Below are 461,373 nucleotides of genomic sequence, written 5' to 3'. Positions count from 1 at the left end.
TATTGTTGCTAAAGCATGCAAGGTTAAAGTTGAATCTTTTTCTATAGGCTTTGGTCCTGAAATTTTTGGTTTTAACGACAAGTCTGGAACTAGATGGAAATTAAGTGCCTTTCCATTGGGTGGTTACGTTAAAATGTTAGGGGATACTAATGCAGCAAGCGTTCCTGTTGATCAACAAAAATTAACTGAAGAAGAAAAATTATACTCATTCCATACAAAACCTCGGTATCAAAAAGCAGCAATAGTTTTTGCAGGGCCTTTTGCAAACATGATATTTACCGTTATAGCCTTCACAATATTTTTCAGCGTGGCAGGTTATTATCGTACTCCACCAGTAATTGGTAATGTAATTGAAGAAAGTGCAGCAAAGCAAGCTGGCCTATTACCAGGTGACACTATTACACAGATCAATGAGTACAAAATAAAATACTTTGAAGATATTTCACGCGTGATAATGTCCAACCCTGAAACAAGAATAGAAATTAAGTATAGCAGAAATAACGAAGAATACAGAACTATTCTAACTCCGTTTACAGTTGAGGATAGAGATGTCTTTGGTAACATAATAGAAAGAAAAACTATAGGAATTACCTCAATTAATATGATAGGGTTAAAACAGTCATCTTTTCTTGGAGCTGCTAGCCTATCAGTGAATGAAACCTACCACACTATGTGTTTAACAATCAAAGCACTCTTTCAAATTGTTGTTGGTAAAAGGAGTATAAATGAAATAGGTGGGCCAATAAAAATTGCAAAATATTCAGGGCAATCAGCTAAAAAGGGACTTATTATGGTTCTATATTTTATGGCAATTATTTCAGCGAATTTAGCTGCAATTAACTTGCTACCAATACCACTACTAGATGGTGGGCATTTATTTCATTATATTATAGAAGCAGTTATACGTAGAGATTTGAGTTTGAAATATCAAAAATATGCAGCCACTTTTGGTGCTACCATACTGTTTTTGTTGATGGCAGTTGCAATCACAAATGATATTAGGCATCTTTTTTAAGATACATATGAAAAAGTTATTTCACATACTAATAATAATATTTATTTCTTTTCCCACTCTACTTGTTGCTCTAGAAAATAAGGAAAAAGTACAGATAAAAAATATTAAGTATATTGGCAATGAGCGAGTAAGTGATCAAACAATAAGGTTTTATACAAAATTAGAACCAGGTAATCATATAAATGATGATGATGTAGATTCAGTTATAAAAGATTTATATAAAACAAAGTTATTTGCTAGTATTAACGCCTATATCGATGATGAAAAAAACTTAGTAGTAAAAATTCATGAGAATCCATTGATTAACAAAGTAATATTGAAAGGCAATAAGTTATTTAACAGTAAAGAGTTGCTAAATAACGTTATCCAGTCAAAATCACTAACTATTTTCACTGAAACAAAATTACAAAACGATTTAATAAATCTAGCTACTCTTTATAGGAACAGTGGTAAAATTGGTGTTAAAATTGCATATGAGCTAGATAAGCTTGGTAGCAATAGGATAAATCTAATTTTTAAGATAAAAGAAGGAAGAACGTCTAAAATTAAGGGTTTACGATTCATAGGTAATAAAAACTTTTCAGCAAATGAGCTAGAGCAAGTTATCAAAAGGCATAGCAATGATATATTTAGTAAGTTATTTAGAGCCATTTTTAAAAGCGGAACTCATTATTCACCTCAATATCTACTGATTAACACAGAACTGCTTGATCGCTTCTATTCATCTAAGGGATATATTCAAAATAATATCCAACCAATTGTTGAAGTTGATAATAACAACCAAATAGAGTTAACTTTTTTGATTGATGAAAAGCAGCAATACTTATTTGGAAATAATGAAGTTGATATTGAAACTGAGATTCAGGATTTAAGTTTAAGGGAAGAAATATTAGAATTTATCAAAGAGGAAAATAATCAAATATTTAATAGAGTTAAAATTAACAATACAGCAGAAAAAATAAGTAAACATTTAAACGAAAAAGGATATATATTTGCAAAAGTTAATCCAGAATATACACAACATAACAATATTGTGAATGTAACTTACAAAGTGTTACCAGGTAAAAAGATTTATATAAACCAAATTACCATTGATGGCAATGACCGCACTTTAGATAAAGTAATTAGAAGAAAACTTAGCATGGCAGAAGGCGACGCATATAACACATCTGAGATTCAAAAATCACGTAGAAAACTTATATATAGCGATTTTTTTGAAACAGTAAAAATAAATAGTTATATAGTGGATGAAAATGCAGTAAATCTTGATTTAAATGTCAAAGAAAAAAGAACTGCCTCGTTATCTTTAACAGGTGGCATGTCTCTTCCTGGTGGAGTATTTGTTAAAACCGATTTCACAGATCGTAATTTATTTGGTAGTGGTAAAGAGGTATCTTTTGCTCTTGAAAAAAGTCAATATGTTCTTTCTACTAGTATAGACGCTGTTGAAAATAATTTTAACGATTCTGATACTTCACTAGGCATGAGTATTTTTTATGAAAAACAAGACAAACCAAACACTACTTTCGATACCTGCAACTGGGGAGGAATAGCAAAAGTATCATATAAAATCTCAGAAAATCTAACCAATTCCTTTCAATATTCTTATAAGTATAATCACATACACATGGACAATAAGGGTGGAAAAGATGAGGATATCTCTGAGATAATAAGAGATCAAGAAGGTGAGTATCAGGTTTCATCAGTGGGATACACGTTAGCGTACAATAAACTGGATAACCTCTATACTCCTAAAGAGGGATATTTATTGCGTTTAAGTCAGGATATTTCAGGATTGGGAGGAAATGTAAATTTCCTAAAATCCGAGTTTTTGTCTTTTTATACACGCCCTATACTAAGCAAAATTGATGATGATATAACACTGCGCTTTAAAATGGCAGCAGGTCATATTTTCTCTTATACCGATAAAGAGCTAAACATTGGCCAGCACTTTTTTAAAGGTGGTAATGAAATTAGAGGATTTGACCTTTCCGGCATTGGACCAAGAGCAGAAGACAAAAATCAAAGCTCATTGGGAGGCAAAACTTATTTTAATTTAACACAGCAAGTAGATTTTCCACTATCTAAATTATACGACTATGCTGGTATCAAAGGCTCACTATTTGTTGACTATGCAACACTTTTTGGTTTAGATGAAAAGAAGGGATATAGTGGGAAATATTACGATAGTAAGCTTATAAGAGTATCACCAGGTTTTGGCTTTTCAATGCCTTCTCCTTTTGGTAGAATTAGATTAGATTTTGGGTTTCCTTTAGTAAAGGAAGCTTATGACATAATACCATCGACAAACGTTAAAATTTCTATTGAAGCGGGGATTTAAATGAAATATATACAGTTATTTACATCAGTTATTGCCTTAATTATTTCCTTATTTGTGGGGTATAAGTTTGTAGGGTATCAACCTCAGAGCACGCTTAATACAAAGGCTGCCATTATTGATAGTGATAAGGTTATCAATGAATCTCTGGCTCTGCAAAATATACAACAACAAATAAAGGAGCAGAATTCTAGATTACAGAAGGAATTTGAAAATGAGTTAGAAAAATTTAAGCCATCGAAAGAAGAATTTGACCTTTTGTCAGAAGAAGCAAAAAAAGAAAAGACAGAACAATTTAGTAAGCATACTGTAAGTGTTAGGGATAATTACGCTAAGAAAATATCACATTTAGAAGAAAATTATAGAGAAGCAGTAGAAAATGTCTTTAACAAGATAAAAGAAGTTGCTAAAAAAACAGCAGAAAAAAACAACATAGATTTGGTACTATTTATTTCAAAAAAGAATCAAGTTTTATACTCTATGGATGAAGTAGATTTATCGGATGTAGTATTAAAAAATGTAAACAAGGAAATACCCGAATTTGCTTTGCAAAACATTGAATAGACTTATGCAATGTAATATCAATGATATTATAAAAATACTACCACATTCTTATCCTTTTCTCTTAGTAGATAGGGTTATAGAATGCGATCCTGGTATGAGTATAAAAGCAATTAAAAACGTGACTTTCAACGAGCAATTTTTTATTGGTCATTTTCCTGGCCATCCGATAATGCCAGGAGTTTTGATAATTGAGTCTTTAGCTCAGGCATCTGCTATATGTGTTCTCGGTAAAAAAACAGTAGAAAATAAAGTTGTATACTTTATGTCCATTGAAAACGCAAAATTCAGAAAGCCAGTCACTCCAGGAGATACCTTAATTCTTCAATCTAACTTTGAAGGTTTGCGTTTAGGTGTATACAAATTTAAGTGTGTTGCATCTGTTGGAAAAGAAGAGGTTGCAGGAGCAACAATCTTAGCAAAACTGCAAGATAAATAAAATCTTCATCTATAAGAAACAGTATGTACACTGTATAGTATAAAGATGCAACTGAATTTCAAAATCTCATTTTCAAACTTATACACTCGTAGTGAATTAATAAAGTTAGATAAGGCGTTTTTGGATTACATAAAATTGTGCGATGAAAGCTTGTTTTATTCATTAGTTGAAGCAAGAGAAAAAGCAGCTTCTTCTTCGATGTCATCCCAGTGTTCATCCCAGTGCTTGACACTGGGATCCAGAAAACAAGAAGGATGGATTCCAGCTTGGATGAAAGATGGTTGTAATAGCCAGTTAATAATGGATCTCTCACATTTACTTGATGAATTTATTGCAAAATTTTTCAATATTGAAAAAGAAGTAGAAGAGTTAAAGAGAAAACACAATGACTTTGCTGTAATATACAGATGCAAAAGATTATTTGTTCAGCGTTATGCATTGAAGAAATACACTGATGTAGCAAATATTGATTATGTCACTAACAAATTAAATAGTTTCATTACTTTACCGACAACAGAAAAAAACTTTTCTGAGCAGGTAATGAGTTGGCTTGAAAATAAAGAGGATCACAAAGAAGAAATAGAACTTGCGGCTCAATATGCAGTTTGGAGAGTGAAAAATAAACAGAGTATACTATTTAGCATACATAAGAAAATTGATTACGAAAATCTCGTATCATTCTTGAAAAAAGAAGTAGACGAGGTTGAGGTTCTGTATTCAAATGAGGTGAAAAGAAGATATGGTTTTGATCTAACAAGCAAAAAGGTGAGTTTGAATAAAGCACTAGATAATGCTCACTACTGCATATTTTGTCATAAGCAAAGTAAGGACAACTGCTCAAAGGGGCTAATCAATGATGACAACACTTTCAAAAAGTCTCCACTTAGAGTTGAGCTTCACGGCTGCCCACTAGAGCAGAAAATATCAGAAATGAATCTGGTAAAAAGCGAAGGATACAGCATAGCAAGTCTTGCAATTGTGATGATAGATAACCCATTATGTGCGGCTACTGGACACAGAATATGCAATGACTGCATGAATTCGTGCATATATCAAAAACAAGAACCCGTAAATGTGCCAGCAATTGAAACAAGGATTCTAGATGATGTGCTTAGTTTACCGTATGGATTTGAAATATATTCTCTGCTTAGCCGCTGGAATCCTTTAAATTTTCAGCGTCCATTGCCAAAAGGAAACACTGGAAAAAACGTCCTAGTTGTAGGCCTTGGTCCTGCGGGTTTTAATTTAGCTCATCATTTATTAAACGATGGGCATAACGTTATCGCCATTGATGGACTAAAGATTGAACCTTTGATCGATAATTTACAGCTAATTAAAGATTTTGAACACGAAAAATTGAGTGAACGCACGGCAGATGGGTTTGGTGGAGTGTCAGAATACGGCATTACTTCTAGGTGGGATAAAAATTACTTAAAGATTATTAGATTACTGCTGGAAAGACGTGAGAATTTTGCACTTTATGGAGGCATTCGTTTTGGCAGTACGATAACTGTTGATGACGCATTTAACTTGGGTTTTGATCACATTGCCTTGGCACTTGGCTCTGGTAAGCCACGAATGATCAAAATAAAAAACATACTAGCCCGTGGAGTGCGCATGGCATCTGACTTTCTTATGTCGTTACAACTGACTGGCGCTCTTAAATTTGATTCTATAGCAAATCTGCAAGTTCGTATGCCGATAGTTGTCATAGGTGCAGGACTCACTGCAATTGATACTGCTACTGAAGTTTTAGCTTACTATCCGATTCAAGTAGAAAAATTTCTTCTTCGTTATGAAATATTGGTTGATAAGTATGGAAAGAAATATGTCGAAAAAGATTGGAAAGAAGAGGAATATGAACTTGCAAATGAGCTGATATCGCATGCACAATTGATCCGAAAAGAGCAAGAATCAGCAAAAAAAGAGAATAGAGAAGCAAAAATATTGGAACTAATGCAAAGTCTAGGGGGAGTGAAAATTGTATATAGAAAAGAGCTAAAAGATTCACCAAGTTATCGATTAAATAGCGAAGAGGTGCAAAATGCACTATCAGAAGGGATTTACTTTATTGAAAACTTAGAGCCGATTGAAGTTGTAACAGATAAATATAACTACGCTGAATCAATAAAACTAATAGACACAAAATCTGATGAAATCAAGCATATAAAAGCACGTTCTATTTTTATAGCAGCAGGTACTAAGCCAAATACAGTTATTGCAACAGAAGATAAAAAGCATTTTAAATTAAGTAACGGATATTTTATTCATTTGAATTCATCGGGAAAAGAAATAGATCCTATCTTTTCTCCTAAGATGCGAGATAAAGATAGAATATTAGTATATAAGGAAGGCAATAAAACAATTAGCTTTTTTGGTGATCTTCATCCCTCGTATAGCGGCAGTGTAGTCAAAGCTATGGCAAGCGCTAAGAATGGTTACCCTATCATTTCTCATCTTTTGAATAGAGTTAATAGCTTCATTTATATCATTCCGGCTAGAATCTCGGAGTCATATGCACAATTGTATGAATGTTGTAATATAAGAGTAACTTTCACCAAAAAAGATGTCATTCCAGTGCCCAAACACTGGAATCCAGAAAACCTAATTTTGAATGAGTACACCAGATGGTTATATAGTCAGAACTGGATTCCAGTGTCAGCTATTTGCACGACACCACCTGCTATGCGAATTACCTACAAATTGCAGCATTTGCACGCTAAAGCGCCACGCGCTGGAATAATATCAGAACACCTAACTAACAAAGAATTTTTCAAAAAAATCAAAGAGCAATTCACTGCAAAGGTTATAAAAGTTCAATATTTAACAAACAAAGTTGTGGAAATAGTGATCAAAGCACCACTTGCGGCAAAGAATTTTAAACCTGGACAATTCTTTAGGTTGCAAAATTTTGAAACCAATAGCAGAAAAGCCAATAATACAAACCTTGCTATGGAAGGTATAGCAGTAACCGGCACTGAAGTAGACAAAAAAAAAGGATTTATTTCCACTATTGTGCTTGAAACTGGCGGTTCCACTAATTTATGTAAATGTTTTAAAAAAGGTGAACAAATAATTCTTATGGGTCCAACTGGCAGTCCTACTGAGATTGGTTAAACCTATTTTGTACTAATTATACCATAATGTATATTATTTATTAATAAATCTATACTACACTAATGATTTTTATTAAGGTAGTATTATGACACATCAGTTAATATTCACACTTCCAAAAGAAAGCTACTCTATAGCTATAGGACCATGTTCTGCAAAAAGTAGAAAGTGTAAGGAGTTTATAGCAAAAAACGAAGACGTAGGTATGAAATTTCTTATTTCTACTAAAGATGATACTGGCAAAACAGGAAAAATGTCCCTTTGTAAAGATAATAACGGTCAAGATGAGTGCACAACATCCTACACAGTTCAATTTCCAGTAATTTATAATGATCTTTTTAATGATAGCTTGAGCTACGTAAGTGTTCTTTTGGATCATGATAAAGGACATTTAACTAGGATGCACAATGAATTCGATAAATATAATATTAATTACACAGTTATGGATAATGATACAACACAGAATGTGCTGTCAGAGGATTTTATAATCTAATTTTCATTATACAGCTACTCAGAGCTCTCTTGGTTCCATTATCTGCTACTCGAATGCCGTCATTACAGTGCTTGATACAGGGATCTATAGCTAAACAATTTAATATTCCGCTATACGTTAGCGGAACCTATCTATATCATTATCCAAAAAACATAAAAAACTAAATTAACAAAGAATTCTTTAATAGAATCAGATATTGTGAAGAGCATAAAAGTCGAATGAGTGCATTAAAAACTGGCAGCTCCATTATATTTATGCAAATACTGAAGAGAAAGCGAGTAAATAACTCTCAACTGACAGACTTACTGAAGTTCTAGATATTAAAGTGGTGCCAAATTTTATTTCAAAAAGTAAATAATTTATTAACGCTCGTGCACAAGTTAAAAATAAATTATGCACGAGTGTAGCACTATGAATTAGGAGTGCTATATTAAAGCTTACCTCACTATTAAAGCTATCGGTCAGATTAGATTAAAAACCTAATCTGACCGGTTTCTCTATAACCCTCTGAACCCTGATATAATTATATGGTAATTAGCTTAACTAGTGGTTAATATGCAAATTGATTTTATTTATATGTTGAGGTAGCATAAACCATACTGGTTTACATCACTGTGCAACTTTATAAATTTTCATTTCTATTTCTATTGACTACATTAATAGTTATAGTCCTAGCATTACCTGAAAATTTAGGTAATATATTAAATTGGTCTCATCCAGTTCTAAATTATGATTTATCTTTTCGTATCGTACTAATATCTTTTCTATCAGTTGCATTTCTAGCTGTTCTACCAGCAAAAAATTTGAGTTCTTCAGAGATGCTTTCCTTTGCTGCTTACACTATCAGTTCACTCAGTGCAATATTATCTGAGCAGACAATATTAGTTATAATATTCTTTGAGTTAATGACCATCAGTGCATTTTTTGTTATCGCAGCTAGCTGTAAAGATAGTGGATCTGCAATAAGGTACGCTTGTATACACTTTTTCGTTGGAGTTATATTGATAGCAGGATTGGCATTTCAAAGCACTAACCTGATAATTTTGGGTTTATTGATAAACTGTGCTTGTTTCCCTTTTTCATTTTGGGTTGTTGATTCATATCCTGCTGCATCGCTACATGGCACTACATATCTCTCTTTATTTACCACTAAAGTCTCTTTTTTAGTGATGCTTTTACACACTTATACCCTATGGCAAGATTGTACTGAAATATTAGCACTTGTAGGCGCCATTACTGTAATTTACAGCATTATATTTGCTTCCCTTGAGCAAAATATTCGTAGATTCTTATGCTATAATGCTGTAGGACAAATGGGCTTGCTGATTATTGCAGGAAGTTTGCTCAGTCCTTCGGAAAAAGCAATACCAATTTTGATACTGCATATAATCTTCTCTCTTGTTTATCAATCATTATTGTTTGTGGTCAGTAATTCGATTATTTCACAAACAAAAACAATTAGTTTTAATGGAGTGGGTAAACTGATGTCAGTGGAAGGCATGTGTGCTATAATCGCAATACTTACAATGGCTGCATTTCCTGGAACCGTTGGATTTATCAGTAAATCATATATCACAGCTGAAATTGAAATGAACACTGTTGCCTTAAAAGGGTATAAAAATTTATATAAGCTTCTAAATTTGCTGCTTCATTTAAGCGTGGGGCTAAAGTTTCTTTATTACTTATTTATTGCAAAAAGTAAGTCAAAACCTTTAGCAGAGAGAGGAGGCAAAATGACTATGATTATTTTAGCATTCATATGTGTAATTGCTGGCAATCCTTACTTGCCTATTTACAATAAATCTTCAATTTTCGATTTTGTGTACAACACAAAAAATATTTTGTCGCAATTTAATTTGTTATTATGTACCACTTTATTGTTTATTCCTTTACGCAAGTTATTTTACCCGAGAATAAATTTTAAAATGGATGTTGATTGGATTTTTAGAGCTTTCATACCCTACATTGCCTTGCTGTTCAATCAACTGGTCCTTAAAGTGAGAGAAATGTCTGCCAACCTACTGCAAAACTTGACTAATTCACTTACTAGTTTATACTTTAATGATGTTACTAAACTTAAAGAAGTGCTGGGTTATAACTCAGTGAGTTTCGTTTCAGCTTCTTCTCTCTTTCTAATGAGTATTCTACTAATTTTATTATGTTTAAATCGTTAACTGAAAGTTTAAATTCTGTATTTAATAAACTGAGAGGAAAGTCAATCATTTCTGAAGATGATTTTAACCTTGCCATGCGAGAAATACGCATGGCCTTAATTGAAGCTGACGTTTCACTTGAAGTTGCAAAAAAATTCATCAACGACATTAAGGATAAAGTGATTGGAGAAAAAGTCATAAAAAGTGTTTCTCCAGCACAAATGATAATTAAAATTGTGCAAGATAATTTAGTTGCAGTTCTCGGATCAGAGAAAAGTGACTTAAATCTAGCAGTTAAACCCCCTGCTGTGATTATGATGGTGGGCTCACAAGGTGCAGGTAAAACAACTACCTCAGGAAAGCTTGCTTTAAAGCTAAAAAAGCAAAAGAAAAAAGTGATGCTTGCTTCTTTGGACATTTATAGACCAGCTGCCCAAAAACAGCTTGAAGTGCTAGGCAGACAAATAGATGTGCAAACTTTACCTGTAATGATAGACGAGAAGCCCATTGCAATTACAAAAAGGGCATTAGCAGCAGCAAAAAATGATACTTATGACGTATTAATACTAGATACAGCAGGCAGGCTTCATATTGACAATAATATGATGAGTGAGTTGAAAGCTGTAAAGGAAATAGCTTTACCTGCAGAAATTATTTTAGTAACCGATGCAATGATAGGTCAAGACGCAGTAAACATTGCCAAATCATTCAATGAAATAATAGGTGTAACTGGGATTATTCTCACTCGTGTTGATGGTGATGCACGTGGCGGTGCTGCTCTTTCTATGAAAATGATCACCAATTGTCCAATTAAATTTATTGCTTGTGGTGAAAAATTAAGTGACCTTGATGATTTTTATCCTGATAGAATTGCAAAAAGAATACTGAGTATGGGTGATGTTGTCTCATTGGTTGAGAAAGCTGCTGAGATTGTTGGTCAGGAAGAAATTGATAAACTGCAAAAGAAAGTAAAAAAGGGTAAGTTCGATCTAAATGACTTAGTAGGCATGTTAAAAACCCTCAATAAAATGGATGGTATTAGCAACATAATGAAATTCATTCCTAGCTCATTCACAAAAAAGCTAAGTAGCGGTGTGCCAGACGATAATAAAGTGAAAAAATATATAGCTATTATAAACTCAATGACTGAAAAGGAAAGACAAAATCCAGATATTTTAAATGGCAAAAGAAGACTTAGAATTTCTAAAGGGTCCGGAACAAGCGTAACTGACGTTAATCTTCTAATTAAGCAGTATAATCAAATGAGCTCTATGGTGAATAAGTTCAGTAAAGTTGACCATAGTAAACTCAAAGAATCTGATTTGATGGATATGCTAAGCAGAAAGTAAGTCAGCAGGTAGTGGAATGAAATAAAATCATCAGTTGTAATTGCTGTTGAATAGTAAAGTATATTATTTTAGCGTGAAGTAATAAATTCAATAAATTTCTGCAGTTGGAATTGGCATGATAATAAAAATTGATATAAGTTACTTTATCTATATTTAATGCGTTGTTTTATAGCTAACACACTATACCACCGTAGCACTACACTAGTAACAGACCGAAAGTTGTCGATAGCTCAAGTTAGGCTAGTTATAGCATCCATAATATCGTTTGTAAGCCTATAGCTATATATAACGAATGAATTTTTTTATATATTCGTTATTAGTATTTTGTATTTCCTGAGCAGTTCCGTGAGAAATGATCTTCCCTTCATACAATACTGCTATTCTATCAGCTATTTTAAATGCGCTATGAATATCATGTGTAATCGTGATAATTGTAGGGCGAAGATCTTGAGATAATTTTATTATTATCTCATTTACTACATCTGATATAATTGGATCCAATCCTGAAGTTGGCTCATCCAATACAATAATTTCTGGATTGTGCGCAATCGCCCTTGCAAGTGCTACTCTTTTCTTCATTCCACCTGATAGTTCTATTGGAAACATATCTGCTATGTTTTCCTCCAATCCAACATCATTTAACTTCTCGATTGCTAGCTGTTTTGCCTCCTTTATGTTGAGATTAAAGCGTTTTTTATAATTAAAAGATATATTTTCCCACACTGTAACATAGTCAAATAAAGCAGAATTTTGAAATAAAACTCCAAATTTATTTTTGCTTTCACTATTTATTTTAATAGACCCTGAGTCTGGTTTTAGCAATCCAATGATTACTTTTGTTAATACAGATTTACCACTTCCTGAACCACCAAGTATGACTAATGATTCCCCCTTCGATATATTAAAACTTATGTTGTTTAATATCGTTCTATCATCAAAAGACAAGCTTAGGTTCAATATTGATATTATGGGGCTATACATGTATCAGAGTAATCAAGTAGTTTGCTAAAATGATCAATATGGACGAAAAAACAACAGTTGATGTTGTAGCAACACCTACTCCTCGTGCACCTTCTCTACAATGGTAACCGTAATAACAACTTGAAACAGAAATTATAGCGCCAAAAGCAGTCGCTTTCATTAGCCCAACAACAAAATCGTTTATATTAAAGAATTGAGCTGTATATTTTATGTATATATTTAAATTGTGGTTAAATTCAAAGACTGCGGTGACATACCCTCCAAATATTCCTATTAGATCTGCACATACTGTAAGTATTGGAAATACTATAACTGACGCTAGAATTCTTGGTGCAATTAAATATTTGAAAGGATTGATGTCCAAAGTTGTAAGTGCATCTATTTGTTCAGTGATGCGCATCGTGCCAATTTCTGCTGCAATTGAGGACCCAACCTTTCCTACCATTATTAAGCTAATCAAAACTGGCCCTAACTCTTTAATGATAGTGATCGTAACAAGTTTAGGTACTACTTGTTCTTGATTAATCAAGAGACCACTTAAGCTACTTTGTAAAACTATCACCGCTCCTATAAAAACTCCAGTAAGCCCAACAATTGGCAAAGAGAAAAAGCCTATCTCTATAATTTGTTTTGCAACATTGCTAAAATAATATGGAGGAATAAAGCAGTGGTATAGAGATTGAATAAAAAATACAAATGCGTTACCAATCCTCAACAGAAAGTTAATAAAGCATCTACCGATTATTCTAACGCTGTCTATATCAAAGAAACTCACTTTACATTTATCTTAGCTAAAATTAGTTTTACTGATTTTATTAAAATTTTTATTAACTTCACCGAAGTATAGTCAAAATATGTCTTAAGTTCAATATACTTTGATCAAAATGCTTGAGTTTAAGTTTATAAGACTAAATTGTATAAGAAAACCTTATTTATTTCGCTATTTACTTCTTGTAAAAAACATGCTACTAATAAATTGTGTTATATAATTGGATTGGAGTAAATTTTGGCAGTTCCAAAAAGAAAAAAGTCAAAGTCAAGGCGTAATATGCATCGTTCTCACCATGCTATTAAGCCTAAGAATATTGTGGTATGTGCAACAACTGGAGAATTCATGTTGCCTCACAACATAGCAGTTGACAACAGCTACAAAGGAAAACGTGTTTTCATTAAACAAAAGGCGGAGTAACTCATGGTATGTTACCCACGGTCAATAATAACATAGTTATCGCACTTGATGCTATGGGGGGGGATTTTGCACCTCTTTCCGTAATTCAGGGTGCTGGTTTTTTCTTGGATAATCTTGTTGACCCAGGTATCAAAGTTTTTTTTCATATTTATGGAGATCAGAAAGAAATATCTCCTTTGCTTTCAAAATACAAAAAAGTAAGTGATAATTCCGAGTTTACCCATTGCTCTGATAATGTTCTTCCAAATGATAAACCCTCTTTTGCACTAAGACATCGCAAAGATTCAAGTATGAAGGCAGCTGTTGAAGTAGTGAAAAAAGGTAAAGCTTTTGGGATGGTATCTTCAGGCAACACTGGAGCATTGATGGCTATCTCCAGATTGATTCTAGGAACATTACCCAATATCTATCGTCCTGCTATTGTATCTGTCTGTCCAACTAAGACGAAAAGCTTTGCATTGCTTGATCTTGGTGCAAATGTTGACTGTAATACTGACTCATTATTTCAATTTGCATTAATGGGGAGTATATTTGCAAAAATAGCATTAAAAGTTGAAAATCCTGAAGTCGCTTTGCTAAACATTGGTACAGAAGAAGTGAAAGGTACTGACTCAGTAAGAGGAGCTTTTGAGTTACTCAAAAATGCTCCAAGTATTAATTTCAAAGGATATATAGAGGCAAGTGAATTTTTAGATGGTAATATAGACGTAATTGTTGCTGATGGTTTTGTTGGTAATGTAATGCTCAAGACAGCTGAGGCAACTGCTGGTACTTTTATCAGTCTAATAAAACAGGAAGTATTTAATTCATGGATGACAAAAATGCTTGTCGGCATATTGTTGAAACCCAAGCTAAATAAAGCATTAGAGCGTTTTAATCCTAAAATTAGAAGTGGAGCTATGTTTTTAGGGCTAAATGGTATCATTATAAAGAGCCACGGAAATTCTGATGCTATTTCTTTTGCCCATGCGATAAAATTTGCAGTAAATGCAATTAGTGAAAATTTAAATCAAAAGATAATGAACGGGGTAAGTCATATTGAATAAAAGTTTCATATTAAGCACTGGTTCTTACCTACCAAAAAAAACTTTGAGTAACAACGAAATTGCATCAATAGTTGAGACAAGTGATGCATGGATAAGGCAGAGAACAGGAATAGTTCAAAGACATATAGCCGATAAAGGAGAATTAACGTCAGACTTAGCTGTCAATGCAGCAAAAAATGCTATCGAAAAAGCTAAAATTTCAATAGATGAAATTGGTTTAATCATAATTGCAACAACGACATCTGATAAAATTTTTCCTAGCTGTGCAACTATTGTGCAGAATAAATTAAAATGTAAAAACGCATTTGCTTTTGATGTACAAGCAGCATGCTCTGGTTTTATATATGCAGTTACAGTTGCTGATTCACTTATAAAGTCTAACGATAGTATTAAATACGCGCTTGTTATTGGTGCTGAAATAATGTCTAGGATTGTTAATTGGAAAGATAGGTCAACTTGTGTACTCTTTGGTGATGGTGCTGGTGCAGTGATAATAAAGTCAGAAATGGGTAGCAATGGCATCATATCAACAAATTTACACTCTGATGGCAATGTAGATATGTTATGTACAAGTGGAGGAGTATCCTCAACTGGTGATTCTGGAAAAATATGCATGAATGGATCGGAAGTGTTTAAGCATGCAGTAGATAAGTTAGCAGCCTTAATAGAGAAAACATTGCAACATAATAAATTGAAGATTACTGATATTGACTGGTTAATTCCCCATCAAGCAAACATTCGCATTATTGAAGCAGTAGTAAAGAAATTAGATTTTCCTATAGAAAAAGTGATTAATACCGTTGATAAGCATGCAAACACCTCAGCAGCGTCAATTCCACTGGCCTTAGACTATGCAATACAAGAATCAAAAATAAAATCAGGAAATCTGGTACTGCTGATTTCAATAGGTGCAGGCCTGACCTGGGGTTCTGTGTTACTGCGCTATTAGACTTCCTATTACCCACGCTTCTTTTTTCTCAGTTTTATCGTTACATGCTCTACTGACAAAGTTTTGAGATATTATCACAAACATCATATTCACAAGAAATACTTGACTTTACGTGTACTAAGAAGCATTTTATATATGCTGTGTGCCCGTAGCTCAGCTGGATAGAGCAACAGCCTTCTAAGCTGTGGGTCGTAGGTTCGAATCCTACCGGGCACATTCTTCTATCAATGCTTCCTATAAATCTTCAAGTACTCTGGCACCACATTTTCAATTGCTAATGGTCGAATTTTCATTATTTCAAGATCATCTGACTTTTCGATTGAACTATTCATCATAACTTTCACCTGATCTCGAGTAAGTATAGGGCTTGCGTCTCCAGTTATAGGTTTTAACAGCACAGAAACAACTTTACTTTCTAAGAAGAAAGCTATCAATCTTGCCATTGGAAAAGATAAATTGATCAGTAAACACTTTCTGTTAGTAACATTCAGAATAAACTTTAATAAGCTTTTAAAAGAGTAAACTTTTGGTCCACCTATATTATAAATTTTTTTATCTTGCTTATTAAAACTGATAATACGATATACCACTTCAGCTAAGTTTGTTACACATATTGGTTGAAATTTAGTGTCCCCCTTCGGGGATTGTCTCGCCTTGAGGCGAAGGACAAGTTATAATAGTCGCGTATGCGACGTTATGGGTATAATGCACACTCTAAGTACGATATGAAAGTACACTTGGTATGGATTCCCAAATATCGCAAAAGGGTGCTAATAGGCCAAATTGGTGTTAGAGTTAGGGAGCTGCTAAGGCAGGTTACTATGGAAAATGAGATCCAAATTATCTCAGGCAAAGTTGCAGTAGATCATATTCATATGTTTATATCATATAAACCACAGCAAAGTGTTAGTAAAATTGTACAACTTTTGAAAGGAACAAGTTCAAGGTTGCTGATGCAAGATTTTGCAAGTCTAAGAAAGCACTTTTGGGGCAGGCACCTTTGGGCACGTGGATATTTAGCCGTAAGTTCTGGTACAATCACAGACGAGGTTATACAAGAGTACATATCTACCCAGGAAGGCGAGCCACTTCATGACAATGATCAATTTCAAATTGATTGAAATTTAACCCTTCACCTTGTAGGTGATGGTTGTTGAGTTATTCCACCACCAATTAGCGGCAAAAAAGGAAGTATGGTTGCTAATTGTGCAAACTTATTAAAGAAATTATCTTCTTTACCAAATACAAGACTGGGCTTAATTATTATTGCTCCTTGAAACGCCGAAGTTACAGCTTTTTCACCTTTCAATTTACTTTGGGCATATTTTGACAACTTACTATTTTCTATTCCCATGGCAGAAAAATGTATCATCATGGATACATTTTTTATTTGCGCAGCTTTCGCTATTCTTTCAGCTATTCCAACATGAACGGCATAGAAATCGTGTTTTCTTGTCTCATATAATATTCCTACTAAGTTTATAACAACATCACACTCTTCCATACTTTCTAAAATTGATTTTTCATTAAAAAAATCTCCTTCAAGTATTGATATTTGCCCTAAATTGCCACATAACTTTAAGCAAGCAGCTTTTTCCTGGTTACGAGTAAATATTCTTATTAAATAACCCGCTGCTGCCAAGCGCCTCACGATGTGTTTTCCTATAAATCCTGTTCCACCAAAAATAACTACACGTTTTGTCACGATTAAGACTTCTAAATAACCTAACCTTAAATTAATACAATGGTTTTATTTAATATTCTACTGTGAATTCTTGTACTATATGATCCATCCTTACACCACGTGAGCCTTTCACCAAAACTACATCATTACTTTGAACAATATTAGCTAAATTACTTTTCAATTGGGTAGAATCATCGAAATGCATGCCTTTTATGTTTTCCGGTAAAAGTCTATGCAATTCTAACATAAATTTACCAACTGTATGAACTGTATTCACATTTTGTTCTACTATAGAGTCAAGCAATTCTGTATGAAATACTATGCTTTCATTACCAAGTTCTAACATATCACCAAGTAGTGCCACTTTTCTTAAATTAGAATATGTACCTAAAGTTCTTATTGCAGCCTTCATTGAAGTAGGGTTAGCATTATAGGAGTCGTTAATCAAATGTACCAATTTTCCATTGTATTTAGCTTGATGAACATTACCTCTACCTTCTGTTACAGTAAAATTCTCAAGTGCTAGTGGTAATTTAGATAAATCAAGTTCGAGACTTTGCAAAACTGCTGTAACAACTAATGCAGAGTATGCAAAATGTTCGCCTTGTACAGGTAAATTACAGTTCATAATTTGACCACGGTTCAGTTTGATTTTTAAATTTAGACCGTTATCGTCTCTTATTAGGTCTAACAAACAAACAGTAGCACTTTCATTCTTACCAAAGCTTACTACATTTCTGTTAGCATTTGATAAGAGATAATTATAATGTTCATTATCCTTATTCAAAACCAAAGTACCATTATTTTTCATACCATGTAGAATTTCTAATTTCGCTTGCGCAATATCAAGTAGAGATGAAAAATTTTCAACATGCGCAGGTTCAATGTTGGTAATAACTGCAATATCCGGATTGCTAATCTCCGATAACTCTTTTATTTCACCAGCTCTACTCATTCCTATTTCAAGGATTAAGTACTGGCAGTCTTCTGGCGCTTTTAGAATCGTAAAAGGCAATCCTATATTATTATTCAAGTTACCTTCATTTACATGAGATACTCCATAATGCAACAAAACAGTGTTAAGCATATCTTTTGTAGTGGTTTTCCCAACACTACCTGTAATTGTGATAACTTTAGCATTAACAAGAATATTTCTAATGTAATATGATGCCATATTATGCAAAGCTTTTAGAGTATCTTGCACAATAATTAGAGGAAAATTTCTATATTTATCTTCGCTTACTACCGCAGCAACAGCTCCTTTTAAAAATGCTTCATGTAGAAAATCATGCCCATCAAATTTCTTTCCCTTGAGAGCAATAAATAAATCACCTTTTTTTATGCTTCTTGTATCCGTTGAAATATTTGAGCTATATACCGAATTACAAACACCCTCCCCTCTTCCGCCAGTAGCATCGATAATATTATTTGCGTTCCACTTTAACATAATTTATCTTTAAAGGTAATTTGAACAAGAAAAGCAGCAAAAATACTACATACTTTGGTAATGTACAAATAATGATTGCTATTTCTATAATTTCATCTTATAATAGATATACAAGCTTAAATATTTTCGTCTATAATTGGGTGTATTTTACTATCTGATTGTAGAAAGTGACTTGGAGGTATGTATGGCAAAAGATGAGTCAAATAAAAAGTCTATTTTGGCTAAGATAAAAGGCGTGTTTTTTCTTGTGCCTAAAGCACTTATTTATCCTATAAAGAAACCGTTTGCTTCAATTGATGAAATGAAGCATGATGCTAAAGTTTCATTAAAAAACGCTGTGAGTGATGTACCTAAAGAAGAAGAGAAATATGACCCACCTATAAAAACCACAGAAGCTAGTAAGTACCTTGGCATACAAATAACAAAACAAGAAAAAGGTAAGGTAAGTTTTTTAGCGTCAAGAACTTTAACGGGGGATATACCTTACTTGAGTCCAGAGAAATTAGATGAAATAAGGGAAGATCTGCCCAATATAACTATTTTTAGAGAAGAAAACAAAATTGTAATCGAAGTTGATGTTGAAAAGATTATCCAAGAAATAAAAGATAAAAATCTAGGTATGGATGAAAAAGTAATGAAAAAGTACGCTCTTGAAGGAATTTATAATAAGATTGATTGTGATCTTAAAAATTTGGCAAAAATTACTGGTGGAGAGTTTAAAGTTCACACAGATCGGAAATTGCTGTATGGTATTGCAGAAAAGTTGTATAGTGGATATGATAGTAAAAAGCAGAAGTCACAGGAAGTTGTAAGGCCTATGGATAAAGAAAAGTCATCAGAGAAAATTTTAAATAATTGGCAAAAAGCTATTAAACAAGATTTTGAAAGTTGCGAAAGCATAAGAGGTAGGGGGAAATAAATTATGGAGAGTGTTATGAAAGAAGTTCAAATAGAGGAAAGGTATCATAGCCTAACTGTTCCTGGAGATATGTATCATTTACAACCAGAAGTTATTTCTGCAAGAAGGGCAAATAGAATAGAAACGTTTTCAAAAAGACACCAAATGGACTATGGGTCAGTTTTGCGTGGACAAGATATACAGCTAAAAGACGTTTCAAGTCTTGAAGATGCTTCTAGCGAAGCAGCAATAAGCCCACCTTCTACACCAAATCATAAGCAAAATAGAAGAGGACCAGGAATTTAATAAAGTATGGGTAGTACAGCTTATGATGACACTAATATCTTTGCTAAGATATTAAGAGGTGAGTTGTCTTATGAGAAAATACATAAAAATGAAAATGTGCTAGCTTTTCGTGATAAGTATCCTGATGCACCAGTTCATATTCTAGTTATACCAAAAGCTCAATACGTTTCATACGATGATTTTGTTCTGAAAGCTTCCGAAGAGGAAATAGTAAGTTTTTTTAAAACTGTTAGAGAAATAGCACATAAATATAACTTAGAAAAAACAGGATATAGATTAGTTACTAATCACGGTAAAGATGGAGAACAAGTTATACCGCACTTTCACATACATATTTTAGGTGGTAAAAGATTAGGAAAGCATGTAAATTCATAGTGTTATATGTTTTTTAAATGAGTGAATATTTAACCATATTAATTTTTATCTGTGTATCAATTGTAGTATCCTTTACTTTAGGTGTATTACCTATGTTTCTTGCAGTCAGTAACCCAGGTGGTGAAAAGCTTTCTACATATGAGTGTGGCTTTAATCCTTTATCAAGAGCCAGAAAAAGTTTCGACATAAAATTTTACTTAGTTGCAATATTGTTCATAATATTCGATTTAGAAATTGCTTTTCTTTTTCCTTGGGCCGTTTCTTTATCTAAAATAAGCTATTACGGATTTTGGTCTATGATGATATTCCTTGCAATACTTACTATAGGCTTTATTTATGAGTGGTGTAAAGGTGCGTTGGAATGGGAGTAAATTTATCTAATGGCGACTGGAGTCGTTACAAAAAAGAAGGTTTTCTTATCACTAAATTTGGCGATTTAATAGATTATATAATGAACTGGGCAAGGTCTGGTTCATTGTGGCCAATGACATTTGGTCTTGCATGTTGCGCAGTAGAGATGATGCACACTGCATCCAGTCGTTATGATCTTGATAGATATGGCATAATCTTTCGTGCAAGCCCAAGGCAAGCAGATGTTATGATTGTTGCTGGCACGTTAACTAATAAAATGGCAGCAGCATTGCGTAAAGTTTATGATCAAATGGCGGACCCCAAATACGTCGTTTCTATGGGAAGTTGTGCAAATGGCGGTGGCTATTATCATTATTCTTACTCAGTAGTCCGTGGTTGCGATAGAATTGTGCCAGTTGATGTATATGTTCCTGGATGCCCTCCAACTGCTGAGGCGTTACTATATGGAATGCTATGTCTACAAAATAAAATAAAACGAACTAAGAATATATAGCATGGATAAAACTGCAAAATACATACAAAAAAAGACTAAATGTGAATGTATTCAGAAAAATGATGGCACTATTGTAATATATTCAGCTTTGAATGACATTGAAAATCACTTACTCTTTCTACGTGATGATGAAAAGTGTAGGCTTGAATTATTAGTTGACGTTTTTGGAGTTGATTACCCAGATAGAGAAAAACGTTTCGAGCTAATATACAATTTGCTCAGCCTTGTGCACAATATCAGAGTGCACATAAAGCTTCAGTTATGTGAAGGTGATATACCTCTAAGTGCAGCAAAGATATTTAACGCAGCTTCGTGGTTTGAGCGTGAAGTATTTGATATGTATGGAATAGAGTTTTCTGATCACCCAGATTTACGTAGGATTTTAACGGATTATGGATTCAAAGGTCATCCAATGTTAAAAGATTTTCCTCTCACTGGCTACGAGGAAGTAAGATACGATATGGAGGCAAAAAAGGTTGTATATAATCCTATAGACTTACCGCAAGATTTTCGTATGTTTGATAGCTTATCCCCTTGGGAAGGTAGTAAAGCCACAAAAGTAAATAGAAAGGAGTAGAAAATGACAGCACAAAGAAAAAAAATATCTTTGATTGGTGCGGGAAATATTGGTGGAACGCTTGCCCATATGATTGCACTAAGAGAGCTAGGAGATGTTATTTTGCTTGATGTCAGCGATGGAATACCACAAGGTAAAGCGCTTGACATTACAGAATCATCTCCTATTGATCGATCTAATGTCAATATTACTGGTACAAATAGGTATGAAGATATAAAAAACTCTGACGCAATTATAATAACTGCTGGCATTGCCAGAAAACCTGGAATGAGCAGAGATGACCTTCTGCAAACTAATGCTGCAGTAATGAAAGAGGTTGGGGAAAATATTAAAAAACATTCTCCAAACGCATTTGTAATAGTGGTTACCAATCCTTTAGACGCTATGGTTTCAGTAGTATACAAATCTTCAAGCCTGCCAACTAATATGATTATTGGTATGGCAGGAGTGCTTGACTCTGCTCGTTTTCGTTATTTTCTTGCAAGTGAGTTAAATATTTCTGTCGAAGATGTATCTGCTTTTGTGCTTGGAGGACATGGTGACACTATGGTACCACTAATCAATTATGCTTCAATTGCTGGCATTCCACTTACCCAAATCATTGAGATGGGTTTGATTGCGCGAGGAAAAGTTGATGAAATAGTTGAGCGCACTCGTAATGGTGGAAAAGAAATAGTTGATCTACTTAAATCTGGATCTGCATACTATGCTCCTGCATCTTCAGCCATAAGCATGCTAGAATCATACTTAAAAGATAAAAGGCGTATATTACCATGTGCTGCTTATCTTAATGGTGAATATGGTGTGAAAGACTTATTCATTGGTGTTCCTACTATTATTGGCAAAAATGGAATTGAGAAAATTCTAGAAGTTAAGATGGATGATAGTGAACAAGAGATGTTCAATAGATCTGTAAATGCAGTGGAAGAGCTTTGTCGGCTAAATTAATTGTCCTATATAATTTCTTTGAGCTCAAGTTTCGTAAACAGCCTAAAAAAATTATTTGTAGTTATTTTTGCTACTTGTTCTGGCGATTCATTCCATAGCTCTGCTAGGCAATCTACAACGTATTTTACCATTGAAGGTTCATTTTTTTTTCCTCTGTAAGGTTCAGGTGATAGATAAGGTGCATCAGTTTCAACTAAAACACGCTCAAGTGGCACATTTTGTGCAATTTCTCTTAGTAAGTTCGCATTTTTAAAAGTAATAATTCCAGAAAATGAAATGTATAATCCCAAGTCCATAGCCTTATAAGCAAGCTCTTTAGAAGAAGCAAAGCAATGCATTACTCCACTAAAAGCGTCCTTCTTCATTTCTGAATTTAACATATCAATCATCTCACTATCAGCATTTCTAGTGTGAATAACTAAAGGTAATCCTGTTACTTTTGCCGCTTCTATATGTGATACAAAACTTTTTTTTTGATTGCTTTTGTTATCAGATTTATAAAAATCTAATCCGGTTTCACCGATACTAATTACCTTTTGATTCTTAGTAAATTCAACTAATTCATCAGCATGTATACACTCACCGTTTTCTATAGTAGCATCAAGTGGATGTATACCAACAGAGTAGTAGACTTTATCATATGATGAAGAGATTTTTACTAACTTAGGAATATCATCAACACTTATACATATGTTGTGCAAAATTCTCACACCATTTTGCTCTGCTCTTGAAATTACCTTTGGTATTTCATCATCAGAAAAATAAATTAGATGACAATGAGAATCAACTATCATAAATAGATCCTTTTATGATAGAAGAAAACTCTTCTATCACTTTTTTATAAACTTCTTTTTTGAATGGTATGGCACTGGCTACCAAATCATCCACATTTTGCCAACGCCACTCTTTGAACTCTGGATGATCAGTATAGTTAATATTAATATCCTTATCCTTCCCACAAAATTTCATTAAGAACCATCTTTGCTTTTGGCCAGAATACCTCCCATTCCAGCATGTCGTTATCACCTCCTCAGGCAAGCTATAGTATATCCAATCTTTATTTTGAGCTACAACCTCTACTTTATCAGTACCAACTTCCTCCAATAGCTCGCGTAGTGCTGCCTGCTCCAGCTCTTCATCATCGTCAATTCCCCCTTGTGGCATCTGCCAATAAGAGTCACTATCAAAACGTTTTCCAATAAAAATATTTCCCTGTTTGTTAAATAACATTATGCCAACACAAGGGCGATACTCTTTCTCTTCACTAATCACAAATACTCTCTATTGCTAAATTATCTATCATAGAAGTTCCAACTACTTTTTTACTATTCATTTTTTCAACAATTTTTTTTGCAACTTCCTTTCATTTGTAAATATATAATGCTTCATGGTATTTTTCCAATATTGCTAACATATTCTCTCTAATCACAAAAATTTTTTCTCATATTTCACTTGTAACCTCAGTTTTTCTGAAATCAATCATATCAAATATGATATTATTAAACAGGTTATTGTCTACTATCACTCCATCAATAATATTACACAGCTCTTTTGCAATCGTAAGTTTGCCATTACCCGAAAATCCGATTAAGTAAATGATCATACCATCAGAAAACTATCATATATTACAAATATATGTATTATAAACGTTACACTAGAAGCATATCAAAAATAGTTCATATTCAGAAATTTTGAGTGTATCATTACAGATAAATTATATAATTTAGAATAATGAATCGTGATACAGAATCAATAAAAAATACAATTGTAGATGTAATAGATCAAAACAAAGGTCAAGATATAGTTACTTTTGATGTACAGAATAAAACTGTCATTGCAAAATATATGATCATTGCATCTGGTGATTCGAGCCGCCATGTAAAAGCATTAGCTGAGCACGTGATGAAAAATCTCAAGCAATATGATAAAATAGATGTAGAAGGTATGGATGAAGGTAACTGGGTGATTGTGAATTTTCAAGGTATAATGGTTCACCTATTCAGGCCAGAAGTAAGAGAATATTATAAGATAGAAGAGTTATGGAATTGATTATCCAGGTAGCTGGTATACACTTGCTCAAATGTTGTAATTTTGAAGGCAACCCTTATGAAGTTGGTGGTGTCATTCCAGTGCTTGACACTGGAATCTAGAAAACTTAATCATAAACGAGCACACTATACAACATTTTTGATGAAATTTCATAATAAACTGGACTTCAGCGTCAAGCACTGGAATGACGCCATCGTTAACAACACCATTTACACACAAAATAACATATTATGAAACATAAATCTGAGTTTTTAAACTTCATTCAAGAAAGAGGATACCTATATCAATGTACAAACATTGACGGGTTAGACCAGCTATTATCACAAGATAATTATATAATTGCATACATTGGGTTTGATTGTACGGCACCAAGTTTGCATATTGGCAGTCTCATTCAAATCATGATGCTCCGTCACCTACAAAAATTCGGTTATAAGCCAATAGTTCTACTTGGAGGTGGCACAACAAAAATTGGTGACCCATCTGGTAAAGACAAAGCAAGAAGCGTCTTGCCGATAGAAGATATCAATCAAAATATACTTGGTATAAAGAAAACCCTCGAGAAGATGATATCTTTCAATGATGGAAAAACCGGTGCAATCATAGTAAACAACGCAGATTGGTTAGATAACATAAAATATATAGACTTTTTGCGTGATATAGGGGCACATTTTTCTGTAAATCGCATGTTAGGCTTTGATAGTGTGAAAATTAGGCTAGACAGGGAGCAAAATCTAAGCTTTCTCGAGTTTAACTACATGTTGTTACAAGCCTATGATTTTGTCGAGTTGAATAAAAAGTATGGCTGTCGTCTCCAGATTGGAGGGTCAGACCAATGGGGAAATATAGTAAACGGAATTGAACTTGGCAAAAAGTTGAATTTATCTGAGCTGTTTGGTCTTACCACACCTCTTTTATTAAACGCACAAGGAAAAAAGATGGGCAAAACTGAAAGTGGGGCATTATGGCTTGATGGCAGTATGTTAAAGCCTTATGACTACTGGCAATATTTTCGCAATGTTGATGATCAAGATGTTGGTCGTTTTTTGAGACTTTTCACTGATTTATCAATTGATGAAATTAAAAAACTAGAGTCCTTGAAGGATCAAGAAATAAACGAAGCAAAAAAGGTCTTGGCAACAGAAGTAACGAAAATATGTCACGGTTGCAAAGAAGCCGAACTTGCACGATCTGCTGCAATCTCTGCTTTTGAAAATGAAGACAGTTCATTGCTTTCTAGTTACACTATTACAAAAGAACAAATCGCAAATGGTATACCCTTGATAGACCTGCTGTATGACACCAGTTTTGAACCTTCAAAAGGTGCAGCAAAGCGTTTAATACAGGGAAATGGATGTAAAGTTAATGATAATACTATAAACGATGTTAACTATACAATAAACTCTGAAAGCTTTAAAGGTCAGCCATTTATCAAATTATCTGCAGGAAAGAAACGTCATATAAAAGTTGTGCTGGATGAAGTAAGAAAGTAAATTTGTATCTGTTCAGCAGAGTGGTAAAATAAGGTAGGCGGAAAAAGACAACTACAGGAACAAATGGGTATTATACGAGTAGCTGATACTTCCTTTCGCACAAAAATATTGTAAAGAGCTTTCGTATTTATCAACTTAGTACCTGATCTAAAATCTCAACACTAGGAAACCTTACTATAAAGTAATGCTAGCACTTTCTTCATGCACATTTGTTAAGACTGCTACTCCATCAACTTTAGTATTAGGCTTTAACAGTTTATATGTTACACTGCCAACCGTTAGTGCTGCTACTGTAATTGCAACCGCTGCTATAACTATAGGTATAAACTCAGCTGTCACTGTTCGAGCTGCAAAAAGTGCTACTGCTATAGCAGCACCTAATAATGTAGCTGCTCCAGCAGCAATCTGCCCTTTCTTAATTGCTGGACGATTAAGATAGTGTAAAGGAGTCTCTCCACACATATCTACTGAATTAACATCGGCACCTTTTTTTATTAGAGCATCTACCATGACCATATTGCCACGTAAAGCAGCCCAATGTAAAGGAGTTCTTCTAAATGTATCTACTACATTAACATCGGCACCTTCTTTTACTAGAACATCTACCATGACCATGTTGTCACATAAAACAGCACCACATAAAGGAGTCTCTCCCCACATATCTATTGAATTAACATCGGCACCTTTTTTTATTAGAATATTTGCTATGTTTATACTTTTAAGATGAGTAATCTCATGTAAAGGAGTCTCTCCTCCTGCACCTTTTTCATTAACATTTGCACCTTTTTCTATGAGAGCGTTCACTATATTTTCTAGGTCACAGGAAGCAGCTAAATGCAAAAGAGTTACTTTTTCACCATCTTTAAACACATAATTTATATCAAAGCCAGACTTTTCCCACTCTTCATATTCCTTTGAATATCTTTTCAGCTCATTTTGTATTTTTTCAACTACGTTATCTTTGCTTAAATCTTTGTCAACATTAACTAAACTCAATAATTCGTGCCAATTTGAAATTTCCATTGCCATAACCTTACCTTTAATTTTCAATAATATATTTAATTATATGATAAGAAGTCAATTTGAATAAATTACACATACATGGAACTTATCAGATAAATATATAATATGAACTAGATTCCAGCGGGCTTTGTTGCATCACTATCTATGAAAGGCTAACTATACAAGCAGCTTATTGAAAATCTTATTTTTTGCAATCAATCTGACCAAATTTAAGAATAGTAATTTATTATTTGTACTAGTAAATTTAATTCTACTTAAAATAGCTAAAGCATTGAAATTCTTGAATTCTAGCTAGATTAGTGAATAATAGTAAAACTTCTTTTACTTAAATTTAGATATTTACTGACTGTCCTTACTATAAATGCTAGAATAATAAGCTATTGATATTCTACATTTTTATCTTTTATCCATCGTAGATAGCGATGCAACAAAGTCCAATGGCGTCAACTTAAGGAAAGATGTTAAGGAGTAAAATACTGTAAAAAATAGGACCTTTGGTTTCTATTTTATTTCAATAAAGAAGATATCAGTAAAGCTTATCTATTAAGGTGTCACATAGAGGAGTGCTATAAACGACTCAAAGTAGAAGCAGAATTAGAGAATTTTTCTGGGATAAATTTAGAAACAAGAATTTTGTGCAAACTTGGTCATGCGCAATACTTCATATGTGTGATGCACAAGAGCCTTGGAACCCATATCAAATTGCTGAGTATCGTTTAAATTTTTCAGTTTTATTTGGTGTAATGAGACAGAAACTTTATCAGGTGCTTATTAGCACCAAAAAACTTTCAAGCCCTTTTTAAAATACGCACTAAAGTTAACGTGAAGATTGTATAGCTGCAATAAAGTAGATAAGCCTAAACGCCATCATGCCTTTAGGAGAGCTTGCTAATTTATTCTCTTAAGTTAACGCCATTGCCTGAACAGATACATAAAAAAGTAGTACTTGCAAGAAAGAGTTACTTAAGAAATTAATTAACTTTGCTATTTTCTCTAACATACCTAGAAGAAATAGATACATTATCTAATGCAGTCCTAATACTAGCATTGTTCTCATTAACAATTACAGCTAGCTCAAAAGCATTCAAAGTATATCTACCATATGGAAACAGTACAGTACTTACTTCAGTAAATGCATCTTGTAGCATAGCACTATTTTGAACTCGTGTTAAAATAGAATTGACACATTCATTATTACCTTTATATATAGCAAAGGCAAGTGATTTAATGACATACGTCACTCCTATAAACTGCACAATATCTTTAGAAGTAAGGATATTTCGCAGTGTATCACTATTTTGAGCTCGTATTAAAATAGAATTGATACATTCGTTATTGCCTTTATATATAGCAAAGTTAAGTGGCGTTAAAGTATACGCTGTAATACTTAAATACCGTACAATATTTCTAGAAGCAAGGGTATCTTGTAATATACCATTTTCCTGGGCTTTTGTTAAAATAACATTAACATATCTTTCCTTATTGTAATGTATGGCAAAGCCAAGCGATGTTAAGTTGTACATCAAACCACCTTGATAATTTATAATATTTGCAGCAGTAAGGATATTTTGTAGTATACCATTGTTTTGAGCTTGTTCTAAAATAGAATTAACACATTCATTATTGTCTCTATGTATAGCTAGGCTAAGCAGTGTTAAAGTGCGTCTTCCACCTGTTGGAAATCGTGTAGTATATCCAGTGATAAGAACTTTTAGTAAATCATTTCCTGAAACTCCTTCCAAGATATCGCTGATGCTCCTTCCATTCCGTATGGATCTTTTTAGCTGAAAATACAAATCTTTTTGTTTTCGTGTTAAATTTTGATGATTTAGCATATTTTTGTAACCTCGCTTTAAAGTCAATGTAGTTTAATTATTAAAATTAATGTGTCAATATACACCAGAATGATATTAAAGGATTTTTGATGAGTAGAAGTAACCTCTGTGCAAAAAATTCCTTATGAACCTGAGCGTTCAGGAAGGACAAGGTAATCAGAAAGTAATTCTATTTACTTGTAGTCTAGGAGGAATAGATACATTATCTAATGCACTACTAATCCTAGTATTCCTTTCATTAATCGCTGCAGTTGGTTGAAAAGTGGCATAGATATATTGTGGTATGTCATTAATTCGTACTATAATAGAATTAATACATTCAATATTACCTTTATGTATAGCGATGCCAAGTGGTGTTAAGCTGTACGTCTGACCAGTTGGAGATATTACAGCATTGTGATTAGCAAGAATATCTTGCAATATACCACTATTTTGAGCATGAGTTAAAATCGAATTAATATGTGCATGATTACCCTCATGTATAGCAAAGCCAAGTGGTGTTAAGTTGTACTTCCAACCATCTGAAGAATACAAAGTATTTTTAGCAGTAAGAACTTCTTGCAATATACCACTATTTTGAGCATGAGTTAAAATCGAATTAATATGTGCATGATTACCTTCATATATAGCAAAGCCAAGTGGTGTTAAGTTGTACTTCCAACCATCTGAAGAATACAAAGTATTTTTAGCAGTAAGAACTTCTTGCAGCTTACCATTATTTTGAGCTTGTCTTAAAATAGAATTAACATATTCATTGTTATTTCTATATATAGCAAGGCCAAGCAATGTTAAAATGTATGTCCAATTATTCAGAATATCTTGCGATACAACATTATTTTGAATCATTGTTGAAATGTAGTTACAACATTCCTTATTATTTTCATATATGGCAAAGCTAATTGGTGTTAAAATATGCGTCAGACCATCTGAAAACTGTAAAATATTTTCAGCAATAAAAACGCCTTGCAGCATATCATTATTTTGAGCTTTTTCTAAAATAGAACTGATACATTCTTTATTACCTTTATATATAGAGAAACTGAGTGGTGTTAAAGCATACTCCATAGTATTGAAATACTGTACAATATTTCTAGCAGCAAGAATATCTTGTAGTATTCCACTGTCCTGGGCTTTTGTTAAAATATCATTAATATATCTTGGCTTATTGTGATTTATAGCAAAGCCAAGCGATGTTAAGGTGTACATCAGACCATCTTGATAGTTTATAATATTTTCAGTATTAATAATCTCTTGCAGTGTACCGTTATTTTGAGAATGTATTAAAATAGAATTAACGCATTTGTCATTACATTTGAATATGGCGAGGCTAAGTAGTGTTAAAGTGCGTTCCCCACCTCTTGGAAATCGTGTAGTATATCCTACTGTAAGAACTTTTAGTAAATCATTCTCTGAGGCTACTTTCAAGATATTACTAATTCCCCCACCATTTGATATTACCTTTTTCAACTTAAAATGCAAATTTCGTTGTGCTTGTGTTAAGTTGTTATCATTTAGCATATTCTTGTAACCTCGCTTTAAAGTCAGTGCAGTTTAATTATTCTATGTTAGTATACACCAATAGAAAAAATTTCATCATATGTTCTGGAAAAAATTTACACAGATTAATGAGGAAATCGTAAAAGAGAGCCTAAAAAAGGTTATAGAGAAGAAAAGTGGTAAGAATGTTGGTGTAGTATCCTCAATTGTTATTAAGGGTAAAGATGTTGCTTTTGCTCTTGAAGTTACTGAGCCAAATGAAGAATTAAGAAAAAATTGTGAGCAAGCTGTTAAGGCGATACCGGGAGTAGGAAAGGTTACTGTAGTTGCTACTGGCCAAAAACAAACTAGGCAGCAAAAAGCTAAACTTCACATCGAAGGAGTAAAAAATATAATTGTCGTTGCCTCTGGTAAAGGAGGTGTGGGCAAGTCTACAGTTGCGCTAAATCTTGCTCTTTCACTCGCAAAATTAAAGCATAAAGTTGCGCTAGTTGATGCAGATATATATGGTCCTTCGATTCCTAAAATGCTTGGTACTGAAAAATTAAAACCAGAAATACAGAATGGAAAAGCAACGCCTATAGAGAATTATGGCCTCTATACTATTTCAATTGGCTATTTTATTGATCAGGGCTGCGCAGCAATATGGCGTGGACCTATGATCACAAAAGCACTTTACAATTTGCTAATGGGAACAAGGTGGTCTGATATAGAATATTTAATCATTGATACACCACCTGGAACCGGTGATGTGCATTTAAGTCTGATGGAGAATTTTAGCTTAACTGGGGCAATAATAGTTTCCACTCCACAGGAGGTTGCTTTAATTGATGCACGAAAAATTTATGATATGTTCAAAAAGCTCAGCGTGCCAATTATCGGCATTGTGGAAAATATGAGCTATTTTGTTCAAGACAGTTCAAAAATATACATATTTGGAAAAGATGGTACAAAAAAAATGTCTGAAGAGTTAGAAATCAAACTCTTGGGCAGAATTCCCCTGGATTCACAAATATGTCGTGCTTCTGATTGTGGAGACCCTTCAATGCTAAGTGAGGATTTAGTAAGGATTTATGAAGGCATTGCTAAAGATGTTAGGTCTTGTGTATGCAGTCCATAAAGTTTGTTTAACTACTTTTAAAACAGGTAGAATGTAATTTTAGGTGAATAAAATATTTCAAATGGCAGCAGCTACCTCGTATCTGAACAGACAATAAACTTCTTGGATAACTTAAGAAACAAGTAGTAGAAGCAATATTAGGGAAGGTATGAATTTTGAGCAGGTAAGTAAACTTGATGAAGAGAAGCTTCGAAGACTAAGAGGAGTAAAAAGAAAAACATTGGAAAAATAATAGAAATTTTAATAGAGGAAGAGGCCAAGAAAAAGGCAAGAGGAGGAAAACCAAATAAACAATGCATATTTATTAATAGCACTCGAATATTTGTGTAAATACCGTACATATTTCCATATAGCGCAAAGCTATGGAATAAGTGAAAGTGCTTGCTAACGGCTGAATAGAAGATGCATTGATAAAACATCCAGATTTCAGGAAGATAAAGAGCTATTAAAGTTAAATAGGGGTATGCAAAAGTTTTATAAAAATGTTCAACTCCCCCATAGAAGATCAAAAAATATCCTTAGGTTATCCAAGAAGTCTATTGTTGGTAAACATAAAAGGCTATTTGCCTTTTTATCTAGGTTATATAGGAGGTCTAATATTTATTGTCGAGTGTGATTTTAGGCATTTCTGCTAAAACGCAACTTTTAAATCGGGAATGTTCAAAAAAGTGTGTCAAGCCGCATTTTTAGTTCAACTCAATTTTCAATCTATCTGGAAAGAAAATATCAAGTTGAGACATAGTTAAAGCCCAATTAGGGAGAGCCATAATCCACTTTTGCTCTACCTTTTTTATAGCGCAATATACCTGTTTGTACAAGGCATTTGTACTAGTAAATGAACCCTTAGTTTTAGTAAATTTCCTGATTTGTCTATGCAACCCCTCAATTGGATTAGTGGAGCTTCCTAACTGGCCCAGAATACTTAAAATAACTGGATAAGTTTTCTCAATTGTTCTGCCAGGATTTTATAACTAAAGGATACTTTTCTCCCCATCAGCTCAAGCAGATAATTCTCAGCAATTTCTTTACTTGAAGCACGATATATTTTTTTCAGATCATTCATGAAAACTTTTACATCTTTACTGGATACATATTTCAGAGAATTTCTTATTTGGTGTACTATACATAGCTGCACTTCTGCACTGGGAAATACACTGTTGATGGCTGCAGGAAAGCTTTTTAGCCCATCTACACATGCAATCAAAATATCTTCTACTCCTCTTTCTTTGAGGTTATTTAGCACTCCCAACCAAAAGTTAGCTCCTTCACTTTCAGCCAAATAAAAGCCCAGGACTTCTTTTCTGCCATTTTGGTCTATGCCCAATATATTGTACATACATTTACTTACGCAATCTCCTTGACCTTAAAGAACATCCCATCCATAAATACTATCGGGTATACTGATTGCAGTGGACGACTACGCCATTCATTGATTATAGGCAGTAATTTGTCGGTAATACTTGATATCTCTGCTGCCGATATTTTGTGATCATAAATTTCCTCAACGTGTGACGCTATATCTCTATAGCTCATACCACTGGCAAATGTGCTCAAAATCTTCGTTTCAAGCTCTGTTGTTTGCCTTTTTTTGACTATTTGCGGCTCAAAACTTCCTTCTCTATCTCTTGGCGTTAACAGCTCAAACGAACCTGCACTTGTACGTAAAGTCTTTCCATTCCTCCCATTTCTGCGATTATTTTCTTCACTTTCAGCTAATAAATGGTTTTCTATTTCACCTTCTAGACTCGCCTCCAGCAGCTTTTTTATAAATGGTGTTAATGCTCCCTCCTTTCCTGTCAACGGTCTTCCTTCTCGTATAGCATCGAACAAAATGAATCTGTCAAACCAGGAAGAAACTCATCAATTTAAGTTTCTAGTAGTTTTAAGTATAGTTGTGAAGGAAGCGCCTCATGCAGTTATAACCGGAATCTTCACTGGTGCCATAAGTGCCCGTCGTTTAGCATGGTTTTGGAGGAACGGTCAAATCATTGATGGAGTCCTTAGACTACCTCGGTTAGGAGATTGTATTATATCAACCGTCCCAAGCTGAAGCGTTTCCCTGCTATAAATTATATGAAGGAGTTACCATGAAAAAAACAAAAAGTAAATTAGAAATAATGAACCCTAACGCAGCAGGAATAGATGTTGGTTCGGCTATACATTATGTGTGTGTACCAGAAGGAAGTGATGAACAGCATATACAAAAATTTAGCTGCTTTACAGAGGACCTTCATAACATAGCAAAATGGCTAAAAAAGTGTGAAGTTACTACAGTAGCCATGGAGTCAACCGGAGTGTACTGGATTCCTTTGTTTCAAGTACTTGAATCATATGGACTTGAAGTAAAACTTGCAAATGCAAGACATGTAAAAAATGTACCTGGAAGAAAGTCAGATGTCCAGGACTGCCAATGGCTTCAACAACTACACAGTTATGGGTTAATCGAAGGATCATTTAGGCCAGATAATCAAATGTGTGTATTGCGTAGTTATGTGCGGCAACGTAAAAACTTAATTGAAAATGCTGCTACACATATTAATCGTATGCAAAAGGCGTTGGTACAAATGAATATTCATTTACATAAAGTAATAAGCGATATCACTGGCGTCACAGGAATGCAAATTATTAAAGCAATAGTAGAAGGTGAAAAGAATCCCGAGAAGCTAGCTGAATTCAGAAGTGTGAATATGAAGAACGACAAAGCTACTATAGCAAAAGCATTAACAGGCGATTATAGAGAAGAACATTTATTTGTACTGAAACAAGAATATACAGCATATACTTTTTTTCAAGAGCAAATAACTGAATGTGATAAAAGCATAGAAAATTACTATAAAACATTTGAAACAAAGTCCGATGAGAGTAGAGAGTTAGGTAAGGAAAAAAACAAGTCTAGAAGAGGCAGACCAAACTTCACCTTGCGTGAGAAATTGTATAGGATAACCGGAATAGATTTTACTAAAATTCCTGGATTTGATATACTAACTGTACAAACTATTATTTCAGAAGTTGGCATTAACCATAATAAGTGGCAATCAGAAAAGCACTTTACTTCATGGTTAGTACTTAGCCCTGCTAACAAGATCACAGGAGAAAAAGTATTTGGGACAAAAACTCGTAAAGTCATTAATCGCGCTACAAATGCCCTGCGAATGGCTGCTTATGCTGTGGGAAATAGCACAAGTGCATTAGGTGCATATTGTAGGAGATTAAAAAGACGGCTAGGAGCAATAAAAGCAATTACTGCCACAGCAAGAAAATTAGCATGTATTTTTTACCAAATGTTGAAGTATGGACAAGAGTATGTGGAAAAAGGAATGAGTTATTATGAAACACGCTACAAAGAGAAAATTGTGAAAAATTTGATCAAGAAAGCGCAGGAGTTTGGCTACACACTAGTTCAACAAGAAGAGTTGATTAATGGAGTTTCTTAGGAGCAGAACAAGATGCTCTTCTGACCTTTCTTCCTTACTCAACTTTGAAGCTGCATCACCAAAAGAAGGTTTCTCTACTATATGCGTGTAAGAATTTTTAACTCTACTCTCATTATCAAGTACTGTAGTAGCCCACAAAAGCTTTTTAATATGATCTAACATATGCCACCTCTTACCATTAACAAAATATTAGTATACAAATTTTGTCATAATTCATCAACAACTAATTTATCATAAATAAAATGAGCTGCTAAAAAGGTATAAATTGAGGTTAGGTAAAGCTTTTGGTATAATACCTAGTCAATTTGGATAGGCAAGTGATCTTAGCTACAAAGACGTTTTTTATCTCATTTATTTTTGGGTTTATTCTCTTTCCCTATTTTATAAAACTTCTAAAAAAGATAAGTAAAGATGGACAACCAATCAGATCATATGGACCAGAAAGTCATTTAATAACAAAAAAGAATATACCACCTATGGGTGGAATAATAATACTCACTTCTGCTCTACTACCAATTCTGTTTTGGATTCAATTAACACCAGAAATTTCATTGCTGATATTTATAACTCTATTTTTTGCTCTGCTTGGATTTATTGATGACTGTTTAAAATTGAAGACAAATCACCACCGAGGTTTAAGTGCGAAAACCAAAATACTCGTTCAGTTTGCCGTTGCTCTGGTCGGTATGTTTATACTTAAGCTACAAGCTGCTGAAGGTTTCACAAAAACTTCCTTATTTCAAGAAATAGTAATCGACCTTGGCTATCTATATCTTCCGTTTGCTGCATTTGTAATTGTCGGCTCTGCTAATGCTGTGAATCTCACAGATGGCCTAGATGGCCTTGCTGCAACTCAAGTCATTACTTCTTTTGCTTCTTTGGGGCTAATTGCATACATCACTCAGACAGATGTAAACATTACTTTATTCTGCATTGCATTTATAGGAGCTATTTTAAGTTTCTTGTGGTTTAACACACATCCAGCAAAAATATTTATGGGTGATGTTGGAAGCCTATCAATCGGTGCAGCTTTAGGACTCACTAGTGTTCTAATTAAAAAAGAAATGCTTTTTTCCGTTATTGGAATAATCTTTGTAATAGAGACTTTATCTGTGATTATTCAGGTATCATATTTTAAATATACAAAATTTAGATATGGAGCAGGAAGAAGAATTTTCCTTATGACACCAATACATCATCACTTTGAAAAGAAAGGGTGGTCAGAAAATACAATAGTTATAAAATTTTGGATAATTTCTATTGCTTGTTCGATTTTTGCTTTAACTTTCTTATTATAGGAATTATGAAATATCCAGACTTTTCATTAGAAAATACATTATCAGGAATTATAGCAGGAGTAGATGAAGTAGGAAGAGGTCCGCTTGCCGGTCCAGTGATATCTGCAGCTGTAATATTTACTGATAGAGATACGGTTATTGATGGAATAAACGACTCAAAAAAGCTAACCCCTAAGTGTAGGCAAGTTCTATACGAAAAAATAACGTCTGTTGCAAAATTTGGTATAGGAATGGCAAGCGTAGAAGAAATAAACTCATACAATATTTTGCAAGCAACAAAGCTTTCAATGAAACGTGCGTTGGCAAACTTGAATCTAGAACTAGATTATGTGCTAGTTGATGGTAATCAACCACCTGAAGTAAAATGGCAAGTAAAATCTATAGTGAATGGTGATAGCTTAAGTATATCAATCGCAGCTGCTTCAATCGTTGCAAAAGTTACAAGAGATCGGCTTATGGAAGAATTGCATAATAAACATCCTCAATATAATTGGCATAAAAATAAGGGATATGGAACAAAAGAACACCTCAGCGCTATTGGCCTTCATGGAATTACGAAGCACCATAGAAAGAATTTTGCACCTATAAGAACCCCAGTTGGGGATTAGAAGTCAGTGAAAAAGCCAGGAAAATAGGGTAAACTCCGGAAACATATTATCAAAAAATAGAGAGGTTACCCATGAATAAAAATGTAACAGAATTATTTTGCTTTGTAGACGATTTTTGCAAGGCTATAAACAAAAATTTCGCAGAAAAACTCCTGCCAAACAGTAAAAAACCTACCAGAACGCCAGGGATTACGCATTCTGAAATTCTTACTATAATTTTACTTTATCAACAATCTAGATGTGAGGACTTTAAATCTTTCTATACATATTATTTGAAAGCACTACATGGATCTGAGTTTCAAAATTTGCCAACATATAGTAGATTTATTAGGCTAAAATCTAGGGTTTTATGGTATTTAGTGCTCTTGTTAAAGTGGCTTTGTGAGCACTCAAAAATGACCGGAATTTCGTACATAGATGCAACTTCTATCGCTGTTTGCCATCCAAAAAAAATCTCAAGAAACAAAGTTTTCAAAGGATTGGCAAAGCTTGGAAAGACTACATATGGCTGGTTTTTGGGTTTTAAATTGCATATGGTAATTAATGAAAAAGGTGAAATTCAAGGAGTTACAATGACTAAAGGTAACGTTGACGACAGAAAACCAGTACCAAAATTAACTGAAAAACTGACTGGTCTTTTGTTTGGTGATAAGGGCTATATAAAGAAAGAGCTCTTTGCAAAACTCTTCGATAGAGGAATAAAACTCGTTACCAAAGTAAAAAAAGGTATGAAAAACACATTAATGCTTCTTGAAGAAAAGATTTTTTTAAGAAAAAGGTCGATTATTGAAACAGTTTTTGGTTACCTCAAAAACAGACTTGATCTTGAGCATTCAAGACACAGGTCTCCAATAAATTTCTTGGTGCACATCTTTTCCACATTAGTTTCATATTCTATGAAGCCTAAAAAGCCCTCTATTTCTAGATTTTACTGTATTGATTAATCCGCAACTGGGGTTATAAGAATACTATAGCCTTTAATCACTTACCTTTTTTGAAAGGTATGTTTTCATTAAACAGGCAGACTGTGCTTGATCCGTTTCTTAAGGTAAATACCGAGCTTACTCTTTCAATTATCAGGTAGTCATCAACTGTACGAAAATTTATCAAGGATTCATATCCTGCAGAATCAACCATAAAAACTGCCGGGAAATCAGAGTTTATTTTATTAAATTGTAGATATGTAAATTTTCCGTCATCAAAAACCTTAATTGGTATTATTGATTGACTGCCTTTAACGTGCGAGATGGAATAGTTAAAATTCAAGCCTTTCTTTATAACCTCAATATCACTTATATCAGGGATAGTGGTATGAATAGCTTGCTCTAGAATATCACCGTTACTCGTTGAATAAATTTCATCACTGTTGAACAGTGGATAAAGAAACCTTACTTCATATGCTAACCTTGGATCATCTAGCCCGTTTGCTTCTTCAGCATGAAATTCGAAATAATAAACTCTTTTATTGGTAATTATAGTTGCATTAGTATCGGCAATATCATCTATAGGCTTAATAAATAATCTATTACCTTGAGGAAGGAGTTGCCAACCGGTTGCATCACCCATTGAAAGACTCTCTATTACCTCCCCTGGCTCAAACAATATGCTGGATTGATAACCATAAAAGCCCGTGTACTTATGTATAGCCTGTGGATTATAATTCATTACCTTTATGTGGTTATCACCAGCTATTGGTCTTGGTTCCTGTTTTGCAAGTGCATAACCACCACAAAAAAATAATAGTGTAACAAAGAGTACCCTAATCATAGTATCAAAATAAACTGATTTTCATTTTATCATTGATAGACATGCACTGCAACTGTTAAGCTATCCCAGTAGTAAGCGACAGAAAATGCAAGCTTCATAATAATTCATTACTGCAGGAAAAAATTCTTTAAACATTATTTTCATATATGTTAAAATAGGTTGTGAGGTAAATTATAAATGGAATACAACAAGTGAAGTTGAATGAGCAGCTTTTCAGTGCTGTTCTTAGTAATAATATAGAAGAAGCTGAAAGATTAATAAACGCTGGAGCGAGTGTATATTCAGTAGATAAGCATGGTAGGACTCCTTTACATCATGCTGCTCAGCGTGGCTATGTAGATCTAGCAGAGTATTTGATAAAAATAGGAACAGATGTCAACTCAGTAGATAATTTTAGAAATACTTCTTTGCATTTACTGCGCATAGCGGTTATATAAAAGATAATGGTGTGTGGGTCAATATAGAAGAGACTGCTAAATTCCGTCATAAAAATACAGTGGAGTTGTTGCTTAAAAAAAAAAGGGCAAATATTAATGCAGCGAACCATCAGATGCAGACTCCTTTACATATTGCAGCAGAAGGAGGACATAGTTATTTGTTAGAGGCGCTGCTTAAAAAGGGAGCTGCTGTTAACTTAGCAGATGATGAGAGAAATACTCCACTTCATTGCGTTGGTGGTATGGGCGGCGGTAAAGACGATAAAGAAGTAATAAAACTTTTACTTAAAGCAGGGGCAGATATTAATTTAGTTAATGCAGAAGGAGATACTCCTTTAAGTAGTTATGATTTAAGAAGTAGTCATCTTAGTACAGATATGAAATTGATGATAGTTCACATTACAAAACTAAAAGCTGCTGGATTGTTTATCAATCAGCGAAATATTCAATTTATGGATGAGTTAGTGAGGTTCTGGAGAGGAAGAAATAACAATTTCTTGTAGAATTTACCAAGGTGGTTTTCAAAATTTAGTAAAGAAGTGTCAAAGCTCAAGAAAGAGAATAGTGTGCTATATACCTTTCTGAAAGAAAGTAACATTAATGTGCTAGTTAAAATGTGGGAAGAAAGCGAATATATAAGAAACCAATTTATTGGTAGAGATTTAAATAAGGAATTAAAAGAGGTTTTAAAAGAACGGTATTCAAAATATGCTGACATTCTAATCAATAACGCTGATGGAGTGAGAAAAAAAATATCTCTATATAATAATAAGCTGCTACTTGACCCTTTGTCAGAACATTACAATATAACTTCAAAGATATGACGTTTACTGATATCAGAAATTTTTTTGACGTTCATAAAGAGGATTTTAGAAAAAATCACAAATATCTCTAATTGACTTGATAGATCTAAGTGATGTAAGAAAAAACACTCTTATACTGAAAGTACAAGTATTTGTTGAGATTATTAGGAATGTAGAACCTAGCAGAAATCTTGATAATTCAAACGCTGAACAACTTCAAGCTATTGATAGAAAAATCCCTTAATTGTACATAGGCCAAGTTGGCTTATGTGTTCTTATTCTCACTTTGTAAACATGCCAATAATTTTATCCACTATTCCACCCATATTTGCTTCAGCTTGAGTATGCGCTATTTTACCACCGTGTGAAATTAATTTAGGATCTGCACCAGGTGATATATTAACAAACTTACTACCAACAACTCCACTGCTAGCGATTAGAGCTGAGCTATCAATTGGCAACTTTATTTGTCTGCTTATGCACATATCGATTCGTGCTATGTAGGTAGCTTTGTCAAGCGATACACCAGTTATGCTTCCGATTTCTACACCAGAGATCTTGACACTATCACCAACCCCTACACCGTTAGCATCAGTAAAAAGGCCATGTATTTTATAGCAATCCTTATAGTTTCTCTTTATGTAAGATAGCTTATTAATAGCGAAGAAGACAAGAAAAATAGTGAAAATTAATACAAATGATCCAGCAATTATTTCAAATATATTTGACCTTCGCATCTTTAATGATTAGGATTCCAGCTTTCATAGTAGTTTTTCACCTTTTGATTTGGGTAGTATGCACCTTTCGTACCTGTTAAGTTAGGAGTTTTTCTTTTGTTATTATTAACTGGTACTTCATTATTAGTATAATGCAGCCATATATGCCATTCTGGAGGAATTGTTGTGGGCTCAGAAACATTACCATATATTACCCATCTTTTCCCTTTACTTGACTCATAGTAAGAATTTCCGTTTTCATCCCTACCTATAAATTTACCTTTTCTCCTTAATAAGTTTGTTACTGCATTATAAATTTTAGATAACATAAAGGTATTAAAACAAAAAGTATTATATATACTAATACTTTAACGATGTATTAACAACAGTTTAATGCAATTACCAATTCTACAAGTTATTATACCAATAATTGCATCGATGTTCTGCTTTCTTACCAGGAAACATAGGGTGTCCTGGTTTATCTCTTTTTTTACAACGGCAGCTACTTTCTTTATTTCATTAACGTTGCTAGTGAAAACATACAATGGTGAAATTATAACTTATTATCTTGGAGATTGGACTCCTCCATACGGAATAGAATTGAGAATCGACATATTGAACTCCTTGATTCTAACTTTGGTGAATTTTATAGCGCTGATTAGTGTACTTTATAGCTTTCATATTAATGAAAAAGAGATTAGCAAAAACAAAATCACTGGTTTTTACTCTCTATTTTTACTGTGCTTAAGTGGACTACTAGGGATTTTAGTCACAAATGACATATTCAACCTTTATGTCTTTTTAGAAATTTCATCTCTTTCTTCTTATGTTTTAGTTTCAATGGGAAGGGATAAGAAAGCTTTAGTTGCAGCATTTGAATATCTAATTAGCGGTACTGTAGGAGCAACATTTTACTTGTTTGGCATCGGCCTTTTATACTCTATGACCGGAACGCTCAACATGTCTGACATGGCTGAAAGAATAGTACCATTATACGATAATAACATCATAAGACTTGGTACATTATTCATTTTTGTTGGTCTCTCAATCAAAATGGCACTGTTTCCACTCAGTAGATGGCTGGTTAACGCATATAGTGAAGCACCTAGCTTCATTAGCGTATTCTTTTCAGGCACAGTGACAAAAGTGATGATATATGTTTTTATCAGAATCTTTTATACTGTTTTTCAGCAAAATTTTTTCTTACCACTGCATAATGTGATAATTATCCTCGCACTTTGCGCTATTGTATTTGGATCAATATCTGCAATAATCGAAAAAGATATAAAAAGACTGTTTGCTCACTCCTGTATCAGTCAGATTGGCTATATAATTTTAATGCTGGGTTTAAATTCAAAATCAGGTTTGTTTTCAGCAGTTCTCCACATAGTAAATCATAGCATGATAAAAACGTCTTTATTCATGGTTGCAGGGTGTATTTCTTATAAGGTTGGTATGACAAAAATAGAAAATTTATCAGGACTAAAAAAGTCAATGCCCTATACAACACTCGCATTTACTCTACTTAGTTTAGCATTAATCGGTGTACCCTTGACAAATGGCTTTGTAAGTAAGTGGTATATGATGCAAGCAATTCTTGAATCTCATGCATGGGTCTCTCTGATGGTTTTTGCTGTTAGCTCTTTTTTTGCATTAGTATACATTTGGAAAATGGTTGAGAAAATGTATTTTGAAAACAGTACAGCATCAAACGCTGGAATGACACTTAATGAGGTACCATTGCTTATGCTCTTTTGTCTATTATTTATGGCAATTTTAATGGTAATAACTGGGATATATAGCAGTCCAATTCGGTTGGTAATTAATAAATTTGCTTTTTGATTTTCTTATGTTTTATTGTATCTCAAAGTCTGTAAAGTTTTCGCTGTGGATAAGCTGAAGAAAATTCACTTATTATTAGTCATTAACGTAATAGCTCTGTTTTGCGTTGGCATTGTTGTGCAATATTCTTCTGCTGGAGGAAAGTGGGCTCCATTTGCAATTCACCAATTGGTCATATTCTCTTTCTTCCTTTTGCTTGCTATAGCTATGTCATTTATAGAGATAGATTTTTATTTGAAGCACGCTTATTTTTTTTACATAGCAGCAGTAATTGCGCTGTTAGCAGTAAATTTTTTTGGCTCGCATATAATGGGTGCAACGAGATGGATAAGAATTGGGTCAATTAGTTTACAACCATCAGAATTTGTAAAAGTGGGCTTAATACTTGCACTTGCTCGTTATTTTAATAAACAAAGTGTGTATAAAATGATGAAATTTCAAAGTTTATTTAAGCCACTTATAATTATTTTCTTACCTGTATTCCTTGTATTGAAGCAACCTAATTTAGGAACAGCTGTAATAATATTGTTTATAGGAGCATCAATTATATTCACAGCAATAATGGAAAGACCTCATTTAATAATTTTTGGAACGCTTGGCATTTTCGCAATACCAGCTATTTGGCCTTTTTTGCGCCCTTATCACAAGCAAAGGATATTATCATTTTTGGATTCATCAGTAGATCCACTTGGAATAGGTTATAATGCACAGCAATCTCAAATAGCTATTGGTTCAGGAGGTTTGTTTGGTAAGGGATTTGTTAATGGGAGTCAAACTCAACTTGGATTTTTGCCAGAGAAACGCACAGATTTTGCTTTTGCGGTACTTAGTGAGGAATGGGGGTTCTTAGTCAGCATGGCTTTGATTTTACTCTATACCACATTGCTTGCTATAATATTCTCCATTGCTTACAGGTCAAAAAATTACTTTTCTAAGTTAATATCTATCGGGGTTTTCGCCTTTTTTGGTGCTCATTTCTTTATAAACATTGGAATGACAATAGGCCTATTACCTATAATAGGTGACCCACTTCCATTTCTATCCTATGGCGGAAGCACAACTGCTGCGAGCTTAATATGTATAGGATTGCTACTTAGTTCCGTGGCATCTACAAAGAACTTAAAGCTAAGTTTCCGATTTCACCCATAGAAAGAGCTTAGACAACCATCACTCTGCTAATGGTTAACGTTCTTCAATGAGAATCCCATTTTACGGTGCTTAAATCTATTCCTTCTTGTACCATTTCCAAAAGTGGGCTCATCTCTCTTAGCCGTCCAACATTTTTAGTAACAAGATCTGCTGCGTATAGAACTTCATCTTTAGTTGTAAATCGGCCAAGGCCAAATCTAATTGATGAATGCTCAAGATCGTGGCCATTGTTTAGTGATCTTATAACATAAGAAGGCTCAAGGGATGCAGATGTGCATGCAGAACCAGAGCTTACTGCTAAATCCTTGATTGCCATGATAAGAGACTCACCCTCAACATAAGGAAAACTTAAGTTAAGGTTACCTGGAATCCTATTTTCGTAGTCACCATTTAAAACAACATCAGGAAATGCCTCTTTTATTTTGTTGTACAAAACATCTCTCAACTCTTCTAATTTGCTTGCTTCTATTTCCATTTCTTTTTTAGCGATACGTGCTGCTTCACCAAAACCAACTGCAAGGGGAGTAGGAACTGTTCCAGAGCGCATGCCTCTCTCCTGTCCACCACCACTAATTAGTGGCGTCAACCTAACACGAGGATTTTTTCTACGGACATATAATGCGCCTATTCCCATAGGTCCATAAATTTTATGGCTAGAAAGGCTCATAAGATCAATGTTCATTTCATTTACGTCTATTGGAACTTTTCCAAAGCTTTGGGCAGCGTCTGTATGAAAAAATATATTATGCTTTCTACACATTGCACCAATTTCTTTGACAGGTTGCATTACTCCGATTTCATTATTTGCCATCATCACTGAAATCAGAATTGTTTTATCAGTGATTGCCTTCTCAAGTTTCAACAAATCTATAATTCCGTTTTGCTTAACGGACAAATATGTAACTTTAAAGCCTTCATTTTCCAGATGTCGACAAGAATCTAAAACGCACTTATGCTCCGTGCAGACAGTTATTATATGATTTCCCTTATTCTTATAAAAATGAGCAACACCTTTGATAGCCATGTTATTTGATTCGGTTGCACCCGAGGTAAAGACGATTTCTTTGCTGTCTGCATTCACTAAATCAGCAATGTGCTTCCTTGCTTTTTCTACTGCTTCCTCAGCTGTCCAACCAAATGAATGGCTACGAGAGTGTGCATTACTAAACTCACCAAAATAAGGTATCATCACCTCCAAAACACGAGGATCTACTTTAGTAGTAGATTGATAATCGAGAAATATTGGTAATTTTATTTTAGCATTGCGTATTTTTTCCACATTCATAGTCAGATTCCAGCATAGAAGTTACTACATTTAGTAGCACTAAGGCTTAATTTTTTCAAGATATAATCTTGCCTAAACGAAAGTTGTCAGCGCTCTCTCCTACGTTATTCCAGTGCCCCTGTAATGTCATTCCCTATAATCAGTGTTTAGCTAGGTCGAATACACGCTAGGAAACTCTACTCGCGCTAGTGGTTTCTTGCTGTCTATTTGTTAAGATTGGTTTATCAACTTGAGTATCAGGCTTTGAAAATGCATATATAGAATTACCAACTATTAGTGCTGCTGCTGTGATTGCAACCACTGCTATAACTATAAGTATTAACTCAGCTGTAACTGTTTTGGTTGTAAAAAGTGCTATAGATATAGCACTACCTAATAATGCAATTGCTCCACCGGCAATCCACCCTTTCTTAATTGCTGGACGATTAAGATAATATAAATGAGTCTTTCCTGATTTATCTACTGCATTAACATTCGCACCTCTTTCTATAAGAGCTTTTACTAGGTCCATATGGCCATATAAAGCAGCACAGTGTAAAGGAGTCCTTTCCCATATATTTACTGCATTAACATCTGCACCTTTTTCTATGAGGGCCTTTGCTATGTTTATACTATCAAGATAAGTAGTATTATGTAAAGGAGTATCTCCTCTTACATCTTTTTCATTAACATTTGCCCCTTTTTCTATGAGAGCGTTCGCTATATTTTCTAGGTTACAGGAAGCAGCTAAATGCAAAAGAGTCGCTTTTCCACCATCTTTTAACACGTAATTTATATCAAAGCCAGATTTTTCCCACTCTTCATATTCCTTTGAATGCCTTTTTAGCTCATTTTGTATTATTTCAATTACGTTATCTTTGCTTAAATTTTTGTCATCATTAACTAAATTCAATAATTCGTACCAATTTAAAATTTCCATTGCCATAACCTTACCTTTGATTTTCAATAATGTATTAATTGCATGATAAGAAGTCAATTCAAATAAGCTATTATTGTCTCTTGAATCACAATGTTCGTATAGCTGCAACCCGAGAGGTATTGTTTCTCATCCACTGAAGGTATTGCACAGCGCTATCTACTTGATCATCGTGGCGGGTTTCTGGTGACCTTACCCAGAAAAAGTAGACAGAAAGTTAAGACGTTTTTGCTATGAGAATGATGAATCAAAAAGCTCAGGAATGCAATAGTTAATAGTAGAATGTCTACGCTGTTTATTATAAAAAATTTCTATATATTCAAATATTGCGGTTTTAGCTTGTTGTACAGAGTGTTGTGAAGTATCAATGAGTAACTCTCTCTTAAGTGAACTAAAAAAGCTCTCTGAAACAGCATTATCATAACAACAACCTTTGTGACTCATACTAGAAGTAATATTTTTTGTACTTAGTAAAAATTGATAATTTTTAGAGGTGTATTGCGATCCTTGATCGCTATGAAATAGTAGATTTTTAGGAGATTTGCGCCTACCAATAGCCATGAATAACGCATCTATAACTAATTGCCTATTTACTGCATTACTCATTGACCACCCAATCACCATGCGTGAATATAAATCTATTATTGCTGCCAAATATAACCATCCTTCATTAGTTTTTATGTACGTAATATCAGTTACCCATATCTTGTTAGGTTGATCAGCGATGAAATTCTGATTTAATATGTTAGGAGTTATAACTCTATTGTCTATTTGTGGTTTTTTACTTTTAAACTTTCGTCTAAGCTTAGCTTGAATGCCATTTTTCTGCATAATATTTTGCACTGTTTTGATGTTATAATTTTTACCTAAAGCCTTTAATTCAGCGTGAATTTTAGGAGCTCCGTATCTGCATTGTGATGATCGATATACCTTCTGAATATCTTGTATGAGCTCTTCTCTTATTGATTTTTTGTTGTTTTTTTCCTTAGTAATCCATTTATAATAACCACAAGCAGATACGTTCAAAAATCTGCATAATTCCCGTATTTTATAGCAGTTTTCATGTTCTTTTATAAAAGAATATTTTACTCTTTTTGGTTTGCAAAATATCCCAGGGCTTTTTTTAAAATGTCTCTTTCCCTCGTTACTCTTGCCAGCTCTTTCTTTAAATCAAACTTTTCTTTGTCACAATGAGCTACTTTCCCCTTTCCTGGAAACGCATCTACTCCAGACATTCTATCATTGTATGTTTTTACCCATCTGCTTACCGCTAATACCCAAATCTCTTGCTATTTTTGCTGATGATTGACCTGTTTCTTTTACTAGTCTTATAGCTTCAATTTTGAATTCTGCTGTATATTCTTTTCTTTTTGTCATACCACACCTCTTTGAAAAAACGTTTTATTTTACTTCAAAAACGTCTTAACTTTCTGTCTACTTTTTCTGGGTAAGGTCACGCACCTGGTGTCAAGCGAATGCTTTTCGCTAAGCCGCTGAGAATAGCTTGCAACTATTATTCTTGCGGTTGGCTGATTACCAAGTATCCATGCGGGCCATGCAACACTCACGCACATAGACTTCATCGAGCGCGGAGGCATATTGAATATTATTCGCTTCACTTCACCAGTGCTTGCTGCTTCAAGCCTGTCTGCTATAATTTTTATATACTGATAATTGTTATACTCACATCCCGGCATCACCGTTTGAAAGCATAGTTCGATAAATTTTAAAAAGTTCATGTTAGTCTCCTATAGTGTTAGTGGAATTTACTTTATGGTGGTGTCAGCCTCTTTGGTGTCATATCAGCGTCCTTTTTCTTGTCATCCAAGTAGCCCTTTCCTTGTCATTCCAGTGCTTGACACTGGTTCACCTTATGATGGTGTTATTCAAGTAGCCTCTATCCAAGTGCCCCTTTGGTGTCATCCGAGTAGCTGACACTGGTTTCTTACCAACAAAACCTAGCATAACTTTTGTGCTCAAAAGATTTCTGGATTCCAGCATCAAGTGCTGGCCTGAAGCTTTAGTTACAAGTATTAAGAAATTCACCAAATGAAGAAAAAAGGCAAAAGAATCCCCGTGTAACGAGTTTTGACCCTATAATAATGTAAATTGGCATTGTAATAATGTGCTAACGCTTATTTAAAGCGCATTTTGGCTGAATGTAGAAAAAATAAAAAAGACATGCAGCTGCTATAATTTTATGTAATCTGCCAATATATACCTGAGTTTTTTACTGAATTTTGTTGTTAAATCTGCAGAGATTAAAAACAAGGATAAATACTCTTATTGATATGATAAGGGAGTTGGGGAAATTTGTAAAGTAATCTTTTTCGTTTGTGTTCCCTTATGCTTGAGATAACTCCATGTAGGTTCATGTTACTCTTTATTTCCATGAATTCCCTTTGAAGTTGAATATTGAAAATTAACTGGAGAATTGTGAATTACTTTGTATATGTCATAACAAGCCATGGCGCTCTCAGCAAAACCATTTAGTATCAATTTTAGTTTGCCTGGATAAGTAGCTATATCTCCGATTGCATATATTCTATCTCTACTAGTTCTAAGCGTAGCTGAATTAACAACTATGCGGCTATGTTCTAACTGTATACCCCAATTGTTTATTGGACCAAGATTCATTGACAGTCCAAAAAATGGCAGCAAAAAATTAGCGGATATTTCTTTTTCTTCCTTAGAGGCAATGTTTTTTACTATCACTGCTCTCAACTGCCCATTACCTCCTGCTAGTTCGTGTAATTGATATGGCACTACCAGTTCTATCTTTCCATCATTTTCAAGTGATTCTAATTTATTTCTAGTTTCAGGAGTGCAGCGAAATTCCTTTCTCCTATGTATCACATAAATTTTCTTCGCAACCTTAGAAAGTTCTACAGTCCAATCAGCCGCAGAATCACCTCCCCCTGCAATGACTATAGTTTTGTCCTGAAAATCAGAAATTTTATTTACACTATAAAATACAGATTTATTTTCATATTCTAATATACCACTTAAGGGTGGACGGTTAGGTTCAAACATTCCATTACCTGCAGCAATGATAACGGCTTTGCATTTTACCTCTGTACCTATGTTCGTTATGATAGTAAAGTTTTCACCTTCGTTATTTGAAATCTTTTCCACTTTTTGACTTAAATGGTAAACAGGCTCAAATGGTGAAGCTTGCTCCATTAGTCGCTCAATTAATTTTTGGGCAGTAATTACAGGATAACCAGGTATATCATATATTGGCTTTTCTGGGTAAAGAGCTGTGCATTGTCCTCCTGCTTGATCCAAAACATCTATTATATGACATCTCATATCAAGCATTCCCGCTTGAAAAGCAGTGAATATTGCAACAGGCCCTGCACCTATTATTACGATATCGGTTTCCATATTCAGATGGTGATCTATTTATAGATATTAGCTTTCTTTGCTAACAAGGTCAATTTACAAAGGGATGTATTTTTAAAAGATGTGGCTAGATTAGATAAGATTTCCAGCGTTATGAACCACATAGTCCAAATAAGCTCTAAAAATCAGCTATCGTAGCGAGATGATGTGCGGACGGAATGGGATTCGAACCCATGGTACGTTTCCGTACGTCAGTTTTCAAGACTGGTGCCTTAAACCGCTCGGCCATCCGTCCACCTCTTTTTTACCACAATATTTAATTTCAAGCAATCTATAAAAATCTTACTTGCCTACACAAAAGCTACTAAACACACTATCCAATATTTCCTCAACATTAATAATTCCAATTACTGCACCAAGTTCAAATGCAGCAAGCCTCAAGTCTTCAGATATCAACTCAATTGGATTATAGATATTAAAACGCTTTAAATGTTCCAGTGCTTTCTGCATGTGATTCCTATGTCTTTGCCGAGTAATCACAGGAGTGTCTCTATCATGCCCAAATTTTTCCTTTGCCTTCTCTTTTATGAGAGAGATCAATTTGTTTGTACCTATTCCCTTTAGAATAGAAATGGGTAAAAGATCTATGCCATTAACTTTTATATTGTGATCATTGATAACATCGTCAGCTTTGCTCAATACATAAATAGTATCGCTATTTACAACGTTGCAATTGATATTATGACGCTGTTCAAAAGGAAATAGTTCTATTCTTAAATCAGCTTCAAAAGACCTTTTTTTCGCTCGACTTATACCTTCTGATTCTATTGGATCTGAACTCTCACGAATTCCAGCAGTATCAGAGAGAATGATTGGGTATCCGCCAATGTCAATATGAGCTTCAAGTATATCTCTTGTTGTGCCTGCATATTCAGAAACAATAGCAATATCACGCTTGGCTAAGAAATTAAACAGAGTTGATTTACCGACATTTGGTTCACCAGTTATTACAATATGTAAACCCTCACGCAACCTTTCGCCCCGTCTATTATCATTTAAATGCTCTTGTATCAACTGCACGAGGGATTGCACTTTATTATTAATTTTTTCCAATTCACTTTTTTCTGCCCAAATGTTCTCTGGAAAGTCTATATATGCTTCGATTTTGGATTGTATCGTTATTAATCTTTGCCTCCAATTGCTGTATAGTCTCTCCAATTCTCCTGATATCTGCTTAATCGCTTGTTTAGCTTGCATTTTCGTCTCAGCATCAATTAAGTCTGCAATCCCTTCTATTTGCGTTAAGTCAAATTTACCATTTAGAAAAGCCCTAAGTGAGAATTCTCCAGGCCTGGCCATAACGAAAATTTTTGATAATTCCTCCAAGATGATTTTTATGACGGCCTTGCTTCCATGCACTTGTAACTCTATAACATCCTCGCCAGTGAAACTATTTGGAGTAGGGAAATAGATGATTATTCCATTATCTATCAATTGACTGGAATCATCATATAGATCAACTAAAGTAGCAAATCTTGGTTTAATTTCTTTCTTAATATGAAAATGATTTAAAGCTTTAAGCGCGTAGTTGCCTGAAATTCTGACTACTGCAACTCCTGACTTACCAAATACGGTCGATAAAGCGAAAATAGTTTCATTTGTGTTTGTCATTATTGATATAAACTACTTAGCAATATTACACTTAAGAAACCAAAATACCTAAAAAGTCACCCAGGTGAAAATATTTATTTTGAAAACTGATAATATCATTTATAATGACTGACACAAGTTTTAAATATTTTATGCTCAAGAAATTAGCTTGGTACTGGTCTTTTGTAGAGTTAATTAAAGGGTTTGTTATTACATTAAAATATATGTTTAAGCCAAAGGTTACTTTGAGGTATCCTATGGAGAAGGGCCCTTTAAGTCCAAGGTTTCGTGGTGAGCATGCATTGCGTAGGTATCCAAACGGTGAAGAACGATGCATAGCTTGTAAGTTATGCGAAGTTATCTGCCCTGCTCAAGCAATAGTTATTGAAGCAGAGGAAAGAGAAGACGGTAGTCGCCGCACCACACGCTATGATATTGATATGACAAAATGCATATACTGCGGACTTTGCCAAGAGGCATGTCCAGTTGATGCAATTGTGGAGGGTCCTAACTTTGAATTTGCTACTGAAACAAGAGAGGAGCTAATGTACAATAAAGAAAAGTTATTGCATAATGGTGAAGTTTGGGAAGACGCAATTGCACTCAGGTTAAAAAAGAATAGGCCGTATTACTAATGTTTCAAACTTATAGCAAACCACCTTCAAGCTACATATCTGTATAGGTCTATTCATGATTAGGATTACTTTTTCAACCGAACAAAAAGTAAAAGAATACAGTGGTAGAGTCACTGGCTTTGATATATTACAACCGGATGCTTTGAAAGAAGCAGTTGCATTGAAAGTAAACGGTGAGTTGTATGATCTCTCACGTGAAATTGAATCTGATGCAGAGATAGAGGTGATACAACCGAGTGACGAAGTGGGTTTGGACATAATAAGGCACGATGCTGCTCACATAATGGCACAGGCAGTGAAAGAGCTATTTCCTAATACTCAGATTACTATCGGCCCAACAATTCAGGACGGTTTTTACTATGATTTTGCTACAGATCGTACCTTTACTACGGACGATCTTACCGCAATAGAAAAGAAAATGAAAGAGATTGTAAAAAGTAACCACAGATTTGTTCGAGAAGTTTGGACTCGCAAGCAGGTAATTGATTTCTTTAGTGGTATAGGCGAAAAATATAAGGTTGATATTATCTCATCCATACCAGAGGGTGAAAACCTAACTGTTTATAGGCAAGGTGATTTTGTTGACCTATGCCGTGGTCCGCACTCACCATCAACTGGCAGAGTTAAAGCGTTTAAACTTATGAAAGTAGCAGGTGCATACTGGCGTGGCGATTCTAAGGGCCCAATGTTGCAAAGAATATATGGCACCGCGTGGAGAAATAAGGATGAATTAAATACTTATCTTAAACGTCTGGAGGAAGCAGAAAAACGCGACCACCGCAAAATTGCTAAGGATATGGATTTATTTCACATTCAAGAGGAAGCTGTTGGGCAGGTTTTTTGGCATGAACAAGGATATACTTTATATAATGTTCTTGAGTCTTACATCAGAAAGAAGCTAATAAATAATGGCTATTTTGAGGTAAAAACTCCTATTTTAGTAAGTAAAGAGCTGTGGGAAAGATCTGGACATTGGGATAAGTTTCGTGAAAATATGTTTATTGTTGACGAATCTGAGAATAAAAAGTTAGCAATAAAGCCCATGAATTGTCCTTGCCATGTGCAGATTTTTAATTATCACACCAGAAGTTATCGTGATCTACCAATACGTATGGCAGAATTTGGCACGTGCCATAGGAATGAAAGCTCAGGCTCATTGCACGGACTGATGCGAGTGCGTGGTTTTACGCAAGACGATGCACACATTTTTTGTATGGCAAAACAAGTGAATTCTGAAACTGTAAAGTTTTGCGGCCTTTTAAAAGAAGTATATTCAGAGCTTGGATTCAATGAAATTTCTGTGAAATTTTCAGATCGTCCAGATACTAGATCAGGTAATGATGAAGTGTGGAATAGAGCTGAAAAAGCTCTGCTTGAAGCAGTTAAAGAAGCAGGGCTTAGTTATGAACTTAATCCTGGTGAAGGTGCATTTTATGGTCCAAAGTTAGAGTTTGTTTTAAAAGATGCAATAGGCAGAAATTGGCAATGTGGAACATTACAAGTTGATTTCATTTTACCAGAACGTCTGGGAGCTTTTTATATAGGGGCAGATGGGCACAAGCATCACCCTGTCATGTTACATAGGGCAATTCTTGGGACTTTTGAGCGTTTTATCGGAATTTTGATAGAAAATTATGCAGGAAAATTTCCAGTTTGGCTTGCTCCAACGCAACTTGCTATTCTGACCATTACAAATGAAGCTGACGGTTATGCTACAGAAATCAGCAACGTTTTAAAAGCACAAGGTGTGAGAATCAAAACTGATTTGACCAATGAAAAAATTAGTTATAAGATACGTTTGCATAGTTCAAACAAGGTTCCTATATTGTGGATTGTAGGCAAAAATGAAGTTACAAGTAAAACTGTGTCAGTGAGAAATTTAGGGTCAGAAGAACAAGAGTCTTTTCCTTTGGAGAAAGCTACTGAATTGCTGTTAAAAAGTATTAATTTGAATTAATGGAGATAAAATTTGCAAGTCAAAAAGAACAATAAAAACAGAATTAATGAATTCATCACAGCTAAGGAGGTACGCTTAGTTGATCATAGTGGTGAAATGGTCGGAATTGTGCCAATAGAACAAGCTTTAGAAGTTGCACAAAGTGTCAATTTAGACTTGGTAGAAATCGCACCTGATTCAACTCCTCCAGTATGTAAGATTCTGGACTATAGCAAACAAAAGTATGATATAAAAAAGAAGGCAAGTGAAGCAAAAAAGAAACAAAAAACATTAACTATAAAAGAAATTAAACTGGGTCCTAATATTGGTGATCACGACTACGAAACAAAATTGCGTCAAACAAGGGATTTTCTTGTGAATGGACATAGAATTAAAGTCACGATGAGATTTAGAGGAAGAGAGCTTATAAACACTGAAGTTGGACTGGAAAAATTAGAACGGCTAATTAGAGATGCTGAAGATATTGCAAAAGTAGAATTAGCACCTAAAAGGGAAGGAAATCAATATTCTTTAACTTTAGCTGCTAAGTAGTAAAATCATTTAAAAATATAAGTTAAGTTACTATCCTCTCTTCAATTATATGACGAAAATGTCTGATTAATCCTTGAACTGGCCAAGCTGCAGCATCGCCAAGTGCACAAATTGTATGCCCTTCTATTTGAGTTGTAAGGTCAAGTAGCTTATCTACTTCACCAGGTTTAATATTTCCTGCTACCATTCTTCTCATAATTCTCCACATCCATCCAGTGCCTTCACGGCATGGTGTACATTGTCCGCAGGACTCATGCATATAGAAATGTGATAATCTTTCTATTGCAGCTATTATGTCAGTTGATTTATCCATCACTATTACAGCAGCAGTACCAAGCCCTGATTTTGCAGCCCTTAATGAATCAAAATCCATTTCAATAGTATCACATATAGATTTTGGAATTAATGGGACTGAAGACCCACCAGGTATTACAGCAAGTAAATTATCCCAACCTCCTCTCACTCCACCTGCGTATTTTTCAATTAATTCACGCAGTGAAATTCCGAGCTCTTCTTCAACATTACATGGATTATTTACATGCCCTGAAATGCAAAAAACCTTAGTGCCAGTATTATTTGGTTTACCCAGAGATGCAAACCACTCTCCTCCGCGACTTAGAATATCTGGAACCATGGCTATAGTTTCAACGTTGTTTATTGTGGTTGGGTAGCCAAAAAGTCCAACACCCGCAGGGAATGGAGGTTTCATGCGAGGAAAGCCTTTTTTTCCTTCAATTGATTCAAGTTGAGCTGTTTCTTCTCCACATATATAAGCTCCTGCACCTCTGTGAATGAATACATCAAGATCATAACCTGATTTGCAGGCATTTTTTCCAATTAAGTTTTCTTTATAGGCTTCCTCAAGTGCTTTTTTTAGAACTAAATATTCATTATAAAATTCACCCCTAATATAAATATACGCAGCTGACGCATTGATTGCTCTTCCAGCCAGAAGAATCCCCTCAATTAGCTTGTGTGGTTCATATCGCAGTATATCTCTATCCTTACATGTACCAGGTTCTGACTCATCTGCATTGACTACTAAATACGCTTTTAAAGGATTTTTAGGCATAAAGCTCCACTTAAGGCCAGTAGAAAATCCTGCACCCCCTCGACCTCTCAAGCCAGATTTCTTTACTTCATCAATGATTTTTTCTGATCCTAAATCCAGTAATTCCTTTGTTTTTTGCCAACTACCACGTTTTTTTGCACCTTCAAGTAGTGGTGTTTCTCTACCATTTAAGTTTATGAATATTTTATCCTGTTCTTTTAGCATGCTTTTAAGATTCTAAGTGATCCCGACGCGATTCGAACGCGTGACCCACTGATTAAAAGTCAGTTGCTCTACCGGCTGAGCTACGGGATCATTTTATTTTTCAGCTACACTAAACAGTAATATAGTTTTTATCTGTTTTAATCAAACTAAAATTTTCATGCGTGATTAAATAAATTATATAATGTACTGCGTTAGTGATAATTTAGTTAAAAATTTTTGAAGACTTCTTATTAATTTTCAATTCACAGATTCATTTGGCAAAGCTGACGTACAACTCTAAAAAGATAGAGAATTTTACATAACTGCAGAATTTGTGAACTATTTAGCAATAGATAAATATTTCTTGCATTTCAGCCTGAGTGATTTATGCTTTAAGCAAGAATTGGGGGCATAGCTCAGCTGGTAGAGCATCTGTTTTGCACGCAGAAAGTCAGCGGTTCGATCCCGCTTGCCTCCACCAGTCTATATTAGCTCTAGCACGCCACAAAACCTGTCAAAACAGCTTATTTTAATCTAGGAGTGTTTTATACTAGTTTCCTAAAAAATCCCTCTTTCTGTAACTTTTCTTTATGCAAGTAATGTTTGTTATTATAATTCTGATATATACTAACTTAACAATAAATTAATCAATAAATGTTAGAATACTAACAATTAATTTATTGGTAATGCCTATGAGTGGAAAGAAACATGTTTTTAAGATGGTGCCTGGGAAAAAATTGCTCAACGCAACCAAATGGAAGATATTGCAAGATCAGGTGGACAACAATAAGATACCTGAAGATCAAGTGGATAGCAAAGGGCTAACTTGGAATAAGCTTGCTAAAGTTGGGTTCATACCACTGGATGATGAAAGTGATATAGCACTAGATTTACCTATAAAATTTTGTGGTCCTCAGGGGAATGCAAGAGTTGTTTCCTGCGTACAGGAAGGTGAAGAAGATTTAGCAGGAGAAAATTATAATTGTGATAATAATGAAGATCTATTCACAAATTGTAAGGTTTTTATTGGGAGAAGTGTTAGACATATTGAACTAGATTATGTAAATAATCCGCATTCCTTTGCATATATCAATGTGACCTTACCCAGAAAAAGTAGACAGAAAGTTAAGACGTTTTTGCTATGAGAATGATGAATCAAAAAGCTCAGGAATGCAATAGTTAATAGTAGAATGTCTACGCTGTTTATTATAAAAAATTTCTATATATTCAAATATTGCGGTTTTAGCTTGTTGTACAGAGTGTTGTGAAGTATCAATGAGTAACTCTCTCTTAAGTGAACTAAAAAAGCTCTCTGAAACAGCATTATCATAACAACAACCTTTGTGACTCATACTAGAAGTAATATTTTTTGTACTTAGTAAAAATTGATAATTTTTAGAGGTGTATTGCGATCCTTGATCGCTATGAAATAGTAGATTTTTAGGAGATTTGCGCCTACCAATAGCCATGAATAACGCATCTATAACTAATTGCCTATTTACTGCATTACTCATTGACCACCCAATCACCATGCGTGAATATAAATCTATTATTGCTGCCAAATATAACCATCCTTCATTAGTTTTTATGTACGTAATATCAGTTACCCATATCTTGTTAGGTTGATCAGCGATGAAATTCTGATTTAATATGTTAGGAGTTATAACTCTATTGTCTATTTGTGGTTTTTTACTTTTAAACTTTCGTCTAAGCTTAGCTTGAATGCCATTTTTCTGCATAATATTTTGCACTGTTTTGATGTTATAATTTTTACCTAAAGCCTTTAATTCAGCGTGAATTTTAGGAGCTCCGTATCTGCATTGTGATGATCGATATACCTTCTGAATATCTTGTATGAGCTCTTCTCTTATTGATTTTTTGTTGTTTTTTTCCTTAGTAATCCATTTATAATAACCACAAGCAGATACGTTCAAAAATCTGCATAATTCCCGTATTTTATAGCAGTTTTCATGTTCTTTTATAAAAGAATATTTTACTCTTTTTGGTTTGCAAAATATCCCAGGGCTTTTTTTAAAATGTCTCTTTCCCTCGTTACTCTTGCCAGCTCTTTCTTTAAATCAAACTTTTCTTTGTCACAATGAGCTACTTTCCCCTTTCCTGGAAACGCATCTACTCCAGACATTCTATCATTGTATGTTTTTACCCATCTGCTTACCGCTAATACCCAAATCTCTTGCTATTTTTGCTGATGATTGACCTGTTTCTTTTACTAGTCTTATAGCTTCAATTTTGAATTCTGCTGTATATTCTTTTCTTTTTGTCATACCACACCTCTTTGAAAAAACGTTTTATTTTACTTCAAAAACGTCTTAACTTTCTGTCTACTTTTTCTGGGTAAGGTCAATGACCAACTAATGAAGTTATCACTGACCAACCAGGCTATAGAAACTTTTTCTTCTAACGTAAAACGCAGTCGAATTTTCCTTGATATACAACCAGTAGAACATCAATATGTAACATGGGAAGAGTCAGATACCGATAAATATTATTTCTCAGATGATCAAGGAAATATTATCAATTCACTTGACAATGAAGCACTTCAATATATTAAATTGCACAGCAGGGAACAAACAATAAAGGATATAATATCATCTAATATACCAGAAGACATAACACTATCAAACACGTTTACCAAAGTTCTTGTTGAAGGCCTAACAGATGAGCAACTAAAGATTTTTGCCAATATTCTTAGTAATAAGCAACTCCGAGCTTTAGTAGATCATCTAACCAATCACCAATTACAAACCCTCGCTCAGGAACTAAATCCAGAAAAATTACAAATAATTGTTCCTATTTTAAATGATGCTCAGCTTGAAGCTCTAGTGAGGGACTTAAATCCAGAGCAAGTAAAAGAAATTTTACCTCACTTAAAAGTGGATCAGTTCAAAGGTGTGCCGTAGAGACACAAAGAATGCTTAAAAATGAGCAAACTAAGTGCAAAGCTGCACAATAGATGAGGGTGGGCCCCTCGAAGTCGGTTTGCAAGAATAGGCTTCAAACAGCCATAAGCTGCTGTGGTAAAGAGCTATGGTAGTGAGCGTTATGGAAAAGGTGCAATTATGCATCATGTGTAAAATAGAGAGGCGAATGAAAATGAACCACTGATGAAGTGTCGAAATTCCAAAGACGACGTCAAAACCATGGGCTCTTGAATCTCTTGGGATAAACCTATCAGGAACTTGTTTACTGGATAGGTGGCGTCCGGCATAGAGGTGGCGTGAATCTATTTTAGGCTATTGTGTGGAACTGCGGGAACCTGTCGTTTCGATGATAAGGGAGAAATTCGAGGAGCTAAACTCTAAGGATGAGAGTACCGATGCGGAAAACAGGGGCGGATCGGCTCGTAGTAGTGAAGAAGTTTCTGTAATGGAAATGGAGCGAAGGGGCTGAGTTATTTAGTTTTAATTATTTATCAACCGAAAGGGAGGAGTTAATGAATAAAACAAAGTCTTTTGATATACCGAAGCAACTTATTTGGAGAGCTTATAAACAAGTATCGAAAAATAAAGGTGCTGCAGGTGTAGATGAGGTTTCGATAACAAAGTTTGAGGAAAATCTAAAAGATAATCTGTACAAACTATGGAATCGGATGTCATCCGGAAGTTATTTTCCAGAGCCAGTAAAAGCTGTGGCAATACCGAAGGATACGGGAGGAGGACAAAGAATTTTAGGTGTTCCTTCAGTATTCGACAGGATAGGGCAAACGGCAGCTTCTATGTATCTTGAGCCGCTAGTAGAGCCAAAATTCCACGAGGATTCATATGGTTATAGACCGAATAAATCTGCACTGGATGCGGTAGATACAGCACGCAAGAGATGCTGGAGGTACGATTGGACGATAGATCTTGATATAACCGGATTTTTCGACAATCTGGATCACGAATTAGTTTTACAAGCTATCAAGAAACATACAAACTGCAAATGGGTCATACTGTATGTTGAGAGGTGGATGAAAGCCCCTATTCAACAAGCAGATGGCACTAGGGAAGTGAGGAATAAGGGAGTTCCGCAAGGAGGTTCTGTAAGCCCAATCATTTCTAACATATTTATGCATCATGCGTTTGATATGTGGATGAGGCAAAACTACCCCACAATACCATTTGAAAGGTATGTTGATGATGCAATACTGCACTGCAAAACTAAGAGACAGGCAGACTTTATGAGAGTAAAGATTGAAGAAAGATTGGCTGAGTATAAGCTAAAGTTGCATCCTGAAAAGACACGGATAGTGTACTGTAAGAATAGCAACAGGAAGAATACATTTCCTATACAAAGCTTTGATTTTCTAGGATATACCTTTAGACCTAGAGGAGCAAAGAGCAAAATAGGGGAATATTTTGTTGGATTTCTACCTGCAATTAGCAATAAGGCCAAGAAAAAGATCACTCAAACCATAAGGTCATGGAAAATACATAGATTTACAGGAAAGAAGTTGGAGGAAATATCAAAGGAAGTAAATCCAATAGTCAGAGGCTGGTGTCAGTATTATGGCAGGTTTTACCAAACGGAGATGTATAAACTTCTTAATAATGTAGAGCGGCATCTAGAAAAGTGGGTAAGTAAGAAATATCTGATTGGAAAAAGACTAGCAAGGAAACTTCTAGGAAAAATGAGAACAGAAAATCCGAATACTTTTTACCACTGGAGGTTGGTATGGTAATCAAAGTACTGAATAATGGGAGCTGTGTGAATCGAGAGGTTCATGCACAGTTCTGTGAGGGGCTGGTGGGGAAGTTCCACTGGTCTACTCGACCACTTATTAAAACTTTAAATGACGAGCAATTTACAGTGCTTGCAAAAGATTTGGCTGAGCACCACTTGACAATACTTTCCAAAGAATTAGAAGGTGATCAGTTAAAAGCTTTAGTAAATAACCTGCAGGAAGACCAACTGAAAGACTTAGTTAATAAACTCGACCATAAGAAACTCGAAGCAATAGCTCAGGACTTAACCGATCCTAATAGGATTCAAACTATTATTAAGTCTTTAGCTGACAATCCAGGTAAACTTCAAGCCTTTGCTCGCAATATGTCTAATAAGCAGTTTAAGGAACTTTTGGATAACGTAGGTGCAGAAGAGCTTAAAGAGATTATTCACAAACTGCCTTATGAGAAAGTGACAGCTGTGATTGGTGATCTCAGCAATCAAGATCAGTCTAAAGCTATTATTGATGCATTAAAAGGGAAACTTGACGAGCAGAGTAAACAGAACGAGGAAATGATTGAGATGCTCAAGCAAATTAAGGACAATATCCCAGAAATCGGACAGGCCCCAGACTTCACAATAGTAGACATTAATAATGACTCACTGTTATTTGTATAGTAGTGATTTATAAAGATAAGTAGTTTTTTATAGGAGGTAACTATTATGAGTAAAAGTACAGAATTATATTCTAGTGAAGAAGTTGAATCAAATAATACATTACAACTTTCGAAGCCGGCGTTTAATAAACCAAATGTTGCAATACCAGAAATAAAGAAGATTACTACTAAAAGCGTACCAGATGGAATTGATATAACTAAGGTTATGGAAGAAAAAGAGATTAATGCTATACCGACGATCACGGTAAGCGTTAAGAATCTTAAAAATTTTTATGATGGTCTGATGAAAAGTATTAATAAATATAATGATGATGTAAGTGATGTGATTACAAGCGGCATAGTAAGACCACTGTCATCAACTATAGAAAACATAGGCACAAAGACAAGCGAGATAGACGCTAAACTTAAAGATCTTCAGGCTAGACTTGATAATATACCAGAGACTGGAGAAGCTCCTCCATTATTCCATGTTACTGGCGAAGAGAACAGATTGCTTTAATAAAAAAGGTAACAGCTTGCTAGCAGGCTGTTACTCTTTCCACATACCATTTCAATATAGCTAGGTTAAGGAATCTATTTTAAAACTTTCGGCTTATAGTTCTCATCATGTTTTGCAAACACCGTATCTGCAAGAAAAGTACTATTATCAAACATTTTACCTTGCACAACAACACCACTTTTTTCTGAAAACATTGGTGGAAGTATTCCCTGATATTTCACCACAACGCTTTTGTTAAAATCTGTCATCTGAAAAACTACTTCGCTTTCGCTCCGTATCACGCTATTTTCAACAACCATTCCACCAACACGGATTGGCTTTTGATTATTTGGTAAAACTATTGCCTCACTTACTGTATAGAAAAATGAGATATTTTCTTTGAGCGTTGTTAAAATAAAAAAAACTGCACAACTTAAAAAGCAGAAAATTCCTGAAGTTATAAGTAATCGCTTATGTTTCTTCTTCATTGTTGCTTTTAAGACTTTCTAAGTTTTTTTTACTTTTTATATAGCAAGAAACGGTAAAAATCAAATTTCCACCAATCAGTATGAAACTAATAAGGTAAGCAAAAATTACATATGTATTCATAATGCACTGCCAATAAATAACTCACCTGCATCAAAATAAATTAAGCTTCCATCCTTTTGCTGCAATACCAATTTACCACTTTTATCTATATCAGCAAAAATTCCTTCATACAATTTGTCAGCTAACTTTACACTGATTTGCTCATTCATTTTGAATGCTTTTTTTAACCACATTTCTCTTATAGCATAAAACCCATCAAATAGCCATTGCTTTCTTAGCTTATTAAAATTTATTATTAATTCCTTTAATAGATCCATGTTAGACACAGATTCACCGTAATTGCTAATGCACGTTGTGCCTGGAAGTGGCGCATGATTGACATTAATTCCAATTCCTATAATGAGCCAATTTGAATTGGATTTTTTTTCAAGCAATATTCCGCTTATTTTCTTGCCATCGATTAGAACATCATTTGGCCATTTATATTGAAGATTGAGATCGTTTATGAATGGATCTCTTGTCATCCCAGTGCTTTGACACTGGGATCCAGAAGAAAAAGTATGGATTCCAGTGTCACGCACTGGAATGACACCGCAGTGGGTTTGATTATTCAAGAAATTTAACGATAATAAAGTATTCCCTACAGCAAGAGCAGTAACAAAAGTCAATTCTGTTAATTTGCTTAAATTTTCTCTGTCATTCCAGCGTGTGACGCTGGAATCCAGTAATTGAATATTACACCGTGGAGCTTGCAAAAGATTTATCACCAAACTCGCATAAAAATTACCCTCGAGAGAAATCCAGCTTTTTCTAGTGCGCCCCCTACCTTCTGTTTGTTTATCAGCAATAATGACAGTTTCATTAGATATCCCTTTCTCAATTAAATCCAATGCTTCTTTATTAGTACTTGAAACTTCTTTGTAGTAATGAATATGAAAGCACTCAAATACTTCAGGGATCATTTTCTTAATTCTATCAAAAATTATCCAGAAAAACTGTTGCTACGGTTAGCAGAACTTGATAATACAGGTGATTGCATACTGCTATATGGAGTCCTATTGTCATTTACGTTATAGGACGTTGCTTCAGGACCACTTTCCACACCTTCAATTATTGAGGTTAAAGATGGTTTATATTGGTAAGCTAGTGATGGTGTAATTGAATCACCCCAATTAGTATCCCAAGAAGTATAACTATTTGTCATACTAGCATGATTAGAACAAGACGCAGATGTAGTTATTGAAACGTCAGTTGAAGTTACACTACATACATCATCAGCTTTGTGAAAATCAATACTATTAGGCTGTTGCTGTTTACGTTGATCAAGTGCTACCCGTAGTTTAGCAAACATTGGTAAGCTAGTCAATGCTTGATCTAGACTGTTTAGAGGAGAAGACGTGCTTGGATAAGAAGGCAATGAATCTAATAATGTGTTCTCTCTAGTTTGTTCGCATGGAACCCTATTATCATTTACATCATAGGACATTGCTTCAGGACCGCTGTTAACATTTGTTTCAGTAAGTGGAAATTCCCGTTCGTAATTAGGGGCTTCCCCTGCATTCTCAGAAAGTCTAGTATAATTTACTTCATAATCAACGCTATCAAAAATTTTTTTATTTACATCATATAAAAGCTCCTTCTCTGGTTGAAAAGACTGCACTGATGGATTATCACTTCCTAAGCTTGCTTGTAGACTCTCTGATTCTTGTATTGATGAAAACATAGAAGTATGACAACTGCTAGAGCAATTACGCATAAGAGATACCCGTCTTCGATACTCGAATATATCATGAACATTATTTAGTTCAGAAAAAAACCTAACTCCTCCTGACCGTTCTTCTAATTCTTGGGTGATACTAACACTAGGAAGGCTATTGTTGGCAATTATTGAGTCCTCAAAGTCACTGCCCCAGGAAACGTCAATATCTATTGTACTAGCCTGATTAGGTTGTTGCCTTCTTTCATTTAATGCATAACTAAGCCCCAAGGCCAGTTTTGCATTATGTAAAGTCTGAGATTGTTGGGGCAAATATATTGGAAGTGACATATGTTCTTGATAATTTTTGATGGAATTACTACCATCTCCCAAATTGTTGTGCGCATCCACAACAATTGACGGCAATTCAGGAAACGATTTGAGTTGATCCATGCTATTTAGAGGCGAGGTGGGTTCTGGATATGGTGGCAACGATTCCTCTGTTTGTTTAGCTTGCTGATCAGCACCTTTAACCATAACGTTTTCAGGTTGCGGTGTTTCTGTTTCTTCCACTGCTGGTGGTTGTTGTGGAATAGGAATAACCGACTTTTCAGACTCTTGCGAAAGCAACGGTGGCGTAGGAGTAGGTGCATCTTTTTCTTGTACTAGACTTTGTCCTTTTTCTTCATTTTTACTTCTTGGTTCGCTACTAACCTTATTAGATTTACCCTTACTGCGTATGGCGGAAATAGTAAATGCTGCTAATGTAATTACTGAAGCTAATGCAGAAACTACAGAAATGGCAAAAATTGCCAGAGGAGCTGTAGAAATTACAATACCAAATTTAATTACTAAAGCAACATAAGGAAAATATAAAACAGCTACAGTGCTCGATCCTCCTAGCAAGAGAGCGGCAATTGAAAATTTCAAAACAGTTTTTCCTTTACTCATTGTTCACTACACCATATTAATTAATCACTAATTATAAACACTAAATTGTTAATTTGTCAATGAATTAATCAATGAGTAAAGATCTTCTACATACAAGAAAAGAACGAGGTTGATCACTGAAGCTACTGAAGTGATCATGAATAGACCCTTAGAATAAGCAACCTTATTACCACTAGCTTTATCGAAATACATAATTTTTATGACATTTAAATAATAGTAGCATGATATCACACTCGCTATTACAAGGATCAAAGACAGGCTGATAAAGCCAGAATTTATTAAACTTTTGAATATAAAAAATTTAGCGATAAAACCTGCAAGTGGAGGTATTCCCGACATTGAAAGTAACAGTACAGAAAGATGAAATGCTACAATTGGGCGTTTCTTTCCTATACCAGATAAACTTGCAACATCACAATCATCATCGTCAATTTGTACGAGATATGAGAATAGCCCTATGCTTGTGATGATATATATCACCAGATACATTAAGGCACTATCTGTTCCTGCTTGTGTAAAAATAGAAAGTGAAGCAAATATAAAACCAATGTGACCAATTGAACTGTAAGCAAGCAGCCTTTTTAAGTTTTGCTGACGCAATGCCCCAAAAGCTGAGATAAGCACAGACAATGCTGAAACGTATAAGAAAATAGGCTGAACATAACTTTTTACATTTACTAACTCTTCATTCATCAATCGAATTAAAAATGTTACAAGTGCAGCTTTTGGGGCCGTAGAAAAAAACGCAGTTACTATGGTAGGTGCACCTTGATAGACATCTGGAGCCCACATATGAAAAGGAGCAATAGCAAGCTTGAAACACAAACCAATAAGGATAAAAACTAACCCAAAAACTATTCCATAAGTTATCTGATGGTTTTGCAAGAATGAACCGAGCTCAGAGAAATTAACTTGTCCTGTATATCCATAAAGCAGCGACATTCCATATAGCATAATGCAGGAAGATAGTGCACTAAGTGTAAAATATTTCACTCCTGCTTCACATGAATAAGCTGAATCTTTATTAAAGCTCGCAAGAACATACAAAGATATACTCATCAACTCAAAAGCTAAATAAAAAGAAATCAGGCTATTTGCTGAAACTAAGGTTATCATGCCAAATAGCCCAAAAAGAATCAGTATTGAAAATTCATATTTATAGTCATATTTTGATAAATTCAGCAGCAAAAGTATTAAAATTCCTGTGCTGAGAATTAACCCTTGGGCTGACCTGATGTATAAATTGAGTTTTAACAACGAATTAAAGAGAAAAATTTCATTATTTTCTGCCGAAATAATTAAAATAATCAAAGTTACCACTGTGCAGCCAAGTGCTAATAAGTTGATAGTTCGGCGGTTAAATATAATTCCAAGCAGTAGCAACACTAATGAGGAGATAATAGAGAACGTTTCCGGCAATATCTGTATATAATTCATAGCGCATTATATTTTACTAACAAATTTGCCATACATGGCTTCAAATAATTCAGTGCAAGAGTTGGGTAAAATCCAAGCAAAATAACAAACACTGCAAGCAAAATTAAGACAGAAAATTCTATGCTATCCAAGCGATCATTTAATAATTTAGAATAGCTAACCCCCCATATTATTTGCTTACATAAATTCAGCATATAAACTGCGCTTAAAATAGTGCCAAGTGCGATAAATCCTGTAAAAAACCCTATGCTCTTAAACATTCCAACCATAGCCAAAAACTCGCCTATAAACCCAGATGTTCCGGGTAGCCCTATTGAAGCCATTGAAAATAAAATGAACATAAAACCAAATTTTGGCATTGTATTTACTATGCCAGAATACTTTGCAATTTCCAAAGTTCCAGTTCGAGTATATAACATTCCAACACACAAAAACAAAGCAGCAGAAATAAGGCCATGACTAATCATTTGAAATACGCTACCCAGCACTCCTTCCTCACAAAATGAAAAGAGGCCAGCGGTAACGATTCCCATATGTGCTATTGAAGAATAAGCTATTAACTTCTTTATATCATTTTGAGCAAACGCAACTAGAGAAGCATATATCACCGCAATAATGCTCAGCACAACAACAAAATTTGAAAAATACAAACTTGCCTGAGGAAGCATTGGAATAGAAAACCTGAAAAATCCATATCCTCCCATTTTAATAAGCAAGCCAGCTAAAATCACAGACCCAGAAGTTGGTGATTGCACATGTGCATCAGGAAGCCAAGTGTGAAATGGAAACATTGGGACTTTTATTGCAAAAGAAATAAAAAATGCAATCCACAGCAATGACTGTACTCCAAGATCAAGGCTTGGCACTAATGTGGCTAATTTTTGTATATTAAACGTCCCAAAAATGCTATAGATGTACACTAATCCAAGTAGAAATAATAATGAGCCAGTTAATGTATAAAGAAATAACTTAAACGTTGCATATACCCTGTGTTTTCCTCCCCAAATGCCAATAATAAAGAACATTGGTATTAAAACAGCTTCAAAAAACACATAAAAGCTTATAGCATTCAGTGAAACGAAAAACCCGACTACAAAACTCTCAAGCAGTAGAAATAATGCCATATAGGCTTTTAGGTTCGTATAACTCATTTTGCAGTTATAGAGTATACAAATTACAAACAAGAAAGTTGTAAGCAGAAGGAAAGGCAACGATATACCATCTATCCCTATTCCTACATTCTTGATTGGATAGCTGACAAACTGAAAGTCCGCATTGTTATAATCAAATTCTATACAAGTTACAATGCTAAGCAAAAATGGAAGTATAGTAAAAAATAGGGCAAGGAATCTTAGGTGTATAGATTGATGATTAATCCTGATCGAGGATAAAATCAACGCTCCTATCAGTGGAAGCAAGAATATACTAAGTAACAACACCTTCTATTTAATTCCAATAATATATAAAGCACCGATTATTAAAGTAACAAACATAATAAATGCATAATCAAATATATAACCAGTTTGTAACTTTATAGAACTTTTTGAACATTCATTAACCAACCTTACAACACCATTTGGTCCAAATGAATCAATAGCCTTAACATCAAACTTCCATAGAAGCCTAGATATAAACCTTATCGGTGCAATTATAACAAACTCATACACCTCATCAAAGTACCATTTATTCTGCAAAAACTTAAGTAAAAATTTACTCTTAATTTGCCTAATTACTTGATATTGGTAAATCAGGTACGCAAGAGCTATTCCACTTAGGCTCGCTAAGGTTGGCAGCAGTTTTATAAAGAAATTATGAACTCCATGCTCATCAATTACCATTAAACTTGATTTCCAAAACGCATTACTAGTTATGTTCAAAATATTTGCTCCCCACACTCCAGAAAATACCGATCCAAAAGCAAGTATCAGTAATGGTATAAGCATAATCTTTGGTGCCTCATGTATATTAATTTTACTTTGTTTTTGGCTATGGAACACAAGAAGCAATAACCTCCAAGAGTAAAACGCTGTGAAGAATGCAACAACTAAGCTTATTACAAAAGCAAAGCTATCCGTGCTATAAGCATGTTCAATTATCAAGTCTTTTGAGTAAAAACCTGCAAATGGAAATATTCCAGAAAGTGCAAGAGACCCAATCCACATGAGAGTGTAAGTGCAAGGGATTTTCTTCCAGCAATTTCCCATTTTCTGAATATTTTGCTCATGATGCATTGCATGAATCACATTGCCAGCACCAAGAAATAGTAGAGCTTTAAAAAAAGCGTGTGTCATTAAATGAAAAATAGCAACATTGTAAGCAGAAAGCCCACATGCCATGAACATATAACCAAGTTGACTGCAGGTTGAATAAGCAATTATTTTCTTTATATCGTTCTGAGTAATTGCAACGGTGGCTGCAAAAAAAGCAGTGAGTGCTCCAACGATAACTATTAATTCTCGTGCCACATTTGATAACTCAAACAATGGAGAACACTTTGCTACTAAAAATATACCTGCTGTTACCATCGTTGCTGCGTGAATGAGTGCAGAAACAGGTGTTGGCCCTTCCATTGCATCTGGCAACCAAACATGTAAACCAAGCTGTGCAGATTTACCCATACAGCCAATAAAAAGTAATATGCATATTATATGAATTATTTTAAATTCACAGCAGAATGCTCTAATGTTCTGCGTGCCAAGAAAATCAGCTGTGTCAAAAATTTCAGTAAATTTCAAAGAGTGAAATGTATAATAAATGAGAAAGATCCCAATCAATAGTGCAAAGTCTCCTACCCTATTCACAACAAATGCTTTAATTGCCGCATTATTTGCAGAATATTTTTGGAACCAAAATCCTATGAGTAAATAAGAACATAGGCCAACCCCTTCCCAGCCAAAAAAAAGCTGCACGAAATTATCGCTTACAACCAGCACAATCATGCAAAACGTAAATAGCGATAGGTAAGAAAAAAACCTCGACTTCCCTTTGTCATGCTCCATATAACCGATAGAATAGAGGTGGACTACTAGTGAAACGGTGGTAATAACAATAAGCATTAAGGATGAGAGAGCATCCACACTAATTGCCCAATTTACTTTTAATACACTTAATGAAAATAGAGGAAATAAACTCAAGTGATAATTTTCAGAGAAGGTGAGAAAAACATACCAAGATAAAACTGCAGATATTCCAATCCCTGCCGTTGTAACTAACTGACTTTTTCTAAAAAATGCTCCAAACAATGAACCAAAAAGTGGCAGAAATACTATTAATTTCAGTATATCCATCATACTTTCATTCTTTCATTAAATTTGCTTGTTCAACTTCTATATTGCCACGGCTTCTATAATATACAACCAATATTGCAAGCCCAACTCCTGACTCTGCTGCCGCAACAGTCAACACAAACATCACAAAAATTTGCCCAACTATATCATTCATAAAGGCAGAAAAAGCAACTAAATTGATGTTAATCGCCAGCAATAATATTTCTATTGATAACAGTATGTTGATTATGCTCTTACGGTTAATGAAAATACCACACACTCCAATAGTGAACAAAAGAGCAGCAATTATCAAAAAGTGATTTAATCCTATTTCCATTCCACTCCTTTTCCAAATTTAGCCTTAATCAATTTTACAGATGAAGATTGTGTCAATTGCTTTAACACGTTCTGTTTTCTAACTCCTTTTTTCTTTTCCTGCAAAGTAAGAGCGATTGCACCAACAATTGCAACAAGCAGCAGAATACCAGAAAGATGAAAAGCGTACATGTAGTCAGTGTAGAGCAAATTACCGATAGCTTTCACGTTATTGGTATTATAGTTTATAACATTACTTATATTCGGTGCTGAGCTGCGAATTACAAAGCTGATGATTAGAAAAAACACAACACATAATATAGCACCAAGAGTGAAATGCTTTGCAAAACCCTGATGCAATCTTATGTAGTCGATATCGAGCATCATAACTACAAAGAGGAATAACACTGCAACTGCACCGATATATACTATTAGCACCATCATAGCAATGAATTCAGCTTCAAGGAGAATAAAAAGCACTGCAGAGTTAACGAAAGTGAAAATTAAAAATAACACTGCATGCACAGGATTCCTTACGCTAATTACACAAACAGCAGATAAGATGCTTAGAATTGCAAAAGAATAAAAGAAAAAAGGCATTGATACTTTAACTGCAACAATAGTTACTAATTTAAAGTGACTATTGTTGTGAAGTCAATATTATATTAAACGTTTGAAAACATTGTACTATAAAACCCTAGCTCCATTTTAAGTGATTATATAGAGCGTTTCCTAAGCGTTTCATCAATACAATAAACACTTAACTTACTCTTGACCATTTTAATTTATTAACATATAATATATGTATATTAATAATCAGCGGTAGCTCAAAATGTACAACATATTTGGTTATTTAAAAAACAACAATAGTTCTAACACACAAAGTAGCAGACTAGATGGAGAAAGTTATCAATACACTACAAGAGACTATATGACAATTTACTTTAATAACACACTAGCAAGTTTCAGTAGATCATTGAGAGAATTTAAAGAAAAAGCGTATGGATTTATGTATGATATCGGAACTTGGTTGAAAGAAACATATGAAAGTCTTACTGAACGACCTGCAACACATAATCACTATACCCCAAAAGAAAAACTCCTTGTTGAAGTTGAAGAAATAGAAATGAAGGAACTAAATCGTACATATAAGCCATTCCAAACTCCACCTACTCACCCAACAAGCAGAAGTTTTGGTGCCAATAACTCAAATCAAGTTGTTGCTACTCGACATACACCTGAAGCTACTAAAACAAGATAGATCTACGCTTAAATATCTAGTACTTGAATAAGTTGAATGTTATGTTCAATAAGACCTTTACAATATTTGGATCATAGGTTTAACTTTATGAAGTTATAATCTATAGAGCTTCAATGAACGATTATCTCTCACTGTTAAATCCAGAGCAACAATTAGCTGTAACTAACGTGAATGGACCAGTTTTGATACTAGCAGGAGCCGGAACCGGAAAAACAAGAACGATCACTTCAAGAATAGCGCACATAATTAGGAACGGTCACGCTTATTCTGATGAAATATTAGCAGTTACATTTACAAATAAAGCAGCAAATGAGATGGTATCAAGGGTACTTGAGCTAACAGGAACAAACATACCATCGCTTGGCACTTTCCATGCAATTGCAGCAAAAATTCTACGTCATCATGCTGAAGTCGTGGGGCTGAATTCCAATTTTACAATTATTGGTGTGGATGATCAATTACAGGTAATAAAAAACATCATGAATGAAATCAGCCCTGATTACCTATCAGAAAAATGTAAGACCATTATGAATATTATTCAGCAATGGAAAGAGAAGTGTTTGTTGCCGTCTGAAGTGGAAGACGTTCAATCATTTAGGCCAGTGTACGTAACTGCACTCAAAGTCTATTACCAGTATCAGGAAAGGTTAAAGTTCCTTAACTCTGTCGATTTCGGTGACCTACTGCTATACAATATACAACTTTTTAATCAAAAGACCGAAATTTTGTCCTACTACCAAAACAAGTTTAAATATATCATGGTAGATGAATATCAAGACACAAATGCAATACAATATCTTTGGCTAAAATACCTTGCAAAAGAGCACTCAAATATTTGTTGTGTAGGAGATGATGATCAATCGATATACAGTTGGCGTGGTGCAGAAGTTGAAAATATTTTGAAGTTTTCTGATGATTTTAAAAATGCAAAAATCGTAAAATTAGAATGTAACTACAGGTCAACATCACATATACTTGCAACTGCATCATATATTATCAATCACAATAAGACTCGATTAGAGAAAAAGTTGTGGACAACAAATATTGAAGGAGAAAAGGTAAGTCTAATAAAATTGTGGGACGGAAAAGCTGAAGCAAGGTTTATAAGCGAACAGATATTAAAGCTCAATAAATACAGATTTAGTGACATTGCAGTGCTTGTAAGAGCTACTTTTCAAACTAGAGTCATGGAAGAGCATTTTATAAAGTATTCAATTCCCTATAAGATTATAAGTGGCGTAAAATTCTACGAACGTCAAGAAGTAAGGGATATAATCGCATATTTAAGGCTTGTTACAAATAATAACGATGACCTTGCCTTTGAAAGGATCGTAAATCGTCCAAAAAGAAGTATAGGAGCTACAACTCTCAAGAAGATATACACAACTGCCCAAGATAACAAGACTTCTTTTTTTGAAGCAGCAAAAATATTAGTTGATGGTAATCAGGTGACTGAGAGAATAAAACTCTCACTAAATGATTTTTTAAATAAAATAAAAGCTTGGGAAGAAATGGTAAATGTGAAACCACTCTATGAGTTTGTAAAAAATATAGCAAGTCAATCAGGGTATATTGAAATGCTTGAAGATGAAGGAGTAACAGGTTTAGCACGAATAGAAAATGTCAAAGAGCTTATTTCATCTTTGAAGAATTTTGACAACGCTACAACCTTCTTGGAGCACATAAGTTTAGTGATGGAAGTGGATAATATGAATAGCGATGACACTGTATATGTTATGACTCTTCACGCATCTAAAGGTCTAGAATTCCCTTGTGTGTTTTTACCTGGCTGGGAAGAAGGATTATTCCCTCATCAAAGATCTTTTGAGGATAAAAGCGGTAAAGCTTTAGAAGAAGAAAGAAGACTTGCATATGTTGGCATAACCAGAGCAAAAGAAAGGTTGATCATTTCATGTGCAGACAGAAGGGAAATGAATAACCAATGGCAACCAATGTACACTTCTCGATTCATCAAAGAGTTACCAAGGGAAAATGTTGAGGTCATTAAGAGTAACATTGCTTACTGCTGAAGCTATAATTCCAGATAAACATACCTTGCAAATCTGAGCTACCTCAATTATATATTTCTTCTGGTAAAAATTCTCTGATGGTCTTAAATAAAATTTTCAGTGAATGATTATCAGACATATTGTGCTCTGCTGATTTTATTAAGTGTACTTCAACGTCTGTTGATTTGATTTTTTTAGCTAAATTTAATGAAATTTGATAAGGAATATCTCTATCGTTAATGCTGTGCAATAAACGCACAGGACAGTTTATATCTATTGTTTCTTGATTTAAAAGGAGATTCTTTCTGCCATCCTCGATCAAATTTTTAGTTATTTTGTATGCGCAGTGCCCTGAAGTAAAATCTATTACACCTTTAGAACATAGCTCTTCTTTTTGCCTACCCGACAATTGATTAAATATTAAATCTTCAGTGAAGTCAGGAGCAGACGATATACCAATTAGCGCTGCAGTTTTTTCTGGAAATTGAAGAGCAGTGAGCAACATCAGCCATCCTCCCATACTTGAGCCTATAATTATTTGTTTGCTGCTAGTTAATTCGCTTATCACTTTAGCACAATTTTTTTGCCAATCACTTATTGTATAATCAGCGAAGTCACCGCTTGAATTACCGTGGCCAAAATAATCAAAGAGCACAAGTGCTACATCATTTTCTTGGCAAAATTTGTAAATGGCAGTTGCTTTAGTTCCATCCATATTGGATGCAAAACCACCAAAAAAAACTATGGAAGCTTTCTTTCCTTGTAGCTTTCGATATGCTATATGGTCATTACTTCCATTAAGTAATTTACAATAATTCATACTACTTTGGCAAGGCAACCGGACTATCGCTCACCGAACGCAAATAGCTGACTAGATCTGCAATTTCTTGTGGATTGGAAATGCCTGCAAATGCCATACGTGTACCTTTTATATAGGCTTTTGGATTTTTTAAAAAAGTAAATAATTCTTCATATCCCCATATTCCACCTTTTTCAAGCAATGCTTTTGAGTAATTGAACGAATTGCCAAGATGGGCCTTTTTATTTCCAACTACGTTCCACAAGTTTGGTCCTACTTTATTCATTCCACCTTTCTCAAAACTGTGGCAAGCTATACATTTTTTTGCTGCTGACTTCCCCTTTTCAAAGCTAGCATTTTGCATGAGCTCCCCAATATCAAATGCCACTTGTTCAATCTTTTGCTGAGGCTCATTGCTGGCTGCTACTATTGTTTGGTGTTCAATTTTATAATCCTCTGGGTTATAGAGCATATCAACTACATTACTAACTATCATAATTATTAATCCAGAAAGTAAAATCGATGCTGCAATCTTATTAAGCTCCATAGTTAATTCTTATCAAGTAATGTTACTTAAATTATGCAAATATTTTCGCAAACAGCAAACAATTACCTTTATTCCACCAAAGATAGAAATTTCTATTACTTAGTTAATAGATCGCAATTCTGATGCTAAAGTAACTCCGTGGTCCAGTCACATACTGGTCCGGAATAATATATTCAAATAGATTTCCTGCAAACCTGTCTGCAATGATTGAAACTGGAACCACTGCTATAATGTTCGTTTGCTTGACCTAAGATTCAGGAGCATTTAAACTGAACTTTATAAAGTACTAAAAATGATAGGAAATCTAAGTGGAATAGTTGATGAGGTGTGTAGCGATCACATAATCCTGAATGTGAATGATGTTGGCTACATAGTATATCTTTCAGCCAAAACTTTAAGTGCTTGTTCGATCGGGAGTAGAGTAAAATTACTTATCGACACTTATGCAAATAGCAGAGAAAACGTTACTCAGCTATATGGTTTTATAAGTAAAGAAGAACAGCAGTGTCTGCGTTTATTAGTTAAAGTGAGCGGTGTCAGCTATAAAACCGCAATGTCAATTTTGAGCAAATTAACTCCAGAGCAACTGTTTTTGGCAATTATAAATGAGGATAAACTAGCACTTAAGATGAGTGGACTTGGCCTGAAACTCATAAATCGAATTATTACTGAGCTGAGTGGCAAAGTAAGTAAATTAGAGACAAATAGCAATCACTTTCACTCAATTAGTGAAGATGCTCTTTCAGCTTTGATCAATCTTGGATATGAAAGAACAAAAGCTTATGATACAATAAAAAAAATAGAAGATGAATCACCAAACTTGGACACTAAAGATATTATTCGTATGGCGCTTAAAACAATATGAAGTCAATATCATGTAGTAAGGAATACTCTGAAGATGTACGTAATTTAAATATCAGGCCTGAACAACTTGATGATTTTGTCGGGCAAAAAGACTTAATACAAAATTTAAAAGTGTTTATAAATGCTGCACAGACGAGAGCTGAAGCTTTGGATCACGTATTACTCTATGGTCCTCCAGGGCTTGGTAAAACAACTTTAGCACAAATTGTCTCTAAGGAGTTAAGGGTTAGCTTTCGTGCAACTTCTGGTCCATTGCTTAGTAAAGCTGGGGACTTAGCTGCAGTGCTCACTACTTTAAATGCAAAAGATGTTCTATTTATCGATGAGATCCATAGATTAAATCGTAGCATTGAGGAAGTTTTGTATACTGCTATGGAAGATTTTTGCCTAGATGTATTAGTAGGTGAGGGCCCATCTACCAGAACTTTAAGAATAGATTTACCACCATTTACACTGATTGGGGCAACAACACGGCTTGGACTGCTTTCTGCACCGCTGAGGGATCGTTTTGGTATTCCCCTGCATCTTGAGTTTTATTCTTTTGAGGAACTGATTGATATTATCAAAAGAGGTGCAAGAGTTCTTTGTGCTGAAATCGAAAAGGATGCTGTGCAGGAAATTGCTTGCCGTGCGCGTGGAACTCCAAGAATTGCTTTGAGATTACTCAGAAGAATAAGAGATTTTGTTGAAGTAAAAGATGATAAAAAAATTACCTGTGAAATTGCCGGTTCTGCACTATCAAAATTGGGTATAGATAAAATGGGACTAAATAAATTAGATATGGATTATCTGAGATTTTTGTTTAACACCTCAGGACCTGTTGGAATTGACACCATATCTATTGCACTATCTGAAGATGTTGGCAATATTGAAGAAACGGTAGAACCTTATTTAATCAAGGTCAGTTTCGTAAAGCGCACACCAAGAGGACGTGTTTTAACTGATCAAGCAAAGGAATATCTCAGCATTAATTCAGTGGTATGCTAGTATTATACTATATTTACACATTGTATAGTATTACACTAAACATTATAATATTCTCTTATTATATGATTTGCAGGTGTTTTAGAGGCAAATAAGAAAGTCTTCTGTTATAGTGAATATGTTCTTGAAAAATTACGTAATATATGCTAGGCTGTATATAGCATAAATGTAAAAAATATCAATAACTTATTGATATTTTTTAAGATTAATACTTATTAAATACTTCATATTGTAAGATTGAGTTATTGTGTTTTATAGACTTAAGATAAAATGGTGAAAAGCTTTCTAAACAATTATAGAAACAGTAATTTAATTAATGGAGAAAAAGCAATGGGAAATTTTTTAATCAATAACAACGAAGAGGACGGTAGCTCAATCTTCATTAGTCCAATTAGGGAGCAAGATCTCTCTGCAGAGCAGAAGCTCAATGAATTAAAAGGATTCATGGAGGAGCTTGCTAGGAAAGCTGAGCTCAAGAGAATAGAGCTTGAGCGTCAGGCTGCGAGTTGCATTGATGAAACATTACCTCAAGTAGAGCTACAGATAAAAGACGATGAGGATTACTTTTGTGGTGATAGTCAAGGAGCATTTGCAAATTTCTTTGAATCCCTCTTTAATCTTTTTGAAGTAAATGTAGATCCGAAAGTCTACAAAATGCTCAAGGAGAAGAAAGAGAAAAATCTGCTTCTTTCGATAATTAAGTTTTTGCGTGATAAGCTTAAGGAATTAGTTAAAAAGATCTTCAAAAAAGATTTAAGTTGGGATAAAAGGCTAGACAAAGAGATAAAAGAATTGCAGGAGAAATTACTCAGTGGTGGGTTATCTCCGGAAGAGGAAATAGCAATACTCGAACGTTTGCAAGCGTTGCAAAATTTAAAATTGAAGCTGCAAACTTTTCTAGTGGGTTCAGTCATTGCAATGTTTGCAGAAATTTTTGCAGTTGATTTAGCAGCAGTAGTAGAGCAAGATGTCACTGAAGAAAAAAGAGATAAAAAAGCAGAAAAAACAGAATTAAAAGAAGTTCGTCAAGAAATAGAAACAAAAGTGAATGAAGTTGCGCCAGTTCACCTCTTTAATTTTTCATCTCAAGTTCCAATGCCAATCACTCTGAATAAGCAAGAACGTGCTATTTTACCAAAGCCTATAGAAAAATTAGTAGACACTCTACCTAAACCTGTTATAAGTGACAAAGATAGTGAAGTACAAAAACTGGAAAAAATGAATAAAGAAAAGAAAGAAGCAAAAGAAGAGAAAAATGAAAAACCAAAATTAGCTGTCTATCCACCTGCTCCAAAGCAACACAGGAGAGTTAAAAGACAAAAATGTGGTGTTGATACAATGAGAACAAAGAAAGAAAAGCTAAATAGATCTTCCTGCAAGAGAAAGCTTAGTGATCAGCAAAAGTCTAATGCTGCTGTGGAATTGCCAGGAGGATTAACTGATGGTGTAAGAGTTGAAAACCACGCTTCTTCAGTTAGCAAAGAGAGAGGTGTGTAAAGGTTTTCTTTAATTTGCGTGTGATTTTGGAGTGCTTTTTTTTAGTGTGTGCTGCTCATCTTTTTGTCATGCCAATTTTAAAAGGGTGTCATCCAAGTGGCTTGATGTCATCCCAGTGTAGATCTCTCTCTTGTCATCCCAGTCTGGGATCCAGGAACTTAGTTTAAAAAAGTTGTCATTCCAGTTTAGGATCCATTTTTTCTTCTAGATTCCAGCGTCACGCGCTGGAATGACATTGTCTTGGATGATCAAGCACTGATCGTTTATTATGTGCCATATTACAATGTTCGTAAAGTTGTGTACTCAGACACTGTCATCCAGATACAATTTCATCATATAAATCTTTCCATTCTTGATTTGTTTTTTCAATTAAGTCTATTTTCCACTTTCTCTGCCAGCTTTTTAGGAGTTTTTCTCTACTAATTGCTAAATTTATCTCTTTCAAAATAGACTAGTTTACAAACATTGTACTTTGACGTGAAACCAGAGATGGCTTTGCTTTTGTGTTCCCAAATTCGTTTAGTCAAATTTGATGTTATACCTGTATATAGGGTTCCATTGCGTTCACTTGCAAGTATATAAATATAATAATTTTTCATATATAGTAAATAAGTTTACTGGATCCCAGACTGGAATGACATTAAAGGAGCTACTTGATGACACCAAAGAGGCTATTCTTTGATACCAAAGAGGCTACTTGAATGACAAGAGAGGAAGTGCTGGAATGACATTGTCTTGAGTGCATAATGCACCAAAGGTTGTGTACCACAAAGGTGTCACACCAATTTTAAAAGGCTGTCATGCAAGTGGCCCCTCCGTTGTTATTCCAGTGTAGGTCTCTCTCTTGTCATCCCAGTGCCTATTTTCCTGTCATCCAAGTAGCTGACACTGGGATCCAGAAAACTTAGTTTAAAAAAGTTGTCATTCCAGTTTAGGATCCATTTTTCATCTGGATTCCAGCATCAAGTGCTGGAATGACATGGCGGACAAGTAGCTCTCTCTTGTCATCCCAGTGCCTATTTTCCTGTCATCCCAGTCTGGGATCCAGAAAACTTAATTTAAAAAGTTGTTATCCTAGCACTTCTTCTCTTGTCATCCCAGTCTGGAATCCAGGAGTATAAAAATGGTGAACAAAATTTATGTTAAAAAACTGCTTGTGCTTATAATTGATTTTTAATATACTGATTACATAATAACTTAATTAAGAGGTTGATATGCATGGTAACAATGGTTCAGGCAAAAGAGTATTTGATAATACTGCTCCAGGAGGAGGAAGGGTTGATCGGAGCAAAGTAGATCCAAAGAAAATAGATGATTTTAGAGACATGATTAGACGTGAAGAGGAAAGAAAGAAAAATCAATCTAGTGGTCAGGGCAGCAGTAAATAATTATATTAGTTTAGAGGGGGTGGCGTTATGCCTAATAAAAGTAAAATAAATCGAGAGTTAGTAAAAGCATTTAATAGTATTCTTCGTTTTGGTGATGATGTTTTTACTAATTGTACTGTAGACGGTACTTTTTCTTCCAAAGAAGATCATATTGTTATCTTGTTTGATAATAATATGACTCTTGATTGGCGCATAAAGTACTTGAGCAGTATGAAAAAAAAAATAATACAAAGATTTTGTCCGGATGAAAGTATTCTTGATGATCGTTTTTATACAAAGTTTTTTCCTTTTAACTTTGATCAAGGGAAATTGGCTGAAGATAATAAATTTTTGGTGCCAATTAGGAAAGAGGTGGTTTTTAATCTAAAGTTTTTACTAGCCAGTGAAATTGCGCGATTTGCAACAGATCTTATTAAAGAGCAAAAAAAAGAAGACAAAAAATTGGAACTAGGTTGTAAGGATCTATCAGATGAGATAGAGAAGGAGATAGAAGATTATATAGATTATAATATAATTGATAAAGTCTTTGATAAGGGATCTTATCTATATGGTGCGGAGTGTGTTGAGAGCAATTTGCAAAGTTCTTTTGTAAAATTGCTTTCATCGAGTATAACAGGTTATGAAAATGGTCCTAAAAAAACTAAGGATTTTTTAGAAGAGAAAGGAAATTGTGTATATTTAAAGAAAGGCGTTTTTGATGATCTTAAGTTCGTCAAAGACATAGTAAGGCATGAAGAATACTTGACATGTCGTTGTTTTGATACTCCAAAAGGCAAGGTTGAAGTTATTGACATGCTGAAATTTGCAGTGGTTGATTTGTTTCGTAAAGCAAACATATCAGTTGTTGAAACGGAGCGTGCATCTTACTCAGACAGTGACGAAGATTCAGTTTTAATTCCTATTGTAAGTGGTAGTAATGGTGATAGATATTTAACAAAAGAAGAAGCGGAGCACGTTAATAATATATTTGGTATGGTTATATTAAATAATGTTGAGGGTCATGTTTCACAGAAATTGGACAATCAAGGAGTGTATGCAATAGATTGTGCTAACCCAGACATTGCTTACTGCCTGATGGATAAGATCATGAAGAGCTCTTTAATCATCGGAAATAAAGTTAAAGATAAAGATACAGGTAAAGATAAATATGAAGATAAAGTTGAATATAAGCTATCCATTGATCCTGCGCGTGTGCAAGCTATGAAATCACAAACTCTTGCCCCTTCTGAAAAAGTAGAGATAGATGGACCAAGTGGAGATAGTGGTTTTGGTGGTTCACTTAAGGGTCGCACTATACATGCTAAAAACTCAAGAAAATTACTTGGCCTCAATTACTATGATGAAGATGCACAAAGAATTAAAGATGATAATTCGGCTAAAGATAGTGGCCTTGGCGCTTCTTCAGCACGATCTTCAGCACGATCTAATAATCCCCAAACAACATTTGACCAACCTTCTATATCACAGCTTGACCAATATTCTGCAAAAAAGCGTACATCAATTAGTAAAAACTCATGCTGTATTTCATAGCTAAAGAAAATTAGACTATTTGAGGACGAATTGTGAATGAAAGTTTATTTGCCAAGGTATAGCTGCCTTGGCCTACAAATCTTGGTTTCTTCATCGTTTACCATTTCATACCACTGGGTAACCCACCCAGTGGTTCTTGCAAGTGCAAAAATGGGTGTAAACATACTTGAAGGGATACCGATAGCATTCATTATTATACCTGAGTAAAAATCAACATTTGGATACAACTTACGTGTAATAAAATACTCATCCTTTAAAGCTATTTCTTCAAGTTTTTTTGCAATTTCAAGTAATTCATTATTTTGTTCTAGTTTGCTTAAAATCTCATGACAAGCATCCTTTAATATAAGCGCGCGCGGATCATAATTTTTATAAACACGATGTCCAAATCCCATTAGCTTAAATGGATCTTTATCATCTTTAGCTTTCTCAATGAATCTATCTACATCTCCACTTTGCTCTATCTCTTTTAGCATATTTATAACTGCCTCATTAGCTCCACCGTGTGCTGGACCCCAAAGTGTAGCAACTCCTGCAGACAGGCTTGCAAATAGATTAGAACCAGCTGACCCTACCAATCTGACAGCTGCTGTAGAAGCATTCTGTTCATGATCAGCATGGAGAGTAAATATTTTATCCAGAGCTTTTACAAAAAGGGTATTATTAACAGCACTGCCAAATATCATATTTAAGAAATTCTCACTATAACTTAATTTATTATTAGCATTTATGAATTCCTGATTGTTGATATGTCTATAAATCATTGCAACAATTGCAGGAACTTTTGCTATTGCAGAAATTCCAAAATCTAAATCTTCACCATTGACATTGTTGCCATGCATTTCATGGTAAGACGCTGACAAATTTGCAAAACATGCAACTAAAATCGACATAGGGTGAGCAGTTTTTGGAAATGCTTTGATTACATTTGTAACTTGCTCTGATACTTTGGATGATTCTTGTATTTTGAGAAGAAATTTTTTGTGTTGCTCTGAACTGGGTAATTCACCATAGAGCAATAAATAAATCACAGCAGTAAAATTATTATTCTCTGCCAAATCAGCTATATTATGTCCCCTGTATTTAAGAACTCCTTCATCTCCATCAATGAATGTAATTGTAGAAGAGCATGAAGCTGTAGAAACAAACCCTGGATCGTAAGTGAATAATCCTGTCTTCTTATATAAATCCTTAATATTTAACACATCAGGACCTACTGTTCCACTTAATACGGGCAGATCAATTTTTGACCCATTACTTAGTTCCAATAATGCTTTTTTATCCATCACTTGAGCTACTTAAATTTTATACAGAATATACAAACTGAAGAGTATATATTAATACAGCTAACTTTACATTAACCGTATTAAGCGGTCATCAATGCTTTTACTTTTGCATTTAAGCGACTTATTTTACGCGCAGCGGTATTCCTATGAATGACACCTTTATTTACACATTTGTGTAAATTGGATTCAGCATTCCGAAATGCCAAGACAACATTCTCTTTATCACCAGACTTGATTATATCAACTAATCTTCTAATAGCAGTACGAGTTTTGCTTTTTCGCATCTTATTTACTAAAGTACGCTTTGCTATTACCTTCATCATTTTTTTAGCACTCTTATGATTTGCCATATATTAATACCTGTACTTTTCTTTTAATTATAAAGTTTTTTTGTTAATTTGCAATATCAGTTTTTTCTGCAATTAATCTACTACTTCTTTCTTCAATGATTTTTTCTAAACTTTGCAAGAATTCATTTTTGTTTAACCCAGGATATATGGGCGGTAATATTTCTATTACCGCCTTTCCGGGATTCTTTCTCAGAGAAAGTATGCTTTTTGGCCAAAACAAACCAGTGTTTAAAGCAATCGGTAACACAGGAACAGATAATATGCTATATAAAGCAGCAATACCCGATTGATATTTTATATTTTGGTTTATAGTCGTTCTTGTGCCTTCAGGAAATATTATTATGCTTCTATTTTCTTTTATACGCACTTTTGCTAATTTAATGATATGACGCACAGAACTAATACCATCTGAGCGGTTAATAAAAATCATTTTTAATGCCATGAGATGCAAACCAATGAATGGAATCCATTTCAATTCACGTTTTAAAATAAAAACTGCTTTTCTAAAGAGTAGTATAAAAATAAATGTTTCAAATGGAGATTGGTGTTTAGATGCAATTATAAAAGGTTGCTTAGGAATGTTTTCCATTCCCCTCACTTCATATTTAATGCCACATAATAAACGCAACATGAATAATACAACTCTCACCGAGCAAACAAGGAAAATGGTTATTACACACTCAGGAAAGAAAATTACAGGGAGAGTAATTAAAGTATAGAATACCTCCCATAATATAAGGAGTAAATTAAACAATAAACTTGCAATCACAAACACACGTAAACTTATTTGAATTTAACTTTACTACAAAACTCAACAACCATCACCTACAAGGTGAAGGGTTAAATTTCAATCAATTTGAAATTGATCATTGTCATGAAGTGGCTCGCCTTCCTGGGTAGATATGTACTCTTGTATAACCTCGTCTGTGATTGTACCAGAACTTACGGCTAAATATCCACGTGCCCAAAGGTGCCTGCCCCAAAAGTGCTTTCTTAGACTTGCAAAATCTTGCATCAGCAACCTTGAACTTGTTCCTTTCAAAAGTTGTACAATTTTACTAACACTTTGCTGTGGTTTATATGATATAAACATATGAATATGATCTACTGCAACTTTGCCTGAGATAATTTGGATCTCATTTTCCATAGTAACCTGCCTTAGCAGCTCCCTAACTCTAACACCAATTTGGCCTATTAGCACCCTTTTGCGATATTTGGGAATCCATACCAAGTGTACTTTCATATCGTACTTAGAGTGTGCATTATACCCATAACGTCGCATACGCGACTATTATAACTTGTCCTTCGCCTCAAGGCGAGACAATCCCCGAAGGGGGACACTAAAAGCAATAAGTTTAATTATTGATCATCTGAGTAATAGGATGAGAATCAGCTAATTTGTCCTTTAACTTTTCGTTAGCAATATGAGTATATATTTGTGTTGTAGAAAGATTAGTATGGCCAAGAATTTTTTGTATCAGCACAATATTTGCTCCGCTATTCAGTAGATGGGTAGCAAGAGAATGCCTAATCACATGTGGAGAGATTTTATTTTCATCAATATCGCACTTTCTTGCTAATTCCTTTATTAATTGACCAACTCTTTGCCTTGTAATTGGTTTATTAGGTTTATCACCTGGGAATAGCCAATCAGATTTTTTGTTCTTAGGAAGCAGATTGTCACGAATTGATAAATAATTTTTAAGACTTTGCAATGCTTGTTGATTAAAAAAGATTTGCCTTTCTCTGCCACTTTTTCCCTTTATTATTATGTAGCCTTCCTTACCATTACTGTTTACTAAATGTGATACTCCACATAACTTCATATTGATTAGTTCAGAAACACGCATCCCGGAAGAGTAAAGAATATCTAAAATTGCACATAGCCTTTTACTGCTTATCTCTTTATTCGATCCGCTTGCTGATTTTTTTACTGTTTCCATGAGCAAAAATATTTCTTGAACACTTAAATACTTAGGCAAAGGACGGGAAACCTTTGGATTTCTTAATTCATTATCATTAGCCGGTGCTGGATTAAAATCTATTATTCCATCATTAAATAGGCACTTATAGAAATTTTTGATAGCAGATATTTTTCTTGATATAGAGCTAGTTTTATATTTCTTTTTTGTACGTAAAAAGTTTACATAATCTTTAATATTAGCTTTACTTGCACCAACTAAGGTAGTGCCTCCTTCTAATAAAAATTTTTCAAGTTGGTGTAAATCTGAACGATAACTTTCCAAAGTATTTTGTGTAGAAGATTTTTCGGAAACCAAAGTATCTATGTAATACGTTATGTAAAGATCCTCTTTTTTATTTTGTGGTTGTTTATTTTTCATTATCATCTCCTACGTTTATTTCTTTGACTATAATTTGATTAAAAGTATTTTTTGTATTTTTTATAAGAAAATATGAGATAAATAAAACATTTACCAATAAAGTAAGTACTACAAACCTTTGTTTTAACCTTTTTTTTAAATTTGATCTTATTTTTACCATATTTTAATTATAACATCAAATCTATAAAAAACATCCTGTAAAGTAAGTTTTACTATCATATAAAATATCCCTTAGCTATGTCTGTTCATTCTTATTACATCATAGTATTTATTATAATTTTAACATAAAGAAATAGTGATTTCAACTTCATTATTGTATGGGTATTAATAAATTTTTAATATATATAACAAATGTCTTGCAGCAAAAGGAATCACTTGGGACTTTTTTTTAATAAAGTGTTAATAAAAGGAATGGTTACATTTGATCCTATAGATTCACTATCTATTTTTTCTATAATTTTATTAATGCTGTGGAAAGAACGTTCTATCCTTGCTAGAATATAATTAATTACCTTTAGATCAATCTTTAATTGTTTATCTGAAAATTGTTTTATTAGCATAATTCTTAATAATTCCTCGCTTGCAGGTAAAATTTTTACGCTGATAGTTGACAATATTCGAGAGCTTAAATCTTTGAGTTTGAAGTTAAGCTTTTTTGGTGAAATTGAAGAAGTGATTAGCAATCTCTTATCATTTTCTTTCATATAATTGTAACAATGTAACAACATTGCCTCATCTTTTATGTTTTGTACATCTTCTAAAATAAACGCATTGCTATACCTAATCTCGCTTACAAAATTATTCACATTGATAAAAATTGCATTGTTTATTGATTGCCAAATATGAGCAAGGTGAGTTTTTCCAGAGCTGTTAGGTCCAAAAAGAATCAGGCATTTCCAAGATAAATCATTAACTATTGAGTTATATACGTGCTTATTTTCGTCTAAGGTGATATAGTTTTGCCAGCAATAATCAACTTGATTATTGTTAAATAAATTTAATTGCACGTAAAGCCTCTAACATTTCTACTTTTTGATAATAATTTTTGCATAAGAATTTACTTGCATTTCTCAAATGTATCAGAGATCCTTTTTCTTTTTATCGTGAACTAATTAGCCATTTTTATAAAGCTCACTTTCAAAATATTTATTGACTGCATATTCTACTAATACACTGAACATTGCTATTATTGGAATAAAAAATAATATACCTATAAACCCAAAATATGAGGTACATATGACAACTCCCAAAATAATGATAGTTGGATGTATATGAACTTTTTTTCCTATTAATAAAGGAACTAATATGCTTGAGTCTATTAATTGTCCAACACTAAATAATAGCAAGACAGCAGCACTTTCAAACCATCCACTAAATTGAGTAATGGCGCTCAAAAATCCGATAATAGTGTATAATAATGGCCCTATGTAAGGTATAAATGTTAATGTTCCTGATAAAATTCCAATAGATACAGAATGCTTCAGCCCGATTATGCTAAGGCCTACGGAATAAAAGATCATCATGAATATACATACGTTTAACTGTCCCTTTAGGTAATTAGATATAATGAAATCTACTTTGAAAAAATAATCTGCAGCTTTTTCTCTGTAACTAATGGGAATTAGTTTACTAGCTTTTTCTACAATTAAAGGCCAATCACGTAATACATAGAAAAACACCACAAGCGTAATAGATATTAATGATGTAATGTAAATCAGACTAAAGCTTGAACTTAACACTTGAATTATAAGATTGCTGCCCATGCTAAGAGCATTGATAAAATAAGATATATAATCACTGTAATTTTCTACTAGATTTTTAGACAAGTGATCAAATAAACTATCTTCAGTTTTTATATTAAGAAATTCTAATACAGAAGGAATCACTTTAAGCTTTAATGAAGGTATCTTATTCACTAAGAAATTTAATATTAAAGTAATTTGAAAATATATAATAGGTAAAACAAATGTAATAACTAATATAAAAGCTATCAATAAGGCAAGTGTTATAAAAACTACAGAACATGAACGCGGTATTCTATATTTTTCAAACTTGGTTACTAGCGGGTTAAACAAATGTGCAACAAAAAGGGATATTAGACACGGAACAATCATAGGACGCATCAAAAATAATGCCCCTATTATAAAAAGTATTACACAACAAATAGTTATATGACGTTTTTGCATATGTTTAACATAGTCGATTTACCAAAAAATATACAGTTTTTTGTAAATACTATCTATTCATTGTTTTATTAAGTATTAGATCAGCTAAATTTTCATCCAATTCCCAACCAGATAAAACCCCGTTGTGCGGGTCATATTCAAAGCTTTTCAAATTAACGATTTTGGTCAAATTTCTATTTAACGATTGATTATCTTCTAGTCCTTTTGCTAATTGTGCAGGATATGGTATTAAGGTATCTCTTTCATGATTAATGACCACTATTGATATATTATCATTTTGTAGCTTTTGTATATTGCTTACTATACCAAAATCTAAATTTAGGACCTTAAGCATTTTTTTTAACAAACAAGAGGGTAGTATGCTTAGAATTTTTGTCTGAGGAATTCGAAAATGCTTTATTGCATTGTGAAAAGAGCTGAAAGTGCTGGTAAAAATAATACCTCCAAGTTTAATATCTCTGTCTATAAAATATTTCAGCACTTCTGATGCAATTGCTCCTCCAAAGGAATGGCCGAGAAGATAATGTTTTCAGGCTTCACACCATTGTCAATTAATTTACTGATTTCTTTTATTGAAAGCTGAGACAAGCTTTGATTCTTATTTATAAACGGAATCATGAGTGGTGGTACAGATAAAAAGGTCAAGTTAAAGCTGCTAAGATGGCTAAACTTGCTGTCCTAGATGTCATTGGATTAGTAAGTAACATTAAAGTTGGTAATAGTATTGATGTTCCTAAAAACAAGAAACTAGCTATTGCGTAAGTTATATAGTTTTGAAATGCAATTGGGTATTTATGTGCATGAGTGTAGAAATTAGACCTATGGAGATATGTAGATCTATCTTGTATATACCTGGATGCATTTTTATAATTATCACTATTCCATGAAAAAATATAAGATGTATCTTATTTTCTTTATTATACTTAGCAACGTGCATTATTTCCCTCTAGCATATATTACACCTAGTAAAAGAATATTCTTTTTTGAGAATTGGATCAACTTTTTTAAAATGCTAGATAACTTGTATTAACAACGAAAATGATAAGAATGCACACTAACAGACTTGAGGAATACAAGATAGCAGCATTAATAGTTGCAGCAGGAGTAGGCAGTAGATGCAATGCCAAAATCCCTAAACAGTATATAAAACTGGCAGGTAAGTCTGTTTTATTTCACACAATTAGAAAATTCTTAGCTAATCAGTACATAAGTTACATAAGAGTGGTAGTAAATGAAAGTCAAAAAGATTTCTATAAAGAAGTTACGTCATCAACTATAGATACTAAATTACTAAGTCCAATATACGGAGGAGAAAGTAGGCAGAGTTCAGTTAAACTCGGACTGGAGAGTTTGCAGAAGATCAATCCAGATTTCGTCGTTATACACGATGCTTGTAGGCCTTTTGTGTCAAATATTCTAATAGATAACTTGATTGAATCTATGATTAATGGTCAATATACAGGAGTAGTTCCGGCAATAGAAGTCGAGGATACTATATCGTTGGTGAGTAATAATTTCGTTGAATCTACGATTTCAAGAGAAAAACTTAGAGCCATACAAACCCCTCAAATTTTTAATTTCAGAGAATTATTATCGTGCCATCAGTCAGTCAAAGAATTTACTGATGATTCATCAATAATGGTGGAGTACAAAAAACATGTTAAGATTATTAAAGGTGAGAAAAACAATTTTAAGTTAACTACAAAAGAGGATATCAATATGGCAAAACTTCTCTTTGAAGAGCCAAAATTTCGCGCTGGCGCTGGTTATGATATACATAAATTTGTTAAAGTTCAAAATGATGCTAAGAGTTTTATAAAGATTTGTGGTGTAGAAATTGAGCATAACATGGTAGTAGAAGCACATTCCGATGGTGATGTTGCAATACATGCGATCGTTGATGCAATACTTGGAGCGCTGGGATGTGGCGATATAGGAGAACATTTTCCTTCCAATGCTTCTGAATGGAAAGATTGCAATTCATCTCACTTTCTTGACTTTGCTGCTAAAAAAGCACAGGAAAAAGGATATAGCGTGTCTAATTTAGATATTACTATAGTTTGTGAAGAGCCTAAAATATCGCCTTACAAAGCAGGAATGAAGGAATTCATATCAAAAATATTAGAAATTAATGATGAATTCGTAAATATCAAAGCAACCACAGCAGAAAAATTAGGTTCTATTGGAAGAAATGAGGGAATAGCAACGTATGCTTCTGTGCTATTGCATGCAAATTTTTATTGAAGGTAGAAAAGAAATAACTTACTTGACAAACTCCACTGTTTCACTTTCATTACAAGGAAAGTGGAAAGGTTTGTCAAGAAATTCCTATGAGCTACTTTCGACATTAATAGCTGATTCAAGTTTTCTATTCAAAATTTTCAATATAAAATCCAATTCATTTGAGTTGTTATAACGTATCATGACTTTACCCTTAGAATTACTGTCATTAATTTTGATCTTTAACCCAAGCTGAGAATATATAGCTCCTTCTAGTACTGCCATATCTTGATTTTTAGTACACTTATGCTCTTTTTGATCATTATTTTGTTGTAAGTCTTTTATCAATTTTTCAGTTCGTCTAACGCTCAGGCCCTGAGAAACTATTCTCTTTGCAATACTTTCCGCATTTTTAACATTAACCAGCGCTCTTGCATGGCCCATAGACAATTTTTTCTCGTTGATCATTGTTTTTACTCCATCAGGGAGTGATAACATTCGAATCATATTGGTTATGTGACTGCGGCTTTTGCCTAAAATTAAGGCTAATTCTTCATGTTTATAGGAGAATTCATCCATTAGTCTACTATATGCTTCACCTTCTTCTATTGGATTAATATCTTGCCTTTGTATGTTTTCAATAATGGATACTTCCAAGCATTCCTTGTTGCTCAGATCTTTTATGATAACGGGTGCACTATCAAGATTTGCAATCTTGCTTGCTCGCCAACGACGTTCCCCAGCTATTATTTCGTAACCATCATCATTTGAATCTTTGCGTACCACGATAGGCTGTATAATGCCACTTTTCCTTATCGAATTTGCAAGTTCTCTTAATGACTCCTCGTCAAAATGTTTTCTCGGTTGAAATTTGCTTGGGTGCAGTAATGAAATAGGCAAATACTCTTGTCGATCTTCTTTATTATCATAATTATTGCCTATGAGGCCAGCAAGACCTCTACCTAAACGCCTACTGTCCTTCACGCTGCACCTTCACTTATCAGCTTTTTCTCTTTACAGATGCTCATATGTTTCTTTAAAATTTCTTTTGCCAAACTTATATATGCTTGTGCACCAGGACACTTAAGATCATATACAATAGCAGGTTTTCCATGAGAAGGCGCTTCTGATAACCGTACATTACGTGGAATAATGGTCTCATACAATGGGATAATAGTTTTATATACTTTATCACTTAAATACTGGCAAATATCATTTTTAATCTGCTCACTAAGTTTGTTGCGTCTGTCATACATTGTGAGCAATATTCCTTCTATTAACAGGAAAGGGTTTAGGTTATTTCTTTTTATTAGCTCTACAGTTTTAACTAAATGGCTCAATCCTTCCAGAGCGAAAAATTCACACTGGAGAGGAACAATAATAGAGTCAGCAGCGGTCAGGGCATTGATAGTAAGCAGACCAAGTGATGGAGGACAGTCGATGATTATGTACTCATAATTATTACGTACTTTCTCCAGCGTATCTTTTAGTACGAATTTTCCCTGCTCAAGTTGTGATAGCTCAATTTCTGCAGCTGATAAGTCAACCACTGATGAAATCAGCGATAGATTTGGAATTTCCTTTATATTGAAAATTGCAGATTCCACCAATTCACTTTCGCTGCTCAGCAGTATTTTATATATATTTTTTTCTTCCCTGCTACGATAAGAAATCCCAAGTCCTGTACTAGCATTTCCTTGAGGGTCAAGATCTACCAGTAAAGTACTTTTTCCCACAGCAGCAAAGGCTGTTGATAAATTTATACTAGTTGTAGTTTTACCAACTCCACCCTTTTGATTTACTATTGCAATGATCTTGCTCACGCCTTTTATCTTATGTATAAAATAACTCTATTGTATATATGCAAGAAATTTTTGCATTAGAATTTTTTTTTGTTGCCAATAATGATCAAAGTAAACTGCCTTTTTTTGTCTTGTGTAACACACTTTGAACCTTATTTCCTAGCTCATTCAGAGTAAATGGTTTGGGTAAAAAATGGAAGTCTTCTATATTGATTTCATCGCTCTTTAAAAAAGCATCCTCTGCATATCCAGAAATAAAAATAACTTTGATGTTTGGCCTATGTATCAATGTTTCTTTAACTATTTCTGGACCACTCACCTCTGGCATGATTACATCAGTGATTATTAGATCTATGTGTTGATTTTTTTTTCTAATGATCTCTAGTGCCTCGCTGCCTATACTCGCTTCTATTACATTAAATCCTTTTCTTGTAAGAGCCTTAGCAGTAAATTCCCTTACTGAATCTTCATCTTCAATTAATAAAATTATACCATTACCTTTAATCTCTACCGGTTTCTCTATTTCTTGACTATCTTCCTCTTTATCATTTTCATCCGATATGTAAACTATGGGCAAAAATATGCTAAATTTAGTTCCATGATTCACTTTGCTAGCAACATAGATGTATCCTTCGGTTTGTTTAATAATGCCATATACAGTAGAGAGGCCAAGACCTGTACCAGAAGTAATATCTTTGGTAGAAAAAAATGGATCAAATGCCTTTTCAATTATATCACTCGTCATTCCACATCCAGTATCAATCACTTCAATCACAACATAATTCCCATGTTCAATCGTTTCCTTATCTGGAGAAAACATATCTTGAGGTGTAGAATTTAATGAATCAACCTTTTGATTAAAGGTTCGTATAGTTAACTCTCCCCCCTTTTCCATAGCAGCACCAGCATTAACTGCTAAGTTAAGCATCACTTGCTCTAATTGTCCTTGGTCAGCCCTAACAGCACCCAAATCGCTACCATAATAAATATTAAATTTTATATTTTCACCTATTAATCTTTTGATCATTTCATAAAGATTAGCTATCGTACCATTTACATTCATAATCTTTGGCTGCAAAGTCTGTCTTCTTGAAAAAGCAAGCAGTTGTCTTACCAAATTTGACCCACGTTTTGCATTTTGCTGTATCTGTATTATATCTCCAAAAGATGGATCGCTAGCTGAGTGCTGGAGTAAAAGCAAATCACAAAATCCTATTATTCCGGTTAATATATTATTGAAATCATGTGCAATACCACCTGCTAACTGCCCTATAGCTTGCACCTTTTGATAATGCTCAAGTTTTATCTCTAGTTTTTTACGTTCAGTATTATCAATAAAATAACAAAGTATGAACATCACTTTATTATGAAGAAACTTATTAAAATATATTTTCATGTTATTACCGCCATTGAGCTGCACATCAAAGGACGCATTATTTATCCTATTACTTGAAAAATATTCACGCACTTTCATATGATAACCATCTGATATCAATGCAAAGATAGAACCATTATTTGACCCCGCAAGTTTTACTAATGCTATATTTTTCTTTATAAAATTGCCATTTATGTCGCATTGTGCAATAGCAATTGACGAATTTGTAAAACAAGGGTGTAGTTGATAATCAACAATATTTGATTCAGTTGGTGTTATAAAGCCGTGTATATAGCTATGATTATATTTATCACAAAATGTAGCAGTACTCATATAAGCCTTAAATGGAGCACCGCTTATAGTAAAAAACATAATTTCATTTTTGGTTATTGTATCGTCATACTTCGATTGAGATATAAAATCATTGATTGAGCTACCTTTTTCCAATTTTTTTAGTTCAAACATGTCTAAAAATCTTTTATTTACAGATAAGATACCTCCTTTTGTATTTGCAACGTAAGTTGCTATATTGTGTTTCTCTATCAACTCTTCATATACCTGCTCTTTGTTTACCTGTGTTGCCTTCAGTACAAAATACCCATTCGGTCTTGCTATTGGGGCTAATGATAAATTTAAAGTCTTATTACTATTTATAGCAATTTGTGGATTATCCGGTATTGGTTCAGAGAGCAAAAGAAAGTTAGATATTCTACTCTTCTTGCTTAAGGAAATGCATACTTTTACAGAAGTGTTATTTCTTAACGCATGATAGAGTGATTTTCTGTCTTTTTCTGAAACATCTCCTGCTTCAAGAATTTTATCTAGCGTAACATCATCGTTTATGTGATCTTTAAACCTTTCGTAGAACCTCGCATCAGCATAAATAATACCCTCATCTTTATGTAAAATGAGACAAAACTCTGTATTATGATTCAGCGCATTTGCAAATATTGCATTTTGAAACTCTATGATATTAAGTAGATGCTTGTAACGTTTTATATTATATACCACAAAGAGAGTCATTAGAGTGCTAATTAATAAATTAATCTCTATATTAACATGCTGACTATATACATTAGAAAAATAGAGTACTGATATTGCTATTGGAGGTAAGAACATAATGACTGCCATCACAATAATTGACATCCCATAATTTCTTAGTATGAAGTCAACTCTGTTCTCTTTTTTGTTATCTATGTATCTTTTACTCATTATTATTGCTTGGCATCCTTGCACATATAAAAATATTCTACTATATTGATTTAATTATTATAGATTTATTAACATCCTTGATGGGTAGTTACTATCCCAATCTAATTAAGTCCTGTAAATATAGAGTACAATAATATTAATAAGCCAACAGAAGGCATTATGGAAAAACAAAAGACACAAGCATTTGAATGGTTCTGCGCACTGAGAAACAAGATCACCGAATCTTTCTTATCAATTGAGGTACAGTCATTCACAAAACCAAAAATCGAAAAAAGAAAGTGGAACCGACCAGGTGGAGGAAGTGGTGAATCTATAATTATCTTTGGTAATATTTTTGAAAAAGTTGGAGTAAACGTTTCAAGGGTATACGGAAAGCTCGCAGACTCAGCCATTAATGAAATTCCTGGTGCAAGTGAAAGCAATGGAGAGTTTTGGGCAAGCGGTATATCTTTAGTGTCTCACATGCAATCTCCCCTTATCCCTGCAGCACATATGAACACAAGGCTGATATATACCTCAAAACAATGGTTTGGTGGAGGAATGGACTTTACTCCAATTTATAAAGATGAGGGAGATTGCAAGTATATTCACGAATCAATTAAAGCAACTTGCGATGAGTTCAACATCGAATATTATCCGAAATTTAAAAAGCAATGTGATGATTACTTTTTTTTACAACATAGAAAAGAGCCACGTGGTATTGGTGGAATTTTTTATGACAATCTAACTTCTGGCAACTGGAAAAATGATTTTGAGTTCACAAAAGCAGTAGGTGAAGCCTTTTTAGAAATTTACTTACACATCATACACAAACATATGCAGAAATCTTGGACAAAAGAACAACGAGAAGAACAATTGATAAAACGTGGCAGATATGTGGAGTTCAATCTTCTTTATGATCGTGGTACAAGGTTTGGTTTAATGACTAATGGTAACCCCGATGCAATTATGATGTCGATGCCGCCTCTTGTTAAGTGGGTGTGAAAAGCGGTTATTAATATAAAATAAATCATTATAGTTTAAAATTGTACCACAATGGTGAGCTTTTATATAGAGGGGTACAATCATGGGTATAGTAGATAGTTTTTTAATTAAATCCGCTAGAAATAGCAATATAAGAGGCGTGAGGCTAGCTTTAAGTCTTCATAATATAGTAAACAGCTTTGAAAAACTCTTTTCTAGAATTAATCCTTTTAGGAACAAGGGGTCATTTGACTTGAATAATGATCAAACTTTAAATCGAGCTTTAGAGTATGCAGTAACAAATCTTGATCATAATGTAATGACGTTACTTATTAGTGCTGGAGCAAATATTAATGAAATAAATAATAGTATAGGAAATGTAATCCTTCAATACAAAAGAGCATCAGAAGCTATGCAGTACGGAGATAAGGACAGTCTCAAAGATCGTAAAGAAAAATGTTGTTTAGTGCTTGGTGAGCTAATAAAAAAAGAAAGAAAAGAAATATTGGAGATTTTGAAACAAACGGAAAGTTGTGACAAGCTTAAAGAGGAAGTAGAGCTAAAATTTAAGGCCAACTCACCTAAAAAACCTCCTAGAATTTTTGAGCACGATGATATTTTACTTTTAAAAGAGCCCATTTATGATGAGGTATATGACGCTAAGGTTAGTAACTCATTAGAAGAGTTGAGCGTATCGGAAGAATCCATTTATGCTGAAGTATATGATTTGCATAAAAGATCTACTGAAAATTTATCATTGAAAGATAGTGGTTGTTCTAGTATATCAGGAGAACCTATTTATGAAGATGTAGATGATTTCTCAGAGCAAAAAAAGCCCACTAGCTTAAATAATAAAGAGCAACCAGAGCCTATTTATGCTAAGGTAGATTTATCGAAAAAGAGATCAGAAAGACAAGCAAAACATATAAAAGATAATTCTGGGACTTATCATGGATTAGTGCAGGATAAAGTGAATAATTTGCAAGTAAAACTAAATGAGCAAAGTGCTAATAAGCCAGCGAGTCAGCAAATCAAGACCAAGGCTGGCTTTAACGTAAAAGAAATAAGGCAAAATTTTGAGCGTAGAGATTCTGGATACGATTCTGGCTATGATTCAGATACAAAAGTTGAACAAAAATTAGAATTAGGATCTAAAGCTCCTAAATCTGAGATAGGTTCAGTAAGCATTGAACATGGGGTAATAGGAGGCTGTCGATATAAAATCACTGATATATCACTCTAACTGTGTGATTCAAAATAATTGAATTGACTTTATATGTATAATCGATATAACTCAGTTAGATTCAAGTCGACTCTTTCGTCTAGTGGTTAGGACACCACCCTTTCACGGTGGTAACACGGGTTCAAATCCCGTAAGAGTCACTCAAACAGAATGCAAATAACTAAAGTTTTGAATGAAAAAAATTAGGCTTTATGTTGAAGAAGCTTTATCACAAAATGTAAGTTTGGCGCTTCATCCACGACAAAGTCACTATATTTACAATGTAATGCGGCTTAAGAAGCATGATAACATCTATCTTTTTAATGGAAAGGATGGAGAATGGTTAGGAGAAGTAGTGAATATATCAAGTAAATCGACAAAAATTATAATAAAAGAACACACTAAACAACAACAACATGAAAAAAATCTATATTTGTATTGTGCTCTGGTAAAAAGCGGCGCCTTAAGCAACATAGTAAGACAAGCAACTGAAATGGGAGTAACCTGCATTCAATTTATTTCAACAGAACGTACAGTAGTAAAAAACATTAACCTAAGTAGAGCGAAATTACAGGCAATTGAAGCTGCGGAACAATCTGGTAGGATAAGTATACCAGAGATTTTGCTTCCCATTGATTTTTATGAATTACCCGATTCTCAGAATAAAAATTTTGTTTTGTGTGATGAAACAGGTGAAGGAAAACCTCCTAACAAAGTTCTAAAAGGCAAGAAAAACGTTGCTATTATTGTTGGCCCCGAAGGTGGTTTTTCATCTTGCGAACTTGATTCTGCCAATAAATTTTGTCAGAAACTGAGTCTAGGAAAAAGAATTTTGAGAGTTGATACTGCTGTAGTTGCTGCATTAACCTTCACCAATTGGTATAGCTAGATTTTTTAATATGGCTAGTGCAACTTGACACTCTATATAAAGAAATCTGCATTATATTTTTCCTAAAAGAAATAAATGAAACTTGCATTTTTCCGAACTATCGATACTCTTAGTAAAGAAGTCGGGGCGTAGCGCAGCCTGGTAGCGCATTTGGTTTGGGACCAAAGGGTCGGGAGTTCAAATCTCTCCGCCCCGAGATTAGAAAAATTACAAGAGCACTGTAACCTAAGAGCAATTTTTATCAGCAAGTAAATGATTGACAGCAGAATGAAGCTTTTTTCATATAAATCACTGCATATCATATTCTATCGCTCAAGTTTATAAAATAATTGACAATGTTAATTTTCTAATTTATAAATGGATTTTGAAGTGATTACCGAAGGAGGTATAGAGTTTGATTGAAGTATCAGTCCATTATGGTGATGTAGATAGAGCTCTTCCAGTGTTGAAAAAAATAATTCAAAAGGAAGGAAGAGGGCTCAAAATGAAAAAAAAATATCACGAAAAGAAATCAGAGAAAACAGCTAAAAAAAAAGCTGAAGCAAGGAAAAAGAGATATCAGCAAGAATGCAGAAGACAGCGTTATGGTTGGTAGTTTTTACTAAGGTTAATAATTAGTTATCTTATGAATATTCACGAATATCAAGCAAAGGAAATTTTACACAAGTTTAATGTTCCGGTACCAAAGGGTTTTGTTGCTACACCTGCAGAAGAAGTAGCAACTCAAATAAATCAACTAAAATCTGACGTGTTTGTGGTTAAAGCTCAGATTCATGCAGGTGGTAGGGGTAAGGCTGGTGGCGTAAAGCTGGCAAAGTCAACTAAAGAAGCTCAACAACTTGTAAAGGACATGCTTGGCATAACTTTAGTTACTCATCAAACAGGGTCAAGCGGACAGCAGGTAAAGAAAGTATACATTGAAGAAGGTTCAAGCATTAAAAAAGAGTACTATTTGAGTCTAGTAGTCGATCCAAAGCTTAGTAGGCTAGTATTTATATTTTCTTCAGAAGGTGGAATGGATATCGAAGAAGTGGCAAAAAATTCTCCTACAAAAATTGTGAAATTTGATATTGACCCTGCTACTGGTTTTACAAATCTTGATAGCAGTAAACTTGCCAATAATTTTAATTTGAATTCAGAACAAATAGAAAGAATAACAAATATTGCAAAAAATATATATGATGCGTTTATTACAACTGATGCAAGCCAAATAGAAATTAACCCACTAGTTGAAACAAATTCCGGGGATTTTGTTGCACTTGATGCTAAAATTAATTTTGATGACAACGCTTTATATCGTCATCCAGAAATCGTGCAGCTTCGTGATTATGATGAAGAAGTTAAAGAAGAGATAGAAGCTTCAAAACATGGACTTAGTTACATCAAAATGGATGGCAATATTGGTTGCATGGTGAACGGTGCAGGTCTTGCTATGGCAACAATGGATATAGTAAAGTACTATGGAGCAGAGCCTGCTAACTTTCTAGATGTTGGTGGTGGAGCAAGTAAGGAAACTGTCACTGAAGCATTTAAAATTATATTATCTGATAGTAATGTACGAGGAATTTTGGTTAATATATTTGGCGGTATAATGCGTTGTGATATCATTGCAAATGGAATAGTTGAAGCTGCAAAAGAAATAGATATTAAGGTCCCTTTAGTGGTTAGATTATCAGGCACTAACTTTAAAGAAGGAAAAAGAATTTTAGAAGAGTCAGGGCTAAATATTATTGCTGCAGACGAACTTGACGAGGCTGCACAGAAAATAGTACAAGAGGTGAAGTAGAGTATGTCTGTTTTAGTAAATAAAGATACAAGATTAATATGCCAGGGTTTTACTGGTGCACAAGGTACATTTCATTCAGAACAAGCAATTAGCTACGGAACCAAAATGGTTGGCGGTGTAACTCCTAGCAAGGGTGGAAGCACTCACCTTAATTTACCAGTTTTTAATACCGTAGCAGAAGCTAGAGAAAAAACTGATGCGAATGCTACGGTAATATATGTACCTGCTAAATTTGCAGCTGATGCAATACTTGAGGCAATAGATGCAGAGATAGAATTAATAGTTTGCATCACAGAGGGCATTCCTATACTTGACATGGTAAAGGTAAAGCACGCTCTCGCTGGTTCAAACAGTCGATTGATTGGCCCAAACTGTCCAGGGGTTATTACACCCGAAGAATGCAAAATAGGAATTATGCCAGGACATATTCACAGACGTGGACATATAGGAATTATGTCTCGTTCTGGAACTTTAACTTATGAAGCGGTAGCACAAACAACCGCTGTTGGTCTTGGTCAGTCAACATGTATAGGAATTGGAGGGGATCCTGTTCATGGTATGACGTTTGTTGACTGTATGGAGCTCTTTTTAAAAGATGACGATACTCATGGTATTGTAGTTATTGGTGAAATAGGTGGAAACGAAGAAGAGGATGTATCACATTTTGTGAAAACAGAAAAAACTAAAAAGCCAATCGTTGGTTTTGTAGCAGGTCAAACAGCACCTCCAGGAAGACGTATGGGGCACGCTGGGGCTATTATCTCCTCTAGTGGCGGAAGTGCTGGTGCAAAGTTAGAGGTTATGCGCAGTGCTGGAATTGCAATTGCAGAAACCCCTGCTGTGATTGGTAAAAAGGTGTTAGAAGTAATGAGTGTCAGTGCCTAGCCTAGGTTATAAAAACCCTATATCCCCAATCATAAGTATATTTTTTGACCACTCAATCAGTAACTGACCTCCTGGTAAATGCACTGAAGTTTGTTTAGTAGTCAAACACTTACGAAGTATAGATGCAACAAATGCTGCACAAGCCGCACTACCACATGAAGCAGTAATACCTGTTCCTCTTTCCCAAACTCTTAAGTTTATTTCTCCAGATTTTTCTATTTGTGCAATACTAACATTTGTTTTCTGAGGAAATAATTCGTGATTTTCTAGCTTTGGTCCTAAATTCTGCAATGGTATTTCGCTTATGTTATCAACAAAAAAAACTATATGAGGGTTACCAATATTTACTGCAACTGGCTCTTTCAGCATTTCAAGCTCTATAGGTAGATAAAGGGGATCGCATTCACAAGAAAGAGGAATTTCATTCCATTTAAGCAGTGGTTTACCCATATTGACCTTTATTGATTTATCACCTACTTTAAAACATTCTAAGATACGATTATTTATCAGCTCAATAGTGATATATTCAGTACCTTTTTCTAACATTATCAAATATCCAACACAGCGTGCTGCGTTTCCACACATTTCAGCTCGACTACCGTCAGCATTGTAGATATGCATAAAGCAGTTTGCAGCATTAGACATTGTTATAATTATCACTTGATCACAACTGCCTTGATCAGCAATTTGTCTATAATTCCAGTCTAAATTATTTGTTGAACGTGAGTCTATGATAACAAAACTATTGCCAGTACCATGCATCTTTACAAACGGGATCTTGTCTGTTAGGTTACTTACCATTATAGCAAAATTATATAAGTGAAAATTTTTCTTCTAATTACAGCTGTTTTGTATTCTATAGTTTTCTGTAATGTGAGTGCTAAGTCAATACCGGAGAACAGCAAAATGCTCTTTTGGCAAACTGGAGTTAGAAAGGGAGCAAATGTTTTCAATAGAAAAGTTGATAGTGACTTAATCAAAGCAGCAAAGGAATACAAAATTGGTTTTATTCGTCTTGCTCCTGACAAATTTGAAACTACGCAACGTGACTTCCTCTTAGGTAATGCAGACAGTTATCAGGGCCTAATTCCCAAAGACCTGAAAGTTCTGAAAGATGTTTTAGATGCTTTTCATCAACAAAAAATACCAGTAGTGTTAACGATGCTTAGCTTACCTGGATCTAGATGGAAGCAAAATAATAACGATAAAGATGATTTACGTTTATGGTCAGATCAAGCTTTTCAAAAACAAGCAGCAAAATTTTGGCAAGATCTTGCGAAAGAGCTTAAAGATCATCCTGCTATTGTTGGATATAATATCTTAAATGAACCACATCCAGAAAGGCTTTATAATACTGCAGATTCGGCTATTTATAACGTAGAACAAAGCAAAGTTCAGAAGAATCTATTTGGCTTTTATAGCAGCGTGGTAAACAGTGTCCGCCAAGTTGACTCAGAGACCCCAATAATACTTGATAGCAGCAGTTATGCTGACTCTAATACTTTTGATAAATTCAAACCAGTTGATGATTCTAATATTCTTTATTCTTTTCACATGTATGAGCCCTTTGCTTATACAAATTTAAAATTAAACCAGGATAACTTTGCCTACCCTGGACATGTTCAATCTTTTGATGGAAAAAAAGTAGAGTATTGGAATAAAGATAAGTTAAAATTATATATAGAACCTGTAAAAATTTTCCAAGAGAAGTATAATATACCAGATTATCAGATCCTTGCTGGAGAGTTTGGCGGACATCGCTGTTCAAAAGGATTAGAGCACTATTTTCGAGATCTTACTTCTATTTTTAATGAATATAATTGGCACTTTGCTGTTTATGGCTTTCGAGAAGATATGTGGGATGGAATGGATTATGAATTGGGAAGTAAAAAGCTTTCATGGAAAGATTGGCAAGCAATTGAAGAGGGTAGGATGAAAAAAAATTATTTGCCAGATAATCCAATTTTTAAGATATTAAAAAAAGAATGGTCAAGTCAGCTCGCTGGCCATTCGTCATAAAAAAATATTTCTTCTATTGGCTTTCTGTTCTTTTCTTTAACTTCGGCACCTTCTTCCTCGTAACCAACCGCTATCACTGACATTACATTAAAATCATCAGGTACATTAAACCTCTCTATTATTTTGTCTTTGTCAAATCCGCCCATCTGATGAGCCATTAAGCCTATAGCTGTAGCCTGTAGCATAAGTGCGTAATTTGCTGCACCAGTATCATGCTTAGCCCAAAAATTTCCCCCTTTGTCTGGCTTTCGGAAGTTTTTAGCACTTAAAGATATGATTAACACTTGTGCATCTTTTGCCCACTTTTGATTAGATTCATCAAGGCAATCGAACAATTTTTTCCATGCGCTTTGATTGTTCTGTTTGTTGCATATTACATATCTCCAAGGTTCATCACCAAAACATGAGGGAGTCAGCCTTACAGCTTCTATTAAAATATCCATTTCTTTCTGAGATATTGCTCTTGTAGGATCGTATAAACGTCCGCTGTGTCTTTCTTTCATCAACGATAATAGATCTTGTTTACTTGTCATTTCATTTTTAATAGCGCATAAATAATTTATTGTAGCACAATATAAGCAAAATTTAAATTGCAAAACCTATAGACATACATTAGATCTAATAAGTTATTTTTATTGGAAAGGTATGTTTATAACACAATCTAGCAGTAGATCAACACTGGCTGAAATACTGTCTTGCGTTTTACTTTTATTCTTGATGGCTCAAATAAACGTACCATTGCAGCCTGTACCCATCACATTGCAAACTTTGGGGGTAATGCTTATTGGGCTTAAATTTAACTGCAGAACAGCATTCTATTCTGTACTTACATATCTATCACTTGGTGCAGCAGGATTGCCTATTCTTGCAAGTTTTTCTGGTGGTTATCACATTTTTCTAGGGCCAACAGGTGGATATTTAATTGGCTGTTCAGCTGCTGTTATGGTAATGAGCAAAGTAAATGAATTACTGAACTCTAAGTATAAATCATTTGTGTGTAATTCTTTAAGTTGTCTGGCTGGTACAGTTGTAATCTTTATTTGTGGTGTTAGTTGGCTTGCTGTTTACTTGGGTCTGGAACAAGCAATAATGGTAGGTGTTTTACCATTTATCCTTCCTGGTTTGGTAAAAATTTTTCTACTTGTGGCAGTTTTGCAATATTTGAAAAAATGATAAAATTCCGCCCTCATCATTTCATGTGCACCCTCGCGTTTCGGGGATATGGGTATTCTCAGGGTTTTGTAGAAAATTATAAAAAGATAGCAAGTAAAGTAATTAGCACTCAAATCGAAGTAGTCGGCAATCTTGATAGTATCTGTAGTGCCTGCCCAAATCAGACAAAACAAGGTGAGTGCACTACACAAGCTAAAGTTTTAGAGCTAGATAGAAGGCATATGGAAATTTTAGGAATAAAAATTGGAGAGACTTTAACCTGGAATGAAGCAGTAAAAAGAATTAGAGAGAAAATGTCTTTAGAAAAATTCGACTACGCATGTGAGGGGTGTAATTGGCGGAAATATGGAATGTGCAGAAGCGCTCTTTTGAACTCATTCTAAATAGTGTCTGCCAATTAATAATATCTTTATTATTATATTAGATAAGTAATTTAGCATTTATGAATTTGTAATGTGTTGCGTATAGTTCAAAGAAATAAGATTTACTGGTTACGCGCTGCAACTAATCCCACAACACTAGGACCTATGTTTATCTGCATGTTAATTTGCGTTGTGATTTTATGTAGGTCTTCTATTACCTATGCTAGCAAAAATTTAGAGATACAAAAGGCCTTCGATAATGTTGTCAAGCATATAAAAGCTGATAAAAAATATAAAGATCTTGATGTGATTGAGAGAAAAAGTGACAAATTTAATATCAAAATTTCGCAGAATTCTGGCAAGAATCTTGATATATACTCTATTTTAAAAAAAGCAAAAGACTCCTTTGAATCAGGAGATAATGAGACAGCTACTTCTCTCCTTAATCAGATTATCGCAAAATTTCCTTATCATGAAAGTGCTTTAATTGGACTAGGGAATATCTATTACGCTAATAAAGAAATTAAAAAGGCTATAGAGATTTACACAAGACTGTTAAAAGAATACTCTAATAACCCCTATATATTTAAAAATTTTCTGACGATAATCTCACAATATGATCCTGATTTGGCATTAAGTGAAATGTTGAAATTGTATGATATACACAAAAATTACGCCCCTTTATCAGCAAATTTGGGTTTGACCTATATGAAAAAAGGAGACTACGTAAAAGCTAGAGAGTATATGACAGAGGCAATTTCTCTAGATCAAAACAATATTTTTTATATCTATAATTTAGCTGTTATTTTAGATAAACTCTCAGATTTTAAAAATGCTACAGCATTTTATTTAAAGTTGTTGAACATGTCAAAAAATGCAAGTGAAAGAATACCTTTATATAAGGTAGCAGCAAGACTAAAATTTATACAACTCCATAGTGCGCACCCAGCAATTTCATAAGAGCTACTTTCATAGCTATTTTTGTTTACAATAACAACATTGAACTATAGAATTGTATCTAGAGGGGCAATTAGCTCAGCTGGTAGAGCATCTCGTTTACACCGAGGAGGTCGGCAGTTCAAGTCTGTCATTGCCCATTTGTCTAACTAAATGTTAATATCTTCAATCAAAGTATAGAAAATGCAAGACAATATAGTACCAGTTTCGATAGTAAAAGAGCTAGAAGATTCTTATCTCTCCTACGCAATGAGTGTAATCATAAGCCGAGCTATACCTGACGTGCGAGATGGATTTAAACCTGTACATAGGCGTATATTATATGCAATGTCAAGAGCTGGGTTCGATGCAGGTAAGCCATATAAAAAGGCAGCTCGTATAGTTGGAGATGTAATGGGAAAATATCACCCACATGGTGATGCAGCTATTTACGATTCCTTGGTCAGGATGGCTCAAGATTTTTCTCTTCTTTTACCACTTATTGATGGGCAAGGTAACTTTGGTTCGATAGATGGAGATCCGCCAGCTTCAATGCGATATACAGAAGCAAGGCTCCACAGGGTGTCGCATTTTTTACTGAATGATATTGATGAAGATACAGTTGATTTTAGGGCAAACTACGACGGAAATGAAACGGAGCCTGTCGTATTGCCGGCAGAATTTCCTAATCTGTTGGTAAACGGTGGAAGTGGTGTTGCAGTTGGTATGGCAACCAATATTCCTTCTCATAATCTTGGTGAGATAATTGATGCTTGCATGTTATATATAGATAACCCTGAAGTTACTCTAGATGAGTTGCTTGAAGTAATACCAGGGCCGGATTTTCCAACGGGAGGAATAATTCTTGGCAGATCTGGAATAAGATCAGCGTTTGCTAAAGGCCGAGGTTCAATTGTCGTTCAGGGTAAAACTCATATAGAAAATCTGCCACAAGATAGACAAGCAATAGTTATTGATGAAATACCTTACCAAGTAAATAAAGTAAAATTAATTGAGAAAATAGGCGAGCTCGCAAAAGAAAAAAGAATTGAGGGCATAACAGAGATTAGGGATGAGTCTGATAAGTCTGGCATTAGAGTAGTAATTGATCTCAAAAAAAACACTGAAGCAGATTTTATATTGAATCAAATACTAGGACTTACTCCTCTGAGAAGTAGCTTTAGTGTTAATACTTTAGTTCTGAACAACAACAGGCCTGCTTTGATGTCATTGAAAGAAATCATAGCTGCTTTTATTGACTTTAGAAAAGAAGTACTAATCAGGAGAACAGAGTTTCGTCTAAAAAAGACGAGAGAAAAAGCTCATATATACATAGGGATCTACATTGCGGTCCTCAGCATAGATGAAGTGATAAAAATCATCCGTGGTGCAAAAGATCCTGAAGAAGCAAGCAGAGAGCTTTTAAACAAGGAATGGAAAACCTCAGCTGAAATAAACACGATTATTGAATTAATCTCAGACAGTATGAGCTTTTTGAAAGATGGAGTGTATAGATTAACTGAGCTGCAAACAAAAGCTATTCTTGATATGAAATTGCAACGCTTAACAGGCCTTGAAAAAAGCAAATTAGAAAATGAGTTAAATTCAATGCTTAGCCTGATAAAAGAATATATCGCTTTTCTTGGCTCAGAAGAGAAATTGATGCAAGAAATAAAAAACAATTTACAAGAAATAAAGAATAGATTTGCCGTACCTCGAAGAACTTCAATAGAAGAATCAGACATGGACATTGAAGCTGAAGATCTAATTCCACAAGAAGATATGGTAGTGACCGTAACTATGAATGGTTACATCAAACGTGTGAAGCTCTCTCACTATAGAACCCAGCATCGTGGTGGAAAAGGAAAGCTAGGACAGGGATTAAAAGAGGAGGACGTAATCACAAAATTATTTGTTGGAAATACTCATACTAGCCTTTTATTCTTTTCTAATATCGGTCGAGTTTACAGATTAAAAGTTTACAAACTGCCTCTTGCAGAGCCAACTGCACGTGGAAGAGCGCTTGTTAATATATTCCCGCTTAGCGATGGTGAAACTATAACTAACATCATGCCGCTTCCAAGTGAGAATGACGAAAATCAAAATATAGTTTTTGCTACTGCTCATGGGAACATAAGGCGTAACTCCTTAGCGGATTTTCACTATATTCCAAGCAATGGAAAAATAGCAATAAAGCTCGACGAAGGGGATAAATTAGTGTCAGTTAAAGTATGTAGCGAAATTGATCACGTTCTACTTTCAACAACGCTTGGGAAAAGCATTAGATTTGTTGTAAGCGATGTGCGTCAATTTAAGAGTCGCAATTCAGATGGAGTAAGAGGTATCAAACTTGCAAAAAATGACAGCGTGATATCCACGACCATACTAAACGGCATAGGTATTGCAACAGAAACAAAAGAACTTTACTTAAGAGTTCCGCTTGCAAAAAGGATGGAAGCTGCAACCAACAACTCAATTGATTCTAAATCAGAAAAAACTTTGAATGATTTAGGAATAAAGAACGAATTATTCTCAAAACTCGCACTTAATGAGGAATTCATATTAACTATTACTGAAAATGGCTTTGGTAAAAGAACTTCTGCATATGAATATAGGGTAACAGGTAGAGGTGGTGTTGGTATTACAAATATCCTTACTACTAGTAGAAATGGCAATGTTGTTGCTAGTTTTCCAGTTGAGCAGGATGACAATATAATGCTTATTACAGATAAAGGAAAGTTAATTCGCATTTCGGTTAATGAAATTAGAATTGCAGGACGCAGCACTCAGGGAGTTACTCTGTTTAAAACAGAAAATAAAGAAAAGGTGGTATCGGTAGCAAAAATTGAAGATCCTAGCTCCACTGAAGAGAATATGCCTGAGGTTGAAAGTGCTACTTCTTCTTAATTATGTAGCAAAGGCTAAGCAAACAGTGCAAATTTCTATTGATTAATCTATAATATTTAAATTAAAATATATGTCTATGTTCAAGTAGAGATTGATGGATAAGAAGTTAACTAAAAATAAAAAATCATTGACGAATGAGAAGAATAAAAAAACATCTCTTGTTAAAGATTTTGCCAAAAATAAGAGTAGAAGAGATTTTATCACATTAACTACGTATGCCATGGCAGGTATAGGAGCTGCAAGCGGTTTTTGGCCATTGGTTAAGTCTATGAATCCTTCTGCTGAGGTTTTAGCAATGTCTACGGTTGAGGTTAATCTATCTGACATTCAAGAAGGACAAGGAAAAAAAGTAAAATGGCAAGGTAAGCCAGTATTTATCCGCAAGCGCACAAAACAAGAGATTGAGGCTGCAAGAGCCATAAATGCAGAAAATTTGAGAGATCCTGAATCAGATGAAAAAAGAGTATACAAAGGGAAAGATGAATGGTTAATTATGATTGGAATATGCACTCATCTTGGATGTGTACCAGTTGATCACGCTACAAAAGACGGCAACGGTTGGTTCTGCCCTTGTCACGGTTCATATTATGACACATCAGGCCGAGTAATTGGCGGTCCTGCACCAAAAAACATGGCTATACCTGACTACTTTTTTCCAAGTGAAAATATTGTAGTAATTGGCAAGAAGGCTTAACGGATTTTCATAATTAAAGTAACGAAAGTATATTGTATTTTAAGAAGCACACTGGTTTCATGGGCAAAGCTCTTGAAGTCTATCAAGCTAATTTTATACTATGCACATATTCGGGTGATAATTAAGAAACTTGCCTGCCAAATCTTCAGAGTTGACAGCTAAATTTAAAACTTGTTCCTTTGCGTCAGAAAAATTCTGACTAACTTGCTTAAAGTTATTTTCTAACTCTTCGAGGATGGAGCTGAAATTAAAAAAACTTTTCTGCATTTTATCAAGATTTTGAGTTATATAGCTTAATACATAAAGATAGAGACAAGAGGGGAAGAGATATGGTAAAGCAAGAAAAAGCTGAAAGTGAGGTTCTGGTTAGAAGTGTTAAACGACCTAAAAGAGAGAGAGGAATAGAGGATATTCTGATTGCATGTGTTAAAAAGTTTTCCTGCAGCTATAAATAGCTAAAGCAGAAATGTATTGTACATCAGATAAGAAATTCACTGAAGTAGCAAAAACTTTCATGAATGATTAAAAAAAATATATCGTGCTTCAAGTAAAGAAATCGCTGAAAATTATTTGCTTGAGCTGATGGGTGAAAAATATCCTTTGGTCATAAAATCGTGGCAAAACAATTGGAAAAATTTGTCTAGTATTCAGGGCCAGTTAGGCGGCTCCACTAATTCTATCGAGGAAGAAAATTTGCTAAAACCAAAGGTTCATTTACCAGCTTGTACAAGTTGGTATATTGTGCTATAAAAAGACAGAGCAAAAATGGACTACAGCTTTGACTTTTAACTATCTCTCAGCTCAATATTTTCTTTCCTAATAGATTAAAAATTGAGTTGAACTAAAAATCCGGTTTGAACACTCCCAAAAAGTAGCGTGCCACCCTTTCGATAGTAATTTTCACATCAAAACGCTCTTCAAATGTATCAATGCACTCCTTTCCCTTCTTCACTCACTCGTTCAGAACTTGGATTCTTCACTTCAGGACTTGGCTTCATTTCTTTAACTTTCTCATTAATAATTTCTTCTACCTTCTCTATTTTACCCTCACCAATGGACATAATTGCAGGTAGAAAATCGTTCATAAAATTTCGCAATTTCTCCATATCTTCTGCATGGGTACTAGTACCTTTGCTCACAAGGTTGCTCAGAAGGTCAGCCTTGTCTTTTCCTATTAACTCCTTTATAGCTGCTAATTGCTCTTTGTTTTGAAGCATGCCTATTACTTCTATTTTATCATTAAGCTTTGCTTGCTCTTCTGTGCCACTCTTACGCTGTTGTTCCAATGAATCATTACTTAGTTTTGTAAAATTATTTTCTTTTGCTTGAACTGTAGGCAATTTATCAATCATATCTTTCACAAAACCTTTCACTGCTTTTCCTATGTTAATCGCACCTCCTTTTATCTCACTTCTATGCTGATATATAACATAACCAATAGCAGCTATAGCAACTAGTGCTACAAACCCTAAGAATGCTGCTCCACCAACAATTAATGCACCGGTCACTCCTCCTACTGTTAATAAACCTGCTAGTGCACCCGTTAGTGCTGTCACTGCTGCTCCACTTATCAATCCTTGAGCTAACAGTTGATTGCCTAAAGTTTCAAGCTCTTTCTCCATGCCTTTTACTTTATTTACTTGTTTAAGCAATATTTTTAATTGATTATCGTCTTTCTCAATATACTCCTTTACAATACTTACTACACCCTCAAAAAGATCTTTTTTTTCTATCAGAAGTTTAGATATAGCTGATTCATTTAAAGTTTCACCTTCCTTTAAAAGTTCTTCTGCTTTTAATAGAGTCTCCAATTCTTTCACCAAATCTGGCTTTTCCCTAATATACTTTAATATATTTTCAATGAACTCGTCCGAATTGGTTGGGTTTACTGCACCACCTTGTACCATATTCAATTCCCATCAATTATAAATATACCTAATTATATATACTAATTATTAATTATATTATAATTGACATAAAACAATTACTCCTTTCCAAATATGGAATTTGTATTACAATACCTAGATTATATGAAATCAAGGTATTTTATGGGTGAGAAAAAATTAAGAGCCGCTGTGGTTTTATCAGGATGCGGCCACCTCGACGGCACAGAGGTGAGAGAAGCAGTCTTAACTCTGCTTGTGTTTGATCAGCAGGAAGTTGAAGTCACGTGCTTTGCTCCTGATGTTGATATCACACAAGTTATGAATCACAAAACAAAAGAAGCAGTAAAAGAAAAAAGGAATGTACTTGTAGAATCAGCAAGAATTGCAAGAGGTGAGATAAATGATTTAAGAGAAGCTAAAGCTGAAAATTTTGACATGCTAGTCGTACCTGGTGGATATGGAGTTGCGAAAAATTTATCTGACTTAGCTGAAAATAAAACAGTAATGCCTGAGTTTGAAAGATTAGTCTCAGAGTTCTTTGTTGCAAAAAAGCCAATAGGAACTATATGTATATCTCCAGCCATTATTGTTTTAATTTTAAGTAGCAAGATAGGTAAAGAAGAAAGTAAGATTAAGGTAACTATAGGAGACGACAAAGACCAGTTGATAGAGAAGCTCGGCGGCGAACATATAACATGCGATACAAAGCTATCAATAGAAGACGAAAAGCATAATATATTTTCCTGCTCTGCTTATATGCGTAGTGATGAAAGTACATACTCTGTATATCAAGGAATAAAACACATGATTGACAGTATGGTGAAAAAAATTAATAAAAAAACCAAACAACCATTTCTCTAAAGTGTAGTTTCTTTATACAATTAATTATGTTATACTTCCAGTTGCATTATTGTTGTAGCTAAAGTAATCTGTAATTGCTTATTAAGAGTAAGCTATATTTAGTATGTAAGTTTAGTTCTTTTTTTTATAGATGTAAATATGTTAGACCTTTTTTATATTGAAAGTGAGTGTTGTGTAGATGGTCAGTGTGATACTTATGCAGGAGAAGTGAGTATTAATGATGTCATGTTGGGCAAGTTTAGTCTAAATTCATACAGTGGGAAAAAAGCTATAATGAATCTAGACATCGCTACATTCGATATCCATATTGCCATGGATGACCAAAATGGAAGGACAATAACAAGAGACCTCAAGGGTCCTGAATTTGTAATTAAAGATGACGGTTCCTGGTATATTAATAAGAATCTTGGTAATGATAAATTTGAAATTATAGTAAAGCAGTCATGATATGAAACATAGTGAGCGGAGCTTACTTTTTAGCAATGTTTGCATACTTACTTGATTTGAAAAAAAATGGAGATTATCTTAGCTGAACCACGCGGTTTCTGTGCAGGGGTTAAAAGAGCTGTAGACATATTAGCAATCACTTTAGAGAAATACAAAAATGAACGCCAAGTTTATGTACTACACGAAATCGTTCATAATAAGTATATAGTAGAGAACTTCAAGAAACAAGGAGTGGTTTTTGTAAGCAGCATAGAAGACATTAAAGACAATAGAGGAATATTGATCTTTAGCGCACATGGAGTGTCGAAAAGTATAGAGGATGAGGCAAAAAGAAAGGGTGTTCAAGTGATTGATGCAACATGTCCCCTAGTTAGCAAAGTACATAAAGAGGCAAAAAGGTATGAGGATAGTGGTAAAGAATTAATTCTAATTGGACATGAAAATCATCCAGAAGTTAAAGGAATTATAGGAAGAGTAAATAATCCTATAGCTCTAGTTCAAACTATGGAAGACGTATACAATTTACAAATCAAAGATCCAGATAATTTATCTTATGTAACACAAACCACGTTAAGTATTGACGATACCAAAGAAATTATTGCTACACTGAAGCTCAGATTTCCAAGCATTACAGGCCCCGACTTAAAAGATATATGCTATGCAACACAAAATAGGCAGAACGCTGTTAAAAAATTGGCTAAAATTACAGACGTAGTGTTAATTGTAGGAAGCAAAAACAGTTCAAATTCAAACCGTTTATTAGACCTGTGCATTTCCACAGGAAAAAGAGCCTATTTGATTGATAATTATAAATGTATGAACAAAAATTGGTTGCAGGGCGCAGAAAAAATAGGAATTACTGCAGGTGCTTCTGCTCCTGATATATTAGTTGATGAGCTAGTAAATTACTTAAAAATAAATATGAATACAAAAGTTTCAGTCATGCCAGATGGATTCACTGAAAATGTTCAGTTCAAGTATACTAAATGGTAATGTGCAACAAAGTGCGTCAAATCAGGTCTTTAGCTCAATTCAATTTTCAGTCTGTTGGAGAATAAAATATCAAGCTGAGATATAATTAATCCTCGTTTGTCAGGTTAAGTTGTGTCTAGCACAAATATAAAAAACCTTCATCATACAAAAGGGTTAATATTACTACTAATTTTATCAAAAACTTATAATATAAGTAATATTGTCATCTAATGTTTAATGAATTTCAATAAATTACCTTTTTAATTCTAGATGAGTATACACTTTGTTAATATGTTTGGGTCAAAACCCAAAAGTAAGTTTATGCTTTCTATAGGAAAAGAAGGCACAATGTTACTATATTTTAAAAATAATACTTTAAATAAAAGATATTTTGCTAAGGACAAAAATAATCAAGCTGTTTCTGACTTAATTTCATGTCTCTCATCAGATAAAAAAGCACCCTTATATCTGGTTCTCAATCACACTGATCAGAACTATTTGCTACAGTCTATCCCAAGAGTAAATAGGATTAGTGCTTATCTATCAGCAAAAACAAAAGTAGAGCATTTTGCTCATAATAACGATATAAATTCTATTCTCTTGGTCGAAAAGCCGAATAAATTTAATCAAAACTGGTGGTATCTATTTGTTTCATCAAAAGCAAATCATTTAATAGAATATTGGTTGGACGTGTTTGTTGAAATAGGCTCTAACTTTAAAGGAATATTAATGTTTCCTATAGAACTAGTCAGTATAGCAAAAAAGATTCTACACAAAGATCCTAGTAACTGGAAAATTATAGTTGCTGCAACTAAAACAGGTGGCTATAGACAAGTGATTCTTAAAGAGAACAAAATGATATTTACACGTTTAATACCATTTACTGATGATAATTTACCAGGAATCATTGCTGGTGAAATATATCAAGAAGTGAAAAATACAATTCAATCTTTAACTAAGTTTGGATTTGAAAAAAATGACCCTATCGACCTTTGCATCATAGTATCAGAAGCTATTAAATCTAGTTTATCAGTTATAAATTTTTCAGAGAATAGTGTGAACATATTGACTCCATATGAGCTAGGTAAACTATTGGTAGCAGAATTAGCTATAAGCGAAAAAGATAGCTTTTGTGATACCATAATTTTGTTCCATAGCTTTAAGGATAAGCCAATAAATATTTTTAATACAAAAGAAACTAAAGAATTTTATCTATTTAATTATCTTTATTTAAATTCTCCTCAATTTTTTCTATACCTTGTCTTGGTTCTAGTTATAGTTAACACCTTTTGTTTGCGAAATTTGTATTCTAATTTCAATATTGCTGATAATTTATCTGCGAGACAGAGCATTTTAAATAATAAACTAGCAAAACTTAGTCAAAGCTATAATGTAAAAAAGATAGATAAAGTTTATGATTTTATTAATATAAATAATATTTTAGCAAAAATAGAGTACTCTCCTCTCACGCAAGTTAAGTATGTAGAAAAGTTAAAAGTATCAGGTGTAGAGCTTCAATTATTTGAGTGGAATTATAATGAGGCAAAAAGTTATATTACCACAACTTTAAGGTTTAATTTTCAATCTGGTAAAGACATTTCTTATCAATACGAGAAACTACAGGAAAACTTAAACGATAATTTTCGTACCCATGATGTTAGTATTTCTAGCTTACCTACTACTAAAGAGAAAAATCTATCTATTGATATTGAAATAGGAGAGGCAATGTAAACTGATGATTATCTCTCAATTAAAAAGAAAAGCCGCAATTCATTTTATATCTTACTTATCGTTATCTATTGTATTAATAGGGTTATCAACGTGTTTTATTATCTATAACAAAAAGGTTTATAATAAAAATCAAACTGCAGCTGAGGAAATACGCTCTATTAATTTACAGATCATTGAAATTCAAAATAAAGAAGTCGTTCTAAATAAAAACCTAGATTTATGGAAAAGAATTTCTTCTTCAAACTTACATAGTAGCAGATACATTACAAATTTAAATTTTGAGCTTAACAAGCTATATAAAAAACACTACATGTTAGAACCTGAAATATCAATTTCTATACCTGAAGAAGCTGAACTCCACAATAAAAGTGAACATACAAAAGTAATAAGAAGTGAAGTGGTTCTAAGTTTAAGCTCAATTAGCGATAAGCATATTTTTTTATTTCTACAGTCTATTCCAAATCTTCCTGGTTATGTTATGATCAGATCTCTTACCTTGAATAAGCAGAGAAATATAGATGCTAAAGTTATAAACCAGATTTTAAGTGGTAATATGATAGAGATAGTGAGAGCTAGTATAGTTTTTGATTGGTATACCATATTAAGTAGATGAATATAAAGTTGTTTTTTATTTTTACGCTGCTATTTTTTAATTTTAGTGCATATTGCAATTGCGAAGATCTTGTAGAAAATATAGGGATTTGTAAAAAATATTCTTGCCAACAGCATATTAGTAATGAAGATTTTATTGAGCATAAAATATTAGGGTTAAATAGTGAAAATTTATGTGTATATATAGAAAGACAAGGCAATGATGAAATGGTCTGTCATCATTCTAATGATGGAATGATTATAGAAAAGAAGTACTTAAAAAGTATTTTAAAAGTTGGAAATCAAGAAATAAATGACTTCATTGATATAGCAAATTTGCGTGCGAAGGAGTGTTTTTTTATCAACAATTATTATATAGATCGAGACGATATAATAAAAGAGGCAGCAGAGAGTACTTTATCGCAATATGGTAGCATAAAAAGCATTTTTTTTGATGAAGAGCAGGTTAATAGAATAGTTAGTGAGATGGAAAAGTTTAACTTACAGTCTTCAGGAGTTACAGAGGAAGAAAATTTCAATTGTAAAGTAGTCAGTTTAGATTCAATTTTATACTTTTCCCCCGATACATGGAAAATATGGGTAAATGGAAAGTTGTTTATAAATACTAAGGATTTAAAAGTGCACTCAGTAACTGAAAATTATGTAACTTTTTCATGGGCTGTAAACCAAAAGATAACAAAAGAACGGATAAGCAATTCTAAAAATGTACATTTTGGACATGGAGGTATTATGTTTACGCTTTATCCAGAACAAAAATTTGATTTAGATAGTTTATCTATTAAATAATCTAATACATCTGCGCTTGTAGCTCAGTTGGATAGAGCGTTGCCCTCCGGAGGCAAAGGTCGTGGGTTCGAATCCCTCCAAGCGCGTTTTTAATTAAATTTGACAATAATACTCTCACATAAGATAATAAAGAGATTTATTTTAAAGCATAATTATGTCTAGTGGTACTATAAATAAAGTCATATTAGTTGGTAATTTAGGAAAAGATCCTGAAATTAGGACTACACAAAATGGAAAAGAGATGGCAAGTTTTTCGATAGCCACATCTGAAAGTTGGACTGACAAATTTTCTGGTACGCGCTCTGAAAAGACAGAATGGCATAATATTGTAATTTTTAGTGAAGGATTAGTAAAAATTGTTAAGGATTTTGCGCGCAAAGGTAGTAAAGTTTATGTTGAAGGTTCTCTGAGAACTAGAAAATGGACTGACCAAAATGGTAGCGAAAGGTATACGACAGAGGTGGTGCTATATAACTTTAATAGTGCCCTTACCCTTTTAGATTCACGAAACAGTATGTCAAACTCTGATTACAAGCCAAGTGAATACAAACAAAATGAAACAGAACAAAAAGATAAACACGGAAGTTTTGACAACGATATAAAAGACGAACTAATCGATGATGAAATACCATTTTAATAACTTCAATTGAAATCTACATTTTTATGGACTGCTTGTGTTACTCCTTTTAATTGCAGTGGAGATAGTATAGATCACCAAAGCTTGCAGCGTTTACTAACAATGCAAGCTGAAGCTGAAAATGGTGTAGTGTTGCTAGGTAGCACAGGTGAAAGCTTATCACTTACTGATTCTGAAAAGCGCACATTAGTTGAATTTGTATGTGAGCTAAAATTAAATACGAAAATTATAATCGGTGTACCAGGAGTGAATCTATATCAGACTCTTGAATGGCTTGATTTTTGCAAGGGTATGCCTATTCATGGCTATCTAATGACAACTCCCATTTATGCAAAGCCTGGAATCATGGGGCAAACTTTATGGTTTGAAAAGCTGCTTAAAAAAGCACATATGCCAGCCATGCTTTACAATATTCCATCAAGAGCAGGAGTGAGTCTTCACGCTGAAACTGTACGCAACTTATCCAGCCACGAAAAATTTTGGGCTATCAAAGATTCAAGTGGCACCGTTGATACTTTAACTCAGTATAAGAAAGTTGCACCAAATATTGAGGTCTTTTGTGGGGACGATAATATGATATTTGATATGGCTGCTAAGGGTGCGGCTGGTCTGGTTTCTGTTGCTGCCAATGTTTGGCCAAGTGTAGTACATGAATATGTTAAGCAATGCATGAGTGGCGAGAACCCTCAGGCAGACAGTTGGCAACAAGCTTGCAAAACTCTATTTACTGCCAGCAATCCAATACCTACTAAAGCACTCTTGCATGACATTGGGCTTATAGAACACAAAACTGTTCGTCTACCACTAAGCACAGAAGACTTGCCTTCTATTGAAACATTGAGGCAAGCTAATAAAATGATTCTTGGATGGAAAAATCAACTAGCTATGCAGGATTAGGACTTGAGCGGATAATTCAATTATACTTAACATGAAAAAAATGAGCTAAATCCTCTTCAAAAACTTCTATCTATCGTTTCTTAAAATACTTCCCTGCACGTATACCCACCAACAATTTTCACATCACTATCAACTGAGCTACCTGGCTGTTTATTTCCTTCTGGAAAAAAGCACTCAATTGCTTTATCAATTAAGAAACTTAAAGAAATATAAGGAATCATACTCACTACAAAAGTTAAAGCACCTATAGCTGCTGGTGATGTAAAACCAAGAGCAACTAGTCCTGCTCCAACTCCAAAAGAAACACCAATACTACTGATAGTATGTGCATAATTTTTAATTTTATATTCAGCGCTGTTGCTATATTCTCTCAAAATTTGTTCATGTTCTTTGGACATGCCTTCTGGTATATCGTTGAGATTTGTAGTTTTTGAGAAAAAACAAGCCTTGATTAAGCCTACTAATAACATTGCAGAACCAATGATTCCACCTGCAATGAGAGGTGGCAAGTTAACATAACTTAGAGCTAAACCTGCAAGAGACCCGGTAACAGCTGCCATTCCTAGTATTAGTGTTACTGCTACTACTCTTGTTAATATTACTAATCCTAGTTCCAGTTTTGATTCAATTTTCTTTTCTAGGTTACTTTTTGCTTGCATTGCCTCTTTTAACTGTTCTCTTGTATAGCTCATAGTATGTACTCTTACTTAAAATTAATAATATAATACTAGCATTTTTAGTGTCCCCCTTCGGGGATTGTCTCGCCTTGAGGCGAAGGACAAATTATAATAGTCGCGTATGCGACGTTATGGGTATAATGCACACTCTAAGTACGATATGAAAGTACACTTGGTATGGATTCCCAAATATCGCAAAAGGGTGCTAATAGGCCAAATTGGTGTTAGAGTTAGGGAGCTGCTAAGGCAGGTTACTATGGAAAATGAGATCCAAATTATCTCAGGCAAAGTTGCAGTAGATCATATTCATATGTTTATATCATATAAACCACAGCAAAGTGTTAGTAAAATTGTACAACTTTTGAAAGGAACAAGTTCAAGGTTGCTGATGCAAGATTTTGCAAGTCTAAGAAAGCACTTTTGGGGCAGGCACCTTTGGGCACGTGGATATTTAGCCGTAAGTTCTGGTACAATCACAGACGAGGTTATACAAGAGTACATATCTACCCAGGAAGGCGAGCCACTTCATGACAATGATCAATTTCAAATTGATTGAAATTTAACCCTTCACCTTGTAGGTGATGGTTGTTGAGTTTATATAGTCAATGTATTAAGTAATTTTAATTGACTTTCAGCACACTTTAGCCTTATATGTATGGTCCCAGAGTGTAATGGTATATAAAATATGAGAACAAAATACCATTAAAGGAGAACTTATGATTACTGGATATATCAGAACAACAGAGACAATTCATAAAGCAATGTAAACTTTCTAAGTACTATAACCTCAACTCTAAAACTATTGTAAAACAGAAAAAAGCATTCATTTAAAAGAAAAATAACAGCTCCATATACTATTAAAGTAATAATACTTATAATGTTAGATGTGACACCAAATCTAATTTGAAATATAACTTATTTACTCAGCTTCTTTTGAAACTACTGTGAACATAATATCTATAGATAAAACATCGCATTACCACGCCACTAACGAGTAGCAGAATGACAAGTTTCTCAAACTAGTCCGGTAAAAATCTCAGTCAGTTTAGCTATAGCTGTATGCTTTTAACTTTCCCAAAAAGAGAATTAACCATATGAAATTCTTGTTGATATGACTTAATGAATAATTATTTTAGGTTACTAATTTATTTTAAGAAAATTTGATGATATTTAGCCCACTTATTTTTCTATTTTCCATGTCACGATGAGCCTCTATTATTTCATCAAATTTATATTTTTTATTAATTCGTACAATTAAAAGTTTTTTTCTTATCATTTCAAAAATTTCCATTGCAGTAAGCACTAACGTAAGTCTATTGTGCTTGTAGTGATATATCGAAGTTCCAGCTGCAAATAACGAACGCGAACTAAGTAAAGAGAAATTAATAGGAGCATTACCTGATATCTGCCCATAGGAAACATATATGCCAAACTTACCTAAAGATTCAAAAGAGAGCTTGCTTGTAGCGTAACCTATAGGGTCATACACCGCACCTACTCCTCTATTTTTCGTAATCTCCATGATTTTAGAAACGAAGTCTTTATCATTGTAGTTTATTGCGTATGTGCAGCCACTTTGTAAAGCTATCTTCATTTTTTCGTCAGAGCTTATAGAACCTATCACTACACCTTTTTTATCCTTTGCCCATTGGCATATTATTTGCCCCAAACCACCATTAGCTCCATGAACTAGTACAAAAGCACCAGGCCTGATTCTATAAGATTGATTAACTAAATAGTGAGCTGTCATACCTTTAAACAATACTGCAGCAGCAACTTCATCAGGTATATCATTCGGAATCTTTATCAAATATTTCTGGTGTACAATGCGCTTTTCACAATATGCCCCTGGAGGAGCTGTGCAATATCCAACTCTATCTCCAACCTTAAGTCCATCACTAATTTTTTTACCAAGCTTTTCAACAACTCCTACTGCCTCTACTCCAAGTACTGATGGCAGATCTTTAATTTTGCGTGTACCTTTTCTGTGTTCTAAATCATAACGATTTAAGCCGATAGTTGTATGACGTATTAAGACTTCCTCATCTTTTGGCTCACCTATGCTCTTATCTACAAATTCTAATACTTCTGGCCCCCCAGTTTTTTTAATTTGTATAGCTCTAACCATGATAAATGTAAGACAAAAACTTTAATTATGTTATCTAGCAATTAATATTTTGCAAAATGTTATTTAGAGTTTATACACTACATAAGCGTATTGTTAATAGTTTTGAGGCACAAATTATGACAAACAGAGAAACTTGGCTTTATGGTGTTTTATTCAATGTGTTGTGTGAAGTGGATGAAGATGACGATTTAGATACTAATAATAAAAATAAAAGAAAGGTTAAAATGTAAAATGCAAAAATCAGATAAAAAAGGAGACTATTGTAAATATTTATATACTTCTTGGGAAAAAAAGGATTTGATATTAATCACAGATTTGACTTGAAAGATTATGATGGCTTTCCAATAGATAGTCTTTTTTCCATCGCCATTAACTATAAACCGTACACTTTAACAAATCTAGCGCAAGTTTTAATAAAAGCAGGAACTAATGTGCAAAACGAAAAGGATATTTACATACCTGTGTTTTGACCCATTCTCCGGACATATTAAAGGCTCTCATAAAAGCGGGAGTGAATGATAGCCCAGATGAAAACTACAATGGAAACACTGCTTTAGAGTGTGTTGCTGAATTATATTGTAAGGATAAGTCAATTGAACGCAAAAATTGCTGTGAGATTCTAATTAAGCATACATTAGAAAAAAATCCCAACATAGAAATACCAGATTCTGTAAAAAATAATAAGGAGTTGGCTCAATGTTGGAATGCTTGTGAAGCAAATAATGAAGGATGGGAATTAGCAACAACGAACACTGAAACACAAGTAGTCAGTGTGCAAAAAGCAAATAAGAGCTCCTGCTCAATTCAATAGATGTATCGTACAACCTTGTTCGGATTACAATAGGAAAAGGTTTGTTATTTAAGCTTAAAAAACGTATATGATAGTGTTATTTCACTTAAATCTTTTGTACTATTGTCACGCATTATTTCAGGGTCTACGTAAAAGGATACGGGCATAGCCGCTTTTTGTTTTGGTAGCAGCATTTGCTCTTCAAAACAAAAGCATGCAACTTTATTGAAATATTTACCTGCTTTAAAAGGTGTGACATTATACACTGCCATTCCAAAAGAAGGCTGATCAGATAAATTTTTTGCATAATAAAATACTAAACTTTGTTGCCCTATATTTGTATCGATGTAGTTAGTTTCTGATTTAAATTCCCAAGGCAGACCGGACATTACATCAGCATTTAAGTAAATCCTGATTTTTTGGTCAGTTGCATTTATTGTTGCATTAGTTACTTTTCTCGTTGTGCCACCATATCCAGTAGCTTTACAAAAGATGCTATACAACGGTACTGAAGCATATGCAAGACACAGCATCAATACCACTAAAGATATTAGGAGGAAAACTATAGAACTTTTATTGTTTCCCCTTAAAAAGGAAATCATCTAATCCTTATTGTTGAACAAGTTAAGTAACCTGAGTAAATTGAGGAATATATTGATGAAGTCAAAGTAAAGATTAGTTGCACCAAGTATTGCCAGCTTAGTAGTTGCAACTTCTGAGCCATCATTATATCTATAATAAACATCTTTGATTCTCTGAGCATCGTATGCGGTCATTAAAGTAAACACTATCACTGATACAAATGATATTGCAAAATAGAGAGGACTGCTTCCAAGAAACAGATTAACTATAGATGCAATGATTAACCCCCAGATTCCCATAATCAAAAAAGAACCCATGCTGGTAAGATCTTTTTTTGTAGTATTACCATATAAAGCCATAGAACCAAACATGATCGATGTAATGAAAAATGCTCTCGCTATATTTTCTGCAGTATAAATTATAAAAATATGAGATAAAGAAATTCCCATTAAAACTGAGAATAGAAAAAATACAGTAAGTGTTGACTGAGCACTTAGGTGTTGAAGCCTAAAAGACATATAAAACACCAATGCAACTGGAGATAGCATTACCACAAGCGATAGAACAGGATTGGAATAAATCACCTGGAAAAGACCAGAAAACACTGTTAAAAACGCAACAAGCCCTGTAACACCTAAAGCTAAAGCCATATAATTGTATACTTTAGTTAGGTAACTCCTGAGTCCAGCACTATAATAAACGCCCTGAGAGCGAATATCCTGTTCGTTTTTCATATAAGACATATGTAACTCCTTATCATCTCTTGATGATATATTATAATACAATACAGCGTTTTTATCAAGTATAAAATGACATACTACAATTGAATGGTGTGGTATGCAATTAGAGAATTTCTTCCATAACTATAAGCAAATCGGTTTTCAGCAGCATTTAACTATTATAACAACCTCTGGCAATAGAAATTACTTTCACCATTCCCTCTATCATGATTTAAGGGGAATGGTGAAAGTAGTTTTTGCATTTACTAAAGCATTCTTCTTATAGATACTATACCAACAATCCACTATTTTTTCTATGTCTCGCGGTTTAACCTCCGGACCTATACTGATTCTAATTGAACATTCTGCTTGCTCTTTTGTTGCTCCCATTGCAAGCAAAACATGAGAAGGCCCAACTTTTCCAGAAGAACATGCAGAACCATTGCTGACTGCAATATTATTTAAGTCAAAGCACATGAGCTGCAGATCATTCTTCACTCTCGGCATATAAATGAAACTTGTATTTGGCAATCTTTTAGAATTTCTGCCAAAGATCTTGATATCACTGACAAGACTTAATAACCCATACTCCAATTGATCACGTAGCTTCTCTACTTCATCCATCTTTGATAGAAGATCTGGAATGTTTTGCAATGCAGCAGAAAGACCTACTATTGCAATAATGTTTTCTGTACCACCACGCAATCCTTTTTCTTGCCCACCACCTATTATGGTAGGTTCTATTACAAGCTTTTTGTCAAATATTAAAACTCCACTACCTGCTATACCACCAAATTTGTGAGCAGATAAAGTAAGTAAATCCACTCCTAAATCTTCCATATTTACTTTGATTTTCCCAACACTTTGAGCAGCGTCAGTGTGACAGATTGCCCCGAATTTATGTGCCATTTTAGCTATTTCCTTAACAGGCTGGATAACTCCAGTTTCGTTATTAGCCATCATCACTGAAATTATTACTTTATTCCCTTCAAGTTCGCTTAGAATTTTCTCTAGCTCTAAAAAGTCAATAATACCCTCTTGATTAACGGGTATTATATGTGGATTACATGCAGAATTAAGAATTGAAGGATGCTCTATAGCTGAAATTACATGCAGATAGCCTTTCATTCCTCTCATGACGAGGTTGTTTGCTTCAGTTGCACCAGACGTAAAAACTATTTCTTTACCATCTGGAATGCTAAGAGCATCACGTACGTTATCTCTTACCTCTTTAAGAATCTTCCTCGCTTCTTGTCCTCTTTTATGCAACGATGATGGATTTAGTGTTTGTTTCGACAAAATCTCAAGTATACTTTTTTTTACATTTTTACTCACTGGAGCAGTTGCATTATAATCAGCATACACGCAACTACTTTCTTCCAGAGAGAATAAACTCACAGGCTTATTTGTCACTTACCATCAACCAATTATGTATGTTAACTTTAACACGATAAAAATTTATTGCAAAAACAGGGAAATTAATACATAATTAATAAACAATTTACATTATCAACACCTGTCAAAACAGGTTTTTATTAGGAGTTATCATGGTAGAAGTCTTTTTAAATAATTCAACAAAAAAGATAGAAGGTAGATACCATCAAAGCAAAGATACCAATGCACCAGTTGTGCTAATTTTACATCATCACCCTCAATATGGTGGTAGTATGGATAGTAAGATTATACATACTATATATGAATCTTTTATCGATAATAACTTTTCTGCATTGACAATTAATTTTCGTGGTGTCGGAAAATCTACCGGAACTTTTGATAAGGGTATCGGAGAATTAACTGATGCTGCAGTAGCTATTGATTGGCTTCAGGAGCATAACTCTAACAATGTTCCAATTTGGATAGTTGGTTTTTCTTTTGGAGCATGGGTAGCTATGCAATTGACAATGCGCCGTCCAGAGATAGTAAGTTTTGTTGCCCTTTCTCTTCCAGCAACTAAGTACGATTTCTCTTTTCTCTCTCCTTGCCCAGTTCCTGGACTTATAATACAAAGTAATAATGATACAATTTCAGAAGAAAGCGATGTAACAGAATTAGCACAAAGGTTAATAAATTCGGTAAAAAATAACCATATGGAATACCATATAGTAGACGATACTAACCACTTTTTAAGGGATAAAGAAAAGGAAGTAGCTCAAATTATAGATAATTATATAAAACTACGCTTAAACAGTGCAGTCACTTCCTCCAAAAAAGTTAAAAAAGAGATAAGGGTAAAAGAATATGCCTAACTTTACAAATGAGAGAAATGAACGTATTAATATAAATAAAAAAAGTCTTGTTATGTTTAGGCAATTATTATTTCTCGTTTTAGCGATGTTTATGCTTTCAGGATGCTTCCTAAGTAAACAGCGTAAGTTAAAGAGTCCGTGTATAAAAAGCAATGAAAGTATTTCGTGCGAATTATACTCCGTTAATGATCATTGGTTAAATAAGTACAAGTTATAGGTAGCTTTGTATTGCTTCTTCCATTCACAACTTTACTAATGATCGGTTTTTTAACTGAAAAATGTGATCTGCTTTTTCTGCAAGGATATAGTTGTGTGTTACTATAAGCATAGAGCTGTTATTTTCCTTTACATATGAATGTAACAGCAAAAATACATTCAAAGAATTTGTTGGGTCTAAATTTCCCGTTGGCTCATCTGCAAGTAAAAGCTTTGGAGAGTTTACAATGCTTCTTGCAATTGCAACCCTCTGCCTTTCTCCACCAGAAATTTCAGATACCATACTACTTGCTTTATTTTCCAGACCAAATTTTTCCAATATTGCTTGCGATTTTTTTTTTGCTTCAGCTTTGCTTTTTCCTGCAATGAGCTGAGGAAGCATAACGTTTTCCAACACTGATAACTCTTGTAATAAATAGTGAAATTGATAAACAAAGCTAAGAAAATTTCTTCTTACATGAGTTTTATGCTTATTACTGGCTTGTGTGCAATTTATTCCATCTATCGTCACTATACCTAAAGTTGGCTCATCCAATAGACCTGCAATTTGTAATATAGTTGTTTTTCCTGATCCTGAACTACCAATCAATGCAACTACTTGCCCTCTTGTAATCTTCAGGTTGATATCTTTTACAATGGCAGGACTTTTTTTGAAGCTCTTACTCACAGAAGCTAGCTCTAGTGCTACATCACTGTCCATATTATAAAAAGATCCAGGAGGGAGAATTAGACCGAGAAACTGTTACCACACCCACATCGAGACTTAGCGAGAGCATTCTTGATTTGAAAACCAGAACCACTTAGATCTTCAGTATAATCTATAGTTGAATTATTTAAAAATTTCGCTGAACAATTATCAACCATTAACACAGGGTTTCCATTCTCATCATTAATTACTATATCTTTACCTTTTTCACTAAAACTGAAGTGGCTTCTATAATCCTCGCTATCTTCGTCATCATCAAAATCGTCGTCTTCATCATCGTCAAAATCGTCACCCAAAGACATCTTCTTATTTATTTGATCCATAAGAAAATTATACTTGAAGCCAGAGCATCCACCACCTGAAACTGCAACCCGCAAAACAGAACTCTCATCTCCTTCCTGTTCTACAAGGGAGTGGATTTTCCTTAATGCATTGTCAGTTAAGCTAATATTGTAATCTGTTGACATAACAACCACCGTTCATTATTGATAACTTATTATAGTAGAAATTTTACATGTCAAACAATAATTTTCTATTAAGTTACGCGTGCTTTCCAAATAAAACAAAAGGAAGAAAATTTAAAGAGCCAGAAGATGAAAATCGCAGCTGCTTTCAGCGTGATAGGGACCGAATTATTCACTCTAATGCGTTTAGGAAACTAGGATACAAAACACAAGTTTTTATCAATTATGAGCATGATTACTATCGTACTCGGCTAACTCATAGCCTTGAAGTTGCACAAATTGCAAGATCCATCGCACGCAGGCTCAGATTAGATGAGGACATCACTGAATGCATAGCGCTTGCACATGACCTTGGTCATCCTCCATTTGGTCACACAGGTGAGAATGCTCTAGTTCAAATTGATAACGAGAAGTATAAGTTTGATCATAACGTTCAAGCTATAAGGATTTTAACTTATCTTGAACAAAAACATGCTGACTTTAATGGCATGAATCTAAGTTGGGAAGTGATTGAAGGTGTTGCAAAGCATAACGGTCCCTTGCTTGGTCAAAACGCGGAGTCTTCTACAAATAATCAGCTGTTATTAAAATATAATGAAAAATATGATCTAAAACTTGAGGAATTTTCAAGCATTGAAGCACAAGTTGCTTCAATTGCCGATGATATTGCTTACAGTGTTCACGATCTTGATGATGCACTCAGGGCAAATTTAGTAACCATCGAAGATTTGCTCGATGTTCCTTTAATTGGCAAAATGTTCAAAGAAGTAAAAAGCGAATATTCAGAATTGGCCCAAAGTAAACTCATACATGAATCACTGAGTAAAACTATAGGGATTATGATAAATGATGTCGTTTTTCAGACTGAAAAAAATATTAAAGACTACAAAATAAAAAGCGTAGAAGATGTAAGAGGTCTAAATACAATGCTAGTCACATTTTCACCAGAAGTTGCAAATGCCACAAAAGAGATGAAAAAATTTAACATGGAAAAAATATACAGAAGCTATAAATTGAATAGAACAATGAACAAAGCAAAACGTATAGTACAGGAGCTTTTTCAATGCTTTTATGAAAACCCAGGGTTATTACCTATAGAGTGGAACAAGCTTGCTTGTGAATCTCAGCGTTCAGTAATAATATGTGATTATATCTCAGGTATGACAGATAGATTTGCCATACATGAGCACAGAAGAATTTTTGATACCTCATACGAAATGACTTCTTTCTAATGACCGATGATTATTTCATGTCGATCGCATTAAAACTTGCAGAAAAAAGTCTTGGAAGTGTTGCACCAAATCCCGCTGTTGGATGTATCATTGTAAAAGATGGTATGATAATTGGTGAAGGCTACACAGGAATCGGTGGACGTCCACATGCAGAAGTAGTTGCTTTACAAAATGCTAAAGACTTAACTCATGGTGCAACTATGTACGTCACTCTCGAACCATGCTGCCACTTTGGAGTTACAGAACCTTGCACTACAGAAATCATAAAATCAGGAATAAGAAAGGTAGTGATTGCAGCAATTGACCCAGATAATAGAGTTTTAGGCAGAGGCATAAAAGCCTTAGTAGATGGAGGAATTGAAGTTGAGCAAGGGATTATGCAAAAAGAGGCAGAAGTATTGAATGTCGGTTTTTTCACCACTAAAGAATTTCATAGACCATTCATAGCTTGCAAAATCGCAACAACTCTTGATGGAAAAATCGCAACATTTACAGGTGATAGCAAATGGATAACAAGCGAAAATACGAGAAATTGGGTACATGAGCTCAGAGCAAAATATGATGCAATTATGATTGGCAGTAGTACCCTTATCAATGACGATCCACTCTTAACTTGCAGATTACCAGGACTCGAAGACAGGTCGCCAATAAGGCTAATTATCGATAGCCAAGGGAAATTGAAGGAAGAGCATAATATTGCAAAAACTGCAGACAAAGTAATAACTTGGGTAATCACAAATAAGGAAGTAGAGAGAAAAATAAAAGACATTAATTATTTGATAGTTAATACACCTCCTGTCATCCCAGTGCCCAGACCAGAAAACTTCAAGCAATTGCATAATGAAAACTGGTCACGCGCTGGAATGACATCGGAACCTGATGTTATTGGCAAAGTCTGCTTAAAGGACATGGCATCAAAACTTGTTTCAGAAATTGGTATAACAAGGTTATTAGTTGAAGGTGGAGGAATATTAATTACAGAGCTACTGAAGTATAATTTAATCGACAGGCTGATAATCTGCCGTAGTGGTAAAATTTTAGGTAACGATGCAACTCCTTTTGTAGGGAATTTAGGGATTCAATTCATTAACAACTGCTATCAGTTCAAAAAAGCAAAGGTAATAGATTTTGATGAGGATGTAGCTGAGGTGTGGGATAGGCTATTGTAACTTTTACAGATCCAGATGAAAGGAGAAAAAAAGAGGTAGAAAATCTACCTCTGATTATGCTAATTTATTTTTGATCACTGATACCAAGCTCAGTCTTAAATTGCTGTTTAACAGCATCATCTGCAAGTCCATTAAGTAATGTTTCTACACCTTTACTCTCGTCACCTTGAGGTCCTTTATCGCCAACTGGTCCTTTATCACCTTCAGGTCCTTTATCGCCAACTGGTCCTTTATCACCCTTAGCATTTTCTATTGCATTCATTTGCTGGTATGAAGCATAAGCTGCTGCGGCAAAATATACAGCGGCAATAAATAGAACTGCAATTCCAGCAGGGCTAGCAATAAGTGCTAAAGATGCAGGTCCAGCAATTACTTTAGTAGCAATCAATACTGTTGTTATTGCTGCTGCTAAAGATGCAGTTGCAACTGTACTTTCAATACTCATTTTTGTTATGGGTGCTATATTTTTCAATTTCCATATAGTAGGCATAATAACTTCCTCCTTAATTAAGGTTTATAAAAAGTTAATTGTATATTAACAATGCACACTAGTCAAGCATTTTTATTAACAACTTAATATTTTATCTACTTTCTAAATTGTTACTAATTATGTAAGATTGATACATGGTAAATGGCTGGCTGAATCTTGATAAACCAACAGGAATGAGTTCTGCACAAGCTGTAACTCAAATTAAAAGGATTTTTGGAATAAAAAAAGCTGGTCATCTGGGAACACTTGATCCTTTGGCTTCAGGTATATTACCGATCGCTCTTGGTGAAGCAACAAAAACTATACCGTATTTATCTTGTAACTTAAAGGCATACAATTTCACAATCAAATGGGGAAAGCAAACAACTACGGACGATTTAGATGGTGATATTATTAGAACTAGCACTATAAAACCTCAGTATAATCAAATAAATTGTGCAATTAAGGATTTTATTGGGGAGATAATACAGACTCCTCCTCAATTTTCAGCAGTAAAAATTAAGGGAGCAAGAGCATATAAGTTGGCAAGAAGTGGGCAAAGGGTGAATATAAAGCCTCGACAAGTCAAAATACATGAACTGAAATTGATCTCTGTTGATACCACAAACAATAGTGCTGATTTTTCTATGACGTGTGGTAGCGGTGTATATGTGAGATCAATTGCTCGGGATCTTGGAGTAACATTAAATTGCTTTGGACACATTACAAAACTAAGAAGAAGTATGGTAGGTGATTTTAGAGAAACTGAATCAGCGACAATTGAACGGCTTATTGAAAAAAATACAACAGTCCATCCTTTGGTGTCATTCCAGCGCGTGACGCTGGAATCTAGAAAAAAAGAAGAAGAGTGGATCCCAGTGTCAAGCATTGGGATGACAGAAGATGATGTAGTAATAGGAAGTAATACAAAAAGTTTCATCATCCCCATTGAATCGGCTTTAAAATCGATGTTCAAAGTTGAAATTTCCCTAGAGGAAGCGAAGAAAATCAGAAAAGGTCAAGGAATTATATTAAATAACTTGCGTGGTTTAAAGAATTATGATATTTTTTGTACGATAGTGGGTAATGTACCTATTGCAATTTGCAGTTTTACTCATGGTTATGTGAAGCCTATTCGTGTTTTTAATATTTTGAAATGAGGTTTAGATGTCAATAACATCCCAAAAGAAAAAAAGTTTGATTAGTACATATGCAATTAAAGAAGATGATACAGGTTCATCTTTTGTACAGTGTGCAATTTTAACCGAGAGAATCAGTAATTTAACTGAGCATTTTAAAACGCATAAGCATGACCACAATTCTAAGCGCGGTTTACTTATATTGATAGGTAGAAGGCGCAAGCACTTAAATTATATAAAACGTAAATTTGGTAATGAAGCCTATCAAGAGTTAATAGAGAAGTTAGGCATTAGAAAATAATCGAGGAATTTTGTATGTTTAAAATTATAAAAAAATCTATAGATTGGGAGGGGCGTACCTTATCTTTAGAAACTGGGAAAATAGCACGTCAAGCTGATGGTTCAGCAGTTGTAAATTATGGAGATACTTCTATCTTAGTCACTGTTGTACGAAAAAAGAAGGAAGAAAGTGTTGATTTTCTCCCTTTGAATGTGCAGTTTATTGCAAAAAGTTATGCCATGGGTAAGATTCCTGGTGGTTTTTTTAAAAGAGAAGGAAAACCATCTGATAGAGAAACTTTAATTTCAAGAGTAATAGACAGAAGTATAAGGCCGTTATTTCCTGAAGGTTTTCATGATGAAATTAGTGTAGTATGTAATCTATTAACTTACGATACAGTCAATTCTCCTGAAGTACCAGCATTGATAGGCACCGTCGCAGCTCTTGCAATTTCTGGTGTTCCTTTCCACTTTACTATAGCTGGAGTTATGGTCGGTTGTGATGAAAATAACAATTATATACTCAATCCTTCCGTTCAAGAGATGAAAGCAAGCAACTTGGATCTGTTTTTGTCTGGTGATGAAAATTCGATCTTAATGGTCGAATCAGAAGTCAAAGAGCTCTCTGAAGAGAATGTTCTTGACGCAATAAAATTTGGTCATGAATATCTTCAACCTGTTATTAAGCTTATAAAAGAATTTGCTGATACAGTAGGCAATAAACCTGAAAGCTTTGCCCCTATTGATATATCAGATATAACTCAAGAACTTGAAAAATATCGCAAAGACTTTGAAGAAGCATATTCAAAAACAGTAAAACAAGAGCGAGTTCAAGCTCTAGAAGTAGTCAGGAATAATATATTGAATACTCTTAAAGAAGCTGGAAAAGACGAAAAGTTAATTACTTATGCAGTAAAAAGCTTTGAAAGATCTTTAGTGCGTGAAATGATTAGAAAGAAAAGTGTGAGGATAGACAGCCGTAAGTATGATGAAATACGCCAGATAGAAATTGAGGCTGACATTCTACCCAAGACTCACGGTTCTGCGCTATTTACAAGGGGTACCACTCAGGCACTAGTTGTTACTGCTCTTGGTACTACACAAGATGAGCAAATTGTGGATGACATTGAAGGGGATAGACGTGAACATTTTATGTTGCATTATAATTTTCCTCCATTTGCTGTTGGAGAGGCTTCTGCTATACGCGCACCAGGAAGGAGAGAAATTGGTCATGGTAAACTTGCTTGGAAAGCAATTCATCCTGTTTTACCTGATAAATCTGAATTTCCTTATACAATAAGGGTAGTATCTGAGATTATGGAATCTGATGGTTCTTCTTCTATGGCAACAGTTTGTGGAACTTCCATTGCATTAATGGATACAGGTGTGCCAATAAAGGCTCCCGTTGCGGGAATTGCTATGGGTCTCATCAAAGACAAAAATGAACATATAATACTTTCTGATATACTGGGCGATGAAGACTATCTTGGTGATATGGATTTCAAAGTAGCAGGAACTAGCGGAGGGATTACAGCACTGCAGATGGATATGAAAATTCCTGGTATAAGCTTTGAAATTGTTGAAAAATCTTTAGAACAAGCAAAAGCCGGAAGATTACATATCTTAGAAAAAATGAATGCAGTAATTTCAGAACATCGTAAGGATATAAAAGATCATGTACCAAGAGTGTTATCGTTTTATATAGATAAAGATAAAATTTCTGCAGCTATTGGTGCTAAAGGAAAAAATATACGCAGTGTATGTGAAAGAAGTAATGCAAAAATTGAAATAGGGGATGACGGTAAAGTTTCTGTTTTTGCCATTAGTAGTACTGAAGCTGAAGCTGCAAAGAATATGATGATTGATTCAATAACAGAACTAGAACAAGGTTCTATAATTGATGCTAAGGTTGTAAATATAGAGAAGTCTATTGTAGAGCTTGAGCTTCCTAATGGAAGGAAAGGAAAAATGCATATAAGCGAAGTAGCTAATCAACATGTAGAGTCTATTGAGGACATACTTAAACAGGGTGATACCTTCAAAGCTTTGGTAATTGATTTTGAAAAAGGTGGGTGCCCAAAATTGTCAAGACGTCGTGTTGATCAAGAAACAGGCGAATTTTTTGAAGGTAAGCTTTACAATGAAGAAAGGAGAGATGGTTTAAATAATAGGGATAATTATCATAACAACTCGTTTAATAAAAAACCTGGAGCGAATTATAATAGGCCTACTCGTCCTCGTTCTGGTTTTAGTAATAGAAGTAGGCCAAAATTTGGTAATAATGATTCATCATCAGGTTTTTATTGAGAATGGAGTTACTTTCTATCATCCTAATATCTGTAGGAAAATGTCATGTCAGTAACCAGACACTGGCATCCAATAATTTTATTAAATTTGCTAGTTTATGTTAAAATACAACGTTTCTGATGATGATAGAAAAATGGATCCCAGTGTCACGCACTGGGAGTTACTATGCAAATTGCCTAAAAATTGCAACGGTTGTATGTCCAAATACTGGGATCCAGGAATTTTTTAAACTAACAAAATAATAAAAATGGTTTGTATTATCTATAGAATTATAACAACGGATTTTTAAGATCATTTACAGCTTTTTTCATATCTTCAGCTTTAAATATTGCCGACCCTGCAACTAAAATATCTGCACCTGCTTTTATTATATCAGCTGCGTTAGAAAAGTTAACTCCACCATCTACTGAAACTTGCGTTTTAAGGTTACGTTCTTGTATCATTTTCTTCACGGTAGATATCTTACTCAACTGCGAATGAATAAACTCCTGTCCTCCAAATCCAGGATTGACTGTCATAATTAGCACAATATCTAGCTCATCTATTATATATTCAAGCACGCTTGGAGAAGTTGAAGGAACAATTGAAACTCCAACTTGTATTATTTTTTTTGTATTGTTTTTATATGATTTTATCTTTCTTACTAGCCTCTCAAGATGTATCTCTGCTTCTGCATGTATAGTAATAATATCAGCACCAGCATTTATAAAACTTTCAATATGTTCACCAGGAGATTTAATCATTAAATGCACATCAAAAGGAAGATTGCTATATTTACGTATTGCAGAGATAACATTTGGACCTACTGTAATATTTGGAACGAAATTTCCATCCATAACGTCTATGTGTATATAATCTACATTCAAGTCGCTAATTCTTTTTACTTCCTCCCCTAATTTTGCAAAGTCTGCTGAAAGTATAGAAGGTGCAATTTTAATACCCATAGACTACTTTTTACCAAAAATAAAAAAAGTAACTTATTTTTTAAACTCTGTCATCCCAATACTATATTAATCTCATTTAGAAATTTTTGTATCCGTCCAGATGCATGTGAAACCAGTCCTTTATTTTTCTCTGCCCATACATCTGGCCATTGTAATACTCATTAGACTTCTTTCTTCGCCTTTTCTAAATATTCCAACACAGTTTCATGCAGCGCAGTCCAAGACATTTTCTTTTCCATATTCGGTATAAATTTTTGTTTCCAAGTGTCCTTAAATTCTTGAAACCACTGCTTCTCAAAGTTTTGGAAATCAGATAAAACTTCTGACCTAAACCCATTAATTAAATTCGAGACTTCTATAGCCTTTTCAGGGCTTATAGACTTAAAAGACAATATTTCATTCTTTAAAACATCTAGCTTCTCAAATGAATTAAGCTTAAATGGAATATAAAGCGAGGATCTTATATTATACCTTAGATAAGAGTCGTAATATAGCTTAATCTTGTACATGAGCGTAGCAAATGCACTAGAAGAAATATTATTTTCATATTCTGCAAGAGAAGATAATAAACGCTTGTAATCCTCTTCATTCAAAAATGGTAGCTTTAAGCTTAATTTAGTTTTATCACTTAAAGATAAGAATTCACTAAAAATAAGATTACTATACTTAACTAAAAATTCAGGCAAAATATCTTCTTGTTCTAATTTTAGAGGCAAGTCTTTTCTAATCTCTTTCGGCAAGTGATGCATGGAAAACTGATTGATAACCCACGCAAAATTTTCATCAAACTCATTTGAGTAATTAGCATTATTGTCAGGAAAAACCATATTACCTTCCCTATCATTCCAAGGCAGTATTTTATAAAAAAAACCGTTTAACCTTTTTTTTAATTTCAAAATATTTTCACTCTTATCGCCTACCTTATACAAAACCTCATTTACTTTTTGTTCTGCGTCTTGAGGACTGATTCTATCACCTATATGCAATCCGATACTACTTTTCTCTAATAATTCCCAATCAAATAACTTATGTGGATCAGGCTTACGCATTGCGTAACCTTCAATTGCTGAGTTGTACACTATAGTACCTATCTCAGCGTGACTAAATATCATATCTTTTCTAATCTTAAAGCGCTTCATTAGGTACAAAAGCAGATCTTTGACAGATTTCATTTGCTCTTCTGGAAAAGGCTCAAGCCCTGTGTTTACAATCTCTATACCTATAGAATAATCATTCAGTTTTCGTAGCTCTTCAACCACATTATCTACTTGAACTTTCGCATAACTTATACCAGCATGCCATGCTCGTTTTTCAAGTGGAACCATCAGAGTAATGCTACCATCTCTATCAACAATAAGCTGTACTGATATCCCTGAAGAATTTAATGCGCATTTTGTGCTTTTTAATGTTGGAGATTCGGTATGATGCACTACCACCATCAACACTTTTTTGCTTTCTCTATCATCATAATTTGAACTTGGTGCAGGATCTAAAAATATTGGATTCTTTAATGATGTTTTCAAATCTTGAAAATCGTTCTCGATATCAATTAAGCAAGGTTGCTGTCCATATACAAGAGGCGCTACAAGCAGCAACAGAAATAAAACAGACAAACATTTTTTTACTATAAGTCTCATGCAGCTTTACAAATTGCCCACAATATAACTAAATTAACATAATACGCATAAAATGTTTACTTTTTTTCAGCTAATCAAGGCTTGCTACAGCTACAATTAGTACTTTTATCATTACATTTTGGTGTTAAGTCAGGATAGAACGTAAGTATAGCGTCATTCTTTCTCACAAACACTGATTGATAATTGGCATCTTCCATTTTATACAGACACATTCCATCTTCTCCCAATTCCTTAAACGCCTTAGTTGCAGAAACTAAAATATCATCAGCATGAAGGTTATGTGCATACCCATTTGGGCACTTAACTTTTACTTCTCCACCCTTACCTAAGTATTTCATTCCAAACGTGTAAACAGGTGGCTTAATATCTAATTTATTGCACAGAGATTTATTACCCCAAATTGCACCCGCCCACTTATTTTCTTGAGCTTCAACATATCTACCTACAAAATGCATACCACCAAGTCCCAATCTATCTGGTTCACCACAAAAAATATGTCCAAATCCTATAGTTTCTTTCTCAACTCCGCTATTTGTAAACCAAATCTTAGTCAATTCATCTTTAAATAACCCCAAGCCTGCATTTGGTGTAGCCACTTGATGATCGAGCTTATCGTATATCCTTTTCACCACTTCTTGATGCTGCGGACAATCGAGCAAAATTCTAAAATCTTCTTGATCAGGGTGTGTTCCCCAATCTCCACAAACTCTTAATACTCCTCTATCAAAATCAGTCAGCTCCGGAAGTGGTGGAATATAGTCTGGATCTGAAGAATCTGTTTTGAAAAACGGCTCAAAGCCAATTTGTGAATTTGCATCATTGAGATAATGCTCCTTAATGTAAAAAACAAATCCTATTACTGGTATTATTAAGCACAAGATTAACTTAGCTATTTTCGACATAATCATATTCATAAAGAAGCTAGGTTATAAGCAACAACTTAAAAAAGTTTTAATCTAATGTTGATCGCAGTCCTGGCATCTCATCACCACTTAGCCAACTTAAAAACGCTCCCCCACCAGTTGAAATATATGTAAAATCTTTATCGGCAAGACCTGCAGTATTTATTGCAGATAGACTATCTCCTCCTCCTATTACACTGGTTAATTTTCCTTCGTGTGTCAAATCACTTACTACTCTCATCACCTCTACTGTACCATTTGCAAAAGCTGAATGTTCAAAAACACCAATAGGTCCGTTCCACAGCAGAGTTTTACTGCTTGCTATTATACCGCTTATTGTGCTTAAAGTTTGAGGTCCGATATCTAAAATTATATCATCATCCAAAACGGATTCGGTTTTTCTTAAAACGCCAGTGCTATAATCAGAATTTACTGCAACCAAAACGTCTTCTGGCACAACTATTTTGCAATTGTTTTTATTTGCCGTCTCAACAATATCGTGCAGAAGATCATCAACGCCATTTTGAAAAAAAGACTTGCCTATATTAACTTTATTAAATAACAAAAAATTATTAGCAATTGCGCCGCCCAGAATAAGGTAATCAACCTTTTCTGCTAGCTTTATAAGCATTTTTATTTTAGTTGATATTTTAGCTCCACCAACTATCGCAGTAATAGGTTTAGCGTCAAACGATATAGCTTGCTCAAGATACTTTAGCTCATCTTGCAAGCAAAATCCTGCATAAGAAGGTAAAAATTCCGTAATGCGTGAAATAGAAGCGTGAGCTCTGTGAGAGCAAGAAAACGCATCATTTATATATATATCTGCTAGAGATGCTAATTGTTTAGCAAAATTTGAATCATTCTGCTCTTCTTCTTTATAAAACCTCAGATTCTCTAGTAATATTATATCTCCTCCATCCATCGCATTTATTGCTCTTTGTACTCTCTCACCAATACAATCATCAACAAATTTCACTTCTTTGCTTAGCAGCCGCGATAAAGTTTCAACTACGTTTTTTAGCGATAAGTTACTATCTTTGGCTTTTGGACGCCCAAAATGTGAGATAACAATAACTTTTGCACCCGCATTTGCCAAATACTGAATGGTAGGTAGCGCTCTCAAAATACGAGTGGCATCACAAATTCTTCCATTTTTTATAGGAACATTGAAGTCAACCCTGAGCAGAACATTTTTATTGTGAAAATCACAACTCTCTATGCTAGGTACATTTATCATAAAATTAAAGAGCTATAAAATCACTATACAATAGTTTAATCCAAAGTAAAGGAAGGAAATTCCAATGCTAAATAAATTAATAAATAGGAAAATTACTACAAATACTTTCAACTTTATTTTTCACTGCTTTTTCAACATCAGGGCTATTTCCATCAATTAATCCCTGAATTATTTCATTTATCAGATCAGCTATCTCTTTAAAATCTTTTTTCTCAAGTCCGCGTGTTGTCTCAGCAGCGGTACCAAAACGGAGCCCTGAAGTAATGGTTGGTTTTTCTGTGTCAAATGGCACGGAGTTTTTATTGCAGGTAATGCCAGCTCTTTCAAGGCTATTCACAACGTCTTTTCCAGTCAATTTCCGTGATCTTAAATCAACTAGCACTATATGAGAGTCAGTGCCACCGGTTATAATGTTCAGCCCATGCCCTTGCAGCGCTTGAGCTAACACTTTCGCATTTTCCACAACTTTTTTACTATAAGTTTTAAACTCTGGCGCTAATGCTTCCTTAAATGCAACAGCTTTTGCAGCTATCACATGCATAAGTGGCCCACCTTGCAATCCTGGAAAAACTGCAGACTGAATTTTTTTACGTAACGCTTCATCATTTGTCATTACCACTCCACCACGAGGACCACGTAGAGTCTTGTGAGTTGTAGAAGTTATAATATGCGCATATTTGGCAGGTGATGGGTAACAACCTGCAGCAATAAGCCCTGAATAGTGAGCAATATCTGCAAGCAGATATGCACCAACTTTATTCGCAATTTCACGAAAGCGCTCGAAATCTATTTCTCTTGGATAAGCAGAAGCACCAGCAATGATTAGCTTCGGTTTATGCTCTAGCGCTAGCCTTTCCACCTCATCCATATCAAGCAGGTAAGTGTCTCTATTAACTGTATACTGGATCGACTTAAACCACTTACCAGAGAGGCTCGGCTTCGCACCGTGAGTTAGATGTCCACCGCAGTTCAGTGACAATCCAAGTATTGTATCACCCGGAGTAAGTAGTGAAGCAAACACTGCTTGATTTGCCTGAGAACCAGAATGAGGTTGAACATTTGCAAATTTAACACCAAATAGCTTACAAAGCCTACCTATAGCTAGATCTTCAATTTCATCCACATACTCACAACCACAATAATATCTCTTACCGGGATAACCTTCTGCATATTTATTGGTCAGAAAAGAACCTTGAGCTTCCATAACTGCTTTACTTGCAAAATTTTCCGACGCAATCAGTTGCAACTGTGATTTTTGTCGCCGCAGTTCTTTCTCTATAGATTGATAAACTTCATCATCAAAAGACTTCAGACTACTTTTAGAGTCACAAATCCTTTCTGAAACACTTGTCATAAGAACTTTTCTTTAACCACATAAATCCAAAAACAGCTAAAAGCAAACATATAGGAATAATTGATATTGCTTTTACTAGTAACTCAGTACCATACACAGGATTTCCTTGTACTACCATTCCATTCCAACATAAATCTATTATTTTTGCAATTCCTGTATGAAAAAAATAGCCAAAAACCATAACTATCATGTTTGATATGGCTGTGGCCAAGCCTACCAAGTTATTGTTCACATAACTTATTGCTTTGTAAATAGTAATTACCTGATAACCAGACGCAAAGCCGATAACAAGAAGTGCAGGTAGTGCAATATATAAACCTCCAGCTTGTATAAAAAGCAAGAGGAAGCTAACGATCATTGCAAAAGAACATGCAATAATTGCCTCGTAATGTTTGTCTGGGTATTTCTCTAGTAAATAAGATAAAAAGAATGATCCAGCTCCCATACCTATAAACATAAGGGAAGAAAGCGAAGATGCCAGATCCCCGGTCATTTGATATGCTTCACATAAGAACGCTTTTGCCCAACCATCAGCAAAACCTTCTAATGGTCCAACCATTAAGCCACCAAAAAAGCTGATTAGAATGATATGTTTATTGAAAAGTACAGTCTTTAAATCTTGAAGTATGTTGTCATTTCTACTCTCCTCTATGTTACTTTTTGGCGTTATTAAAAGCAACAACAGAGCAAGCAAACAACCAAACGCTGAGAAAGTATATATAACATAATTCCAACCAAATTTATTGAGCAAAAAGTCTAGAGGTAATCCACCATAAATAGCTCCCAGTAACCCTATTATTATAGATAAACTAGCCATCCTTGCTGATTTTTCTTGTGAGAAATACATACTTGCAACTTTAAAGAGTCCAATTGCCGAAGCAGATGACCCAACTCCAACAATCATTCTACCAAGTATTGAGTAATACCACTCGTCAAAGCATATTAGGGGTAATGTTCCAGCAAACGTTAAGACAATACATGCAGGTAAAACAAACTTTGGCCCAAATCTATCAAGGGCAAGACCAACAGGTATATGAGCAAGCGTATAGCCTATATAATATAGCCCACCAAATTGACCAACATCTGTAATACTTATGTTAAATTTTGTTATTAATTCAGGCGCGATTATATTTGGAATTACACGCAATATATACTGGTATGCATAAAATAGTGATGCTAGCAACCATATGAAAAAATTTCTCTGCAATGCTAATATTACCTAAAAAACAGAATTATAGGTATTTTATCAGCAAGGAGCAACACTTTTGTAAATAGCTACTCTAATCCGAGTATCTTTCTTAAAAGAGACCTTTTAGCATATCTATAACTGGTTCATGGATAAGGTATATGAAAAAAATTATACCACAGATGATAAGGATTTTTATAATTTTACCCTTGTTCATCTTAAGCTTTATTTTTTTTACTATAAGTTTTAGTTTTGTTACAAAATTCATTTTACTTACGCTTTTATTTCGTGATAACAATTATATTTTAAATAGTATAATTTTTAGTAAAACTTGGCTTTAGAGACGTCTAAGTTAACTTAATATTAACCTTTTCGCGTGTAAAATATAACATAAAAGCAAGGTGAGTGAATGAACATAGATACAATAGACAATACGCTACAAAACTATATAACAAAATACATTGAACAAACATTTGCCGCACACACAGGCAATAGATACGACAAGTTATACAGGGAACTTTTAAGTAGCGCAGAAGAAATAATAAAACTTACCGTAAACGAAGCAAAACAATATGATAAAAGCCTAGAAGAACTACGTAATAATTCAATATTTCACGATAAGAAATTTATTCAAGCTGTTGCTAAACACCAGATATTAGAATTTCTGAATACTCATCCAAAGAAGAAAGAAATCGTTGCAGAATTTAAAAATGAACATCATATCAACGAAAGTGATTTAAAAATTTTAAAGGAAGGAAAAGATTTAGTGAATAAAATAAACGACATTAACTTAATTCAACAAAATGAGAAAAGTGAAATATTGAACATTAGAAAGGTACTTTCTAAATCAATAGGAATGCCCTCTTCGAGAACTGAAAAATCCAAAGCAACTTTAGTAGAAAGTCCTGAGATGGTAAAATAGACACATCTAACTTTTCCTAATTGGAAAATACTTTTAATCCTATGATACCCAGTACTACCAAAGCAAGGGAAAATAAACGCCCAAAATTTACTGGGTCATTAAAAAACATTATTCCTATTATTGCTGCACCTATAGAGCCTATACCAGTCCAAACTGCATAAGATGTACCAAGGGGAATAGACTTCATTGCTAACGATAGCCAGTAAAGACTTACAGAACCGCTAACTAAAATAATTACTACAGGTATAACACGAGTAAAGCCATTGCTATATTTCAGTGCTGTGGTCCATATTATTTCAACCAAACCAGCTAATAGCAAATATACCCACGCCATAAATCAACTCTATCTTACTGAAATATTATACATAAGAATATTAAAAAGTTAACTTAGCATTTCACATGCTTTAATAATACTATTACATCCAATTTCTAATTGTTCCTGAGAGGTTGCATAAGAAATTCTGATAAAATTTTTCAGACCAAACGCAATTCCTGGAACAACAGCAACTAAATGGTCTTCCAACAAATATTCAGCAAAATCAAGATCACTATTTATTACTTTACCACTTTTCGTGCTCTTACCCAATAAACCTTCACATGCGACAAACAAATAGAATGCACCTTGTGGAATAGATGCTGACAATCCTGAAGCAGAATTTAGCTTTTTTACTACAAAATCTCTACGATCCCTAAAGATTCTTGTTCTTTCTTTCAAAAAACTATGATCACCGTTTAACGCTTCAACTGCTGCTGCTTGTGCTATTGAATTTGGGTTAGAAGTGCTTTGAGACTGCAGCGTAGAGATAGCTTTTATCACATCACTACTACCTGCAATATACCCTATTCTCCAACCTGTCATTGCATAGGCTTTTGATACTCCATTGACCACAAAAACTCTATCATAAAGCTTCGGCTCAACCTGAGCGATAGTAAAAAATTTTTCGTCGTATATTATATGCTCATAAATATCATCTGTAACGACATTCACATGTGAATATTCAAGCAACATTTGTGCTATGTCTTTCAATTCATTACACGTGTACACAGCTCCTGCAGGGTTGTTCGGTGAGTTAAGAATTAACCACTTAGTTTTTTCATTTATTTTGCTTTTCAATAATCCCGGTGTTAGTTTAAAATTTTGTCTACATTCTACTACAACTGGCAAGCCGCCAAAAAGACTTACCATATCAACATATGAAACCCAATAAGGAGCTGGAATAATAACTTCATCTCCAGAGTTAATTGTTGCCATGAACAAATTGAATAACACCTGCTTAGCACCTGTACCAACACAGATTTGCTCAAGCTTGTAGTTGAGTTTATTATCCTTTTTTAACTTATTGATTATCGCCTCTTTAAGCTCATGCGTTCCATCAACAGCAGTATATTTAGTTTTGCCTTCATTTATTGCTTGAATAGCTACTTTTTTTATATGATCTGGAGTATCAAAATCCGGTTCCCCTGCAGCTAAAACGCAAATTTTCTTTCCTTCGCTTTTTAATCTGTTTGCCTTATCGGTCACAGCAATTGTAGGCGATGGTTTTATCAGAGACATCCTCTTTGCAAGGTCTGACATAATCTCACTAAAGTTAAATAAAAATGATAAACTCTACACAACAAAAAAGCTAGAAGTTTTATTGTTTTATGTAAGCTAAAAAAGGCTTTTTATGTGTTCTCAAAATTGCTTTAGCTATAAATGTTAAGAAATTTACCAAATAGTAAAAAAGGAAAAAGCACTCCCTGTGCCCTTTTTCCTGTCATGCAAGTAGCCTCTTTCTTGTCATCCCAGTGCCCAGACACTGGGATCCAGAAGACTGACCAGGTAATAAGCACTGGAATGACATCTTTATAGGACTCCTAACTAATCCAAATATTAAGAAATTTACCAAGCAAAGAAAAAAGGCAAATAAATCCCTGTATAGCGAGTTTTAATAATGTAAATTGGCATTGTAATAATGTGCTAACGCTTAAAATAAGCGCGATTTGGCTGAATGTAGAAAAAATAAAAAAGACATGCAGCCGCTATAATTTTATGTAATTTGCCAATAAATATTTGAGTTTTTTTACTGAATTTTGTTATTGAGCCCAAAAATAAGGATAAATACTCTTACTGATATGGTAGGGAAAGTGGGAAGGTTTGTCAAGTAAGGTTTTCATTCCACCCTCATAAAGGCTTTTCATACAAGAGTTTTAGTAGTTTCTTACCAGGTCCACTAATGCAGCAATATTTTCAACCGGAGTATCAGGAAGCACTCCATGTCCGAGATTAAATATAAAAGGTAACCCTCTAAAACAATCTATTATACGCTTTGCTTCTTCAATTGCTTCTGACTTATTGTAGGCCAAAAGAATAGGATTAAGGTTCCCTTGCAGAGGAATTTTTAGATTTTCTTTCGCCCATTCTATTGGAACATTATAATCTATACTTACTGCAGATATACCTGTTTGCTCGCAGTAATCTGTATAAAGATTTTCAGCAGAGCGCGGAAAACCTATTATAGGAAAATCAGGAAACTTATTCTTTATTGCTGAAACAATTTTCTTTGTTGGCTTGATTACATACCTTTCAAACAGTTCTCCCTGCAATATACCAGCATTGCTGTCAAATAACTGAATAATATCTGCTCCAAACTCTATCTGTTTGATTAGATAAATAATTGTCGCTTCTGTTATTTTTTTAATTACTTCTTCTAGTTCTAGGGAACAGAAATGTAATACTTTAGAAAAAGTTTTACTACTACCACCCTCTATGATGTAGGAAGCTACCGTCCACGGCCCTCCAGCAAAGCCTATAAGGGACTTTTCCTCTGATAATTGGCTTCTTACTTTCCTGATGGCATTTAAGATTGGAAAGGTTTTAGTTTCAAATTCTTGTGAATTTTTTAACTCCTCAGAGCTTTTCACAGGTTTTATTATTGGACCCACACCGCGAACAAAATTCACATCACAACCTAAAACGTCAGCTATTATTAAAATGTCTGAAAAAATTATGGCTGCGTCCATATCAAATCTTTTTATTGGCTGTAGCGTCAGCTCTACCACTAAATCTATGCTATAGCATATCTCCATGAAATTACTCGTTTTTTCTACGGCTTTGCGATACTCAGGAAGAGATCTACCAGCCTGGCGCATTAACCAAATAGGTACTTTTTCATTTGGCTTATTCTGCTTAATAATTCTTACTATCGTTGGTTTGTTGCTTTCCAATCTATTTTATCTACTTTTTTCTATACTAAAGTATAGTAGTAATAATAGTTCTATCAATAAATTGTTATTAACTTAAAATTCAGTAAAAATTAGTGTTACTTAACTTGTGGATAAACATGTTAATAACTTCTATATACTATTGATTTTGCCTTATAATTTATGTGTATAAGTAAGATATTTATAATGTTAGTAATTTTCTTTTACGGAAAATACTTTACTATCATATATTGTTACACAATTATGTATATGTCTTTGAGAAAGTTGTTGATCAATTGTTAGTATTTTATATTAACAAATAATTCACAAATTAATTTGACATTATTCACATGCTTATTAAACATTTAATAACAGTTTTCTTGATAGATCTGATCTAAAGACATTTTCACCATTAAAGGGAATAAATTGAATAAGAAAAGAACCTTAGTAGAAAAAATAGTATACAGAACTTTTCTCTTCCTCTTCAATAAAACTTCTGTGTTAAAAAAGTGTGCGACTGAGGCATTAATGGGTGATCTGTCAGATCTTGACATACTTAATAGTCTATTAAAATTCCGTGATTGTAGTATCATGGATATAATGACTCCACGTAAGGAAATATGCTCAGTAGACATTAAATCAAGTAAGGATGAGTTAATAAAGAAGGTGAAAAACACTTGCTACACTAAAATACCAACTTATATAAATGACTTTGACAACGTAACAGGCTTTTTTTACGTAAAAGATGTTATTTTCAATAGGAATAAAAATTTTAACCTGGAAGATATTAAACAAAATATACTGTTTGTTCCAGCTTCGATGAAAACAACAGATCTTTTTGTTATGATGAAATCTTCTAAATTATATTTAGCTATTGTCTTGGATGAACATGGTGGAACTGATGGTTTAATTTCAATGACTGATCTTATAGAAGAATTAATACCAAACATTGATAACGGGAATGAGGTAAATTCAGAATACACCATTACTGAATTATCTCAAAGCAAGTTTGAAATGTCGGCAAGGACCCTTATAAAGGATATAGAAGAAAGTCTAAAAATAGAGTTGCGTGACTCTGAAGAAGATTACTCCACACTTAGTGGTTTGATTCTTTCAATTGCTGGTAAAATACCTTCTGTGGGTGAAGTCATAAGTTATAAAAATGGTATAAAATTTATCATCAAGGATGCAAATGAACGATATATTAACAAAATAATACTAGACTTAAGTGATTACAAAAATTAAATTTAATTTTTTTGGTAATAAGGTACTTTATCTTGGAAGTGAGAGATTGCAGTAGCCAGATGTGCAACTTAAATACGCGCTTAAGAGATTTCTTAATATGCAAAAATTTGTAGTTCTATACATTACTGTTTGATAATTAAAGGTAGGAATAGTTTTATTGGTACAAAGTTATAAAAATTAGTTGTTTAAGTATTTTTAGCAATCTGTAACTTTCAAAAAGAAATTAACTACAGATTTTATGTCTAGGTTACTCCACAAAATTTTTCCTTTCCTTATCCAAGATTCAAATTTATAGTATCGAGTCCTTTTCATGAAATATGAAGCCATCTCAAGTTATAGTTAAGCCTATATTCAGTGAATTACTTTCACAAGTGCAATTGATTTTAGTGTTATACTGTTCTAACAGTAAAGAAGTCATATAGATAATAATGTCTTTTGTATCCAAAGGAATATCATTTTTTTTTGTTAACTTGCTCACTAATGATGTGCTTATTGATCTATGTTCATTTTCTACTTTTATAGTTAGTAGTGTTTTATCTTCTGTTTTAGCCAGCAAAATAGACACTAATTCAATTTGTGCTACTGCACTGACTATAGTTATCACCATATTGGAGATTATCTTATTTATTCTTTCAATTAAGTCTTCTGTAGGGCATTCACTTACTCTCCACTGAAGCTTTACTTTTTTTTTAATAAATAATTTTCTATATTGGATTTAGTCTTAACAAAGCTGCAATTATCTGATGAACGAGAATACGCTTGCTTCATAACTTTATATTTATATATTAAATCATCGGAGCTTTCTTTAAGCAATGACAATGCTTCGTTTTGCATATTAGGGTTGTTTTCTTCAAGCTCTTCCAATCCACCCACTATTCCTTGCATAGAACTAGCAAAATCATGAAGAATTCGTCCTGATAGGCATTCTGTTATTAACATTATGTTTTTATTCATTGGATAAAAGTATAAATGATTTAAGTTAACCCTATATTGGTAGGCACGTAGTAGTCAATTTAAGAGAAAGTTTCGTTGCGCTTTTTGTGTCAAAGCATTAATGTAGTATTAATAATTATAAGATTTATGAAGGCGCTATGAGTACTTATGCTAAATCTGGAATAGACCTTAAACTATATAATGAACTAATAAAAAAAGTTAAACCTATTATTGAAAAGACTAAAGGAGAAGAAGTAATTAGTGAAGTAGGATCATTTTCCGCATTGTTTGACTTTTCTTCGCTGAGCAAGAAATACGACCATCCAGTACTTGTTTCCTCAACTGATGGAGTGGGCACAAAACTATTAATAGCTCAAGAGGTAAATAAGCATGATACTATAGGTATAGACTTAGTTGCAATGTGTGTAAATGATTTACTTGCACAAGGAGCAACACCTTTATTTTTCCTTGATTACTTTGCAACAGGCGTTTTGAGTAAAGATGTTTTGGTATCTGTGATCCAAAGCATTGCAAAGGGGTGCGAGCAAGCTAAAATAGCATTGGTTGGTGGAGAAACTGCAGAAATGCCTGGAATGTATGGTAATGGTCACTATGACCTTGCAGGGTTTGTGGTTGGAGTGGTTGATAAAAGTAAAATTCTTCCAAAGTGTAACGCTATGAAAGCAGGTGACTGTGTAGTCGGTTTAGAATCAAATGGAATTCACTCAAACGGGTTTTCTTTGGTGCGCCATATTTTCAAAAGCTTAGGTATAAATTATAATGATATATCTCCATGGAATAATAAACCTTGGGGTGAAATATTACTTGAGCCAACAAAGATATATGTTGATTCTTTGTTGGCTATTATGCCAAAGGTAAAAGGCGTTGCGCATATAACAGGTGGCGGGTTAATAGATAATATTCCAAGAATTCTTCCAAAAAACTTATTTGCAAACATAGACATTAATTCCTGGAAATGGCCAGATATATTTTTATGGCTGAAAGAAAAAGGCAAAATAGAAAAGAGAGAAATGTTAAAAACATTTAATTGTGGTATTGGTATGGTGATGATTCTAGATCCCGCAAATGTTAAGGATGTGGAAAGCCATTTCCAAAAGTGTGGAGAAAAAATTGAGATTATTGGAAAACTCGATGAAGCATGTAACCCTCTACTTGATAGAGTGGTATTTAGTTAGCATAACTTTACTGATAATCTTTTTGCAACTTCTGAGTATGCTTCCTTTAAGTTTCCTAGATTTAAACGGAAAACATCTTTGTCTAGCTTTTTATGCGTATTTTTATCCCATAGCCTACAATTATCAGGGCTGATTTCATCAGCTAAAATGATTTTAGTGCTGTTGTTTATCAATTTGCCAAATTCTAACTTGAGATCAACTAAATATATACTTGCATTTGAAAATAGGTCGACTAAGATTTTGTTGATCTTTAAAGCTGTAGTTTTAACTTCATCCATTTCTTTACTAGATAGCCAATCAAAATACAGTATGTGATTTTCATTCACCATTGGGTCAGCTAGGTCATCATTTTTGTAAAAAAACTCGATTATAGGAGATGTAAGTGCCTCACCTTCTTTGATATTAAAACGTTTGCAAAAGCTGCCAGCTGCAATATTTCTAACCACTACCTCAAGAGGTATTATCTTGAGCTTTTTGACTAGCTGTTCTCTTTCATTTAGAGTTTTTATAAAGTGCGTGCTAATTCCTGCTTCTTCAAGCTTTTCCATGATAAAAGCACTAACATGATTATTAATTATTCCTTTGCCCTCAATAATTTCATATTTTTCCTTATTGAATGCTGTAACATCATCTTTAAAGTACTGTATAACAGTTGATGAGTCTTCAGTTTCAATAATGACTTTGGCTTTACCTTCGTATATCGTTTTATTCAGTGGCATATTTAATTTAACTATGTATCATATCAATTTACTGTTCTTAGAGTATAGCCCCAAATAACTTAAAATAAACCTTAATGGCGTTCAATGTTACAATATTAACCATATTTCCAGAAATGTTCCCCGGATTTTTGAACTATTCTCTTGCTGGAAGAGCGTTGGAAAAAAAAATATGGAATCTTGAAATAGTAAATATTCGTTCTTTTGCTAAAGATAAACATTCAACTGTGGATGATGTTCCATATGGAGGTGGAGCAGGGATGGTTATGCGCCCAGATGTGATTGGTAATGCAGTTGATAATGTGCTTTCTGCTCATAAAAATACTAGATTTATTTATATGACTCCATCTGGTACAAAATTTAATCAGAGAATTGCAAAAGAGTTAACAGAAATTCCTCATGTAACAATATTGTGTGGTCGATTTGAAGGTGTTGACCAAAGAGTAATTGATGTGTATACTCCTTATGAGTTAAGTATTGGAGATTATATACTTTCGGGAGGTGAGCCAGCTGCGATGGTGGTTCTTGATGCATGTATTAGGCTTCTTCCAGGTGTAGTAAATAATTTCGATAGCGTTGCTGAAGAAAGTTTTAGTTATAGTGGTGGTATGCTTGAATATCCTCAATATACTAGGCCTGAGCAGTGGAGTAGGTACAAAGTTCCTGAGGTTCTGTTGTCTGGCAATCACAGAAAAATAAGTGATTGGAGAAGGGAACAGTCATACGTTAGAACAAAGGAACGTCGACCTGAATTGTTGAATGGAGATGATAAATGACAAACTTGCTTGAAAAATTTAACGAACAACAAATACAAAGATTAGCCAAAGAGATGCCGGTTTTTTGTCCTGGCGATGATTTGAAGGTCACTTTTAAGGTAGTTGATAGTACGGGTGAGCGTATACAGATATTTGAGGGCGTATGTATATCAAAAAGAAATCGTGGATTACACTCTTCTTTTTCAGTTAGAAAGGTAAGTCATGGAGAAAGTATAGTATCACAATTTTTTGTTTACTCTCCTGCATTAATTTCAGTACAAGTGATGAGAAAGGGAAAGGTCCGTAGAGCAAAATTATATTATCTGTGCAAGCTATTTGGGAAAGCTGCAAGGATCAAAGAACGTACTACTTATGTTAAAAAAAAATCTAAGTAGATACAATAGGGAGTGATGTCAATTGTATCATCTCAAAACCCTCTCTTATTATCCCAATGTGTGACGCACAACTGTACTTTGCCTCCCGCTGTGGTGTCATCCCAGTGTTTGACACTGGGATCCAGATTCTCCTTTTGGTTTGTGCTTTCATGGAAAATATAAAAATTATTTGCAGGCAAAGCCTGCTAGATCTCAGTGTCAAGCACTGGAAAAAGGGGAAAGTTTTTTCAAATCCTCATGTAAAGAAAAGTAAATGAGTATAAAGAAAAACTTTCTTAAGTTACTTCAATCTAAGCGCGTACATGCTCGTGTAAAAAGAAAAAATAAAAAGAACAGAGCGTTACGCTTTTGTTCTTTCACGGCACTAGTTATCTCACTTGGCTGTCCTGTGTGTATATTGTTGAGTATATTAGTTAACTCTTACAGTGCTTTAACAGTAACGAAAATTTTATTGCCAGTTGAAATAAATGCTGATCTTATTTTAACTAATAATCCTGGTGATTTACGATATAAGTCCATTGGCTTACTCAACAATTCTTTACGTAAGGTGTTTGAAGGAACTGATTTTAAAGACGGTGACGAAATTTTAAGTCGTAATTCTTACAAAGAACTAGAGAAATTTTTTCGTAAGAGAGTAAAAAATAGTGGTGAATATGAGATTTGGTTTACCGCATCGAGTGTGATCAATTCACTATATAAAAATAAATGTTTGAATGGTCGTTATGCTAAATTACTTGATTGGTTAAAAGAGAAGGGAAGAGTAAGAAAATTTTTTAATAAGTCTCTGTTTCTTAAGTCTGATTCTCGTGAGCCTGAGAATGCAGGTATTTTAGGGGCATTTATCGGTTCATTAATGACAATTATAGTATGCTTAGCGTTGGCATTGCCAATAGGAATTATGTCAGGTATCTGTCTTTATGAATTTATGCCTAGAAATAGGCTAATAACCAGTATTGTAGAAATTAGCATGAATAACCTTGCTGCAGTGCCTTCGATAATATTTGGTGTGGTAGGACTGACTCTCTACTTGGGCATATTTGGTTTACCCCGTTCTTCACCGCTTGTTGGCGGGATGACTCTTTCATTTATGATGCTGCCTAATATTATTATTGCAACAAAAAATGCCTTTACAAACGTTCCTATTGCAATAAAAGATGCAGCGTTTGCGCTAGGTGCACCTCACATCAAGGTGATATTGGATCACTCTTTACCGATTGCGTTGCCACGGATAATACATGGTGCAGTGCTTGCAATTGCAAGGATTTTAGGCGAATCTTCCCCTTTACTTATGATAGGCATGGTAGCATTTATTGCTGATACACCTACATCCTTCTTCGATCCGGCAACTGTTTTACCTGTACAAATATACATATGGTCAAGTAGTCCTGAAATTGCATTTATTGAGCTTGCTGCCATTGCAATTATAGCTTTATTGTTAATGCTATTTGCTTTGAATTTAATAGCAAATTTTGTAAAAAGAAAGTTTGAGTTTTTTGATTCATGAAAATTATTGTTTTATCTGGTTATGGCTTAAATTGTGAAAAAGAAACTGCATTTGCATTTATGGAATGCAGCAGAAAGCTTGGTATTAATAATATTGAAGTAAAAATCGTTCACATTAATGAAGTTATAAGTAATTCAGATGAACTAAAATCAAGTAATATACTTGCAATTCCAGGAGGTTTTTCTTACGGTGATGACACTGGTGCTGGCAATGCATTTGCTTTGCGTATAAAAAACAACTTGTTAGACGAATTTCAAAATTTCTTATCTCAGGATAAGCTTATTATAGGGATATGTAATGGTTGCCAGATATTAGTAAAGTTAGTTCCAGAATTCTCTAATCTAGCTTTAACCTCTAATGATATAGGTAATTACCAATGTCGTTGGATTAGAGTGAGAGTTAATCCGCAGAGTAATTCTGTTTGGCTACGGGGCCTGAGTGAACTATATCTCCCTATTGCTCATGGGGAAGGCAAATTTTTTATGGATCAAGATATTTTAAATCAATTGATTGAAAATAATTCCGTTGCACTGCGTTACGTTGATGAAAATGGTGACTATGCAAATTTACAATTTCCTTACAATCCAAACGGATCTATATACGACCTGGCAGCTTTGTCAGACAAAAGTGGTAGAGTTTTAGCTTTAATGCCTCACCCAGAGAGAGGAATATTTTTTACTCAGCAGGACAACTGGCCTCTTGAAAAAGAAAAATGTAAACGTTCAGGAGTGGCTATGCCAAAATATGGTGATGGAATGCTCATATTTGAGAATGCACTAAAATATTTTGCGTAAGTATTACAATACGTTACATACAACAAGCCATAAAAAGTTACTTTCCTTGTTATGACAATAAATCCTTATTTTTGACCTGCGTGGGTTCAATGACAAAATTCATTCAGAGTATTTATCGGTGAAATTGTAGCGGTTTTTTAAATTTTTCTACATTCAGCCAAAACGTGTTTATGAGCACATTAAATTATTAAAACTCACTACCAAGGGGTTCTTTTGCCTTTTTTCCATTTGGTAAATTTCTTGATATTTATAGCTAAAAAATACCTGATTCAGAAATTTTAATAAGCTAGTGAATACAGCAAGCGTAAAAAAAATTCAATGGATAAATACACTTGCTTGAGTATTCATTATTCTGATATAGTACGCTCTTGTATATATAGAGAGGGTAAACATGTTCAGTATAGATCAATGGCTTTTAGATGAGAGTATTCCATTACATACAGCTGCTTTTCGCGGTGAAATAAGCAAAGTTAGGTCATTACTTAATGCAAAAATTGATATCAATATCAAGGATAGAGCTGAATTTACAGCCTTACATAAAGCTGCTTATTCAGGGCAGTTAGACGTAGTAAAGTTACTAATAAGTAAAGGGGCTGATGTTCATGCAAGAACTATTGAAGGCAGTACACCTTTACACTCTGCTATTATGAGTGAAAACAAAACTACAGTAAACGCTATAGTAGAGGAGTTGATTAAAGTAGGAGCTGATCCTGACATAAAAGACTATACTGATGGTAAAATACCTTTACATATTGCTGCTCAAAATGGACTTGTAGAAGTTGTAAAGGTGTTACTTGATACTCAAAAAATTGAGGTTGATGCTAAAGACAATACATTTGGTACAACAGCTCTACAAATAGCCGCACAGAATGGACATACTGAAGTAGTTGAATTATTAATTAATACAAGAAAGGTTGATGTTAACACAGCAAACAAAGATAATTTCACACCCTTGTATTTAGCTGCTCAGAATGGACATAAAGCAGTAGTTAAGTTGCTTCTTAGTAACGGCGCTAAAGTCAATGGCTGTAGTACTGATAGGGATCCCTTGAGTGTAGCTGTTAACAATGGCCATAAAGAGATAGTTGAGTTATTACTTAGTGCAGAAGGAGTGAATGTCAACATTGGCAATAGGTTTGGTAATACACCTTTACATGTAGCAGCTATAAAAGGCCATGAAGAAATAGCAAGATTATTGCTAAAAAAAGGTGCTGATGCTAATATTAAAAACCATTCAGGAGATACTCCTTTACAAGCAACTGCTAAGAGCAATAAAAATAGTGGCTGGTATAATGATAGCCCAAATCTACAAGCATTCCAGACATTCCTTGGGTTAACTGATCCGGATGCATTACGTTCATTTCAGCAATTTCTTGGGCAAAGAAAAGTTATGGAGCTTTTGGTAAAACATATGAAAGACACCAGACCTAGCTCATCAGTAGATGAAGTTGACTTATCAAAAATTAATATATCCGGACCTAGCAAGTGATGTATATTAGTTAAGAGAGAGGCACTTACACAGTAGAGCTTTCCGTACGTATCTGTTCAAGCAGAGTGGAAAAATAAGATAGACGAGAAAAGACAATTATAGGAATGAATAGTGTCATGAAAGTAGATGATACTAAAAAGGCTACTTGAATAACAAACTAGAAAGGAATGGGTGTAATGCCAGTGCCCAGACACTGGCATCCAGTTAAATTTACGGAGTATAATGGGTTCCAGGTCAACTACTTGAATGACAACGTCTTGATACATGATCAGAATTCCTAGATCCCAGTGTCAAGCACTGGGATGACATTATGGAAACTGAGATGACAAAAAAGGAAGCACTGGTTTCATATGCATCTGAACAGATGCTATTTTTTACAATTAAGGATATAACTGCTCTATTTTCCAATTGCTTTTCTCAACAAGAGTATATCTAAATCTAGTGTGTTTCCTATATTCACCTTCTTGCCAAAATTCAATTACCTTTGGGATTACGCAAAATCCCACCCAAAAGTCAGGACGAGAAACTTGTGTATTGTGGAATTCTTTCTCCTTCAATTTTATAGCTTGCTCAAAATCTTGCCAATTTTTCAGAACACTCGATTGTTTTGAGCACCACGCGCTAATTTGACTATCACGTGCTCGAGAGGAGAAATATTCGTCAGCCTTTTTGCCGCTTAGAAGCCTAACTTCTCCTTCAATTCGTACTTGTCTAGAAAATTCTGTCCAATGCAATACGAGTGCAGCTTTGGGGTTCTCAGTCAATTCTTTTCCTTTTCTACTGTTTACGTTAGTAAAGAACACAAAACCTTCTTTACTATATTCCTTTAGTAATACCACTCTTGCAGATGGAATGCAGTCTTTGCTACACGTTGCTAGTGTCATTGCAGTTGACAGAGAATCAAGTACTTCTTGATACCACTTTGAAAACAAATCAAAAGGATCTTTTTCAGGTAAGAGTGTCATATGCAAAAATAAAATTTAATTCTGACATGCATTGCAAAAATAAGTGCTACGACCATTTTGTCGTATAAGTGTTATGATATTGTTACAGATTCTGCAAGGCTTTTGCACTTTACCATATACGTAAAAGTTATTTTGAAAGTATCCAGCGGATCCAGATGGCTGTGCATAATCTTTCAGTGTTGAACCGCCAGCAGCAATTGCATCACTCAGAGTATTTTTTATTTCGATAACAAGTTTTTCGCACTCTATATATGTTAAATCTTGTGCTAGCCTAAGTGGTGATATGCGAGCTCTAAATAAGCTCTCAGAAGCATATATGTTACCTACGCCAACTATTAGCTTATTATTCATTAATACTGATTTGATATTTGCTTTTCTGTTCTTTAGCAACTTCTGTAAATAATGTCCGTCAAATTCATCTGTGAGGGGTTCTATTCCTAGGTTATTAAAAAAATTTAGTTCTTGCTCTCTGTTTAAAACAATCACTAATCCAAACCTTCTTGGGTCATTAAAGATTAGTGAAGTGTTGTCAGAAAATAAGAATATCACATGATCATGTTTGTTCTGTGCTTGATTGTCTTCAGCATATATAAGCTTTCCGCTCATGCCAAGGTGTATGATTACAGCCATACTAGCATCTATATTCGAGATTATATATTTACCTCTACGCTTGATATCGTTTATAACTTTGCCCTTTAGCAAATCATCAATATTCTTCGTTATTGGTACACGCAAATTACAATTATTGACTGTCACATTGTTTATTTTCTTATTTTTGATTTTATCAAATAAGAAGTTAGAGATTACTTCCACTTCTGGGAGTTCTGGCATCTTGTCTACTCTGTTGCTGTTTTTTTCTTTTTAGAATATTTTGCTTTAAAGCTTTTGCCAATCTTTTTCTCTCTTCTTCTTTTTCCTTATTTTTTTTCATGTTATTCATTATCATAATACGTGAACTTGCCGTTGTAGCTCAGGTGGTAGAGTGCGTCATTGGTAATGATGAGGTCCCAAGTTCGAGTCTTGGTAACGGCACACTGAATTGTACTCATGTTGTTGTATGTATTCAACGTTTATGATTGTGAGACATTGAAGCTGCCTGTATCTATTATAAAGTAATTAGTGAGGTCTAAAATAGGAAAACAAATGGTAGAAAATGTAATTGTAGATTTATCGCACTGGAAGCAGGATATAGATTTTAAGTTAGCGAAAGAAGATGGAATATTAGCCCTAAAAGACAGGAAAAACGACTTATTGGATAAGCTTTTTGCTAATTGGCAAAATAAACAAAGACAACTTTTGTATATTTGTATATCTTTGTTAGTAGTTAGTATCCTACTTATATACTCCCATTTAAAGTCTTTTGCACAGTTAGCTGGTATAATTACGAGTATCTTTACTTAAAATCAACTACAAAGTTTAAAAGAACCAAGGTTATAGAGGTTTTCTATATTCTTATCAATAGCGCTGTTACTACAGTAATAACACTAAGAATAACTATAAGTTTCTTTGAATGATAGTTGAAGTTTGATTGAAATTTTGAGGCTATAAAAACCGCAGGTACCAGTTGGTTTTTATTAGCTAAAGTAAACGTCAAATATCTGGAATTCTGGACATAAAATCCTCCTTTGAAAAAAAAGATTAGAAAAAAATGCAATGCACATACGACAGAAATTAAGTATGTGTGTATGCACCCACATACGCTGAAGAGGATACGCTACATTTTTTTATGAGTTTGATTGTTTAATAAAAAAAAAGTCTGCAGACAAAGATAAATTTTTGAGCTCTAAAAGTATCTCTAATTGTCATTATAATCAGATTTAGAATATGCGGAAGTAATTTTTTAGCTATAAGAATATATTATAGAAAAAAGGAACCCAAAAGTTAGCGTTATTGGTAATCCAACTTGGTGTAACGTCACTGTAGACCTTACAATAAAGACTGAGAGGAAAGTTACAAAGGAAGATTATCATGCTTCTTCCATATCCTTTCTACTTTCTTGTTTTTAAGCAGCTCTAGTGCTTTGTGAAAGTGATGCCTTGTTTTACTTGGCACTATAATGTCATCAATGTATCCATGTGATGAAGCAAAAAATGGATTAGCAAATTTCTCTTTATATTCTTTGATTAACGTTTGCTGGTCTTTTTCATGCCTAAATATAATTTCAACTGCACTTTCAGGGCCCATTACAGCTATTTCAGCGGTTGGCCAAGCGTAATTTATATCACCTTTTAAATGCTTTGAGTTCATAACAATATATGCACCACCATACGCTTTTCTAGTGATAAGGCTAATTTTCGGCACGGTCGCTTCAGCGTAAGCGTAAAGCAGTTTCGCTCCGTGTTGTATTATATTATTGTATTCTTGATTCGTGCCAGGTAAAAACCCTGGAACATCAATAAGTGTGATGATGGGAATGTTAAATGCGTCACAAAATCTTACAAACCTCGCAGCTTTTCTTGAAGAGTCAATATCCAAGCATCCTGCAAGGTGCATAGGTTGATTTGCAACAACACCAATAGTATTTCCTCCAATTCTGCCAAAGCCAATTATGATGTTACGAGCAAAATCGGGTTTTAGTTCAAAAAATTTCCTTTCATCACACACCTTTTCAATAAGTTCATACATATTATAAGAAATGTTAGGGTTTATAGGAACTAGAGTATTTAAAGATTCATCAACATCATCGATTAAGTCACAGGTTGGTACAGGCTTTGACAATTCTTGATTATTGGCTGGCAAAAAGGTAAGGAATTCACGCATTTTCAGTAGCATTTCAACATCATTATTGAACGCAAAATCTGCTACTCCTGTTTTGCTTGTATGAATTTTTGCTCCACCGAGATCTTCGTGGCTTACGTTCTCGTATGTAACTTTTTTCACTACATCTGGTCCGGTTATAAACATGTATGAGCTATTTTTTACCATGAAAGTAAAGTCAGTTAGCGCTGGAGAGTAAACTGCACCGCCAGCACACGGGCCCATGATTAGAGAGATTTGTGGTATAACGCCTGATGCATTTACATTCCTTTGAAAAATTTCTCCATAACCAGCAAGGGAATTTACTCCTTCTTGAATTCTGGCTCCACCAGAATCGTTTAGTCCGATAATTGGAACCCTGGCATTAATTGCCATATCCATAATTTTGCATATTTTTTTTGCATGTGATGCGCCAAGCGATCCGCCAAAGACAGTGAAATCCTGAGAATAAACAAAAACTTTTCTGCCATAAATAGTACCATGGCCAATTACAACTCCATCACCTAAAAAATCAGCATTTTGCATGCCAAAATCAGTTGCGTGATGTTTTACAAACTTATCATATTCTTGAAATGAATTTTCATCGAGCAATATACTCAGCCTTTCTCTAGCAGTTAATTTCCCTTTTTCATGTTGCTTGTTAACTCTATCAGGACCTCCTCCTTTTTCAGCTTCTAATGTTTTGATCTTTAGAGTTTCTAGTATTTCAGAGTCTTGCATGTAGTAAAATAACTTTCAAATTGGTTGCAAACTTTATTGAGCTTACAAATCCTATTGATTATACACATACACCGTTACTGCATGCAACGGTGTATGTGTACGATAATTAATGCGCTAGCAATTTCTATTTAATATTTTGAGAATGCTGAGACTCACTAACATTCTGTGCACTTGCATTTGTTACACCTGTTGATGGATTGATTGTTATAACTTCTCTTTCAATTCCTTGTAAGTTTGAAGCCAATGAGACCAATTTTGCTAGAGTCATGTCATTATATTTATCCATCTTCTTATTCTCATAATAGCCAATTTTTATTTTTACAGCTTTGTTTTCCTCGAAGTCCTCAGGACTTATATTATCACTTAAATCAGTACAAAATATGTTACCATTTCCACTAATATTTAAAGCAATACTGCAATCTCTATCACCCACTTTCCAGTTAAATTTAATTATACAAGACTCATTTAGTATTTGATAAAGCCTTACACCATCATCACTTTGTGAAACACGCACCAACCTTTTATCTTCTGGAGATACCAATGTAAAAGCTCCAATTTTTAGATTACTATCCTTTAAGGCTTTACCAGGAAATGAGTTATCAAATTTTAACTCACCTCTGCCTTCTTTTAACGATACCCATGCAGTAAATGATTTATCTTCTTTTCCTCTCAACCTCACATCTACAGAATCATTACCTGTATATTCAGCAATTCCTTTTCGAATTACACTCAGAAGTTTCTTAGTTTCTTCATCATTGTCACTCAAAAAAAGCTCCTTATTTGCATGTGACCGGGATGGATCATTGAGATTCTCCAATGCTTTAGCTAAAGTTATATAGTTATATATACGTGTCCTGTTGTTATAAGGTGTCCCTAATTTATAATTTTGAGAAGTTAATTGAGCAACTTGATCGAAATTCATTATTAAAGTTTCATTTGCATTATGCATAGCGCCTCCAATTTTACATAATAAACTTAAGGTAAAATATCCTAATTTTAGGATAGGTATATAATCTATCAAGTCAATAGTTAAATTAAAAAATTTTGATTATAATTTACTATTTATAAAATACGCTCTTAAACTATGCTGAAAATAGTCATAATAGGCCTTCCAAATGCAGGCAAGTCAACTCTATTTAATAGGCTAGTAAGAAGAAAAGCAGCGGTAGTTAGTGACATTCCAGGAGTAACGAGAGATAGGCGTGAAGGAATTGGAAGAATTAGTGATTTAGAGTTTAAAGTTATAGATACAGGAGGATGGAATGACCAAACCAGTTTTTCACTACAAGTTATTGAACAAATAGAGTTTTCTTTATTAAGCGCAGATGTAATTTTTTTTCTTGTTGATGCAAAAGTGCAAAACGAGCAGAACAAAGAGTTTGCAAAGTGGCTGAAGAGAAAAACGAACAAACCTGTAATACTAATAGCAAACAAATGCGAAAGTCATAAATCAGAAAACGTTGATTACCTGCAGTTCTTTGATTTCATGGGTCCGGTGTATATCTCAGCCGAACATAATCTTGGTATGGTAGATCTTTATGATGCATTAACTGGTGTTATTGAAGGTTTGAACAAAAAAACTGAGCTGCCTGAAAGTGAGTCCATTAGACTGAGGATTGCAATCATCGGTCGCCCAAACGTTGGAAAATCAACTTTTTTAAACAGTTTACTTGCAGAAAATAGACTAATAGTAAGCTCAAAACCCGGTACCACGCGTGACTCTGTGGATATTTCATACGACCATAATGGGAAATTAATCACTCTCATCGATACTGCGGGAATCCGCAGAAAGGCAAATGTTGTTGATAACTTAGAATCAAGATTTGTTGAAAAAAGTATAGAGTCAATAAAGCGCTCTCATGTAGTGATTTTAATGCTAGATTCCTTGCTTGGCATTGAGCAGCAGGATTTATCAATTGCTGAAGCTGCAATTAAAGGGGGGAAGGGAATTATCATTGTTTTAAATAAGTGGGATTTAATAGGTAAGGATGACAGAAGTAAGTTAATAAAATTTGTCAAACAACAGGAAGTGACTCGGTTATTTTTGGAAGTGCCAACTGTAACAATTTCTGCGTTGAAAGGTATGCGCTGTGGTGATGTGATAGATAAGTGTCTTGAAGTGAGTGAATCCTTAAACAAGAAGATCAGCACTGCAAAACTGAATAATTGGCTAATAGATGCCGTGGAAAAACATTCTCACCCACTTATAAAAGGTAGAGCAATTAAAATGAAGTATATTGCTCAAATTGGCACCAAACCTCCAGCTTTTTCTTTGGTATGCAACGTCCCGGAAAGTGTTGATGAGAGTTATAAACGTTATTTGACTAATGGTCTTAGAAAAAACTTCTTTGTTGAAGGCGTACCAGTCAGATTACTTTTGAAAAAGAACAAAAATCCCTATGTAAAGTAGGTAATCTTGCTTCCTTTTAATCTAGACAAAAATGTAGAGATTATAGACTTTAATGAGCTGGATTTAGGAGAGTATGGATTTAGCTTTCACTTACAACCAAATAAGAAAACAGAACTATCTAAATGTCCTTTATACACTGTATCTCAATATTTTAGAGATCTATACTCTATTCCAGAAAGTAAAATTTTGGTGTTGAGATAGACAGTATGCGTATATTTATGTTGTTAGCACTGAAGTCTCCTATGATCTATTTTGATTTTACCTAAAGAAGATAAGAAAGTTGGTGAGATTCAGGCTGTGCATGGCTTTTTGGTTGCTGAAAATGACAGAAAAGGTTATGACTATGATGGTATAGCAAGTATTGAAAATGCTATCATTGCTCTAAGCGATGCTGGTAGAGTAAAAATTATGGAAATTTACAATGAAGTAAAGAATAAGTTTCAAAAAGATTATCCTTTGTTTAAGTTATCAGAACATGAGATTTACAAAATTATGGAAGAGATAGTATATTTCACTCTTTCTAATGACGTTCTTCTTCTTATATCTAGCTATCAAGATTCTAACAAACGTTACAATAGACGTTTGGAAGAAGCAAGATTGCTTATGCAAGAAACATTTGGGTTTAAAACCAATGGAGGAGAAGTTGATATTCAATATGACAATAGCTGGACGAAAAACAAGGATGAATTGTATACCAAAGAAGAAATTGCAAAAATAGATAGTGTTACTAGAGTTGTAACTAGTATACAAATCAAATCAGTATCCAGTTGTGAGCATGTGTATAGAGGTTAAAAGTAGTAGAGTAGCACATAGGTACGTGGGTTACATGAAACGTTGTCAAACAAGAGTTGACTCTTCACAGATATTGTAGTAATTCATTAACTATGTCAGATGTAAATAACAGTTCTATAATTTTTCTCTTATCAAGCGCTGTCGCTTTAATTTTTGCATATGTGCTAGAGTATTTTTTCAATATGATACCGTGTAAGTTATGTATATACGAGCGAGTAGTTTACTATGTTACAGGGCTACTTGCAGTTGCGTATATGTTCAAAGACAACAAAATCCTAATCTATGCGATGTTTTGCAGCTATCTCATTGGTGCAATAATATCTTTTTATCATGTAGGTCTTGAACTCCACTTATTTCATGATGTTTTAGGCTGTACAGAGAAAGCAAGTGGTAACGTTAGCATAGAAGAGCTAAGAAATAATCTATTAAACCCTAACTACTCTCCGTCTTGTGACAGACCTCATTATATTTTTGGTGTTTCGTTAGCAACATGGAATCTTATTTATCTTATAGTAGCTCTATTCTTATCAGGTAAAATGTATTGTGAAGAAAGAAATAAGGTACAACAGTAACTGGTATAGACGCTGTACTTGTGCGTTACTTGGTGCTGTCCGTAATTTAAAAATTTAGCAAGTCATACCCACTGATTCTTGCACAGCTGTACGAACATTATGGTTCAGCATGCCAGTGCCCTCTTTCTTGTCATCCGAGTAGCTGACACTGGAAGTGTGGCTATCATCCAAATAACCTTTCGTTGTTATTCAAGCAACCTATTTCTTGTCATCCTAGTGCCCAGATACTGGGATTAAGTTTGTCCATAATCTCACCAAAAACGTTGTGTTTTAGCATAATTTTGTGCTCAATATGCTTATTTGTAGTAAAGGTTTCTGGATTCCAGCATCAAGTGCTGGCCTGAAGCTTTAGCTATAAATATTAATAAAATTTACTAAGTAAAAAAAAAGGCAAAAGAATCCCTATATAGCGAGTTTTAATAATGTAAATAGATAATGTGCTAACAAGCGTGTTTTGGCTGAAGTAGAAAAAATTTAAAAAACATGCAGCCGCTATAATTTTTATGTAATCTGCCAATAAATATCTGAGTTTTTTTTACTGAATTTTGTTGCTAAATCCGCGGAGATTAAAAACAAGGATAAATACTCTTATTGATATAAGAAGAAAAGTGGGAAGGTTTGTCAAGCCGCTTCTATGCACCTGAGCATTGATCATACGGGTTCCATCTGTTATATATAATCTTTTTGAATACGAAGAAAGCTGATGAATGAGTATGATATTACAGTTATAGGCAGCGGTCCTGGTGGTTATATAGCAGCAATTAGAGCGGCGCAGCTTGGACTTAAAACTGCAATTGTTGAAAAGGAAGAAAATTTGGGTGGTATATGCTTAAATTGGGGATGTATACCAACAAAATCGCTACTTAGAGCGTCTGAAGTTTATAGATTAATAAGAAGATCAGAAGAATTTGGCATAAAAGTAAAGGATACAAGTTTTGATATACAATCAATAGTGAAATATTCAAGGAACGTTGTTGATAAGCTATCAAGTGGTGTTGAGTATTTGATGAAAAAAAATAACATCAAAGTTCATCAAGGCTTTGGTAAACTTGCAGGTAACTATGTTGTAAAAATTCTTAATGATAAGAAGGAGGAGGAAATTTCTTCTAAGCATATCATTTTAGCAACAGGTGTAAGGGCAAGAAATCTTCCTGGAATCGAAGTAGATGGAGATTTAATATGGAATGCGCAGCACGCTATGACTCCAAAGAAGTTACCAAAATCTCTACTAATCATAGGTTCTGGTGCGATAGGAATAGAGTTTGCAAGTTTTTATAGTACTTTGGGAGTTGATGTAACAATTATAGAAGTAAAAGACACTATTTTGCCGCTGGAAGATAAAGATATTTCAAATTTAGCACAAGAAATATTCACAAAACAAAGGATAAAAATATATACAAACAGTAGCGTAAAAGCTTTGACTAAAAATAAAGACTTTGCTCAAGTGTTACTAAGTAGTGGTGAGAGCAAAGAATTTGATAGGGTGATTGTTGCAGTTGGCGTGCAAGCAAACACTGAAAATATAGGTTTAGAAAATACAAAAATTAAGTTGAGTCCTTCTGGTTTCATTGAAACGAATGAGTGGTATGAAACAAGTGAATCAAGTGTGTATGCAATAGGTGATGTAGCTGGTCCCCCATGTTTAGCGCATAAAGCAAGTCATGAAGCTGTAATCTGTGTTGAGAAAATTGCCGGTAAAAATGCTCATAAGTTAAAAAAAGAGTGCATACCAAATTGCACTTACTCTCATCCGCAAGTAGCAAGCGTTGGCCTTACTGAGGAACAGGCAATAAAAAGTGGATACGATATAAAAGTAGGAAAATTTCACTCCAACTTTAATGGTAAATCTATTGCACTAAGTGAAACTGAAGGTTTAGTGAAAACAATTATAGACAAAAAAACAGGCGAACTTCTTGGAGCTCACATGATAGGAGCGGAAGTAACAGAGTTAATTAGCAATTTCGCTCTTGCAAAGCAACTAGAGGGAACAGACTGCTACATAAAATCTACGATTTTTCCTCATCCAACTATTTCGGAAATTATACACGAATCAGTACTTGCCGCAGATGGTGAATCGTTAAATAGTTAAGCTAACTTATTGTTTTAGAGCTACAATTATCCTGATTAGGCGATTCAATTCTAATAGATTGATTACCAATATCAGATTTTTCTAACTTTTCTTTTAACCCTTCAGCGGCTTCTTTCACTTCAAGCTTTTTTGCCTGACTAAGATCCTCTGGGCTTTTTCTTTTACTATCTAAACCTTGTTGTCTATCAATATTTTTATTGAGTTGTTCTTGCTGAGGTAGATCAACAACTGAGTTAAAAAGAGCTTTTATCATGCTTTTTAACAATCTTACAAGACCTCCGCTTCTGCCTTCTCTTTGCTCTTGAGGCTTATTTTTCACGTTAGATTCTTTTTTGCTGTCACTACTTTTAGGCATTTTTAACTCACTATCATAAAGCTTAATAAAATTTTACATGCAAATTATTAAAAAATAATTGACAATCTATTATCAAATTACTACTTACAGATGACTATTATTCTAGCAACAGGTGGTACAGGTGGACACATTTTTCCAGCTATAACCTTAGCAAAAGCACTAAAGGCACAAGGGCACAATTGTATATTATTCACTAATCAAAAAATCATCAATGTAGAGGGTTATATTTTACCATTGTGCAAGCCAAGCAGCAACAAATTGAAGTTTCTCTTTTTGTTAACATATAGTTGTGTACTAACAATATATAAAATCAGAAAATTGAAACCAAAACTAGTCATTGGTTTTGGTAGCTACGCTTCTTTTCCAACTCTTCTTGCAGCAGGGATTTTTTCTATACCTATAATTTTACATGAACAAAATACAATTTTAGGGAGAGTAAATAGATTCTTTTTCAAGAGTGCAAAATTAATTGCAATTAGCTTTCCAGAGACTAAGTATGCAGAAGGTAGTAAATGCGTTTTTACAGGAAATTTTGTCGATATAGAAGCACAAGGCTATTCTAGAGATGAAACAGTTTTAAACGTGTTAATAATAGCAGGCAGTCAGGGTGCAAATTTTTTTGATGATGTAGTGAGCAGCGTAATTTGTGATCTACCTGTTGAAGTAAAAGAGAGGATTAGAGTAACGCAGCAATGTACGAAGAAAAATATAAACAAGGTCAAGAGTCTATACAAAAGTGAAGGGATTGATTGTGAGTTAAGTGAGTTTTTCGATGATATGGAGAGCAGACTGGCCAATGCTCATTTGGTAATTAGCAGAGCGGGAGCAACTTCAATAGCAGAGATTACTCTTGCTGAGCGCCCTGCTATATATATTCCTTACCCTTACTCAAAAGATAATCATCAATTTTGTAATGCAAAACATATTGAAGATTCGGGAGCAGCTGTAATGGTCGAGCAAAATAGTAACGCGAAAAAGAATCTAGGAGAGTTGCTAGTTGATTTATTGCAAAATTGTCAAAAATTGTGTGATATGGCTAATAATACTAAGAAAACAAGAATAAGGAATGGAGTTACTGAATTTATTAAGGCAATAGCTCAAGAACTTAGTTGACGAATTGCTTTTTCTTCAAATGCATCCCATAGTGCTTTTTCTAGTGATATATTATATAATTTGTTGATGTAAACTACTCCCGTGGGTGAAGTCGTGTTAATTTCGAGAAGGAAGTCATCTATAATATCAATACCAACAAATATTAGCCCTCTTTTCTTTAGCTCAGGACCAATTTTATTACATATTTCAGTGTCTCTATCATTCATTTCAATAGATTCAAAACTTGCTCCAAGCCTCATATTTGTTCTGATTTCTCCGCTAAACTTTGGAACTCGCTTCATTACTCCTATTGGCTTTCCATCCAGTAGCAGTATTCTTTTATCTGTATTTATCTTTTTACAAAATGCTTGTGCAATTACAGGACATTCATATTTTGCAATCATGAGATCGACTACCACTTGAATGCTATTTTGGTCTTGTATTCTTATTACGTCATTTCCTCCATAGCTATATAGTGGTTTCAAGATGATATCCTGATAGTCGTGACAAAAATTTCTAATCATCGATATATTTTCAGTGATCAAAGTTGGAGGAATTAGCTCTGGAAATAGTGAAGTAATTAATTTTTCAGGACAGTTTCTTATTTCTGTTGGATTGTTTATTACTAACGCAGTAGTCTTTTCTAAGATATAGGTTGTTGTAATGTACCGCATATCAAATGGTGGATTCTGTCTGATAAATATGATATCCATTTCATTTAGGTTGATTACTACATCCTCTTTTGAAATGAAGCTACAATCATCAACGCTGACTTTCTGAGCAAGGGCAATTGGCTGATTTAACTTGAGTGCTAAATTATTAGGTACATAAACAAAAATTTCGTACCTTCTTCTTTGCGCTTCTTTTATTAATGAAAATGTAGTATCAGCTTCAAAATTTATACTTTCATCCATCTGAAAAGCTACTTTCATTTATCCTCCCTTCCTATTACAATATAATATAGTACCATAAAAGTGTTAATAATGGAGCAAAGTATGGAATTAACAATAGGAAATAATGCACCTGATTTTAGCTTGCCAACAGATTCTGGTGAGATTTTATCACTGAGTGAATTTTTTGATAAAAAAAATGTAGTTCTTTATTTTTATCCTAAAGACGATACTCCGGGCTGCACAATGGAGGCAAAAGGCTTTAGAGACAATATAGAAAATTTTTCTTCTCTTGACACAGTGATAATTGGTGTATCAAAAGATAGCGTTAAGTGCCACGCTAACTTCAAAGCAAAATATTCTCTGCCATTTTCTTTAGTTTCTGATGAAAATGCTGAAATGTTGGAAAAGTATGGTGTTTGGGTAGAGAAAAGTATGTTTGGCAAAAAGTATATGGGAGTAGAGCGTACTACTTTTTTAATAGATAAAAAAGGTAAAGTAGTAAAGATTTGGAAAAATGTAAAAGTGAGTGGACATGTTGATGAGGTTTTAGAGGAAGTAAGCAGAATATAAATTAAAGAATGACTACCCATTGCTATATAAAAAAACTGAAATTATATAACTTCCGTAGTCATTCAAATTTTGAACTGGATTTAGACGATAGACCAGTTGTGATAACTGGCCAAAATGGTATTGGAAAAACTAATATACTTGAAGCAATCTCATTGCTTGCTAAAAGCAACGGAATGAAAAAAGCAAAAATCAGTGAGATGCAAAATAGACTCAGCAATGAAGATTGGGTAGTGTACTATGATTTTTTTAATGGAGCAGAGCTTAGCTCAATTGGTATAGGAAAGAATTTTAATAAGAAATTAATACAAATTGATGGGAAAACACAGTCAAACTACTCATCTTTGTATAGAATATCTAATGTAATATGGCTAATTCCACAAATGGACTATATTCTTCTTAATTCTCCGAGCGACAGATTAAAATTTTTAGACCGTATCGTCTCACTGTTTGAAGAAAATTACACTTATTGCTATATGAAATACAGGAAAGCTAAACATGAGCGAAGTAAACTGCTTAGAGAGAATATTTTAGACGGAAATTGGCTCTCTAGCCTTGAAAATGTCATGGCTACCAATGCAGTTGATATTTTACGTATGCGTTTGTCTGTTTTAAAAATACTACAGGGCACAATTGATAACCATTCTTGTGAGTTTTTTCCAAAGGCAAGTTTGAAATTTAGCAGTCAGCTAACTTTGAACGATACTGCAGAATATTTTCAGAATCGTCTAAAGGAAAACAGAGAAAAAGACTCATTAATTGGTAGAGTAACCTTTTCTATACATAACGATAATTTTCGAGTTTTTTGCCAAGAGAGAGACATACCAATAAATCTGTGCTCCACTGGAGAGCAAAAGTTATTGTTGCTTTCTATTGTTTTATCCAGTGTAAAAGCAAGGTGTATTTATTATAATAAGGCACCACTTCTTCTGCTTGACGATATAATGTCGCACTTGGATAAACATTACAGAAAGGCGTTAATGGAGGAGGTGTTAAGCATTCAATGTCAAACTTGGATAACTGATGTAAATCAAGATAATTTCAATAACTACCTTTGCTCTTTCAAGTTTTTTGAATTATCAAGTAAATAAATTTCAAGCGTGCTGGTATGCATCAAGCTCATATTCAGTATGTAAATCTCTAATTAAAGCCTCAGCGTGTTTTTTTTGAACAACTATACTGATCTTGATTTCGGACATTGTGACAGCAAGTATTTCTATCTTTTTTTCGCTTAAAACCTTGAGTGTGCGGTACATCACTTCAGTGTTAGACATAACACCAATACCAATTATTGAAATTTTAGCTATATTATTGTTTACGACATAATTTTCATTTTTGTTCAATAACTTTGTCATTAAATCAACATCAAATTTGGAAATCAAAAAGCTTGACCCATGTATCATGTCAATTTTAACGTTTGCTCCTGCTATATCTCTTAAAGTATCCAGAGTATTTGCAAAGTTAGTAAAAGTTACAAGAGCTTCGTGAGTGCTATAAGTTATTCCAGTAATTAAGTATCTTTCCAATACATCCTTTTCGTGTAGTACTGTAGTGCCTTCTACTTCCTCAAAAGTGGATAACACTTGCACCTTAATATTATGCTTCATTGCAAGTTGTACTGAACGATTATGCAATATTTTAGCACCAGATGACGACATCTCCAATATTTCATTGTAAGAGATAGATTTAAGCTTGCGTGCCCTTGGAACAATTTTTGGGTCTGCTGTATATATTCCGTCAATATCAGTAAAAATTTCACAAGTCCTAATACCAAAGACTACAGCAAAGGCAATTGCTGAGATGTCAGATCCTCCTCTACCAAAAGTAGTGATTCTATCATCGTATATACCCTGAAAACCAGCAATGATTGCAGCAGTATAACCCTCAGCAAAAGATCTTTTTACATGGTCAATTTTTATCTTTTTTATTTTAGACTCAGAATAAAAATTATCCGTTAGAATTGGTAATTGCCAGGCGAGCCATGATTTGGCATTAACTCCAACAGACAGAAGAGTGATAGCTAATAACCCGCAAGAGATTTGTTCTCCTGCTGAAAGCAGGACATCATACTCTGATAACTCTTGTCTACAATTTAAATTTGAAATTTGCCTGGCTTGAAAAGCCATTTGGTCAGTGAATCCTGCAGCAGCAGATACAACAGCAATTACATTATAACCTTTTTTAATATCGTTTTTTATTAGATTTGCAACTCGATTTAAGTCAGTTAGCGAAGTACCACCAAATTTTTTTATTATTATTTTGTTCATAGTTACAATAAGGTCAATTTCACCTTTCTAGAGAGTATAGTTGCTTAATTAAATGTGTTTTTCTGGTCACTAATTAAAGTGATAGAGGATTATTCATCTTTATCACTACCAAGGTCTTTTAACATACTGTAGTTGCCTTTTCTGAATTTACCTTTTAAAGATGTAACCCCGCTTTCGCTAATACCACTTAAACTTAATGCTGCTCCACCTAGCTGCAATCCAATTTCAGACGTTTCGGGAATAACTTTACTAGCCCCTAGATCTTTATAAACCTCCACATTATTCAAATCTGGTAAACGTATTATAATATTTACATGTGGGAAGTTTGTTGCAACTAGAGAAACTATTTTCTTTATAGTGACTTCGTTCTTTATTGAAACCACAAGAGCTTGAGCTCTTTCTATTCCTACTGATTTTAAAATTTCATATCTTGTAGCATCTCCAAGATATATAGGGAAACTGTCATTTTTTCCTTCTTTCACTATTTTTGATTGAATATCTACAACAACATAACTTAAATGCTCTGCAGTAAGCATTTTCGTTACCATATATCCCACTCTACCAAACCCGGCAACTACTACGTGGTTATAAAGATCTTGTGTGTCTGTTTCGATTGCTTCATCGTCTAGTATTATTTTTTCAGTGCTAAATGAATTTGCTATCCAGTCTCCTATTCCCGATAAAAGAGGAGTAAAAGCCATAGTTACTGTAGTTACCATCATAAGCACTTGAGCGATTTCACTTGATAGTACATCTAATTCATCTGCTAAACGGAATAAAATAAATGCAAATTCACCGCCTTGTGCAAGCAGTAATCCAGCTTGTATTGCAGGTGCACTTCTAAATCCAAAAAATCTACACAATGTATATATAATGGACGTCTTTAAAACGATAAGGATAATTGATAATAAAGTAACGAGTGGTAACTTGTTGAGTAAAAGGTCAATATCAATAGACATGCCAACAGTCATAAAGAATAAACCAAGAAATAAGTCTTTAAATGGCAATACTGCATGCTCTACCGAATTCCTGTGTTCTGTTTCTGCAACTAGTAACCCAGCAACAAATGCGCCTAATGCCATTGATAAATGAAATTGTTCAGTAATAAATGCTGATCCTAATATTATCAGAAGTGTTGTTGATATAAAGATCTCATTACTCTCCATTTTGGCAATAACCGAAAACAATGGCCTCAGTAATAACCTACCAGTTACAAATATCAACACCAATGCAATAGCTGCTTGCACTAATGAGCCTGCCAACGAGCTTATTAAGCTGTGTTCAGAATTGCCAGTAAGCAGAGGCACTAGTACTATTAGAGGTACCACTGCAAAGTCCTGCATTAGTAGCACTGCTATTGACAATCTACCAACTTGGCTTGCTTGAGAACCCTTTTCTTGCAGAACCTGCAACACTATTGCTGTTGAGGATAGTGCAAGTCCACCACCGATAACTGCTGCCATGTTTGTATTTACTCCAAAGGCAAGAGCAATGCACCATATTGCTATCATGGTAACTATAACTTGAAGGGAACCAAACCCAAACACATGCCTACGCATAGCGATAAGGCGTTCAAATGTCAATTCAAGACCTATAATGAACAATAGGAAAACTACGCCAAACTCTGCAAAATTATCCATTACTTCAACTGAATTTATCAGATTAAACCCATGAGAACCAATCAACGCACCTGCAACAAAGTAACCAAGTACTGGGCTAATATTCATTTTCCAAAACGCTATGACTATAAACACAGCAGCAGAGAGTAAAATTATAATATCAAACAAATGCTGAGAGCCGCTGTGCATAATATTCAACCTGTAGAATTAGACCATTTTATTGAACAACCAATGCTTGATTTTTGGTCAACTGGAGGATTGCTAGTTTCTGCAATAAATTTCATGGCTTGAAATAAATCACTACTTCCTACTTCGTAATTTTGAACTTTCTCTTTTTTTGTGTTGTTAAAACGCCCGCGATAGCAGAGGGCTAGTTTGGAATTAAAGCCAAAAAAATCAGGGGTACAAACAGCACCATACTCTTTAGCTACTTCTTGGTTATTGTCAATCAAATATGGAAATGTAAACTTATTTTCCTTGGCAAAATTAATCATGTTTTCAAAGGAGTCTTCTGGGTACTCATTTACATCATTTGGCATGATTGCAACGGTGTTTACCTGATAATCTTTTTTTAACAAATTAACATCGCTTACTAGATTGCTAATAATTGATTGAACGTAAGGACAGTGATTGCATATAAACATTACAATGAAACCATTTTCCCCATAGCAGTCACTTAATGTATAATATTTGTTATCCACTCCCAGGAGATTGAAATTCTTTGCAGTAAAGTCTAAATTTATCTTAGGAGTGTCTAGCGTAACCATAGCTCATAGAGAATTGTATACCATAATTTATGATCTTATTGCTTAAATGTCAAATGGTTTCTATGTAAACTGTTTGCATTTAGCATTGTAATTATAAAATTTATGTTCATAACCTTTGAAGGAATAGATGGTTCTGGTAAAACAACACAGTCTGAGTTACTTGCAAATTATTTCAAGCAAATTCACGGTGAAAATAATGTCGTATTGACTAGAGAACCAGGTGGTACTGATTTTGCAGAAAAAATAAGAGGATTACTACTTAAGGATAATATTGATCCTATTTCTGAACTCTTGCTGCTTATCTCGATGAGGCACGAACATATGAAAAAATTAATATTGCCAGCTCTTTTAGAAGGGAAAATAGTGATTTGTGATCGGTTTATTGACTCAACTGTTGCGTATCAAGGGTATGGACTAGGTGTTGACTTAAGTCTAATAAGAGACTTACACAAATTAGTGGAAATTAAATATCCAGATATCACATTTATTTTAGATATTGATGTTCAAGTTGGACTCAGCAGAGCAAAAGACAAAAATAAATATGAAGAGATGAACGTTAATTTTTATAATAAAGTTCGAGAAGGATTTCAAGAAATAGCTAAAAAAGAACCCAAAAGGTGCAGTGTTATTACTAAAATTGAAACAAAAAGTGATAATCACGTACAAAATGAAATTATTGATATTGCAAAAACTTAGCTACACGCATTGAACTTTTGCTAGTTTAAACAGTTACCATACCAGCCTGTAGCAAAAAGTTGTCAATTTTAGGTGACGTTATTTCATACGAAAGACTCTCTTTTTGATTAGCTAAAAAACTTTGTATTTCATTTTTAGGTTTTTCACTTATTGTTCTATATATTCTTGCGCGATTAATTAGCTCATTTCTACTATTCTTATTGCTTACTTCAGTTATGGTAAAAAATTGATCAAAGTGACTTAAAAGATCCTCATTCTTTATTAAAGATGCAATATCATCAATGTCTTTTACGTATAAAGCAAGTTTGTGCGCTTTGATACGATCCTCAAAACAAAGATTAATCAGTATGTTACAAAACTTATTTTTTGTGATATCTCTTGTTTTTGCTAGCAAAGATTCGATCTCGTCTTGGCAACGCACTCTCTTAACTGACTCAGCAGGTTCAACCATACCTAGAACATTTTCTACTACAGATTTTTTCTCACAACCAAAAAGAAACGTATAATATCCCATAGACAGAGTCAAGAGAAGGAATATAGCTGGAAGCAAGAATGGAGCAAGTACATTTTGCGATCCAGGAAAGATAAACCAGATAGCAGTTGCTGCTGACACAGCTAAAAATAATCCTGACATAACGAGTTTTATTTTTCTTCTGTATCCGTTATCAATAACTGTATTTACGCCAATAAAAGCTACATCAACCATTGCTCACACCTCACTAAAAGTAATATTAGCTTAATTATAGCATTGTTGTGATAAAAAATCAATATTATGAATATCTTCATTAATTTATAAAATTATCTAACCAAATAGAAAAAAGGCAAAAGAAGTCCCGAGTAGCGAGTTTTAATAATTTAAATTGATAATGTGCTAACAAGTGCGATTTGGCTAAATATAGAAAAAATTAAAAGACATGCAGCCGCTATAATTTCGTCAATAAATACCCTGAGTTTTTTATTGAATGTTGCGATTGAGCCTACAGGTCAAAAACAAGCTTTGAGTCAGAAATACCCTTGCTATTATAATAAGAGAAATCGCGATGTTTGTACAATTGAAAGATGGTTGCGGGAGTAGGATTTGAACCTACGACCTTCAGGTTATGAGCCTGACGAGCTACCGAGCTGCTCCATCCCGCGTCGTTGCTTATTTGTTATTATATGCGTAATAATAATAAATAAAAGAATAAAATCACACTATTACATATATTTATATATCTATTAACTTTTCTTAACATGATAGTAAATTATATACATAACAATCTGTGCAATGAAAAATATAACTTGATACTTTGGGTTCCTATTTTTCAGTGTATAGGGATCTTAACCTATTTTTCCCTAAGTTTTGAACCAAGCTATATATCTATTTTTCTCTTGCTTTCACCTATACTAATTCTGATTGCAATATTATACAGGAAATACGCAATATTATGCATTTCTTTAATTGCAGTGCTCATAGGATTTACAGCCAGCAAATTCAGAACAGATTCAGTTAATACTCACATTCTTGATAAGGAAAGGTATGTGAAAGATATTGTTGCTACAGTGAAGGATATTAATAACAAGGGCTCGTATGAGCAATTTTTGCTTTATGAAATAAAAAACACGAAGTTCAAGCTGGATAACATCAGAATATCAGTTAGAACCAAAGCGGAAGAAGGCATTAAAATAGGGGATCAAGTAAAATTATCAGCAAAACTCTTTCCTCCAAAAATTGCGCCTTCGGAATATGCATATGATTTTGCAAGAATAGCATATTATCAGAAAATAAGTGCAACAGGCTTTGCAACAAGCAAAATAGTCCTGTACAAAAAGGCTGAAGCAAGAAAATTTCAAGAGTATATAGAATCTTTCCGTCAATATATCTATGAAAACCTACAGCAAAATACCAAAAAGCCACACGCGGACATAATCTCTGCATTATTAATTGGCAAAAAAGACGGGATAGATCAAAAAACTATGAATGCGATACGAGATTCAGGTATAGCACATTTATTCGCTATATCTGGTTTACATTTATCGTTTGTTGCTGGTCTATTTTTTATAGTATTCCGTAATTTATTTGCAATATCTGAAACTTTGACTCTTAAATATAACACTAAAAAAATATCTGCATTCTTTACTATCTTGCCAACTACCTTTTATTTGTTGATTACCGGTATGCAAATTTCTGCTCAGCGTGCCTACATCATGGTGATCTTGGTACTTATTGCAATAATCATAGAAAGGAAATATCGAGGATTAATAGCAATTGCGTTTGCTGCTTCGGTGATACTCATAGTGGAGCCAGAAGCAATCTTAAAGCCAGGTTTTCAAATGTCATTTTCTGCTGTTTTGGCACTAGTTGCCAGCTATCAGATCAATGCTAATAAGTTATTCAAAATAAAAATAATAAAATATTTTGTATCGATAATGATCAGCTCAATAATAGCAAGTTTAGCAACTGTTCCGTACACAATATACAATTTTAACTATTTTTCAATCAGTGGCATTATCACAAATTTGATTGCTATACCAATAGTTACACTCATTATTATTCCACTTGGAATAATCTATGTTTTATTGATTCCTTTAGGTACTCAGTGGATTATAACGCCTCTCATGGAACGCCCAATTGACAGCGTTTTATATATAACAAACGCAATTGCCAGTCTTCAGTATTTGGTTATTCCTATTCGCACTTTTCCTGCCTCATTAATTATTATAATAACGCTTGGGCTATTATGGTTATGCTTGTGGGAAAGGAATTGGCGTTTCTTTGGAATTTTCTTTATTGTGCTAGGTATTTTCTCTAGCGCTATGTATACAACTCCTGACATTCTAGTCAGTGCTGATAATCTTGCTGTAAAAGAAGATGACAATTTACTATATTCCCTTACTAGAAAAAACAGAAATTTTGTTGTCAAAACGTGGGCAAAGCAAAACGGGCAGAATCAAATTGTGAATCATACTAAATTCAGTAATTCAAACAAAAGGCTAAAATGTAATGATTATGACTGTACATATAATAAAGGAAATAATAAGTCAGTGTTGCTAGCTCATAAAAGAGAAGATATTTTAGAAAATTGTAACAATGTCGATCTAGTAATTCAGTTAAGCAAGTTTAACTATCCAGCTTGCAATACTAAAACCATCAAATACTCTGACTTAGAGGCATATGGCACACACTCTGTTTGGCTAGCAAATAGTGGCATAAAGGTTAGCAAAGTCCGTTCTAATCGTCCTTGGCATAAGCCAAAAACTTGTTTTTAAAGTATCATTTATATATAATTACTTAATTAGGATGCAAGGAAATTTATGCCTTTAGATACAACAAATCCTTTCAATGTTAAAGTAGATCATAATTTTGCCAAAATAGATGATGCTATTGGTTTTTTTCCTAGGTTATGGCGTGCAACAAAGAAATATTCTGTAAGTAACACTCTACCCATAGCGATTGTAAATATTTGGCTTCAATTTTCTTTGGCTTATGTAGCTGCAATAATAATAACCCATAATGATCTAAGGTTTATTACAGATATTTTTAACCCAACATTCATGCCAATTTACATTTTGGTTTCTATTATTCTTTTAACAACTTTTGTAGCCTCTTCTGCTATGAGATATATGCATAAGCAGGAGATAAAAGAAGGAGAAAAGTTGATAGAGGAATTAATAAATGATAAAATTAGAGGTGGCAAAGACAACGAGATAAGTGAAATCGCTGAAAATGCTCTGAAAATAGAGATAAAACCAAATTTAAGTCTTATAGATTCCAAAAAAGCAAACTTTTCAATAGTTTTGCCAATTTCTGAAAATCAGAAAAAAATATTAGATAATCAAATACAAGAGAATAAAAATAAGGCCATTTTTCTTACCATACCATATGTAATTAGTGCTGTAATTATAGTTGGTGCGTTAATACAAAATAGATTGAGCTTTGCCAATATTCAGGCTTTGGAATGGGTTCCAGTTGTACTGGCTAGTATCATTGCTATCGTTGGAATATGTATAACATTCAGCAAGCTAAAAACCAATGAGATAAACAATAATCATAATATTATTAAAAAATTTAATAATTTAGATATTCTCTTTCCATGCAGAAGAGGTGGTTTTGTATCGGTAATGGAAAAAAAGACAAAAGATGAGGAAGAAAATGATCCAATATCTCGATTAATAAAATTACTAGATAAGCACTTGACTAATTTTACAGATAAAATTGTTGACTCATTTGATAAGCGCTTAGATGAAGCTAAAGATCTACTTGATAGCAAACTTCTAAAACCTGCAAATGATGAAATTCAAGAAACACTTGTTCATCTACAAGGAATTAGAGGAGACATCAAAAAAGATTTAGATAAGTTGCGTAAGGAAATGATGGTCATTTTAAGCGAAGCTAAAGAGCTGGCAAAAAGAACAAATTCACTAAAAATTGAAAGCATTTTTTCTAGTTTAGAGAATACTATTAAAATCGCTGAAGATAAGGTTGAGCGATTTGAACCAAGCAGATTAGTTGGCTTTTTTCAATCTGGAGAAAAAACAGTTAGCGATGATCGTGAGTTCATAGATACATTGGAAAAACAAAAAGAAGAAGCGGAAAAGATAAAGAACGAATTAGAAGAAGAACTAAAAAAAGTAAAAGATGAGCTAGCAGAATTAAAGAATAAACAGACTCAATCAAATGAACCTAATAGCAGTGAAGGCAGTATTACTGCTACTTCTCTTGAAAAACAGCGAGATGAAGAGAGAAAAGCAATAGAGAAAAATAGACTATTAAAATCAAAAAAAAGGACAAAAGAACTGGAGAAAGAAAATGCAAAATTGGAAAAAGAATTATCTGAACAAGAAAAAACAGATAAGTGGAGAGAAAAAATTAACGGCAAAGCAAGTGAGTTTTTCTTCTATTTATTAGAATCTATTAAGTTGGAAGAAAAAGATGATAAGGGAAAAAAAGTAAGTGAGGTAGCATTAAGAAATTTTGATAATAAGGTAATAATCCACTGGAAAGATGGTTCCCAAACGACTTTTGATATCCAGAAACAAGATGGGCTTCAAGCTCAACCTAACACAAAAATTGATTTTGTGGATCCAGATGTTCGCAAAGCATTTAAAGAAGCTTATTCAAGGTAGCTACTATAGATATAGTCTTAGATATTGTTAGTAATGAAAAGGCTAGATACCTACATAGCTAAAAAGTGCAACATATCGCGCAGTAAAGCACAAAGATTGATACAAAATGAGCGGGTAACATTATTTGGCACACCGATAATTAATAATGACCACATAGTAAAACTAGGTGAAGAGTATATAGTACATCTCGTTCAACCTGACATATCCATATCAATTGAACCTAACTATAATATAAAGCTTGATATCATTTACGAAGATGAGGACATTATAGTTCTGAGTAAACAAAGTGGATTAACGGTACATCCAGGTGCTGGGACAAACAATGATACGCTTTTGAACGCAGTTATCGCTCACCTTGGTAAAATCCCATATACCCATGTAAGACCAGGAATTGTTCATAGACTCGATAAAGATACCAGTGGGCTAATGGTAATTGCAAAAAATGAGGAAGCCCATGGTTTTTTGTCTGAATTGTTATCAAATCGTAAAATAAAGCGAGAATATTTAGCAGTAGTTTGGGGAGCATTATCTTCCCAGCAGGGAACTATAGAAACTAACATTGCTCCCAAACGCGGTAATAAAGAAATGATGTGTGTAACAAAAACAACGGGCAAATTAGCAATCACTCATTATTCAGTGAAGAAAGTTATAGGGCAAGCAAGCCTGGTTAAATGTACTTTAGAGACAGGCAGAACACACCAAATTCGAGTACACATGAGCCACATAGGACATTCTGTAGTAGGTGATCAAGTTTACGGAAAAAATAGTAGTAAAAGTGCAAAATATGCTAAAAATTCTGACTTTATCCGCAACTTCAACAGACAGGCACTACATGCTCACACGCTAGGCTTATATCATCCAAAAAGTAAAGAATATATGGAATTTGCTTCTGATTTACCACAAGATATAAAAACTCTAATCAGTGAATTTGACAACATATCTTAATAACATTCGTATTAACCTGTCAATATTATCATCCATGTTATCAGGAAGTTAATTAATGAAAGAAAAACTGCTGCACTACCTAGATCTTTCACCTTTTTTGAAAGTATGTGTTGTTCACTGGAAATACGCTCAATTGTCGTTTCAAAAGCAGTGTTAACAATTTCCACAATTAACACCAGGAATAGGCTGCTTATCATTACTGCACGTTCTAGATTACTTACATCCAAAACAAATAAAACTGAGACACATACTATAAAAAGCAGTAACTCCTGTCTGAACGCAACTTCTGATACAAAAGCTGATTTTATTCCTTCACAGGAGTATTGAATTGCTTTTATTAGACGAGTAATGCTTTTCTTCATTATCAATTTTGGAAACTCAATGAATTACACTTATTGCACTCAGGTAAAAGATGCATGAAAACACCTTTCAGTCGTGATCACTTACAAAGATTTTTAAGTTAAAGTCTAGCATATTGTTTGAATCAAGAAAATTAGTACAAAGCCTTTCAACAAACGCTCAAGGCAGTTATATATTGATACTGACACAAAAATCCTTTAATTAAATTTCTCTTACCTTAGCTGGGAATATTCAAAAAAGCATAAGCATCAAGTTAAGAGATTGCGAGCAAATTTAGGGAAGTTAAAGTAGATACTCTAGTTTTTCTGTACTTGTCTTTTAATGAAAATCATGACCAAGTTATTGTAATCTTTTTAAGAAAAATTTTCAAACTATTAACTCTATTCTTTAGTGCTAAAAATAACTCTCTAATCCGCCTTTTTAGCTCAATAAATGCCTTTGTTAAACTGAGTTCTGTATTCTTTTTTAATTTTGTACAACTCATGAAATATGAGAATTGCACATAATTTAGCATATAATTCACACAATACTCTGTGTGGCTTCCCTTTTAAGTCTTATGTAGCTCTTGTATAGTTTAAAAACAACTCAATTTGCCACCTTACTCTGTAATACTTGCTCAGCACTAATTTTATCCTCTGGAATATTAGTTTTGACCAGTTCAACAATTTCTGATTCCTTTTGGAAGATCATGTGATTTTGCCAATTTATTAGCTTTTCTTCTTCTGGCTAGAGACTGCTCTTCAGTTAATTTATGACATATCATTCTTACTCTAATCTTTGCTTCTTTTCCCAACAACACCTTCATTTCTAAAAATAGCTTGTCTCCTAAACATTCCAATAATTCCATTTTTTGATTTGTTTCTATAGAATATACATTGGTATCAACGACTTATAAAATAAGCTCCCGTTCCATTGATCTGTTTAAAAGAACTTGAACCAAGGTCAGATATTAGCAACTTTTCCCTATAACCTTCTTACTCCCTCCGTTATGTTAAGTTGATCCAATGTCTGATTTAGGTAATCAAAAACTAATTTTAACTTTATTCCACACTTAGTGTTACTCTCATAACCTTTGTCCATAACCTTTATATAGATTTTCCATGCTGTTAGGCAAAGCTACTATCCAATGCTTTTAAATTGCTGCAAGATTCTACAATCAATTTGCAGGGTATTTTAAATAAAGCCATTGTACATTCTTTTCATAAATTCTACTGCTTCTTTAGTAAACCTGAAATCTAAACCCTGTTTCGTTATTATCACAGATTCTTCATTTAATAATTGGCACATTATATCTATGATTCAGTTTGTAACCCCTATATTACCCAAAATTATAGCTTTTATGAATCATCAATTACTCAATTTTCTTTTCCTTTTCTGTTTCAATTATTTGCCATTTCATTGAAAAATTTGTTGAGGTAATTTGATAAGCAAGTTATTTTATTCATCATTAGTGTCCCCCTTCGGGGATTGTCTCGCCTTGAGGCGAAGGACAAATTATAATAGTCGCGTATGCGACGTTATGGGTATAATGCACACTCTAAGTACGATATGAAAGTACACTTGGTATGGATTCCCAAATATCGCAAAAGGGTGCTAATAGGCCAAATTGGTGTTAGAGTTAGGGAGCTGCTAAGGCAGGTTACTATGGAAAATGAGATCCAAATTATCTCAGGCAAAGTTGCAGTAGATCATATTCATATGTTTATATCATATAAACCACAGCAAAGTGTTAGTAAAATTGTACAACTTTTGAAAGGAACAAGTTCAAGGTTGCTGATGCAAGATTTTGCAAGTCTAAGAAAGCACTTTTGGGGCAGGCACCTTTGGGCACGTGGATATTTAGCCGTAAGTTCTGGTACAATCACAGACGAGGTTATACAAGAGTACATATCTACCCAGGAAGGCGAGCCACTTCATGACAATGATCAATTTCAAATTGATTGAAATTTAACCCTTCACCTTGTAGGTGATGGTTGTTGAGTTCTCTCACTAAAATATATCCGAGAGAATTTTATATCTTCTTATCCTATCTTCTTCATACCTTTATTTCCTTAACTTGACCCTTATGCTTTTTTAAATGTTCCCGAATTGTGGTGGTTGCCATCCTTCTCCACATATGTCGTCATTACCAAACGTTCAATTTTTAATTTATCTAAAAGAGGGTAAACTCCAGTATTTTAGACATAATAGGAGGTTACCCATTGAATAAGAATGTAACAGAATTATTCTGTTTTGTAGATGATTATTGTAAAATGATAGACAAAAATTTTGCAGGTAGATTATTATCCAATGGTAAAAAACCTACAATAGTGCCAGAAATAACGCATTCCGAAATTATAACAATAATTTTGTTATATCAGCAATCTAAACTTTAAATCATTTTACATACGTTACTTACAGTTGCTGCATAAGTCAGACTTTTCCAGACTACCTTCTTATGATAGATTTATTGCGCTAAAACCTCGAGTTTTATGGTATTTAGCAATAAAGATCACCTATTGAATTCTATGATATTATTTTTTGTGAGATTGTTATACACGTTATGGCAAGAAAGGCAGAGAGATTTGTTAAGTAGTTTTTGCATCTATATGAGCTACTTGAATAATGGTTACAATGTTTGTACAGTTGTACACCATGAGCTTAGCCCTTATCTACATATTCAGTTCCACCAACAGTTATTGCATCGACCTTGAGTGTTGGCTGACCAACTCCAACAGGCACATTTTGCCCGTCTTTTGAGCACGTACCAACACCAGGATCTAACTTTAGATCATTACCAATCATTGATACTTTTTTTAGCACTGTTGGCCCATCACCAATTAGTGTTGCTCCTTTCACTGGCTGTGTAATTTTACCATTTTCTATTAGGTAAGCTTCTGAAGATGAGAAAACAAATTTTCCTGATGTTATATCAACTTGTCCACCACCAAAATTTACTGCATATAGGCCTCTTTTTACACTGGATATTATTTCTTCTGGTGCATATTTTCCTGCCAACATATAGGTGTTTGTCATGCGTGGCATAGTAACTTCTTTGTAACTTTCTCTTCTACCATTACCAGTTGGATTTACACCCATAAGTTTAGCGTTCATATGATCTTGCATATATCCTTTTAGAATTCCATCTTCTATAAGCACATTATAGCCAGGTAAAGTACCCTCATCGTCTATGCTAATAGAACCACGCAAATTAGGTAGAGTTCCATCATCAATTACAGTAATGTTACTGGCTGCCACTTGTTTACCCATAGAATTTGAAAATGCCGAGATTCCTTTACGGTTAAAATCACCTTCAAGTCCATGACCTACAGCTTCATGCAATAATATTCCTGGCCAACCTGAACCTAAAACAACTGTCATCTCTCCAGCCGGAGCTGGAATTGCCTCAAGATTTACTAGCGCTTGTTCTAACGCTTGGTTTGCAACTTTTTTCCACTTCTTCTCAGAAACAAATTTACTATAAGAGTCTCTTCCACCGTGCCCTGCAGAACCTCTCTCTGCTCGGCCATTTTTCTCTACGATGACTAGTACATTAAAACGTACCAAAGGCCTGATATCGCTTAACCTGTGATCATCTTTTATTATTTGTACAACTTGCCATTCTCCATTTAGAGTTATTTTTACCTGCTTCACGCAGTTATTCTTCGACCTTACATACTCATTAATCTCATTGAGTAGTTTAATTTTTGAGCTCAGATCCATTTCATTTATGGGATTAATCTTTGAATACAGGCTTTTTGCCTCCTCATTTAAGTTTACTGAATTTGTTTTGCTTAAAGATGCTGAACTTTTTACCATAGAAGCAGCTTTACTAATTTCTTTTTCGCTAATCTCAGAAGAGCAAACAAAAGACGTACTATCTTCACAAAAAGACCTGAGACCAAATCCTCTTCTGATATTTAAATCCATATGTTTTAATATATTATCATCAAAAATCAGGGATTCTGATTGGCAAAACTCTAAAAATAGCTCACCACCATCACTATTGCTCAAAGCGTTGTTGACTATTTTATATACATTATTAATATTAACATTGTTCTGAGCAAAAAATATTTGATCTAGATTTGGCATTACCTTTGAGCTAAAAATTGTTTAAGTATATTATTTAATTTTAACATAGTAAATCACAAAAAGCCCGGGTGGCGGAATTGGTAGACGCGCTAGCTTCAGGTGCTAGTAACTTTTCAAGTTGTGGAAGTTCAAGTCTTCTCCCGGGCACTCTGTATTGATTTTTGAGTCAATTAATGCTATGATATAATGTATTTACTACTAAGTTTATGAGTTATGAAGAAAAAAAGCTTGTTTACAGAAAGAAAATAAGAACTTATTCAAAACGCTTGGTTACTGCACTATCTATTGCTTCTTTGAGTGGGTACATAGCAGCATTAGCCCTAAATATTTCTTCCTTAAGCTTGTATTTTACTATTGTCAGCACTATACTAAGTGCACTTTCGCTTGCTTTAAATATATGGTCATTAACTGATCATTTTAGGCGGTGTGGCCTTAATAAGCAACTCGATACCTCTCGGCAAGAGAAATTAATGAAGATCTGCCTCGACATTGCATCTAACGTTTCATTTTTAATAGGAGGAATTACATCTATATTACCTCTTGAATTTCCTATTATCCCCTTTATTTCCGTTGCTTTTTTTATTCTAGGTTGTACCTTTATGGCAACCAATTTCATTCGAACTATGATTAGTCAGCCGCAAATAGATGAAACCAAAACCTCAAAGTTAGTGATCATTTGAACATTCAATCTGCAATAGCTGCCTAATTATTACATGTTAATAACTTAGCTTATTTAACTTGACAAATTACGCCATCTCCCTTACTATGATAGCAAGAGTATTTACCCTTGTTTTTAATCTCCGCGGATTTAACAGCAAAATTCAGTAAAAAACTCAAATATTTATTGGCAAATTACATAAAAATTATAGCGGCTGCATGTCTTTTTTATTTTTTCTACATTCAGCCAAAACGCGCTTGTTAGGGCATTATCAATTTAAATTATTAAAACTCGCTATACGGGGGTTCTTTTGTCTTTTTTTACTTAGTAAATTTCTTAATATTTGTAGCTAAAGTAATTTTAGAGAGCCAGCGTGGGACACACAACCGCACTAACGTTTATTTTTGAAGGTACTATTTATATAGATGAAATGTTCAAAAGTAAAGCATTTAAATATCTAATTCTTACTTCCCAAATTTCAAATTATCTTCCTCCTATTTTATTAATAGCAGGTTTGGTGTTGCAGTACCAATCTAGTTGCGTAGACAGTAAAGTACTCATTGGATTTGCTATAGTACTAGGTTGTATTTTATTATTACAATTAGCAAGTGAGATCTACGAGAGAAAAGTTGTAAATCTTGTAAAAACTGAAGGAAGAGGTGATGAACAAAATGTACCTATAGGAGCATTAACCGAAAAGCCAAGCAGCATTGTAAATCCCGATAGTGTTCACGCTCATGGAAGAGAGCAAGTTGTGTAGTGCATTTATTGTTCTTGGATTAATTGATAGCTATTCTCCATACTCAAATCTCTGGCTAAAAATAGCGAGCCACAGATTAGTATGGTTTTGACGTTTTGTATAGAAGCTTTTAGTATGTGATTTGATATAGCATCTCTGATTGATTCACATTCGATAGCATTGATTCCTATATTATGAGCTCCTTCTCTAATTAAATCTGTACTTGTTGCTTTAGGTTCAGATTTAACACAAACGGCGCATAGTAGTTTGATGTATGGCTTTAAGTGCTCTAAGAACTCTGCGACGTTTCTGTTACGAGTAACACCAAAGATCATATAGATACCTTCAGCAAAATTGTCTCTTACCCACTTAGCTAACACTTTGGCACCATCATTGTTGTGCGCGCCATCTAGAAATAATTGCCAATCTTTTGGTAATAAAGAAATTAAATTACCTTCTTTTATAGACTCTAGCCGCGCAGGCCAATAAGTGCTCTGTAAACCTGAAGCAATGTCCTCTTCTCCAATATTAAATCCATACTTCCCACTCAAAATGCTACATGCTGCAATTGCGTTTCCTGAATTGATTATTTGATGATCTCCTTTTAAAGATGGCAAAGAAAATTCTATTGATTGAATAGTCGATTGAAAGACTATTCTGTTATTCTGTTTTTCGCAATTCCACTCAAATCCTCCTCTATATAAGGGAGATTTTTTGTTTATTGCGTGTTGTTCTAGCGTGTTCATTATAGATTTTTCTTGTGGTGCTATTACGCAAGGAACATTAGGTTTCATTATTCCAGCCTTTTCACCTGCTATGGTTTCTACGGTAGGACCAAGATATTCTGTATGGTCAAGTGCAATGGAAGTGATGATCGTTAGAATCGGATTATCTATAACATTTGTTGCATCAAGCCTTCCACCCAGACCCACTTCAACTAAAGTAATATCAGCTTTATGACGAGAAAAAGCTAAGAAGGCTGCAGTCGTTGCGGCTTCAAATAGAGTGATGGGTTGTTCTGCGACTGCTATACGGCATTCTTCCAGTGAGTTATGTAATTCACTATCATCGATATCATTGCCTGCAACAACTATTCTCTCATTAAAATTCACTAAATGTGGAGAAGTGTACGTATGAACTTTATACCCTGCTGCTTGCATTATATATCTTATAAAGGATAGTGTTGATCCTTTGCCATTAGTGCCAGCTATGTGAATTATTGGCGGTATTTTTTTCTCGGGATTACCCAGTTTATTTAGAAAACTTTTTATGCGATCAAGAGAAAAATCCTTTGGCCTACTGCCAATCGGCTTAGGCCAATGAGGCATGTATATCATAAATTATTGTTACGTTTTAATTCATCTATTACACTTGCCATGCCATTCGTGTCGATCTTTTCACTAAATTGAGAACGTTGATTAATAGAAATACTTATTCCACTCATTACAACATCGTTTATTAAGAAAGAATTGTCACTTTTAGTCACTTTAAAGTCAATGTTTGTAAATTCCTCATCACCATAAGAAAATCTTGTTCCTATCAGACAAGTTTCATCGTCAACTGCTCTTGTACTCATTATGATCATTTCACTATTATTTATGTATTTATACAAAATTTTAGCGCACAAACGCGCGAGATATACTTCATATTCTTTTAGAAACTCTTCTTTTTCTTTCTGAGTAGATAAATTCCAATATTTCCCTATGACAAATCGAGATATTCCTTTGAGGTCAACATTATTCTGAATAATTTTCAGAAGTTCTTCTTGTACATGTTCTAGATTTTTTCTATTCCCTTTCATAGACGTGTTGTCTACTTGCTGCTTCATGGCAAGCACAAAAGTTTTGTGCCCTATACAATTCGCGTAAGCACTTGAGGAGATTACAATAAAAATGGTTAAGAACTTAATAACATTCATAAGATATATTTATTAGCTATGATACTTAAAATGCAAAATTTAACAAAGGCAAAATAATGATCGCTAGTTTTAATATATCTATAGACATACTCTATATAAATAATCTATAATTAATTTAGGGGTCTGTGCTATGCGTTATGGGTTAAGTTAAATTTCCCGAGCGATAATTTCTGATCAAGGGAATTGCCTCTGTTAATTTCATTGAAATTAGTACGTGATGCCCACCTTAACTTTAGGTCTCAGGAATCTACTAAGACTGACGGTAGATATGGATCCCTTTTCCATTATTTAGGTTTATGTTACACCAATATAAAGAACAAGGTGTTTTTTTCTGTTCATCTCATGAGATATTTCAAGTTGTAATTGACGTTGAGAAGTATCCTGATTTTGTTCCTTGGTGCAAAGCTGTTTATATAAAAGAAAAAACTGATAGCCAAATGATTGTGGACCTCCTTGCAGCTTTTCATGGCATTAAAGGAAGTTACACATCAGAAGTGACCTTTCTTTCTCCAAATGGAGCAAATAAAAGTTGGATAAAAGCTGTGTCGTCAAATGGAATATTTAAACATTTATACAACGAATGGAAATTCACTCCTATAGATGAAAGTAAAACTATGGTAGAGTTCTATATAAAGTTTGAATTTAAATCCAATTTGTTTTCCGCCTTATTAAACTCAGTTTATAAATACACACAAAGTAAAATAATTGCTGCATTTAAAGACAGAGTAGAAAGTGTTGCCGAGAAAAAGTTATCTTGACATCATTTATATAAATGCATAAATTCTTTAATAAGTTAAGTGTTTCCATTGTAATGATTTTTAGATTATTGTTCTTACTTATTTTTATAAGTGTTAGTTCTTATGCAGCTATTGAACAAAACTTACCCAACACTCAAAAAACTGATGAAATAACATCAAAAGAACTACTGTCACTACTGCCTGATGATAAATTATTAGGTGATCCAAAAGCACCAATTTTAATGATAGAATATGCTTCGCTCACTTGTTATCACTGTTCTCTTTTTCATAAGAAAGTTTTTCCTAAAATCAAAGAAAAGTACATAGATACAGGTAAGATGTTATACATATTCCGTCATTTTCCTCTAGATTACAGAGGATTAAAAGCTGCAATGCTAAGTTATTGCTATGAAAAAGAAGAAGACTATTTTAATTTGAACAAAGCTGTGTTTAATGCAATAGACTCGTGGAACTACTCTAATTTTAGTGATTTAACTATACTACAAAAAATTGCTGCACTAAGCAATTTGAAGCAAGATGTATTTAACCAATGCATTAATGATAAAAAGATGATGGACAAAATTATAAATGATAAATCACTTGCAATTAATAAACTTGATATCACAGCTACTCCTGTATTCATCATCAAGATTAACGATGACAAATCATACGTAGAGAATGGTAAAATCAAACATGAAGGATATAGAGAGCTGGAATATTTCACTAATGTAATAGATGAGTTATATGGAAAAGCTATAGTGAAGTAATAACACTGTAGCTTACCATATAAAAACCCTATGCTGAATCATTATTTTTTGATACTGTTTGTTGCTTTTTACGCTCAAACTCTCTTTTTTTACTGTGCCAAGCATAATAATACATAGCAATTTTATTCTCTATTAATACTATCGTTCCATCATAAAATTGGACCATATCCATAACTTTTTTCTGAGCTTCGTTAAAGCGTTCTTTGTACTTCTCGCGATAAGCTGGATTGTGCAGTAATTTCACTCCTTCATTATTATTAGACTTCTTGCTTAACGTTTCAACTTCGTTAGCAATGTTATAAGACATATAACCCCCTCTAATTGATTATAAAAATTACATTTTATAAGAGAGATGTAAATAAACGATCCCTTAATTCTAGTATAACAATTGGTTATTATACTAGTTAACTATAGTAAAATATATAATAATCTTTGTCACTTAAAATTTTACTTTATAAAATAACAACTTAAAATAAAAAATTTTATTATTCTTAACCCTATTGTTATATTTATAAATCTTATATAGATTAAACCTCCTTAGTTTATATTATAAAACTTAATGCGTCATAACTTTAGCAGAAAATCGTTGTACATAAGAAGCTTATTTGCAAAAGAGTATAAAAAAATAGAAGAACATTGTACTCTTGATAAGAAACAACGTATTCAAATCACTCCTGAAGAAGGAAAATTATTAAATTTATTTATCAAAATCCATAAAGTTAAAAGCATAGTTGAAATTGGCACGTTATATGGTTATTCGTCAATTTGTATGGTAAAAGCTTTACCGAAAGATGGTCATATATATACAATAGAAAATAATCCTCAACACTCAAGAATAGCAAAAAAAAATTTTAGTGCTTTTAATCTAAGTGATAAAATTACTCTAATAGAAGGTGATGCACTGGAAAAAATTAATGAATTATCAGCAAAGGCACCATTTGACATGATATTCATCGATGCTGATAAAAGTAGTTATCCTAAGTATTTAGATTGGGCAGAGTTATACATTAAACAAGATGGGCTAATCGTTGCAGATAACACTCTATTATTTGATACAGTATTTTTAGAATTCCCTCCAAAAGAAGCATCAAAAAAATCATGGTATGCTATGAGAGAGTTTAATGATAGATTGTCAGATGAAAAGAAATATTTTTCTATATTGATTCCTACTGATGAAGGAATGACTGTAGCTTTAAAGCTAACATAAGTTAAAAATCAAGATCAGCGTAATGCCCAGGAGGAATTAAGCCAAAAACTCTCTCTAATAATATTTCGCGAAAGCAAGGCCTTGATTTAACAATTGAGTACCATTCTTTTAAAATCTTACTTTTTTGCCATGGGAAACTATTGACGTAGTCTATTATAGAAATATGCGATGCTAAGGTAATATCAGCCAAAGTGAACTTATCGGTTGCAAGCCAAATATTTTTGCTAATTAAGTATTCAATGTATTCTATATGATAAGATAGGTTATGTTGAGCTGCATAAAGAAACCTAGAGTCAGGGCTACGGTTAATTATCACTTTCTCATTTATAATATATTTAGTAACTTCATTATAAAATTTGTTGTCAAACCAGTTAATTAAAGCGCGTGTTTTAGACTTAATAATAGCAGAAGAGTCCAGCAGTTTGATGTTGCTGCTATAAATCTCCTCTAAATACTCGCAAATAGCATTACTGTCTGCTATAATAAGGTTATTATCTATGAGTACTGGTACTTGTCCAGTTGGATTAATCTTCATGAATTCATTCCGCTTCTCCCATGGGTTTTCGTATACCAAATCGCAATTCAGCTTTTTTTCCTTGAGAAGAGCTCTAACTTTTCGTGAAAAAGGACAAAAGAGGAAAATGATATAAAATCATAATATTCCTCTTTTGTTGTCCCAGTACCTGTAGGTTGTCATGCACTGGGATGACATAAATAAACGATGAAATGGCATAAATAAACATTGGAGTGACAATCTTATAATAACTTGCATAACAACTAACTTTTTGTTTATTTGAAAGTAACAGTGTACGAAATTTAACATATCAAGCTATCGAGTTGATATAGAATATACCTTGCTAAATAAAAAAAAAAGTATAACCTTTTATAAGGTATGCAGGCAAAAATTCTGTAACTTGGTCAGGTCAGAAATGAAGCAACCATATCAGAATCTTTTTGGGTTGCATACCTATTTGTACTATTTGTTTTATTCTAGGCTATGAACATAGCATTAAAATATCGTCCTAGTAGCTTTAAAGATTTAGTAGGTCAAGATATATTGGTGCGTATATTAAAAAACGCTTTTACTCTTAACAAAATTCCACAATCTATACTGCTTTCTGGCAGTAGTGGGATTGGTAAAACTACCACTGCAAGAATAATAGCTTTGTGTTTGAACTGTTCATTGGGGCCAACTTTTGAACCTTGTGGATTATGTGCAAATTGTCTGGCGATAAAAAATTCAAGTCATCCAGATGTAGTTGAAATCGATGCGGCAAGTCACACTAGCGTTGAGGACGTTAGAGTGATCTTAGGAGATATTTGTTATTTACCCATAAGTTCTAAATTCAAAGTTTACATTATAGATGAAGTACACATGTTATCTAGCAGTGCATTTAATGCATTACTTAAAACTCTAGAAGAACCACCATCTAGCGTAAAGTTTATTCTGGCAACTACAGAAATAAAAAAGATACCAATAACTATTATTGCACGTTGTCAAAGGTTTGACTTACATAACATTCCTGCAGCTAAGATAGTGGAACGTTTAAATGATATTGCACAAAAAGAAAATTATTTTCTTGAAAAAGAAGCATCGGAATTAATTGCTCACCACTGCAATCATTCAATGCGTAACGCTTTATTTTTGATGAATCAAGCAGTGCTATATAGCAAAGATGGTACAATATCCACTCAAAGTGTTACAGACATACTTGGTCTAGTAGATAGAAACGTTATATTTGACCTACTGGAAGCAGTATTAGATAGTGATTTACAGAAGGCTTTGTCAGTATTCGACAATGTGGTAAAAACAGCAAATCCGCTCAATATTTTTGAAGATCTGCTGCAAACAATTCAGTTAATATGCCGTTTTTTAATTACAAAAGAGATTGATACAGAATATGAGAAGAGCAGAGTAAAAGATTTGAGTGCAAAGAAGTCTTTAATATTTTTTTCGAGATTGTGGAAGGTGTTGCTTAAGGGTATTCAAGATATAAAGGTTTCAACATGCAATGAGGTTGCTGCTGAAATGATGTTAATTAGCCTTTGTTATCTTTCTGATCTCCCTTCTCCGGAACAGGTGATTAAGAAAGTTCTTTCGCAGAGTATACAGAAGGGAAATACGCATAATATAGGAAATAAACAGCAACAAAATTATGATTTTGACAAAGTTTTGCAATTATTAAGGCAGGGTAACCAAATTTATCTTTACAAACAACTGTGTAGTAATCTACAGTTAATAGATTGTAAACTTGGGTATTTAAAATTAAAAGCTGTATCTAATTTGAATAGCAATTTTTGTAATGATTTGAAAAATTACTTAAATCAAGCTACTAATCAGGAGTGGGTTATTATAGTTGATACGAGTTATATGAATAGGGAAGTGAGTAATTTAAATTATGCACCTGTAGTTAAGGATATATTAAATACGTTTAAAGGTGCAAAGGTAGTTAATATAGAAAATAAGGAGTAGGTTGTGGATTTCAGTCAAATAATGAAGCAAGCGCAAGAAATGCAAAAAAAGCTTGCGGAAGCCCAAGAAAAATATATTGGAAAAGAGTTTCAAGGTATTTCTGGTGGTGGCAAAGTTTCTGTATTAGTGGAAGTTATAAAAATAGGTGGCTATAAAGCTAAAAAGGTAAACATAGACTTAGAGCTTATGAGAAATGAAGAAAAAGACATAGTAGAAGATTTAGTGACAGCAGCGTTTAATGATGCCATTAAAAAAGCAGAAGAAGATATGGCAAATGCAACCTCTGATCTTGCAGGTATGATGGGGTTACCACCTGGATTTAAACTTCCTTTTTAAATTTACTACTGAAGTTTGCCTTAATGCAGTAACTAAGTGTTTTTCTTTTATACTAGTACTCCCATGAAGTACATTCATATTACTGCATGAATATGCAGCAATTCACAATGGTGAATGCAGATCAGAAGATAAAAAGACACTAGTGAAATAGGTGTCAGAAGATCAAGAGTAAAAAAAGTAGAGTAACTCTATTTATTAATTAATAAAATCTTTGTATTTTCCTAAAAGTTAGTTAAGATAAAGAAGGTTTTGTGTTATTAAGTTAGCACTTGACTTAACTTTAGTTATTATTTAGACTGCTAGAGTGGAATTTTAATTTTTTTAACGAGGGCAATTATGCATTATAAAAAGTTTTTTTCGGCAGCTGCTTTAGTGACGTTGCTAAGCCTATCAAACTCTGCTTTTTCATCAGATCCTATTGGTCCAATAAGTGATGAAGGAACTAGCTACTACGTTCGTTTACAATACAACGGTGAAATTTTACCTTTTTATACAAAAGTTGATGGTATTACAAATGCAACAGGTAAAGAAAAGGATAGTCCCTTAACAAGATCTTTTATAGCTGGTGGTGGTGCATTTGGTTATAAAATGGATGACATTAGAGTTGATGTTGAAGGGCTTTACTCACAATTAGCTAAAGATACAGATGTAGTAAATACTTCTGAAACAAATGTTGCAGACAGTTTAACAGCATTTTCAGGATTGGTTAACGTTTATTACGATATAGCGATTGAAGATATGCCTATCACTCCATACGTTGGTGTTGGTGTTGGTGCAGCATATATCAGCAATCCTTCAAAAGCTGGTGTAGTTAAAGATCAAAAAGGATTTGGTTTTGCTTATCAAGCAAAAGCTGGTGTTAGCTATGATGTAACTCCAGAAATCAAACTCTTTGCTGGAGCTCGTTACTTCGGTTCTTATGGTGCTAGTTTTGATAAGGCAGCTAAGGATGATGCTGGTATCAAAAATGTTGTTTACAGCACTGTTGGTGCAGAAGCTGGAGTAGCGTTTAATTTCTAGTCTATCTTTGTCTTATTCTCCCAGTGGGTTTTCCTTGTCATTCAAGTAGCATGACACTGGGATCTAGAAAAAAGAAATGTGAATTCCAGTGTTTGAGCACTGGAATAACACATTATTTATTTAATGTAGTTTTTATCGTTACACGCTGGCAATTTTAATTCTACATTTAGGTAGCTGTTGTTAAGATCTCAACTAGATATAAAGTTATGCTTTTTTAATTAAAGCTTGAATTTTTCACTGAAAATCAATATATTATATGTACAGAGTTTTAATTTAAGTTATTATGTTGACCCCAGTAGCAAATTTATGTGTTAATAGTAGCACTAATCTCATGCAATATATTGCTGAAGTGCGAAAATTTCCTATGCTTTCCCAAGAAGAGGAAGTGCGATTAGCAAAAAATTGGCAAGAATACCAGGATATTTCTTCTGCTCACAGGTTGATTACTAGCCATTTGAATTTGGTAGTAAAAATTGCAATGAAATTTAAGAATTACGGTCTATTGTTGATGGACCTGGTCATGGAAGGAAATATGGGTTTAATGCATGCAGTGAAAAAGTTCAATCCTGACTTGGGATTTCGTTTTTCAACTTATGCAGTATGGTGGATTGAAGCTTCAATGAAAGACTTTATATTAAAATCTTGGTCACTTGTAAAAATAGGTACAACGCAAGCACAAAGGAGATTGTTTTTTAGTTTACGTAAAATAAAAAAAAGAATTTTACAATACACAAACAGAGAAACTTTGAGTAAAGAAGAAATAAAAGCAATATCAAATGAGCTTTCTGTATCTGAAGAAGATGTTGTACAGATGAGCTATCGTCTGGCTTGTAAGGATCAGTCGTTAAATAATTGTATAAAAATAGGTGATGACTCTAAAAAGGAGTTACAAGATATGATTCCGTGTAATTTAGTTAGTCAAGAAGTAGCTTACCAGAATCATGAAGAAAAGGCATTAAAAGAAACAATTTTAAGCAATGCGCTGGCAAGTCTTAATGAAAGATCAAGAGACATTTTCATTAGCAGATATTTGTCTGAGAATGCTCAGACTTTGGATGAGCTTAGCAAAAAATATTGTGTTTCAAGAGAAAGAATAAGACAGCTGGCTGAGCAAGCGATGAGTAAGGTAAAACAATACATAAAATCAGAGAGTTTGAAACTTGGGTTACATGCGTAGTCTTTTCGTACTTCTAATATTTCTCTCAGCAGGTGCTCTTGCATCGGTTAATAACGTACAACTGAGCGAAAAATATAAAGATTGGCTTGTGTACACTGCATTGGAAGATGGTGAAAAAGTGTGTTACATTGTATCTCATCCTAAGAAAAAAAGTGAACATTATACAGCTGACCGCAAGCCGTATGTAATGGTCAGTTACGTTGATAAAAAAGCAGATGAGGTGAGCGTCACTTCTGGCTTTCAGTATAATAATGAGCCTGTAGTTCTCAATATCGATAAAAAAATTAAATATCAATTGCCAATAATACAGGGAAGTCTTGCGTGGACAGATGATACAAAAATGGACCAAGATTTGATTCTAAAAATGAAGCAGGGATTATCAATGGTAGTTAATGGAAAAGTAAAAACAGCAAATGTTGATGATACTTATTCCTTGCTTGGCTTTCAAAAAGCGTACCAAAAAATGCATGACTTATGCCATACAAAGTAAATCATTGATCACTAAAGTATAAGATAGGCTGTTTTGTCTCTCAGACAAAAATATGGATATCACTTTACATAGAATATGAATATCATTTAAAATATATTTTTGAGAATTAATATGTCAAAAATTGTAGATATAGGAATCAAAGAACAAAGTTCTGTGTGTGAACAAATGCGTTTTAGTGTAAGTCGTGCAAGCCTTTTAAATACGCTATCCAGGGTAAGTGGAGTGGTTGAAAGGCGCAACGCGATAGATGTTTTAGCGTGTATAAATATCAAAGCACAATATGGTAGCATAAAATTGAAGGCTACTGATCTTGATATTTCAGTATTTGCCTCACTTGTTGCAGATGTATCAACAGAAGGAGAAGTGAAAATTTCAGCACATACTTTACATGACATAGTGAAGAAGTTGCCAACTGATTTGGATGTCCATTTCGAAATGAATAATCAAGGAAAATTATTGATATCCTGTGGAAATGCAAATTTTTCTTTACCAAATGTAGTGTCAAATAACTTTCCTGTCCTTGAAGAAGGTGATCATCAATATGATTTCACTCTACTAAGTGCAGATTTGGTAGACTTATTGACTAAAACAAAGTTTGCTGTGTCGCTAGATGATACAAGGTATAATTTAAATGGGATATATCTGCATACAGATGAGCAGTTTTTGTATTGTGTTGCAACCGACGGTCATCGTTTATCATGTATAAAGAGGCCTAAATCTGAAGATATCAACGGAGAATTTGGGGTGATCATTCCACGTAAAACTATCATGGAACTGTTGAAAGTATTGGGTGATTGTAATGAGATAAATATAAAACTTTCAGATAGAAAAATCAAATTTACATGTGGTGAGTATATTCTAATATCAAAATTGATAGATGGGACTTTTCCAGATTACAAAGCCGTTATTCCAATGTCTCAAGATAAACAAATGATTGTTGAGAGTAGCAAACTTGCTAGTGTTATAGACCGAGTTTCTGTTGTTGTGTCCGATAAAATAAAATCAATTAAATTTTCATTGCAAGAGAATTTATTAACTCTACATTCAAATTCCCAAGAGTGCAGTGATGCGACTGAGTCTATAGAGGTGGATTACGATGGAGCTCTTATGGAAGTAGGATTTAATTCTCGTTATTTGCTTGATGCTTTATCTTGTATAAAAAACAAATGTAAGGTCAGCTTATCAGATGGTAATAGCGCTACAATTATCACTGATGAAGATGATCCAAGTGCACTATATATAGTAATGCCAATGAGGACTTAAGCTAGTAATCTATCTTTACTAAGTATAAGCCGTGAGACGGCGCAGTGACCCCAGCGGCGTTTCTTTTACATTGACTTAATATGTTTAGCATTTCTTGTGGATTAGTTCTATTTTTTCCAAATTCAACTAAAGTACCAACAATAATCCTCACCTGGTTATGTAAAAAGGAAATCGCAGATATTTTGATGTATATGTGACTTCCGTTTTGTACTATATCAATATCATCGATTGTTCTGACCGGATTTGTAGCTTGACAATCTTTTGAGCGAAAGCTTGAAAGATTATGTTTTCCAAGCAGGTGTCTAGCAGCTTCACGCATGATGTTTACGTCAAGTGGGTTAAATACTTGCCACACATAACCGATTTCTAGAGCTGCAGGAGCGTAGCGATTAATTATTCTATATTCATAATATCTTTTTTTTGCTGAAAATCGTGCATGAAATGCATCATCTACAGCTTCTGCACTAAGCACAACTATAGGAATCGCTTTTAAGTGATAGTTTATTCCATTTCTTATTCTGTAAAGCTCAAATTGCCTTTCCATATTGAAATGAGCAACTTGCCCTAAAGCATGAACCCCTGTGTCAGTTCTGCCACCACAATGCAAAGAGACTCTCTCGCCACTGAAATTAAATATAGCGTTTTCTATGGTTTCCTGAATTGAGTTAGCAGAGTGTTGTTGCTTTTGCCAGCCAGAGAAACCACTACCATTGTATTCTATCGTTATTTTGTATCGCACTACAAAGTCTATCTATCTAATTTTAGGTAACTAACGTTCTTCGTTATTAAAAAACCCTTGGCAGGTTGGTTGCGTTCAATTACCATGGAGACTATACAAGTTAATAAATGATCCATGGCACATAATCCAGAAGAAAGAAATAATGATAAGCAAAAAGCACTAGATAATGCAATAAGTCAAATTGAAAAAGCATTCGGTAAAGGTGCAATAATGAAGCTAAAGCAAAACCCTGTAGAAAAAATAGACACGATATCTACAGGGTCGATTGCACTTGATTCAGCTCTGGGTGTTGGGGGATTGCCAAAAGGACGTATAATTGAGATATTTGGCCCTGAGAGTTCTGGTAAAACTACTCTTGCTTTGCATGTAATTGCTGAAGCACAGAAAAAAGGAGGATTATGTGCATTTATCGATGCGGAGCACGCACTGGATGTTATATATGCTCGTAAACTTGGAGTAAACACCGATGATTTGGTGATTTCACAACCAGACACTGGGGAACAAGCGTTACATATCGTTGAGTATTTAGTATGTTCTGGTGCAGTTGATGTGATAGTCATTGACTCTGTTGCAGCATTAACTCCAAGAGCTGAAATTGAAGGAGATATGGGCGACCAGCACATGGGACTACAAGCAAGACTTCTAAGTCATGGGCTACGAAAGCTCACCTCTGCGGTTTCAAAAGCAAACTGTATATTGATATTTATTAACCAAATTCGTATGAAAATAGGAGTAGTATATGGAAATCCTGAAACTACCACCGGTGGGAATGCGTTAAAATTCTATACTTCTATAAGACTTGATATAAGAAAAGTTGGTGCGATAAAGGATAAGGAGAATATTACGGGTAATGAAACGAGAGTTAAAGTTGTAAAAAATAAAGTTGCTCCTCCGTTTAGAGAGGCAAAATTTGATATAATGTACAATGAAGGCATATCAAAACTTGGAGAAATAATAGATATAGGAGCAAAACTTGGTGTGCTTGAAAAGGCAGGTGCTTATTATTCATATAACAATACACGTCTTGGACAAGGAAGAGAAAATGTAAAAAGCTACCTCAAGGCAAATAAAGAAATTGCAAATGAAATAGAAACAAAAATCAGAGATTTATTTAAAAATCACGATGATTCTATTGCAATAGAAGAGGAACGCGAACAACTTCTAGAAGAATCAGTGTTCTAATCTAGAGTATCTGTTCAGCAGAGTAGCAAAATAAGATAGGCAAAAACATAGGAACAAATGATGTCGTGAAAGTAGATGATACTAAAGAGGCTATTTGAATGACAAACTAGAAAGAAATAGGTGTCATGCCAGTGCCTAGACACTGGCATCCAGTTAAATTTACAGAGCATAATGGTTTCCAGTGTCAATTACTTGAATGACAGCGTTTTGATACATGATCAGAATTCCTAGATCCCAGTGTCAGCTACTCGAATGATATTATGGAAGCTGGAACGACAAGAAGAAGGACTGGTTTTATATATTTACACATTCCCTCTTAGCTTACACGATCCTCATTTTGAAATAAGTAATAATTTATTATAGTCTTGATATTTAAACGTTTTGTATCTGCTGTAATGATTTCACTTCCAATTTGCTATTCTTTACATATTGAATTGCAAGCGCTAACGCTTTACTCCCAGAAGCTGTGGTGCTATAAGCTATATTTTGCAAAATAGCAGTTCTCCTGATATCTTTGCTGTCTGAGACTGACTTTACACCTTTTGAGGTATTGATCACTAGATTTATTTTTCCATCTTTGAGCATATCAACTATGTGGGGTCTGCCTTCTCTCACTTTATTTACAGCTTTTGCAGCAATGCCGTTATTGTTCAGGTACGAAGCTGTGCCTTTGGTGGCATATATTTCAAAACTCAGTTCTTTCAACATTCGTGCAACAGGCAATATATACTCTTTATCATCATCTTTTACTGAAACCAGAGCTGTTCCTTCTGTTGGTAACTTGTATCCTGCAGCCATGTGCGTTTTTGCAAGTGCAGCTCCGAAAGATAAGTCAATTCCCATCACTTCTCCTGTTGACTTCATTTCAGGACCAAGTAAAGTGTCAATTCCCGAAAAACGCGTGAATGGAAAAACAGCAGCTTTAACTGCAAAATGATTGAAAGGCTTGTTTTCCTGATTCAATTTTTTACCCAAAATAACCTGAGTGGCAAGCTTTGCAATAGGAATATTGATTACCTTGGAAATAAAAGGAACTGTACGGCTAGCCCTTAAATTCACTTCAAGTATGTATACATCACTCTCTTGAACAGCAAACTGAATGTTTATCAGACCTTTCACTTCTAGTGCAAGAGCTATTCTTTCAGTTTGGAGCTCGATCTCTTTTATTACTTCGTCACTCAATGTATTTGTCGGTATTGAGCATGTTGAATCGCCAGAGTGGATACCAGCTTCTTCAATGTGCTCCATGACCGCTGCAATGAAAACTTTTTTCCCATCACATACAGCATCAACGTCAACCTCAACTGCATTGACTAAAAATTTATCAAGAAGCAGTGACCCGTGTTCAAAAATTTTGGTTTGATTCAAGACATACTCTTTAAAGCTCTGAGTATCGTGTCTAATCGACATGGATTGACCACCAAGGACATATGATGGCCTAACTACTAGTGGAAACCCCACCTTTTCTGCGTTGGTTAACGCTTCTTTTACTGAATGGCAGATAGAACTTTCAGGTTGTTTTAAATTAAGTTGCAAAGCAAGGTTTTTAAATCTCATGCGATCTTCTGCAAGGTCAATAGAATCAAACGAAGTTCCCAGAATTTTGAAACCTCTCTCGTTAAGCACTTTGGCTAACTTTAAAGGTGTTTGACCACCTATTTGAACTATTACACCAACCAGTGTACCATTTTCTTGCTCTTTGCTTAGTATTTCAAGCACATCCTCTACAATCAGTGGGGCGAAATATAAACGATCAGCGGTATCATAATCAGTTGAAACGGTTTCTGGATTACAGTTAATCATTATTGTTTCATACCCCATTTCTTTGGCGGCAGAAGCTGCATGTACGCATGCATAATCAAACTCAATACCCTGACCAATGCGGTTTGGACCACTTCCTAAAATGACAACTTTTTTTCGATCCGAAATATTCGCCTCACATTCCGTTTTATTTTCAACATCACCCTCATAGCAGCCATACATATAAGCAGTGCTCGATTCAAATTCAGCTGCACAGGTGTCTACACGCTTATAAACTTGTTTGATGCCAAATTTTTTTCTTGTTTCTTCGATTTGCTCTACTTTCTTATTGCTTAATTTCGCCAATCTTGCATCTGAAAATCCCATTTTTTTCAGCTCTAACATTTCATATGCAGTTTCAGGAAGGCCGTTTTCCTTGATTTTTTGTTCAGCCAAGATGATTTGCTGTATATTTTGTAGAAACCATAAGTCATATCCTGTAATCGAATTTATTTCTTCTATGCTAATTCCGTGACGCATTGCGTCAGCAGCAATCAGTAATCTGTTTGGTAGCAATTTTGCTAATTGAGATTTTACGTGATCAATATCAATGTTCTCAGGAAATACTTCATCAAGTCCTGTAAGATCAGTTTCAAGTGAACGAAAAGCTTTCTGCAGTGACTCATTAAAAGTGCGGCCTATAGACATTACTTCCCCCACTGATTTCATGGAAGTTGATAGTTCACAATTCGTCCCCTTAAATTTCTCAAACTCAAATCGAGGAATTTTAGTGACGATGTAATCAATCGCTGGTTCAAATGCAGCAGGTATAACTGGAGCGCAATCATTACGTATCTCATCGAGTGAATAGCCGATAGCAAGTTTAGTTACAACTTTTGCAATAGGATAACCTGTTGCTTTTGAAGCAAGTGCAGAAGAGCGAGAAACCCTTGGATTCATTTCAATCACAACGAGGCTTCCATCTTCTTTAGGATTCACTGCAAACTGCACATTTGCACCACCGGCGCTAACATCAATTTCCCTCAGCACTGCTATAGATGCATTTCTCATTTGTTGATATTCAGCATCACGCAGAGTCAAAGCAGGAGCAACTGTGATACTATCTCCGGTGTGCACTCCCATCGGATCAACATTTTCTATCGAACAGACTATTATGCAGTTATCTTTACAATCGCGGATAACTTCCATTTCATATTCTTTCCAGCCGATAATTGATTCATCTATCTGAACTTCATTTATTGGTGAAATTTTTAGAGCACTTTCTGTGATATTGAAAAACTCCTCTTTATTGTATGCTATGCCACTACCTGCGCCACCAAGAGTGAATGATGAACGGATGATTGCTGGTAATCCAATGTAATCCAAAGCCTTTCTTATTTGTTCTTGATTTTTTATAATGATACTTTTGGGATATTTCAGTCCTATTCTATCCATGGACTGACGGAATAACTCTCTATCCTCTGCTTTTTTTATTGCTTCTCTATTTACCCCTATTAATTCTACGTTGTATTTGTCTAACACTCCATCATCTGCAAGTTTTATTGCGCAATTGAGTGCTGTTTGCCCGCCCATTGTTGGCAATATTGCGTCTGGCCTCTCCTTAATTATAATTTTCTCTATGATTTCAGGCAGTACCGGCTCAATATAAGTTGCATCAGAGAATTCAGGATCTGTCATTATAGTTGCAGGATTGGAGTTAACCAAAATGACTTTATAACCTTCACTCTTCAACACCTTACAACTTTGAGTTCCGGAATAATCAAATTCACACGCTTGACCTATAACTATTGGGCCTGCTCCTATTACTAATATAGATTCTATATCTGTGCGTTTTGGCATAATTACAATAACAGTTTCTATTCAAAGTAATGTTACCAATCTTTCCTGTATATGTGAATTTTTATTGAGTTCAGACTAAGAACTATAGGTAATTAAAAAGTGTACAAACTTATTCAAGAGATTTACTTAATGGCAAGATTTGTCCTGATATATTGCAGTCATCAGAAGCCAACTCTACGAATTTATTTGTTAACTTCTCGGGCGATACTAATTTAGATATATCTTTTCCCGGAAATGCCTGCTCACTACCCACAGGTCCTTCCGTGTATACAGCATTTACACATAATTTTGTATGTTTTGTCTCAGATGCATATATCTGCACCATTATTTCCAGTGCAGTTTTACTCGCAGCATACGGCATCCAATATGGATAAGAGGAAGGAGAAAGTGTTATCTCTGAGGTTATGAATATAGCTCTTCCAGCATTAGACTTTTTTAGTATTGGACCCAAATTTTTTAGCAAGTACCAACTGGCAGTAAAATTTGTATTCATTACGTTCTGTAGCTCTTCAATCTCATAGTCATGAATGGGGTTCAGTTTGCCTAAAATTCCAGCACACGCAACTAATATATCAAGTGCTCCAGATTCTGATAATTTCAGGCTTTCTATCATGTTTGTCAGTATCTTTACATTCTCAAAGTCTAAAAGATCAAGCTGAATTAGTTTCACAGAGCCTTCTTTAAATTCTTCAAGCTCTTCAATTTCATTATATAGTGGCTTGAGATTATCAAGAGATCTGGAAATCAGAATTACACATGCACCTTCTTTTACAAATCTTTTTGCAACAGAAGAGCCTATTCCACCTGAAGCTCCGGTAATTAAAGCTATTTTACCTTCTAACTTACCCATTTCTTTCTCTTTAGCAAGATTTATTGAAATATTTTAGCTGAAAATTAAATTTTGCTCCATATATAAAAATCAAACTTAACACATAAAAAAATAGTAACGATACTACCACACCACCTAAACTTCCATATATCAAATTCAGTTGGTCAAAGGAAGCTTTTAAGTACTGCTTGAAAGCTGAAGCAGAGATCGTCCAAAGAATAACAGCCAAACAAGATCCGGGGAATACGTCTGATAAGCTTTGTTTTATGTTTGGCAATGTAAAATACATCCAAGATACTATAGTAAAAAGTACAAACTCGATAAGTAAATATCTAGTATAACTTAGCCCTTGGTAAGAAAAATCAATTAACATTGGCACTAATGTAAAAAATACTATAGTCAGAGTTGTAACAAGCGTAATTACTAAAAATTGTAATATACTGAGCACCCTTCTCCATATATAAGGCGATGAAACTGGAACTTTATAGGCCTTATTGAGTATCGTTCTAAATCCTTCAATTGTTGATGAGGCAGTCCAAACAGCACCTACAACTGCTAAAGTTAACAAACTTTGTGGCGGACCTGATATTATCTCCCTAATACGTGGCATTAAAGATGATAAAATATCCTGTGGCATGTTATCAATAATAAATGCCCAGCCGACATTGTATTGATCTAAGAAATTTGCGAATGTTGATGCCACGGCTATTAAAACAATAAGAAAAGGAAATATTGATAACAGGATTAAAAATGATAGATACCCTGCGTGCTCCACTCCATCATTGTAAATTGTGTCAATTAAAGCACGATAAAGGCAATAAACGATGCTATAAAATTTCTGTAGCACTTGTAATATAAATAAACTAAGAAAAGTATTCTAAATGAAATAAAGCATACTTTTAAGCAAAAAATCCTCACCATTTACTTAAATTTAATCAAAATGATAGATAATCCAGCGTTAAATACGGAGGCATAATGAAAAACTTTCTTCTACTTGTAGCTTTAATTCTTTCCTTTGCGTTTGATGTACATGCTGATGAAACATCAGCAGTGATATGTAAAATAGTGGACTATACTCAAAGTATAGGTGGGCCAATGATCACGGTAGTGATAATAGGTGCAGCATTGCTTGCAATATTTGGCAGAATGCCATGGCCAGCACTCTTTGCACTCGGCGCATTCACTGCTGTGTTTTTTGGTGCACCCAAAATTGTAAACGTGATAGCACCAGGTGTAGCAGGAGCTTGCATGAGTTGTCCTAGTGGTCAGGAAATGTACGGTAGTGCATGTGTTGCAAAATGTCCTCAAGGTAAACGACGTGATGGAAGCGGGAGTTGTGCTTAGTGATTTGAGACAGTAGAGTAAAAATAGTGCTTTCTTTTAAGAACTATTTTTACATTATAACATAAATCTTTGTTGAGATTCTCTTCACTTGAAAGTGGCTAAAATGGCCACTTTCAGTATCTATAATTACCTAATAAATTCTCTTTCTGTAACCATATCAGTTAAAGTTTGGATCCAGTATTACGCGCTGCCTTTGTGTTTGCATAACTGCACGAACTTGTGATTAAGGGCAATTTTCGCCATGAGGGGTGTTATTCGAGTAGCCCCTTTCCTGTCATTCCAGTAACTGACACTGGGATCCAGCCTTTACTTACCAACAAAAACTTAGCATAACTTTCATGCTCAAAAAATCCCTGGATTCCAACATCAAGTGCTGGAATGATACCGTCATACCTGTTGGAGTATGGATGTAACCTTACCCACACTCCTGTCATCCCAGTACCTTTACTTTTCATTCAAGTAGCTGACACTGAGATCCAGGAAATTTTGATTGGATATTAAGTTTATGAGCATAGAAGCAGTTAATTTTATGTTAAAACACAACATTTTTGATGAGGCTGTATTAAGAGATGGATCCCAGTGTCAGCTACTTGAATAACACCTTTGCTATCTTCAAAAATGAATGCTCGTACAGCTGTGTGTCAACTACTTACATAACGCCTCTCTAAAATTACTTTAGTTACAAATATTAAGAAATTTACCAAATGAAGACAAAAGGCAAAAGAATCCCCGTGTGAAGAGTTTTAATAATTTAAATTGGCGTTGTAATAATGCCCTAACAAGCGCGTTTTGGCTGAATGTAGAAAAAATAAAAAAGACATGCAGCCGCTATAATTTTTGTGTAATTTGCCAATAAATATTTGAGTTTTTTACTGATTTTGTGATTGAGCCTGCAGGTCAAAAATAAGTATAAATACTCTTAGTATCATAGTAAAGGGAATGACGAAATTTGTAAAGTAGTTTTCACTCAAATGACGCCCAGGCAAAAACTATATGGTTATGCAAAAAATCTATTTTTAAAACTGTTAATATAACATAGAAAAAACCTCACCTTCATTAATAATAGATTACTTACCAATTGGGTAGTCACCAGTGAAGCAAGCATCACAATATTGCGGTGTAGCGTTGTTACGTTTTTCTTCTTTAACAGCCCTGTATAGTCCATCAATACTCAAGAAGGCTAGGCTATCCACTCCTATAACTTCCTTAATTTCCTCTACAGATTTATTTGCAGCAATTAAATCTTTGCACTCTGGCGTATCTATTCCATAAAAACAAGAATGCTTAATTGGTGGGCTTGAAATTTTGAGGTGAATTTCTTTTACTCCTGCATCCTTTAACATAACTATTATATTTGTTAATGTACTACCACGCACTATACTATCATCTATTAAAATTATGTTTTTGCCTTTCAAAGTGTGCTTATTAGCATTGAATTTTAATTTTATTCTAACTTTACGTACTTCAGCGGTGGGTTGTATAAAAGTTCTTCCTATGTAATGATTACGAATTATCCCCAGTTCCATAGGTAATCCTGAATGCTTTGCATATCCAATAGCTGCAGGTATTCCAGAATCAGGTATTGGTACAACCATATCTACATTGTTTTTTGGTGGGCTCTCTTCTGCAAGTATTCTTCCTATTTCTTTTCTTATATCATATATGGACCTCTTCTCCATTATGCTGTCTGGTCTCGAGAAGTAAACGTATTCAAAAATACAAAAACTTGATTTTTGCTGTGGGAAAGGAAACATTGAGGCTAGCTTACTATCCGAACTGATGGTAACTAATTCGCCTGGTTCTATTTCTCTAATAAACTCTGCATTTATTATATCAAGAGCACAAGTTTCAGATGCAAGAACGTAAGAACCGTTTAACTTTCCTAAAACAAGAGGCCTGATTCCAGATGGATCACGTACTCCAATAACTACTTCTTGATTGATTGCCACAAAAGAATAAGCACCTTGTATTTGCTTTAATGCATATATAAAACTCTCTAAAAAGCTATCTTTTTCACTGCTTGCTGTCAGATGCACTACTACTTCTGTATCAATATCTGACTGAAAAACGCACTCTTGTTTAATTAATTGTTCGCGTATCGGAGAAATATTAATTAAATTACCATTATGTGCTATGGCAAAATCCCCAAATTTGCCACTTTTGCCAAACATGGGTTGCACTCCAAATTTACTACCACTTGTTGAGTATCGAACATGACCTATTGCACAATCCCCAGGTAAGGATTTCTTTATTTCATCTATATCATCAAATACACTGCTCACTTGGCCTTGAAAGTGATAAGAGTGCAGCTTATCGTTGTTACTGGTTACTACGCCAAAAGACTCTTGACCTCTATGCTGCAAAGCGTGGAGAGCAAGTATAGAGTTAAAAGCAGCACTTTGGTTGTAACTTATGCCAAATACCCCACACTCCTCATGTACTTCATCAAGCATGAAAAATATTAAATAAAGCCTGATTGTACTTTAGTAGAGGCAAAGTACAAGAATTTTATTTGTTAATCCCTTTCAAATTTGAAGCTTGCTACGGTAGTTTTGATGTATACCAGAAAGTAGGTTATACGCAATTAACCAATTTTGAGATTTTCGACAATTTTTTAGCACTGAAGAAAAAAAATATTTTTATTGACTTATCTATGTATTGAAGTAATCACTAAAAAGCTTTAGTGATTATGGTATATAATATGCCTGAGCAAGTAGGTAAACAAGGTGAAAGTAATCTTATTTTAGAGGCTGAACAGTTCTCTAACAGGTTCTTCAATAGTCAACAGAGTAGTTCATCAAATCCAAAATTACCGACTATAAGTCGTAAAGATAGGCATATCGATTTAATCAAGAAAAGGTACGCAAAAAACAAAAATGTTACAGAATATCTAAGGAGTTATGAATTTATTAAAAGAGCAGAGGAATTGTCAATAATTTATCTTTTTGAGCGAGACCCATCTTCTACGAAATTGCAAATACCATTGACTACAGATGAACAAATTCTAGTTAAAAAATTTTGTGATGAGATGATAAAGAGTATAACAGAACACGATGAGCAAGAAAGCGTTTTAAAGTACATGGAACGCATAATAGAGGGTTATTTAAATCAAGGAATAAGATTAAACTCATATTACGGTAAGGATAATAAGACTGTAACAAATTTTATATTTGAAAAAATGGAAGAATTAATTAATCGCTTTCATGCAAATCCACACAATTCAACTACAAAAAATATCATACAAAAGATCACTCGTAATTTAGTGTTAAAAGGTGGGGTAGAAAAAGGATTATCTTTTTATAGCGATATTGAAGTCGGGTACTATGACTCTAATTATTTAAATGATCTTAACGAACAATGTAAGAGTAAGAAAAAAATGCTAGAGAGTATAGCATATGAAGGTATTGTGAAAAAAGATAATAAGCAAATTGATGAATATGACCTCGAAGTAGAAGTAGATAATAAATATTTTTACATTCAATATCCACAAGGTAGTATTGTTGAAACTGCAAGAACTTTAAATAATGAAAAAGCTAAGGATTTAGAAGTTGGCATATTTCAGATTGAGGAAAGTATAGTAAAAGTTGAAATTACAGAAGATGGAAAAAGAAATTACACAGATATCTTAAAAGGTGGTATTGAAATATTTTTTACTACTAAAATAGGAGAGATTAGTATTTATCTACGGAAAGATGGTAACAAAATGGTAGTAGAAATTGATGAGAAAAGCAAAATAAGGTTTAGCAAGTTAGAAAACAAATCAAGCTTTGGAGGGAATTATCTTATATAGGGGAAAAGTGTTTTAGAAGTTATGGGCAAGAGTTTTGAAAATATTCCTGAGGAGTTAACTCAGACTATTAAAAACGTTCTATCTACTAGTCTTATGCAAATATGTTTACAACAACAAGAAAACTCTAATAGGGAATTAAATTAATGTATTTTTAGGATAATAATTAAGAAATTAATTATAAACATTCATACGCATTCGATTGGAGTAGAGGATATGGGGCAGTAATTAGCACAAGAACTAAAGGCAAATGTGATTGGTTGTCAAATAGTGATTGATTAAATCAATTTAGAGAGGTAAATAGCAGCTTTGCAGCTTGCTTTTATGAACAAAGATAAAACGTTGTAGCCAAGTGCGCTTTCGGCATTGTGCTGAATTGCAATATCTCTGTGTTCTAACTCCTCATCACGAAACTTACTTATGGTTTCTCTTAATTCCCCATCTTCTAAATGTAAGACTTGCTCCTTGTAGTGCTCTCCGATCACTTCTTCAACTGCAGCAGTGCAAGCCATAGCGGCTTTTTTACCCATAATAGAAGTTACAACACCAAGTGACACCCCTAAAGCACGCCAAATTGGCAACAAAACAGTAGGACGAACTCTTTGCTCCTTGATTTTCTCATTAAAATAGTGGAAATGTTTTTTTTCCTGCTCCTCCATTTCAATTATTTTATCAATTATGGAAGATTTTTTAAGAATAAATTTTTGACCAGAATAAATACAAATGGCTCCATATTCGCCAGCATGATTTACTCTAATTGCTTGTTCTAAAAAATTTCCTTTCAATTTTTTTATATTGCTTTCCAATGTCTCCTCCCTTTATTTCTGCATTAGTACTACTATAAACCAACATATTATAGAGTAAATAAAATTCCATGCGTGCATTGCACCAACATTGTGATTACAGAAACTCAAGCAGCTATAGCAATGGCAAGAGTTACTTGACAGACTTCGCCATTCTCCTTAAAATAAGGGTGAAGATATATTATTTATCTTCAGTCTGTGCAGATAAAACGACAAAAAGCTCAATATACTTGATATTTAATTTTTTGCACTATGTGTACTCTATGTCTTTATAAAACTTTTACCCACATAAGCTAAAATGCGCTTATCAAAGGATTTAATACAATAAAAAACGCCAATTAAAAAAACAGGTAGTAGCTGATAGATTTTCTTTTGCCTTTTTCTCTGTTTAGCATCGAACAAAATGAATCTGTCAAACCAGGAAGAAACTCATCAATTTAAGTTTCTAGTAGTTTTAAGTATAGTTGTGAAGGAAGCGCCTCATGCAGTTATAACCGGAATCTTCACTGGTGCCATAAGTGCCCGTCGTTTAGCATGGTTTTGGAGGAACGGTCAAATCATTGATGGAGTCCTTAGACTACCTCGGTCAGGAGATTGTATTATATCAACCGTCCCAAGCTGAAGCGTTTCCCTGCTATAAATTATATGAAGGAGTTACCATGAAAAAAACAAAAAGTAAATTAGAAATAATGAACCCTAACGCAGCAGGAATAGATGTTGGTTCGGCTATACATTATGTGTGTGTACCAGAAGGAAGTGATGAACAGCATATACAAAAATTTAGCTGCTTTACAGAGGACCTTCATAACATAGCAAAATGGCTAAAAAAGTGTGAAGTTACTACAGTAGCCATGGAGTCAACCGGAGTGTACTGGATTCCTTTGTTTCAAGTACTTGAATCATATGGACTTGAAGTAAAACTTGCAAATGCAAGACATGTAAAAAATGTACCTGGAAGAAAGTCAGATGTCCAGGACTGCCAATGGCTTCAACAACTACACAGTTATGGGTTAATCGAAGGATCATTTAGGCCAGATAATCAAATGTGTGTATTGCGTAGTTATGTGCGGCAACGTAAAAACTTAATTGAAAATGCTGCTACACATATTAATCGTATGCAAAAGGCGTTGGTACAAATGAATATTCATTTACATAAAGTAATAAGCGATATCACTGGCGTCACAGGAATGCAAATTATTAAAGCAATAGTAGAAGGTGAAAAGAATCCCGAGAAGCTAGCTGAATTCAGAAGTGTGAATATGAAGAACGACAAAGCTACTATAGCAAAAGCATTAACAGGCGATTATAGAGAAGAACATTTATTTGTACTGAAACAAGAATATACAGCATATACTTTTTTTCAAGAGCAAATAACTGAATGTGATAAAAGCATAGAAAATTACTATAAAACATTTGAAACAAAGTCCGATGAGAGTAGAGAGTTAGGTAAGGAAAAAAACAAGTCTAGAAGAGGCAGACCAAACTTCACCTTGCGTGAGAAATTGTATAGGATAACCGGAATAGATTTTACTAAAATTCCTGGATTTGATATACTAACTGTACAAACTATTATTTCAGAAGTTGGCATTAACCATAATAAGTGGCAATCAGAAAAGCACTTTACTTCATGGTTAGTACTTAGCCCTGCTAACAAGATCACAGGAGAAAAAGTATTTGGGACAAAAACTCGTAAAGTCATTAATCGCGCTACAAATGCCCTGCGAATGGCTGCTTATGCTGTGGGAAATAGCACAAGTGCATTAGGTGCATATTGTAGGAGATTAAAAAGACGGCTAGGAGCAATAAAAGCAATTACTGCCACAGCAAGAAAATTAGCATGTATTTTTTACCAAATGTTGAAGTATGGACAAGAGTATGTGGAAAAAGGAATGAGTTATTATGAAACACGCTACAAAGAGAAAATTGTGAAAAATTTGATCAAGAAAGCGCAGGAGTTTGGCTACACACTAGTTCAACAAGAAGAGTTGATTAATGGAGTTTCTTAGGAGTAGATTTTTCAATATTTAATTCAATTAGCCGGTACTAAGATGATAACGAATAGTAATCTAAATATCCGTGTAGTTATTGGTATTATCAAGATATTCCCTAATCTTCTTCAAATCTTCCCAAGCTAAGCGTTTTTGTGTTGGTTGACGAAGTAGATAAGCTGGATGAAATATAGCGGCTGTAGTAATTGAATGAGATAAATATTGGTTAGTATAAGTATGAAATCTGCCACGCAAGTTCGATATAGTCTTTGTGTTATCAAGAAGGCTATAACATGCAATTCCTCCAACAAAAATCAGAATTTGTGGTAAAATAAGAGCAATGTGCTTCTCAACAAATGGTCTGCACATATCAAGCTCCAGATCAGTTGGCTTTCTGTTACCAGGTGGACGCCAAAACACGGTGTTGCTTATATATACCTTAGTGCGGTCCAGATTAATTGCACCGAGCATCTTATCGAGCAGCATTCCGCTTGCACCACAAAATGGTATGCCTTTCAGGTCTTCATTTGCTCCTGGTGCTTCACCAATAAGCATGATTTTTGCATTCGGATTACCATCAGAAAAAACAGTATTAGTTGCAGTTTTTTTTATTTCACAACCCTCAAATGACTTAACTGCACTTCTTAGTTCGTCTACACTACTACATTCACTTGCAAGCTTCCTTGCTTCAATGATCCAGTCACTTGGGAACATGGCTTTTTTCTGCTCGATGACAGAAGACTGTACAGCTCTCTCATTTTCCATTTTTTTTTCCTCTTCACTTTCAGTTAGTGTGCAATCAACTCCCACTTCATGATAGAACTTCAACAATTCTAGATCTTCATTGCTCATAGTGTCTCTTAACCTTTTGTGCTTTTTTCATAGCCAAATCATACTTCAACTTAGATAAATGTCTAATGTATAATATACCATTTAAGTGATCCAATTCATGCTGAATACACCTTGCAAGCCAACCACTAGCTTTTAGCGTCTGTTCTTCGTTATTTAAGTTTTTATATTTTACAGTTAAATATTTTGGACGCTTGATTTCATGGCTTTGCTCCGGAATTGAAAGACATCCTTCACTCATAATGACTTGTTCATCAGATAATTCCTTAATTTCAGGGTTAATCATACAAAACTTTCCAACTGAGTCATACCCTGCTAGCTCATCTCCAGCCTTTTCTGGCTGAACGTCCATGACAAAAATTCTCTTCAGCACTCCAACTTGTACTGCAGCAAGACCAAGACCTTCTGCATCGTACATAGTTTCGAACATGTCGTTTACTAATTCTTTAATTTTATCGGTTATATCTATTACTTCACTGGCGCGTGTAGTTAATCTTTCGTCAGGGGCAATTACAATTGGTAACTTAGACATAAAAATTGTAATTCTGTGTTTTATTTTTCTTTTTGTCTAGGTATATTAAAATGTTGCTACATTTATGATAGAAATATAAATTCATTCAGGGAAGCTACAATTTAAATGGAATCGCATCATAAGGTCAACCAATGTACTCTGCAGTAATAACAAAACCAAAGCAGAATGTTTTTGCTGTTTTAGACGTGGGTACAACAAAAATTATCTGTCTCATTGTTAAAATCAATAGCAATTTTAGCTATAAAATAATAGGAGTGGGTTATAAAAGTGCAGAAGGTATAAATGGTGGATCAATAACTGACGCAAAGCATGCAAGTTACTCTATTTCATCAACTGTAGGTTTAGCTGAACAAGTATCAGAAGAGACTATAGACCAGATATATGTGAATGTAGCCGGATGTGGAATCTCATCTTTTTACGTACATAACGAAATAATTGCAGCTAATCACGAAATTTCAGAACGAGACATAAAACGTGTAGTCTTTCAGACATTTGAGAAATATATCGAAGAAAATGTCATCATTCACAATATACCACTGAAATATCACTTAGATGATATGACTGACATAAAGGAAGTCAGTGGATTATATGGAAAAAGATTGTCTGCTGATGTTAATGTTGTCACTGCTTCGCGTCCAGCGCTTACCAATATCGAAAATTGTATAACTAATAATAGTGGGATAAGTATGGCTGGTTGTGTTGCTTCTGCATATTCTGCAGGCCTTGCCTGTCTAAGTAAAGATGAAAAAGAGCTAGGAACTGCCGTTGTTGACATAGGAGGTGGATGCACTGCAATTGGAATTTTTAAGAGAGGAAAACTTGTGTACACAAGCAGCATTCCAATTGGTGGCATTCACATTACCCGAGATATAGCTTATGGACTATGCACAAGTATAGAGCATGCTGAACGCATAAAAATACTATACGGTAGCACTATTGTAACTTCAATAGATGAAAATGAATATATTACAGTGCAAAACAATGAAAATGATGAACCGACTCGAGTACTCAAGTCTGAACTTGTTAACATCATAAGACCAAGGATTGAGGAAATACTTGAGCTGATAAGAGAACAATTTCAAGAACAGAAAGATCCAATTAATAAAGTAGTGATCACAGGTGGAACCAGTCAACTCACAAGCATGAAAGAAATTGCAAGCTATATATTCAATAAACAAGTCCGTATCGGATGCCCTGAATCTTGTAGCGGTCTTGATGGCGAATACGACAAAAATCCTGTATTTTCTGCTGCTTTAGGCTCTATAAAGCTAATAGTTGACACCTTTTATAGAAATAATTCTGGAATGCTTGGTCACGATGGCAAAATAAGTAAGTTATACCATTGGGTTAAGTCAAAAGTCACAGTCTAGATTTTTGTCTTTATCTCTTAATATACAAATGGCTTGATCTAGGAGCTTATTTTTATAGTATTATTACACTGATGTATCCGTAAGAGAAGCAGAAAATTACAATAAAAACGTAAGAAACATGAACATAACTATACATTCACAAGAAGATTTTGACTTTATGCGTAAAGCTGGCAGGCTTGCAGCTGAAGCCCTTGATTTTATTGCACCATACGTCAAAGTAGGCGTAACAACTAATGAATTAAATGATCTATGTCATGATTTTATAATCAATGCAGGTGCAATTCCAGCACCACTGAATTATAAGGGATATCCGAAATCAATTTGTACTTCGAAAAATGCTGTTGTATGTCATGGTATTCCTGATGATAAACCTCTTAAAGATGGAGATATTTTAAATATTGACGTTACAGTGATTTTAAATGGCTGGCATGGTGATACAAGTCGCATGTTTTGGACTGGTAAACCCTCAATAAAAGCAAAGCGTTTGTGTAATGCTGCCTATAATGCGCTAATGGAAGCGATAAAACAAGTTAAGCCCGGCAATAAGTTAAATGAAATAGGATTTGCTATAGAAAAATATATTGAAGATTTTGGATATTCTATCGTACGCAATTATTGTGGACATGGCATAGGAAAGGTTTTTCATGCTCCACCAAATGTCGTACATTTTTACGATGAAGGTGAGGATCTTATCTTAAAAGAAGGCATGTTTTTTACGGTAGAACCAATGATCAATGCTGGAAAACATGAAACTCTGCTCAGCAAGCTAGATGGCTGGACAGTGACAACACGTGATCTTTCACTTTCTGCACAGTTTGAGCATACGCTTGGAGTCACAAAAGATGGAGTTGAAATATTTACACTATCACCTAAAAATTGGCATTTTCCACCTTATGATTAGATTTTTTAAACACTTGGTTTTTGAAAAAATCTAACTCTTAACTTGTGATATAGCAACTAACCCAATTAGTGCACAGAAAATCATGTAAAAACTTGCTAAAGTTCCTTGTCCTGTAACTTTGATAATAGTTGTGCATATAAATGGTGCAAGACCACCAAAAAATCCCGAAGCTATATTTCTTGATAAACCAAATCCACTGTATCGTACCTTTATTGGGAATAATTCACACATAAACGCGCTAACAGGACCAAGAGAAGCAGCTATTGGGATTATAAAAAGAACGTGCGCCATTATGGTGAGCAAATTATTACCACTTAGTATCATTGAAAAAACTGGATAACTTACTACTATAAAAGTCACAAATGCAAATTTCATGACTCTTTCTCTCCCTACCTTATCAGAAAGTATTGCAAATAGTATAGTCAATCCTCCAAGTGCAACCTGATTCAATATTTCTACTGCGTGATTAAAGTGAGTGTTTATTGTTGATGCAAGTAGATTAAAAAACACTAAATATATGTAAAGAGATGCATTCTCAACTATGTCAATTCCAATTGATATTAGAAAAGGTTTTTTATAGCCATTTAACAGTTCTTTTAACGGTAATTCATGTGGCTTTTCCTGCTTTTTATATTCTGGGCTTTCATCGAGTATATATCTCATATATATACTGATTAATCCTATTACAAAACTGAAAATAAAAGGCAATCTCCATCCCCAAGATTCAAAATCGGATACTTTTTTGCATATAAGCACCACTATAAGACTTAATATTGAGCCAAGAATTGCGCTCAATACTTCAATACTGCCAAAGAATCCTCTTTTATTTTTAGGAGCATGCTCTATTAAAAATGGGGCATTTCCTGCCTCTCCTCCAAGAGATATACCCTGCAATAATCTTAAACATACCACCAGTACTGATGCGAGTACCCCAATGTTCTGATAGCCTGGAACAAATGCAATAAGTACGGTTGATAGAGTCATCAATATGATAGAGAGAAATAGAGCAATCCTTCTTCCATATTTATCTCCAATGTGGCCAAATATAGCAGCACCAATTGGTCTTATTAAGAAACCCACTGCAAACACTCCAAAAGCTTTAAGTATGCTGACTAATTTGTCGTCTGATGGAAAAAACACATCTCCGATTATGCTTATTAGATGGCTGAAAAGCATGTGATCATACCACAATAAAGTGTTACAAATTAAACTTGATAGTATTACTTTTGTTATTTGTTGCACAAAATCTTCCGTAATTTGTTTGATATTATAGTAATATTACTTACTTTTTCAAATGTGAATTATGTAAATGTTATATTAATAATATTATCTTATTAAATTTTTATATCGTTGATTATATTTAAATATTCTTATACTATGCCTATATATTTCCATATATTTTTTGGCGAGTTTAATTTAAGTGCACAAAGTCTCTTGATATGACACATATTCCAGTTTTGTTAAAAGAGATGCTACTGCAATTGTCACCACACAGTGGTGGTATATATGTGGATGCCACGTTTGGAGCTGGAGGATATAGCAAAGCAATATTGGAATCCGCTGATTGCAAAGTGTATGCAGTTGATAGAGATGAAACAGTTACTAAATTTTATGATGATCTAAATGTTAAATACCCTAATAGAATAAAGTTATTTATTGAAAAGTTTAGTAATATCAAAAATTTATTATATAGTAATAATATTAAAGGTATCAATGGAATAGTTTTCGACGTTGGAGTTTCATCTATGCAGCTTGATAATGGAGATAGAGGATTCTCATTTCTACGTGATGGCCCACTTAACATGAGCATGGATAACTATTCTCATGTTAATGCTTCGACGTTTGTTAACGCTTTACGTGAAGAAGAGATTGCAAACACTATATATAATTACGGGGGTGAGCGTCATTCTCGTAAAATCGCAAGAGCGATAGTAAATGCGCGGAAGAAGAAAATTATCAAAACTACATTTGAACTTGCAGATATTGTACGTTCTGTAGTGTTTCGTGGGAAAAGCAAGATTGACCCTGCAACTAGAACATTTCAGGCGATCAGAATATGGGTAAACGATGAGCTAGGAGAGCTTGAAAAGGGTATTAAAGCTGCATCTGAGATTTTAAGTGAAAACGGCAAATTAATTGTAGTTACCTTTCATTCTCTAGAAGATCGTATAGTTAAAACCCTTTTTAAAGATTTGTGTGAACCAGGGCCTACCAAGACATTCTCCCTTTTAAACAAAAAAGTGATGAAAGCAAGTGCGGAAGAGATAAATGCAAATCCGCGTGCGCGTTCAGCAAAATTAAGAGCTATACAGAGGTTGTCATGAGAACCTTCTGTATCATTTCAATAACTATGTTTTTATTATAGGGTTATTTAAGGTAAAATTACATGTCCACTCACTAAATAAATAGCTAACACAAATAAAACGTGAAATTAATTTAGTGCAAAGCGGCATAAAAGTCCTGCGAGCAGAGTGGAGTTATTTGAGTAATCCAAAAAAACTTGCAGTCTTACGGAGAAATACCTAAAAAATAACTCTTTGATACTAGCTAGCCAGATTCGACTCTCTGTAGTGCGTTAGCACAATTTAAAACCTAGAGTAACAATTAGAACCTATCTTGAAAGGGAAATTTGAAATATTAACGTAAAAAATTGCTTCCATATATTTTAAATCTGATTATAATTACAGTTAGAGATATTTTAAGAGCTCAAAATCTATCTTTGTCTGCAGACTTTTCAGTCAAATTTTTAATCAAAAAGCGTAGCGTATCTTCTTTAGTGCATGTAAATATGCTTAATCTCTGTTGTATGTGCACTGCATTTTTTTCTAATCTTTTTTACACAGGAGGATTTTATGTCCAGAATTCCAGATATTTGACTTTTACTTTAGCTAAAAACCAATAGGCGCCTATTGTTTAACGCTAATTAAAATAAAAATTTTTCTAATATATAGAAGAATCACTGTTTACTGAAAATGGGATACGATTGCCAAGAAAGCTGCTAATGTCAAAGAATTTTAGGTAAACATTATTTGCTTGACGTATGAGCGTGCTCTCCTTACTTCAAGAACTCTTTAATATATGCTTAACCACTTAAGTCCTTTCAAGATATGTTCTTAGCTTTTAGGTAAATACACTACAATAAAATTTACTTTAGTATAAAATTATTTGCATAAGATTTTGGCACCCTTTTAAAATCTTTTGGCATTTCAATTATGTATTTTGTGTTATGTTTCTTTGCGTAAGATACTGCTTTTTCAAGAGAATCAAACTTTAATACAATCTGTTTTTGTGGATCTTTTGAGCCAACCCACCCCATCAAAGGTTCAATATAGTAGGAACAAGGTTCAATTTTTAGGCACCAGAGCTTTGTATTACCTAAACCGGATTGTGTTGCAGTTTTTGTTGGTTTATAAATCCTAAAAACTATTTTATCGTCAATACTCATAATTCTTACTAAGTCATTCTAAATATATATCTAAATAAATTCTTTCACAAAGAATTAGTGTGAAAGAATGAAGTTTGAAATAAATATTTTTATGTTATATTATTTATATTAAAAGGATCAGCTGAATAGGAGTAACCGATGGCACAGCAAGAAATGGTAACAATTAATGCAGAATTACGTGATGTGACAAAAAAGAAAGCAATGCAAGTTTTAAGAAAAGAAGGAAATATACCTGCGGTTATATATGGTAAAGGGCATGATAACGTAAATTTGACGCTGTCTGCAAAGGAATTTACTAAACAATATAAATCTGGCGCTCTTTCTGCACATTTAATAGAGCTGAATTTTTCAGGTAAAAAAGAATATGCTCTTGTTCGTGATATTCAATTGCATGTAGTGCATGATACCGTGCAACACGTTGATTTTCAGTTTGTTGATAAAGGTAGTGAAATTAAAATAGATATACCTTTATCATTCATCAATGAAAGTAAATCACCAGGAATCAAATTAGGTGGAGTGCTTAATGTTTTGTGTCGTTCTATTACTGTCAAATGCTCTCCTGAGAAAATACCTCAAGTCATAGAAATTGATTTGTCTGGCAAAATGATTGGTCAGTCTATACATATCAATGATGTAAAATTGCCAGAAGGTGTTAAATTTGTAGCTCATGAGGAAGAAAATTTCACTATTGTAACAATCTCTGCTGCTGATAGTGATGTTGAAGAGTCTCAAACAAAAACAGAGGAGTAGTGCATTTAATAGCTGGGCTTGGTAATCCTGGTAGTAAATATGAATTAACTCACCATAATATTGGCTTCATAGTTATTGACGCAATCTACAAATATTGGAATTTTCAGTCATTTTCTAAGAAAGCCGATTACTTGATAACCTCCGGCATAATTAATAATAATAAAACCATACTGATAAAGCCTTATTCGTTTATGAATAATTCAGGCATTCCTGTTGCAAAAATAAAAAATTTTTACAAATTATCGCTAGATAATATTATTGTCTTACATGATGATGCTGACTTGAAATTTGGAAGAATAAAAGTAAAAAAGGGCGGTAGCTCAGCCGGACACAATGGACTTAAGTCTATAGATAGCCTTATTGGTAATGATTATTGGCGTTTAAGATTTGGAGTAGGCAGGCCTGAAGATCAGAAAAGCTTAGCAGATTATGTATTATCAAAATTTGAAAATTTTGATAATGTTATCCTCTTAGTGGAAAAAATAGCAAAAAATATACACCTAATGCTACAAGGAGATATCGCAGCTTTTATCAACTCGGTTGAGAGTGAAACTTTAGTATAGCAAACGAATACTGCCCAATACAAGCATCTATAGCTAACTGAAGTAAGATTTGCCCGAGCACTGAAAGACAAAATCAATAGCCGAATTAATATTTGCTTGGCAGCACTTTTCTTATGACATGCTTAATGGCAAACCAGAACTTCTCAATCGGATTTAAATCTGGCGAGTATGGAGGCAAGAACAAAATTTTACACCCAATATTTTCTATCAAATTTTTCGTCCTTGCAGATTTATGAAAGCTTGCTTTATCGAGAACAATAGTCTGTTCAGGTTTTAATATAGGAACAAGTATATTTTCTACATAAGCATCAAAAATCTCGCTGTTGCAGTAGCCTTCAGGAAGCTTTAACTTTTCCTTCATTTAGTGCTCCAATTATGCTTACCCCCTTTCTTTTAAACCCTTGGCAAATAACCTCTTGCCTTTTTGAGACCACCCATATTCATAAAATCTGTTGTCTTCTACTCCAGACTCATCTATGAATATCAAGTTTTCTTTTTCTATTCCTTCTATTTTTTTATGAACTCCTTGGGTTTCTCTTCATTCCTTTCCTGATAAAGAAAAGTTTTTTTTATATGTATAGTTTACTTTTTTAAGATAATTGTAGACTGTATCTTTGCACATGTTGCCAAATTTTTCAATTATTTTTTCAACCGTAATATCTCGGTTTTCATCCAGAAATTTGACAAAGCTATCTAAGTCTTTAATTTTATGACTATGTTCCTTTTGATAGCCTGAAGACGGTTTTATACTTCCTCTTTCTTCTCTTCTTTTCCTCCACCAGTATATAGTTTTTCTATCAATTTTAAACATCTTGCTTACTTCTTCCATAGTCATTTTTTTCTCGTCTACCACTTTTAAAACTCGTTCCCTCAGGTCCTCACTATATGGCTTTGGCATCATTCTACCTTCATTAAAGCAGTATTATACCTTTTTACCCCACCCTTTGAGGAAATCTTACTTCGGTTAGCTATAGACTAAAGAACAAGTCGCTATTAAAATTTGAAAAAGCAATTAAGGATGTTGGACGGAGATCACAGGGAAGAGCACCGCAGCCAATAAATGAAAATGAAATAGAAAGTAGTAAGGTTATTACTAGCGCAAGAACAGCTAAATCATGTTAGAATTAGAGGTGAGAGAGAAGTACCACTAAATCTCTTTGAGGAAAACATAATAATTAGAGAACGAAGAAGGGCAGGAGAACAACAAATGCGGCCAAATCTTGTTAGACGTGCAAGAGAAGTACCACTTAGTTCAAAAATAGGAAAATTAATTGGTGTAGTTTCATCCATAATTGTAGGTGCTTTCATTGGTATAATGGTTGGTATGGTCATTGCTGGTTTATGTATTGAGCTTTGTGTAATCACCACTGCAGAACCGATTCTTCTCATCATGGGTGCTACTGCTGTTATAGGAGCTATTGTAGCAGGAACTGCTCCTGTATTAAAGCTAATAGAGATGTTTAAAGGTCAAGCTTTCTCCTAGTAGCGGTCTGGAAAGCTCTAATACTGAACATACTTATTTAAATAGGCAAAGAGTTATTTAGAAAAAAATTGGAAAAATGTTCAAGGAAGTTCATTGGTAAAATACAGAGGTTTAATTATAGCTTTGTAGTTTAGGTTCTGGTTAGAGATTTTTATTCTAGCAGTTAAATCAAAGTCAGATCTAATTAGAGAGAGGATCTTCTTATCTCTTCTTTACCTTCATTTTCATTTCTAACAATTTTTTTTCCACTTAATATGTCTTTTATTTCATCTCCTGTTAAAGTTTCAAACTCCAGTAGATTTTCAGCAATGAGCTCTAAGTCTTTCCTACGCTTGGTTAAAATGTCTTTTGCTTTTTCATAGCAAGAAAATACAACTTTCTTTATTTCCTCATCTATAAGTCTTAACGTATCTTCAGAAATTGTCTCAGAATCATGTGTGATTTGTTCACGATTGTGATATATTGGCCCTATTTTGTCGCTCATTCCCCATTTTGTCACCATAGCACGTGATAAATCTGATGCTAGTTTTATATCTGAAGATGCGCCGCTTGTGACTTTATCATAGCCAAAAATTAGCTCTTCTGCCACACGTCCACCCATTGCAACAGTTATATCTGCTAGCATCTTTTCTCTTGTGAGGGACACTCTATCTGTTTCTGGTAGTCTCATAACTAAACCAAGTGCTCTACCACGTGGAATAATTGTTGCTTTGTGTATAGGATCAGAAGCAGGCATATTAACTGCAACTACTGCATGACCAGCTTCATGGTAAGCAGTAAGCTTTTTTTCTTCTTCTGTAATGACTAAGGACCTTCTTTCCATGCCCATCATCACTTTATCACGTGCATACTCAAAATCATCCATGGTAACAATTTTCTTATTTCTTCTTGCAGCAATAAGCGCAGACTCATTCACTAAATTTGCTAGATCAGCTCCTGAAAAACCTGGCGTTCCCCTCGCAACTGTTTTTACGTTTACATCTGGTGCTATCGATATTTTCTTTATATGCGTATTTAATATTCTCTCACGCCCATTTATATCAGGTAAAGAAATAGTAATCTGTCGGTCAAAACGACCAGGTCTAAGTAGTGCTGGATCTAGGACGTCTGGACGGTTAGTTGCAGCAACTATTATCACACCTTCATTAGACTCGAAACCATCCATCTCAACCAGTAACTGGTTTAATGTTTGTTCCCTTTCGTCGTTACCGCCACCAAGACCGATGCCGCGATGCCTACCTACTGCATCTATTTCGTCTATGAAAATTATACAAGGAGCATTTTTCTTACCTTGATCAAACATATCCCGGACACGGCTTGCACCAACACCGACAAACATTTCAACGAAATCAGATCCAGAAATACTAAAAAACGGTACATTAGCTTCACCTGCAATTGCACGAGCAAGTAGAGTTTTACCAGTTCCAGGGGAACCAATTAAAAGGCATCCTTTTGGTATCTTCCCACCTAACACTTGAAATTTTTGCCTTTGTTTAAGAAAATCAACAATTTCAACCAACTCTTCTTTTGCTTCATCAATCCCAGCAACATCATCAAATGTCACTTTTTTTCCAGTAGTCATAAGCCTAGCTTTTGATTTGCCAAAGCTTATAGTTCTATTACCTCCTGCTTGCGTTTGTTTAAAAAGGAAAAGTAATAAACCGATAAAGATAAGGGTCGGAACCCATTGAATAAGTAATCCACCAATTATACCTATTGCAGAGTCTCCAATTGAAAAGGAGAACTTCACTTTCCTATCATGCAAACTTTTTATTAAGTCACTATATATAACACCACTTGAGTTAAAGGCTGACCCATCCCTAAACTTCCCTTCGATACTTTGGTTTCTTATTGTAATATTTTCTATATCATTATCTTCTAGTCTAGTTAAAAATTCTGAAAAAGGTATGGTTGTTTTACTCTTACCTATACTTCCGCTAAATTGAATATAAGCAACTGAAATAAGAACAATAATCACTAACCAGATCAATAAGCCTTCTAAAAATTTTTTCATTTACATTTCTAATTAAACACTAATCAAGCTTACCAAATTTTGTTTTATCGTGCTATTAATAATGCATCGAATCTTATCATCACCGTATTTCTCCGTTATAATTTACATCAGGATAAGCAACCACCTTTCCATTTTTTTCACTGTTGGAAAAGAGTAGTAAACTTTAGAAAAATAATTACAAATTTAAAAAATCTTGCCCCACTCATTGTAATCCTTAATTAAATATCAGTTAACTTTAGCAAATTTTCCTTTATTATACTAGAAATAAAATATTTAATCTCATCATCACTAGTGCTCTTACTATTATGTTTCATACATGGATAAGCAAGCATCTTTCCATCTTTTTGTACTGTAGGCAAAGAATAGTAAACTTCAGAGCAATAATCATAATTTTTTAGAAATTCAGGGATTTTTTGTGTTTTTTTTAGCGGAGCAATAGTTACTGAACACTTCTGATCTCCAAATATTGTGCAGCTAAACCTGTTATCCCATTCAATAGAACCATTTAATGGTAAGTGTACAGTAATTTCCTGTATATTTGACGATTCTCTCATTATCAAAATACTTTCTCCATATTTTCTTATTTTGCATCCATAGAGTGTGCAATTAACATCACTATTTTGTTGCAATATTCTATTAAATATTGCGATAAGGCTACGGCACCTTGGTTTATAGTGCTTGTTGACAATTGCCATTATAGAATAAAGAAGAAGCCTTAAAGCTATTTCCTCTGGCAGTTTATAAAGTTCATCTAGTTTAATTTCAATATAACCAAGATCATGAATATTAACGCAGTCATTAAGTGCAAGGCGTGTGTAGTGCATCAACGCTTTTGCAGCTCTTTTCATATGAAGGGCTGTGAGGCATATTCGCTCTGTTAAAATCTCTTGATTGTCACTTGCTTTCAGTAAGTTACGGTATAAAGTTCGTCTGTATTTTAAGTCATAATTGCTTCTATCTTCGATCCATTTTAGCCGGTGAAGATTAGCGTACTTTTCTATTTCACTACGACTAAAATTTAACAACGGCCTAAATATATAAATACCATTTAAGAAAGATTTGTAATCCATTGATGATAATCCATCTACTCCACTACCTCGCTCCAATCTTAATAAGAACGTTTCTGCTTGATCATCTTTGTGATGAGCAACGAGCAAACATTTAACATTATTGTTTTTACACCACTCTGCTAGTAACTTATATCGTGCTTTTCGTGCCTGTAACTGAATATTACCTTTAATATTTTGCTTCTCCCAATTTAATATGAACGATTCCTTTGCCCCAAGTTCTTTTGCATAGCTTACAGCAAAATTAGCTTCTTCTTGAGATTCTGAACGTAACCCATGATTTACTGTTAATGCTATAGGAAGTGAAAGCTTGTTTTTTTTTGCCCAGTTAGTCATTAAATGCAGTAAGACTATACTATCTACACCACCTGATACTGCAACTGCGATTTGGTTATGGAAAGCAAAACTATTAGCTATATTTTGAAATAATAACTCTAATTTCATTATGTTTCTTGATGGCCAGATAGTCTCTACGTCATACAGCGACTTATTTGTGGTATATATAGATCCCGCTAACAAGCAGCGGAATTGCTCTCTTTTGTCATCCCAGTGCTTGACACTGGGATCCAGGTTTTAATGCAAGAAACTACTTCTTTATTCCAGAAAATGAAAATTCCACTCTACGATTTTTAGCATGCTCTTTTTCATATTTGGAATTTCTAGAATCATCTTTTACATTAACCAAAGGCTCAGTTTCACCTTTAGAAGCAGTTTTTATTCTATTTTCTAGATAAGGTGTACAGCTGACCATAAATTTTTTAGCTGCATCTGCTCTTCTAGCTCCTAGTGCAAGATTATATTCGTGAGAACCACGATTGTCAGTATGACCAGTTAAAGTGACCTTTGCGTCAGGATTATTTTGTAACACTTCCATCACGTCAAGTAATGCATCTGCACTCACTTCACTGATACTAGATTCATCATAACCAAAGAAAACTCTTTTATCACCTATCTGCTTAACAACAGCATTCATTTTATTTGTCGTATTTACTCCTTTTTTAGGGCAAGAACTTACACCAGTAAGCAGTAAACAAAAACAACACATTATAATCAGTCTACTCCACATCACTAAACCTCCATAAATTTAAAATATAGTGCGTAATTTTAATTTTAATACTAATAATCCCTCTATACTAGAATAGAGTCAAGAAAAATAAAATACTAAATATTTCCTTTACAATACAACCTGACAATTAATCTTCTGATAAGATGCTCGATTCTTGTCAAAAAGTCCAATAAAGTAATAAAGTACAATTTTTTATTGTACTTTAAGCAAATATACTTTTAACTTTATTATTAATCTATTACGATATTAAACAGATGTTTTCAAAACAATGAATAAAAATGAGATCTTATAAGTTTTTAGAAGAAGTATTACATAAGGTAAGGAATATTGAAAATACACTAAAAGTACTAAGCAAAAGCCAATTGGATATAGAGGATAAGATCGAACAAATGTGTCTTCTAGAGGAAATTAGACATGAAATTATCTCCCATGATGTAATAAAAGAATCATTAGCGGATGCTCTTAGTAACAATAAGAATGCGGTCACTCCACAGCTAAAGTTAATAGAGGAAATACATAAAAGCAATAGTGCTATTCCTGTTGATTTAGTAAAATCTTTGTCCAAAGCTAAGATTGAATGCCAAAACTTATGGAGGCTAACTAATTCTGAAATTAGTAACTTAGAAAAGCTGAAAGAATGCTTTACTAACCTAATTAAGCTTACTCGTGAAGCAGCTTCTATAAAATCGCAGCAATTAAAGCGCTCAAACTATGAGTCATTGCTTGCTGACTATGACTCTAATATCACAGAAAAGAACATAAAGGAAATATTTCCTAAGCTAGGTAAATTTTTTAGTGAAAATGTAGAGAAAGTAACTCAAAAGCAGAAGAAGGATAAGGTTACTAATATACAAAAAGTTACGGTTCAGAGACAGATTGAACTTGGTTCCTTATTCTTACAGCAAATGAGTGTTACACCAAATGAGATTTCCATTTCTTATTACGATCCTATCGATCATGATGAATCTGACCTTTGTTATGGTTTATTTTTACTTTTACGGCATACTGGTTATGCAATTCATCAAAAATGTTTAGCGCAAAATTCTATAAAGAGCTCAATTACGAAACATATTATGCATGAAACTCAAGGGTTATTCATGGAAAGGATCATTGGAACATCCAGAGAATTTATTGAGTTCATTCAACCACACATAAAGGAGAAACTTTCTACAAAAGGCAAAATTAATAGTAGTGTTGAAAATTTGTATTTGATTTTCAATAAAGTAAATCTTTCATCTTTTTTGAAGAATGCGGATGAATTTAGTTTATTGGCTCACATTATGCTAAGAACTAAATTAGAACAAGATTTAATAAATGGTACGTTAGAAGTTAAAGATCTACACGATAAATGGTTGGAAGGTATGAAGCATTATAAAATTTCAGTAAAATCTAAAAATGAGCTAGACACTTATTTTCAAGATGATCATTGGGTAAGTGGTACTATAGGCTATTTTCCTATCAAAGTTATAGCGTTAATTGCTGCTGTGCAGATTTTTTCTTTCATTCAGAAGAATCATCACGAATTTTTAGATGCTATAGTAAAAGGAGATTTTAGTTTGCTTATCAGCTGGCTCTCTCAAAATGTATACAGTACAAAGTGTGACTTTTTGAAGCAGCTAAAAAAGGTAACAGGAAGAGATTTAGACATTGAGTGTTATACTAGCTACTTATCTGAAAAGTATAATTTGTCTCAATAAATGGTTTTCTTGAGTTGTATATGGATTTTGTTCAGAAATTAACCGGAAAGTTTTATAGCCTTTTTACTTTCAAAGGCTTGTTTGCTAGCGATATTGCTATAGATCTTGGTACTGCAAATACTTTAGTTTATCAGAAAAATCAGGGGATAGTGCTTGATGAACCTTCTGTTGTAGCAAGAATAAAAGAAAAAGGAAGCTACATTCCTTATGCTTTTGGTAAAAAAGCTAAGATGATGCTTGGAAAAACGCCTGGAGAAATAGAAGCAATAAGGCCCTTGAAAGATGGAGTTATTGCTGATTTTAAAAGTGCAGAAGAAATGTTAAAATATTTCATACGTAATGCAAACACAAAATTCACTGTCAATAAACCTAATATTATTATATGTGTTCCATCTGGGTCCACTCCAGTTGAAAGGCGTGCTATACAAGATGCAGCAGAAAGTGCTGGTGCAAACGAAGTATTCTTAATTGAAGAACCAATGGCTGCAGCAATTGGCGCTGGGCTCCCTGTTACCGAGCCTGAAGGCTCTATGATTGTTGACATAGGAGGTGGTACAACTGAAGTTGCAATTATTTCTTTAGGTGGAATTGTTTATTCGCGTTCTGCTAGAGTAGGTGGCGATATTATGGATGAGGCAATAAAGTCATATATTCGCGAAAATCATAAGTTATTAATTGGTGAAACAACTGCTGAAAAAATTAAGAAAAATGTAGGTTCAGCCAGTCTGCCAAATGAAAACAACAAAGAGGGAATGATAATTAAAGGCAGGGATTTAGTGAGTGGCATGCCAAAGGAAATGCTTTTATCAGAATACCAAGTTGCAGAAAGTCTAATAGAGCCTGTACATCAGATAATTTCTGCTATTAGGACTGCACTGGAGAGTACTCCACCTGAACTTTCTTCTGATATAGTTGATAGAGGAATAATTTTATCTGGTGGTGGTGGATTATTGCGTAACTTGGGTAAAGTTATTAGTGACACAACAAGATTACCAGTTCGTGTTGCAGATGACCCACTTTGTTGTGTTGCCTTGGGCAGTGGAAAAGTGCTTGAAAATATGGATTATTTTGGTCATGTTTTATTCAAGCAAGATTGATCACGATTTTGGTTGTTGAAATTTTTCAATTTTAAGATTCTCAAGAAACATTTCTTATAATGAAATCGTGCATAAATTGCGTTAACTCTTTCAATTTTCATATTGTTCTGTACAATACCTATAGTTAAAGCAATTAGGCTTACCTGCAATTTGATAAGCCGTCATTCCACTACTTGTTAGCCGGCTGAAGATGCCGCAGCAGTATGACGTAGGGCTTATATTTAATACACTCGGATAACCATGCTAAAAGAATTTAAAATTGAACCTTTGTTAAAAGATAAAGCTCCGCACCAAACCAAGGCTGTTGTTGCAATGTCCGGTGGAGTTGATAGCTCCGTGGCTGCGGCACTGCTACATAAGCTTGGGTACAAAGTGATAGGTGTGACTCTTCAACTCTATGGCACCAACGGTAATACTAATGTGAGAAAAGGTGCGTGCTGCGCTGGACAAGATATTTATGATGCCAAATGTGTTGCTGAAAGTGTTGGCTTTTCTCATTATATTTTAAATTACGAAGAAATATTCAAAAAGGAAGTAATAGAGGATTTCGCGAATACCTACATGCGTGGAGAAACTCCCATACCATGCATAAAATGTAACCAAACAGTAAAATTTCGCGATCTATTGCAAGTTACAAAAAATCTTGATGCAGATGTGCTCGTAACTGGTCATTATGTGAGAAGGTTAGAAAAAGATGGTGAGGTAAAGTTATGCAGAAGCATTGATAAAAGTAAAGATCAAAGCTATTTTCTGTTTGCAACTACTGAGGAGCAGTTAAAGTTTTTGCGGTTTCCGCTGGGTGGGTTTTATAAAAATGATATAAGAAAATTGGCAAAGTATTTTGGCTTACAAATTTCTGAAAAGCCAGATAGCCAAGATATATGCTTCGTTTCCAAAAGCTATAGTGAGACAATAGCTAAACTAGCTCCACAATCTGTACGAAAAGGTAAAATAGTAGATATTAATGGAAAAGTATTAGGTGAGCACAATGGCATAGTAAATTTTACAGTGGGACAAAGAAAAGGCCTTTGCATTGCACACAATAAGCCTCTTTATGTAGTAAGAATTAATACAGAAAATAACGAGGTTATAGTAGGTCCGATCAACGCATTAATGCAAAAAAAGATATTGATCAAAGAGTTAAATTGGCTAGAACAGCCAAAAGAAGGCATGGAAGTAACTGTGAAGCTCAGATCATCACATGCAGGAAGCTTAGCAACAATACATTTAGCTGAAGAAAAAAATAAAGCCTGTGTAATTTTAAACGACGATTACTTTGGCATCAGTCCTGGTCAAGCCTGCGTAGCATATAAAGGTGAACAAGTTATTGGTGGCGGATGGATATGCTCTTAACTTGGCGACTTAATTTTTTAATGTAAAATGTAAACATACAATAATACTTATTGCCATTTTACCACATATCCCTTATGCTATAAAAGTAATTGTTGTGGATTAGAGGGATGGTTAAAGAAGTTGAAGAATTAATAAAAATTGTTGGTAAGGGCAATTTATTAGAAGCTTTATTCATTTGTTTGGGCAGTTTTCAACATGTTGACTTACATTGCAGTATGGACTGCAGAAATCATCTTAATTTGCCTGCATTCATTAGAAAAAAAGAGGAATCATTAGATAAATATTTTAATTTAAAATTCAGCTTACAAGGGCTGTTTTTAATTTATGCTCAAGCTTATGAAATTCTCAGTAAAAACAATAAACTGAGCACTAAAGATGTTATAGATAAAATATATAAAGTTATTAAGGAGTCTAAGTTAGGTAAAGATATAAATGAAGTAGTAGATGGAAGAAAATTAGACTTGCTTAACATCTTAGCAAATCCAAAGAGAGAACCAGTATTTAAAACAGCAGGAGATTTTGAAAGTAAGATACTTACTGACGTCAAAAAACTATTAAATGAAAAATCCGATAAAGAGTTTTATTTCAATAAATTTGTTATCGATTGTTACTATTCTATTCATCAAGAGATAAAAGTAGATAGAGATGTGGCTTTATTGTTTTCTCTATTATATTCTCTTGTAGGTAGTTATAAAAAACCTTTATCACCTGACAAAATAGCAAAAAGAGAAGTACTAGAGTTAGATAGGAATTCGTTAATAAACGGTTATAAAGTGTCTTTATCCAGTATACTACACCACGAAATTAATCTAACAAATGAAGATGGAATAACTAAGTATACAATCGATTATGATAGTGTAGATAGGAAAGAGGAGAGCTTGAAGTATGGATACAAATTATATCCTATAAATACAAAAAATACTCTAGAGCAACTGTTAAAAAACCAAAACAGTGATGAATTTGAACAGTTAGTAACAAGCTCTGAGAATATACACTACTCAGTGCCACAAAAAGAAAAAGACCATAAAAACACGTTCTGCAAACTAGCTTTAGGTATGTTTATATTGTCTGTTGGATTATATGCTGCAGATTATTTCTTTATGGAGCAAAAATTATTCAACTCAATAAAACCACAAGCTAATCTAATAATTGCTGCAGTACTTACTATTGTAGTAACATATGTTTTATTTCAATTATTGAAATCACCGCGAGATCCGCCACATTCAGCAGTTAACGGAGCAGTACATGAGAATTTGATGCAGAGTCATGTAAGATAAGTTTATAAATGTAGCAACTTCAAGGTACATATTGTATAATACTTACTCCTGATAAGAGGTAATTTATGGATTTAAGTAAAATAACGATAAGGCCAGATGCACTAGATGTAGTAATTGAAATAAGTGCAAATGCTCATCCCATAAAGTACGAATTTAATAAAGAGCTCGGGTTATTGCAAGTTGATAGATTTTTGTCTACTTCAATGACTTACCCTTGCAATTATGGATTTGTCCCAAATACCCGTGCAGGTGACGGTGATCCTGCGGATGTTTTAGTGCTAACTCAATTTCCTCTAGCATCTGGGGTTTTGATATCGGTGCGTCTAATAGGTGCATTACTTACTCAGGATGAAAAAGGAGAGGATGAAAAAATATTAGCGGTACCTATTTCCAGTGTTGATAGCTATTATGACAATATAAAGAACTATTCTGACTTACCTAAAAATCTACTAGATAAAATTGCTCATTTCTTTTCTCATTATAAAGATTTAGAAAAGGGAAAAACGGTGACAGTTGGAGAATGGGCTGATGTGGAAAAAGCAAAAAAAATTATTGCAAGCTCTATTAAAAGCGGAAATTAGTTTTTGTTGATTTAGCCTGGAATTACAGTTATTCGGAAAAACGTGGTTGTTTTTAATGGGTAAATGTTGGTATCCGTTTAGGATAGCGGCAAGGTAGTATAACCATAGAGTAAAAGTGAGTTTACACCAAATGGTGTCATCCCAGTGCTTGACACTGGGATCCAGTCCTTTCGCACAAAAAACGTTGTAAAGTAACTTAGTTGGATCCCAGTGTCAGCTACTCTGATGACAAGAAAGGGAGTACAGGTTTCAATATTTGCATGCATCTGAACAGATACAAATATTGCAATTAAAAGCATTAGACAGGCAGTAAAGGTCTTGATATTATAGTAATAATTTGGAAGGGTGGCCGAGCGGCTGAAGGCGGCGGTTTGCTAAACCGTTATACGATTGAAAAGTCGTATCGAGGGTTCGAATCCCTCTCCTTCCGTATATTATTGTTTAGGTATTCATTACAGTAATTTTACCCTCTTTTTTAATTATTAAAAAGTTAGCTAGCGTTTATTCAGTATTTATTATAGAATTAGTTATTAGCTAAATAATTTTATATGCATAAAATACTAATTTTGATATTAATAATGCTGCCGCTTAGGTTACTTGCAACTGAGATTGAAATTGTTGCAGATGTAAATGGTGAGCCAATTTCAAATTTAGATATCGAAAGACGTATAAACTTCATAAATTCATTGCTTGGCACTCAGAAGATTAATCAAAAAGAGGTAAAATCTCAAATTCTAAGACAGTTAATAGACGAAATTATCATTGTCAGCGAAGCACAGAAGATGAATATAGAATTGAGTAACGAGGAGTTAAATAATGCTGTCACGTTATTCTTAACTCAAAGTTTAAAACTTAAGGCTGATGAAGTTGATCAATACGTAAAAAAGCATAATATAGATCTCAATACCCTAAAAAAACAAGTAAAGTGTCAGCTACTGTGGAACAAGATTATTGAAGTAGGAGTTGTACCGCTTATTAATATCAGCGATCAAGAAGTGGATGATGCAAGAAAGCAAAAAGAGAAGTCTGATTACCTTATTACGTTTCAGGAGTTTGTAATTCCTGATCAGAAGATGGCTGAAGACTTAATAAAAAAATTACGTACCAGTAATAATCCAGAATCTTCAATAAAGATGCGCAAAGCAACAGTTAATTTAAGTCAGCTAAAAGGTACTCTCAAGGACGTTTTGGAAAGATTAGAAATCAGTGATGTAGCAGGTCCGGTTAGTTTAAGCGAAGGTTACTCTGTTATAAAAGTCATAGATAAGGTACAGCTCGATCATACACTGCTGAAAAGTACTTTAAAACTGAAACAGGTTGTAGTTGAAGGTTCAGAAAGTTTACTCTCTAATTTTAAGGAGCAAAAGGTCAGTTGTTTAAATTTTGAAAAGTTAGCAGATGATTTCAAGTTGCCAAGCGTAAAAGAGTTTGAAATAAAAATGCGAAATTTAAATCCTGATTTACAGATTTTATTTAGTAAAACAAATATGAATGAAATAGTAGAATTAAGAGAAAATAGCACTGCAAAGTTGATGATGTTATGTGATATCAAAAATAATGCAATGGATATAGAAGCAATCAAACAGGAAATGTATCAACAAAAGATTATGATACAAAGCAACCTGTTATTGGATAATATGCGTAAAAATGCAGCTGTTAGTTATCAGTTTAATTGAAGTTAGAGAGGTTTTCTACTCCATAAAAAGTTTATGAAGAATATAATGCTCATTGGCGGTGGAGTTGGAAATGCAGTGTTATTTTCGATAGGCAAAGCTTGTCTTGAAAACAATCATAAGGTTTTATATTTCGCTGGCTATAAGAAATTAAGTGATGTATTTAAACGAGCACTGATAGAACGTGCATCAAACGTGACAGTTTGGGCATGTGAAGAAAGATTGATAGAAACAAGCAGAGAACAGGATAAATCCTTTCATGGTAATATAGTTGATGCAATAATCTCATATCAGCAAGGAAAGTTAGGTAAAATTACTATTAGTTTAAACACTATAGATAAAATCATCACTATTGGTTCTGATAAAATGATGAAAGCTATAAATGAAGCTAGAAAAACAATTTTAAAACCATACCTAAAACCAAATCACGTAGCAATATCATCTGTTAACTCTCCTATGCAGTGCATGATGAAAGAAATCTGCGCTCAATGTATTCAGCAACACATAAATAAGGAAACAGGAGAAATAAGTTTTGTTTATAGTTGCAGTAATCAAGACCAGGATATGGAGCTTGTTGACTTTGATTTTTTAAGTGAGCGCTTGAAGCAAAATAGTTTACAAGAAAAGCTCACTGCAAAATGGATAGAACATGTTCAAAGACACTAAACAGCACAAAGAGGAGCTAAGGAAGCAATATAGAACCATAAGAAAAGATATTGATGAAAGTTATTCTAATTATGCAGCAAATTCTCTTATTAATCTTTTTAGTCAAAACTTAAGTTGCGTTAAAGGTAAAACAATAGCAGCGTACATTCCAACAGACGGAGAAATTAATGTTGTGCCTTTGATGCATCGTTTGCTTGATTTAGACTATAAAATAGCAATTCCTAATAAAAATAAGTTATTAAAATTTGAGGAATGGAATAAAGCAGATGAAGATATAATCCCCGATACAATCATTACTCCTGTTATTGCTTTTGATGATCATTTTAATAGGTTAGGTTTTGGCGGTGGTTGGTATGATACAATGATAAAAAAATTACGGCCACTTGGAAAAATATTTATAGGTGTAGCCTATGAGAAGCAATATTGTAAAAATTTACCTGTGGAAAAACACGATCAAAAATTGGATATTATAATTACTGAGATGTGTGTTAGATTAAAAATGGAAAAGTAGGGATCTATTCGGGAACGTTTAAAAAAGGATAGGCATCAAGTTAAGGAAATAAAGGTATGAAGAAGATAGGATAAGAAGATATAAAATTCTCTCGGATATATTTTAGTGAGAGAACTAATGATGAATAAAATAACTTGCTTATCAAATTACCTCAACAAATTTTTCAATGAAATGGCAAATAATTGAAACAGAAAAGGAAAAGAAAATTGAGTAATTGATGATTCATAAAAGCTATAATTTTGGGTAATATAGGGGTTACAAACTGAATCATAGATATAATGTGCCAATTATTAAATGAAGAATCTGTGATAATAACGAAACAGGGTTTAGATTTCAGGTTTACTAAAGAAGCAGTAGAATTTATGAAAAGAATGTACAATGGCTTTATTTAAAATACCCTGCAAATTGATTGTAGAATCTTGCAGCAATTTAAAAGCATTGGATAGTAGCTTTGCCTAAGAACCTGTTAAGAATCTTGGAGAGATGAGGTAAAATAGGCATAGATTTAAGAAAGAGGTATATCTATTCAAAACAAGTGATATAAGTCGAAAGCAATTTGAAAAAATCAGAGCAATTTTAGAAAATAGTAGAAAAAGAACAAAACCAAGAAAACTTGACTTATATCATGTGTTTTATGGAGTGCTATACGTCCTAAAAAGTGGCTGCCAGTAGACCAAAGAACTTTCCAAGTTATATATTACTATTTTCAAGCTTGGAATAAAAAGAATGGAGAGGAATCAAGTTTACTAGTTAAAAAAATTAGTTGGAGAGCAACAATGGTCGAAAAGAGAAAACCAGTTTCTGTATAATTGATGCCCAAAGTGTTAAAAATACAGATACCGCTGAAAGTAAAGGCTATGATGCTGGTAAAAAGATTTCAGGCATAAAACGCCATATTGCAGTTGATACGCAGGGTTTACCACATGCAATTTATGTAACAACAGCAGACACAACTGATCGCAGCAGTGCTATGAAAATGGTTGAAAGTGCGCAAGAAAATCTCTCTGAGGTCAAAAATGTACTTGTTGATGCAGGTTACACCGGAGAAAAATTTGCAACTCAAATAAAAGATATTATCGGTGCAACTGTTGAGGTTATAAAGCGCAGTGAGTTATATTCTTTTGTTGTGCTTCCAAAGAGATGGGTTGTCGAACGCTCTTTTGCTTGGTTAGAAAAATGTAGACGATTGTGGAAAAATTGTGAGCGTAAACTTAATACTAGCCTACAGGTGATTGTTCTCTCCTTCGTTTCTCTCCTATTAAGAAGATTTTAAACAGGTTCTTATAGCGCTTTAGTCCCACCTATAGTAGTAAGATTATCTACTTATTATTGTATGGGAATTTACCAATTATTAAGATAATCAGTGTAGTAAAAACATATTCTAATAGTATGGAAAAATAAAATGATACCTGAACAATCTATAAAAAATGGCGTTATAAATTTACATAATTTTCCTAACAACACAATAGGTGAGCTTATCGATTGTTTAAAAACAAGAGACGATATCAAAGAATTTGCTTTTGAAGATGATGATACTGATCATAGTATACAATCTATACAATATAGAAAAGGTAGAAATATTAGTAATAATATGAAACTTAGGTGTATAGGTGCAGCAATCGGTTTAGTTGCTGGTCTAGTTGCAGCATGTTATTTAGGGCAAGAAACTTTAGCTCTTATCGGCGTTTATGGTGTGGTGTTGATTGCATTTGCTGTAGTTGGTGCGTTACTTGGAGCTGGAGCAGGCTATGTCTCAGGTAAATGCCTTGACAAAATTAAGGTTACAAATATGCAAAGAGAAAGAAGTTGTTAAAGGTTCATGTTATATTTTGAATTTCTTTCAATACTTAAAGATTTACAATCAGAGCAAACCACTTGGCCACGTGGAACTGATTTCAGCTCATCAGTTGAAACTTTACTTGAGCAGAATATGCATTTTATTTTATCACTTGGGGCGAGTGAGTGATCAACAGCAATTCTATCATCAAAAACAAAACACTCGCCTTCCCAATTACCACTTTTATTACCAGTTTTTTCAAGATAGGAAAGAATACCGCCTTTAAGATGGTAAACATCTTTAAATCCAAGGCTTTTCATATATGCTGTAGATTTCTCACATCTGATTCCACCAGTGCAGTACATAGCCACTTTCAGATCTTTACTCTCAGAGAAAGACTCTGCCCACTGAGGAAAATCTCGAAAACGCTGAGTATGTGGATTGATTGCATTTTTAAACTTGCCTAGTTTTACTTCGTAATCATTTCGTGTGTCTATCACTAAAACATCAGGTTGAGAGATAAAATCATCCCAATAATCTGGATCAATGTACTGACCTCTAACGGAAGTATCGAGATTACTTACACCAAGATTCACAATTTCTCTTTTTAATCTCACTTTCATCTTACTAAATGGTTGATATTCTGCTGCACTCTCTTTCCATGTAAGGTCCCTTAGTCTATAATCAGAACGTAGAAAATCGAATATTTTATCAATCGCGTTTCTTTCACCAGATACGGTTGCATTAATACCCTCTTCTGCAAGGAGTATAGTACCCTTTAATTCGACATTGTCGCATGCAACTTTTATTTCATCTTTCATGTCATAATAATTAGAGAGTTTTACAAAATGATAGAAAGTTGCAATGACAAAACTCATAATTAATTAGTTTATCGATTTAAAACATAATATATAAAATTATGAAGATATTCAATAGGACGGCTGTTAATTACTGGATATCTTTAGTTTTTGCATATAACATTTTAATATCAAATATAGATTCAAGTTAATGTTTCTGAGAGTATTTAAAAATATATTCTTGTTTTTAGTAAGTGTATTATTTGTCTGCCCTATACTATCGTTAATATCGATTCTATTTACAGAATCAGCAAACTCTGGATGGGTAATTAGTAGACTTTTTCCTGAATATATACTCAATACGTTAATTTTGATGGTAGGAGTAGGGTTAATATCCTTTATATTTGGAGTAATTCCAGCTTGGCTTACTACATTTTTTTCGTTTCCCGGAAGTAGAATTTTTGAGATTGCCTTATTCTTTCCGATATCAATTCCTGGATATATAGTATCGTTTGTTTATGTAAATACGCTAGAGTTTTCAGGTCCGATTCAGAGCTTGTTAAGAGATACTTTTCAATTGGGCAGAGGTGACTATTGGTTTCCCGAGATCAAATCCCTAGGTGGTGGAATACTAGTAATGGGATTTAGTCTATATCCATACGTTTATATGTTGGTCCGCTCAAGTCTAAAGAGCGTTAGTAACTCAGTCACTATTGCATCAACACTTGGGTTCTCCTCATTACAGAGTCTGTTTTCTGTCATCATACCCTCCATACGTCCATCAATTATAGCTGGGTTATCCTTGGTACTAATGGAAGTAATTACAGATTTCGGCACACCACAGTTTCTTGCTATCGATACTTTCACGACAGGAATATACCGTACTTGGTTTTTATTGCATGACAAATATTCAACTACTGTTTTGGCAGTTGCAGAACTGATTTTCGTTGCAACACTAATAGTTATCGAGAAAAAACTACAAAAAAGAGAAATATCTTACTCTTCAATCAATACTAATGCAGATTATCACAATAAACGTAGTATAAACGGTTCTATATCGTTGATCTTTTCTTATCTTATGTGTTTATTGCCGATATTAATAGGCTTTATTTTACCAATGATTCCACTTATATATTGGAGCATAGAGAAAGGCTTTTTCATATACGAAGCAAGATTTTACAATATAATAACAAACAGTATTAGTTTATCATTTATTACCGCGCTAATCTCGATCAGCATTGCAATAATTATTGGATATACAGCACGTAAAAATAAGGTAATAAGCAATATAGCACGTCTCATTTCTCTTGGATATGCAATTCCAAATGCAATTATTGCAATTAGCATAATAATGTTTTTAAGCAGAATATCTTCTTTCATTACTCAATATATTGTAGAAATTAGCTTGGTAGGAACTATTGGCGCATTAGTTTACTCATATTTATTTCGTTTTTTTGCTATATCTTTCAAGGCGATAGAGTCGGGACTCAAAAAAACACCAAATGAAATTGAATGGACTGCATATACTATGGGTCATGGGCCTATTTCCACGTGCCTGAATATTCATATTCCCCTTATCAAGAAAAGTATACTATCGGGATTTCTGCTCGTGTTTATGGATACGGTAAAAGAACTCACGGCAACACTAATTATCAGACCATTTAATTTTGAAACTATATCAACTAGAATATATGAACTTGTCAGCGATGAGCGTTACAGAGAAGCTGCCCCATTTTCGTTAATGATAGTTATTATAGGTTTAACCTCTACAATAATCTTATTCACACTTGATGATAAGAATCAAAAATAAACTATTTTGCATCTGTTCAGCAGAGTAACAAAATAAGATAGATGAAAAAAGACAACTATAGAAGCAAATGGTCGGTGCTTTCGTGTTTATCAACTTAGTTGGATCTCAGTATCAGCTACTCGGATGACATTATGGAAGCTCAAATGACAAAACAAGAAGCACTGGTTTCAGATGCACTTAAACAAATACACTATCTTGATGATCAATGAGGTCTAGCGTTAACGTATGGACTATCTAAGGAAAAGGGTGGTACCATAACATCAAAGGTTTTTATGCTCTCTTCGTTCAGAAATTCATATTTACCCTGCATTATTCCTGATGGTGTATTTAAGTATGTTCCACTTGTATATTTGAATACCTCTCCAGATTTTATTACAGGTTGTTCTCCAATAACACCAACTCCGGCAATTTCATTTATTTTGCCCTTATGATCTATTATTTGCCAATAGCGACTTAATAATTGAATGGTTGATGAGCTTTTGTTTTTTATCTTAACATTATACATCCATACGTAACAATTTTCATAAGGAATGGATTGCTCTTCAATGTAAATTGGCAAAACTGTAACTTCAACAGAATTAGTAATAAGTGTGTATTTCATGGTCATCGTAAAGTGTTCATGATAAAAATTTAACACACTTCAATTATACACTTTTTTCATAGATTTTCCAAGCATATTATAGTACTCTAACTAGGAAATATTAATCTACATGATGAACAAAACAGATCCACTGGATAAAAAAGTGATAGGAATAATAGGAAGTGGGCAATTAGGTAAAATGACTGCTATCGCTGCAATAAAACTTGGGCACAAAACGCATATTTTTGCCAGTACTAAAAACGATCCAGCTTGTTCTGTTGCTGATGATTTAACAATAGCAGACTTCTGTGATAAGAGGGCACTTGAATCTTTTGCACAGAGTGTGGATTTAGTCACTATTGAGTCTGAAAATATTCCATGTAGTGCAATTGATATTGTGTCGCAGCATACAGATTTTTATCCAGGTAAAAAGGCGTTACACATTTCGCAAAATAGGCTGAGAGAGAAAGATTTTATTAGAGATTTAAGCATAAAAACTGCTGATTACAAAAGTATACAAAATTATAATCAGCTACTAGAAAGTAGTGAAACTTTTAGCTATCCAGTGAGGCTAAAAACAACAGAAATGGGTTATGATGGAAAAGGACAATATGTGATTGAAAATGATTCTGAACTGAAGCAATTTGCTTCTTTCGATTGGAATAAAGAGTACATTCTTGAAGCAAGTGTTGATTTACTGAAAGAGGTTTCAATAGTCGTTGCAAGAGATAAAAACGGTAAAGTAGCTTTTTTTCCTATAGCAGAGAATCACCACGTTGACGGAATACTTAATACTTCAATAGCACCAGCTAAAATAGATAATAAATTAGCCCAAGAGGTACAAAAAACTGCAGAGAAAATAGCAACTGCGCTTGATGTAGTAGGAATTCTAGCTATTGAATTTTTCATCACTCAAAATCATGAATTACTAGTTAATGAACTGGCCCCAAGACCCCACAATTCTTGCCACTGGAGCTTGGATGCATGCAACGTTAGTCAATTCGAGCAGCTAGTTAGGATAATATGCGGGTTATCTATGCAGGAAGTAGTATTACGCTTTCCTTGCATGACAAAAAATATAATAGGTAATGATATATATAATTCTCACAAATATTTGAGCAACGAAAAAGCCAGTTTAACCATATATGGGAAAAAAGAGGTTAGGGACAAGCGTAAAATGGGACATGTCAATATAGATTTAAGTTATTGAGCTATAAATGCTCTTTGATCAAGATCTCCAAGATCTGCACTATATTTAGTGCTGCACCTTTGCGTAGATTGTCAGCTACTATCCACATATTTAATCCGTGTTTAACGGTATCGTCTTGTCTAATACGCGATATGTATACGGCATCCTCTTGCACAACATCAATCTGAGTCATATATCCACCATCTTCGCGCTTATCTTGTACTAAAACTCCATCGTCTTCACTGAGCATTTCACGAGCTTCTTCTTCAGTTATATGCTGATCAAATTCTACATTTACTGCTATAGCATGACCAACAAGAACAGGTACTCGTACACAAGTTGCAGTTACTTTTATATCCTCTTCTAAAATTTTTTTTGTCTCCTCTTGCATTTTCCACTCCTCTTTTGTAGAACCATCTTCCATGAACTCTCCTATATGAGGAATGCAATTAAATGCTATTTGCTTAGGAAATATTTCAGGTTTTTTAGCTTCATTCATAAAGATTTTTTTTGTCTGATTGTAAAGCTCATCCATTGCTGCTTTACCTACACCAGAAGTTGATTGATAAGTTGAAGCAACGATTCTCTTTATTTTTGCTTTTTTGTGTAATAAATGTAATGCCAGCAACATTTGTATTGTAGTACAGTTTGGATTAGATATTATGTTATGGTTTTTATATTCCGTAATTTTATCTTTGTTGATCTCTGGAATAACTAGTGGCACGCCTTCTTTCATCCTAAAATAGGAAGTGTTATCTATCACAACGCACCCAGCCTCAGTTGCAATTGGTACGTATCTCTCAGAAACATGAGATTCTGCACAGAAAATGGCTATATTAGTTCCAACGAAATCATAATCCTCAAGGCATAAAACTGTTAACTCTTTGTCACCAAAACTCACCTTTTTTCCCTTTGATTTTTTCGATGCAAAAGCAACAACAGAATCTATTGAAATTTTTCCTTCGTCTTGAAACTCGGCAAGCGTGCTTAATACCTCACGCCCTACTCTTCCTGTTGCTCCAATAACTGCAATCTTACATCCCATATAAATAAACCTTTGATTTTAAAGCTATATTATATTTTTACTGATAAAATTTACAATTACTTTAATATTTTTACCTTGCAATTAACCATAATTTAGTTATAATTATAAGATACTAGTAATATTGCATGGTAGAATGAAATGAGTAAAAAACATGATGACACTAAGGTCAAACCTGCAGTATCTGAATTTCAAAAGCCTGAAAAAGTCAATAGATTAGAGATTCAAAATGTTCTTTCGAAAAAAAGCAAGCCAGCGATAAATTTTGATGATAAAAAGTATGGTGTGAAAATTTCTAAGATAGACCAGCATCTTTCAAACAAGAAGCAAGAATCTTTTGGATTAAGAGATTTTTTAAGTTCAATACCAATAATAGGAAGATTTTTAGTGAAAATTTTCACGCCTGAAAAAGAAGAGTATAAAAAACTGCAATCGCAAATAGGTCTTTCTAATAAAGCAAAAAATGAGATCTACATAGATAATAAACGCACAGAAGAAGTAGGTAGTAAACTTGAGAATGGTAATATTGAACAAGTAGATAAAGAGAAAAAAAATCTTGGCCCATAAATATTAACCATTTAAAGTGTATCTCTCACTACTGAATTTGTTGCACAGAAGTTTTGCAGTACCAAAATAAATAAATGGGTATGCCACTTGCAGTGAAAAGGCTCGAAATCAGCAGAGTACCTACAGGGGTTTCTAATATTACCCAACAACAAAAGGTTGTTGCTATGCTACCAATTAAAAGCTTATAATAACTCCTCTCCTGTATAATAACCTTTAGAAAAGCAAAACAGCACGCAAGATAAACGAACAAAAATGAAATTACAGAAAAGTCAATAATCGACGTAATCTGCTGGGCAAAATTGTTGTTTGAAGTGAGAATTAGTAAAATTGCAGTTCCAATTGAACTAACTGTTATTCCCCAAAAAGGAGAGCCATGCTTGTTCCTTTTAGCAAAGAATTTTGGCATAAGTCTATCTTCTGCAAGACCAAAAGCAACTTGTCCACTAGATAAAACCCAAGCATTTAGACTACCGATACAAAAAATGAATGCAACTATAGAAATAATTAAATGCCAATTACCAGAGAACATAATTTTTATCGCATCAACATATGGTGCTCTTGAACTTGCTAAATTATTGCCATTGATCAACCCCATAATCGCAAAATTGTTGATGAAATATATAACAGCAACACAAATTGTTCCAAGCACTACAGCTTTTGGTATAGTTTTAGCTGGATTATCAACTGACCCTGCAGGTGCTGTTGCCAATTCAAGTCCAATAAAACACCATAAAGTCAAGAGCGTAGAACGAGCGAGAATTTGCGATGTTGTAAGACTTGATATTTCTTCACTTATGATAAAATTATTTCTATCGAAAAAAAATAATGCTGCTACAGGTATTGCAAGCAATACAGCAACCTTCACACCTGTGAGTAGAAACTCAACGCGCCCTGCAGTAGCTATTCCCCTTAAATTTATTAATGTAATAATTGTAAATAACAATAGCTCTAAAAATAAACGCATGCTTTGGATATCCTCGTGGAAAAATGGTGTAAGATAGCCAACACCCACAACTATTAAAGCTGTTGTACTAACCCATGAGATTACCCAATACGTCCAACCAACAAAGAACGCTGCAGCAGGACCAAAAGTATGTTTCACATAAACGTGAGGACCTCCTGTTTCTGGAAACTTTGCACATAGCGTAGCAAAAACTAGCGCAAGAGACACAGCACCAGCTCCTGATATCATCCAGCTTATAAGGCTATAAGCGCCATATGGAGCAAGGCTAATTGGAAGCATAAAAACCCCAGAGCCGATCTGACTACTAATGACTAAAGCAAAAACAGCCCAAAAACCTATTTTATTTGACACAATACCTCTTAATTCTATTAATGTAAGCCAGTAGTATAGCTTAAGAATTTTAGCAAATAAAAAATTTAAGTTAAGTTTTTAGTTTATGATACCAAAGTAGATAAATAAGTGTTCCGCTTAAAGGGAATAGACTTGATATTAACAATGTTTTTATAGAAGTCTCGTATATTATCCAACAGCAAAAAGATACAGCCACACCTCCAATTAAAAATTTGCAGTAGCTTTTGTCTTGTATATTAACTTTGAGAAAAGCAAGGCTACATGCTAAGTAGATAAACAAAAATGACACCACAGAGATATCAATTATTGAAGTTACTTGCTCAGCAAAACTTTTGTTTGACGTTAGGATAAGTAAAACTAACACCCCCACAGTACTGAGTATTATTCCCCATAATGGAGCATCATGCTTATTTTTTTTGCCAAAAAATTGCGGCATTAACTTGTCTTTTGCAAGGCCTAAGGTGACCTGTCCATCAGCTAAAAACCAAGCATTTAAATTACTTACAGAAACGATAAAGGCAACAACAGAAATAATTAAATGCCAATTACCTGGAAACATAATTTTTATCGCATCAACATATGGTGCTTTTGAACTAGCTAGGTCATTACAACTTATCAATCCCATAATTGAAAGACTATTGATGAAATATATCACAGCAACACAGACTGTTCCAAGCACTATAGCCCTTGGTATTGTTTTAGAGGGATTATTGACATATCCTGCAGGTGCCGTTGCTGATTCAAGTCCAATAAAACACCATAGAGTAAGGAGTGTAGAACGAGCAAGAGTTTGTGATATTGTAAAGTTTGATACTTCCTCGCTTACAATAAAATTATTTTTATCAAAGAAAAACAACCCTGCGATAGGTATTGCGAGAAGTGCAATAATTTTAACAATGGTCAGCAAAAGCTCAACATGCCCAGCAGTAGTTACTCCCCTTAAGTTTATTAGCATAATAGCTAAAATTAATGTTATTTCTAAAAGCAAACGTATATCTTGTATATCATTATGAAAAAGCGGGGCTAAATAACCGATACTTGCAATTGTCACAGCTGTTGAGCTTACCCACGAGCTTACCCAATATGTCCAGCCAACAAAAAAAGCTGCTGTAGAGCCAAAGGCATGTTTCACATAAATATGAGGACCACCCGTTTCTGGAAATTTTGCGCAGAGTGAAGCAAAAACTAAAGCAAGAGATATAGCACCAAATCCTGATATAACCCAGCTTATGAGGCTATAAGCGCCGTATGGTGCAAGGCTAATTGGGAGCATAAAAATTCCAGAGCCGATTTGGCTACTGATCACCAAGGCGAAAATAGCCAAAAAGCCTATTTTATTTGACACGACAATGTTTAATTTTTATCTGAATATATTAACAATATAGCTGAAGCTCGAAAATTTCAATTGATCTTTTTTGTATAAAAATTTGCATTTTTTTAATTTAAGCATATAATGAGAAGTATATTAATAGATTATTAAGAAGTGGTTTATGAATCCGAGGTTAAAAACATTTTTGGTTGTTTGTGGGTATGTTCTATTAGTTGGTGCTGCTATTGGAGCAATTTTTTTATTTGACTACTTACTTCAGATCTTTATTGATGCGCTTTATGCATTCCTTCTTGCCAAAACTTCAAGTGAGGTGTTAGCTGTTTTTGGAACACTTGCAGTTTTACTTGCCACTTGTGTTTTGTGCTACGGACTGCATAAGCTCTGTTCTATTTTTACAGAAAAGATTACAAGTAGCTATCAATCTTTCAAAAATGAAAATAGTGATGATAACATTTTTTCTGAAGTATATAATGACCCGACAATAGGGTTGAAAGATAAGATTTTATTTTTTTCTATATACTCAATATATTGTATCCAATTACCATTTTTGTATTGTTCATCCTTAGCAGAGCATTATCAAATAGTAGAGCGTTGGGTCTTAGAATATGTTTAGTGCTTATTAATACTATATTATTGATCCCAGTAGCACTTCTTGAGTTAATAAAGTATCCATTAATAAAGCTCTTCTCGCCTCTGGGTTTAAGTGTAAAGCAAATGAGCTTTTTGTTTAATGTAAGTGATGTAGGTACTGGTAATCAGAATGTTCATACTAGAAGTTTTGAGCAAAGCGTTATTGAGTGTGCCAAAAAATTAAAGGAAGAATATGGTAGTCCGTCAAACGAGCTGAATGAAGAATTTAAAAGTTATATAAGAGGTTTGACAAATCCTCAGAAAGAACTGATAGCACCTTATTTGAAGGTAGATAATTATAGAGAAGGAGAATGGGTAAGATGGGTAGATTCTAAAATCGGACTGACATTAACACAAGCCATAAATTTAGTTTTAATTGCAGCAACAAAGCAAAATGCAGATGTAGAGCTGTTGAAATCCATATTGCTGGTTCGTTTTGAGGAAAGTAATCGCCAGTGTGGTCCTGGAATGCTTAACCGTATCATTTATGCATTAAGTGGACTTGAAGCAGAAAATAATTTTGCAGCTCAACTAGAACCTCAGATAATAGGAGAATTGGCCGGTAATGCTACTAAAAGATTTCTTGAGAGATCTGTAGATAAGCACTACTTTAAAATAAAAATTTTAAAAGAAAATTTTGATAACTTATATTCGCCAGGTTCTGAAGTGGATTTGAGCAATGCAAATGATGAAGTAAAGGATGGAATTTCTCATATGAGAAGTGCTATAAAAGAATTTGTATTTAAAGAGTTATATGTGAAGTTTTATAATGACTATGGAGAACATATTCGTAGAGGACAGATAAAACAAAAGCTAAGGGAATTAATCACAGGTGAAGTCGTAGATGCAGCAATATTTGGTAAGATAGATGAGGTAGCAATACCTGCAGAACCATCCACTTGCCTTGAAAGAGTAAAAGCATTTTTTGGAGGTCATGCAAGGTCTTCTGCTGCTTAGTAGCTCTTAATTTTTCCTTATTGATTTGTAGCAGATTCTTTGTTATGGTTATGAAAAGAAACTTTAAACCTCATTAGTATACTTCGATAGTCGAGTGCTGCATATGATAATACTGATAACAAATGATGACGGCTTTGAAAGTAAAGGAATAAGATTACTCAAAAAGATTGCACATAGTTTTGCATCAGAAATATGGATAGTGGCACCAGATACTGATAGGAGTGGAGCTGCAAGATCTCTTGATTATCCAGTGAAGCAATCTATTAAAATAAATCGGTATAGCGAAAGGGAGTTTAGTGTGTCTGGTACTCCCGCAGATTGTGTCATTATCGCGTTAAATAAAATTATGAATAAAAAACCAGACTTAATATTATCTGGAGTAAATATTGGATCAAATGTTGGAGATGATATTTGTTATTCAGGCACAATCGGTGCTGCAATGGAAGGTGCTGCAAGATCTATACCTTCTATTGCGCTGAGCCAAGTTTATCATGATAAAATAGACTGGAACAATACAAAAGTTTTTGCACCAAAGGTTATTGCCAAGCTAATGAAAGTTGGTTGGCCTAAAGATATAGTGATGAGTATAAATTTTCCTGCTACAGAAAAAGTGAAAGGGGTCGAATTTGCTGAACAAGGTGAATATAACATTGATGGGGATTTAACTTTTACTGAAAATTCGAATGGTTCTTTGAGCTTAAATTGGTCTCGAGAGCACTCAGGCAGTGGTAGTATAAATAAAATAAAAGGAGGTTTTATTACTGTTACACCGATAAAATTAGATTTTACAGATTATGATATATTAAATGCTATGAAAAATTCTTGTGCAGAGGAATTTTCTTCTATAGCTAACACTCCTATTGCTTCTGATTAGATATTTTCTACGATTTTATCGCGAGCAATCATTTTTTCTTCACCCGTGTCCATGTTTTTAATTTTTAAAGTTTTACTGCTTAGCTCTTCATCACCAAAGATTAATACAACTTTTGCATTTGCTTGATTTGCTTTTTTCATTCGGGTTTTTAGAGTTCCACTATATTCGTAAATCACATATAAACCATTTCTGCGTAATTCACTTGCAAGTGTTAGAACATGTTCTTCAGCTTCTCCACCAATTGGAATTAGGTAAATAGGTCGCTCTTCTTTTGGAGAATAATTGATTAACTCCATTATGCGTTCAATACCTCCTGCAAATCCTATTGCTGGAGTGTGTTTTCCACCTACTGAAGATACTAGATTATCGTATCTTCCACCGGCAAAAACTGCTCCTTGTGAACCTAAATCTTCTGTGACAAATTCAAATACTGTGTGACAATAATAGTCTAGACCTCGAACTAATTTGCTATTTACAGTGTAAGGTATGCCAAGAGCTTGCAGTCCATTTAACACCTGGTCAAAGAAATATGAAGATTCTTTTGTATAATAATCACTGATTTTTGGTGCGTCAGAGATTATTTCTTTATCTGTCTTATCCTTAGAGTCTAATATTCTGAGTGGGTTTTTAATCAATCTATTTTGACTATCTTCTGATAGGTCATTTTGAAACTTTTTTAAATACGATATCAAAGCTTCTCTATACTTACTTGTTGTTTCACTCTCACCCAAAGAGTTGATTTCCAGTCTTACATTCTCATTGATGCCAAATTCAGTTAGTAAATGCTGAGCAAGTGATATCAATTCAATATCAGCTTTCGGATCTTCTATGCCAAAAATCTCAAAATTTATCTGATGAAATTGCCTTTGTCGTCCCTTTTGTGGTCTTTCATAGCGGAATGCAGGTCCTGTTGAGAATAATTTTATCGGTGTTTGCAGTTTTTTTTCAATGAGTAACCTAACAATAGCTGCAGTGAATTCAGGACGCAGAGTTATGCTCTTTCCTCCCTTGTCAATAAAAGTATACATCTCTTTATTTATGATATCTGAGCTATCACCTAAAGTCTTTGTAAAGACTTCTGTGCATTCAAATATCGGAGTTTGAACAGGTAAAAAGCCGTATAAACTTGAGATTCTATTTGCTGTTTGCTCTATGTATTTAAATTTATACCATTCATCAAACAGAAGATCTTTCGTTCCTTTAACTGTTTGATTAGTCATAGCATAGTCTCTATACCTGAAACTTCTGGTATGTGATAGCTTAGCATATTCTGCACTCCTTGTTTTAAGGTAATTGCAGCACTTGGGCACCCAGAGCAAGCTCCTTGCAGTTCAACGTAAACTATTCCGTCTTTATAGCCACGGAACTTGATATCACCACCATCTTGAGCAACTGCAGGTTTAATATAACTTTCCATCAATTCTTTTATTCTATTTACAATTTCTATATCATTTTCATTAAAGAATTCTTCCTCTAGCATTTTATTATCACTTACTCCTTCTTTATCAAATGCTTTTCCACCAGAAGTAAAGTGATCCATAATTGTAGTTAAAATTTCCACTTTTACTATATCCCAATTCATTCTATCTGATTTTGTTACCGAAATAAAATCATGACCAAAAAATACTCTTACAACATGTTCTATTTGAAAAAGATTTACTGCTAGTTTAGAGTTCTTTATTTCATCTGCATTTGAAAAATCAGCTGTTTCTCCTTCGCTCAGAATTTCAAAACCAGGAAGAAATTTCAGCGTGTTTGGGTTTGGTGTTTCTTCAATCTGGATAAACATGTTATTTACCATGACAATTATAATTGTTACTATTTAATCATAAAATGGTAAAAAAATATACATGTCATTCATCTTCTTCCTTTTTTTGATATTCACAATAATCACGTTTGTTTTACCTAGCGTTGTTGTATTTTTTCTCTTTTTGACAAAGAGAAATAACATAAGTTTTATGATGAACTCTATATTAAGTAAGTTTTTGAACGAATTTAACAGCAGTAAAAGTTACACCAAAAATTACACTGGTGATAATATGTCCAAAGATGAAGCATTAAAAATACTGGGGCTGAATTCCGAGGCAAGCCAAAATGAAATCAATAAGGCATACCAAAATTTAATGAAACTGGTCCATCCAGACAAGGGAGGATCGGAATATTTTGCACAAAAGTTAAACGCAGCACGTGATAGGTTGATGAAGACCTAATTTTAACCATTGTTTTCTCTGTAAATTTTGCTTGTACATATTAAGTTGCATGATATAAAGCCGGAAACATTATTCTTTAGGAGGTATTTGATGAAAAAACTTGAGAGATTGAGAAAGAATTTATTTGCGGCTATAGATGAGCTTAATATTAAGAAAGTTAAAAGATATGTTAAAAAGGCAAGATATATAAATAAAGAAAAAGAGATTATTAATAGTAAAAAAGATGGTATGGCACCTATACATCTTGCTGTTTATAAAGGTAGCTTAGAGATAGTGCGGTTTTTGCTTAAAAATAATGCTAATATTAATGCTGTTAGTGATGGATGTCTTGTTCCTTACTCGCACGTTACTGCCATGAATAGCAAAAAAAAAATAAAAGAAATGATATATCATTGTACTAGTAGTACCAATTCCCAAGTAATGCAAGGTTTTACGGCTTTACACTTAGCCTTTTTTTATTGTCGATTAGATATCGCGAATCTTCTGCTCGATAATAACATTATTAATGTTAATATTAGAAATGCAAATGGCAAAATAGCATTTGAGGTTATCCCAGGTTATGAAAGTCTTTGCAGTGATGGCTGTGACATAAAAAAAATATTCTTAGCTGTATTAAGATTTCATAAAAATAATTGTACAGAACTATTACTTTCTGCTAGAATAAATACTAAATTAGAGTTAGAAGCTGGTGATACTCCAGATGCAGCAAGTAGCACAGCGAGTCTTTCATTATCCCCTACCAAAGCAATTAAGATGGAATTGGAAGTTAGTAACACCACAGACTTGGCAAGTAGAACAGTGAATTCTTCCTTCACTCTTATCAGAGAAAATTTTGAAGAAGTTAGCAGCACTGCAAGCAATGCAGTAAAACCTTCTTCTTTTATTAATAGTATATTTAGTTGGATGGGAACTTCAACAACTGCTGCACTCAGTAGCTTATTTCAGAGTGCCCCTGCTTTACCTTCTGCACAGCAATCTGTTGACCACTTAGATGGTAGCCCTATTGGTTCTTCACAAGTTGATTTTAATGGAACAGCTCTACTAACTGATGTAATTGTTAGAAAGTTAACAGGAAAAAAGTATTCAAAGCCACTAGAAGATTCCCTTCTCACAATACAAGAAATTAGAGAAAGAAAGCTTAACACTATAGAAAAAAACTTCGAGACGGCACTTAGTAAGTGTGAAAAACTTTATCAATTTCCTGAAAGTTCATTAAGCAATTTAACGATATCTAAAGGTATGCATCAAAAGTCCCTTTAAAATAAGCACTCGAGTTCGAGTGCTTGTATTTACAAAACTTATCCCTTATTTCCTTTTCTAAAGCAGATTGCTTCTTATTAAGAGCAAAAAAATTTAAATAAGGAAGCTCAGCATGTCTTGTACGAAAGTTAAAGTGATAGATTGCTGAAGACCTAATTTTTAACTATTGAAATTTTTTCTGTAAATTTCACTTGTATATATCAAATTGTGTGATACAAAATCGGGAACGTTGTCTTTTAGGAGGTATGTGATGAAAGAGATGCAAGAACGGATAAAAACTGAGAACTTTATAGATGAGTTATTTATTGCCATAAAAGAGCATAGTCTTCTAAAAGCTAACATATGTATCAGAAGTGCAGTGAACATGAATTTAAAAAGTAGGGTTTTTATTGGTGAAAAATACGGTATGAAACCTATAAGTTTTGCTGTGAAAGAAAATAGCTTCAAGATATTGAGGTTTTTGGTTAATAACGGCGCCAATGTTAATGCTGCTAGTAGTGAAAATTTGAGAGTTGCATTGCACATCGCTGCTGAATATGGCAGAGAAGATGCAGGACAGCTTCTACTTAGTCGTTATGCTCAGATCAATTTGCAAGATATAACGGGTAAGGTGCCTTTGCACTTAGCGTCTTTCCATTGCCAAGTGGCAATGGTGGAATTTCTTATCAAGCATGATGCTAATATTTATATAAGAGATGCGGGTGGTAGAATACCACTAGATGTTGTTGGAGATGATCGTGTGTCCAGAGAAGGCAAGTATGTTCAGTGGGAAGTAGACCCACCAGGATAAAAGTCGAAGTCCTGTAGCTAGGGTAGCAATGTGGAGGGAAAGCAAAATGTTGAAGCCTACCGACAACGTTATCATAGGATAATGGCGAATTACCAGGCCGTAGCGAAAGCAAACATATAGGTGGCCTCGAAAACGATAAGAACTGAAGGCTGAGCCAGCGGTCAATGGGCGAAAGCAGAATAGGCAGTTGAAAAACGACTGATACAATTGTTCTACTTCAGCGGGGTGGTAGTGATAGCATGGTAATGAGGACATACAAAGCAACTGGAGAAGCCCTCCTCATCCCAAGGAGAAATACCTTGGAGTGGTAGGTTCTATAACTGGAAAACAGGAAAAGAACCGAAGATGAGAGGGTGGCGGATGGGTGCGTAGTAGTAAAGAAGTGAGGTAACTCTCATGGAGCAAAGGCACCCTACTAGTAGAAATCTTTTAACAAAAAGGAAGGTAAAGGTAAAAATGATAAAAATGCCAATAAAATTACAAGACCTGAGAAGAAAGATATATACCAAAGCGAAAACAGAACCGGAATGGCGATTCTGGGGAATCTATGTTCACATCTGCAAGATGGAGACACTAGAAGAAGCATATAAGCTGACAAAGAAGAGCAAAGGGGCACCAGGAATAGACGAGGTGACATTTGAATCGATAGAGGCAGAAGGCTTAGAAAAGTATCTTCAACAAATAAGACACGAACTAATAACCAAAACCTATAGCCCAAATAGGAACCGGAGGAAGGAAATACCAAAAGTTGGGGGAAAACTCAGAACGTTGAACATACCCTGCATCCGGGACAGAATAGTGCAAACAGCACTGAAGCTAATACTTGAACCAATATTTGAATCTAACTTTCAGGACGGATCATATGGATATAGACCTAGGAGAAAAGCGCATGAAGCAATTGATAAAGTATCGAAAGCAGCAATCAAAGGCAATACAAAAGTTATTGACATAGATCTGAAATCCTACTTCGACAATGTGCGACACCATATTCTTATGGAAAAGATTTCCAAAAGAGTAAATGATAAAGAAATCATGCACTTGATCAAGCTAATCCTCAAAGTAGGAGGGAAACGAGGAATAGCGCAAGGATCACCACTTTCACCACTATTAAGCAATATATACCTCAATGAGGTAGATAAAATGCTAGAGAAGGCAAAAGAGGTGACAAAAGAGGGAAAATATCGACATATAGAATACGCCAGATGGGCAGACGATTTAGTGATACTGATAGATGGGCACCAGAGATGGGAATGGCTAGAAAAATTAGTGTATAGAAGGGTACAAGAAGAATTAGCAAAACTAAAGGTAGAAGTAAATAAAGAAAAGACAAAAGTAATTAACCTAAAGGAAAGAGAGACATTCAGCTTTCTAGGATTTGATTTTCGAGAGAAGATCACAAAACAAGGAAAGTGGAGGGTACAAACAACACCACAGATGAAAGCGCGGACAAACTTACTTCAAAAATTGAAGGAGGTATTTCGCGACCACAAATCGCAACCAATATGGAAAGTGATAAATATCATTAATCCAATACTGAGAGGGTGGACAAACTACTTTAGGATAGGAAACTCAGGTCGAAACTTTAACTACGTGAAACTATGGGTAGAGAAGAAAGTAAGACGCAAATTAATGAAAGCTAGAAAAGCAAAAGGATTTGGCTGGGAGAGGTGGAGTAGCGAATGGATATACGAAACACTAGGTCTATATAAAGACTATAGATTAAGATATTACGTTCCGAAAGCAGCCCCAGTACAAGATGTTATAAACTTTGGTAAGAATCTGCTAGGAAAGCGTAGTGCGGGAAAACTGCATGCTGCGTTTGACGAGGCGGGAGCTGGAAACGTAAACATGGGAATTTTGGATTGAGGCCCAACATGAAAATAATGGATCAGCCACCAAGCCCTAAAGAGGCGCGCCAGTTCTCGACCCTACCAAAATCTATATGTACTAGCAATACAAGGCAAAAAATAATATCTACATTAAAATGTGCTGATAAAGAAGTTAATTGTCAGACATTAGCTTCTAGAGCAAATCCTAAGGTAATAGAAGCTAGGAATTACTTTAGCTATCATGATAATAGTACAAATGCGTTAAGCGACGCAGTAAAACCTTTTTCTTTTATTAATAGTATATTTAGTTGGGTAACCACTGCCACACTCAATGGCTTATTCAGCAGTGCTCCTATTTTACTTCCTGCACAGCAATCTGTTGATCACTTGGCTGGTAGCCCAATTGGTTCTTCACAAGTTGATTTTAATGCAACAGCTCTACTAGTTGATGTAGTGGTCAAAAAGTTCACAGGGAAAAAGTATTCAAGGCTATTGGACAATCCACCTCTGACAAGACTTGATATTATAGAAAAAAAACTCGAGACGGCAATTAGTAGTTGTGAAAAACGTTATCAATGTCCTCGAAGTTCATTTAGCGATTCAACAATATCTAGGTTTTTATCATCACAGTCCCTCTAAATCAGTTAAAATAAGCACTCAAATTTAAGTGCTTATTTTTCTATCCCTTATTTCCTCTTCTAAAGCAGATTGCTTCTTATTAAGAGCAAAAAAATTTGAATAAGGAAGCTCAGCATGTCTTGTACGAAAGTTAAAATGATAGGTTGTTGGAAGACCTAATTCTTCACTATTGAAATTTTTTCCTGTAAATTTCAATTGCACATACTAAATTGTGTGATATAAAGCCAAGGATGTTGTACTTTAGTAGGTATTTGATGGAAAGACAAAAAATAATTGAGACATTTGGGGAAAAATTAGCTTCTGCTATAGGCAAAGGTGATTTTCAAAAAGTTAAAGAATGTATTGAAGAGATAGAGCATAAACAAATAAAAAATGAGGTTTTGAATTATGAAAAATACTATATGAAACCTATACATCATGCTACTCTCTCCGGTAATTTAAAGATATTACGGTTTTTATGTAAAAACGGTGCTGATGTTAATACTACTATTAGCAATCGATATTTGAGTACTCCCTTGCACATCGCTGCTAGACATAACAGACTAGAAATAGCAAAGTTTTTACTTGATAGTTGTGCTAACATCAATGCTAAAAATTATCAAGGCTGTACACCTTTGTACTTAGCATCTAACGATTGTCATTTAAATATGGTAAAACTCCTACTCTGTAGAGGTGCTGATGCTAGTATTCAAAGTCGTTACGGCAAAACAGCATTAGATGTTGTTGGAGATGCTAGAAAAGATGAATGTAGTAGTAGTGAAATTCAAAAAATAGAATCTGTATTGAGCAGTGCTACTGAAGCTGACTGTGAAGCAAAATTAACTTCTATAAAAGCAGGTATTAAAGACGCTAACGACAGCACAGATTTTGTAAGTAGTGCAGCGAGTCTTCAATTATCCCCTACCAAAGCAATTAAGATAGAATTGGAAGTTAGTAATACCAAAAACTTGGCAAGTAGCACAGTGAACTCTTCCTCCACTCTTATCAGAGAAAATTTTGAAGAAGTTAGCAGCACTGCAAGCAATGCTGTAAAACCTTCCTCTTTTATTAATAGTATATTTAGTGGGATAACTACTACCATCAGTAGCTTGTTCAGCAGTGCTCCTGCCTTACCTCCTGCACAGCAATCTGTTGATCACTTGGCTGTTAGCCCTATTGGTTCTTCACAAATTGACTGTAATGGAACAGTTCTCCTAACTGCTATAGCAATAAGTAAATTCACAGGGGAAAGATATTCAATGCCACTGGATGATTCACTTTTAACGATAAGACAGGTTAAAGAAAGAAAACTTAATTCTCTAGAAAGAGATGTCAAGATGGCACTTAGCAAGTGTGACAAACTTTATCAGTATCCTGAAAGCTCACTGAGCAACTTCACAATATCTAAAGGCGTGCACCAAAAATCCCTTTCAATCAGTTAAAATAAGCACTCAAGCTTGAGTGCTTATTTTCGTATAATCCTCTTTAAGTTAAAGCTCTTATATGTTGGGAATAAGCTGCTACGAAATTTAAGTAAATTAAGGAGGCTTATGGTATTTTGTACAAAAACTAAATGTAGCACGTGATGAAATAACAATCTCTTACGTTGTAAATTTTTTTTAATTTTACATATAAATTTTACTAGCATATGCCCAAATTATGTGGTATAAAGGTAAAAATTTTATCCTTTAGGGGGGAGTTATGGTTACAAAAACAGAAGTTGAAAAATGGAGAGATGGGCTACGTTCTGCAGTAAAGGAACGTGATTTTCAAAAAGCTGAGGAGTATATTAGAGAAGGAAAGACACATACTACTAACGTTATTAACTCTAAAGATAGAAATGGTAACTCACCCTTATCGATTGCTGTTAGTAAACAAGATTTAAAAATGATGAGTTTTTTAATTGAGAATGGCGCAGATGTTAATATTGAGGACTTTTTTCGTGTGCCTCCTATATACTATGCTGTTACAAAGGGCACGACAGAAATGATAGAGCTTCTAATCGATAAAAAGGCTAGCATTAGTGGTTATTTTTCATATGCTGGTGAAAAACGCACTCTTGTAGGCTGGGCTATAGATGAAAATAGTCCGGAAAAAGTTGAGGTCCTGCTTAAGCATGGTGCTAGTCCAAATAGCAAATTTGACTTTTACGATGATTCACAAGATTCGTGTCTACATGCTGCTATCCGAAGAGATTACAAAAAAATAGTTGAACTTCTCGTTAAATATAAAGCTAATGTCAATGTTCAAAACGAACGGGGGGAAACACCTATATATTTGGCTATTAGTTCAAAACGTCCCAAAATAATTAAGCTGTTATATGATAATGGTGCCGACATTGATAATGTTAAGAATATAAGGAACGAGACACCATCAGATTATGTTAAGTTATTTTATTCCGGCAAAACGATAAAAGAAATTGCTGCAGAAGCAGAGAGTGCCAATGTAAACTCAGATCCTGCACCAAGTAGTGCAGTAAGACCTTCTTCTTTTATTAATAGTGTATTTAGTTGGATGGGAACTTCAACAACTGCTGCACTCAGTAGCCTATTTCAGAGTGCCCCTGCTTTACCTCCTGCAAAGCAATCTGTTGCACATTTGACTGGAAGCCCAATTGATTTTTCGCAAGTTGATTTTAATGGAACAGCTCTGCTAGCTGACGTGGTAATCAGAAAGTTTATCGGGAGAAAATATTCAAGACCATTGGATGATTCACTTTTGACATTGGAGCAAATTAAAGAAAGAAAGGTTAGTGCTATAGAAAGAAATGTCAAGATGGCACTTAGTAATTGTGAAAAACTTTATCAATGTCCTCGAAGTTCATTAAGCAATTCAACAATATCTAAAGGTGTATATCATCAAAAGTCCCTTTAAAACAAGCACTCAAATTTGAGTGCTTGTTTTTGTGAAATCTACTCTTTAAACTTAAACTTTTTATTGTTTATTAGCGTTAAATTGTTACAATACAATGAGTTAAGATGACAAAGCTTTAAGTTATGGAAGATGATAGCAAAAAAGAAATAATAGAAGAAAAAGGTATATTAGGTTGGATAGAATATAGACTGCCTATATTTTCTTTTCTAAAACATATTGCTTCTTATCAAGTACCAAAAAATTTAAATTATGCTTGGAATTTTGGTTCTTTGGCTGGTATAGCGCTGATTTTACAAATAATAACAGGTATATTTCTTGCTATGCACTATACTCCGCATGTTGATTACGCGTTTAATAGCGTGGAGCGTATAATGCGTGACGTAAGTTACGGATGGTTAATACGCTATACTCATGCTGTTGGGGCGTCACTCTTCTTTATGGTGGTCTATGTTCATATCATGCGTGGATTATATTACGGATCTTATAAGAGACCGCGAGAAATGGTATGGTTTATTGGCATATTTATATTTTTTGCAATGATGGCAACTGCCTTTATGGGATATGTTCTTCCATGGGGACAAATGAGTTTTTGGGGTGCAACAGTTATAACTACTTTATTCTCGGCTATACCTTTAATTGGTGATAAAATAGTTATATGGCTATGGGGAAGTTTCTCTGTTGATAATCCAACGCTCAATCGTTTTTTTGCGCTGCATTATCTTATGCCTTTCATTATTATCGCTTTAGCTATGTTGCATGTTGTTGCTCTGCATAGGTTTGGCTCTAATAATCCAAGTGGAATAGAAGTCAGGTCAGATAAGGATACCATTCCTTTTTACCCTTACTATATAGCAAAGGACTGCATAACTTTTGGTTTATTTTTTATAATTTTATTTGCATTTGTTTTTTATGCCCCTAATTATCTTGGGCATCCTGATAATTATATAGAGGCTGATCCTATGGTAACTCCAGTACATATAGTGCCAGAGTGGTATTTCTTACCTTTTTATGCGATGCTGCGTTCAATTCCAAATAAACTTATTGGTGTACTTACCATGTTTGGATCTATTTTAGTGTGGTTTCTTTTGCCTTGGCTTGATAAATCAAAGGTTAAAAGTGGTGCTTATCGCCCATTATTTAAGAAATTTTTTTGGGTTTTTGCAATAAATTTTGCATTTCTTGCCTGGCTTGGGGGACAAGAAATTAAGGAGCCTTACATTACTTTAAGTAGGCTCTCAACTCTTTATTATTTTTCATATTTTGTGATAATTTTACCTTTACTTAGTAAGTATGAGAAACCAAAAAAATTACCAAAAACAATAAGCGATTCCGTGCCGGAGATGAAGTGATGCTATTGGTTAAAGTTGCTGTGTTTTGTGTATTATTTTTCGCTAATTCTTTGTCTGCAGAGGAGTTTAAACCTTTACCAAATAAGAAAATCGACTGGAGTTTTGATGGAATTACTGGATCTTTCGATAGAGAGTCAATTCAGCGTGGCTATAAAGTATACAAGGAAGTCTGTGCTGCTTGCCATTCAATGAATAGAATAGCGTTTCGTAATTTGCAAGATGTTGGTTTTTCTGAAGAGGATGTAAAACAAATTGCAGCCTCTTACCAAGTTAAAGATGGTCCGAATGATTTGGGTGAAATGTTTGATAGGCCGGGAGTGTCTTCGGATTATTTTATTGCACCTTTTGATACAAAAGAAGCAGCTGCAGCAAGCAACAATGGAGCAATTCCACCGGACTTATCATTAATTGTCAAAGCAAGACATGATGGTGCAAATTATGTCTATTCACTACTAATTGGTTATCAAAACGGTGAACATGATGAGAACGGTTTATATTTTAATCCATATTTTTCAACAGGCAGGTTAGCTATGGCACCACCACTCTCTGAAGGAATGGTAGAATATGATGGTACAAGGCAAGCCACAGTTGAAAATATGGCATATGATGTGGTAAATTTCTTACAATGGGCAGCAGAGCCAGAACTGGAGCGCCGACATAAACTTGGGCTAAAAATAGTGACATATTTTATAATTTTGACGGTGTTTTTTGTATTAACCAACAACAGGATTTGGAGCAGGCTCTATAAAAAGAAAAAATAGAGTTTTTTATGTTCATTCTTTCATACCTTATTTACACTAGCAAATGTATTGTATAGTAATAAATACATTATGAAAATATAAAGGTATGGAATTTCAAATAGTTACACATTTTCAGCCAGCTGGAGATCAACCACAGGCAATAGACAACTTAGTTGCAGGGTTAAATAGTAATAAAAGAGATCAGGTTTTACTTGGAGTAACTGGCTCTGGAAAAACTTTTACTATGGCAAATGTTATTGCAAGAACAAACAGGCCTGCGTTAATTATGGCACATAATAAAACTTTAGCGGCGCAGCTTTACGAGGAGATGAGAGGATTTTTTCCTCACAATGCTGTTGGATACTTCATTTCTTATTATGATTATTATCAGCCTGAGGCTTATTCACCACAAACAGACACTTATATTGAAAAAGACTCTTTAATAAATGAAAGAATTGATATGCTACGCTATTCTGCTATATGCTCTCTTTTGGAGCGTAGGGACACGATTGTAGTTGCGAGTGTTTCTTGTATATATGGTCTTGGTTCGCCTGAGAGCTATCTCAGCATGACCTTGACTTTAAGTGCTGGAGATAAGATTCATGTTAATGACTTTCTGAATAATTTAGTTAATCTCCAATATAAACGTTCTGATGTCAGATTTGAGCGAGGATATTTCAGAGTGCGCGGCGATATTATTGATATATTTCCTGCCTATTATGAAAATAAAGCTTGGCGTTTATCATTGTTTGGTGATGAAATAGAGGAAATTTCTGAGATTGATGCCATGAACGGCAATATTATCAGACGCATAGATACAGTCACCATTTTTCCAAATAGCTATTACACTACATCACGTGAGACTCTTTTGCAAGCAGTTCAATTGATTAAAAAAGAACTACATGAACGCCTGGATTATTACTATTCACAGAACAAAATTGTTGAAGCAAAACGCCTTGAGCAGCGTACTAATTTTGATATTGAAATGATGATGGCAACGGGAGTGTGTAAAGGTATTGAAAATTATTCGCGTTATCTTTACGGAATGAAAGCCGGAGATCCACCGCCTACATTGTTTGAGTATTTACCTAAAGATGTAATTTTATTTGTTGATGAAAGCCATGTAACCGTTCCCCAGATAGGTGCAATGTATAGCGGTAATGAAGCACGTAAAAAGAAATTGATAGATTATGGTTTTAGGCTACCTTCTGCTTTTGATAACCGTCCATTAAAATTGGAAGAGTGGGAGGCAATACGGCCACAGACTATTTACGTTTCGGCTACTCCAGGAAAATATGAATTAGAAAAGACTAATCACGCATTTATAGAGCAAGTTATCCGCCCAACAGGACTGACAGATCCCATCTGCACCATAAAACCAACAGAGAGTCAGGTTGATGATGTGATTCACGAGGCGCAAGTAACAATAAAAAAAGGATTTTGTATTCTAATTACCACATTGACAAAAAAAATGGCTGAAAAGCTAGCTGAGCATATGAGTGAGCTCAGTATGAAAGTAACTTACCTACATTCAGATATTGGTGCACTGGAAAGAATTGAAATTATATGCAAATTAAGATCTAAAGAAATAGATGTTCTTGTTGGCGTTAACTTGTTGCGGGAAGGTCTTGATATTCCCGAGTGTGGATTGGTTGCAATTTTAGATGCTGACAAAGAAGGGTTTTTACGATCAGAGACTTCGCTCATTCAAACGATAGGTCGTGCTGCACGAAATGTTGAAGGCAGAGTAATTTTATATGCAGACAAAATTACTAATTCTATGGATCGTGCACTGAAAGAAACTGAAAGGAGAAGAAAGAAACAGACAGAGCATAATACACTGCATAATATTGTACCAAAAACTATAATAAAGCCTATATCAAATACTTTACAGGAAAAAGTGGTAGTTGAGAATTTTAGCAAGGATGATCTAAATAGTTTGAAAAAGCAAATGTTGAAGCATGCTGAAAATTTAGAGTTTGAAGAGGCGGCGAAAATAAAAGGTATTATTGAAAAATTTAATAACAGACCCGTTACATAACTAGAAAAAAAGATAAATAATTAATAGTTAAGCTGACTTTGATTTACCAAGGATTTGAAAAACTATTATCTAAGAACATATCTTGAAAGGACTTAAGTGGTTAAATATTAAAGAGTTCTTGAAGTAAGGAGAGCACACTATACGTCAAGTTTACCTAAAATTCTGTAACATTAGCAGCTTTCTTGCCCCGTTTTCAGTAAACAGTGATTTTGTAATTCTTCTATATATTAGAAAAGTTTTTATTTTAATTAGCGTTAAACTATAGGCGCCTATTGTTTTTTAGCTAAAGTAAAGATCAAGTATCTGGAATTCTGGACATAAAATCCCCCTGTGTAAAAAAGATTAGAAAAAAGTGCAGCACACATACAACAGATATGCACTAAAGAAGATACGCTACGCTTTTTGATTAAAAATTTGACTGAACAGTCTGCAGACAAAGATAGATTTTGAGCTCTTAAAATATCTCTAACTGTGATTATAATCAGATTTAAAATATATGGAAGCAATTTTTTACGTTAATATTTTAAATTAGGCCTCTTGCATAACTATATTAAAGGTTAGCACCAGCAATTACTCCTCATTATATATTTTATCGCATTAATAATTGTTATGTTTTTGCTCTCCCTATTGCTCCTTGTGCAACATTTAGCCTTGTAACTTATATCACTTGTTACCCTCCTATTTCTTGCTTTATTCTTTTTTTTCCTTTCAAAACAGGTTCTGAGTGGCAAAACATAGGTCCACTTTAATGTGTATTAAACAAGATTTTATAACTCTAATTGTCTTTGCTTGTGCTGTTCAACTGTGACATCAACCATTACATTCAATGGAAGATGATCTGAAGGGTATCTCTCTTGTTGGAATTATATCATCTTTACCCAGGCCTTTCACCCTACGCTGTATACTCCTTTATAACAGGGGATAAAAAGCAAAAATCTATTCTTTTTTTGAGATCATATACAGATTCTAACAATTAAAATCTCACAACAAATTTGTTGTTTCATAGCTTTTATATAATCTATAATTGCAACTGTTTTAACATTAATCAGAGACTAAAAGAGGCTTGTTATTAATGGATTACTTATAAAATCTTATGGAAAGTAGAGCTTGGTTCATTTGGCTGATCAGCAACTTAATTGTTATATTCAGCAATATGCAGATAATCTACACCTTTATAAGTGTGAATCTTGAAAAAGAACTTGGGCTCACGATTGCGCAAGTTGCACTAGCTAATTCAGCATATACTTGGACTTTTGCTATCTCACAATTTTTTAGTGGGGCAATGTTTAATGTTTTTTCCAGCAAAAAAATTTATTTTTTCTCGTTGTCAATCATGCTCTTTGGTTTTTTTGTCCTTATCAAGAGTGACAATTTTGCCCATTTAATTTTATCTCAATTTTTGATCGCAATTGGAGCATCGTTTGGTTTTGTTGGCGCTGCTCATGTAAGTAGCACATATTTTCCCCTTACTCAATTTGGACTGATGTTCTCACTAGTGCAGACAATTTCAAGTCTTTCTGCTTTGATGATTCAAATGTGCTTCTCTAGCTTGCTTGCCGAAGGTGCAGATTGGAAAAATCTTATTGTATGCGTAATATTATTTGGCGTATCAATATTCGTACTTATGTTTTTTTATCCGAAAGGACTTTCAAAAAAAAATTTGGGGGAATACACAATAAAGAGCTCTATAAAAACAGTAATATGTTCTGTACTAACAGTGCTAAAATTAAGAGATATCTGGATAACCTCAATAGTGGGTGCTATTACTTTTGGAACATTTTTAGCGCTTAATATGCTGTGGGCACCAAGGTTACTAAGCAACTTAGAACTCAATACAATGGAGTTAGGTGTGGCAACTGCAATATTGTGGCTTGGTCTTGCAGTTGGTGCTCCAATTGCAGATCTAATCTCAAATCTATTTAAAAATAGAAGGCACGTAATCTCTGCTTTTGCCACATTGCAAAGTATTTCAGCTATTATTTTACTATGCGGTAATTTAACAGTTCATATTATATACTTTTGTATGTTAATGTTTGGTTTTTTTGCAGGAGGACATATGCTTAATTTTACTGTTGGTAGTGAGATTGTTGAGCAGAAGTATATTAGCACATCATCATCCATTATCAATGGATTTATGTTTGTTATGAGTGGAATTTTAGTGTCAATTTTAGCACTTTTTTCAGATCATCAAATGGCGCTTTTCACAATATTTGCAATGTTAACATTTGCTAGTATTTTTAATTATGCTACAAAAGAAACATACTATAAAAATAAAGTAGCTGAATCTTGAGTCGACTGTTATATTATATTAACATACTATAATAAATTATGACAACAAAAGACACAACAGTAACTAAGGCAACAATAGCTGAATGTATAAACCAGAAAATTGGATTATCGAAAGAAGACTCTATTGCAATAATAGATGATATATTGGATGAGATAAAAACGAGCTTAGCAAAGGATGGGATAGTAAAAATATCTTCATTTGGAACATTTTTGGTTAAAAACAAGAAAGAAAGACCAGGAAATATACCAAAGACATTGGAAAGGGTAGTAATTCAAGCGAGAAAATCAATTTCTTTTAGACCTTCAAAAATGATGAAGAAATTAATAAATAACCGATGAATAAGGAAAAATTATTTTACACAATTGGAGAAGTAGCTGAAGAACTACATTTGGAGCAGCATGTTTTAAGATTCTGGGAAAGTCAATTCCATCAAATTAAACCCATAAAACGGAAGGGAAGAAGACTATATGATCATAAGTGTATAGAGGCAATAAAGAAAATAAAATATATGCTATATGAAAAAGGATATACAATAAAAGGAGTACAAAAGGAATTTGGTAACGATGTAGGAATTGACCATTATTCAAGAAATTTGTTGCAAGAACTTACCGATTTAAGAGACTATTTGACTGATAAAATAAATGAAGAAAGTAATAAATAGACGGAAAACACTATAAAGTTTCGTGAAAGTTGATATATCTAGAGATAAGTTTATGTGTCGTATAGCCTTGTTCTTTATATTATCAGCAATACTGATAAGCTGTGGCCTGCAAAAACCTGCACCTGTACTACTTAAAGGCGAAGAATTTTATGGAAAAAGAGACCTAGAGTACACAAGGGAGTATCATTTGATTAAAGAAAATGTTGATTCTTCGCTGCAAAAAGAAAGTAGAAAAGCCTTCGTAGATAAGGTATATAACAATAATGCACAAAGCATGTGTAAATTTGTAATACCGGTTAAAGGTGCAGTTATCTCTTCTGATAAAATATGTCAAGATGGCATAAAAATTACTGCTCAAAGTGGAACAAAGGTTATTGCTTCTGCACCTGGCAAAGTAATATACGTAGGCAAAGGCCTGAGGTGGTACGGAAATTTAATTATAGTGGAACATAAAGATAATTACATGACTATGTACTCCTACTTAAAAAACATACAAGTTGAAATTGGTGATAAAGTAAAACAAGGTCAAGTAATTGGATCTGCAGGTAAATCAAGCACACAAGATAAAGATCCGCAGATGTGTTTCACAATACGGCATAATGGTCAAGCAGTCGATCCTTTAATACATATAAACTGTGATTGAATTTATGAAATATGATTTTAAAAACGTTGAAAAATTCTACCAAAATAAGTGGGATTTTTCTGTAAGCAAAAATAGTAAAAAGAAGAAATGTTACGTGTTGGAAATGTTTCCATATCCATCTGGTAAGATTCATATGGGGCACCTGCGTAACTATGCAATAGGAGATGTTATAGCACGTTACAAGAGAGCTCGTGGATTTGAGGTTTTGCACCCAATTGGCTGGGATGCGTTTGGATTACCAGCTGAAAATGCAGCAAGGGACAATAACATTAACCCTGCAGCATGGACACAAGATAATATAGATAATATGCGCGCGCAGCTAAAATCTATAGGTCTTTCATACAATTGGGATCGTGAGCTCTCCACATGCGCGCCTGATTATTACAAACACGAACAGAAATTTTTTCTGGATTTTTTAAAGCATGGTCTTGCCTATCGAAAAGAGTCGTGGGTTAATTGGGATCCAGTGGACCAAACAGTGCTTGCAAATGAGCAGGTAGTTGATGGAAAAGGGTGGCGATCAGGTGCAGTTGTTGAAAAACGTAAGTTATCTCAGTGGTTTTTAAAGATTACTGATTTTGCTGAAGATTTGCTTCATTGTTTGCAAAGTTTAAAAAATTGGCCAGAAAAAGTCAAAACTATGCAAGAGCGCTGGATAGGAAAATCTGAAGGGGCAACTATAGATTTTGAAATAGTTGGCCTGAATAAGAAATTAAAGATTTTTACAACTTCTCCTCATACTTTATTTGGAGCTTCTTTTCTTGCAGTAGCAGCAGAGCACCCTATTGTACAAGACCTTAAGGACGAAGACATACAAGGCTTTATCGACAGTGTGAAGGCAAAGGGGGAGAATGATGAAAAAATTGGAATTTACACTAGACTGAACGTCAGGCACCCATTTCTCGACAAGGAATTACCAATTTATATAGCGAATTTTGTGTTGATGGAGTATGGAGAAGGTGCAATTTTTGGATGCCCCGCACATGATCAGCGTGATTTTGAATTTGCACAGAAGTATGGTTTACCGATTATTCCTGTAATTTGTGAAGAGACCACAGAGATATTAAAAGAACCGTACGTCGGTGATGGAGTGATATTCAATTCTGAATTCTTAAACAGACTAACGGTTAGCGAGGCAAAAAAAGTAATCATAAAAAAACTTGAAGAAAAAGGAATAGGTAAGAAAACAACAAACTATCGTCTACACGATTGGGGAATTTCAAGGCAACGTTATTGGGGATGTCCTATACCTGTTATATATTGTAAAGATTGTGGAATTGTTCCAGTTCCAGAAAAAGACCTCCCTGTTGTTCTACCAACGGATGTAGAATTTACAAGTGGTGGTAATCCCCTGGACAAGCACCCAACCTGGAAATTTGTTGATTGTCCAAAGTGCGGAAAGCAAGCAGAACGTGAAACTGATACATTTGACACTTTTTTTGAATCTTCTTGGTATTTTGCTGCATTTTGCAGTGAAAATAAATCGATTAATAAAGATACTTGTAATCGTTTTATGCCTGTTGATTATTACATAGGTGGAATAGAACATGCAATTCTACATTTGCTTTACTCAAGGTTTTTCTGCCGTGCTTTAACTAAATGTGGCTATTTTGACATTAAAGAGCCTTTCTCTACTTTAATCACTCAAGGAATGGTCTGTCATGTAACTTATAAAGATGAGAATGGCAAATGGCTCTTTCCCGAAGAAGCAAAAGAGTTGATTGCGAAGGGTACTAAGATCCAAGTTGGAAAAGTCGAAAAGATGAGCAAGTCGAAAAAGAACACAGTTGACCCAAACTTTATCATAGAAAAATACGGTGCTGATACTGCTCGTTTGTTTGTATTATCTGACACTCCTCCGGAAAAAGATATGGAATGGTCTGATGATGGAGTGGAAGGTTGTTTTCGCTACATAAATAAATTGTGGCGTATGGTAGTGCAACTTAGGCCCGTAAACATACACTATGATAATGAAAACATTGTAGGTAAACTCCTAGAGTACAGAAAAAAAATCCATAAACTATTGCAAGGACTTACAGATGACTTGGAAAACTGCAGATTAAACTGTGTGGTAGCAAAGTTTCGTGAAATGACAAATTTAATAGCTGAAATAGACGTAAAAACTGGAAAATCTCTTATTGATGAAGGTATATGCATACTAATCAGAGTAATTGAGCCATTCATGCCACACCTGGCTGAAAATTTATGGCAAGAAATAGGAGGCGAAGGTATGCTATATCTAAAGCCTTGGCCAAAAGCTGATGAATCACTACTAATTGATAATATGGTGACTGTAGCAGTGCAGATCAATGGAAAGTTACGTGCGACCATTGAAGTGGCAACTGATTTACCTCAAGAAAAATTGAAGAAAATAGCAACAGATTCTGTATCTAACAAAATCGATCAAAGCAAAATTCGCACTATATATGCTGTACCAAATAAGATAGTAAACATAGTTATATAAAAATTTTGAGTAGCATGTCGCTAATTTCGTAGGTATGCTTTTTTTAATATGAAATTATATCTTTTTTAATATAAAGGATATATACTTGTGCATTATATATTTTTTGTATGGGTAGTTATATGAAAATAAAAGGATTGTGTGTTTTAGCTGTTTTGCTCACTTCATCTCTAGCAGGTGCAGCTAGTAATAAAGTAGCTAGTAATAGTGCAAAAGAGCAGTATTACGCAGGTTTAAACTTTGGTGGTGGATGGGGTACTGGATTAAAAATAAAACCTGGCTTAGTTTTTGGTTATAATTATGATAAAAGCTCTAAGTTTGAACTTGAGATTCTCACCGACGTAAGTGATATGTTTGGAGGTAAAGTTGTAGATGCAGATGGAAAATCAACACAAGAAGATAAAGTAAAGAAAATGGGAGCTAGTTTATTAGCAAATTACCGTTATTATCCTGACGTTGACATTGATCCTGTGAAACTATATGTCAGTGGAGGTTTAGGAGGACATCTACAAGTATATCCTTTTGAGATTGTTGGCGCTGAAACACTAGATAAAATACTGGGTGCTATTTCGTACAAACTGAAGGTTGGTGTTGATTATGAAGTTGCTCCACAGATAGTTGGTACGGCTGCTTTAAGCGTAGGTGGGCAACTGAGTGGTGTAAAAGCAATGGCAGTACCGGATATGATGCTGGAAGTAGGAGTACGCTATAATTTTTAATGCTGGATAACATTGAGTACATTTTTAATGTTTAGGTGTAACCACAAGCAATGCTCAAAACTTGCTGCTAGCATGTTTGAACACTTATTCCAGTCTGTTTCAAGGAAGTAATGTGTATGAATTATATGAGAACGATGAAAGTGTTCGCTGTGTTGATTGCTTTAGCAAGTACAGCTAGTAATGGTACAAGTGAGTTAGAAGATCGGTATGAAGACCATTACAAAGATCAGTATGAAGATCAACACAAAGATCATTGTGAAGATCAATATGAAGATCGATATGAAGACCAGTACGAAGATCATTACTATGTAGGTTTAAACTTTGGGACTCGATGGGGTGAAAGCTTTAAATTGAACCCTAACGTTGTCTTTGGTTATCATCATAACAAAAATTCTAAGTTTGAACTTGAGGTTCTTGCTGACATAAGTGATATAACTGATAAAGCAAAAAGAAAAGTAGGAGCTAGTTTATTGGCAAATTACCTTTACTATCCTGATCTTGAAATTGATCCTATTAAATTATATGCTAGTATAGGAATGGGTGGATATATTCGAATATTACCATCTTTTGGTCTTGGTAATGCAGATACATCTCAAAATGAAACACTAGATAAAATACTGAGTGCTATTTCCTATAAAGTAAAGTTAGGTGTTGATTGTGAAATTATTCCGCAGATAGTTGGCACAGTTGCTATTGCTGCAAGTGGTCAATTAAGTGGCTTTAAACCACCGATGAAAAAACCAGATGCAATCATAGAAATAGGTATACGTTATAATTTTTAAGCTATGAACACTTTGAATCCTTATACACAGTTGTATGCTCGGTGCTATATATGTGCTATTTGCAAAGGTATTCTGTTTATGCTAACATTAAGCTAAACCTTAAGCAATAAAATCAGAAGGATCAACTTCCCGCTGTAAGCAAGCAGCAACTACAGTGTTTATCATAAGAAATGCTATTGTCATCGGGCCAACTCCACCAGGCACTGGAGTAATAGCTTTGACTTTTTCTTTTACTCCCTCAAAGTCAACATCACCCACAAGCTTACTTTGATTTCCCAAGTTAACGCTATTTATGCCAACATCGATCACTATTGCACCTTTTTTTATCCAATCTGCTTGAACAAAATTTGGCTTTCCAACTGCTGCAACTACTATATCTGCTTTAGAGCAATAATCAGCTAAATCCCTACTTTGTGAATGCAAGATGGTAACAGTGCAATTTTCTTGCAACAATAGGTGAAACATTGGCTTACCCACAATATTTGATCTGCCAATGATTACCGCATTTTTACCGGACAGATTATTTTCAATTGACTTAATTAAATGCAAAGAACCTTTGGGAGTACAAGGTATCAGACAATTTTTTTCACCTTTAACTAACCTGCCAACATTCTCATCATGAAAGCCATCTACATCTTTTTCAACACTTACTGTATTAATTATTCTGCTTGCACTGATGTGCTTTGGTAAAGGTAACTGAACTAAAATTCCATGCACAGATGGATCTTCATTTAATGTATTAACTTTTTCAATCAATTCATATTCTGAGATACTATCAGGCAAAACAATAGTTTCAGAACTTATGCCTATTGATTCTGCTTTTCTTTGTTTATTACGAACGTAGACCTGACTTGCTGGATTGCTACCCACAAGAATTACTTTAAGGCAAGGAAAAATATTATGCTCTCTCTTTAAAACATCAATTTTTTGTGATAGCTCCTCACAGAGATCATTTGCTATTTTTTTACCGTTAATAATAATTGACATTTCCTTGCCACTCCTTGAAATCAGGTAATGCGATATCAAACAAATTCAATACTTTACCAACAGAATGATTTACAATATCATCCAAAGATTTTGGTTTAATATAAAAAGCAGGCATTGGCGGAGCAATAATTGCTCCCATCTCCGTTAGTTTTAACATATTTCGGAGATGCCCAAGATGTAGTGGCGATTCTCGCACCATAAGAACTAATTTTCTTCTTTCTTTTAGAGTTACATCTGCAGCCCTTGTTAATAGATTGGAAGTCACCCCCGATGCTATTTCAGACATTGTTTTCATAGAACATGGAGCAATAACCATACCTGAGGTTTTAAATGAGCCGCTTGCTATTTTTTCTCCTATTTTTTCTTCAGAATAGTAAAAATCTGCAAGCGATATAATATCTTCAAGTTTTTCTTTAATCTCATGAGCTATAGTTATTTTTCCAGCACTGCTGATCACTAAATGAGTTTCATGATTGGTATTTTTTAGTGCCTCTAGAATCCGTACACCGTAAATAGAACCAGATGCTCCACTTATTCCAATTACAATCCTACTATTCACCTTCGTAATTCATTCCCAATGCACGTTTGTAGGTATCAAGTAATATTTCCTGTTCCTCCCTGTCATCATCATCCATCTTTCTTAGCCTAATAATCTGTTTCATCACTTTTATATCCCAACCTTCATCTGCAGCTTTTGCATATACATCACGAATGTGATCTTGCACATCCCTCTTTTCTTGTTCAAGTTTTTCGATTCTCTCTATATAGCTCTTCAAATCTTCAGCCGTTATTTTTACTGTATCTTCCATAGAACCCAACTAATTAATTGCTACTACAGTATTATCAGTTTTTACTTGTACTTCAATCATAGTAATAATATTTTTATCTTTTTTTAAAATCTTAAAGTAAAAACCGTACATGGAAAACTCTTCATTTTCTTCAGGAATGCGCTCTATCTCGTTTACAATCATACCTGCTAGAGTTGTAGCTTCTTCATCAGGAAGATCCCAATGTAACTGTCTATTAATATCCCTAATAGTAGATTTTCCTTCTATGTGATACATATTATCGGATATCTTTTTTATAAAATTCTCTGTGATCAAATCATGTTCATCTGAAATTTCTCCAACTATTTCTTCCAGTATGTCCTCAAGAGTAACAATTCCCTGAAGGGCTCCGTACTCATCAATAACAAATGCAAGGTGTTTCCTATTTTTACGAAAGTTGTGAAGTTGCACACTAAGCGGTGTACTTTCTGGTATAAACCAAGGCTTTGACATAACTTGGGTAATATCTATTTTATCACCCTTTTCACGTAAGGCATTTATTAGATTTTTTACGTGAACCACTCCGACAACGTTATCTGGTTCTTTTTGCCATAAAGGTACCCTACTATGACTACTAGTCAAAATCTCTTTTATTAACTCTTCTTTGTTTCGATCTATATCAAGAGAAAATAAGTTTCTCCTGTGGGTAATAATTTGCGATATCTCCGTCTCAGCCAAATCAAGTATACTACTTAGCATATCTAAATCCTGTTGTAACATAGTTCCTTCACTGCGATGAAGAGTAATCATATTACGCATTGCATCTGCTGCAGATATTACCTCCCTATTCTTATGAAGCCCACATAACTTCAGAATGAGATTGACAATAAACTGAATGCCTAATGTCAATGGAGAAAGAATCTTGACAAAAAACAGCATAAAATAAGTAGAAAGTAATGTAAATTTTTCAGGATTTTGCATGGCGTAAGTTTTTGGTAACACCTCGCAAAACAGCAAAATACAAAACGTCATCATAGCTGTTGAGAAAAAGATGCCCTCACTTTCAAAGAAATTTATAAATATTGCTGTAAATAAAGCGGAACAAGTAATGTTAATAATTGTATTGCACAGTAGTATTGTTCCTATTGTTAATTCTTTTGTATTCAATAAGCGGTCTATTATCTTAGCTCTTTTATTTCCATCTAGCTTTAGTTTATTAACTCGGGAGCGGCTAATTGAAGTTAATCCTATTTCTGCTCCTGAAAACAAAAACGATAAAATCAATAAGAAAAAAATTGCTGATAATACTGAAATCAATAACCAATCCATTAAAGTATGATGTTATTGCGATATAGAAACAGAGTTGATTTTATATGTTGTAAGAAGCATTTGCAAGTCTATATATCTTTAATATAAAAAAATAAATCATGAAATATATCACACACTGCATTCACATGCATATTCTCAACAACAAGTGGAGGAGTTATTCTTATTACTCTATTATTTAAAATTTTAGTCATTATTAAGCCTTTGTCAAGAGATTGTTTAACAATTTTATCAGCCAAAGGTAATCTAAGCTCTATCCCTATCAATAAACCCTCCCCACGAACTTCTGAAACGATCTTCGGAAATTCTTCAGTCAAAGGCAACAACTTTTCTTTTAGATATTTACTGACCTTCTTAACATGGTCAAAAAAGCCTTCCTTTAGCATTACATCGAGTACTGCATTACCAACAGTCATGGCAAGTGGATTACCTCCATAAGTTGACCCATGAGTTCCTGGAGTGATTGCTTCTGCTATATAATCTTTTACTAAACATGCAGCCAGAGGAAATCCATTACCCATAGCCTTCGCACAAGTGAGCATATCAGGTTCAACTCCTATATTTTGATAGTAAAATAGAGAGCCAATCCTTCCATATCCGCATTGCACTTCATCAAAGCATAAAATTATTCCTTGAGCTTTTGTTATCTCTCTTACTTTTTTAAGATACTCTACGTCCAATGGATGTACTCCGCTTTCACTTTGTATGGGCTCTAAAAATATGGCAGCTGTTTCGCTATTGATTTTCTTTTCTAATGCTTCAATGTTATTTCTTGGAACTTTATCAAAACCAGAAAGGAGTGGAGCAAAACCTTCGCGTGATTTTTCATTTCCCCCAGCGGAAATTGCAGCAATACTGCGGCCATGAAACCCTCCTTCAATTGTAATGATGTGACTGCGCTTTTCTTGTCCATTTAAGTAGAAATAGCGGCGAATAAATTTAATTGCAGCTTCTGTTGCTTCAAGTCCACTTGAGCAGAAAAAAACTTTATCGGCAAAGGTAAGTTCTGTTAAACGCTGAGCAAGCCTTTCCTGCTGGGGAATAGTAAAAATATTAGAGCAGTGCCATAATGAATCCAGTTGCTCCTTCAGTTTATCTGTAATGTATGGATGACAATGCCCTAGAGAGGTTGTAGAAATTCCTGCAGCAAAGTCTAAATATTTTTTACCATCCTTATCGAAGAGATATACTCCTTCTCCTCTAACTATAGAAGCTTCAGATCTATTATAAGCGTTAACAACATGATCCATTTTAAATATTATCTATACTGTGCATGAAAAAGCTTTCCCTTAATATTGCTTAAACTAAAAATTGGGCTAGTATTATACAGTTCAACATAAAATTCAGAAATTTAATATGTAAAGAGGTAAAACTACACCAATTCACATTCAGCAAAAAAGAAAGCTATTTCTCTATGAGCATTCTCTAGACTATCAGAACCATGCACTCTATTTTCACTAATATCATTAGCAAAATCACCCCTAATTGTACCTTTATCTGCCTGTTTTGGATCTGTAGCACCCATGATTTGTCTGTATTTACTGACTGCATTTTCACCAATTAAAACTTGAACTATCACAGACCCAGAAGTCATAAATTCCACCAACTCCTCAAAAAAAGGCCTATCCTTATGAATTTCATAAAACAGCTCTGCTTGTTTTTTTGTCAGCAGCATCTTTCTCTGTGCTATAATTTTTAGTCCAGATTTTTCAATGTAAGAATTTATACTGCCTGTAATATTATTTTTTACTGCATCAGGTTTTAATATCGAAAGTGTTCTCTCAATTGCCATATCATTTCCTTATGTTAAGATCGTATATTTACTTTATTGTGAATTTTTGTTCCATCAAAGAGATTTTTTATTTATAGTCAAGAATAAAACATCAAGGGGTAGTTTATGGTTTACCGTCGTAAGAAACTAGTGAATAATCTTAAATCATCAATTTTCTGCGGAACAAAAGGTTTTTTAACCTTTAATTTGGCATTTTTAAGTTATTTAGAGTATAGCTTACACAATAATACAAAATTAAAAGAAGGTGCCGCTTTTGGGATGAAAAGGAACGTTGTTCCATTTGGTGAAATGATTGCCATACCGCTGTTTTTTTGCTTTGTATTACCAGCTATGGTAGGCAACATAAGCCTTATCGAGTGCGCACTTATATGTGCTGCACTGATGGTTGCAACATGTTTTGTTGTAAGAACCTTTCACTTGCGTGAAAAGTTATTGAAAAAAATGACTAATAATGAAAATTATACCGAGGAACAAATAGAGCAGGAATTTAAGAAAGACATTATAAAATTTCCTATCTTTGATAAAAACAGACAGCATATTGAGTATAATTCTCCTAATCCAGGACAACTAATGAATGAAAGTCCTCCCTCTCTCTTTGTTAGGGTTTTACTTTTTCCCCTTACGATTTTTCTGAAAGCTCTACAAAGCTGCATAATGATATCTTTGGCTGCTGTTGAACTTTTTGAAGCAGTGCCAAGTTTTTGTGTTGATGTGGTTTTTGATAGAAACTTTGTATCTACACAGAGTAACGTGAAGAGATCTGGCCATCTATTGTATGCTAGTGTGAGAAATTTAGTGCCTGTAACTAAACTTGATGAGTGTGTAGCTGATTTTATAGGCAAACCTGAAGAAAGGTGCTGTCAGTGAAGAAGGCAGTAATCTTATTTAACCTAGGCGGACCTGATTCACTAAGTGCGGTCCGTCCTTTCTTATTTAATCTTTTTTACGATAAAAGAATAATAAATCTACCAAATCCTTTTCGCTTCCTTTTAGCAAAGTTTATCTCCAAAAGGCGAGAAAGTACTGCACAAGAAATATACGAGCACATTGGAGGTAAATCGCCAATCTTGGAGAATACGAAAGCACAAGCTGATGCTTTAGAACTAAAATTAAATGAAAATGGAAACCATGTATATAAGATATTCATCTGCATGCGTTATTGGCATCCATTTGCTGATGAAGTTGTTAAAAGCGTAAAGCAATTCGACCCTGACGAAATCATTCTGTTACCACTATATCCGCAATATTCAACCACCACAACTCTATCATCCATCGAGAATTGGCAAAAAAATGCCAAACTGGAATGTAACACAAAAACAATTCACCATTATTATGACAATGAAGACTTTATTGAAGCTCATGTTAATCTGACGTCTAAATATTATAAATTAGCTAGCAAAATCGGTAAGCCAAGAGTCCTATTCTCGGCTCATAGCTTACCTCTTAGTATCATTAAAAAAGGCGACCCTTACGCTTCACAGATAGAAAAAACAGTAAAATTAATAGTAAAAAAATTGAATATTGAAGATCTTGATTGGGGAATATGTTATCAGAGTAAGGTTGGCCCTGTAAAATGGTTGGAGCCTAGCACTGAAAGTGAGCTATCACGCGCAAAAGACGATAATATACCTGTAGTTTTATCACCTATATCTTTTGTTTCTGAGCATTCTGAAACACTGGTTGAACTTGATATAGAGTATAAAGCAATTATCAAAGACGGATATTACTTTCGCGTACCAACTCTCAGTACTGATCTCTTATTTATCAAGTGCTTGGCCGATTTATGTTTAGATCACTCTCAAAGTACTGATTTATAGCACTTTTCTTTTTAGATTTTTATAGTATAATATTAAAAAGTTATTATTTTATTATCTACTTATGCCAAAAGGTAAGCCAAATACATTTATAGAAAATATACATGATGCTCACAATCATGATATTAGAAAGATGTATTGTATTGCAGTAGGTTTAACAGGCATATTGTGTAAAATTTCATTGCAATTCTGTTGCGAGTTTATTGATAACAACAGATCCAATATTTGCACTGTATTAGATATTTCTAAGTTCATAAAACTACCAACATCAATAATATTTGCTCTTCATTTTGGTCTCAATTTAGCTGGATATAAATCTAAAAAACTTCAGAATGGTAAAGGGGGAAATGAACCTGAAAAACCAATACAGGTTGTGGGTAGCTTAGCCTTCTTGGCAAACTGTGTCATAGGAATATTGATGCAGACAAAAATCATTCATTTCTTAGCTAGAAACAACAAGGATGTAATAAGTGATATTAGCTTAACATCAGCAGTTCTATTTCTATTTTCAGAATGCATAAACTGTTATTATACATGGAAGAAGTATCTAGATAATAAGGATTCTGAAAAGTCTGCTAAATATGGCAAAGAAGTTATTTTTAGCACATTCACTTTGTCATTGGGCTTGTTAAGCTTCATATTAAAAAGAATGGAACTTCCAACCATACCAATAGACTTGGGTGGTGGCATAATCTATAATTTCAACTTAACTGTTACGGTTAGTTTGATACTAAGTATAGCATATCTAGTATCAAACATCGATAAGTTTGTCAATCAACCTAATAATGGTACTGATCCTTCTACTGGACTTGATGACGCTCACCATATTCAGCATAATGGCAGCATTGTAGAAATTAATTATTAGAGATGAAAAGACTTAATTTCTACTGCCAATGCTAGCACTGCTAATTTGCTAACAATATTCCAAAGTGGCAAAGTTTTATTTTCTTGGCTGATATCATAAAATTCACAGTCAGTGGAATTCAAGCTAGAATATACATCTTTCCTGCTATTACATCGGTATAAGTAACATGTTGGAGTATCTCCTATATAGTATATTAGCGGTTCTGCAGAACTACTTTTAAATATGTCAATAGTTGGTACACCTTCTTGTATAATAACACTATTGATTGCTATTCCTTCTTTTATCTTTTTCATTTTATGACGCTTTTTTTTATTGAGATTTAATATTTCCTTTCCACTTGTTGCTGTTATAATGCCCATTCCATATGTGCCATTGCTTGCTTTGATAAAAACGTAAGGTTGTGTTTTTATTTCATATTCCTCATATTTTTTTTGCACTAGAGATAATATTTGGTCAACTTTAGTCGCTACTGCTCCTAGTGATGAATCATCATTAAAGTCAACTCCATTACAGCTTTCTGTAAGCACAGAAATAAGCCATGGGTCCATTTTAAATTCGCCACAAAATTCGGACACTAATTTTTGATAGATTTCAAAATATTGAAATTTCTGCCTACTGTGCCAGCCATATAATGGACTTGGCACTATCTCTTGTTTTACGTTTTCTAGCGTGTCTGGAATGTGGCTCGTCATATCACGGTTCAGTATAATAATATCAGGCACAAATCCTGAAGTTGTCTTCAGCAAAGAGTTTTCTTTCACAACAGTTTCATACTGTTCTATTAAATTGTACGTTTCATTATGAAAGAGGCCAATTCTAGTTTCAAAACCTGCGAGTTGCATTACCTTTTCTATGGCAAATACATTTTCTATATACATTTTATTTCGTGTGTAATTCTCCGGTATTATAAGGGCCTTTTTATATTGTTTTGTTTCGAAGTAGCTTTTTATCAATTTTGCTGCTATCGCTTTTGACACTTCACTTAGGTTATTAAACCCTGCAGGAAATAAATTGGCGTCTACTGGAGCAATTTTGTAGCCTGAATTCCTAAGATCTATGGAGCTATAAAATGGTAATGTAAAACCATTAAATTTTGTTTTGAACCAATTATTTATATCTTTTTCCAGATTTGGATGAATTATGTTTTGCATCTACACTTTAAATGTTATAAGAAAAGTACTATATTATAAGTTATAATCTTAATATAATATAACGAATTAAAATAACAAAAAAATGATTCATCATGACAGCAGTAAAATGTATGGTACTACTATACTGTCAATTAGAAGAGACAAAAATGTAGTAGTAATAGGTGATGGGCAAGTCTCGCTAGGCCATACCGTTATAAAATCTGGAGCAAGAAAAGTTAGGCGTCTTTCTGGTGATTCCGTAATTGCCGGTTTTGCTGGAGCAACAGCTGATGCATTTACTCTCTTCGAAAGGCTAGAATCTAAACTTGATAAGCACCCAGGACAGTTAATGAGGGCATGTGTTGAACTTGCAAAAGACTGGAGAATGGATAAATATCTAAGAAAATTAGAAGCTATGATGATCGTGGCAGACAAGTCCATTTCATTGGTCATTACAGGAACGGGTGATGTTCTTGAACCTGAAGATGGCATTGCAGCCATTGGCTCTGGAGGAAATTTTGCTTTATCTGCAGCAAAAGCTTTGATTGACGTTGAAGGAATATCAATAGAGGAGATTGCAAAAAAGGCTATGAAGATAGCTGCCGATATATGTGTTTATACAAACCATAATCTAATTATCGAAAAAATAGAGGAGTAATATGTCAAGAACTTTGTGTGCTAATTTTTCTAGTCAATCTGTAGTAGGTCAATTTGATAATAATGATGACTATAATGAGAAAAATAGCCTCTATGAAAATGAAGGTACAGGAAGTAGCAGCATTCAAAGCTCACAAGCTTTATTAGATGATCTACCACCACAGAAGATAGTTAAAGAATTAGACAGATTTATAATCGGGCAGAATGATGCAAAGCGCGCTGTTGCTATTGCACTCAGAAATCGTTGGCGTCGAAATAAAGTCCCACTTCCACTACGTGAAGAGATTATACCTAAGAATATACTCATGATAGGCCATACGGGAGTTGGTAAAACTGAAATAGCTCGCCGTTTAGCAAAGCTTGCTGGTGCACCTTTTATAAAAGTTGAAGCAACGAAATTTACTGAAATAGGATATGTTGGACGTGATGTTGACTCGATAATACGTGATTTAGTTGACGCAGCAATAGTTTTAGTTAAGGAAAAAGCACGTAAAGCCTTAACTAAAAAAGCTTTAGGTTTGGCTGAAAAGATAATAGTCAACTCCATGGTTGGTGAAGATGCAACCGAGGAAAGCAAAAAAGTTTTCAGAGAAAGACTGAGAAATAAGGAATTTGAAGATGGAGAAGTTTCTATTAACGTCAGGGAGAGCAAGGGTATGCTACCCACTTTTGATATACCTGGTATGCCAGGTGGGCAAATTGGCGTGATGAACGTAACAGAAATAGTGGGTAAGATGTTTAATGGGAACAAAAAAACAAAAACTATTACAGTTAAAGTGAAAGAAGCGCGTGAAATATTGATTAATGAAGAAAGCGAAAGGTTAATGGATGAAGACAAGATAATCAAAGAAGCGATTGATCTTGTTAGCAATGAAGGTATAGTGTTTTTGGATGAAATAGATAAAATTGCAGCACGTACAGAAATAAAAGGTGAAGTCAACAGAGAAGGAGTGCAACGTGATCTGTTACCACTACTTGAAGGAACAACTGTTTCAACTAAGTATGGCACCGTAAAAACAGACTATATATTATTTATTGCATCTGGTGCTTTTCATTTGTCTAAACCATCCGATCTTTTACCAGAATTACAGGGTAGATTGCCAATTAGAGTGGAACTTAAGGCACTTACTCAAGAGGATTTAATAAAAATATTAAAGGAACCAGAATCTAGTTTGTTAAAACAGTACATAGCTTTAATGAAAACGGAAAATGTAACACTTGAGTTTACTGATGATGGTATAGAAACTATAGCTGAAATAGCTTTTACAGTTAATAGAGAAGTAGAAAATATAGGTGCAAGAAGACTTCATACTGTCATGGAGAAGCTTTTAGATGAAATAAGTTTTATCGCTTCTGAAAAAAATAATGAGAAATTTGTTATAGATAGCAAGCACGTAAGAGATAAACTAGAGTCAATTTCAAAGCAGCTTGATTTATCTAAATTTATACTTTAGAGGAAGCCTACTTTAAGTAATATAGAGCATTCAAGAGGTTTTATTTTTTCTTACTTCGTAATTCTTCAAGCTATTTTCCAATAGTAGAATTCAAGCTTAAATCAATTATTGCAATATCACAATCTATGCCTTTTGTTAACACATCAGTTAAAAGATCAGGTGGAGAAAGAACTGTTCTTTTATTACCAGCTCTCATTCCCACAACTCCAAGTTCTATAGCAAGCGGCATTTTTCTGTCACCAACTTTAAACTGCACTGTTTGATCTTTGACTATATACTCACCATTATATCTCTTTATGCTATATTGAGCCGATATCTCATCACCACACTTTACTTGTTTTCTAGTTTTGTTAATTAAGTCATTAAAAATCATTAGGTTATTTACTGAATCAGGATATTTATCTTTTACTTCAATCAGTTTGATGTAATAAGAGTTAAAACTCATTTTGTTGTCATCAGCAGCAATAGTAACTACACGCTCTCCACCTTCTTTCATACCTATTACCCCTAAACTCACTTCTTTTAAGTAATCCTGACCTATTTTCAAATTGACATCAGTCGGAAGTAGCGTTGCTAGGTTGTTGGAGACTTTGTACATTTGTAGCAGGACTTCTTGGCCACAGAAAACTTTACTGCCACTGCCTTCAGTAATTTCATAAAAGTTTATCATCTCTTCTTCTTTTTGCTGTGTTATTTCTTCTAAATATTCTGCTAACCCATGCTTTTCAATATAACGATCAAGAGCTGATTCAAGTATCGGCCTGACCAAATAACTTGCTATCATCTGTGTCAAACCACCATGTGTAGCATTTATTTCGTAAAGCTTTTCCCTTTTCTCTGGTTTATCTTTGTTTATATAAACAATCGTAATTATAAAAGCAGAAGCTAAAGTGAGAATCATTACTACAGAGATAAACATTTGTAATATAATTTTTCTAACCATCTTTTTTTACTTGATTCAATAAATCACATAAGTCATTAGTATTACCTGAAAGCGTACTTAAATTATCTGAGGCCTGTTTAAAGAGACTATCTATATAGTTTTCCATTTCATTTTTGCCAAGCACGGACATTAAATTGTTTGTTTTATCTTGCCCATAATCTTCGATATCATCCTTGGCTTGAAAAATAAGCCCTAGATTTATTCCATAGTTATATAATGCTTCCCGCTCCTTGTCTGTAGCGCCTCCTATTATAGCCCCTATTTCACATGAAGCTGCAAATAGTTTTGCAGTTTTCATCAAATGAATTTCTTTTATTTTGTCAAAATCTGCACCTATATCTAAAATCTGCCCTCCCACCATTCCCTTCATTCCTATTGCTTGAGAGAGCACTTTTATGATCTCACAATTTAACAAAGATAATACCTCAAAAGCCAAAGTAAGTAATGCATCTCCGGCCAGTACTGCTGTTGCTTCACCAAATTTTTTGTGGCAGCTTGGCTGGCCTCTGCGGGTGTCACTGTTATCCATACATGGCAGATCATCGTGAATGAGGGAGTAAGCATGAATAAATTCAATTGCTGCTGCTGCTGTTATTGCTTTTTCAACCTTTATGTTGAATATCGACGAAGATGCTATAACTAAAAAAGAACGTATATGTTTTGCAGGAGCAAGAAGCACATAACGCATAGCTGATATAAGTTTATTCTCGCTATTTTCAGGTAAGAGCTTATTCACTTCTACAACAAGCAAATTTTTTGTTGTTTCGTCTAGCATTTTTAAATTTATTAACTATCGAGTGCTAAGAGATAGGAAGTTTTTAATAGTTTATATAATCATAAAAGCTATTGCAAACATCAAAATTTCTTATAACATCAGAGAATAAGTTATTTTTTAGTAAGAAATGAGCGAATTAGCAAAAAGCACTAGGGAAGATATAGAAGAAAAAGTAAAGAAGATTATACTAGAGCACATCAGTAAGGATGTAGAGAAATTTGGTAACTCTTCAAAGCTTTCAGATCATGGCACAGATAGTTTAGATGCAGTTGAAATAATCATGGCAGCTGAAGAAGAATTTGGTATAGAGATTCCTGATGAAGATGCGCAAAAAATGGAAACTATGGAACAGATAGTTGAATATGTAGTAAACAAAGCAAACAATTGATGTTGAATGAGCAGAAGAGTAGTAGTTACCGGTATTGGCTTAATTACTCCATTAGCAGCAGATGTTGATAACACCTGGTCAAAGCTGATAGAAGGAAAATCTGGCATAAAGGCAATCAGTACAGACAGATTTGATTCTCCTGACCTTACTTGCAGGGTTGCAGGGCAAGTTCCAACGCAATCTGACGATATTGAGAATTACTTCAATCCGCTAGATTATATTCCTGAGAAAGACCTAAAAAGAATAGATCGTTTTATTCACTACGGCATTGCAGCAGCTATTCAGGCAGTAGAAGATTCACTAATTTTGGAAAATAAAAATATTAATAAAGAGCGAATAGGTGTAGCTATTGGTTCTGGTATAGGTGGTCTTCCGTCAATTCAGGAAAATGTAATTACCATGCAGGAGAAGGGGCCTAGACGTGTTAGCCCATTTTTTGTTCCTGCAAGTCTAATAAATTTGATATCTGGTCATATTTCTATTAAATACGAATTTATAGGTCCAAATGACTCAGCGGTAACTGCATGTGCAACAGGTGCGCATGCGATTATAAATTCAGCAAGAGCTATAAAACTCGGTGAAGCTGACATTATGATTGCAGGCGGAGCAGAAAGTGCGTTATGCAGAGTTGGAATTGCAGGTTTTGCATCGATGAAGGCGCTATCAACTAAATTCAATGATAAGCCTGAAGAGGCCTCAAGGCCATGGGACGAAGAACGCGATGGATTTGTCATGGGCGAAGGGGCAGGTATATTAGTTCTGGAAGAATATGAACATGCAAAAAAAAGGGAAGCAAAAATATATGCAGAACTCACTGGATATGGACTCACAGGAGATGCGCACCACATCACAGCACCACATCCAGAAGGAAGAGGCGCACTGAAGGCAATGGAAATTGCTTTAAGGAGTGCACAAGTAAGCCCAAGTCAAATTGGGTATATCAATGCACATGGTACTTCAACAACACTTGGGGATAAAGTTGAAGTAATAGCAATGAAGCAGTTATTCGGTGACTATGCCTATAAAATACCTGTTTCCTCGACTAAATCTTCTATAGGACATTTACTTGGTGCCGCAGGAAGTGTTGAAGCAATATTTAGTATCCTTGCATTAAACAATGGAATTGTTCCACCAACTTTAAACCTACACAAACCTTCAGAAGGGTGTGATTTAAATTTTGTACCACTTAAAGCTCAAGAGCATAAAATTCAATATGCGCTTTCTAATTCATTTGGTTTTGGTGGTACCAACGCGTCTCTCATCTTTGGAAAGGTGTAGTTAATTATGCTATTTTGAATCGACTACGAAAATGTTATTCGAGTAGCTGAAACTGGAATCCAGTTAAATTGGTCAGCATAAAAGTAATGTTGAAATATAACATTTTGATGATGAAGAAATGGATCCCAGTGTCAGCTACTTGAATGACAGAAGAAGAAAAAGCAAAATTTTGCCTTTTACCGCTAACCTATTATACTTACTTGATAAGTTCTATCGCTTGATTAAATGCATAAAATATTAGTAAGAAGTAACCATAAGCCCTTGATTGGAAAAATCAAGATTAATGGTTCAAAGAATGCCGTCTTGCCAATAATGGCGGCAAGCTTGTTTAGTAATTCTTCAATAACTTTGCATAACGTACCTGATTTAATTGACGTGCATTTGATGTCTGAGCTGCTTAAGAGTCTTGGTGCAGAAGTAAATTTTATATGCAATAAAGACTATAAAGCAAATCATACTTTGGAAATTGACTGTAGCAATATCAATAACCATTTAATATCACATGAAATTGCAAGCAGACTGCGAGCATCTTTTTTAATGCTAGGTCCAATGCTCAGCAGATTTGGTAGAGTTTCAACAGTATTTCCTGGTGGATGTAATATTGGAAAACGTCCTGTTGACATTCATATTAAGGCACTTGAAGCAATGGGAGCTAAAATTGAAATTGATAGCTGTAATATAACTGCAACAACAAAGGGGAAATTGCAAGGCAAAGAAATAACATTTGAAAAAGTGAGTGTTGGTGCAACAGAAAATATAATAATGGCAGCAACACTTGCAGAGGGAGTAACAATAATAAACAATGCTGCAATCGAGCCGGAAGTTCTTGATTTAATAGAGTTTCTGAAGATTATGGGTGCCAATATTGAAGTTAATAATACAAAAATCACAATAGAAGGTGTTGAAGCATTAAATGGGTGTGAGCATAAAATAATACCAGATCGCATAGAGGCCGGTACTTATGCTTTGGCTGCTATCATTACCGACGGCGAGCTAAAGTTAGAAGGAGTAAGTTTGTCTGATGTAGAATGTATTGCAAATGAATTGAAGACTATAGGAGCCAGAGTTGAGTTACATGACGATGGTATTATTATTTCCAGAAAAAATGGCTCTATTAAATCTGCTCACGTTGCAACAAATCCATATCCCAACTTTCCCAGTGATATGCAACCACAACTAATGTCTGCAATGTGCATTGCAGATGGAATATCAATCATTGAAGAGAACATTTTTGAAAGTAGATTTGCACATGCGAATGAGTTAAGAAAATTAGGTGCTAATATTAGCATCGAAAAAAGTAAAGCTACTATAAGTGGAATAAAGAGCTTATCTGGAGCTAATCTGCATGCTAATGACTTAAGGTCAACAGCAGCTTTAATTCTCGCTTCTTTGGTAGCTAAAGGAGAAACTACAATAAATAACTCACATCATTTATGGAGAGGCTATGAAGCAATGCACGAAAAACTCAATTCATGCGGGGCTGATATTTTCGTTTCATCTTGAGAATATATTATGAATGAGACAACTAAGCGAACTACAGTAAAAGAAATAGATGAAGTTCTATACGAAGAACATAAGGTGTTAGATCATGGATTTGTTCGAGTGATTGATTATATGGGCTCTGATAGCGCCATAGTTCAAGCTGCTCGCGTTTCTTATGGAAAAGGAACGAAACAGATAAATCAAGATGAAGCGCTTATAAAATATTTGATGAGAAATCATCATACAACTCCATTTGAAATGTGTGAAATTAAGTTTCACGTGAAACTTCCAATTTTTATTGCAAGACAGTGGATAAGACATAGAACTGCAAATGTGAATGAATATTCCGGAAGGTATTCGATACTTGATAATGAATTTTATATACCAGAACAGGTTGCAAAACAATCTGATAATAATAAACAAGGCAGCGGTGAAGCTTTTGACTCAAGTACTTCAAAAGAAATAATAGATTCTCTAACAAAGGATTCTAATTTAGTATATTCTCATTATGAGAAATTTATTGAGCAGGGCCTTGCAAGAGAAATTGCCCGAACTAATCTAACACTTAATTACTATACTCAGTTTTATTGGAAAATAGATTTACACAACCTTCTTCACTTTTTAAGGCTTAGAGCTGATAAGCACGCCCAATATGAAATTAGAGTCTATGCAGAAGTTATGTTGGACATAGTAAAGAAATGGGTCCCGCTGGCCTATAATGCTTTCATTGAATACTCCTTAAAATCAGCCTGTATTTCAAAAACTGGTCTTGAAATAATTCGCAAGCTAATAAAAGGAGAAAATGTTACGAGAGAAGAAAGTGGTATTGGTAAAAGAGAATGGGATGAGTTGATGTCTATACTTTGTAAATAACCAAAAAGATCGAGTTATGTCCGTTCACAGACTTGCAGGTGTGAGCAACAATTTATTCATACCTTTATCAACTGATATATCAATTATTTTTGAATTTATTCTTTCCATTGTTTCATAAAGCTTTTCGGCTTTCTTTAACATTAGTGTTGCATTTCTAAGCGTAATAAAAATTTCGCAATAATCTGGAGAATTTTCAACATACATATTATACGAATAATGGTTTACAGCAAGTTCTATTGTCCTAGAAACTTCCTCTAATGTAAAATTAGCAACTCCTGTATTAGGACAAAAGCCAACCGCTCCTTTACTAGGATCAAAAAATATGTATTTATCATTCTCTGCTTTATACACCAACATAGAATGAGCAATATTCTCATCATCTTCATCATCTGCTCCATTACAAGCATAACAAGAAAAACTAAATTCTAAGTAGCATCCTATCTCTACACCATTTAAAGCACGTTTGATTTGTTCTTGATTAGTATAGACCCATACCTCTGCTGAAGATAAATCATTACACGCTTGTTCATATATCGTCTCATCATAAAATGAATCTCCTTCTCGTCTTTCAATGCTCTGAACATCAATAATAGGCAAGAATTGCAATAAAAACTGCATCATTAATAACTCAATCGTTTGTTCTTTTCTTCCATCAATATAATCCATAAAATCTTGTTCAGATATAATATTACCAGACTCGAGGAATTGAACAAAATCTTGCCTATTCTCTAATCTTATAAAGGTAATAAAGTAATTCAATGGGTGACATAACCCTTCTTCGGGATCAAAATCTAAAATTTCTTCAAATCTACTTTTTAATTGTTCAATTCCAGATATGCTATCTGACATGAAATCATTCAAATGAAATTGAATGGCTTGCTCACTTTCAAATAATTTATTGTATTGTTCTTCAGCTGATAAATCTGGCGCCTTATATACATATCTACCATTTTCTCTACGTATACCTTCTATATCTTCAACGATACCACGTTCTACATTTTTACTGATAGCAAGTTCTTTATTTCCTTGATTCCTTATATTAGTTAATAGATTTAAAAATTCTACAATTTGCTGTTTTGAAAGTGTTTTTTCAACTTCTCCATCTTTAGTTTTAGAAAATACTCTAATTTTAGCGTTTTTCTTGTCAGTATAGACTTTTAATACAATAGATTGAGCAATGCGATTAATATATTTTGGCATATTGATTATTAAGATATTAACTATATATCTTAATAATAATATAATCCACGCCACCTGTAAATTAATAAATTAATATTATTTGTTATATAAAAAAGTAAATTGCATAGTAGATTCCAGTGCTTGACACTGGAATCCAGGAATTTTGATTCTAAATTGGGTATTGGTCTTAAATTAAAATAAACGTTTGTGATGAGATTATATGAAAAACTGGATCCCAGTGTCGGAGCACTGGGATGACACCTTTCTGATTGGGATGATAGAAGATCATGCAAAAACCCTAATTTCCTATATCAATTAATTCTCATCCACTTTTTATGTTACATAAACCCATCACTTTTATAGAACATCTCATTAAAATCATTCAAAATTCCAAAATCTTGATTTTTAATAAATAGATGATCATTTGTAACATAAGCTTCAGAAAGAGTGATCGGCTTTCCATCAAGATTGGAATCTTGCACATAAACTTTATTATACAGAGCTATCATTTGATTATAATTGTATTTCCCAGCAGTATAATGACTACTTAAGTTTTGATAAAAATTATCTATGTCTTGACCTTGAGCTTGCAGCACCGCCTTATATTTACCATCTCCAATAGCCTCACCCACTTTGATTTTTAAAGGATGTTGTTTCACATTATCTATAACAATTGTTTCCTCTTGCTTCTCTTCGTCTCCTCTTATCGATCTTTTACTCCTTTCTTCACTCGCAGTTGGCATTTGGTCTATATCGTTAGATTCTTCTTCTTGCATAGTAATTTTTTTGAGATAGCTAAGCATATCCTTTCCAGCTTTTTCCCAAGTTGCAGCTTCTTTTGAAAGCTCACGATAATAAGAATCATTATCGCCTTTGCTATCTATTACATCTCTTGCTAGTCCTTTCTCTTCTGCCCATAACTCAGCATGTTCAACAAGTGTCCTGCCATCTTTGCCTACAACGTCAACGTCAGCTTTGTTTTTTATTAGATATTCTATTGTATCTAACTTTCCATGCCTCACTGCATGAACTAAAGGTGTCCAACCATCATTATCCTGAGCATTAATATTCGCACCTTTTTCAACTAACTGCTCTATCATCTTCTTATTCCCAAGATCAACAGCAAGATGCAAAGGTGTTAAGCCGTAGCTATCCTGAATATCAATATCCGCATTATGCTCTATGAGATATTTAACTACTTCCATATTTTTCATGTACATGGCAAAATGTAGTGGAGATTTACCAGAGCTAATATCACGGGTATCAACATCTATACCACGATCTATTAAGTATTTAGCAATTTCCGTATGTTTTAGCTCAATTGCATAGTGCAGCAGTGTTTGAGCTGACGTGTTTTTGATACCAAGATCTGCGCCATACTCAATTAAACTCTTAACTATTTCCGCATTCCCTAGCTTAATAGCAGCAAGTAACGGAAAAGTATAATAACTTTTACTATTAGGATCTGCGTTATGATCTAATAGATACTTCACTATTTCTGTATTACCTGAATAAATAGCACTGTATAATGGCGTTTTGGAATAAGCATCTTGAATATTAGTATTTGCACCACGATCTATTAAGTATTTAGCTATCTCTATATTTCCAGACTCAATAGCATAGTGTAAAGGTGTCTTATAATACACATATTTAGTATTAGTTTTCTGATAATAATTGTCATGAACATTAAGATTTGCTCCATGATCAATAAGATATTTTGCTACTTCCGTATTTCCTGACTGAATGGCATAATGTAGTGGCGTTTGTCCATTATGGTCTCTTGTATCAATATATGAATTGTGTTTTAGTAGCGTTGCTACTTTGCTTAAATCTCCCAATGAAGCAGCAAAATGTAAACTAGTCACCTTATTTATCTCGTTTACTTTTTCTATAGTGTTTTCTACATTATTGTCATCAATATTCACCTTTAAGAAAGGCTGTTTATTATACTTCATAACTTTTGTTGTAACAGCTTTTCCTTGTTCGTCTTCACTCGCTTTTTTAGCAGGTTGCATAGAATCTTCTCTACTGATACTTTCTGCCTTAGTTTTAGCATTACCTACATGATTTACTGGACTATAACCATACAGACCCTTGCCAGCACTTTGTTGGCTTGTTGAATTTTCAACACTGTTAGATTTAACAACATTATATTCCATATGTTGTTCACCATTCAGCTCAGCCTTGACCCACTGTTTAAACTCCTGAGTATAACCTTTTAGCTCAGCCAAAAAATCTTCAAATAATTTATTACCTTTAGACCCATTCGTACCAGATTTAGAAAGGCTCTTGAGCAAATTATCAATCATATCTGGGTATTTATCTTCAAGAAATTTGATCACTTGTTCAGCATCTGAGTGATAATGTTCACCTTTATTGCTTATAATATTATTGCGCAGTATCTCATCTGGTTTGAGATCTTTATTTCTTATTGCAATCAAGGCCTCTTTATCTCCATGGTCATTGACATGCTGACCATCTTCCAAACTTGCCATATAGTTAGCAATTCCTTCATGCATAGCCTTAGACAAAACTTCACCTGTACCATAATAGGAATTAATGATAGTTAAGGCGTGCCCCAATTCGTGTTTTAAAGTTTTACACGAGTCATCAAATTGGTCTTGTAGATAAAAATAAACATGAACTTCTGAGCCACGCCCTTGAACTGTTAAGCCAGAAGCACCTTTATAGTTAACGTTCAACTCCTTAAGATAATTTTCGTAGTCACTCTTTGTATTAAATACGAAAACATTAACTTTATTTGGTATGTTGTGCCAAGGCTGAGAATTATTAATGCCAAATGCTGAATCAAAATCTTTTATAGTACTCTCGATGGCATTTTTTACACTACTCAATTTGCTCTGAGTTAATTCATCATCATCATGTTTTATGTTTATTTGAAGCTTGTGTTCGCCGAAAGTCATAACTTCACTATCTGGCACAAGATCTGCTACAATTTTATTGCCACTTTTTACATCCATCCACTGCTTAAATTCTTTTTCAACTTCTGAGTTATTCAAAAGATGTTTGAATTTTGATATCGCTTGTACTCTATCGAAGGACATTTCAGTAAGCAATTGCTTTATGAATTGAGGATGTTTTTCTTGTAGGAATGTCACTAAGCAATCTGATATTCTATAGTCGTTAGACATACTTGCTATTTTATATGGTGTATCATGCCCAGATTCATGCATTTTATTGTATGCTTCTTTTGTATAATGCATATCGCGAGTGCTTTCTTTTTTAGCTGCATCATAGCTCCACATGAAAAGCTTCATACCGGTACGTAAAACTTCAGGTACTGTATCCATATTACCGGTAGAGTACTCAAGAAATGCATCGCTCATTTTCTCCATTAAAATTTTAGATTTTGCGCAAAGTAAACCATTTACATCTCCAACAATAAAAGTCTTTGCTATCGTGCCGTCAGCTTCGTGTGCTCTTACTGTTCCACCACCCCATAATTCTCTATGGTCCTTACCACCTGAAAGTTCCTTGATGTGAGCTTTGTAATCATCGTAATTTTTCAGCACATAAAGCTGCAATTTTACTGGACCAGAATGAACGCTTTTTTGTGAATAGAAATTATCAGACCAGGCTCCGTAAGCATCTTTTACAGTTTGTTTTATATACTCAGGGGTATAACTAGCTAATCCCCCATATTTTACTTCTATTGTAAGCTGATCGTTTATTACTATACTTTCTTTATTTGGAAATAATTTTTTAATCAAAGTTTGTGATTTATCATATTCAGAATTTGTTTTAAATTTCATATTCACCTCTTAAAAATTTTCACTATAAATAAGTCTTGAGAAAAATGCGTTAACTGTAGATTCAGCCTTTACCTTGTTTTTACACAACTGCTTAGATAGTTGATCATCGCGAAAAAGCAGATTCTTAGTATCGAGATATTTAGCATAGTTGCCAGCAGCAGGTATTGAGTAAAAACCGCTTGCAAGTTCAAGATAAGAGCTGCTATTCAGAACAAAAAATAAATCGCTCTGGTCAAGCAGTATGTCATAACCAGAGCTCGTGCAATGTAAGTATTCATTGCCTTCATACTCTGCTATGTAGTACTTACTTGCATCAAGATCACCATCAAGCTGCAAAATTGCCGCTGAACGTCCATTCCCAATACTATGGCCTTTTATTACTTTAAGTACTTTAATCTCATCATTTTCTATGAGTTCCCTTAACTTTTCATTCTTTTTATTTAATTCTTCCTCTGCTTTTCTTCTGTCTTCTTCTAATTTTGTTTCTTTTTCAACAAGCTCATTTTGTATTTGCAAAAACATATCTTGAACGGTTAAGCCATTTAGAAAGTAATCCAATACACTTGACACAAGTGGCTGCAATTCACCATTATCTTCAAAGCTCTTTTCCTGCTTTTTGTCATATTGATTGGGGTTATAGATCGCATAAAGAGGATAAAAACCATAATTTGTCTCACCAGGTGATAACTCTATTGAAAATCCGCTCTGATCAAGTGGAAGTTTAGTAGCTAAATATCTACCATTATCATCTCTGACATATAGCTCATTTATACCATAGTGCCCACTATATTTGTTGTAATAAATATAAAAATTCTCAGGATTAAGATTAAAGTAATCATCTAAATTGTTAAGTTTACCGAGCTTTTCACATAGAAAACTCTTGCTCTTATCTGTAAGTTTGATGCGTGTAGAGAAGTAACACCGATCTATTCGGTCACCTTTTTCTATTTCAAAGTCTAGGACTATTTTATCGCTAAACATACAGAATTTCCTCACATTTCCAATATTTATGATTATAAATTGTGTACTATGAAAAAAGCATTAAGGTCTTTTTGTGTATCTGATTTTTCTGATTCATTTGAAAATTACAAAAATAGTTTAGGCTACTATGAGGAAAGCAGTTGATGTATTACTACCACTTCCAATTGATCAGCTATTTTCCTATATAGTTGAAGAAAACACTGAAATTTCAATTGGAGATTACGTAGTAGTACCGTTTGGTAGAAAACGCTTGATTGGAATAGTTTGGAGAAAAAGTAGCAAAAGCGATCGAGAATTAAAATTTATTGAACAAAAGGTCGATTTGCCGAGCATCAGACCAAAACTGATCGAATTTGCAGAATGGGTTGCTCAATATAATGTAATACCTATTGGTATGCTTGCCAAAGTGATAATGGGAGGAGTATTAAAGGTAAATCAAATAGATAAGTTAGTTTGCACTAAGCAAAAGCAAGAAATAAGTGAAATAGATTACCAATTAAGCCCTGAGCAGCAAGCAGCTCGCGATAAGATAATAAGTAATTTGAATGAGTATTCAGTAACTTTACTTGACGGTGAAACCGGGTCTGGAAAAACGGAAGTTTATCTCTCTGTAATTTCACAGTTGATTAAGAATCATAGTATTTACGAACATTGTGATTTGGGTCTACGAGTAAGGTGTCATCCCAGTCTGGGATCCAGTTTTTCATATAATCTCATCACAAATGTTTATTTTAATTTAAGACCAATACCCAACTTAGAATCAAAATTCCTGGATTCCAGTGTCAAGCACTGGAATGACACCTTTGCATTTAAGGCAAAACCCTCTGTAACATTTAGCATACTGCTTTTGCCATGTACTGGAATGACACCATTTGCTATGCAATTTACTTTCAAAAATAAACGTTATGTCATTCCAGCGTTCAATACACAACTAGACGAATGTTACAATATAAGAGTAATTTTTACCAAAAAGCCAGTGCCCCGACACTGGAACTTAATTTCAAATCAGTACACTAAGCAGTTGTACGATAAAGACTGGATTCCAGTGTCAAGCACTGGAATGACATCATCTACTACTAAAACTACCTGCAAATGTTTAAACACCAAAAGGTTACACACTGGAATGACACCAGAAGAGGGTAATGCACAAGTGCTAATCCTCTTGCCTGAAATTGTCCTAACTTCACAATTGGTAAATCGCGTTCGCAGTCAGACATCTGGAAATATAGCTGAGTGGCATTCAGGACTTACTCCTAAAGCTCGCCGAAATAATTGGCTCAGTATCGCAAATGGAAGTGCGCAGATAATTATTGGGGCACGGTCAGCACTTTTTTTACCTTATAAAAACCTAAAATTAATCATCGTCGATGAAGAGCATGACTCATCCTTTAAACAGGAACAAGGAATTATATATAATGCTCGAGATATGGCAATTATCTTAGCCAAACTCGAAAATATTCCGATTATTTTATCATCCGCTACTCCGCTGCTTGAAACAATTTATCATGTTAAAAAAGGGAATTACAACCATGTAAAGCTAACCGAACGATTCGGTGGTGCAGAGTTGCCGCACATAAAAGTAGTGAATAATAAACAATGGATTTCAAATGAGCTTTTCGAAGGGATAAAACAAACCATAGAGAAAAAACAGCAAGTTATGCTCTTTCTAAACCGCAGGGGGTATGCGCAACTTGCAGTTTGTAAAAAATGTGGATATAAAATTTCCTGCTCAAATTGCACTGTATGGCTTACGTACCACAAGAAAAAGAACGTCCTTTTGTGTCACCATTGTTCTTACCAATCAAAACTTCCAGAAAAATGCTCGAATTGTCAAAGTGAGCAGTCATTATCCCTTTGTGGTATAGGAATTGAGAGGTTACTTGAAGAGATAGTAAAACTATTACCAAATGCAAAAACTGCAATTATCAGCAGCGATCAGAAATCGCTTGGTAGCGTCATTGACTCAGTGCTCAAAGAAGAAGTGAATATTATAATCGGTACACAAGTGATTGCTAAAGGGCATAATTTCCCTAAGTTAACTTTGGTTGGAGTGATCAATGCAGATTTAGGACTTGAAAATTCTGATCTTAGGGCAGCAGAAAAGACATATCAATTATTGCATCAAGTTGCAGGAAGGTCGGGAAGGTTTAATGAAAAAGGAATGGTAATAGTGCAAACTAATAATCCTGAAAGTTTGATAATAAAAGCATTGCAGCAGCAAAAAAGGGATTTGTTTTATGAAATTGAACTTGAGTCAAGAAGCAAAGCTAAAATGCCCCCATTTAGTAGATTAATAGCGCTTATAGTTTGCGGTAAGGATCAATTTGCAACACAAAAAGCAGCAAATGAGATAACAAACTTTTTGCATAATCAATTTTCAACTACCTCTCAGCACTTGACATTGAAAGAATTTGAAATTTTTGGCCCATCACCAGCAGCAATAAATTTCTTAAATAATAAATATCGGTATAGAGTGTTACTCAAAATACACAATAAATACAGTCTGTCTGTAAAGAAAAAGCTGAAACATTGCTGTAACTTGAGTTCAAATATTGAAGTAACAATAGATGTTGACCCTGTGAGTTTCTTTTGATGCGGTCGGAATTTATTTGACATTTGTAGGGATTGCTAATAAGTTCTATTAATTTTTTAATTAAAAATTTGACTTTTATTAGAATTTATTGTATTATTGATATAATTAGAATGGGTAAATAATATGACTACTTTACTTGAAATCGTCTGTAAGAAAGGGATAGGGTATGAAGACAAAACTAGAGAATTGAAGGGGTTTCTTGGTGAGAATAACGAAATATTAATTAACAAAGAGTTATTTAAATCAGCTTTATCTATAAAGGATGCTGTAGATATAAGAAAAAAGATGGTGTATCTTATTTTGCACCACTGCATTGAATACAATAGTGCAATATCTGAGAAAAAAGAGAAATTATCATTTCAAGACGTGATGAAGATTTTAGATGAAACTGTGAATAGGTTTATTACTCCTCAGTATTTCTACAAATTGATAAATTTTCAAGATCAAAGTAGTAAAAATACATTATTACACCAAGCTGTTATAAGTAATAACACTGAGGCAATAGAAGCCCTTTTAAAATATGGTGCGAATCCTTTGTTAAAGAATGAAGAAGACAAAATTCCATTAGATTTAGCTCATGGAGATACAAAAAAAGTACTCATCGAATGTATGAAAGACCAAGCTCAATTGAAAAAAGAAAGTGCTAGATGTAGTAGTTTGATTGGCATTATACCTGGCGTTTTTCTTGGCATTGGACTCGGTGTTGGTAGTGCTTTAGTCCCTTCAATGACTATTATATTATGCGCACTCGCAGTATCTGCTCTTGTTGCTGGAATAGCAGTTGGACTGTCTATATATTTCCTAGGTCAAGACTATAAACAGGCTAAATCGATAGAAAAAGCTGTTAACCCTCAACTCTCTTCTGTCGAGCATGAAAAGACTGTAGATAATAAAGCAGTACTAGGATAACTGTGAGTTTCTTTTAACTATCTATTTGAAATCTGTTTGAGAAAACGTAGCTATAAAACCGCAGGTACCAGTTGGTTTTTATTAGCTAAATTAAAGGTCAAGTATCTGTAATTCTGAACATAAGATCCCCCTGTATAAAAAAGATTAGAAAAAATGCAGTGAACATACGACAGATATGCTCTGAAGAGGATACGCTACATTTTTTAATGAGTTTAATAAAAAAGTCTGCAGACGGAGATAGATTTTTGAGCTCAATAAATATCTCTAACTGTAATTGTAATCAGATTTAAAATATGCGGAAGTAATTTTTTAGCTATAAAATCTTCTAAAAAATTAACACAGAAGTTAGTTTCATAAGTATTTTTATCAAAAACTATTTTCAAAACCCTTAAATAGGATTGAAAAATTTTAAAGATGAGTTACCTTGCCTGGGAGGCAAATCCTATAAAAATATGAAAGGTAAAATAAACGCTGCAGCAAATTTTCAAGCAGAAGACCTTGAGTCTAAAAATGCTACAGATCTTGATTGTTTAGCTAACTCTCTAAATTCTTTGAATGCAAAGAGTGCTGAGATTAAAGATAAAAAGAACGATGTGCCTTTTTCCAGTAGAAGAAGCAGCTCGCATGTTTTAGAACTTTTTTCTAGTGAAAATGTTGAGATTAACATTCCAGATGAAACACTTTGTGCTGCTCGGAGTGAATCAGGTATAGCTGGAATATTTAGAGGTATAACTGGGTTGTTTAAAGGTAGGGATAGTATGGACGTAACCCCTTATCAACCTAAAATGCGACGTAGCCCTGCAATTGATTATAGTGCTACAGAAAGTATAGGGTCACGGCTACTAAATATCTGTCAAGGAGAAGAAGATATCTCTTTTAAGCAAGAGATTTACTCCCTATATGAAGATAGTTTGTTGTATGATGCCTTATTCTTCCAAGATGAAAAAAGTCAGGACACACCTTTACATGTGGCTATTAAAAAAAATCATGCTGATTTTGTAAAAGAGCTTTTGGATATTCTTAAGGAGCCATACCGTGCGAATGGGTTTTACAAGCGCAAATATTTTGAACATAAGCAAGAGAATGAAAAGCCGCTTTTCAAAGTTATTAATACTAAGAACAAGGACAAAAAAGATGTAATTACTCTGGCTATTGAAAGCAATAATTCAAAATGCATTTCAGTTCTTTTTAACTACTTAACTCGTGAAAATATTAACAGAAGAAAAGATGTTGAAAATGAGTATACACCTCTACACGAAGCTGTGCTTCTTAACAAAAATGAAGTAATCGAAGAGCTTCTAAAATCAGAGGATATAGATACTGAACTCATAGATAAGGAATCTTACAAAGCATATAATTATACTAATAACCAAGAGGCAATAGAATTGTTTATTAAGCACTATAGTAGTAAAATTAGTGAGTTACGTACAAAATTAGAAGATAATAATAAAAAATTAGCGCGAATTAAGTGCGTCCTAAGCAAAACACAATTTATTTGTATATGCTTAGCAGCCTGTGGCTCTTGTTTTGGAATATATAGAAATTTTCATGACATAATAAGTGAAAAAGTGAATGAAGGTGTATTATATTATTCTCTTGAATTGCTTTCCAAAGCTACAGGTCTAATATTACTTTTTAATTATTTGATCGATACAATACTTTCCAAGTATGAAGAAAAAAATTCTAGTTTGAAGAAAGAATCAGACAGTTATGTAGAAGGAAGAAATATGTTGAAAAATAAATTGCGTCATTTTCAAAAAAGAAATACTAGAACAAATACTCAAATGTCTGAGATAATTTCAGTTATACCTGAACCAGAGTTAGGTTACAGTAGATTATGATTACATTACTTTTTTCAAGACAACTTCTGAGAAAAGTGGAAAAATTTTTCTATAGCTAATCAATATAAAGACTTACTACTTTCTTTACGAAAGGTTTGATGTTATCATTTTTGAACTATCTTGAATTTACTGAATGAACATTAATATAAGGAATTTAGTTCATGCTTTTTCTAAATTGCCAAGTTTAGGGCCATCGTCATCAAGAAGGTTAGTTATACATTTGCTCCAAAATAAAGAGAAAGTCATGCTACCACTTGCATCTTTAATGAGAGAATTAGCGAATCTTATAATAGAGTGTAAGATTTGTGGAAATCTAGATACTAAATCACCATGTTCTATTTGTACTAACCCAAAGCGTGACACCAAGTTAATGTGTGTAGTAGAAGAATTGGGTGATCTATGGGCATTTGAAAAAGGAAATATATACTCAGGTATGTATCATGTTTTAGGTGGCAGATTATCAGCAATAAATGGTATAGGTCCAAAAGAACTCAATCTTGAGAGTATTCATAAAAGAGTTACAGAATTTAAAATTGAAGAGGTTATTGTTGCAATTAATCCGACATTAGAGGGCCAAGTCACTGCACAATATATAATTGAATTGCTAAAAAACTTGGACGTAAAGATATCACGACTTGCTTGTGGCATACCGATCGGTGGAGAAATTGACTACCTAGATGAGGGAACGCTGAGAATAGCACTTACTTCAAGACAAGAGTATGAGTTAAATATAAAGTAAGGCATGTGCTTAAAAAAACTTATATCGCTAATAACATTAAAAAAAAAAGAAGAGGAGCAATTGCCTAAGGTAATAACTTGGGAGAATGATTGCTTGGGTTACAAACAAGTTGCAAGTAGATTTAGTAATATAATTAAGACAATTGATCAGTCTTTTTCGATCGTATCCTTAGAAGGATATAATGAGTGGGGTAAGACATTTTTTTTGAAAGAATGGGTAAAGGATCTAGAGCAGCAAAATGAAATTGCAGCTTATTACAGCGCATGGGATATTAGCGCGCTAGATCAGCCATTGCCTTCTTTTTTGCATTTTCTGTTTGAGGATCTATTTGCATCATACAAAGTAAAAAGGAGTGTTATACAGCAGTTCAAAAACATAAACCAAGAACTATTTTCTCTCAATACATTAGGAAAGCTGATCAGTAAATCTCCACTTGCTATGCTTTCAGTATTTCTCGATGCTGCAAAAGAGGCTGATAAGAAAGACATAGGTTTTGTCTTGGGTGAATTAAATCTTCTCCAAAGGAGAAAAGAGAATATTAGAGATTTTAAGATACAACTAGCAGATGTGGTTAATAAAATTAGAAAAGACAAAAACATCTATATAATGGTGGATGACCTTGATATATGTCGCCCTAAATTCATTGTCGATTTTTTAGAATCCATAAAGTACATGCTTGATGTCGAGGGACTGGTTTTCATTATCTCTGTTAGTCAAGATAAAAGTAACGTGCAAAGAGCAATCAGCACAATACTTGGACCAAGTTTTAGCCTAAAATCTTTTACTGATCTCTCTCTGCATTTGCCAAAACAGCCAATAGAGAAGTTTACAAGAAAGCTATTTCAAAATGTTGAATTACCGAAAAAATCAAAAAACTTAATTATAGATAGCTTTATATTTTACGCAAAAAGCTTCTCATTATCATTGCAGGCAATACAATATTGCGTAAAGAAAATAAAGCTATGTTATGCGAAAATTGATCCGAATTTATTTACATTTTTAGTAATACTACAGTCAGTAAACACTAATTTGTATGAGGAATTATATTCATCACCTCAGAAAGCACTGGAGGAGATTGAGAGCGCTTTGATTCTAAACGTTCAGGAAGAATGGGAAAAGCTTAAAACTTCTCTTGAGACTACTTTTAAAGAAAAAGAATCAAAGACTCACAAATCTTTGAAGCAAATAAGAGATCTCTTGTTCTAAGAATAAAGATAATTGTAGAACAGAACCCTCTTCTTATCATTTCAGCTTGCATGACAAATTGGCTCACATAAATTTTAGCATATATGACCTTGAAAGATCGCTGTGCAATACTTAAATTACTAGAATAGCAGGCTAATAATGGAGCTCAAAATGCACAACATAAAAGAAACTGAAAGTTTAAAATTTGACGCTGAAGTAGGCAAAGTACTAAATATAGTAATTCATTCACTTTATACTAATAAGGATATTTTCTTGCGTGAGTTAATATCAAATGCATCAGATGCATGTGATAAATTGCGCTATGAATCACAATTAAATGCTGATTTATTAGATTCAAGTGATGAGTTGAAGATTACTATTAGCTCCAGTAAAGATAAGAATGAGCTGTATATAACCGACAATGGAATTGGCATGAACAGGCAAGATTTAATAGATAATCTTGGCACGATTGCAAGTTCTGGTACGCAAAAATTCTTGGATGCAATTAAGAATAATAAAGATTCAAACCAAGCTGTAGAACTGATTGGAAAGTTTGGTGTTGGTTTTTATTCAAGCTTCATGATTGCCTCAGAAGTTATAGTAGAGTCAAGGAAAGCCGGAGAAGAAGAGTCTTGGGTATGGAAATCTAAAGGAGATGGGGAATATTCAATTAGCAAATTAGATGGTCAAATCTCTCGTGGCACAAAAATTACGCTCATCATGCGTCCTGAAGAAAGCGAATTTTTAGACAAATTCCGTATTGAAAACATTGTTACTACTTACTCTGACCACATAAATTTTCCCGTTGAGTTTGTAAATGAAGAGGGAAAAAGTGAAAAATTAAACAGCAAAGCTGCAATTTGGACTAAGCCAAAAAATGATGTTACTCAAGAAGAACATAATGATTTTTTTCGCGGTGTTGCGCATGTCGGCGGTGAGCCTTGGATGATACTACATAATAAAAATGAAGGAGCAATAGAATATACGAATTTGCTTTATGTTCCTTCTATCAAGCCTTATGATTTGTTTCATCCAGATAGACGCTGCTCTGTAAAGTTATATGTCAATAAAGTATTTATTACTGAAGATAATGTACAAATTATACCACAATACCTGCGTTTCTTGAAAGGTGTGGTTGATTCACCAGATTTGCCTCTCAATATCAGCAGAGAAACACTGCAGAATAATCGCGTTGTTGAGCAGATTAGGAAATCCCTAACTAAACGCGTGGTATCAGAGCTCGGCAAAAAAGCAAAAGATAATTTAGAGGAATACACAAAATTCTGGGGCAATTTTGGTGCGGTGTTAAAAGAAGGTCTTTGCGAAGCTATGCCAACTGATGAAAGAGAAGCATTGCTTTCCATTTGCAGATTTCATAGCACCAGTGGTGATAAGCTAGTTAGTATTGATGATTATATAAGCAGAATGAAGCCTGAACAGGAACATATCTACTATCTCACAGGAAATAGTCTCGATTCAGTAAAAAACAGTCCACAACTTGAAGGATTCGTCAGCAAAGGATTGGAAGTGCTTCTATTTGTTGATCCAGTTGATGATTTTTGGACTAGCGTGATTCATGAATATAAAGATCAAAAATTTAAATCTGTAACTCGCGCTGATGTTGATTTAGAAAAATTCTCTTCAGAAGAAGGTAAGAAAGATGAAGAAAATAAATCAGATGAAAACAAAAGCGAAGAAAACGCGGATTCTATACTCGAATACTTCACCAAGGTTCTTGGAAGCTTAGTAAAAAGTGTAAAGATCTCTAAGAAATTAACCGATAGTCCTGTGTGTCTAGCAGTTGATGAAGGAACTATGGATCTCCGTATGGAGCGTTTTTTACGTGAACAGAAGCAGCTAAATTACCGCACGCCAAAAGTACTTGAAATTAACATTAAGCATCCTTTGATAAGAAACATAATGGAATCTCACGCTGAAAATGGTGAAAATCCAACACTTGGAGATATGATTTACTTATTGTTCTATCAAGCTTGTATAGTGGAAGGTGAAGAGATGGAAGACGTAAGTCTGTTTGCTAAAAGACTCAATAATTTGCTTGGCAAAATTTCTGTTTAATGCTATAATGAACTTAGCTAATGGTCAGGGGGGTAAATCATGGGTGGTTGGAATTTACTTGGTGGGCTCATGCCGCCAACAACAAATCATGCAGAAGAAAAAGAGCGTCGCCATTCCAGAGATTCAGGTGCTGAAGAAGAATTCGAAATTTTAGAACAAGAAGAAATTAAGGAGCATCGTCATTCTGGAGATTCAGGCAATTGTTCAGAGGTTGAGGAAGGACAAAATACTAACAGAGCAATTGAATTGGAATTTCAGCTAACACAATCTTTGCTAAGTCAAGTAAAGGCAAGTGAGAATAATAGGAATGCAAATTCTGGCAAGCAAGCACAACTTGATCTAGAAAGAATGGATTTTGCAATTAATGGGCAAACAATAAGTAAAGAGTATGTGCGCGAGTTATATTATCAGCACAACTACTTAATTTTAAATGAAAATTATCGCACATTTGCTAAACAAGTTTTCACAGGAATGTTTAAATATGCTGAAGCAGAAGTTCCAAATGATAATATACTAGAAGAATTAATTACTAATTGCAATCAGGCTGGTTATGAATTTGCAATGTATAGCCACATTCATCCTATATTTAGTCAACATAGTCTAGTACCAACAATCCCTAAAAAAATAATAAGTCTTTATTGTAATAGTGCAGAATCTGTCAATGTTGAGTATAGTGATACTATAGTTATAAAAAATTCAGATCGACTAGAACAATATGAATCTGATAGTAAGCTAGAGTTTACGCTTAAATCTCAGGATGGTAAAGTAGAGTATGAAAATGGTAAAGTAACACTTATCATTCCTGAACAATTAGAGAATTACAAAGCTGATGGCAAAAGTTTGTTAGATGAAATAAATAGGCATTTCGAAGATGAGGATAATAGAATTACAGAGACTCTTGAGAAAAATATGAATGAAGGACCTAAGTCATTTTCTGCTGAAGATTTGTCTATTACTGAAAGTTCACCTGATAATAGTGAAGTAACAACTAGAGCAGTGGCTGATCCAGGCATTTTGGGTAACATTGTAAATGTATTTATAGGTGCTGCAGAAATTGGTACAGGAATAGCAACGGAATTATTGTGGCCTCAAGATCAAATTCGTGTAGAGCCAAGACGTAATGAGGAAGAATTTACTATTATTCCTAAAAATTTAACCTTTGATGAATTGACAGATGTTATAAATAAAGCAAAAAATTATGGTGATTATGCAGATTTAGATAAAACTATAAATAATATAGAGGAAAGCGATAGATTTATTACTGATTTGAATTGTGGTAATTTGAAGGATTTTTGCTCTCAACAGCTTAATTTGACTGATCATATGCACAATGTGCTGTTGAATAATAGTTATGATGAAACAAATGGTTATTATAATTATTCAGTAAAAGAGCTTTCACTACTAGCCATTGCAGCTAATGATACGCTTGTGGAAAGATATGCAAAAACGCATAAAAGTATATTATTTACGCAAGATGAAGGTCTCGATAGGCTACTTATTGGTGTTGGTGGACAGCGCTATACTAAGCTTTTATTAGAAGATTTGGAAAAAAATCGAAGTACTATTCTACCTTGGAATAGCATATGTGAAAAACTTCGAAGGGCGTTGTCTATTCGTAATCAAGAATGCGTGAAAGCGGTATTAGATAAATTTAAAGATACTGAAGCCAGGTCTAGAGTTTCTGATATGTCAGAAAAATTTTTGCACTATGCTATACAACAAGATTTTATAGATGTAGCAAAGACTATTATTAATCATAAAATTGCTGATATTAATAGTATAGACAATTCAGGGCATGCACCTTTGCATTGGGCTGTGGCACGTAATAATTTAGAATTAATGGGCTTGCTTATTGGAAATGGCGCTGAAATTGATATTCAAGATGAGAGGCATGGCAGAACAGCTTTACATTGGGCTGCTTACCATGATAAATTTGAAATAGTAAAATTACTTGTAAACAAGGGAGCTGATCGGAACATTAAAGATAGAGATGGCAAAACAGCTTTAGATCTGGTAGGAACGAAAAGTTTATATTTGGTAAGGGAAGAAAACAGGGAAAAATCTTCTAGTGAATCAAAAATCACAAAATTTCTTGAAGGTTTAGATGATAAAACACCTTTGCATTTAAATATTAAAAAAGATCCAGAATCCAAAAATATTGATAATCAACAGCCGCAAAGAAACGTTGTTGATAAAGTAGAGAATATTATGAATAATGAAGAGGCTTCAATAGAAGAAGCTATAGGTAATAATTGTGAGGAGGGTAAAATGCCTAAAAATATAGAAGAAAAATTATCTAGTGCTGTCAGTAGCATTGATCTTGCTGATGTGATGTATTTATTAAGAAAAGTAGATGATAGTGTATATAAATCCACTTTACAGAAGCTCTTAGGTCAAGCAAATGACAAGATGACAAGTTTGGGAGAGGGTAATCAGAAAGAGGATCTTGCACAAATAATAGCATTGCTTAAAAACGAGTTCGAGCACATTGATGCATTATCAGTAGGCAATGATGTAGAAGCTACTGCAAGTAGCCAAGAAGCTCCTTTGGTAGAGTCTAAAGAAAGCTCACCATCACTGAGTTCTGAGGAGGATGATTTTTCTAACCTTGAAGGTAATAAAAGTGATTGCTCTGCCGGAACTTCCTCAGACTCTAATAGTAATTCTCCATTTAAAAAAATTAGTGAAGAAGGTCATGAAACAAGAATATCTGTAATTGACACAGTGGAAGCTGAAGCAACAGCTAATGGTACTGTTTCTAGTAATTCTGTTCCTTGTACTTTAAGAGTAGAATTAACAAGTGATGATGAAGATGAATTTCTTTCGATTGAAATTGAAGATGTTAATAATGATATTAACGTTAATCAACCTACTGAGCATGTAGAACAAGTTACTAACGGAAATGGACAGCCAAAAACAGAATTGCCAAGAATTAATGAGCAAAGCAGCAAAAGTGGCCTCAAAAAAAATCCACAAAATACAAAGAAGTATGTTGTAGCTGCTTCTGCGCTTGCAATAACTGGTATTGCCTTAGGAGTAGCTGTTGCAGTTTACTTAGAGATGTTAGCAATAGGAGTAGCAGTTGCAGCTTGTTGTCTTATTGCAGCTACAATTACGTACTGCTATAGGCCTAAAAGCTTAGTTGAGGATAATGAGGTTAAAAAGGTTGATGATACACAAAAAAGTACACCTTGTTGTGGCTGATAATGAATAAATATAGTAGTCTATCATTTAATAATTTATTATAATTATATTGATTGTTAATAGATAAAAACTTGGTAGACTACGAAAAGATATTTTCAAGTAAAATCAAAGATATAAAGGAAGAAGGTCGCTATCGTGAATTCACACATTTTGCATCATTACCTGGCAAACTTCCCTATATTATGGATTATGAAAGAAATAGAGAGGTTATTGTCTGGTGCAGTAATAATTATCTGGGAATGTCACAAAATGATAGTGTCATTGCTGCTATTCAAAATTCATCTGTTGGTGCTGGAGGAACAAGAAATATATCAGGTACAACAAAGGAAGTTGTTGAGCTCGAGAAGTCTTTGGCTGACTTGCATCAAAAAGAAGCTGCTTTAACTTTTGCTTGTGGCTATCTTGCCAACCAAACTACACTTAGTACTTTATCGTCTGTTATTCCGGGCGTGGTAATTTTTTCAGATGAGAAAAACCATTCTTCAATGATAGAAGGTATAAAATCAGGAAAAAGACCGAAGCACATATTTAGGCATAATGATGTTGATCACTTAGAGCAGTTGCTAAAGTCTATAGATATAAAAACGCCGAAAATAATAGCACTTGAATCTGTATACTCAATGGATGGTGATGTAGCACCGCTTGAAGCGATATGTGATCTAGCAGATCAGTATAATGCAATTACCTATTTGGATGAGGTACACGCAGTTGGCATGTATGGACCGCGCGGTGGCGGAATTGCAGAAAGAGAAGGTTTGATGGATAGAATAACTGTTATTCAGGGTACATTATCAAAGGCTTTTGGAGTGATGGGTGGATATATAGCATCTTCAAAGAGCTTGGTGGATGTAATAAGAAGTTCAGCCCCAGGATTTATTTTTACTACTGCTATGTCACCCGTTTTAGCAGCAGCAGCAAAGGCAAGCGTTGAGCATTTAAAATCGAGCAATGTTGAAAGAGAGAAGCAAAAGCAGTCTGTTGAAAAGGTAAAAGACTCACTGAGAAATGCAGGAGTGAATTTTATGCAAACAGAAACTCATATAATTCCAATCATAATTGGCGATCCTGAGTTGTCCAAAAAAGCATCAAAATTGTTATTTGATGAGTATGGAATATATGTACAACATATAAATTACCCAACAGTTTCAAAGGGGACTGAGCGCTTCCGTATTACTCCTACGCCTTACCATACAAATGAAATGATAGAGCATTTAACAAAATCTCTTGTAAAAGTTTTTGAGAAATTGTCTGTTTGTGTCTGTTGTTGAGTTTAAAGTTGCCAAGAATAAGGTATCTATTTAAAAGCATGGTTAATGTACAAAATCAGTGCTTTATTTCTTGTCATGAAAGTAGCTAACACTGGGATCCAACTAAGTTACTTTACAACGTTTTTTGTGCAAAAGGACTAGATGCCATTGTCACACACTGACTATTTGTTCCTATAGTTGTCTTTTCTCGTCTATCTTATTTTGCCACCCTGCTGCAATGAGGGGTAGGTAAGACCATTTATTATTTTCACTACGTGACTTTTGCTCTTTTGAATGAACTTTAGTTTATATCTCCAGCAATGACGAGCCCGTTATCTTCCCTTAATCTCCCACCGCTTTCTTGAAGAAAAAGCCTACCGAGTAAAGTTTTATATTTGTTAATTCCAGAGTAAATTATTCCATTGTATCTTCCTGCAGCAAGGTATGCAAAACCCAGAACTGTTGAGCCAAGGGAGCGCAGATTATTATTGTCAAATGGTAATTTATTTAACAAATTACCACTTATGTCTATTATTCCCCCTTCACGAGCTTTCATCCGCATTTTTACATGGCGAGATTTGAAATCTTCAAGAAAAGCTCCTTTCTTTTCCTCTGCCCAGAAAGTTTCTCTAAGGGCTGGAGCATCAATCACAGCTGCTACAACTCTGTTTTTATGAATGAGACAAACTGATACTGCAAAATAAACCATACAACTAAAAAGGTTTTCCTTGCCTTCTATAGGCATAATAAACCAAGTATAACCGCCGTCTTTTAGATCTTGGCCCACATCGTCTTCAAAAATAAAGTCATAGTTCTGGTTGTAGTTTTTCAAGCAATCGTATATAAGTTGCTTGGATTTTGAATAAGTTTTATTGATAAAGTCTGCTGACTTAACGCTTGAAATTTGCAATTCATTAAAATCACGTATAAGCTGCTTGGAGGCACTGCGTACAGAATCAAGCATCACATTGATTCGTGGTGATGAAATGGCCATTTACTCTTTTACTCTTTCGTAATAGCTGTTATCAGGAGTATGTAATACAATTTTATCCCCTTCTTTTATAAATTGAGGCACGTTAACACGTATTCCGTTTTCCAAAATTGCAGGCTTATAAGAAGCAGTAACAGTCTGACCTTTGATAACAGACTCTGTCTCTTTTACAGTTAGTGTAACGTGATCAGGCACATGTGCAGAAATTATTTTATCTTGATAAGTTACTACTTTAATTTTCATATTATCTTGCAAATAAGCCTTCTTTTCCCCTAATAAGTCTAAATTTATAACAATCTGCTCGTAACTACTTGGATGCATAAGATTTACGATATTCCCTTCAGTAAAGAGATAAACATATTCCTCTTCATCTAAAATTGCCCTTCTGATTGTTGCATCAGAGCGAAACCTCTCATAGTACTTTGCTCCTGTTTGGATATTTTTCATTTCAGCTTGTATATATGCACCACCTTTACCAGGTTGAGTATGCATAATATTTACAACCAAAAACAATCCACCGTTATGTTCTAGTACCTGACCTGGCCTGATATCATTAGCCCTTTCTGCCATAATTACACTTTTAATTTGGTCTGGTTATTATAAATAACTTTATACAAATATCAAAATTTTTATTGGCCAATGAATTCTGGCATGTTGATTACTATATACCTTTCCTTCATGTTGATGTATGGAAATACTTCTTTAGTAAAAGATAACATAATGTTTTTTTTTGTGCTGATAACCAAAATTTCTAATATATCCCCTGAGCCGAAATTATTCACAGACTTCACATAGCCATATAATTCATTACTCTCTAGTCTTACTTCCATATTCACAAGATCATCTTGGTAAAATTCATCCTCATCATTTAACTGTGGTAGCTTATCTCTTTCTATATATAACTTTTTATTTCTTAAAAGCTCTGCTTCATTACGGGAATTCACACCGCTAATTGTTGCTATTACTAAATTATTACTGACAACAGACACCAAGCTTATTTTATAATTTTCACTTCCGATTATTAGTTCACCATATAGGAAAATATTTTCGGGCTTTTCAGTAAAGGTTTTTATTTTGACAGCTCCTTTGATTCCATGAGGAGAAGTAATTATTCCGAGGCATATATTCATATTAATATGATAGTTGAAATCAGCTTTTTGTCCATAGAATTGACAATTTACTGAATTAACATACAATTAATATTGTGATAATTATAGTGGGTAATGTGTGAGTTCTATCAGTAATCAAGAAAAGCAAAGTATTATAAGTAGCTTAGAAAAAATCAACTGCAAGCTAAAAGGTGAATCTATAAAACTTGATGATACAAGGGAATCTATAATAGTAGCACGTCGTAAACCTGTTGTTGAAGGGGTATTAGAACATCTACGCAACCCTTGCACTACTAACTGTAATGTTATGGTAGATGCAGAAACTGGATTTGGTAAGACTTACGACATTGGAATACTGAGTTATGTACTAGCCCAAGCAGGGTTTCATCATCTGGTTGCAGTACCAAGTAGTGACCTAGTGAATCAAGCTAAAAAAATGATGAGTAGTGCATTTACTGTAAACATTAGGACACCTAAAACTGCTGAGGAAATTAAAAATGCACTGAAGGCAACTAAACCTACAACAATTATAGTGACACATGACCTGTTATTGCAGCAAGAAAATAATCGTAAATTTAAAGACCAAAATACCAAGTTGTGGATTAGTGTTGATGAAGCAGACAGTATTAACAAGCAGCAGGATTTTGAGAATATGTGCAAGCTTGATGAGGAGTATCCTACAACTTACCTAACTGCAACACCAAAGAGAAGGATTTTAAATAGATGCGGAAAAGTTATCAGCCCGACAAGATTGAGTAGACGTTGTATTGGAAACGCCATCGAAACAGCAAGTGTTATTACAAAAACCAATAGGAGAGCAAATTTCACTCTAGCATTAGTCGTGAATATTGCTACCTCCATAATATCTTTAGCTATATTGTTTCCTATTATAAATAGTAACGTTGCTGCTGTAATTGGTCTAACTTCAGATTATTGGCTGTATTCTGCTTTGATTGGAAACTTATATTATACAATTTCTATGTTTATATTTGGTATAGTAATGTTGCCAATTTGGTGGGTACTAACTAAAGCAACTGGTGTAGAGTCAAAAGAACTGCTTTCTAGATTTCTTGCTAACGTGCGTAGCTTATTTACTAGAGAAAAATCGAGCCCAGCTCATGAATATGTTGAAGAGAGCGAAGAAGTTTTTAATTACAATAAGCTTGTTGATACCGATGATTTATTAACTTCTATAAGATGGAATGTGCAAAGCCCAATTGGAGAAAGTGCTCTGCTTTTAGCTGATGATGTAAATAGTATAGTTAATCTTAACTTTGCGTTGCAGGGTAGAGATAATTTAGTATATGAAGGTAGTACACGTTATGAAGTGTATAATAAATTTCAGCCTGAAGGGATATCTTATCAAGACTATAGGCTCAAGTTACGCGAAGCGAACTTTATAAGCTGCGTTAAAAAGCAACATCCTAGTCTGACAGAAGAGCAGATATCTGAATTAAAAGAAAAGGTGGATTTCAGTAGTACTGCTGAATATCTAAAATATAGAGTAATGCATTCAATGATCGATCTTACTCTCTCATATTTAATGAAGTATGATAATATTACTTTAGATAAAAAAAGAAGAGAAGGTTTGAGTGGATTGATAGAAGATGTTAAAAAGAATGTTAGCACCACTAATGATAACAATATTATAAGCTACCTAGAGAGAAAAGGCTTTAGTGAGCAATTTGCTAGAAACAAGCTCTTACCGCAAATCAAGTTAGTAATTAAAGCATTGCGTCGAGGTGATAATGAGCAATGCAGGTTAATAGTTGATAATTGGCGCTTAAGCAAAGAGCTCCATGACCTCATGGAAAGAGAGGAAGGTATACTACATAGTCTCATTGATTTCTGCAAACAAAATAAATGTATCTTTGCAGGAATTGGGAAAAATGATCTTGGTATTGGAGAAAACAGACTCTTTTCAGCGATAATACGTAATCAAATAGGTAAATATCGAACTATTTATTGTGATTATGAAAAAAGAGATTTTGATGCATTAGCTAAATATGCGTTAACAACGGTTATAGATGGATCGAAAGGTCGTGGATTTGATAGTGAATATAATCATGTTGCATCAATATTTGCAGATTCGGTTAGTCAGTTCAATAATCCATCTGAAGCCCTACAGAATCTTGGAAGAAATAGAGAGCGTAATGAGAGCAGACAATCATGGTTTTTCGCTGCTGCAGGTGAAGAAGTTGAGCTATTTGTGAATAAGATCTTAGCAAATTTTAAAAACGAACCACAGAAATTTTGTCAGAAAGTTTTGTGTCCAGCTACTAATAAATACAATAAGTTGCTAAAAAATAGAATGGGAGAAGAACTTGGAAGAAAAATAGAAATCTATATTAGTAAAAATATTGATGCATTAGGAAATATTGATGATTCAGCTCTGAAGAAGTTTTCTAGTGATTTGATAAAAGAAACGTATGAAAAAGTTCATGATATAAATGATTTTGATGTCAAAAAGACAGAACAAGATTTACATAGGATTTTAAAAAGTACAGAGGCATACCTTCGTTCATATGAGAACAGAATTAAAAACAACGGTAAATTATCTTGCACACGCTCAGCTTTATTTTCTGTGGGGAGTGCTATAACAAAGGTAATGTATTATCTTTGGGCAGGGTTTGACTATTTAGTCTTTTTGGCTAAAGCGTACAATATAGATAAATCTGGAGATGCGAGTGCAAGAGCGTATGTACACATAATCAGAAACTGTCACTGTGAAAGTAGTGTGAAGGCGCAAAATGTATTGGTTCATGCATTAGAAATTGCCAAAGAACATGACAGCAATTTCAAAAGAAATAGTTTGTACGAAGGCAATGAGGATAGATGTAAAGAAAAAATCATCTCATATTTTCAATCCAAGCAATATATACGTGCATTAGATAGAACAATTGCTCAAATTGAAAATAAACACTTGGTAACAATTTTGAAAGCTGTAGGCTACAAAGATGATGCTAATAAAATGGCACAAGAAATCAAAGATTTTTTATGTGATTTAAAGAATTTAAATTGTGTAGACTTGAGAGAAAAATATTATCAAGGCAACTTATATCAAGAAAGCAAATTATACAAAATCAATAATCAAGTTAGTACGATAATTGATGAAATTGTAAGGTGTCATAAGTGGCATCATGGAATAGAGGACTTAGAGCTAAAATTAAAAATCAACCATAATATTTTTGAAGTCAGAGTTAACAATGATTTTTCTAAGTTACGTGAGAAAAACTTTAACAAACGCTCTAAAGAAAGGACATATCTAGGTAGAGCTATGTTACTTATTGGGTTTATAATTTCAATGGAGCTTATAGGTAGAATATCATCAGGTCAGACCATGCCATTGCCTTTACTTTGCGGTTTTATAGTATTTGGACCATTGGCACTCTTGTGTGGTGCATTGTTATATGAAATAACAACCTATTTAGTGAGAGGAGCATTTTTTATTTTTGGAGTGCCAATTCTTTGGAGCTTATAGGTAGAATATCATCAGGTCAGACCATGCCATTGCCTTTACTTTGCGGTTTTATAGTATTTGGACCATTGGCACTCTTGTGTGGTGCATTGTTATATGAAATAACAACCTATTTAGTGAGAGGAGCATTTTTTATTTTTGGAGTGCCAATTCTTTTAGGGGAACTGTCTAAATGTGTTTTGAGAAACGGCTCAATGAAAAGTGTGTTAGATATGACATTATCGCTTGGTAACTCGACTTTTTTCAATATTCCGAAAGACATCGTGCAATCGTTTATATTTGAGGATATAACAAAATTTGACTCACTAAGTGATATAAATGCGCTTACACTGATAAGAGAGCAGGAAAAGGTAAAGTGTACAAATGAAGTAGCTGATAAAGTTGTAGCTACTGCTTTATCTGCAATTTTGATACAGCAAACAACTAGTGAGCAGGAAGGTTTAGTTTTTAACTAGAACTTTTCAGATAAATACTGAGTGAGGATTTCAATGCCTTCATCAATCTCTTTTTCAGTGATAATGAGTGGAGGCAAGATTCTTACAACGTTATCTGATGTTACTCCAACAGTGAGTAAACCACGGTGACTTAGCTCTTCTGCAAATTTTTGGTTATTCATTTTTACTTTTATTCCTAGCATCAACCCTTTTCCTCTCACTTCTTCTATCATTGGAAACTTGCTTGCTAAGTCCTCTAGTTTGTTTTTTAAAGACTTACCTCTAACTTCAACATTTTCTAAGAAGCCAGGGCTGAGCAATTCATCCAATACAGCATTACCTACTGAAGTTGCAAGTGGATTACCACCAAAAGTAGAACCATGCATACCGACCGCCATGTACTTAGCAGCCTTTTCAGTTGCAAGACAAGCCCCTAGAGGAAAACCTCCTCCTATTCCCTTTGCAAGAGCACATATGTCAGGCTTAACTCCTATGTGTTCATATGCAAATAATTCTCCTGTTCTACCAGCACCGCACTGAACGCAATCAAAAAATAGCAGTATATCGTTTTCGTCACATAGTTCTCTTAGCTCTTTCATGAAGACTTCACTCATTACTTTAATACCACCTTGTCCCTGTATTGGTTCTATTAATATAACACCTATGTCATTAGAAATTGCTTTCTTTACACTCTCAATATTGGGCTTTATGTTATCACACCAGTCAATATAAGGATTCAGTAATTCAGAAAATTTCTGTCTATCGTTTGTTGCACAAGTTAAAAATGTCCTTCCATGAAATGCACCATGAAATGTTAGAATTCTATAGCGATTTTTATTCCCTTTTCCATTTTGATAGGCCCTAGCGATTTTAAGTCCACATTCCACTGCTTCTGATCCAGAATTTGCAAAAAATACAGTATTAGCAAAGGTGTTGTTTATTAAATTTTCTGCAAATTTGTTGGCAGTAGATATATTATAGGTATTTGATATATGCCATAGTTTTTCTCCTTGTAATTTTAGGACATCAGTTAATCGTGGGTTGGCATGACCTAAACTGCTAACAGCTATTCCAGAGTGAAAATCTATATAGCGCTTATTATCGATATCATACAAGTAAATACCTTTACCATAAGAAAAATTTATGTTAATAGGAGAATAAACTGGCAAGATAGGAGAAATTGTCATAAAAGTATGATATGCTAATTTTTTATTAATACCATAAAAGACGTTATTTCACAATGAGAAGAATATGTATAAATTAAGTAAATTAATGTTTACTACACTAAAAACAAATAGATATACAAAAATTATCTCGCTATTCTTATTAATTTTTGTGGTTTTATTGGGCACAATATACCGCAATTATTCATTAAAGAATAATTTTCTTTCTCTTTACCGTAATTCAAATGCAAACTTAAAAGATCTATTGGAAAATAGTATAATAAAAAAATACCATTATTTACTAATAGAAAAACATCATATTAAATATAACAGTTTTGATTACATAAACCAGTTGGTAAAATTGCGTGCTGAATTGTTACAATCAGTAAGCAAAGTAAGAAATTTTAGCTTAATACTGTATGATCAAAATGCCAGAGTAATTTTCAGTAATTTTAATACTCAAGGTCATGACTATGAGCAGTTGCTTACAAATGATGAAATTGATAAATTGCTAAGCAATCAAGAAATATTTTACGCTACAGGAAATACATTAACTTCTACTTTCCCTATATTTCATGAAGATGACATTAAGCCTTCATTTTTTTTGAAGATCATTCAAAGCTATAATGACTCTTATATTATGGTATATAGTCTATTTTCAATATTAATGGGCTTACTACTGTTTGTCTTAATACTAATAATGCTTTATTTGCACTTTTCCAACACCCAAATGCTAGCCAAGCAGCATAAAACTAATATTGAATTACAAAGGGTTAAAGAGGCATTAGAGCAAGAAAATGCAAATAAGATAAAATTTTTTGCAAGTGTTACACATGAGTTGCGTACACCTCTTAATGCTATTATTGGATTTGCAAAGTTGATCAAAAATGAAACTTTAGGTTCGGTAGATCACTCTGAATACAAGGAATACGTAGACGATATATATAATGCTGGTACACATTTACTTGCTTTGATTAATGATGTGCTCGATTTTTCTAAAGCTGAATCAAGTAGTTTAACAGTAGAGAAAGTGAAGTTTAATCTGAATAAGATAATAGATTCGTGCTTAAAAATGTTATCACCTAAACTAAAAGAAACAGGTATTAGTTTAAAGAAAGAGATATCTGATAAACAATTATTAGTTATCGCCGATCCCAAAAGAATGAAGCAAGTTATAATAAATTTGTTATCAAATGCAATCAAGTTCACTCCTCAAGGTGGTTTAATAAGAATGATTATTAAAGAGAATATAGAAAAAAATTTATTAACTATTGAGTTTCATGATAATGGAATAGGGATAATGCAGCAGGACATATATAAAGTTATGTCCGTTTTTGGCCAAGCAGATTCGGGATATAGAAACGAAGGCACAGGTATCGGATTACCTCTAAGCAAGAAATTAGTAGAGTTAATGGGTGGGATTTTCAACATTCAAAGTGAAGCAAAACTTGGTACTACGATAACATTGAGCTTCTTTTATGAAGAGCAAACATGTGAAAAGTTGATTGATTTTTAGTAAAATATATTTGATATTGCACTTTTATATCTAGTACATTCCTAAGTCATACTGACGTGATACCTTGTATCTTGAAAAAAGCATCTAATGTTTTAAGCTTAAGCATTAGGTGGAGAAGGGAAGAACTCTGGGTGTTATCTTAGATATAAAATCTGTCCAAGAGAAAAGAGTTCCCTTCTCAAAAGTAGAGGTTGGACGGTATCTTAGAAAGACCTAAATGGTTCTAATTCTGTATGCACAAGGTTAGCCTTACTTTTCATTTTAAATGGTAACGTATGGAGTTATAAATGATCAACAACTTTTTAGGTATAGACATATCAAAAGATCGCTTTGATGTTTTTCTTTCTTTCATAAGTAAAAAAGGGAAACGCGAAACTAAGAAAAGGAATTTTAAAAACGATGATTCTGGGTTTCAAGGTCTACTTGATTTTTTACAAAAACATAATGTGGAGCAAGTAACAATCTGTATGGAAGCTACAGGTTGTTATAGTGAAGCTTTGGCTGAATTTCTACACAATGCTGGATATTTTGTTAGTGTAGTAAATCCTTATTGCATAAAATCTTATGCAAGGAGTAAGCTTGTGCGACAAAAGAATGATCAGAGCGATGCAGAGATTATAGCAGATTATTGTCAAAGACAGGAACCTACACGTTGGACACCACCTTCTTCTGAAAAGAAAAAATTAAAACATCTTTATCGTTGTTCAGCTGCGTTAAAAAATGAATTAACATTAGTAAATAATCATTTAGAAAAGAAAGAGAGAGAGACTGCCTGAAAAAGTTGTAAATGTTTGGGAAAATCTTTCAGTGAACATAGAGCAATCAATAGAAACAATAAAAAACTCCATACATGAACTATTAAAACAACACAAAGAATTGTTGGAAGATTTTCAGCTACTATTAACTGTTCCAGGCATAGGAAAGGAATCAGCAGTAGCTATTTTAGCTGAAATTTCTGATATAAAAGTTTTTATAAATGCCAGGCAATTGGCATCATATGCTGGAACTATACCACGGAATATAACATCAGGTTCATCTGTATATGCCAAGCCCAGATTAAGTAAATCAGGTTCACAAACATTACGTAAGGCAATGTATTTTCCTGCTATAGTATCTAAAAAGCATAATCCTATTATTATGACTTTTTGTAAGAGGTTAAAAGAGAAAGGCAAGCATAACATGGCCATTGTAGGAGCTGCAATGCGCAAGTTACTCCATATAGTTTTTGGTGTTTTAAGTTCAAGGAAGGCTTTTGATCCAGATCATATCAAGAATTATAAGGCTAGAAGATTAGCTGAAGTTTAAAGTCAAAAAGTGCTCCATCACATCTTATGTGAAATAGTATCTTACACAAATTTATTTAATGTTGCTGGTTAGTGTGTATGTTGATAAGTAAATTGATTTTACATATACACAACAGCAGAAATTTACTTATCAACATATACACTAACTATAATCTGTGTACTGCTACACAGATTGTGAATTGGAAGTATTTTTTTTGGTTTTATGATGCAATTTAGGAAATTTTTATGTTGACTAACAAGACGGTATCTCTTGGCTAATAATAAGTAGCGGAATGTAAGTAAATTAAACTTTTTTAGCTATACTTCCTGAAAACACTTTATAATTCTTGAGCATAAAGAAAATTCCTTTAATAATGAAGCATGCTAATCAGGAACTTAATAAAACAAGCAACTCAAGTAGGAAATAGTGAAAACGTAATACAATATGTCAAATATCTCTATCAATTTGAGAAGTTTAGAAATACATTAAACCTCACTTTGTCACTAATAAAGCAAAATAGACTCTCGTTTGAAATATATCAAGAAGGATTAGTGGATATGGAAGAGGGAGTGTGTAAGACAATTCGTTCTTCTGGTTTAAATAAGTATGTTATTGTGCTAAGAAGGTCAAATCCTTACATCATAGTACATGAACTTTCACATATGGTTGAAAATGAACTGAACTTAAGCTTAGAGCAAGAATTTCTCTATAAAGTTTATCAGGATATTGAGCAGAACTTAAAGCAGTCAAATATTCTTGTACAGAAAATTATCGGTCAAGTCATATTTAAAGAGATACAAGCTTATCAAACTGCAAAATCACGCGCATCTGAATTATTTGCACGCTATTTTGAGCTATTTGCTTGGGCTCAAGAAGTTTATCCTAAAGATAAAGAATATCTGATTCGCACTCAAGATTTAAACAAAGTATTTCTTGCTACTAACCAATGGAAAAAGAGATGCCTGGATCCACAAATAATGGAGAGAATAGATAAAGAAGTAAAGGAGTATAGCAACAAAACTGCTTTTAAAGATATAAACAAAGTACAAAACAGTTGGACTAATAAATTTTCTTCTGGAAGCAAAAAAATTGGTTCCATATTTGAAGATGATAATTAGCTCAGCAGAATATAGTTAACTTCTTCAATATTTCAAGTTATAGTTCTCGCAACTTAAAGAGTTCAAATATATATGAAAACCATTTTAGCTATTGAAACAAGCTGCGATGAAACTGCAGTTGCGGTTGTAAATAGCAACAAGCAGGTTCTTGCGCACGAAATTCTATCTCAAGCAGAGCATAAAAAACATGGTGGAGTGATACCTGAAATAGCGTCACGCGCTCATATGAAGCATTTAAGCGGTCTAGTAAAAAGCGCTATAGAAAAACCTAACCTTAACTTTTATGATCTAGATGCAATTGCAGCAACATCAGGACCAGGACTTATAGGCGGACTAATAGTTGGTACAATGATGGCTAAAGGAATTGCATATGTAACGCAAAAACCATTTATCGCTGTTAATCACTTGGAAGCACATGCATTAGTTGTTAGGCTGCTGTATAAGGTTGAATTTCCATTTTTAGTCTTGCTGATATCAGGTGGTCACTGCCAATTTTTAATTGCACAGGATGTAGGTAAATATATTAAACTTGGAGAAACGCTTGATGACTCATTAGGAGAAGCATTTGACAAAGTCGCTAAAACGCTGGGTCTAAGCTATCCGGGAGGTCCATTAATTGAAGAGTTAGCTAAAAAAGGTGATGGTATGAGATTTAAGCTGCCAAGAGCAATGATAAAACGTTCTGGATGTGACTTTTCATTTTCTGGAATTAAAACAGCAGTAAAAAACTTAGTGCGAGAACTTATAATGAGCGAGCAAGATATTTGTGATGTTTGCGCTTCGTTTCAAGAGTGTATTAGTGACATATTGCTCGATAGGGTCAAAAATGCGATCATTATATCTAAATCTTTAAATATTAAAATCAATGATTTTGTTATTACCGGTGGAGTTGCAGCAAATAATTTTCTGAAAGAGCAGTTGAAAAAGCACATAGACTTGAACGTGCTTTCTCCTCCAAGCAATTTATGTACAGACAATGCAGTGATGGTTGGATGGACAGGAATTGAAAGGTTACAGAGACACTATGTAGACTCTCTTGACTTTGCACCAAGGCCAAAGTGGGAATTAGAAAAATATTACTAGCACAAAAAATTATCTACTATATAATGCGGCCGCTGGTGAATTTTTGTAGGCTTAAAAATTACAGTGGTATCTACTAAAGCCTTATTCACTACCGGCATTATTATTTATGAGGTATAATATGTTAGATAAATTTAACAATATTATTAGTTGTATTAAATCTAAATCCAGCGCAAGTCCAAATATAATAGGTGAAGTTTTGTTAGATGCAGGGAGCATTGGTATAGCCAGGGCATTTAGTAACATAAATATTTCTGAGTTAAAAAGCTTGCAAGGCAATTCAGAAGATGGGATAAGTGAGCAAGACCTAATAATCATATATGATTGTATTAATAAAGTAATTCAAGAAAAAAACTATAATATATGTACTAATAATCTTGATTATATAAAAAGCAGGATTTTAGAAGAAAATATAAGTGATTCATTAGCTGAAAAATTTTGTCAAGATGGATGGAATATAACAAGTGATGATGGTTTTTCGCTATTAACAGTGGCTATTGAAAGAATTGGGAAAGAACAAGAGGAAAATAGGAATTATGATATTCATGTTGAAATAGCTGTATCTCTAATTCTTAGTATGAGCAGAGAATTGATTATAAAATTGGAGAATTTTGCAGATAGTAATGATAAAACACTTCTACATTATTTAGCTGAGTTGGGTAAAGAAGATATTTTACGTTTTGTGATAGAAAATTCTAATTTTGACATTGAAGAAGCATTAAGGAATAAAGATAGAGATGGCAAAACACTACTACACTATGCGGCTAAATCTGGCAATAAAGAATGCTTGAAAATTCTCATAGAAAATGAAGCAGATTTTAGTTGCACTACCAATAATAAAACTGAGTTACACTATGCTGCCAGAAGCGGAAGTCCTAACCTCCTAGAGTATTTAAAAGGAATATTGACAGCAAAAGGAATTTTTGATAAGGAGAAAATTAAAACAGATAAATATGGAAATAACGCATTACACTATGCTGCGCAATCTGGAAATGCTGAGTGCATGAAATTCTTCATTGATAATCAAGTACAATTTTTAAAAAATAAATATAATGAGAATCCCCTTCATAAGATTGCAGGTAACTCAAAAACTCAAGATAATGCTACAAATCTTCTTATAGAGTATCTAAAATTGTTAGGTAAACTAAAAAGTGAAATTAATCGAGAAGATGTAGATGGTAACACCCCATTGCATATAGCTGCAAAACATGGAAATAAACAGCTAATAGAATTGTTTATTAAATCAGGTGCAAAAATTGTTCAGAATAAACAAGGTAACACCCCCTTACATATTGCTATTATACATGGTAATGCATATTGTATAGAGCTATTTTATGAAAATATAGGAAATAGCATACTTCAATCCAAAGGTGAGTATGGAAGAGATCTTGTACATTTAGCTGCAATGTACGGGAAGTATGATTGTCTAATATTTCTACTCAATAAATTTCCTGATTACGATTTAAGCACAAAAACAAGCAAAGGAAATACAGCACTACACTTAGTTTTATCGAAAAGTACAGAGCTAGAGTCAAGAAAAAAATGTGTAAACCTGTTAATAGATAGAGACATGCAAATAAATGAGAGCAATAACGAAAAAAACACCCCCTTACATTTTGCTGCCCAACTTGATTTATCGTTTTTAAGCATGATAGAAAAAAAGTTGGAAGAGAAGAAATTTGACGTTTATCAAGAGGTTTTGCGTAAGAATAGCAACGATGACACCGTCTTTCATATGGCAGCACGTGTTGGTAATAAATCATGCCTTGAGCACCTTTTTAAAAAAGAGAGAGTGGGAGAAATATTAAGTAAGAAAAATAAGGATGGACAAACTTTACTACACTTATCTATCCTCAGTGGAAGAGTAGAATGCGTTAAGTATTTGGTAAAAAAAATCCCAATTAGTGTTTTTTCAGAAGAAAATACACAAAAAAAGTTGTTATTTGCAGCTATTTTGAGCGGCAATAAGGAATGTCTTGAATTTGTGTCAAAAGAACTTGTAGATAAAAAGGTGGCTGCTAGCATCAAAGTGTTATATGATGAAGACGACAATACACCGTTACACATGGCTGCTCTTGCCAACGGCATAGGATGCTCTCAGTATGTTATTGAAAGTACTGCTAAGTCAACTATTAGGAACACAGCATCACTTTTTCACACAAACAGTCAAGGGCTTATACCTCTACATTTAGCTGCCATGATCCTTAATGCCGAGGTAATAGAATATTCTATGACAGATCATCATGATCCCTATACTGAGGAAATGTTTAATGTTGTATCTCAATCTGGAAGAACACCATTACACTATCTTGTAATGAATGATAATGATTTTGCAAGAATTGTAAATGAAGATTTTAAGCAAGATCAATTCTTGAAAAGTTTAGTTTTAGAAAAGCGTAAACAAAATGAACACTTAAGGGAAAAAGCTACTAAAGCCTTATTATATCCAAGAATCAGCAACGGAAAGAAAATTGTAAATAAGAAACTAAATTTTGACATAAAAGACAATGAAGGAAAAACATCTTTAGACTATGCTCTTGAACATAGTGATGCAAATATCTTAAGGTTATTTTTAGATGCTTTTTATGAAATAAAGGAAGACAGAAAAAGGAAATATGATAAATTTGAAATAGATTATCAAGAAAAAAGGGAAATAGTTTTATGTATCACTAATGTGCTTACACCAATAGTAGGCACCATTACTTCATCTTACATGCTATCTGATCAATCAGGATCTACAGTGGAGAAAATTTTTACCTTTATCTCCATTTTCTGTTCTTTCATATCACTTATATCTTTCTTGTCTAATTTTTTGGTTGGCCTTCGAAAAAAACCACTTAAAAGTGAAATAGAAAACTATACTGAGAAAATAAAAACAATTGAAAAGATAACAGGCAAATCAATCGAGGCAGAAGTAGAAGTTCATAATTTGGAAGAATACAACACAATGTTGGAACTAGTAGTAAAGAGTGAAAGAGATATTGCACGATTGAAAAATGAACTTTACAAATTTATGCATGAAACTAGATTAGAGAGTAAAGACAAACTCAATATTTCTCCTCAGAGAATGAGTAGGCGTGGTAGTACAGTGTTAGCAGAAAGAAGAAGTTCTTCTTTTTGGGGCAATTTAGGAGAAAAGCTTGATCAACATGTAAGACCCACCATTAGAGCACAAGATACAATGGACAAGTTAGACAATGAATCATGTTTTATAACTATAAATGAGCATTCAGAAAGTAACCCAAAAGCTCCGAAAAACAAATTCAAGAATGTTGCAACCAAGCTAAAAATAGGCAATATCTTTAGTAAGACAAAAGAAGATTTTATTGCTTCATCAAGCTCATCAGAAGGTGCTAATTACGAGAATATTACAAAAATGAATGAAGAAAACTGTGGATTGATAAAACGATTTGGTGATACCAATAGGTATTCAATATTTTCGACTCCTTTTAATCCAGGCGGTTCAACCTCAAGAGAAGAGTGTGGTAACAATCATAGTGCAGCGAGTCATGTGAGTTATGGTAGTGCAAATAACCCTGTGAGTGATAAGGAAGTTAGTGAATCTCCATCTCTAATACTTTCTAACTTTGAGGAGGGAATTACTGTTGATTGTTTTAAATTCGAAAGATATAGACCAAGGGTATATTCAAGTCCATCTTGTGTAAGAAAAAGAGCAATTACAGCTAGATCATTGGAATATGTAATACTTCCTGATCATATAGAAAGAGGAAAAGAGATGTAGATTGTAGTCACTGACTCTGATAACATCGACTTTCAGAGGAGTGATAGTAAGCATTCTACTAAACTGTCATTGAGTAGTAGATAAGAAAAACGTAGAACAATTGGCAAGGCTATCGTATAAGGTTATAGTAGAGAAGAAATTAGATAGCCTTGCTATGAAAAAGTTTATATTCACATATCATTAATATTTTATTACATTAATGATATGGTAAGGCAATAACTGTTAATACTTTTGAAATAAAAACTATATATGGTACATGTAATTAAATAAAAAGGAAGATTGTGGAAATCACTCCGTCAATAAAAAAGGAATTAAAGCAAAGTATACTATATACTTGTCTAGAGAAGTGCAAGAGTGCGTTTTGGTTCATTTTCTGGTTTAGCTCAGGGATTAATGCGTTAATGTTATTCTTGCCACTTTATACTTCTCAGGTACTTGATCGAGTGATATCGAGCGAGAGTGTGTCAACACTAGTTATGCTGACGATTATTACTTTATCTGCGTTTGCATGTTCTGCAATGCTTGAAACTTGTCGATATTTAGCTATGGCTAAAATTGGTGATTGGATTGATAAAACTGCAACACCAGATCTAATAGTAAGGTCAATCAGGTTAACATCAGTACAAAGCTCAACTTCAAGTGGTGAAGCAATACGAGATCTTGGAGTAATAAAAAATTTCATTACAGGAAATGGTATATTTTCACTGTTCGATACTCCATGGTCGCTAATTTACCTTGTTGTGATCTTTATGATACATACCTCTACAGGGTTTATAGCTATTGCCGGGATCATTATATTAGTTTCAATGGCAGTATGGAATGAACTTGCCACTAAGCGTATATTGCGAGAAACCAATGAAGAAACTATACGTAATATTAATGCTATAGATGTTGCAACAAGAAATGCAGAGGTGGTTGAGGCTATGGGTATGTCAGAATTTATAGTTTCTGATTGGTGTAAACGGAATGATCAAAATCGTGCAATGCAAGTCACAGCACAGAATCGTTCTAATGTAATTACTGGTATTACTAAATTTTTACGTTCAACTCTCCAAATTTCAGTAATTGGAACAGGTGCATTACTTGCAATCACAGCTCACAAAACTGCCGGTAGCATTATTGCTGCCTCGATTTTGATGGGTAGAGTATTGGCTCCATTTGATGCAGCAGTTCATACTTGGAAATTTTTAAATCAAGCCAAGATGTCATATGGCAGGCTGCAAAGACTTATCCTAACATCCCCAAAAAGAGAGCAAACTATGGCTCTACCAGAGCCTGAAGGAAAGTTGGAATTTGATAGGGTATTTTTTACTCCTTATGGGAGCAATAAGCCAACAGTAAAAGGAATCTCATTTGTAATAGAACCAGGGGATGTTGTTGGTGTTATTGGTGCAAGTGCTTCTGGTAAGTCGACCATTGCAAAACTAACCGTTGGTGTTTGGAAACCCATATCAGGTGTAGTCAGACTAGATGGCGCTGATGTATATACTTGGAATCGAGAGAACTTTGGTAATTATGTTGGTTACTTACCTCAAGATATTGAGTTATTTAACACGAGCGTTAAAGCTAATATTGCCCGCATGAGACCAGATCCAAATCCTGAAGAAATAATCAAAGCAGCAAAAATTGCAGGAATACATGAATTAATACTGAGCTTACCAAATGGGTATGATACAACAATAGGAGGACCTGGAGGAGTAATACTCTCTGGTGGCCAAAAACAGCTTCTTGGACTTGCAAGGGCTTTCTATGGTAATACTAAGCTTTTAGTTCTTGATGAACCGAATGCTAACTTAGACAGTAATGGAGAGGCGCGCTTGATTAATGCAATCAATGTTGCAAGAGAGCAAAATACTACCACTGTTATCATCACTCATAAGCTACAGCTACTATCTGTAGTCAATACAGTGATCGTCATGTCAGATGGGGTTATTTATGCTATGGGACCAAAAGATGAGATTTTGAGTAGATTAGTTGCTCCATCACCAGATGCCACAGAAGATAAACGTTCTTCAGCAAGTGGTTAAGAAAGAGAGAAGTTGTCACACTTCTCTTTCTCTTATAGAGTACTATATGCACAGTTTATAAAATCTTAAGCAATTGTTATTCGAAAAATCCAATAATGATTAGCCACGGAACCTATTTGCTAATTCTCTCACATTAACCTTAGACATTTCTGATGTAGGCTCTTGTGTATATGAGACATCAGATTTAACGCCTTTTTTGTCATGACCTTTAGTAATAGAACACACTACAGTATCAGCCTTTACATGCTTAACACTTGGATCTGATTGAAACCCATGCTTTCTTTCCATTTGTGCTTCAAGCTTACTGCTATCATGTGTAACCCTACACCTTTCTAGATTACGGTCACGTTTGTCAGGAGCTACATATCCATCTATATCATTACATAAGAACGGGCGCACTTTGAACCTGTCTGAACTAACACCATTTTCAACACTTGCAGAATTATGAGCTTTTCTATTATTGCGCATTTTATCTACAGCTTCCTTTATTTTTTCTTTTGATGGTTTTGGCAGCAGTGCTGGCTTATATGCACATGCTGGTAGTTCTGGAAATGAGTCTTCCTGAGACAGCAAATGACTTTGGTTTCTCTTACTATCTGATTCTTCAATATTCTTTATTGATGTCTTGAAAGAGTTTTCGTTTTTCTTTTTTAGATCTAACTCATTTAATCCGCTTCCAACATTATTTTTTCTTGTTGTAGTGTGAATAACACCTGGAAGTTTCACTTCATACTTAAATTTTTTACCAATGGTATCTATTGACTCATTAGATGAGGAATCTATTTGAAACCTATCGTTTGAAAATTTTGATTTTGCAGCATCAAAAAATATACTACGTTTTTCTATCTTTTTATCAGTCATATTTTACCTCTAAACCTATCAATTAATAAAAGTATAAATTAAGAGGTATTAATTTTATTATAATAATAAAGGCTCAAGAAGCATCACCGTAGGGTTTTCTATATAGTACTTAAAGGCATTTAAAAATTTTGCTCCGAGTGCTCCATCAACTGCTCTGTGGTCAACAGAGAGAGTAACTGTCATTATCTCTGCTATCTCTATTTTTTCACCTATGACAACCGGCTGTTTTTTAGATTCACCAACAGCCATAATGCAAGATTGCGGTGGATTGATTATAGCGCTGAAAGTTTTTATACCAAACATGCCTAAGTTGGAGATAGTAAATCCTCCTCCTTGAAATTCTTCGGGCTTTAGTTTTCCAGATCTTGCCCTACTTACTAAATCTTTCACTTCTTTTGATATAGATAAAACACTTTTTTCATCAGCATTTTTTACTATAGGAGTAATCAGTCCATCCTCAAGCGCTACAGCAATTGAGATATCTATATTTGAGTATCTTACTATTTTAGTATCTATCCACGATGAGTTTATATCAGGAAATTTTTTCATGCTGAAAGCCACAGCTTTTATAATTAAGTCATTAATTGTTACTTTATTGTTTTCATTTGCTGAATTAACCTCATTTTTGAGCGATATTAGCTTATCAACGTGGCAGTCTACAGTTAAATAAAAGTGTGGAATATTTTGCTTAGATTCAACTAGGCGCTGCGCTATCACTTGGCGCATATTACTTACTTCAACTGTTGTATTTTCCTCAAATCTCTCATAGCTTTTAGTTTGATCTAAAAATTCTAATACATCAGCTTTGATGATACGACCATATGGACCTGTACCTTTTAATCGCTTTATATCAACACCTTCATTTTGAGCTATTTTTTTAGCTAAGGGGCTTACTTTTATTCTATTTTCTGTTGCTCTATCCTCTTTTTTAGATCCCAGTGTCACGCACTGGGATGACATTGAAGAGCTAGATGAAATCGAAGGGTTGGATGATACTGAAAAATCGGCTTCAACCTCCTTCTCAACCTTGGTATTGATGGCAGAAGCTAAATCAAGTGCGCTTTTATCTTCCCCTTCCTCTAACATTAGAGCTATCAGTTGATTTACAGGCACGCCACTTGTTCCTTCCGACACTAAAATTTTTGCCAAAACTCCTTCATCGACAGATTCAAACTCCATTATGGCTTTATCAGTCTCAATTTCAGCGATTACATCACCTATTTCAACTTTATCTTGTTCTTTTTTACACCACTTTACAATTTTTCCTCCGGTTTTACTCATTGTTGGGGAAAGAGCAGGCATCAATATTTCTATAGGCATTTATTCTGCATTAAAAGATCTATTTAATTTTTAATTTACTCTTTACCCTATGTCAATCTAATCGTAAATTATGATACTTATATCATCCTAGTACATGATGCTGGAATCTTGGTTGACTACTGTTATCCTACTATTTCTATTGCTTAGTCCTAGACAGAGTACAAATAGTAAGATCATCATGAAAATAGACGAATCTGTTATAATGGAAATAGAAAAATGTAGTGCTTACTATCCTCTCACAAGCATATAGCTTGGGTACAGAAAAAATTTATATGAGGAGCTGGTTAAATTGATAAAAGATCAGAATTAACAGTAGTTTCCGAATCTTCTGTAGCAGGCTCTTCATGTGAAGCAGAGGACAGACTAACTTCTTTATCCTCTGTTCTCTGTATAGAACTACCACAAAAACTCCTTAACATCTCTTCAGCAGATGAATTTAAAATTTGTATAATAGACTTTTCACTTTGTTCTTTCAGCGATTGATCCATTTTAGAAATCAACTCGGAAAATTCACTACCTTCTTTTCTAGCTTCACTTTCTATCTTATTTTTTATGCTTTCTATATTACTTTGGTTAATTTCTTCTTTCGTTATGTTAAATGAATTAGCAATACCTTGATACTTAATCTCACAATCGCCACAGCCAACTATGCAAAGAGCAATAGAATCGGATATTTCACCTGCAGCCGAATTATGGATAGTGTAAGCTAAGCAATTGTCATGATATTTAATGCCAAGCTGTTGCTCTATCAACTCAGAAATTTCATTTTTTAAAGACATAAAGTACCTCCTTCTTACATTACTGTACCTTCTGATTAAAGTACAACAGCTGCTCCTAAATAGCAATCTATATATGGTTTACTTTAATAAATTATTAAAGTAAGAAGCTTTTATCCCTTGTAAACAACGATGCAAACTAGAACGAGTCAAATATGGAATTGTTGCTTGTAAGGCATATAGGCAATCCTCTAGAGGAAGAAGCGGAAATGCAACAATTATAGCCTCTTCCTCTTTGGTTAAAACTTTGGCTGTTTTGGTCCCATATTCACATCTTTAATGAATGAACGTTTTTTCCATTTGACAATAGTTTTTGGATTAAGATTATAGCATTGAGAAAGTTTTGCTATGCTCTCTTGACTATTTTGTATTGTCTTACGTACTGCCTCTGGTGTTCTGGCGCACCCGTGTAACCATAACTCCTCCTTTGATGGTATTTTTTCTCACATTCTATCATACCATCACACTCTGGGACCATACATCTAGCTACCGTATCCAGTAATTCTTGATCCTCAATTTTTTCGCATTTACCTACAAACCGTAAAACTGGCTCATTTTCATATTCTGTTAGTCCAAGAGCTTTAATGTTAACTGATAATGTCTTTGCTATCTTATATAATATTTCAATTGGAATGTCTGTATATCCTCGTTCATAGTCGTGTATTTCTTTAGGTGTTGAACCGATTTTATTTGCCAAGTTCTCCTGAGTATATTTCCGTATTAATCTCTGCTCTTTTATCCTTTTCCACCCCAGTTGGGGATTAGAAGTCAGTGAAAAAGCCAGGAAAATAGGGTAAACTCCGGAAACATATTATCAAAAAATAGAGAGGTTACCCATGAATAAAAATGTAACAGAATTATTTTGCTTTGTAGACGATTTTTGCAAGGCTATAAACAAAAATTTCGCAGAAAAACTCCTGCCAAACAGTAAAAAACCTACCAGAACGCCAGGGATTACGCATTCTGAAATTCTTACTATAATTTTACTTTATCAACAATCTAGATGTGAGGACTTTAAATCTTTCTATACATATTATTTGAAAGCACTACATGGATCTGAGTTTCAAAATTTGCCAACATATAGTAGATTTATTAGGCTAAAATCTAGGGTTTTATGGTATTTAGTGCTCTTGTTAAAGTGGCTTTGTGAGCACTCAAAAATGACCGGAATTTCGTACATAGATGCAACTTCTATCGCTGTTTGCCATCCAAAAAAAATCTCAAGAAACAAAGTTTTCAAAGGATTGGCAAAGCTTGGAAAGACTACATATGGCTGGTTTTTGGGTTTTAAATTGCATATGGTAATTAATGAAAAAGGTGAAATTCAAGGAGTTACAATGACTAAAGGTAACGTTGACGACAGAAAACCAGTACCAAAATTAACTGAAAAACTGACTGGTCTTTTGTTTGGTGATAAGGGCTATATAAAGAAAGAGCTCTTTGCAAAACTCTTCGATAGAGGAATAAAACTCGTTACCAAAGTAAAAAAAGGTATGAAAAACACATTAATGCTTCTTGAAGAAAAGATTTTTTTAAGAAAAAGGTCGATTATTGAAACAGTTTTTGGTTACCTCAAAAACAGACTTGATCTTGAGCATTCAAGACACAGGTCTCCAATAAATTTCTTGGTGCACATCTTTTCCACATTAGTTTCATATTCTATGAAGCCTAAAAAGCCCTCTATTTCTAGATTTTACTGTATTGATTAATCCGCAACTGGGGTTAGAATAATATAGCTTAATTGTTAACTATATCTGTGAGAAAATTAAGAATTATGTATTTTTTTATATTTTATATAGGATTATTAATATTCACTTTAGTTTCAGAAACATACTGCAAATTAGAGTCATAAAAATCTTTAATGTTCATTTTTCCAAAAACGCAAAAAAAGTACCTACCTTTGTGAAAACAAGCCTATAAAAATATGGTTGTAAAAATGGAAGCTTAAAATCATTGCAACAAAGTTAGGCAAATTGGTTCATATGTAAATTTAGTGAAAGTAAGCCAATATAGCTGATTTTATCGTACAGTAAAATTATTATAAAGAAAAGTTGGTATGGTACACATGGTAGACCAACGCATTCCAAGAAAACTTGTTCTCACAACAGCTGATTTTGGGTGATTGGAAATGGTTATTTTATTTAAATTTTTAGTAGGATGTATTGCTAGGCCAAATATATATATAACAGTCAAAAACTTAAATAAAATAGCCTGAAGATAAAATATTAAATTATATATAAAAACTACTTGTATTGCCAATTTTATTTACTAGCATGTAACAAGATCTAATACGCTCTTAGATTTTATGTGAAATAGAGAGGGATTTTATGCCAAAGGTAAATATTGATCCACAATCAGTTGAGTTAGAGAAAGAAGAGAAATCTTTGCAGCTTAAAAATAGAATAAAGCGTCAATATAATCCTAGTGATATTAATATTGCTAAGTTGTTTCTTGCGATACGTGAGCATAGAACGGGTAATCCTCAGCTAAATAAAATTAGTGAAATTGAAGGATTACTTACTCAAGTACAAAATATTAATGATATTGATCTCAATGATCGTGGTAATACACCACTACATGTTGCTGTAAGCAAAGATCATCAAGACATTGTCAAACTTCTTTTGAATGTGCCTGGTATAGATGTAAACATTCAAAATAAGGATGGTAAAACTCCACTCGATATTGCTAAGCAATCAAATAAGGAAAAGATTATTGAGACTTTAGAAGAACATTTAAAAAAATCTTCTGGTCAAGTAAAAAGACTTTCTACACAGGAAAAGGAAGTGCATGAAAAGCTCAGAAAGTTTGTTGAAGATTTTGTATTTATTTATGAACGCTCTTTATCAGAATATTATGAAAGACTAGAAAGTCAAAAAGGAAAGCCAGGTAAATGGGCTGATTTTGCTAATTTGATAATGAGGACAGGGAAAGGTGGAACAGAAGGAATGGAGATAACAAAAATAAAGGCATCTTCTCTTGTTGGAATTAACGTTCTTCAATTAGCAATATCTGGCATTGGCATTAAGCATAATAGAGCAGAGCTTAAAAAGCTGATAGATCAGTTGTATATCTTTAAAACGAATCCGATCAAAGTCAGGGAAGAGTTAGTAAAATCTGGTATTGAAATCTTTCAAAGTTTTGAGAGCCAATTTGTGCAAGTTAAAGCAGATGGGAGTTGGCAGAGGGCAATGACAAAATTAGCAGAAGATGCTGTAAGCAGAGTGATTGATTACTATAGAGAAAATACCGAAGAAGAGTTTCAGGCTAACTCAATTACTAAGGGTATTATTTTGGGAAAGTCAAAAAAATATAAACAAACTTTCACTAATTTTCCTCATATTAAGCCAGGACACACGTTAGAAAGTAAAAATTCATGGAATACGGCAGAATTATTTGATAAAGCGGGATTAGTAACGATAAAGCGTGATGGTAGTGCTGATAAATACTACGAAAGAATAGACGGAAAGAGTGATACTAGCAAATATGGCTATCGTCTTCTTTTTAAATGGGAAGTAGAAAAGAAGATAAAAAAATTCACAATAGAATACATTGAAGAAAATCCTCCTAGAGAAGAGTATAGGTATATTTTAAAGTCAGATGAGGGAAAATGGGAAGGTGAATTATTGGATGAGATTAATAAGCAAGATTCGAAGTTAGTCGAAGAGAAGTTACTACGAAATTTCAAAGAGGAAGCTGAAAAAAACTTCAATGAATTAGAGGATTATATAGCTAAGAATTTTGATGAGCTATCAAGTTATGTAGAAGGTAATCAAAATGAGATTAAGAGAGTCTTTAGTGAGTTAATTAGTCAACATCGACAAGCTAGTCAAAAGATAGAAGATTCTATTAAAGAGGGAAGGAAAGAAAGTAAAGAAAGCTTCGAGAAAGTAGATAAAAAGCTTGATGAAATACATAGTCTAATTGTAGCAGGACAACAAGTAAGGGAACCTGTTTGGTTTGATGTTAAAAAGCCAGTAAATTTATTTACTGGGAGAGAAGAAGAGTTGATTGATCTACATAACAAGATACAACGTAGTTCAGAAAAGGTAACAGTAATATCACAAATAACCTCAATTAGCGGTTTAGGGGGAATAGGAAAAACTGAGCTAGCTAAACAGTATATTCAAGATTATAGCAAAGATTATTATAACGATGTTATATGGATTAATGCTGAGAGTGAGGTAACTCTTGTTGAATCATTTACTCGATTAGCAAAGAATAAGCTAAAAATTGATACAAGAGATACAGATGGAAAAGAAAAGGATATACAAGCTATTGTAGAAGAGGTTCACAAATTTTTCAGTGATAGCAAGAGCTTATTTATTTTTGATGATGCCGAAAAAAGTAATTATTTGAATAAATTTTTACCACTGCATGATTTATTACCGGATGGTAATAGACCATATATTTTAATTACTTCTCGTAATCGAGAGTGGGAAAGAGGAATAGAAGTTATTAATCTAAACGAATTAAAGTCAGAAGAAGCAATAGAATTTGTAAAAAAGGGCTTGAGTATAGAAGATGAATCTCAAAATGAAAAGATAAAAGCTTTAGTAGAAAAGTTACAACACTTTCCTTTAGCTATACAGCAAGCGATATCATATATTGAAGATCAAAAATTCACAGGAGAATTTGATATAGATGATTATCTAAAGGAATATGAAAAGAAGACAAAAGACTTGCTTGATTCCAAAGTATTCAGGGGAATTGATAATGACTATGCCAAAACAACTTTTACAACTTGGAAGATTACAACCGATAAAATAGCAAGTTATAGAGAGAATGGAAAATTAGCTTTAAGGGTTCTTAATATTATATCTTATCTTGCACCTGAGAAGATTAGTAGAGAAGTATTTTCAGGTTTGACAAAGAGTAGTGAGGAGGAATTAAGGTCAGCTGTTCGTTTACTTATGAAATATTCTATGGTGAATGGTGAACAAAAGCAAAGTGTGTTGAGTACCCATCAATTAGTTCAAGAAGTAACAAGGATAGCGTTAGCAGAGGAAGGTAGGAGTGAGGAGGTTATGAAAGAGACTTTCGCGCTACTCAGAGCAAGTTTTCCTTATGGTAGTGATAAATTAGAAGATTATTTAAAGAAACGAGAATTATTGCCACACTTAGAGGTATTTTTATCAAATGTAGATAATTGGTTAAAAAAGAATCCTCACAATAAAGAAAAAATAGAAGAAGATTACCTTAAGAACTTGTTGATATTGATAAATGATGGATATTTTAATTTGAGTAGTCCTCAAAGACAAAAAGAATTGCTAGAAAGGGCTTTACCTATTTTAGAAAAGTATCACGGAAAAGATCATTTTGAAGTAGCTCAAATATTAATAAATTTAAGTATTCCTTATGGGATTTTAGGTGATTATCAGAAACAAAAGGAGTTGATAGAAAGGGCTTTGCCTATTTTAGAAAATCACTATGGAATAGGGAATTTTGAAGTAGCTCAAATACTAGTAGACCTGAGTAGCACTTATGGAGCTTTAGATGATTATGAAGGAGCAAAAGATTTACTAGAAAGGGCTTTACCTATTTTAGAAAATCATTATGGAGGAGATCATTTTCAAGTAGCTAAAATATTAGTAAATCTTAGTATCACTTATAGAGCTTTAGGTGATTATCAGAAACAAAAGGAATTACTAGAAAGGGCTTTACTTATTTTAGAGAGTCATTACGGAGAAGATCATTTTCAAGTAGCTATGGCTCTAGTAAATCTGAGTACTTATTATGAAAATTCAGGTAATTATGAAAGAGCAAAAGAGTTACTAGAAAGGGCGCTGCCTATTTTAGAAAATTATTATGGAGAAAATCATTTTCAGGTAGCTATAGCTCGAGCAAGACAGGGTATCAATTACATGGCTTTAGGTAATTATGGAAAAGCAAAAAAGTTGCTAGAAAAGGCCTTGCCTATTTTAGAGAAGCATTACGGAGCAGATCATTTTGAAGTAGCTAAAGCGTTAGTAAAGCTGAGTGTCGTCTATAGAGATTCCGTTGATTATCAAGGGGCAAAAGAGTTGCTAGAGAGAGCTTTACCCATTTTAGAGAAGCACTATGGAGAAGATCATTTTGAAATAGGAATGATTTTAGAAAGTTTAGGTACTGATTGTCTAGCTTTAGGTGATGCTCAGAAAGCAAAAGAGTTGCTAGGGAGGGCTTTATCTATTTTAGAGAAAAATTATGCAAGAGATCATGTTGAAGTAGCTAAAATATTAGTAAATCTTAGTGTCGCCTATGCAGAGTTAGGTGATGCTCAAGAAGTAAAAAGGTTGTTAGAAAGAGCATTACCTATTTTAGAGAATCATTATGGAGCAGATCATTTTGAAGTAGCTATAGCCTTAGAAGATTTAGCTGTTGCGTATCTAGCTTCAGGTGATGTTCAGAGAGCAAAAGAGTTGTTAGAAAGGGCTTCTGCGATATATCAAAGAGGTAAAGTTGAAGAATGTTTGCCGAGTATAAGTCCAGTAATAAGGAAAAGAGAAGTAAAGATTGGGGAATGTGAACTGTCTTGGAAAGATGTAGATGAATTTAATACAGAAGAGGATGCAAAAAGAGATTTTAGTAAAATTAAAATAGATAGTGAAAAGTTTCTTCATTACATAAAAGATTTACCGGAAGATAAGTATTTTCAGCTAATTGAGCTAGCGGATAAAGTTGAAGTTACGGGTAGGTTTTGCGACTTAATCAATAAACTCACCAGTAATCAGAAGGTTATGAATCATTTAAATAGAGTAAAGAAAATCTCTAGCATAACTATGCATGGAATGATGGCTAAAAATGTTTTAGCTGACTTTTTAAACGGAGATTATCAAGGTGTAGTAATTAATTTTGGTTTTATAGCCGTTGGTCAAGGGTTTGCTAAAGTTGCTGAAGCTGCATCTCGTAAAGGATTAAATTTACTCTCAGAAGGAAAGGCATTACTTGGTAGGTTTTTAAGGGTTGCATCACCTTTTCTTGCTCGAGGTACTTCTGCGTTTGTTATTTATGATCTAGTAAATCAGGTAAAAGCATTTACAAATGGTACTGAAGAAGCACTAGTTGGCGTAATAGGAGATAGTATTTATCTTGGAGTGGATAGCGCAGAGATTGGTATAGAAGTTGCTGAAGGTTTTGAAGTATTAGAAGGAGTGTCAAGTGTTACTGGACCAATTGGAGCAGGAATTGGAGCTGTAGTATTTGTTGGTACTGATATTTATACGGCAGTAAAGAGAGTAGATAAGATTGATCAACTTATTCACTTAACTAGAGGAGAAAATTTTATTGAAGGGTTACGTTCATTTATAGGTATGCAACCTGAAGGATATATAGAAGAGTTAATGGAGGAAAAACAACTTTATAACCAGTTGGTTAAGCAAGGATTTGAGTATTTAAAGAAGCATAATGATATTCAAAGTTATGTATTCCCTACTAGTCAATCATTTCTAGGTTCTTGTCGTACAGTACCATACCAAGTGCTTCAGTGTGTTGGTGCTGGATTTGGAGAATTATGTATGAGAAGAATTAATGTTACATTGTATAAAGAAGAATGCACAACTAAACTTCGAATGGATTTAGACAGTAAAGTACTGCTTGATAGAAAAAGAACCGATATAAAATGGAGTAGAGCAAGGCCAGATAATCCAAGTGGTGGAAAATTGTTTTGTTTCTCGCAGGGAAATGACGAACCTGCTCCAAGTTATGGATCATATTTATGTGAAAATGCGGTTGGTTTGTCTAATAATAAGAAAGAAGAACATACTCTAATTAACTTAGGAGAAGGTGAAGATTATGCAAGAGGATTTAAGGATAGTCCTAACATATTTGTAGTGAATGATGGATCTAAGAGATACTATGGAGGAGATAGGAATGATATATTTGTTTTACAGGGAGATCTTATAGAAGGATTCTTGTATGGAGAAGATGGAATAGATACCTTAGATCTGACTGAATTTGCTCAAGAAGCTGTAAATGTGAATGTTTATTTAAGAAGCTTTGATTATCTAGTACCATTGAATTGTAGTGGAAGTGCTGAGCTTAGTTTTATTTATGAACCTGAAAGGTTTAATGTAACCAATACATTTTGGTTTGCATATGAGCCAGCTGATATAAAAAGTATCGATGTGAAATATATAAATGTTTTCAATAGAACTAAACATGAGGTAAAATTCAATTTTATTGAGTCAGATAAAGAGTTTTATGTAACGATCTTCTATTCAGAAAATCCTTCTTACAGATTAGAAAATAATGGTGAAATAAGAATAGGTAATAAAGATAATTTGTATATGCTACAAAGTAGTAATGAATCTGCTGAAGAAATTATCAAGAACTATTTACCTATAGCAAATAGACTAAATAAAATGTCATTCTTTATACAATCACTTTTAAGTAATGAGACAGTGGTAATAGGAAGTGGAAATCATGAAGTAATACATAATAATCCAGCATATAAGAGTCATTTAGTAGGTAATGGCGGTGAAAATGTGTATGTAATTGATTCTGAGATTGATAACGTTCCAGAGGTTGTTATTCATGACATTGATGAAGAGAATTCAATAGATACGATTGATTTAAGAAGTGTAGTAAAAAAAGCAAAAGACAATTTTGAATTACAAGTAATTAAATTTGAAAATGATTTGTTATTAAGAGCAACAGTAGAAAAGCAAAAAGATGAATATTTTACTGTGAGATTAAAAGATGGAGTAGAGAGGTATAATAAGACTCATGTGATAGTAGAAAATGCTCCTATGATAATCAACTTTGATAATAATCAGTGGAGTTTAAAACCACAACCTTTAATGTTTGAAAAGGATAAAGAAATTATTGTGGTAATGGGTCAAGATGTAGAAAAAGGTACTGAGCTTGTTACACCTAGAAAAGAAGGAAATTATACATTTGTTCGCAGTAATAGTAACGATCTAATGATAACGAATGCTTTTGACTCGACTATTACTAGAGATGATCTTTGCAGTATTACACTTAATAAATTCTATACAACACCTAAGATGAAAACGTTATCTATAAAATATGCTGATAAAGAAATAGTGTTAAAGGATTATGATAAGGAAATAAGTACGGCAAGAGATGTGGATGTTGTGAGAAAAGAATATGAAGATCAAGTATATAATGATGTTTTCACAGAAGTTATGTTATCTGACCAGCCTCATAGACATAGGCATGAACATAGCAGGCAGCACATTAGAAATCGTAGAATGGTTAGTAGTAGTACAAGACCATCTTCGTGGATAAATGATTTATTTGGTTGGGTAAAGAACTCTATAGGTAGGTTTAGAATTGCTCTGCCTGAGATCTCAGCAAATTATTCTAATACAGCTGGTACTAGCCAATTTAGCAGTAAAGTTTGTATCAGTAACAATATTGGTTTAGGATTTTTCTTACTACAAAGTTTCCTAGATAAAAAATATCCTCTGCCTAAGTTTTGTTCTGCTACTCATGAAGAAGTTCTGGCTGATACACTTAATATAATGGAAGAGTTTAAAAAGACACTTAAAGAAACAGCTAAACAATCTGGTGTATCAGTGAAAGATTTTGACTTTTTTAAAGTGTATTCAGATATAGAAGGTCATGTAAGGAACGAAAGATATTCTAAAATGCCAAGTACATTATATTCAGTCGTAGAAGAAGCTTATCCGAAAAATGAGAAGTTTCTGAGTATTTTTAAAGGTAATATTGAAAAAATGTTTGATGAGCAGCAGATAGTGAATAGTAAATCTCAACCTCACGACATTGTTGATAATAAACCTAGAAGCTATTTAAATAATACAACAGTGGACAAACAGCTACAAAGGTCATATTATGCTATTTCTTCCTAAAGTTGTTTAATTTCATCTACCGAAAGGCCAGTGATTTCAGCGATAACATCAATAGAGACATCGGCCTTGAGTGAGTTTTTGGCTACTTCAATTTTACCTTTTAGTAAGGTTTGTATATATTAGCGAGAAAATTGGTCAAGAAGAAGCGAAAATAGAAGTAGCAAAGAATCTAGTGAAAGAAGGAGTTTCAGTTGATATTATTTCCAAAGTGACTCGCTTATCTATTTACGTAATATGATGATATAGAGAAAGAAATTTAGTACTGATTCTATACTCTACAAAGTGGGGAAAAACCCCGAACGTTGCGGATTAATCAATACAGTAAAATACTAGAAATAGAGGGCTTTTTAGGTCTTCATAGAATATGAAACTAATGTGGAAAAGATGTGCACCAAGAAATTTAATTGGAGACCTGTGTCTTGAATGCTCAAGATCAAGTCTGTTTTTGAGGTAACCAAAAACTGTTTCAATAATCGACCTTTTTCTTAAAAAAATCTTTTCTTCAAGAAGCATTAATGTGTTTTTCATACCTTTTTTTACTTTGGTAACGAGTTTTATTCCTCTATCGAAGAGTTTTGCAAAGAGCTCTTTCTTTATATAGCCCTTATCACCAAACAAAAGACCAGTCAGTTTTTCAGTTAATTTTGGTACTGGTTTTCTGTCGTCAACGTTACCTTTAGTCATTGTAACTCCTTGAATTTCACCTTTTTCATTAATTACCATATGCAATTTAAAACCCAAAAACCAGCCATATGTAGTCTTTCCAAGCTTTGCCAATCCTTTGAAAACTTTGTTTCTTGAGATTTTTTTTGGATGGCAAACAGCGATAGAAGTTGCATCTATGTACGAAATTCCGGTCATTTTTGAGTGCTCACAAAGCCACTTTAACAAGAGCACTAAATACCATAAAACCCTAGATTTTAGCCTAATAAATCTACTATATGTTGGCAAATTTTGAAACTCAGATCCATGTAGTGCTTTCAAATAATATGTATAGAAAGATTTAAAGTCCTCACATCTAGATTGTTGATAAAGTAAAATTATAGTAAGAATTTCAGAATGCGTAATCCCTGGCGTTCTGGTAGGTTTTTTACTGTTTGGCAGGAGTTTTTCTGCGAAATTTTTGTTTATAGCCTTGCAAAAATCGTCTACAAAGCAAAATAATTCTGTTACATTTTTATTCATGGGTAACCTCTCTATTTTTTGAATATATGTTTCCGGAGTTTAGTGTGCCGAGAGACACAGGAATGTTCAAGAGAGCAACTAAGTGCAAAAGCTACGCAATAGATCGGGGGTGGGCCCTCGGAGCCGGCTTACAAGAGCAGGCTTCAAACAACCATAAGCTGCTTTGGTAAAAAGCTAAGGTAGTGAGCGTTATGGAAAAGGCGCAAATATGCGTCATGTGTAAAATAGAGAGATGAATGAAAATGAACCACTGATAAAGTGTCGAAAGGAATTGGATGATGTCAAAACCAGGGGTTAGACTTAACCTGGGATAAATCTATCGGGAGCTTGTTTACTGGATAGATGGCGTCCGGCATAGAGGTGGCATGAATCTATTTTGGGCTATTGCGTGGAACTGCGGGAACCTGTCGTTTCGATGATAAGGGAGAAATCCAAGGAGCTGATCTCTGAGGATGAGAGTACCGATGCGGAAAACAGGGGCGGATCAGCTCGTAGTAGTGAAGAAGTTTCTGTAATGGAAATGGAGCGAAGGAGCTGAGTTATTTAGTTTTAGTTATTTATCAACCGAAAGGGAGGAGTTAATGAATAAAACAAAGTCTTGTGATATACCAAAGAAACTTATTTGGAGAGCTTATAAACAAGTATCGAAAAATAGAGGTGCTGCTGGTGTAGATGGGGTTTCGATAACAAAGTTTGAGGAAAATCTAAAAGATAATCTATACAAACTATGGAATCGTATGTCATCCGGAAGTTATTTTCCAGAGCCTGTAAAAGCTGTAGCAATACCGAAAGATATGGGAGGAGGACAAAGAATTTTATGTGTTCCTTCAGTATCAGATAGGATAGCGCAAACAGCAGCAACAATGTATCTCGAACCGTTAGTGGAGCCAAAATTCCATGAGGATTCATATGGTTATAGATCGAATAAATCAGCATTGGATGCGGTAGATACAGCGCGTAAGAGATGCTGGAAGTACGATTGGGTGGTAGACCTTGATATATCAGGGTTCTTCGACAATCTGGATCACGAATTAGTTTTGCAAGCTATCAAGAAACACACAGACTGCAAATGGGTCATACTATATGTTGAAAGGTGGATGAAATCCCCTATACAACTTGCAGATGGCAGTAAAGTAGTTAGGGATAAAGGAGTTCCGCAAGGAGGTTCAGTTAGCCCAATCATCTCTAATATATTCATGCATCATGTGTTTGATATATGGATGAAAAAGAACTATCCGACGGTACCATTTGAGAGATATGTGGACGATGCGATAGTGCACTGCAGAACAGAGAAACAGACAGGATTTGTGAAAGTAATGATCGAAGAGAGATTGGCTGAGTATAGGTTGAAATTACATCCTAAAAAGACACAGATAGTGTACTGTAAGGATGACAATAGGAGAGATGAATTTCCTAAACAAAGTTTTGATTTTCTGGGTTACACATTCAGACCCAGGTTAGCAAGAAATAAAATAGGGAAGCATTTTGTTTCATTTCTCCCAGCAATTAGCAACAAGGCCAAGAAAAAGATTACTACAACCATAAGATCATGGAAAATGCTACGAAATACGCATATAACATTAGAGGAGATATCAGGAAAAGTAAATCCAATAGTCAGAGGCTGGTATCAGTACTATGGCAAATTTTACAGAACTGAGGTCTACAAATCTCTAAAGAATGTAGAGCGGCATCTAGAAAAGTGGGTCAAAAGGAAATATAAGAGACTCAGGAGTCACGGAAGACTAGCAAGACAATTTCTAGGAAAGGTGAGAGATAGGTCTCCAAATATTTTCTATCATTGGACACTAGGTTTAGGGTCAAAAAGGCTAAATAATGGGAGCTGTATAAGCTGAGAGGTTTATGTACAGTTCTGCGAGAGACTGGTAGGGGAAGTTCCACTGGTCTACTCTCCCCTATTTCCTGGCTTTTCACTGACTTCTAATCCCAACTGGGTTCTAATAAAAAGTTATGACTTTTATGGTGGAAAAAGATATTAGCTGTAGAAAGTGATCCTAGACTTTTAATTGATATAGATAAACAAGCTAACTTAAAGAAAATGTTAGTTCTTTCTTTAAGGGAAGCTATAAATAAACCAGATGTTTCAATTGTTACAAACCTATACGAACATTTTACACAAAAACCTACTAGAAATAGGCGCGAGTACCCTGATTCACAATTCTCAATTATTCGGGAAATATATAAAAATGCCTTTATACTTGTAAGCAATGATATTGCCAAGCTCAATGAAAAAAATCTTAATCAGATCATTAGTAGAAAAGTAGGGCAGATCGAAACAATTTTGGCTATAGTCTCATTAATTGATAATAAACGACTGATAAAAAAAATGTTGAACTTAGTTGAAAAGAATATAAAAAACAATCCGGAAGGGCAGCAAGTTCTTTTAAAGAGTTTAGTTAATATACTAACATACTCGATAAAAAATGAGTGTTTTCAGACTATTGAGTATATATGTCACAGACGATTCTCTCAAACTTTTTGTCCTGTTATTCGAGGAACATATATAAAAGCATTTGCAGATAGTAAAGTAGTAGAAGAGCTAGAAAATAAAATAGAAAAACAAGAAAAATCTGCTAAATATGAGTGGTGGATGGAGTTGAAAAAATATCTTGATTTCAATCAAAAGCTAAATGCTTTACAAGAATTAAAAGAAATAGTAAATAAGTTTATTGAAGCTTCTGATTATCATAATAAGCTGTGCCAAGATGAAAATTATCCAGCTCTTTCTTATTATAATACAGAAATAGACTTGGAAAGGTTAGAGCAAATAACACGTAAGTTTATTAACGATTCTGGTCACATATCAGAAAAGGAGGTATTAAAGCAAAAAAAGCTTCAAATACCTTTACCAGGGGAAAAGCAATTGGTAAAAAATTTGAGAAAATTAGAAAAAAGAATATCTACTTTCATTCAATCTGTTTATGAAAAAACTGCACATGATGAGCAATATCCAGGCTTTGTTCAGTCCCCTAAAAAGAAAGACTTTATGATACTAGCACAAATAATACATGAGTTGTTTCTTGAGAAAGATGATTTCGAATTTGTAGATAAGGAAGAATTACCTAGTCCATATTTAGAAAAAGTTAAAGAGAAATCATATATTAGAGGGGTGCTTAGCTATTTAACTGGCTTTGTTGCATAACTGTTTATAAAGAGCAGGGAGTGTTCAATTGTATTAAATAAGAGTCTGATATTAGTTTTCAATTCTTCTATCAGTTAATTCATTCCCGTCAGATTAAGTTGTGTTTAGCACAATTTGTTCCACTGTTCTTCATCTAAAATTTCCACACCCAATTCCATTGCTTTTTTATATTTTGAACCCGGATCTTCTCCTGCAATTAAATAGTCAGTTTTAGTAGAAAGGCTTGAACTGATCTTTGCCCCTAAAACTTTAGCTCTTACTTTTGCCTCCCCTCTGCTCATAGCACGTAGCTTACCAGTAAACACTATAATTTTGTTATTCAAAAAAGAATCGCTAGAGTTGGAGCTCACGGGAAGAATTTGCAGATATGCAGTAAGATCATTTAACATTTTAATGTTACGTTCCTGAGAAAAAAACGATTTTAAAGATTCAGCTACTTTTTCTCCTATACCATCTATACCTACCAACTCAACATCATTTGATGACATCGAATTATACCAGTTATCATAAGATACATAATAATTTGCGAGCAATTCTGCTGCAACTTGGCCGATAAATCTGATACCCAAAGAAAATATGAACCTATCTAGAGTGATTACTCTTCTGTTTTGTATAGCACTTAATAGATTAGCTATTGACTTCTCGCCCCAACCATGATGCTCTTTTAAGGAAAACTCTTTTAATCTTTCCTCTAAAATAAAAATGTCTGGAATTTGTCTTATTAGTTCCAGGTCATAAAAAAACTTTATTTGTTTTTCACCAAGGCCAACAATGTCAAATGCATCTTTTGATACAAAATGTTTTAGTTTTTCTACTATTTGAGCCTTGCAATTAAATTCTTTAGGACATCTTACTGCAACTCCTTCAATCTGCACTTTACTACCACATTCAGGACATATGTCAGGAAACACAAATTCAGGCATATTTGCATGACGAGAACCTTCATCTACTTTGACAATTTGAGGAATTACATCCCCAGCCCTTTTAATTGTTACAACATCTCCCTCTCTTATATCTTTACGTTTTATCTCATCTTGGTTATGTAGACTTGCTCTGCTAACTAATACTCCACCAATATTGACTGGTACTAAATCTGCAACTGGAGTTAAAACCCCCGTTCTACCCACCTGTATAAATATTTTATTTAACTTTGTCTTTGCATAAACCGCAGAAAATTTATATGCAAGCGCTGAGCGTGGCGCTTTGTGTGTACTTCCCAGACGACTTTGTAGCACCAAATCATTCACTTTATAGACTATCCCATCGATATCATAATCCAAGTTATAACGATAATCATAGATCTCGTTATAGAACTTTAGCATTCCATTCAAACTACTTGTTAAGAAGCGATGCTCATTTACATAAAAGCCAAGTTCCTCAAGTCTATCTAGTACCTCACTTTGACTTTTCTCTATTCCACCAATTAAAGAATAAGCAAAATATCTAAGAGGCCTTTTTGCTGTAATGTTCGCATTCAATTGCTTTAAAGAACCAGCAGCTGCATTTCGAGGATTAGCGAATTCATTATTTTCATTTAACTTTAAAAAGTCGCTGTTACTGATATATATTTCACCCCTTACTTCTAGTCTTCCTTGCACATCTTGTAAAAACTTAGGAAAGCCTTTTATTGTTGCAACATTGTGAGTTACATCCTCTCCTACAAAACCGTCACCTCGAGTTGCAGCTTTAACAAATTTCCCATCTTCATAAATTGCAGAAAATGACAATCCATCAATTTTTGGCTCACATAATATCTCTATTTCATCTGCAATTAAAAATCTCTTTATTTTAGACAAAAATTTTTCTACACCTTGTTCATCATAAGCATTCTCAAGAGAAAGCATAGGTTCTTGATGTTCCACCTTAGAAAATCTCTCATCAGGCGGAGCACCAACACTATCTTGTGTTGCATAAGCTTCTGGCTCTATTGCAGCTAACTTTTTTTTCAGTTCATCATATTCAGCATCACTTATCTCTGGCTTACTTTTTTGATAATATAAGATATTATGGTAATTAATTTGGTTCTGCAGTTTTTCTCTCATCTTTTCCAAGTTAGTCATGATACCAATATAATACTCTTTGTCGTCAAGTCATGAATTTTTTCAAAAGGTACTATAAATTTATACTACTCAACAACCATCACCTACAAGGTGAAGGGTTAAATTTCAATCAATTTGAAATTGATCATTGTCATGAAGTGGCTCGCCTTCCTGGGTAGATATGTACTCTTGTATAACCTCGTCTGTGATTGTACCAGAACTTACGGCTAAATATCCACGTGCCCAAAGGTGCCTGCCCCAAAAGTGCTTTCTTAGACTTGCAAAATCTTGCATCAGCAACCTTGAACTTGTTCCTTTCAAAAGTTGTACAATTTTACTAACACTTTGCTGTGGTTTATATGATATAAACATATGAATATGATCTACTGCAACTTTGCCTGAGATAATTTGGATCTCATTTTCCATAGTAACCTGCCTTAGCAGCTCCCTAACTCTAACACCAATTTGGCCTATTAGCACCCTTTTGCGATATTTGGGAATCCATACCAAGTGTACTTTCATATCGTACTTAGAGTGTGCATTATACCCATAACGTCGCATACGCGACTATTATAATTTGTCCTTCGCCTCAAGGCGAGACAATCCCCGAAGGGGGACACTAAACTGAAAACCAGTTATATTAATATTAACATAAAGTTCATATTCACATGCTAATATTAGAATTATTTTTAAATCAAGGAGTATATTATGGTAAAATACAATTACAAAAATTGGAACGATCAACCAAGTTACGACACACAGAATACAGTAAGGAAAATACACCTAAACGAACCACAAAATTCGGAAAGTCAATTGAGTTCTAAAACTTTAGCATATGGTGTGAGTGATACATTAGGAGGCTGGTTGGGCGTAGATAAAGCAGCAAAGAAAGCTGCAGAACAAGTAATATCTGAAATGGGTAACGATTTAAAACTAGAAGCTAGAAAAGCAGCTCAAGATGAAGTAAAAAAAATAGAAGGAAAAATGCTAACTTTAGCTGAAGAGAAAGCTAATAAAATAGCTACCGAAAAAGCTAATCAAATAGAAAAAAAAATATCGACTTCAATTGATAAGACAGTAAAGTCAGTAGAAGCAAATGCTGAAAAAGCAGCAAAAAATGCAGCTGAAAAAGCAGTGAAAAAAGTAGGACCAGAAGTTGCAGATTTGCTAAAGCCAGAAATCAAAACTCAGGTAGAAGAAGAAGTAAAAAAATATACTGAAGAAAAAATTGAAAGCCTTATCAAACCTGAAATCACAAGCAAAATAGATTATATTGTCACTTCACAAAACAAAGAAGTAAGGAAGCTTTTAGAAGATGAAATGAATAATTTAATCGAAGATGCACATAAAAATTTGAATGGGAAAATAGATCAGATTACATGTGAACTCACAGAAGTAAAATCTGATCTCTTAGAAGCTAGTGCAAAAAGTTTTCTTGAGAGCGCAAAATTATTGTCTTTTGCTGCACAAGATGAAACATGTGAAAACCAAGATTTAGTGTATTTTTAATCACAATAGGTTTATGGGCGAAATTTAAAAAGCCCATAAACCTTAGCTAAATGAAGAGAAAATATACTATATAGGATTACTTTGTTAAATATCCTCTACTCCCAGGTTTCATTACAGGTAATTGTTTTAATTCACTTGGCAGTTCTTCCTCGCTATAGTTTTTGATATTTAGTTCAATCAAAGATATTACAGGAAAGGGCAGTTTTGCTTCACTATTTCTCTTTATTAAAGAAGCTTCAGCAACAATTTTGCCTCCCCCCCCTTCTCCACATTTCACAGCTTCAAGTGAAGACTTACCTGTGGTAATCACATCTTCAATCAGTAATATTTTTTCATCTTGTTTAATTTCAAACCCGCGGCGTAATTCAAACTTACCGTTAACACGCTCGCAAAACATTGTTCTGACTCCAAGCTGTCTGCCAATCTCATAACCCACGATTATTCCACCAATTGCAGGAGATAGTATTAAGTCTATGTGTTCAACAAGCTCTTTCCTTATTTTATTTGCCAATAGCTTACAAACCTTAATCGCTCTGCTTGGATTTTCAAAAATTTTAGCGCATTGTATGTAAGTGTTGCTGTGCAGCCCTGACGAGAGTACAAAATGTCCTTGCAAAATCGCACCAGCCTCTTCAAATTCTTTTATTATTGTATTATCTAATATCATTCTTGAGTTTGAAATTCTTTATTAATTATCTGCGTTATACAGATATCAGACCACACATTTATTGCAGTTTCAAACATATCAATGATTGTATAAATAGGTAAAATCAATCCCATAATGTACAAAGGAACATTCATTGATACCAAATAACTAGTTGCCATAAAATAGCACCCCATCGGCACTCCAGCGTTACCAATTGCAGCTCCTGTAGCTAAAAAAATCCATATGAACATTTCACTTAAGGAAAATGTGTGCCCATTCATCTCTGCAACAAACATCACTGTGATTAAAATAAATGCAGCACACGCATTCATATTGACTGTTGTGCATATTGGTAGAATAAAAGATGACAATTTCTTTGGTACCTTTAGCTGATTTTGCACACATTCTATAGTTGTAGGCAGCGTTGCACTAGATGACTTAGAAAAAAATGCAAGTGTGAGTGCTGGCATAACTCCCTTCATCGTTCGAATTGGTGATATACCTTTATACCACATGAGTAGTGGCAAAATCACAAATGCTTGCACGAAATTTGCAGACATTATGCAAGCAAAATACCAAAAAAGACTATGGAATTCGCTGCCACCTTTTAACTCGTATAAAAAACATGTGATAAAAGACCATACAGCAAGAGGAATAAACTTTAATAACCCTTGAGCAATTCTAAGAAGTGTATCAAATAGTGCAGAAAATATTTGGTGTAATATATCTTGTTTTTCTTTTGAGAGCGAAATAATAGCTCCACCCATCAAAAAAGCAATCAATATGCTGCCAATAACGTTATTTTCAAGAAAAACTTGCACAAAATTTGATGGAATGAGTGATTTTAAGTATGAAAAGTAATCATGGTTGCTATCACTCACGCTTTCTATCGTGCTACTTATGAAATTTTTTCTTACTGGATCCATGAGTAAATAGAAAGACAGTGCAACAAATGCAGCTATAATGGTTGTGAGCAGCGTATAAAACAGTGTTTTCTTAAGTAAGACTTTAATTTCAATTGAGTCTTTAAGCCCGGAAATTGTGGATACTATAGATAGAAAAACTAAAGGTAAGCTAATCAATTTCAACAGACTGATGAATATATCGCTAAATAGCTTTGCTATTTCAAATATTACTTCATTATTAAAATAGTAAGCAATTACCGCAAACAGTATAGAAAAAAGTATTGCGAACTTATGCACTGAAAATAAAACCTCAAATTAATACTATACAACAATTTTTCAAATTAGGTTAAAATAATCAGCAGTAACTACCCACCCAAAACCCTTATCTCCCACTCAAGTTCAATGTTAAATTTATCTTTTACTGCATCTTTTACTCTGTTGCCAAGGTTTTCTAAGTCAAGTGCAGTTGCGTTATTGTAATTGAGCAGAAAATTACAATGTTTCTTAGAAATTTTAGCCCTACCGTTACTTAATCCTCGGCAGCCAGACTCATCAATCAGTTTCCATGCCTTGCAGCCTATTGGATTTTTGAATATACAACCAGCAGTTTTTCCTCTTACTGGTTGACTTTTATTTTTTTTATCAATAACTTCTTTCAATCTTTGCAATATAAGCTCATACTCTGAACTTACTCCTTTAAATTCAGCTTCAATAAAAATCCACCTGCCTTTTAGACTATGTCCACGATAAAAATATCCCATTTCTTCACTGGAAAATTCATATAAATTCCCATCTTCTAGATTCACTGCCCTTATAAACTTTACAACACTCGCAATATCACTACCATATGCACCTGCATTCATCTCTATCCCACCGCCAACTGTTCCTGGAATTCCAGCAAGAAACTCAAGCCCACTAATTTGCTGTTCTCCGGCAAAGTATGCAAGGTTACTAAGCAATGCAGCACCACCTGCAACAATGGAGTTATTATCTTTACATTTTATATATGCAAATTCCTTGCCTAATTTCACCGTTATTCCTCGAATGCCACTATCTCGAATTATTATGTTGGATGTTGCACCGATAACGCTAATTGGTAACTCCGCATCTTTTATCAAGCACATTAGATCTTCAATGTCACGTGGCTTAAATAGTACATCAGCTTGGCCACCAATATTTAACCAAGTCATTTTAGACATTGAAACATTATAACGGTAGATTCCACATACTTTAGGTAAGCTTATAAGCATTTTGATTTTAACTCTAATCCTGCATCCATACCCATTTTTTCTGCATCTTCTACAAACGAAGTACGCTCAGTGAAGTATATACCTTTCTCATCTGCTAACATACAACAAAGATTCAGCATGTTTTCACTCACATATTCTGCTAAGGCTGCAAGCGGTGTAAAGCATGAACCATTTACTGTCTTCATGAAACTGCGCTCTGATTTTGCCATTATAAAAGACATATTATTATTAATTTTCTCTAAAAGATCGATAACTTTTACATCATTCTTTCGACATTGAATGCAAATTGTTCCCTGTCCTACTGCGCTTAACATGATTTTTTGTGGCAATACTTCTGTAATTAAGTGATGTTTTTTTAATCTCACCAGCCCTGCTTCGGCTAAAATTATTCCGTCAAAATTTTGATTTTGCAGTCTAGTTGTAACATTTCCGCGCAGTGGTACTATATTCAGATCTGGCCTAAAATTTAGTAATTGAACTTTTCTTCTTATTGAAGAAGTTGCAATTGTAGCCTGCTGTGGCAAAGATTTTAGGCTTTCATATTTATGAGAAATAAATGCATCATATGAACTTAGCCTCTCTAAAACACAAGGAATTGTTAAGTCCTTCGAGAAAAACGCAGGCACATCTTTTAGCGAATGAACCGCCATATCTATATTATTTTTGAGTAATTCAGCCTCAATCTCCCTGAGGAACAGTCCTTTACCTCCTATTTCAGCAAGGGTTACATTAGCATATTTATCACCAGAAGTTTTGATTTTAATGATCTCAACGGATAGATTAGGAAAAGACTCTAATAATCTTTGTTTTGCTTCCAAAGCTTGAGCAACCGCAAGGTTGCTCTCCCTCGTACCTATTTTAACTAGCATATATTCTTCATGTTGTATGTCTATATTCTATGCTCATTTTTTATTATCTCCAATTTAGTTATTGAACATTCTGCAATAAGCATATAGTATCATACATATTGAGAAGTGTTTATGTTTGATATTTTAAAAGATTGTAACGGCAAGTTTAATAAAAAGAATATTTTACCTATTGTAGGTACCGCTTTCATTGGTACTATAACAGTACTAAGTGCAGCAGAAGCAACTCACGCATTTTTCACTCACCCTTCCCTATCTGATCAGCCTCATTGGAGAGATGAAAGTTATGGTGAATTTCTTGCTACTCATATACCAGCTACAATAGCTAGTCTTTCAATAGGAGGTCTATATACTTACCTTTCAATTGATAACATTAGAAAAAACAAACAAATAGAGAATCTTAAAGCTAATTCGCAACCTAATTCATACATTTATAACACTTTAGTAAATGATGTTTTAGAGGAGCAAAGTATAGTATAAAGTACAATCAATTATAGATTAAGGCTTTAGAATCTTTTCATTTAGGTGCTTGTGGTTAGCAACTATTCAGTTTACAATGCACCTGATATAGTTTAAATTTATGCCAAACAAGCTCATAATTAAATCTCTTTCAGTATTGCTAATTTTTTTGCTATCTTTATATATAATACTGCCAAACTTCTTTGATAATAAGTTTTTTACCTCAAAAAAGAGGATAAATCTAGGGCTCGACCTGAAAGGTGGATCATCTCTGCTTCTAAATGTAGACTTAGATTTTTACTTCAAAGAGAAACTAAGCATGCTAACCGATGAAATAAAAGAAGGTCTGTTAACACAAAATAGCATAAAAAACGATAAACAAGTAGTTGTAACTTTAAGTAATATGGATGATTACAAAAAAGTTTCGATGTTAATTCATAAAATAAACCCAAACTTAGAGCTGAATAGAAAAGATACTTCAATTTTTATTTCATATAAACCGCATTATAAGAATTCATTAATCAATGAAGTAGTTTCAGAGTCAATAATTAATGTTCAAAGACGCCTAGATAAGCTTGGTACAAAGGAAGTAAGTGTACAAAAACAAGGGCAAAATAAGATATTAGTCCAAGTTCCTGGAGTAGAAGACACTCAGCAGATAAAATCTCTGCTTGGCAAAACAGCCAAGCTGGCTTTCCATTTGGCAAACACTAACATAACCAAGTTGCAAGATATGGACCATGAAACTACGGTTATGCTCAAGGATTCTTTGGGTAATTCCTATCCGATATTCCGCAAAACTGAAATAGGCGGTGATTCATTAGTTAACGCATCAGTTAGATTTGGCAATTTAGGTAAACCAACAGTACATTTCAAATTCGACAGCATAGCAAGCAAAAAATTTGCAAAAATTACTAAAGAAAATGTAGGAAAGCCTTTTGCAATTGTTTTAGATAACACAGTCTTAACTGTACCAACAATACGTGAACCTATTCTAAATGGAGAGGGAGAAATTAGCGGTAATTTCACTGAAAAACAAGCGAGTGAACTTGCAATACTTTTAAAATCAGGTGCACTACCCGCACCACTTAAAATAATTGAAGAAAAAAACATTGGTCCAAGTCTTGGAGAAGAGTCAATAAAAGCAGGAGAAATTGCAGCAATAATCTCTATCATAGCCGTTGGTTTATCTATAATCATTACTTACGGCAAATTAGGCTTGTTAGCGTCTGTTGCACTCATTTTTAATGTAATCTCTATACTACTCATTCTTACCTTACTTGAAGCAACTCTTACTCTCCCTGGAATTGCTGGAATTGCACTAACTGTTGGCATGTCGGTGGATGCAAATGTTTTGATATTTGAACGCATCCGCGAAGAAATAAGAGCAGGAAAAAGAACAGCTCGTGCCATTGAAGAAGGATTTAAAAACGCAATAAAAACAATTCTTGATTCAAACCTCACTACACTAATTGCTTCAGGAATAATGTTCATTATTGGTAGCGGAGCAATTAGAGGATTTTCTATCACTTTATCGATAGGAGTTTTATGCTCGATGTTTTCTGCAATTATAGTCACAAAACTTCTGATAGAATTGTTCATGAACCCAAAAAAGCTAGTACTTTAGTATCTGTTCAGCAGAGTAACAAAATAAGATAGACGATAAAAGACAACTAAATGGTTGTCATGCAAGTAGCTATCAGTCTTTTCTTCGTCAAAACATTGTAACGTGTTTACCAACTTAGTTGGATCCCAGTTTCACCCTAGTGACCAAACACTGGAATGGCTTTGTTGCATCACTACCTATGAAAGGCTAACTATACAAGCAACGTATTGAAAATCTTATTTTTTGCAATCAATCTGATCAAATTTAAGAATAGTAATTTATTGTTTGTATTAGTAAATTTAATTCTACTTAAAATAGCTAAAGCATTGAAATTCGTGAATTTTATCTAGGTGCTGTGAGAAAATAAAGTAAAGAAAAAGTAGGAGAAATAAGGAAAAAGAGACCGTGAATAATATAGAGAAACTCCCAATGGAATATTACATAGAAAAAAGAAAATGGGAACAAACTTTTGAATTCTTAAAGGGAGTCAAAGGAATACACAGCAAAAATGAGAAGAAGTTGAGAATATTTATGGAAGCGGTTTGCGGAGTGGCTGTCAGTGGCGTTTTTTGCCAGAAATTTACAGCAATTAGAGGAGTATACATAGGAGGTTTAAAAAGTGGTGTGAAAAGGAAGTTTTGGCAAAATATATGCAACAAAATCCAGATTTAGAAGTTGCGGTAATCGATGGAACGATAGTTCGAGCTCATGCTTGCTCTGCCTGATACAAAAAGGATTCCAAAGCTGTTAGGAAGGAATAAAGCTACTAAAATTCATGCACTTGTTGATGCATTGAGAAATCCTTTAAAATTTATCTGGCCAGAGGAATACAAGCTGAAGCATTAATGAAAAATATCTATAACTCCACTATAGTGGCTGATACAAGGATATATGCTTTTGTTTGAGAGCAAAGGATGTGAAGTTGTGATTTCGCTGAAAAGGAATCGAAAAGTGCAGAGATTCTATGATAAGAATATTTATAAAGAACGGGAATGTTTTTTCAGTAAAATCAAAAATTCTAGGCGTATTTTTTCCAGGTTTGATAAGACTGCTGAAGTTTTTATTGGTTTTCTCAATTTTGTTGATATGGCTTGCATAAATTTTTGTTCACAGAGCCTACAAAATTGATGCAATCTTTCTCCTCAGCACATTTATAATTCATATTGCCTGAGTTATCGATGAGAATGTTTAAAAATGTTATTCCCTCGATATAAGAAGTCCATATTTTGGCTCTTGAGAATGTTATTTATTGTCTTGTTGACTTCAATGCTGATTATTCAATTGATTTGCTGACATCTTGAGTGAGAAGAAACAGATATGTTTATGGTCGTTTAGCAGCTTTGCGGCCTGCAGAGCTATGTATAGTGCTATTGAGGTTTTACTAATTGAAGTGCGTGCTGCAAGCACGGAGAGCTCTCCTTCTTTGAAGCCACCTGTTATTCTATCAAGCTCTTTTGTCATTTCTTCGATGTCACTCGTATTGCTGAGTAGTTTATTGATATAGTTTTTGTAGTCTTTGAGATAATCAAATATTAGTTTCATCGACCCTGAGTCCTCCTTCCTCTTCACCTTAAACCGGAGGCTCCTCAAACTCAAGATCTTGTTTCGTCGCCTCTCCCAATGAGTTATATATATAACTCATAGTGGGGTGTACCAAAAAAATGAGTTATTTTTGAGCTGAGCAAAGCCACCTAAGGTGGATAGCAAGGAGGGCTGTATAATATAATATTTATAATTTACTTACTTAACGAAACAGAGTTTATTGAAAAACATAGTTCTTAAGTACCTTCAAAGCTTTCTCGTAAATGGTATCCCTATGTCCTATTGTAACACTTCATGTTTTGTGGTGTCTGCACAGTACATGATACAATAATCGCCAACTCTTAGTCTTTTGAACCCTTTAAAGCTATGATATAAAGGCTCACCAAGATTCACTGGATTGACTGTAAGCCGCTCATTTATTGCATCTACAGCTCTTGACCGTACTTTTTTTGGAAGACTTGGAAGATCTTTTTCAAGAACACTGTCTAGGAAGATAATAGTGTATTCCAATCCACGTCCTCACTTTTAGTTTTTTTTCATTTTCAATATCATATTGATCAGCAACCACAGATAATAAAAAATCTTCCATTTCACTATCTATTGCTTCTTTTAGTAGTTTTTCTGCTAATGCTTGAGCAGGTTGCTTAAGTAAGTTCAGATAATTCAGCAAGATGCTGTAAAGTTTCTTTACTGAAAGCTAAATTAGCGTTTGCCATAAGTTTTACCACTGTATAATTATACAATATTTTCATGAAATTTTCAATAAAGAATTGTATTGACATATTATGGTAGGTTAAGTATATAGCAGTTTGCTGATGCTCGTGAGAAATGACACATACTAAGTATAGTATTGCAAGATATTGTTAGGAATAGGGAAGGTATGCTGGCTACTGGATCGTATTTCTATGATAACAACTACTCTTCGTCATCAAAAATCAAGAAGGCTCTGCAACTTGATAACTCTATTCTTTTATTGACGTAGATGACTCTGAAAAATTGCGGAGCTGAAGTGCTATGGTTATTACGTTTAAGAACAAAACGGAAAATCCTATGTTACACTAGAAATAATGTGCGGAAAAGGGGGGATTCGAACCCCCGACATATTTTCATATGTGCACGCTTTCCAAGCGTGTGCTTTAGACCGCTCAGCCACCTTTCCATACTTATTCATAATATTAAAAATTATGCTGCTAAACAACTGGTATATATGGTTCGCCACGGAAATTCACAGTATTGTTAAACTTGTTTTTGCACGTTAAAAACGCTTTATCACAACCTGCAAGTATCGAATATTTATCTCCGGTAGAAATTTGATATGGAGGAGAAGCAAATAATGTAACTACTTTATTCTTGTATTCTTTAACTACAACTTCAAATGTTGCTGAACTAAAGAATTTTACCACTCCGTGCTTATAATATCCATCACTTTCGATCAAATTAGTGTCTTCAAATCTTCTTTCATCTATCACTTTAGTAATTGTGCTCATTCTACTAAACTTTTTAGCATCAGCTTTACATCTATCATCGCAAAATTGTGCCCTGCATACAGGAGAATATAGCTCTGTTATGCTTCTCTCAAGCTTTGTCGCAAGACCTCTAATTTCAGCGATAAACCTCCCACTATTTAATGTTACTTTGCCAAAAGTTCCTGCATGCAAATTCATAATTCCCTGACTCAAATCTTTATAATTCACAAGAAATATTTCAATATTTGCAAAGTCATAACTTCCTGATAAAACATCTTTTTCTTTAATATCAGCACTATTTAATATTCCTTCAATTTCTAGATTATCAGTTCTCAAATCGCTATTTAATATTATACTGCTGGCTATAAAACTGCTTGAAGATTTATAGAGTATATTATTGAGATTTAAATCTTCATCATAGTCAGTAAATCCCATTACTTCTCCACCTACAGTTGTTAATTTCCAGTAAGTAGCGATGGTAAGTAATTCTCCAGCTAAATGACTTTTTAATTTGGTTTGCATAGTTGCCTCCTGCTTGATTGAATTTGAAAGTAGCAATAGAATAAAGCTATTTATCTAAGTAGCTAATAAGGTGCCATTCCGGTAACCATAGGGTGTCATTAAAGTAGCTGACACTGATTCTTTATGATGGTCATACCAGCACGCGATGCATAACTGTACGAACATTGTAGGCAATTTGCGTAGTAAGTGGTGTCATCCAAGTAGCTGACACTGGGATGACATTACTTGTTATGTGAATTAAAATAAATGTTTATAGATACTAAACAGAGAAAACACACACCACATTCAAGCTGTGGTGTGTATTATTAAATAACTAGAAAGAAAACTTCACACCAGTGAGGAGAAGAACTCCTTTGTTAGAAGGTATCTTATCGTTATTTTTATCTTCCAGTGCACCTTTTTCATCAGTTGTAAAGTAGTGAAGAGCTGCATAAGGAACAAATTTGCTTTTATTGCAAGAAGATAGATCATACTGAACACCAAGTGCAACGTCATGAAGCATATCTTTATCGCTCATTCTGCTACCAAAGTATGTCAAGCTTGTGTAGATATTATCATATTGATAACCAGCACCTGCAGTCCAATACATAGTGTCTTTACCGCTCCCATCAAACTGAGCTTTCAGCCCTATTACTCTTTTATCAGTATCAGGAAGAGATTTATATTCATTAGGGTTAGTACCAGTACCTTTTATCAGCGTTTTAATACTCTTAGGTTGCCCTGACTTGCCCAAGTATGCAAAAGAGGCAGCAAATTTTACACTTTGATCTTCATCAATCTTATAATCAGCGCTTGCACCTAAATTAACACCCATCAAGTTATTGTACTCTATGAATTCCTTATAAAGATGCTTATCTTTACTTGGCTCTTTTGCCAAGCCAAACTCACCAACTACGGAAGTTTTAACTTTTATATTATGTTTACTAAAGTCATATTCATATGATGCACCGGCGCTTACTATGTGCTCATAGTCTGGCCCAACATGTCTTATATCAGTCTCATCTTTCACAATAGATAAACTATTATCATAGCGAGGTGAGTAGCTAAGACCAAATCTTGCACCCATATAATTTGGTGAGTAGTAAGCAGCTCTAAACGGCAATGTGGTCATAACCTCTTTGTTATACTTTCCTGCCATACGGAAGGAGAGTTTTTCGCTCTCACTCGAGAAGCTTTCAGTGTAAAGACGTGGTGTTACGTAAAATGGGAAGTTTGCAGCACTTCCTTCTAAGTTTACTTTTCTGAACCAGTCGCTATCTGCAGCTCCATCAACAGTTGCAATTCTTGTTGCATCAAGTCTCATCAGAGACTCAGGACCAAACTGATAGCCAAGTTTCAGATCACCATATTGTGAATTTAAGAATACATGCGCACTTCTACCTCTTGCAGCATTCACGCCTTGTGAAGCTCCTTTACCTTCAGTAACTGGAACATGAAATTGTACATCGGCACCATAACGAAGACCAATATCCTCATTTTTATTTTCAGCTCTTAAGTGCAATATTGCATCTGAAATCATGCCCATGTTTTCACTGTAATCACCAATATTCCCTATCCCTTTAGGAAATATTGGATTTGCTCCTTTTATACTATCTTCAGTATTGTTAAAATAATCTGTAGACTTACCTGGCATAACATTATAATGCTTATAGCCACTTAGTCCATAGTTACCATAACCTTGAGAATCAACAACACCACCGAAAGTTATTCTTAAACCATCCCCTTGATTGGTATCAATAATATCGATACCACCAACTGAAACAACAGGATTTGCCTTCTCTATATCCTTACTGACAACTTTTATATTCTCTTTAACCTTGGTTTTCTTAGCTTTAGCGCTTTTGTTTTTTGCTTTTTCTACATTAGAATTTTTAACTTTCAGGGCTTTCGCTTTTGAATCTTCTATAAGTTTTGCCTTTTTCTCATTTGCTAGCCTAATTTCTTCTTTTTTCTTTTGTTCAGCTGCTAATTTTAGTTCTTCTTTCTTCTTCTTTTGCTCAGCTGCTAATTTCAACTCCTCTTTTTTCTTCTGCTCAGCTGCTAATCTTAATTCTTCTTTTTTCTTAAGCTCTTCAGCTTTTTTTCTTGGATCAGCATTACATATCCTGTCCATTTTTTCTTTTAGTTTCTTATTTGACATCTTCATCACTTCCATCTTTCCAGAAGCTTTGATTGACTCGTTACTCTCTTGCTTTTTTACTTCCTTTATACTCTCGTCAGAAAAGTCACCAGCAAAGCCACTGAAAGAACATAAAGTTAATAGAGAAACTAGAGCAGTTCTAGTATAAATAGATTTTTTCATGAAGTGCCCCCAAAAAATTTCAAAATCATAACATAAATAGTATAAAAATGTTGAAAATTCAACTTAAAGCAACCTTATAGCGAAAATAAAAGTAAAATGCAATACTTTAAAAGCAACTTTCTTAATACGCTCAACTTGTATATTAACCAAAATTTAGTACAGAGGTTTGCTTGTTAGTGTATTATAACTCTATACTTATTCTATGGAAGTAAAACTTACTCAAGTGAAAGTACATAAAGGTTAAAATAGTAACATAATTATTGATAATAATATTAGTTTATATTATAATTAGTGAGTTATTGTTTAATTTTTAACAGTTAAGGTATTTATGGATTTTAGTTTTTTACGAAATTGGTTTAGCATTACAGGTGCTGCTACAGGCTCAGAGCCAGGTAATACTGAACAGCCAGACTCTATTTCAGTAGATGATGGCAAATACGAGATGAAAGAATATGACGATGAATTTGAGATCATTGAAGATTATGAATTTATAAATCGTGCTGATCCAAATGAGCCATGTTCTTTACCTTTTGACTATAAAATAGATGAAAGTATTGTAAAAATTGCAGGATTTGATAGAGAGAAATTATTAGAAATGGGTAATTTCTGCAAGATAAGCTATGGCGATGATGATGGTAAATTAAGTAAAAAAAGATGTAACAACCTAGCTCAAAGAGTATACAAAACTGAATTTGAAATTGTAGAAGATTTTGAAATTGTTCCATCTACTGAAAAAATGTATAAAACTAGAGCTGAACTTATCAGCGAAGGTTATGAAATTATTCCATTTGGTAATAGCTTTGAAAAAGATGCTGGTCACGTTTTTATAAAAGGTAAAGAAATAACAATAGCTTACCATGGTACTCGTCTGAGCCATAGTGTAAACGATGGAATCACTGATATAAATGCAGTTTTTACTACTTCAGAACTTTTACCTAACGGTGGAAGAATGCATAGAGGATTTTATAATTCATTTGCGGATTCATGGCCTAATCTGTATGGCATTTTGAAATCTCATGCTGAAAAACAGGGATTAGAAGTCAAGGATTTTAAAGTTAATCTCACAGGTCACAGTATGGAGGGAGCGATTGCTAAGATAGCTGCTTTATGCCTAAACAAAACAGAAGGAACTGAAGATATCCATGTTGCAACTTTTGGCGATCCACGAGTTTTTGATCTTACTGCTAGTGAATTTTATAATGATGTTCTTCAAGAAAAAACCATTAGAGTAACTCAACATAGACAAGACCCAGTACCAGCGGTATTACCTGGTATTTGTGGTTATGCTCATGTAGGTGCACAATTGAGAATATCAGTACCTGAAGGATATTTTGTTCATCAAATAGATGGTTATCATGAAGCCATTAAAATAATGGATGAAAAGGATTTCCGATCGAACAATAACGTTTCTCTCTTTTATTACCCTTCGAGAATATTAAGCCGAATTAACTGTGCAGTTTTAGGTAATGCTCAATATTATGCTGCTAATTTAGGTGATTATATTCTTGGTGGGCAAAATTTTTTCGAGAAAGTAAAAAAGGAATACCAAGATAAAAACTTAGAAAATTTTTCTAAGCTTGAACAAGCAGAAGTTAAGCAAAGGGCACATCAAAATGTCTTTTCTACTACAAGGAGTTTATAACTACTATACAGAGCAATCATTAGATTGCTCTGTAGCATCTATTCATTTAAATTCAATATAAAAATTTTCACCAGAAGTTATTTTCCATTCTTCTTTAAATTTCTTTAGGTGTTCTTTTTTTTCGCATTCTAAAAGCAGTTCTTCTATGCTCTTATTATAGCTTTCTGTAGTAATTCTTCCTTGATGATGCATAAACCTCAAATAAATCAAATAAGTGTTAATCACATCTGTTTCACAATAATCGCGAATCTCTTGTATTTTGCCACTATCATATAAGTCCATAACTTGTGACCCATCGACTCCAATCTTACCAGGAAGATTAAATGCTGCGCAAACTTCGTTCATCTTCATTCTTGCAGAAGCTCCAAAATCAGAGAGAGATTCAAGCAAATCACAATGCCAATCACTACTGTACCTCTGATTGTAACTATTCCACTTATCGCCAGCTTTGTGAAAATATTCTGCTTGAATGCCATGAACCATAGCACGGTACTTCAGTACCGGTATATCAAAAGTGCGTCCATTGAACGAAACTAGTCTTGGCTTTTTCTCTGATATGTAGTTAAAAAATCCCTTTACTAGCTCTTTTTCATTGGAGTTTAATGTGCCTCCAGATCTTATTTCTTGTAGTGTGAACATTTCATAACCGCTCTGGCGTGTTATATTACAAAGTAAAAAACTAATAACTACAACAAGGTGGAGGGGCTGACGCAGAAAAGAGTTTTGCCCGTTTGTTATTTCAAGATGATATTTTGTTAATGCATCCCTCTTTTCTTCTACACTGCTATCATCACTAATATTGAGTAAATTCTTACAGGAATTTACATCTGGTATAGTTTCAATATCAAATACCAACAAAGAATTAAGCATTACTTATATATTCCTCAGGGCGATCAGTCCAAGGTCGCACTTTTACGAACAAAAAGAGATGAACTTTACACTCAAATAATTTTTCCAATTCTGTACGCGCCTCGATATTAATTTTTTTTATGCTACTGCCGTCTTTTCCTAGCACTATTTTCTTATGATTATCTTTCAATACAAATATGATCTGTTTTATGACTAAACTCTTATCTTTTTTTTCCTCAAATTGTTCAGTTATAACAGCTGTAGAGTATGGCAATTCTTCACGTAGGTTCAAGAATAACTTCTCTCTTGTAATTTCTGCTGATAAAAAATCAGCTGAGGAATCGGTTACTTGATCTTTTTCATAGAACCAAGGGCTTATCGGTGCAATTTCAGATAAGTAATTCATCAAATTAGAAAGTCCATCATTCTTCAGTGCCGATATCGTAAAAATTTTTTCAAACTTATAAAGCAAATTTAGGTGCTCATGTGCCATCTTGAGCTCTGATTTCTTTACTAAATCAGTTTTATTGATAACCAAAATGCATCTGCCTTTTGTGCGCTCCAGTCGTGCAAATATCGTTTTTATTCTTTCTATATTTTTTAGGTAATTGTTTACATCAACAAGCAACAAAGTAATGTCACCATCCTTAACTGTTTCCCATGCAGATTTGACTAAAGCTTTTTCAAGATTTGTTTCTGCTGAAAACACTCCTGGAGAGTCAGTAAAAACAATTTGCGCATTGTTGCATATAGCAACACCCCTTACCTGCGTCCTTGTTGTCTGCACTTTAGGGGTGACAATTGCAATTTTCTTGCCTACGATGCTGTTAATTAGCGTTGACTTTCCAGCATTTGGCAAACCAGCTATCGTTACAAATAAACATTTTTCTTCTTTCACAAAGGAAATTATAAAGAAAACTAAACGTTAACGTCAATTGATTATTTTGCAGGTAGATTGCACTCTTCCTCTTTTGAAGAAAAACGCTCAACTATAGGTGATACAATATACTCATTCACTTTTTTAGCTGTTGGTTCAATAATACAAAATGTTACAAGTAACCCTTCAATTACTGCTATGGGCGCTATTATTGCACCTGCTAAAGCTGCCGATCACATTCCAAGCATTGCACCAGGGAAAACAGCAGTTGCAGCTGCAGCAAGACCAACTCCAATTGCAGCACTTGCAGGTGTAATAATACTCCCAAAAACAAAGTTATCTTTATCATCTTTTTCAATAGAATCTTTTTTGTAAAATTGGTATAGTATACGTCCCGCAAGCAGAGCTGTAATCAATGCTGGAGCTATAGAACCAACAATCCCACCCATCACCAATGGTGATAAAGCTGTAAAACTGAGTCCCAAACCTGTAAGTGCTCCTATTGTTGCAACTGTACCTAAGGAAATTAACATATCTTTAGTACCATCTTTCATATAATCCCCATAATTAATTTTCTAAAAAGCTTTTAACTACTTTTAGTATAGTTAGATTAGTTGAACCGGGGAAGCAATTTTTTTTACGTTAAAAGAAGAGCGGGAGAAGGGGTTCGAACCCTCGACCTCAACCTTGGCAAGGTTGCGCTCTACCAACTGAGCCACTCCCGCAATGAAAATTTACTTATTCTTATTATAGATGCATATCATAATTTGTAAACCCTACATACATGAAAATCATGAGAGCCAATTTTCTATGATCTTTTCGTATACTTAAAACTCATTTTTGATTATTGTATGTGTCATAAAACATATTAAATTTATGAGAATATTTATATATAAAGACGACCTGCCAGCCAGTGCAATACCGAATGATATAAAATCTATAGCTGTTGATACAGAGGCAATGGGGCTGCTGCATAGCAGAGATAGATTATGCCTTGTACAGCTTTCTTTTGATGATGGCAACGCTCATTTGATTCAATTCAAAAACGATTATACAGCTCCAAATTTGAGAAAAATATTAGAGGATAAAAATATAACCAAAATATTTCACTTTGCGCGGTTTGATGTAAGCATAATACATTATTACTTAAAAACTTGGGCACTTCCGTGCTATTGCACGAAAATAGCCTCACGTTTAGTTCGCACTTATACAGATAGTCATAGCTTAAAAGAGTTGTGCTTAGAACTATTTGATATAAAATTAAATAAGCAACAACAATCTTCTGATTGGGGAAATGAAAATTTAACAGACAAGCAAAAAAGTTATGCTGCATCTGATGTTTTATATCTCCATAAAATAAAGGAAAAGCTAGATTTAATGCTAGAACGTGAAAATAGAAAAGAATTAGCCGAAAAGTGCTTTGAATTTCTTTCTACTCGTATTGAGCTAGACTTAATGGGTTGGGGAAACGTGGATATCTTTAACCATCAGATGTAATCACTTCACTTGAATCCAGAAAAATTTAGTTGATCAGCTACTAATTGATACGCTATATTTATAAAAATTTAGGTATTTTATGAGTGATGATATTAAAGTGGTAAATGATCAAAATTTCAAATCTGAGGTTGCTGACTATAAAGGGTTTGTGCTGGTAGATTTTTGGGCAGAATGGTGCGGGCCATGCAAAAATCTGATGCCACGTGTCGAGCAATTAGCCAAGGATAGAAAAGACAAGATCAAAATCTGTAAGTTTGACATAGATGGAGAAACAGAAATACCAAGTAAGTATGGGATTCAATCTATACCTACTTTGATTATATTTCAAGATGGTAAGGAAATTGCACGTAAAATTGGTGCACCAAATGATTTGCAAAGTTGGGTTGATAGTGAAATAAGCGAGTAGACAAATTTCCTTTTGTGTGTATTATAAGTGTTGATAAAAGGGATTGTAGCTCAGTCGGTTAGAGCAGTTCGCTCATAACGAATTGGTCGTAGGTTCGAGTCCTACCAATCCCACCACTGTTGATACAATTACAAAATCTACTTTCTTACGTAAATTTCTTGTCTTGTTATAGTACGTGGTTGTTAGTGTTTGTAAAATTTCATTAAAATTACTTCCGCATACTTTCAATCTAATTATAATTACAATTAGAGATATTTTTAAGAGCTCAAAAATTTATCTTTGTCTGCAGATTTTCAATTAACTTTTCAATAAAAAACGTAGTGTATCTTTTTCAGTGTATGTAGGTGCACACACATACTTAATTTCTGTCGTATGTGCGCTACCAAATCTTTTTATACAGGAGGATTTTATGTCCAGAATTCCAGATACTTGACCTTTACTTTAGCTAATAAAAATCAATGGGCGCCTATGGTTTTTATAAAGAAAGTGTAGGAAATAACCAAAAACTATTTCCAGACATAAATTTGCTATGCATACCTAAAAAGTAATGATATTAGCATAATGTTCATATTTGCATGCTAATATGAACATTATTTAAATTGAAGAATATTATGGAACAACAAGCATCACACAAAGAGAAAGGGATTGAATTTAGATATAATCAATGTAAGGAGAAATGCCATTCCTACAAAACAAAACGGATAGACCAAGAATGCCTAGATAAATGCTATGAGAAGTACGTTTCTAAACTTTATCCACAAATTAGTGAGAAATTATTAGCTAGTGAAAACAATCTCTATGATGAAAGCGAAAAATTATTGCTTATAGCAAATGAAATACACAATCAAGATGCAATGTTTTTTTAATCACAAAAGAAACACTTATTTCAATATTTGAAGAGATGTTAGCTTTTTAGATATACTCTGACTTATTGAATAATTCTTTAAATTGGTAAAATACTGTTTCTTTTCCTCTATTTCTTTTTCACTATTCTTTTCAAATATCACTTCTATTTTTATCTCTTGGTTGAGCGAGCCCTTCTTTTTGAAATAATCATCTGTGAATTCTAAAAAGAGTGAAATTAGCTCAGGAAGAGTGTATTTGTGTTCACTTGATGAGCACAATTCTGTAATCGGAGAAAAGTGAATATCATCTGCCTTAATAGGTAGTAACGATAGAAACTTATTCCAGCATTTTCTCATTATTCCAACTTCAGATTCAAGGTTTTTTATTTTAGCTAAATCGGTATGCTCCATGAAAAACTCTTTGTATTGCTCAAAACCTTCAAAAGTTTCTTTTTTTTGATAGTTTTTTTTCCTATGACTTTTTTCTATATCAGAAATTTTAGTACCTATATTTGCCTGCTTACTAATAAAGCCATCGTTCTCTAGATTAAAACAAATTGTGTATGGAGTAATATCGTTTACTATTGTATGTGGCTTAAAGTGCCAACCAAAGCATTTGAGTATGAATTTTATTATAGGAGGAAATAGCCATTTAGGTTTTGATATGTGTAGTAATTTCACTACAAGTTTTTTGAATGAGCTAAAGGATTTATTGATAATGCATCTTAAATGAATATTGTCATCTTTTTTAAACTTTTTATAAACCTCCGCAGCTATTGGTCCTCCAGCACAGCTTCCATACAGTACTATATTGTCTGGGTGAATGCCTTGCTTTAGAAGATCTGAAATGACTGCAATTCCTGCATTTACTCGATTTCGACCGTTTAAAGAATGACCTTTGCTTTTTCCAGAACCAGGAAAATTAATAAGGTGAACATCCATACCTGCTTCAGCTGCCCAATTCCATTCACTTTTGTCTTCATCTGGCTCTTTTTCAAAAGTATATGTAAGCCCTGGAAAGTAAACTATATGCTTTTTCTTTCTGCTATCTGCACTGCTCTTCGAGTTTGACATCACTATCTTTTGAATTCGCATTCCATTTTGAACTTCTACGAACTCTTCCCTAATTTTTATTGTATTTTCTTCTGTTACTTTCATTTTGCGTTTTTCACTATATTAATTTAATAATACATGAAATTTTAGAAAAAATCAACTTTACTAAAAAAATTAACTTATAGCGTATCTATCTTTATATTTATTGGAATTAAAGTAGTAGTGAGAAATGCCTCTTGACATTTGATAAACCTAAACGTAGCCTAAAACAATTTACTGTTTATTTATGACATTTGTTCAATCACTTAATAGTCAATTAGATAGTTTACACTTATTAAAACACCCGTTTTACGAGTCATGGAATGAAGGTAGCTTAAGCCTGCAGGCTCTGCAAACCTACGCTAAGGAATATTATCACCATGTTGCTGCTTTTCCTCGTTATATCAGCGGTATACATTCCTTGTGTACGAATTTGAAAATGCGGCAAGTTTTACTTGGTAATTTAATAGAGGAAGAACAAGGCGACGATAATCACCCAGAATTATGGCAGCGTTTTGCTGAAGGACTGGGAGTAGCACGTTCAGAACTTTGTGAAAATGCACAAATTAAGGAGACACGAGAATTAGTTGATGGTTATTTTGACATTGTAAAATCAGATTTTGCAGCAGGTCTTGGAGCTCTGTACGCTTATGAACGTCAAACTCCAGAGGTTTCTAAGTCTAAAATTGAAGGTCTGAAAAAACACTATTCAATAAATGATGAGCGTTCTCTCAAATTTTTTACCGTTCATATGGAAGCTGATGAGTGGCATTCTGAAGAATGTGCAAACCTTATTGCAGATTTAAACGAAGAAGAACAAGAGAAAGTTATGCAAGGCGCTGAAAAAGGAGCAAAACTCTTATGGGGTTTTCTTGATGGCATGATGAATGTTGATGTTTGTCATTAATTATAAGTAGATACTAAATTCAGTGGTAGCATGTAATCTTCTTATATCTGATTTACGGCTTTGGGTTCATTTGGGATGTAGTGCAGAAGAGAAGTCTTCTCCCCAATTGGTGAGTATTGACGTTGATTTCACTTTTAAATCTCCTCCTTCAGGGATTACAACTGATCAACTTAAAGATACTATCTGCTATTTGGAAGTAGTGCAAAATATTCAATCTCTTGTTCAGGGCAAGCAATTTAATTTAATCGAGCATTTAACTCATGAGATATACAGAGCTATTAATAACCTTTTGCTGCGAAAGAAGCATATTATTTCTTCTGTCAGGGTGACTACTCACAAAATCGCACCACCAGTTCCTGGTGTGCATGGGGGCGTTTTTTTTACTTACTGTAATGAATTGCAAGAATGATCTATATTTCTATTGGATCAAATATAGGGAATCGCCTTTCCCATTTACAAAGAGCTACTGAGTTACTAAAGAAGCGCTATTTAAAAGACTTAAAGTCTTCGATCATTCTAGAAACTAAGGCTATTTTACCAAATGATGCTCCACCTGATTGGAACAAGCCATTTCTCAACATGATTGTCTATGGAAGTTATTCTTCTTCTCCTGAGGAGCTACTAAAAGGCTTAAAACAAATCGAATGTGATATTGGTCGTCCACAAGTCTACGAAAAATGGGCACCTCGTGTTATTGATTTAGATATTTTGTTATGGGATGATCTAACGCTTGATATACCTGACCTTAAAATTCCTCACCCAGAATTAGTAAATAGACCATTTTTGCTCCACTTGATGGCAATGGTTAACAAAACCTTTGCTTTCAATGTTCAAGACTGTTTTTCAAAGAGTTTTACGCTTTCACCAAAGCTTATGGGTATCGTCAATATTACCCCTGATTCATTTTCAGATGGTGGTCTTTATTATGATGCGAATCGAGCAACCAAGCAGGCATTGCAGCTGGTATCAGATGGTGCAAGCATAGTTGATCTTGGAGCTCAATCAACAAGGCCTGGAGCTTCAATAAAGACGCCAGAGGAAGAGTATGAACGTCTAAAACCAGTACTTGATAATCTTAGCGACTATATGAAAAATGGTGATATTGAAGTCAGCATTGATAGTTTTTGGCCAGACGTTATTTTAAACGTTTTGAAGCACTACAATATTGCCTGGGTAAATGATCAGAAGGGAGATCTGAGTAGTAATACCTTAAAAGAAGTTGCTAGTAGTGGGTGTAATGTCGTTATTATGCATTCACTTTCGATACCACCACATAAGGACAATATTATTCCACATGATATTGACCCAATTGATATCATAAATAATTGGGCAGAGGAGAGCATTAATAGGTTACTTGACCTTGGTTTTGATGAAAATTCAATAATTATTGATCCTGGTATTGGTTTTGGCAAATCTATGTATCAGAATATTCAGATTTTACGCAGTATAGAAACTTTACAAAATTTTGGCTGCAAGGTTTTAGTTGGTCATTCCAGAAAGTCATTTATTTCCTCTTTTTCCATAGAATCTCCCTCTAATAGAGATTTAGAAACAATTGCTACATCTGCTATACTGCAAAATAAGGTTGATTTCCTTAGAGTACATAATGTACGTGACCACATGAGATTTTTTGTAGCCCAAGCTGTCTTAAAGGGATGAAGATTATTGGAATTATGGCTGTTGACCCTAATGGGGTAATTGGAATAAATAATGATTTGCCCTGGCGTTATCCAAGTGAGTTTAAACATTTTTGTCAAGTAACCGACAAGCAAGTTATTGTGATGGGAAGAAAGACATTTGAAACCGTGCCTCAAAGCATACTAAAGAATCGTACACCTATTGTTTTCTCCCGTAACAAGTGTTTTAATAGAGGCCCAAAATGTACTGTTGTCTCTTCCATGCAAGAATTTCTGTCAATTCAAAGTAGTTCTCAAGTCTTTGTGATTGGTGGGGCACAAATAGTACACCTTTTTTTAGAGCATAACCTAATCTCAGAATTTATTATGACTGAAATGCATAAAACTTATAAAGGTGATACGTATTTCAATTTAGCATTTTTTGATGGATGGAATAAAACTATTCTTACCAAGACAGAAGATTATACTATATACAAACTATTGAAGTAATTATCGTATTGAAAGCATTAGATTTCTTACATAACTGGAATTTAAAAGTTGGTGTCATGAAAGTAGCTGACACTGGTTCCTTTTTGGTAGTGTCATTCCAGCATCAAGTGCTGGAATGACAGGGGAGAACTACTAAATGACATCTTCAATTTCTGTACAGCTACATTGCAAGAAAGGAAGCACTGGCTTCACATTAGCAAATTCCCTGAACAGATGCATACAATTTAATACGTAATGAAGTGTGACCTTAGCCAAAAAAGCAGCAGAAAAGTTAACGCGTTCTAGACGTAACTTTACTAAGTACCATTTCTCTTAATTCTTCAGTCAGTGTGACACTATCCAAAACACTGTTATGAGGATCATCTCCATATATAAACAGATTATCACGAATCTTAATCGGATTACCATTTAATAATCGATCATCTCTTATTGCATTTGCCAACTGTGCAGGAAGTGGTATTAATTTGTCTCTTGCGTGATTAATAATTACTATTAGCGTTTTTTCATTTTGTGACTTTTGCAAATTATCTGCTATATCAAAGTCTAAATCGAAGGCTTTTAGTATTCTTTTTAGTAGGAATGAAGGCAGTATACTCAAAATTTTCGTTTGAGGCATTGGAAAATGCTCTATTGCTGTATGAAAAGAACTAAAAGTGCTAGTGAAGACAATTCCTCCAAGTTTAACATCTCTATTCGCAAAATGCTTTAACACTTCCGATGCAACTGCTCCTCCAAAAGAATGACCGAAAAGTATAATATTTTCGGGTTTCACACCTTGATTTATTAGTTGATTAATTTTCTCTATTGAAGACTTGAATAAGTTTTGATTCTTATTTAGAAACGGAATCATGAGTAGCAATATAGATAAAAAAACACAAGCTAAAGCTGCTAAGACTGCCAATCCAACTGTTCTAGCTGTTATTGGATTAGTAAGCAGTATGACAGTAGGTGGCAATATTGATGCTAGTAAGCATACGAAGCTGGTTAAGGCATAAGTTATATAATTTTGAAATGCAGCCGGGTATTTGTGTGCATGAGTGTGAAAATTAGGTATTGACCTTACCCAGAAAAAGTAGACAGAAAGTTAAGACGTTTTTGAAGTAAAATAAAACGTTTTTTCAAAGAGGTGTGGTATGACAAAAAGAAAAGAATATACAGCAGAATTCAAAATTGAAGCTATAAGACTAGTAAAAGAAACAGGTCAATCATCAGCAAAAATAGCAAGAGATTTGGGTATTAGCGGTAAGCAGATGGGTAAAAACATACAATGATAGAATGTCTGGAGTAGATGCGTTTCCAGGAAAGGGGAAAGTAGCTCATTGTGACAAAGAAAAGTTTGATTTAAAGAAAGAGCTGGCAAGAGTAACGAGGGAAAGAGACATTTTAAAAAAAGCCCTGGGATATTTTGCAAACCAAAAAGAGTAAAATATTCTTTTATAAAAGAACATGAAAACTGCTATAAAATACGGGAATTATGCAGATTTTTGAACGTATCTGCTTGTGGTTATTATAAATGGATTACTAAGGAAAAAAACAACAAAAAATCAATAAGAGAAGAGCTCATACAAGATATTCAGAAGGTATATCGATCATCACAATGCAGATACGGAGCTCCTAAAATTCACGCTGAATTAAAGGCTTTAGGTAAAAATTATAACATCAAAACAGTGCAAAATATTATGCAGAAAAATGGCATTCAAGCTAAGCTTAGACGAAAGTTTAAAAGTAAAAAACCACAAATAGACAATAGAGTTATAACTCCTAACATATTAAATCAGAATTTCATCGCTGATCAACCTAACAAGATATGGGTAACTGATATTACGTACATAAAAACTAATGAAGGATGGTTATATTTGGCAGCAATAATAGATTTATATTCACGCATGGTGATTGGGTGGTCAATGAGTAATGCAGTAAATAGGCAATTAGTTATAGATGCGTTATTCATGGCTATTGGTAGGCGCAAATCTCCTAAAAATCTACTATTTCATAGCGATCAAGGATCGCAATACACCTCTAAAAATTATCAATTTTTACTAAGTACAAAAAATATTACTTCTAGTATGAGTCACAAAGGTTGTTGTTATGATAATGCTGTTTCAGAGAGCTTTTTTAGTTCACTTAAGAGAGAGTTACTCATTGATACTTCACAACACTCTGCACAACAAGCTAAAACCGCAATATTTGAATATATAGAAATTTTTTATAATAAACAGCGTAGACATTCTACTATTAACTATTGCATTCCTGAGCTTTTTGATTCATCATTCTCATAGCAAAAACGTCTTAACTTTCTGTCTACTTTTTCTGGGTAAGGTCAGTATATCATGGTGGTGCATGAGCTCAGATTGCATATCTTTACAGAATGTAGTTGCATTTTTATAATTATCCCCTAATCCATGAAAGAATATAAGATGTATTTCTTTTTCTTGAGTACTGTGCATTGCCCCTCCTATAAGATATTACCAACCATATACTATTTTTAAAATTTCGCCAAGTTTTCTTTATGTTAACTAGCGAAACGGCAATCTTAAAATGCTTGCAAGACCTACTTACATCAAGTTGCATGAGTTTTTTTGTATCCGTTCATCAGAGTAGTAAAATAAGGAAAAGAGAAAAGACGACTAGAGGAATAAATGATGTCATGAAAGTAGCTGACACTGGTTCCTTTATGGTGGTGTCATTCCAGCATCAAGTGCTGGAATGACAGGGGAGAACTACTAAATGACATCTTCAATTTCTGTACAGCTACATTGCAAGAAAGGAAGCACTGGCTTTCACATTAGCAAATTCCCTGAACAGATGCATACAACTTAATGCGTAATGAAATGTGACCTTAGCCAAAAAAAAGCAGCAGAAAATGTTCTAGTTGTTGCTCTCCTAGATCATAAAATCTACTTACATCAAGTTGCATGAAATTTGTTCCGTACATCCTCTCTGTTTTTCTTGCTTAGGATCTTTTAACCTGGAAAAAGGTAACTTACTCCAAAATTTATTGTCTTGATGTGCCCCCCATTCTCTAAGAATTTCAACCATTTTACAATATTTCAATCTCTCAGATACCTCCAATGGCGTTCTTCCAGAGTAGCCTTTATAATTCAGATCTGCTCCACTTTCTTTGCAAAACTCAGCAATTTTGATATCACGTTTAGCAACAGAACACAGGAGAAATTCTCCGTATGTTTCCTTAATACAGTACCCCTTGTTTTGCACAAAATCCTCTACTGTTTTTACTAAGTTTTCTTTGCTTAAACCTTTCTCAAAGCAGCTAGAGAGTGTACCGTAATAAAAATCTTCTATTTCATCACGATAATCTGGCTTTATTAGTTTGGGAGAAGGTTTACCACAATACTTATCAGTATCTCCACGCGCACCCCATTTTTCAAGAGTTTCAATCATTTGATTTTTTCCATTTTCTCTAGCAAGCCAGAGAGGTGTTCTTCCATCATCACTTACATAATCAAGGTTCGCTCCGCGATTTTTACAAAATTCAGCAACTTGAATATCACCTTGAGTGGCAGCAATAACCAATAAGCAGTTATATACTTCTTTAGATTTCCATTTATTGTTACTTATAAGATTATCTATTGTTCTCTCTGCACTTTCTCTATCACCCTGTTTAATGTATGAAAATATATTCTGCCAATATAATCTCATTCCTGAATCTATAGCTTTTTTTTCCTGACCACTATTCATAATGTCTCCTTGCAACAAGCTAGTTACAACTCTTTCCAGCGCAAAGAGCTGCTTTATTAGCTACTTTGTATACTCACCAAATTCCATTGTCAAACAAATATCTGTGCGCAAATTGCTACAATGCTCGTACAGCTGTGTGTCAAGCACTGAAGAGGTCTCTCCTATTTTCTCTTGATGAATAAATCTAAGTAGAGTATAGTAAAAATGCATTTATGTAGCGGTTAATGAGCAATTTAGTTTTAGTCTATATAACTTTTTCAAACCTGAAAGAGGCTAAGACTATTTCTGAAGAATTGTTAAACGAGAAGTTAATTGTATGTGTAAATATATTTCCCGAAGTAAATTCTCTGTATTTATGGGAAGGTAAAATTAATAGTAATTGTGAAATAGTGGCAATTATGAAGAGCAGGAATGATCAGACTGATAAGATTGTAGAAAAAATCGAGGCAATGCATTCTTATGATCAACCAGCCGTTGTGATAATACCCATAGGAAAAGCGAATAAATCTTTTACTAATTGGGTTAATAATGTTATTGATATAAACAATATTGGGGTGTAGCCAAGTGGTAAGGCAGCGGTTTTTGATACCGCCACGCGAAGGTTCGAATCCTTCCACCCCAGCTTTATTAAAGTGTGCGTGAAATGATATCACTTTTTTATAAATTAAGGTTATTTAATTATATACTGGGCAGCTTGAAAGATATAGTTGTCAAGCTATTTCTTTTCACTCTGTATCTTTATACATCGAGCATTATGCTCATGTTTCTCACCAGTGGCTTTTGGTATGCTGTAGAGTTTAGCTCTTTCAAAAATGCATTTTACCATTTGTATCAATATTTAAAATGGTATTATGAAAATAGAGATGATTTGGGTTATGGAGTTTCTATTAGAATATTAGTAGCGTTTCTTACTCCGCATTTTTTCTACAAATTATTTTCTGGCACAGGCTGGAAGTCTTTTTTCAAGGAGAAGATAGTTCAGATACTCAGCACAAGAAGAAAAATGAGTAATAAACCAAATGGCAGTAGTTATGGTTATAGTAATAAGAACAGTTACGGTAACAATAATCTTCAAGAGGCAGAACGGAAAGTGAATATGATAAAGCAGCTATTAATCCAAGATATAGATGAAGCTATAGAAAAAAGATTAAATGATATTTTTCTTGGTGAGAGGGGTAAACCTCATTAAAAGGGCTTTATCTTTTTTAGAGTTGGCTGTATTTTGTTTTTTACGTATAATGGATCGCAATCAGCCAGTATACATGTTTCAACAAAATCTTGACTGAAGTCTGATAGCCAGGAAGTTGCTTTACGTTTCTCTACCAAGCTTTCTGTTTTTTTACAGTTACTTGCTGCATCAATCATTGCCTGTGATATCACTGATTGCCACAGTATGCAGTACCTTTGTATATCATCTAAAGTGCTATTTGCTTCGTGATGGTGAAAAAATTCTTTGAAATTGAAGTTATTTGACATTACGTACCTCTTTAAGTTGAAAATTAGAATTTGAAGTAGTGCGAAAGTTGTCTGCTGCAATGAATAGCCTTTATGACAGTCAGACCGGGTTTTATGTGAGCTATAAATGTTTAAGAAATTATATCTGTTCAGATCTATGTGAAACCAGTGCTTCTTTTCTTGTTATCCGAGCTGGGATCCAGGTTGACAAAAGCGCTTTACAACGTTTTGTGTACAAAAGCCAGTGTTGCATGACACTATTTGTTCTTACACCCTTTTTGTCTATCTTATTTTGTCACTCTGCTGAACAGATAATTTTCGCCAATAAGCTTTCTACTGAATTTTTGTTATTAAGCTCGCACAGATCAAAGACAAGTTTTGAGTCAAAAATACCCTTAATATTATAATAAGGGGGTGGCAAAATGTGTGCGCCAAGAAGTGCGTAAGGAACAGTTGGTGAAAATCCAACACGGGTAAAGCTTAGCCAGCAGCCTGGAACAAACCATTATGCTGCGTAAGGTAACGAGCGTAGTAAAGCTAATGGAATGGACAACATAGGGTGCAACGAAAGTGAAGGTATTGAGTCCCGTAATTCACGCGTCATGGGGGCCGACACTTTACATTTGGTGGAAGGCAGCATGGGTAATAACGCTAAGGCAAGGTATTACTCACCCCGTCGGGATCGAAGGCCGCGTCATGTGTTGAGAGGGACCTTACGTGAACTTGGGAGATCCTTTGTATTCCTGTAAGGGTACTCTGGAACAAGTCAATAAAGGCGAGGACTGGAGGAAGATGCAAAGGAAGTCGGACTAACTGATAGTACTCGGAGTGTGGGAAAGCCACATACAAGGGGAAGCGGTTAGCAATATAGTGACTGGTATAGGGATTGCTATACCAATACAACAGAGATTGGAGGAGTATGCAAGGAAAACTAAACCAGATAGCAGTAAGGGCTAAGCAAGATAAGCGAGTAAAATTTACATCGCTAGTTCATTTGATTAATGAAGAGAATCTTGCAGAGTGTTACAAGGAACTAAAACGCAACAAGGCTTGTGGTATAGATCGTGTGACAGTGGAAGCTTATGGAGAAAATCTAGAAGAGAAACTTAAAACACTAGTGGATAGTATGAAGAGAAAACAATATCAACCGCAACCAGTGAAAAGGGTATACATACCCAAAGCCGGGAGCAAAGAGAAGCGCGGCCTCGGAATACCATCAACTGAAGATAAGTTGGTACAGGTAATGCTAAAGAAGATATTAGAAAATATTTATGAAGCAAACTTTATGGACAGCTCGTATGGATTTCGACCAGGAAGAAATTGTCATCAGGCGATAAACGCTCTAGATAAAGCAGTTATGCACAAACCAATTAACTATATTGTAGAAGTGGATATCAAGAAGTTCTTTGATAATGTTCAACATAAATGGCTAATGAATTGTCTAAGGGAACGAATAGCTGACCCAAATTTATTGTGGTTAATAAAACGATTTCTAAAGGCAGGAATAGTCGAAGTTGGATGTTATAAAGCAACCGATCAAGGCACACCACAAGGTGGTATAGTAAGTCCTGTATTAGCTAATATATACTTACACTATGTGCTGGACTTATGGTTTGAAAAGAAATTTAAGCCAAAAGCCAGAGGATATATACAGCTAATAAGGTTTTGCGACGATTTTGTAGTTGGCTGCGAGAGGGAAGAAGACACAAAAGAATTTCTAGAATTACTGAAACAAAGACTAAGTAAATTTGGGTTGGAAATAGCTGAAAATAAAACAAAAATAGTAAAGTTTGGTAAGAAAGAATGGTATCAAGCAGAAAGAGAGAAACGTAGGACGGCTAGCTTCAACTTTCTAGGATTTACACATTATTGTGGAAAAAGTCGTAATGGTAAACTTATGATGAAGCAGAAAACTTCAAAAATAAGCCTAGCCAGAAAGATTAAAGAAATCAAAGAGTGGTTGAAGATGGTACGAAGTCGTATCTGTCTCAAAGATTGGTGGCAGAAACTTAAAGCCAAAGTAACAGGACACTATAGCTACTTCGGAGTTAGCGGAAATTATCGGTGTTTGATTCAATTCTATCGACCGATAACAAAGCTAGCATTTAAGTGGATAAACCGACGTAGTCACAAGAAAAGTATGGATTGGGAACAGTTTACATACTATTTAAAAATAAATCCACTACCAAAGCCAAAGATATATGCTTCTTTGTACACAGGAGCACTAGTGTGAACGCTGTATTGTGGAGCCGTGTGCGGGAAATCCGCAAGCACGGTTCTTTTGGGGGGACTATGATTAAGAGACCAAATCGCTGGTTTTCAAGGTCATAAGTCTCTACCAGACGTCTAGTAAGTTTCTTCTCTATGCAACTGCACCTCAAGCTAATAATGGACCATCAGGCGTATTACCAATTACATTGATTTGGTTTAATATTTTATTAGTGGGGTAAAAATAATTTTTTATAAACTCCTTATATATAGCTGTTAATTTATGTATATCGTCTATTGATACGCATTCATTTACCTGATGTGCGGTTTTGTTGATCATACCAAATTCAATTACTGGACAAATATCCTTAATAAACGCAGCATCAGATGTGCCACCATTTGTACTCAGCACAGCATCAATACCGGTAATTTTATTTATCGCATCAAGCATAATATCAGTATTTCTATCAGGAGTAGAGAGAAAAACGTCCCTGCTGCTCTGCATAGACAGTTTATAATCGTTAGTCACATTGGTGCATATTGTATCAATCATCTTATATAAAACGTCCGGTGTTTGTGTATTGTTATATCGAACATTAAAACCTGCTGCTATTGAACTAGGTATTAGATTATTAGTATTATTTCCAACGTCGATAGTAGTAATTTCGCAATGTGAAGGCTGAAAGTATTTATTACCAGTATCAAAAGTGGTATCTTTTATCTTACTTAGTATCGATACCATTTTATATATTGGATTATCTGCTAGATCTGGGTAGGCAACGTGCCCTTGTTTACCATGGCAAATCAATTTAAATGTTGCAGAACCTCTTCTACCTATTTTTATGGTATCACCTAATTTCTCACTACTCGTTGGTTCTCCAACTATACAAAAATCTATCTTTTTTTGCTTACTTTTCATCCATTCCAAAACGGCCTTTGTTCCATGTTCTTCCGTGCTTTCTTCAGCACCGGTAATCAATGCACTGATTGAACCACTGAATCGAAACTTACCTGCAACTGAATCTACGATAGCAGCAATAAATGCAGCTACTCCGCCTTTCATATCAGCTGCTCCTCTTCCGTATAGCATTCCATCTCTAACTTCTGGCTTAAATGGATCAGATATCCAATCTTTTAACTCACCTGGTGGTACAACGTCAACATGTCCAGCAAAACACAAGTTTGGTACTCCATTTATATATTTCGCATAAAGATTTTTAACTTTATCACCAAACTCTAAAATCTCACATTCAAAACCACTTTTCTTAAGAATGGCTGCTATATGCTCTATTGCTCCATCGTCTTTTGGTGTTATACTTTTAAAAGAAATTAATTTCTTAGTTAGTTCTACAGGGTCAATCTTCATATCAATCTTGAAATACTAACATTACCGTATTGTAAACATTCTATGCGATATTTAAAACAAATATTACAGCACACAGAACAAGTTCTTATTAGGGGAGTAAGAGTACTTGCTGATAATATCTATGAAATATGTAGACAATACGGAAATGACATTTTTCTGATTGCAGATGAAAATACAGCAAAACTTTTAAACAAAAACATACTTAATAAAGTTTCTCATTTAATTATTCCAGCCACAACTGTCATTCCAGCGCGTGACTATGATGGATCGCAGTGTCACGCTACTTGGATGACACCAAATAGACTGAACAGCGCTGCTTCCCTCCAAACTGTAAACCTAGTTAGAAATAAAGCAAAAGATAGTGACTTAATGGTTGCATTTGGTAGTGGCACTGTTAATGATATCTGCAAATATGCAAGCTACCTCGAGAAAAAAGATTATATATCGTTCCCAACAGCCGCTTCCATGAATGGGTATAGCTCTGCAAACGCTTCAATATTAGTTGATGGATATAAAAAATCGTTCGGAGCACATCTTCCAAAGGCAATATACATTGATAACGATATAATTGCCAACGCACCACCACGCCTCACATTAAGTGGATTTGCAGATTTCATCTGCCGTTCAACAGTACAAGCCGATTGGCTATTATCTAATCTATTACTTGGCACAGAATATAATGAACTCCCCTTTAAACTTGTTCGCAATCTGGAGGAAATTTTGCTCAGAGAACACTTGGCACTTGCTAAAAAAGATAAAAGAGTAGTTTTATTACTTATGGAAGCCTTATTGATTTCAGGACTTGGAATGGTGATGTCAAAAGGCAGCTACTCTGCAAGCCAAGGAGAACATATGATAGCTCATGCAATGGAGACTGTAACAAAAGATTATTCCTCCTCGTTACATGGCGAAAAAATTGCTGTTACAACGATTACTATGGCTAACTTGCAAGAGGAGATATTGTCAATACGAAACCCGATTACCAAACCGATCACTTTAGATGTAAAACATATAACTCAGTGCTTTGGTAATACCGAATTTATAAAAATTCTAAAGCAGAAGCAAATGATGCAGCAAAAAATTCAAGAGATTATTTGCAAAGAATGGAGTAATATTTCTAGTTTAATTAAGCAAAATTTACTATCTGCAAAACACCTGCAGAAAGTATTTGAAGATCTATCAATTCCATACTTACCGGAGCATCTTAATTGGAACAAAGAGCAATATTGCAAGGTAGTCAATCTTACATTTGCAACAAGAGATAGATTCACCTTTCTTGACCTAGCTGGTTGTATAGAAAAAAGTTAGATTTTGTATATTCGTTCAGTAGGGTAGCAAAATAAGATAGACAAAAACACAGTAACAAATGGTGTCATTCAAGGTGTGCCGTAGAGACACAAAGAATGCTTAAAAATGAGCAAACTAAGTGCAAAGCTGCACAATAGATGAGGGTGGGCCCCTCGAAGTCGGTTTGCAAGAATAGGCTTCAAACAGCCATAAGCTGCTGTGGTAAAGAGCTATGGTAGTGAGCGTTATGGAAAAGGTGCAATTATGCATCATGTGTAAAATAGAGAGGCGAATGAAAATGAACCACTGATGAAGTGTCGAAATTCCAAAGACGACGTCAAAACCATGGGCTCTTGAATCTCTTGGGATAAACCTATCAGGAACTTGTTTACTGGATAGGTGGCGTCCGGCATAGAGGTGGCGTGAATCTATTTTAGGCTATTGTGTGGAACTGCGGGAACCTGTCGTTTCGATGATAAGGGAGAAATTCGAGGAGCTAAACTCTAAGGATGAGAGTACCGATGCGGAAAACAGGGGCGGATCGGCTCGTAGTAGTGAAGAAGTTTCTGTAATGGAAATGGAGCGAAGGGGCTGAGTTATTTAGTTTTAATTATTTATCAACCGAAAGGGAGGAGTTAATGAATAAAACAAAGTCTTTTGATATACCGAAGCAACTTATTTGGAGAGCTTATAAACAAGTATCGAAAAATAAAGGTGCTGCAGGTGTAGATGAGGTTTCGATAACAAAGTTTGAGGAAAATCTAAAAGATAATCTGTACAAACTATGGAATCGGATGTCATCCGGAAGTTATTTTCCAGAGCCAGTAAAAGCTGTGGCAATACCGAAGGATACGGGAGGAGGACAAAGAATTTTAGGTGTTCCTTCAGTATTCGACAGGATAGGGCAAACGGCAGCTTCTATGTATCTTGAGCCGCTAGTAGAGCCAAAATTCCACGAGGATTCATATGGTTATAGACCGAATAAATCTGCACTGGATGCGGTAGATACAGCACGCAAGAGATGCTGGAGGTACGATTGGACGATAGATCTTGATATAACCGGATTTTTCGACAATCTGGATCACGAATTAGTTTTACAAGCTATCAAGAAACATACAAACTGCAAATGGGTCATACTGTATGTTGAGAGGTGGATGAAAGCCCCTATTCAACAAGCAGATGGCACTAGGGAAGTGAGGAATAAGGGAGTTCCGCAAGGAGGTTCTGTAAGCCCAATCATTTCTAACATATTTATGCATCATGCGTTTGATATGTGGATGAGGCAAAACTACCCCACAATACCATTTGAAAGGTATGTTGATGATGCAATACTGCACTGCAAAACTAAGAGACAGGCAGACTTTATGAGAGTAAAGATTGAAGAAAGATTGGCTGAGTATAAGCTAAAGTTGCATCCTGAAAAGACACGGATAGTGTACTGTAAGAATAGCAACAGGAAGAATACATTTCCTATACAAAGCTTTGATTTTCTAGGATATACCTTTAGACCTAGAGGAGCAAAGAGCAAAATAGGGGAATATTTTGTTGGATTTCTACCTGCAATTAGCAATAAGGCCAAGAAAAAGATCACTCAAACCATAAGGTCATGGAAAATACATAGATTTACAGGAAAGAAGTTGGAGGAAATATCAAAGGAAGTAAATCCAATAGTCAGAGGCTGGTGTCAGTATTATGGCAGGTTTTACCAAACGGAGATGTATAAACTTCTTAATAATGTAGAGCGGCATCTAGAAAAGTGGGTAAGTAAGAAATATCTGATTGGAAAAAGACTAGCAAGGAAACTTCTAGGAAAAATGAGAACAGAAAATCCGAATACTTTTTACCACTGGAGGTTGGTATGGTAATCAAAGTACTGAATAATGGGAGCTGTGTGAATCGAGAGGTTCATGCACAGTTCTGTGAGGGGCTGGTGGGGAAGTTCCACTGGTCTACTCGACTAGCTATCCAGCCTTTCTTAACAACAAAAACTTAGCATGACTTTTGTGCTCAAAAAACTTCTGAATTCCAGCATCAAGTGCTGGAATGACATGGTGAAATATTATTCAAGTAGCCTCTGTCCCAGTGCCTATTCAGTGTCATTCAAGTCAACTCTTTTCTTGTCATCCGAGTGCCTAGACACTGGGATCCAGAAAACTTCACTTTAAATGAGTGCATTAGATTGTTTTTATATAGATGCCAGTGTTAGCTACTTGGATGAAATTCATTTAGTTGTCTTTTCTCATCTACCTTACCACTTTCTTGAACGGATACCATTAGCCATTCCCTTGAATAGATACAACAAATGTTGTATCTTTATCACTTCACATACATTATTCCATATACTATATGAACAACTGAAAAAAAACTTCAGTTAATTGGACAATGAATCACGTTATTTTGTCAAATGCGCTGCTCTTGCCAAACCATAGTTTAGCTTGAGTGGCTGAGGAGGGATTTGAACCCCCGACCAAGAGATTATGATCCTCCTGCTCTACCACTGAGCTACTCAGCCTAATTAAAAACCTTGCTATATATGTAATCTATATGTTTCATATAATACTTCAAATCAAACAAAGACTCAAGTTTTTCAGAGTCAATAATTCCATGCAAGGATTTATCTTGTTTCAATTCGAACAGAAAATCACTGTTATCTTGCTTTACTTTCATTGCATTACTCTGAACAATTTTATATGCCTCTTCCCTAGTTAAACCACTACTTACCAACTCAAGCAATACACGTTGTGAAAAAACCAAGCCTTTTGAAGAATTTAAGTTCTTTTCAATATTTTCCTTATTGATCACCAATTTATCTATCAAATCTGTTAATCGTACTAAAGCAAAATCCATTGCTATACAAGCATCAGGAGCAATGCACCTTTCCACAGACGAGTGCGATATATCTCGTTCGTGCCATAGTGCAACATTTTCTAATGCAGGAAAAACATAGCTGCGTATTAAGCGTGAGAGCCCAGTCAAATTCTCACTTAAAATAGGATTACACTTATGCGGCATAGCAGAACTTCCCTTCTGCCCAGTGGAAAAATATTCAGAGATTTCGCTGACTTCAGTTCTTTGCAAATGACGAATCTCAATTGCAATATTTTCTATTGAGCTTGCAATTACTCCCAAAATTGAAAAGAACATGGCATGTCTATCACGAGGGATGACTTGAGACGATATGGTTTCAGGTATGAGTCCCATTTCTTTCGCTACATACTCTTCAACAAATGGATTAATATTTGCAAAATTACCTACTGCACCTGATATTTTACAAATTGAGATCTCTGTTTTCGCGCTAATTAATCTCTGATAATTGCGTTTAAATTCAGCATAAAATCTAGCAAATTTTAATCCAAGAGTTGTTGATTCTGCATGCATTCCATGACTGCGCCCAACACAAACAATATTTTTATAGTCCTCAGCCTTTTTTTTCAGTGCTGCAAGTATATTTTTTAAATTTTCGAGCAAAATATCACATGATTCCTTTAACTGAACCGCAAGGCATGTATCTAAAACATCAGAACTTGTCATTCCGTAATGGAGATAACGAACATCAACTCCTGCTTTTTCAGCAATATATGTCAAAAAAGCTATAACATCATGTTTTACAATGGATTCAATTTCGTTAATACGCTCAATATCAAATTCAATAGCACCAGAGAGCTTTTCAGCAACATCATTTGGAATAACTTTTAATTTTGCTTGAGCTTCACATGCTACTTTTTCTATTTTGAGCCATATGTTGAACTTATTTTTTTCTTCCCAAATGGAAGAGATTTCTTTGCGGCTATAGCGTGGGATCATTAGATGATCCCTGTCTTATCTTTGAACATGCTAGATCCCAGTGTGTAACACTGGGACGACAGAAAAAAAGTGCACTGGAATGACAGGAGTAGTTGAAATATTTTATTCACTGCTATTCGTTATTTGTATCTTCTTGTTGCTCAGATTTCTGATTTTGCAACTTTACTTGCCTCAATTCATGTGCATCTTTCTCAGATCTGACAACGTATATAGTAATTGGCACTATCACTTTACTATGTAATTCTATATTCACTTGATACTCGCCCAAATTTTTGATACTTATTCCACCAAAAGATAAACTATGATGACTTATCTCATATCCTTCTTGTAATAAAGTTTTTGCAACTTCACGTATTGTTACAGAACCAAAAATCTTTCCATCCTCTGAAGCCTGCTTTATTAATATAACAAACTTATCATGCAATGATGATGCAAGCACTTTTGCTGAATTTAATTTCTTGATATTTTCTTCTTCCAATAACAAACGCTGTTCCTCTAGCTTTATTAAATTTTCCTTAGTAGCTTTCATCGCCTTTTTTTGTGGAAAAAGAAAATTACGTGCATAACCTGGTTTAACTTTGACAACTTCACCAATCTTACCTAAAGTTGTTATATTTTCCTTTAAGATTATTAACATAAATTACCTAATTTTTTTAGTACAGTAAGGAGCAAGAGCTAAAAAGCGTGCTCTTATAATTGCTAAGCGCAACTTTCTTTGTTTTCTTGCGCACACACCTGTTAACCTTCTAGGTAATATTCTACCATAGTCAGAGGTGAATTTGGATAATAAATCTATATTCTTATAGTCTATGTCCTCATCTTTAGATGCAGCAAGAGGACAGACCTTAGGACGCCTAAAGCCAGTTCTGTTATTTACAGATACGTAAGAATTATTAAAACTATTTCGTCTTTTCATCATTATGCACTTTTCTCCTCAATTTGTTTATCCATCATGTAAGATTTACCTTTAAAAAACTCATTAACCCGTACAGACAAGTGGCGAATAATATTCTCATTCAGTTTTACTCTACGCTCAAATTCATCCATAATGCTTGAAGTAAAACTTATACACATCATACAGTAATGACCACTTTTCATCTTATTTATTGGGTATGCAAAATCCAATAGACCCCAATATTCATGTTTTATCAATCCTGAAGCTTCAATATTTTTCAAAAGCACTTCCAGAGTTTTACTCAATTGATTTGAGTCTACTATTTTAAAACTTTTTAAAACCTCTTGAAGGGGCTTTATTAGATGTTGTGAAACATTTTCCTTAAAAGCATTTACTACATTATAGATAAATGCACTTTTAGTGTTAGCTCCTGGAAGGTCCATAAAATTTTGTTTTATTCCCGTATCACTTAGTTCATTTTTCAATTCTTTATCGATTCTTGACTTTATTTCTTTTAAATTTGAAAAATCTTCTTCCAATTCAACCCATAAAATTTTTGTCAGAGTTTCCAAAAAATCAGAGTAAACAATCAGGCTTTTTTTAATGCTTTCAGTGCTTGCCTCTAGCTCTTGTTTTGTAGCTGTGCTATGGTCTCTTTCTATAAGACCTTTAACCTCCTGAGAAATAACATCTGCTTTTATATTTTTCAACAAAATAGCCAATTCCTGGACCATTTCTTCTACTTCTTGCTGCAATAAGTTCGGTTGTGCTATAAAAGTAAATTCATAGAGATTCACTATATCTTCCTTTAATATCAATTAAACACTTTAATTATATAAAACTTTTTTATATAAGCAAGTTATTTGTATTAATTTCTACGCCTTGAATCCAACTTAAGTGAGATATTTCATAAATAGTTTGGGGAGTGATTGAATATGCACCTGGCAACAAGATGCTGACTTTATGTTTTTCAAGAAGAAGCTCAAGCATTATTTTGGTTTTGCCTCCATTTTTCAACACTAAATTCAACTCCTCAGCAACTTTTTGCGAGTCTGCACATACAGCAGTTAAAACTAATCCTTTCATTAGAGAAGTAACCTTTTCTGTAAATTCAGATATGTCCTTTCCTGATAGTCTCGTTGTGTTTTCTGAAATTTCAAGATCAATTATCACAAATGCTCCAGGTGAAAATAGATTCCTTTTTTCTTCTATTATTTCATTATTGTAGAATGCTATTTCAGAAACATTGTGGGGATCAGAAAGTGTTAGGATAACAAATCTTCCACGTTCTGAGGTTCTCATACGCACATTTAATATTACACCAGCAGTTTTTATCGTCTTACTCTCTCCGATAAACCCAATATTTAATTTTTTCAAAAGAGTTTTAAATTTTTTAAGCGGATGATTAGTTAAATAAAACCCTAGTGAAAACAACTCATGCTCTAATTTTTCCTCTTCATTAAAATCTTCCACATTCTCGAGTTTTGGCTTGAGGACATCAAGATTGCCAAATAAAACAGCTTGATTTGACTGCCTATTTTTATTTGCAAAGTAAATCAATGTGTCTATTGACTCGTATAACTGCTTTCTATTTTTGTGCACACTATCGAATGTTCCAGATTTAATTAAACTTTCTAATGCCCTTTTATTTATTATATGTCCTGAATTTTGAATAAATTCCCATATGTCCTTATAAGAATTTGAGCGTGCGTTTACTATCCCTTTTGCTATAGAAAACCCAACATTACGCAAAGCAGCAATGCCGTAGCGTATATGTTCACCCTCTATTGAAAATTCAGCCTTAGATTTGCTGATATCAGGCGAAAGAACAGCAACTCCACTGAATTTTGCAGCATGATAAAACAAATTCAGTTTGTCTCTATCATCAATGTTGAGATTCATCAAGGCCGTAAAAAATTCTAGCGGGTAGTTAGCCTTAAGGTAAGCTGTTTGGTAAGATATAATCGCATATGCTGCAGCGTGGGATTTATTAAATCCATAACCAGCAAATTTTGCAACAAGATCAAAAATATAACTTGCCCTGTCGTAATCAACACCGTTTTTTGTTGCTCCTTGAACAAAAAGTTCACGTTGTTTATCCATCTCTTCCTTAATTTTCTTACCCATGGCACGTCTGAGTAAATCCGCCTCTGCTAAGCTATATCCAGAGAGAATACGCGCTATTTCCATTACCTGTTCTTGGTAGATTATTACTCCGAATGTTTCTTTTAACACCTCCTCAAGCAATCGATGAATGTAATCTGGCTTTTCAAGTCCATGCTTTCTTGCAACATAAGTTGGAATGTTATCCATAGGCCCTGGGCGATAAAGAGAAATTAAAGCGATGATATCTTCAATACAGTCTGGCTTTAGTTTGATTAAAGCTTCTCTCATCCCTGAACTTTCAAGCTGAAACACTCCGATTGAATCACCTCTTGAGAGCATTTCATAGGTTCTTTGATCAGCCAAAGAAACCGAGGAAATATCAAATTTTTTTTCATCACGATTAATTAAACGACATACATGATCTATCAGCGTTAGCGTACCAAGTCCTAGAAAGTCAAACTTTATTAGTCCAGCTTTTTCCACATATTTCATGCTGTATTGAGTGATTGGCAAAGCCGAATTTGGATCATAATAGACGGGAACAAAATTTTCTAACTTTTGATCGCATATCACAACTCCAGCAGCATGAGTTGAAACGTGACGGTATATTCCTTCAAGCTTCAAAGAGATATCAAGGAGTTTTGCAATTACTTCATCACTATCTCGTTCTTTCTGCAGATTGTGATCAAATTCTATTGCTTGTGATAAAGTTACCGGATTTACTGGATTAAATGGAACCATTTTAGATATTTTATCCACTTGAGAGTAAGGCATTTGCAATACTCTACCAACATCACGCAATACTGCCCTTGCTTGCAATTTTCCAAAAGTGATTATTTGAGCAACATAACCGTACTTTTTCTGAACATAATCAATAACCAGGTCCCTTTTCTCTTGGCAGAAATCGATATCAAAGTCAGGCATTGATATACGATCAGGGTTTAAAAATCTTTCAAAGATCAGACCAAATTTTATTGGATCAAGATCTGTAATCTGCAAGCTCCAAGCAACAATTGATCCAGCACCAGAACCTCTTCCCGGTCCAACTGGAATGCCATTTGCTTTGCTCCAACGAATAAAATCAGAAACTATCAAAAAGTAGCCAGCGTAGTTCATCGAAGTTATTACGCTTAGTTCGTAATTCAGCCGATCGTAGTATTGTTTAAGGTTTATGTCTGTTTCATTTGCAATGCGGAATTCTAATCCTGCAACTGCCTGCTCCCTCAGTTCTTCATTCTCAGTTTTATTTTCTCGACAAGGAAATTTAGGCAAGATAGGCTGCCTGCTTCTTGGCATGTAAGAGCACCGCTTAGCTATCACTAAAGTGTTATAAATTGCTTCGGGAATATCGCTGAACAGTTCCTCCATTTCTTCCACAGATTTGAAGTAATGCTCGGTAGTTAACTTCTTTCTGTTATTCTCCAGGGCATAACTGCCCTCCGATATGCACGTTAATATATCATAAGCTTCATAATCAGATCTATTTGAAAAAAACACATCATTCGTTGCCACTAGTGGTATATTGCGCTGATAAGCAAAATCTATTAAAGCTTCTTCAAGCTCTAGCTCTTTATTCAGCCCATGACGCTGCAATTCAACATATAAATGACCATCGAATGCTGAAAGCAGTTTTTCAACCGTTTCTTTGTCTTGCTCCAATAACAGTTGAGCCAAACATCCACCAGTTAAGGCGATTAGACCTGTATTAAAACTTAATAGCTCATCAAAATCAACGTAGGGAATATCGCTGCTATTTTTGCGCTTTTTAAAAGACTCACTCACCAAAGTGACTAAATTAGTGTAGCCTTGTTCATTTTTTGCAAGTAGCAATATTGGTAAATTTTGTTCTGAATGTTTAACTATAATATTGCATCCTACTATTAGCTGTATTCCCTTATTTGCTGCATATTCTGCAAACTCAAGTGAGCCAAATAAGTTGCCTGAATCAGTAACTGCAACTGCCGGCATTTTGTTCTGCAAACAAAGACCAATCAGCTCCTCAATTTTAACCGAACTCTCAAGCAGAGAATAAACGCTATGAACACGCAAATGTATGAACATAAAAAACTTTAGATTAGCAAAAAAAGGATAACATTAATTTACTCGTAGGGATATGAAAAGGTCTAACACTGAAATAACACCAAAGAGGCTACTTGAATCTAATTTACTATTCACAATCCCAGTTATTAGCTTGTTTTAATTGACTTTTTATCATAATTATGTAATAATTAAATAACTATTTTAATATTGAAGGTAAAATCATGACAGGAGAATATGAATCACTGAAAAAAGTACTGAGGACGATTGAGGCTAAGGAAGATTTAAATAAAAATAATATAATTGAGAAAATACAAGAAGAATTAAAGGAACAGGATCAAGGTCTATATAAAGAGTGGGAGAAAGATGAATTTGGTGTAAATCATGGATTTAGCTTAAATATTTCAGGGATAGAGTACTCAAAGCTTCCATTATTAATAATAGCTGCTCGGAATGGTTACACAAAGACAGTAAATGCTTTAATTCAAGCAGGAGCAAATGTTAACGTAGTGGATCAATGTAAAAGGACTCCTTTACATCATGCTGCTTTGAATGGTCGCGTAGACACAGTAGAGGTTTTGCTCAAAGCAGGAGCAAAAGTTGATTCAGTAGATCAATATGAAATGACTGCTTTGCATAATGCTGCTGAGAATAGTCACAAAAAGATAGTAGGGGTTTTAATCGAAAATAAAGCAGATAATATTGATGCGAAAAATTGCAATGGTAGTACTGCTTTGTATTGTGCTGCTTTAAATAATCACGCAAATATAGTAAATGCTTTAATCAAAGCAGGAGCAGATGTTGATGAGAAAGATATAAGTGAGTGGACTGCTTTGCACTGTGCTGCTAGTAATGGCCACAGAGACACAGTAGAGGCTTTAATCAAAGCAGGAGCAGGTGTTAATGCAGTGGATAAAGATAAAAGGACTCCTTTACATCATGCTGCTTTGAATGGCCGCGTAGACACAGTAGAGGTTTTAATCAAAAAAGGAGCAAATGTTAATGCAGTAGATAAAAATGGAAAGACTTATTTAGATTATGATAAGAGAGACGTAAAAGAAGCTCTATTAGAGGAAAGAGGTGGCTCTTTTGTGAAGGCGCGTAATAAATCAATGATTGCCGGTGGAGTAACTGGATTATTAGGCACTGCTATAGCAGTGGCACTTTTTACAACTGGAACAATTGCAGCTCAGTTGATACCTATAGTTATAGCAGTGGTTGCAGTTATAGCAGCAGCACTGGTAGTTGGTTGTGCTACATATGCATTACTAAAGCCTAGTACTAAAGTTGATGGAGCAGAAAAACCATCTGCCGTCTTAACAACAAATGAACAGCAAGAAGCTGATTTATAGTAGAGCGCGTGATGCAGGTTCCTGGATCCCAGTGTCTGGGCACTGGGATGACAAAAAAGGGGCTACTTGAATGACAAGGAAAGGGCTACTCGGATGACAACGAAGGTGCTGGAATGAAAGGAGTGTTAGATAAAGCTACTTGTATAACTGTTGCACATCCATAAACTCCTTCTCGTCTTGAACGCTAATGGTAGCGTGAGTGTTGAAAGGTAAAGGGTCATTTGTATGTCCATGGCCTACTCCTTTCATTGTAAATACTGGAAAGTTGACACTTTTTGCAAACCTTTCTTTTACAATTTCGACAAGATTATCATTATAACAGTTAATAAAGTCACCGAATATTACTGCATCTACTCCATCAAAAATATGAGCTTGTTTTAGGTGATCTAGACTGCGCTCAATTGAATATGGATAAACTTTTATGTCTTCTAAAAATAGAATTTTGTTTTTTGCGTTTATTTGCCAAGCAGTTCCTATGCTATTTTCAACCAAAGTCATATTACCACCGATGATTTTAGACTCTAATCTGCCATTTTTTAGTCTAACTCCATTATTTATCATCTTTAAGTTGTCAAATCTGATAGAGTTGCGTTGGTTAAGAATTAATTCTTTTAATTTTTCAACAGAGCTTTCAGCAACGGAGTTATTTACTATCATTTCTAACATGGTGCCATGTAGAGTTTGCCAGTCATATTTAACTTGCAGATAAATATGTAAAGCAGTGATATCACTATAACCTATGAGAATTTTTTTGTTTTGAGCAATTCTTTCTTTTTTATCATTGGGCAGCTTTTCTAGGTAAGGAATTAGCCGAGAAGCCCCTTCTCCTCCTCTGATACACCAAATTATTTTGCTATCATCAGTGAGAGCATTAACCAAATCATTCGCTCTAAACTCATCAGAATTGGAATAAAATGGATTGTCATTACTGTATATTTTCTCCGAAATATGAGGACTAAAACCTAAAGTTTTTATGGATTCTTTTATAGTGGGCAGATCCGATTCTTTTCCCTTCGAAGAAGGAGCAATAATATCAACTTGATTTCCAGGATTAGTGAGTAAAAGGCATAGAAAATAAAGAATAAAGGAATACATTAAAATATCTTATGAAACTCTTGCTTTAATATATCATCTAATTCGCAAAGAGAAACTTTTACTCCTAGTTTTTCCATTGATGTAACGCCGTAATCTTTCAGTCCACAAGGAACGATACCTTTATAATGAGAAAGATTCGGAGAGACATTAAGCGCTATGCCGTGATAAGTTACCCACTTTCTCAAGCGAATGCCAAAAGCTGCTATTTTTTCTTCTACTCCGTTGTTGTTCACCCAAATGCCTATTCTATCTTCCTTAAATTCCCCAAGTATATTAAAGTGTTTTAAAACATTTATGATCCAATTACTTAGGTCTCTGATATATAGTTTTATGTCACATTTGTTTCTTTTTTTAAGATTTAGCATTAAATATATAATGCGCTGCCCTGGTCCGTGATATGTATATTTACCACCCCTACCTGTTTTATATATAGGAAATAATTTTTCAATAATGTCATCATCTGTTGCACCGATTCCTGCAGTATAAAGTGGAGGGTGCTGGAGCAGCCATACTAGCTCGTCAGATAAATTATTGTAAATTTGTTGAATTTTTGCTTCCATGAATTTTATAGCATGGTTATAATCAATAAATTGGTTAGATATTAGCCATTTTGTCATATTCAATTTTTTCATTCAATTTTATATTACTCAACAAACGGCTTGATTTTCAAACAAGTTTAGGTTGTTAGTGAGCTTTTAAAGCTTACCATATAAAGTCATGTAATTTTCATAACGAAAAACTTGCCACTGCTTGGTGGCGATGAAAAATTTGACATATGCTATCAAATACACTATTATTAATAAATATTTAATATTTAGATTAAAATTTTTTATACGAGGAAGCTATGCAAAAGGTGATTAAAGAAATGAGTAAAGAGCACTCAAGAATATTTTACGAAAAACTTACTCAACAGAGAGAAGTTGAAATAAAAAGTGTAGAAACACAATTTAAGAAAAATAAAAAGGAAAATATAGAAACTCTGGAAAAACATTTCCATGATAGAACAATTCAGCCTATAAGCGAGTTCAAGAAAGTAGGAGAGAAAGAAGCGGGCTACAGCTCAGGGTTTCAAGCAGAGCACGAGTATAGCGACAATGAAGGTGACAAGGCAGCTTTCATGATTAAGTCTGTTCTAAACCATGCTCTGACAAAAGAGGAAAAACAGTCTAAGTTGGAACAGTTCAAAGAATCTTTTTACAAAGGATCAAGAAAAGCTGCAAAATTGCAAAATCCTTATTTGTCAGATGATGAAATAGATTCTTTTATTGATCTATCATGGCAGAACGTAGAAAGCAATATATGTCATGATGACCTCAATATTGCTGATTTTATCAGGGAATATGTTGCTGGTGATTTATATAAGCTGTTTTTATATGACAGAGCTCCAATTGTTGAATTGGTGATAAATAAAGATTTACCAGAAAAAAGATTCGCTGATGATAGTGATAAATTTAAAGAGCATATTGAGCAAGAGAAAGGTCAAGATCAACTTCATTTGAGATCAAAGTTTTTGGACAAATTTACAACATTAATGGATCTTAAAGAGAAAGGTGAAAATTACCAAGATGCAAAAGGTTTTGAGAAAATATTAGCTGCTCAAATATTACTTGGAGAGGTTGATATTATACAATCAGAAAATTTTGGTGTAATAGAGAAGGAATATGAAAATGCAAAAGGTGAAAAAGTAAAAGAAAAACTATGGGCAAAAATTGATCATGGTAGATCATTTTATTTGAGCTTTAGTGGCACCAAAAGTTATTTACAAAACTTTTATACCTTTCTGATCATATTGAGAAGCTATGGCATAAAAATAGATCTAGAAAAGCTATCAAAAGAGTTGGAAGATTTCATTGACTACTATGATAAAAGCAAAGAAAAATTTGAAGCTTTGATAGATAGAAAGGCAAGCACTTTAAATCATATATTGGATCCTAATATGCAGTTTGACCTTAGGTATATTAATGGATCTAAATTTAATATTAGGAATTTTAAGTGCATGAATGGGGAATTTACATACCAGGAGAAGATACATTCTTCAACTCCTGCTTGTAACTCTTCAAGTGCTAGTTTGAGTGATTACTTTAAACAGAACTTAGAAGCCCAAGTTGGAATGGTAAGAAACCTTGCTAAATTACTGAAGAAATTAAACAGAGTTGACAAGATTTGTAGCTACATAATAGCTGACAAGGTTCATAGCTACATAACCAAACCTTCATTCTGTCTATTTGTTCCAACGTTAATAGCAGCTATATTTACAAGTGGAACTTTAGGCACAGCCTTTACTGTAGCTGCAGCGGTAACAGGAATGTGTATGATTATTGGAATAGTGACAAGCATTTGCCTTTCTGTTTATGCATACAATAGCTGCAATAGCAAAATTAACGACCCAAAAGTTGAGGGATTTCAAGGAGAGCTTCAGCTTTGATAACAGCTTTTCTGGTTTCTTTAACGATGGTGTAGTTGAAGTAGTCCATGTTTGTCATCCGAGTAGCTGACACTGAGATCCAGTTTTTCATACAATCTAGTCAAAGATGTTCGTTCTAGAATAAAACAGCTATGCTCACCAGTTAAGTGCGCTATCTACAATTAAATTCTTGGATCCCAGTGTCAAGCACTGGGATGACATCATCATAAAGGAACCAGTTTCAGCTATTCTAACAGCTCATATTAATTCAACTATAATTTCAAATTTTTAACAAAATTTTCAGGAGGCACATATGAATTTTAACATTTTTCAAAGAAAGAAAAGCAGTGAATACTCTGCTTTGCAACTAATGATGGAACCAAGTTGGAGTAGGCGCGATTATGCAAGTTTTGCTGAGGAAGGCTACATAAAAAATGTCATTGCCTTTCGAGCAATTAATATGATCGCAAGTGCTGCATCTTCGGTACCTTTTACTCTCTGCCAGCTTACTGACCAGGGAAAATCACAACTGAACGAGTAAGAGTTTAGTGGACTAAGATATCTTCCACTAAACCCTCCTCTAGGAACCGTACTTGAAAGTTTCCCTTCATACGGCTCGAGCCATCTTAAGTCCTTTTCTTGAGAACCGGCAACATTTTCCTTCAAATATTCTGGCATTTCAAATTCCTTACTAGGATTAACGTTAATCATATCTTATCATCCTCATGAAGAGAAGGATTATTTGATCTACGTTTTTCAAAGTAGGCATACCATTCTTTATCGTAGGGATTTGCCTCAGCTTGAATTTTCTTATGGCGACGAATTGGTACGCTTGTTGCTTGAAAGAGTTCCTTCCACTCAACTGTACCTTCCTTATTAGTTAATGTTGCAAAGCACCATCTTCTGGCTTCTTTGGTTTTAAAGTATTTCTCTTTAATCCAACGTAAGCCTTTGTTAGGGTGTCTGCGTTTTGACCATTGCCATAAGGCTCTAAAAATCTCAGAATCCACTTTCTCATAAGCTTTTCTTGCGCATATTCCCCTGTGGTAATATACCCAACCTCGAATTTGAGGTGTGAGCAGTTCTATTACTTTTTCTTGGGTTGCTGCGCAGTTCTTACGAATCAAGCACCGGATGCGCTTCAGAAGTCGGTTTGTACTTTCTGCTGAAGGTTTGATGATTATCTTCTTTTTGTACTTACGTACTGTCTGACCTAGAAAATCAAATCCCTGTTCTACGTGTGTGATCTTGGTTTTTCCTGTGGATAGAGTTAACCCTCTGTCGCTGAGGAAATCCTCTACTAGCTGCTTGACTTTAGTCTCTAGGATTTCTTTTGATTTTCCAGTTACTATAAGGTCGTCCGCGTAGCGGATCACGTGCACACCATATTTCTTGCGTTTTCTTGTACCCTTCTTCCCGAAATGTTTACTGATAACATTTTCGAGACCATCAAGGGTCAAGTTGGCAAGTACAGGAGAGATAATTCCCCCTTGTGGAGTTCCTGCTATTGTAGAACGGAACATTTGCTTTTCTACGAATCCAGATTTTAACCACTTGCTGAGAATACTCTTTTCCATTGGGATTGAGTTTTCTAACCAGCAGTGGTCTATTTCATCAAAACACTTCTTAATATCCGCCTCTAGGATCCATTGCGGTCTGCTACGTCCTGCCAAAGTTGTGTGTATTTGACTTACTGCATCAGCCGCTGAGCGATACTTTCTGAATCCATATGAGTGAATGTCTCCCATTGTTTCTGCAATAGGGTCAAGTCCCATAAGATATAATGCTTGCATCGCTCGATCTTTCATAGTGGGAATACTAAGAGGTCGCTTGCTGCCTGTAGGTTTAGGAATATAGATTCGCCTCAAAGGTTGAGAGCGGTATCCTCGTTGCCTCAGGCTTGCAATTCCTTGAGATTTTGCTGAAGGGCTTTGCCACAACTGGTTATCAACACCTGCTGTGCATTTTCCTTTATTTGAAGTTACGCGTTTGACTGCTAATGCTTTAGCACTAAAACTACGTGTTAGGAGGCGTTGTAAAGTTTTCACTTTATTCCATCTCCTAGCTTTTGTTGCCTGAACAATACGAGCTTGTAGCCTTCTAGTATTTTTTCTGCACTGAAACCAGCTAATTTGATTCCAGTGTTCTGCCGTACCGGAAGGTGCACTTACAATTTTACCTGTAACCATCTGCTTTCCTCACTTAAAAGGTTTTACAAACAATCTTGTTCAAGATGACCGTAGTGGACGTCAGTTCTCTTTCGAGCCAGGTAACGTTTAAACCTGTATCTCATCCGTTACAGATGAGCGTTCACTTTTTCCACACTCCCAAACCCACATATCCATCGGTCTTTCTCACGATCAACCTTACTGAATTCCTAGGGATATATGGGATTTCCGTGTTCCACCTATCAAACAACGAGCGGGTTAGGATTGATCTATACACCGGTGGTGTTTATGTTTGCGTATCAGATGCGTTCACTCCGATAACCTACCACATACCTTTTGGTCCAAGCCTGTCAGTGTCTTTGGCTTGTTCGACTTAACGATGCTTACGATCATTCACTTCTGTTATCCATACCGTTCACCCTAGCCCCCGTGCCAACTTGACACTAATAGCATCGTCCTTCTTCACAGACCGAACTTCTCCTTTTCAGGCGGGTTCATTGTCCTAAACGCTTTGCATAAGACATTACTGTACTTATACAGTTTAGTAGGGTACGAGTGGCAAAACACTCGGTTTAGTCAGAGCTAAACAGTTCAATAGACGACTTTCACGTCGCACAAAAGCGCATCCATTACTGAAGTTACTTTATTCTCCTAATCCAATGACATCAAAATCGGAATTTATTGAAGGGATTGTGACTTATCGATTAGTTAATGGCAATTCTTATGTATTGATGATTGAGGCGCAGAACAAACCAACAGAGCTTTATCTTCTGCGCCCCGATAGAGTTGAAATTATTCCAGGAAGAAATAACGTTCCTTATGTCTATCGTTATACCGTAAATAACAACAGTTATGACTTTAGAGTTGATAAATTGACTGGGCGTTCAACAGTACTGCATCTTAGAACCTTTAACCCTTTGAATGATTGGTATGGACTATCACCAATTGAGGCAGCTGCATATAGTATAGATCAGCATAACCAAGCGGGAGCTTGGAATCAGGCAATGCTGCAAAATGGAGCAAGACCAAGTGGTGCAATAGTTGTGAAATCAGAAAAGGATGGAAGCGGTGGAAACTTAAGTCAAGAGCAGTACCAACGCTTAAAAGCGCAGATAAATGATCATTATTCAGGTCCTGTCAACGCTGGGAGACCTATATTGCTTGAAGGAGGCTTAGAGTGGAAGGAGATGAGCTTATCACCAAGGGATATGGATTTTATTGAATCCAAGCATAGCTCAGCTCGCGATATTGCGCTAGCTTTTGGCGTTCCGCCGCAGTTGCTTGGCATACCAGGTGATAATACTTATAGCAATTTGATCGAAGCACGTCTTTCCCTTTGGGAACAGACGATTTTACCAACGCTAGAAAATATTATCTGTCACCTGAATTCTTGGCTAGTGCCCAAGTTTGGTAAAGATTTATGTTTGTCATATGATAAAGACGCGATAGAAATTCTAATGGAAAAAAGACAAAAGATGTGGAAATACGTGGAAAACGCAAGCTTCATGACACTTAATGAAAAAAGAGAAGCTTTTGGCTTGCCACCGTTACCCGGTGGTGATAAATTGGGTTGATATTATTTTTTTGCATATTAAATTAACTACAATGAAATTGTGGGGTAAATTATGAATGAAAGGGAACAAAGAGAATTGGATGAACTATTAATGAATTCTTCTAAAGGAGAGAATATACAGCAGATTACGGAGTTGATAGAAGCTGGAGCAAATATTAATGCAGTAACAACTGTGCAAAAGGAGACTCCTTTACATATTGCAGTTAGGTATGTTCATAAGGAAGTAGCAGAGTTGCTGCTTAATAAAGGGGCAAATGTTAATGCAGTAGAAAGGCGAAAGTGGACTCCTTTACATACTGCAGTTAAAAGTGGCAAGGTGGAGGTAGCAGAATTGCTGCTTGATAGAGGAGCAAATGTTAATGCAGTAGATAATCTGGATATGACTCCTTTACATTTTGCACTTAAGTATAATCGGGAGGAATTAGTAAGGTTGCTGCTTGATAGAGGAGCAAATGTTAATGCAGTGGACAAGAAAGGAAGGACTCCTTTATCTATTGTAGCTAGTGATGATTACCACATAGGGTATTGCGATAAACCGATTGTAGTAAGAACTATAATTGCATATGCTGTGGTACATAGTGGTATCACAACGAAACCAGAGTGTATTGTTAACAATAGTGAATTGTCCGAATTTTGGGATTCTTATAAGAAGAGGATGGAGGACGTTAAACTTAGTAACAGCACTATATCATTATATCAGTTTCTGCGAGAGACTGATGAGAATAAATTAGCAGGTTATTTTTCTGGTAGAGAATATGATGAAATAAGGTGTTCTGACGCATTGGAGTATATATCAGAATTTCCTGAACACGTTGATACGATAGTAAGCCAATTTGATAAGGCATCGGACAGAAGGGGTTTATTGGATAAAAGTAAAGCAGCTATAGAGAATTCTAATTTGTGGGTGTTACATCAAGTTTTTGACGAAGTAACTTATCACTTAACAGATAAAGAGTTAAAGAACATTATAGAGGCATTTCCAAGTCGGAATTTGGATAATCCAAGTGCTGAACAACTTCAAGCAGCTGCTCAAGCTCATAATTAGAGTAATGTACACAGGCCTATGCTCATTATAAAAGGAGAAAGTTTTACCATTACCCTGATGATAAGTTGAATTGATGTTCATATAGTGTAGATATTTATACTAAGCTGTAAGAAATTAGAGGTATTTTATGTATCAAGAACAAGAAAATTCAGTAAGTAATTCTCGATTTACTCTTCCTCATATAGAATTGTTATCGACATGCAAAGCGAATGTTAATGCAGCAGATCGTAATGGTGAAACTCCATGCAAAGCGAATGTTAATGCAGCAGATCGTAATGGTGAAACTCCTTTACATTATGCTGCTAAAAGAAATCGCTTAGAGCAAGTGAAATTATTGCTTAAAAAAGGAGCAGTTATTGATATAAAAAATCGTTTCGGTTATACTCCTTTATACTGTGCTGTTCGTTCAGGCCACACAAGTATGGTAAAATTATTGCTTGAAAAAGGAGCAGATATTGATATAAAAAATCGTTTCGGTTATACTCCTTTATACTGTGCTGTTCGTTCAGGCCACACAAGTATGGTAAAATTATTGCTTGAAAAAGGAGCAGATATTAATACATCAAGTAATTTTTATGTTACTGTTTTACATTTATCTGTTCGCGAAGACTATAGGGAGATAACACGTTTATTGCTTGGAGAGACAGAGAGTCCAAGCACAAGCTGCAGCGACGCAAGCATTGAGAATGTACAAACAATCAATCAGTCTTATCATTGGTGAGAGTAGAACATCTTTTACTAAGGTCTAACTTAAAGATAGATGGTCCCTTAAATCCTATATCTAAATGAGTTAACTATTTTTCTTGCTAACTAATAAAGTGGTAAAGATTTGATCTACATCAAAACTCATCTTAGGGTGCCAAATAGGGCCATCTAAGTGTGCCTCGATATAAAGAGGACTATTATGATTTGGTAGTATGAAAAAGAGTCTGAATATAGAAGTTAAGGAGAAATTAGATAAGATTAAATTAGAAGAGATAGAACCTGATGCTTGATCGATACTAAACTGTGAGCTAGTTGAACATACACCACTGTTAATACTTACTTTTCCATTAATATTTTCAAAAAGCGTACTGCCATTATATATATCAACGTAAGCAAGCTTGGAAATTTCAGGTTTATTCTTACTGCTTAACAACTTAGTGATGAATGAATTAAAATCCACATTTGTAAACTCTATTTTCTGTGCTTGAAAGTTTACATTTCCTGATAAGTTACTAGCCCAATCATCAAAGCTTGTCCCTTGAGTTTTGATTTCACCACTTAAGCTTATCTTGCCATTTATGTTATTAACTCCTATAACTTCCTTGGTGTCCAAATTTGCAATAGAAAATTTTGTGTGAATTAAGCCTGCTTTTAGATAACCCTGAAAAAACATTTGTCCATGTTTTAGTATGTAACTTATCTGTTTGATAGTGATAGTGTTGTTTCTTATCACTGTATCCAAGTTAAAATCTTTTAAGACGTTTTGCCCAATTTTAAATTCTGTAGTTTTGATTTGCACGTTTGCATCAAAATCTCCTTTCTCATCTAAAAAATTAAGCTGCTTTGTTGACCATTGAATTTGATTTATTTCATTTCTTGAGTTTCTTTTTACCTCTAATAGTTTTGGTAATTTAAAGATATTTCCATTAAATTTATTACCTGTAAGGTTTACGTCTAATAAAGGCTTAGTGTATTTTTGATCCACTAATATTTTTACACTACCGGTAATGTCGAAATCTTCTCCGAATAACTTTATTTTATCTGCAACTAGCTTGTTCTCTTGTATTTTTAATGAAAAATCCAAATCTTCAATTTTTGTACCATTGAATATAGAATCTTTAACACTAGTTCTTATATTTACATCATACTTAAGATTTTTCAGCCATTGCACTTTGCTGAATAATGAATAATCATATTTATCTATATTAATTTTATGTATGCTAAATTTGCTATCGATCATATTGTGTTTTTTTGTGTGATTTACCTTAATTGATCCTTGCCAAGATTCTTTGTTATTTAGCAATCTGATATCTGAAAGAGATAATATTCTAGGTGCTAAATATAGTTTAGAACTTGCTGTAAATTGACTTTTCTCTCTTTCTTGCATCTTGATAGAAGGTAAAATATGTGAAATGAACGACTCACCCTTTATCAATATATCACCATTAAATTCAGACAAGTTGCCATTGTTTGAAACTTTTCCTGATAAGCGAGATATATTATTGGTTCCAGGAAACTGAAGAAGAGTATCAACGTTTATTTCGCCATTAGCAAATTTTAGCGTAGCATGAAATTTGTCCAATATCCTGTTTTGATATTGAATATTTGAAGCTTCCATATTAAAATCCAAGCTCAGGTTCTTTGGCACAACCTCTCTAAAAGATTCTAAAAGACCCTTCATATCTGTTGTTTTGTGTGAGCCGTTTTTTAGGTCGACTTTACTAAAACTAATATTGATATTAGTATGATCACTTTTTCTATCATTTTGTATTATACCAGTGCCTTGCATGCTTTTGGACTCAATTTTTAAATCAGTTGCCGTAAACTCGCTTTCATTGAGATTGATATTGGATGATATCTCAATATTTTCGCTGGGAATCACATAAGAAAGGAAGCTAAGATTAATGATTTTTGCTAAATTGCTCACAGAACCGGAACTGTTATTGATTGTCAGTATTAAATTACCCTGTTGATTTCTATTACCTTTAAATAGCAAATTTGCAAAATTTGAATCAACACTAATGTGTACATTATTTTTTGTGACATTAACCTTTCCAGAAAAATCGTAATTGTTGTCACCAATCTGTACTTCACCAAAAAACTGCTTATTTTTTTTTATAGCAACTTCCTTGATGTTAATAGTATCGGCGTTAAAACTTATTTGGCTGTCCTTTATTAATATATCAACTATATTATCATTGGCTTTCGTATTTATAATATTAAGTAAATTTTCTTTGTTGCTTTTCATGCCCAAAAATGAGATTGACTTTGGTTGCAATGAAAATGAAAACAACGATGGCCTTATTTCAATTTTTTTTGCACTAATTAAATCTGATAATTTTTGCTCCTTGTTTTTGTTGTATTGTACATATACATTGTGAATAGTAAGTTTTGGAGTAATGAGCGAAACTTCAATTTTTCCTCCAACATGTACTTTAGCATCATACGTCTTCTCTAACTCTTTTACGATATATTCTCTGTAGCCACTCCAATCCTTAAAAGTTGCAGCAACGTGCATGAGAATTAATAGCAACGAGATTGATAATATGGCGTATAAAGAAAGTTTCATAATAGACCTCTCATTCCAGCATCCCTTCTCTTCTTGTCATCCCAGTCTGGGATCCAGGAAATTTGATTAGACATTAAGTTAATTAGCAAAAAAGTAGCTATTCTTATGTTAAAACACAGCATTTTTACATGAGAAGCTGGTCTGATGAGCACTGGGTTCCCAGTGGAAATTGCTCTCAAACCACAACACTTATACAGTTGTGTGTGTGACACTGTGATCCAGTGTGACTTAAATAAGGTTTTCCAGATTATATAATCAACAAAATTTCTGGATCCCAGTGTCAAGCACTGGGATGAAAGGAGTGGATATTGGAATAGTAGCTGAAATGACATATAGCAATACAAAGGGTGTAATTTATACATATTTCAAATTATTCAAATTTCCTCTAAAAATTAGGTAAAGAGTGCTAGAATAAATAATAACACTCAAAGCTATTAAAGTTACTAAATAAACAATACGAGCTAGCCCTCTATCGAAAAACAACCCTGCTGATAAGTAATTAGAGAGATAAAGAACTATTGACATAACCAATGTTGCAGTGAGAATTTTTACAATATTTAGTAATAATGCTTGGCTAATCTTATACATCTTATTTATTGTTAAATAATTAATCAATAAAATAGAATTTATCCAAGTGGAAATGGAAGTAGCAATAGCAATTCCTATATGTTGGTATTTGTTCATTAATATGAGATTTAGTATTACATTAATTCCAAGGCACGTTAATGAGAACATAGTTGGTATTTTTAGCTTTCCCCTAGCAAAGAATGTGGGTAGCAATACTTTGTTTATAATAAATGCGGGTAAAGAAAGAGAAAATGCTACTAATGTAGGAACAGTTTGCTGCACTGCATAATAATCAAATCGGCCGTAAGAAAAAAGCGTAAGTAAAATTATGTCAGGAATAATGATAAAAGCAGCAGTTATTGGCATAATTAATATTAACCCTATATTAAGGGCCTTGTTCTGTATTTTGACTATATTCTCAGTATCATTTATTCGTTTTGAAATCAGAGGAAGAAGTACTGTACCAATTGCAGTGCCAATTACTCCTTGCGGTAGTTGATTTAGTCTATCGGCATAATATATATAAGAAACTGCATTTGGTATAAAACTCGCCATGATTGTGTCAATCCATACACTTATTTGTATTACACAATTGTTGATAATTGCAGGTATCACACGCTTGAAAAACAACTTCACTTCGTTACTTAATTCTAAACTAAAAGAAAAGAAAGCCTTTAATTTGTATGCACTAAATATTATTAAAAGTAGCTGCAAAATCCCTCCAATCAGGACAGCTATAGAAAGGTTATGAGCCGGTGTTTCAATGTAAGGTAAAAACAAACTGATGATTAAACAGAGGTTCAAAATGATTGGTGAAATAGCTGTTGAAGCAAAATGCTGTTTTACTTGCAACATTCCACCAATAAGTGATGTGATTGACACGAAGATTATGTAGGGCATCATAATTTTCGACAAAGTTACAGTAAAGGTAAATTTATTTTGGTCAAATCCAGGAGTGAAGATTTTGATCATGTAAGGGAAGAAGGTTTGTGTGATAAGGCAAAAAATTACTAGAATAATAAACGTAATGGATATTACACTACTTGCGAAATTAAATGCCTTTTTATTATCATATGACTCTGCAGAGTATAATGGTATGAATGAGGTAGTAAATGCTCCCTCTGCAAAAAACGATCGAAATAAATTAGCAAAGCGAAACGAGGAAAAGAATATATCTGCAAGAGAAGTTGCACCAATAACTGTAGCAATCAATACATCTCTTATTAGCCCTAAAATTCTTGAAATAGCTGTAAAAAAACTAAATGTGAAAATACTTTTAAACATATCACGATTTCAATACGATTAACTATAATGCTAAAAGCATAAATGAAAATGTTTATTCGCTAAACTTAAAACTCTATGCAAAAGTAGGTAGCTTAAATAATTAATTGACTATTTATGCTTGTGTGTTAGAAATTTTATACCTTGGCGGGCGTAGCTCAGTTGGTAGAGCGTCAGTTTGTGGTACTGAATGTCGCCAGTTCAATCCTGGTCGCTCGCCCCACTAAAAATCTCCACTTTACATAGATATAAACATTAGATATTTTTGCACGTCCGTTAGCATTCCTTGTTGCTTTAGTATTTAGATGGCGGAGGGGAAGTTTGCGATTTAAAGTAAAAATGATGCCTATTAATTAGTGAGAGGGATTGTATGTATATTTGTTTGTTAGCTTATAGTATAGTGTCAGCACTAGGAGTATTAGCTTGGTGGTTAAGTTTTGACACTTCATCACCTTTAGCCATAGGTGGAATTGCTGGTTGTATAGCTCCAGCATTGATTGCGATTTTTCACGTAGCATGTTTGCTATATAAGTTTTGCAAAAGAGATCCTGTTGGGGAAAAGCATGAAAAAGCAGCAATTATTTTGAGTATTACTATATCTGCAAGTGCTATAATTGGAATTACACTTACTGCAGGTGCAGCTTCTATTTTTCCTAATCCAATAATAGGATTTACATTTATAGGTACAACAATAGGTCTAATAGCACCTATTTTAGGGCTTTTTGCAACTGTAGCTATAATGCATTGTGCAGATAAAACAGCAATTACATCTGCAGTAAGTGCAATTTCGATTACAGATTCTACATATGTCAAAATATCTCAGGAAGAAGAAGTAGATGAATGTATTACCTTTCCGGAAGAAGAAGTTAATAAAAGTATCATCTTTCCCAAAGTTGAAAAAGTTTTTTCTGCGAGAGAGACGGCAGTTTGAGCTAAGTTAGTGTGCAATGTTGTAATCTGTAAAATTTGACATCAATCACTGATAGTTGGAATATTATAGAGTAGGAATTACTCAAGAAGATGCATAAGTACGATGTAGTGGTAGTAGGTGGCGGTCATGCCGGGTGTGAAGCAGCTACAGCTGCAGCTCGCCTTGGTGCAAACACACTACTTATAACTCACAAAATTTCAACTATAGGAGAGATGTCTTGTAATCCAGCAATTGGAGGAGTTGCAAAGGGTGTTGTAGTTAGAGAAGTAGACGCCCTTGATGGAATAATGGGGAGAGCTATCGACCGAGCAAGCATACACTCGGTCGTTTTAAATGGCAGCAGAGGCGCAGCGGTATGGGGCCCACGTGCACAGGCAGACCGAAAATTATACAAAAAAGCAATACAGGAAATTATTCTAAATTATAACAACTTGACAGTAAAAGAAGAGTCAGTTGACGATTTTCTTATCGAAAGTGATAGCAATGGAGAATCTTATATAAAAGCTGTAATAACAGACTCAGGTGAACGTATACTGACAAGCAGAGTTGTTTTGACTACAGGGACTTTTTTACGTGGTGTGATTCATATAGGAGAGCAAACAACTCCTTCTGGAAGAATGGGGGATAAACCTGCAATAGAGCTTGCAAACACGCTAAAGAAGTATGATTTTAAACTGGGCAGATTACGTACCGGAACTCCACCGAGGCTTGATCGTGGCACTATAAACTGGTCGGTATTACAAGAACAAGTGGGTGACAATCCACCTACACCATTTTCTTATCTTACAGAGAAAATTAACCAGCCTCAGGTTTCATGTTTTATTACTCATACTAATGAACATACACACAGAGTAATTCGAGAGAATCTTCACAGATCAGCTTCTTCATATTTAGATAACGTTATTGCACCAAGATACTGCCCATCAATTGAAACTAAAGTTAAAAAATTTGCAGAAAAAAATAATCACCAAATATTTCTAGAACCAGAAGGGATTGATGATAACACTATATATCCAAATGGAATTTCAAATTCATTGCCCATCGAAGTGCAGTATGAAATGATAAAGAGTATAAAAGGGCTTGAAAATGCAGAAATATTAAGACCTGGATATGCAGTTGAATACGATTATATCGATCCACGAGAGCTATTTCATACTCTCGAAACTAAGAAAATTAAAGGACTATATTTTGCTGGTCAAATTAATGGTACCACTGGATATGAAGAAGCAGCCGGGCAGGGAATTATTGCCGGAATCAATGCAGCACTCTCTTTATCTCAAAAAAGTTTTGTTCTTCATCGTACAGACTCATATATCGGTGTAATGATAGACGACTTGGTCACTAAGGGAATTGACGAGCCTTACAGATTATTTACCTCGCGTGCAGAATATAGACTGGCAATCAGGTCAGATAATGCAGATAGAAGATTGACACAAAAAGGTTATGACATTTCCCTTGTATCGCATGAGAGATACTCTGTTTTGCAGGGTAAACTTAAATCCATTAAGCAACTTGAGGAGAAATTAGAGAGCCTAACAATTACTCCTGAGCAGCTCAGGTCCTATGGCATTAAAATATCTTATGATGGAATAAGAAAAACAGCATTAGATTTGCTCGGTTATCCAAATATTGACTGGAATAAATTACGAGAAATATGGCCAGAGTTAAACATGGGTTCCAGTGTCAGCTACTTGCATAACACCAAAGCACCTCTTCCTGTCATCCAAGTAGCTGACACTGGGATCCAGTACTTGAATGATGATAGAATGGATGCAGTTGACACTGAAAAAAATGTAGATTCCAGCGTCATGTGCTGGAATAACACTATAACTGATAGCATAGCCAAGAATGAAATATATGAAGCAGTTGCAATTGAAGCAAAATACAAGCCTTATTTAGTAAGACAAGAAGCAGATATGAAGTTTCTACAAGAGGAAGTTAATACTCAAATTCCAACTAATTTCAACTACTCACAGATTAAAGGCTTGTCAACTGAAGTGATAGAAAAGTTGCAGTCAATAAAGCCAGCAACAATTGGTATTGCGAAGCAAATACAAGGTATCACTCCAGCAGCGATAGTTAGCATATTAGTGTACCTTAGGAATAAGAAAACGAAAATAGCTGCTAATTCTGCGTAACATGTCAAAAATCGAAGAATTTCGCTCTTTTATGCACGAAATAAATGTTGATGCATTTATTTTGAATACTAAAGACGAGTATTTAAATGAATATTCAAAAGAGTTAGCAGAGTTATGTGGCTTCACGGGAACAAATGGGCTACTTATCGTTACAAAGAGTAATAAGTGCCCATTTTTTACAGATGGACGCTATATCACACAAGCTCGCAGTCAGCTCGATCAGGGCAGTTTTCGAGTATATAATATACAAGAAGAGGATCCACACAAATGGGTAAAAGCAAACTTAACATTGACTACCTCACTGGGTTACTATCCGCAATATTTTACTATGAAGGACATAAGAAAATATGAAGGCATTTGTAAACTAGTACCATACTTAATTAAAAAAGATAGTAGTCATAAAGCACAAACAATAGTCTCACATGTATCTGGTGAGAGTGGTAAGGATAAATGTGAAAGAGTAGCTAAAAACATAGAGGCTGAAGCAGTGCTTCTGACTGATCCAAATTCAATTTCGTGGTTATTAAATTTAAGAAATGAAAGTGCTGAATATACTCCTTGTATATTGGGTCGTGCTATATTGTATAAAAATGCCAATGTTGATTTATTTATTCAAGATAAAGAACATTCAACTATAGAAGCAAATTTTGATAACCATATAAATGTTTTTGATATTAGTGAGCTAGAAAATTCACTACATAAGTTAAATTTGGTGGTGATAGATCCAAGCACGACTCCAATGAGCATTATGAATGCAATAGATCCCTTGTATAACCATTATTTAAATGAAAAATCAGCTTCGGTGTCATTCCAGTGCTTGACCAGAAATAAAAAAGCATGGATCCCAGTGTCAAGCACTGGGATGACAATAAGTAATGAAAGAGGTCTAATAGAAAATAAGCAGATAATTGAGAAGGAGGATCCTTGTTTGATTCACAAAGCAGTAAAAAATCAAACTGAAATAACTGGAGCTATAAGTGCGCACATCAAAGATGGAGTAGCAGTTATAAATTTTCTATATTGGCTTGAAAACAATATTGACAGTGAAATTACTGAGCTTGAAGCTGAAGAAAAAGTTTTAGAATACAGAAAAGAGCAGAATTTGTTTAAGCAACCGAGTTTTCCAACAATTTCAGCATTCAACGAGAATGGAGCAATCATTCATTATCGTGCAAGCAATAAGACAAATAAAGCTATTAAAAAAGATGGACTATATTTGATCGATTCTGGTGGTCAGTACCTTGATGGTACAACCGATGTTACAAGAACTGTAGCAATTGGCGATCCAACTAATGAGCAACGAGCTCACTACACAATAGTACTAAAAGCTCACATTGCTTTAGCAAGTGCAGTCTTTCCTTCTGGCACTACTGGTGGGGAGTTGGACATATTAGCGCGCATACATTTATGGAATTTTGGAATGGACTACATGCATGGTACAGGGCATGGAGTAGGAAGTTATCTTTCGGTACATGAAGGACCGCAAGCAATATCAAAAGGAAATAAAGTGAAACTCATGCCAGGTATGATACTTTCCAACGAACCTGGCTACTACATTCCAGGAAAGTATGGAATAAGGATTGAAAATCTTATGTATGTTGAAAAGCAAGAAAATAGCTTCTTAATCTTTAAACAATTGACCTCTGTTCCTTATGATAAAAAGCTAATAGATGTACAAATGCTTATTGAAGATGAAATTAAATGGATAAATAGCTACCACCAATTTGTCTATAGAAATTTAGAAAATAGCATAAAAGATAAGGAATGGTTAAAGAGTATGTGTGACCCTTTAAAATAGCTAATTTGTCATTTAATCAAGTATTAATATGGCTGTTTTTGTATTGTTTTTGACTTGAAAACAATATATAATATGGGTTTCAAGTAGGTGTAATTATGACAGATAAAGTGCAAGATGATGAATTTATGAAGCAGTACATGGATACTTGCAAGGAGCAAATAGAAAAATTGGCAAGCGATCCTAATTTGCTTCAACAGACCTTAAAGCCATTCATGCAAATGTCTCAGCAACTTATGGCTGGTGGAATGTTAGAAGGAAATATGCCTAGCATGATACCTGATATGGGTGGTATGGATATCAACAAGATGATCGCTCAGATGAAGGAAATGTATGATTACATAAAGAGTAATCACAAAGAACTCATGAGAAAAGATGCTTCACAAATTCAAGAGCTTGATGATTCTAGCAGAAGACTGAGAGGCATGGTCAAGAAATTGATAGAGAAAGTTGAAGCTAAGTAGTATTTATTCATATCAAAGAGCTATAGCAGTAGTGAGGTCTTGTTCCTCAAATTTAGTATTACCGTAAATATAAACATAAAGGGATGAAGAGATGATTGAACTACAAAGCCAAGAAATTTGCCCAAATGGAAATAAGAAAAATTTGATTATTTTTTTTCATGGTTGGGGTTCAAGTGGCGATAATTTCGTTCATCTTGCTAAAGTTATGGGCAAGTTTTTGCCTGATTCATATCTAGTAGTTCCCAATGCTCCATTTGAAAGAGAAATAGGTGATGGTTATCAGTGGTTTAGTTTAGAGGATCGTAGTGAGGAAGCACTATACAGTGGAGTGAAAAATGCTGCATCAACTGTAAATCATTTTATTGATACAAAATTAAAGGAGCTTAATTTAAAAGATACTCAGCTTTCTTTAGTTGGATTTTCTCAAGGGGCAATGCTTGCGATGCATGTAGCTCTTACCCGGCTTCAGTCTTGTGCATCGGTTGTTGCATATTCTGGTAGGTTTCTTTCTCCTGCAAAAACTGCACCAGAGATAAAATCGAAACCTAACATATGTGTTATTCATGGTGACGCTGATGATGTGGTACCTTTTTCTTCCCTTAATTTAGCGGTTAAAGCTCTGAAAGAAAATGGAGTAAACGCTCAAGGATACCCAATTCATGGATTAGGCCATATTATTAATGAAGAAGGAATAAGGTTAGGGGTTGAGTTTATCAAAAAGAATTTTGGAAATTAATTTCCATGCACTTGTTTTGCTTTGGTTACGGATATGTAGCTAAATTTCTATCGAAAAAATTGCTAAACTTAGGCTGGAAAGTTAACGGTACATCAAGAAAGAAAGATATACAACTTTTTGATTATGACAAGGTTGATCAAGATCTGCTTAAAAGCGTAACGCATGTTTTAGTTTCTATTCCTCCAGACGGCGATGATGTTATGGAGAGATACGGTCATTGTCTGGAGAATATTAAATGGCTTGGTTATCTGTCTGCAACTAATGTTTATGGTGACCACTGTGGTAATTGGGTGAATGAGGAATCTGAAACAAAGCCTATAGAAATAAGAGGAGAAAAGCGCCTTGAGTCTGAAAAGAAGTGGCTAAGTAGCAAATTGCCTGTACATATTTTTCGTTTGGCTGGGATATATGGTCCTGGTAGAAATGCGCTAATTGACCTGCAGCTTGGCAAAGCAAGAAATGTGAAAAAAATTTTTTCTCGTGTTCATGTTGAAGATATATCGAATATTTTATTTTCTTCCATGCAAAATATAAAGCCTTATGAGATATACAATTGTGTAGATGATTTACCTGCTACGCAATCTGAAGTGGTCACGTATGCAGCCGAGCTTCTCAATATTAGCCCTCCAGAGCCAGTTGAGATTTCTTCCGTACCAAATTACGCACGGGGTTTTTATTTAGGGTCAAAAAAAGTAAGCAATACTAAAATTAAAAAAGATCTTGGTGTCTCTCTAGTTTATCCTGATTACAAGTTGGGTTTAAAGAGTTTGTATATATTAGAATAGAGAAAATAGATTGCCAGATGCAAAAATTTTCTTGAATGTTCCTTGTTTTGATGCAGTACCACTAGGCATACTATTATATAGAGGTAAATATGTTCAGCACTCAATCGCTCCCGGTTGAAAATATTCTATTAAATCAAGCCGCTTATAACGGTAACATAAATGAAGTTAGGTTATTACTTAATGTAAAAACTGATATCTGACCTTACCCAGAAAAAGTAGACAGAAAGTTAAGACGTTTTTGCTATGAGAATGATGAATCAAAAAGCTCAGGAATGCAATAGTTAATAGTAGAATGTCTACGCTGTTTATTATAAAAAATTTCTATATATTCAAATATTGCGGTTTTAGCTTGTTGTGCAGAGTGTTGTGAAGTATCAATGAGTAACTCTCTCTTAAGTGAACTAAAAAAGCTCTCTGAAACAGCATTATCATAACAACAACCTTTGTGACTCATACTAGAAGTAATATTTTTTGTACTTAGTAAAAATTGATAATTTTTAGAGGTGTATTGCGATCCTTGATCGCTATGAAATAGTAGATTTTTAGGAGATTTGCGCCTACCAATAGCCATGAATAACGCATCTATAACTAATTGCCTATTTACTGCATTACTCATTGACCACCCAATCACCATGCGTGAATATAAATCTATTATTGCTGCCAAATATAACCATCCTTCATTAGTTTTTATGTACGTAATATCAGTTACCCATATCTTGTTAGGTTGATCAGCGATGAAATTCTGATTTAATATGTTAGGAGTTATAACTCTATTGTCTATTTGTGGTTTTTTACTTTTAAACTTTCGTCTAAGCTTAGCTTGAATGCCATTTTTCTGCATAATATTTTGCACTGTTTTGATGTTATAATTTTTACCTAAAGCCTTTAATTCAGCGTGAATTTTAGGAGCTCCGTATCTGCATTGTGATGATCGATATACCTTCTGAATATCTTGTATGAGCTCTTCTCTTATTGATTTTTTGTTGTTTTTTTCCTTAGTAATCCATTTATAATAACCACAAGCAGATACGTTCAAAAATCTGCATAATTCCCGTATTTTATAGCAGTTTTCATGTTCTTTTATAAAAGAATATTTTACTCTTTTTGGTTTGCAAAATATCCCAGGGCTTTTTTTAAAATGTCTCTTTCCCTCGTTACTCTTGCCAGCTCTTTCTTTAAATCAAACTTTTCTTTGTCACAATGAGCTACTTTCCCCTTTCCTGGAAACGCATCTACTCCAGACATTCTATCATTGTATGTTTTTACCCATCTGCTTACCGCTAATACCCAAATCTCTTGCTATTTTTGCTGATGATTGACCTGTTTCTTTTACTAGTCTTATAGCTTCAATTTTGAATTCTGCTGTATATTCTTTTCTTTTTGTCATACCACACCTCTTTGAAAAAACGTTTTATTTTACTTCAAAAACGTCTTAACTTTCTGTCTACTTTTTCTGGGTAAGGTCAATCAATATCAAGGATAAAAAAGGATTTACAGCCTTGCATTTTGCTGTTTATTCAGGACATTTAGACGTAGTAAAGTTACTAATCAGTAAAGAAGCTAATATTCATGCAAGAACTACTAAAGGCAGTACAGTTTTACACTTTGCTGTTGCAGCTAAAAGCAAAGCTATAGTAGAGGAGTTAATTAAAGCGGGAGCTGATCCCAATATAAAAGACTGTACTGATGGTAAGACACCTTTACATATTGCTGCTCAAAATGGACTTGTAGAAGTTGTAAAGGTGTTACTTAATACTCAAGAAATTGAGATTGATGCTAAAGACAATGAATTTGGTATAACAGCTCTGTACTTAGCCTCTCAGAACGGACATACTGAAATAGTTGAACTATTAATTAGCACAAAAAATGCTGATGTTAACATAGTAGATAAAAAAAATAATGTCACACCCTTGTATCTAGCTGCTCAGAATGGGCATGAAGCAGTAGTCAAGTTGCTTCTTGATAATGGTGCTAAGGTCAATGGCTGTAATGTCGATAGAGATCCTTTAAGTGTAGCTATCAAGAATGGCCATAAGAAAATAGTTGAGTTATTACTTAGTATAGAAGGAATAAATGTCAATATTGGCGATAAGATTGGCAATACACCTCTACATATAGCAGCTATAACAGGCCGCAAAGAAATAGCAAGATTACTATTAGCAAAAGGAGCTGATGCTAATATTAAAAACCATTCAGGAGATACTCCTTTACAAATAGCTGAGATAATTGAAAACTCTACAGTTTTTATGCTTGAAAAGGATACAAATTCAGTACTTCTTGTGAAAAAAGGAGTTAAGGAGCTTTTGTCACAACATGTGAAGAACAACAAACCTAGCTCATCAGTAGATAAAATTGACGTATCTGTTCAGCAGAGTAGCAAAATAAGATAGATGAGAAAACTAGTTTGTGACATTGGCGTCCAGTTAAATTTACATGGATTCCAGTGTCAGCTACTCGAATGACATTATGGAAGCTGTGATGACAAGGAAGGAAGCACTAGAAAGAAGTGGGTGTCACGCACTGGAATGACATCTTCAATTTCTATACAGCTGTGCATCACGCACTGAGATGACATTATGGAAGCTGTGATGACAAGAAAAGAAACACTGTTTTCACATGCATCTGTCTCAGTGATGTAAATTCAACTTTACCCCATTTGCAACCATCAGGGTCCTTTTACTATGATCCTAACAATTCGTTTTCGATTTCTTTCTTAATTGTATCAATAATCTTTTTATCAAGTTTATTTATTAAGGAATCATCAATACCTGTGATGTCATCTGGATTTTGTATCATTTTTTCAATAGCATCATCTATTTTTTTTACTCTTCCTTTATTAATTTTCTCAAACATAGGTTTAATCTTCACATAACCAGGAGCACCTTTACTATAAGTCCCTGTGTTTTGATTGATACAACCGCCAGCACCGTATTTTTTATTCACATAGTTTTTACTACATTTTTTTACATTTTCATACCCAATTTCACCATTTCTTATGTATGCTATTTTATTATCCTCCCCAGAGTTTAGCTTATCTCCTCTTGTAACTTTTTCTTCTAATTTTAAACTTTCTTCATGAATTATTGTCTCTTTATAATCTATTTTTCCATAGGTTCTGTATGTACCACCACCTGCAACAGTAATTAAATCTTTACAAATTATTTCTGAAGGGTCTTTGCACATTTTTATTAAAGTTGGTCCCCCATCTTTGTTAGATTTATAATCTTCTTGCCCACCACCACCTTCTGTTACTTTTACTTTAATGTAGGGATAATCGGGGTTGATTTTTAGTTTAGCTTTAATGTAATCACCTGGCCTTCCTTGCTTGCTTACAGTAGACCGAGCTTTACCAATTATATGACCAGCTTCACCACCTCCCCATGCTTCTATTTCAACGTAATCATATACCAATAAGTTGTCTGTATAGCCATCTCCAAGCTCATAAGATTCTTTATTACTCCTTTCAAGCTCCTGCTTCTTATTTCTCAATTGCGTTACTATTATTTCACGCAATCTCTTTTTTAAACCGTCTAAATCGAACCTGCATAATTTATCAGCGAAAAAGACTTCTGTTCTATTTGCTTTAATTGGATTATCTAACTTCGTTACAACGCCACTTTTATCTTGTGAAACTCTTAAGTAAAAAGGCTTATTATCCTTGCCTACATACTGTGTTGAGCGACTACATACTCCATCAAAGCAAAGGCAACCATAATCGACTTGATTACAATTTTTTTCTTCACGCTTTCCATTTTTTAACTCATATACTATTTTGCATTTGTCACAATTTTGTTTTGTATCTACCTCTTTATCCTCTTTTGCCATGCAGTTATCTCTAGACTTATTTTCAGCAGGAATGGAAATATATCCTTTTTTATTAAATATTATTTCATTCAGTGCATCTTGTGGCTTTGCTAAAACCTCAATTGTTTCGTTACAGGGAAAATAATAAAGCTGATCAGACTCCTTTGAATAAACAGTATTGTATTTATTGTATCTTGCCCCCATTGATTTTAGCGATATTAGCTTACTTTCTTTTTCAAGAACAAACTCCTCTGGTTCTGGTTGCCACCCAGAAAGGCAGAGCATTTTACTTTTAGAATTTTCTTTATATTTTATTTCTACTTTTGGATATCCTGAGCCATCTAGTTTGCACTTACCATTCTGAAGCTCTTTACATTCTGCTTCGATATCGGGAACATACCCATATTTTTCTAGAACTTCAAATTGCGAATTATTTTTTAATATACCTTCTATTACGCTATCGATGTCGCTTTTACTGTTACTGCTATCAGTTGTTTTTGCCACTATTGCTGGCTTTACTACTTTTAAAGGTAGATGGCCAACATATGTAGGAGAATTTTTATTAACATAAAAAGTACAGATGCCATTACTGTGAGTTCCACGTGCGTCATAAGTACAAACGTTCTCACTCATCTTCATTTTTACTTTTAGCGTATTTTCGCCTTTACCCTCATTAGGCTTTGGTATGCTCACTTCTTCAATCTTTGGAGCAGGTGGCGCTGGGAAGCAGCGAGCAGGAAATTGTAATTTTCTTTCGGACTCTTCTTCCTCAGTACCATAGTATTCAGCGCAGAGCTGACCTTTTTTTCTATAAGTTTTAAAGTGATGGTGGGTATCTTTATCTGGAATAGGATATGTCCAACTTGGAATATTATTGTGATTTGAAACAGCAGATGGAACATATATCTCCCTTCTTTCCTTCAGCTCACCAATAATGACTCCAACTCTTGGATTAAAGTAATCATTATCTTGGTTTCTTATAGGAACAATTCTAACTTGCGGTGGTGACATCGCAAGTTGTTCACAGAATGGAGGTGGACCAGGTGCAAGTGGCACAGGGGCACACTTTACTTTTGTTTGATAGCATGTATCACAAACTTTTTCCATCTCTCCAGGACGAAAAATATTTTCTCCAGAAAATACTCTAGAGCCCCATGAAGAAATTCCTGACATACAAGCCCCCTTTTGACTACAAGCGCATATTTTAGGGGCGTTAGCAAATTTTACTTTTTCTTCATCAGTAACACCATCTGCCCACTCCCATCCAAGACCTTGGGCAATTTCTCCTCCAGCTTTTGTTTTATCTCCTTCCCAATCTATAAAAGCTGCTGCAGAAACTCCAGCTCCTGTACTCTGCGTTCCATATATCTGGCGGCAGAATGTTCCACTGGATAATATATAACAGTTGTCGTTCCCTTCGTAATCGCAGACCTTAATCTTTGGATCGAAGTAACCGCCTACTCCTTGATCTTTCACCATTGTTACTTTGATTTCTTTTAATAGATGAGGATCAAAATCCAGGCTACCCCACTTGCCAGTAAAGAAGTTCCAAAAGCCTTTACCTACTTTACTTGCATTTGCCTCAATATCAGTATTACTTTCCACAAAACGCGGACAATCAGCATATCCTTGATAAGAAAGACAAAATATCAAGGAGAATATCAATAAAAAATTAAGCTTTACATTTTTCATAGAACACCGGTAACCACTTACTCACTTTCTCGCCTTTTTCCTTCATCGCCTCATACATATACTTTATAGTCTCTTTATTAGCTGAAAGTACATGTATTTCTTTTATATTCTTCAAATCTAGATTTAAAGTTACTAAACCTTTGTATTGCTTTATCAAAAATAAACCTTCCTGTGTTGGTGTTTGCAAAATGACATTCAGTTCCTCTTTCGACAGAGAAAATGCTTTCATGTATAACCTGTTTGCATTTATGTTCGGCATCAGGATTCTCGTATCGACATGCTTATCTAAATATTGAGTAAACTTGCTAGCAAATGCTAGGTTTAAGTTTTCAGTACTTAGAATTACTACAACATTTAACTTTGTCATTCTTTGCATCCAGTCGTCAAACTCTCCCTCTGTAGGAAAAATATTACTTATCTCCCATGCTTCATCCAAAACAAGTATTGCAGGTGAGCCATCACATTTTGCTTCGAAAGAGTATAAGAAATAGTAAAGTATCACGGACATACATTCTTTTTGCTTAGTGAGATTTGCAGTATTAAGGGATATAGTTTTTGTTCCCCAGTCAATATCTGACTCATCACCATCTTGGAATAAGTAAGCAAATTCACCTTCACCACACCATTTACTTATTTTGCCTCCAAGAAGTAAAAGCACTTCAGAAATTTGAGAAATAGATCGCGATTCTCTTGGTATAGCAAATATAGAATCTACAATTTTTTTTGTCTTTTCTTCTACGTCTACCAAACTTGCATCTGCAACCATCCTTTTGATCAATTCAACAAGCATATTGCGATTAGAAGCACTATCTTCAATGTTCAGTGGGTTAAATTTTAGACTTTTATCTTTATATTTTGGATCAATTATGTAATATTGGCCGCTTACTGCTTTAGTAAATATTATTGATTTTCCAGTATTATCCAATATAACAATCCTAGGGTTAAATTTTCTTGATTCCGAAAGTAAGAAATTGATCAGTGAGGTTCTACCTGAATTTGGAGCTCCAAGTATTGTGGTATGACCATTATTTTTCTTTCCATGAAAGTTAAAAAAGTAAGGACTGCCTTTTTTTGAAAAAAAAACTGTTACTGCTTCTTTCCATCTTCCTCCTTTTAACGTACCTGATGTAAAATCATGCAACATAGCAAAGCTGCAAGCATATTTTTCTAATATATTTTTTGGTTGTGTAACAAAAGCAAAGTTTCCAGGAAGCTGTGCCCAAAAATGATTTTCCATGTGCAGATCAGTTCTAAACATCATCAACCCGATTAACGACATTACAGAGGATAAATCGCTGATATTTTTAGCTAACCTATTCTTATCATCTGCAAAGATTGTAACAATAATTTTCTGTTGACAAAAATCCATAGCAGAAATTTTTTCAAGCTCTATTATTTCATTTATTCCTGAGTTTTGAAGTAAGGTATTGTCCTCACTGATTTGCAGTATATTAATTTGTTTTTTAAATTCTTTTACTGCTTTATTATTACTAGTAAATATTATTATTTCTGTGATGATAAGCTCAGAGTCAAGTTGCAAACACCTATCTATATTTTCTAAGGGGATTTCTCGATATTCCTTTATGCAAAAAATAGAACCAAACTTCTGTTGACCTTCAAACGATGTTTGAAATTTATTGAAACCAAAAGCTACTTTTAGGTTTTTCACATGCTGCGATAGATCCCTTTCACATATTGGATAATCTTTGTGCGTTAATGTAATAATGTAATGGAGAAATTCCATCATTTGAGAATATATTTTGCCTTCACTAGACCTAAGGCCCAGTTTTTTAGCTCCAAAAGGTTCTAAATCTTTTTGAATCAGGTCAGTTATTTTTTGTAATTCTTGATGATTTTTTTGTAAAAATAACTTGTGCCTATTCTTTATCCTGCCAAAAAAAAATGCATTATTAATATGTTTGCCAAAATCACTAAGTAACACCACAATGTATAACTCATTTATATACTGTAGTTTACTATCAACTAGTTTATTAAACCACGTTGAGTGTAGCTGATCGGAAAAGTCTGCAGTTTTATTCCACTGTAAGCTCAGTTTATTGCGCTTACGGACAGTGTGAATCCAAACTGTAAAATATAAACTCTGGATATTTTTTGATATACTTTTTCTAATTTCAGTTCTAAGATCACCATAGTTATCAACTGAAGAATAGTCTTCTAACTTGATTATTTTTAACAATTCCCCTTGTTTTGTTAGTATAGTTTCTTCATCGTAGTGGCAAGCATAAGGGATAAAATCTAAATTAATACTTTCTAGTAACGCTAAATTGTTCTTTTTTTCAGAATTAGAGCTAGTGGCTGGTACTTTTGGTTGCATACAATATCATTCGTATTCAATAAAAAGATAATAAAGAATCATCTATCTTACTTAATCCTTATCTTCTTTTTTGTTATTGGATTGTAACTGTATGTCCTTTGCAAAGTTGAATTTTTCTTTCAGGTAATCTGTTGCCTTTTCTGTGCTTCCAAACATCATGACCAGTACGCCAAACATTATCATGAAAAAAATTAGGCCTCTGAACACTACTGCAAGTATCACTGTAGCTATACATAAACCTATAATTGTTGAGGGACTCATATTTTCTACAGTGTCTTTAACTGAAAATGAAGAAATAAGTTCTTTCAACGTTCCTGGTATATTTTTCAATTCATCACTTGCTTTGCTAGAACATGACATGAAGATAAAACTTAACAGGGCTACAATAGCAAAAACTCTACCCAATTGAATATGCATCAGCTAAATACCTTTAAGATACTCCTCAAATGTAACAATTTTTACATCAATAGGCAAGAACCGAATTCACTTGCTCACCATAAGTAACTCATATTTAACTTTTATCACCGTGTTAGCTCTTTATTATCAACAAGAGGACTCACACTAATGGATGTCAATTTACTTGACAGAATATTTGAACAAAATTCAGCAGCAGCTGCTGTAGCAAACACTGCAGCCACCACAAACAGTCCTGCTCCTACTAATCCTGATGTCATTGCTCCTGCAACAATGCACCCTATTGCTAAGAGAGCAGAACTTGTTACAAGTGCGACGTGAAGATTTTTGTTTTTGATTTTACTATTATTTTCATAATTATTGGATTGCATTGTATCTTCTACCTTACTGCCTGTCACTGAGATCACACAATGAGGCCCTTCTTCAGTCTTCTTATAATATTTAGAAGGGGATCTTCTTCCGCTTGGCCCTTTGGGCCTTGTTTTGTTCGGATGTGCTAATTTTGTTTTTCCTTCATCTTCTAGTTGCAAACCATTATCTTCCTCAGCAGGGTTTAATTTTAAGTGTACACTTTCCTCAGATGAAATTGAAGTTAAGCTGCTCCTTCTGCTACTTGATGCCAAGCCAGATGAATTTATTCCACTATCTGAGTCATTGCCACTACTGAGTTTAGAAGTATTTGCACCGCTTGGCACTTCTACAGCATTCACAGTTATGTTAGGCTTTTCATTTTTTAAATCTTTACTATCAATCGAAAGATCAGATTGACTACTCAATTGTGATTGTGCGATCTCCTTTCTTTCTTGCAGTTGTTTTGATATAAGAGCTGTTGAAGCATCATAACGATCTAAACTTCTCAAGGGATTATATATTCCAGGGGTTCCTTTTCCACTTACACCCTTAGCTAAAGAATCGCTTTCTAGAGCATTAACAACCGAATTTTCAGCAATTACAACTTCACTAGGAAAATTTTTTTTCTTAAATAATCCTGTAGCATTATCTTGTCTATCTGTTTGATGACTTTTTTGATTTTGAATAGTGCTACTAGAATGATTTTTGTCACTGCTTTTATTAGCAATCTCTGAAATTATTTTTAATATTTTTCCTCTTCTTGTTGGTGACCCTTGTGATTGTTCTATTTCATTGTTAGATACTGAAGGTTCGACCTTTAATTTCATTACTTCTTCTTCCAATACTGGAAGAAAGTTTTTGGTATAATAATTATAATATTCTTCTTGTTTTCTCAATGACTTTTCTAATTCAATTAATACGTTGGGAGCAGCTCCTTTGTTGAACAATTCTATGCATTCTGTGATAGTCCCATCTCCCTTTTTTGGACTTTCATTATTATGTTTTTTTTTTGTGACCTTTTTGTATATATTGGTGAACAGTTTACGATCTTCTTCATTACTCAAAGATTGAATAAGCTCTTCTATTTTATAAGGTAAATCATTACTTCTAGATTTTTTTAAAGTACCTAGCATAACATTCCTCTCATACAAATAAAATGTATGAATACCTCTTTAGCGTTAATTTTACATTAAAACTGGGCAGTTATGCCTTATTGCGGATAATTATAGCAATTTGCTAACTATTTTCTTTGCTGATTACTGATTTTACATTTCAACATAATTGCTTGCCTGTTGAACTAGCATATCTATCACTTCTTTTACAGGCTTTTCTCTATCAACCATGCCAACACTTTGACCGGCCATCAAAGATCCTGTTTCAACATCTCCATCAATTACTGCTCTTCTTAAGGCTCCAGCCCAGAACTTTTCTATTTCAAGTTGCCCCTCTTCTTTTGAGATCTGTCCATTTTGATATTTATCGATAATGTCTCTTTGATGCTTCATAAAATCGTCACTTGCTTTGTTAGCTATAGCTCTTACTGGAATTACAGGAAAATCAGCACTGATCTGCACAGAAGATACTGCATTACGCGCAGCTGATTTGATAAACACTTCTTTAAAATTTTTGTGGGCAATTGACTCATTTGTGCAGACAAATAATGTACCTATTTGACAGCCACTTGCTCCCATCTCTAGGTATTGCACTATCATTTCGCCTTTTCCTATTCCACCTGCGACAAACACTGGTATTTGTTCATTTTTAAAATGAGGTAATATCTCTTGTGCGAGAACAGAAGTGCTAACAGGACCGATATGTCCTCCTGCTTCCATACCTTCTATTATTAACGCATCTACTCCCATTTTTACTAACCTTTTCGCAAGGCTTAATGCTGGTGCAAAGCATATAACTTTAATGCCTGCACTCTTGATTTTTTCTATATTAGGCTTCGTTGGTAGTCCACCGGCAAGCACTATGTGGCTTACTTTCGTTTCAATGCACACATCTATCAACTCACTCAACTTTGGGTGCATAGTAATTAGGTTTACACCAAATGGCTTATGAGTTAATTTTTGTGTTTCTATGATTTCTTTTTTCAGTAAGTCTGGAGACATTGCACCACATGCAATTACGCCAAATCCACCAGCATTTGAGATTGCTGAAACCAAATTTCTTTCCGAAACCCAGCTCATAGCACCACCCATTATCGCAAACTCACTACCGAGAAAATTCGTTCCTTTCTTCCAAAGCCTGCTCAACATATAGCCTATATCATACGTTTAAAAATATTTTGTTTATCTATGAATGTATGTTTCAAAGCGCCAATTATATGTAAGATTATAAAGAGTACCATAAAATACGCAAGTATCGAGTGTAACTGATTAGCTGCACTAGCTAGATCTTCATTATGGTTAATTAATAAAGGGATATGAAAAAAATATTTGATTTCTTTGCTAGAAGCAGAAGACATGACATAACCAGATAGCGGTATTAGCACCATCAAAGCATATAAACAAAAGTGTATCGTTTTGCTCGCATTGATTACGAATCGAGAAAAATTGGCTGGTAATGGCGGAACATAAGTAAAGACGCGAAAAAATATACGTACTACAATTAATGCAAGAACGGTGATACCACAAGCCTTATGAATAGCGTATATGCTGAATTTAATTTCACTGCTAATCGGCAAATTTTTCATGTACAGCCCAGAACAAAGCATACCAATAATAAGAGCAGACATTAACCAATGAATGATCCTTAAGCCTAAACTATATTTATTGTTTTTCATTAATTTTGATTACTCTAAAGTAGAATTTATATAGTAGAAAAACTATTTCTCAATCAAAATTATCTATACATAATTTCGCTGCCTTGATCAACATAAGTGCAATAATTGTATGTGACACATAAACATTGTCTATCAGATTATGAAGAAGTGGTGAAGTTTTTGAGAGTTTTTTCTATTGTAACGATGAGTTATAGCTTGTACAAGAAGCCTATTGACTTTAAGCACATTTTACCCTATAAAGTTCCAATACCTTAAACTACCAAGCATGCCTGATCTAAAGACAATGATGTTAAACTTTGGACCGCAGCATCCAGCCGCACATGGAGTGTTGCGTCTTGTTTTAGAGATGGATGGAGAGGTGATTGAGAGGGCAGATCCTCATATTGGGCTTTTGCATCGCGGCACTGAAAAATTGATAGAACATAAAACTTATCTTCAGGCTCTTCCTTATTTTGATCGCCTTGATTATGTGTCACCAATGTCGCAAGAGCATGCATATTCATTGTGTGTAGAAAAGTTATTGCAATGTGAAGTTCCGATTAGGGCAAAATATTTGCGTGTTCTATTTTGTGAGCTGACAAGAATACTAAATCATTTACTCAATATATCTTCCCAAGCGCTTGATGTTGGGGCAATGACCCCTCTTTTGTGGCTCTTTGAAGAGAGAGAAAAAATACTCGAATTTTATGAAAGGGCCTCAGGTGCAAGATTTCACGCAGCTTATATAAGACCAGGTGGAGTTGCAGCAGATATTCCAGAAGGTTTGATTGAGGATATTGCAAAATTTATAGCGCAATTTCCAAAGTATATAGATGATGTTGATGAGCTTCTAACAGAAAACAGGATATGGAAGCAACGCACTGTAGAAATCAGCAAGATATCAATTAAAGAAGCTCTTGATTGGGGCTTTAGTGGACCGATGCTGCGTGCTGCTGGTCTCGCTTGGGATTTGCGGAAAAGCCAGCCATATGAGATATATGATCAGCTAGATTTTGATATACCAATCGGTCAAAATGGTGACTGTTATGACCGTTATTTAGTAAGAATGGCGGAGATTAGGCAATCTATCAGCTTGGTGAAGCAATGCATAGAGAAGATACCTGAAGGGCCAATAAAAACTGAAGATAGAAAAATTTCTCCACCGCCAAGAGAGGAAATGCAAGAATCCATGGAAGCTATGATTCATCATTTTAAGCTTTATTCAGAAGGATATCACGTGCCAGAGGGTGAGGCTTACGTAGCTGTTGAGGCACCAAAAGGCGAGTTTGGAGTATACATAGTTTCAGATGGTACCAATAGACCTTACAGATGCCGAATAAGAGCACCTGGCTTTGCGCATTTACAGGCCTTAGATTTCATGGCAAAAGGACACATGCTTGCTGACATTGCAGCAATTATCGGTTCACTCGACATAGTCTTTGGTGAGATTGATAGATAAACCCGCTTATTCATTACATATTAACTTTCATGTTCTATGCTGCGCCTAAATAATTTATGATAGGCTAATATGGGTTTTTTTATTGATGAGATTAATCTTTTTTCAAGTATAGACCTTTTTAAGGTTAAACCAGACTATCAAGTAAGAGATGAGATTAAAACTAAAATAAGCACAATTCTTCCATATAAACATACAATTAATGTTGAAGAAAGTAATATTAAGGTAGAGTTATTTCATTCAGATATCACTGATGCACAACTAGAAGAAATTGAAAAAGTTATAAATGACACTTTCAAACTATGTCAGAAATATAAAATTGTTCCAAACAATACAGATTTTAACTTCCGTATATTTCTATTTGAAGATCGTGAGCAATATGACGATGTACGTAAAGTATATTTAGGAAGGGAGGAAGATACATCGGACGAGATGGGACTTACTATTAGTAAACTAAGTGAACCATTTGCACTTCCTGATGTGTTAATGAAGTTTCTTCCCTCGTCTGAAATTAACTATCTTACTCTCTCTCATGAGTTTGTACACTGTATGCAAGAGATGACAAAGCATAAAGATTTACCTCCGTTAAAATTGCTGGAAGAGGGTACTGCAATGGGAATTTCATGTGAGCTCTTAGATGAAAATGTATGCAATACTCCATGTCAAAAAGGAATAATGGATGGTATTAAGACAGTCTTTGCTAAAGATATACGTTTTATAAATAATTCCCCATCTGATCTCACGGAAAGTGACAATTATTCAGTTGGGTTAGTAATGTTCAATTTTCTTCAAGATCAGCATCCTGAAATTATCAGCAAAATTTATGAGAATTACTTAACAGGAGGTACTGCTAAACTTACTAATATGTGGCAAAGGTTACACTGCATTGATTCAGAATTTCGATATTGGTTGCTTGGCACTACTGCAAAGAAAATACGTAGTCAAGATAAAATAAACTATGATCTAGAAAAAGAAATACTTCGTGATATTGAAGAGCATTCTTGTACACAAAATCCTGAATTTAAAAATATAGTGGATAAACTTTCTAAAATGTATAGCGGAACTCATGAAACATTAGAGTGGGCAGAACAGATCCTTGAAACTTATTTCATTTAATAGAAAGACTTCTAAACTTGATGTTACCTTGAGTTAAACTTTATAGATTTACAAAAGGTTAAAGGATAGAAAAAATGAGCAAAGCTGACAAGCATTTTTTATGTTAGCTCTGCTCATAGGAGCTTATCAAAAAAAAGCTAAGATAGGTCCATTTTCACTAATTTTTCCTATGAATTCATCGTCCATGATTTTTAGCTTTTACGATGAACACCTTGGACGTTAAGATGCTTAGTAACAGGATTTGCTTGTGAGATATGTTAATTACGTGTTAGCACATCTTCTATTAAAAACTGCACAAATTCATTGCCATTCCAGTAATTCATAGAGATTTTACCCAAAATGGCTTTAACATTACCCTGCATAATAGCAGAGCCAAGCTCAGTATTTGTACAGCGAAACGCAATAGCTTTGACCATAACATTATCGTCAGCAATAAAACATTTTATATGATCAACTCCTATAACTTCCGGCTTTCTTATCTTTGCTCCTTGGATGATAAATCTCGGTTCAGGATTGCCAACACCAAATGGCTCTAAGCGTTGCAATTGATTCCACAGGGATAAGTTTATTGCTTTAGCTGTTACTATACCATCAGCTTTTATGATTTTGTCATTTGTAGAGTTTGCAAATCTTTCAGTAAAAAAATCATGTAGATCACTTATTTTGTCTTCCTTAATCGAAAATCCCGCTGCCATACTGTGACCGCCACCTTCAATGATTAGGTTGGTAAATTTTGCAGAAAGAACCGCAGCACCAATATCTACTCCAGAAATTGACCTGCAACTTGCTTTTCCTATTCCATTGTTTAAAGATATCACTATTGTTGGTAGGTGAAACTGCTCCTTTAGTCTTGATGCAATGATACCAATTATTCCTTGATGCCAATTGCCACTTACCATTATAAAATTTACACCTAATAAGGTAAATTTTTCTGCCTGTGTTGTAGCTTCTAAGAGAGCCTCATTTTCTAACACTTTTCTTGCATTATTTAAATCTATTAATTTTAGCGCGATTGAATGCGCCTCTTCTTCATCATCGCTGGAGAGCAACCTTGCACCGAGTGATGCTTCTCCAATTCTTCCTCCGGCATTTATACATGGCCCAATATTAAACCCTAACCGTGAAGCACTTGGTTTTTCAAGGATTCCCAAAGCGTCAAACAAAACACGTAAGCCAACATTTTTTCTTGCTGACATAACTTTTAATCCTTGTAAAACAAAAGCCCTATTTAGGCCTGTGATCTGCATAACATCGCAAACAGTTCCAAGTGCAACAAGGTCCAGTAGATCAAATAAATCTGGTTCTTTTTTGTTGGTAAAAAATCCTTGCTCACGTAGGCTTCTGTTAAGGGCAACAATTAGCAGAAATGATACTCCAACTGCTGCAAGATTAGTATAAGGAGAACTCTCATCAAGGCGGTTGGGATTAACAACTGCTACAGCACTTGGTAATTTTTCTATACCAAGGTGATGATCGACAACTATAATATCAAGTCCAAAAACCCTTGCCTCTTCTATTGGTTGATATGCAAGCGTACCGCAATCAACAGAAATACATAAATCAATACCATTCTTTTTAAGTTGTAATAAAGCATCTGTGTTCAATCCATAGCCCTCATCAACACGATCTGGAATATAGATTATAGAGTGTGTCCCAATCGCTCTTAGGTACCTATTAATCAATGCTGATGACGTTGCGCCATCAACATCATAGTCACCAAATACTGCAATATTTTTATTATTGTTTATTGCTTTTATTATGCGAGAAACAGCTTTATCCATATCAAGGAGGTGAAAGGGATCTGGTAATAGCGATCTGATTAGTGGATGTAAGAAGTCATGTGCATTTTCGATGTTAACACCACGAGCAACTAATATTCTTGCTAATATTTCTGGCAACTCAAATCTCTGTATAAGAGTTAAAATTTCCCTTTGATCTGCTTCTTGTAACTTCCACAGTGCATTTGTTATACTGCGTTTTTCAATATCAAGTAGCATATCCTTTGTAAATAAAACTACTTTACCAGAACTTTTAAGCTTGTTCTATAATTGTATTAGACTTCTGCGTAACCTAAAGAAAGATATAGGAGGGTGTCACCCGAAAGGAATCACATTTATTTTGACAAAGAGCATCTACAAAATCTGATACTTCTTCTTACATAACATGCTCTTTAATTAGTATTATATCTATATTAGCATATAAGTGTGAATATTATATTAGTGTAATTACTTTTTAGGTATGCATGGCAAATTTATGCCTGGAAATGGTTTTTAATTACTCGAACCTTTTCTACCTTTATTTTATATTCTTTAAAGTATTTCTATTTTTTACACTTTTTTATAAAAGCAATAGGCGCCTATTGTTTTTTTTTAACTTAAAAATAAAAGTTAAGTATCTGGAATTCTAGACATAAAATCCTCCTGAAGATTAGAAAAAAATGCAGCGCACATACAACAGAATTTGAACGTGTGCTGAAGAATACGTTTTTTGTTGAAAAATTGACTGAAAAGTCTGCAGACGAAGATAGATTTTGAGCTCTTAAAATATCTCTGCTGTTATAATAAGGAAAGCGAGAAGGTTTGTCAAGCAATCTTTATTGGCTGTTGTACTAGAATCCAGTTTTTCGTATAATTTGCTAGAATTTGTGTGAAGAATTTTAAATATGAAAGGCCTATACATTAAAACTTACGGCTGTCAGATGAACGTTTATGACTCTGTTTTAATGGAGAATATAGTTAAGCCTCTAGGGTTCAGTGTTGTAAGTGATGCAGAAAAAGCTGATTTGGTGATATTAAATACTTGTCATATTAGAGAGAAGGCAGCAGAAAAGCTTTACTCAGAGCTTGGAAGGATTCATTCATCACAAAAAAATAAAGAAATGACCATAGTGGTGGCTGGGTGTGTAGCACAAGCAGAAGGAGAAGAAGTGTTCAGAAGGGCTCCTTTTGTTGATATTGTTGTTGGTCCGCAGAGTATTGCTGCTTTACCGGAGTTGATAGTCAAAGCAAGTAGAAGTAAAGGTCATGTAATAAATACTGATTTTCCTGAAGTTGCGAAGTTTGATAAATTGCCAGACGAATGTTATGGTAATAATCAAGGGTCTTCTTCGTTTCTTGCTATACAAGAAGGTTGTGATAAATTTTGTACGTTTTGTGTGGTGCCTTACACTCGCGGGGCTGAGTATTCACGACCAGTAAATGAAATATTCCGCGAAACATTGAAGTTAGTTGCAAATGGAGCAAAGGAAATTACTTTGCTTGGTCAGAACGTCAATGCTTATCATGGGGAGTGCGAAGGAGAAGTGTGGGATTTAGGAAAATTAATTAGTTACATTGCTAAAATTGAGAAGCTAGAGAGGATTCGTTATACAACTTCTCATCCAAGAGATATGCATGAATCTCTCTACTTGGCACATGCGGAGGAATCAAAACTCATGCCGTTTGTTCATCTACCTGTGCAATCAGGTTCGAATAAAATATTGCACGCAATGAACAGAAAGCATACGGCAGAGGAGTATTTGGAAATAATAGACAGATTGTGCAAATTGAAACCTAAAATTGAATTTTGTTCTGATTTTATCGTTGGTTTTCCTGGAGAAACTGAAAAAGATTTTGAAGAAACTATGAAATTAGTAGAAAAAGTAAAATATGCTCAGGCTTATAGTTTTAAATATAGCCCAAGACCAGGTACACCGGGAGCAGAAAGAAAAGATCAAGTAACAGAAGAGGTTAAAACAGAGCGCCTTCTTCGATTACAGGAATTAATTAGCAAGCAACAACTTGAATTTAATCAGAGTATGGTGGGGAAAACTATTCCTGTTTTGTTCAGCGATAAAAAAGGTAAACACCACAATCAAATTATTGGTAAAAGCACGTATATGCAATCAGTATGCGTTGATGACCCTGATGATGAATACAAAGATAAAATAGTAAATGTAAGGATATTGGAAGCTCGGCAAAATAGTTTATTGGGATGCGCTGTCTAATAGAAGATGGTTTCTATGAAGAAAAAACGCTTCTATGTTGCTATTGTTTAAAGTTTTTCAGTTACTTAAGCTAATAATACTCAAAGAGCTATATTCCTTTATTCTACAAGTGCAAGAAGCCTTATCTATATAACTTCCAGGACTATTAGCTGTTTTTGGTCCCCATTTAAGGTGTGACTTTTTAATCTCTCCAGAATCATTGTATTCATAAAAACGTGAGCTCCAAGTAGGATTGTTTCTACTATTGCTTTTACTGGTATCATGAAATTTCTGATAAGGCCAATTGTTATTGTTTCTGTTCATCTTCAACTTAAGTAAATAAATCTGATCAATTAATATCTTGTACACGACAATGTCAATACCTTTTTATGTTTATAGAAATAGAGTTTTTGAATTTGTAATTTTCTGGAAAGCTCTATATTCTTTGATTTTATCCAGTTAAAATGAACATGAAGCATTATCCTGATACAAGCAGTAGTCCTGATTTTTCATTACTAGAAAAGGAAATCATAAAATTTTGGCAGGAAAATAAAATTTTTGAGCAGTCAGTCAAGAAACGTTCCAAGGATCATTGTTTTGTATTTTATGATGGGCCTCCGTTTGCAAATGGACTTCCGCATTACGGACACTTACTTACTGGTTTCATCAAAGATGCATTTGCAAGATATCAAACTATGCTGCAAAAAAGAGTTGAACGTAGATTTGGTTGGGATTGTCATGGACTGCCAGCTGAGATGGGCGCAGAAAAGGAGCTTGGAATATCTGGCAGAACTGAGATAGAAAAATTCGGGATTAAGAAATTCAATAATCACTGCCGTACTTCTGTGATGAAATTTTCATCAGAATGGGAGAAGTATGTAAATAGACAAGCAAGATGGGTAGATTTTCACAATGACTATAAGACTATGGATAAGTCATTCATGGAGTCGGTCATGTGGGCATTTAAGCAGCTTTATGATAAAGGTCTGGTGTATGAATCAATACGCGTTGTTCCCTATAGCTGGGCGTGCGAAACTCCACTCTCTAATTTTGAAACAAGGCTTGATAATGCATATAGAGAAAAAATTAGCAAAGCTGTAACTGTTGCTTTTGAACTTTTAGAAAATCCAAAGCAATTTAAACAAAAATGTAGATTACTTGCTTGGACTACAACGCCTTGGACGTTGCCGAGCAATCTTGCACTGGCAGTAGGGGAGGATATTGAGTATTGTATGGTGTTAGTAAATGGTGAAGTCTGCATCTTTGCTGAAAGTTATTTAGAGAAATTTGTCAGCCACTGTGAACAAAGCAATATTCAATATGAAAACTGTAATACAAAACTTAAAGCGAGTGATCTTGCAGGTCTTTCCTATAAACCACTGTTTGATTACTTTAAAGATACAAAGAATGCGTTCCGTGTTTTCATTGCTGATTATGTTACAGCAGAAGACGGCACTGGTGTCGTGCACACTGCTCCTGGATTTGGTGAAGAAGATTTTTACCTTTGCCAAAGCCATGATATTCGAGCTGTTTGTCCAATTGATAACGGTGGGAAATTTACTGCAGAAGTTTCAGATTTAACAGGAGTTCATGTTTTTGATGCCAATGATACAGTAATAAAAAAATTAAAAGAGCAGGGGAGTTGGTTTAAGACTGAGCAACATATTCATAATTATCCTCACTGCTGGAGAACTGATACTCCCTTGATCTATCGCACTATGCCTTCTTGGTACGTTGCTGTGACAAAGTTTAAGGGAAGAATGACAGAGCTAAATAAGAGAGTTAATTGGATGCCAAATCATATAAGAGATGGTCAATTTGGAAAATGGCTTGAAGGAGCGCATGACTGGTCTATTTCACGCAATCGATTTTGGGGTACGCCAATTCCTGTGTGGAAATCAGATGATGCAAAATATCCAAGAGTGGATGTATATGGTTCGATAGCAGAACTAGAGCGAGATTTTAATGTTAAAATAGATGACTTGCACAGACCATTTATCGATACTTTGATAAGACCAAATCCTGATGATCCAACAGGAAAATCAGTTATGCGTCGTGTGCCTGATGTGTTTGATTGTTGGTTTGAGTCTGGCTCGATGCCGTTCGCGCAAGTTCACTATCCGTTTGAAAATAAAGAATGGTTCGAGAAAAATTTCCCTGCGGATTTTATCACTGAATATATAGCACAAACAAGAGGATGGTTCTATACGCTTTTTGTGCTTTCCACTGCTTTATTTGATAGTGAGCCATTTAAGAATTGCATATGCCACGGTGTGGTTCTTGACGTGAAAGGTCAGAAATTATCCAAGCGTTTAAATAATTATGCAGATCCAATGGAGGTTTTTGACAAATGTGGTTCTGATGCGCTGCGTTTTCTTATGCTATCTGGTTCCATTGTTTGCGGTGGTAATTTACTACTCGACAAAGAAGGAAAATCGATACGAGATATTCTGAAGGACGTAATAAAACCTATTTGGAATAGTTATCACTTTTTTACCATGTATGCAAATGCAGATGGAATTAGAGCTGAGGTTTGTAAAGATTATCAGAGTACCATTGATCGCTACATGATTTCCAAATGTTTTGAAGCTGTGGAAAGTATACAAGCTTCTATGAACAACTATAATTCCCAAGAGGCTTGTAAAACCCTGATGAATTTCTTTGAAGTGTTAAATAATTGGTATATTCGTCGTAGTCGTGAGCGTTTTTGGAAAAATGATTTAGATCAAGACAAAACTGATGCTTATAATGTTCTATACACAGTTTTTTATTACATACTACGGGCTGCAGCTCCTTTGTTGCCACTCATAACAGAGACTATATGGCAAGGGCTTGAGTACAAAGAAACATCTGTTCATTTGGCTGATTTTCCACAATCAGATAGATATGACAGTGAACTCATTGCCAAGATGGATTTGGTAAGAGAGATATGTAACTCTGCATTATCCATCAGAAATACGTTTAACATGCGCATCAGGCAGCCACTTGGCAGTATGACCATTTATCATAGGTCTTCCTGCGATTTCCTTAAAAATGAATATCAAGAGATAATAAGAGATGAGGTGAATGTAAAAGAACTAGAAATAGTAAGTGATTTGAAAGAAGTTGCGTCACTAGAGCTAAAACTAAATTTTCCGCTACTTGGTAAGAAGGTTGCAGATAAAATCAAGAAACTAGTTCAATATGTCAAAGAAGAAAAGTGGAGACAAATTGAGAATGAGCAAATATTTCTGGGAGATGAAACAGAGAGCTATACTATAGAAAAAGGTGAGTATGAACTATTATTAAAAGCAAATAGTGAATATTCTTCTGTATTTGATAACAATAAAGGGATTGTTGTTCTGAGTACTGAGCTCAATGATGAACTAATTCTAGAAGGACTCGCAAGAGATGTTGTGAGGCTTATTCAAGAAACTAGAAAACAAGCTGATTTCCATATATCAGATAGAATCAGAGTAATAATTAAAGCAGAAGATGAGAAAATTAAGGAAGCAATAACTACATGGAATAAATATATAAAAGAACAGACCCTTGCCTTATCTTTGGATACTAATAAAGAGATCGAGGCCGATTTCTATTCTAAAGAATATCAAGATTTGATAGTTGGTATTAAGTTAATAAAGTTGCAAAGTTAGTAATATTTATGATATACTGAGACTGCTTTAGGTAGGTTTGTAGTATGAATCAGATTGTTGCAGATGATTGTAAAGAAATTGTTGATTTAAATAACAATAATGATGATTTAGATAAAGTACAATCTATTTCCAATGTTGCTTTGGAAGAGGAAGAAGAGTTTTTTGATGCTATGGAAGATGTTTCTAATGTAGAAGAAGGGAATGATTTAGGTGTTGTTACTTCAGAAGAGAGAGAATTTATTTCTGATTTAGAGGAAGTGGAAGAATTCTTTGATAGCAAGGCTGCTACTTTTGATATTCCACTCAGTATATTTCATTATAAAGATTACAACTCTGACTTTTTTACCTCTTGGTATAATATGTCAAGCAAAATATTGAAAGAGATAAACAGAGCTTGCCCAGAGAAGAAAGTATTAAATTTAGCTCTGTCAGTTTTAATGCTTCCTTATATTGCTTTTACTGCAATGGGGTTAGTCATATATAGTAGATTTAAAGCAGACAGCAAGACACAAGCTGATGTAGGTGAAGATAAGACACAAAAGAGTGAGGCAAGTGTACCAAAAAGACTGGCATATGGCGTTCTTGCTGCAATAGCAATTTTTGTTAATGTGGCTGTGCTAACAGCCTTAGTTATTCCTGCAACAGTTGCTTTGGCTACTTTTTATCTTTTAAATAGAGAGTTAGTCCATTCTTTAGTTACTGTTCTTAAAATAAGTACGGGGCAGTATTCTAATAAGCACCACAATATTGAGGTATCTTTTCATGAAACAGAAGTTCCTGAGCCAAGCATTGAATATGATATGGAAATAAAGTTTCCACCGCAATTTAAACAATTACTTAGAGATTTATGCGATAATGAAAATAATCAGTGGTTTAGTGTAACGCGGGATTCAGAGCGCAATATCGTACTGAAATTGTCAACTAACATCAATTTAAAAAATGGTCTTAAGCCCTTACATAGTGAAATCAAGAATGTGCTTGCAACTTCGATTCAAGAATGCGCAAGAACTATGGAAAAGCTGATGAAGCTAGAAAAGAAAGATATTACACATGATAAACTGAAGGAATTGTTGAACGAATTCAGGCTGAAAGTTGTAGATAGTATAGGCCATCAATTGACAACTCATTTGATAGAAAATGCTTATCAAGTTGCCTTCATACAAGCAATTAAGTTTCAGCAAAATAGACGGGGAGAAGATTTTTCACTGGAGGATGAGCTAAAAAATACTTTAGTGAAACAGAAATTAGAAAGTCAAGGTAAGGAATTACCAAATGAGAAAGAGATGATAATAGGAGATATAAAAAAACTGAAAAATAAAGAGGCACTTGATTTAGCTGATGAAGATGATCGATTAGAAGCATTGGGAAAAGTAGGTGGGATAACAAGAGATATAAGTGATGATGCACTTCCTGTATTTAAAGCAGAGTGGGAACGACTTAAAGAAGAAGGGAAAATAGCTAAGAGTACAATCATTGATGTTTATAAGGATATATATCCTCAAGAAACGAAGAAAGCTCTAGATAACACTAAAAGAGAGATTGAGTGTTTAAAAAAAGAAGGACAGGAAAGATATATTAGGATACATGCAAAATTGAAAGGAATGTACGAGATTATAAAAAAGAATAGCTTAGCGGAGGGTAATTTAAAAAGAAGATTAGAAGGTCTTTTTAAGTTCGAGTATGATAATCAAGAGGTTAAGCAAAGGCTAGTAAAATCAGTAATGAGAAAAGCCAAAGATAAGTTAAGCCGATTAGGTATATTAAGCCTGATAGAGGAGCAGTTTGTAAATTTAGAAAACAAGATAAAAGCTTCTTTAAGTGAAGAAGCTTTAGATGAAGTGAATGATTTTATAGCAAAGATGTATTTAGAAATAACGAAACGTAAAACGCAAGATTTGTTTAAAAGTCAAGCAAAGGGTATAGAGAATTCATGTAAGCTGTTAGAGGAAAAGGAGCCGGATTTAGTACAGAGGATTAATGTGCACCGAGTGAAAATTGCAGAATGCTTAGATCAACCTATATCGTTAAGAGAAGTAATAGAAGAAAGTGAGGATTTAAATAAGTACTTAGAAGATGAGCGAAAGAGAAAAGGAGAAAAGCATCCAAGTACAAAATTAATAGAGAAGCATTTGCAAAATAACCAAGAAATTCTAAAAGCATTAAAACAGTTAGAATTAGAAAAAGAAGGATTGTTGATAAATAAAAAAACAAAAAATGATTATAGAGAAGAACTAGAATCTCGTGAAAAAATAAAATTTGCAATAATAGAAGATGATTTACTGAAGGCGTTCGAGCATGAAACTTTTAACGAAGAAGCAATTAAGAAGTTACTAGAGAGAGCAGAACTTGAGTACTATTTGGCAGAAAAGTGCATAAAAAGTCCTGTGATTAAGACAAAAGACAATATCAAACATTTTTGTCAAGATTTATTGTCTCCTTTAATAAATAGGTTGGTGGAAAATATAGTAAATAATGTACCAAAAAGTGATAAGAGTTCATGGCTGCAGCCTATAAAAGCTATTAGGACAGGCTTGGGATATATTCAAACAGGTCTTGCCGTTGCAATGCGTGGGGATAAGAGCACAGAAGGAAAAGCGTTGAGTGTGGCACATGATACTCATAAGGAAGTAGAAACATTTCTTCAACATTTTCAATCAAGTTATGAGGAAGTAGGAGTTTTTTTTGGTAATTTATTTTCTGATGATGGAACGACATTTAAAAATGATGTATGGCCTAAAGTAGAAGAGCATTTGCATGGAATGTGGGATAGGTTTTTCAAGGATATTGAATTCAAGATAGGAAATAAATTGGATGAAGTAAACGTGACACAGCAAAATCAGGAAACGGCGATTACGGCTTAATGATGAGCTCTCAAAGTTCCTTCAGTATTTTCACACACTAAGTTGACTATCATATTTGATTCTTTTTGGATTTCCTCTTCAGTTAAAGTGTGAGTTGGAGAGCAGAAAGTAACTGAAAATGCTATAGACATCTTATTCGATTCTATATTGTTTCCATGATATACATCAAATATCAAAACTTCTGTGATGAGCTCTGAGCTTTTTTTCACCATATTGATTATACTGCCTGCTGCTACATCTTTATTTACAATAAATGCAAAGTCGCGTTTTACACTTTGATATTTATAATCGATAAATTTTTTTCTACTTATAGGTAAATTTTCGATATTTTCTAATATCAACTCAAAGCCTACAATTTTTTGTTTGATGTTAAAAAAATCCAATATACTCGGATGCAATTCTCCAAAATAACCAACTATTTTGCTTCTAAAAGATAAGGAGCCTGATTTTCCTGGGTGATAATATTCTTTTTCTGCTCTCTCTATTGCTAAATTATCACAATTGACATTAAAAAGTTCCAAAGCTGTTATGAGGTCAGCCTTTGCGTCAAAAATATCTACTTTTCTATCAGTGTTATAGTGGTTTTTCGGCGAATTATTTCCTGATCTAATTCCACTTAAAACGTACTTAAACTGAGCCTCACCATTATAAATTGGTCCAATTTCAAAAATTGCGAGATCAGATATCCCGTGAGCAATATTATCTGCAGTGACTTGCAACAAATTTGGTATGACACTTGGCCTCATTATATTGAAGTTATTATTAAATGGATTATCGATAATGAATAACTTATTCAAATAACCAAACTTTTCAGCTATTGATTCACTCATAAAAGACCAAGTTATCACTTCATGAAATCCTCTGCTTGTCATTAAAATGCGCAAATCATCTTGTGTCTCTTCTTCTACTGTAACGTCTTCTGCTAGTTGCTCTTCCTTTATTTTATCATAGCCGTATATTCTTACTGCCTCTTCAACTAGGTCAGCAGGTATTTTTATGTCTGGTCTCCAGCTTGGTACTTGTATATTCCAATTACCTTCGGTTTTTTTATCGATACTAAACCCTAGCTTTGTTAAAATATCGAATAGCTCATTAGGTGATGCAGATACACTTCCAAGTTTGTTTGCATCTTGATAATCAAAATTTATCTTGGTATCAGCCTTATTCAAATTGCCAGCAGACACTATGCTTGACACTTCTCCGCCACATAAATCCAAAATCATTTTGGCTGCAAGATTCAGCCCATCAAGAATGAATCCATGATCAACTGAGCGTGCAAACCTGTAACTTGAGTCTGTGGAGATGCTGAGCTGCCTTGAAGATTTAGTGATAGAGATGGGGTCAAACCAAGCAGACTCTAAAAAGATATCAGTAGTCTCAAGAGTGCATTCACTGTACTTACTGCCCATAATTCCAGCAATTGCATGAACATTTTTATTATCAGAAATAACTCTTATGTCTTTGTTTAATAAGTACTCTTTATCATTTAAACCAATAAATTTTTCTTCGTCATTTGCTTTGCGTACTATGAGCTCTCCTTCTATTTTTTTTGCATCATACGCGTGCATCGGGCGCCCGAAAGATATCATAATGTAATTAGTAATATCAACTATTGCAGAAATGGAGCGCATTCCTATCGATTCCAGACTATCTTTTAGCCATTTTGGACTCTCTTTATTTTTTACATTAGTGATATATGCTCCACTAATAAAACTCTCCCCATCGATGACTTTGACGTTTATTAGTGAGTTCATAGAAGCGGTAAGTTGTGGAATGGTTAAAGTCTTTAACGTTCCAATTCCAGTTGCTGCTAGATCACGTGCTATTCCATAAACACCTAAGCAATCTCCACGGTTTGGAGTGATGTTTATGTCAATTACAGGATCGCAATTGAAAAATTTATCTCCTGTTTTATAATCATCAGAAAGCTCGATTATTCCTTCACTTTCATCTTGAGTCAGCGAAAGCTCAGAGGCAGAGCAGAGCATCCCTTCACTTAGCACTCCTCTTATTTTTGTAGGCTTAATTGTAAAGTTGCTTTCTGGCAATGTGCTACCAAGAGATGCAAGTACAGTCTTCATGCCTTCTTTAACATTTTTTGCTCCGCAGACTATCTGCAGAACTTTACTTCTATCATTTACTCTACATAATTTTAATTTATCAGCATTTGGATGAGGTGCAACTTCTAATACTTCTGCAACAACAAACCCGGCCAATCTGGAATTGTCGATCACATTCTCTACTTCCAACCCTATGTGAGTTAATTTATCAGTAATTTCCTCTAAATTAGCATTGGTTTCTAAGTACTCTAATAACCAAGATAATGTGAACTTCATTTATCTAACAAGAAACAAAAATTCATTGTAATGTAAAATGTGATGTTTTTAAAGTTTGTTGTAATAAGTGGCTTCTATATTCCAAGAAACAACAGAGAAGCCTACTCTTTCTATAAAGAAAGAATTTTCTTTATATCACCTTTGCAGTCCATTTCCATGCAGAGTTGAATGTTCATATTGTGATCATCTATATGGAAATTATAAATGTAAGCATCACCAGTGAAATTTCCTATAACATCATGGCTTTCATTTAGCATTTCACCTGCCATGTGGAAAAGACCAGTGTCTGAGTTAGAAGAATAATCTGTAAACTTGATGTACCCGTTACCACATTCCTGTTCTAAATTTAAAGGTGGATTAGTAAAATCTATTTCGTTCATAATTGCCTCATATTAAAACTAAATTATAGTTAAAATAAGATGTTAAGTCAAGAATTTAGAATAAGATTGGTAGCTGACTATAATTTGCATTTTAATTGTATATTTTGTTAATATGTTAATGCTATAATAATACAGAGCTCCTTATCTTAATTCTTGACTTTATTTTATAAAATTTATACTTTATTTACTGCTGCAGTTTAAGTATACAGGGTCAAAATGGCGTTAAATCCGCTAGAACAATTTAAAGTATATACAATAATAGAACTACCAAAATTATTTGGGTATGACATAAACTTTACCAACTCATCTCTTTTTATGATGATCTCGGTGATATTAATGGTACTGTTTTTGCTCCTTGGAATAAGAAAAGGTGCAGTAATACCAGGATATTTGCAAGCTGCAGTTGAATATGTATATGATTTTGTTGTTTCAATAATAGAAAGTAACACTGGAAGCAAAGGTTTGGAGCACATTCCTTTGATATTTACAGTATTTATTTTCATTTTATCGTGTAATTTAGTTGGTGTTCTTCCTTATAGTTTCACAGTTACAAGTCATGTGATAGTTACCTTCGCTTTATCAATGGTGGTTTTTACTTATATAACGATTGTTGGGTTTAAAGAAAGAGGAGTAGAATTTTTACGCATATTGCTACCAAAAGGAACTCCTTCGTGGCTTGCACCTATAATCATCATTATTAAATTATTTGCTTATTTAGTAAGACCGATTAGTTTATCAATAAGGCTTGCAGCAAATATGATTGCGGGTCATACAATCATCAAAGTGATAGCAGGATTCGTCATAAATATGAACATATTTTTTACACCTGCACCTTTTTTGTTTATAATTGCACTAATAGGATTTGAAGTATTTGTTGCAGTTTTGCAAGCTTATATATTTACTATATTAACATGTGTATATTTGTCAGATGCAGTAAAGTAATTGACTTCCTTGCAGAATATTTTACAATTATATTATAAAGAAATAGTTAAAGGTAATATATGGATTTAGTGGCTTTAAAATTTATAGCAATTGGTTTGGCTGTATTTGGAATGCTCGGTGCTGGTTTAGGTATAGCTAATATCTTCTCTGCTATGTTAAATGGGATTGCGAGAAATCCTGAGTCAGAAGGTAAAATGAAAAGTTACGTTTATATTGGTGCTGCCATGGTTGAAATCATGGGGTTGCTTGCGTTTGTACTTGCAATGTTATTAATATTTGCTGCTTAACAGATGCCACAGCTTGATGTTTCAACTTTCTCTTCTCAAATTTTTTGGTTTTTAATTTTTTTCTCTTCACTTTTTTTTGTAGTGAGTTGTTTGTTTTTACCGAAGTTAGATGAAATAATAAGCACTAGAAGTAAAGAAGTGTTAGATTCATTTAATAGTTCTATTCACCTTTTAAGACTTACAGAAGAGCAAATTGCCAAGTATAATGCAGCTTTAAATCAAGCTAGAGTACGGGCAAAAAAAATCATAGATGATGCATTTGCTCAAGTAGAAGAAATGAGAGCGAATGTTAAGGATATATTGGAAGAGGAAGACAAGAAGATGATTAAACTTGTTGAAGAAAAGGTAGTACAATTTAAATCTAAGTATATTAGTGAATTAAAACAAATGGCTACTAGTATTGCTTTGATTTACTATACTAAGTTAGCTAATTCTGAGATTGAAGAGGAATTTGTTGCTGATTTGGTATCCAAAGAATTTTAGGGTTTTTATGTCTACATTACTAGTTATAAGCCTTGCTTTTTTAGTAGGTTTTATCCTCTCATATAAATTGCTAAGGAAGATAATAAAAAACGCGCTTAACAATAAACGTAACAAAAGCAAGTTTTCAAGTGAAGAAACTGAAAAATTCAGAAAAGATATGTTGGAGTATTACAAAAAATCTTCTGAAAAATACAAAAGATTAGATGCAGAAGTTAACAAAATGATGAATGAAGCACTTGATAAGGCTAATAGTATTATTAAGCATAATAGACAGCAACTCGATCAAACGTTAGATGAAAATTCCCATTCTAATTTGAAGAAAGTTACTGACCAAGTTGAAAAAGCTCTTGGGGATTTACAAGCTAACACAGCGAGTATAGCTGCTGATGCTATAAAAAAAATAATGCATGAACGTAAAGATGATAAGCGTAGTAGTGAGGTTATATCTTCGTTTTCACGTGACTTGAGCAAAAAGTTGCATTAAGTTTAATGCCTGTACTTCAAACTGATAATGTAGAAAAAATTAAATTTGATTCTAGTTTATGCAAAGAACAAGAGAAACTTTTCTACTATAGGTTTAATATAATTCCTTGGCAAAAATTAAATGATACTACTTTTTTTATGGTTGAAGACATAAGCCAAGATATCAACCTTTGGGTCGAATCTCATTACGGTATTGAATATGTATTGATAAAAGTAGATAGCAAACAGATTTTAAATCTTCTTAACTCACACTTTGGTATTTCAGAATTCGCAAGTAACTACTTATATTATAAGAATCCTAATTTTTCAGCTAAAAGCATTAGGCTCAGTTCAATCTTTTTTTCCTCTTTCTTTGTTATGATTTCGACTTTAACACTGACAAAAAAATATGCATATTTTGCTTTGGTGTTGATATTTATAATCGGATGTTCTAGTTCTTTATTCAAATTTGTAACTAAAATTTTTGGCTTGCGTAAAATTTCTAACCAAAAAGCAGATTATGATAAGATGAATGAACCTATATATACTATTTTATTGCCTGCTTTTAAAGAGAATGCGGTTATAAAGCAATTGATTAAGAGCATTGAAAATTTGGATTATCCAAAATCAAAATTAGATGTAAAGCTTGTGATAGAGAGCGATGATCAAGAAATGTTGGCAGCTATAGAAAAATGCACTTTACCACAGTATTTTGAAGTAATAAAAGTACCTCATTCTCTGCCTAGAACAAAAGCTAAGTCATGCAATTATGCTATGAGCTTTGCTAGAGGAAAGTATGTGGTAATATATGATGCAGATGACAAGCCAGATCCGTTGCAGTTAAAAAAAGCACTAATTGAATTTAATAAGGGCGACGAAAAGTTGGCTTGTGTACAGGCGAAATTAAATTACTATAACTTTGGTTGCAATTTTCTTACAAAATTCTTTTCTCTCGAGTATATGAACTGGTTTCAATATTTTTTGCCTGGATTTCAAAAAATGAACATGCCAATACCTTTGGGTGGTAGCAGTAACCATTTTTCAGTGGAAATTTTAAAGAAAGTGCTTTTTTGGGATGCTTACAATGTCACTGAAGACGCTGACCTTGGTTTGAGACTTGCGCAAATGGGATATAAAACCAGGATTATTGATTCAGAAACATTGGAAGAATCACCAACTACTGTGTTTGCTTGGATCAAACAAAGAGCACGCTGGATTAAAGGTTATATGCAAACTTACATTGTTCACTTAAAAAATATAAAATTACTTTTTAAGCACACTGGACTCAAAGGAATTTTGCTATTAAACCTTTTTGTTGGTTCCTCAGCTTTGATGTTTTTTATGACTCCTTTTTTGTTGCTTTCATTGGTGCTGACTCAAATTTTGAATGAATTATTCTTATATTATTTTATAATAGTATACGGTATTAACTTGATTTTTTTGATAATAGCTATCAGACAACAAAAAATGCCTTTTTATTTTTATATAGTATCAATATTTTTTCCCGTCTATAGTCTACTACATAGCGTTGCAGCTTTTCTCGCTTTGTGGGAATTTGTTATTCACCCTCAGCAATGGAATAAAACTCAGCATGGATTATGGAAGCAAAACCTGTAGCTATTTGGCTTTTTCTCTGCTCTCTCATGGTGATTTGCATGGTGGGAATTGGTGGATTTACCAGACTTTCAAAAGCAGGATTGTCAATCACGGAATGGAAACCAATTACCGGAACATTGCCACCGCTGAGTGAACAAGACTGGCTAAAAGAAAAATCAAAATATGAAGCTACACCTGAATATAAAGCATTTAATTATGGTATGAGTATGGAAGAGTTTCGCACCATATACTTAATAGAATATGTGCACAGGTTAATTGCAAGGCTGACAGGTTTAGTTTTTATCTTACCATTTATATACTTTACACTAAAAAAAAGAATACCTAAAAATGCAGTAGTAAGGTTATCTACAGCACTATTATTTGGAATTTTACAAGCTTTTGCTGGTTGGTATATGGTTAAAAGCGGTTTGGTATCTAATCCTCATGTTAGTCACTATAAGCTCGCACTTCACTTACTGATTGCATTGGTTATTTTTGCATTATTGTCATATCAATTTTTTGATTACCAAATCAAACCAAAACAGATAATTAAAATTAATAGTAACATTACATGTTACATATGGATAATTTTAATCCTAGTTACAATACAAATAATCTTCGGTGCATTTGTTGCAGGGCTAAATGCTGGTTTAATTTACAATACCTTTCCACTAATGGATGGACAAATTGTTCCGGAAGATTTATTTTTCTTACAGCCTACATGGCTCAATATCTTTGAAAATAGAGTAACAGTGCAATTCATACACCGGGCATTGGCATTGCTGATATTAGTTCTGACAGCAATACTCACAATAAAAAATGCCAGTGTAAAACCAGTATATATTATGCTACTCTCCGTCATTATTCAGGTAATTTTAGGAGTAGTCACTTTGTTGCTGCATATACCAATGGCCATTGCCATAGCCCATCAAATGTTTTCATTTATCTTATTTGGGTCAGGTTTATATTGCTTGTGTTATTTAAGAAAGCAGATCTAATACCAAATCACCAGCCTGTACATTTTTCCCCTCTGTAACAGGGATATTTTTTATCACCATTTCTGATTCAGCACATATGATATTTTCCATTTTCATTGCCTCCACAACAAAGAGAGGTTGTCCTATTTCTACCTGATCTCCAGCATTTACGTGTAATTTAACTAATAAACCAGATATTGGAGATTTCACAGTGTCTACTGAAATCCCTTCTGTTTTGTTGTTTAGCATTAATTTGCTTAGTTTAGCTACATGAGGTTTCAATACACAACATTTAGCTTTCATACCTGCGTGTCTTATAAAGTATTTGCTGCCTTGCCTTTCTATTTTAAGTGCTATATTGGTATCATCATTAATTGTTATATATAACAACCTGTAACTTAGTTTCCACTTACCTACCACGGAGTATTTATTGTGGTTATATACTGTTGTTAATGTGTTATCTTGATATTTTGCATTTACGGAGTACTCATTATCGTCTATTTTCACTATGAATGCTTCATCTATTGACTTACTGTAATACTTTCCCTCATTTTCTAAGTGAACATACAGTGCAGCAAAAATAAATATTTTAATATATTCCTCTGTGATAAAATCGCCTTGAAACCCACTGGGATAATGGTCTGGAATGAATCTTGTGTGGAGTTTTGCTGCAATAAAGTTTGGATGATGGAAAATGGATTCTAGAAATTCTATATTATTTGTTACTCCTTCTATATAACATTCAGACAATGCTTTTTGCATTCTGCTGATTGCTTCTATTCTATCTTTTCCATAGGTTATAATTTTTGCAATCATTGAGTCGTAGAACATGCTGATTTCTGAACCGCTAGCTACTCCATCATCTATTCTTACATCATCCGGTTTGTCGTAATATTTGATTCTTCCGCTGGAAGGAAAAAATTTCTTTGATGGGTCTTCAGCACAAATTCTACTTTCTATTGCAGAACCAGTAAGTTTAATATCATCCTGATTGAATCTCAATTTTTCTCCACAGGAAGTTCTAATCATTTCTTCTACTATGTCTATTCCAGTTATAAATTCTGTTACTGGATGCTCAACTTGTAATCTCGTATTTACCTCAAGAAAATAGAAGTTTTGGTCTTTATCTACAACAAACTCGACAGTACCTGCTGAAAAATAACCAACTTGCTTTGCCAAAGAAACACATTGGGCATACATTTTTTGTCTTACTTCTTCACTAATAAATGGACTTGGAGTTTCTTCCATTATTTTCTGGTTATTCCTTTGTATCGAGCATTCCCTCTCTCCAAGACACACTATATTGCCATATTTATCTGCTATGATTTGTATTTCAATGTGTCTTGGCAGCTCTATATATTTCTCTATAAAAATACTGCCATCTTTAAAACTTTTCTCTGCTTCATTTGTTGCTGATGTAAATGCTAGTTCAATTTCTTTTTTGGAATATACAATTCGCATTCCTTTGCCACCACCACCTGATGCAGCTTTGAGCATAACGGGAAAACCAATCTCTTCAGCAACGATGTCTGCGTGGGCAGCATCTTCGATCTTACCCATATATCCTGGCACTACATTTACTCCAGCTTTTCTTGCCTCTTCTTTTGCCGTTATTTTATTGGCTGTAACTTCTATTGTTTCTGCACTTGGACCAATGAAATCTATGTTATGTTTTTCCAGAGCACGGGGAAAACCTGGATTTTCTGCTAAAAACCCATAGCCAGGATGAACCGCTTCAGCACCTGTTTCAACTGCCACCTCGCATATTTTTTCAATATTTAAATAACTCAGGCAAGAAGGTGAAGGACCAATGTACTTCGACTCATCTGCTTGCCTTACATGCACAGAATTTACATCTGCATCTGAATATACGCATACACAAGATATACCCATCTTGCGCGCAGTTTTGATTATCCTGCAAGCAATCTCTCCTCTATTTGCTATTAAAATTTTACTATACTTCTTTCTTATCATCTTATCAGTATACTTTCTTAAGTTAAGAAAGTAAATTTCTATATTATTCCTTGCAAGTACTTCATGTTGGGGCTAAACCACTATCTACAAGTTGCATAACATCAGGATCTGTCAATGTAGTACTTTCGTTATTCAAGCTATATATCTCGTTACATGCCTTAAATAACAGATATGAAGATCCTCCAGAAGCTATTGTTGCTATTGAAGCCAATGCAAGAGATTGAGAAGCCGAAAATAGAAGATACAAAGATATACACATAGCGATAGCACACACTATAGCCCCTACTATGTATAAGCATAGATGAAACTTTTTACTACATATAAAGCTGCATTTTATGCCTGCAATTTGCTTAACTTCCTTCCGCTCTGCAGGGTCCAAGAAATAAAGGGGTGATACTACCTTCTTCCCGTCATCCTTAATATAGCTTTTATCGAGGAGTGCTTCCTTAATATATTTCTTATTGTTCTCAAATTCCTTTTTTAAGCTTTTTACTTTCTCCCAATCTTTAGCTTCTTTTGCTTTCTTGACTCTGCTCTCAGTATCTTCTTCTAAATACTCTATAATCTCTTTTAACGCAGGTAACAGAATTCCTTTACTTGCTGCTATATGAAATGGGTTTCCATTTTCATCAATTCTATGCTTAGCTACACAAGCAACTCTTTTCTTGCAAGCTTCAATAAATTTATTTTCATCCTCTTTTGTTATAACTCCTCTTGCAATTTCAAATAAATTATCCATATACACACCTCACTGCATTCACTAATGTTAAATTATACAATGCAGTTTATTAAAAATAAATGTAAATTAATCTTTCAAATTTACTATAGTTCCACGTTGTTGCAAGTACAAATTTTAGTTATCATCGGTTACGTTATCACAATAGACAAATATGCCAGGTATAGTTACTAGATTCGCTCCATCACCAACAGGATTTTTACATATTGGAGGAGCTCGTACTGCGTTATTTAATTGGCTCTATGCGCAGCGTCATGGTGGGGAGTTTTTGCTAAGGATTGAAGACACTGACAGAAAACGTTCAACACAAGAAGCAATTGATGCAATAATGGATGGGCTAAAATGGCTTGGAATAAACTATGATGGAGAAATAATATACCAATCGAGAAGAATAGCTAGACATATTGAAGTTACAAATCTTTTAGTTGAAAAGGGTAGGGCGTATCACTGTTACTGCCCTGAAGATGAAGTTGCAGAAAAAAAAGCAAAAGCAAGAGAGGAAGGAAAAATATATAAGCATAAGTGTACTCATTCAACATCAAATGCAAAGCCTGTTATACGTTTCAAAGTGCCAGACTCAGAAGATATTGTTGTTGACGATAAAATATACGGCCAAATTACAATAAGTAGCGACCAGCTTGATGACATAGTAATCTTGCGCTCTGACAATACTCCAACATATATTTTTGCTGTAGTGGTTGATGACCATGATGCTGGAATAACCGATATTATACGTGGCTCTGATCATCTCACTAATACCTTCAAGCAATTACTAATATACCAAGCTCTTGATTTTGATGTCCCACGCTTTGCACACGTACCGCTTATTCATGGAGAAGATGGGAATAAGCTATCTAAAAGACATGGTGCAACAAGTGTTTGCGATTATGAAAAGATGGGAATATTGCCACAGGCAATGCGTAATTACTTGCTAAGACTTGGCTGGAGTCATGGCAACGATGAGATTATTAGCGATGAGCAAGCAATAGAGTGGTTTAATTTAGAAAGCATCGGTCGCTCACCTGCACGGCTCGATTTCAAAAAACTGGAGCATTTGAATAACCACTATATTAGTAATATGAGCAATGAAGATATTCTGACTCTAATACTTAGAGAAAATACTCTAACTGACAAAAAAAAGGGCTATTTACTGCAGGGACTGACAGAGCTGAAAAAAAGAGCAAACTGTCTGACCGAATTATTGGACTTAGCAAAATTTTATATTCAAGTTGATTTTAGTGAAGAAGCTCAGCAAATTGTGAAATCTAACCTCAATGTAATTAAGTTACTTGCATCATTTCTTTCGAGTGTAGGTAGTGAAGATTGGAATAAGAATTTTTTATCTTCTCAGATTAAGGAATTTTCAAAATTACATAATATAAAAATGAGCGATATATACCACTCATTACGCGCCCCAATAACTGGAATAATGGATGCGCCTGGAATCATTGATATCATGGTAATTCTTGGTAAAGATGAGTGTATAAAAAGATTGCAAGCAATTTAAATAAAAAATTGCTTGACAGACTCTGGTAGCTTCATTATAGTGGAAAATGAAGGTTTTTTACGATCCAAAATCTATCTTCACCTGCAGGTTTTTTCACCAAATAATCAAATTTCAGCAAAAAATATATAAGTTTATTTTTGCTAGCTCTTTATTCACATAGGAGGGTTTATGTCTAGAATTCCTGATACTTGACTTTTATTTTTAAGTTAAAAAAACAATTGGCGCCTATGGTTTTCACATTAAATCATTTTAAATTGTTAAAGTTAATACGGGCTTTTTTTGCCTTTTTTTATTGGTATTTTTTTCATATTTTATTATATCATTATACTGTGGTACCATATAGACTTCAGTTTCATGATAAGGGGAGCAGGCTCCGTCTCACTATGGAATTAAAAAATGACTATGCATAAGATCTAATGGTGTGTCTAATCTATAGATAATTTTTTGTATTGCTAAGTTAATATTTTACATATCTGTTCAGTAAAGTGGCAAAAAAGACAAGTAAATGAGTATCATGAAAGTAGCTTACACGTAGCTGTAGGAATATTCATTTTTTAAGGTAAATTAAACAGCAAATATTGTCATTCAAGTAGCTATTCCAGCTTCTATAATGTCATGCCAGTGCTCGACACTGGCATCGAGCAAAATTTATCACAAACAAGACAACATTTTCAATTAAAAAATCAGTGTCTGGGTGCTAAGATGACACCTTCATAAGGGAGCCAGCATCAGCTACTTTCATGACACTCATTTAGTTGTCTTTTCTCGTTTACCTTATTTTGCCACTCTGCTGAACAGATATTAAAATAGCAAGCCTCAAGGTCAGAAGCCTGCTATTACTTACTGGTTACTTTACATCAATTTTCTTGATGTGTTTCTCTGATTTAGGTATGGTGACATGCAATACCCCATCTAAAAAGTTGGCAGATACCTTATCTTGCTCTACATTTGTTGGAAGTTGAATAGATCTATAGAAAGAACCATAGTACCTTTCTTTGTGGTAAAACTGCTTATCTTTTGATTCATTATCACATGTTTTTTCACCCTTCACTATTAAGTTATCGCCAGATATACTAATGTCTATGCTTTCTTTAGGAATACCTGGTAACTCTAATGATAGGCAATAGCTTTCCTTTGTTTCATAAAGGTCACAAACTGGTAGTAGGCTACTGCCTCTTTTAGAAAGCTCTGGGTTCCATCCTGTAAAAAAGCTATCAAATATGTCATCAACGGCTCTTTGTAACCCTCTTACACTAAAATTATCACGATTATTGTTTTTATTTAAATGAACTATATTACTCATGTTGTACCTCCTTTTACTAATACATGCATTACATAATCACTCCACTTATTAATTTCAATCCTAAATCTAAAATTTTTTAGATGCGAAAAATTTTCCCCGTTTACTATAACTTGATTATGAGAAAAAATCTTGTTTGGATTACCACGAGTAGTTCTATAAACTAGATTAACTGTAAAAAAGGGCAAGTGTATGCAAATTTATTACTTCTCTTTCCACTTCCACAATCGAACAATTTTGAATGTTTCTTATTTGACTTGCCAACAATGAGAATTGGTATAACTGCTAGCTCCGTCTTTCAGCTATGGCATTAAACAATGACATGCATAAGATCTAATAATATGTATAATTTATAAATAATTTTTGAGGTAAATTGTGAAATTGGGCGTTAATATTGATCACGTTGCAACCCTTCGCAACGCACGTGGAGCTTCTTATCCAGATCCATTAAAAGCAGCAAAAATAGCTATTGATGCTGGAGCAGATTTTATCACCGTACACTTACGAGAAGACAGAAGGCATATCAGAGATGAGGATGTATTCAATCTAAAACAAAACATTAGCACTGAGTTAAATCTTGAAATCGCAGCTACGGAAGAAATGCTCAAAATAGCAAAAGAAGTAAAACCCTATTCGATTTGTATAGTACCAGAAAAAAGAGAAGAATTAACAACCGAAGGTGGCCTGAATATCGTGAATATGCACAGTAAACTTTCTGGTATAATAGAGGAAATGCATAGCTTTGACATAAAAGTCTCACTGTTTATCGATCCAAATATTAATCAACTAAAATATCTTGAGAAGCTAGAAAGAAAGCCTGACATAATAGAAATTCACACAGGGGATTACTGTGATAATCCATCAGAAGAAAAATTAAAACTTATTACTAACTCTGCAGAATACATTAATAAGCTAGGAATAGAATGCCACGCAGGGCATGGCATAAATTATAAACATGCCAAAAGAATAAAAGAGATACCTCACATCTCAGCTCTTAATATAGGCCATTCTTTAATCAGCGAGGCTATATTTCATGGCTTACATAGTGTAACTAAAAAGATGAAAATGACAATATCTAAGTAGCTTATACTTTCTCTTTGGTATTTAAAGTACTTGAAAGAGCTTGACTTGCTTTAAACCTTACTCTTTTCTTTTCAGGAACGGTCATAATCTCACCATTTTGAGGATTACGGCATTGTCTTTCCTTACTTATAGCAGTAGAGAATGTCCCTATTCCATGCAAACGTATTTCACCTTTACGATTTAGATCGTTCTTGATTGTTTCCATAAAAATATCATGAAGCTTACCCAAACTAGCTTTTGTTATATCTATACCTTGACTAGAGCACTCTTGACTCAGTTGGTTTACTATATCTTCTTTACTCATAAATTACCTTAATATTGAAAAATTACATAAACAGCATATTATGCTAATACCAATAGTCAACTAAATTCGTCATAAAAAGAGAAAATGTCATAAACCCTTGTAAGAACTTGTATAATATTTACAAAAAAATACCATTATGAAACAATTATCTCTTAGAAAACTGACATTTTTTCCGAGCTTTATGTTGACCATATTTCTTACGCTCAACAACACGTGAATCTCTAGTTAGGAATCCACCCTTACGTAATATAGAGTGTAGATCTTGACTTATACTACTTAAAGCTCTGCTTATTCCATGAGCTAAGGCACCTGCTTGGCCAGATAGTCCTCCACCTTTTACAGTTGCAAACACATCATACCTATCTAACATAGAAGTTACTATGAATGGCGCTTTAATCATTTGACACACTGATTCTCTTTTAAAATAAGAAATTAAATCATCTTTTTTATTAACACTAAATTTTCCACTTCCTGGCTTCATCCATACTCTTGCTACAGATTCTTTCCTTCGACCTGTGGCATATGAACGACCAAGTGAGTCAATCATTGCCTTTTTTGGCTGATCATTATTATTTATTTTCACTTTTTACTCCATTATTTCTTATTTTTACGATTTAAAGAGGCAAAATCTATTTTTTCAGGTTGCTGTCCTTGATGCTTATGTTCTGAACCAGAATAAACATACAAATTTTCAAACCGTCTACGTGCCATAGGACCATCATCAAGCATTCTTTTTACTGCCATTTTTATCACACGCTCAGGGAATTTGCCATTTAAAATATTATCTGGAGTAGTTTTCTTTAAACCACCAGAATAACCTGTATGCCTATAGTAGATTTTATCTTTAAGTTTCTTTCCAGTAAAATGTACCTTTTCTGCATTAACAATGATTACATTATCACCACAGTCCATATGAGGTGTATATTCAGGTTTATGTTTTCCACGCAATAGCATTGCTACAAATGCTGCAAGCCTTCCTACTACTAATCCTTCTGCATCTATAACAAGCCATTTTTTATCAATTTGCTTCTCTTTTAAGAAAAAAGTTTTCATATATCAATACATAACAGTAGATTATGATATACTAAGTTGCTTGATAGTGTCAACAACATTAGTTATTGATTATTAAAGTAATTTATGCTAATAACTTAAACAACATGCTAGAAAGCAAAATGTTTCGATTGATTATTATATTTGTAATTGCTTTTTGTACCATAGGTTGCTATGCAATTGATTTGGAGGAAGCTATAAGCAAAGCTATCAAAAACAGCTCAAAAATAAAGTCTCAATTTTACCAATATAAGAGTACTGAAAAACAACTAAAATCTTCTGGATTGGCTGGGTTTTTACCTGACATTAATTTACAATATAATTTCGATAGTAATTTTAATATTATTAACAATCTACAAAACTCTGGAAAACGTCTAACATTAAGTCAAAGAATAATAGATGGTGGTGGCACTTTTGCTACATTCAGCCGATCAAATCATCTTCTTAAAGCAGCAAAAATTAGATTTCAGCAATCTAAGCAAGAAGTTGCACTCAGCGCTGTGAAAGCATATGTTAATGTTTTACAAAAGGTAGAAATATTAAAACTGAGAGAACATAAAGAGCGTGTTTCTTTAGAGCATTTGTCAGCTATGAAAAAACGCTTTTCCCTTGGAGAAGTTACTAATGCTGAAGTTTTATTCGCAAAAGCAAAATTTTCATCTTCTATATCCAAAAGAGTTGATGCTGAAGGTGAGTTGAAGCTGGCTAATATTGCTTACTATCATTTAATTGGTGAAGATGCCGATAATCTTTATGAGACTAATGGTAAACTACCTTCTATACCAGAATTAAATGAATGTTTACAGTTAGCAAAAACCAATAACTTATCCCTAAAAGCAGCAATTTATAAAAAAAGGGCTGCTGGAATGGAAGTGATTGCTGAAAGTTCCAAATGGCTTCCTTCTTTGAATCTAAGCGCAAGTAAAAATTTTGGAAAGGACAATATAAAATTAGACACGTTACTAGAGAATGCGAGTGTTGTCTTTACTCTTGATATTCCGATCTTTAAAAGAGGAGTTAATACCTTTGGTGTCAGTAGAGCTAAAATGGATGCAAAACAATCCACTTACGATTATTACGAAGCAGTAAAAAATATAGAACAAGCAGTTATAAATGCTTGGAATAACGTGCTGACAGCAAAAGCTATTATTAAAGCAAGTCAAGAAGCAGAAAAAGCGGCAGCTTTAGCATTAGAAGGAGTTGATCAAGAAGTAAACTTGCATTTAAAGAGTACAACTGATCTTTTGGATACTGAAGATGAATTATTTAAAGCACGTTCCGATCTAATTCAGGCAAAAAGCAATTATGTAATTAGTGTTTACAACTTGCTTTTTATGATAAATAGTATAAACCTTTAAATTTAATGGTATGAGCGATAATCAATCTGTAAAAGATATACTAGAAGATATAAAAAAAGCTATATCGGGTAAAAATCCAAGTGGCGATAGAGCAGAAATAATAGATGAAGATGATGACGTATTATGCCTTGAAGAGGAGTACCCAGAAGACATCGAGGAAAAAGAAAATAGTGAAGAAGAGAATAATTGCCAAAGTGAGAAAATGAATAACCAATTTAATAGTTACAACTCAGAAGAGAAAAATTTGTATGATAATATCCAAATTAATAATAGCAAAGCGAGCCATCAAGTACAAAATAACGAGCATCTAATTTTAAAAGAGAATATGGAGGAAATTAAAACATTGCTTGAAAAGATGCAAAGCGAACTACGGCATAAACAACAAAAAAGAGCGGATCTTACTGTTGAAGAATTAGTTGTATCTCTTTTAAAACCTCAGCTTTCAGAGTGGCTGAATAAGTATCTACATGCATTGGTAAAAGAAGTAGTTGAAAAAGAGCTCAAAGATATAATCAATAATAAGTAGGTTATTAGTATAAATACCAGAGTAAAAACAGCTAGAGGTAGAAAGTTATCTTCAACAAGATGGCTACATCGCCATTTGAATGATCAGTATGTGCAAAAAACCAATAAGGACGGTTATAGATCGCGCTCGGCATATAAGTTAATAGAAATAGACGATAAATTTAAACTACTCCAACAAGGGCAAAAAATTATTGATCTTGGCGCTTTTCCTGGTGGATGGTCACAAGTTGCATCTAAGAAAGGAGCGAGTGTGATTGCTGTTGACATAAAACCAATAAACGCAATTAGTGGAGTAGAGTGTATACAGTGTGATATTATCAGCGAACTTGAAATTTTAAGAGAAAAATTCAAGGATCACAAATTTGATGTAATTTTATCTGATATGGCACCAGAATCTTGCGGTTTAAAATCGTTAGATCATATCAGAATTATGCTTTTATGCGAAGCAGCGCTCAATTTTGCAAAGCATTTTTTGAATCATGATGGCAAATTTGTAGTAAAAATTTTTCAAGGAGAATCTGATAAAGATTTCTGCAATGAGCTAAAAAAAATGTTCAAAACAGTAAGATACTTCAAACCAAAATCAAGTAGATCTGAATCTACAGAAATGTATTTAGTAAGTTTAGGCTTTATTGGTGGCAACTATTCTGTATAGCAGGTACTTACAGAAATGTTGACGAATCTTATCCTATTAAACTGAAGATTAATAACGCTCGCACAAAAGCCCCTTTTTCTTGTTTAAATATTTATGATAATTAATTAAATTCTTGACTTTATTACTTAGATATATAACAATTAAAGTATATTATTAATAGGAGAATTTGATATGCAAAAGTATGAAGATTTAACAGTGAGACAAAAGGAGTTATATGTTCAGTTAAAGAATGCGATAAAAGATGAACAGGATATTACTCTTACTCTTGAAGAAATTAAAAAAGAAGGCGTATTAAAAGAAGTTCTTACTACTGCACATATAACTAAAAAGTTAGAAGATGGTATAGAGTATAATCTAACACCGCTTGGCTATGCTATGAATTTCAATAATTTTGAGGAAATAATCAAAGTTATTGTAGAAGCAAGTGAAGATAAAAAAGAAGTTCTTACTACTGCAAATATAACTAAAAAGTTAGAAGGTGGTACGGAGTATAATCTAACACCGCTTGGCTATGCTATGAATTTCAATAATTTTGAGAAAAGAATCAAAGTTATTGTAGAAGCAAGTGAAGATAAAAAAGAAGTTCTTACTACTGCAAATATAACTAAAAAGTTAGAAGGTGGTACGGAGTATAATCTAACACCGCTTGGCTATGCTATGAATTTCAATAATTTTGAGAAAAGAATCAAAGTTATTGTAGAAGCAAGTGAAGATAAAAAAGAAGTTCTTACTACTGCAAATATAACTGAAAAGTTAGAAGGTGGTACGGAGTATAATCTAACACCGCTTGGCTATGCTATGAATTTCAATAATTTTGAGGAAATAATCAAAGTTATTGTAGAAGCAAGTGAAGATAAAAAAGAAGTTCTTACTACTGCAAATATAACTAAAAAGTTAGAAGGTGGTACGGAGTATAATCTAACACCGCTTGGCTATGCTATGAATTTCAATAATTTTGAGAAAATAATCAAAGTTATTGTAGAAGCAAGTGAAGATAAAAAAGAAGTTCTTACTACTGCAAATATAACTAAAAAGTTAGAAGGTGGTACGGAGTATAATCTAACACCGCTTGGCTATGCTATGAATTTCAATAATTTTGAGAAAATAATCAAAGTTATTGTAGAAGCAAGTGAAGATAAAAAAGAAGTTCTTACTACTGCAAATATAACTAAAAAGTTAGAAGGTGGTACGGAGTATAATCTAACACCGCTTGGCTATGCTATGAATTTCAATAATTTTGAGAAAAGAATCAAAGTTATTGTAGAAGCAAGTGAAGATAAAAAAGAAGTTCTTACTACTGCAAATATAACTAAAAAGTTAGAAGGTGGTACGGAGTATAATCTAACACCGCTTGGCTATGCTATGAATTTCAATAATTTTGAGAAAAGAATCAAAGTTATTGTAGAAGCAAGTGAAGATAAAAAAGAAGTTCTTACTACTGCAAATATAACTAAAAAGTTAGAAGGTGGTACGGAGTATAATCTAACACCGCTTGGCTATGCTATGAATTTCAATAATTTTGAGAAAAGAATCAAAGTTATTGTAGAAGCAAGTGAAGATAAAAAAGAAGTTCTTACTACTGCAAATATAACTAAAAAGTTAGAAGGTGGTACGGAGTATAATCTAACACCGCTTGGCTATGCTATGAATTTCAATAATTTTGAGAAAAGAATCAAAGTTATTGTAGAAGCAAGTGAAGATAAAAAAGAAGTTCTTACTACTGCAAATATAACTAAAAAGTTAGAAGGTGGTACGGAGTATAATCTAACACCGCTTGGCTATGCTATGAATTTCAATAATTTTGAGAAAAGAATCAAAGTTATTGTAGAAGCAAGTGAAGATAAAAAAGAAGTTCTTACTACTGCAAATATAACTAAAAAGTTAGAAGGTGGTACGGAGTATAATCTAACACCGCTTGGCTATGCTATGAATTTCAATAATTTTGAGAAAAGAATCAAAGTTATTGTAGAAGCAAGTGAAGATAAAAAAGAAGTTCTTACTACTGCAAATATAACTAAAAAGTTAGAAGGTGGTACGGAGTATAATCTAACACCGCTTGGCTATGCTATGAATTTCAATAATTTTGAGAAAAGAATCAAAGTTATTGTAGAAGCAAGTGAAGATAAAAAAGAAGTTCTTACTACTGCAAATATAACTAAAAAGTTAGAAGGTGGTACGGAGTATAATCTAACACCGCTTGGCTATGCTATGAATTTCAATAATTTTGAGAAAAGAATCAAAGTTATTGTAGAAGCAAGTGAAGATAAAAAAGAAGTTCTTACTACTGCAAATATAACTAAAAAGTTAGAAGGTGGTACGGAGTATAATCTAACACCGCTTGGCTATGCTATGAATTTCAATAATCCGGGAAAAGAAGTTAAAACTATTCTAGATGTAGTTGAAGATAATAATATGTTAGAAGAAGTTTTTGCTGATGTAGAAGGAAATGATCGTAGCAGACTTCAGGAGATTTTAAAAACATTAAAAAGTCAAGAGCAAGATGAAGGGCAAAAAACTAAAATTGATAATTGGCTAGCAATACTTGGAGATAGAATATCTAGTTGTAAAAGTAATGAAAAGCCTTTAGTGCCTGAAAGTAGTGTGTCTAGAACTGAAGAAAATATAGTAAAAACTACTAATAAATCAATAATGATTGGTAGTGTTTGTGGTGTTATAGCTGCATTAACAGTTGGTGGTGGATGTTTTGCTGCTGGTATTGCATTACCAATATTGGCTTTAATTGGTATAGCTGTTGCTGCTTTCGTACTTACAGGACTTGTTACTGGTAGTATCGCATATATTGCACTAAAACCTAGTGATAAACTAGATGCATCAAATACAGGAAAATTCGATCATGTTGCTCATGCAATATAAGGTGTTACAATCACGACAAGTAGGAGAAGAGAAGTTTTCTTCCTTTTCTCCAAGTTTTCTTATTTAGCAAGGTATCTAGATACCTTGCTTAACACCAAAACAGAATTGAGGTTTAAACATCCTAGCTGTATTAACATTCATTTTGAAGACAGCAAATGGTTTCATCCCAGCGTCCTCTTTCTTGTTATTCCAGTACTGGGATCCAGAAAACTGACCAGGTTGGTCACGCGCTGGCTCTCTAAAATTACTTTAGTTATAAATATTAAGAAATTTACTGAATAAAAAAAAGACAAAAGAATCCCCGTATAGCGAGTTTTAATAATGTAAATTGATAATGTGCTAACAAGCGCGATTTGGCTGAATGTAGAAAAAATAAAAAAAGCCACTATAATTTTATGTAATTTGCCAATAAACACCTGAATTTTGTCGTTGAGCCCAAAAACAAGGATAAATACTCTTATTGGTATGATAAGAAAAGTGGGAAAGTTTGTCAAGTAGTAAAACTATAGGGCTCAAATGAAAGAAGGTAAACTCTAAAGTGTACGTTCAGTAGCACTTTCTATAAGAGAAATTGTATTATCTATCCCATAAAGCTTGATAAAAGATCCCATTCTAGGACCGGTTTTTTGTCCAAGTAATGTTTCATACAAAAACTGAAACCAATCGCGTAAGTTATTGTAATTATGTTTTTTTCCGATGGAGAAAACCTGAGATTGAATCTCTTCAGCAGTGGCTGTAATAGGCAGGGAATGTAGGTTGTTCTTTAAATCTAGTAACGCTTCTTTCTCTTTTTCGTTTGAAGCTTTATACGCTTTTGTTGGCTTGATAAAGTCGTGATAATACCTAACTGCAAAATCCGAAAGCCTATCTAGCATTTTGTTGCTTTCTGGTGTAACGTTTGGTGCATAAGTTGATATAAAACCCCAAAGAATCTCTTTATTTTCAGCATTACAAGCTGCTGCAAGGTTTAAAAGTAACGAAAAATTTATGCCTGAAGTTTCTACGTTTGGAACTTTACCTTGATGGATGTGCCATACAGGGCTATTTACATCCTTTTCTTCACTATCATTATAACGCTTAACAAACTCCAAATATTCATCAGTTGATTTTGGTATCACATCAAAATGTAAACGTTTAGCTTTTTTAGGACTCTGAAAGATGTATAGCGCTAAACTCTCTGTTGGCGCGTAAGTTAGCCACTCCTCAATTGAAATACCATTTCCTTTTGATTTTGATATCTTCTTTCCTTCTTTATCAAGAAATAACTCATAGCAAAACAAAAGCGGTGGCTTTTCTCCAAGTATTTTACATATTTGACTTGAAAGCACAGCAGATGGAGTCAAATCCTTTCCATGAGCTTCGTAATTAACTCCGAATGCAGCCCACCTCATCCCCCAATCAGGTTTCCATTGCAGTTTACATTTTCCTTTTGTCACTGGAACTTCTATTTTTTCCCCGTGTCGGTCTTCATACGTGATTGTTCCTTTATCTGTATTTGTTTCAATTATTGGAACTTGTAAAACTTGGGAAGTTTTTGGGCATATCGGCAAGAATGGGCTGTAAGTCTGCTGCCTTTCTTCCCGAAATGATGGAAGCATTACGTCCATCACTTTATCATAATTTTTCAGCAGGAGTAAAAGTTTTTCATCGTAAACGCCAGATTTATAACACTCTGTTGCACTCCTAAATTCGTATTCAAATCCAAACAAATCAAGAAATTTACACAACAACGAATTCATGTGATGACCATAACTCTCATGAGTGCCAAATGGGTCAGGTATCATGGTTAATGGCTTGTTCAGATTCTCTCTTAGCATTTCCTGATTTGGTACATTATCTGGTATTTTTCGCAAACCATCCATATCGTCGGAAACTGCAATGATTTTGGTTTTTATACTAGGAGCTATTTTTTTTAGAGCGTTTGCAATAACTGTGGTACGAAAAACTTCCCCAAAAGTACCAATATGTGGCAAACCTGACGGCCCATATCCAGTCTCAAATGTTATCTCTTTTTTATTAGGGAATTCTTGTAGTATTTTTTCTGCTTCTTGAAATGGCCAGTTTGTCATCGTTAGAGTTAAATTGGTTATCTTACCTAAAGTGCTATTCATTTCAATAGATTTTTAATTAATGATGTAGTATTAGTGTTAGAGCTATTAATTAGAAGATCAAGGGTATGTCCACAGGTAATATACAAACGGATCAATTATTTAAAGGTCTTACAAGACCCGCGATGCTTTTTGGTGTGAGTTATATGTTTGCAATATTAAATGTTCTGATTTGCATGCTAATTTTCATTAATACAAATGATCTTAGAACTTTCTTGATGTTATTTGGGGTACACGGACTTGGTTATATAGCTTCTGCAAAGGAACCGTTGTTTATTGAGTTATTTATGGTAAAGTTGGGAAAATGTTCCAAATGTTTAAATCGGTTTTATCATGGAGCCAATTCTTATGACATTACTTGATGTTATGCAATGTTGAGATTTAGAGCTATTCAATCAAAGAATAAATCTATTCTAAGTAGAGAGGTTCACGCTGCCGAATTTATACCTTATTCTTGCTATTGGAATAGTACAACCTTGATAACAAAGCAGAATTGGTTAGTTAAATTTATAAAATTAAATGGCTTTGCGTTTGAAACGGCCGATGATGAAGACTTGGTGATACAAAATAATATCAGAAATCAGATGCTAAGAAGCATTTCATCTCCAGCATTTAGTTTATATTTCCATACTATCAGGCGTAAGAAAAATATTTTTTCTGATGAATTTGCAAACCAGAGTTTACCAAATTTTTTTGCTAACCATGTAAATCTAAAATGGAGAGAAAAACACGCAACTAGGCAATCTTTTATTAATGATTTATACATTACGATTATTCGTAGGGCAGATACAAAGGGAGTAGAATTTTTATCACATCTACTGAAAAAATTTGGGCATGTAACTTCAAAACATGCTTGGGAAAGTGATATGCGTGATACCTATGAAGATTTAGAGGAAACGACAAATCGTATAGTAACAAGCCTTAGGAATTATTCGCCTAAAGTTCTTGGAGTAAAAGAAACTCCAAACGGACTGTTTTGTGAAATAATGGAGTTTCTGTCTAGAATTGTAAATTGTGGCTTTGTTACAAATACGCTTTTTCCACTGAAAACTGAAATATCAAGATACTTACCAGTTCATAGGTTATTTTTTGGCCATAAGATGATACAGGTTGTGACTCATAATGAAAGTAAATATGCTGGAATAGTTAGTATCAAAGAATATGGAAATAATACTTCCGCAGGAATGCTTGATTCTTTTTTACAACTTCCTTATGAATTTATTATCACGCAGTCTTTTCAATTTACAAATAGGCAAATGGCAATTGCGAAAATGCAGATACAGCAAAATCGTATGATACAATCTGCAGATAAAGCTATTTCTCAAATAGCAGAAATTTCTCATGCGCTTGATGATGCAATGAGTGGTAAAATTGCGTTTGGTGAACACCATTTAACTATCTTATGTATAGAAAAAAGCCCTAAATCATTGGACAATGCTTTATCATTGGTTGAATCGGAGCTTTCTAATTGTGGTGTTTATCCTGTTCGTGAGAGGGTTAATCTAGAACCAGCATTTTGGGCGCAAATTCCTGGTAATTTTGATTATATAGTAAGAAAAGGTACAATAAGTAGTCTTAATTTGGCCGGTTTTGCATCTCAACATAATTATCCTACTGGTAAAAAATTCAATAACCACTGGGGAGATGCTGTTACAGTTTTTGATACAACATCTGGCACTCCATTTTTCTTCAACTTTCATATAAGGGATGTTGGACATACTATGATAATTGGGCCAACAGGTGCTGGCAAAACTGTTTTAATGAATTTTTTATGTGCTCAAGCAATGAAATTTTCTCCAAGAATATTCTTTTTTGATAAAGATCGCGGTGCAGAAATTTTTTTAAGAGCACTTGGTGGTATCTATACTATAATAGAACCAAGAACTAAGACAAATTTTAATCCTCTGCAACTTGACGATACTCCTGATAATAAAACATTTTTGATGGAATGGATAAAATCTTTAATTTTAGTGTACAACGATAAATTCACTTCAGAAGATATTGCTAGAATTAATGATGCAATTGAGGGAAATTTTAAATTAAAAAAAGAAGACAGATTTTTGAGAAATCTTGTACCATTTTTAGGACTTGCGGGCCCTGATACTCTAGCTGGAGCAATATCTATGTGGCATGATGATGGCTCTCATGCTGCAATATTTGACAATAAAGAAGATTTGCTAGATTTTTCAAAAGCAAGAGTGTTTGGCTTTGAAATGGCTAGCTTGCTAAAAGATCCTATTGCTCTTGGGCCGGTCTTGATTTATTTGTTTCATAGGATTAGTATATCGCTTGATGGTACTCCATCTATTATTGTTCTTGATGAAGCATGGGCGTTAATAGATAATCCAGTTTTTGCACCTAAGATAAAAGACTGGTTGAAAGTGCTGAGAAAGTTAAATGCTTTTGTGATTTTTGCTACTCAGAGTGTTGAAGATGCAAGTAAAAGTGCTATTAGTGATACACTTGTACAGCAGACAGCAACACAAATTTTTTTGCCAAATCTGAAAGCTACTAGTGTCTATCGAGATGTTTTTATGTTAACTGAACGTGAGTACATACTGATCAAACACACAGATCCAAGTACTAGATTCTTTTTAGTAAAGCAGGGAGTTAATGCTGTAGTAGCTAGAATAGATCTGAAAGATTTGGATGATGTGGTCAACGTGTTATCTGGACGTGCAGAAAGTGTCCTATTGTTACATGATATACTGAAAGAAGTCGGAGATGATCCAAAGATGTGGTTGCCTGTGTTTTATCAAAAGGTGAAAAATGTTTAAAACTAAACTGTCATTACTGTTAGTTGCGATATTTTTGTTAAATATAGATTTTTTGCTCTCATATCCAGTGTTTGCAGATACAGTAAGTGGTACTGACAAAACGGAATTTGTTAGCAGATTTAATTCTACTGGTAGCTTTAGCCGCGCCTCTAATCCTGACTGTAAGGCGTTTGAAACATCTGCAGCAGTTGCTGGGATAGCAATTGCTATTGGTGCAATATTTACTGGTATTGTTTTGATTGTCTCTTCTGCTGGTTTATTTACTGCTCTTGTTATCGTTGGAATGATAGCTGCAATTGTTGGAGTCTGGAAGGCAGTTGGGGGACTTATTGTTTGTCAGCATAGTTTTGTTAGGCATCCAGTTGCATACGATAATGATGGGAGATATAAAAATTTTAAACTAAAAGATACAGGTTATAGTGGTGATACAGATAAAAATTATCGAACAGAAGATGAATATTTTTCTGCATTACAGAAAAGATCAGGAAAAGATGGAAAACAAACAGAGAAAGATATTTTAAACTTTACTGATTGGGATGTTGTGAATGTTGATAGGGAACACTACTACTGGCCAAAAAATGGGGTGCAATATAGTGAATACATAGAAGTATGTCATCGCAATCCTTTAACATTTGGCAATCTTTTCAAGACGAATGACTTTAATTTCAGAGGGGAAGATGGATACATAGACTTTGATATCAGAGAGAAAGATACTGGATATGAAAGTGGGTCATGGTCTCCGAAGGTTGATGGCGATCTAGAATGTAAAGTGCTTAAATCTGGACAGAGCGAAACTATACATGGATCAACGTTCAAAGCAGTGAAAAAAATGGGCAGATTATGTGTGGAATTGGCTGAAGTTAGGGCAGCTGGAACTGCTTGGCCGCAAGGAATTGATATAGGATGCACAGAATTGCCACCTGACCCACTTGCTCCTATGTGTGAAAAATCTGTGATGATATTCAAAAATAAAGATGGTACAGGTGAATATAAGGAAGATCTTAATAATTCTAAAAATAAGGACAAAGATTATAAAACTATTATAAGGGAAAAGAAAGGAGAGGGAAAAATTTTTGTAGGTTATGACAATAAAAGCTGTTTTAGCTCGTATGTCTCTGAAGCTTGCTACAATCAAGCGGGAAGTAAGTCATTATCTCCTATTCCTATAACTTCTATGATAGTGCAATGTATTAAGGAGTCGTTAGATAATTTAGTGGCAGGTATTGATTCAAGTGGTAACTTACTTACAGACAAAAATGGACATGCCAAGGGTAGTTTTTTGTCTGTAGCACAAGGAAGGTTGAAAAATACTGTAACTGCTGTTCTAGTTTTAGCTTTAATACTGTTCTCTATAAAAGTTATGTCTGGTGGAGTGCGTAGTCCGCAAGAAATGTACATGTTGATCATTAAATTCGCTTTAGTGATTTACTTTACGACAGGTAGCACTATGTCTCATTATTACGGGGAATTAACAAAGCTTTCAAATGGTTTGTCAGAGATAGTGCTTAAAGCGTCATCTGAAAGTAAAAATATATGTAATTATGAGTCAGGTACAGATTATGAATACGATCGCGCAGGAAAGAGGGTATCCTACAGTTATCTTGCACCTTGGGATAGGCTTGATTGCAGAATTTTATTTTATTTAGGTGCCCCTTTAGATGGAATTGGTGGCAAAATTGGTACTGGAGGTGTTGCAACGTTAGCGGTTTTGCTTGGCGCTGCTCCTGTCTTATTAGTTGCAGGTTCGGTGATTGGTATTATTTTCGCTGGTGGACAGATCTTAGTAGCTCTTGTCTGTATATTTATGGCCATTTTGATGATGATGGTTATTTTGTGGATGTGCTATGTATTTATCTTATCTTTAGTTGCGCTTAGTGTAATTATCATCTTATCGCCTTTATTCATTCCTATGGTTTTGTTTCAACATACTAAGGGATATTTTGATGGTTGGCTAAAAGAGTTAATTACCTACAGTTTATACCCAGTTATCCTTTTTGCGTTTTTATCCTTTATGTTCATAGCATGTGATAAAATCTATTTTAAAAATTTAAATTTTAAACTGGACGAGTCATATAAAAATGAACAACCAGACAAGTCATATGAAAAGAAACAAGCAGAAATCTCATATAGTAAGAAAAAACAGTGGTTTAAGTTGAAAGATAGGGAATGTGATAAAAATGAAACTACTCTCGCATGTATGATGCAAAATTATAGCTTTAAAAAGAGCAGCATACTTGGTCTATTCGACTTTACATACATGGAGTTTGGCAGCTCTCTAATCGGAGAATTATTAAAATTGTGTTTAGTATTATTCCTCTTTTACCACTTTTTAAACGTTCTTCCCGGCATGGCTGCTGAGCTTGCTGGTAATCACAGAGCAGCACTTGGTTCAGGTAGCACTCCTGCACAAATGGTGAATAAAGCTTTATCTGCTGCCAAAGCTGCTGCTGGAGGTGCTGGTCAAGTTGCTGCTGCGGCTGTAAATAAGGCAAGAGGGGCTATTGGAGGAGGTGGAGATGATAATAAGGGATCGGGATCTTCCTCTAGTGAATCTATAAAATCCGGTGGAGAGTGAGCGCAGGTGAGTAACAGATGTTTGAACATTTGAGCAACCAAAATTTGGTTAAGCTATGCATAAGTTTTGTGATACTCTTTTTATTATCTGGGTGCGGGTGTATTAAGCCAGAAGATTCATCAGGCTTGCGTGAGAAATTGGATATAGTGTCAACAGAGCAGAAATGGGTTGATTCTGGAGTCTATATTTCGGATAAAATAAAAGTAACAGAGATTAATATAGTACCTAATAAGGTTAATTTTTGTTCGCAATATAAAGATTTTGCAATTGAACCTGGAGTAAGAAACGTTACATTACCGTTTGCGCTTAAAGCTGGCGATGCGATAAGCTTTAGTGTTGTTGGAAGTAAAATGTGTAAAAACAATAATGGCATGGTCACCTGCAAAAAAATTGACGAAAATTGCAGTGAAGGGGAAAAGGAGTATTTTTCACATGTTTTAAATCAAGAGAAGTGTCAAGGTGAAATATGTCCTAATAAATATGAAATAGGCAATGCACAATGGTTAAATGGAAAAGAGTACTGGTCTTCAGAATTAGATCAAAGTGAAAGAGAGGAAATTAGAAATGTCATCGACTCTATAAAACAGCAAGGGGAAAATGTAGACTGTAGCAAGCTTTCAGAGAGCAGTGCAAGTAAGATAGATACGCGCATTTTAAATTTACTCTGTGGACGTATATGTAAGTTTTCTTTCGGCAGCGGAGAAAAAGGTTGCGTATATATTGAATACAATAGTATAGAAGGTGAGATATTCAATACTTTAAATTCTAGAGGTGAATCTGTTATTGCTGAAATTATTGATAACGTATTAAAGGAAAAACGGGTAAAAACTGACATTACACTATTACGTGTTCACATGGATAATGAGGAATTTGAACACATTCCAGGAGGCGGTATATGTATTAACTGTGATCATAAGATAGATCGTAACCATCCAAAACCAGAGTTAACTTTTAGTTTAGGTGATGGTAAGGGCAAGGGTGGTTTCAATATAAGAGTAACGAAGAACCATAGTCTAAAAAACAACTTATATATACATGTTTCTGATAAGTTTCCTGAGCACAATCCTGGTGAAATTCTGGGGGATATACCTGTGGATATCAGTGAAGTTCATAATACTGAGTATATGGAAAGATTAAAAGAAAAGCTAAAAGACAAGAGTGGCACTATATATTACGGAATAAGAGATCATGGCTGTGATTATAAGAAAAATGAGGGTCAGTTTAGTATTAACCTTACAACTAAAGAGCCACCTGTAAGAACTTTTAGTGCGATATATAATTTTTTTGATGAAAAAGTAAAAACTGCATTTTTCGGTTCTAGCTACAAAGACACTAACGCGATTCACTCTGATACTAGCCCTGTGAAGTCTCTTTATCAAAGTTTTGTAGCATCAAATAGAACAAATACCATCAGATCTACAATAGTGTCGTTATTAGTATTATATATAGTTTTATACACCCTTTATTACTTTTTTGGATTGTCTCATGCTTCTATATATGAATTTTTAATTATATGTGTAAAGATAGGAGTTATTACCCAATTGCTGAACGATAACAGTTGGAGTTTTTTTTATAACAATGCATTTTCTATTTTTGTTAATGCTCCAAAACAGTTAATAGAAATAGCAAATTTCAGAGGTACAACATCAAATGTTTTTGAATTTCTTGATTTACCGCTCAATAGGTTTTTATCAGCACACTCAGTGTTACTAATAGTATCTCTTATATTCTCCGGTCCTTTGGGTATTGTATCGTTTTGCTTGGTGATTTGGGGTTTGATAACAGTGAGCTTATCGATGTTTAACGCCTTATTTTCTTTTATCACATCTATAGCAATAGTTGCATTATTGCTTTCCTTGGCGCCTCTTTTTATTATTTGCCTTCTATTTGGATATACTAGACAGATGTTTCACAATTGGGTCAAAAATTTAGCAAGATTTGCAATTCATCCGGTAGTGCTTTTAATTTTTATATCACTAATAAGCCAGGTTATGGATTATATTGTGTATTCGGTCTTTAATTTTGAGGTCTGTCCTACATGTATACTTAATCTTAACTTAAAGATTTTTAATCCTTGTATTATTTATGGTTATGCTTCCAAACATGCACCTAATATCACCGCTATGATGGCTTTTGTGATTTTGGGACATGCTATGAAAGCTTTAGTTGAGGCATCTTCAACAATATCTGATTCGTTGTTTGGTGTTTATGTGGCAAGCGAACCAGGAAGGCAATATCAGCAAAGCTTAATGGGAACAGTAGGTTTAGATGAACAAAGTATCCAAAGAAGAGCAGGTCAGCAATCTGGTACACCAAGTCGAAGACCTCAAATACCACAATCAGCTCAAAGATCAGCACCTAAAATACCGACAAACACAGGAAATCAATGATGAGCAGAAAATCATTATTATTGATACTATGTCTTGTAATTACTGGCTGCACAATGGATTGTGTTGAACCTGGGCTGCAGAGCAGAAATACTAGTGTCAGTATAGATGTTCCAGTTCGTGAAGCTGGCGAAGGAGTTAAAATTCATTGGGTTGATTCTGGTCAAGTAATTAGCAAGGATGAGAAAATCAAATTTACTCTTGGTGGGTCAGTAAATTTTTGTCCTCTTAAAGAAGGGAAAAATCCAAAGAGAGTACTTGTGCCCGCTGTATTTTGTGCTAATGATTTAATACCAAATTACAGTAATAAGTTAACTGATAATGCTAGTCTTGATGAACGAGAAATATGTGGGGACATAGGCTTTGGAAATAATGAATTCTATAGCAATAGACGTTATGTAGATACTGGAATTAAAGCAAATCCTGGTGATAAGTTAAGCTTTAGCTTAATTCCCAGAGAGATAACGATTGATTATGACAATCCACAAGGAAAAGGAATCAGTTTTGATGACAATTGTTATAGAACTGAAAGAGGGGATGAGAAAGATAAAGTTACAATAAAAGACATGTTTGGTGGAGGAACATTCTTTTGTGGAGAAATTGGTAAAAGGACTAAAGTAGAATTTCCGTTGCTTAGCAAAGAAAAAATGAAAGTGTTAGTTGGTAACGGCTACACTCCATACGATAATAAAGTACATTTTAATGATAAAAGTCCATGGATAAATGGTGCGTTGTTAGATCTACGACGAACTAAAATAGGACTGAATGAATTATGTAATGGGAAAAGGTGTGATTTTAATGAGCTGAACAAATACAGTTCTTATGAACTTAATTGTTACTATCAGAATATATGTTACAACGCAAAAGGTATAGGGGAGAATTGCGTCTCTTCTATAAGGTATGAGAAGTATGATAAAGGAAATACATGTGACATGTATTCTCACCTTAAACGTATTGAGGATGAACTAAAAAAGATTGAAGAAAATAAGAGGGATTCTAAGCAGATTGACATTAATTTAATATCAAATTCTAAATTAAACTTCAAAGAGGACAGAGGAGATATTTCTTGGGCCGAAGCTCTTGTTGCAAAAATTGGCGATTTTGATGATCAGGATACTGCTAAAGGTATTCAATGTTTTCCAAATGAGAAAGGTGCGAAAGGAGATAATGTATGTTCACAGATTAATTATAAATTTGAAGATTACTCTCTGAGATTAAATCATGATTATAAAATAAAAGGTATAACACCTGGTAGTAGTGTGATGCTTGCTATAGCAAGTAATGGCAACTACCAACTTCATAGAGGTGGATATCATGTTGAAGTAACTAGATCATGTAACTTTGATGGTGGTAAAAAATTGTATGTGTACTTAGGTGATAATCCGCCAAGGGATCCATCTGCTCGAAAGACTAATGATTTCAAAAAAGTAAAGAGGTTGGATAAAATAACAGAGGATAATGTAGACTATTACATAATAGATGGAAGTCATTTGGTAAATGAAGAGTCTAAGAAAATATATTTTGGTATTAATGTAGAAAACGTAGAGAAAGATGATATTACGGACAAAGATAGCAAATATTATGAAGATAACAAATACACAGTAAATTTATTTTTAAAAAGAAAAATAAACGATTTTATTTCATCAACTGTAAACAAGATTTTTGATTTCATAACAGACGGGAGTGAAGACGGAATTAAAATTCCATATGAAGGATATAGAAAGGGGCTTCTACAAGGAATAAGAGCTTTGCTTATTCTATACGTTATATTTACTGTTGTTGGCTATATGCTTGGAACAATACAATTAAGTAAATTCGATTTTATTATAAGAATATTCAAAATAGCATTTATAGCTTTTGCTTTTAGTGATAGAAGTTGGGAATTCTTTGGTACAACTTTGTCTGGGCTTTTTGTTGAGGGTAGCATTTATTTAGTTGATAGTTTTTCTGGCTATATAGGAGAAGGAGGTAAAAAATTTGCATTCTTAGATTTAACAGCCGGAGTATTATTTACAGGAGAAACATGGCTGAAATTTTTATCTTTAATGCTATCAGGACCTTTTGGCTTTATTGCATTTTTGGCAATACTTTATGCTACTTTTGTGTTTTTAAGATGCATTATTAGTGCTACGTTTAAGTATGTAATATCTACTGTTTTAGTGGCATTTTTATTGTCATTGGCACCTTTATTTATCGTATTTATTCTATTTCAACAAACTAAAACATTATTTGATAATTGGATAAAAACGCTGGCTCATGTTTCATTGCAACCAGTCATTTTATTTTCATCCTTGTCTCTTTTAAACCAGTTAATGTATTCAGTTCTATACAACCTCACAAATTTTTCTGCATGCTATCAATGCTTAATTAGTGTAAATTTTTTATCGTATGATCTGTGTCTTATGAAATCAATATTACCTCTTGGGTATAGTCCTGGTACTAGTGTTGATGTTGCGCTCAGTACTGGAGAAAGGGCTGGTGGGCACTTTGCAGCATTACCTATAGATCTAATCCAGGCATTTATATATCTCATCATTGCTAGTGCAATGGAAGCTTTTGTTTCTATATCAGAAACTATGGCGCAGGCGTTGTTCAGCTCTGGTTATGGAGTTGCTCAAAGTGTTAGTCATATTTCTAGGAGCGCATCACAAGCTATGCTGTCAACTGTTGGCCTTGATGATAGAACCCAAAATATGATACATAACATCAAGCAGGGAATGAGTAAAGATCGTAGCAAAATTGAAGCTAAATTGCCTGATACACCAAAGCAAGCAGATGGGAAAGGGAGTGCTGGCAGAGAAATGAGCAAATCTGAAACACTAAGCCAGCCAGATAAGCAAAAGGATTCTGATAAAACAAAAGGACAAGTCAAGGAAGATTGATGAGATATATGGAGTAACTAATTAAAAAGATATTTGAAGTAAGGTTTTAGAAATTTATTCTGTATTGGAAAAAGTTTAGGTATGCAATCACGCTTAGGCAAATGTTGGTTTAGGTTATTAATTTTGGTAATCTGTGTTCTGGTTACAGGTTGTAGTAAGAATGATATGCCTTTTCCAAGATGTATATCTGCTGATTATTTTGGTCCTGAACCCATTGCAATTGGTGCTCATTTTCCAATCGGTCATGATGCGTTTTTTCCAGAAGGTGAAAGTGGAGAACCTATTGATCCTGAAACCGGAGAAATCAATTATGGTTTTCACCCTAATCAAGTAGTGAAGTGGAAGGATACCGGCCTTGAAACCAATGGAGATAGTTTAGTAGTACGAGTAAATGGTGCATGGACATCTTGGAGCAATAGTAATAAGAAGAAATCTCAAAGTAGTTATAGTTTGGAAAGTTTGGAGCAGTTAAAATATGCAACCAAATTTGAAAGAGGGAAAGGTGACAACAGTCTGCCTGACTTTCACTTAGTTTGTAATGATTATAAACCTAGCATACAAAAATTTTCAAGTAAGCCTAAAGAAAGTTGCACTGTAAAGTGCAAGTGCATTAATGAAGATGATAGCGCAAATACAGTATCACGTGGTGCTCCATGTTGGTTTACTAACGGCCATGGTGCTTATCTTTTATTTAAAAGGCCTAGCGATTCTAGTCCTAACGAAAATTTAAAATCCATGCGTAACCCTGAGTCTCCTACTGTACATCTAGGTTACAATTCCGTAGCGGAAGATGGAAGTGGGCTTTTTACTTTAGACAGAGATAACACCACATTACAGGACAGGAGTTGTAATACGGTGAGGTTAGAAAAAGGATGGAAAATATATGTAAAGATATTAGATAGATATTATCTAGATAATGCAGGTGGCTACTCTTTTGAATTTTTGAGCGGAGTGCAGAAACCAAGTAACTTTGGATTTTTTGATTACATTTATAACTATCTAAAATGTGTATTATTGATTAACGAAAATTGTAAAAAGCATTTTGATAGCAATGATCCTGCAGCTGCACAGGCGATGTTCGAAAATATAGCTGAAAAAAGTACGAGCTTTCACAATTTTGTTCTTTCCTTGCTTGTTCTATTTATAGTGATTTCATCGCTTCTTTATCTTTTTGGAATGATAAGAGAAACTAAGCATGATATGCTCATCAGAATGATGAAAATCACTCTAGTAATAGTGCTTATATCTCCTGGAAGTTTTAGATTTTTCTATGATCATTTTCTTGTTTTATTTGTTAAAGGTCTTGAACAATTGATAAGCATAATTACTAATTTTGCTCCCAACATGAACACCGGAGGTAATTCAAACGTTGCTCAAGGAAATGAAGCTAAATTGTTTAGCTTCATGGAGGATATGTTTAATAAGTTTTTTGCTTACTCTGTTTGGAAAAAGTTTGCAGCATTTTTACATTATCAAATGTGGGCAAGTCTCCTTATGATACCGGCAATTTTTATAGGGATTGTCTTATATTTCCTGCTGTGTATGTATGCTTACATAATATTCCTTTCTGGTTTTATGGGTATAGCTTTTCTTGTAGCTATAATGCCGCTATTCCTAATCTCTATTTTATTTTCACCACTGAAAAGTCTATTTGAGGGTTGGATAAAATTCTGTATTAGTTTCTGTTTGCAATCAATTATGATATTTACCCTGCTGTCATTACTTGCTGCGATGATAATGAATACCTTTTATAAACAGTTAGGCTTTACTGTGTGCTATAATAAATGGCTTGAAATAAAGTTATGTGCTCCAAAATGGGTATTTGGTGGTTTTTGTATAATTGATAAAGAATACTTTAGCTGGACTCCAGGGCAAATTTTTGTACCTTATGCTATTGGAGAGGCTTCTACATTGAAC

At 34.2% G+C, this 461,373-nt stretch carries 399 protein-coding genes, 18 tRNA genes, 2 other RNA genes and 31 pseudogenes (2 of these 450 only partly in view); 262 read left to right on the top strand and 188 right to left on the bottom strand.

Annotation, left to right across the window (positions count from 1 at the left end; all coding sequences use genetic code 11):
• The 8 genes from rseP to ffh form a co-directional block, all read left to right on the top strand.
• Positions 1-1,015 carry the 3' portion of an RIP metalloprotease RseP gene (gene rseP / locus BVG17_RS04945; protein ID WP_007302416.1) on the top strand. Its footprint begins 101 nt before the window's first position, so only the last 1,015 of its 1,116 coding nucleotides appear in the window; its start codon lies beyond the left edge, outside the window; it ends in the stop codon at positions 1,013-1,015.
• Between the two features lie 7 nt (positions 1,016-1,022).
• Positions 1,023-3,356: an outer membrane protein assembly factor BamA gene (bamA, locus tag BVG17_RS04940; RefSeq protein ID WP_063631014.1), complete on the top strand. Its 2,334-nt coding sequence runs from the start codon at positions 1,023-1,025 to the stop codon at positions 3,354-3,356.
• The gene (locus BVG17_RS04935; RefSeq protein ID WP_063631010.1) at positions 3,357-3,917 is read left to right on the top strand and encodes an OmpH family outer membrane protein; all 561 of its coding nucleotides are present in this window, start codon (positions 3,357-3,359) and stop codon (positions 3,915-3,917) included. It abuts the gene before it with no gap.
• 4 nt (positions 3,918-3,921) lie between these two features.
• The gene (gene fabZ, locus BVG17_RS04930; protein WP_006014455.1) at positions 3,922-4,353 is read left to right on the top strand and encodes a 3-hydroxyacyl-ACP dehydratase FabZ; all 432 of its coding nucleotides are present in this window, start codon (positions 3,922-3,924) and stop codon (positions 4,351-4,353) included.
• A gap of 45 nt (positions 4,354-4,398) precedes the next feature.
• On the top strand, positions 4,399-7,470 hold the full coding sequence (locus BVG17_RS04925; protein ID WP_063631009.1) for a WPE palindromic element domain-containing protein: 3,072 nt from the start codon (positions 4,399-4,401) through the stop codon (positions 7,468-7,470).
• Positions 7,471-7,555: 85 nt separating this feature from the next.
• A complete protein-coding gene (locus tag BVG17_RS04920) occupies positions 7,556-7,960 on the top strand; it encodes a hypothetical protein (RefSeq protein WP_063631008.1) in 405 nt (134 codons plus the stop codon).
• A gap of 614 nt (positions 7,961-8,574) precedes the next feature.
• The gene (locus tag BVG17_RS04915) at positions 8,575-10,134 is read left to right on the top strand and encodes a proton-conducting transporter transmembrane domain-containing protein (RefSeq protein ID WP_063631007.1); all 1,560 of its coding nucleotides are present in this window, start codon (positions 8,575-8,577) and stop codon (positions 10,132-10,134) included.
• Positions 10,119-11,462: a signal recognition particle protein gene (gene ffh / locus BVG17_RS04910; protein ID WP_017532384.1), complete on the top strand. Its 1,344-nt coding sequence runs from the start codon at positions 10,119-10,121 to the stop codon at positions 11,460-11,462. Before BVG17_RS04915 ends, ffh begins: the two co-directional genes overlap by 16 nt.
• 279 nt (positions 11,463-11,741) lie before the next feature.
• On the opposite strand, the gene BVG17_RS04905 is transcribed toward ffh, so the two are convergent.
• Both BVG17_RS04905 and BVG17_RS04900 read right to left on the bottom strand, forming a co-directional pair.
• The gene (locus tag BVG17_RS04905; RefSeq protein WP_063631006.1) at positions 11,742-12,443 is read right to left on the bottom strand and encodes an ABC transporter ATP-binding protein; all 702 of its coding nucleotides are present in this window, start codon (positions 12,441-12,443) and stop codon (positions 11,742-11,744) included.
• Positions 12,436-13,218: an MlaE family ABC transporter permease gene (locus BVG17_RS04900; RefSeq protein WP_017532382.1), complete on the bottom strand. Its 783-nt coding sequence runs from the start codon at positions 13,216-13,218 to the stop codon at positions 12,436-12,438. Before BVG17_RS04900 ends, BVG17_RS04905 begins: the two co-directional genes overlap by 8 nt.
• A gap of 231 nt (positions 13,219-13,449) precedes the next feature.
• On the opposite strand from BVG17_RS04900, the gene rpmF reads away from it, so the two are divergent.
• From rpmF to BVG17_RS04880, 4 genes are all read left to right on the top strand, one after another.
• Entirely contained in the window at positions 13,450-13,632 is a 183-nt protein-coding gene (gene rpmF, locus BVG17_RS04895) for a 50S ribosomal protein L32 (protein WP_006014434.1), read from the top strand.
• An 8-nt stretch (positions 13,633-13,640) separates the two neighbouring features.
• Positions 13,641-14,678, top strand: coding sequence for a phosphate acyltransferase PlsX (gene plsX / locus BVG17_RS04890; RefSeq protein ID WP_063631005.1), 1,038 nt, complete (start codon positions 13,641-13,643; stop codon positions 14,676-14,678).
• A complete protein-coding gene (locus tag BVG17_RS04885; RefSeq protein WP_063631004.1) occupies positions 14,671-15,627 on the top strand; it encodes a beta-ketoacyl-ACP synthase III in 957 nt (318 codons plus the stop codon). The genes plsX and BVG17_RS04885 overlap by 8 nt, the downstream gene beginning before the upstream one ends.
• A gap of 142 nt (positions 15,628-15,769) precedes the next feature.
• A tRNA-Arg gene (locus BVG17_RS04880) sits at positions 15,770-15,843 on the top strand.
• 8 nt (positions 15,844-15,851) lie between these two features.
• Here the strand turns inward: BVG17_RS04880 and BVG17_RS10235 are convergent.
• Positions 15,852-16,262 (bottom strand): annotated as a pseudogene (locus BVG17_RS10235) (complex I NDUFA9 subunit family protein); the annotation flags it as partial.
• Between the two features lie 51 nt (positions 16,263-16,313).
• Here BVG17_RS10235 and tnpA (BVG17_RS04870) point away from each other — a divergent pair.
• Positions 16,314-16,748 carry an IS200/IS605 family transposase gene (gene tnpA, locus BVG17_RS04870; RefSeq protein WP_143688839.1) on the top strand — a complete coding sequence of 145 codons (435 nt, stop codon included), beginning with the start codon at positions 16,314-16,316 and terminating at the stop codon, positions 16,746-16,748.
• A gap of 32 nt (positions 16,749-16,780) precedes the next feature.
• Here the strand turns inward: tnpA (BVG17_RS04870) and BVG17_RS04865 are convergent.
• Together BVG17_RS04865 and BVG17_RS04860 are read right to left on the bottom strand one after the other, a co-directional pair.
• Positions 16,781-17,332, bottom strand: a pseudogene (locus BVG17_RS04865) (complex I NDUFA9 subunit family protein); the annotation flags it as partial.
• A gap of 49 nt (positions 17,333-17,381) precedes the next feature.
• On the bottom strand, positions 17,382-18,758 hold the full coding sequence (locus tag BVG17_RS04860; protein WP_063631001.1) for a UDP-N-acetylmuramoyl-tripeptide--D-alanyl-D-alanine ligase: 1,377 nt from the start codon (positions 18,756-18,758) through the stop codon (positions 17,382-17,384).
• A 184-nt stretch (positions 18,759-18,942) separates the two neighbouring features.
• Between BVG17_RS04860 and BVG17_RS04855 the strand changes: the two genes are divergently transcribed.
• Genes BVG17_RS04855 through mdh form a run of 7 tightly spaced genes read left to right on the top strand, consistent with a single transcriptional unit; the run spans position 18,943 to position 22,727 of the window.
• Positions 18,943-19,677, top strand: coding sequence for a hypothetical protein (locus BVG17_RS04855; RefSeq protein ID WP_063631000.1), 735 nt, complete (start codon positions 18,943-18,945; stop codon positions 19,675-19,677).
• 3 nt (positions 19,678-19,680) lie between these two features.
• The gene (locus BVG17_RS04850; RefSeq protein WP_063630999.1) at positions 19,681-19,962 is read left to right on the top strand and encodes a hypothetical protein; all 282 of its coding nucleotides are present in this window, start codon (positions 19,681-19,683) and stop codon (positions 19,960-19,962) included.
• A 6-nt stretch (positions 19,963-19,968) separates the two neighbouring features.
• Entirely contained in the window at positions 19,969-20,337 is a 369-nt protein-coding gene (locus tag BVG17_RS04845; RefSeq protein WP_063630998.1) for an HIT domain-containing protein, read from the top strand.
• A gap of 17 nt (positions 20,338-20,354) precedes the next feature.
• Positions 20,355-20,708, top strand: coding sequence for an NADH-quinone oxidoreductase subunit A (locus BVG17_RS04840; RefSeq protein ID WP_063630997.1), 354 nt, complete (start codon positions 20,355-20,357; stop codon positions 20,706-20,708).
• Positions 20,699-21,202, top strand: coding sequence for a NuoB/complex I 20 kDa subunit family protein (locus BVG17_RS04835; RefSeq protein ID WP_063630996.1), 504 nt, complete (start codon positions 20,699-20,701; stop codon positions 21,200-21,202). Before BVG17_RS04840 ends, BVG17_RS04835 begins: the two co-directional genes overlap by 10 nt.
• 1 nt (position 21,203) lies before the next feature.
• On the top strand, positions 21,204-21,779 hold the full coding sequence (locus BVG17_RS04830) for an NADH-quinone oxidoreductase subunit C (protein WP_063630995.1): 576 nt from the start codon (positions 21,204-21,206) through the stop codon (positions 21,777-21,779).
• A gap of 3 nt (positions 21,780-21,782) precedes the next feature.
• On the top strand, positions 21,783-22,727 hold the full coding sequence (gene mdh, locus BVG17_RS04825; RefSeq protein ID WP_063630994.1) for a malate dehydrogenase: 945 nt from the start codon (positions 21,783-21,785) through the stop codon (positions 22,725-22,727).
• Between the two features lie 5 nt (positions 22,728-22,732).
• Here the strand turns inward: mdh and BVG17_RS04820 are convergent, their stop codons facing one another.
• The 3 genes from BVG17_RS04820 to BVG17_RS09605 form a co-directional block, all read right to left on the bottom strand.
• A complete protein-coding gene (locus BVG17_RS04820; RefSeq protein WP_063630993.1) occupies positions 22,733-23,521 on the bottom strand; it encodes a TatD family hydrolase in 789 nt (262 codons plus the stop codon).
• A complete protein-coding gene (locus BVG17_RS04815) occupies positions 23,511-23,999 on the bottom strand; it encodes an RNA pyrophosphohydrolase (RefSeq protein WP_063630992.1) in 489 nt (162 codons plus the stop codon). The genes BVG17_RS04820 and BVG17_RS04815 overlap by 11 nt, the downstream gene beginning before the upstream one ends.
• 169 nt (positions 24,000-24,168) lie before the next feature.
• On the bottom strand, positions 24,169-24,330 hold the full coding sequence (locus BVG17_RS09605) for a hypothetical protein (RefSeq protein ID WP_241653856.1): 162 nt from the start codon (positions 24,328-24,330) through the stop codon (positions 24,169-24,171).
• A gap of 128 nt (positions 24,331-24,458) precedes the next feature.
• Between BVG17_RS09605 and rsfS the strand changes: the two genes are divergently transcribed.
• Both rsfS and tyrS read left to right on the top strand, forming a co-directional pair.
• On the top strand, positions 24,459-24,776 hold the full coding sequence (rsfS, locus tag BVG17_RS04805) for a ribosome silencing factor (protein WP_063630991.1): 318 nt from the start codon (positions 24,459-24,461) through the stop codon (positions 24,774-24,776).
• Positions 24,777-25,006: 230 nt separating this feature from the next.
• Positions 25,007-26,269, top strand: a complete 1,263-nt coding sequence (gene tyrS, locus BVG17_RS04800; RefSeq protein WP_063630990.1) for a tyrosine--tRNA ligase — start codon at positions 25,007-25,009, stop codon at positions 26,267-26,269.
• 174 nt (positions 26,270-26,443) lie between these two features.
• Here the strand turns inward: tyrS and BVG17_RS04795 are convergent, their stop codons facing one another.
• A complete protein-coding gene (locus tag BVG17_RS04795; protein ID WP_172793466.1) occupies positions 26,444-27,298 on the bottom strand; it encodes an ankyrin repeat domain-containing protein in 855 nt (284 codons plus the stop codon).
• A gap of 504 nt (positions 27,299-27,802) precedes the next feature.
• Between BVG17_RS04795 and BVG17_RS04790 the strand changes: the two are divergent.
• Positions 27,803-28,184 (top strand): annotated as a pseudogene (locus tag BVG17_RS04790) (IS4-like element ISWosp8 family transposase); the annotation flags it as partial.
• Between the two features lie 79 nt (positions 28,185-28,263).
• Here BVG17_RS04790 and BVG17_RS09600 read toward each other — a convergent pair.
• Together BVG17_RS09600 and BVG17_RS08940 are read right to left on the bottom strand one after the other, a co-directional pair.
• A complete protein-coding gene (locus tag BVG17_RS09600) occupies positions 28,264-29,127 on the bottom strand; it encodes a WD_0033/WD_0034 family tandem repeat-containing protein (protein WP_241654168.1) in 864 nt (287 codons plus the stop codon).
• 156 nt (positions 29,128-29,283) lie between these two features.
• Complete coding sequence (locus BVG17_RS08940) at positions 29,284-30,645, bottom strand: WD_0033/WD_0034 family tandem repeat-containing protein (RefSeq protein WP_177429429.1); 1,362 nt, start codon at positions 30,643-30,645, stop codon at positions 29,284-29,286.
• 79 nt (positions 30,646-30,724) lie between these two features.
• Between BVG17_RS08940 and BVG17_RS04775 the strand changes: the two genes are divergently transcribed.
• Together BVG17_RS04775 and BVG17_RS09595 are read left to right on the top strand one after the other, a co-directional pair.
• Positions 30,725-31,744: an Mrp/NBP35 family ATP-binding protein gene (locus tag BVG17_RS04775; protein WP_063630989.1), complete on the top strand. Its 1,020-nt coding sequence runs from the start codon at positions 30,725-30,727 to the stop codon at positions 31,742-31,744.
• 148 nt (positions 31,745-31,892) lie between these two features.
• Positions 31,893-32,129 (top strand): annotated as a pseudogene (locus BVG17_RS09595) (helix-turn-helix domain-containing protein); the annotation flags it as partial.
• A 301-nt stretch (positions 32,130-32,430) separates the two neighbouring features.
• On the opposite strand, the pseudogene BVG17_RS04765 reads toward BVG17_RS09595, so the two are convergent.
• A pseudogene (locus BVG17_RS04765) lies at positions 32,431-33,577 on the bottom strand (IS256 family transposase).
• On the opposite strand from BVG17_RS04765, the gene BVG17_RS04760 reads away from it, so the two are divergent.
• Both BVG17_RS04760 and BVG17_RS04755 read left to right on the top strand, forming a co-directional pair.
• Positions 33,576-33,794 carry a hypothetical protein gene (locus BVG17_RS04760; RefSeq protein ID WP_143688855.1) on the top strand — a complete coding sequence of 73 codons (219 nt, stop codon included), beginning with the start codon at positions 33,576-33,578 and terminating at the stop codon, positions 33,792-33,794. The pseudogene BVG17_RS04765 and the gene BVG17_RS04760 sit on opposite strands and share 2 nt — an antisense overlap.
• A gap of 37 nt (positions 33,795-33,831) precedes the next feature.
• Positions 33,832-35,178, top strand: coding sequence for an IS110 family RNA-guided transposase (locus BVG17_RS04755; RefSeq protein WP_143688718.1), 1,347 nt, complete (start codon positions 33,832-33,834; stop codon positions 35,176-35,178).
• Here the strand turns inward: BVG17_RS04755 and BVG17_RS09215 are convergent.
• Positions 35,140-35,340, bottom strand: a complete 201-nt coding sequence (locus tag BVG17_RS09215) for a hypothetical protein (RefSeq protein WP_063630875.1) — start codon at positions 35,338-35,340, stop codon at positions 35,140-35,142. The genes BVG17_RS04755 and BVG17_RS09215 overlap by 39 nt on opposite strands.
• Before the next feature lie 155 nt (positions 35,341-35,495).
• On the opposite strand from BVG17_RS09215, the gene mraY reads away from it, so the two are divergent.
• From mraY to BVG17_RS04735, 3 genes are all read left to right on the top strand, one after another.
• Positions 35,496-36,476 carry a phospho-N-acetylmuramoyl-pentapeptide-transferase gene (mraY, locus tag BVG17_RS04745; RefSeq protein ID WP_063630876.1) on the top strand — a complete coding sequence of 327 codons (981 nt, stop codon included), beginning with the start codon at positions 35,496-35,498 and terminating at the stop codon, positions 36,474-36,476.
• Between the two features lie 5 nt (positions 36,477-36,481).
• Positions 36,482-37,084, top strand: coding sequence for a ribonuclease HII (locus BVG17_RS04740; RefSeq protein ID WP_063630874.1), 603 nt, complete (start codon positions 36,482-36,484; stop codon positions 37,082-37,084).
• Positions 37,085-37,155: 71 nt separating this feature from the next.
• Entirely contained in the window at positions 37,156-38,028 is an 873-nt protein-coding gene (locus BVG17_RS04735) for an IS982 family transposase (RefSeq protein WP_143688848.1), read from the top strand.
• Between the two features lie 37 nt (positions 38,029-38,065).
• On the opposite strand, the gene virB9 is transcribed toward BVG17_RS04735, so the two are convergent.
• Positions 38,066-38,851, bottom strand: coding sequence for a P-type conjugative transfer protein VirB9 (virB9, locus tag BVG17_RS04730; protein WP_017531859.1), 786 nt, complete (start codon positions 38,849-38,851; stop codon positions 38,066-38,068).
• A 191-nt stretch (positions 38,852-39,042) separates the two neighbouring features.
• On the opposite strand from virB9, the gene BVG17_RS04725 reads away from it, so the two are divergent.
• The 4 genes from BVG17_RS04725 to BVG17_RS09210 all read left to right on the top strand — a co-directional run bounded on the left by BVG17_RS04725 (position 39,043) and on the right by BVG17_RS09210 (position 40,335).
• Entirely contained in the window at positions 39,043-39,288 is a 246-nt protein-coding gene (locus BVG17_RS04725) for an ankyrin repeat domain-containing protein (protein ID WP_063630836.1), read from the top strand.
• An 11-nt stretch (positions 39,289-39,299) separates the two neighbouring features.
• Positions 39,300-39,791: an ankyrin repeat domain-containing protein gene (locus tag BVG17_RS04720; RefSeq protein ID WP_063630837.1), complete on the top strand. Its 492-nt coding sequence runs from the start codon at positions 39,300-39,302 to the stop codon at positions 39,789-39,791.
• Positions 39,792-39,827: 36 nt separating this feature from the next.
• Positions 39,828-40,112, top strand: coding sequence for a hypothetical protein (locus BVG17_RS04715; protein ID WP_063630838.1), 285 nt, complete (start codon positions 39,828-39,830; stop codon positions 40,110-40,112).
• Positions 40,113-40,188: 76 nt separating this feature from the next.
• Positions 40,189-40,335 carry a hypothetical protein gene (locus tag BVG17_RS09210; RefSeq protein WP_017531962.1) on the top strand — a complete coding sequence of 49 codons (147 nt, stop codon included), beginning with the start codon at positions 40,189-40,191 and terminating at the stop codon, positions 40,333-40,335.
• A 37-nt stretch (positions 40,336-40,372) separates the two neighbouring features.
• Here the strand turns inward: BVG17_RS09210 and mlaD are convergent, their stop codons facing one another.
• Together mlaD and BVG17_RS04705 are read right to left on the bottom strand one after the other, a co-directional pair.
• Positions 40,373-40,828, bottom strand: a complete 456-nt coding sequence (mlaD, locus tag BVG17_RS04710; protein ID WP_017531963.1) for an outer membrane lipid asymmetry maintenance protein MlaD — start codon at positions 40,826-40,828, stop codon at positions 40,373-40,375.
• A 2-nt stretch (positions 40,829-40,830) separates the two neighbouring features.
• Positions 40,831-41,136, bottom strand: coding sequence for an NADH-ubiquinone oxidoreductase subunit NDUFA12 family protein (locus BVG17_RS04705; protein ID WP_063630839.1), 306 nt, complete (start codon positions 41,134-41,136; stop codon positions 40,831-40,833).
• Positions 41,137-41,200: 64 nt separating this feature from the next.
• Between BVG17_RS04705 and BVG17_RS04700 the strand changes: the two genes are divergently transcribed.
• Complete coding sequence (locus tag BVG17_RS04700) at positions 41,201-42,649, top strand: proton-conducting transporter transmembrane domain-containing protein (RefSeq protein WP_063630840.1); 1,449 nt, start codon at positions 41,201-41,203, stop codon at positions 42,647-42,649.
• Positions 42,650-42,694: 45 nt separating this feature from the next.
• Entirely contained in the window at positions 42,695-43,798 is a 1,104-nt protein-coding gene (gene rodA, locus BVG17_RS04695) for a rod shape-determining protein RodA (RefSeq protein ID WP_063630841.1), read from the top strand.
• Between the two features lie 43 nt (positions 43,799-43,841).
• On the opposite strand, the gene BVG17_RS04690 is transcribed toward rodA, so the two are convergent.
• The 7 genes and pseudogenes from BVG17_RS04690 to mnmE form a co-directional block, all read right to left on the bottom strand.
• Positions 43,842-45,083 (bottom strand): IscS subfamily cysteine desulfurase, encoded by a 1,242-nt coding sequence (locus BVG17_RS04690; RefSeq protein ID WP_017531967.1) that lies wholly within the window; start codon positions 45,081-45,083, stop codon positions 43,842-43,844.
• Between the two features lie 166 nt (positions 45,084-45,249).
• A complete protein-coding gene (locus BVG17_RS04685; protein ID WP_063630842.1) occupies positions 45,250-46,002 on the bottom strand; it encodes an ankyrin repeat domain-containing protein in 753 nt (250 codons plus the stop codon).
• A 228-nt stretch (positions 46,003-46,230) separates the two neighbouring features.
• Positions 46,231-47,376: pseudogene (locus tag BVG17_RS09205) on the bottom strand (IS3 family transposase).
• A 77-nt stretch (positions 47,377-47,453) separates the two neighbouring features.
• Positions 47,454-47,738, bottom strand: a pseudogene (locus BVG17_RS04670) (phage terminase large subunit); the annotation flags it as partial.
• Positions 47,739-48,375: 637 nt separating this feature from the next.
• Positions 48,376-49,386, bottom strand: coding sequence for an NAD(P)/FAD-dependent oxidoreductase (locus BVG17_RS04665; protein WP_063630986.1), 1,011 nt, complete (start codon positions 49,384-49,386; stop codon positions 48,376-48,378).
• Between the two features lie 168 nt (positions 49,387-49,554).
• Positions 49,555-49,639, bottom strand: a tRNA-Ser gene (locus tag BVG17_RS04660).
• A gap of 47 nt (positions 49,640-49,686) precedes the next feature.
• Positions 49,687-51,015: a tRNA uridine-5-carboxymethylaminomethyl(34) synthesis GTPase MnmE gene (gene mnmE / locus BVG17_RS04655; protein WP_063630985.1), complete on the bottom strand. Its 1,329-nt coding sequence runs from the start codon at positions 51,013-51,015 to the stop codon at positions 49,687-49,689.
• Between the two features lie 131 nt (positions 51,016-51,146).
• Here mnmE and nuoI point away from each other — a divergent pair, with 131 nt between their 5' ends.
• Genes nuoI through infC form a run of 3 tightly spaced genes read left to right on the top strand, consistent with a single transcriptional unit; the run spans position 51,147 to position 54,117 of the window.
• A complete protein-coding gene (gene nuoI / locus BVG17_RS04650) occupies positions 51,147-51,629 on the top strand; it encodes an NADH-quinone oxidoreductase subunit NuoI (protein ID WP_026092624.1) in 483 nt (160 codons plus the stop codon).
• 55 nt (positions 51,630-51,684) lie between these two features.
• Positions 51,685-53,586 (top strand): threonine--tRNA ligase, encoded by a 1,902-nt coding sequence (gene thrS / locus BVG17_RS04645; protein WP_063630984.1) that lies wholly within the window; start codon positions 51,685-51,687, stop codon positions 53,584-53,586.
• A gap of 12 nt (positions 53,587-53,598) precedes the next feature.
• Positions 53,599-54,117, top strand: coding sequence for a translation initiation factor IF-3 (infC, locus tag BVG17_RS04640; protein WP_017531976.1), 519 nt, complete (start codon positions 53,599-53,601; stop codon positions 54,115-54,117).
• 22 nt (positions 54,118-54,139) lie between these two features.
• Here the strand turns inward: infC and nuoF are convergent, their stop codons facing one another.
• On the bottom strand, positions 54,140-55,393 hold the full coding sequence (gene nuoF / locus BVG17_RS04635) for an NADH-quinone oxidoreductase subunit NuoF (protein WP_063630983.1): 1,254 nt from the start codon (positions 55,391-55,393) through the stop codon (positions 54,140-54,142).
• Positions 55,394-55,410: 17 nt separating this feature from the next.
• Positions 55,411-55,483, bottom strand: a tRNA-Lys gene (locus BVG17_RS04630).
• A 294-nt stretch (positions 55,484-55,777) separates the two neighbouring features.
• On the opposite strand from BVG17_RS04630, the gene BVG17_RS04625 reads away from it, so the two are divergent.
• Together BVG17_RS04625 and BVG17_RS04620 are read left to right on the top strand one after the other, a co-directional pair.
• A tRNA-Ala gene (locus BVG17_RS04625) sits at positions 55,778-55,853 on the top strand.
• A gap of 211 nt (positions 55,854-56,064) precedes the next feature.
• A complete protein-coding gene (locus BVG17_RS04620; RefSeq protein ID WP_063630982.1) occupies positions 56,065-56,517 on the top strand; it encodes a hypothetical protein in 453 nt (150 codons plus the stop codon).
• Here BVG17_RS04620 and BVG17_RS09200 read toward each other — a convergent pair.
• Positions 56,512-57,657 (bottom strand): annotated as a pseudogene (locus tag BVG17_RS09200) (IS3 family transposase). The gene BVG17_RS04620 and the pseudogene BVG17_RS09200 overlap by 6 nt on opposite strands.
• A 90-nt stretch (positions 57,658-57,747) precedes the next feature.
• Between BVG17_RS09200 and BVG17_RS04605 the strand changes: the two are divergent.
• From BVG17_RS04605 to BVG17_RS04590, 5 genes and pseudogenes are all read left to right on the top strand, one after another.
• A complete protein-coding gene (locus BVG17_RS04605; RefSeq protein WP_143688854.1) occupies positions 57,748-58,293 on the top strand; it encodes a hypothetical protein in 546 nt (181 codons plus the stop codon).
• 367 nt (positions 58,294-58,660) lie between these two features.
• Positions 58,661-58,783 carry a hypothetical protein gene (locus BVG17_RS09985; RefSeq protein ID WP_255447004.1) on the top strand — a complete coding sequence of 41 codons (123 nt, stop codon included), beginning with the start codon at positions 58,661-58,663 and terminating at the stop codon, positions 58,781-58,783.
• Positions 58,784-58,826: 43 nt separating this feature from the next.
• On the top strand, positions 58,827-60,053 hold the full coding sequence (ltrA, locus tag BVG17_RS04600) for a group II intron reverse transcriptase/maturase (protein WP_143688717.1): 1,227 nt from the start codon (positions 58,827-58,829) through the stop codon (positions 60,051-60,053).
• Between the two features lie 89 nt (positions 60,054-60,142).
• Positions 60,143-60,715 (top strand): annotated as a pseudogene (locus BVG17_RS04595) (MgtE intracellular N domain protein); the annotation flags it as partial.
• A gap of 45 nt (positions 60,716-60,760) precedes the next feature.
• Positions 60,761-61,213, top strand: a complete 453-nt coding sequence (locus tag BVG17_RS04590; protein WP_063630976.1) for a hypothetical protein — start codon at positions 60,761-60,763, stop codon at positions 61,211-61,213.
• A gap of 74 nt (positions 61,214-61,287) precedes the next feature.
• Here BVG17_RS04590 and ccmE read toward each other — a convergent pair whose 3' ends face one another.
• From ccmE to BVG17_RS04550, 9 genes are read right to left on the bottom strand one after another with little or no spacing between them, the layout of a single operon-like run.
• Complete coding sequence (gene ccmE / locus BVG17_RS04585; RefSeq protein ID WP_063630975.1) at positions 61,288-61,680, bottom strand: cytochrome c maturation protein CcmE; 393 nt, start codon at positions 61,678-61,680, stop codon at positions 61,288-61,290.
• Positions 61,664-61,801 (bottom strand): CcmD-like small membrane protein, encoded by a 138-nt coding sequence (locus tag BVG17_RS08820; protein WP_162848924.1) that lies wholly within the window; start codon positions 61,799-61,801, stop codon positions 61,664-61,666. The genes ccmE and BVG17_RS08820 overlap by 17 nt, the downstream gene beginning before the upstream one ends.
• Positions 61,798-62,703 (bottom strand): biotin--[acetyl-CoA-carboxylase] ligase, encoded by a 906-nt coding sequence (locus BVG17_RS04580; RefSeq protein WP_063630974.1) that lies wholly within the window; start codon positions 62,701-62,703, stop codon positions 61,798-61,800. Before BVG17_RS04580 ends, BVG17_RS08820 begins: the two co-directional genes overlap by 4 nt.
• Before the next feature lie 20 nt (positions 62,704-62,723).
• Positions 62,724-64,388 (bottom strand): hypothetical protein, encoded by a 1,665-nt coding sequence (locus BVG17_RS04575; RefSeq protein WP_063630973.1) that lies wholly within the window; start codon positions 64,386-64,388, stop codon positions 62,724-62,726.
• A 48-nt stretch (positions 64,389-64,436) separates the two neighbouring features.
• The gene (locus BVG17_RS04570; RefSeq protein ID WP_063630972.1) at positions 64,437-65,825 is read right to left on the bottom strand and encodes an NADH-quinone oxidoreductase subunit N; all 1,389 of its coding nucleotides are present in this window, start codon (positions 65,823-65,825) and stop codon (positions 64,437-64,439) included.
• Positions 65,822-67,264 carry a complex I subunit 4 family protein gene (locus BVG17_RS04565; protein ID WP_063630971.1) on the bottom strand — a complete coding sequence of 481 codons (1,443 nt, stop codon included), beginning with the start codon at positions 67,262-67,264 and terminating at the stop codon, positions 65,822-65,824. The genes BVG17_RS04570 and BVG17_RS04565 overlap by 4 nt, the downstream gene beginning before the upstream one ends.
• Before the next feature lie 3 nt (positions 67,265-67,267).
• Positions 67,268-69,115 (bottom strand): NADH-quinone oxidoreductase subunit L, encoded by a 1,848-nt coding sequence (gene nuoL, locus BVG17_RS04560; RefSeq protein ID WP_063630970.1) that lies wholly within the window; start codon positions 69,113-69,115, stop codon positions 67,268-67,270.
• Positions 69,116-69,119: 4 nt separating this feature from the next.
• Positions 69,120-69,428 (bottom strand): NADH-quinone oxidoreductase subunit NuoK, encoded by a 309-nt coding sequence (gene nuoK, locus BVG17_RS04555; protein WP_017531987.1) that lies wholly within the window; start codon positions 69,426-69,428, stop codon positions 69,120-69,122.
• A complete protein-coding gene (locus BVG17_RS04550) occupies positions 69,419-70,006 on the bottom strand; it encodes an NADH-quinone oxidoreductase subunit J (protein WP_063630969.1) in 588 nt (195 codons plus the stop codon). Before BVG17_RS04550 ends, nuoK begins: the two co-directional genes overlap by 10 nt.
• Positions 70,007-70,238: 232 nt before the next feature.
• Here BVG17_RS04550 and BVG17_RS04545 point away from each other — a divergent pair, with 232 nt between their 5' ends.
• Together BVG17_RS04545 and BVG17_RS04540 are read left to right on the top strand one after the other, a co-directional pair.
• Complete coding sequence (locus tag BVG17_RS04545) at positions 70,239-70,667, top strand: WD_0964 family protein (RefSeq protein WP_063630968.1); 429 nt, start codon at positions 70,239-70,241, stop codon at positions 70,665-70,667.
• Between the two features lie 113 nt (positions 70,668-70,780).
• Complete coding sequence (locus BVG17_RS04540; protein ID WP_063630967.1) at positions 70,781-72,697, top strand: ATP-dependent helicase; 1,917 nt, start codon at positions 70,781-70,783, stop codon at positions 72,695-72,697.
• 43 nt (positions 72,698-72,740) lie between these two features.
• Here BVG17_RS04540 and BVG17_RS04535 read toward each other — a convergent pair whose 3' ends face one another.
• Entirely contained in the window at positions 72,741-73,496 is a 756-nt protein-coding gene (locus BVG17_RS04535; protein ID WP_063630966.1) for an alpha/beta hydrolase, read from the bottom strand.
• 1 nt (position 73,497) lies between these two features.
• Complete coding sequence (locus BVG17_RS04530) at positions 73,498-74,022, bottom strand: c-type cytochrome (protein ID WP_017531992.1); 525 nt, start codon at positions 74,020-74,022, stop codon at positions 73,498-73,500.
• Positions 74,023-74,314: 292 nt separating this feature from the next.
• Between BVG17_RS04530 and ruvA the strand changes: the two genes are divergently transcribed.
• The 3 genes from ruvA to BVG17_RS04515 all read left to right on the top strand — a co-directional run bounded on the left by ruvA (position 74,315) and on the right by BVG17_RS04515 (position 77,367).
• Complete coding sequence (ruvA, locus tag BVG17_RS04525; protein ID WP_063630965.1) at positions 74,315-74,887, top strand: Holliday junction branch migration protein RuvA; 573 nt, start codon at positions 74,315-74,317, stop codon at positions 74,885-74,887.
• Positions 74,884-75,873, top strand: coding sequence for a Holliday junction branch migration DNA helicase RuvB (ruvB, locus tag BVG17_RS04520; RefSeq protein WP_063630964.1), 990 nt, complete (start codon positions 74,884-74,886; stop codon positions 75,871-75,873). The genes ruvA and ruvB overlap by 4 nt, the downstream gene beginning before the upstream one ends.
• A 267-nt stretch (positions 75,874-76,140) precedes the next feature.
• Complete coding sequence (locus BVG17_RS04515; protein ID WP_063630963.1) at positions 76,141-77,367, top strand: hypothetical protein; 1,227 nt, start codon at positions 76,141-76,143, stop codon at positions 77,365-77,367.
• Between the two features lie 313 nt (positions 77,368-77,680).
• Here the strand turns inward: BVG17_RS04515 and BVG17_RS04510 are convergent.
• A pseudogene (locus BVG17_RS04510) lies at positions 77,681-77,966 on the bottom strand (GIY-YIG nuclease family protein).
• A gap of 615 nt (positions 77,967-78,581) precedes the next feature.
• On the opposite strand from BVG17_RS04510, the gene BVG17_RS08815 reads away from it, so the two are divergent.
• Both BVG17_RS08815 and BVG17_RS04505 read left to right on the top strand, forming a co-directional pair.
• Complete coding sequence (locus tag BVG17_RS08815) at positions 78,582-78,755, top strand: hypothetical protein (protein WP_162848923.1); 174 nt, start codon at positions 78,582-78,584, stop codon at positions 78,753-78,755.
• Between the two features lie 27 nt (positions 78,756-78,782).
• Positions 78,783-80,285 carry a hypothetical protein gene (locus BVG17_RS04505; protein ID WP_143688853.1) on the top strand — a complete coding sequence of 501 codons (1,503 nt, stop codon included), beginning with the start codon at positions 78,783-78,785 and terminating at the stop codon, positions 80,283-80,285.
• A gap of 44 nt (positions 80,286-80,329) precedes the next feature.
• Here BVG17_RS04505 and BVG17_RS04500 read toward each other — a convergent pair whose 3' ends face one another.
• The 8 genes and pseudogenes from BVG17_RS04500 to BVG17_RS10500 all read right to left on the bottom strand — a co-directional run bounded on the left by BVG17_RS04500 (position 80,330) and on the right by BVG17_RS10500 (position 87,386).
• Positions 80,330-81,571 carry a citrate synthase gene (locus tag BVG17_RS04500; protein ID WP_063630961.1) on the bottom strand — a complete coding sequence of 414 codons (1,242 nt, stop codon included), beginning with the start codon at positions 81,569-81,571 and terminating at the stop codon, positions 80,330-80,332.
• Between the two features lie 80 nt (positions 81,572-81,651).
• Positions 81,652-81,921 carry a 30S ribosomal protein S20 gene (rpsT, locus tag BVG17_RS04495; RefSeq protein ID WP_007302369.1) on the bottom strand — a complete coding sequence of 90 codons (270 nt, stop codon included), beginning with the start codon at positions 81,919-81,921 and terminating at the stop codon, positions 81,652-81,654.
• A 43-nt stretch (positions 81,922-81,964) separates the two neighbouring features.
• The gene (locus tag BVG17_RS04490) at positions 81,965-82,690 is read right to left on the bottom strand and encodes a lysophospholipid acyltransferase family protein (RefSeq protein WP_063630977.1); all 726 of its coding nucleotides are present in this window, start codon (positions 82,688-82,690) and stop codon (positions 81,965-81,967) included.
• A 78-nt stretch (positions 82,691-82,768) separates the two neighbouring features.
• Positions 82,769-83,203 (bottom strand): IS200/IS605 family transposase, encoded by a 435-nt coding sequence (gene tnpA / locus BVG17_RS04485; protein WP_143688839.1) that lies wholly within the window; start codon positions 83,201-83,203, stop codon positions 82,769-82,771.
• 73 nt (positions 83,204-83,276) lie between these two features.
• Entirely contained in the window at positions 83,277-84,263 is a 987-nt protein-coding gene (locus BVG17_RS04480; protein WP_063630877.1) for a site-specific tyrosine recombinase, read from the bottom strand.
• A 371-nt stretch (positions 84,264-84,634) separates the two neighbouring features.
• Positions 84,635-85,270, bottom strand: a complete 636-nt coding sequence (locus BVG17_RS04475) for an HdaA/DnaA family protein (protein ID WP_017531897.1) — start codon at positions 85,268-85,270, stop codon at positions 84,635-84,637.
• 105 nt (positions 85,271-85,375) lie between these two features.
• Entirely contained in the window at positions 85,376-86,449 is a 1,074-nt protein-coding gene (locus BVG17_RS04470) for an AI-2E family transporter (protein ID WP_026092617.1), read from the bottom strand.
• Positions 86,450-86,498: 49 nt separating this feature from the next.
• A pseudogene (locus tag BVG17_RS10500) lies at positions 86,499-87,386 on the bottom strand (alpha/beta hydrolase family protein).
• 101 nt (positions 87,387-87,487) lie between these two features.
• Between BVG17_RS10500 and ispD the strand changes: the two are divergent.
• On the top strand, positions 87,488-88,693 hold the full coding sequence (ispD, locus tag BVG17_RS04460) for a 2-C-methyl-D-erythritol 4-phosphate cytidylyltransferase (protein ID WP_063630878.1): 1,206 nt from the start codon (positions 87,488-87,490) through the stop codon (positions 88,691-88,693).
• An 84-nt stretch (positions 88,694-88,777) separates the two neighbouring features.
• On the opposite strand, the gene BVG17_RS04455 is transcribed toward ispD, so the two are convergent.
• The 3 genes from BVG17_RS04455 to BVG17_RS04445 all read right to left on the bottom strand — a co-directional run bounded on the left by BVG17_RS04455 (position 88,778) and on the right by BVG17_RS04445 (position 93,058).
• Positions 88,778-89,653 (bottom strand): ParB/RepB/Spo0J family partition protein, encoded by an 876-nt coding sequence (locus BVG17_RS04455; RefSeq protein ID WP_063630879.1) that lies wholly within the window; start codon positions 89,651-89,653, stop codon positions 88,778-88,780.
• Entirely contained in the window at positions 89,650-90,492 is an 843-nt protein-coding gene (locus tag BVG17_RS04450; protein WP_017531903.1) for a ParA family protein, read from the bottom strand. Before BVG17_RS04450 ends, BVG17_RS04455 begins: the two co-directional genes overlap by 4 nt.
• An 85-nt stretch (positions 90,493-90,577) precedes the next feature.
• The gene (locus tag BVG17_RS04445) at positions 90,578-93,058 is read right to left on the bottom strand and encodes a response regulator (RefSeq protein ID WP_063630880.1); all 2,481 of its coding nucleotides are present in this window, start codon (positions 93,056-93,058) and stop codon (positions 90,578-90,580) included.
• Positions 93,059-93,217: 159 nt separating this feature from the next.
• Between BVG17_RS04445 and hemF the strand changes: the two genes are divergently transcribed.
• The 8 genes from hemF (at position 93,218) to sucD (ending at position 98,803) form a co-directional block, all read left to right on the top strand.
• Positions 93,218-94,042 (top strand): oxygen-dependent coproporphyrinogen oxidase, encoded by an 825-nt coding sequence (gene hemF / locus BVG17_RS04440; protein WP_063630881.1) that lies wholly within the window; start codon positions 93,218-93,220, stop codon positions 94,040-94,042.
• Between the two features lie 82 nt (positions 94,043-94,124).
• Entirely contained in the window at positions 94,125-95,264 is a 1,140-nt protein-coding gene (locus BVG17_RS04430; RefSeq protein WP_172793457.1) for a hypothetical protein, read from the top strand.
• 68 nt (positions 95,265-95,332) lie between these two features.
• Positions 95,333-95,404: transfer RNA gene (locus BVG17_RS04425), tRNA-Glu, on the top strand.
• Positions 95,405-95,436: 32 nt separating this feature from the next.
• Positions 95,437-96,132: a 16S rRNA (uracil(1498)-N(3))-methyltransferase gene (locus tag BVG17_RS04420; protein ID WP_063630882.1), complete on the top strand. Its 696-nt coding sequence runs from the start codon at positions 95,437-95,439 to the stop codon at positions 96,130-96,132.
• A 122-nt stretch (positions 96,133-96,254) separates the two neighbouring features.
• Positions 96,255-96,328: transfer RNA gene (locus BVG17_RS04415), tRNA-Pro, on the top strand.
• A 198-nt stretch (positions 96,329-96,526) separates the two neighbouring features.
• A complete protein-coding gene (rpsU, locus tag BVG17_RS04410; protein WP_015588134.1) occupies positions 96,527-96,727 on the top strand; it encodes a 30S ribosomal protein S21 in 201 nt (66 codons plus the stop codon).
• 30 nt (positions 96,728-96,757) lie between these two features.
• On the top strand, positions 96,758-97,918 hold the full coding sequence (gene sucC, locus BVG17_RS04405; RefSeq protein WP_063630883.1) for an ADP-forming succinate--CoA ligase subunit beta: 1,161 nt from the start codon (positions 96,758-96,760) through the stop codon (positions 97,916-97,918).
• Between the two features lie 3 nt (positions 97,919-97,921).
• Positions 97,922-98,803 carry a succinate--CoA ligase subunit alpha gene (gene sucD / locus BVG17_RS04400; RefSeq protein ID WP_063630884.1) on the top strand — a complete coding sequence of 294 codons (882 nt, stop codon included), beginning with the start codon at positions 97,922-97,924 and terminating at the stop codon, positions 98,801-98,803.
• A gap of 6 nt (positions 98,804-98,809) precedes the next feature.
• On the opposite strand, the gene dapF is transcribed toward sucD, so the two are convergent.
• The gene (gene dapF, locus BVG17_RS04395; RefSeq protein ID WP_063630885.1) at positions 98,810-99,604 is read right to left on the bottom strand and encodes a diaminopimelate epimerase; all 795 of its coding nucleotides are present in this window, start codon (positions 99,602-99,604) and stop codon (positions 98,810-98,812) included.
• 105 nt (positions 99,605-99,709) lie between these two features.
• Between dapF and BVG17_RS04390 the strand changes: the two genes are divergently transcribed.
• Positions 99,710-100,822 (top strand): glycoside hydrolase family 5 protein, encoded by a 1,113-nt coding sequence (locus BVG17_RS04390; protein WP_063630901.1) that lies wholly within the window; start codon positions 99,710-99,712, stop codon positions 100,820-100,822.
• On the opposite strand, the gene BVG17_RS04385 is transcribed toward BVG17_RS04390, so the two are convergent.
• Entirely contained in the window at positions 100,798-101,355 is a 558-nt protein-coding gene (locus BVG17_RS04385; RefSeq protein ID WP_143688852.1) for a nitroreductase family protein, read from the bottom strand. The genes BVG17_RS04390 and BVG17_RS04385 overlap by 25 nt on opposite strands.
• A 112-nt stretch (positions 101,356-101,467) precedes the next feature.
• Between BVG17_RS04385 and BVG17_RS04380 the strand changes: the two genes are divergently transcribed.
• The 7 genes and pseudogenes from BVG17_RS04380 to BVG17_RS04350 form a co-directional block, all read left to right on the top strand.
• Positions 101,468-101,995, top strand: coding sequence for a biotin transporter BioY (locus BVG17_RS04380; RefSeq protein ID WP_017531914.1), 528 nt, complete (start codon positions 101,468-101,470; stop codon positions 101,993-101,995).
• Entirely contained in the window at positions 101,992-102,378 is a 387-nt protein-coding gene (locus BVG17_RS04375) for a DUF1284 domain-containing protein (protein ID WP_063630886.1), read from the top strand. The genes BVG17_RS04380 and BVG17_RS04375 overlap by 4 nt, the downstream gene beginning before the upstream one ends.
• Before the next feature lie 72 nt (positions 102,379-102,450).
• Positions 102,451-103,317 (top strand): tetratricopeptide repeat protein, encoded by an 867-nt coding sequence (locus BVG17_RS04370; protein ID WP_063630887.1) that lies wholly within the window; start codon positions 102,451-102,453, stop codon positions 103,315-103,317.
• Between the two features lie 64 nt (positions 103,318-103,381).
• A tRNA-Val gene (locus BVG17_RS04365) sits at positions 103,382-103,454 on the top strand.
• Between the two features lie 43 nt (positions 103,455-103,497).
• Positions 103,498-106,200 carry a DNA topoisomerase (ATP-hydrolyzing) subunit A gene (gyrA, locus tag BVG17_RS04360; protein WP_063630888.1) on the top strand — a complete coding sequence of 901 codons (2,703 nt, stop codon included), beginning with the start codon at positions 103,498-103,500 and terminating at the stop codon, positions 106,198-106,200.
• Positions 106,201-106,294: 94 nt separating this feature from the next.
• A complete protein-coding gene (petA, locus tag BVG17_RS04355; protein WP_063630889.1) occupies positions 106,295-106,894 on the top strand; it encodes a ubiquinol-cytochrome c reductase iron-sulfur subunit in 600 nt (199 codons plus the stop codon).
• A gap of 360 nt (positions 106,895-107,254) precedes the next feature.
• A pseudogene (locus tag BVG17_RS04350) lies at positions 107,255-107,739 on the top strand (transposase); the annotation flags it as partial.
• Positions 107,740-107,820: 81 nt separating this feature from the next.
• On the opposite strand, the gene BVG17_RS04345 reads toward BVG17_RS04350, so the two are convergent.
• Positions 107,821-108,801: a glycine zipper family protein gene (locus tag BVG17_RS04345; RefSeq protein WP_063630891.1), complete on the bottom strand. Its 981-nt coding sequence runs from the start codon at positions 108,799-108,801 to the stop codon at positions 107,821-107,823.
• A gap of 141 nt (positions 108,802-108,942) precedes the next feature.
• Here BVG17_RS04345 and elbB point away from each other — a divergent pair, with 141 nt between their 5' ends.
• From elbB to dapA, 9 genes are all read left to right on the top strand, one after another.
• The gene (gene elbB / locus BVG17_RS04340) at positions 108,943-109,641 is read left to right on the top strand and encodes an isoprenoid biosynthesis glyoxalase ElbB (protein ID WP_063630892.1); all 699 of its coding nucleotides are present in this window, start codon (positions 108,943-108,945) and stop codon (positions 109,639-109,641) included.
• A gap of 138 nt (positions 109,642-109,779) precedes the next feature.
• On the top strand, positions 109,780-110,088 hold the full coding sequence (locus BVG17_RS04335; RefSeq protein ID WP_063630893.1) for a hypothetical protein: 309 nt from the start codon (positions 109,780-109,782) through the stop codon (positions 110,086-110,088).
• 66 nt (positions 110,089-110,154) lie between these two features.
• Entirely contained in the window at positions 110,155-111,081 is a 927-nt protein-coding gene (gene ispH, locus BVG17_RS04330) for a 4-hydroxy-3-methylbut-2-enyl diphosphate reductase (protein ID WP_063630894.1), read from the top strand.
• Positions 111,082-111,330: 249 nt separating this feature from the next.
• Positions 111,331-112,791 (top strand): hypothetical protein, encoded by a 1,461-nt coding sequence (locus BVG17_RS04325; protein ID WP_063630895.1) that lies wholly within the window; start codon positions 111,331-111,333, stop codon positions 112,789-112,791.
• Positions 112,792-112,795: 4 nt separating this feature from the next.
• On the top strand, positions 112,796-113,404 hold the full coding sequence (locus tag BVG17_RS04320) for a hypothetical protein (RefSeq protein ID WP_063630896.1): 609 nt from the start codon (positions 112,796-112,798) through the stop codon (positions 113,402-113,404).
• Complete coding sequence (locus BVG17_RS04315; protein ID WP_010407002.1) at positions 113,401-114,189, top strand: hypothetical protein; 789 nt, start codon at positions 113,401-113,403, stop codon at positions 114,187-114,189. The genes BVG17_RS04320 and BVG17_RS04315 overlap by 4 nt, the downstream gene beginning before the upstream one ends.
• A gap of 12 nt (positions 114,190-114,201) precedes the next feature.
• Positions 114,202-114,275 (top strand) — tRNA-Arg (locus BVG17_RS04310).
• A 68-nt stretch (positions 114,276-114,343) separates the two neighbouring features.
• Positions 114,344-114,826, top strand: a complete 483-nt coding sequence (gene ssb / locus BVG17_RS04305; protein WP_006014313.1) for a single-stranded DNA-binding protein — start codon at positions 114,344-114,346, stop codon at positions 114,824-114,826.
• A 9-nt stretch (positions 114,827-114,835) separates the two neighbouring features.
• On the top strand, positions 114,836-115,723 hold the full coding sequence (dapA, locus tag BVG17_RS04300; RefSeq protein WP_063630897.1) for a 4-hydroxy-tetrahydrodipicolinate synthase: 888 nt from the start codon (positions 114,836-114,838) through the stop codon (positions 115,721-115,723).
• A gap of 80 nt (positions 115,724-115,803) precedes the next feature.
• Here the strand turns inward: dapA and BVG17_RS04295 are convergent, their stop codons facing one another.
• Positions 115,804-116,415 carry an AI-2E family transporter gene (locus tag BVG17_RS04295; protein WP_063630898.1) on the bottom strand — a complete coding sequence of 204 codons (612 nt, stop codon included), beginning with the start codon at positions 116,413-116,415 and terminating at the stop codon, positions 115,804-115,806.
• A 106-nt stretch (positions 116,416-116,521) separates the two neighbouring features.
• Between BVG17_RS04295 and tnpA (BVG17_RS04290) the strand changes: the two genes are divergently transcribed.
• Positions 116,522-116,956, top strand: a complete 435-nt coding sequence (gene tnpA / locus BVG17_RS04290; protein ID WP_143688839.1) for an IS200/IS605 family transposase — start codon at positions 116,522-116,524, stop codon at positions 116,954-116,956.
• A gap of 594 nt (positions 116,957-117,550) precedes the next feature.
• Here tnpA (BVG17_RS04290) and BVG17_RS04285 read toward each other — a convergent pair.
• Entirely contained in the window at positions 117,551-118,528 is a 978-nt protein-coding gene (locus BVG17_RS04285; RefSeq protein ID WP_063630820.1) for a quinone oxidoreductase family protein, read from the bottom strand.
• A 281-nt stretch (positions 118,529-118,809) separates the two neighbouring features.
• Here BVG17_RS04285 and BVG17_RS09565 point away from each other — a divergent pair, with 281 nt between their 5' ends.
• The gene (locus tag BVG17_RS09565) at positions 118,810-118,998 is read left to right on the top strand and encodes a hypothetical protein (RefSeq protein WP_241654163.1); all 189 of its coding nucleotides are present in this window, start codon (positions 118,810-118,812) and stop codon (positions 118,996-118,998) included.
• Positions 118,999-119,039: 41 nt separating this feature from the next.
• On the top strand, positions 119,040-119,339 hold the full coding sequence (locus tag BVG17_RS09560; RefSeq protein WP_241654162.1) for a hypothetical protein: 300 nt from the start codon (positions 119,040-119,042) through the stop codon (positions 119,337-119,339).
• Between the two features lie 44 nt (positions 119,340-119,383).
• Here the strand turns inward: BVG17_RS09560 and BVG17_RS04275 are convergent, their stop codons facing one another.
• From BVG17_RS04275 to BVG17_RS04265, 3 genes are all read right to left on the bottom strand, one after another.
• Complete coding sequence (locus BVG17_RS04275; RefSeq protein WP_063630821.1) at positions 119,384-119,920, bottom strand: cytochrome c oxidase assembly protein; 537 nt, start codon at positions 119,918-119,920, stop codon at positions 119,384-119,386.
• A complete protein-coding gene (locus BVG17_RS04270) occupies positions 119,921-120,643 on the bottom strand; it encodes a Bax inhibitor-1/YccA family protein (protein WP_007302228.1) in 723 nt (240 codons plus the stop codon). It lies immediately after the preceding gene.
• Between the two features lie 201 nt (positions 120,644-120,844).
• Positions 120,845-122,032, bottom strand: coding sequence for a cysteine desulfurase family protein (locus BVG17_RS04265; RefSeq protein ID WP_063630822.1), 1,188 nt, complete (start codon positions 122,030-122,032; stop codon positions 120,845-120,847).
• Between the two features lie 134 nt (positions 122,033-122,166).
• Here BVG17_RS04265 and BVG17_RS04260 point away from each other — a divergent pair, with 134 nt between their 5' ends.
• Positions 122,167-122,865: an alpha/beta hydrolase gene (locus tag BVG17_RS04260; RefSeq protein WP_017531933.1), complete on the top strand. Its 699-nt coding sequence runs from the start codon at positions 122,167-122,169 to the stop codon at positions 122,863-122,865.
• A gap of 241 nt (positions 122,866-123,106) precedes the next feature.
• On the opposite strand, the gene BVG17_RS04250 is transcribed toward BVG17_RS04260, so the two are convergent.
• Positions 123,107-123,781 carry an ABC transporter ATP-binding protein gene (locus BVG17_RS04250; RefSeq protein ID WP_063630823.1) on the bottom strand — a complete coding sequence of 225 codons (675 nt, stop codon included), beginning with the start codon at positions 123,779-123,781 and terminating at the stop codon, positions 123,107-123,109.
• Positions 123,782-123,807: 26 nt separating this feature from the next.
• Positions 123,808-124,254: a HesB/IscA family protein gene (locus BVG17_RS04245; protein ID WP_063630824.1), complete on the bottom strand. Its 447-nt coding sequence runs from the start codon at positions 124,252-124,254 to the stop codon at positions 123,808-123,810.
• A gap of 47 nt (positions 124,255-124,301) precedes the next feature.
• Between BVG17_RS04245 and BVG17_RS04240 the strand changes: the two genes are divergently transcribed.
• Both BVG17_RS04240 and ribD read left to right on the top strand, forming a co-directional pair.
• A complete protein-coding gene (locus BVG17_RS04240; protein WP_017531936.1) occupies positions 124,302-125,483 on the top strand; it encodes a deoxyguanosinetriphosphate triphosphohydrolase in 1,182 nt (393 codons plus the stop codon).
• Positions 125,483-126,652, top strand: a complete 1,170-nt coding sequence (gene ribD, locus BVG17_RS04235; RefSeq protein WP_063630825.1) for a bifunctional diaminohydroxyphosphoribosylaminopyrimidine deaminase/5-amino-6-(5-phosphoribosylamino)uracil reductase RibD — start codon at positions 125,483-125,485, stop codon at positions 126,650-126,652. The genes BVG17_RS04240 and ribD overlap by 1 nt, the downstream gene beginning before the upstream one ends.
• Positions 126,653-126,716: 64 nt before the next feature.
• Here ribD and BVG17_RS09555 read toward each other — a convergent pair whose 3' ends face one another.
• On the bottom strand, positions 126,717-127,142 hold the full coding sequence (locus BVG17_RS09555; protein WP_241654161.1) for a collagen-like triple helix repeat-containing protein: 426 nt from the start codon (positions 127,140-127,142) through the stop codon (positions 126,717-126,719).
• A gap of 134 nt (positions 127,143-127,276) precedes the next feature.
• On the opposite strand from BVG17_RS09555, the gene truB reads away from it, so the two are divergent.
• The 3 genes from truB to pnp are packed head-to-tail and all read left to right on the top strand — an operon-like array spanning position 127,277 to position 130,846.
• On the top strand, positions 127,277-128,281 hold the full coding sequence (gene truB / locus BVG17_RS04225) for a tRNA pseudouridine(55) synthase TruB (protein ID WP_063630827.1): 1,005 nt from the start codon (positions 127,277-127,279) through the stop codon (positions 128,279-128,281).
• A 7-nt stretch (positions 128,282-128,288) separates the two neighbouring features.
• Positions 128,289-128,561, top strand: coding sequence for a 30S ribosomal protein S15 (gene rpsO, locus BVG17_RS04220; protein WP_015588069.1), 273 nt, complete (start codon positions 128,289-128,291; stop codon positions 128,559-128,561).
• A 14-nt stretch (positions 128,562-128,575) separates the two neighbouring features.
• A complete protein-coding gene (gene pnp / locus BVG17_RS04215) occupies positions 128,576-130,846 on the top strand; it encodes a polyribonucleotide nucleotidyltransferase (RefSeq protein ID WP_063630828.1) in 2,271 nt (756 codons plus the stop codon).
• 269 nt (positions 130,847-131,115) lie between these two features.
• On the opposite strand, the gene rpe is transcribed toward pnp, so the two are convergent.
• From rpe to BVG17_RS04185, 6 genes are all read right to left on the bottom strand, one after another.
• Positions 131,116-131,790 (bottom strand): ribulose-phosphate 3-epimerase, encoded by a 675-nt coding sequence (rpe, locus tag BVG17_RS04210; RefSeq protein WP_063630829.1) that lies wholly within the window; start codon positions 131,788-131,790, stop codon positions 131,116-131,118.
• A gap of 161 nt (positions 131,791-131,951) precedes the next feature.
• On the bottom strand, positions 131,952-133,427 hold the full coding sequence (locus BVG17_RS04205; protein WP_017531942.1) for an N-acetylmuramoyl-L-alanine amidase: 1,476 nt from the start codon (positions 133,425-133,427) through the stop codon (positions 131,952-131,954).
• Between the two features lie 74 nt (positions 133,428-133,501).
• Positions 133,502-134,329 (bottom strand): EndoU domain-containing protein, encoded by an 828-nt coding sequence (locus BVG17_RS04200; RefSeq protein ID WP_241654160.1) that lies wholly within the window; start codon positions 134,327-134,329, stop codon positions 133,502-133,504.
• A 49-nt stretch (positions 134,330-134,378) separates the two neighbouring features.
• Complete coding sequence (locus tag BVG17_RS04195) at positions 134,379-135,566, bottom strand: phosphoglycerate kinase (RefSeq protein WP_172793454.1); 1,188 nt, start codon at positions 135,564-135,566, stop codon at positions 134,379-134,381.
• A 79-nt stretch (positions 135,567-135,645) separates the two neighbouring features.
• Positions 135,646-136,923, bottom strand: a complete 1,278-nt coding sequence (gene glyA, locus BVG17_RS04190; RefSeq protein WP_063630832.1) for a serine hydroxymethyltransferase — start codon at positions 136,921-136,923, stop codon at positions 135,646-135,648.
• Complete coding sequence (locus tag BVG17_RS04185) at positions 136,895-138,130, bottom strand: MFS transporter (protein ID WP_063630833.1); 1,236 nt, start codon at positions 138,128-138,130, stop codon at positions 136,895-136,897. The genes glyA and BVG17_RS04185 overlap by 29 nt, the downstream gene beginning before the upstream one ends.
• 388 nt (positions 138,131-138,518) lie before the next feature.
• Between BVG17_RS04185 and BVG17_RS04180 the strand changes: the two genes are divergently transcribed.
• Complete coding sequence (locus BVG17_RS04180; RefSeq protein ID WP_063630834.1) at positions 138,519-139,031, top strand: hypothetical protein; 513 nt, start codon at positions 138,519-138,521, stop codon at positions 139,029-139,031.
• A gap of 16 nt (positions 139,032-139,047) precedes the next feature.
• Here BVG17_RS04180 and BVG17_RS04175 read toward each other — a convergent pair whose 3' ends face one another.
• The 3 genes from BVG17_RS04175 to hemE all read right to left on the bottom strand — a co-directional run bounded on the left by BVG17_RS04175 (position 139,048) and on the right by hemE (position 142,238).
• Entirely contained in the window at positions 139,048-139,365 is a 318-nt protein-coding gene (locus tag BVG17_RS04175) for a DMT family transporter (RefSeq protein WP_010403511.1), read from the bottom strand.
• 48 nt (positions 139,366-139,413) lie between these two features.
• A complete protein-coding gene (locus tag BVG17_RS04170; RefSeq protein ID WP_063630835.1) occupies positions 139,414-140,607 on the bottom strand; it encodes a pyridoxal phosphate-dependent aminotransferase in 1,194 nt (397 codons plus the stop codon).
• Between the two features lie 614 nt (positions 140,608-141,221).
• Positions 141,222-142,238 (bottom strand): uroporphyrinogen decarboxylase, encoded by a 1,017-nt coding sequence (hemE, locus tag BVG17_RS04165; protein ID WP_063630871.1) that lies wholly within the window; start codon positions 142,236-142,238, stop codon positions 141,222-141,224.
• Positions 142,239-142,640: 402 nt separating this feature from the next.
• Between hemE and BVG17_RS04160 the strand changes: the two genes are divergently transcribed.
• Positions 142,641-143,459, top strand: coding sequence for a transporter associated domain-containing protein (locus BVG17_RS04160; RefSeq protein WP_063630870.1), 819 nt, complete (start codon positions 142,641-142,643; stop codon positions 143,457-143,459).
• Between the two features lie 328 nt (positions 143,460-143,787).
• Here BVG17_RS04160 and BVG17_RS04155 read toward each other — a convergent pair whose 3' ends face one another.
• Positions 143,788-144,153: a histidine phosphotransferase family protein gene (locus BVG17_RS04155; protein WP_084240997.1), complete on the bottom strand. Its 366-nt coding sequence runs from the start codon at positions 144,151-144,153 to the stop codon at positions 143,788-143,790.
• Positions 144,138-144,413 (bottom strand): hypothetical protein, encoded by a 276-nt coding sequence (locus tag BVG17_RS04150; RefSeq protein WP_063630868.1) that lies wholly within the window; start codon positions 144,411-144,413, stop codon positions 144,138-144,140. The genes BVG17_RS04155 and BVG17_RS04150 overlap by 16 nt, the downstream gene beginning before the upstream one ends.
• A gap of 137 nt (positions 144,414-144,550) precedes the next feature.
• On the opposite strand from BVG17_RS04150, the gene purM reads away from it, so the two are divergent.
• Entirely contained in the window at positions 144,551-145,588 is a 1,038-nt protein-coding gene (gene purM / locus BVG17_RS04145; protein WP_063630867.1) for a phosphoribosylformylglycinamidine cyclo-ligase, read from the top strand.
• Here the strand turns inward: purM and purC are convergent.
• Positions 145,585-146,307, bottom strand: coding sequence for a phosphoribosylaminoimidazolesuccinocarboxamide synthase (purC, locus tag BVG17_RS04140; protein WP_063630866.1), 723 nt, complete (start codon positions 146,305-146,307; stop codon positions 145,585-145,587). The two genes, purM and purC, sit on opposite strands and share 4 nt — an antisense overlap.
• A 74-nt stretch (positions 146,308-146,381) precedes the next feature.
• Here purC and trmD point away from each other — a divergent pair, with 74 nt between their 5' ends.
• The 5 genes from trmD to BVG17_RS04115 all read left to right on the top strand — a co-directional run bounded on the left by trmD (position 146,382) and on the right by BVG17_RS04115 (position 151,241).
• A complete protein-coding gene (trmD, locus tag BVG17_RS04135) occupies positions 146,382-147,080 on the top strand; it encodes a tRNA (guanosine(37)-N1)-methyltransferase TrmD (RefSeq protein ID WP_063630865.1) in 699 nt (232 codons plus the stop codon).
• A complete protein-coding gene (gene rplS, locus BVG17_RS04130) occupies positions 147,077-147,454 on the top strand; it encodes a 50S ribosomal protein L19 (protein ID WP_006014069.1) in 378 nt (125 codons plus the stop codon). The genes trmD and rplS overlap by 4 nt, the downstream gene beginning before the upstream one ends.
• A gap of 253 nt (positions 147,455-147,707) precedes the next feature.
• Positions 147,708-148,958 (top strand): phosphate ABC transporter permease PstA, encoded by a 1,251-nt coding sequence (pstA, locus tag BVG17_RS04125; RefSeq protein WP_063630864.1) that lies wholly within the window; start codon positions 147,708-147,710, stop codon positions 148,956-148,958.
• Positions 148,955-149,752, top strand: a complete 798-nt coding sequence (locus tag BVG17_RS04120; RefSeq protein ID WP_063630863.1) for a phosphoribosylformylglycinamidine synthase subunit PurQ — start codon at positions 148,955-148,957, stop codon at positions 149,750-149,752. Before pstA ends, BVG17_RS04120 begins: the two co-directional genes overlap by 4 nt.
• 391 nt (positions 149,753-150,143) lie before the next feature.
• Complete coding sequence (locus BVG17_RS04115) at positions 150,144-151,241, top strand: ankyrin repeat domain-containing protein (RefSeq protein WP_063630862.1); 1,098 nt, start codon at positions 150,144-150,146, stop codon at positions 151,239-151,241.
• Between the two features lie 380 nt (positions 151,242-151,621).
• Here the strand turns inward: BVG17_RS04115 and pdxH are convergent, their stop codons facing one another.
• The 3 genes from pdxH to BVG17_RS09195 are packed head-to-tail and all read right to left on the bottom strand — an operon-like array spanning position 151,622 to position 153,146.
• Positions 151,622-152,206, bottom strand: a complete 585-nt coding sequence (gene pdxH, locus BVG17_RS04110; RefSeq protein WP_063630861.1) for a pyridoxamine 5'-phosphate oxidase — start codon at positions 152,204-152,206, stop codon at positions 151,622-151,624.
• Positions 152,207-152,221: 15 nt separating this feature from the next.
• On the bottom strand, positions 152,222-153,037 hold the full coding sequence (mutM, locus tag BVG17_RS04105; protein WP_063630860.1) for a bifunctional DNA-formamidopyrimidine glycosylase/DNA-(apurinic or apyrimidinic site) lyase: 816 nt from the start codon (positions 153,035-153,037) through the stop codon (positions 152,222-152,224).
• Positions 153,003-153,146, bottom strand: coding sequence for a hypothetical protein (locus BVG17_RS09195; protein WP_164819321.1), 144 nt, complete (start codon positions 153,144-153,146; stop codon positions 153,003-153,005). The genes mutM and BVG17_RS09195 overlap by 35 nt, the downstream gene beginning before the upstream one ends.
• A 19-nt stretch (positions 153,147-153,165) precedes the next feature.
• Between BVG17_RS09195 and BVG17_RS04100 the strand changes: the two genes are divergently transcribed.
• Together BVG17_RS04100 and BVG17_RS09550 are read left to right on the top strand one after the other, a co-directional pair.
• A tRNA-Thr gene (locus BVG17_RS04100) sits at positions 153,166-153,238 on the top strand.
• An 87-nt stretch (positions 153,239-153,325) separates the two neighbouring features.
• The gene (locus BVG17_RS09550; RefSeq protein ID WP_241654159.1) at positions 153,326-153,607 is read left to right on the top strand and encodes a hypothetical protein; all 282 of its coding nucleotides are present in this window, start codon (positions 153,326-153,328) and stop codon (positions 153,605-153,607) included.
• Positions 153,608-154,156: 549 nt separating this feature from the next.
• On the opposite strand, the gene BVG17_RS04085 is transcribed toward BVG17_RS09550, so the two are convergent.
• Both BVG17_RS04085 and BVG17_RS04080 read right to left on the bottom strand, forming a co-directional pair.
• Positions 154,157-155,683, bottom strand: coding sequence for an acyl-CoA carboxylase subunit beta (locus BVG17_RS04085; protein ID WP_063630858.1), 1,527 nt, complete (start codon positions 155,681-155,683; stop codon positions 154,157-154,159).
• Positions 155,684-155,807: 124 nt separating this feature from the next.
• Entirely contained in the window at positions 155,808-156,632 is an 825-nt protein-coding gene (locus BVG17_RS04080; protein ID WP_063630857.1) for a hypothetical protein, read from the bottom strand.
• A 135-nt stretch (positions 156,633-156,767) separates the two neighbouring features.
• On the opposite strand from BVG17_RS04080, the gene der reads away from it, so the two are divergent.
• The 4 genes from der (at position 156,768) to lpdA (ending at position 161,546) form a co-directional block, all read left to right on the top strand.
• The gene (der, locus tag BVG17_RS04075; protein ID WP_063630856.1) at positions 156,768-158,093 is read left to right on the top strand and encodes a ribosome biogenesis GTPase Der; all 1,326 of its coding nucleotides are present in this window, start codon (positions 156,768-156,770) and stop codon (positions 158,091-158,093) included.
• A 252-nt stretch (positions 158,094-158,345) separates the two neighbouring features.
• Positions 158,346-158,885: a hypothetical protein gene (locus tag BVG17_RS04065; RefSeq protein WP_241654158.1), complete on the top strand. Its 540-nt coding sequence runs from the start codon at positions 158,346-158,348 to the stop codon at positions 158,883-158,885.
• Positions 158,886-158,977: 92 nt separating this feature from the next.
• The gene (locus tag BVG17_RS04060) at positions 158,978-159,457 is read left to right on the top strand and encodes a disulfide bond formation protein B (protein WP_063630855.1); all 480 of its coding nucleotides are present in this window, start codon (positions 158,978-158,980) and stop codon (positions 159,455-159,457) included.
• Between the two features lie 703 nt (positions 159,458-160,160).
• Entirely contained in the window at positions 160,161-161,546 is a 1,386-nt protein-coding gene (gene lpdA, locus BVG17_RS04055; protein WP_063630854.1) for a dihydrolipoyl dehydrogenase, read from the top strand.
• 1 nt (position 161,547) lies between these two features.
• Here the strand turns inward: lpdA and BVG17_RS04050 are convergent, their stop codons facing one another.
• A complete protein-coding gene (locus BVG17_RS04050) occupies positions 161,548-161,901 on the bottom strand; it encodes a hypothetical protein (RefSeq protein ID WP_063630853.1) in 354 nt (117 codons plus the stop codon).
• A 90-nt stretch (positions 161,902-161,991) separates the two neighbouring features.
• On the opposite strand from BVG17_RS04050, the gene BVG17_RS04045 reads away from it, so the two are divergent.
• A complete protein-coding gene (locus BVG17_RS04045; RefSeq protein ID WP_063630852.1) occupies positions 161,992-163,014 on the top strand; it encodes a UDP-N-acetylglucosamine--N-acetylmuramyl-(pentapeptide) pyrophosphoryl-undecaprenol N-acetylglucosamine transferase in 1,023 nt (340 codons plus the stop codon).
• Here the strand turns inward: BVG17_RS04045 and gshB are convergent.
• Positions 162,999-163,925 (bottom strand): glutathione synthase, encoded by a 927-nt coding sequence (gene gshB, locus BVG17_RS04040; RefSeq protein ID WP_063630851.1) that lies wholly within the window; start codon positions 163,923-163,925, stop codon positions 162,999-163,001. The two genes, BVG17_RS04045 and gshB, sit on opposite strands and share 16 nt — an antisense overlap.
• Before the next feature lie 63 nt (positions 163,926-163,988).
• Here gshB and bcp point away from each other — a divergent pair, with 63 nt between their 5' ends.
• Positions 163,989-164,456: a thioredoxin-dependent thiol peroxidase gene (gene bcp / locus BVG17_RS04035; RefSeq protein ID WP_063630873.1), complete on the top strand. Its 468-nt coding sequence runs from the start codon at positions 163,989-163,991 to the stop codon at positions 164,454-164,456.
• Between the two features lie 8 nt (positions 164,457-164,464).
• Positions 164,465-165,544, top strand: a complete 1,080-nt coding sequence (gene recF, locus BVG17_RS04030; protein WP_063630850.1) for a DNA replication/repair protein RecF — start codon at positions 164,465-164,467, stop codon at positions 165,542-165,544.
• A gap of 3 nt (positions 165,545-165,547) precedes the next feature.
• Here recF and BVG17_RS04025 read toward each other — a convergent pair whose 3' ends face one another.
• From BVG17_RS04025 to BVG17_RS04015, 3 genes are all read right to left on the bottom strand, one after another.
• Positions 165,548-166,720: an aspartate kinase gene (locus BVG17_RS04025; RefSeq protein WP_063630849.1), complete on the bottom strand. Its 1,173-nt coding sequence runs from the start codon at positions 166,718-166,720 to the stop codon at positions 165,548-165,550.
• Between the two features lie 89 nt (positions 166,721-166,809).
• Positions 166,810-168,528 carry a monovalent cation:proton antiporter-2 (CPA2) family protein gene (locus BVG17_RS04020; protein ID WP_063630848.1) on the bottom strand — a complete coding sequence of 573 codons (1,719 nt, stop codon included), beginning with the start codon at positions 168,526-168,528 and terminating at the stop codon, positions 166,810-166,812.
• Between the two features lie 5 nt (positions 168,529-168,533).
• Positions 168,534-169,106 (bottom strand): thioredoxin family protein, encoded by a 573-nt coding sequence (locus BVG17_RS04015; protein ID WP_063630847.1) that lies wholly within the window; start codon positions 169,104-169,106, stop codon positions 168,534-168,536.
• A gap of 102 nt (positions 169,107-169,208) precedes the next feature.
• Between BVG17_RS04015 and tmk the strand changes: the two genes are divergently transcribed.
• Positions 169,209-169,802, top strand: coding sequence for a dTMP kinase (gene tmk, locus BVG17_RS04010; protein WP_017531880.1), 594 nt, complete (start codon positions 169,209-169,211; stop codon positions 169,800-169,802).
• A 25-nt stretch (positions 169,803-169,827) separates the two neighbouring features.
• On the opposite strand, the gene BVG17_RS04005 is transcribed toward tmk, so the two are convergent.
• The gene (locus tag BVG17_RS04005) at positions 169,828-170,508 is read right to left on the bottom strand and encodes a hypothetical protein (protein ID WP_063630846.1); all 681 of its coding nucleotides are present in this window, start codon (positions 170,506-170,508) and stop codon (positions 169,828-169,830) included.
• 354 nt (positions 170,509-170,862) lie between these two features.
• A tRNA-Met gene (locus BVG17_RS04000) sits at positions 170,863-170,939 on the bottom strand.
• A 96-nt stretch (positions 170,940-171,035) separates the two neighbouring features.
• On the opposite strand from BVG17_RS04000, the gene BVG17_RS03995 reads away from it, so the two are divergent.
• Genes BVG17_RS03995 through BVG17_RS03985 form a run of 3 tightly spaced genes read left to right on the top strand, consistent with a single transcriptional unit; the run spans position 171,036 to position 175,853 of the window.
• Positions 171,036-173,051 carry a ComEC/Rec2 family competence protein gene (locus tag BVG17_RS03995; protein WP_063630845.1) on the top strand — a complete coding sequence of 672 codons (2,016 nt, stop codon included), beginning with the start codon at positions 171,036-171,038 and terminating at the stop codon, positions 173,049-173,051.
• Positions 173,052-173,096: 45 nt separating this feature from the next.
• On the top strand, positions 173,097-174,908 hold the full coding sequence (locus BVG17_RS03990; protein ID WP_063630844.1) for a coiled-coil domain-containing protein: 1,812 nt from the start codon (positions 173,097-173,099) through the stop codon (positions 174,906-174,908).
• Between the two features lie 33 nt (positions 174,909-174,941).
• Positions 174,942-175,853 carry an RluA family pseudouridine synthase gene (locus BVG17_RS03985; RefSeq protein ID WP_143688851.1) on the top strand — a complete coding sequence of 304 codons (912 nt, stop codon included), beginning with the start codon at positions 174,942-174,944 and terminating at the stop codon, positions 175,851-175,853.
• 11 nt (positions 175,854-175,864) lie between these two features.
• On the opposite strand, the gene BVG17_RS03980 is transcribed toward BVG17_RS03985, so the two are convergent.
• Both BVG17_RS03980 and BVG17_RS03975 read right to left on the bottom strand, forming a co-directional pair.
• Positions 175,865-176,215 (bottom strand): diacylglycerol kinase, encoded by a 351-nt coding sequence (locus BVG17_RS03980; protein ID WP_063630843.1) that lies wholly within the window; start codon positions 176,213-176,215, stop codon positions 175,865-175,867.
• Between the two features lie 251 nt (positions 176,216-176,466).
• Positions 176,467-177,658 (bottom strand): annotated as a pseudogene (locus BVG17_RS03975) (IS4 family transposase).
• Between the two features lie 64 nt (positions 177,659-177,722).
• Here BVG17_RS03975 and tnpA (BVG17_RS03970) point away from each other — a divergent pair.
• Together tnpA (BVG17_RS03970) and BVG17_RS09545 are read left to right on the top strand one after the other, a co-directional pair.
• Positions 177,723-178,157 carry an IS200/IS605 family transposase gene (gene tnpA, locus BVG17_RS03970; RefSeq protein WP_143688839.1) on the top strand — a complete coding sequence of 145 codons (435 nt, stop codon included), beginning with the start codon at positions 177,723-177,725 and terminating at the stop codon, positions 178,155-178,157.
• A gap of 257 nt (positions 178,158-178,414) precedes the next feature.
• Positions 178,415-178,712 (top strand): annotated as a pseudogene (locus BVG17_RS09545) (IS982 family transposase); the annotation flags it as partial.
• 141 nt (positions 178,713-178,853) lie between these two features.
• Here the strand turns inward: BVG17_RS09545 and tldD are convergent.
• On the bottom strand, positions 178,854-180,284 hold the full coding sequence (gene tldD, locus BVG17_RS03960; RefSeq protein ID WP_007302340.1) for a metalloprotease TldD: 1,431 nt from the start codon (positions 180,282-180,284) through the stop codon (positions 178,854-178,856).
• Positions 180,285-180,346: 62 nt separating this feature from the next.
• On the opposite strand from tldD, the gene BVG17_RS03955 reads away from it, so the two are divergent.
• The 3 genes from BVG17_RS03955 to BVG17_RS03945 all read left to right on the top strand — a co-directional run bounded on the left by BVG17_RS03955 (position 180,347) and on the right by BVG17_RS03945 (position 181,702).
• Positions 180,347-180,431 (top strand) — tRNA-Leu (locus BVG17_RS03955).
• Positions 180,432-180,490: 59 nt separating this feature from the next.
• Positions 180,491-180,964 carry a hypothetical protein gene (locus tag BVG17_RS03950; protein ID WP_063630902.1) on the top strand — a complete coding sequence of 158 codons (474 nt, stop codon included), beginning with the start codon at positions 180,491-180,493 and terminating at the stop codon, positions 180,962-180,964.
• Positions 180,965-181,315: 351 nt separating this feature from the next.
• Positions 181,316-181,702 (top strand): hypothetical protein, encoded by a 387-nt coding sequence (locus BVG17_RS03945; RefSeq protein WP_063630903.1) that lies wholly within the window; start codon positions 181,316-181,318, stop codon positions 181,700-181,702.
• A 5-nt stretch (positions 181,703-181,707) separates the two neighbouring features.
• Here BVG17_RS03945 and BVG17_RS03940 read toward each other — a convergent pair whose 3' ends face one another.
• Complete coding sequence (locus BVG17_RS03940) at positions 181,708-183,018, bottom strand: bifunctional folylpolyglutamate synthase/dihydrofolate synthase (RefSeq protein ID WP_063630904.1); 1,311 nt, start codon at positions 183,016-183,018, stop codon at positions 181,708-181,710.
• Entirely contained in the window at positions 183,015-183,599 is a 585-nt protein-coding gene (locus tag BVG17_RS03935) for an MlaC/ttg2D family ABC transporter substrate-binding protein (RefSeq protein WP_172793459.1), read from the bottom strand. The genes BVG17_RS03940 and BVG17_RS03935 overlap by 4 nt, the downstream gene beginning before the upstream one ends.
• A gap of 117 nt (positions 183,600-183,716) precedes the next feature.
• Between BVG17_RS03935 and ssrS the strand changes: the two genes are divergently transcribed.
• The 3 genes from ssrS to BVG17_RS03920 all read left to right on the top strand — a co-directional run bounded on the left by ssrS (position 183,717) and on the right by BVG17_RS03920 (position 185,103).
• Positions 183,717-183,878, top strand: a non-coding RNA gene (gene ssrS, locus BVG17_RS03930) — 6S RNA.
• Positions 183,879-183,895: 17 nt separating this feature from the next.
• On the top strand, positions 183,896-184,357 hold the full coding sequence (locus BVG17_RS03925; protein WP_006013504.1) for a type II toxin-antitoxin system RatA family toxin: 462 nt from the start codon (positions 183,896-183,898) through the stop codon (positions 184,355-184,357).
• A 53-nt stretch (positions 184,358-184,410) separates the two neighbouring features.
• On the top strand, positions 184,411-185,103 hold the full coding sequence (locus BVG17_RS03920; RefSeq protein ID WP_172793460.1) for a thioredoxin domain-containing protein: 693 nt from the start codon (positions 184,411-184,413) through the stop codon (positions 185,101-185,103).
• Between the two features lie 28 nt (positions 185,104-185,131).
• On the opposite strand, the gene BVG17_RS03915 is transcribed toward BVG17_RS03920, so the two are convergent.
• A complete protein-coding gene (locus tag BVG17_RS03915; protein ID WP_007302334.1) occupies positions 185,132-185,410 on the bottom strand; it encodes a DUF2671 domain-containing protein in 279 nt (92 codons plus the stop codon).
• Positions 185,411-185,662: 252 nt separating this feature from the next.
• Between BVG17_RS03915 and BVG17_RS03910 the strand changes: the two genes are divergently transcribed.
• Positions 185,663-186,310, top strand: coding sequence for an O-methyltransferase (locus BVG17_RS03910; protein ID WP_063630907.1), 648 nt, complete (start codon positions 185,663-185,665; stop codon positions 186,308-186,310).
• Position 186,311: 1 nt separating this feature from the next.
• On the opposite strand, the pseudogene BVG17_RS03905 reads toward BVG17_RS03910, so the two are convergent.
• Positions 186,312-186,966, bottom strand: a pseudogene (locus BVG17_RS03905) (glutathione S-transferase family protein).
• Between the two features lie 226 nt (positions 186,967-187,192).
• On the opposite strand from BVG17_RS03905, the gene ffs reads away from it, so the two are divergent.
• From ffs to dnaN, 7 genes are all read left to right on the top strand, one after another.
• Positions 187,193-187,291: signal recognition particle sRNA small type (ffs, locus tag BVG17_RS03900), an RNA gene on the top strand.
• 16 nt (positions 187,292-187,307) lie between these two features.
• A complete protein-coding gene (dnaX, locus tag BVG17_RS03895; protein WP_017532318.1) occupies positions 187,308-188,783 on the top strand; it encodes a DNA polymerase III subunit gamma/tau in 1,476 nt (491 codons plus the stop codon).
• Positions 188,784-188,804: 21 nt separating this feature from the next.
• The gene (locus tag BVG17_RS03890) at positions 188,805-189,119 is read left to right on the top strand and encodes a YbaB/EbfC family nucleoid-associated protein (RefSeq protein ID WP_006013488.1); all 315 of its coding nucleotides are present in this window, start codon (positions 188,805-188,807) and stop codon (positions 189,117-189,119) included.
• A 336-nt stretch (positions 189,120-189,455) separates the two neighbouring features.
• Positions 189,456-190,139: a P44/Msp2 family outer membrane protein gene (locus BVG17_RS03885; RefSeq protein WP_063630909.1), complete on the top strand. Its 684-nt coding sequence runs from the start codon at positions 189,456-189,458 to the stop codon at positions 190,137-190,139.
• Between the two features lie 283 nt (positions 190,140-190,422).
• Positions 190,423-191,316, top strand: coding sequence for an RNA polymerase factor sigma-32 (locus tag BVG17_RS03880; protein ID WP_006013484.1), 894 nt, complete (start codon positions 190,423-190,425; stop codon positions 191,314-191,316).
• Positions 191,309-191,806: an invasion associated locus B family protein gene (locus BVG17_RS03875; protein WP_063630910.1), complete on the top strand. Its 498-nt coding sequence runs from the start codon at positions 191,309-191,311 to the stop codon at positions 191,804-191,806. Before BVG17_RS03880 ends, BVG17_RS03875 begins: the two co-directional genes overlap by 8 nt.
• 111 nt (positions 191,807-191,917) lie before the next feature.
• Positions 191,918-193,069 (top strand): DNA polymerase III subunit beta, encoded by a 1,152-nt coding sequence (gene dnaN, locus BVG17_RS03870; RefSeq protein WP_017532322.1) that lies wholly within the window; start codon positions 191,918-191,920, stop codon positions 193,067-193,069.
• Position 193,070: 1 nt separating this feature from the next.
• Here dnaN and truA read toward each other — a convergent pair whose 3' ends face one another.
• A complete protein-coding gene (gene truA / locus BVG17_RS03865) occupies positions 193,071-193,808 on the bottom strand; it encodes a tRNA pseudouridine(38-40) synthase TruA (RefSeq protein WP_019236842.1) in 738 nt (245 codons plus the stop codon).
• A 114-nt stretch (positions 193,809-193,922) separates the two neighbouring features.
• On the opposite strand from truA, the gene recA reads away from it, so the two are divergent.
• A complete protein-coding gene (recA, locus tag BVG17_RS03860; protein ID WP_063630911.1) occupies positions 193,923-194,990 on the top strand; it encodes a recombinase RecA in 1,068 nt (355 codons plus the stop codon).
• Between the two features lie 372 nt (positions 194,991-195,362).
• Here the strand turns inward: recA and carB are convergent, their stop codons facing one another.
• From carB to BVG17_RS03845, 3 genes are all read right to left on the bottom strand, one after another.
• Positions 195,363-198,590 carry a carbamoyl-phosphate synthase large subunit gene (gene carB, locus BVG17_RS03855; protein ID WP_063630912.1) on the bottom strand — a complete coding sequence of 1,076 codons (3,228 nt, stop codon included), beginning with the start codon at positions 198,588-198,590 and terminating at the stop codon, positions 195,363-195,365.
• A gap of 109 nt (positions 198,591-198,699) precedes the next feature.
• Positions 198,700-199,440, bottom strand: a complete 741-nt coding sequence (locus tag BVG17_RS03850) for an SDR family oxidoreductase (protein ID WP_172793461.1) — start codon at positions 199,438-199,440, stop codon at positions 198,700-198,702.
• 10 nt (positions 199,441-199,450) lie between these two features.
• Positions 199,451-200,266, bottom strand: a complete 816-nt coding sequence (locus BVG17_RS03845) for a YihY/virulence factor BrkB family protein (protein ID WP_063630914.1) — start codon at positions 200,264-200,266, stop codon at positions 199,451-199,453.
• Positions 200,267-200,394: 128 nt separating this feature from the next.
• On the opposite strand from BVG17_RS03845, the gene BVG17_RS03840 reads away from it, so the two are divergent.
• Positions 200,395-200,763, top strand: coding sequence for a TrbC/VirB2 family protein (locus BVG17_RS03840; protein ID WP_063630915.1), 369 nt, complete (start codon positions 200,395-200,397; stop codon positions 200,761-200,763).
• 251 nt (positions 200,764-201,014) lie between these two features.
• Here the strand turns inward: BVG17_RS03840 and BVG17_RS03835 are convergent, their stop codons facing one another.
• Both BVG17_RS03835 and purF read right to left on the bottom strand, forming a co-directional pair.
• Positions 201,015-201,218, bottom strand: a complete 204-nt coding sequence (locus BVG17_RS03835) for a hypothetical protein (protein ID WP_017532329.1) — start codon at positions 201,216-201,218, stop codon at positions 201,015-201,017.
• Between the two features lie 612 nt (positions 201,219-201,830).
• Positions 201,831-203,216, bottom strand: coding sequence for an amidophosphoribosyltransferase (purF, locus tag BVG17_RS03830; RefSeq protein ID WP_063630916.1), 1,386 nt, complete (start codon positions 203,214-203,216; stop codon positions 201,831-201,833).
• 248 nt (positions 203,217-203,464) lie between these two features.
• Here purF and BVG17_RS03820 point away from each other — a divergent pair, with 248 nt between their 5' ends.
• On the top strand, positions 203,465-204,553 hold the full coding sequence (locus BVG17_RS03820) for a hypothetical protein (RefSeq protein WP_241654157.1): 1,089 nt from the start codon (positions 203,465-203,467) through the stop codon (positions 204,551-204,553).
• A 275-nt stretch (positions 204,554-204,828) separates the two neighbouring features.
• Here BVG17_RS03820 and BVG17_RS03815 read toward each other — a convergent pair whose 3' ends face one another.
• A complete protein-coding gene (locus BVG17_RS03815; protein WP_063630917.1) occupies positions 204,829-205,356 on the bottom strand; it encodes a demethoxyubiquinone hydroxylase family protein in 528 nt (175 codons plus the stop codon).
• Between the two features lie 400 nt (positions 205,357-205,756).
• Here BVG17_RS03815 and BVG17_RS03810 point away from each other — a divergent pair, with 400 nt between their 5' ends.
• Together BVG17_RS03810 and BVG17_RS03805 are read left to right on the top strand one after the other, a co-directional pair.
• Positions 205,757-205,975, top strand: a complete 219-nt coding sequence (locus tag BVG17_RS03810) for a hypothetical protein (RefSeq protein ID WP_143688850.1) — start codon at positions 205,757-205,759, stop codon at positions 205,973-205,975.
• 37 nt (positions 205,976-206,012) lie between these two features.
• Positions 206,013-207,359 (top strand): IS110 family RNA-guided transposase, encoded by a 1,347-nt coding sequence (locus BVG17_RS03805; RefSeq protein ID WP_143688718.1) that lies wholly within the window; start codon positions 206,013-206,015, stop codon positions 207,357-207,359.
• A 60-nt stretch (positions 207,360-207,419) separates the two neighbouring features.
• Here the strand turns inward: BVG17_RS03805 and BVG17_RS03800 are convergent, their stop codons facing one another.
• Together BVG17_RS03800 and def are read right to left on the bottom strand one after the other, a co-directional pair.
• Positions 207,420-208,193, bottom strand: a complete 774-nt coding sequence (locus BVG17_RS03800) for a uracil-DNA glycosylase (protein WP_063630745.1) — start codon at positions 208,191-208,193, stop codon at positions 207,420-207,422.
• A complete protein-coding gene (gene def, locus BVG17_RS03795; RefSeq protein WP_063630746.1) occupies positions 208,183-208,722 on the bottom strand; it encodes a peptide deformylase in 540 nt (179 codons plus the stop codon). The genes BVG17_RS03800 and def overlap by 11 nt, the downstream gene beginning before the upstream one ends.
• A gap of 131 nt (positions 208,723-208,853) precedes the next feature.
• Here def and ftsA point away from each other — a divergent pair, with 131 nt between their 5' ends.
• Together ftsA and map are read left to right on the top strand one after the other, a co-directional pair.
• A complete protein-coding gene (ftsA, locus tag BVG17_RS03790) occupies positions 208,854-210,092 on the top strand; it encodes a cell division protein FtsA (RefSeq protein WP_063630747.1) in 1,239 nt (412 codons plus the stop codon).
• Between the two features lie 103 nt (positions 210,093-210,195).
• A pseudogene (map, locus tag BVG17_RS03785) lies at positions 210,196-210,993 on the top strand (type I methionyl aminopeptidase); the annotation flags it as partial.
• A gap of 30 nt (positions 210,994-211,023) precedes the next feature.
• Here map and BVG17_RS03780 read toward each other — a convergent pair.
• The gene (locus tag BVG17_RS03780; protein WP_063630748.1) at positions 211,024-212,235 is read right to left on the bottom strand and encodes an MFS transporter; all 1,212 of its coding nucleotides are present in this window, start codon (positions 212,233-212,235) and stop codon (positions 211,024-211,026) included.
• Between the two features lie 197 nt (positions 212,236-212,432).
• On the opposite strand from BVG17_RS03780, the gene rsmH reads away from it, so the two are divergent.
• The gene (rsmH, locus tag BVG17_RS03775) at positions 212,433-213,317 is read left to right on the top strand and encodes a 16S rRNA (cytosine(1402)-N(4))-methyltransferase RsmH (RefSeq protein ID WP_063630749.1); all 885 of its coding nucleotides are present in this window, start codon (positions 212,433-212,435) and stop codon (positions 213,315-213,317) included.
• 821 nt (positions 213,318-214,138) lie between these two features.
• Here rsmH and BVG17_RS03760 read toward each other — a convergent pair.
• Positions 214,139-214,438 carry an ETC complex I subunit gene (locus tag BVG17_RS03760; protein WP_063630750.1) on the bottom strand — a complete coding sequence of 100 codons (300 nt, stop codon included), beginning with the start codon at positions 214,436-214,438 and terminating at the stop codon, positions 214,139-214,141.
• A gap of 138 nt (positions 214,439-214,576) precedes the next feature.
• Here BVG17_RS03760 and BVG17_RS03755 point away from each other — a divergent pair, with 138 nt between their 5' ends.
• Complete coding sequence (locus BVG17_RS03755; protein WP_063630751.1) at positions 214,577-215,188, top strand: 50S ribosomal protein L25/general stress protein Ctc; 612 nt, start codon at positions 214,577-214,579, stop codon at positions 215,186-215,188.
• Positions 215,188-215,751: an aminoacyl-tRNA hydrolase gene (gene pth, locus BVG17_RS03750; protein WP_063630752.1), complete on the top strand. Its 564-nt coding sequence runs from the start codon at positions 215,188-215,190 to the stop codon at positions 215,749-215,751. Before BVG17_RS03755 ends, pth begins: the two co-directional genes overlap by 1 nt.
• A gap of 85 nt (positions 215,752-215,836) precedes the next feature.
• Here the strand turns inward: pth and BVG17_RS03745 are convergent, their stop codons facing one another.
• The gene (locus BVG17_RS03745) at positions 215,837-216,112 is read right to left on the bottom strand and encodes a transposase (RefSeq protein ID WP_084240984.1); all 276 of its coding nucleotides are present in this window, start codon (positions 216,110-216,112) and stop codon (positions 215,837-215,839) included.
• A gap of 177 nt (positions 216,113-216,289) precedes the next feature.
• Positions 216,290-216,652, bottom strand: coding sequence for an IS630 transposase-related protein (locus BVG17_RS03740; RefSeq protein ID WP_084240986.1), 363 nt, complete (start codon positions 216,650-216,652; stop codon positions 216,290-216,292).
• Positions 216,653-216,958: 306 nt separating this feature from the next.
• On the opposite strand from BVG17_RS03740, the gene BVG17_RS09540 reads away from it, so the two are divergent.
• Positions 216,959-217,234: a hypothetical protein gene (locus BVG17_RS09540; RefSeq protein WP_241654156.1), complete on the top strand. Its 276-nt coding sequence runs from the start codon at positions 216,959-216,961 to the stop codon at positions 217,232-217,234.
• A 184-nt stretch (positions 217,235-217,418) separates the two neighbouring features.
• Here the strand turns inward: BVG17_RS09540 and ftsH are convergent, their stop codons facing one another.
• The 3 genes from ftsH to BVG17_RS03715 all read right to left on the bottom strand — a co-directional run bounded on the left by ftsH (position 217,419) and on the right by BVG17_RS03715 (position 221,381).
• Complete coding sequence (gene ftsH / locus BVG17_RS03730; protein WP_063630754.1) at positions 217,419-219,248, bottom strand: ATP-dependent zinc metalloprotease FtsH; 1,830 nt, start codon at positions 219,246-219,248, stop codon at positions 217,419-217,421.
• Between the two features lie 218 nt (positions 219,249-219,466).
• Positions 219,467-220,759 (bottom strand): tRNA lysidine(34) synthetase TilS, encoded by a 1,293-nt coding sequence (gene tilS, locus BVG17_RS03720; protein ID WP_063630755.1) that lies wholly within the window; start codon positions 220,757-220,759, stop codon positions 219,467-219,469.
• Between the two features lie 142 nt (positions 220,760-220,901).
• Positions 220,902-221,381, bottom strand: a complete 480-nt coding sequence (locus tag BVG17_RS03715; RefSeq protein WP_007302208.1) for an OmpA family protein — start codon at positions 221,379-221,381, stop codon at positions 220,902-220,904.
• 278 nt (positions 221,382-221,659) lie between these two features.
• Between BVG17_RS03715 and BVG17_RS03710 the strand changes: the two genes are divergently transcribed.
• The 12 genes and pseudogenes from BVG17_RS03710 to BVG17_RS03660 all read left to right on the top strand — a co-directional run bounded on the left by BVG17_RS03710 (position 221,660) and on the right by BVG17_RS03660 (position 232,049).
• Complete coding sequence (locus tag BVG17_RS03710) at positions 221,660-223,078, top strand: gluzincin family metallopeptidase (protein WP_063630756.1); 1,419 nt, start codon at positions 221,660-221,662, stop codon at positions 223,076-223,078.
• A gap of 20 nt (positions 223,079-223,098) precedes the next feature.
• Positions 223,099-224,175, top strand: a complete 1,077-nt coding sequence (locus tag BVG17_RS03705; RefSeq protein WP_063630757.1) for a rod shape-determining protein — start codon at positions 223,099-223,101, stop codon at positions 224,173-224,175.
• Positions 224,176-224,415: 240 nt separating this feature from the next.
• Positions 224,416-225,528 carry a tRNA 2-thiouridine(34) synthase MnmA gene (gene mnmA, locus BVG17_RS03700; protein WP_063630758.1) on the top strand — a complete coding sequence of 371 codons (1,113 nt, stop codon included), beginning with the start codon at positions 224,416-224,418 and terminating at the stop codon, positions 225,526-225,528.
• 107 nt (positions 225,529-225,635) lie between these two features.
• A complete protein-coding gene (locus BVG17_RS03695) occupies positions 225,636-226,805 on the top strand; it encodes a WD1261 family protein (RefSeq protein WP_063630759.1) in 1,170 nt (389 codons plus the stop codon).
• 65 nt (positions 226,806-226,870) lie between these two features.
• Positions 226,871-227,386, top strand: a complete 516-nt coding sequence (gene ppa, locus BVG17_RS03690; RefSeq protein WP_063630760.1) for an inorganic diphosphatase — start codon at positions 226,871-226,873, stop codon at positions 227,384-227,386.
• A 339-nt stretch (positions 227,387-227,725) separates the two neighbouring features.
• Positions 227,726-227,816 (top strand) — tRNA-Ser (locus BVG17_RS03685).
• 118 nt (positions 227,817-227,934) lie between these two features.
• Complete coding sequence (locus BVG17_RS03680; protein WP_063630761.1) at positions 227,935-229,062, top strand: SurA N-terminal domain-containing protein; 1,128 nt, start codon at positions 227,935-227,937, stop codon at positions 229,060-229,062.
• Positions 229,063-229,095: 33 nt separating this feature from the next.
• Positions 229,096-229,725 carry a ferredoxin reductase domain-containing protein gene (locus tag BVG17_RS03675; RefSeq protein ID WP_017532354.1) on the top strand — a complete coding sequence of 210 codons (630 nt, stop codon included), beginning with the start codon at positions 229,096-229,098 and terminating at the stop codon, positions 229,723-229,725.
• Positions 229,709-230,236, top strand: a complete 528-nt coding sequence (locus BVG17_RS03670; protein ID WP_063630762.1) for a 5-formyltetrahydrofolate cyclo-ligase — start codon at positions 229,709-229,711, stop codon at positions 230,234-230,236. Before BVG17_RS03675 ends, BVG17_RS03670 begins: the two co-directional genes overlap by 17 nt.
• 120 nt (positions 230,237-230,356) lie before the next feature.
• A pseudogene (locus BVG17_RS09535) lies at positions 230,357-230,625 on the top strand (IS4 family transposase); the annotation flags it as partial.
• Positions 230,626-230,776: 151 nt separating this feature from the next.
• Positions 230,777-231,509: pseudogene (locus BVG17_RS03665) on the top strand (IS5 family transposase).
• Positions 231,510-231,638: 129 nt separating this feature from the next.
• The gene (locus BVG17_RS03660) at positions 231,639-232,049 is read left to right on the top strand and encodes a DUF1109 domain-containing protein (RefSeq protein WP_063630764.1); all 411 of its coding nucleotides are present in this window, start codon (positions 231,639-231,641) and stop codon (positions 232,047-232,049) included.
• Here the strand turns inward: BVG17_RS03660 and trhO are convergent.
• Positions 232,046-232,891 carry an oxygen-dependent tRNA uridine(34) hydroxylase TrhO gene (gene trhO / locus BVG17_RS03655; RefSeq protein ID WP_063630765.1) on the bottom strand — a complete coding sequence of 282 codons (846 nt, stop codon included), beginning with the start codon at positions 232,889-232,891 and terminating at the stop codon, positions 232,046-232,048. The two genes, BVG17_RS03660 and trhO, sit on opposite strands and share 4 nt — an antisense overlap.
• A gap of 130 nt (positions 232,892-233,021) precedes the next feature.
• On the opposite strand from trhO, the gene BVG17_RS03650 reads away from it, so the two are divergent.
• Positions 233,022-234,620, top strand: coding sequence for an ABC transporter permease (locus BVG17_RS03650; RefSeq protein ID WP_063630766.1), 1,599 nt, complete (start codon positions 233,022-233,024; stop codon positions 234,618-234,620).
• 202 nt (positions 234,621-234,822) lie between these two features.
• On the opposite strand, the gene apaG is transcribed toward BVG17_RS03650, so the two are convergent.
• On the bottom strand, positions 234,823-235,227 hold the full coding sequence (gene apaG / locus BVG17_RS03645) for a Co2+/Mg2+ efflux protein ApaG (protein WP_063630767.1): 405 nt from the start codon (positions 235,225-235,227) through the stop codon (positions 234,823-234,825).
• 106 nt (positions 235,228-235,333) lie between these two features.
• Here apaG and BVG17_RS03640 point away from each other — a divergent pair, with 106 nt between their 5' ends.
• Positions 235,334-236,410 carry a 5-(carboxyamino)imidazole ribonucleotide synthase gene (locus BVG17_RS03640; RefSeq protein WP_017532205.1) on the top strand — a complete coding sequence of 359 codons (1,077 nt, stop codon included), beginning with the start codon at positions 235,334-235,336 and terminating at the stop codon, positions 236,408-236,410.
• A gap of 1 nt (position 236,411) precedes the next feature.
• On the opposite strand, the gene BVG17_RS03635 is transcribed toward BVG17_RS03640, so the two are convergent.
• On the bottom strand, positions 236,412-237,434 hold the full coding sequence (locus BVG17_RS03635) for an aspartate-semialdehyde dehydrogenase (protein WP_063630768.1): 1,023 nt from the start codon (positions 237,432-237,434) through the stop codon (positions 236,412-236,414).
• Between the two features lie 138 nt (positions 237,435-237,572).
• Here BVG17_RS03635 and BVG17_RS03630 point away from each other — a divergent pair, with 138 nt between their 5' ends.
• A complete protein-coding gene (locus tag BVG17_RS03630) occupies positions 237,573-237,998 on the top strand; it encodes a hypothetical protein (protein ID WP_015587974.1) in 426 nt (141 codons plus the stop codon).
• Between the two features lie 28 nt (positions 237,999-238,026).
• On the opposite strand, the gene BVG17_RS03625 is transcribed toward BVG17_RS03630, so the two are convergent.
• Together BVG17_RS03625 and BVG17_RS03620 are read right to left on the bottom strand one after the other, a co-directional pair.
• Positions 238,027-239,313 carry an APC family permease gene (locus BVG17_RS03625; RefSeq protein ID WP_063630769.1) on the bottom strand — a complete coding sequence of 429 codons (1,287 nt, stop codon included), beginning with the start codon at positions 239,311-239,313 and terminating at the stop codon, positions 238,027-238,029.
• Positions 239,314-239,383: 70 nt separating this feature from the next.
• Positions 239,384-240,658 (bottom strand): APC family permease, encoded by a 1,275-nt coding sequence (locus tag BVG17_RS03620; protein WP_063630770.1) that lies wholly within the window; start codon positions 240,656-240,658, stop codon positions 239,384-239,386.
• 145 nt (positions 240,659-240,803) lie between these two features.
• On the opposite strand from BVG17_RS03620, the gene BVG17_RS09530 reads away from it, so the two are divergent.
• The 3 genes from BVG17_RS09530 to surE all read left to right on the top strand — a co-directional run bounded on the left by BVG17_RS09530 (position 240,804) and on the right by surE (position 243,104).
• Positions 240,804-241,256 (top strand): hypothetical protein, encoded by a 453-nt coding sequence (locus tag BVG17_RS09530; RefSeq protein WP_241654155.1) that lies wholly within the window; start codon positions 240,804-240,806, stop codon positions 241,254-241,256.
• 20 nt (positions 241,257-241,276) lie between these two features.
• A complete protein-coding gene (locus tag BVG17_RS03615; RefSeq protein ID WP_241654154.1) occupies positions 241,277-242,230 on the top strand; it encodes a hypothetical protein in 954 nt (317 codons plus the stop codon).
• Between the two features lie 103 nt (positions 242,231-242,333).
• The gene (surE, locus tag BVG17_RS03610) at positions 242,334-243,104 is read left to right on the top strand and encodes a 5'/3'-nucleotidase SurE (protein WP_063630773.1); all 771 of its coding nucleotides are present in this window, start codon (positions 242,334-242,336) and stop codon (positions 243,102-243,104) included.
• On the opposite strand, the gene hisS is transcribed toward surE, so the two are convergent.
• Together hisS and BVG17_RS03600 are read right to left on the bottom strand one after the other, a co-directional pair.
• Entirely contained in the window at positions 243,101-244,324 is a 1,224-nt protein-coding gene (gene hisS, locus BVG17_RS03605) for a histidine--tRNA ligase (RefSeq protein ID WP_063630774.1), read from the bottom strand. The genes surE and hisS overlap by 4 nt on opposite strands.
• Positions 244,321-244,893, bottom strand: a complete 573-nt coding sequence (locus tag BVG17_RS03600) for a NifU family protein (protein ID WP_006015115.1) — start codon at positions 244,891-244,893, stop codon at positions 244,321-244,323. The genes hisS and BVG17_RS03600 overlap by 4 nt, the downstream gene beginning before the upstream one ends.
• 142 nt (positions 244,894-245,035) lie before the next feature.
• Here BVG17_RS03600 and BVG17_RS03595 point away from each other — a divergent pair, with 142 nt between their 5' ends.
• The 5 genes and pseudogenes from BVG17_RS03595 to BVG17_RS03575 form a co-directional block, all read left to right on the top strand.
• On the top strand, positions 245,036-245,314 hold the full coding sequence (locus BVG17_RS03595; protein WP_241654153.1) for a J domain-containing protein: 279 nt from the start codon (positions 245,036-245,038) through the stop codon (positions 245,312-245,314).
• A 90-nt stretch (positions 245,315-245,404) separates the two neighbouring features.
• Positions 245,405-246,574 carry an ankyrin repeat domain-containing protein gene (locus BVG17_RS03590; RefSeq protein WP_063630776.1) on the top strand — a complete coding sequence of 390 codons (1,170 nt, stop codon included), beginning with the start codon at positions 245,405-245,407 and terminating at the stop codon, positions 246,572-246,574.
• Positions 246,575-246,824: 250 nt separating this feature from the next.
• Complete coding sequence (locus BVG17_RS03585; protein WP_241654152.1) at positions 246,825-247,364, top strand: ankyrin repeat domain-containing protein; 540 nt, start codon at positions 246,825-246,827, stop codon at positions 247,362-247,364.
• A 396-nt stretch (positions 247,365-247,760) separates the two neighbouring features.
• Complete coding sequence (ltrA, locus tag BVG17_RS03580; protein ID WP_241654105.1) at positions 247,761-249,230, top strand: group II intron reverse transcriptase/maturase; 1,470 nt, start codon at positions 247,761-247,763, stop codon at positions 249,228-249,230.
• A gap of 110 nt (positions 249,231-249,340) precedes the next feature.
• Positions 249,341-249,832, top strand: a pseudogene (locus BVG17_RS03575) (ankyrin repeat domain-containing protein); the annotation flags it as partial.
• A 24-nt stretch (positions 249,833-249,856) separates the two neighbouring features.
• Here BVG17_RS03575 and BVG17_RS09190 read toward each other — a convergent pair.
• Positions 249,857-250,033 (bottom strand): hypothetical protein, encoded by a 177-nt coding sequence (locus BVG17_RS09190; protein WP_157072273.1) that lies wholly within the window; start codon positions 250,031-250,033, stop codon positions 249,857-249,859.
• Between the two features lie 53 nt (positions 250,034-250,086).
• On the opposite strand from BVG17_RS09190, the gene BVG17_RS03570 reads away from it, so the two are divergent.
• The 12 genes from BVG17_RS03570 to BVG17_RS03510 all read left to right on the top strand — a co-directional run bounded on the left by BVG17_RS03570 (position 250,087) and on the right by BVG17_RS03510 (position 264,371).
• Complete coding sequence (locus BVG17_RS03570; protein ID WP_063630777.1) at positions 250,087-251,253, top strand: ankyrin repeat domain-containing protein; 1,167 nt, start codon at positions 250,087-250,089, stop codon at positions 251,251-251,253.
• 259 nt (positions 251,254-251,512) lie between these two features.
• Positions 251,513-252,685 (top strand): ankyrin repeat domain-containing protein, encoded by a 1,173-nt coding sequence (locus BVG17_RS03565; RefSeq protein WP_063630778.1) that lies wholly within the window; start codon positions 251,513-251,515, stop codon positions 252,683-252,685.
• A gap of 122 nt (positions 252,686-252,807) precedes the next feature.
• The gene (locus tag BVG17_RS03560) at positions 252,808-254,034 is read left to right on the top strand and encodes a cytochrome b (RefSeq protein WP_052264707.1); all 1,227 of its coding nucleotides are present in this window, start codon (positions 252,808-252,810) and stop codon (positions 254,032-254,034) included.
• Positions 254,034-254,795, top strand: coding sequence for a cytochrome c1 (locus BVG17_RS03555; protein ID WP_052264708.1), 762 nt, complete (start codon positions 254,034-254,036; stop codon positions 254,793-254,795). The genes BVG17_RS03560 and BVG17_RS03555 overlap by 1 nt, the downstream gene beginning before the upstream one ends.
• 85 nt (positions 254,796-254,880) lie before the next feature.
• Positions 254,881-256,815 carry an excinuclease ABC subunit UvrB gene (uvrB, locus tag BVG17_RS03550; protein WP_052264709.1) on the top strand — a complete coding sequence of 645 codons (1,935 nt, stop codon included), beginning with the start codon at positions 254,881-254,883 and terminating at the stop codon, positions 256,813-256,815.
• A 1,093-nt stretch (positions 256,816-257,908) separates the two neighbouring features.
• Entirely contained in the window at positions 257,909-259,105 is a 1,197-nt protein-coding gene (locus BVG17_RS03540) for an MFS transporter (RefSeq protein WP_052264710.1), read from the top strand.
• A gap of 38 nt (positions 259,106-259,143) precedes the next feature.
• Complete coding sequence (locus tag BVG17_RS03535) at positions 259,144-259,443, top strand: integration host factor subunit alpha (RefSeq protein ID WP_063630779.1); 300 nt, start codon at positions 259,144-259,146, stop codon at positions 259,441-259,443.
• Entirely contained in the window at positions 259,440-259,766 is a 327-nt protein-coding gene (locus BVG17_RS03530; RefSeq protein ID WP_063630780.1) for a MerR family transcriptional regulator, read from the top strand. The genes BVG17_RS03535 and BVG17_RS03530 overlap by 4 nt, the downstream gene beginning before the upstream one ends.
• A 52-nt stretch (positions 259,767-259,818) precedes the next feature.
• Positions 259,819-260,409: a murein hydrolase activator EnvC family protein gene (locus BVG17_RS03525; protein ID WP_063630806.1), complete on the top strand. Its 591-nt coding sequence runs from the start codon at positions 259,819-259,821 to the stop codon at positions 260,407-260,409.
• Positions 260,410-260,413: 4 nt separating this feature from the next.
• Entirely contained in the window at positions 260,414-262,873 is a 2,460-nt protein-coding gene (leuS, locus tag BVG17_RS03520; protein ID WP_063630807.1) for a leucine--tRNA ligase, read from the top strand.
• A gap of 119 nt (positions 262,874-262,992) precedes the next feature.
• Positions 262,993-263,589, top strand: coding sequence for a hypothetical protein (locus BVG17_RS03515; protein ID WP_063630808.1), 597 nt, complete (start codon positions 262,993-262,995; stop codon positions 263,587-263,589).
• A 110-nt stretch (positions 263,590-263,699) separates the two neighbouring features.
• Positions 263,700-264,371 (top strand): hypothetical protein, encoded by a 672-nt coding sequence (locus BVG17_RS03510; protein ID WP_063630781.1) that lies wholly within the window; start codon positions 263,700-263,702, stop codon positions 264,369-264,371.
• Positions 264,372-264,470: 99 nt separating this feature from the next.
• On the opposite strand, the gene folD is transcribed toward BVG17_RS03510, so the two are convergent.
• From folD to ndk, 6 genes are all read right to left on the bottom strand, one after another.
• On the bottom strand, positions 264,471-265,358 hold the full coding sequence (gene folD, locus BVG17_RS03505; protein WP_063630782.1) for a bifunctional methylenetetrahydrofolate dehydrogenase/methenyltetrahydrofolate cyclohydrolase FolD: 888 nt from the start codon (positions 265,356-265,358) through the stop codon (positions 264,471-264,473).
• The gene (locus BVG17_RS03500) at positions 265,342-265,917 is read right to left on the bottom strand and encodes a UbiX family flavin prenyltransferase (protein ID WP_063630783.1); all 576 of its coding nucleotides are present in this window, start codon (positions 265,915-265,917) and stop codon (positions 265,342-265,344) included. Before BVG17_RS03500 ends, folD begins: the two co-directional genes overlap by 17 nt.
• Complete coding sequence (locus BVG17_RS03495; protein WP_006014634.1) at positions 265,910-266,167, bottom strand: DUF2312 domain-containing protein; 258 nt, start codon at positions 266,165-266,167, stop codon at positions 265,910-265,912. Before BVG17_RS03495 ends, BVG17_RS03500 begins: the two co-directional genes overlap by 8 nt.
• 9 nt (positions 266,168-266,176) lie before the next feature.
• On the bottom strand, positions 266,177-267,454 hold the full coding sequence (locus BVG17_RS03490; protein ID WP_026092656.1) for an HlyC/CorC family transporter: 1,278 nt from the start codon (positions 267,452-267,454) through the stop codon (positions 266,177-266,179).
• A gap of 68 nt (positions 267,455-267,522) precedes the next feature.
• The gene (locus BVG17_RS03485) at positions 267,523-268,701 is read right to left on the bottom strand and encodes an aspartate aminotransferase family protein (RefSeq protein ID WP_063630784.1); all 1,179 of its coding nucleotides are present in this window, start codon (positions 268,699-268,701) and stop codon (positions 267,523-267,525) included.
• A 122-nt stretch (positions 268,702-268,823) separates the two neighbouring features.
• A complete protein-coding gene (gene ndk, locus BVG17_RS03480) occupies positions 268,824-269,243 on the bottom strand; it encodes a nucleoside-diphosphate kinase (RefSeq protein WP_015587995.1) in 420 nt (139 codons plus the stop codon).
• A 105-nt stretch (positions 269,244-269,348) separates the two neighbouring features.
• Between ndk and BVG17_RS03475 the strand changes: the two genes are divergently transcribed.
• The 3 genes from BVG17_RS03475 to BVG17_RS03465 all read left to right on the top strand — a co-directional run bounded on the left by BVG17_RS03475 (position 269,349) and on the right by BVG17_RS03465 (position 271,922).
• Complete coding sequence (locus BVG17_RS03475) at positions 269,349-270,110, top strand: hypothetical protein (protein WP_063630785.1); 762 nt, start codon at positions 269,349-269,351, stop codon at positions 270,108-270,110.
• A complete protein-coding gene (gene hemH, locus BVG17_RS03470) occupies positions 270,107-271,060 on the top strand; it encodes a ferrochelatase (RefSeq protein ID WP_007302167.1) in 954 nt (317 codons plus the stop codon). The genes BVG17_RS03475 and hemH overlap by 4 nt, the downstream gene beginning before the upstream one ends.
• 61 nt (positions 271,061-271,121) lie before the next feature.
• Entirely contained in the window at positions 271,122-271,922 is an 801-nt protein-coding gene (locus BVG17_RS03465) for a hypothetical protein (protein ID WP_063630786.1), read from the top strand.
• Here the strand turns inward: BVG17_RS03465 and gshA are convergent.
• Positions 271,919-273,073, bottom strand: coding sequence for a glutamate--cysteine ligase (gene gshA, locus BVG17_RS03460; protein ID WP_063630787.1), 1,155 nt, complete (start codon positions 273,071-273,073; stop codon positions 271,919-271,921). The genes BVG17_RS03465 and gshA overlap by 4 nt on opposite strands.
• A gap of 82 nt (positions 273,074-273,155) precedes the next feature.
• On the opposite strand from gshA, the gene hslV reads away from it, so the two are divergent.
• Together hslV and hslU are read left to right on the top strand one after the other, a co-directional pair.
• Positions 273,156-273,710: an ATP-dependent protease subunit HslV gene (gene hslV, locus BVG17_RS03455; protein WP_012481904.1), complete on the top strand. Its 555-nt coding sequence runs from the start codon at positions 273,156-273,158 to the stop codon at positions 273,708-273,710.
• Between the two features lies 1 nt (position 273,711).
• On the top strand, positions 273,712-275,163 hold the full coding sequence (gene hslU, locus BVG17_RS03450) for an ATP-dependent protease ATPase subunit HslU (RefSeq protein ID WP_063630788.1): 1,452 nt from the start codon (positions 273,712-273,714) through the stop codon (positions 275,161-275,163).
• 70 nt (positions 275,164-275,233) lie between these two features.
• Here the strand turns inward: hslU and BVG17_RS03445 are convergent, their stop codons facing one another.
• Positions 275,234-276,106, bottom strand: coding sequence for an FKBP-type peptidyl-prolyl cis-trans isomerase (locus tag BVG17_RS03445; protein ID WP_063630789.1), 873 nt, complete (start codon positions 276,104-276,106; stop codon positions 275,234-275,236).
• Complete coding sequence (locus BVG17_RS03440) at positions 276,099-276,881, bottom strand: polyprenyl synthetase family protein (RefSeq protein WP_017532237.1); 783 nt, start codon at positions 276,879-276,881, stop codon at positions 276,099-276,101. The genes BVG17_RS03445 and BVG17_RS03440 overlap by 8 nt, the downstream gene beginning before the upstream one ends.
• 127 nt (positions 276,882-277,008) lie before the next feature.
• Here BVG17_RS03440 and acpP point away from each other — a divergent pair, with 127 nt between their 5' ends.
• The 4 genes from acpP (at position 277,009) to thyX (ending at position 280,902) form a co-directional block, all read left to right on the top strand.
• Entirely contained in the window at positions 277,009-277,269 is a 261-nt protein-coding gene (gene acpP, locus BVG17_RS03435; RefSeq protein ID WP_017532238.1) for an acyl carrier protein, read from the top strand.
• 6 nt (positions 277,270-277,275) lie between these two features.
• Positions 277,276-278,547: a beta-ketoacyl-ACP synthase II gene (gene fabF, locus BVG17_RS03430; RefSeq protein ID WP_063630790.1), complete on the top strand. Its 1,272-nt coding sequence runs from the start codon at positions 277,276-277,278 to the stop codon at positions 278,545-278,547.
• Between the two features lie 225 nt (positions 278,548-278,772).
• On the top strand, positions 278,773-280,050 hold the full coding sequence (gene murA, locus BVG17_RS03425; RefSeq protein ID WP_063630791.1) for a UDP-N-acetylglucosamine 1-carboxyvinyltransferase: 1,278 nt from the start codon (positions 278,773-278,775) through the stop codon (positions 280,048-280,050).
• A 9-nt stretch (positions 280,051-280,059) separates the two neighbouring features.
• Positions 280,060-280,902, top strand: a complete 843-nt coding sequence (thyX, locus tag BVG17_RS03420) for an FAD-dependent thymidylate synthase (RefSeq protein ID WP_063630792.1) — start codon at positions 280,060-280,062, stop codon at positions 280,900-280,902.
• A gap of 24 nt (positions 280,903-280,926) precedes the next feature.
• On the opposite strand, the gene BVG17_RS03415 is transcribed toward thyX, so the two are convergent.
• The 3 genes from BVG17_RS03415 to BVG17_RS03400 form a co-directional block, all read right to left on the bottom strand.
• Positions 280,927-282,102 carry a hypothetical protein gene (locus BVG17_RS03415; RefSeq protein WP_063630793.1) on the bottom strand — a complete coding sequence of 392 codons (1,176 nt, stop codon included), beginning with the start codon at positions 282,100-282,102 and terminating at the stop codon, positions 280,927-280,929.
• A 317-nt stretch (positions 282,103-282,419) separates the two neighbouring features.
• Positions 282,420-285,854: an ankyrin repeat domain-containing protein gene (locus BVG17_RS03405; protein ID WP_063630794.1), complete on the bottom strand. Its 3,435-nt coding sequence runs from the start codon at positions 285,852-285,854 to the stop codon at positions 282,420-282,422.
• Positions 285,855-285,863: 9 nt separating this feature from the next.
• Positions 285,864-286,835, bottom strand: a complete 972-nt coding sequence (locus BVG17_RS03400) for a hypothetical protein (RefSeq protein ID WP_063630795.1) — start codon at positions 286,833-286,835, stop codon at positions 285,864-285,866.
• 127 nt (positions 286,836-286,962) lie between these two features.
• Between BVG17_RS03400 and priA the strand changes: the two genes are divergently transcribed.
• From priA to hemA, 8 genes are all read left to right on the top strand, one after another.
• A complete protein-coding gene (priA, locus tag BVG17_RS03395; protein WP_063630796.1) occupies positions 286,963-289,428 on the top strand; it encodes a replication restart helicase PriA in 2,466 nt (821 codons plus the stop codon).
• A 123-nt stretch (positions 289,429-289,551) separates the two neighbouring features.
• Positions 289,552-290,337 (top strand): ankyrin repeat domain-containing protein, encoded by a 786-nt coding sequence (locus tag BVG17_RS03390; RefSeq protein WP_063630797.1) that lies wholly within the window; start codon positions 289,552-289,554, stop codon positions 290,335-290,337.
• 452 nt (positions 290,338-290,789) lie between these two features.
• Complete coding sequence (locus BVG17_RS03385; protein ID WP_063630798.1) at positions 290,790-292,178, top strand: ankyrin repeat domain-containing protein; 1,389 nt, start codon at positions 290,790-290,792, stop codon at positions 292,176-292,178.
• Between the two features lie 139 nt (positions 292,179-292,317).
• A complete protein-coding gene (recR, locus tag BVG17_RS03380; RefSeq protein WP_458694885.1) occupies positions 292,318-292,917 on the top strand; it encodes a recombination mediator RecR in 600 nt (199 codons plus the stop codon).
• Positions 292,918-292,920: 3 nt separating this feature from the next.
• Positions 292,921-294,123: a KAP family P-loop NTPase fold protein gene (locus tag BVG17_RS03375; RefSeq protein WP_063630800.1), complete on the top strand. Its 1,203-nt coding sequence runs from the start codon at positions 292,921-292,923 to the stop codon at positions 294,121-294,123.
• Positions 294,124-294,273: 150 nt separating this feature from the next.
• Positions 294,274-296,178, top strand: coding sequence for a molecular chaperone HtpG (gene htpG / locus BVG17_RS03370; RefSeq protein WP_063630809.1), 1,905 nt, complete (start codon positions 294,274-294,276; stop codon positions 296,176-296,178).
• Between the two features lie 39 nt (positions 296,179-296,217).
• Complete coding sequence (locus BVG17_RS03365; RefSeq protein WP_063630801.1) at positions 296,218-299,382, top strand: ankyrin repeat domain-containing protein; 3,165 nt, start codon at positions 296,218-296,220, stop codon at positions 299,380-299,382.
• Between the two features lie 71 nt (positions 299,383-299,453).
• Positions 299,454-300,650, top strand: a complete 1,197-nt coding sequence (gene hemA, locus BVG17_RS03360; RefSeq protein ID WP_172793453.1) for a 5-aminolevulinate synthase — start codon at positions 299,454-299,456, stop codon at positions 300,648-300,650.
• A gap of 280 nt (positions 300,651-300,930) precedes the next feature.
• On the opposite strand, the gene BVG17_RS03355 is transcribed toward hemA, so the two are convergent.
• The 3 genes from BVG17_RS03355 to rimM are packed head-to-tail and all read right to left on the bottom strand — an operon-like array spanning position 300,931 to position 302,750.
• Positions 300,931-301,623 carry an inositol monophosphatase family protein gene (locus tag BVG17_RS03355; RefSeq protein ID WP_063630803.1) on the bottom strand — a complete coding sequence of 231 codons (693 nt, stop codon included), beginning with the start codon at positions 301,621-301,623 and terminating at the stop codon, positions 300,931-300,933.
• Positions 301,624-302,190 (bottom strand): elongation factor P, encoded by a 567-nt coding sequence (efp, locus tag BVG17_RS03350; protein ID WP_063630804.1) that lies wholly within the window; start codon positions 302,188-302,190, stop codon positions 301,624-301,626.
• 59 nt (positions 302,191-302,249) lie between these two features.
• On the bottom strand, positions 302,250-302,750 hold the full coding sequence (rimM, locus tag BVG17_RS03345; protein ID WP_006014540.1) for a ribosome maturation factor RimM: 501 nt from the start codon (positions 302,748-302,750) through the stop codon (positions 302,250-302,252).
• 97 nt (positions 302,751-302,847) lie between these two features.
• Between rimM and BVG17_RS03340 the strand changes: the two genes are divergently transcribed.
• Positions 302,848-306,210: a DEAD/DEAH box helicase gene (locus tag BVG17_RS03340; protein WP_241654150.1), complete on the top strand. Its 3,363-nt coding sequence runs from the start codon at positions 302,848-302,850 to the stop codon at positions 306,208-306,210.
• Entirely contained in the window at positions 306,198-306,662 is a 465-nt protein-coding gene (locus tag BVG17_RS03335; protein ID WP_143688849.1) for a hypothetical protein, read from the top strand. The genes BVG17_RS03340 and BVG17_RS03335 overlap by 13 nt, the downstream gene beginning before the upstream one ends.
• On the opposite strand, the gene BVG17_RS03330 is transcribed toward BVG17_RS03335, so the two are convergent.
• Positions 306,659-307,828: an aspartate aminotransferase family protein gene (locus BVG17_RS03330; protein ID WP_063630810.1), complete on the bottom strand. Its 1,170-nt coding sequence runs from the start codon at positions 307,826-307,828 to the stop codon at positions 306,659-306,661. The genes BVG17_RS03335 and BVG17_RS03330 overlap by 4 nt on opposite strands.
• A gap of 64 nt (positions 307,829-307,892) precedes the next feature.
• Here BVG17_RS03330 and BVG17_RS03325 point away from each other — a divergent pair, with 64 nt between their 5' ends.
• The 6 genes and pseudogenes from BVG17_RS03325 (at position 307,893) to BVG17_RS03300 (ending at position 318,571) form a co-directional block, all read left to right on the top strand.
• Positions 307,893-309,320, top strand: a complete 1,428-nt coding sequence (locus BVG17_RS03325) for a sensor histidine kinase (RefSeq protein WP_063630811.1) — start codon at positions 307,893-307,895, stop codon at positions 309,318-309,320.
• Positions 309,321-309,607: 287 nt separating this feature from the next.
• Positions 309,608-310,625 (top strand): annotated as a pseudogene (locus tag BVG17_RS03320) (IS110 family RNA-guided transposase).
• A gap of 359 nt (positions 310,626-310,984) precedes the next feature.
• Positions 310,985-311,722, top strand: coding sequence for a WD_0702 family putative metalloprotease (locus BVG17_RS03315; protein ID WP_063630812.1), 738 nt, complete (start codon positions 310,985-310,987; stop codon positions 311,720-311,722).
• 72 nt (positions 311,723-311,794) lie between these two features.
• Positions 311,795-312,805, top strand: coding sequence for a tRNA (adenosine(37)-N6)-threonylcarbamoyltransferase complex transferase subunit TsaD (gene tsaD / locus BVG17_RS03310; RefSeq protein WP_063630813.1), 1,011 nt, complete (start codon positions 311,795-311,797; stop codon positions 312,803-312,805).
• A 118-nt stretch (positions 312,806-312,923) separates the two neighbouring features.
• A complete protein-coding gene (locus BVG17_RS03305; protein WP_063630814.1) occupies positions 312,924-316,544 on the top strand; it encodes an ankyrin repeat domain-containing protein in 3,621 nt (1,206 codons plus the stop codon).
• A 281-nt stretch (positions 316,545-316,825) separates the two neighbouring features.
• On the top strand, positions 316,826-318,571 hold the full coding sequence (locus tag BVG17_RS03300; RefSeq protein ID WP_017532259.1) for a type I secretion system permease/ATPase: 1,746 nt from the start codon (positions 316,826-316,828) through the stop codon (positions 318,569-318,571).
• A gap of 99 nt (positions 318,572-318,670) precedes the next feature.
• Here the strand turns inward: BVG17_RS03300 and BVG17_RS03295 are convergent, their stop codons facing one another.
• From BVG17_RS03295 to BVG17_RS10365, 5 genes and pseudogenes are all read right to left on the bottom strand, one after another.
• A complete protein-coding gene (locus tag BVG17_RS03295) occupies positions 318,671-319,432 on the bottom strand; it encodes a hypothetical protein (RefSeq protein ID WP_063630815.1) in 762 nt (253 codons plus the stop codon).
• Between the two features lie 57 nt (positions 319,433-319,489).
• Positions 319,490-320,752, bottom strand: a complete 1,263-nt coding sequence (locus BVG17_RS03290; RefSeq protein ID WP_015588033.1) for a pyruvate dehydrogenase complex dihydrolipoamide acetyltransferase — start codon at positions 320,750-320,752, stop codon at positions 319,490-319,492.
• A 284-nt stretch (positions 320,753-321,036) separates the two neighbouring features.
• Entirely contained in the window at positions 321,037-321,531 is a 495-nt protein-coding gene (locus BVG17_RS03285) for a WBM0748 family T4SS-associated protein (protein WP_063630816.1), read from the bottom strand.
• Between the two features lie 117 nt (positions 321,532-321,648).
• Positions 321,649-321,965: pseudogene (locus tag BVG17_RS03280) on the bottom strand (IS481 family transposase); the annotation flags it as partial.
• Positions 321,875-322,273: pseudogene (locus BVG17_RS10365) on the bottom strand (helix-turn-helix domain-containing protein); the annotation flags it as partial. The pseudogenes BVG17_RS03280 and BVG17_RS10365, both read right to left, overlap by 91 nt.
• Positions 322,274-322,364: 91 nt before the next feature.
• Between BVG17_RS10365 and BVG17_RS03270 the strand changes: the two are divergent.
• Together BVG17_RS03270 and BVG17_RS03265 are read left to right on the top strand one after the other, a co-directional pair.
• A complete protein-coding gene (locus tag BVG17_RS03270) occupies positions 322,365-323,237 on the top strand; it encodes an IS982 family transposase (RefSeq protein WP_143688848.1) in 873 nt (290 codons plus the stop codon).
• A 618-nt stretch (positions 323,238-323,855) separates the two neighbouring features.
• Complete coding sequence (locus BVG17_RS03265) at positions 323,856-331,340, top strand: tetratricopeptide repeat protein (RefSeq protein ID WP_143688847.1); 7,485 nt, start codon at positions 323,856-323,858, stop codon at positions 331,338-331,340.
• Here the strand turns inward: BVG17_RS03265 and BVG17_RS09525 are convergent.
• Positions 331,337-331,441, bottom strand: a pseudogene (locus tag BVG17_RS09525) (Rpn family recombination-promoting nuclease/putative transposase); the annotation flags it as partial. The gene BVG17_RS03265 and the pseudogene BVG17_RS09525 sit on opposite strands and share 4 nt — an antisense overlap.
• Here BVG17_RS09525 and BVG17_RS03255 point away from each other — a divergent pair.
• Positions 331,429-331,655 (top strand): annotated as a pseudogene (locus BVG17_RS03255) (WO male-killing family protein Wmk); the annotation flags it as partial. The pseudogenes BVG17_RS09525 and BVG17_RS03255 sit on opposite strands and share 13 nt — an antisense overlap.
• Here BVG17_RS03255 and BVG17_RS03250 read toward each other — a convergent pair.
• Positions 331,654-332,525: pseudogene (locus tag BVG17_RS03250) on the bottom strand (IS982 family transposase). The pseudogenes BVG17_RS03255 and BVG17_RS03250 sit on opposite strands and share 2 nt — an antisense overlap.
• A gap of 415 nt (positions 332,526-332,940) precedes the next feature.
• On the opposite strand from BVG17_RS03250, the gene BVG17_RS09980 reads away from it, so the two are divergent.
• From BVG17_RS09980 to BVG17_RS03240, 3 genes are all read left to right on the top strand, one after another.
• Positions 332,941-333,063, top strand: a complete 123-nt coding sequence (locus BVG17_RS09980; protein WP_255446080.1) for a hypothetical protein — start codon at positions 332,941-332,943, stop codon at positions 333,061-333,063.
• A gap of 43 nt (positions 333,064-333,106) precedes the next feature.
• Positions 333,107-334,378, top strand: a complete 1,272-nt coding sequence (ltrA, locus tag BVG17_RS03245) for a group II intron reverse transcriptase/maturase (RefSeq protein ID WP_143688811.1) — start codon at positions 333,107-333,109, stop codon at positions 334,376-334,378.
• A gap of 203 nt (positions 334,379-334,581) precedes the next feature.
• Complete coding sequence (locus tag BVG17_RS03240) at positions 334,582-335,685, top strand: hypothetical protein (protein ID WP_143688846.1); 1,104 nt, start codon at positions 334,582-334,584, stop codon at positions 335,683-335,685.
• A gap of 104 nt (positions 335,686-335,789) precedes the next feature.
• On the opposite strand, the gene ligA is transcribed toward BVG17_RS03240, so the two are convergent.
• Together ligA and tnpA (BVG17_RS03230) are read right to left on the bottom strand one after the other, a co-directional pair.
• Positions 335,790-337,745: an NAD-dependent DNA ligase LigA gene (ligA, locus tag BVG17_RS03235; protein WP_063631174.1), complete on the bottom strand. Its 1,956-nt coding sequence runs from the start codon at positions 337,743-337,745 to the stop codon at positions 335,790-335,792.
• A 105-nt stretch (positions 337,746-337,850) separates the two neighbouring features.
• A complete protein-coding gene (gene tnpA, locus BVG17_RS03230) occupies positions 337,851-338,285 on the bottom strand; it encodes an IS200/IS605 family transposase (protein ID WP_143688839.1) in 435 nt (144 codons plus the stop codon).
• A 147-nt stretch (positions 338,286-338,432) separates the two neighbouring features.
• Between tnpA (BVG17_RS03230) and BVG17_RS09520 the strand changes: the two genes are divergently transcribed.
• Positions 338,433-339,233 carry a hypothetical protein gene (locus BVG17_RS09520; protein WP_241654149.1) on the top strand — a complete coding sequence of 267 codons (801 nt, stop codon included), beginning with the start codon at positions 338,433-338,435 and terminating at the stop codon, positions 339,231-339,233.
• A gap of 76 nt (positions 339,234-339,309) precedes the next feature.
• On the opposite strand, the gene pyrE is transcribed toward BVG17_RS09520, so the two are convergent.
• The 4 genes from pyrE to hemC form a co-directional block, all read right to left on the bottom strand.
• On the bottom strand, positions 339,310-339,900 hold the full coding sequence (pyrE, locus tag BVG17_RS03215) for an orotate phosphoribosyltransferase (protein ID WP_063630742.1): 591 nt from the start codon (positions 339,898-339,900) through the stop codon (positions 339,310-339,312).
• Entirely contained in the window at positions 339,897-341,081 is a 1,185-nt protein-coding gene (locus BVG17_RS03210; protein ID WP_063630741.1) for a dicarboxylate/amino acid:cation symporter, read from the bottom strand. The genes pyrE and BVG17_RS03210 overlap by 4 nt, the downstream gene beginning before the upstream one ends.
• Before the next feature lie 68 nt (positions 341,082-341,149).
• The gene (gene murB / locus BVG17_RS03205) at positions 341,150-342,034 is read right to left on the bottom strand and encodes a UDP-N-acetylmuramate dehydrogenase (protein WP_063630740.1); all 885 of its coding nucleotides are present in this window, start codon (positions 342,032-342,034) and stop codon (positions 341,150-341,152) included.
• Positions 342,025-342,903 carry a hydroxymethylbilane synthase gene (gene hemC / locus BVG17_RS03200; RefSeq protein WP_063630739.1) on the bottom strand — a complete coding sequence of 293 codons (879 nt, stop codon included), beginning with the start codon at positions 342,901-342,903 and terminating at the stop codon, positions 342,025-342,027. Before hemC ends, murB begins: the two co-directional genes overlap by 10 nt.
• A 111-nt stretch (positions 342,904-343,014) precedes the next feature.
• Here hemC and BVG17_RS03195 point away from each other — a divergent pair, with 111 nt between their 5' ends.
• The 3 genes from BVG17_RS03195 to BVG17_RS03185 all read left to right on the top strand — a co-directional run bounded on the left by BVG17_RS03195 (position 343,015) and on the right by BVG17_RS03185 (position 345,637).
• The gene (locus BVG17_RS03195) at positions 343,015-343,380 is read left to right on the top strand and encodes a hypothetical protein (RefSeq protein ID WP_063630738.1); all 366 of its coding nucleotides are present in this window, start codon (positions 343,015-343,017) and stop codon (positions 343,378-343,380) included.
• A 100-nt stretch (positions 343,381-343,480) separates the two neighbouring features.
• Positions 343,481-344,986 carry a protein translocase subunit SecD gene (gene secD / locus BVG17_RS03190; RefSeq protein ID WP_063630737.1) on the top strand — a complete coding sequence of 502 codons (1,506 nt, stop codon included), beginning with the start codon at positions 343,481-343,483 and terminating at the stop codon, positions 344,984-344,986.
• 384 nt (positions 344,987-345,370) lie between these two features.
• Positions 345,371-345,637, top strand: coding sequence for a hypothetical protein (locus tag BVG17_RS03185; RefSeq protein WP_084240981.1), 267 nt, complete (start codon positions 345,371-345,373; stop codon positions 345,635-345,637).
• Between the two features lie 591 nt (positions 345,638-346,228).
• Here the strand turns inward: BVG17_RS03185 and BVG17_RS03180 are convergent.
• The 5 genes from BVG17_RS03180 to BVG17_RS03155 form a co-directional block, all read right to left on the bottom strand.
• Positions 346,229-346,507, bottom strand: coding sequence for a DnaB-like helicase C-terminal domain-containing protein (locus tag BVG17_RS03180; protein WP_017532197.1), 279 nt, complete (start codon positions 346,505-346,507; stop codon positions 346,229-346,231).
• A gap of 472 nt (positions 346,508-346,979) precedes the next feature.
• Entirely contained in the window at positions 346,980-347,177 is a 198-nt protein-coding gene (locus tag BVG17_RS03170; RefSeq protein WP_017532196.1) for a hypothetical protein, read from the bottom strand.
• Between the two features lie 402 nt (positions 347,178-347,579).
• Positions 347,580-347,666 (bottom strand) — tRNA-Ser (locus BVG17_RS03165).
• A 31-nt stretch (positions 347,667-347,697) separates the two neighbouring features.
• The gene (locus tag BVG17_RS03160; RefSeq protein WP_063630736.1) at positions 347,698-348,495 is read right to left on the bottom strand and encodes a DUF2163 domain-containing protein; all 798 of its coding nucleotides are present in this window, start codon (positions 348,493-348,495) and stop codon (positions 347,698-347,700) included.
• Positions 348,496-348,808: 313 nt separating this feature from the next.
• Positions 348,809-350,797: a WD0745 family porin gene (locus tag BVG17_RS03155; RefSeq protein WP_063630735.1), complete on the bottom strand. Its 1,989-nt coding sequence runs from the start codon at positions 350,795-350,797 to the stop codon at positions 348,809-348,811.
• A 328-nt stretch (positions 350,798-351,125) separates the two neighbouring features.
• Between BVG17_RS03155 and BVG17_RS03150 the strand changes: the two genes are divergently transcribed.
• On the top strand, positions 351,126-352,439 hold the full coding sequence (locus tag BVG17_RS03150) for a lipase family protein (RefSeq protein ID WP_063630734.1): 1,314 nt from the start codon (positions 351,126-351,128) through the stop codon (positions 352,437-352,439).
• Positions 352,440-352,481: 42 nt separating this feature from the next.
• Here the strand turns inward: BVG17_RS03150 and BVG17_RS03145 are convergent, their stop codons facing one another.
• The 4 genes from BVG17_RS03145 to BVG17_RS03130 all read right to left on the bottom strand — a co-directional run bounded on the left by BVG17_RS03145 (position 352,482) and on the right by BVG17_RS03130 (position 354,890).
• Positions 352,482-353,309, bottom strand: a complete 828-nt coding sequence (locus BVG17_RS03145) for a 3'-5' exonuclease (RefSeq protein WP_063630733.1) — start codon at positions 353,307-353,309, stop codon at positions 352,482-352,484.
• On the bottom strand, positions 353,302-354,186 hold the full coding sequence (gene era / locus BVG17_RS03140) for a GTPase Era (RefSeq protein WP_063630732.1): 885 nt from the start codon (positions 354,184-354,186) through the stop codon (positions 353,302-353,304). Before era ends, BVG17_RS03145 begins: the two co-directional genes overlap by 8 nt.
• A gap of 212 nt (positions 354,187-354,398) precedes the next feature.
• A complete protein-coding gene (locus tag BVG17_RS03135; RefSeq protein WP_241654148.1) occupies positions 354,399-354,719 on the bottom strand; it encodes a hypothetical protein in 321 nt (106 codons plus the stop codon).
• 98 nt (positions 354,720-354,817) lie between these two features.
• A tRNA-Gly gene (locus BVG17_RS03130) sits at positions 354,818-354,890 on the bottom strand.
• A gap of 151 nt (positions 354,891-355,041) precedes the next feature.
• Here BVG17_RS03130 and BVG17_RS03125 point away from each other — a divergent pair.
• The 4 genes from BVG17_RS03125 to BVG17_RS03110 all read left to right on the top strand — a co-directional run bounded on the left by BVG17_RS03125 (position 355,042) and on the right by BVG17_RS03110 (position 356,934).
• Positions 355,042-355,662, top strand: a complete 621-nt coding sequence (locus BVG17_RS03125; RefSeq protein WP_063630731.1) for a ribonuclease D — start codon at positions 355,042-355,044, stop codon at positions 355,660-355,662.
• Positions 355,663-355,741: 79 nt separating this feature from the next.
• Positions 355,742-356,068 (top strand): thioredoxin, encoded by a 327-nt coding sequence (gene trxA / locus BVG17_RS03120; protein WP_006015170.1) that lies wholly within the window; start codon positions 355,742-355,744, stop codon positions 356,066-356,068.
• A gap of 39 nt (positions 356,069-356,107) precedes the next feature.
• Positions 356,108-356,184 (top strand) — tRNA-Ile (locus BVG17_RS03115).
• A gap of 495 nt (positions 356,185-356,679) precedes the next feature.
• Positions 356,680-356,934, top strand: coding sequence for a hypothetical protein (locus BVG17_RS03110; protein ID WP_063630730.1), 255 nt, complete (start codon positions 356,680-356,682; stop codon positions 356,932-356,934).
• Between the two features lie 15 nt (positions 356,935-356,949).
• Here the strand turns inward: BVG17_RS03110 and BVG17_RS03105 are convergent, their stop codons facing one another.
• The gene (locus tag BVG17_RS03105) at positions 356,950-358,071 is read right to left on the bottom strand and encodes an alpha/beta hydrolase family protein (RefSeq protein WP_063630729.1); all 1,122 of its coding nucleotides are present in this window, start codon (positions 358,069-358,071) and stop codon (positions 356,950-356,952) included.
• Positions 358,072-358,252: 181 nt separating this feature from the next.
• Between BVG17_RS03105 and BVG17_RS03100 the strand changes: the two genes are divergently transcribed.
• The 4 genes from BVG17_RS03100 to BVG17_RS03085 are packed head-to-tail and all read left to right on the top strand — an operon-like array spanning position 358,253 to position 361,038.
• Complete coding sequence (locus BVG17_RS03100) at positions 358,253-358,912, top strand: CADD family putative folate metabolism protein (RefSeq protein ID WP_063630728.1); 660 nt, start codon at positions 358,253-358,255, stop codon at positions 358,910-358,912.
• Positions 358,913-358,934: 22 nt separating this feature from the next.
• Complete coding sequence (locus tag BVG17_RS03095; protein WP_063630727.1) at positions 358,935-359,321, top strand: dihydroneopterin aldolase; 387 nt, start codon at positions 358,935-358,937, stop codon at positions 359,319-359,321.
• Positions 359,318-360,571 (top strand): dihydropteroate synthase, encoded by a 1,254-nt coding sequence (folP, locus tag BVG17_RS03090; protein ID WP_063630726.1) that lies wholly within the window; start codon positions 359,318-359,320, stop codon positions 360,569-360,571. The genes BVG17_RS03095 and folP overlap by 4 nt, the downstream gene beginning before the upstream one ends.
• A complete protein-coding gene (locus tag BVG17_RS03085; RefSeq protein ID WP_063630725.1) occupies positions 360,568-361,038 on the top strand; it encodes a dihydrofolate reductase in 471 nt (156 codons plus the stop codon). Before folP ends, BVG17_RS03085 begins: the two co-directional genes overlap by 4 nt.
• Positions 361,039-361,309: 271 nt before the next feature.
• Here the strand turns inward: BVG17_RS03085 and BVG17_RS03080 are convergent.
• Positions 361,310-362,089 (bottom strand): annotated as a pseudogene (locus tag BVG17_RS03080) (PGAP1-like alpha/beta domain-containing protein); the annotation flags it as partial.
• Positions 362,090-362,171: 82 nt separating this feature from the next.
• On the opposite strand from BVG17_RS03080, the pseudogene BVG17_RS03070 reads away from it, so the two are divergent.
• Positions 362,172-363,317 (top strand): annotated as a pseudogene (locus tag BVG17_RS03070) (IS3 family transposase).
• A gap of 45 nt (positions 363,318-363,362) precedes the next feature.
• On the opposite strand, the pseudogene BVG17_RS10495 reads toward BVG17_RS03070, so the two are convergent.
• Positions 363,363-363,485: pseudogene (locus tag BVG17_RS10495) on the bottom strand (alpha/beta hydrolase); the annotation flags it as partial.
• Positions 363,486-363,607: 122 nt separating this feature from the next.
• On the opposite strand from BVG17_RS10495, the gene BVG17_RS03060 reads away from it, so the two are divergent.
• Positions 363,608-363,748, top strand: a complete 141-nt coding sequence (locus BVG17_RS03060) for a hypothetical protein (RefSeq protein WP_158621802.1) — start codon at positions 363,608-363,610, stop codon at positions 363,746-363,748.
• Between the two features lie 191 nt (positions 363,749-363,939).
• Here the strand turns inward: BVG17_RS03060 and BVG17_RS03055 are convergent, their stop codons facing one another.
• A complete protein-coding gene (locus tag BVG17_RS03055) occupies positions 363,940-364,737 on the bottom strand; it encodes an ankyrin repeat domain-containing protein (protein WP_063630723.1) in 798 nt (265 codons plus the stop codon).
• Between the two features lie 224 nt (positions 364,738-364,961).
• On the opposite strand from BVG17_RS03055, the gene cutA reads away from it, so the two are divergent.
• From cutA to BVG17_RS03040, 3 genes are all read left to right on the top strand, one after another.
• Positions 364,962-365,297, top strand: coding sequence for a divalent-cation tolerance protein CutA (gene cutA / locus BVG17_RS03050; protein ID WP_063630722.1), 336 nt, complete (start codon positions 364,962-364,964; stop codon positions 365,295-365,297).
• A tRNA-Gln gene (locus BVG17_RS03045) sits at positions 365,288-365,359 on the top strand. Before cutA ends, BVG17_RS03045 begins: the two co-directional genes overlap by 10 nt.
• Positions 365,360-365,497: 138 nt before the next feature.
• Complete coding sequence (locus BVG17_RS03040) at positions 365,498-365,926, top strand: hypothetical protein (protein ID WP_241654146.1); 429 nt, start codon at positions 365,498-365,500, stop codon at positions 365,924-365,926.
• Here BVG17_RS03040 and BVG17_RS03035 read toward each other — a convergent pair.
• Positions 365,923-366,213, bottom strand: a complete 291-nt coding sequence (locus tag BVG17_RS03035; RefSeq protein ID WP_063630720.1) for a hypothetical protein — start codon at positions 366,211-366,213, stop codon at positions 365,923-365,925. The genes BVG17_RS03040 and BVG17_RS03035 overlap by 4 nt on opposite strands.
• A gap of 898 nt (positions 366,214-367,111) precedes the next feature.
• Between BVG17_RS03035 and ltrA (BVG17_RS03025) the strand changes: the two genes are divergently transcribed.
• Positions 367,112-368,425, top strand: a complete 1,314-nt coding sequence (gene ltrA, locus BVG17_RS03025; RefSeq protein ID WP_143688734.1) for a group II intron reverse transcriptase/maturase — start codon at positions 367,112-367,114, stop codon at positions 368,423-368,425.
• A gap of 144 nt (positions 368,426-368,569) precedes the next feature.
• Here ltrA (BVG17_RS03025) and dapE read toward each other — a convergent pair whose 3' ends face one another.
• Positions 368,570-369,766, bottom strand: a complete 1,197-nt coding sequence (gene dapE / locus BVG17_RS03020; RefSeq protein ID WP_063630719.1) for a succinyl-diaminopimelate desuccinylase — start codon at positions 369,764-369,766, stop codon at positions 368,570-368,572.
• Between the two features lie 42 nt (positions 369,767-369,808).
• Here dapE and BVG17_RS03015 point away from each other — a divergent pair, with 42 nt between their 5' ends.
• The 4 genes from BVG17_RS03015 to BVG17_RS09970 all read left to right on the top strand — a co-directional run bounded on the left by BVG17_RS03015 (position 369,809) and on the right by BVG17_RS09970 (position 373,046).
• The gene (locus BVG17_RS03015) at positions 369,809-371,074 is read left to right on the top strand and encodes an iron-containing alcohol dehydrogenase (RefSeq protein WP_063630718.1); all 1,266 of its coding nucleotides are present in this window, start codon (positions 369,809-369,811) and stop codon (positions 371,072-371,074) included.
• A gap of 451 nt (positions 371,075-371,525) precedes the next feature.
• The gene (locus BVG17_RS09975) at positions 371,526-371,648 is read left to right on the top strand and encodes a hypothetical protein (protein WP_255447004.1); all 123 of its coding nucleotides are present in this window, start codon (positions 371,526-371,528) and stop codon (positions 371,646-371,648) included.
• A 43-nt stretch (positions 371,649-371,691) separates the two neighbouring features.
• The gene (gene ltrA / locus BVG17_RS03010) at positions 371,692-372,918 is read left to right on the top strand and encodes a group II intron reverse transcriptase/maturase (RefSeq protein WP_143688717.1); all 1,227 of its coding nucleotides are present in this window, start codon (positions 371,692-371,694) and stop codon (positions 372,916-372,918) included.
• Positions 372,912-373,046, top strand: a complete 135-nt coding sequence (locus BVG17_RS09970; protein ID WP_255447016.1) for a hypothetical protein — start codon at positions 372,912-372,914, stop codon at positions 373,044-373,046. Before ltrA (BVG17_RS03010) ends, BVG17_RS09970 begins: the two co-directional genes overlap by 7 nt.
• A gap of 447 nt (positions 373,047-373,493) precedes the next feature.
• Here the strand turns inward: BVG17_RS09970 and BVG17_RS03000 are convergent.
• The 6 genes from BVG17_RS03000 to dnaE all read right to left on the bottom strand — a co-directional run bounded on the left by BVG17_RS03000 (position 373,494) and on the right by dnaE (position 379,919).
• A tRNA-Met gene (locus BVG17_RS03000) sits at positions 373,494-373,565 on the bottom strand.
• Complete coding sequence (purB, locus tag BVG17_RS02995; RefSeq protein WP_063630714.1) at positions 373,565-374,857, bottom strand: adenylosuccinate lyase; 1,293 nt, start codon at positions 374,855-374,857, stop codon at positions 373,565-373,567. The genes BVG17_RS03000 and purB overlap by 1 nt, the downstream gene beginning before the upstream one ends.
• A gap of 112 nt (positions 374,858-374,969) precedes the next feature.
• Positions 374,970-375,494, bottom strand: a complete 525-nt coding sequence (gene rplI, locus BVG17_RS02990; RefSeq protein WP_063630713.1) for a 50S ribosomal protein L9 — start codon at positions 375,492-375,494, stop codon at positions 374,970-374,972.
• A gap of 3 nt (positions 375,495-375,497) precedes the next feature.
• Complete coding sequence (rpsR, locus tag BVG17_RS02985; RefSeq protein WP_063630712.1) at positions 375,498-375,776, bottom strand: 30S ribosomal protein S18; 279 nt, start codon at positions 375,774-375,776, stop codon at positions 375,498-375,500.
• Positions 375,776-376,549 (bottom strand): 30S ribosomal protein S6, encoded by a 774-nt coding sequence (gene rpsF / locus BVG17_RS02980; RefSeq protein WP_063630717.1) that lies wholly within the window; start codon positions 376,547-376,549, stop codon positions 375,776-375,778. The genes rpsR and rpsF overlap by 1 nt, the downstream gene beginning before the upstream one ends.
• 49 nt (positions 376,550-376,598) lie before the next feature.
• Complete coding sequence (gene dnaE / locus BVG17_RS02975) at positions 376,599-379,919, bottom strand: DNA polymerase III subunit alpha (RefSeq protein ID WP_063630711.1); 3,321 nt, start codon at positions 379,917-379,919, stop codon at positions 376,599-376,601.
• Positions 379,920-380,119: 200 nt separating this feature from the next.
• Between dnaE and BVG17_RS02970 the strand changes: the two genes are divergently transcribed.
• Positions 380,120-381,247, top strand: a complete 1,128-nt coding sequence (locus BVG17_RS02970) for an ankyrin repeat domain-containing protein (protein ID WP_063630710.1) — start codon at positions 380,120-380,122, stop codon at positions 381,245-381,247.
• A gap of 135 nt (positions 381,248-381,382) precedes the next feature.
• Here BVG17_RS02970 and BVG17_RS02960 read toward each other — a convergent pair whose 3' ends face one another.
• Together BVG17_RS02960 and lipB are read right to left on the bottom strand one after the other, a co-directional pair.
• Positions 381,383-382,342 (bottom strand): LD-carboxypeptidase, encoded by a 960-nt coding sequence (locus BVG17_RS02960; RefSeq protein WP_063630709.1) that lies wholly within the window; start codon positions 382,340-382,342, stop codon positions 381,383-381,385.
• A complete protein-coding gene (gene lipB, locus BVG17_RS02955; RefSeq protein WP_063630716.1) occupies positions 382,342-382,959 on the bottom strand; it encodes a lipoyl(octanoyl) transferase LipB in 618 nt (205 codons plus the stop codon). Before lipB ends, BVG17_RS02960 begins: the two co-directional genes overlap by 1 nt.
• Before the next feature lie 227 nt (positions 382,960-383,186).
• Between lipB and BVG17_RS09505 the strand changes: the two genes are divergently transcribed.
• Together BVG17_RS09505 and BVG17_RS09500 are read left to right on the top strand one after the other, a co-directional pair.
• Positions 383,187-384,767 carry a hypothetical protein gene (locus tag BVG17_RS09505; protein WP_241654145.1) on the top strand — a complete coding sequence of 527 codons (1,581 nt, stop codon included), beginning with the start codon at positions 383,187-383,189 and terminating at the stop codon, positions 384,765-384,767.
• Between the two features lie 292 nt (positions 384,768-385,059).
• A pseudogene (locus tag BVG17_RS09500) lies at positions 385,060-385,278 on the top strand (phage portal protein); the annotation flags it as partial.
• Here the strand turns inward: BVG17_RS09500 and BVG17_RS08790 are convergent.
• Together BVG17_RS08790 and ltrA (BVG17_RS02935) are read right to left on the bottom strand one after the other, a co-directional pair.
• Complete coding sequence (locus BVG17_RS08790; protein WP_162848918.1) at positions 385,170-385,457, bottom strand: hypothetical protein; 288 nt, start codon at positions 385,455-385,457, stop codon at positions 385,170-385,172. The pseudogene BVG17_RS09500 and the gene BVG17_RS08790 sit on opposite strands and share 109 nt — an antisense overlap.
• Positions 385,454-386,935: a group II intron reverse transcriptase/maturase gene (gene ltrA / locus BVG17_RS02935; protein ID WP_143688845.1), complete on the bottom strand. Its 1,482-nt coding sequence runs from the start codon at positions 386,933-386,935 to the stop codon at positions 385,454-385,456. The genes BVG17_RS08790 and ltrA (BVG17_RS02935) overlap by 4 nt, the downstream gene beginning before the upstream one ends.
• A 596-nt stretch (positions 386,936-387,531) precedes the next feature.
• Here ltrA (BVG17_RS02935) and BVG17_RS02930 point away from each other — a divergent pair.
• From BVG17_RS02930 to BVG17_RS02920, 3 genes and pseudogenes are all read left to right on the top strand, one after another.
• A pseudogene (locus tag BVG17_RS02930) lies at positions 387,532-388,488 on the top strand (phage portal protein); the annotation flags it as partial.
• Positions 388,489-388,539: 51 nt separating this feature from the next.
• Positions 388,540-389,532, top strand: coding sequence for an ankyrin repeat domain-containing protein (locus BVG17_RS02925; protein WP_063630706.1), 993 nt, complete (start codon positions 388,540-388,542; stop codon positions 389,530-389,532).
• Positions 389,533-389,659: 127 nt separating this feature from the next.
• The gene (locus BVG17_RS02920; RefSeq protein ID WP_143688844.1) at positions 389,660-390,253 is read left to right on the top strand and encodes an ankyrin repeat domain-containing protein; all 594 of its coding nucleotides are present in this window, start codon (positions 389,660-389,662) and stop codon (positions 390,251-390,253) included.
• Positions 390,254-390,322: 69 nt separating this feature from the next.
• Here BVG17_RS02920 and BVG17_RS02915 read toward each other — a convergent pair whose 3' ends face one another.
• The gene (locus BVG17_RS02915) at positions 390,323-392,806 is read right to left on the bottom strand and encodes an AsmA family protein (protein WP_063630704.1); all 2,484 of its coding nucleotides are present in this window, start codon (positions 392,804-392,806) and stop codon (positions 390,323-390,325) included.
• A 354-nt stretch (positions 392,807-393,160) separates the two neighbouring features.
• Positions 393,161-394,657: a murein biosynthesis integral membrane protein MurJ gene (murJ, locus tag BVG17_RS02905; protein ID WP_063630702.1), complete on the bottom strand. Its 1,497-nt coding sequence runs from the start codon at positions 394,655-394,657 to the stop codon at positions 393,161-393,163.
• Positions 394,658-394,801: 144 nt separating this feature from the next.
• On the opposite strand from murJ, the gene BVG17_RS02900 reads away from it, so the two are divergent.
• The 7 genes from BVG17_RS02900 (at position 394,802) to BVG17_RS02870 (ending at position 401,503) form a co-directional block, all read left to right on the top strand.
• A tRNA-His gene (locus tag BVG17_RS02900) sits at positions 394,802-394,877 on the top strand.
• Positions 394,878-395,024: 147 nt separating this feature from the next.
• Positions 395,025-395,585, top strand: coding sequence for a hypothetical protein (locus BVG17_RS02895; RefSeq protein ID WP_063630701.1), 561 nt, complete (start codon positions 395,025-395,027; stop codon positions 395,583-395,585).
• Between the two features lie 89 nt (positions 395,586-395,674).
• Complete coding sequence (mnmG, locus tag BVG17_RS02890) at positions 395,675-397,723, top strand: tRNA uridine-5-carboxymethylaminomethyl(34) synthesis enzyme MnmG (protein WP_063630700.1); 2,049 nt, start codon at positions 395,675-395,677, stop codon at positions 397,721-397,723.
• Position 397,724: 1 nt separating this feature from the next.
• Positions 397,725-399,521 (top strand): aminopeptidase P family protein, encoded by a 1,797-nt coding sequence (locus tag BVG17_RS02885; protein WP_063630699.1) that lies wholly within the window; start codon positions 397,725-397,727, stop codon positions 399,519-399,521.
• A 95-nt stretch (positions 399,522-399,616) separates the two neighbouring features.
• Positions 399,617-399,982 carry a hypothetical protein gene (locus BVG17_RS02880; protein ID WP_063630698.1) on the top strand — a complete coding sequence of 122 codons (366 nt, stop codon included), beginning with the start codon at positions 399,617-399,619 and terminating at the stop codon, positions 399,980-399,982.
• A gap of 91 nt (positions 399,983-400,073) precedes the next feature.
• A complete protein-coding gene (locus BVG17_RS02875) occupies positions 400,074-400,718 on the top strand; it encodes an alpha/beta hydrolase (protein WP_063630697.1) in 645 nt (214 codons plus the stop codon).
• 5 nt (positions 400,719-400,723) lie between these two features.
• Positions 400,724-401,503 carry an SDR family oxidoreductase gene (locus BVG17_RS02870; protein ID WP_063630696.1) on the top strand — a complete coding sequence of 260 codons (780 nt, stop codon included), beginning with the start codon at positions 400,724-400,726 and terminating at the stop codon, positions 401,501-401,503.
• Positions 401,504-401,744: 241 nt separating this feature from the next.
• On the opposite strand, the pseudogene BVG17_RS09185 reads toward BVG17_RS02870, so the two are convergent.
• Positions 401,745-402,890 (bottom strand): annotated as a pseudogene (locus BVG17_RS09185) (IS3 family transposase).
• A gap of 79 nt (positions 402,891-402,969) precedes the next feature.
• On the opposite strand from BVG17_RS09185, the gene BVG17_RS02855 reads away from it, so the two are divergent.
• On the top strand, positions 402,970-403,893 hold the full coding sequence (locus BVG17_RS02855) for an ankyrin repeat domain-containing protein (RefSeq protein WP_143688843.1): 924 nt from the start codon (positions 402,970-402,972) through the stop codon (positions 403,891-403,893).
• Positions 403,894-404,182: 289 nt separating this feature from the next.
• Here BVG17_RS02855 and BVG17_RS02850 read toward each other — a convergent pair whose 3' ends face one another.
• The 6 genes from BVG17_RS02850 to BVG17_RS02825 form a co-directional block, all read right to left on the bottom strand.
• Positions 404,183-406,999: a hypothetical protein gene (locus BVG17_RS02850; RefSeq protein WP_063630694.1), complete on the bottom strand. Its 2,817-nt coding sequence runs from the start codon at positions 406,997-406,999 to the stop codon at positions 404,183-404,185.
• Positions 406,980-409,334 (bottom strand): VirB4 family type IV secretion/conjugal transfer ATPase, encoded by a 2,355-nt coding sequence (locus tag BVG17_RS02845; RefSeq protein ID WP_063630693.1) that lies wholly within the window; start codon positions 409,332-409,334, stop codon positions 406,980-406,982. Before BVG17_RS02845 ends, BVG17_RS02850 begins: the two co-directional genes overlap by 20 nt.
• 51 nt (positions 409,335-409,385) lie before the next feature.
• Positions 409,386-409,751: a hypothetical protein gene (locus BVG17_RS02840; protein WP_063630692.1), complete on the bottom strand. Its 366-nt coding sequence runs from the start codon at positions 409,749-409,751 to the stop codon at positions 409,386-409,388.
• A 104-nt stretch (positions 409,752-409,855) separates the two neighbouring features.
• A complete protein-coding gene (locus BVG17_RS02835; protein WP_063630691.1) occupies positions 409,856-411,232 on the bottom strand; it encodes a DUF350 domain-containing protein in 1,377 nt (458 codons plus the stop codon).
• 132 nt (positions 411,233-411,364) lie between these two features.
• Positions 411,365-412,360, bottom strand: coding sequence for an NAD(P)H-dependent flavin oxidoreductase (locus BVG17_RS02830; RefSeq protein WP_063630690.1), 996 nt, complete (start codon positions 412,358-412,360; stop codon positions 411,365-411,367).
• A 5-nt stretch (positions 412,361-412,365) separates the two neighbouring features.
• A complete protein-coding gene (locus tag BVG17_RS02825; RefSeq protein WP_063630689.1) occupies positions 412,366-412,887 on the bottom strand; it encodes a cytochrome b in 522 nt (173 codons plus the stop codon).
• 265 nt (positions 412,888-413,152) lie between these two features.
• Here BVG17_RS02825 and BVG17_RS02820 point away from each other — a divergent pair, with 265 nt between their 5' ends.
• Both BVG17_RS02820 and BVG17_RS02815 read left to right on the top strand, forming a co-directional pair.
• A complete protein-coding gene (locus BVG17_RS02820; RefSeq protein WP_063630688.1) occupies positions 413,153-414,325 on the top strand; it encodes an NADH-quinone oxidoreductase subunit D in 1,173 nt (390 codons plus the stop codon).
• Between the two features lie 69 nt (positions 414,326-414,394).
• Positions 414,395-415,438, top strand: a complete 1,044-nt coding sequence (locus tag BVG17_RS02815; RefSeq protein ID WP_063630687.1) for a hypothetical protein — start codon at positions 414,395-414,397, stop codon at positions 415,436-415,438.
• Between the two features lie 257 nt (positions 415,439-415,695).
• Here the strand turns inward: BVG17_RS02815 and recJ are convergent, their stop codons facing one another.
• Complete coding sequence (recJ, locus tag BVG17_RS02810) at positions 415,696-417,435, bottom strand: single-stranded-DNA-specific exonuclease RecJ (RefSeq protein WP_063630686.1); 1,740 nt, start codon at positions 417,433-417,435, stop codon at positions 415,696-415,698.
• A gap of 665 nt (positions 417,436-418,100) precedes the next feature.
• Here recJ and miaB point away from each other — a divergent pair.
• The 3 genes from miaB to BVG17_RS02785 all read left to right on the top strand — a co-directional run bounded on the left by miaB (position 418,101) and on the right by BVG17_RS02785 (position 425,898).
• Positions 418,101-419,423 (top strand): tRNA (N6-isopentenyl adenosine(37)-C2)-methylthiotransferase MiaB, encoded by a 1,323-nt coding sequence (miaB, locus tag BVG17_RS02800; protein WP_063630685.1) that lies wholly within the window; start codon positions 418,101-418,103, stop codon positions 419,421-419,423.
• 443 nt (positions 419,424-419,866) lie between these two features.
• Positions 419,867-423,037: an isoleucine--tRNA ligase gene (gene ileS / locus BVG17_RS02790; protein WP_143688842.1), complete on the top strand. Its 3,171-nt coding sequence runs from the start codon at positions 419,867-419,869 to the stop codon at positions 423,035-423,037.
• Positions 423,038-423,081: 44 nt separating this feature from the next.
• Entirely contained in the window at positions 423,082-425,898 is a 2,817-nt protein-coding gene (locus BVG17_RS02785) for a hypothetical protein (protein WP_063630682.1), read from the top strand.
• Here BVG17_RS02785 and pheT read toward each other — a convergent pair.
• Positions 425,895-428,234, bottom strand: a complete 2,340-nt coding sequence (pheT, locus tag BVG17_RS02780) for a phenylalanine--tRNA ligase subunit beta (RefSeq protein WP_063630681.1) — start codon at positions 428,232-428,234, stop codon at positions 425,895-425,897. The two genes, BVG17_RS02785 and pheT, sit on opposite strands and share 4 nt — an antisense overlap.
• 110 nt (positions 428,235-428,344) lie before the next feature.
• Positions 428,345-428,614, bottom strand: coding sequence for a hypothetical protein (locus BVG17_RS02775; protein WP_010402566.1), 270 nt, complete (start codon positions 428,612-428,614; stop codon positions 428,345-428,347).
• Positions 428,615-428,830: 216 nt separating this feature from the next.
• Here BVG17_RS02775 and BVG17_RS02770 point away from each other — a divergent pair, with 216 nt between their 5' ends.
• Genes BVG17_RS02770 through BVG17_RS02745 form a run of 6 tightly spaced genes read left to right on the top strand, consistent with a single transcriptional unit; the run spans position 428,831 to position 433,382 of the window.
• Positions 428,831-429,556: a F0F1 ATP synthase subunit A gene (locus tag BVG17_RS02770; RefSeq protein ID WP_007302047.1), complete on the top strand. Its 726-nt coding sequence runs from the start codon at positions 428,831-428,833 to the stop codon at positions 429,554-429,556.
• Positions 429,557-429,615: 59 nt separating this feature from the next.
• On the top strand, positions 429,616-429,843 hold the full coding sequence (locus BVG17_RS02765) for a F0F1 ATP synthase subunit C (protein WP_006014985.1): 228 nt from the start codon (positions 429,616-429,618) through the stop codon (positions 429,841-429,843).
• Positions 429,844-429,846: 3 nt separating this feature from the next.
• On the top strand, positions 429,847-430,326 hold the full coding sequence (locus BVG17_RS02760) for a F0F1 ATP synthase subunit B family protein (protein WP_063630680.1): 480 nt from the start codon (positions 429,847-429,849) through the stop codon (positions 430,324-430,326).
• 7 nt (positions 430,327-430,333) lie between these two features.
• Positions 430,334-430,810: a F0F1 ATP synthase subunit B family protein gene (locus tag BVG17_RS02755; protein ID WP_063630679.1), complete on the top strand. Its 477-nt coding sequence runs from the start codon at positions 430,334-430,336 to the stop codon at positions 430,808-430,810.
• Between the two features lie 5 nt (positions 430,811-430,815).
• Positions 430,816-432,405: a glycosyltransferase family 2 protein gene (locus tag BVG17_RS02750; RefSeq protein ID WP_063630678.1), complete on the top strand. Its 1,590-nt coding sequence runs from the start codon at positions 430,816-430,818 to the stop codon at positions 432,403-432,405.
• Positions 432,387-433,382, top strand: a complete 996-nt coding sequence (locus BVG17_RS02745) for a COX15/CtaA family protein (protein ID WP_063630677.1) — start codon at positions 432,387-432,389, stop codon at positions 433,380-433,382. The genes BVG17_RS02750 and BVG17_RS02745 overlap by 19 nt, the downstream gene beginning before the upstream one ends.
• Here the strand turns inward: BVG17_RS02745 and BVG17_RS02740 are convergent.
• Together BVG17_RS02740 and BVG17_RS02735 are read right to left on the bottom strand one after the other, a co-directional pair.
• Positions 433,365-435,335, bottom strand: a complete 1,971-nt coding sequence (locus BVG17_RS02740) for an acetyl-CoA carboxylase biotin carboxylase subunit (RefSeq protein WP_063630676.1) — start codon at positions 435,333-435,335, stop codon at positions 433,365-433,367. The two genes, BVG17_RS02745 and BVG17_RS02740, sit on opposite strands and share 18 nt — an antisense overlap.
• Before the next feature lie 61 nt (positions 435,336-435,396).
• Positions 435,397-436,074 (bottom strand): hypothetical protein, encoded by a 678-nt coding sequence (locus BVG17_RS02735; RefSeq protein WP_063630675.1) that lies wholly within the window; start codon positions 436,072-436,074, stop codon positions 435,397-435,399.
• A 151-nt stretch (positions 436,075-436,225) separates the two neighbouring features.
• On the opposite strand from BVG17_RS02735, the gene gltX reads away from it, so the two are divergent.
• Entirely contained in the window at positions 436,226-437,578 is a 1,353-nt protein-coding gene (gltX, locus tag BVG17_RS02730; protein ID WP_063630674.1) for a glutamate--tRNA ligase, read from the top strand.
• Positions 437,579-438,425: 847 nt separating this feature from the next.
• Here the strand turns inward: gltX and BVG17_RS02725 are convergent.
• Complete coding sequence (locus BVG17_RS02725; RefSeq protein ID WP_007302039.1) at positions 438,426-438,881, bottom strand: Hsp20/alpha crystallin family protein; 456 nt, start codon at positions 438,879-438,881, stop codon at positions 438,426-438,428.
• A 372-nt stretch (positions 438,882-439,253) separates the two neighbouring features.
• Here BVG17_RS02725 and BVG17_RS02720 point away from each other — a divergent pair, with 372 nt between their 5' ends.
• Complete coding sequence (locus tag BVG17_RS02720; RefSeq protein ID WP_010402508.1) at positions 439,254-439,961, top strand: pyridoxine 5'-phosphate synthase; 708 nt, start codon at positions 439,254-439,256, stop codon at positions 439,959-439,961.
• 1 nt (position 439,962) lies between these two features.
• On the opposite strand, the gene BVG17_RS02715 is transcribed toward BVG17_RS02720, so the two are convergent.
• From BVG17_RS02715 to rplM, 3 genes are all read right to left on the bottom strand, one after another.
• Positions 439,963-440,265, bottom strand: coding sequence for an HU family DNA-binding protein (locus BVG17_RS02715; protein ID WP_019236673.1), 303 nt, complete (start codon positions 440,263-440,265; stop codon positions 439,963-439,965).
• 145 nt (positions 440,266-440,410) lie between these two features.
• On the bottom strand, positions 440,411-440,812 hold the full coding sequence (rpsI, locus tag BVG17_RS02710) for a 30S ribosomal protein S9 (RefSeq protein WP_172793449.1): 402 nt from the start codon (positions 440,810-440,812) through the stop codon (positions 440,411-440,413).
• Between the two features lie 47 nt (positions 440,813-440,859).
• On the bottom strand, positions 440,860-441,318 hold the full coding sequence (gene rplM, locus BVG17_RS02705; RefSeq protein WP_017532138.1) for a 50S ribosomal protein L13: 459 nt from the start codon (positions 441,316-441,318) through the stop codon (positions 440,860-440,862).
• Between the two features lie 104 nt (positions 441,319-441,422).
• Between rplM and BVG17_RS02700 the strand changes: the two genes are divergently transcribed.
• The 4 genes from BVG17_RS02700 to BVG17_RS02685 all read left to right on the top strand — a co-directional run bounded on the left by BVG17_RS02700 (position 441,423) and on the right by BVG17_RS02685 (position 446,727).
• On the top strand, positions 441,423-442,673 hold the full coding sequence (locus BVG17_RS02700) for a TolC family protein (protein ID WP_172793448.1): 1,251 nt from the start codon (positions 441,423-441,425) through the stop codon (positions 442,671-442,673).
• Between the two features lie 10 nt (positions 442,674-442,683).
• Positions 442,684-443,199 (top strand): PopZ family protein, encoded by a 516-nt coding sequence (locus BVG17_RS02695; protein ID WP_063630673.1) that lies wholly within the window; start codon positions 442,684-442,686, stop codon positions 443,197-443,199.
• Between the two features lie 75 nt (positions 443,200-443,274).
• A complete protein-coding gene (locus BVG17_RS02690) occupies positions 443,275-443,853 on the top strand; it encodes an RlmE family RNA methyltransferase (protein WP_007302033.1) in 579 nt (192 codons plus the stop codon).
• Positions 443,854-444,024: 171 nt separating this feature from the next.
• Positions 444,025-446,727, top strand: coding sequence for a magnesium transporter (locus BVG17_RS02685; protein WP_143688841.1), 2,703 nt, complete (start codon positions 444,025-444,027; stop codon positions 446,725-446,727).
• A 533-nt stretch (positions 446,728-447,260) separates the two neighbouring features.
• Here the strand turns inward: BVG17_RS02685 and BVG17_RS02680 are convergent.
• On the bottom strand, positions 447,261-448,838 hold the full coding sequence (locus BVG17_RS02680; RefSeq protein ID WP_063630672.1) for a lysine--tRNA ligase: 1,578 nt from the start codon (positions 448,836-448,838) through the stop codon (positions 447,261-447,263).
• A 65-nt stretch (positions 448,839-448,903) separates the two neighbouring features.
• On the opposite strand from BVG17_RS02680, the gene BVG17_RS02675 reads away from it, so the two are divergent.
• The 6 genes from BVG17_RS02675 to BVG17_RS02650 form a co-directional block, all read left to right on the top strand.
• A complete protein-coding gene (locus BVG17_RS02675; protein WP_017532092.1) occupies positions 448,904-449,197 on the top strand; it encodes a type IV secretion system protein VirB3 in 294 nt (97 codons plus the stop codon).
• Between the two features lie 9 nt (positions 449,198-449,206).
• Complete coding sequence (locus BVG17_RS02670; protein WP_063630671.1) at positions 449,207-451,612, top strand: VirB4 family type IV secretion/conjugal transfer ATPase; 2,406 nt, start codon at positions 449,207-449,209, stop codon at positions 451,610-451,612.
• Complete coding sequence (locus tag BVG17_RS02665) at positions 451,605-454,187, top strand: TrbL/VirB6 family protein (protein ID WP_063630670.1); 2,583 nt, start codon at positions 451,605-451,607, stop codon at positions 454,185-454,187. The genes BVG17_RS02670 and BVG17_RS02665 overlap by 8 nt, the downstream gene beginning before the upstream one ends.
• Before the next feature lie 17 nt (positions 454,188-454,204).
• The gene (locus BVG17_RS02660; protein WP_052264801.1) at positions 454,205-456,577 is read left to right on the top strand and encodes a TrbL/VirB6 family protein; all 2,373 of its coding nucleotides are present in this window, start codon (positions 454,205-454,207) and stop codon (positions 456,575-456,577) included.
• Positions 456,574-459,456: a TrbL/VirB6 family protein gene (locus tag BVG17_RS02655; protein ID WP_063630669.1), complete on the top strand. Its 2,883-nt coding sequence runs from the start codon at positions 456,574-456,576 to the stop codon at positions 459,454-459,456. Before BVG17_RS02660 ends, BVG17_RS02655 begins: the two co-directional genes overlap by 4 nt.
• 81 nt (positions 459,457-459,537) lie before the next feature.
• Positions 459,538-461,373: the 5' portion of a TrbL/VirB6 family protein gene (locus tag BVG17_RS02650; RefSeq protein WP_143688840.1), read on the top strand. 1,440 nt of this gene lie beyond the right edge of the window; 1,836 of the gene's 3,276 nt are visible here — the first part of the coding sequence; the start codon lies at positions 459,538-459,540; its stop codon lies beyond the right edge, outside the window.

This window comes from Wolbachia endosymbiont of Laodelphax striatellus (assembly GCF_007115015.1).
GTDB lineage: Bacteria > Pseudomonadota > Alphaproteobacteria > Rickettsiales > Anaplasmataceae > Wolbachia.
Note: the sequence above shows the minus strand (reverse complement) of the source record. Positions and strands in the feature narration are given on the sequence as shown.

What these genes read in the sequence shown, in the direction of transcription:
- BVG17_RS03670 (WP_063630762.1), top strand. Translation starts at nt 229,709, where the DNA reads ATGTTCAAAGACACTAAACAGCACAAAGAGGAGCTAAGGAAGCAATAT.
- ltrA (WP_143688717.1), top strand. Translation starts at nt 58,827, where the DNA reads ATGAATAAAACAAAGTCTTTTGATATACCGAAGCAACTTATTTGGAGA.
- BVG17_RS04480 (WP_063630877.1), bottom strand. Translation starts at nt 84,263, where the DNA reads ATGAAAAATAAACAACCACAAAATAAAAAAGAGGATCTTTACATAACG.
- BVG17_RS03850 (WP_172793461.1), bottom strand. Translation starts at nt 199,440, where the DNA reads ATGGGTAAGTTAGAAGGTAAAATAGCTTTAATTACCGGAGCTTCAGGT.
- BVG17_RS02765 (WP_006014985.1), top strand. Translation starts at nt 429,616, where the DNA reads ATGGATTTAGTGGCTTTAAAATTTATAGCAATTGGTTTGGCTGTATTT.
- rsmH (WP_063630749.1), top strand. Translation starts at nt 212,433, where the DNA reads ATGACACATATTCCAGTTTTGTTAAAAGAGATGCTACTGCAATTGTCA.
- BVG17_RS02750 (WP_063630678.1), top strand. Translation starts at nt 430,816, where the DNA reads ATGCCTGTACTTCAAACTGATAATGTAGAAAAAATTAAATTTGATTCT.
- BVG17_RS03810 (WP_143688850.1), top strand. Translation starts at nt 205,757, where the DNA reads ATGAATCTGTCAAACCAGGAAGAAACTCATCAATTTAAGTTTCTAGTA.
- dnaX (WP_017532318.1), top strand. Translation starts at nt 187,308, where the DNA reads ATGAACATAGCATTAAAATATCGTCCTAGTAGCTTTAAAGATTTAGTA.
- BVG17_RS03525 (WP_063630806.1), top strand. Translation starts at nt 259,819, where the DNA reads ATGTGTCGTATAGCCTTGTTCTTTATATTATCAGCAATACTGATAAGC.
- BVG17_RS03985 (WP_143688851.1), top strand. Translation starts at nt 174,942, where the DNA reads ATGAAAAGGCTAGATACCTACATAGCTAAAAAGTGCAACATATCGCGC.
- BVG17_RS03565 (WP_063630778.1), top strand. Translation starts at nt 251,513, where the DNA reads ATGGTTACAAAAACAGAAGTTGAAAAATGGAGAGATGGGCTACGTTCT.
- BVG17_RS03150 (WP_063630734.1), top strand. Translation starts at nt 351,126, where the DNA reads ATGGATTTTAGTTTTTTACGAAATTGGTTTAGCATTACAGGTGCTGCT.
- BVG17_RS03585 (WP_241654152.1), top strand. Translation starts at nt 246,825, where the DNA reads ATGAAAGAGATGCAAGAACGGATAAAAACTGAGAACTTTATAGATGAG.
- BVG17_RS04845 (WP_063630998.1), top strand. Translation starts at nt 19,969, where the DNA reads ATGGGTAGTACAGCTTATGATGACACTAATATCTTTGCTAAGATATTA.
- BVG17_RS03330 (WP_063630810.1), bottom strand. Translation starts at nt 307,828, where the DNA reads ATGACAATTTCTCCTATCTTGCCAGTTTATTCTCCTATTAACATAAAT.
- BVG17_RS03035 (WP_063630720.1), bottom strand. Translation starts at nt 366,213, where the DNA reads ATGTCAAATAACTTCAATTTCAAAGAATTTTTTCACCATCACGAAGCA.
- tnpA (WP_143688839.1), top strand. Translation starts at nt 16,314, where the DNA reads ATGCGACGTTATGGGTATAATGCACACTCTAAGTACGATATGAAAGTA.
- ssb (WP_006014313.1), top strand. Translation starts at nt 114,344, where the DNA reads ATGTCTAGTGGTACTATAAATAAAGTCATATTAGTTGGTAATTTAGGA.
- sucD (WP_063630884.1), top strand. Translation starts at nt 97,922, where the DNA reads ATGTCTGTTTTAGTAAATAAAGATACAAGATTAATATGCCAGGGTTTT.
- BVG17_RS04775 (WP_063630989.1), top strand. Translation starts at nt 30,725, where the DNA reads ATGTTCTGGAAAAAATTTACACAGATTAATGAGGAAATCGTAAAAGAG.
- BVG17_RS03760 (WP_063630750.1), bottom strand. Translation starts at nt 214,438, where the DNA reads ATGAGTATTGACGATAAAATAGTTTTTAGGATTTATAAACCAACAAAA.
- BVG17_RS04545 (WP_063630968.1), top strand. Translation starts at nt 70,239, where the DNA reads ATGTACAACATATTTGGTTATTTAAAAAACAACAATAGTTCTAACACA.
- BVG17_RS04180 (WP_063630834.1), top strand. Translation starts at nt 138,519, where the DNA reads ATGAACATAGATACAATAGACAATACGCTACAAAACTATATAACAAAA.
- BVG17_RS04320 (WP_063630896.1), top strand. Translation starts at nt 112,796, where the DNA reads ATGATTATCTCTCAATTAAAAAGAAAAGCCGCAATTCATTTTATATCT.
- BVG17_RS03415 (WP_063630793.1), bottom strand. Translation starts at nt 282,102, where the DNA reads ATGCCAAAATATATTAATCGCATTGCTCAATCTATTGTATTAAAAGTC.
- BVG17_RS02670 (WP_063630671.1), top strand. Translation starts at nt 449,207, where the DNA reads ATGTTGAGATTTAGAGCTATTCAATCAAAGAATAAATCTATTCTAAGT.
- BVG17_RS03940 (WP_063630904.1), bottom strand. Translation starts at nt 183,018, where the DNA reads ATGATATACATGCCTCATTGGCCTAAGCCGATTGGCAGTAGGCCAAAG.
- nuoL (WP_063630970.1), bottom strand. Translation starts at nt 69,115, where the DNA reads ATGATGGATATACTGAAATTAATAGTATTTCTGCCACTTTTTGGTTCA.
- ileS (WP_143688842.1), top strand. Translation starts at nt 419,867, where the DNA reads ATGAACATGAAGCATTATCCTGATACAAGCAGTAGTCCTGATTTTTCA.
- tldD (WP_007302340.1), bottom strand. Translation starts at nt 180,284, where the DNA reads ATGCCAAATCTAGATCAAATATTTTTTGCTCAGAACAATGTTAATATT.
- BVG17_RS03570 (WP_063630777.1), top strand. Translation starts at nt 250,087, where the DNA reads ATGGAAAGACAAAAAATAATTGAGACATTTGGGGAAAAATTAGCTTCT.
- BVG17_RS03820 (WP_241654157.1), top strand. Translation starts at nt 203,465, where the DNA reads ATGCCTGAGCAAGTAGGTAAACAAGGTGAAAGTAATCTTATTTTAGAG.
- BVG17_RS04115 (WP_063630862.1), top strand. Translation starts at nt 150,144, where the DNA reads ATGTTCAGTATAGATCAATGGCTTTTAGATGAGAGTATTCCATTACAT.
- BVG17_RS03995 (WP_063630845.1), top strand. Translation starts at nt 171,036, where the DNA reads ATGATAGTAAATTATATACATAACAATCTGTGCAATGAAAAATATAAC.
- BVG17_RS04375 (WP_063630886.1), top strand. Translation starts at nt 101,992, where the DNA reads ATGATAAAATTCCGCCCTCATCATTTCATGTGCACCCTCGCGTTTCGG.
- BVG17_RS03515 (WP_063630808.1), top strand. Translation starts at nt 262,993, where the DNA reads ATGAAAATAAAAGGATTGTGTGTTTTAGCTGTTTTGCTCACTTCATCT.
- ftsA (WP_063630747.1), top strand. Translation starts at nt 208,854, where the DNA reads ATGTACTCTGCAGTAATAACAAAACCAAAGCAGAATGTTTTTGCTGTT.
- BVG17_RS03715 (WP_007302208.1), bottom strand. Translation starts at nt 221,381, where the DNA reads ATGTGGAGTAGACTGATTATAATGTGTTGTTTTTGTTTACTGCTTACT.
- BVG17_RS04740 (WP_063630874.1), top strand. Translation starts at nt 36,482, where the DNA reads ATGAAATATCCAGACTTTTCATTAGAAAATACATTATCAGGAATTATA.
- def (WP_063630746.1), bottom strand. Translation starts at nt 208,722, where the DNA reads ATGTCTAAGTTACCAATTGTAATTGCCCCTGACGAAAGATTAACTACA.
- BVG17_RS04380 (WP_017531914.1), top strand. Translation starts at nt 101,468, where the DNA reads ATGTTTATAACACAATCTAGCAGTAGATCAACACTGGCTGAAATACTG.
- BVG17_RS04080 (WP_063630857.1), bottom strand. Translation starts at nt 156,632, where the DNA reads ATGCATAATGCAAATGAAACTTTAATAATGAATTTCGATCAAGTTGCT.
- ispH (WP_063630894.1), top strand. Translation starts at nt 110,155, where the DNA reads ATGGAGATTATCTTAGCTGAACCACGCGGTTTCTGTGCAGGGGTTAAA.
- BVG17_RS03125 (WP_063630731.1), top strand. Translation starts at nt 355,042, where the DNA reads ATGAGAATATTTATATATAAAGACGACCTGCCAGCCAGTGCAATACCG.
- BVG17_RS09980 (WP_255446080.1), top strand. Translation starts at nt 332,941, where the DNA reads ATGATAAGGGAGAAATCCAAGGAGCTGATCTCTGAGGATGAGAGTACC.
- BVG17_RS02685 (WP_143688841.1), top strand. Translation starts at nt 444,025, where the DNA reads ATGCAAAAGTATGAAGATTTAACAGTGAGACAAAAGGAGTTATATGTT.
- BVG17_RS02960 (WP_063630709.1), bottom strand. Translation starts at nt 382,342, where the DNA reads ATGTATTCCTTTATTCTTTATTTTCTATGCCTTTTACTCACTAATCCT.
- recF (WP_063630850.1), top strand. Translation starts at nt 164,465, where the DNA reads ATGACTACCCATTGCTATATAAAAAAACTGAAATTATATAACTTCCGT.
- trmD (WP_063630865.1), top strand. Translation starts at nt 146,382, where the DNA reads ATGGCGTTCAATGTTACAATATTAACCATATTTCCAGAAATGTTCCCC.
- BVG17_RS04285 (WP_063630820.1), bottom strand. Translation starts at nt 118,528, where the DNA reads ATGGTTAGAGCTATACAAATTAAAAAAACTGGGGGGCCAGAAGTATTA.
- BVG17_RS04420 (WP_063630882.1), top strand. Translation starts at nt 95,437, where the DNA reads ATGAAAAAAATTAGGCTTTATGTTGAAGAAGCTTTATCACAAAATGTA.
- BVG17_RS04275 (WP_063630821.1), bottom strand. Translation starts at nt 119,920, where the DNA reads ATGATTTCCTTTTTAAGGGGAAACAATAAAAGTTCTATAGTTTTCCTC.
- BVG17_RS04925 (WP_063631009.1), top strand. Translation starts at nt 4,399, where the DNA reads ATGCAACTGAATTTCAAAATCTCATTTTCAAACTTATACACTCGTAGT.
- BVG17_RS03400 (WP_063630795.1), bottom strand. Translation starts at nt 286,835, where the DNA reads ATGTTTAGCGATAAAATAGTCCTAGACTTTGAAATAGAAAAAGGTGAC.
- truB (WP_063630827.1), top strand. Translation starts at nt 127,277, where the DNA reads ATGGTAAATGGCTGGCTGAATCTTGATAAACCAACAGGAATGAGTTCT.
- BVG17_RS03285 (WP_063630816.1), bottom strand. Translation starts at nt 321,531, where the DNA reads ATGTCTTTAAAAAATGAAATTTCTGAGTTGATAGAGCAACAGCTTGGC.
- BVG17_RS04250 (WP_063630823.1), bottom strand. Translation starts at nt 123,781, where the DNA reads ATGGACAGTGATGTAGCACTAGAGCTAGCTTCTGTGAGTAAGAGCTTC.
- BVG17_RS03375 (WP_063630800.1), top strand. Translation starts at nt 292,921, where the DNA reads ATGTGCTTAAAAAAACTTATATCGCTAATAACATTAAAAAAAAAAGAA.
- BVG17_RS04390 (WP_063630901.1), top strand. Translation starts at nt 99,710, where the DNA reads ATGCTCTTTTGGCAAACTGGAGTTAGAAAGGGAGCAAATGTTTTCAAT.
- BVG17_RS02875 (WP_063630697.1), top strand. Translation starts at nt 400,074, where the DNA reads ATGATTGAACTACAAAGCCAAGAAATTTGCCCAAATGGAAATAAGAAA.
- BVG17_RS03600 (WP_006015115.1), bottom strand. Translation starts at nt 244,893, where the DNA reads ATGTTTATCCAGATTGAAGAAACACCAAACCCAAACACGCTGAAATTT.
- BVG17_RS02760 (WP_063630680.1), top strand. Translation starts at nt 429,847, where the DNA reads ATGCCACAGCTTGATGTTTCAACTTTCTCTTCTCAAATTTTTTGGTTT.
- BVG17_RS03710 (WP_063630756.1), top strand. Translation starts at nt 221,660, where the DNA reads ATGAGATCTTATAAGTTTTTAGAAGAAGTATTACATAAGGTAAGGAAT.
- BVG17_RS03180 (WP_017532197.1), bottom strand. Translation starts at nt 346,507, where the DNA reads ATGAAACTAATATTTGATTATCTCAAAGACTACAAAAACTATATCAAT.
- BVG17_RS09985 (WP_255447004.1), top strand. Translation starts at nt 58,661, where the DNA reads ATGATAAGGGAGAAATTCGAGGAGCTAAACTCTAAGGATGAGAGTACC.
- ltrA (WP_143688811.1), top strand. Translation starts at nt 333,107, where the DNA reads ATGAATAAAACAAAGTCTTGTGATATACCAAAGAAACTTATTTGGAGA.
- BVG17_RS02740 (WP_063630676.1), bottom strand. Translation starts at nt 435,335, where the DNA reads ATGATAAGAAAGAAGTATAGTAAAATTTTAATAGCAAATAGAGGAGAG.
- hslV (WP_012481904.1), top strand. Translation starts at nt 273,156, where the DNA reads ATGATTCATCATGACAGCAGTAAAATGTATGGTACTACTATACTGTCA.
- ftsH (WP_063630754.1), bottom strand. Translation starts at nt 219,248, where the DNA reads ATGAAAAAATTTTTAGAAGGCTTATTGATCTGGTTAGTGATTATTGTT.
- BVG17_RS03840 (WP_063630915.1), top strand. Translation starts at nt 200,395, where the DNA reads ATGAAAAACTTTCTTCTACTTGTAGCTTTAATTCTTTCCTTTGCGTTT.
- BVG17_RS03635 (WP_063630768.1), bottom strand. Translation starts at nt 237,434, where the DNA reads ATGGGATGTAAGATTGCAGTTATTGGAGCAACAGGAAGAGTAGGGCGT.
- nuoI (WP_026092624.1), top strand. Translation starts at nt 51,147, where the DNA reads ATGCTCAAGAAATTAGCTTGGTACTGGTCTTTTGTAGAGTTAATTAAA.
- BVG17_RS04685 (WP_063630842.1), bottom strand. Translation starts at nt 46,002, where the DNA reads ATGGAAATTTTAAATTGGTACGAATTATTGAATTTAGTTAATGATGAC.
- tnpA (WP_143688839.1), top strand. Translation starts at nt 116,522, where the DNA reads ATGCGACGTTATGGGTATAATGCACACTCTAAGTACGATATGAAAGTA.
- bamA (WP_063631014.1), top strand. Translation starts at nt 1,023, where the DNA reads ATGAAAAAGTTATTTCACATACTAATAATAATATTTATTTCTTTTCCC.
- BVG17_RS03755 (WP_063630751.1), top strand. Translation starts at nt 214,577, where the DNA reads ATGGCACAGCAAGAAATGGTAACAATTAATGCAGAATTACGTGATGTG.
- BVG17_RS03390 (WP_063630797.1), top strand. Translation starts at nt 289,552, where the DNA reads ATGACTACTTTACTTGAAATCGTCTGTAAGAAAGGGATAGGGTATGAA.
- folP (WP_063630726.1), top strand. Translation starts at nt 359,318, where the DNA reads ATGATCTATATTTCTATTGGATCAAATATAGGGAATCGCCTTTCCCAT.
- BVG17_RS09555 (WP_241654161.1), bottom strand. Translation starts at nt 127,142, where the DNA reads ATGCCTACTATATGGAAATTGAAAAATATAGCACCCATAACAAAAATG.
- cutA (WP_063630722.1), top strand. Translation starts at nt 364,962, where the DNA reads ATGAGCAATTTAGTTTTAGTCTATATAACTTTTTCAAACCTGAAAGAG.
- BVG17_RS02700 (WP_172793448.1), top strand. Translation starts at nt 441,423, where the DNA reads ATGCTAGAAAGCAAAATGTTTCGATTGATTATTATATTTGTAATTGCT.
- BVG17_RS02895 (WP_063630701.1), top strand. Translation starts at nt 395,025, where the DNA reads ATGTATATTTGTTTGTTAGCTTATAGTATAGTGTCAGCACTAGGAGTA.
- BVG17_RS03405 (WP_063630794.1), bottom strand. Translation starts at nt 285,854, where the DNA reads ATGAAATTTAAAACAAATTCTGAATATGATAAATCACAAACTTTGATT.
- purF (WP_063630916.1), bottom strand. Translation starts at nt 203,216, where the DNA reads ATGCTTGATGAAGTACATGAGGAGTGTGGGGTATTTGGCATAAGTTAC.
- BVG17_RS04535 (WP_063630966.1), bottom strand. Translation starts at nt 73,496, where the DNA reads ATGAATTATTGTAAATTACTTAATGGAAGTAATGACCATATAGCATAT.
- hemF (WP_063630881.1), top strand. Translation starts at nt 93,218, where the DNA reads ATGGAAAAACAAAAGACACAAGCATTTGAATGGTTCTGCGCACTGAGA.
- BVG17_RS04270 (WP_007302228.1), bottom strand. Translation starts at nt 120,643, where the DNA reads ATGTCTTATATGAAAAACGAACAGGATATTCGCTCTCAGGGCGTTTAT.
- carB (WP_063630912.1), bottom strand. Translation starts at nt 198,590, where the DNA reads ATGCCAAAACGCACAGATATAGAATCTATATTAGTAATAGGAGCAGGC.
- BVG17_RS02695 (WP_063630673.1), top strand. Translation starts at nt 442,684, where the DNA reads ATGAGCGATAATCAATCTGTAAAAGATATACTAGAAGATATAAAAAAA.
- ccmE (WP_063630975.1), bottom strand. Translation starts at nt 61,680, where the DNA reads ATGAAGAAGAAACATAAGCGATTACTTATAACTTCAGGAATTTTCTGC.
- thrS (WP_063630984.1), top strand. Translation starts at nt 51,685, where the DNA reads ATGATTAGGATTACTTTTTCAACCGAACAAAAAGTAAAAGAATACAGT.
- BVG17_RS09505 (WP_241654145.1), top strand. Translation starts at nt 383,187, where the DNA reads ATGCAAAAGGTGATTAAAGAAATGAGTAAAGAGCACTCAAGAATATTT.
- BVG17_RS02885 (WP_063630699.1), top strand. Translation starts at nt 397,725, where the DNA reads ATGTCAAAAATCGAAGAATTTCGCTCTTTTATGCACGAAATAAATGTT.
- BVG17_RS04385 (WP_143688852.1), bottom strand. Translation starts at nt 101,355, where the DNA reads ATGACAAGTAAACAAGATCTATTATCGTTGATGAAAGAAAGACACAGC.
- BVG17_RS03880 (WP_006013484.1), top strand. Translation starts at nt 190,423, where the DNA reads ATGTTGACCCCAGTAGCAAATTTATGTGTTAATAGTAGCACTAATCTC.
- BVG17_RS03155 (WP_063630735.1), bottom strand. Translation starts at nt 350,797, where the DNA reads ATGAAAAAATCTATTTATACTAGAACTGCTCTAGTTTCTCTATTAACT.
- recA (WP_063630911.1), top strand. Translation starts at nt 193,923, where the DNA reads ATGGCACATAATCCAGAAGAAAGAAATAATGATAAGCAAAAAGCACTA.
- nuoF (WP_063630983.1), bottom strand. Translation starts at nt 55,393, where the DNA reads ATGCTAAAAGAACAGGATAAAATATTCATAAACTTAAATGGTAGAGAA.
- BVG17_RS03705 (WP_063630757.1), top strand. Translation starts at nt 223,099, where the DNA reads ATGGATTTTGTTCAGAAATTAACCGGAAAGTTTTATAGCCTTTTTACT.
- BVG17_RS03160 (WP_063630736.1), bottom strand. Translation starts at nt 348,495, where the DNA reads ATGCAAACCAAATTAAAAAGTCATTTAGCTGGAGAATTACTTACCATC.
- gltX (WP_063630674.1), top strand. Translation starts at nt 436,226, where the DNA reads ATGCCAGGTATAGTTACTAGATTCGCTCCATCACCAACAGGATTTTTA.
- apaG (WP_063630767.1), bottom strand. Translation starts at nt 235,227, where the DNA reads ATGACCATGAAATACACACTTATTACTAATTCTGTTGAAGTTACAGTT.
- BVG17_RS03295 (WP_063630815.1), bottom strand. Translation starts at nt 319,432, where the DNA reads ATGACTGATAAAAAGATAGAAAAACGTAGTATATTTTTTGATGCTGCA.
- BVG17_RS04820 (WP_063630993.1), bottom strand. Translation starts at nt 23,521, where the DNA reads ATGATAGTTGATTCTCATTGTCATCTAATTTATTTTTCTGATGATGAA.
- ribD (WP_063630825.1), top strand. Translation starts at nt 125,483, where the DNA reads ATGACCGATGATTATTTCATGTCGATCGCATTAAAACTTGCAGAAAAA.
- BVG17_RS02675 (WP_017532092.1), top strand. Translation starts at nt 448,904, where the DNA reads ATGTCCACAGGTAATATACAAACGGATCAATTATTTAAAGGTCTTACA.
- BVG17_RS08940 (WP_177429429.1), bottom strand. Translation starts at nt 30,645, where the DNA reads ATGCTAAATGATAACAACTTAACACAAGCACAACGAAATTTGCATTTT.
- folD (WP_063630782.1), bottom strand. Translation starts at nt 265,358, where the DNA reads ATGTCAATTATTATTAACGGTAAAAAAATAGCAAATGATCTCTGTGAG.
- BVG17_RS04700 (WP_063630840.1), top strand. Translation starts at nt 41,201, where the DNA reads ATGCAATTACCAATTCTACAAGTTATTATACCAATAATTGCATCGATG.
- mdh (WP_063630994.1), top strand. Translation starts at nt 21,783, where the DNA reads ATGACAGCACAAAGAAAAAAAATATCTTTGATTGGTGCGGGAAATATT.
- BVG17_RS04020 (WP_063630848.1), bottom strand. Translation starts at nt 168,528, where the DNA reads ATGCACAGCGGCTCTCAGCATTTGTTTGATATTATAATTTTACTCTCT.
- gshA (WP_063630787.1), bottom strand. Translation starts at nt 273,073, where the DNA reads ATGCAAAACATAATTCATCCAAATCTGGAAAAAGATATAAATAATTGG.
- BVG17_RS03745 (WP_084240984.1), bottom strand. Translation starts at nt 216,112, where the DNA reads ATGAAGGAAAAGTTAAAGCTTCCTGAAGGCTACTGCAACAGCGAGATT.
- tnpA (WP_143688839.1), bottom strand. Translation starts at nt 338,285, where the DNA reads ATGCGACGTTATGGGTATAATGCACACTCTAAGTACGATATGAAAGTA.
- BVG17_RS03240 (WP_143688846.1), top strand. Translation starts at nt 334,582, where the DNA reads ATGTTAGTTCTTTCTTTAAGGGAAGCTATAAATAAACCAGATGTTTCA.
- BVG17_RS02825 (WP_063630689.1), bottom strand. Translation starts at nt 412,887, where the DNA reads ATGAAAAACAATAAATATAGTTTAGGCTTAAGGATCATTCATTGGTTA.
- BVG17_RS09195 (WP_164819321.1), bottom strand. Translation starts at nt 153,146, where the DNA reads ATGAATAACATGAAAAAAAATAAGGAAAAAGAAGAAGAGAGAAAAAGA.
- BVG17_RS03145 (WP_063630733.1), bottom strand. Translation starts at nt 353,309, where the DNA reads ATGCTTAATTCTTTGTTGGTATTTGATATTGAAACTATACCAGATGTA.
- BVG17_RS03660 (WP_063630764.1), top strand. Translation starts at nt 231,639, where the DNA reads ATGATACCTGAACAATCTATAAAAAATGGCGTTATAAATTTACATAAT.
- BVG17_RS03315 (WP_063630812.1), top strand. Translation starts at nt 310,985, where the DNA reads ATGCTAATCAGGAACTTAATAAAACAAGCAACTCAAGTAGGAAATAGT.
- BVG17_RS09215 (WP_063630875.1), bottom strand. Translation starts at nt 35,340, where the DNA reads ATGTTAGATCATATTAAAAAGCTTTTGTGGGCTACTACAGTACTTGAT.
- murA (WP_063630791.1), top strand. Translation starts at nt 278,773, where the DNA reads ATGCATAAAATATTAGTAAGAAGTAACCATAAGCCCTTGATTGGAAAA.
- surE (WP_063630773.1), top strand. Translation starts at nt 242,334, where the DNA reads ATGATAATACTGATAACAAATGATGACGGCTTTGAAAGTAAAGGAATA.
- BVG17_RS03510 (WP_063630781.1), top strand. Translation starts at nt 263,700, where the DNA reads ATGTGTATGAATTATATGAGAACGATGAAAGTGTTCGCTGTGTTGATT.
- trhO (WP_063630765.1), bottom strand. Translation starts at nt 232,891, where the DNA reads ATGAGTTTTGTCATTGCAACTTTCTATCATTTTGTAAAACTCTCTAAT.
- rplM (WP_017532138.1), bottom strand. Translation starts at nt 441,318, where the DNA reads ATGAAAACTTTTTTCTTAAAAGAGAAGCAAATTGATAAAAAATGGCTT.
- BVG17_RS02725 (WP_007302039.1), bottom strand. Translation starts at nt 438,881, where the DNA reads ATGAGTAATATAGTTCATTTAAATAAAAACAATAATCGTGATAATTTT.
- tsaD (WP_063630813.1), top strand. Translation starts at nt 311,795, where the DNA reads ATGAAAACCATTTTAGCTATTGAAACAAGCTGCGATGAAACTGCAGTT.
- ruvB (WP_063630964.1), top strand. Translation starts at nt 74,884, where the DNA reads ATGAAGTCAATATCATGTAGTAAGGAATACTCTGAAGATGTACGTAAT.
- dnaE (WP_063630711.1), bottom strand. Translation starts at nt 379,919, where the DNA reads ATGTTCATACATTTGCGTGTTCATAGCGTTTATTCTCTGCTTGAGAGT.
- ltrA (WP_241654105.1), top strand. Translation starts at nt 247,761, where the DNA reads ATGGAGCAAAGGCACCCTACTAGTAGAAATCTTTTAACAAAAAGGAAG.
- BVG17_RS04705 (WP_063630839.1), bottom strand. Translation starts at nt 41,136, where the DNA reads ATGTTATCTAAAATTTATAATGCAGTAACAAACTTATTAAGGAGAAAA.
- dapE (WP_063630719.1), bottom strand. Translation starts at nt 369,766, where the DNA reads ATGAAGATTGACCCTGTAGAACTAACTAAGAAATTAATTTCTTTTAAA.
- BVG17_RS03110 (WP_063630730.1), top strand. Translation starts at nt 356,680, where the DNA reads ATGGAACAACAAGCATCACACAAAGAGAAAGGGATTGAATTTAGATAT.
- BVG17_RS04590 (WP_063630976.1), top strand. Translation starts at nt 60,761, where the DNA reads ATGAGTAAAAGTACAGAATTATATTCTAGTGAAGAAGTTGAATCAAAT.
- BVG17_RS03925 (WP_006013504.1), top strand. Translation starts at nt 183,896, where the DNA reads ATGTTACACCAATATAAAGAACAAGGTGTTTTTTTCTGTTCATCTCAT.
- BVG17_RS03835 (WP_017532329.1), bottom strand. Translation starts at nt 201,218, where the DNA reads ATGAAAAGTAAAGGTACTGGGATGACAGGAGTGTGGGTAAGGTTACAT.
- BVG17_RS03535 (WP_063630779.1), top strand. Translation starts at nt 259,144, where the DNA reads ATGACAACAAAAGACACAACAGTAACTAAGGCAACAATAGCTGAATGT.
- ltrA (WP_143688734.1), top strand. Translation starts at nt 367,112, where the DNA reads ATGCAAGGAAAACTAAACCAGATAGCAGTAAGGGCTAAGCAAGATAAG.
- BVG17_RS03640 (WP_017532205.1), top strand. Translation starts at nt 235,334, where the DNA reads ATGAACAAAACAGATCCACTGGATAAAAAAGTGATAGGAATAATAGGA.
- BVG17_RS02920 (WP_143688844.1), top strand. Translation starts at nt 389,660, where the DNA reads ATGTATCAAGAACAAGAAAATTCAGTAAGTAATTCTCGATTTACTCTT.
- rpe (WP_063630829.1), bottom strand. Translation starts at nt 131,790, where the DNA reads ATGGGTATTAAAATTGCACCTTCTATACTTTCAGCAGACTTTGCAAAA.
- BVG17_RS03040 (WP_241654146.1), top strand. Translation starts at nt 365,498, where the DNA reads ATGTTTCTCACCAGTGGCTTTTGGTATGCTGTAGAGTTTAGCTCTTTC.
- BVG17_RS02755 (WP_063630679.1), top strand. Translation starts at nt 430,334, where the DNA reads ATGTCTACATTACTAGTTATAAGCCTTGCTTTTTTAGTAGGTTTTATC.
- ltrA (WP_143688845.1), bottom strand. Translation starts at nt 386,935, where the DNA reads ATGGTTACAGGTAAAATTGTAAGTGCACCTTCCGGTACGGCAGAACAC.
- BVG17_RS02925 (WP_063630706.1), top strand. Translation starts at nt 388,540, where the DNA reads ATGAATGAAAGGGAACAAAGAGAATTGGATGAACTATTAATGAATTCT.
- trxA (WP_006015170.1), top strand. Translation starts at nt 355,742, where the DNA reads ATGAGTGATGATATTAAAGTGGTAAATGATCAAAATTTCAAATCTGAG.
- fabF (WP_063630790.1), top strand. Translation starts at nt 277,276, where the DNA reads ATGAGCAGAAGAGTAGTAGTTACCGGTATTGGCTTAATTACTCCATTA.
- rpsI (WP_172793449.1), bottom strand. Translation starts at nt 440,812, where the DNA reads ATGATTGACTCACTTGGTCGTTCATATGCCACAGGTCGAAGGAAAGAA.
- BVG17_RS03490 (WP_026092656.1), bottom strand. Translation starts at nt 267,454, where the DNA reads ATGGATTGGTTATTGATTTCAGTATTATCAGCAATTTTTTTCTTATTG.
- BVG17_RS04830 (WP_063630995.1), top strand. Translation starts at nt 21,204, where the DNA reads ATGGATAAAACTGCAAAATACATACAAAAAAAGACTAAATGTGAATGT.
- BVG17_RS04025 (WP_063630849.1), bottom strand. Translation starts at nt 166,720, where the DNA reads ATGAACAAAATAATAATAAAAAAATTTGGTGGTACTTCGCTAACTGAC.
- plsX (WP_063631005.1), top strand. Translation starts at nt 13,641, where the DNA reads ATGTTACCCACGGTCAATAATAACATAGTTATCGCACTTGATGCTATG.
- BVG17_RS04175 (WP_010403511.1), bottom strand. Translation starts at nt 139,365, where the DNA reads ATGGCGTGGGTATATTTGCTATTAGCTGGTTTGGTTGAAATAATATGG.
- BVG17_RS02775 (WP_010402566.1), bottom strand. Translation starts at nt 428,614, where the DNA reads ATGAACGAAATAGATTTTACTAATCCACCTTTAAATTTAGAACAGGAA.
- BVG17_RS04795 (WP_172793466.1), bottom strand. Translation starts at nt 27,298, where the DNA reads ATGGCAATGGAAATTTCAAATTGGCACGAATTATTGAGTTTAGTTAAT.
- BVG17_RS04540 (WP_063630967.1), top strand. Translation starts at nt 70,781, where the DNA reads ATGAACGATTATCTCTCACTGTTAAATCCAGAGCAACAATTAGCTGTA.
- htpG (WP_063630809.1), top strand. Translation starts at nt 294,274, where the DNA reads ATGCACAACATAAAAGAAACTGAAAGTTTAAAATTTGACGCTGAAGTA.
- BVG17_RS03910 (WP_063630907.1), top strand. Translation starts at nt 185,663, where the DNA reads ATGCGTCATAACTTTAGCAGAAAATCGTTGTACATAAGAAGCTTATTT.
- BVG17_RS04570 (WP_063630972.1), bottom strand. Translation starts at nt 65,825, where the DNA reads ATGAATTATATACAGATATTGCCGGAAACGTTCTCTATTATCTCCTCA.
- BVG17_RS03560 (WP_052264707.1), top strand. Translation starts at nt 252,808, where the DNA reads ATGGAAGATGATAGCAAAAAAGAAATAATAGAAGAAAAAGGTATATTA.
- BVG17_RS02735 (WP_063630675.1), bottom strand. Translation starts at nt 436,074, where the DNA reads ATGGATAATTTATTTGAAATTGCAAGAGGAGTTATAACAAAAGAGGAT.
- BVG17_RS04205 (WP_017531942.1), bottom strand. Translation starts at nt 133,427, where the DNA reads ATGAGACTTATAGTAAAAAAATGTTTGTCTGTTTTATTTCTGTTGCTG.
- BVG17_RS03890 (WP_006013488.1), top strand. Translation starts at nt 188,805, where the DNA reads ATGAAGCAAGCGCAAGAAATGCAAAAAAAGCTTGCGGAAGCCCAAGAA.
- BVG17_RS08820 (WP_162848924.1), bottom strand. Translation starts at nt 61,801, where the DNA reads ATGAATACATATGTAATTTTTGCTTACCTTATTAGTTTCATACTGATT.
- BVG17_RS03590 (WP_063630776.1), top strand. Translation starts at nt 245,405, where the DNA reads ATGAAAAAACTTGAGAGATTGAGAAAGAATTTATTTGCGGCTATAGAT.
- rpsO (WP_015588069.1), top strand. Translation starts at nt 128,289, where the DNA reads ATGTCAATAACATCCCAAAAGAAAAAAAGTTTGATTAGTACATATGCA.
- BVG17_RS04860 (WP_063631001.1), bottom strand. Translation starts at nt 18,758, where the DNA reads ATGTTAAAGTGGAACGCAAATAATATTATCGATGCTACTGGCGGAAGA.
- BVG17_RS03800 (WP_063630745.1), bottom strand. Translation starts at nt 208,193, where the DNA reads ATGAGCAATGAAGATCTAGAATTGTTGAAGTTCTATCATGAAGTGGGA.
- BVG17_RS02655 (WP_063630669.1), top strand. Translation starts at nt 456,574, where the DNA reads ATGATGAGCAGAAAATCATTATTATTGATACTATGTCTTGTAATTACT.
- BVG17_RS09970 (WP_255447016.1), top strand. Translation starts at nt 372,912, where the DNA reads ATGGTAATCAAAGTACTGAATAATGGGAGCTGTGTGAATCGAGAGGTT.
- BVG17_RS04315 (WP_010407002.1), top strand. Translation starts at nt 113,401, where the DNA reads ATGAATATAAAGTTGTTTTTTATTTTTACGCTGCTATTTTTTAATTTT.
- BVG17_RS04005 (WP_063630846.1), bottom strand. Translation starts at nt 170,508, where the DNA reads ATGGTTGATGTAGCTTTTATTGGCGTAAATACAGTTATTGATAACGGA.
- BVG17_RS04245 (WP_063630824.1), bottom strand. Translation starts at nt 124,254, where the DNA reads ATGTCAACAGATTACAATATTAGCTTAACTGACAATGCATTAAGGAAA.
- mnmA (WP_063630758.1), top strand. Translation starts at nt 224,416, where the DNA reads ATGCTAAAAGAATTTAAAATTGAACCTTTGTTAAAAGATAAAGCTCCG.
- BVG17_RS09975 (WP_255447004.1), top strand. Translation starts at nt 371,526, where the DNA reads ATGATAAGGGAGAAATTCGAGGAGCTAAACTCTAAGGATGAGAGTACC.
- hemC (WP_063630739.1), bottom strand. Translation starts at nt 342,903, where the DNA reads ATGCTAGTTAAAATAGGTACGAGGGAGAGCAACCTTGCGGTTGCTCAA.
- secD (WP_063630737.1), top strand. Translation starts at nt 343,481, where the DNA reads ATGCCAAACAAGCTCATAATTAAATCTCTTTCAGTATTGCTAATTTTT.
- BVG17_RS02745 (WP_063630677.1), top strand. Translation starts at nt 432,387, where the DNA reads ATGGAAGCAAAACCTGTAGCTATTTGGCTTTTTCTCTGCTCTCTCATG.
- BVG17_RS02660 (WP_052264801.1), top strand. Translation starts at nt 454,205, where the DNA reads ATGTTTGAACATTTGAGCAACCAAAATTTGGTTAAGCTATGCATAAGT.
- BVG17_RS03540 (WP_052264710.1), top strand. Translation starts at nt 257,909, where the DNA reads ATGGAAAGTAGAGCTTGGTTCATTTGGCTGATCAGCAACTTAATTGTT.
- thyX (WP_063630792.1), top strand. Translation starts at nt 280,060, where the DNA reads ATGAATGAGACAACTAAGCGAACTACAGTAAAAGAAATAGATGAAGTT.
- BVG17_RS04345 (WP_063630891.1), bottom strand. Translation starts at nt 108,801, where the DNA reads ATGGTACAAGGTGGTGCAGTAAACCCAACCAATTCGGACGAGTTCATT.
- elbB (WP_063630892.1), top strand. Translation starts at nt 108,943, where the DNA reads ATGGGTGAGAAAAAATTAAGAGCCGCTGTGGTTTTATCAGGATGCGGC.
- BVG17_RS03290 (WP_015588033.1), bottom strand. Translation starts at nt 320,752, where the DNA reads ATGCCTATAGAAATATTGATGCCTGCTCTTTCCCCAACAATGAGTAAA.
- BVG17_RS03465 (WP_063630786.1), top strand. Translation starts at nt 271,122, where the DNA reads ATGCCAAAAGGTAAGCCAAATACATTTATAGAAAATATACATGATGCT.
- BVG17_RS04335 (WP_063630893.1), top strand. Translation starts at nt 109,780, where the DNA reads ATGTTAGACCTTTTTTATATTGAAAGTGAGTGTTGTGTAGATGGTCAG.
- lipB (WP_063630716.1), bottom strand. Translation starts at nt 382,959, where the DNA reads ATGACAAAATGGCTAATATCTAACCAATTTATTGATTATAACCATGCT.
- BVG17_RS04050 (WP_063630853.1), bottom strand. Translation starts at nt 161,901, where the DNA reads ATGCCTAAAAGTAGTGACAGCAAAAAAGAATCTAACGTGAAAAATAAG.
- BVG17_RS04015 (WP_063630847.1), bottom strand. Translation starts at nt 169,106, where the DNA reads ATGGTTACGCTAGACACTCCTAAGATAAATTTAGACTTTACTGCAAAG.
- BVG17_RS03675 (WP_017532354.1), top strand. Translation starts at nt 229,096, where the DNA reads ATGAAGAATATAATGCTCATTGGCGGTGGAGTTGGAAATGCAGTGTTA.
- BVG17_RS03485 (WP_063630784.1), bottom strand. Translation starts at nt 268,701, where the DNA reads ATGGATCATGTTGTTAACGCTTATAATAGATCTGAAGCTTCTATAGTT.
- BVG17_RS03445 (WP_063630789.1), bottom strand. Translation starts at nt 276,106, where the DNA reads ATGGTTAGAAAAATTATATTACAAATGTTTATCTCTGTAGTAATGATT.
- BVG17_RS02665 (WP_063630670.1), top strand. Translation starts at nt 451,605, where the DNA reads ATGTTTAAAACTAAACTGTCATTACTGTTAGTTGCGATATTTTTGTTA.
- BVG17_RS04325 (WP_063630895.1), top strand. Translation starts at nt 111,331, where the DNA reads ATGAGTATACACTTTGTTAATATGTTTGGGTCAAAACCCAAAAGTAAG.
- sucC (WP_063630883.1), top strand. Translation starts at nt 96,758, where the DNA reads ATGAATATTCACGAATATCAAGCAAAGGAAATTTTACACAAGTTTAAT.
- rsfS (WP_063630991.1), top strand. Translation starts at nt 24,459, where the DNA reads ATGAATCGTGATACAGAATCAATAAAAAATACAATTGTAGATGTAATA.
- recJ (WP_063630686.1), bottom strand. Translation starts at nt 417,435, where the DNA reads ATGCTACTTGATATTGAAAAACGCAGTATAACAAATGCACTGTGGAAG.
- BVG17_RS04920 (WP_063631008.1), top strand. Translation starts at nt 7,556, where the DNA reads ATGACACATCAGTTAATATTCACACTTCCAAAAGAAAGCTACTCTATA.
- BVG17_RS03695 (WP_063630759.1), top strand. Translation starts at nt 225,636, where the DNA reads ATGGTTAAAGAAGTTGAAGAATTAATAAAAATTGTTGGTAAGGGCAAT.
- gshB (WP_063630851.1), bottom strand. Translation starts at nt 163,925, where the DNA reads ATGAAAGTAGCTTTTCAGATGGATGAAAGTATAAATTTTGAAGCTGAT.
- ligA (WP_063631174.1), bottom strand. Translation starts at nt 337,745, where the DNA reads ATGACTAACTTGGAAAAGATGAGAGAAAAACTGCAGAACCAAATTAAT.
- BVG17_RS02770 (WP_007302047.1), top strand. Translation starts at nt 428,831, where the DNA reads ATGGCGTTAAATCCGCTAGAACAATTTAAAGTATATACAATAATAGAA.
- hisS (WP_063630774.1), bottom strand. Translation starts at nt 244,324, where the DNA reads ATGACTAATCAAACAGTTAAAGGAACGAAAGATCTTCTGTTTGATGAA.
- BVG17_RS03495 (WP_006014634.1), bottom strand. Translation starts at nt 266,167, where the DNA reads ATGGAAGATACAGTAAAAATAACGGCTGAAGATTTGAAGAGCTATATA.
- leuS (WP_063630807.1), top strand. Translation starts at nt 260,414, where the DNA reads ATGAAATATGATTTTAAAAACGTTGAAAAATTCTACCAAAATAAGTGG.
- BVG17_RS04260 (WP_017531933.1), top strand. Translation starts at nt 122,167, where the DNA reads ATGGTAGAAGTCTTTTTAAATAATTCAACAAAAAAGATAGAAGGTAGA.
- BVG17_RS03915 (WP_007302334.1), bottom strand. Translation starts at nt 185,410, where the DNA reads ATGTCTTATAACATTGCTAACGAAGTTGAAACGTTAAGCAAGAAGTCT.
- BVG17_RS04755 (WP_143688718.1), top strand. Translation starts at nt 33,832, where the DNA reads ATGAAAAAAACAAAAAGTAAATTAGAAATAATGAACCCTAACGCAGCA.
- BVG17_RS04085 (WP_063630858.1), bottom strand. Translation starts at nt 155,683, where the DNA reads ATGCAAGACTCTGAAATACTAGAAACTCTAAAGATCAAAACATTAGAA.
- BVG17_RS02970 (WP_063630710.1), top strand. Translation starts at nt 380,120, where the DNA reads ATGACAGGAGAATATGAATCACTGAAAAAAGTACTGAGGACGATTGAG.
- BVG17_RS04935 (WP_063631010.1), top strand. Translation starts at nt 3,357, where the DNA reads ATGAAATATATACAGTTATTTACATCAGTTATTGCCTTAATTATTTCC.
- purB (WP_063630714.1), bottom strand. Translation starts at nt 374,857, where the DNA reads ATGATCCCACGCTATAGCCGCAAAGAAATCTCTTCCATTTGGGAAGAA.
- uvrB (WP_052264709.1), top strand. Translation starts at nt 254,881, where the DNA reads ATGGAATTTCAAATAGTTACACATTTTCAGCCAGCTGGAGATCAACCA.
- BVG17_RS04855 (WP_063631000.1), top strand. Translation starts at nt 18,943, where the DNA reads ATGGCAAAAGATGAGTCAAATAAAAAGTCTATTTTGGCTAAGATAAAA.
- BVG17_RS02840 (WP_063630692.1), bottom strand. Translation starts at nt 409,751, where the DNA reads ATGCATATTCAATTGGGTAGAGTTTTTGCTATTGTAGCCCTGTTAAGT.
- purC (WP_063630866.1), bottom strand. Translation starts at nt 146,307, where the DNA reads ATGCCACTGAATAAAACGATATACGAAGGTAAAGCCAAAGTCATTATT.
- BVG17_RS03875 (WP_063630910.1), top strand. Translation starts at nt 191,309, where the DNA reads ATGCGTAGTCTTTTCGTACTTCTAATATTTCTCTCAGCAGGTGCTCTT.
- BVG17_RS02830 (WP_063630690.1), bottom strand. Translation starts at nt 412,360, where the DNA reads ATGTTGAGCAGGCTTTGGAAGAAAGGAACGAATTTTCTCGGTAGTGAG.
- BVG17_RS04580 (WP_063630974.1), bottom strand. Translation starts at nt 62,703, where the DNA reads ATGATCCCTGAAGTATTTGAGTGCTTTCATATTCATTACTACAAAGAA.
- BVG17_RS09540 (WP_241654156.1), top strand. Translation starts at nt 216,959, where the DNA reads ATGCGGCCAAATCTTGTTAGACGTGCAAGAGAAGTACCACTTAGTTCA.
- efp (WP_063630804.1), bottom strand. Translation starts at nt 302,190, where the DNA reads ATGGCAGAAAGGGCTAATGATATCAGGCCAGGTCAGGTACTAGAACAT.
- ppa (WP_063630760.1), top strand. Translation starts at nt 226,871, where the DNA reads ATGGATTTAAGTAAAATAACGATAAGGCCAGATGCACTAGATGTAGTA.
- miaB (WP_063630685.1), top strand. Translation starts at nt 418,101, where the DNA reads ATGAAAGGCCTATACATTAAAACTTACGGCTGTCAGATGAACGTTTAT.
- BVG17_RS03325 (WP_063630811.1), top strand. Translation starts at nt 307,893, where the DNA reads ATGTATAAATTAAGTAAATTAATGTTTACTACACTAAAAACAAATAGA.
- BVG17_RS02850 (WP_063630694.1), bottom strand. Translation starts at nt 406,999, where the DNA reads ATGAAAAATGTAAAGCTTAATTTTTTATTGATATTCTCCTTGATATTT.
- murJ (WP_063630702.1), bottom strand. Translation starts at nt 394,657, where the DNA reads ATGTTTAAAAGTATTTTCACATTTAGTTTTTTTACAGCTATTTCAAGA.
- BVG17_RS09600 (WP_241654168.1), bottom strand. Translation starts at nt 29,127, where the DNA reads ATGCTAAATCATCAAAATTTAACACGAAAACAAAAAGATTTGTATTTT.
- fabZ (WP_006014455.1), top strand. Translation starts at nt 3,922, where the DNA reads ATGCAATGTAATATCAATGATATTATAAAAATACTACCACATTCTTAT.
- bcp (WP_063630873.1), top strand. Translation starts at nt 163,989, where the DNA reads ATGGAATTAACAATAGGAAATAATGCACCTGATTTTAGCTTGCCAACA.
- BVG17_RS08815 (WP_162848923.1), top strand. Translation starts at nt 78,582, where the DNA reads ATGCATGGTAACAATGGTTCAGGCAAAAGAGTATTTGATAATACTGCT.
- BVG17_RS04470 (WP_026092617.1), bottom strand. Translation starts at nt 86,449, where the DNA reads ATGCAAAAACGTCATATAACTATTTGTTGTGTAATACTTTTTATAATA.
- glyA (WP_063630832.1), bottom strand. Translation starts at nt 136,923, where the DNA reads ATGACAAGTGTTTCAGAAAGGATTTGTGACTCTAAAAGTAGTCTGAAG.
- gyrA (WP_063630888.1), top strand. Translation starts at nt 103,498, where the DNA reads ATGCAAGACAATATAGTACCAGTTTCGATAGTAAAAGAGCTAGAAGAT.
- BVG17_RS03885 (WP_063630909.1), top strand. Translation starts at nt 189,456, where the DNA reads ATGCATTATAAAAAGTTTTTTTCGGCAGCTGCTTTAGTGACGTTGCTA.
- BVG17_RS03805 (WP_143688718.1), top strand. Translation starts at nt 206,013, where the DNA reads ATGAAAAAAACAAAAAGTAAATTAGAAATAATGAACCCTAACGCAGCA.
- BVG17_RS03385 (WP_063630798.1), top strand. Translation starts at nt 290,790, where the DNA reads ATGAAAGGTAAAATAAACGCTGCAGCAAATTTTCAAGCAGAAGACCTT.
- ffh (WP_017532384.1), top strand. Translation starts at nt 10,119, where the DNA reads ATGTTTAAATCGTTAACTGAAAGTTTAAATTCTGTATTTAATAAACTG.
- BVG17_RS03920 (WP_172793460.1), top strand. Translation starts at nt 184,411, where the DNA reads ATGATTTTTAGATTATTGTTCTTACTTATTTTTATAAGTGTTAGTTCT.
- mnmG (WP_063630700.1), top strand. Translation starts at nt 395,675, where the DNA reads ATGCATAAGTACGATGTAGTGGTAGTAGGTGGCGGTCATGCCGGGTGT.
- BVG17_RS03530 (WP_063630780.1), top strand. Translation starts at nt 259,440, where the DNA reads ATGAATAAGGAAAAATTATTTTACACAATTGGAGAAGTAGCTGAAGAA.
- BVG17_RS03680 (WP_063630761.1), top strand. Translation starts at nt 227,935, where the DNA reads ATGCATAAAATACTAATTTTGATATTAATAATGCTGCCGCTTAGGTTA.
- BVG17_RS04505 (WP_143688853.1), top strand. Translation starts at nt 78,783, where the DNA reads ATGCCTAATAAAAGTAAAATAAATCGAGAGTTAGTAAAAGCATTTAAT.
- dnaN (WP_017532322.1), top strand. Translation starts at nt 191,918, where the DNA reads ATGTCAAAAATTGTAGATATAGGAATCAAAGAACAAAGTTCTGTGTGT.
- BVG17_RS03085 (WP_063630725.1), top strand. Translation starts at nt 360,568, where the DNA reads ATGAAGATTATTGGAATTATGGCTGTTGACCCTAATGGGGTAATTGGA.
- lpdA (WP_063630854.1), top strand. Translation starts at nt 160,161, where the DNA reads ATGAATGAGTATGATATTACAGTTATAGGCAGCGGTCCTGGTGGTTAT.
- ltrA (WP_143688717.1), top strand. Translation starts at nt 371,692, where the DNA reads ATGAATAAAACAAAGTCTTTTGATATACCGAAGCAACTTATTTGGAGA.
- nuoK (WP_017531987.1), bottom strand. Translation starts at nt 69,428, where the DNA reads ATGGAAATAGGATTAAATCACTTTTTGATAATTGCTGCTCTTTTGTTC.
- BVG17_RS04445 (WP_063630880.1), bottom strand. Translation starts at nt 93,058, where the DNA reads ATGAGTAAAAGATACATAGATAACAAAAAAGAGAACAGAGTTGACTTC.
- tyrS (WP_063630990.1), top strand. Translation starts at nt 25,007, where the DNA reads ATGAAACATAAATCTGAGTTTTTAAACTTCATTCAAGAAAGAGGATAC.
- BVG17_RS03630 (WP_015587974.1), top strand. Translation starts at nt 237,573, where the DNA reads ATGAGTAAAAAACATGATGACACTAAGGTCAAACCTGCAGTATCTGAA.
- BVG17_RS04550 (WP_063630969.1), bottom strand. Translation starts at nt 70,006, where the DNA reads ATGCCTTTTTTCTTTTATTCTTTTGCAATTCTAAGCATCTTATCTGCT.
- BVG17_RS03555 (WP_052264708.1), top strand. Translation starts at nt 254,034, where the DNA reads ATGCTATTGGTTAAAGTTGCTGTGTTTTGTGTATTATTTTTCGCTAAT.
- BVG17_RS04665 (WP_063630986.1), bottom strand. Translation starts at nt 49,386, where the DNA reads ATGGAAACCGATATCGTAATAATAGGTGCAGGGCCTGTTGCAATATTC.
- BVG17_RS04835 (WP_063630996.1), top strand. Translation starts at nt 20,699, where the DNA reads ATGGGAGTAAATTTATCTAATGGCGACTGGAGTCGTTACAAAAAAGAA.
- BVG17_RS03365 (WP_063630801.1), top strand. Translation starts at nt 296,218, where the DNA reads ATGGGTGGTTGGAATTTACTTGGTGGGCTCATGCCGCCAACAACAAAT.
- BVG17_RS03650 (WP_063630766.1), top strand. Translation starts at nt 233,022, where the DNA reads ATGTTTCTGAGAGTATTTAAAAATATATTCTTGTTTTTAGTAAGTGTA.
- BVG17_RS04575 (WP_063630973.1), bottom strand. Translation starts at nt 64,388, where the DNA reads ATGAGTAAAGGAAAAACTGTTTTGAAATTTTCAATTGCCGCTCTCTTG.
- tnpA (WP_143688839.1), bottom strand. Translation starts at nt 83,203, where the DNA reads ATGCGACGTTATGGGTATAATGCACACTCTAAGTACGATATGAAAGTA.
- BVG17_RS09530 (WP_241654155.1), top strand. Translation starts at nt 240,804, where the DNA reads ATGAATCCGAGGTTAAAAACATTTTTGGTTGTTTGTGGGTATGTTCTA.
- tmk (WP_017531880.1), top strand. Translation starts at nt 169,209, where the DNA reads ATGTTCATAACCTTTGAAGGAATAGATGGTTCTGGTAAAACAACACAG.
- BVG17_RS04295 (WP_063630898.1), bottom strand. Translation starts at nt 116,415, where the DNA reads ATGAGCTATACAAGAGAACAGTTAAAAGAGGCAATGCAAGCAAAAAGT.
- mnmE (WP_063630985.1), bottom strand. Translation starts at nt 51,015, where the DNA reads ATGACAAACACAAATGAAACTATTTTCGCTTTATCGACCGTATTTGGT.
- BVG17_RS03135 (WP_241654148.1), bottom strand. Translation starts at nt 354,719, where the DNA reads ATGAAAGATGGTACTAAAGATATGTTAATTTCCTTAGGTACAGTTGCA.
- BVG17_RS02785 (WP_063630682.1), top strand. Translation starts at nt 423,082, where the DNA reads ATGAATCAGATTGTTGCAGATGATTGTAAAGAAATTGTTGATTTAAAT.
- BVG17_RS03475 (WP_063630785.1), top strand. Translation starts at nt 269,349, where the DNA reads ATGGTTTACCGTCGTAAGAAACTAGTGAATAATCTTAAATCATCAATT.
- BVG17_RS03950 (WP_063630902.1), top strand. Translation starts at nt 180,491, where the DNA reads ATGAGTTATGAAGAAAAAAAGCTTGTTTACAGAAAGAAAATAAGAACT.
- BVG17_RS04605 (WP_143688854.1), top strand. Translation starts at nt 57,748, where the DNA reads ATGAAGTTATCACTGACCAACCAGGCTATAGAAACTTTTTCTTCTAAC.
- BVG17_RS03015 (WP_063630718.1), top strand. Translation starts at nt 369,809, where the DNA reads ATGCGATATTTAAAACAAATATTACAGCACACAGAACAAGTTCTTATT.
- der (WP_063630856.1), top strand. Translation starts at nt 156,768, where the DNA reads ATGCTGAAAATAGTCATAATAGGCCTTCCAAATGCAGGCAAGTCAACT.
- BVG17_RS04760 (WP_143688855.1), top strand. Translation starts at nt 33,576, where the DNA reads ATGAATCTGTCAAACCAGGAAGAAACTCATCAATTTAAGTTTCTAGTA.
- rpsT (WP_007302369.1), bottom strand. Translation starts at nt 81,921, where the DNA reads ATGGCAAATCATAAGAGTGCTAAAAAAATGATGAAGGTAATAGCAAAG.
- BVG17_RS04515 (WP_063630963.1), top strand. Translation starts at nt 76,141, where the DNA reads ATGGTGAAAAGCTTTCTAAACAATTATAGAAACAGTAATTTAATTAAT.
- BVG17_RS03990 (WP_063630844.1), top strand. Translation starts at nt 173,097, where the DNA reads ATGCCTTTAGATACAACAAATCCTTTCAATGTTAAAGTAGATCATAAT.
- BVG17_RS08790 (WP_162848918.1), bottom strand. Translation starts at nt 385,457, where the DNA reads ATGATTAACGTTAATCCTAGTAAGGAATTTGAAATGCCAGAATATTTG.
- ruvA (WP_063630965.1), top strand. Translation starts at nt 74,315, where the DNA reads ATGATAGGAAATCTAAGTGGAATAGTTGATGAGGTGTGTAGCGATCAC.
- BVG17_RS03935 (WP_172793459.1), bottom strand. Translation starts at nt 183,599, where the DNA reads ATGAATGTTATTAAGTTCTTAACCATTTTTATTGTAATCTCCTCAAGT.
- purM (WP_063630867.1), top strand. Translation starts at nt 144,551, where the DNA reads ATGAGTACTTATGCTAAATCTGGAATAGACCTTAAACTATATAATGAA.
- BVG17_RS02715 (WP_019236673.1), bottom strand. Translation starts at nt 440,265, where the DNA reads ATGAGTAAAGAAGATATAGTAAACCAACTGAGTCAAGAGTGCTCTAGT.
- hslU (WP_063630788.1), top strand. Translation starts at nt 273,712, where the DNA reads ATGTCAAGAACTTTGTGTGCTAATTTTTCTAGTCAATCTGTAGTAGGT.
- BVG17_RS09520 (WP_241654149.1), top strand. Translation starts at nt 338,433, where the DNA reads ATGGTAAAATACAATTACAAAAATTGGAACGATCAACCAAGTTACGAC.
- BVG17_RS04170 (WP_063630835.1), bottom strand. Translation starts at nt 140,607, where the DNA reads ATGTCAGACCTTGCAAAGAGGATGTCTCTGATAAAACCATCGCCTACA.
- BVG17_RS02880 (WP_063630698.1), top strand. Translation starts at nt 399,617, where the DNA reads ATGACAGATAAAGTGCAAGATGATGAATTTATGAAGCAGTACATGGAT.
- BVG17_RS04500 (WP_063630961.1), bottom strand. Translation starts at nt 81,571, where the DNA reads ATGGATAAAAAAGCATTATTGGAACTAAGTAATGGGTCAAAAATTGAT.
- petA (WP_063630889.1), top strand. Translation starts at nt 106,295, where the DNA reads ATGGATAAGAAGTTAACTAAAAATAAAAAATCATTGACGAATGAGAAG.
- murB (WP_063630740.1), bottom strand. Translation starts at nt 342,034, where the DNA reads ATGCTTATAAGCTTACCTAAAGTATGTGGAATCTACCGTTATAATGTT.
- BVG17_RS04060 (WP_063630855.1), top strand. Translation starts at nt 158,978, where the DNA reads ATGTCAGATGTAAATAACAGTTCTATAATTTTTCTCTTATCAAGCGCT.
- BVG17_RS04905 (WP_063631006.1), bottom strand. Translation starts at nt 12,443, where the DNA reads ATGTATAGCCCCATAATATCAATATTGAACCTAAGCTTGTCTTTTGAT.
- rpsR (WP_063630712.1), bottom strand. Translation starts at nt 375,776, where the DNA reads ATGATGAAAAGACGAAATAGTTTTAATAATTCTTACGTATCTGTAAAT.
- rplS (WP_006014069.1), top strand. Translation starts at nt 147,077, where the DNA reads ATGACAAACTTGCTTGAAAAATTTAACGAACAACAAATACAAAGATTA.
- priA (WP_063630796.1), top strand. Translation starts at nt 286,963, where the DNA reads ATGAGGAAAGCAGTTGATGTATTACTACCACTTCCAATTGATCAGCTA.
- pyrE (WP_063630742.1), bottom strand. Translation starts at nt 339,900, where the DNA reads ATGATATTAGATAATACAATAATAAAAGAATTTGAAGAGGCTGGTGCG.
- BVG17_RS02820 (WP_063630688.1), top strand. Translation starts at nt 413,153, where the DNA reads ATGCCTGATCTAAAGACAATGATGTTAAACTTTGGACCGCAGCATCCA.
- pdxH (WP_063630861.1), bottom strand. Translation starts at nt 152,206, where the DNA reads ATGACACTCTTACCTGAAAAAGATCCTTTTGATTTGTTTTCAAAGTGG.
- BVG17_RS02680 (WP_063630672.1), bottom strand. Translation starts at nt 448,838, where the DNA reads ATGAATAGCACTTTAGGTAAGATAACCAATTTAACTCTAACGATGACA.
- BVG17_RS02815 (WP_063630687.1), top strand. Translation starts at nt 414,395, where the DNA reads ATGGGTTTTTTTATTGATGAGATTAATCTTTTTTCAAGTATAGACCTT.
- BVG17_RS03105 (WP_063630729.1), bottom strand. Translation starts at nt 358,071, where the DNA reads ATGAAAGTAACAGAAGAAAATACAATAAAAATTAGGGAAGAGTTCGTA.
- BVG17_RS04620 (WP_063630982.1), top strand. Translation starts at nt 56,065, where the DNA reads ATGAGTGGAAAGAAACATGTTTTTAAGATGGTGCCTGGGAAAAAATTG.
- BVG17_RS04120 (WP_063630863.1), top strand. Translation starts at nt 148,955, where the DNA reads ATGAAAATTATTGTTTTATCTGGTTATGGCTTAAATTGTGAAAAAGAA.
- BVG17_RS04150 (WP_063630868.1), bottom strand. Translation starts at nt 144,413, where the DNA reads ATGAATAAAAACATAATGTTAATAACAGAATGCCTATCAGGACGAATT.
- BVG17_RS03305 (WP_063630814.1), top strand. Translation starts at nt 312,924, where the DNA reads ATGTTAGATAAATTTAACAATATTATTAGTTGTATTAAATCTAAATCC.
- BVG17_RS03980 (WP_063630843.1), bottom strand. Translation starts at nt 176,215, where the DNA reads ATGAAGAAAAGCATTACTCGTCTAATAAAAGCAATTCAATACTCCTGT.
- BVG17_RS02915 (WP_063630704.1), bottom strand. Translation starts at nt 392,806, where the DNA reads ATGAAACTTTCTTTATACGCCATATTATCAATCTCGTTGCTATTAATT.
- tnpA (WP_143688839.1), top strand. Translation starts at nt 177,723, where the DNA reads ATGCGACGTTATGGGTATAATGCACACTCTAAGTACGATATGAAAGTA.
- BVG17_RS02870 (WP_063630696.1), top strand. Translation starts at nt 400,724, where the DNA reads ATGCACTTGTTTTGCTTTGGTTACGGATATGTAGCTAAATTTCTATCG.
- mutM (WP_063630860.1), bottom strand. Translation starts at nt 153,037, where the DNA reads ATGCCAGAACTCCCAGAAGTGGAAGTAATCTCTAACTTCTTATTTGAT.
- BVG17_RS04200 (WP_241654160.1), bottom strand. Translation starts at nt 134,329, where the DNA reads ATGTCGAAAATAGCTAAGTTAATCTTGTGCTTAATAATACCAGTAATA.
- BVG17_RS03355 (WP_063630803.1), bottom strand. Translation starts at nt 301,623, where the DNA reads ATGGCCATTTCATCACCACGAATCAATGTGATGCTTGATTCTGTACGC.
- pstA (WP_063630864.1), top strand. Translation starts at nt 147,708, where the DNA reads ATGAGTATAAAGAAAAACTTTCTTAAGTTACTTCAATCTAAGCGCGTA.
- BVG17_RS04735 (WP_143688848.1), top strand. Translation starts at nt 37,156, where the DNA reads ATGAATAAAAATGTAACAGAATTATTTTGCTTTGTAGACGATTTTTGC.
- BVG17_RS04430 (WP_172793457.1), top strand. Translation starts at nt 94,125, where the DNA reads ATGGGTATAGTAGATAGTTTTTTAATTAAATCCGCTAGAAATAGCAAT.
- BVG17_RS04045 (WP_063630852.1), top strand. Translation starts at nt 161,992, where the DNA reads ATGACTATTATTCTAGCAACAGGTGGTACAGGTGGACACATTTTTCCA.
- BVG17_RS09605 (WP_241653856.1), bottom strand. Translation starts at nt 24,330, where the DNA reads ATGATCATTTACTTAATCGGATTTTCGGGTAATGGCAAACTTACGATT.
- rimM (WP_006014540.1), bottom strand. Translation starts at nt 302,750, where the DNA reads ATGAATATATGCCTCGGAATAATTACTTCTCCTCATGGAATCAAAGGA.
- BVG17_RS03060 (WP_158621802.1), top strand. Translation starts at nt 363,608, where the DNA reads ATGAGTTTTTTTGTATCCGTTCATCAGAGTAGTAAAATAAGGAAAAGA.
- pnp (WP_063630828.1), top strand. Translation starts at nt 128,576, where the DNA reads ATGTTTAAAATTATAAAAAAATCTATAGATTGGGAGGGGCGTACCTTA.
- dapF (WP_063630885.1), bottom strand. Translation starts at nt 99,604, where the DNA reads ATGGTAAGTAACCTAACAGACAAGATCCCGTTTGTAAAGATGCATGGT.
- BVG17_RS03265 (WP_143688847.1), top strand. Translation starts at nt 323,856, where the DNA reads ATGCCAAAGGTAAATATTGATCCACAATCAGTTGAGTTAGAGAAAGAA.
- tilS (WP_063630755.1), bottom strand. Translation starts at nt 220,759, where the DNA reads ATGAAATTAGAGTTATTATTTCAAAATATAGCTAATAGTTTTGCTTTC.
- BVG17_RS04850 (WP_063630999.1), top strand. Translation starts at nt 19,681, where the DNA reads ATGGAGAGTGTTATGAAAGAAGTTCAAATAGAGGAAAGGTATCATAGC.
- BVG17_RS02835 (WP_063630691.1), bottom strand. Translation starts at nt 411,232, where the DNA reads ATGCTAGGTACTTTAAAAAAATCTAGAAGTAATGATTTACCTTATAAA.
- mlaD (WP_017531963.1), bottom strand. Translation starts at nt 40,828, where the DNA reads ATGCGAAGGTCAAATATATTTGAAATAATTGCTGGATCATTTGTATTA.
- acpP (WP_017532238.1), top strand. Translation starts at nt 277,009, where the DNA reads ATGAGCGAATTAGCAAAAAGCACTAGGGAAGATATAGAAGAAAAAGTA.
- pheT (WP_063630681.1), bottom strand. Translation starts at nt 428,234, where the DNA reads ATGAAGTTCACATTATCTTGGTTATTAGAGTACTTAGAAACCAATGCT.
- BVG17_RS04530 (WP_017531992.1), bottom strand. Translation starts at nt 74,022, where the DNA reads ATGGAGCTTAATAAGATTGCAGCATCGATTTTACTTTCTGGATTAATA.
- BVG17_RS03195 (WP_063630738.1), top strand. Translation starts at nt 343,015, where the DNA reads ATGTTTGATATTTTAAAAGATTGTAACGGCAAGTTTAATAAAAAGAAT.
- BVG17_RS03740 (WP_084240986.1), bottom strand. Translation starts at nt 216,652, where the DNA reads ATGATGCCAAAGCCATATAGTGAGGACCTGAGGGAACGAGTTTTAAAA.
- BVG17_RS04240 (WP_017531936.1), top strand. Translation starts at nt 124,302, where the DNA reads ATGTCAAACAATAATTTTCTATTAAGTTACGCGTGCTTTCCAAATAAA.
- BVG17_RS03270 (WP_143688848.1), top strand. Translation starts at nt 322,365, where the DNA reads ATGAATAAAAATGTAACAGAATTATTTTGCTTTGTAGACGATTTTTGC.
- BVG17_RS02845 (WP_063630693.1), bottom strand. Translation starts at nt 409,334, where the DNA reads ATGCAACCAAAAGTACCAGCCACTAGCTCTAATTCTGAAAAAAAGAAC.
- virB9 (WP_017531859.1), bottom strand. Translation starts at nt 38,851, where the DNA reads ATGATTAGGGTACTCTTTGTTACACTATTATTTTTTTGTGGTGGTTAT.
- BVG17_RS03055 (WP_063630723.1), bottom strand. Translation starts at nt 364,737, where the DNA reads ATGAATAGTGGTCAGGAAAAAAAAGCTATAGATTCAGGAATGAGATTA.
- rplI (WP_063630713.1), bottom strand. Translation starts at nt 375,494, where the DNA reads ATGTTAATAATCTTAAAGGAAAATATAACAACTTTAGGTAAGATTGGT.
- BVG17_RS04840 (WP_063630997.1), top strand. Translation starts at nt 20,355, where the DNA reads ATGAGTGAATATTTAACCATATTAATTTTTATCTGTGTATCAATTGTA.
- ispD (WP_063630878.1), top strand. Translation starts at nt 87,488, where the DNA reads ATGATAAGAATGCACACTAACAGACTTGAGGAATACAAGATAGCAGCA.
- ndk (WP_015587995.1), bottom strand. Translation starts at nt 269,243, where the DNA reads ATGGCAATTGAGAGAACACTTTCGATATTAAAACCTGATGCAGTAAAA.
- BVG17_RS03440 (WP_017532237.1), bottom strand. Translation starts at nt 276,881, where the DNA reads ATGCTAGACGAAACAACAAAAAATTTGCTTGTTGTAGAAGTGAATAAG.
- BVG17_RS03100 (WP_063630728.1), top strand. Translation starts at nt 358,253, where the DNA reads ATGACATTTGTTCAATCACTTAATAGTCAATTAGATAGTTTACACTTA.
- BVG17_RS04690 (WP_017531967.1), bottom strand. Translation starts at nt 45,083, where the DNA reads ATGAATGTGGAAAAAATACGCAATGCTAAAATAAAATTACCAATATTT.